Below are 417,419 nucleotides of genomic sequence, written 5' to 3'. Positions count from 1 at the left end.
AACACCAACACCAACACCAACACCAACACCAACACCAACACCAACACCAACACCAACACCAGCACCAACACCAGCACCGACGTTATATTTAAAATAAACTAAAACAGACCCATGAAAACCAAAATAGAATTTAACTACGTATTGTTGCGAAGCGCTTCGCAAAAATTTTGTAATTAATACTTTTTATAAGATTTTTTGGGAAGCGATTTATAACGTTATATTTATGAATTAAAAGTTAATCGAATAGGGGGTAGATTAGACTCGAAATTTAAAAACAAATAAGAAATAAAGTTTAAAATGAGAATTTTTCAAAACAAAAATAGAGTGTGGAAATATAAAGATCAGAAAATTTCCTTAACATTGGTTTCATTCGCAATTATCGGTGGAATATTACCCTTGTTATTTATGCCTAATCTTTTAAATTTTGATGACTCAGTTATTATTTTACTCGTTTCAATTTTTTTATTATTCATGTTTTTTGTAAATAAAAATCTTAAATTTATTTTATTGGTAATGACTTTTTTTCTATGGGGAAATTGGCATGGAAATAATATAAATAATAATATTTACTCGTTATCAGTAAAGCACCAGTATTTGGACATAACTGTCATCAGGTTACTCGCTGAAGATAAAGAGAAAAAAATTAAAATTAGAATCGATAAAGTTAATAATAAAGAAATATTTCCCCCGTTGTATGCAATATGGAAAAGCAAAGAAACTCTATGTTCGGGTCAATCATGGCGAATTAATAGTAAGCTAAAGCCCTTACATAATTCTTTGAATGAAGGTAGTTTCAACCAGCAGCGGCACCAATTATCACAACGGATTATAGGCACATTAAAAAGTAAGCAGAATACAGTATTGAACTCTGAATGCTCGACAAGGCAAAAAATAATCAATTATTTTATGGCGCCAATGAGCACTTTGAGAAATGTTGGGATTATATATGGGTTAATGTTTGGAGAAAGAATATTATTGTCTGAAAAACACTCGCGCTTATTGCAGCAAACGGGGTTAACCCACTTAATGGCGATCTCTGGCTTACATATTGGGTTAGCTTATTGTTTAGGGCTTATTATAGCCAGGGGGGCACAGTATGTACTTCCTGTTTGTTTTATGAACCAAATTATTCCAACTGCATTAGGTTTAACATTAGCATTATTGTATGCATGGATTTCTGGGTTTGCGATTCCAGCAACTCGAGCACTATTTTCATTGTTTTTATGGGTTTATATTAGAAACAAATCATCATTATACTTTTCTTGGCAGTGGGCACTATGGAGTATCGCAGGCATTTTACTGTTTGATCCACTTACTATTTTATCAGATAGCTTCTGGTTATCGAGTTTTGCTGTCTTAGCAATTTTGTATTGGCTGACTGTTTTTCCATTATCAACACGCCTAACTCAAAAGAAAATTATCGGTAAAGTCATTGGATTAGTTCATCTACAGATTGGGTTGCTGATTTTATTGATACCAATGCAAATCATCGTATTTAATGGTATTAACTTCATGAGCATATTTGCTAATTTGTGGTTTGTTCCATTGATCTCTTGGGGGGTAGTACCCGCAATATTGGCTATTTTTTTAGTACCAAATATAACATTACAAAATTTAATTTTTGGTTTTATAGATAGCGTCATTGATTTTGGATTACTTCCGTTATCCTTTTTTAGCCGTTATTGGATGGATCTTCTGAATATACCCTATTATCTATTATTCATCTGCTGGTCTGTGGCTCTAATATACCTATTTAGGTGGTATAAAATGTATCTTTCCCTGATTGGCTGCATTGTTGCTTTGATTTTTATAGAGCGGGGCAATGATAAAAAGCCAGAGCATGACTGGAGTATGACATTACTCGATATTGGGCATGGTTTAGCCGTTATTATTGAACAAAATAATTTAGCTTATCTATATGACACGGGGAACTCTTGGAAAGGGCACAGTAATGCTAAAAGGCAAATTATTCCTTTTTTAAAGCATAAAGAAATAACACCGATGGGGATTATTTTAAGTCATAATCATTTAGATCACACTGGTGGTGTATCTGATCTATTAAAACAATATCCATGGCTAAATGTGCGAAGTAGTTTTGGAACTTATCTTAGTAAAACTAAACAAAAAAGAAGCAAAATCAAGCAAGTGATGCATTTGCCCTGTGTTAAAGGGCAAAGATGGCTATGGGGAAAGTTGACGTTTGAAGTTTTGTGGCCAGAAAAATTGTCAGCTGTTTCCCATAATAATGATTCGTGTGTTATACAGTTTACAGATGGACACCACAAAATTTTATTGACTGGAGATATAGAAAAGAAGGGAGAAGCAAAATTAGTTGAAACTTATAAACAAAGCCTCCGTTCTTCTATTTTGTTTGCACCGCACCATGGAAGTCAAACCTCATCGACAAATCTATTGTTAAGAAATGCTCAACCATCAATGGTTTTGCTTTCGTCTGCAAGGTACAGTGCGTGGAAAATTCCATCGGAAAAGGTCTATCAAAGGTACAAAAAAAATAATATTCAGTGGTTAAATACCGCTGAGAAAGGGCAGTTAACATTATGGTTTAAAAAAGAAAATGTCAGTATTCAGAGCTATCGCGATGAAATTTCCCCACGTTGGTATCATCTGTGGTTTGGCTTACCGCTATTTCCCGAGTAGAATAGTGCGCTTACATTAAGTCTGGTAATTAAAAGTATGAATGATAAAGACCTTTCGACAAAACAAACTTTTCGCCGCTTGTGGCCGATTATTGCGCCTTTTAAAGCGGGCTTAATTGTTGCAGCAATAGCTCTTATTATAAACGCTGCTGGCGATGCGTTTATGATTTCTTTATTAAAACCTTTATTAGATGAAGGGTTCGATAAAGCCGATAACGACGTGTTAAAATGGCTGCCACTTGCTGTATTAGGTTTAATGGTTGTTCGTGGTGGTTCTAGCTTTGTCTCAACGTACTGTGTTTCTTGGGTTGCAGGTAAAGTGGTGATGAATATGCGCCGCAAGCTTTTTGGTCATATGATGGGCATGCCGGTGAGCTTTTTCGATCAGCAATCCACAGGAACGCTTTTATCTCGAATTACTTATGATTCAGAACAAGTAGCGTCTTCATCTTCAGGTGCTTTAATTACAATCATTCGTGAAAGCGCTTACATCATCGGCTTATTTACGATGATGTTTTATTATAGCTGGCAACTGTCTCTTATTTTGATTGTTATCGCTCCTGTTGTTTCTATTACTATCCGTATTGTTTCTAAGCGTTTTCGCAAAATCAGCAAAAACATGCAAACAGGTATGGGGCATGTAACCGCGAGTGCGGAACAAATGCTTAAAGGGCACAAAGAGGTTTTAATCTTTGGTGGTCAAAAAGTTGAAACTGAGCGTTTTTATAAAGTCAGTAACAATATGCGTCGCCAAAATATGAAAATGGTAACCGCATCGGCAATTTCAGACCCAATCGTACAATTGATTGCCTCATTTGCTCTTGCATTCGTTTTGTATGCGGCAAGTTTTCCTGATATTCGCGATGAACTTACCTCTGGTACTATTGCAGTTGTCTTTTCATCTATGTTTGCGTTAATGCGCCCATTAAAATCGTTAACGAATGTCAACGCACAATTCCAACGTGGCATGGCGGCTTGTCAAACGTTATTTGCTATCTTAGATTCTGAGCAAGAAAAAGATGATGGGACTAAAGTTCTCAAGGATGTTAAAGGTGATATCAAATTTGAGAATGTCACTTTTACCTATGCGACAAAAGAGCATCCTGCATTAGATGATGTTTCTTTTACCTTACCAGCAGGGAAATCAGTTGCATTAGTTGGGCGCTCAGGTTCTGGTAAATCAACAATTGCCAACCTAATCACGCGCTTTTATGACATTGATAAAGGTTCAATCCAAATTGATGGTCATGATATTCGTGATTACACGCTTGCCTCATTGCGTAGCCAAGTTGCACTGGTATCACAGCATGTTTACCTTTTCAACGATACGATAGCGAATAATATTGCTTATGCAACCGATGGGAGCTATAGCCGTGAGCAAATTGAAAAAGCGGCTGAAATGGCCTATGCCATGGACTTTATCGCTAAGCTTGATAAAGGGTTAGATACTGTAATAGGTGAAAATGGGGTCATGCTTTCAGGTGGGCAACGTCAGCGTATTGCAATTGCGCGTGCTTTGCTACGTGATGCACCAATTTTGATCCTTGATGAAGCGACATCAGCACTTGATACCGAGTCTGAACGTGCAATTCAAGCTGCACTGGATGAACTACAGAAGAATAGAACATCATTGGTGATAGCACACCGGTTATCAACAATTGAGAATGCAGATGAAATTTTAGTTGTACAAGATGGTCGTATCATTGAACGCGGTACGCATACAGCGTTGCTAGCGCAAAATGGGGCTTATTCTCAATTACACAGTATTCAATTTAAACAATGATAGAGCGTATTTGGTCCGGCAAGTCGTGGTTATATATCTTACTGTTACCGCTATCTTTTCTTTATGGATTGATAACGATAATACGCTATGCCGCTTATAAAGTCGGGCTAAGTCGCTCTTGGAAAGCGCCAATACCTGTGGTTGTGGTGGGGAACCTCACAGCTGGAGGTAATGGCAAAACGCCAGTGGTTATCTGGCTGGTTGAGTCGCTGGTAAAGGAAGGCTATCGCGTGGGAGTAGTGTCCCGCGGTTATGGTGGAAAAGCGGAGAGTTACCCACTTGTTCTCGATGAAAATACACCAGCAGCAGCAGCTGGAGATGAACCTGTTCTAATTTACCACCGTACTAAAACCCCTGTTGCAGTAGCCCCTAAGCGCAGTGATGCAATCAAAGCATTATTAGCAGTGCATGAATTGGATGTGATCATCACTGATGATGGCTTGCAGCATTACGCGTTGCAACGTGATTATGAAATCGTGGTGATTGATGGACAACGTCGTTTTGGCAATGGATGGTGGTTACCAGCAGGCCCCATGAGAGAGCGAGCGGGCCGTTTAAATAGCGTGAATGCCTTGATTGTTAATGGTGGTCAGCCAGAGGGGAACGAAGTGTTAATGACCCTTGAAGGTGACACCGCAGTTAATATTGTAACTTCAGAAAACCAGCCTGTTACTCAGCTCGACTCTGTGGTTGCAATGGCTGGTATCGGGCATCCGCCTCGTTTTTTTGCCTCTTTAGAAAATAAAGGAGTAGCGTTGGTGAATACCCACGCTTTTGTTGATCACCAAGATTATGAACAACAGCAACTTTCTGCGCTTGTTAAGCCAGCGCAAAACTTGCTGATGACTGAAAAAGATGCCGTTAAATGCCGCTCATTTGCGCAGCTCAATTGGTGGTTTTTACCTGTAAAAGCGCAATTAGCATCCAATGGTGAGCAAAAAATCCTAAGTGAAATAAAAAAACTTATCACAAATAACAAAAATACTTGCCACTAACACTTCACTATGATAATAATATCGCCACTGTGATATAGGTCTAATTATTATGTATCTAGATGCAATACAGTAATAATTGGATTTTATACTAGCTTAATTTCACGCTCCGTTCTTTAGTTAGTCTTCATATCCTCGCACATCAACGCTGTTAAATCGTTGTTACTTAGTTTTGTCATCATAATGTCAAAATAGACTGTTAACTTCACAGTAGATGCGTGGTGTCTGAAACCTACATTTACGGGCGTTATAAAAGATGCACAATAATTTTAGTGCATAAATTGGTAAAAGTTTGATTACTCTTTAATGTATTAATAGATCGGCAATTTATAAATGGGAAGCAAGAAAGGGTAATGATACAAAAATAAAAAGGTATTGTTCTTAGAACAAAAGGAGTTTTAACATGAATTTTCAATTACATATGGGTCGAGTTAAATGGTTTGACGCAAAAGAAGGTTACGGTTTTATTTCGCCATCCAATGGTGGAGATGATGTATTTGTGACAACGAAATCAATTGCTAATAAAAAAATCAAATCATTATTCGAAGGTCAAAACGTCGAGTTTTGCTTAACACGTAGTTCTAATGGCATAACGGCTGCTGACGTTATTGCTTACTAAATAAAAACAGCACAATTTCTCCTGCTTTCATCCTCTCATCTTCGCAGGAGATCTTAATCAGAAAGATTAAAGTTAACGGTGATATCTGCATGTGATATCCTGACTCCAAGTGAGTTAAATCCATTCGGGAGAAAACATGGATCACCGTTTACTTGAAATCATTGCTTGCCCTGTTTGCCATGGCAAATTAAGTTATAACAAAGAACACCTCGAACTTATCTGTAAGTTTGACCATTTAGCCTATCCCATTCGTGATGGCATCCCCGTTTTACTCGAAAATGAAGCGCGCCAAGTCTCATTAGATGAAGGACAATAATCGCCATGTTTACGGTTATTATTCCTGCTCGTTATGCTTCAACCCGCTTACCCGGCAAGCCGCTGGCTGATATCCATGGTAAGCCGATGGTTGTTCGAGTGATGGAGCAAGCCATTAAATCTGGTGCGAACCGAGTGATTGTCGCAACAGACCACCAAGATGTGGCGAATGCAGTTATTACAGCGGGTGGCGAAGCGTGTATGACTAACCCTGATCACCAATCGGGTACGGAAAGATTGGCTGAGGTTATTGATACATACGGTTTCTCTGATGATGAAATCATTGTGAATGTGCAGGGTGATGAGCCTTTAATTCCGCCTGAAATTATTAGTCAAGTTGCTCATAACCTTCAAGGCAGTAAAGCGAATATGGGCACTCTGGCTGTTCCAATTCATGATGCACATGAAGCGTTCAACCCAAATGCAGTGAAAGTGGTCACGGATCATGACGGGTATGCACTGTATTTTTCCCGTGCAACAATTCCGTGGGATAGGGACAACTTTGCGAAAAGTCATGATTCAATTGATGATTTTTTCTTACGCCACATTGGTATCTATGCCTATCGCGCAGGCTTTATTCGCCGTTATATCCACTGGGAAGCGAGCCCGCTAGAGAAAATCGAAATGCTTGAGCAACTCAGAGTGCTTTGGTATGGTGAAAAAATCCATGTGGATGTTGCTAAAGTGACACCAGGTGCAGGTGTTGATACACCCGAAGACCTAGAATTGGTGAGAAAACAATTTTTATCATAGAAATTTATTTGTTTTTACCAATGGCATGATGCGATAAAAAAGGCGTAACCTTAATGAGTTACGCCTTTTTGTTTTTATTCGGAAACGACTAATTCAGGTGTGCTGAGTGGTTCTTCTAAGGCTTGGCTATTATCAGGTTTTATATGCCACCAAATCGTGCCAATAAATTCGTACCAAGCACGCTCACTATGGCTGAAGTAATAGGCAGAAGGAATATATTTTTCCCATGGATTAATACCGCTGCTAATGGCTAATTGATTTGCAGGGGCTGGATAAGGCTGCATACCTCTGTCAGTAAACATTGTAATGGCTCTTGGTAGATGATTAGCCGATGTCACAAGTAAAAATGGTGTTTTTCCAATAATTTTCTCAACTTCGTAAGCCTCTTCTTGCGTATCTTTGGGCTCAGTGAGTGGGATAGTATCTGATTCAGGAACACCCAATGACTGTGCAACTTTGGCTGCAACCTCAGCACTGCTTATCGTGCTGCTGGCTTTTCCGCCTGTAAATATCAGCTTACTCCCAGAGTGTTTAAGGTATAAACGCACGCCTTCAGTGACTCTTGGTAGACTGTTACTTAATAAATTAGCGCTTGGGCTCCAGTCAGGGTTATAGGTAAAGCCGCCACCTAAGACCACGATGTATTTAATATCTTGTGGTGGGTTTTCTGTGATTAACTCATAGCGTTTATTAAAATTGCCCTCAATAGGGGCGAGCAAGCTGTCTGAAACGGGTTGTAATCCAAGTAGTGCGATGAGCACTAAACTCACGGTTGTTAAGCTTTTTCCCCATTTTTGCCAGCGAGTAAACCACAGCAAAAGCAGCCCGATAGCACCAATAATGAGCAATAGTGGCAATGGCATTAAAAGTGAGCCAATGTACTTCTTTAAGAAAAATAACATAATCAAGCCTATATTTAGGGGACTAACCACTGCCAATGTTCGGTATGAGTTTGGCAAATTTGCTACATAAGACAACGAAAATTAACGTTAATAATGCCAAAATGAAATCCGCTGAGCAAAATAAACTACTATGCAAAAATATAGCCATTATCTGTTATAATTTACGTTTCAATTGTCGCCAACATCTTGTGTGATAAGCACAATACTCAGTGATAATATTCATGATTAGATAAATTTTCATCAAGATCTGGATGAAACTGATGAGTTTTGAGTGTTTTTACGACAAATTGACCCATAAATATGCTGTAAATGACGAATGATAGGCAACTGGATAGCACATGGCAGACCGCAACTTTGATGATATTGTCGATAAATTTGCAAAAAATATCTATGGAACGACCAAAGGAAAGATACGCGAAGCGGTGGTTTGGCAAGACTTAACTCAATTATTAGAGACCCAGTTTAAGGGAAAAACGTTACGGATCCTTGATGCAGGTGGCGGAGAAGGCCATTTTTCGCGCAAATTAGCTGCATTAGGCCATCAAATCACACTTTGCGATTTATCCGAAGAGATGTTGGAGCGCGCTCGTGAGTTAGCTGAAGAAGAGGGAATTATTGGTAGCATGCAGTTTGTCCATTGTGCAGTACAAGATATCGCACAACATGTTGATGAACCTGTTGACCTTGTTCTTTTTCACGCGGTTTTGGAGTGGATTAGCGATCAAAAATATGCAATTGAACAGCTGGCAGATATAATCAGACCAGAAGGCGTATTTTCTGTCATGTTCTATAATGCAAATGGCTTGGTCATGCGTAATGCAGTTTTAGGTAATTTTCATCTGGCAACACCGCATATCCAACGTCGTCGTAAACGTTCGTTATCACCGCAAAAACCGTTATTTCCTCAGCAAGTTGATGAGTGGTTAGCAGAGTGTAAGATGGATATCTTAGGGAAAAGCGGTGTTCGAGTTTTCCATGATTATTTGCAAAGTCGGCAGTTACAGCAAAAAGATTTCCCTGCGTTGTTGGCGCTTGAACAACAATATTGCCGTGAAGAACCGTATATCAGCATGGGGCGTTACATTCATGTCATGGCACGCAAACAAATACAAAAGGACGATTTATGAGTGATTTTTCCCAGACCGTCCCTGAGCTCGTGTCTTGGGCACGAAAAAATGATTTTGCAATTTCACTTCCCGCTGAACGTTTAGCGTTTTTACTGGCCGTTGCTGTACTGAACAGCGAGCGGGTAAATGGTGAAATGAGCGAAGTGGAATTGGTCGATGCCTTTCGTGAGGTTTGTAAAGGGTTTGAACAAACCACAGAATCACTGGCGGTACGCGCAAATAATGCCATCAATGATATGGTACGCCAGAAAATATTTAACCGCTTTGCGAGTGATATTGTCGAAGGTAATGCAATCTATCGTTTGACCCCATTAGGCATAGGCATTAGTGATTATTATATTCGCCAGCGTGAGTTTTCAACATTGCGACTTTCGATGCAACTTTCTATCGTTGCAGGGGAATTGCAACGTGCGGCAGAAGCAGCCGAAGATGGTGGTGATGAGTTTTATTGGCACCGTTATGTTTTTGCCCCGCTAAAATATTCTGTCGCTGAAATCTTTGATAGTATTGATTTATCCCAGCGAATTATGGATGAGCAGCAAAATTCCGTAAAAGAAGATATTGCAGCACTGCTAAACCAAGATTGGCAAGCGGCGATTGCCAACTGTGAGCAATTACTGTCAGAAACCTCTGGAACACTTAGGGAATTGCAAGATACGTTAGAGGCCGCAGGGGATAAACTGCAAGCCAACTTATTACGTATCCAAGAAGCAAACATGAATGCACCTGTGTTTTCAGATATGGTAGATAGGTTAGTTTTTGATTTACAAAACAAATTAGACCGTATTGTGAGTTGGGGGCAGCAATCCATTGATCTTTGGATTGGCTATGACCGCCATGTACATAAATTTATCCGTACCGCGATTGATATGGATAAAAATCGCATATTTTCTCAGCGGTTACGCCAGTCAGTTCAACATTATCTCGACAGCCCTTGGGCACTCACTTACACCAATGCTGAGCGGTTATTTGATATGAGAGATGAAGAGCTTGCCTTGCATGATGAAGAAGTCACAGGTGAGTTACCGCCAGAGCTCGAGTTTGAAGAATTTAGCGAATTAAATGATAGGCTTGCAGAACTAATGGAAGCAGAGCTCGCATTCTACAAAATAGAGCAGCGCCCATTAGATGTTGGTCGTGTATTACATGATTACTTGCAGCAGTATCCACAAAAACGTCATTTTGATGTGGCGCGAATTATTATCGATCAAGCTGTAAGATTAGGTATCGCAGAGGCTGATTTGGCGGGGTTACCGGCAGAATGGCAAGCTATTAATGATCACGGAGCCAAGGTACAGGCACATGTCATCGACAAATATTGAACAATTTATGCCAGTTAAGCTGGCTCAAGCATTAGCTAACCCGATTTTTCCAGAGCTAGACAGCCAATTGCGTTCAGGTCGTCACATTAGCATTGATGACCTTGATAACCACGCATTTTTGATGGATTTTCAGGAAGCATTAGAGCAATTTTATGCACGTTATAACGTTGAGTTAATTCGTGCACCTGAAGGCTTTTTCTATCTGCGTCCTCGCTCAACCACATTAATCCCACGCTCTGTGTTGTCTGAGCTGGATATGATGGTGGGGAAAATCCTGTGTTACCTCTATTTGAGCCCAGAGCGCTTAAGTAACCAAGGTATTTTTACCTCACAAGAGTTATTTGAGGAGCTGTTATCGCTGGCGGATGAAAGCAAATTATTGAAATTTGTTAATCAACGCTCGACAGGGTCTGACCTTGATAAACAAAAATTGCAGGAAAAACTAAGAACCTCACTAAACCGTTTACGCCGTTTAGGGATGGTGCATTTTCTGCAAAATGATTCGAGTAAATTCATTATTAGCGAATCGGTTTTCCGTTTTGGTGCGGATGTGCGTAGCGGTGATAACCCGCAGGATGCGCAATTACGTATGATCCGTGATGGTGAAGCGATTTCCCTAGACGGTGAATTATCACTCAAAGACAGTGATGAAGACGAAGTCGAAGATAGCCAAGACCCAGCAGAAAGTGATGAGGATGAAGAATAATGATTGAACGCGGAAAATTTCGCTCACTGACGCTGGTTAACTGGAACGGTTTTTTTGCTCGTACTTTTGACCTTGATGAGTTGGTAACCACCCTCTCAGGGGGGAATGGTGCGGGGAAATCTACTACCATGGCGGCGTTTATCACTGCCATGATCCCTGATTTAACTTTGCTGCATTTTCGTAATACCACAGAAGCGGGAGCGACATCAGGTTCCCGTGATAAAGGTTTACACGGGAAATTACGCCCTGGCGTCTGTTATGCCATTTTGGATGTGCTGAACTCAAAACACCAGCGCGTCATGGTGGGGGTACGCTTACAACAAGTGGCTGGGCGTGATAAAAAAGTCGATATTAAGCCATTTATGGTGCAAGGTGTGCCACTTGCTACTGTACCGACTGAAATTTTAACGGAAGTGATTGACGGTCGTCAGGCTAAAGTTATTCCATTAAATGAGTTAAAAGAAAGGCTTGAAGAGCAAGAGGGTGTCTTATTCAAGCAGTTTAACTCGATTACGGATTACCACTCGATTCTGTTTGAATTAGGCGTATTGCCTAAACGTCTGCGTTCAGCAGGAGATCGCAGTAAATACTACCGTCTTATTGAAGCGTCGCTATATGGTGGGATTTCAAGTGCAATCACGCGCTCATTACGTGACTATTTACTGCCGGAAAACAGCGGGGTTCGTAAAGCTTTCCAAGATATGGAAGCGGCATTACGAGAAAACCGTTTAACCCTTGAAGCGATTCGTGTTACGCAATCAGACCGCGACCTATTTAAGCATTTGATTAGCCAAGCCACAGACTACGTTTCTGCGGATTATATGCGCCACTCAAATGAGCGACGTATTCACCTTGATGCGGCATTGGCAGCGCGTAATGAACTCTATGCAAGCCGTAAGCAACTCCGTGTTGAGCAAGTTCGCAGTGTTGAAATGGCGCGTGAATTAAATGAACAAAATGGTTCGTCAACAGAATTAGAAGCGGACTACCAAGCGGCGAGTGACCATTTAAACTTAGTGCAAGCAGCACTGCGCCAACAAGAGAAAATCGATCGTTATCAAGCCGATATTGAAGAATTAACATATCGCCTTGAAGAACAAAGTGAAGTTGTTGCAGAAGCGACAGAATCACAAGAAGAATTTGAAGCACGTGCTGAAGCGGCAGAGATTGAAGTTGATGAATTAAAAAATCAGCTTGCCGATTACCAGCAAGCACTGGATGTACAGCAAACCCGTGCGATTCAATACCAACAAGCGTTGCATGCGCTGAACCGTGCACGTGAATTGTGTCAATTACCTGAATTAACCATTGATAATGCAGATGAATGGTTAGACACGTTTGAGGCCCGCGAACAGCAAGCTACCGAAGCTTTATTGGCACTTGAGCAAAAAATGAGTGTGGCAGATGCTGCACATAGCCAATTTGAGCAAGCCTATCAACTCGTTAAGAACATGGTGGGTGAGGTTAGCCGCAGCGATGCCTATCAACAAGCGCGAGCGTTATTGCGCGATTGGTCATCCCAGCAGCATTTGGCTGAGCGTGTTCAACCTTTACGTATGCAACTTTCTGAATTACAACAGCGTTTAAGCAGCCAGCAAAATGCAGAAAGGTTACTTGCAGAGTTTTGTAAGCGCCAAGGTCAAAGCTATGAGCCTGATGAGCTTGATGCGTTAATGGTAGAGCTTGAAGCTCAGCAAGAAGAATTAAGTATTGGCGTCAATGAAAGTGGTGAAAGACGCATGCAAATGCGCCAAGAGCTAGAACAAATTCGCCAGCGTATTGCGCAACTTTCAGCGAAGGCCCCTGCATGGATTGTTGCTCAAGAAGCATTAACACAACTGAACGAACAATCTAGCGAAACATTTGATTCCAGCACCGCAGTTACTGAGTTTATGCAGCAATTGCTGGAGCAAGAGCGTGAAATTACTGTTGAGCGTGATGAAGTTGCAGCCCAGCGCCGTGACCTTGAAAAACAAATCGAGCGTTTAAGCCAGCCAAGTGGGGCTGAAGATAGCCGCATGCTGGCACTCGCAGAGCGTTTCAATGGTGTTTTACTGTCTGAAATCTATGATGATATTACCATAGAAGATGCTGCTTATTTCTCTGCGCTGTACGGCCCTGCTCGTCACGGTATCGTGGTGCAAGACCTTGATGCGGTTCGTAGCCAGCTGGATTCACTACAAGATTGCCCTGATGATGTGTATTTTATCGAGGGGGACCCATCCTCTTTCGACGATAGCGTTTTTGATGCGCAAGAGTTTGAAAATGCCGTATTAGTGCGTTCATCTGAGCGCCAATGGCGCTATTCGCGTTACCCTGAATTGCCACTGTTTGGTCGGGCGGCACGTGAAAGCCATTTAGAGTCGCTCACCGCAGAGCGTGATGAGCTCGCAGAACGTTATGCGACACTTTCTTTTGATGTGCAAAAAATTCAGCGTGCACACCAAGCATTCAGCCGTTTTATTGGCCAGCATATTTCCGTGGCATTTGAAGATGACCCAGAAGCTGAAATTCGAACATTAAATCAAAAACGTACTGAGCTAGAGCGCGCTTTAAGCCAATTCGAAGAACAAACTTCACAGCAACGCCAACAATTTGCTCAAGGAAAAGAAAGCTTAGCTTCTTTAAATCGCCTTTTACCTCAAATGGGGTTACTGCTCGATGAAACCTTGGCGGATAGAGCAGAAGAAATAAGTGAAGAGCTGATTGAAGCAGAAGAAGCGGCACATTTCCTGAATAAACATGGCCATGCGTTAGAAAAATTAGAGCCAATTGTGACGGTACTACTCAGCGATCCTGAACAACACGACCAATTGCGCAAAGATTATGATACCGCAAAACATGCTCAACAAAATGCGAAACAGCAAGCCTTTGCGGTGGTTGAAGTTGTTCAACGCCGTGCTCACTTTAGTTACAGTGATTCGACGGGCATGGTCAATGAAAATGCCGACCTAAACGAAAAATTACGCCAACGTTTAGAGCAAGCGGAAACAGAACGTACGCGAGCTCGCGAGCAGCTACGTCAACATCAAGCTCAGTCAGCCCAATATCACCAAGTTTTTGCTTCATTACGCAGCTCTTTTGAAACGAAGCAAGAAATGCTGAAAGAGTTAGAAGTCGAGATGCAGGAAATCGGTGTGAAAGCCGACCCTGATGCGCAAGAACGTGCACGTATTCGTCGTGATGAGCTGCATCAACGAGTAATGGAAAACCGCAGTCGTATTAACCAGTTAGAAAAACAGCTGACGTTATGTGAGGCTGAAATGGATAACTTACAAAAACGCCTGCGCAAACTTGAAAAAGACTACTTCCAGCTTCGTGAACAAGTGGTTTCGGCAAAAGCAGGTTGGTGCGCGGTGATGCGCTTGGTGAAAGATAACGGTGTTGAACGCCGCTTACATCGCCGTGAACTTGCGTATACGGATGGTGACAGTCTGCGTTCGATGTCGGATAAGGCGCTGGGGGCGTTGCGTTTAGCTGTTTCAGATAACGAACATTTACGTGATGTTTTACGTTTATCGGAAGATCCAAAACACCCTGAGCGTAAAATTCAATTCTTTATTGCTGTTTATCAGCACCTGCGTGAGCGTATTCGCCAAGATATCATTCGTACCGATGACCCAATTGATGCGATTGAGCAAATGGAAATTGAGCTTGCGCGTTTAACGGAAGAATTAACTGCACGTGAGCAAAAACTGGCTATTAGCTCGAAAAGTGTGGCGAATATTATCCGCAAAACGATCCAACGTGAGCAAAACCGTATTCGTATGCTGAACCAAGGGTTACAAGCGGTGGCGTTTGGTCAGGTTAAAGGGGTACGTCTAAACGTTAATATTCGTGAAAGTCATGCACTGTTACTGAGCGTGTTATCCGAAGAAAGTGAAATGCACCAAGACTTGTTCACTAGCCAGCGTTTAACCTTTTCTGAAGCGATGGCGAAACTGTATCAACGTCTGAATCCACAAGTAGATGTTGGGCAGCGTTTACCACAAACTATTGGGGAAGAGCTGTTAGATTACCGTAACTACTTGGAGTTAGATGTAGAGGTTAATCGAGGCTCAGATGGTTGGTTAAAAGCAGAAAGTGGCGCGTTATCAACCGGTGAAGCGATTGGTACGGGGATGTCTATCTTAGTGATGGTTGTGCAAAGCTGGGAAGAAGAGTCACGCCGTTTACGTGCGAAAGATATTATTCCTTGTCGCTTGCTGTTCTTGGATGAGGCTGCTCGATTGGATGCCAAATCGATTGCCACGCTCTTTGAACTGTGTGATAGGTTAGAAATGCAGTTAATTATTGCGGCACCTGAAAATATCAGCCCTGAAAAGGGAACTACCTATAAATTGGTTCGTAAAGTGTTTGGTAATAATGAGCACGTACATGTAGTTGGTCTGAAAGGCTTCGGGCAAGATAGCCCAGTAGCTGAAGCGCCATTGCAGCAATAATAGCGAATGTGATTTAATTAAATGCCGATATTTAGTAATAGATATCGGCATTTTTATATTGATAAATACTTATCTATGGGACTAGTGTTATTTAATGAATTTGAATAAACCAGCGCGACTCAAACTTATTTTTTAAATCTCATTTCATTATTGTTCGTAAGGTTATTGGTGAGCAAAATAAGAGCAGGTAAATGCTTTTATTTAAAATAAAATTCAACTATGTTTAATGCGGAGTTTAATGAGTTAAATACGCTAAAATGTTAAAATGGGAATAATTCTATTTCTCAAATACTTGTTTGGCTTTTAATTATTTTCAGATGATTGAACATTCAAAATCACTAAAATTAGTCTATTCCTATAACATTATTGTTAAAATAAAATACAATCAAATTGCAACTATAATAAAAACTATTGTTATCCATGTAGTAACTTAAGGTGGATGTATGGCAAAGAGAAGAGTGAAAGCTCTGCAAGTCTCAGTAATCTGTGGGTTAATGGCATTCCAATTCCCTGCATTTTCCAATGATGAAAATACGCAGCAAAGTGTAACCGAAGCTCAGCAACCGCAAGTTGTTGAAGTTAAAGAGACCATAACGGTTACACCAACACAGAGTATGGCAAAAATTACGGCATCACTTCCAGCAGATGTGAAACCTGTTTTTGCTACACAACTCGCTAAGTTATATGCCGATAAGCAGATGAAATTGCTATGGCAAGATGAAACGGCAATTAGCCAATTCCAACAGCAAATAGCTGAACTTTCACTTTCTGGTGTGCAACCGCAATTCAGCGAATGGCTGTCTATGTTGGAAAATAATCAACTTAGCGAGCTAGGGCGTGATGTTATATTGTCTGATGCAATGCTTGGGTATCTCCAATATTTGTCCTCAATTGAAGCGAGTGGGCAATATTGGTTATATACAAACCGCCCATATAAAATCATTGCACCGACAGCGGCTCAAATGAAACCATGGTTAGATGCAATTGAAACACAGCGTCTAACAGAGTGGATTAAAGCGCAAGCACCTAATCACCCAATGTACCAGCCAATGCGTAAAGAAATGCTGAAATTGCTGGCATTACCTGAAGATGAATTAGAAATCACAGGCACGAAAACGTTAAAACCAGGCCAGTCCAGTGATGATGTACTTGTGTTACGTAAAATTTTACAACGTGAAGGTTTGTTAGGTGAGAGCGTCACTGAAGACGTTGTTGAGACTGAAACACCAGAAACGTTAGCGCAAGTTGCTGAGCAAGCAAGCGAACAACCGACTGAGGTTGTAGCAGTCGAACTAGCAAAGCCCGCCAGCGCAGCCTCTAAAGTTTATGATCAAGAACTGGTCGATGCCGTTAAAAAATTTCAATTACAGTATGGCTTAGAAGCTGATGGTGTGATTGGAAAAGGGACTCGAGTTTGGCTAAACATGAAGCCCACACAAAAAGCAGGCTTGATGGCGTTGAATATTCAACGCTTGCGTATTATTCCTGCGAGTAATGGCACTGGAATTTTAGTTAATATTCCAGGTTATTCATTAGATTTCTATCTTAATGATGAAGTCATCCTTGATTCTAAAGTGATTGTTGGGCGTGCAGATCGCAAAACACCCATTATGAGTAGCGCATTAAATAACGTGGTTATCAACCCACCTTGGAGCGTGCCGACAAGTATGGCACGTAAAGATATCGCGCCAAGAGGAAAACAAGATCCAAGTTACTTTAGTCGTAAAGGATATACGGTTTATTCTGGTTGGGGTGCGGATTCCTATGAAATAAATCCTTACTCAATCGATTGGGATAATATCACCCCTGCAAACTTCCCCTATCGTATAAGGCAGGCACCGGGCCCAACAAATTCATTAGGGCGCTATAAATTCAATATGCCAAGTTCTGATGCGATTTATTTGCACGATACACCAAACCACAGCTTATTTAACCGTAATGCACGTGCGATAAGCTCAGGCTGTGTGCGTGTAAATAAAGCAAGTGAGCTTGCCAGTATTTTACTTGGTGATGCGGGTTGGGAGCAAAAACGTATTGATGGTGCTTTGAAAGAGGGGTCAACACGTTACGTTAATATCCCTGACCGAATTCCTGTCTATCTGTATTACCAAACAGCGTGGGTGGATAAAGACCAGCAACCGCAATACCGTGCGGATATCTATCAATATGATAATGGTATTGATAATGCGGATAAGTATTTGCCATTACTGAAAAAAATTATGCTGTAATATCTCGATAACAAATGAAGATAATAGGGGGGGAAACTCCTCTATTTTTTTCTTTTCTTGCCAATTCTGTTTAATTCCAAACAATTCCATTGTTAAATCATAACTTGCGATTATTATTTAAATTGAATTATTGATGTCGTGGCGATTTCAAATACATTACAGCAGATTTAACGTAATAATAATGTTAAGGCGCATAATTTAGTGATATGACTCTATTTTTGACGAATATTGCAATAAATTTGCCTTAAAGTATGCATATCTTTACATAATTATACATTAAAACTGACTATGATTTGCTAGACTCAATAGGTTGTCTGAAATTCATTGAATATTTATTTAAATTATTAGAGTCTGAGTTATCACCTATGGATATTATTGATCAAACCCGCAGAAAATGGCTGGGAATTGGCGCTGCAACAATGGGCCTCAGTTTGTTACCAAGTCATGTCTTTGCCGCTATGACGACACCACGTCCTCGTATTTTACGTTTTCAAAATATTAATACTGGCGAGTTTTTAAAAACAGAATTTTTTGACGGTCGCCGTTACAATAAATCTGAACTTGCCCGTTTGAATCATCTTTTTCGTGATTATCGTTGTGACAAAGTCAAAACGATTGATCCAAAATTGTTCGATCAAATTTATTTGTTGCAAATGATGATGGGGACGAATAAACCTGTCCAATTAATCTCAGGTTACCGTTCTTTAGAAACCAATAATAAATTGCGCAGTAAAAGTTCAGGTGTGGCGAAAAAAAGCTATCACACACGTGGACAAGCGATGGATTTTCATATCGAAGGTTTGCAATTAAGCAATGTTCGTAAAGCTGCATTAAAAATGGGTGCGGGTGGTGTTGGTTATTATCCGAGAAGCAATTTCATTCATATTGATACAGGACCGACAAGAACGTGGTAATCTGTGCATAGGTGACACAGATTACGGAGTAATTGTTCGATGAAATATACTATTATCCCAGTAACGCCGTTTATGCAAAACTGTCAGGTTATTTGGGATGAAAATACGTTAGACGCAGTTGTGGTTGATCCCGGTGGTGAAGCAGAAAAATTGATTTCCGCTATCGAAAGCCGTGGATTAACTCTGACAAAAATTCTGCTTACCCACGGTCATTCTGACCATATCGGCGCATCAGCTACACTTTCCAAACATTTTTCCGTGCCCATTTATGGCCCTCAGAAAGAAGATGCTTTCTGGATTGAAAACCTGGCTGAACAAAATGCCATGTTCTACATCGGAGAATGTCCTGATTTCACCCCTGATTACTGGCTTGAAGAAGGGGACAAAGTGACCTGCGGCGAAATTTCTTTTGATGTGTTGCATTGCCCTGGGCATACGCCTGGTCATATTATTTTTGTTAATCATGATGATAAACTGATTTCAATGGGTGATGTGTTATTTAAAGGTGGTGTAGGGCGTAGTGATTTTCCACGGGGTAATCACCAAGATTTAATCGCTTCTATTAAAAATAAAGTGCTACCACTAGGGGATGATTATCAGTTCATCCCTGGTCATGGCCCGATGTCAAACTTAGGTTTTGAGCGTAAAACTAATCCTTTCTTACAAGATGAATAGTTTACTGAAATTAATTATTCATAGCACCATTCAATAACCCCTTCTTAGGGGTTATTTTACATGTAGAGAGAATAATTTAAAACTATGTCCTAATTATATCCTTTGAATCTAGCTATATTTTTAATATTTGATATTTTAAATTGATTTTATTCTGATTTTAATATTAATTTTTTATTTATATAGGGATATATATGGATAAAGTAAATATAGGTTCTACATCATCGATGCAAGAAAATAATTCTGAAGGGAATAGCAAAGACTATGAAAGTATTAACCTACATCTTATACCTTTAAAAAAAGATAATGATATGCCTGTTTCTGGTATTTCAGAAAAACATCAAAAATTAATTGCTCAAGTTGCCAATGAGGAAAATATTGTTATTGGCATTCGGCCTATTGATCCTAAATCAACAAGTATTATAGGAACTGGAGAATACAGCAGTAAAGGGTTAGCGATAAAAGCGAAAAGTTCAGACTGGGGACCACATTCTGGGTTTATTCCTGTACAACAGCAGTTTGCGAAAAAATCTGAGAGAGAGAATAGCAAAAAATACAACAGTTACTCTCAAGAGTCTATTAATGAAGGTAAAGCTATTACTGTTATATTAGAAATTTCTCAAGAAAGAGTTGAGGAACTTATACGATATAATACGATCTATTTTTCTGATACAACAAAACAAGATGGATATAAAGAGATAACAGCATCTTTTGATGGTACTGAAAAATTGTTTTTCTTAAAAAAAAATATTAAAGATGGTGGGGGTAAATGGAATGTATATCATCAGGAAAATAATAAAATAGAACCATTTTATGTTATTGGTGATCCTAAAACAGGAAAAGCAATGACTGCAGATTATGATATTTTCAGTATTATTTTTCCGATGTCAGATTTAGAGCATTATGTAAAAGTAACACCGATGTTGGCATGGGAAGATTGGAAGGCTAACGTAAATTATGATGAACTAAATTCAGAACAAAAAAAATTATATAATAATGAAGTAGAATATAATAGGAAGGAAGGAAAAGATAATGGAATTACAAATAAAAAAATTAAAGAAATAAAAAATAAGTTAAATAAAAAACTTGGTTTAGCGGAGGGAATGGAGCTGATCCACCATGGTGCAGATGATGCTAACCCTGCGAGTATAATGAACGAAAATTTTCCCATTACCTTTTTATTACCAGAGCGACTAAAAGGGAAAAGTGCCCTCACAGGTACGACGGAATCCATTGATACTTATTTTCATATGACCCCCCAAGGTGCAATCATTGTTAATAACGTTGAAGATCTTTCTAACTTTCAACAGTTATTAATAAATCAAGGCTATAGAGCTCCATTAAATAAAAAATGGAGTGAAGGAGATAATGGTCAATATTTCGATCCTAAACGTAAATTATCAGTCAGTTTTATTGAAGGGAAAGGTGAAATAATAAGAAAGAAAAGTATCAGTAATAATGAGCCAAGCACGGAAAAACTAGCTGTTCAGTTAGATACAAACTTTGATGATATTTATTTAAATATGCAGGAAGAGCATAAAAATAGCCGATTGCCAGAAAGCCCTTCTCCAAAGATGGAGAATCTAGATACTTGGTTAGATCCGATGTTAATATACCGTCAAAATAAAGCTAATGATGCGGAAACTAATAGACAGGTAAAGCCGACTGAATATACTTATAATGTTATTATACAAAATGGTGGCGATAACGAGTCAGCTAAAGCAACCGCTTATGCATTTTCTAAACACCCTGAAGACTCAATGGTTATTCAGTATGATATGGGCTCGAAGCAATATAAAATTTTGCATGGCGACTTAAATAGAATTAATGTAGGAAAAGTACGTTGGATAACGATTAGTCATGGGCATTATTATGGTAATAATCTGCCAACTCTTTATATGGAAAAAAATGCACAGCAATATGTAGAAGCATTAATGTATTTACGCAGAAAAGTTTTAAAAAATACAATGCCGGATAAACTCGTCATGCTAGGGTGTAATTTAGGTCGAGGAGGTATTAATGAAAACTTTGCACTAAAAGCGACTGGTTTACTCGCTGAGAATAATATACACGCCCCTGTCATCGCTTATAATCGGCAAGTCGGAAATATATATTTAGGCTCTAAGCTTATCTATCCGATTGATTTTTCAAACGATACGATAAACACCCAAGGTTACAAATTTATCTATCAATACCACTCAGAGAGTGGGCAGGTCAGGATCAATAATAACTCTAGTACATTATATTTTATTAATGAGCTTCGCCGTGGTGAGCTGTCACTCACTCAGTTAAATGATTATATTGAGCCCGACCCTATGTATATGTTTAGGGATCCTGATACGCGTACTCTTGATAATGATTTACTTAAAAAAGTGGCTTATAATAATGATATTTATAAATTATTTGTTCAGGAACTTAAAAACCATAACAGTATTCTGCCTAATGAATTTTATACTACTTTCTCTGCGCGATTAAATAAACTCGGCATTACAGATATTCCCATTTGGAAGATGGTTAACAGACAGAATATTCAAAAAAAGGCATTAGCAAATAAAATTAAGCATTCAGAAGAATTAATTATTATTATTAGGCTAATGGGGGATAAAAAAGGTTTATTACAAGCAGAGAGTTTAGCCGCTAGGAATCCTCAAAATACGTTAATTTTTCAGATGGATGTAGACAGTAAAAAACATATTTTGGAATATGGTAAAGAACATTTAATGTCTTTAGTGGAAAAACAAAAAATAACCAATTGGGTGATGATTGGCGATGCAGAAACAGTACGAAAGTCCACAAATGCATTATCTATTGAGTTATCGACACTCAAAAAACAATACCCGCTGATAAGTCCTGAAAATATCCTGTTTCACTCTGTTGGACCAGCAATGATAACGGAAGCGGGTGAGCATAAAATATTTCTTAGTAGTTTATCTAATGAGCTTAAATTACAAGGTATTAACTGTGAAGTTAAATCTAAATTTACCTACGAAGCTCCAAATAACCCCGCAGTGGTGAGTAGTGACATTCCTACAACTACACTCACAGGTCACTCCAGTCAGCAACTCATTTCACTACTGGAAAAATTAGTGTTAAAAGATATTGACATTAAAGATATCAATTTAGAAAATCATCCATATCTTAAAGGCTATTTTACTGATGAAAATGGGGCGTTGAATCATCATAAGTTAATTATTGCAGCAAATGACCCACTTATTTCACCAAAGGTTAATCAATACTTTAATGGTGATAATGTAACAAGCCGCCAAGAATGGGACAATATATTTAATGGTGACTTACCCACTAAAATACAAACACAAGCATATGATGCCTGTACTATATTACAAGCATTAAATGATGGAACAATCACATTAAAAAGTTTAAGTTTAAAATCGCGAAATCAGCTTGAGTCATTATTCCCATCAATAAGTGGTTTAGACCGTGGGGAAGTTTTATCCGTGGTTAATAATGAAAATGAGTTTTTATTATTAAAGAATAATTTAATTGAAATTAGTCAATTAAATGACGGTCATTTTACAGAAAAAAATTCTCTCTAAAAAACATTAAGTTAAAAGATGTCGTTGAGCAATATAAAAGTTCAACAATGCTACAAAATCAACAGTTTAACAGTATAGTTAACCAAAAAAACAGCAAATACTCAGGTGTAAAATTAAATAAAGTTAATCATAATTCAATACGTGGATTGAGTAAGTCAACTAATTATGATGTGAAAATGGGGTTATTGTATGGTGTGGAGTTTCAATTAGCAGGGGAAGATTCGGCTTGTTTGTTTTTTAAACGCAAAGCGGAATTAGAACAGAAACAACAGCAAGGAATGCTTTCTGATGGGGAAACAGAATTACTACTAAAAATACAAGATTATACTGAAGATGTTATACAAAATATCACTAAAAATGGTATAGAAGCTGCTGATCAATCAATACTTTCAGTTATTGATGCAAATAATAGACATTATCACGCTATAGATAATTCTATCTTAATAATAAAAGGAAAATCAGTAAGCTATACCGTTAATCATTCTATTCGAGATGGAAATCATATTTATAGTTTATATGACCCTAATGGTTTTCAGCTTAGCATTAAAAATGCAGATGCTAACTTAGCGAAAAAACAGTTTCATCAAGTTATGATTAATTATTTTAAGGATGAGATCATTTTACCGGATGGAAAGAAAATAACGCGCAGTGAATATGCTGGATTTAGTTTGGATTCAAATGGCAGAATCAGAGCTGATTTCCAACTTATTGATATTGATGTACCTGCATTGCAACAAAATATTGGTCAGTATAAAACTCAGAAAGAACATATCCTAAAAAATAAACACTTTTCAGACCCAGTTAATTGTTGGGTTTATATTGATGGTGAAAAAATATCATTATCCAAGTTACAAAGATTAGGGGTAACAATTGATGGAAGATCATTAACTTCGCTCGACACAATGTCGGAAGGGTGGAATGATAAAATTCGTTTTAATGCTGAGAATCTTGCTGCTGAGTTAACAATGTTAAAAGTGCAAAGCGATGATGACATAAGTTTATTAAAAATACTGCATAAAAAAACGAATGATGTTGATTCAATCATTAATTATGAGACGGATTTTAAGAATACACACATATTAAAAAAACAACTTAAGATTATCGCCAAAGATATTGATATTAAAAATGACAATCAGCCTACAGAGCTAATCACAAACCTTCATAAAGTAGGTACTAAATTATCGCGCTTTCAACGGATTGGTAATCGTACAGGCCAAGTTATGGGGGGAGTTGGTGCTGTACAGACTTTAATTAGCTTACATACACTGATTAATCAGTTGGATAACCCTGATTTAACCGATGAAGAACGGCTAGAGGTTGAAAATCAACTCTATATTACCTGTGGCAGCGCTTTTGCAAATTATGGCGATATGATGTTACAGCCTGTTTTGCTTAAAATAGCCAATAATGCAAGAGCCTCTTCTTTAGCCTGCTCTCGTTTAGCTGCTGGCGTTGTTATTGTATTTAACTTAGTTGGTATGGGCTTTGACGCTTACCAGGCATATGACAATTTATCAAAATTAGATAGCGTGACAGATCCACAACAGCGACAAGACTTAATCGTAAATGCTGCTTTGTCTATAGCGAGTTTTGTGGTGAATGGTATCACTGTAGTTGCAGTATTAGTTGCCTCTTCGACAATACCCGTAATAGGGCTTGTCATCGGCGGAATTATATTAGTCGGTGGTTGGGTTTATAATGGAGTGCGTGCAGTTGAGAACATTAAGCAAGAAATCGATATTAGTTGGGATCGGGAATTAGAAGAGGGGATCCGTGGTGCTTTAGGGCTAGAACCAACTTTGCGCACACAACATGATCTCACGACAAAACGTTATCTTGAATTCTTTGAAAAAGTTGATTGGGAGTCGGATGTTGAACGATTTGAGCGCACATTAGCCCCTGCAGGTTTTAAATATCATTTAAAGATAATTGAAAAACCAAGAATAGTTGATGAGGAGCGATTCTATTTAGTGGCAGATGGTGAACCAATGATCGTAGGTTTTTATGCAGATCACTTTGGTGGTAAAGAAGTCAGAAGCGGGTATGAGGATGAATTTATCAACTATACTGAGCAAGGTGCACCGAGTTTTAATTTAGAAGAAATAAATATTTTACAAAATGAATATGTTTTAAGTAAAAATGGTGAAGTAAGAAAACGTACTCAAGATGATGCAGTAAGTACTTTTAGGCCAATAAAGAAAGCGGTATCAGGCAGGAAATTAATAGGAACTGAAAGTTTATCAGAATATTTAAATCTAAATTCGAACTATAATAATCTGCTATTGGAACAGTTTAAAAAAACGCATCATATCAATGATGTTAGTCAACAGAAAAAGTATCCGAATGATATATCGGCATCGGATGTAAGAAATGGGAGGTTATTTGCTATTACTGGTGAAACTGAAATATTTTATGCTGATGATGATAATAAAAATGGTATAACTAAATACTTCTCTAAGGAATTTAATGATGCTAATTTGATTTCCGGGTATATTAATGAGTCAATATCTGGTGGTATTAGTTTTAACTCTGGGAATGGCACGGATATAATAATAGGTAAGCATAATAGGGTTAATGCATTTCAGGCTTTAAATGGAAATAAATTTTTTGTTGGGGGGAAAAAAAATGATTATTTTTATCTAAGGGACAAGGGTTTCTTAGGCGAAAATAGATCTTTTATGTTGAAATTATCAGAATCTATGACAAAAAAGTATTTTGATGGTCAGGATGGGATTGATACTGTCATTATAGATGAGCATCCGGATACCGTTACCTCTATAGAAGTTGATTTAAATAAAAATAGTCTTGATTACCTTAATGGAAATCAATACTTTGCTTCTAATATAAATGTAGCACATGTTTTTAATATGGAAAATATTATTATTAGGGGGAGAGCAACGAATGATAAAATTATTGGTGATAATAATGATAATGTTTTAGATGGAGGAAGTGGTCAGGATTTAATTTTTGGGCATGCAGGAAATGATAGATTAATATTAAGCCATGGTAGTGCTGATGGTGGAGAAGGTGATGATACATACCATATTCGTCGTTATGACTGGGAAAGCGAAGTATCAGATGTTTTCTTAAACAAGAAAATATATAATTCAGAAAAAAAAATGTTTGAGCAAAAGAAAGTTTTCAATAAAAGTAATTTTAAGTTTCATCAGAGGGTAGTAAGTATCAATGAAGAAACTGCATCTAGTAGTATTGTTAATTTAGATTATGACCTCAGTGAAATAAATGAGATTTATATAGATGGCAATAACTTAGCATTAGAACTTTCTATGCCAATTATGAAGTTAGATGGCAAGGAAGTCGCTAATTTTGATGGATATATGACAATAAATTTAAATAACGTGTATGTTGATTCAACTGAAGGTAAAAAGCTTAACCACAATTATCAAATTAGAACGAGGGACGGTTTTTTACTTAATAGTAGACTCAAAGATATAAATAAAAAATCAAAAAAAACAATAGAAGAAAACACATTTGACATTACCTATTTACAATCATTCGATCAAAAGGCGATGGGTAAAGAAAAATCGGTTTATATATCGGTTTCAGATTCTGCAATGATTTTAAACCAAAGTAGAACATATACTAAATCAAGTTGGGGAGATTTTAAATGGCTGGGTCTTGCTGAGGGTTTAACATATGAAGGGAGCTCAAGTAATGATGTGCTCAATTATGTTTCGGGGGAAAATAATATCAAGGTCAGTTTAGGCAAAGACATTTACCGGTTTGACAATATTGAACTTTATCAGAAAGACATTGTTTTTGATTTTTCTACGGTAAGAGGCTTATATGGTGAAAATGACAAAGTGGTTTTATTACTCCCAACTATTAATGCTTTTGAATTACAGATGGATGGTTCTAAAATTGTTTTAAAAGATAGGTTCAACATTACAAACTTCTCTATTCGATTTGATAACTTTGATGAGAGCATGGAATATGCTGTTGTTATCCAAGATAAATATAGCAATTTGTTTAATGTTAATTTACGAAAAGACCAATGTGTCATTACGCCGATAGTACCAATAAATAAAGAAACTGATGATTCAGATGTAATTGTTTTACCGAAAGGCTATACACCAAAAAATGGGTTAATTAATGGCCTAGGCGGGGATGACGCTATTATAAATTATAGTTCACAAGTGAACTTTATTTCTGGTGGCTTGGGTGATGACATAATCACCAGCGCTGGAGAATTTAATGTTCTGTATGGTGGTGCAGGGGAAAATGAACTTACAGGAGGTGATGGGGATGATTTACTGCTTTCCAGCACTGGTTTTGACACCTTGCAAGGTGAGAAAGGAGATGACCATTATTTAATTGATTGTAGCCATGCTGGTATTGTATATATTGATGACTTAGATGGAAATAACCATATTCACTTAATTAATTTTAATAGTGAAGACACTATTCTAGAAACAGATGGTGTGACGCCGCTTGGGGATTTATCAGAGTTGGATGAGTCAGGTAAGATTGTTATCATAAAAAGAGCTACAACTGACAATAACCAAATTCATTTATATTCTGCTCCCTCGGATCATCTAGGATCGTTAATGCAAGATGGGATGGATAAACTTTTTAATGACCTTCATTCCCGTTTTTTAGAAGAAAAAAGAATGGAAAATAATGACTGGAAACCTATTTTTGTCCTTGATGGTGAATTAGATGGAATTGAAACACAAAGTCGTGTTGCCATTAATGTAGATAATATTCAATTAACGCTCTCAGGCCGAGATGACGTAAAAATATTTAAAGAAATAGAGACAAAATCCCCATGGCTCGTCGATTCGTTAGAGGGAAATGATGTGATCCAGGATGAGAGCAAACAAGGCCGTATCATCAAGGGTGGAAAAGGTCATGATGAGCTGACAACACTTGGCGGTGAAAATGTCCTTTATGGTGGCAAAGGGAGCGACCAATTAGTGGGTGGAGAAAATAGCGATTTATTAATTTCAACACAAGGTAAAGACAGACTTCAGGGCGGCAAAAGCAATGATGTATACCTTATTTATGGGGATGGCGTCGGGGATGTTAATATTCTTGATAATGAAGGTAGTAACCATGTTTACCTTATTAATTTTAAACAGGATAGCTTAACAGAAGTGCAGACCCCGCAAGGTTATACTCAAACCTCCATTCAATCGATTACAGGTAGATGGGTTCATATTCACCATCAAAACCATTTAATATCGACGGATAACCAAACAAACATTCAGTTTCATCATAAAACTCATGAAAGTTGGCGTGATAAGTCAGAACAAACGGTTGATAAACTGATCCAATTAATGGTTGAGAAACGTTATGAGTATGAAAGCACATCAGATAATGTATTAAAAGCAGCGTTAGCAGAAAAACGCCTGACGCATTTTGAATGGGTAGACCAGCTAGTTAACGCTAAAATTTAGCGTTATTAAAAAGGCACTCAATATGAGTGCCTTTTTGCTTTTTACTATCGTGTTTTGAAAACTTATAACACTTTCACGATGGCATCACACAGTGGAACCATGTTTTCTAAAGTCAGACCTGCCACGTTAATACGCCCAGAGCTCACCGCATAGATACCAAATTCGCTACGTAGACGCTCTACCTGCTCTTTTGTTAGGCCACTGAAGGAGAACATACCATTTTGGTTGATAATGAAGCTAAAGTCTTGTTTAGCGCCTTTTTCTTCCAATGTTTTCACTAGCAGCTGACGCATACGTTTAATACGTTCACGCATTGCTGTTAATTCTTGGACCCATTCTGCTTTTAACGCCTCATCAGACAGGATGGTGGTAACCACTGCCGCGCCGTGTGCCGGTGGGTTAGAGTAGTTTGCGCGGATAACCGCTTTTGCTTGGCTAAATGCGCGCTCTGCGTTATCGCTGTCTTTTGCGATAATTGTGCAAGCACCAACACGCTCGTTGTATAAACCGAAGTTTTTCGAGAATGAGCTGGCAACAATCATTTCAGGGTTGTTTTTGGTGAAGATACGCAGGCCTTCAGCATCTTCGTCTAAGCCTTTTGCAAAGCCTTGGTAAGCGAAGTCAAAAACAGGTAGTAAGCCTTTGTCTGCACACAGTGTAGCCAGTTTTGCCCATTGCTCCGCCGTTGGGTCAATCCCTGTTGGGTTATGGCAGCAGCCATGCAGAACAATCACATCACCTGCAACTGCAGAAGATAGGCTGTTTAACATGCCATCGAAATCCATGCCATGTTTTGCTGCATCGTAGTAGTTATAGGTCAAAACTTCTAAGCCAGCCGCTTCAAAAATATTATTGTGGTTAGGCCAAGTTGGGTTGCTTATCCAAACACGTTTTGCATTGGTCTGTTTCGCAATAAAATCAGCCGCGATACGCAGGGCACCTGTACCGCCCGGAGCTTGCGCTGTGCGTGCACGTTTTGAGGTGACAATTTCATGTTGTGCACCGAATAACAATTCTTGTGTTACACGGCCAAATTCTGGCATTCCGCTAATCGCAAGATAGTTTTTGGTGTTTTCGTTATCTAGCAGGAATTTTTCTGCTTTTTTGACAGTATCAAGCACAGGGGTTTTCCCTGATCCGTCTTTGTAGACGCCAATACCTAAGTTAATTTTGTTATCACGGGGATCAGCACGGAAACTATCAGCAAGACCTAAAATTGGGTCAGCGGGGGCAGAAGTAATTTTCTCAAACATGTTGTCGATTCCAAAGCTCGGTTGTGGTACCTAACATAAACCTGTGTCGTGAGGCAAAGCAAGGGTGTTTATGGCAACCTTACCTGTCAGATGCCCCATACAGTGGGTTAATGCTGGGTATAGCTGAAAACGGGTTTAGTCGAACGAGTCGAGTTCTCAGGTTAACGTGTGAAAGGGGTTTTGCCAACCGTTTTACGAAAAATTGGCGAGATCTTGTGAGCTAGGTAGGAATTGCATGTAATCCAACCAGAAATATCCATAAAGGCGGTGAATTTACCTGTCTTATCGATGGTTTGGGTTGATAACTACGAAGGTGAACTGGTTTTGAGGTAAGTAAAACAAAGCTAGGTATAACGTAGAAATAAAAAAGCAGCGCTGAAGCGCTGCTTGCAAAAACATGTTACCGTTTTATAGATTATCAGTTAACTGATAATTAGAATTGGTAGATTAAACCTAAACCAACTACGTTATCAGTAGTGATACCGTAAGCTTTGGTGAAATCATTTTTATCTAACAGGTTGATTTTGTAATCAACAACTGCAGACATGTTTTTGTTGAAGTAGTAGTAAGAACCTACAGAGATATATTTAACTAAATCTTTGTTGCCGTAAGTGGTGCTCAGGTCTTTACCTTTAGATTGGTTATAACCAATAGATGGTTTTAAACCGAAATCGAACAGGTATTGTGCAACTAACTCAACGTTTTCAGTTTTGTTAGCGATACCTGATTGGAAGCTACCGCCTGAACCGTAACGAGTCATGTTTTGAGTTTGACCGTACATTGCTGCTAAGTAAACGTTGTTAGCGTCGAATTTACCACCCACGTTCCATGCATCAGCTTTTTTACCACCAGCGTTAGGGTAGTTTTTCTGTGCAGGAGTACGTGAAGAACTTGAGTAACCACCACCCAGAGTTACGCCCCAACCTAAGTCATAAGCAGCTGATAAACCGAAACCGTCACCATTGTCTTTACGGACGCTTGAGCTAGACAGGTTGTCGTCGCCGTTCTTACCTTGATATTGCAGAGCAAAGCTCAGGCCATCAACATAACCGAATGCATTGCTATTACGGTAGGTTAACAGGTTACGGTTACGGCTAGTCATGAAGTTATCAGCTTGAGCCATAGTGTCGCCGCCCCATAAAGGCATAACGTCGGTCCATGCGTTCGTGTCATAGATAACACCGTAGTTACGGCCGTAGTCGATTGAACCGAAATCAGCAAAACGTAAACCAGCATATGCTAAACGGTTTTTGTTCTCGCCTTCGTTTTCAGCTTTGTTAGTTTTAGTTTCCCACTCGAAACGACCAAAACCAGTCAGTTGATCAGTGATTTGAGTATCACCTTTAACACCTAAACGAACACGTGAATCATCACCATCTTGGCTTGGAGCATCTTTGCTGTTGCCATCAGCGATGTAGTGACGAACGTCAACTTTACCGTAAACGTCTAACTTGTTACCGTCTTTGTTGTATACTTCAGCTGCGTTTGCTGCACCAGCAGCTAACAGAGCTGGGATAACCATTGCAAGAATATTGCGTTTCATCATTATTATTACCCTCATTGGTGTTATTCGGACACCTGCCACTGCCAAAAATAATTCGCAAAAATAATTGGAACTATTTATGAGAGATTAGTGTCGTCTATGTCGGCGACCAGTGTTCCATTGCTAAATAAATTTATCTACCCTCAAAGTGCTACAAAATCAAAGATTCTGAAACAAATGGTAACTGGATGTTTCTAAATGTAAAAAATAGAGTAAAAAACAACCACTCATCGTACCAGTTTAAAAAATATTACAAAATTTAGGGAACTTTTTTGATAGACGATTTGAGCTTTTTTTGAGCAACTTAGATAAATTTCACTGAAGATTTCTGGTTGGCAAAAAACAAAAATGGAGCAAAAAAGCAGATTATTCTTAGCAATATCAACGTAGGTGCAATATAACGGGAAATTATAAGGCAATAACGTAAAAAATGTGATCTATTTATCAGAAGGCTGAAACTAAATGTAACAAGGTGAGATAGTTATGAAGTGAAAGTATCTCAGGGCTTAATAACCACGAGCCAACATGTGCTGGCCCGTGATTTTATTGCATTAACACAGAAAGCAGAAATTAGAATGCTGCATTTCTTGGGGTGCGTGGGAATGGGATCACTTCACGAACGTTACCGACACCAGTTACATAGGCAACTAAGCGCTCAAAACCAAGGCCGAAACCGGAGTGAGGCACGGTGCCGTAACGGCGCAGATCACGGTACCACCAGTAATCTTCTTTATTCATGCCCATTTCTGCAAGGCGTGCATCTAGCATATCCAGGCGTTCTTCACGTTGTGAACCACCGATGATTTCACCAATACCCGGTGCAAGGACATCCATCGCAGCAACGGTTTTACCGTCTTCATTGAGGCGCATATAGAAAGCTTTGATGTCTTTCGGGTAGTTTTTCACTACAACAGGCGCTTTAAAGTGCTGCTCAGCAAGGTAGCGCTCATGTTCAGAAGACATATCGACACCCCAGTAAACAGGGTTTTCGAATTTCTGGCCGCAGGTCTCTAGGATTTTGATCGCATCAGTGTAATCCACTTGTGCGAAATCAGAGCTAACAAAGCTTTCTAAGCGAGTGATAACGTCTTTATCAACACGTTGTGCAAAGAACTCTAAATCATCACGGCGTTCTGTCAGTGCCGCTTTAAATGCAAATTTCAGCATTTTTTCGGCAAGGCCTGCCACATCATCTAAGTTTGCAAACGCAACTTCTGGCTCTACCATCCAGAATTCCGCCAAGTGGCGACTGGTGTTGGAATTTTCAGCACGGAATGTCGGGCCGAAGGTGTACACTTTGCTCAGTGCGGTTGCGTAGGCTTCACCATTTAACTGGCCTGAAACCGTTAAGAAAGCTTCACGACCGAAGAAATCTTCGCTGAAATCCACTTCGCCTTTGTCATTACGTGGCAAGTTGTTGTAATCCAGAGTGGAAACACGGAACATTTCACCTGCGCCTTCGGTATCGGAAGCGGTAATGATTGGCGTTGAAACCCAGAAGTAGCCTTGTTCATCAAAGAAGCGGTGAATAGCTTGCGCTAAGGTATGGCGAACACGTGCAACAGCACCAATTAAGTTAGTGCGTGGGCGCAAGTGTGCTGCATCGCGTAAGAATTCAACGCTATGACGTTTTGCCGCCATAGGGTAAGTGTCAGGGTCTTCAACCCAACCAACGACTTTGACAGCGGTGGCTTCTAATTCAAATGATTGACCTTGACCCGGAGACTCTTTTACCGTGCCCGTGACTTCAACGGAACAACCCGTGGTGAGATGCAGGACTTCGTCATTATAATTCGGTAAATTATTATTAATGATAGCCTGTAACGGATTAAAGCATGAGCCGTCATAAACGGCGAGGAAAGAAAAACCAGCATTTGAATCTCTCCTTGTACGTACCCAGCCTTGAACGGTGACTTCAGAGCCTACCGCCACACGGCCTTGCAGTACGTCGACTACAGGCGCTACTATCATATAATTCACTCTCTTCTATATAATGGTTAATCTTATGCATCTGCAACCCGTCATACTTCAAGTTGTAGGTGTGTTGGCTTCACAAACCGACCCTAGTCACATACTTATGTATGCTCCTAGGGCTCAATTTGCTTGCCGCCTTCCTACAACTCGAATTATTTAGGGTGTATTCCAGCTTTCGTAATAGGAATATTCAATACCGAGTTCAAGTACATAATAACCTTGTTATTATGTGAATGGCGGATGAAACAGATTAATAAGGCTTTTTCATATTAATCCCATATTTCAGGGGCCAAAGCTCTATGTTACTTGCCATTTATTAGGAAACAAGTAAAAAATCGCGATAAAACATTTCTGTTGGAACGAACCGTGATTATTGAGCTTAAAAGCTATAGTAATAGTAAGTGAATAAAAGAAAAAGCGGGTTTTAAAGCTCTGAGCAATAAAAGTGCCTCAGAGCTTTGAGGAGAGAGGGCTAATTAACAGGCTTTTTCCATTTTAGGCAGGTCAAAGGCTTTTCTGAGCTGATTAACGAACTCATCATCCTCACAAATGGTCTTGCCGGGGCTATCAGACAACTTAGCAACGGGTTTTCCATTACATTCGACAAGTTTGATCACAATATTCAGCGGGGTAACATGCGGAATATTGCAGGTTAGCCTTGTCCCAATTCCAAAAACAAGGTTAATGCGCTGATGAAAATAGCGGTATAAGTCGAGTGCTTTTTGTAAATCTAAGCTATCAGAGAAAACCAGTGTTTTGCTCATCGGGTCAATGCCTAACTTTTCATAGTGAGCAATGGCTTTTTCGCCCCATTCGATAGGATCACCTGAATCGTGGCGTAATCCTTGGTAGCGCTTCGCAAAATTGATATCAAAGTCGCGCAAGAAAGCATTCATAGTGATACAGTCGGTTAACGCTATTCCAAGGTGGTCAGGGTATTCGTCTAACCAGCTTTGTAGGGCTTCACGTTGGCTATTTGCTAACTCAGGGCTAATTTGTTGATGCGCTTGGAACCATTCGTGTGCCTGTGTACCGACTGGGATTAAATCGAGTTCATGGGCCAGCTGGTAGTTACTGGTACCGATAAGGTAAGGAAATTCGTTTTTCAGCATGGAAACAATGGCGGATTGTACCGCGTAAGAAAAACGGCGGCGAGTGCCGAAGTCCATTAATTTAAAGCCGGATAAGTCCAGTTTGCCTTCATTGGCTTGTGCATAGAAAACGGTTAATAGTTTTCTAAGCTGATTAACGGCATCATCGGGAGTGATTTCAGGGTGTCTATCGCGCTGCACAATTTCACTTACAAGTGCAAGCAGCGGGACTTCCCACATGATCACTTCACGCCAAGGGCCGCTAATACGAATAGCAAGCTGCCCATTGTCATTAGAATTGACAGTGACCTGTTCTGGTTTAAAGCGGAACGTTTTTAGCCAAGTGAGGTAATCTTCTTGGAAAAAAGGTAAGCGGCGTAGAAATGTGAGTTCATCGTCAGTCAGGGATAAATGTTCCATCAACTGAACTTGCTGCCTAATTTCATCGGCGTAGACGCCTAGGAGCTCACTGCTACGACAGCGGAACTCAGCAACAACCGGTACGTGGTAGTATCGGTGGAAAACAGCCTGCTGCATATGAAGCTTGTAAGCATCGGTATCAAGCAGTGATGTAATAATCGGTGTAGCGTCTAAATTCATGGCGCGCAGACATCCTCGCGGAGCTTATCTACTTATATTTAGCAATTTGCTAAATCGTTAAAGTTGCAAAAGTATACCCACTTTAACAAAAGATAGAAGCGTTATTCTACCTGTCTGTATTGGCGTGGCATATTCAGCATAATTCGCTCATTTGCTTTCATGTAAAGCCGTTAAATCAGAGAACCCCATTTTGAAGCTAGAGCGATTAATGTTTTAGATACAAAACGATTAATCACGAAAAGATACTAACATGTCGAGAAATATTTAATAGTACAATAGCACCAACAAACAAACGATTTTGTAACAAAACAGCGACTATTAAATATAAGAAAGTAACATTGAACAAAAAATAGATAACATTATTTGATGAAAATGTTTCTCAAATCCGTTCACATTACGGTGTCTTATAGTATTGTATAAAGTAGCGAAGTAGTGCGATATCGAATATAACGAATTAAAAGGTTACTTATGACCCAGTTAAGACAAGCGAAATATCGTCAGGATTATCAAGCACCTGATTATACGATTACAGAGATTGACCTCGATTTTAACCTTGATCCTGTTAAGACCGTAGTAACCGCAGTAAGTCAGGTAAAACGCATTAACCCACAATCATCAACTCTTGAATTACATGGCGAAGATTTATCATTAGTCAGTATCGAAATAGATGGAAAAGCGTGGAGAGATTATCAACAATCTGAAGGTAAATTGATTATTAAATCATTACCTGAATCTTTTACGTTGCGTATCGTGAATGAAATTAGCCCTGAAAAAAATACGGCATTAGAAGGTTTATATGTTTCAGGTGATGCATTATGTACGCAATGTGAAGCAGAAGGCTTCCGCCATATTACCTTTTATCAAGACCGTCCAGATGTATTAGCGCGTTACACCACAACCATTACAGCAGATAAAGCGCGTTATCCTTATCTTTTATCTAATGGTAACCGCATTGCAGAAGGCGAATTAGAAAATAGCCGCCATTGGGTTAAATGGGAAGACCCATTCCCAAAACCAAGCTATTTATTTGCCGTAGTCGCCGGTGATTTTGATGTATTAAAAGATATTTTTGTTACCCGTAGTGGCCGTGAGGTTGCATTAGAACTGTTCGTTGATAAGGGTAATTTAGACCGAGCTCCATGGGCGATGCAGTCGCTAAAAAATGCCATGAAATGGGATGAAGAGCGTTTCGGTTTAGAGTATGACCTTGATATTTATATGATTGTCGCCGTTGATTTCTTCAATATGGGGGCAATGGAAAACAAAGGCTTGAACGTCTTTAACTCAAAATATGTATTAGCCAAAAGTGATACAGCCACAGATAAAGACTACTTGAATATTGAGTCTGTGATTGGCCATGAATATTTCCATAACTGGACAGGTAACCGCATTACTTGCCGTGACTGGTTCCAATTGAGCTTAAAAGAGGGCTTAACGGTTTTCCGTGACCAAGAATTTAGCTCGGATTTAGGTTCCCGTTCAGTTAATCGAATTAATAATGTCAAAGTGATGCGTTCGGCACAATTTGCGGAAGATGCAAGCCCAATGGCTCACCCAATTCGCCCTGAAAAAGTAATAGAAATGAATAACTTCTATACATTAACAGTGTACGAAAAGGGGTCTGAAGTCATTCGGATGATCCACACATTACTTGGCGAAGAAATGTTCCAAGCCGGTATACAGTTGTATGTCCATCGTCATGATGGTAGCGCTGCTACCTGTGATGACTTTGTACAAGCAATGGAAGATGCTTCAAATGTCGATTTGTCTTTATTCCGCCGCTGGTACAGCCAATCAGGTACACCAGTATTAACGGTACGCGATGAATATTCGCCTGAAAAACAGCAGTATACATTGCATGTTAGTCAAATGACGCCTCCGACGTTAGACCAAACAGAAAAACTGGCTCTGCATATTCCTCTGGATATTGAGTTATATGATGAGGAAGGGGGGGTAATTCCATTAAAACGTGATGGTAGCCCAGTAAACTCAGTACTTAACATCACCCAAGAAACTCAATCTTTTGTGTTTGATGAAGTTGCAACTCGCCCTGTGCCATCTTTATTACGCGAATTTTCTGCGCCAGTTAAATTAGATTATAACTATACGGATGAGCAATTAGCGTTTTTGATGCAGCATGCAAGCAACGAATTTTCCCGTTGGGATGCGGCTCAGCAGTTGATCAACAACTATGCAAAAATCAATGTTGAGAAGTTCCAAAAAGGTGAAGAGCTTATTTTACCTGAATCGGTAGTTGATGCTTTCCGCGCTGTTTTATTAAGTGAATCCATTGACCCTGCTTTAGCTGCGTTGATCTTAACGCTGCCTTCAGAAAATGAAATTGCAGAACTCTTTGCGGTTATCGATCCTGTAGCAATCCATGAAGTGATCAACTTTATTCACCATCAATTAGCGAATGAGATGTCGGATGAATTCCTGACAGTCTACCGCTCGATTAACATTGAAGGTTACCGTGTTGATCATCAAGACATAGCAAAACGATCGTTACGAAATGTTTGTTTGCAATATTTAGCGTCGAATGATGATATTACAATGGCGAATAAGCTGGTTGAAGATCAGTATAAAAACGCAGATAACATGACCGATTCACTGGCAGCCCTCACAGCCGCGAATGAAGCGCAATTGCCTTGTCACGCACAATTAATGGCTGATTTTGATGAACGTTGGCACCACGATGGCTTGGTGATGGATAAATGGTTTACATTGCAAGGCTCAAACCCTGCAAAAGGAACGTTATCGAATGTTCGTAAGCTGTTAAATCACCGTTCATTTAGCATGAGTAATCCGAACCGTGTTCGTTCATTAGTTGGCGCTTTCACGGCAGGTAACCCTGTTAATTTCCATGCAGAGGACAGCAGCGGTTATCAGTTCTTGTATGAAATTTTGGTGGATCTGAATACGCGTAACCCGCAGGTTGCTTCGCGTTTGATTGAACCACTCATTCGTTTAAAACGTTATGATGAAAAACGCCAAGCTCAAATGCGTAAGGTGTTAGAGCAATTAAAAGAACTCGATAATTTATCGGGTGATTTATTTGAAAAAATTACCAAGGCGTTAGAAAGTTAATTAGCCTCACGGGTAAATATAAGAAGACCCCTGAATGCTGTTTAGGGGTTTTCTTTTTCAACGAACATGCCATTGCGACAAGCTATACTCAGCTGATATCAAGCTCGCTTTAATACAGTAATTCAACTAAACGCACTTTTATTGATTTTTTCATGGCACATTTGCGCCCAAATAGGGTAATCTATAGCGCGTTTTATCCGACGAAACATCGTTTGCACTTCTATGTTCACCAAAGCTTAATCGCGGGTGGCGTTTGGGTGCGCGCGACATGATGTCTTTCTTATTGAAACGCACTAGCAGAATATAGGTTATTGGATATGTTATATCACCTTGCCCGCAAGGCACTATTCCAGTTCGACCCCGAAAAAGCGCATGAAATGACTTTTCGCCAGCTTCAACGTTTAAACCATTCTCCTTTTCAATGTCTGATCCGTCAATCTGTAGCGACCAAACCAACCCAATGTATGGGGCTTTCGTTTAAAAATCCACTTGGGCTTGCCGCGGGTTTGGATAAAGATGGTGAATGTATTGATGCATTTGGCGCAATGGGCTTTGGTTTTGTAGAAATTGGTACTGTGACACCTCGTCCCCAATCAGGAAATGATAAGCCAAGACTTTTCCGCTTAGTTGAAGCGGAAGGGATCATTAACCGCATGGGGTTTAATAATAAGGGTGTTGATAACCTTGTTGAGAATGTCAAAAAATCCAATTATGGCGGGATCATTGGTATTAATATTGGCAAAAATAAAGATACGCCTGTCGAGCAAGGCAAAGATGATTATCTTATTTGCATGGATAAGGTATATGCGCATGCAGGTTATATTGCCATTAATATTTCATCACCAAATACACCGGGTTTGCGTTCATTACAATACGGCGAAGCGCTCGATGATTTATTAAGTGGTATAAAAGCAAAGCAATTAGAGCTGCAATCGTTACACAATAAATATGTTCCTGTTGCTGTTAAAGTGGCACCTGATTTATCTGAAGAAGAAATTATTCAAGTTACAGATAGCTTAGTTAGGCATAATATTGATGGTGTTATTGCAACTAATACCACGTTAGACCGCTCTCTTGTCCAAGGGTTGAATCATTGTAACGAAATGGGCGGATTAAGCGGGCGTCCTGTTCAATTAAAAAGTACCGAAGTGATTAAACTTATTTCCCGTGAATTAAATGGCAAACTTCCGATTATTGGTGTGGGTGGAATTGATTCATTAACCGCAGCACGTGAAAAAATGGAAGCGGGTGCTTCATTAATTCAAATTTATTCTGGTTTTATTTATCATGGACCAAGATTAATTAAAGATATTGTCAATCATATCTAGTAAATTGTAAATTTACTTAACAAGGGGGTTTCTTTATGCCCCCTTTTAAACTATATTGCTAATAGTGGCTATTTTTATATCAATTTTATTTCAATCTTCAGCGAATGTGTTATTTGGTAATAACATTATCTGGTTGTCTGCAAGGCGAATTATTTAACGTATAAAAGTTAGCTGTAGAGTAAATTTAGGAAAGATCGTATTGATGATCGTTCTTATATATATTTACCGGTAAATCGCTAAAGGATCCGTTTATGGATATTAAACCTGATGATCATTGGCGTTGGTATTTTGATCATGACCATGACAGGGTGATGTTAGATCTCGCCAACGGCATGATATTTCGTTCATGTTTTCCAGCTAAAATGCTGACGGTATTTGCTCGTAATGAAATGCCATTTAGTATTGAGGATGCTGGGGAATTTTATTTGTTTGATGAGCAAGCTAAACGATTAAATATTACACAAGAAGAACGTGCTGAATTAGTGCTTAATAGTCTTGTTGCTTATCGTTTTCTAAAACCACAGATGCCAAAAAGTTGGTATTTTTCGTCATTTCACGTGATTAATACGCCAAAGCAAGGGCAAATTATTCAAGTGTGTTTAGAAAATAGCCACCATTATTCCACATTTATTATTGCGGAAGCGGGTTCTAGTGCAAGTTTATGTTTATTAGCAGAGCCGATGTTGGAATTACCTGATCGTGTTTTAAGATTTTGTGATCCAATTAAGATCATGAATGATCGTATGCTTGAATATTCATCTAGAGCCAAACGACAGTTATATGGAAATGTGATTTGATTGATCATTACTGATCACATCAAAAAACGAATAAATAAAATTACCTTTCTCAATATGATTATTAATTTGGTCGGCTGAATGTTAACACCATCATAAATTATAATAGATGATGGTGTTAAATATTCTAAAATTAAATTTTACTTAAATGCTAATTTCAATGCTGTTTTAGGGATACAACTACAGGCTAATATATAACCATTTTCCCTAATTGCACTCTGTTTTAATGGTGTCACTTCACCAGAGACTAATTTAATTTTACACCGACCACAAATACCTGCTCGACAAGAATAGGGAATATTTAAACCATGGGATTCAAGTTGCTCAAGGATCACATTTTGGTTATCGCCCTCATATTCGGTTTCGTCGAAAACTAAGCTGAGTTTGTTAATTTGAGATTGTGTACCCTGTGTAGAAAGGTCACTCTCTCTTTCTTGAATCAAATATTGTTTGGCGGTCTTCGTTTCTAATACCGTTAATGTATCGCCAACGCGAATGACGCCTGTATTTTGAATAATGACATTTTGCCCGAAATCGACATCGCCTTTTTCATCTGAGCGGAACGTTTGTAATGTCGCTAATGGCTCACTATTAGGGTGCTTAATGCCTTTTTCTGGGCTAACAGTTGTGAGAATGCAGCGGCTGCAAGGGCGGTCTAAAGTAAAGATAACATCACCAATTTGAATGGTTTTCCACGTGTCCTCTTCAAACGGTTTTGCACCCGTAATAATTAAGTTGCCACGAAATTGCTCGAGCTTAATACTGGCAGGGCAACGGCGTTGCAGTTCTTGAACTGACGCTTCATTAATTAATAGAAAAGGGTAGCCATCAGCAAATGACATCGGCACATCTTGATATTCTTTAACGCGGCGGGAAAGCTGTGGACTTAGCCAACGTAATTGAACTGGCTCATCAAAAAAGGTACTTAACCAGCTATTTATTGTTTCCGGTGCAATGAGCGCGTGAAAATGATTGCCCCAAACTTCAGTAGGGCTCTGCTTCTCATCAAAGTCCTGATACAATACTGTCGCACTTTCACCATTGGGTGCTCGAAGGTGGAGTCCATTATTGAGCATCACCGGTGTAAACAGTAACATTTGCGGGTATTTTCTCGCCGTAATAAATTTACCTTCCAGCGTGGTTATCATAAAATTACGATCAAAAGTCAAACCGCTTATATCAGCGAAGGCATGAGATAAACGCACCCCTCTCATGGATTTTACTGGGTGTATATAAAGGCGCGAAAGCGTGATCATTTTTTAATCCTTATAATTGTGCGCAGCAACTTTATGACAACTGCATAAGATTAGCTATAATGCGCAACAATTTTTCATCGAAATCGGTAATAAATACTATGAATTTTCTGTTTGCCAGCACAGCTCGCGGCCTAGAAGAACTACTGAAAACGGAACTGGAAGCACTCGGTGCTAGCCAGTGTAAAGTGACCCAAGGGGGCGTCTATTTTCAGGCCGATGAACGGGTCATGTATCAAAGCTTACTGTGGAGTCGGCTGGCATCGCGTATTTTATTGCCATTGAATGATTTTGATGTCTACAGCGACTTAGATTTATACCTTGGTGTACAGGCAATTGACTGGTCTGAAATTTTCTCGGTGAATGATACGTTCGTGGTACATTTTACAGGGACTAACGAAGAAATTCGTAACAGCCAATATGGCGCCTTAAAAGTGAAAGATGCCATCGTCGATAGCTTTGTTCGCAAGTTAGATCAACGCCCTGATGTTGCACGTCAACAGGCAGACATTCGCATTAATGTGTACTTAAATAAAGAAAAAGCCAGCGTAGCGTTAGATTTAAGTGGTGCTTCGCTGCACATTCGTGGCTACCGTGATTTAGCTGGGCAAGCGCCATTAAAAGAAACGTTAGCGGCTGCGATTATTAACCGTTCAGGTTGGCAGCAAGGCACGCCATTAGTTGACCCAATGTGCGGTTCGGGGACGTTATTAATCGAAGCCGCCATGATGGCAACAGACAAAGCACCGGGTTTACATCGTAACCATTGGGGCTTTTATGCATGGTCGAAATTTAATGCCGAATTATGGCGTGAGCTAACCACGGAAGCACAAGTGCGTTTCCGCCAAGGTTTAAAAGAGAACACTTCACGTTTTTATGGCTTTGATATTGATAAACGGGTGCTGGAAATGGCGCGAGCAAATGCGCGTCGTGCAGGCCTTCAAGATGTCATTACCTTTAACCAAGGTGATGCGGCTGCGTTAGAAAACCCGGTTAAAACAGAAGCAGTGGGAACGATTATCAGTAACCCGCCATATGGTGAACGTTTAGAAAGTGAACCGGCGTTAATTGCGTTACACAGCCAATTAGGCCGCGTCGTGAAAGCGCGTTTCCCTGGCTGGCGTTTATCGATTTTCAGTGCTTCACCTGAATTATTAAGCTGTTTGCAATTACGTTCAGAGCGCGAGTTCAAAGCAAAAAACGGCCCATTAGATTGCGTACAGAAAAATTACCAATTAGCGGCTACGCCTTCTGAAATGGTTGCAGAAATCTCCCCTGACTTTGCTAACCGTTTACGTAAGAATTTGAAAAAATTAACCAAGTGGGCAAAACAACAGGGGATTGAAAGCTATCGTGTCTACGATGCTGACTTACCAGAATATAATGTTGCGGTCGATATTTATGGTGACAAAGTCGTTATCCAAGAATACGCGCCACCAAAAACTGTGGATGAGCGTAAAGCACGCCAGCGTTTATTCGACGTGATCACAGCGACAATGAATGTGTTAGAGCTGTCATCAAATCAATTGGTGTTAAAAACACGTCAACGCCAAAAAGGTAAACAGCAATACGAAAAACTGGCACAAAAAGACGATTTCTTCTTAGTGCAAGAATACAATGCCAAAATGCTGGTTAACCTAACTGACTACCTCGATACAGGGCTGTTTTTAGACCACCGTATTGCGCGTCGTATGTTAGGGGAGATGAGTAAAGGTGCTGATTTCTTAAACTTATTCTGTTATACAGGGACGGCAACGGTACATGCAGGTTTAGGCGGTGCGAAAAGCACGACATCCGTAGATATGTCCCGTACTTACCTTGAATGGGCAGAGAAAAACTTACAAGCGAATGGGTTAACGGGGCGTCAACATCGCTTAATTCAAGCAGATTGTTTAGGTTGGTTAGCAAATAGTGATGAACAATTTGACCTGATCTTTATTGATCCGCCAACATTCTCAAATTCAAAACGCATGGATGGTACGTTTGATGTGCAACGTGACCATGTGCAATTGATTACACATTTAAAACGACTATTACGCCGCGGCGGAACCGTGATGTTCTCGAATAACAAACGCGGTTTCAAAATGGATATGGAAGCAATCGCGGAGTTAGGACTACAAGCACAAGAAATCACTGCGAAAACGCTTTCTGAAGATTTTGCACGTAATCGTCAAATTCATAACTGCTGGTTAATTCGCCACGCAGAGTAAAGGATAGAATCAATGGCTTTAATTAATTTATCGGGTGCATACCTTTCGTTCAGTGATGCGCCACTACTTGATAATACAGAAATTCATATTGAAGATAACGAGCGCGTCTGCTTGGTCGGCCGAAACGGTGCGGGTAAATCAACCCTGATGCGTGTGCTGACGAAAGAACAACCTTTAGATGATGGCCAACTGGTTTACGAGCAGGATTTAGTCGTTGCACGTTTGCAGCAAGATCCACCGCGTAATGTGGAAGGCACTATTTTTGATTTCGTTGCAGAAGGTGTTGCGGAGCAAGCTCAATATCTGAAGGATTACCACCATATTGCTAAAGTGGTGGAAGAAGATCCGAGCGAGAAAAACTTAAATAAAATGGCTGAATTACAAGAAGTGCTTGATAACCGTAATTTATGGTTATTGGACTCCCGTATCAGCGATGTGCTGAAAAAATTGGGCTTACCTGCGGATGCGGAGCTTTCTTCCCTTTCTGGGGGGTGGTTACGTAAAGCGGCGCTGGGGCGTGCGTTAGTGAGCAACCCGCGTGTTTTATTCTTAGATGAGCCAACGAACCACTTAGATATCGAAACCATTTTGTGGTTGGAAAACTTCCTTAAAGATTTCCAAGGCAGCATTGTGTTTATTTCTCATGACCGTTCATTTATTCGTAACATGGCAACCCGTATTATTGATTTAGACCGTGGGCAACTCGCCTCGTGGCCGGGTACATACGATGATTATTTAATCAGTAAAGAAGAAGCACTGCGCGTTGAAGAAATGCAAAATGCGGAATTCGATAAAAAACTGGCACAAGAAGAAGCGTGGATCCGCCAAGGCATCAAAGCGCGTCGTACCCGTAACGAAGGGCGTGTTCGTGCTCTAAAAGCGCTGCGTGTTGAGCGTTCAGAGCGCCGCGAAGTGATGGGAACAGCGAAAATGCAAGTGGGTGAAGCGGCTCGCTCCGGTAAAATTGTTTTTGAAATGGAAAACGTTAATTACCAAATCGATAATAAAGTGCTGGTAAACGATTTTTCTGCGCAGGTGATGCGTGGCGATAAAATTGCATTAGTTGGGCCGAATGGTTGCGGTAAAACCACACTGTTACGTTTAATGCTGGGTGATTTACAAGCGGATAGCGGGCGTGTGCACTGCGGTACAAAACTTGAAGTGGCTTACTTTGACCAGCACCGCGCGGCATTAGACCCAGATAAAACTGTTATGGACAACCTAGCGGAAGGTAAGCAAGAAGTGATGGTCAATGGCAAGCCACGCCATGTATTAGGCTACTTGCAAGACTTTATGTTCCCACCAAAACGTGCAATGACACCTGTCAGAGCCTTATCTGGCGGTGAGCGTAATAGATTATTATTAGCTCGATTATTCCTAAAACCAAGTAACTTACTGATCCTCGATGAACCGACCAACGACCTTGATGTCGAAACATTAGAATTACTTGAGGAGTTAGTGGATGGTTATCAAGGAACCGTTCTGCTGGTGAGCCATGACCGTGAATTCGTCGATAACAGCGTAACAGAATGCTGGATCTTTGAAGGTAATGGTGTGATCAACCGTTTTGTAGGCGGTTATTTTGATGCGCAAAAGCAAAGAGCACAAACCGTGAGTTTGGAAGCCAAACAAACGAGTAAAGTGTCAGCGCAAGAAAAAACGGTAAAACCAAAAGAAGCGGCAAAGCGACCAAACAAACTCAGTTATAATTTATTGCGTGAGTTGGAACAGCTGCCGGCGAAGCTTGAGCAACTGGAAACAGAAATTGAAGTGCTACAAGCTAAAGTTGGCGATGCCGATTTTTTCAATCAACCTCACGATGTCACTGAGCAAACACTGAGCCAGTTATCAGCAAAAGAAACTGAACTGGAACATGCGTTTGACCGCTGGCAAGAGCTTGAGCTGCTCAAAAACGGCTGAGTAAATTGATAGACTAGAGGAGCGAATACTCTTTGTGTACCCATGAGTTTCATGAACATGTGCTTTGTCCTCAGTGCGATATGCTGGTTGCGGTTCCAGAATTGGAACAAGGTAGTAAAGCAACTTGCCCGCGCTGTGAGACCACGTTAGTTTCAAAGTGGCGATATCCGTATAAGCAGCCCGCTGCCTATGCGTTTAGTGCGTTGATCATGCTATTCATCGCGTGCTTATTTCCTTTTGTGAAAATGAGCGCGGCGGGTATTGAAAACGAAATTTCGCTTTTTCAAATTATCGAGATTATTGCCTCAACGCGTTATAGCGGTTTGGCGCTATTTTTCTTGTTTTTCTCCTTAATCATACCAGCCTTTTGTATGGTCACCATTATCCTTTTAGGGTTGCAAGTTCATATTCCTAAAGGAATTAAAGTGGTGATCACACGGATTTTATTCCAAATGAAAGCCTGGTGTATGGCGGAGATCTTCTTAGCGGGTGTTTTAGTCAGTTTCGTCAAGTTGATAGCCTATGGCGATATTGGCATTGGCCTAAGCTTTTTGCCTTACTGTGTATTTTGCATGTTACAGGTGAGGGCATTCCAATGCTTAGATAGGCACTGGTTATGGAATCGTATTGAAGCGGCCCCAAAATTAGCACACTCGTTAAAAGTCGGCCAAACAGGTATTAGCCAAAATATACGTTTATGTTTGGTCTGTACCGCGATTTTGCCGGCTGAGCAATCTAAATGCCCACGCTGCCATTCTCGTGGCAGCGTGCGTAAGCACCAAAGTTTACAATGGACAATGGCGCTGCTCGTAACATCGATTATGTTATATATTCCTGCGAATGTATTGCCGATGATGACGACTAATACACTCGGAAGCGGTTTAAACTCCACCATTATTGATGGGGTTATTTTGTTATGGGGGGATGGTTCATACCCCGTTGCTATGGTTATTTTTATTGCCAGTATCATGGTTCCTACGTTAAAAATGATTGGTATTGCTTGGTTATGCCTTGATTCACAAGGTTATGGCAACCGCGATCCACATCGTATGCATTTTATTTATGAGCTGGTGGAGTATGTTGGTCGTTGGTCAATGATTGACGTATTTGTGATTACGATTTTGGCCTCTTTAGTCCAAATGGGGCAGTTAATGAGCATCGTTCCTGCGGTGGGGATTATTTTCTTTGGTGTTGTCGTGATTTTAACGATGTTTGCGGCGATGACATTTGACCCTCGATTGACTTGGGATCGTTGTGATGCGAAAAATGCAGTGAATACTGCTGAACAAGAAGGAGCCATCGGGTGACCTCACAAGAAACACCACAGGCTAATGCCAAAGTCAGTAAGCTAAAAAGCTGGTCACCTGTATGGGTGATCCCAATCGTCACCATTTTACTTGGTGCATGGGTCTTATTTTACCACTTTAGTAACCAAGGCCCAGAAGTGACGTTGATCACTTACAACGCGGAAGGAATCGAAGCCGGAAAAACCAAAATTAAAAGCCGCAGTGTCGATATCGGCGTTGTGGAAAGTGTCACGTTAGATGACAATTTTAGCCGCGTTATCATAAAAGCCCGTTTAAATAATGAAATGAAAGAGTTACTTCGTACTGACTCGGCATTTTGGATTGTTAAACCAGCAATAGGGCGTGATGGTGTAACGGGGTTAGGAACATTACTTTCAGGGGCTTATATTGAACTTCAGCCGGGGCTTGCGGCAAAGGAACATTTTGAATTTACCTTGTTAGATACACCGCCTTTAGCTTCCCCTGATGCCAAGGGGATCCGTGTTATTTTAGCCAGTGATAAAGCAGGGCAGCTTAATCCAGGTGACCCCGTGCTCTTTCGCGGTTATCGTGTAGGTTCTGTCGAAACTAGCAGCTTTGATATGGATAAACGCGATATGCGTTACCAGCTGTTTATCAATGCGCCTTACGATAAGCTGATCAGTTCAAACGTACGGTTCTGGAAAGACAGCGGCATCGCCTTTGATATGTCATCCCAAGGTGTGCACGTTGAAATGGGGTCTATTGCCACATTGTTGACGGGTGGCGTGAGCTTTGATGTCCCTGAGGGATGGGTACCGGGAAGCAGCGTTAAGGAAAATACAGAATTCCAACTGTTTGATAACCAAAGCAGCATTCAAAATTCATTGTATACCCAGTACCAAGACTTTGTGCTCTTTTTCTCTGACTCCGTGCGTGGCTTACAGCCAGGGGCTCCAGTTGAATTCCGTGGTATCCGTTTAGGGACGGTGGCACAAGTTCCGTTCTATACCGCTGGTTTAGACCAATCACTGGATAATGACTTTAGAATTCCAGTCCTTATTCATATCGAACCTGAGCGTTTCTCTAAAGATGTCGGCGTGAATTTTAATTTAAAAAATGAGTTAAAATTAGCGATGCAAGATGGGCTTAGAGCATCATTGAAATCGGGTAACTTATTGACGGGTGCATTATTCGTTGATTTAGACTTCGTACCAAATGCTGAGCCATATAAAGGCCCAACAGTGGTTGCAGGGTATAAAATTATCCCAACAACCAGCGGTGGTTTAGCGCAGATTCAGCAAAAAGTTATCGCTGTGCTGGATAAAATCAACAATATGCCAATTGAGCCTATGTTGAACCAAACCACACAAACGTTGGCTGAAGGGCAAAAAGTAGTTAAAGAAGCCAATGCGATGCTTGTTGAGCTGAATAAAGTCATGGCAAGTAAAGAGTTCCAAAACTTACCGCATGACTTGCAAAAAACATTACAAGAAATGAACCGTGCAATGCAAGGCTTCCAGCCGGGTTCACCTGCTTATAATAAGATGGTGGATAATATGCAGCGTTTAGACCAAGTCTTGAGAGAAGTTCAGCCGTTGTTAAGAACGTTAAATAATAAGAGCAATGCATTAGTTTTTGAAGCCGAACCGACCAAGGATGTACAGCCGAAAGGAGTTAAAAAATAATGAGATATCTGATATCGATATTTGTTTTGTTGTTGGCCGCGTGTAGCAGTACACCTGAAAAAATGTATTATCAATTGCCAATAAACGCTTCTAAAACGCAATCTGCGGCGGTGATGGATAAAGGCCAAGTATGGTTGCAGCGTATCATGTTATCGGATGTATTGACGTCTAACGGTATCACCTACCAAACGACCGACGTGAGCTATACCAATGCGAGCACACATTTATGGGCAAGTCCACTGGAGCAACAGCTTGGGCAGTCAATGGTGAGTGAATTATCCGCAGCGTTGCCTGAAAAGTTAGTTTCGTTGCAACCTTTACAAAATTCACCTGATACCTTGGATATCACTCTCACGGCTTTTAATGGCCGTTATGATGGAAAAGTGCTTATTCAGGGATTTTGGACGTATTCACAGGATAAAAATGTGATCCGTCGTAATTTTGATGTCCAACTGGATCAGCAAGAAGATGGATACCCTGAATTAGTCCGTACATTGTCAATGGGTTGGCAACAAGTTGCTAAAGGGATTGCCGACGAAATTAATAAACACTAATTAATCATTGTTTAAATTAGTTTTCTAAGTGCACTTTAGGTATGCGTAATTATTACCATTATCTAAGGTGCATTTTTTTAGTCATAAGAAATTCTTTTTAAACCCCCTTTTCGTGTAGGCTTAAAAATAGTCGATTTTAGTTGTTCTAAAATGATGATTATTAAAGAGATATTTTTAAAATTTAATAAATTCAAATGGTTGGCATAAATGGGCTATACAAGTCACACTTATGCTAAATATGACAAATATATGAAAATCTTTACTTGATTTTCTGTTCGGTGGGCGTTATTTCTATAGTGTACCTATTAAGAAATAGTAGGTGCTGTTTTCTTTTCCATTTAAATGATGAGGGAAGTAAGGCATGAAAAGACAGAAGCGAGACCGTTTAGAAAGAGCTTTATCAAGAGGTTATCAGGCAGGTTTAGCAGGGCGCTCTAAAGAGTTGTGTCCGTATCAGGCTGTAGATGCTCGTTCGCACTGGCTAGGTGGTTGGCGTAAAGCGATGGAGGATCGAACCGTAGCCGTTGTTTAATCCCACTATTATCTGATCCTTTAGGTTAAATAACCTGCCTGTCTTTTTGAACCATTTGCGGGTTTTTAAATTAAAGGTGTCAATCAATTTAAGAACCTCCGCGATTGCGGAGGTTTGCATTTCAGTAACTTAGAAAGCGCTGGTATCTTTGAATAAGCCTACTTTTAAGTCTGTTGCGGTATAAATTGATTTACCGTCAACTAACACTTCGCCATCCGCTAAGCCCATGATCAGTTTGCGGTTAATCACGCGTTTAAAACTGATACGGTAGGTGACTTTTTTCGCTGTTGGCAGAACTTGGCCTGTGAATTTAACTTCACCCACACCTAAAGCACGGCCTTTGCCTTCGCCACCTAGCCAGCCAAGGTAAAAACCAACTAACTGCCACATAGCATCAAGGCCTAAACAGCCTGGCATAACTGGGTCATTCGTAAAATGACAGCCAAAGAACCAAAGGTCAGGGTTAATATCGAGCTCAGCTTCGACATAACCTTTACCAAAGGTGCCACCATCTTCAGTCATTTTGACGATGCGATCCATCATCAACATGTTTCCTGATGGCAGTGGAGGACCATTTTCCCCAAATAACTCGCCTTTTCCAGAAGCAATTAAATCATCTTTTGTGTAGGACTCGCGTTTATCAACCATGTTCTTCAGATAGCCTTTATTATGTGTAGGGGTACAGGATAGCTTACACTTGTACGCTGAACAACTCCGATCTGCTATTTTTTACGCAATCTTTACTTAACTCATCCACTTCAAGAACCAAGGAAGTCTGGCTTTATCAGGGGAGTTCGCTTGGTTAATACGTTCTTGAATTAAAGCTAACAAGTGTACATTATCTTCTTCCACTTGCTGTTCAAAGTAAGGTTGTTTCGTTAATAATGTAATGGCTTGAGCAACATGTTCGACAGGCCAAATATGGAATTGACCTGCTTTTACTGCGTCAACGACTTCTGCTTTGGTACATAAATGGCGCACGTTAGCCATAGGGATAATCACACCTTGCTCACCCGTTAAGCCGCGTTTTTCACAAATATCGAAGAAACCTTCTATTTTTTCATTAACGCCACCGATTGGTTGTACATAGCCAAACTGGTCAACAGCACCTGTCACTGCGATTTGCTGATCAATAGGTTGTAATGCTAAGGCGCTGATTAACGCACAGAGCTCAGCGAGGGAAGCACTATCACCATCAACCTCACCATATGATTGTTCAAAAACAATTGAGGCTGAGAATGGCTGTGGTTGCTCCAGTTTCAATTCATAGTTTAAGTAGGCTTGCATAATCATCATACCTTTGGCATGAATATTACCGCCGAGCTCTGCTTTACGTTCAACATCCGTAAACTCACCATCACCCAAGTGAGCGACGCAAGTAATGCGTGATGGTTCACCAATCGCTTCAGGGTGACCGGGATACTGTAAGACAGACAATCCATTGATTTGGCCAATAACTTCGCCTTCGGTTTTAACGAAGATTTGTTCTTGTAAAATATCATCTTGTGTTCGTTCAGCCAGAAAACTATGTCGCCATAAACGGTTTTCAATTGCTTTGGTAAAAGATTCTAACGTAAGCAACCCGTCGATAGCGTAATGGGAAGCATCCATCAAGCTGCGAGTTAACCAAGGGGTATCCAGCGGTAGATTGAATTTATCTTCACAGTAACGTGTTGCTTGATGAATAAATGGAACCCACCCATCTGCGGCGATATTAGGTAGTGCATTTATTTCGATAATAGATTTTATATAACCCATCCATAGTGACAATTGTTCTTTATCTTCGAAGAACATAATCGGCTCATATTCACCATAAATAGCACTATCGAAGATCTCTGGCGCACTATATTCAAGTTCTTCTAATGCGAGCCTATCCCCAACAATCACGACTTTAAGTTCAAGAGGTTGAGATTCTATACCAATAGGCAGTGGCTGATTTTCAGAGTAGGGCAACCATTCTAATTGGCGTCGATTAACCATGTTTTTAAGACGGTTCCACATGAGTGGTTGGCTAATTAGTGCATTTGCAGCGATGACAAGCACGCCACCATTAACTTGATGAATTAGGCCCGGTACGAGTTGTAATGATGGAGTGACATAACCAAATAATTGCTCTGGTTCTATCCAATGGCGATAAGCGATAGGATGCTGAGTTGAAAAACGGCTTTTGATGCCATCTTTCCACTGGAAGAGATGTTTATCTTCAGATAATTGATAATCTCCATCAATGACTGATGTATTTTCTAGTAATGAGTTAATTTCATTTGCATAAGCGCAAAGATATTCCTCAGTTTCATCAGACTTGATAAACATAAAGCGGGTATGCGCTAACTCCTTAACGAAACGCTGTATTCCATCAAACAACCGTGGTTGAGTGTCGGAAAATGGAGCGGGACTCAGAGATTCTGAAGAGACAAAATACGTCTGAAATGACGATAAATTAGGAATTAGGCCTTCCCATGTTAGTTCTTGACTGATCACTATGATTATCTGCTATTAATAGGGTTATAAATGAAATGCCTGCTAATTATACTCGTTATACTTCAAGTTGCATGGGTGTTGACTGCGTTTAGATAGCCGAATTACATACTCAAGTATGCTCATCGGACTATCTTCGCTTGTCGCCTACATGCAACTCGAATTATTTAGAGTATTGCTGGGCGCATGTACTTGATTGTGTTTATTTGGTCAATTGACCATTCGTGTTGTTTGTTTTATAAACGATTTTCAAGCCAGTAAATTACCCAGTGGGCAAGATTGTTATATTAGCCTTTGATAGGCAATCTTGCAGCAATAATTGTTGAAATATCGATTAGAATAACGAAAACATGAGCACAACAGGAAGTGTTATTGGCCAAGTGAAGCCAATTAATAGAGCGCTAAGTAGACGCATAATACAGCTTGGATCTTTCGTGACAAATAGGGTGAATAACATCGCACATAGACCGCCAACCCCATAGATGACGAGTATGTTTTCAAAAGTGGACATGCTGATTAGGAATTTGTTAACAGGTGGATGCGAATTCTACACTATTTAGAGAAGGAACGGTTATTTTCTTTACCGAAAAAATGATTATTTAACTAAATCGAATTTCTGCTTGAGCATTTTGTTTATAATATTGCTAATATAAAGATAGGTTCGGTTTTCTTCAGGAAAAATTATGAAATATCAGCAGCTTGAAAATCTTGAATGTGGCTGGAAATGGGAGTATCTCGTTAATAAAGCGCGAGCTGGAGAGGCTATTACCCGTTATATTGAAAGAAGCGCAGAAAAAGAAGCGATCGAATTGCTGTTAAAAACGGAAAATAGACCGAGTGAAGTGCTCAAGTGGATTTCACTTCATATGAATCCTGACCTTGATAATCGGATGAAGCAGAGTATTCGAGCTAGACGTAAACGCCATTTTAATGCAGAGCATCCGCATACACGAAAAAAATCAATAGATTTGAATTTTTCTGTTTGGCAGCGTTTATCAAATTTAGCGGTAAAGCGGAATAAAACATTGTCAGAAACAATCATCCAGTTGATCGAAGATGCAGAGCATAAAGATAAATATGAAAACCAAATGAGTACACTAAAGCAGGATCTTCAGGCAATACTTGGCACAACAAAAAAGTAATGGTGAGTAATGTGTAGAGGGGAGATCGTTAGGGATCTTCGCTGATGAGTTAATAAAAAATGGAACTGCATAACTGTTCAGCAGAATAGATATCGGGTAGGACTAAAAAAGTATGCATTTTTGATTAAAAAAAACCCCAATCGAAATTGGGGTTTTTTGTATTTAGTTCAAAATTCAAACTAGGGCTAAGAATTAAGCACCTGGTTGAGTAACAACTTCAGTTGTACCTTGAATTTCGATTTCAACGCGACGGTCTGGCGCTAAGCACTCGATCAGAGCAGCACGGCCTTTAACAGCGTCACATTTGTTGCCAGTTACTGGATCTTCTTTACCGCGACCTTCAGCTGCGATTGCAGATGCTGGAACGCCTTTAGATACTAAGTAATCAACAACTGACTGAGCACGTTTTTGTGACAGTGGCAGATTGTAGTTTTGTGAACCGATACGGTCTGTGAAGCCAACAACCAGTACGCGACCTTGAGTTGGGTCGATGCTGCTCAGTTCGCTGTACAGTTCGTTCAGTGCTTGCTGACCTTCTGGTTTCAGAGTTGCTTTGTTGAAGTTAAACAGAACGTCTGAACGCAGTGTGAAACGTTTGTTTTCAACAACTGGAGCTGCTGGCTCAACAACTGGAGCTGGAGCAACTACTGGAGCAGTTTCTTGACCGAAACGGTAAGCAACACCAACACTCAGCATGCCGTTGTCTGGACGAGTACCGATGTTGTCTTTATCACCTAAGTTGCTAACCCATTGGTAGTCTAAACGAGTAGCCCACTCTGGAGTGATTGCATACTCAAGACCCAATGCGTATACAGGAGCAACGCCAGTGTCAGTTTCTTTGTAGTTACGTTGGTTAGCTTTAGCTTCTGTACGGTAAACCATACCACCCAGACGAGTATAAACGTCTAAGTCATCCATGATTGGATAGCTTAATTTAGTTGTTAATGAAACACCCATAGAGGTTAAGTCGCCTTTGTCAGCGCCTTTGTATTTCATTTTACCAAACCAGTCGTAACCTAATTCGAAGCCCATGTACTGGTTGTATTGGTAACCAGCAAATGCACCTGCACCTAAAGTATCACGCTCAGTAGAACTACCTACTGATGGGCCACCGTTAGGAGTGAATTTAGTGTCTTCGTAATGAGACCAACCTAATTTAGCACCTGTATACCAAGTGTTATCTTTTGGAGCTGCTTGAGCAACGGTTGCAAAAGCGGCTACTGCCACTGCTACTGCGATAGCTGTTTTTTTCATTTTTACGCCTCGTTATCATCCAATATTGGCTTGGCTTCAATGAGCCTTATTATTTGCCATTGGTTCAATTTACTTGCTAGGTTTCGCGGACATTATCTACAAAAAATTAATAAAAGTAAAAAATAATGCCATAAGCTTAACAAGCTAAAGTCTACAACGAACTTAAAAAGATACAAGTAGAGTGAGCAATAAACGTTAAAAAAAGTATTTTTTTAGTGTATAAATCAGAGAGATATGTATATTTCTTATTATGATTATTTTTTATCTATCTGATTGATCTTCAATACTTTTCATTTCACTTTAGGGATAAATATTTCTAAAGGTTAAATTTAGTAAGAAAATTCTTAATCTTGGCTAGTGATAGTGAGTTGAATGAATTTTTAGATTGTTTAGCTGTCCTGATTGCATACTCACCATATTATAGGCTTTTTGTGGGCGCATAATAAAACCGATAGAATGACCTTCTTGTGCCGCGTCTTGTAAGCGAACAAAATCTTGTTCATTTAATTCAGGTAGCCACCCTAAAACGACACTGTAATTACCACTTTTTAGTGCTTTTTCCATGGCATCAATAGTCGTTATTGGGGCCATGTGGTTTAACTGCATAACTTTATGTGTAGGAATACCGGCTTGCTCTAACCAGTGCTTACTGAGTTTTTTATTTGGGCTTAACCACAATAACCAGCGTGATTGAACACCAAACTGACGAAGCATCGGTAACAAGATGAAATCCATAATAGGATGTTTTTCATCATAAACAAGTTCACTCACCATGCCTTGCTGCATTGAGCCATTAGTTGGCTCCGCAGTTTGGAAAGATTGTGCGTAATTATTAAGAGAATGTTCTGTTGTGTTATTCCAAGAATAGATGCTCATAATTCACCTCGTTACAATGCTGTATGAACATACAGTAACTGTATATCCATCCAATATCAAGGCTATTTTTTCAAAGCGCTTCGCAACTTTGGTGTTTTTCTATGCATTCTGCTTGGCATTTTTTATTGAAACTCTCAGAATTGGTCATGCGTAATTGATTGTAATGAAAGAAATAATAAAATTAATTCTCTCAAGGATGAAAATTAATCAGACCCAAAAAGGAGTTAAGGTAAATGCTGTTATCGGAAGAAAAAATTTTTTATTTGTACCGTTTATTAGGCCAGTTGGGTGAGCTTAAACGAAAAAATCACTTTGGCGGGCACTGCTTATTAGTTAATGGCGTAATTGTCGGGTTATTACTCGATGGGCATTTTTATCTTAGGGGATGTTTACTGGCGAGAAGCCATTTTGAGGCCTCGGGGCTTGATAGGCTAGTTTACACTAAAAAAGGTATCCCTTTGGAAATGCGTTATTACCAACTGTCAGAACAAATGTGGCGTGAGGAAAAGGTACTTCTTCAATTGATCGAGATTGCCTATCGTTCTGCTGTTGAGGAACAGCAACAAAAGCAGGTTATCACGCGCAGAATAAAAGACTTGCCAAACATGAATATGTCCGTTGAAAGAGCGTTGGGGAAAATTGGTATCTTACATGCTGACGATCTACGAATGGTGGGCGCTAAAGCGTGTTTTATGAAGTTAAAACAACACGGAAGGCATAAGCCGAGCATTAAGTTATTGATTGGTTTAGCTGCGGCAATAGAAGGATGTCACAGTGCAGTATTACCGAAGATAATCAAACAAGAGCTCATTGCGTGGCATAACAACTTTGAATTAACAGCGGTTTGATAATGCAGCAAGCAAGGCATTGGCTAAGTTAATGTGTTGAGCAGCATAAAATTGAAAATGAAGCGGGTATTAATAGCTTGTTTTATAATCTAATACCCGCTCATCAGTATGTTTTATGACGAACTAATTTGGCGGATCATTTGTTTGATTTCAGGAATAAGTTCAAGCAATAGTTTGGTTTGTTCCATAATTAACACCGTTTTTTCATCATCACTTGCTGAAATATTATCTATACGGTGTAACAGGCTATCACGCAATTTTTCTGATTTTTCATCAACAATATGTGGGTCTAGCGTAGTAATTTGCAGGGAAGACTCGACATAACAAATTGCATCATTTAATAAGGCTAAATTTTCTTCATTTTGTATTTGCTCGCGATGAGCGCCAAGAGCTGAAATATAGCTTAGTAGGGTATGATTTAAACATAATAAACGAAAGGCTTGCTCTTGCGTTATTCGATAGGATTTAGGGTCTGATGCCATATTGGAAACAATAGAAGCAAACTCGGCATCATTATTGTGCGCTTCACGTCGCGCGATTCGATATTCTAAGCCGTTATCTTTTCCTTGGTAGTACTGTAATAAAATCGCATCTAGATATCGGCAATTACTATCCATGGTTTTTTGCACTACTTGAGGTAGTTGACGGAATTTCCAATCAGGCCAAATAAAACTCACTGCAAGTAATGCGATAAAACAACCAATTAAGGTATCGATAATACGCGGGAGCGCCACATCAAATCCTTCACCCAGTAAGTTAAAGCAGAATAAAACTAATAAGGTAATAAAAAGAGTGGCTTGCGCGTATTGGCTACTACGGAACATGAAGAACAATAAACCTGAAATTACGATGAGAGTGAGCTGGCCTTCTATTGAAGGGATTAGGTTAAGGAGGGGTAAGCCGATGAGAATACCCACAATCGTCCCGACGATACGCAATGCCAAACGCCGTTTAGTAGCGTTGTAGTTAGGTTGGCAGACAAACAAGCTGGTGAGTAAAATCCAATAGCCTCTTTCCATATCAAACAATTGAATAATTGCATAGCCTGTACAAAGCAAAATTGACATCCGTACAGCATGACGAAATAAAGAGGATTTTGGTGTTAAATGGTGTTTGACGCGTGAAATAATGTCGCCAAAACCTGAAAGCGATTCATCCGATAATTGCTCAATTTGCTTATTATTTTGCTGCCATGAGCTTTGTTCAAGGCTTAAACCTTTCAGTTGAACATCGATACCTTTTAAGTTCTTCAATAAATTATGCAACGCTTTGATTTCATGGAGTGTAGGCGATTGTTCCTTGAGGAGTTGCAAGGAATTCTCAAGGTAAGTAAAAGTACGTTCGAAGCGTGGGTTATGTTGGTATGGTTTGCGCCATAACACAGATTGAGAAACTTGTTGGCAAGCGCGGGCTTGCATCGTTAATAAGCGTTGAAAGCGAAATAAAATATCATGATGACGAAGTGTACGGCTAAGCTGTTGATATTGAATATGGGATGAGCTGGCTCGCTCATGAATATCTTGAGCGACAAAATAGTAATGTAAAGTATTACGCGTCCCTTTTTGCCCTCGGTCGCCTTTTAATCGACTAAGTAATGCAATTTTTGTTTGATTCATCGTATTAACTAAGCTGCTGTTTACTATCGCTAAATCATAAATAGATTGCTGATAATCATCTTCGAGGTCGGGGTCAAATAAACTGGCTTTGGCATCTAAATAAGCCGATAACTGTTGGTAACATTGCGCAATGACATCTTGCAGTGGCCGCACAGGGAATAAAATATGGCCAATTAAGGTTAAAAGGTTATACCAAATTGCCCCTGTAAGGAGAAGGGCGGGTTGTTGGTACCATGTATCGAAAATGGGAACGCCTAACATGGTATAAATCGCAATTAACAATGCACCGAATGCAATGGTAGCGTAACGCTGCCCTAACGCACCTAAAAGAATAAAACCGCAGGTAGAAAAGGCCAGTCCAAAAAAGAAAAATAAAGGGTAAGGAAATAAAAGCTCAATGGAAACTGAGGCAACAAAAAAGCAAAAAAGGGTAATAATTAGATTTTTTATTCTACCAGTTAGCCTATCATCTAAGTCAGTTAAAGCTGCGGCGACCACGCCTAATGTTAATGGAATAGTGACCTTTGGGTCTTGGCCTAAAATCCATGGTAATAAGGTTGTGCCTGTCAGGGCTATAAAGATTCGGATATAATATAGAATATGGCTGTTATATAGCACACGACTATAACTGGTAAGCAGTGTTAGCACAAAGTACCTCAAAGGTAAGAAAATCCCTATTCCTTATAGGATAGCGTGTTTACCCAGAATAAAAAACCGTTTGGAATCAAGCCAACGTATTTTAGTCATTGATATTCTCAGGTGCAGGACGTATGGAACTGAAATCAACACAGATTGGACAGCGTCTGGCTCAGCATCCCTACAATCGGGTTCGCTTACTCAACGCAGGTATTGAAGTTAGCGGTGAAAATCACCAATATCTTATCCCTTTTAATGAACTTATCGACCTTCGTTGTAAGCGGGGTATTGTTTGGGGGGAGTTAGAGTTTGAAATTGTAAACGAGCAAGTGATCCGTTTGCATGGTACTGAATGGAAGCAAACTCAGCGATTTTTTCACTATTTAAATGAAAAATGGCAGCAATGGAGTGATGACATGAGCCAGGTGAGTGCAGAGGTTCTCACTCAGTTGGCCAATAAAATTGAGCAAATCTCACAGCAAGATACCTGGTTGAGTCTACGCCAATTGACTGCGATTAAAGACAATATTAAGCAGCAGTTTTCGTCATTGCCATTACCTCTTGTTCGAATTTCACAGTTCGAAAATTGTTCGGCACAGTATCAATTATGTTTAGAGTGGCTGAACCATAGCCAACAGTGTCGTAAGAAAATCAATGAAAAATGGTGTGAATCTGTTTTGATTCGTTACCACGATTTCTTTCAGCAAGTGGAATCAACGCCACTCAATCATTCACAGTCTTTATCCGTTATTAATGGTGAGGATAACGTACTAGTGCTTGCGGGGGCAGGAAGCGGTAAAACCTCTGTTTTAGTCGCTCGTGCAGGGTGGTTAGTTCTACGGGGACTTGCGCAACCTGAGCAAATTTTATTGTTAGCATTTGGCCGTAAAGCTGCCGATGAAATGAATGAACGTATTCAGGTACGTTTGCAACAAAACGATATTCAAGCGAAAACCTTCCATGCCTTAGCGCTACACATCATTCGAGAAGGTAGCAAAAAATCCCCTGTAGTCAGTGAGCTAGAAACGGATTCAAAAAAACGCCAAACGTTACTGTTAAAAGAATGGCGTGAACAGTGTGCGAGTAAAAAGGCTCAAGCTAAAGGTTGGCGAGAGTGGCTGAGCGAAGAGCTTGCGTGGGAAATTCCGGATGGTGAGTTCTGGCAAAATGATAAAATTACGCAGAGAGTGGTTGCGCGGTTAGAACGTTGGCTAAGTTTAATGCGTATGCATGGCGGAAGCCAAAAAGATATGGTAGATAATGCGCCAGAAGAGGTGCGCGAGTTATTTCAAAAGCGTATCAAGCTAATGGCTCCATTGTTAAAAGCATGGAAGAGTGCGTTAAAAGAGGCGGGGGCAGTTGATTTCTCAGGTCTTATTCATCAAGCGGTTAATATCCTTGAAAAAGGGCGATTTATTAGTCCATGGAAGCATATTTTAGTCGATGAATTTCAAGATATTTCGCCGTTAAGAGCTAAACTATTGCATGCTTTGCGCCAACAAAATAAGCAAACGACGCTGTTTGCGGTAGGTGATGATTGGCAAGCTATTTATCGTTTCAGTGGTGCTGAATTAGATTTAACGACATCGTTTGAGCATAACTTTGGTGAAGGGGAGCTTTGTGCTCTGGACACCACGTATCGGTTTAATGAACGTATTGGCGATATTGCTAACCAGTTTATTTTGCAAAACCCTATTCAGCTCGATAAGCCTTTAAATAGTTTAGTAAAAGGTAATAAAAAATCAGTTGTTCTTTTGTATGAAGACGCATTAGAACGTTTGTTTGATAAAATGAGTGGGTATGTACTTGATAATGAAACGATACTGGTACTAGCTCGTTACCATTATTTAAAGCCTGAGATTTTAAATAAAGCGCAAACACGTTGGCCAAAACTAAATATTCAGTTTATGACTATCCATGCATCTAAGGGGCAACAAGCTGATCACGTGATTATTTGTGGGCTAAATGGCGGAAAAGACGGCTTTCCAGCACCAGCGAGAGAGTCAATTATTGAACAGGCTTTATTGCCACAACCTGAATCATTTGAACATGCAGAAGAAAGGCGGTTGTTGTACGTTGCGATAACACGTGCAAAGCAGCAAGCTTGGCTACTTTATAACCCTGAAAATCCATCAGAGTTTGTTGAGGAGCTTAGACAGTTTGGTGTTCCGAGACAGAAAAAACCGTAATGATATGACCCTGTATCGAAAGTGTGAGACACAGGGTCATTGATGTATTAGTTGGTACGTTTAGTTAAGTAGCTTTGATAATCAGGAATAACAATATCGATTGCCTCATCAAAAAATGGTGAGGTGATGAGAAAATCTGCGGTTGCTGGGTTTGTGGCGACAGGAATGTTCCACACGGTTGCTAAACGTAGCAAGGCTTTAACATCGGGGTCATGAGGGACTGCATTGAGTGGATCCCAAAAGAAAATCAAAAGATCGATTTTTTGCTCTGCAATCATGGCACCAATTTGTTGGTCTCCCCCCATTGGTCCACTCAGCATACTCGTGACGGGCAAACCAGTGTGCTGGTTAATCAAATTCCCCGTTGTCCCTGTCGCATACAATTTATGGGCTTGTAGGCGCTGCGTATTTTTTGTAGACCAAGACAGCAAAGACGGCTTACAGTGGTCATGGGCAACCAAAGCAATATTTTTTGAGGCACCTATAATACGGGTTGTGGATTCCATGGTTTTCCCTTAAGTCAGATGAACTTTAAATATCGTTAAAATTGATTGGGCAAAGATGTACCAGATATATCATAATGCCAATGAATAGTTTACTGGTTTTGGGAGATATTTTGATGAAAGATCAAGAAATTGCTGAAATTTTAAAAAGCGTGAAAACCATCGCATTAGTCGGTGCGAGCGAAAAAGTGAATAGACCCAGCTATGAGGTCATGGAATACCTGTTACATCAAGGCTACAAGGTTATTCCTGTGAGCCCAAAATTAGCAGGGCAAACGCTATTAGGTCAGTTGGTATATGAAAAGCTAAGTGATATCAATGAACCAATAGATATGGTGGATGTATTTCGTAATGCTGAAGCTGCTGTTGGTATCGCGAAAGAGGCGGTTGCCGGCAAAGTGAAAGTTTTATGGCTGCAAAAAGGTGTGATTAGTGAAGAAGCACAAAAAATTGCGTTAGAAGCGGGATTGAAATTTGTGATGGACCGCTGCCCAAAGCAAGAAATCCCAGCTTTAGGGCTTGAGAAGTAATGATTTTAGCCAGCCGCTAAAAAGTAAAGCAGCTAATTTGCTGCTTTACGGTTGCGTTCATTAATGACAAGAAAAATTAGTTTCGCAGACGCGGTGCCTGCAACTGAGACCTTATTGACTCTGCAAGTTCATCCATCGACGGTTGTTCAGGATGGTCATCCGCAGATTCATAAGTAATTTGTGCTTCAGCCAAATAAGTATGAACAGCATCCCCGTTGTCATCTTCCATAACAACATGATACCAAGGCAGATCGCGTAGCGTACTGTTTGAGGCAATATCATCATCATGTGGTTGTTCGAGCGAGTATTCAGCGTCCACATCAACAACGACCCCTAAGTAGCCGAGAAGTTTGTGTCTGACTTGTTGCCCGATTCCATATTTACTGGTGATCATCATAGCGACCTCCTAAAAGCCTTGCTTGTACTTCAATCTATATGTGGGCAGTGCTGCGCGTTTTCAAGTTAACGTATGGACAATTAGCAATAACGCAATACACTGTCTTTATACGCAACGTTGAAAAAGCAGTGCCTCAACAGCAGATTATCTGTTCAATGCGTAAAAAACAACAGCTAAAAAAGAGAATGACTCGATTATGCTCTAAAAGGGAGACGAACATGACAACATCTGGCCGTTACTTTTATATTTATGGGCGAGTACAAGGGGTTGGTTTTCGTTACCAAACCTACCATTGGGCAAATCAGAATGGGCTCAAGGGCTTCGTGAGTAACCGTGATGATGGCAGTGTAAAACTGGCCATTTATGGCACAGTGCAAGATATCGAATTTGTTGATGACTGGCTGAAAGCAGGTGGGCCACCAGGTGCAAAAATTGACCACTTTTTTAGTGAAAACTGGCAAACTACTCCAATAGCGGATTTTAGCGTCCGCTATTAGTCGAAAATTAAATGCACTTCACTGGCTTAGGCAAGCCAGCAAGTTTAGTTGCTTGTTTGGCTGGCCCTTTCGGAAAGAGTCGGTATAAATAGCGGCTATTGCCTTTTTCTTCCCCAAATTGTTGTGAAACCGCTTTGACTAACATGCGGATTGCGGGAGATGTATTAAATTCTAAGTAGAAATTACGTACGAAACGAATGATTTCAAGGTGCTCATGAGTTAGCTCAATACCTTCTTCTTGTGCAAGTAAGGGAATCAGTTCCTCTGACCATTGCTGGCTATCAAGTAGATAACCTTGTGGATCCGTTTCAATTTCTTGATTGTTAAACAGCAACATACTTTTTTAATCCCAAAAAAACAGAGCACAAATTTAGCAAAAATCATCCCATAACCCAAGCAAACGAATCAAAATGTTGATATTTTCACCTAACAGGCTGAAATGCGTATATTTTTAAGGCGAACGAACAAGTTAGGGGTTTACATCCAAAGAGAGGATGTTTATAGTGCACGTCATTGCGGAGGGGTGGCCGAGCGGCTGAAGGCAGCGGTCTTGAAAACCGCCGATGGGAAACCATCCGAGAGTTCGAATCTCTCCTCCTCCGCCATCTTCACTTCTAGTAACGTCTTCCAACGTCTTCCAATCCCAAGTAAATCAAGCATTTAACTAAAACAACTCTTTTCACAGTGTCCTGATAGCACGAAAGAACAGGACGATAACATTGCCGCTATTATTGTCAAAAGTTGACATTAAAACCTGACATCACGTCAAACAAGTTTCTAAATCACGTTAAAAATTAAATGGTATGCAGTAGGTACGCAGCGAAATGATATTATTCGTATCGTTAACTATTTGATTTTATCGAGACCGTCACGTTGGTTATTTCAATCAGCACAATCAAGGTATAGCCATGTTACAACGTGAAGCAATAGAAGCCGTTATGATGGAGTTAGCCTACCTGCAGGGGCAATCACTGTTATAGTTGCTCAAAATAGTGAAATGCTCTCATCAGTTCTTCTTCATTTTGGGCTGTTCCATATCGACGCTTGTAGAGTTTTTAATGAGAGCAAATAACTCTACTCTGGTTATCCCTAGCCTTAATGCGACATGATTAGCGCAGCTTCTAGCATTTGAAACTCTTTGGTTTAAAGGTAATTCAGGATTAATAACTTTCGCCTTAGAGCTATTGTGTGACATAAATTAACCTCAACAAATTTAATATTAGTTATTGTAGCATTAAGAAGCTCTGAAATCGGAGGCTTGTCACTGGCTGGCAATATTATAATCATGGCCATGAGATAAAAGTAACCATAATGCAAATAAGTATTGCGATACCCACAGGGCAAATTTGTCCTCTGAATAAATATCAATGAATTACCGAAAGAAAATAAAAAAAGCTACGAGCACGTAGCCTTGGTGAGTATTTATAGTAATTTAAATAACATTCGTTATTCTAGATAGACCTTTCAGTGCTACCGCATGGATTACAGGTGAAACACTTGTACAGCAATTACCTAACACGGTTAGTTTGTATTTCTTTGCTTGTTCAGAAATAGCAGTAAATAGGACGCAGTTCTGAGTCATCATCCCGCATAATTCGATATGACTAATATCATGGGCTATAAGCAAGTCATTGAGATTTGTTTCATCAAAAGAATTACCGTGCTTTTTAGTCACAACAAAATGGTTTGGAGATAAGCTAGTGAGTTTAGATATAAGTTCACAACCATCTGTTGTTTCATCAAAAAAAGCGGCTCCTTGTGGTGATAAATGCTGAATGAAAATCACAGTGCCGCCATTTTTTTCATACTCTGAAATTTTATTGGATATATGCTCCAAAGTAGTATCAATATTCCATAAAGGAAACCGACCATCAGAAAGATAGTCATTTTGTGCGTCTATAATAATTAATGCCTTGTTCATAATGCCTCGTTAATTTTGGTTAAGTTTTATTTGAATATGAAATAGGACGATAGAAATTACAATAAATTTTATTGTTAAATATTAATTATAAGCGGCAAGATTACGGCGAGGTTTCCACAATGGTTTACAGTGAAGACGCGCTTTGGCAAATGGAAACCAACCACAAGGTTTAAAGTGGTCAGCTGTATTTTGATTCCGTCGATTTAATGGAATGAAGCATAATCAATAGCTTATAGATACATACGGGATTATCCCGCATGTAGTCTACTGCAAATTATCTATCTCATTAATTCTCTTTAAAACGCGAGTGATTACGTTATTGGCGTATTCCATTGAGCTAAGGTAGATAATATTATTTTTATCAAATCCAGTTCTGTTAAATTGAAACCTTAGACTAGGAGTGCAAATGAGTAATTTTGCATTTTGGGATATTAATTTTTCAATATCCGATTCTGTATTGTCAGGACAAGCCTCCCAATCTAAGTTAATTTTGTTTATCTCATTTTGTAAGGCCGATACATAGTTTTCAACTGTGTTTCCTTCGAGAAAGCGAGCAACAAGGCTAGAGCCACTAATCCATGGAAACGCAGTCCTTCCAAGTGTAGGGCTTCGGCTATAAATTAAATAAATCTTTTTCTTTTCCATATTGCTCCCTAAGATAAACTCACACATGAAAATGATTATCATACTCACTAATGTGAGTGTCAATTTTATTGTTGACATCTCTTGCTTAGTTTAAGTGTTGGATATGCCTATGGGCTTATGACCTGCCAGAAAGGAAACAAAGTAACTGCTACCGGTCGCTATGAATGGTTTAATGGTTATCAGCTAACAGGGGCGCAGATAGTTACTTGCTAGAATCTGTATGTAAATGTAATCTTTGATGTCTATTTGTGTTCATAACGAGAGTTTTATAAAAATGAAAAATTTATTAGTTTCAGTTGGCTGTGTTTTTGCTTTATCTGGATGTGCCGTGACTGAATATAATTACACCCCAGACCCGTATAAAATAAGCGAGCCAAAAGTAGGGAGTGTTAATCGTGCGACCGTAGGTCAAAGTTTAGTAAGGGAAGGTGAGATAAGTGAACTGAGTGCGATTAAGGTACTAAACCCAATACAAATAGATCTGGCTTATAAAATTATTCCTGGTGTATTCAAAAAAGTTGGTTCAAGCGATAAAGGAGATTTTTATATGCCAACTCAAACTATTGACTCTGGTTCTGTAGTTGTTGAGGCTCTCGGTCAACCATGGAGTTCAATTTTAATAAAAAAAGGGTCTGATGCTAATGAGATTTGTATCGTGACAGATGTTAATATTGCTGTTTGTAGCGATAAGGCTAAGATTGAATATCTTAAGTTGAATAATTCCGATGGTAATTCATTTGAGCAGGCTTTAATTTTTAATGGGATAAATGATCAAATTGTAGATATTAGTTATAGAAAAATAGGCTCAAACATAGAAAATCAAGGGTTTGGTAACAACATTCAATATAGCCTTAAAGAAAGCAATATTATTTCTTATGAAAATGTTAAGTTGAAAATTATAAATAGCTCTGATAATTCATTAACGTATGAAGTAATAAGTAACTTTTCTAGTAATTAAAACAATCAAAAACGACGATTGTTTCTCCAAAATATAGCGTTAAACAAAGAACTTACTTTACCGGTTTAACGCTGCCATCGTGACTTGAAATAATCTTGTGACAAGAATATATGACAGTTTAAGGTTAGGGTTCTTTCTGGTTGTCGTTTCATTAAATGCAATAAAACTATCATTGATGATCTTTATGCAACACAGATGTTTCATTAAGACAAACAAAAACAGACATCAAAAACCGCCTAGCGATGACCTTGGTTGTCTAGAAATTTGTATAGAATTCAAGTTGGAATTTAAATAATCATTGAATATCAATTAAATGGTCGCTGTGTATGGTTCTTTCCTCCGCCATCTTCACTTCTAATCAAGTCTACTAAAGTCTCCTAACCCCAGTTAAAACAAGCATTCCAACTAAATCCTATTATTCCAACGTATACTAACGTCTATTGAAAATCACCCCCTTTAGATGATACATATGGGCTAAGTTAACGCTCCATTTCTTCAATATCAATTTTTTTAAATTCAAGTTTTGTTGCTCCTTGTTCCAGATATAAATTTGCTTCATTCGAATTAGAGAAAATTATATTAAAGTTTACAAGGCTTTTAGAATCAAAGTATTTGTGAAAGAAGGCATAAATTTCAGGGTCTAATCTCACTCGATAACGCGATATTTTAGAACCCCCTTTTTACGTCAAAAATAAATAGTTTGGGAATGGAATGTAAAGTTGTTTGTTCGATATTATCTAAAACGCTTTGATCTTCACCATTAATCATCTTAGATGTATAGGCGATCAATTGGTTGGGGTGATTTGTCGTCAATTTCCAGTTGATAGGACCAAATATATTTTCATTGAATTGTTCGGCCAGTTTTAGTGTATCTTTACGTGATTCTTGGATCCTTGCTATATATTGATTTTTTGTAATAGGTTGGGCTGGTGAACTTGACCAAGTATTTTTAATATGGGTTTCCCAGGGGATGTCTATTATTTGGCCTTGATATTTACCAATTAATTTAATGTCTGCCCCACCAAGAAAAACATACACTTTTCCTTGTGGCCCTACATTAACAACAAGTTTGTTATATCTCTGAACTTTCTGGTGTGGGTGAGACACAAAAATGCCCTGAATTTTCTCATTAAACATTTGTGATATTTCTTTTTCAGGTAAAACTATTTTAGCTTGCCAAAAATTACCATCTTTGAAAGATAGCCACGTTACAAGCATGGTGCTTGGGGTTTGAAAGTCTGCTCTAGATGAGTTTTGCACACCTGTGCCTAATGCTCCACCGGCAGCGTTTCTTCCTCCAAAATGGGTAATTATTTTTCCTGATGAATCTGTAATATATGTCTGCGTATTATTGTATTCAGAAATAAATCCTGGAGCCCATCCAATATCCACTTGGTATTCATTTGCCATAGCAGGTCTCATCATCAAACAAGATATAAGAAAAAAAAGCTGCCTTTTATATACTTTCATTGGAGTATCCTTTAGTTGTCTTTTGCTTTTTTAGAACTACTAAATAATAATTTTTCATTAGTCTCTTGTTGTTTATTGAGTCCGATCCCTCAGTCAAGCAAACATATTTTTAAATTTTAGATATCTTATTCTTGGTACATTCCATTGTGTGAGGTAGATAATATTATTTTTATCAAACCAGGTTTTCTATTGAGACAAACCCGCAGATACCAAAGCATCGCAGTAATCGTTTTGGCCATTTCGAGTATAAAGCACAATACATTTAAGCATTGGAACCATTCGTTCGTTAAAGTTGTTTTCCCATATTTTTTCTTGTTCTATTTTTATACGTTTTTTGAGGGCATTTAATTCAACGGGGTTTTTAGAGGTATCAGGGTGCTCTAACGCTAGGTTAATATTTTCTTCAATATCGAGTGCTAGTAATGCATCACCACTTTTTTTACATGTCTTATAGGCGTTTTTAGCGATGATATCTTCTCTATTTTTTGTGTTTGAAGCTTGCTTTTTTGTATATTCCGTTAAACAGAGAACCCAATTATCACTGAGAATTTCTGGACTGTTTTCTATGGCATTCGTTGGGTTTGACCATCCTGAAATCGGCAATATGATACATAAGCCAAGCATCAAATGACGTAAGACCATTCTAATCCTCTTATGTTTATTTTATAAACAGCTAACTTAAAATTAAACCCTTTTGCCCATAATAATGAGACTCATTTATATTATACTGACTTTTGAAATTGTTTTTTATAAATTTAAAAAGGCCATACCTCGTGAAAATTCTTTATTGTTTATTTTTTGTAATGCTAATGTCAGGTTGTACAAATTATAGGGTGAATACAGATAACATCAACATATTGAATAATGAGCAATTATGTAAAGCGCTTGGCGAAAACTTAGCGCTGGATCTACAAGGGTTTGATCGCGCTTATGATATAAAAAGATTAAACAGCGAAATTACACAAAGAGCACAAAAGGAGGCTCTCGATAAGAATAAATGCAATGATCTTTCTGAAAATACGAAGGACTATGAATATTCACGAGCAAGATTTAGTTCATCAATAAATAATAATTTTAATTTAATCAATGATATAAATTTATAAATTTGTTAAGTAAGGACGTGATTATGCATCTTCCTGAGCGATTAAAGCCAATTAATACTAGCCGTACGAAATTAAAAAAGCGAGTTGAGTTATTAGAACAAATAACGAATGAAATTGATCATGGTGCTAAGGAGGATGATAAAAAGCTTAAATCAATGATGTTGGAATGGAATGCAGGGGTTGTATCGCCTTGTGAGTTTAGTGATTTTCATGATTATTCATCGTGGACAAGTGCTAAGGAGTTTACGCGCTCCGCACTTAATCAGGTGAAATATCTTGATGATTTACTTTATGAGGAGCTCATTCAAATTTTAGAGTTTATTTGCAGTGCGCAAGGCAGTGACTCTGAACAAGATTATGCAATAAATTTACTTGATGTTAATTTTGATGCAAACCCGTCGGATCTGATTTATTGGCCAAATGAATGGTTTGGTATTGATGATGAGGGGTTAGATAATTTGACTTCAGCAGAAATAGCGGAATACTTAATGGAAAAGGCTAATCGCCACTTAGCCAATTCACCTAAAATCAATTTAAAATACGCGATTCCTAAAGAGGTCTAATTAACATACCTGTTAGCCTTCATCACTTTCCCTCTAAAAATTTTTTTTAATTTCATATTTTTGGCTAAAGGAAAGGGGGAGGGCGGTTTGTAGTTTTAATTACCGTCAATACCTGACATTTGCCAAAAACCTGATAGTATAAATGCTAAGTAAAATTAATAAATATGATAGCTAACGTAGAATACCGGTATTAAGGGTATATAAAATAAAAATGAATCATAAAATTGTATTACCAATGGCGCAGGCGATTGTTTTTTTTACCTCTTTTGGAGCCTTGGCTTTTCAAGAACAGCAATATAACCCAGTCGTGTTCAATTTAGCTCAGCTATACGACTTTAATCCTGTGCGTGGAAATATCAAGCAATTGAATACGGTGGTTTATAACGATGATAAAACCATTAACTATGAGTCCCAATTGAAAATTGGGCGTGACGGTTGCGTTGAAAGCTTTAGGTATAACCAGAAAAAAGACGAATACCTTAGTGGTACACATAACTATCTTTCTGTTAAAAAAGTGAAAAATAAACTTATTGGCACAGATGCGAATGGGCCAGTGGAAATGTCTATTGGTAAAAATTGTCAAATAGTTTCACGGAAAGATACTAACGGTGAGTTAGTCTATCAATATAATAAATATGGATTTATCACAGGTTCAGTAATCGCGGATACGAAAGAAAAATTTGGTGAAAACAACTACAATGAGCATAAGTTACCAACAGAAATTAAATATTATAAGGGTAATAACGTTATTTCAGAGACGTTAATAACATATGGTAAAGATTTCACCAAAGCGTTTGACCATACAATGGATATTCGAGCATTAGGGCAAACTATTTTATTGGTTGATTCAAAATGTGATTATGATAGGCGTAACATTGCTTATCAGTGTAATTTTATACTTACCTTGAACTCTAACGGTAAGACGGTCAAACTGGCTAAAAGTAGTAAAACAGAAGCGAAATTTTATTGATTAATAAAAAAATAGTGGCGTATATAAGTGCCAGCATATTATTTTTTGCTTGTTTGTTCTTGTCAGGCGTCATTTTGTCAATGAATAAGGTAACAAGTTTTGAAATTAGCCATGAAGGCGAACGAATAGGCTATAGTATTTTTACGCACTATAATGGCAAAATTTATGCAAATGTTCCTAGTGACGGGGTATATGCCATCGAAGAAGCAGACCCTAATAGCTTTAATGTACTTACGATAGAAGGCCACCTTCGTGACACGCAGTTTGCTGTTGACGCTAAAAATAGCTATTGCGGCAATAATATTGTCCCGCAGTTTAATCCTAAAACAGCAAAATCTATTGGTAATGATTATTTTACGGATGGTGAAACAATCATTTATTGTTCATCAATATCACAAGTAAATAATGAGCTTTCAGGCTTAGAATATTTGTGGCAAGCATGGCTATTTGGCTGGGAGCTAGGTGAAAAGCCACCGAGATATTATTACCCTTTAGAGCGATTACCGAAGTCAAATAAAACGTACCAACTGATTGGAAACAGAAATATTCTTGATGATGGGGAGCAGGTTTATTTCAAAGGGCATGTGATGATCGATGCTGATGCTCAAAACTTACGTGCTGTCAATTTTATGCGCCTAAATAATACCCTTTGGGAAAGCACATTATTCTTTCATGATGGAAGGTCTGTTTATTATCAGCAAGACAAACTTGCTTTGAAAGACAATGATGATTTATACAGTTTTGATGTAGGCAATCTACATGATGAAGAGTACCTCTTTTCCCCTCAGTCGGGTGATGTAGCCGTAAATAATTTATTATTTCCCTCTGAATTTGCACCTTACCAAATCATTAGCCGATACGGGGCTCATGTTAATCATGCATTATTTTTATCCGAGAATGGTGTGTATTTTTATGATAAGAAAAAAGAAAAAATATGTCGGGCGGGGGATAACCCGCTTCCTGCAACAGGGTGTCCTGAAATTTCACCATTAATATTTTATTGTGATAATAAAACATATTATGTAAGTAGTTCTGAAAAATGGGGAGGTAACCGCTCTCCTGGATTAATATCTCGCCGAACAAGTTTCTATCAATTGCAAAGTGAAAGTGTAGAGCCTTGGGTAAAAATAGGTAATGTAACAAACCACCATTATGCTGAAGTATGGCGAAAAGGCTCCCAAGTTTATTATTTTGACCGTTTAGGGACTGCACAATTGATCTTTCAAACGATATATAAGATAGCGGATGAAACAACAGTTAATCGGTTATTAGAAGAGCCATTGCGACCTGATGACATTCGCCAAATGGTGAAGAATGGTGACTTGCAAGCAGTGCCGAATATTGAGATTTTGCATGCAGAAACAAAATATAAAAAAGAAATATTTGATATATTAACGCTATTCTCTAATGATGATTAAATAAAAGAAGAATATTTTTCGCTAGCCAACAGGAATACCGTTTATGAGTAATTGGCCTTATCCGCATATTGTCGCACACCGAGGTGGCGGTAAACTTGCACCTGAAAATACCTTAGCTGCAATTGATGTTGGTGCGCGCTTTGGGCATACAATGATTGAGTTTGATGCAAAACTATCCGCAGATGGCCAAATTTTTCTATTGCATGACGATACGTTAGAGAGGACGAGTGATGGAATTGGTATTGCAGGGCGACTGAGTTGGGCACAATTACTCACTGTTGATGCCGGAAGTTGGTATAGCGCCGAGTTTGCAGGTCAGCACTTACCTTCCCTTGAGCAAGTTGCAGAACGTTGTCGGCAACATGGCATGATGGCCAATATAGAAATTAAACCGACTACTGGGTTAGAGGTTGAAACGGGTACCTTGGTTTCATTGGCAGCGAGAGATCTTTGGAAGGGGCAAGTGGCACCATTATTATCATCATTTTCAATAGAGGCGTTAGAGGCGGCTCAAAAAGCGGCTCCTGAGTTACCAAGGGGCTTATTACTCGATGAATGGCGGGATGACTGGCAGCAGCTGACTAGACAACTTACCTGTATTTCTATTCATTTGAATCATCAACTTTTAGATGAAGCGCGCGTAAAAATGCTCAAACAGGCGGGATTGCGCATATTGGTTTATACCGTCAATAAGCCTGCACGAGCAACGGAACTGTTACGATGGGGCGTTGATGCTGTTTGCACTGATCGAATTGATGTGATTGGCCCAAATTTCGTTTAATTTCTAGCATGTGAATAACCCCAGCGGGGGCTATTCACATTTAGCCCTCAACCAGCAATAAACTTTTTCGAATAGTCGAAAGGGACTTAATTTGCTTGTTATTGATGTGGTTAGAGTCTGATAACCAAGCTTGTAATGCGTCGTTTACCATTGGCCATTCACTATCAATAATAGAAAACCAGTCGGTATCTCGATTACGTCCCTTTGTCACTAGCGCATTTCGAAATCGCCCTTCATAGTGAAACCCTAAACGTAATGCAGCTCGGTGATAAGGGTTATTCAAGCTATTGCACTTCCATTCATAGCGCCTATAGCCTAAGGAATTAAATACATATTGCATTAGTAGCCAATGTGCTTCGGTTGACATTATTGTTCCACTGAGCAATGTGGAGAAATGCACGTGACCGACTTCAACAACACCATTGTTTGCATCTATTCTCATTAACGAAAATACACCAATCGCAGCACCATTTTGTTTATCAAAAATAGTAAAAAAGAGTGGATCACTTTTTTGTGTAACGTGATGGACCCAATTTTTATATTGTTGTAAATTTTGAGGCGCTTCGTCAGACAACCAAGTCCAGCTACGTTTATCTGGTGACTGAGAAAAAGATTGATACAAGCTTTCAGCATGTGAAATATCAAGAGGTTTGATTCGGCAGTGATTGCCATCTAGTTGGATTCTTTGAGGTAATAGGCGAGGGGACCAATTGAGAACGAGCCGACCAACTGGCTGGCCAAATTCATTTTCTATTTGCATAAATGGTATTCCTTTAAAAAACATAATTGTATTAATATAAGTGAATTGTGGTTTGATAAAAGTGCCACTTTTTATAAATAGAAAGGTGCCAGTTTAAATAAAAACATTTCCTTACGCTTAAAATTTCAGCTTTGATCTCTCAATGTTTATACTAAGCTACATTTTATTTTTTATTTAATATCAGGGACTGAGATGAGAAAAATAGGTTTTTTATTTGCTACTGTAATGGTTTTAGTTGGGTGCCAAGCCCCTAATTCAACACTAGTTTATACTTGTGATATTGACCAATCCATTAACCAAATATCACACGAAAGAAATGGCAGTTTCACGTTTCCAACTGCGGCGCCTATCGCAAAAGTATTTTTCTTTAATGACGTAATAAACATTCGTGATTTTGAAGTAGGTGAATATGCTGGATTTCCTTTAAATGAAAGCAAAGAACAACACCGAGTTGAGAGTATCAAAGATTTTAATGTGGTAATTAATAAAGGCGATTACTATCATGATGATGGGCATATTGTAGAAATAGTTTCTCCAAAACAAAAAACGATTAGTCTTTTTTTAATTGATAGACTAACGGGTAAAACGAATTCTTTGCAGTTTTTAACAGATTGCAAAAAAGAATATGTTGTTTTGAAATCACGAGGTCACGATCATGAACATAATTTTAAAAAAGAGCACCCAATATTAAAGAATAGTGAGTAAATGTGAACTCGATAACTATTTCAAATAGCATATTAATGTGATTTTAGGGTACCATAATTAGATCATATTCATGATTCGGTATGGTTTTCATAGGAATATCTCCATAATTTATCGTCTTTTGATTACAAGCCTTTTGGCACGATGGTTGAAAAGGTATAGCAAGAAAGCTTATTATTAGATAATTAGTAATGAATAATCTAAAAGGATGTAATATGACTATCTCTGCAAGAAATCAACTTACGGGTATTGTTGAGTCTGTTGTTGTTGGCTCAGTAAATGATGAAATTATTTTAAATTTAGGCAATGGCGAAAGCATTGCTGCAATCATCACTAAAAACAGTACTAAGCAGTTAGGATTAGAAAAAGGTAAACAAGCGGTTGCGGTGATTAAAGCGCCTTGGGTTGTCCTTGTATCTGATGCACAAGAATACCAGTTTTCAGCACGCAATCAATTCAATGGCAAAGTAGAGTCAATTGAGAAAGGTAGTGTAAACTCAGTCGTTAATTTAAAAACGGATGCAGGAACATTATTATCTGCTGTAGTAACCAATAATAGTACAGTTGAAATGGGGCTAGCGGTGAACAGTAAAGTTACTGCAATAATTAAGGCTTCCGCAGTTATTTTAGCGACTAAAAAGTAATTATATTCTTATTTCATGAAAAGGCTGCCATTGGCGGCCTTTTCTACTTTTGAAATGAAGTTAAGAGCTGTTCTATATTTAATATATTAATTTGTTTACCTTTTTGTTCGATCAGTTTATCACTGACGAGTTTAGATAATGTGCGGTTTAACTGTCTTACGGATACCCCAAGCATTGCAGCTAAAGAATCACGATTTTCTAATTTAAAACTTTCGCCATGTTGTTTTTCAACAAAAGCGAGATAGCGCCTTAATTTATATTCAACGGAATAGGATGCACTTGAATGTAATTGTGATGTGTTATAAAGCTTTTTGCTAAGGTTTTGGCAAATAAACTGCAAAAATAACGGAGAGTAAATTTCTTTTTCCCGGATCATTGATAAAGGTAATGCAATCAAGTCTGCATCTGTAATTGCTTGAATTGTATTATAAATACGATCATGTTCAAGATGATTTTGAAAAAGTTCTAAATCACCAATAATAGAAAATGCATTTTCAAATGAAAAAATTACTTTATTGCCATCAGCTTCATAGCGTTCAATTTGCAGTTTCCCATCAACAAGGAAATAAAGGTGACTGATTTCACTATCTTGAAATATTAAATATTCTTTGGCCTTTATGTGGATAAGTTTTGCTTTTTCGAGGGTTTCTTCAGAAATAATTTCATTAAGGTTATGATAAGTAATAAAATCTTCACACTTTACTGTAGAGTTTACTCTTTTCATTTTAATAGCCACTTATACTTAAAATTATAGGTGAATCATACTCAATTTTTCTTCTTTAAAAAAGGACATATGTCCTTTTTTAAAGAGCTATAGCCCTGCCAGCTTGCTTGAAAATAACGTGTAGGATATTAATATTAAAGATGTTTTAGAATCTTCAAGTATATTTAAGTTAGAAATATAAGGCTTTGTCCTTTTTCTCTACTGTGAGTAATTATATGTAATACCATTCAAACTCCAATGGTGTGTAATTTCCCTTATAATTAATAAAAAAGCACTGAACTCGCTATTCGTTGGTAATTGTGTTGAATGGATAGGGCTACCATTAATTACATTGACCAATTCATTAAAAGCATCTTCGATTTGTGGTGCCGTTATAAATTCACTATCAATATGCCTATTTTCTATCAGTAAACCTAGAATTTTATTATTGCTAGAGAGTAATATTTCACCATCAGGTAGCTGTTTTTTTGCTGGAATAATGGCATTTTCGATATGCTCAATTGCCATTTCTGCTTCATAGGCGGTAATAGGAGAGTGTTGAAACTTATAACCATTAAAATTTTTGATTCCAATAGGTAAGCTTATTTTAGTTGATAAGTAAGATAAAGTGGTTTCGCTGTCTTTAATTTCTAATTGAATATGATTTTTCATTGCAGCCTCATGCTATATGATGATTTCATCATGCTACGCTGGTTAGTTTTATCTGTACAGTGTATGAATAATCTTTGCGTTTTGTCATTAGTATTGATTTATAATCAGTTACAATAAAAAGAGAAAAATGAGGGTAATATTTTATATCATTCAGTTTTATGTTGAGGATAGGATTTTATGGTAACAATTATTTATGCACATCCATGGAGCGGTAGTTTTTGCCACTTTCTACTTGAAACGATAGAAAAAGAATTAGTTACTAAGAAGAAAGAGTTTCAGCTTATCGATTTACATGCAGATAACTTCAACCCTGTTTTAACAGAGGCAGAACTTGCGTTATATGCCAAAGGTGACTTTATTGATCCTTTAGTGGGAAAATACCAAGAAATACTTAAAGAAAGCTCTGAGGTGATTGTTATTTTCCCTGTTTGGTGGATGGGAATGCCTGCTATTTTAAAAGGTTTTTTTGATAAAGTGATGTTAAATGACTTCGCTTGGTATTATAACGAACAACAACAGAAGCTATTACCACTGTTAGATACCAATAAAACGACGATTGTGACGACATCGGAGGAACCCACTGATTTCATCGTCAAAGAAGGTGATCCAGTAAGTGATGCTATTTTTCATTGCATGACAGCGGTAGGGTTTAAAAATAGTAGATGGATGAATTGCGACCGTGTAACTCAAGGTGGCGATGATCACCGGTTGAAATTTATTGCGTCAGTATTGAATGAAATTTAGTCTATATCCATCAGTGTGAGATAAACAAAATATAATGCAATTATAAAATGTATTGCATTATATTTTAAAGTTACACTATTTTTGCAATATAACAATATGATTAAAATTAGAAATATATTTTCTGAATTATAGAACAATAAAGCCTAAATTCTAGCTTCGAGTTATGTTATAAGTAGATAAGTTAATATTATCTACTTTTATAATAAGGTGAGTTTATGTCAGAAATAAGAATTGTTGCAACGATAATTGCAAAAGATAATGAAGTCGAGTTTGTAAAATCAGCAACTAAGTCGATTGTTGAGCCAAGCAATAGAGACGAAGGTTGCCTTCAGTATGAATTACATCAAGACAAGGCTAATCCAAATACATTTATCTTCTTTGAAATATGGCAGGATCAACAATCATTAGATAAACACAACATTACACCACACTTACAAGATTTTCTTAAGAAGATTGAAGATAAAGTTGATTTGTTAGATGTGAAATTAATAAGTAAAATTGCATAAAGTTAATTCATATTATTCTAAATAATAAAAAAGGAATACAGTTGTATTCCTTTTTTAAATTAACTATTTAAAAATCTCAGTGAGATGCGTTTTGTAATCATTGATATATTTTTCAATATTGGGTTCTTTGATTACGTCGTTAACCATAAAGGTTGGGAATTTTTTCAATCCGAGGAATTGTTGTGATTTATGAAAGGCAAAATAAACGCCATCGACGCCACGGCCATCAAAAAAATTATCAAACTCATCAAAAGCATCGATAGGGGCATTCCAAGTCACTGAAAGCATATATTTTCTTCCATGAAGCAGGCCGCCAGTACCGTATTGCTTGCTGGGATCTTGACGAGTTCGACCATCGTTTGCATATAAATGGCCATGACCAAGAGTATAAACGTCATCCATATATTTTTTTACCATCCAAGGCATCATCATCCACCAGCCAGGCATTTGGTAAATAATCGTATCTGCCCAAAGAAATTTTTTAACTTCGTTTTCGATATCGTAACCTGATTCAATATGCGTTTCTTGAATAGTATGCCCTAACTCACTTAGGTATGTTTTGGCTACATCGTGTAAGGTACGATTAAGTTGCCCTGCTGAGTGAGCAAATGTTTGCCCACCATTGAGAAGAAGAATTTTCATTTGTATTACCTTATTTGCTAATTGCTAAGTTGCATTTAGGCTAACAAACTAGAATGAAGATAAAAAGCGGAGTAATGGATTGTTATTTTTAATTTTTTTGGTTTTATTGGCTAAAATGATAATTTTACTAAGCTGGTTTTAGCTAGATATGCCTATAAAGACTATTTTTATAGTTAAAGCTATTAACTAGAGGAATTGTTGATTTTTTAGCAAAAGTCTATTGAGCTTATGGCTATTTTCCTCTGCATTATTCCATCGTATTCTCTGTGGCATTCGAATTGCCTCAGTAATTATTGGTTGGTTTTCAGCCTGTGAGTATAGGTTAACTAAATAATTATTTGTGAAGTTTAACGTGAACAAATTTAAGAGAGAAAACATAATGACTATTCCTATGATTGGCGTTGGTACATTCCGTTTAAAAGATGATGTGGTGATTGCTTCGGTAAAAAATGCATTAGATGTTGGTTACCGCGCGGTGGATACTGCACAAATTTATGAGAATGAAGCTGCTGTTGGGCAGGCGATTGCACAAAGCGGTGTTGCACGCAGTGAGCTTTATATCACAACAAAAATTTGGATTGAGAATTTAAGCAAAGATAAACTTATCCCAAGTCTGAAAAAAAGTTTAAGTGATTTACAAACTGATTATGTGGATTTAACACTGGTGCATTGGCCATCGCCAAATGATGCAGTTTCTGTTGAAGAATTCATGCAAGCTTTATTGGAAGCAAAAAAACAAGGGTTAACACGTGAAATTGGTATTTCTAATTTTACCATTCCATTAATGGAAAAAGCGATTGCAGCAGTCGGTGCAGAAAACATTGCGACAAACCAAATCGAACTATCGCCTTATCTGCAAAATAAAAAAGTCGTTGAGTGGGCGAAACAGCACAATATCCATATCACCTCTTATATGACATTGGCTTATGGTAAAGCATTAAAAGACGAGGTTATTGGACGTATTGCACAGAAACACAATGCAACGCCTGCTCAAGTTATTTTAGCGTGGGCAATGGGTGAAGGGTATTCTGTTATTCCATCATCAACAAAACGTGAAAATTTATTAAGTAACTTACAAGCAACTCAATTACAGTTAGACAGTGACGATAAAGCAGCGATTGCAAAATTAGATTGTAATGACCGTTTAGTTAGCCCAGAAGGTTTAGCACCAAACTGGGACTAATTGATTGCTTTATATATTCAGAGGCCATAAATTTTTATGGCTTCTGAATTTCTGCAAGGTATTGAGTTAGGCTGTCAATAAAAACGCGAATGCGCTGGCTAACAACACGATCACTGTAATAAACAGCATGGAAGGGCAAAGGAACAGGCTGTAAGTCTTCTTTTAATACCTCGACAAATTGGCCATTTTGAATATCCTTATTCACCATAAAGTCAGACAAGCACGCAATTCCATTTCCCGCTAAGCAAAGCTGCCTTAACGTCTCCCCACTATTTGATGATATCCCTTCTGTGACCTCCATTAATTGCCCATCAATGCCTTTAACTGGCCACATATTTAATGAGGCAGGTTCAGTAAAGGTTAAGCATGTATGGTTCAAAAGATCTTGGGGGTATTTGGGTTTATCATGCTGTTCAAGGTAATTTGGGGACGCAATAATCTTGCGGTAACTATTAAATAGTGGGCGAGCACGTAAGCTAGAGTCGGTGAGTTGCCCTGCACGTATTGCAACATCAACTTTCCGTTCGATTAAATTAACAAAGGTTTCTGATGAAACTAACGATAAGTGAATGTCTGGGTATTGTTTACGAAAAATAGACACGAAAGGAATTAATATATGCAATACAATCGGTGTTGCAGCATCAATCCGTAATAGGCCTTTTGGGGAAGCTTGCGTTTCGTGTAATTCATTTTCTGCTGCTTGCATTTCTTGCAAGATAGCTCTCATACGTTGAAAATAAAGTTCACCTTCGGCCGTTAGGTCAATTTGCCTTGTGGTGCGGTTAAGCAAATTGACCCCCAGTTTTTCTTCCAGTTTTTTAACTATCCGACTCACTGCGGAATTCGCTAAATTTAGTTTATCAGCGGCTTTACTAAAACTTTTTTGTTCTACCACTTCAATAAAAACGCGGGCTTCTTCAGATGTTGCTCTCATAATGATTTTATTAGCCAATAAGATGATAGAAAAGATGGCTGTTATAGTAGCAGAAATAAAAAGTGGTAGGGAGCAAAAGGGATATAGTCGTAAACGTTATTTATTTGACTATTTTCGACATAACAATTAACCCTTCATGTTCAGTAAAATCATTGCGTTTATAGAATTTTTCTGCAGGGAAACCTCGCTCAGTATTTAGAATAATGGCATTCAAATTATGTTTTATACATTGGTCTTGAGCATGTTGCATTAGTGTGGAACCCAAACCTTGGCCTTGAAAATTAGGGTGGATAAAAAATTCATCAATATAATATTCAACCCCTTGATTCCATGGTTTTTGAAAGCCAACGCAAGCTCCGACAATTGTGTTATTTAACTTAATGACATAACCCAAAAAATAATTATTCGCTAAGTGATGTTCTAAAAACGAAGTGATGGGAGCTGGGGAGTCCCATGATTCATGCCAAGGTGCACTGTTGTATGTTGTACAGTAAAGCTGCGCACAAGTTTCTACCATTGCAGGGGTTAGTTCAGTTAGTTCAATAGCCCTTTGCATAATAAACATACCTTATGAATAAATGAGGTTTGACCTCAGAATATTAGTGAAGATTATTCTTGAAAGCCACTTCCTGTACTGTTTAAGAGCATTTTTAATGCATTGGTATAATTTTCTCTAGCTTGAACTTGCTCATTATATTCTAAGGTTGCTGACGCTAAAGCTTCCCCGTGGGTATAGTCAATGAGAATGTGCCCCCATTGGACGGCTTGCTGTGTTGATAACCCCAACTCGATTAATAATTGAATTAGCTCTTTGGTTATGCGAATGGCCTGCTCAGGAAATAACGCGGATGCATTAAATATCGCTAACGTAATCTGAGGGAACTGAATCACTTTTTCACGGTATCTAAATAACAGGCTTTCTATTTTTGGATGAACGCCTTTTATATCTGTAACATTAACATCGTGATATAGGGTGTTGCCAATAGCTTTTATTAATGAATTTTTATCAGAAAAATAATGGTAGAGTGCCATCGGAGTAATAGCCATTTCTTTGGCTATTAACCGCATGGATAATTGCTCAATCCCTTTTTCATCTAATATCTCTATCGCCTTGGCAATAATATTTTCAGATGAAATATTGAGTTGTTGTGATTTAGGGCGACCTGGTTTTCGCACTGTCATTTAACTATCTCATAATGGGATTGAATAAACCCTGAAGGGAAGCTTTGCGTATTTAAATGCTTAAGGAAAATATCGTGGGGTATTGGGCCAAATAATGGACGCCCTTCACCTAATAAAATAGGAATTTTAGTGATAATAAGGTCGTGAATTAGCCCTTGTTTTAAAAAGGATTGAACAACTTGCCCGCCATCAATATAAATACGTTTACACCCTTCGGCCTCTAGCATTAGCATGATTTGCAGAGGAGTCTGGTTTGAAAACCGTACCTTACCGATTAAATGTTCAGGTACGGGGTGTACTGCCAGTGTGGATGAAAGCGCCACAATAGGTTGTTCATAGGGCCAAGGCGTGAAGTCACAAACGGTTTCAAATGTTCCTCGCCCCATGATGATTGCATCGATGTTGCAGATGAAGTTTTCGTAACCGTGGTTTTCTTCAGGCAGATCCTGTTGTAAAAGCCACGCAATATCACCATTTTTACGTGCAATATAGCCATCTAAACTCGTTGCGATGAAGACATGCCCTGTGATCATTATGATACCTCTGAATTTAATTATACACTGTATAATAATGCAAAAGTAAAGGAATGCTAGTTTTAATCATGTAGCTATATCTGTTTTGTTTAGTTATTGACAACATGCTGCCCGAGCAATAATTTTCTCGTTCTTTCGTTTCTTGTCATCTTAAGTATCGTTTAATTGATGAGTTTTGAGGCTTGCTCATTTTTGATAGCCCTGAGAGGGAGCACGGAATATTGCAACATCAACGGTATTTTGCTTTATTCATTGCGAAACGAATATCATTAATATTTTTTAAAATAAACTAAAATTAAATATGTAGGTAGAAAGAAATAATAATAAGGTTTTTATTTTATCAATTAGCTTATTATTTACATAACGATTGATATTTAGAATTAAAATAAGGGTTTATACTTATCTCTTTAAGGGGGGACTGATTCTTTAGATAATAAACACATATTATCCCTATGCGAAATGTTAATTTTTTATATTCTTATCTTAAACTGTTATTTTTTTTAGTGTCAAAAATTGCTGATTTTTCAAAATGTAACAATTGATCTAAATCAATTTAACAATAAATACCCTATTGGTGGTAATTTTAATCGTTGTTTAACTACTCAGTTAATATTAATTAAACTTTTATTTTCACTTTAATTGATTTTAGGCAATATCTAATCATATTAGGCTGCTATCCTCACACCGATTTATACAAAAAATATAAAGAGGTAGCAATGAACGTTAGTCGCAGAAAGTTTTTTAAAATCTGTGCTGGCGGGATGGCAGGTACAACTGTAGCTGCGTTAGGTTTTATGCCTGGAATGGCAATAGCTAATGTACGTGAATATAAATTACTACGTTCAAAAGAGACGCGTAATACTTGTACTTACTGTTCTGTCGGTTGTGGATTATTAATGTATAGCATGGGCGATGGTGCCATGAATGCTAAATCCGCGATCTTCCACGTCGAAGGAGACTCCGACCACCCTGTAAACCGTGGTGCTTTATGTCCAAAAGGGGCTGGCCTACTGGATTACATCCACAGTGAAAATCGTTTACGTTACCCAGAATATAGAGCACCAGGCTCTGATAAATGGGAACGCATTAGCTGGGATGATGCTTTCACGCGTATTGCGCGATTAATGAAAGATGACCGCGATGCAAACTTCATTGAGAAAAATGAACAAGGTACGACAGTAAACCGTTGGTTATCAACAGGGATGTTATGTGCATCCGCTGCTAGTAACGAAACGGGAATGCTGACCCAAAAATTCGCACGATCGCTAGGTATGCTGGCGGTTGATAACCAAGCGCGTGTCTGACACGGACCAACGGTAGCAAGTCTTGCTCCAACATTTGGTCGCGGTGCGATGACCAACCACTGGGTTGATATTAAAAATGCGGATGTTGTCGTCGTAATGGGCGGTAATGCTGCGGAAGCTCACCCTGTTGGGTTCCGCTGGGCAATTGAAGCAAAAAATAATAATGATGCAACACTGATTGTAATTGATCCGCGTTTTACGCGTACTGCATCAGTCGCAGACCATTATGTGCCAATTCGATCAGGTACCGATATTACTTTCTTATCGGGCGTTTTACTGTATCTGATTGAAAACAATAAAATCAATGCTGAATATGTTCAGAACTACACCAATGCGGCATTAATTGTCAGAGATGATTTTGACTTTGACGATGGCCTATTTAGTGGCTATAACGCTGACAAACGGAGTTATGACAAAACCAGCTGGAACTACAAATTTGATGAAAATGGTCACGCTCTGCGCGATGACACATTACAAGACCCTCGTTGTGTTTGGAATTTACTTCGCAAGCACGTCTCACGCTATACGCCTGAGATGGTTGAAAAAATTTGTGGTACTTCACAAGCCGATTTCTTAAAAGTTTGTGAAATTCTCGCGACGACCAGTGCCTCTGAAAAAGCGGGTACGTTCCTGTATGCGTTAGGTTGGACACAACATACCGTGGGTGCACAAAACATCCGTACCATGGCGATGATCCAGTTACTTCTCGGTAATATGGGTGTGGCGGGTGGCGGTGTGAACGCATTACGTGGTCACTCAAACATTCAAGGTCTGACGGACTTAGGTCTGTTATCTACCAGTTTGCCAGGTTACCTGACGTTACCTTCAGAAAAGCACCTTACTGTCGATAATTACCTGACGGCGAACACGCCAAAAGCGACATTACCGAATCAGGTGAACTACTGGAGCAACTATCCGAAATTCTTCGTCAGCTTAATGAAATCGTTCTACGGTGATTCTGCGCAAGCCGATAACCAGTGGGGCTTTGATTGGTTACCTAAATGGGACCAAGCTTATGATGTTATGAAGTATTTTGACATGATGAGCCGTAACGAAGTCACCGGTTACATCTGCCAAGGCTTTAACCCAGTTGCGTCGTTCCCAGACAAAAATAAAGTGGTTAGCTGCCTGAGTAAGCTGAAATATTTAGTGGTTGTTGACCCGTTAGTTACAGAAACGGCGAATTTCTGGCAAAACCATGGTGAGATGAATGACGTAGATACCGCTTCAATTCAAACTGAAGTATTCCGTCTGCCATCAACCTGTTTTGCGGAAGAAGATGGTTCAATCGCCAACTCTGGCCGTTGGTTACAATGGCACTGGCAAGCTGCGGATGGCCCTGGTGAGGCACGTAATGATGGCCAAATCTTAACGGGTATTTTGTACAAAATCCGTGAAATGTATGAGAAAGAAGGCGGCCAAGGCCAAGAGCCTCTGATGCAGATGAAATGGAATTATAAACGACAATTCCACCCTGAATCAGAAGAAGTGGCAAAAGAGAACAACGGTGTCGCACTGGTTGATCTCTACGACGCGGATGGCAACCTTCAGGCGAAAAAAGGCGAATTACTCAGCTCTTTTGCATTGCTGCGTGATGACGGGACAACGGCTTCGTCTTGCTGGATTTATACCGGTTGCTGGACTGAAAAAGGCAACCAGATGGCGAACCGTGATAACAGCGACCCATCGGGTATCGGTAATACATTAGGTTGGGCATGGGCATGGCCTCTGAACCGCCGCGTGATTTATAACCGTGCATCTTGTGATACCAAAGGTAAACCATGGAATAAAGACCGTGTGCTTATCGAGTGGAACGGTAAAAAATGGGTGGGTAATGACATTCCTGACTTTAACGCATCTGCGCCAGAAGTAGGAACGGGTCCATTTATCATGCAACCTGAAGGGTTGGGGCGTTTATTTGCTATCGATAAGATGGCAGAAGGGCCATTCCCTGAGCACTATGAGCCGTTTGAAACGCCATTAGGTACAAACCCATTGCATCCAAATGTGGTGTCTAACCCTGCTGCGCGAATTTTTGATGAAGACAAGAAACGTCTTGGCGATCACAAAGATTTCCCTTATGTAGGAACCACATACCGTTTGACCGAGCATTTCCATACGTGGACAAAACATGCTCGCTTAAACGCGATTGCTCAGCCAGAGCAATTTGTGGAAATCAGTGAAACTTTAGCGAAAGCGAAAGGCATTGCACTGGGCGATAAAGTCAAAGTTAGCAGTAAACGTGGCTTTATCAAAGCGGTCGCAGTGGTGACACCACGATTGCAAACTCTGATGGTTGATGGCAAACCGATTGAAACGGTTGGCCTGCCAATTCACTGGGGCTTTGAAGGCGTAACGCAAAAAGGTTTCATTACCAATACGTTAACGCCATCTGTGGGCGATGCTAACTCTCAGACTCCTGAGTATAAGGCATTCTTAGTTAACATTGAGAAGGCGTAAGGGAGGGAACATGTCCATGCAATCTCAAGACATTATTAAACGTTCCGCGACCAATAGCATTACGCCTCCGCCGCAGGCGCGTGATGATAAGCTGGAAGTGTGTAAGCTTATTGATGTGTCATCGTGTATTGGCTGTAAAGCCTGTCAGGTGGCATGTTCTGAGTGGAATGATATCCGTGACGAAGTGGGTCACTGCGTTGGGGTTTATGATAACCCAACGGACTTAAGTGCCAAATCGTGGACGGTGATGCGCTTTAGCGAAACCACGGAAATGGGCAAGCTAGAGTGGCTGATCCGCAAAGATGGCTGTATGCACTGTACTGACCCAGGCTGTTTGAAAGCGTGTCCATCTGCGGGTGCTATCATTCAGTATGCTAACGGTATTGTGGATTTCCAATCAGAGCACTGTATTGGTTGTGGCTACTGTATCGCAGGTTGTCCATTCAACATCCCACGATTAAATCCGAAAGATAATCGTGTGTACAAATGTACTTTGTGTGTTGATAGAGTCAGCGTTGGCCAAGAACCCGCTTGTGTGAAAACTTGCCCAACGGGTGCGATCCGTTTTGGTACGAAAGCCGAAATGCTGGAATACGGCGCAGAGCGTGTCACGAAACTGAAAAATCGTGGTTATGCTCAAGCAGGTATCTATGACCCTGAAGGCGTCGGTGGAACACACGTTGTTTATGTGTTGCATCATGCTGACAAACCTCAGCTTTATCATGGGCTGCCTGAAGATCCACAAATTGATACCCCAATTAATCTGTGGAAAGGCGTTCTGAAACCACTTTCTGCAATTGGCTTTATTGCAACCTTTGCGGGATTAATCTTCCACTACGTGGGAATTGGCCCGAACAAAGAAGTGAGTGATGAAGAGGAGGACGATAACCATGAGTAAAAAAAGCAAAATGATTGTACGGACAAAGTTTATTGACCGTGCGTGCCACTGGACGGTGGTCATCAGCTTCTTCTTGGTTGCGTTGTCAGGTATCGCACTGTTTTTCCCAACGCTAAAATGGCTGACGGAAACTTTCGGTACACCACAAATGGGGCGTATTCTTCATCCATTCTTTGGTGTGTTGATTTTCGTCGTACTGATGTTCATGTTTGTGCGCTTTGTGAAACACAATATTCCAGATAGAAAGGATTTACCTTGGATCAAGAATATTGTCGAAGTCCTCAAAGGTAACGAGCACGAAGTTGCGGATGTCGGCAAATATAACGCAGGCCAAAAAATGATGTTCTGGAGCATTATGAGTATGATTTTCGTACTCTTAGTGACTGGGATTATCATTTGGCGTCCTTACTTTGCGGATATGTTCCCAATGTGGATGATCCGCTGGAGTCTGCTTATTCATGCCGCTGCCGCGATTATTTTAATCCACGCAATCTTAATCCATATGTACATGGCATTCTGGGTTAAAGGCTCGATTAAAGGCATGATCGAAGGCAAAGTGAGCCGCCGCTGGGCGAAGAAGCACCACCCACGTTGGTATCGTGATGTTGAAGCGAAAGAAGCTAAAGCAGAAGCTGAAAGTAAAAAGTAATTTGCGTATAAGCTAAGCAAAATCAAGCCATCACAGTGTGATGGCTGAGATTGTTGACAAAGCAGGATAAAAGCGTGGTTTTTCCTGCTTTGTGTTATCAGCCGAAAATCAACAAATTGATTTTCCTTAGTCTTTTTCAAAACCTATCCAACCTGCGGCCAAACCTAATCGGTTTGTCAGCGGTCTGAGCCATCACAGTGTGATGGCTTTTTTGTGGGGGGGTTTTGGTGGTATTTTAATTACAGTAATCGTTCGCTTTGAGACGATACAACACATGCTCTTGCAACCAATGACCATCAGGGAGGGCAGGGTGATAAAAATTATCTGGCTGTTTTGTCATGCCCAGACGCTTCATCACTGATTCTGATGGGGTATTAGGAACGGCAGTAAATGCCACTATTTCACTCAGTTTTAACTGGGTAAACGCCAGTTGAATTACCGCTTTCGCCCCTTCAGAAGCCAAGCCTTGGTGCCAATAAGTTGGCAGTATGCGCCAACCCATTTCAACACAGGGTGAAAAGGGTAGGTTAGTGGCGGGAATATTTAAACCAATAAAGCCGATGAATGCGTTGGTTTCTTTCAATTCGACAGCCCATAACCCCCAGCCACCTTGTTGGGTGAATTTGGCGATGATGGTATCTAAAAATTGCTGGCTTTGCTGCTCATCTAATAGGGCAGGAAAGTAGCGCATTACATCAGGGTCGCTATTGAGCGTATAAAAAGCGGCGCTATCTTCCTTTTGCCATTTTCGAAGGCGTAACCTTGGGGTCTCTAACTCGATAATATTCATGTTATTGCGCAGTTTTTAAACGCATGTGTAGCAGAGGAAAAGGGTTTCCTTCGTCATCTAACTCGGAACGACCATATTGCACAAACCCCATATGCTGATAAAACCCAACGGCTTGAGGGTTTTGTTCATTGACATCAAGCTCAGTCACACCTAATTCTTCAATGGCGTAATGCAGGAGTTTTTTCCCCGTTCCTTGCCCACGGTTTTCAGGGGAGATAAACAGCATTTCAAGGCGGTTTTCAGCACAACCGAGAAAACCTACCATTTTCCCGTCGTCATCAAAGGCGACAAATACCGCTAAATTTGGCAAATAAAGTTGCTTAATAGCGACTTTGAGTTCGTCAATTTTTTCTTCAGGTAAAAAATCGTGAGTGGCTCTGACTGAGGCCTCCCAAACGCGAATTATTTCATCATCATGTGCACGAGTGGCAGCTTGGACTATCATTATATTGTCTCCCTAAAATAATGCTGCAATCTTAAATCGCAGACCTGTAATGTCAATATCTGATTTTAATTTTAGTTAAGACCAGTTTTGAGATATTAATCTCAGAAAAAAAAGTCAGCTTTGTCATTATTAGATAAGTTTAGATTATTAGGGCGGTTTAACGTCTTTTCACTTTTCCAGATTGGGTAGGGGTATCTTAATGAAATACAAAGTGTTAACACTATGTTTATCTACGGCTTTATTTGCACCAATTGCACCAACCATGGCAAGTACTGACACGCAAGCAGATATGGTTTTAGACCAAGTTTTAGTTCTTAGCCGCCACAATTTACGAACACCGATTGTTAATACCGGTATTCTTACCGAAGTGACTGATAAAAAATGGCCTGACTGGGATGCAAAAAGCGGTTATCTCACCACGCAAGGTGGGGCGCTTGAAGTGTATATGGGGCATTATTTTAGGGAGTGGATTGATCAAAATAAACTTTTAGCGGATGAATTATGTCCGACCAGTAACGAAGATGTTTATATGTATACCAATAGCTTACAAAGAACGATAGCGACAGCACAGTTCTTTGCAGCAGGTGCATTCCCAGGTTGTAAAGTGAATATCCACCATCAGCCAGAAATTGGTAAGATGGACCCCGTCTTTAACCCAATTATTACTAATGGCTCGCCTGAGTTTAAACAAAAAGCCCTTGCGGCAATGGATGATTACTTAAAAGGTTTATCACTAAAAGCGGGTTATGAAGAACTCGATACGGTGTTAAACATTAAAGATTCTCAAAAATGCAAAACGGACAAACTGTGTAACCTCGATAGCCAAAAAAATAGCTTTATTATCGAAGCAGATAAGGAGCCAGGTGTTAGTGGCCCACTGAAAATTGCCAATTCCGCGGTAGATGCTATCGACCTGCAATATTATGAAGGTTTCCCTGCCGATCAAGTGGCATGGGGGCTGGTGGATACCCCTGAAAAATGGAAAAAACTCAATACGCTAAAAAATGCGTATCAAGAAACGTTATTTACACCAAAAATTATCGCGAAAAATGTGGCTCACCCAATCCTCAATTATATTGATAAAGGCTTTGTATCTGTAGATAAAGGGGAAACAGCCAAATTTATTTTCTTAGTGGGGCACGATTCCAACATTGCTTCATTGATGTCAGCGATGGATTTCAAACCGTACCAGTTAGCTCAGCAGTATGAGCACACACCAATCGGCGGTAAATTGGTTTTTCAACGTTGGACAGATAAGCAAGCGAAAAAAGACTTTATGAAAGTCGAGTATGTTTATCAAACGGCTGATCAGCTAAGGGACAATGCCTACTTATCCCTTGAAACACCACCAAAACATGTCACTTTAGAGCTGAAAGATTGCCCAATTGACAAAAATGGCTATTGCTCATGGGAAGATTTCCAAAAAGTGATGGCAAAAGCATTAGAACAATAAACGCTTAATCCTCCTAGTTAAGGCCCATTAACAGTCATGTTAAATGGGCTTTTTTCATGTTGAAATTTATGTTTAGCTACATACAATTCAGCCATCTTATTTTATCGAGTGACGAATATGCCTATTCAGTTTTTACGGCTTCCCCAAATTCCAACAGCTGACATTATTGCGCTAAATACGCACCCATTAGTATTGAAGCATATGCCGTTGGGGGATACAGAGTTTGATGAGGCATTTTGCCGAAATTGGGTCGCGGGTAAAGAGCAACATTGGGAGCAGTATGGTTATGGCGTTTGGGCATTTGTTATCGATGGGCAATTTGCAGGGTGGGGGGGGCCGCAAAATGAAAATGGTGATGCGGATTTAGCCCTCGTTTTGCACCCAGTATTTTGGGGGGAAGGTAAGCGGATTGCGGTAAAAATGATCCAAGAGGCTTTTAGTTCGCTGAATGTTGATTCCCTTACCATTCATTTGCCGTTAACAAGGCTTAAACTAGCGGCATTATTGCGCTATGGGTTTGTCGAAGAAGGCTTAGTTGACTTTGATGGTGTGCTGTTTAAACGATTTAGGCTGAGAAAAAGCCAATAAAAGACGAAAAAAACCCTGCTATATGAGCAGGGCGTGAAAATCACGAAAATGTTTATGAGCCTATAATCTACCGCAATTAGATATAAAATAGTCTTATAAATTGTATGGATTTATTGATTTTTGTAACATTCATTAAGTGTAAACTTATTATTAGTAAATGGAGTTAAAATCAATAGTTATTTAAGATAAGTGAGATTATCTAACAACTAATACGCTAGTTTTCGCGTAACGGACAACGGAAGCTGCATTTGAACCTAATAAATAGGTTGTCATACTTGGGCGGCGTGAACCCAGCAAGATAATATCGGCATGAATGTCTTCAGCAGCAGCTAAAATTTCATCTTTAACAGAACCAACACTTGCTTTTGCATGCACTTTATCCGCGGGAATAGAGAATAATTTTATTTTCTCTTTTAACTCAGCAAGAATAATCTCAGCTTGTTTTTCATCGTCTGGGAAATCACCCGGCAAAATGGTTCCACCGTAGCGTAGATAATTAGAAATTGGTGCAGTGACTGCCAAAAAGTGAACGTTGGCATTATTCAATTTTTGTAGAGAATTGACATGTGGAACTAACATATTGGTCAGCGCGTCTTCGGTTACATCGATCGGAACTAAAATGGTATTGTACATAATTTCTCCTTTCTTCTTGTATATTATAAGTTTAGAACATTATCATACATTTTGATATTAATTGTTAATAATAGAATAGTAACCGATTGGTTTGTGATGAGGTGTGAGCCAGTAGCCGCAATCAGATTTTTAGCAAATAAAAACGAACATCACCAATAGGGTGATGTTCGTCAAAATAGGAAAAACTTAATTTAATGGAAAGCGCTAAGGCTACTTTTTAGGGCAAGCTTCTTTAATACCTGCTTTACAGGCTTGTGCTAAGTAGTCTGTTGCTAATGCATCATTAATTTCTGTCCCTTCACCGCTTTCCAGCATTTTTCCAAGCTGATATTGCGCGGGGGGAAATTTTTTATCTGCTGATTTTTGGAACCACTCAAATGCAGTAATATAGTTTTGTTTTACACCAATACCTTGGTAATAAAATTGACCCATGTAATTTTGCGCCTCAACATTCCCTTTATTCGCTGATTTTTCAAATAGCTCCATCGCGGTTTCAAGGTTTTGTTCTACACCATTACCATTTAGGTACATATCACCTAAAAATAGCTGAGCGTCAGTATTGCCTTTATTGGAGGCCATTGTTAGCCATTTTTTGGCTTTGCCATAGTCTTGTTTTAACTCATTCCCCAGATAGTAACCAATGCCAAGCATCACTTGCGCTTTAACATCACCTTTTTGGGCTTCTTGCTCAATACGTTTGATGGTTTCTTTAGGAACCGCAGCAATGCTGAGGTTAATGGATAAAATAAAGATAAAAATAAGTGAAAGAATTCTAAGCATGGTTTTATTTCTTATGTTATCGATGTTTATTACTATTATTTATAGGCAATAAAGTGAATTTTTGCACATTAATTATTGAGTTTGTCTAACTACTTCAAATATATACATAATGCCATAGTACGGATATCATATTCTAATAATAATATCTTTTTAAGGCGTTACACAATTTTAGGGTAATTAGTGTATTGAAATACTCTACGTCCATAATTGGTAAATTACAATATTTATTCGCAATTACATCTTATAGGAGTATTTTTCCGGTGTTAAAATAGGGTTCTATGTGATTGTTGTAACAAGATATTAATGTTTTTCTGTTTCTTAAACTAAGTATTTCTAATTATGATGATTATATATTAATAGGCATTTTATAAATAACGCATAAAAATTAATTTTTTGTTAAGAATTCTTTTTGGTGAATTATGCCAAAAAATCTCATGATCTAAACGAAAAATAGATTTATTTAACGCTTTTGGTTTAATGGAAAAATAAAAAGAGAATTTAAATAATTAAACGAGTTGTGAGATAAATAAAGTGTGAATAAAAAATAGATCCACACTTTATTTATACCAGAAAGGTGATAATTGACGGAGATACTAAATACTATTCGCCAAATAATGGGGTTGGTTTACCGTTGTCATCGATCGCCACAAAGTTAAACTGGCCATGGATCACTTCTTCTCTGCCTTCAAAATACATGTCTTCTAAGAAAATGGAGACATTCACCGTTAAGCTAGTTCTGCCAACTCGGATGACTTTCCCAACGAGTTCAACAATTGTGCCTGATGGGATTGGGTGGGTAAAATTGATCTTTTCTGTGGAAACGGTGACTAAGCGCTTGCGGCTAAAACGGGTTGCAGTGATAAAAGAAACCTCATCCATCCACGCTAAAGCAGTGCCACCAAATAAGGTGCTATGGTGGTTTGTTGTGGTAGGAAAGACAACTTTAGAAACGCGAGAAATGGATTGTTCGATTTTTTGTGCGATGACATCATCAGCGATGGAACTCATGGTTGGGCCTTACAGTTGTTACTTGGTGTATTAATAATGTTAAAGCTAAGTGTAATACTCCGCAGAAATAATTACAGCAATAAATGAGAAGTGAATCGATCCAGTCGGGACAGTTTTTGTTATAGAGCACATTTTGCTATCTTGACAGGCAGAGTTTATTGACTCACATCGGCAAGATGTGAGTCAAAATGAATCAAGAGGGGGCGTTTAGTTGTCTAAATATTCTGCGCTCATACGAATGGCTTTTGCGCTCTCGCCACTTTTTACGCAAGAGACCAAAAAGGCTTTGGATTCAGCCCAAATAGTGGCAGAAAAATCCTCACCATCAACGTCTTTTTCAATGGTAATTGGATAGTTTTCAACACCATCTAACCACTCTTTTAAACCTGATTTGCAGGTGGGAAAATCCTCTTTTGCTATTGTGCCATCTAGGACTGGCATTGCGGTTTGGGGTTTTTTCCCAGAAGCAATCATATTTTCGACTTGCTCTAGGGTGTAGTTTTTCTCTGCAATTACGCCGAAACTGACTAACGAAATCATCATTCCTAATAATAATTTGTTCATAATCACTCCATTTGATTTAAGTCGTGAATGTTAAGGGATTGATGAATAATAGGCAATAAAAAACCCTCCAATTTGGAGGGTTTTTGTGATCGCGCTGGACCCAATAAATTAGCTAAATCTGTATAGACTAAATGGTTTCACATTTAGTGCAGGTTCTTTGCCTAATAATAAATCGGCAGTTAATTCAGATGAAACAGGGCTTTCTGTCATACCCCAGCCTGTTGCGGTATTGATAACCAGACCTGGGTACTCATTGACTTGAGAAATAATTGGGTGTTCATCAGGTGCGATGGCCATTGCTCCGCTCCACTGATCGATCAGTTTTGAGTCTTTGAACGCAGGGAATTCGGTTTTTAGCTTCTCAAATGATGCATTCAGCTCTGGCAGGTCTGGTAACGCTGTCATATTTCTGTGTTTTTCAAATGGTGAAACTTCATTTAGTTTCCAGCTAGTTGGCTCTGTGAATGAGTTAATCAGCTGCTCATTTAACGAAATATGCACTGGGAAATCAGGCATTGATAATAATGGGATATATTTATAGCCGTAAACGAATGAATCTTTCACGACTGGCGCAACGATAACACGTGGAGAAGTTGCATAGGTGCCATCAGCTTGTTCACGGAAGAAGATATTGCCCGGTAATGCGACGTTACCACCCGGTGCAGTTGGTGAACCTGAAATTAACTGTTGGGATTGGTAAGCTGGCAGAGTTGGGACGTCTACCCCTAAATTCTGCATAAACAGACGAGACCAGACACCACCTGCAACAACAACGCGAGAGGTTTTGATCGCGCCTTTTTCAGTGACAACATCTGAAATTGCGCCGCCCTGAGTTTCTAACCCTCTTGCTGCACAGTTAGTGTAAATTTTGATACCCAGTTTTTTAGCGTGCTCTGCCATTACAAAGGTCGCAATTTCAGCATCTAAACTACCTGAATCTTCTTCAAATCCAGCGATGCTCCATTTAGATTGCGCACCTTTTAGGCGCTGATCTAACTCTGCACCTTCAATAATACGGGTTTTGAATGGAATATCAGAACCGACATTTTTGCTGGTGGTATCAATCCACTCTCTCACGTTGACTAAGTCTTTTTCATCAAGAGGGACTTCAACACGGCCTTGAGTACGGTAGCTGGTGTCAGCTCCTACTTTGGCATTCATCTCTCTCCAGCGGTGTTTGCCGAGATGGTGAAGCAAGAAGGTTTCTTCTGGCATTTTATAGGTGATAACTTGGCCGTAGAAACGGGAAGATTGCTCACCAGCGATATTGCCTTTTTCAACAATGACAACATCTAAGCCGCGACCAACCAATTCGATAGCAGTCATAATCCCTAGAATTCCAGCACCAATAACAACGACGTCAGCTTGTTGTGGTAGCGCACCTTCAGTCCCTGCAACGAAGCCATGTCTTGGCTTACCAGGTACAAAGCGACCTTCACGCGTTAGCATTGGCGTTAAAATTCCAGCACCTGCGGCTACAGTGACAACAGCGCCACCGATAAGAAATTTTCTTCTAGTAATAGCCATTTATAAAGTTCCTTATATAGAATGAGTTTTTAACATTGAATCAAAGCGTCAATAAGCAATACTTATAATTGTAATTATATTTTTAATTATAATTATGATTGTAAACTAATTTGATGCTGATTTAAATTTTTTAATTAAATGTTAAAAAGATTATTGTTTAATCTGAGATAAGGAACACAAAAGGAAGGGAAGAGTCATACTCATCACATACCGAATATCATTTAATGTCATTATTAATGGTGCGGATATTGGTTTAAATATGAGCTCTTGAATTGAAAGTTTATAGCTTATTGATTAATTTGAATTTTACCCGCTAGGAATAATACGGCATTTCCTGTTAGCTTAACTCTACCGTTATTGACTTTACAGTGGATCATACCGCCTCGTTTCGAGAGTTGTTTTCCGACTAATGCTGTTTTTTGTAATTGTTTTGCCCAGATAGGCGCAATAGCACAATGTGAAGTACCTGTAACGGGATCTTCATTTACCCCTTTGGCGGGTGCAAAATAGCGTGATACGAAGTCGCAATCGTCTTCAGTAGATTGTGCTGTAATTGTCAGTCCTGGTAGAGAAAGTTGTGCCAATCGTTGCATATCAGGCTGGCAGTTTTCAATTTGCTGTCTGTTTTCAAGAAAACACAGGTAGCGATCTTTGGCGAGCCAAAGTTCAGTGATTTCAACACCTAAAATGTCAGCAAGTTCAGGGTATTGGTTTGGTGAACTCGGCACGGAATCAAGAATTGGAAAATCAAGAGTTAATCCATGTTCACTACAGGTCACCACTAATTCACCTGAAAGTGATTTAAAAATGATAGGTTGACTAGATTGCTGCAAGACATGATTAAGCACATAAGCGGTAGCTAACGTTGCATGCCCACATAATGCAACTTCCATTTTGGGGGTAAACCAGCGGATATGTTGACCTACTAAAAATGCCGTTTCCGATAAATTAATTTCCGCGGCTATGGCAATGAGCTTGTCATCTGGCAACCAATCATCCAATAACACAACAGCAGCAGGATTACCGTGAAATAAGGTGTCGGTAAAGGCATCAACATAATAGACAGGTAGAGAAAGGGACATACTTAACATTCCAGCTTATGAAAAATAAGGTAGAAAGTATAATCCGATTAAAAAAAAATAATAAGCAAAGTAAGAGAAAGGGAGAAAAGAAAACTGCCCAATAACGCTGTGCTATTGAGCAGTCAAGTTAATGAAGATAATTACGCTTTGGCTTCGTTTTTATCCGCATTTTTAAGCATCTTTCTGACTGGAATAATCAGTGCGGCCAATACGACAGCACAGATAACCAATGCGATAGACACGTGGGAGAACAATTCAGGCATTGAATCCAGTTGGTCTTTACGAATGTTCCCACCCATAATGCCCGCCGCTAAGTTACCTAATGCGCTAGCACAGAACCACAGTCCCATGACCTGACCACGCATTTTTTGCGGGGCTAACAAGGTCATTGTTGCTAAACCAATTGGGCTTAAGCACAGTTCACCTAAAGTCAGTAATAAAATACTGCCCACTAACCAGAACGGTGAAACGCCGCTTTGCGTTGCTAATACCTGGTTTGCTGCAACCATCATGATAGCGAAACCGCCCGCGGCAAATAAAATACCGATAACAAATTTCGTCATGCTGCTTGGGTTCATATTGCGTTTAGCAAGGGATGGCCAGAACCAGCTAAATACCGGTGCTAACAGAATAATGAACAGAGCATTAATGGATTGGAACCAAATCGTCGGGATTTCAAAGCTACCCATTTGGCGATCGGTATAGTCACGAGCGAAAATGTTAAATGAAGTTGGTTTTTGCTCGAAGGCTGACCAGAAGAACGCAGCGGCAACCAGTAAAATTAAACAGGCCAATAAACGCGCGCGTTCACTGCTGTTTAAACCTGCAAAGAAGAACATAAACAGGAAGTAGATGCCCACACAGGTTGAAATTACATAGGCAGAGTTTCTCGCAATTATTGATGCGTTGAATGGGATTGTGCCGTTATCGATTAAAATAACCAATACTGCAAGCAATGCCATTGCAAAAGTGACCCATTTGCCGACATTTTTACGTTGAACTGTCGGGTGGTTCCAGGTGGAATCTAAGCCAACTTCTTTGTCATAACGGCGCATTTGTGGGATAGCGTAGAAGCGGAAGATTAACAACGCGACTAACATTCCTAAACCACCAAGGCCAAAGCCTAAGTGCCAACCGTATTTTTCATGCAGTGGGCCAATGATTAATGGGGCAATAAATGAACCCATGTTGATACCCATATAGAACAGAGAGAAACCGCCATCACGGCGTGTATCTTCTTTCTTATACAGAGTACCGACCATCACGGTGATACAGGTTTTAAACAATCCTGTTCCAAGTACGATCAGCAATAGACCGACAAAGAAGAAGGTATTCGTTAAAAATGCAGACATTGCGATGGATAAGTGACCAAATGCAATGATCAGTGAGCCGTACCAAACCGCTCTGCGTTGGCCTAACCAGTTATCGGCTAACCAGCCGCCCGGTAACGAGGTGATGTAAACACCACCTGCAAAGATACCGACGATTGCAGAGGCTTGTTCAATTGGCAGCTCCATGCCGCCTTGTAAGAGTGCCGCACTCATAAACAGAATAAGTAGCGGGCGAACGCCGTAGAAAGAGAACCTTTCCCACATTTCGGTGAGGAAAAGTGAACTCAGCGGGTATGGATGCCCGAAAAAAGTTTTTGTTTTAGTCGCAGAATTATTCATCTGTGAACTCCCATAAATCATCTCTTGAGAGGTTGTGCATGATATAAAACACCAAGCCGAGCGCCTGAGTGTCGATTATTATTTGATATGTTAACTTTCAGTTCGGAAACATATTTTTAACATACATTATTATAGAATCGCCTATAAACAGAATGAATTTATTGTAAAAGGCGCAGTTTTAAGGTGAAAAGTCGATATAACTCTCATTTCTCACGATAAGGTAGGGGAAGGTACAGGATTTTTATTGACAATAAAAGAAAGAATTTTGAATCGATTAAGTTGTTATTAAACAGTTAGTTAATAATATAAAGTATTATTTTTTCGTTAAGAAAACAATAAAGCTTATAAAGCATCAGGTTTTTGGTTAAAAACTATCTGGTGGATTATTGTTCAGTTGGTGAGGCGCGTAAGCCATCAGATTGGCGTCGAATAATAAGCCAAGAATAGATAAGGTTAAAAAGGACTAAAGCGGCGGTGAAGAAAAAGACGGCTCTGAAACCATAGGTTGCGGCAACAAAAGACCCCATCAGCGGTCCTGTTACATTACCAACATCACGCAGGGCTTGGTTGTAACTGAAAATTCGACCTGTCACTTGGTGGGAAATATTATAAATAATCAGTGTCTGAACCGCTGGCAGCAGGGCGGCGTTGAGTGCCCCCAATAAAAAGCGTAGGAAGCCTAATTCCCAATAGCTACTAACAAGCCCCATTGGGAATAATACAAAAATTGATGCGCCTAAAACGGCCAATAACACTTTTTCAGGGCCAATGCGGTCGCTCAATTTACCCAACATCGGTGCACTAATTAACGCCGCAACACCCGGAATAGACGCAATGACCCCGCTGACAAAGGCCAAGTTATCAATGGAGTTTGATAATTCGCGAACATACAGGGTAATCACTGGGTTAATAGAGCCCATTGCAGCTTGAATAATCATCGTGGTGAAAAATAGGCTGATCACCAAGTTTTTATTCCGTAAGGAGGCAAAAACTTGTTTACCGGTTAAGGCATCTTTGCGCGAAACAGGGGTAAAACGTTCACGAACATAAAAAAGGGTGACGAAAAAACAGATAAATAGAACGGTTGCTGTAATAAAAAAGACTGGGCGCAAGCCATATTGGTCTGCAAGGAAACCACCAATTAACGGGCCAATAAGTGCTCCACTCACGGCTCCCGTAGCTAAAACCCCCATCGCCCAACCGCTTTTTTTCACCGGAATTTGTGTGGCGATTAGCGCATTAGCATTGGGCACAAAGCCGCCAAGTAAGCCTAATATGGCTCTCAGCGCCAATAACTGCCAAATATTTTGCGCAAAGCCAATTAATACCATCACAATCGCCATCCCAAGCGCAGACCGAAGCAGCATTAATTTACGGCCTTTACGGTCCGATAAGCGCCCCCAAAATGGCGCTGCGATGGCGGAAAACAAGAAGGTAATACTGAAAACGGCACCCGTCCATAAATTCAACGAGGCGTGGTCTTTGACACCGAGTTCTTCAATATAGAGGGGGAGAAAAGGCATGATCAAGCTAAAGGCGGCGCCCGTTAAGAAGCAGCCGAACCAGACGACGTATAAGTTTCTTTTCCAGTAAGTGCCTTTTCCCGTCATATTTTTCCGTTATTTTCCCGTCATATTCAGACCTGCAGCTAACTTGTTATAAATTAATGATGAATTTTATCGAGATCCCCATACAGCGACGCCTCACCTTGTGGGCGTGTTTTAAAACGGCGATGTAGCCACATATATTGCTCGGGTGCGCGCAAAATTTCTTTTTCGATCACTTGGTTCATCATGGTTGCGGTAGCGACACTGTCCTCCACTGGGAAATTATCCACAGCAGGTTGTATCAGTAGTTCATACCCTTTGGCATTGGGTAGTCGGCGTGCAGCGAAAGGGACAACAAGTGGATTCGCTAAGCGAAGCAATATTTGTGAACCATTCGTGGTTGCTGCTTTTTCAACGGCAAACAATGGCGCGAAGGTGCTATTGCGCGGGCCATAATCGTGATCAGGAGCATACCAGAGAATTTCCCCATCCTTCAAAACACGCACCATGCCTTTGACATCTTTGCGATCGAGCATGTATTTATTTGAACGTAAGCGCCCTCGGGTTTGCAGCCAATCAATGAGGATATTGTCATTGGCGCGGTAAACACCAATGCCTGGGTTCAGCATGCCAAAGGCTCGACCACCAATTTCTAAGGTGAGAAAATGTACACCAAGCACGATAATCCCGCGGCCAGTCTCTTGGGCTGCTAGCATGTTTTCACGGCCTTCAACTTTAAACCAGCGCTTAACGCGCCAATCAGGCCAAAACCATGCCATACCTGTTTCAAATAACCCCATTCCGACAGATTCGAAATTTTTATCAATATATCGTTGTCTTTCTTGCAAACTCATCTCTGGGAAGCACAGTTGGAGGTTGCGGTCGGCGATTTGTACGCGTTTTTTTAAGAAACGCTTGGAGAATAACCCGAGGCGAGTTCCCATCCAATAAATAACGGGATAAGGCAATAGAACAAGAAGATAAAGTACGGCAATTCCCAACCAGGTTAGCCAGTAACGAGGATGAAGTAGGCGTTTTTGAAAAGCAGGAGCTGGTATCATTAGTATCCGATTATTTCCAGTTGGTAATGGTTAACTTTGTTAATTAGGTTCAATTAAGTCTAATTATATCAAATTATTCTTTTAATGAGTTCACTGACTGCATGGTGCTCATCAATTCAGCAATGTTTCTTACGGCCATTTTTTCCATCACGCGGGAGCGATGCACCTCAACTGTACGCACGGAAACACAGGTAGCTTCAGCGATTTCACGGTTAATTAAACCTTGAAGCACATAACGGCAGATTTCCTTTTCGCGAGGCGTTAGCGTTTCATAACGTTGTTTAATTAAATAATTTTCGGTGGATTGCGTGGTTTGCTGCTGAGCTTGTTCAAGTATTTTTGCCAATTGATGGCTATCAATCGGTTTTTGTAGAAAATCGACGGCGCCAAGTTTGACTTGCTCAACGGCCATCGGGATATCCCCGTGCCCAGATAAAAAAATCACGGCTAATGTGCTGTGTTGATCGCGCAGAAACTGGTGAACTTGCCGGCCATCGAGTTTTGGCATGCGCATATCAAGTAAAACCACCCCCTCTTGATGCAGGGTAGCATGTTGAATAAATTGTTCACTGTCATTCCAGACGGTGACGGTGTAGCCCAGCGTTTCAAGTAAAAACTGGCAAGCATCGGTCACATCGGTGTCATCATCCACTAGATGGATCACTGGCATAAATACATACCTCGTCGTGTAGAAGGTGACTCTATTAGATAGGCTTAAGTCAGCGTAATAAAGCCATTGTCACATATAATTAATCTGAATGTTATCAATTGCGTGGCAAACCGTGCTTAGTTATTCAAATTGTCGGGATAATTAAAAATAAGTGTCACTCTAAGGCCATTTAACCCCTCGTCACTGAGGTTGTTTTCAATGCAGATATCCCCACCTTGGCTTTGGATCAGGCGTTGGCAAATCACTAAACCGAGCCCCAAACCTTCTTTTTTGGTGGTGGCGAATGGCGTTATCCCTTGCTCCAACTGTTCTGATGGCATGCCGCCAGCGTCATCTTGTAAGACTAATAAAAAACGGTTTTGAGCAAAATGGAAACCAAAACTTAATGTGGTAGCACCTGCTTGCAGGCTGTTGCTGACCAAGTTGGATAATAATTGCTCTAATAAAGTCTCAGGTAGTATTAACGACACATCAGGGGTGTCTGGTAGGAGTAGTTTAGCATTAGGGTAGTGCTGATCAACGCGTAACAACTGCCAAATATGGTTAATAGCTTGCTTAACAGATTGTTGGCTTAGGTTCAGTGTGGGGTCTTGCCCCGGCTTACCTGCCCAGAGGCGTAAATTACGGATAATATCCGCACCACGTTGGGCTTGGTTATCAATCTTTGTTAAGGCATAAATCAGCGGGTGTTTTTCTGATTCTTTATTCAACCGCAAAATACACCCTTGAGCATAGTGGCGAATAGCGGATAACGGTTGGTTGAGTTCATGAGCAAACCCTGATGCCATTTCCCCTAATATATTGAGCCGCTGCGCTTTTTGCAGATTTGCCTCTTGCTGGCGCAACCGGTTATGCGCCTCTTCTAACTGACGGCTGCGGCGGCGGACCAAAAACGCAATCCATACGTGGTTCACCCCAAGCAGCACGAAAAATAGAGCCACAAAGCCAAGGGTAATTTGGTTTTGGATTGTCCAACTGACGATATCTTGCCAAATTTGCCGTTGCTGGGGGTGTTGGTTCACATCCCGCAAAAGCGTTTCCACTTGGGTCACGGAGGCGGGGGCTCCCCAGCGCATTGCGCTTTTATCTGTTGAGAGTAAGGTCTTAGTGACCTTGTCGACAAGGTTATCTGGCACTTCGCTTAGGGCAGCAAATGACCAGTTGGGGTAAAGCTCGGTGCTGGTCAAGCAAGATAGCGAACTGGGGTGTTGAATGAGCGGGCGAAATTGGGTTTTATCAATCAGCCCTTCGCTGTGCATATTTTCCAGTAAACACACAGGCACAATCGCCGCTGACAGCGAGTCATCACGCAACGCATATAGCAAGGCATCTGCGGGGAAGCCTAAAAATTGCATCTGGAAGTCTTTTTCAGCGTCATAGCCTAAATCCCGCAGCACTTTATAGCCTAAGAGATACCCACCAAAAGCATCAGGGGAAATTGCCCCCACTTTTTTGCCAATCAAATTTTGAGGTTCCGTAATGTCACTGTTATTGCGTACCAGTATCAGGCTACCAATCACGTTGCGAGTGGTGCTATTAGGTTCGACATCGGAGCGCAAGGAAAGTAGCCAACGTAGGTGGTAACGGCTGTCTAGCTGAATAAATTGTGCAGGGTTAGTCAGTAAAAAATCAATTTTTTGATTGGAAATGGCTTCGCGCATTTCATCAAGATTTAAAGGTTGGAGAGTGAAACGTTCCCCTGGAATGGAATCATTTAACGTATCGACTAAAGGTTGCCAGTGAGATTGGGTGGTACTGGGGCCGCGCAAAGCCAAAACGCCGATTGTCCATTGCGCGGAAATCGCCGGAAATGACCATATCAGAAGTATGGTTAATAGTATGTGATACAACGGTATAGGCGATTTTTTTAACATATTTGGGTTATTCGTTGCGTTAGATCAATTTAGCTTCGGCTATGTGGTAAACCACAATAGGGCGCTGGCTCCTCTCTTCCTACAATGGCACTACAAGTTTTACCAAGATAACACACCAGTTTTAAAGAGAAATAAGAATTTCTGCGGTTATCTTAACCGGACTGAATCGATTGTCAATAACGCTTGTAAAACAAATAACATATTGATTAATAACTTTTATTTTCGCATTAGCAATGTCAATACTGGAGCCAATTATGGATCTGAGTAAACGAAAATTTCTACAACAAATTGGGGCAGTGACGGCGGGTGCGTCGTTAATTCCAATCTCGGAAGCTGGCCTAAACCTATCTCCAACACGTCATGAAGGCAACCCAGAGAAACGTTATGGGATGTTAATCGACTTACGCCGTTGTATTGGTTGCCAATCTTGCACTGTGAGTTGCTCTGTTGAGAACCAAACACCACAAGGCCAGTTTAGAACGACTGTTAATCAATACCAAGTCGCAGTGAAAGGCGAAGAAGGCTTTACTAACGTATTGCTACCGCGCTTATGTAACCATTGCGATTCACCACCATGTGTGCCTGTGTGTCCCGTTCAAGCCACCTTCCAACGCGAAGACGGTATTGTTGTCGTTGATAACGAACGCTGTGTGGGTTGTGCTTATTGCGTTCAAGCTTGCCCGTACGATGCCCGTTTTATTAACCATTCCACACAAACTGCGGATAAATGCACCTTCTGTGCACATCGTTTAGACGTCGGTTTACTACCTGCATGCGTCGAATCTTGTGTAGGCGGCGCGCGTATTATTGGTGACTTAAAAGACCCGAACAGCACCATCCGTAAAATGCTGACTGAACATGAAGCTGAGATCAAAGTACTCAAACCCGAAAGTGGCACATTACCACAAGTTTTCTATATCGGTTTGGATGATGCATTTGTGCAGCCGCTACAAGGTAAAGGGCAACCCGCATTATGGCAGGAGGTGTTCTGATGGACGGTCAAGTGACATATATTTCTGAAATTATGGCTCAGCCACAAGAATTTTTCTGGCTACCGTGGGCGGTACAATACTTTTTCTTTATCGGGATTGCTTCTTGCGCTGTGCTGTATGCGTGTTACCTGCATTGGCAAAATAAAAGCAAAAATGGCCGGTTAGAAATGATTGCGGTGTTTATCGGCATCACTATGGGGATCACCGCACCACTCGCGTTAACCGCAGATTTACACCAAACTGCACGGGTTTGGCATTTCTACGCACACCCAACCCTGTGGTCTTGGATGTGGTGGGGCTCTGTTTTATTACCATTATTCACCACGTTTATTGGTTTATATTTTGTTGCCCTGATTGTAAAAATGATCTGGAAAAAAGAGTTCAAAGCGACCCGTTGGGTAGCATTGCTGGCGGCGTTATCGGCAATGGGCTTATTGCTGTACACCGGCCGTGAAGCATCAATCTTAAACGCACGTCCAATCTGGTATAGCTGGTGGATGCCAGTATTAATGTTCTTGAGTGCGCTGCAAGTTCTGCCTGCATTGATTGGTTTAGGGGCGCGCAAAGAACCCCAATATCAAAACCGTTTAGCCCGTTTCCAAGTGATTACCCTGCTGTTATTTGCGGTATGTTTCGCACTGTGGTTATCAGGGGATACCACTTCAGGGATCGCGGTGCGCCAACAATTAGATACGGCAAGTGCAGGTTGGTGGATGTTGATGGGCGTTTGTGCGCTGTGGTTAATCACATTTTCGATGTCAGTGAGTAACGTCAAAGCTATCCGCTCAGTGCCTTACATTACTGTTTTAGCCTTAGTTTCGATGGCTTTTGCTTGGACATTACGTTGGATTTTCCTGATGGAAGTTCAAGCGGTTCCAAAATATAACATTATCGCGAACCCATACCACTTCCCACTGGGGACTGACGGCCTGATGGCTATCGTAGGCACATTTGGTTTGTGGATTGCGTTAACAATTATTGTTCGTGAAGGTGTTCGCTGGTTTGCGAGGAGAGTGCAACATGGCTAAATTCTCAAGACGTCAATGGCTTAAAGGTGGTTTGGTTGTCGGTGGTATTGCATTATTTGGCGCAAGCTACCGTGATGTGGCTAAACGTGCAGTCGATGGTCTGGTTAATGGCACCTCCGGTAAAGTCACGTTAGACCGCCTTAATGGCAACTCACTGCGCCCAGAAGGGCAAGCACTAAAAGGCTGGCAAGAGAACCCAGAACAAGTGGTGGCGATGACTCAATGTTTTGGTTGCTGGACTCAGTGTGGTATCCGTGCCCGTGTCGATACAGCAAAAAATGAAGTGCTGCGTATCGCGGGTAACCCGTATCACCCGTTATCTCACGAAGAGCATTTCCCTTATGGTATGCCGCTAAAAACCGCGTTCAAAAAAATGAGCGGTGAGTCAGGTTTAGAACATCGTTCAACAGCGTGTGCTCGTGGTGCGACCTTAATGGAAGGCTTAACCAGCCCACTGCGTATTTTAGAGCCGATGAAACGTGTCGGTAAACGTGGCGAAGGTAAATGGGAACGCATTAGCTTTGAACAACTGATTAAAGAAGTGGTTGAAGGCGGCGATTTATTCGGTGAAGGCCATGTGGATGGGTTAAGAGCCATTCGTGACCTCGAAACACCATTAGACCCGTTACAGCCGAAATTAGGCCCGAAAGCGAACCAACTGTTAGTGACTAACGCAGGGGACGATGGTCGCGATGGCTTTATTCGTCGCTTTGCACAAAACGGCTTTGGTAGCAAAAACTTTGGTGCACATGGTTCTTACTGTGGCCTCGCTTACCGTGCCGGTTCAGGGGCATTGATGGATGACTTGGACAAAAACGCCCACGTCAAACCCGATTGGGATAACGTGCGTTTTGCCTTATTCCTCGGGACGTCTCCGGCACAATCGGGGAACCCGTTTAAACGTCAAGGCCGCCAGTTAGCGACAGCGCGTTTACGTGACTCCTTTAACTATGTGGTTGTTTCCCCTGCATTACCATTGACGACAACATTAGCGAATGACCACGGTCATTGGGTGCCTGTACAACCGGGTACTGATGCGGCGTTAGTGATGGGGATGATCCGCTGGATCATTGAAAACGAGCGCTATAATGCAAAATACCTCAGTGTGCCAAGTGAAAAATCAATGGAAGGCATGGGAGAGAAAAGCTGGACTAACTCAACCCATTTGGTCATTACCGATGATTCGCATCCTTTAGCAGGCAAATTATTAATTTCCTCTTATCTCACTGGGGAAGGGGATGATGAAAAAGCGTACTTAGTTCAAGATGCCTCTGGCGAATTGAAACTGGCAGATGACGTCCCTGCGGCGGAACTGTTTGTTACCCGCCAAGTGACATTACACGATGGCAGTGAAGTCACGGTGAAATCGAGCTTTCAATGCCTAAAAGAAGCAGCAAATCGCATGACGCTTGAAGAATATAGCGAACGCTGCCATGTTCCAGTGAAAACTATTGCATCACTGGGCAAAGCCTTAACATCTTATGATAGAAAAGCGGCGGTCATTTCCCATGGCGGTATGATGGGGGGCAACGGCTTCTACACAGCATGGTCAGTCATAATGCTTAACGCATTGATTGGTAATTTAAACCTGAAAGGCGGTGTGTCTGTTGGTGGCGGTAAATTTAACGGGGAGAACGACGGCCCACGTTACAACATGGCGAGCTACAAAGGCAAAGTGAAGCCAAAAGGTGTTGTATTATCACGCAGTAATGAAGTCTATGAAAAATCAGATGAATTTAAAGCAAGATTATCCGCAGGCGAAAAACCGTATCCAGCTAAAGCTCCTTGGTATCCGTTTGCCAAAGGGCAATTAACCGAGCAATTGGCGTCTGCATTGATGGGCTATCCATATGCCCTAAAAGCGTGGATCACCAATATGACGAACCCAGTATATGGCATTGCGGGGATTCGCCAAGTGATGGAAGAAAAACTGAAAGACCCAAAACATCTTCCATTAATTATTGGTATCGATGCCTTTATGAATGAAACCACTGCACTGGCGGACTACATTGTGCCAGATACCCATAACTTTGAAAGCTGGGGTTTCAGTGCGCCGTGGTCGGGTGTTCAAGTCAAAGCGAGTACGGCGCGTTGGCCAATTGTTGAGTCTCGTACAGCGAAAACAGCGGATGGCCAGCCGGTTTCGATGGAAAGCTTCTGTATTGCAGTGGCAAAAGAGCTGAAATTACCAGGCTTTGGTGACAACGTGATTGAGGATATGGATGGCAATATGCATTCACTCAATACTGCGGAAGATTACTACCTGCGTGTAGCTGCCAATATGGCGTGGTTAGGGGAAAAACCGGTACCGGAAGCGGCATCGGAAGACATCCAAATCAGTGGTGTTGAGCGTATTTTACCTGCGATCACTCGCACGTTGAAACCAGAAGAAGTGCGCCGTGTGGCCTACATCTTCACACGCGGTGGCCGTTTTGCACCGTATGAAAAAGCGTGGGATGGCGATGCGACAGGGCCTCAGTGGAAAAAAGGGTTACAAATTTGGAACCCAACCGTCGCGATTAACCGTCATGCTATCACGGGTGAGCGTTACAGTGGTTGTCCAACCTACTACCCACCACGTATGGCGAATGGCGATGATGTCAATAAAGTGTTCCCTGAAAACGAGTGGCCGCTGAAACTGATGTCATTTAAATCCCATGTAATGAGCAGTTCAACGACGGTGATTGAACGCTTACGCCATGTTAAACCAACCAACCTCGTGGCTATTCACCCTGATGATGCTGCGAAAATGGGGGTAAAACACGGTGATTGGATCCGCATCACTACACCGGGTGGAAATGCACAAGCCCAAGTAAGTGTATTGGATGGCGTGATGCCAGGGGTGCTAGCGATTGAGCATGGTTATGGCCATACCGAAATGGGCGCAAAACAGCACTATTTAGACGGCCAACCTATGCCAATGAACGCGGCAAATGGTTCAGGCATTAACTTAAACGACCTCGGGTTTGCTGACCCAACACGTGAAGTGGCGAATACTTGGCTTGACTGGGTATCGGGTGCTTCTGTTCGCCAAGGTTTACCGGCGAAAATAGAGTTAATTAGCTAGCTAGGTTTAAATGTAGTAGTAAAAAGTTGCTAGTTTGCAGGGTTCTGCATAGCGTTGCAGATTAGCAACTTTGTTTTGAGCAGTTGACATTGCGCATCAACAGTGTGTTTATCGCACTGTGACTTCGGCAAGTGCCAGGGAGGGGGAGCCCTCCCTTTTTTAATGCAATAATGGCGAGGTTGTGTGTTCCATTGCACCGCTTTGGTATAATAATACGCCCATCAAGACAAACAGCATCCCTGCGATAATTTTGAGTAAAATCCCCCAATACGGTGACAGTTGAACACCTTTTAGACGCGAAACGCGCAGTGCGCTATCACGCATAAAATGAACGAATACAGCAATTAAGCAGATAGTGAGTGCTGTACCAACAGACATCATCAACGCGGCAATAATTCCCCAAGCATATGCATCAATCACATAGGAAAATAATAGCACTAAAATTGCGCCTGAACATGGGCGGATCCCCATCGAAAGAATAATCAGTAGTTTACTTTTGAATCCTGCTTGTAGCTGATCAGAATGAACAACATGCTGATGCCCACAAGCACAGCTAGCAGACTCAGTTTGTGCCGTATTATAAATAGTTTTTGCTTTTGATTGATTTAGTGGCTGAATACTTCGTAACGTTAAAGAGGCTGGCTTTTTGAGTTTTCTAATTTGCCAAAGACGACGTATCGCACTAACACACAGAAATGTACCCAGTAGGATCACAAAAATGTAGCTGATTTGCTCTGCATATGCACTGGCTTGGTTTAAGTGTTTAGTGGAGAGCTGGAATAAAATAAGTACAAAAGAAACCAGCAAAATGGCCACTAAGCCTTGTAATAAAGATGCCAATAAGCTGATGAATACACTTTGTTTTAAGTGGGTGACTTGTGTGGCGATATAGGTGGTGATGATTAATTTACCGTGCCCCGGCCCAAGTGCGTGCAAAAAACCATACGCGAAGCTGGCAACGAGCAATAATCCCCCCGCATAAAATGGCCGAGTTGCCGTTTCTTGAAGTAGGTAAGATAACCCTTGGTTTAACTGTTTTTGCCAAACAATACTCAGTTGCAGCCATGTGCTCCAGTGGGTGTAAACTAGCCAAGCAGAATAGGCAATCAGCGTGAATAAGACGATTGCCGCAAACCATTTTGAATGACGTAGCGAAATTAAGGGCATTGAATATCCACCCGCTGTGCAAATTGCTTACCGAGAGCTAAGTCTTCATCGGGCGTATCAGCTTTATCTAACGAAAACGCATAGGCGCGCATGGAGTCTGTAATATTGGCTTCTGCTAATACCAATTTGCAGGTCGCAGCAAGCTCTAAAGGTAGTGTAATTTGCTGCGAATTTTGGTAGGTCATACTGACATAAAATGAAGGGTCGTAGGTTTGTAAAGTTACATGGGAGTCTTTAATGGGGAGTGGTTGCATAAATGACGCAGTGAAGTAAAACACTAACGAAAACCCGTCTTTTTCAAGATGGTAGCTATCGGGTATGCGTTTAAAACTCACTTTTTTCCCTTGATAATAGAAATCAGTGAAATAATCCTGCATTAATACATTCGCCATCACAATGGCTTCTTGTTGTTTCCAGCGTGGGTCATCCGTTTTTACCCCTTTGAGCTCATACAAAATATCCGCAGAGGTCATCGGATCCATCTTCCAAACATAGGTTATTCCAGAATAGTTACCCTGTTTGGTTTCAAGCGTCATTTTCATCTCAATAAAACTGTGAGGATGAGCCACTACTTGTGGCGCAACAAAAGATAACATAATCAAAAAGAGAAGGAGTAATCGCATCATTTATACTATTTTAAAAGTGTTTAATTGGTAATGTTATAACATAATGAGCTTAAATCGTGAATAATCAAATATGACTAAAATGCAGTCTGCAAAATAAGAATAGAGTGGTTTAAACGTTTTAATCATATTTAAATAACAAAACCACTTAAAATAAAGGGTTTTTTATTAACACAATAACAGCGATAATATAAGCGAATAACCTAGTGGTGGTGCAGTTGGATGTCATTAGGTTAACTGCTTAAATATTATCTAGTTACATAGGAATTGAGAACACCATGCCAGTGTTACATAACCAAGTTTCAAATAAAATACTCAAAGAACGCATGTTGGCTGAAACTGAGCCGCGTACCACCATTTCTTTCTATAAGTATTTTAATATTCAAGACCCAGCTGCCTTTCGTAATGAATGGTATCAACAATTCAAAGTGTTAAGCGTATTTGGCCGTGTTTATATTGCCAAAGAGGGCATTAATGCGCAGATCAGCGTGCCTGCATCCAATGTTGATGCATTACGCGAACTGATTTATCGCACCGATCCTGCATTAAATGATTTGCGCTTAAATATTGCTATTGATGATGATGGGAAATCGTTCTGGGTTCTGCGTATGAAAGTGCGCGATCGCGTGGTTGCTGACGGCATTGACGATGAGACATTTAACCCAGCAAATACTGGGCAATATCTCAAAGCGCATGAAGTCAACGCAATGATTGATGACCCGAATACTGTGTTTGTTGATATGCGCAACCACTATGAATACGAAGTTGGCCACTTTGAAAATGCGGTAGAAGTTCCATCGGACACGTTTAGAGAACAGCTCCCGATGGCAGTAGAAATGCTGCAAGAGCAAAAAGATAAGAATGTCGTGATGTATTGCACCGGTGGTATTCGTTGTGAAAAAGCGAGTGCTTACATGCTGCATAACGGCTTTAAAAATGTCTACCACGTGGAAGGCGGTATTATCGAGTACGCACGTAAAGCGAAAGAACAAGGTTTACCTTTGCGTTTTAAAGGGAAAAACTTTGTTTTTGATAACCGTATGGGTGAGCGTATTACTGATGATATGTTAGCGCACTGCCACCAATGTGGGGCACCTTGTGACTCACACACGAACTGCCATAATGACGGTTGTCATTTATTATTCATTCAATGCCCAACCTGTGCTGAAAAATACGAAGGTTGTTGTAGTGCTGCTTGTAATGAAGAAATGAAACTGCCAGAGCATGAGCAACGCGCACGCCGTGCAGGCCGAGAAGTAAGCAATAAAATATTTAATAAATCTCGCCACCGTTTATCTGATGGCTTATTAAATAGCGATAGCTAATTCAGTGTAATACTGAAATACTAAAAGCCCTTTTCAGGGCTTTCATTTAATATAAATATTTAAATACGTTATAAATAAAGAAAAGCTCAATTCTATTTTTTACAAAGACCTTACTGGCTATATGTCGTTTTTGTGAATAAACCGTACTGTTACTGATCCCCAGTTTCTTGGAAATAATGTGGTTTGGTATTTCATTCATCCAGTTATTAATTATTTTTTGTTCTTTTACGGTAAATATAGATGTATCTGTATTATTGGCTAACTGTGTTATTTTTTCTATTTGTGCATAATCGTTAATCACTTTATCCAATGTTTTAATTATGATATTTTTGGATAAAATAAAAAAATTATCCTTTAATAATAAAGGGTTGTTGGTTTGAGGGTAAGGGGCGTTGATATAGATATAAAAACGGATATTGCTTGATAGGTTTAGCAGTCCTTGTAAAGTTGGGCAATAATTTGAGTAGTGGCAATAATAGGTTAAATTAACAAGAACAATACTTGGTGAGTTTTTATTTATAGATTTAATAGCATCATCTAAGCAGCCTGTACTAATAAAGTTTAAATCTTTGTTCTTTGATAAATATTCAGTGATGCCAAGTCTTGTATAATAACACTCATCAATAATTAATATTTTCATTGGGAACGTCCTTGTTCGAAAGAGTATTACAATAAAGTGGAATAGCTAGAGAAGTCAACTGAGTAATAATGAAAATAGGAAATGTTATCGTTAATTTAAATTAATCATGGTCTAAAAATAAAATAAAAAAGTAGTTATATAAAATATAACTACTTTATTTCTGAACTATATATTTAAGAAATGGATATTAAAGGTTCAAATACCCCTTTAATCATTTAGTGTGTCTTAAAATTAAATTCGACGTATTCCCCTGACTCTATCTTATCCACGCCAGCTTGAAGAATATCAATCAATTGTTTTGCGACATCCGTGGTTAGCCACATGGTTTTATCCACGATAGCATCGCCTGAGTTTTTATCTTGTTCGGGGAGGTAGTGCAAACGTAACATCATTGCATCGTATGCATCTACGGTGCTGATGTCCCAGCCAACAACTGGGTGAGTTTGAATGACGTCATCTTTTCTATTCATAAAAACCTCCTAATCAAACAGCGTGATAAATAATAAATATCTATAACTGACTAAGAGCAAAGTTCTTGGAATGAATCCACTTTCAGTATAAGGAGATTTCGCTAATAAGGAAGTAAATAAAATATTTTTTTGTATAAATGACAGTAAATGCACAAATGAAGCGAATATGGCGGGGGGAATAGCAGAGGGAAGCGATAAAACTTCCCTCATGAGGATAAAATAGGCGTTTGATTGAGTGCCTATTTAGCGATAGCAATTGACCAGTGAGAATCTTCACCCGCTAAGAATGGAATTAATTTATCATTGCAACAATCAATGGATTCGCAAGTGATATTTTGCTCTTTAGTTAGGGTAATATAGCCTTTATTAACTGGCAAATTATAGAACTTAGGGCCATTCAATGAGCAAAAGGCTTCAAAGTGCGCTAAAGCCCCTAATTCTTCAAACACGGTTGCATAAGCGGCCAGCGCTGTTGGCGCATTAAACACCCCAGCACATCCGCAAGATGATTCTTTGCGTGACTGCACATGCGGTGCGGTATCTGTCCCTAAGAAGAAACGATCGCATCCCGATGCAACAGCAGAACGAAGTGCTTCTTGGTGAATGTTACGTTTTAAAATTGGTAAACAGAAGAGATGCGGTCTTACGCCACCGACTAACATATGGTTACGGTTAAACATTAGGTGCTGAGGTGTGAGTGTCGCGGCGGTAAATTCATTGGCCTCCAGAACATATTGTGCGGCTTCTTTTGTTGTGATGTGTTCGAATACCACTTTTAAGTTCGGAAACTGAGCGCGTAATGGCTGCATGACTTGTTCAATAAACAGCGCTTCACGGTCAAAAATATCAATATGGCTAGCAGTGACTTCACCGTGAATTAACAGCGGCATACCTGCTTTTTCCATTGCGGCCAACACAGGGTATATTTTCTTAATATCAGAAACCCCATGGCTCGAGTTGGTTGTTGCATTGGCAGGGTATAATTTACAAGCGGTAAAAACGCCTTCTTGGAAGCCACGAATAAGTTCAACAGGGTCTGTGCCATCCGTAAGGTAGCATGTCATCAGGGGGGTAAATTGGTGACCTTGCGGCACGGCTTGAATAATACGCTCACGATAGGCTTTGGCGGCTTCAATGGTGGTGACGGGAGGAACTAAATTTGGCATCACAATTGCACGGCCAAAAAACTCACTGGTGTAGGGAACAACCGTTCTTAACATATCATCATCGCGAAAATGAACATGCCAATCATCAGGGCGGCGGATCGTTAGGGTAGTTACAGTAGTCATTAAACCGGCTCCATAAGGGAAGGTGAGTGATGAGCGAGTGCTCAGGCCGGGAAAGAATGATAAAGCCAAAGGGAAAAAATAGCTATGGGAATCGATGATTAAATGTTTGTTTTGAGTACAAAGAAAAAAAACAATCAGAAAGCAAAAAGCCTGCTTAAATTTCTTTAAGCAGGCTTCTCTAAATATTGGCTCCTCCAGCTGGACTTGAACCAGCGACATACGGATTAACAGTCCGCCGTTCTACCGACTGAACTATGGAGGAACTCCTTGGTACGCAGAGGATATTAGCTTCCTCTAAAGGGATTGTCAAAGGAGAATATCGAAAAAACGTTTGTTTGCCTGTTATCTGTGCGAACTGAGGGAAGTTTGCTCGGAAATTGGGTGGTAACAATTATTTGAAGGCCAAATGAAGAAAAATAAGTTAAAAGCCATGGTAATTTTTATGCCGTAAACGTATTGATTAAAGTGGCTAACAAAGGTAACCACTTTAATCATTGCGAATATGATACGTTAACGCGGGATCACTAAAACGGGCTGAGAAATATCATCCAGTAAACTGCGGGTGACCGACGTATTTAGCCAGCGACTAAATGAAGAAAGATGACGGTGAGAAATTATCAGTAAGTCACAGTCGTGTTTTTCCATCTGCTTGGGGATTGTCTCTATCGGTGTTCCTGCAACAAGTAGCCCTTGCGTTTTAAACCCCATGTTTGTCAACGCGGTGGTAACATCCTTTAATTGTTTCTCTGCTAAGGCTTCTTCCCGCTGAGCGGCTGGGTACTCATCGCGCTCATCACTGTTTTCACTGAGCTTAGTTCGACTGAGTGCAAAGGTATTATCAACAACGGTTAAGACAATCACATTGTGAATGCAGCCTGTCATGCGTTGCATAAAATTAAGAGCATTACTGCTATTTTCGAAGCTATCGACCGCCAACAATACATTTTTAATCATTTTTATCTCCTGATTAGCGGATTAAACCGCACCTTTAAAATTAGATTCCCCTTTTTTCCAATAGCCTTTCGCAAAGAGTGAGGTTTTGGGGATCCCTCTTTCGTTGATAAAATGATTTTTTAAATAAACCGCAATTTGTTGCTCGCAGGCTAACCAAACTTGTCCTATCTCGTCAGGTAAAGCACATTGAGTTATTGCTCGAACAAGGGAACTATTCATCACACTATCGTAATGGCGGTCACGGATTAGCCAGCTATTGACGATTAAATCAGGGTAATTAAGTGTTTGAATTTCTTTTTCGCTACTCACCTCGGCAAACCAGAAAACAGGCATTGGTTCAGTCAATGAATCAAGAATACGACACATCGCGGGGAGAGCGGTTTCATCACCCAATAAAAGCAACCAACCTGTTTCGGGTAAAGGTTTAAACCCCCCAGAGCAAGGCCCTGCAAAACCGAGTTTATCGCCAATTAATGCATCTTCTGCCCAACGAGATGCAGGGCCATCACCGTGTAAAACCATATCAATATCAATGGTTCTATTGCTTTTATTGATTCCACTGATGGTGTAGGCGCGGCCTGCTAAGCTATCTTTCCAAGGAAAAAATACCTTGACCCAACTTGCGGGTTCGTAAGCTCTTAAATCATCTAAAAATTTATCGACATCATCACCACTTAAGGTAATCCGCCGCATTTTTTCCGTTAATGATTGCACCGCGCTTACGGTAGCTTCTCGTTTACGCCTTGTATCTTTTTCTAATATGTCGCCAACAATTTTATTCATTGTATTGTGCATGAGGATCCTCCTGCTGCATATTTGACGGGTAAGTGTGTTCCCAGCCGCCGCCTAATGCGCGATATAAATTCACTACAGCAAGGGCGGTTTCTTCCTGAGAGACTATTTGTGCCGATTGCAAATCTAATAAAGCGCGCTGGGTGCTTAAAACATGGATAAAGTCACTGGCGCCATTAAGATAACTATCGCGAGCCAATGAAAAAGCATGTTGATTGGCAGCAACGGCAGAGATGAGGTGAATTTGCCTGCGCTGTTGAGCTTGGTAATCTGAAAGTGCATCATCAATCTCATGCCAAGCCCGCAAAACGGTTTGTTGGTAAGCAATGGCCATTTCCCGCTGGCGATATTCGCTTAAATTTACCCGCTGCTTGATTTTCCCACCATCAAAAATGGGCAAATAAAGGGAGGGGCCAATGGCGAATGTATGTGTTGACCAGCTTCCCATATCAGATAATGCAAGTGCTTGATAACCTGCATTACCTGTTAAGGTGATCCGTGGGTAATAATCCGCTTTGGCGACGCCTATTTCTGCGGTTGCTTGGTGTAAGCGTTCCTCGGCTTCACGAATATCGGGCCTACGTAGGGCAAGATCAGACGGAATACCCATTGGAACGGCTTGAATTACGTTAGGAAGTGGTTTTTCTACTGATAATTGAGTATTCAGCGCACCCGGTTGCTCACCTAACAATAAGGTAATCGCGTTCTTTAGGCGATTTTCTCTGTCAATCAGCACAGGAAGCAAGGCATTAACTTGGTCGAGTTGTACTTGCGCTTGTTCTACATCCAGTTGATTACCTGAACCATTGTGTAAACGTACTTGGGTAAGTTGCACGGTTTGCAACGAAGTTGCATGGTTCCCTTTAGCAACCTGAATTTGTTGCTGTGTGGCGCGTAGACGTAAATATTGTGTGGCAACTTCTGCGGTGACAGAGGTTAACAAGGCTCGACGGTTTTCTTCTGATGCTGCAAAATTCGCACGCGCACTTTCCGAGGCACGGCGCAATTTCCCCCACATATCTAATTCCCAAACAGCACTAAACCCGCCGCGCCATAGGTTAAAGTCTGACTCTCCTTTTTTCCCTGAGGGATCCATACTTCCGACCGATGTTGCACGTTGCCGTTGATAAGCCCCATCAAGGCTTAAGTCAGGGGTTAAGTCTGAATCTGCAATGCCTAATAAAGCGCGACTTTGTTGCATACGTGCTGTTGCAAGTTGCAAATCTAGATTGTTTTTTGTTGCACTTTGTATAAGCGCTGAAAGCTGGGGATCATCAAATATATTCCACCACTCGATAGGGAGTGGGGAGGTGCTTTGGCTAGCACCCCAGTTTTCTGGCAAAGTTGCTTGCGGTGGCACGTAATCGGGGCCAACTGCTTGGCAGCCTGTCAGCACGATGAGCGCCAATGCAATGACGGTTTTGTTCATTAACGGCTCCCATCCAATGTGTTGATGCTCACATCAGCGGACATACCAACACGTAACGCACCCATCGTTGCTGCACTCTCTTTATTGATATCAAAGATAATTTTCACAGGTATACGTTGTACAATTTTCGTGAAGTTACCTGTTGCATTTTCAGGTGCGACAGGAGAGAAACTCGCCCCAGATGCAGGGGAGATACTGTCAACATAGCCTTTTAGGGTTTGACCTGGGAATGTGTCGATACTGATATCAACAGCTTGCCCATGGGTAATGTTCTGCAACTGGGTTTCTTGATAATTTGCAATAATATAAAGCTTGTCTTGGGGAACAATCGCCATTAATGCGTCACCTGGCTTAACAAATTCACCCACTCGTAGGCTTTTTTTACCCACGACCCCACCAATCGGTGCGGTAATGCGGGTATAAGACAGATTCAGTTTTGCCATGTCTTTTTTCGCTTGTGCCAGTGTCAATTCAGCATCGCTATCGGATTGTTTAGCTTGTAAAACTTGCAACATATTTTTAGCCGCTTTTAAAGATGCTTCCGCTTGTGCGACACTGGCCGTCATTGTTTGTACGCGAGTTGTTGCCTGTTGTGCAGCTTGCTGTGAGCCTGCACCCGTTGTCGCCATTTTGTGGTAGCGTGTTTTTTCTTGGTGCGCAAATTGCAACTCTGCTTGCGCCGAGTGTAATTGTGCTTGGGCCGCAGAAATCAACGCATATTGACGTGACAATTGGGCCTTTGCATCATCTTGGCGTGCTCGCGCTGAGCTTTCTTGCGCGGTCGCTTGAGCAAGTGCTACGGTAAATTCCCTCGGGTCAATTTCTGCTAATAATTCGCCTTCTTTCACCCATTGATTGTCTTGAACAAGCACTTGGGTAACGACACCTGAAATTTGAGGTGAAATTCGCGAAATATCGGCACGTATATAAGCATCATTGGTATTTTGCATCGTTTTTTTAATGGCAAATTTGTTAATTAATAGCCCGCCTACGACGACTAAAATACCTACAATAGCCAGTGCAACACCTTTATTAATTTTAATTTTACTCATGATTAATTCCTGATAATCAATAACTAAGCCGCGGCGACAGACCGAGGCGGATAAATACGGGTTGGCATCACAACAATTAGCCCTGTTAAGAGCAGCGCTAAACCTGAAACCAACATATAAAGATCAGCGCTTGCCAGAACATAACCTTGGCTGGAGGCAATCTGGGTTAGCTCTCCAATAGACTCTGATGTTGTGCGATAGGCAGTGCCGTAACTGTCAGCAATCACGCCTGAGTGAAAATCGCCACGCTGGCGGCTTAATAGGGCAATCACACCTCCCGCTGCCGTTGCTGCGAAGCCTTTAACTGCGTTAAACCATGCTGCGGCAAAAGGACCATCGGTGGGTAAAAGCCCCCCAGTTGCCATCATCAATAACGGAATAACGGCCATGGGTTGCGCTATCGCTTGCAGTAGCGAAATGGTTTTAAAATTATTGCCATGCCAATCTGGAGTTAGCTGTGATGCAAGTACGCAGGCGGTTGCCATCAATAACAAGCTGATGGCTAATACCCAGCGACAGTCCACTTTTGGGGTATTACAAATAATTGCAACGATAGGCAACGTAATCAGTTGGGGGAGAGATACCCATAGCATCATGTCCGAGGTCTGTTCGAGCCGATATCCTTGGATGACAGATAAATAACCTGAAGTAATATTGACGAGTGAAACCATAATCAATAGAACACCACCCAATGTAATTAATGAAAACGAAAGGTTTCGTTTGCCGAGCAGCTGTAAATTAAAAAACGGCAATGGGTGATACCATTCATTGATTAAGAACAGGGCAAGTAACCCTAACCCACCAATTAATAGGACATAAATAAGTGAAGAGTTTAACCAATCTAGGCGTTCTCCTTGGGATATTCCCACGGTAAGCATCGCTAAGGCGCTTCCCCCAAGAGTTAAACCACGCCAATTAAATTGTTTCAGGCGCTCTAATCGAAGGGGGTCCTGGGGTAAACCGTAACCAATACAAATAGTTGCGATAGCCATTAACGGTAAATTCCAATAAAAATACCCGCTCCATCCCCAGTGAAATGCAAAAGCCGCAGCGGTAGCACCAAACGTGGCGCTCCATGCGGAAACCCAGCCATAAGCACCTAACCCTAAAACCTTAATTAGTGGTGGCATAAAGCGCAGTACTACGGTCATCAACATGGGAGGTAAAGCACCACCAGCGAAGCCTTGCAAACTACGGATTGCCAATAACCATGCATAGTGATCCCCTAACCAAGGTGTGATTAACCCACCGAGGAGGTAAATTGAGCACATCACTAAGGCAACACGGCGTAGTGAAAATGTTGGCCAAAAACATGGTGTAAAACCCGAACCAATAACAAAGCCTGTGACATAACAGGTGATTAACCAACTTCCTGTATCAATATTTAAAGCCATTGCGCCTTGAATATCGCCAAGGGCGAATTTACTGGCGTTTTCTCCTACGCCACTCGCCATGACCGCTAAAAAAACACCAAATAGCCCCATCCACGTGCGACCACTGATTTCACTTGCACTGGCTATCCATTTGTTTTTCTGAGGTTGCGTAATAGACGCATCAACCATTTCAAACTCCTGCTGTTTCAATAACTGTTCTATCAATTTGTGCAGTAGTATCTAAATTTTGATTGATTGTTTAAAATGAAATGATGTAATTAAGTTATTGCAAAAAATGCAATCCATGGGCGAGGGAAGATATGCCACAGAAAATTGATTTTAATTTAATTTATGCGTTGAATTTATTACTGGAAGAGGGCAGTGTGAGCGGTGCCGCAGAAAAAATGAATTTAAGTGCGCCTGCCATGAGCCGCATTTTAGGCCGTATAAGAGATCAATTTAATGACCCAATTTTAGTGCGAGCAGGGCGGAAGTTAGTTCCTACACCAAGGGCATTAGAACTAAAACAACAATTGGCAGAGATTATTACTCAAGCACAAGCACTTATTGAACCCGATGAGCTGTTTCATCCTGAAACGCTAGAAAGAACGTTTGTTATTCGGGCGAATGATATTTTTATTGGCGCATTAGGCGGTGGCTTATTAGAAACTTTGCGTAAGATGGCACCGCGCAGCAGTTTAACGTTTATTGCAGAAAGTGATACAGAGGACGACTCTTTACGCAGCGGTAAAGTGGATTTGGTTATCGGCTCATCACGGGATTGGCACCCGGAAATTAAAGCTCAAAGTTTATTCACGAGCACATTTCAAGCGTTAGTTCGCCCTGGACACCCAATTTTGGGTAATGTGACACCAGAGACATTAACGCATTATCCTCACATTAGTGTCTCGCGAAGAGGGCGTACTTTAGGGCCGATTGATGATGCGTTGCGTGATTTAAAACTGGAACGTAAGGTTGCGCTGACTTTGCCGAGTTTTCACTCTGCGATGATGCTAACGATGAAGTCTGATTATATCCTGCCGTTGCCTCGCCATGTATTGCAGGGCGTGAAAAGCATTAATTTACCGCTGGTTGAAATTGAATTACCCATTGAATTGGAGTCCATATTTATTGTGCAAGCATGGCATCCCCGTTTGGATAGAGACCCTGCACACCAATGGCTGCGCCAAACAATCAAGCAATTTTTTCTAGAGAAGGAATAATGAGTGGCAAACGTCAGATAGCAAAAAGCCCGCATTAAGCGGGCTTTTTAAATTTGGCTCCTCCAGCTGGACTTGAACCAGCGACATACGGATTAACAGTCCGCCGTTCTACCGACTGAACTATGGAGGAATTGCATTGTTCCTGAGAACGAGGCGCATATTACCCATCCTGTTTCCTGTTGTAAAGCATAAAAATAAAAAAAACGGTCAAGTGGGTGTTAAATAAACAAATTGGCGATTCTCTGTTCCTAAACCTCTGATTTCAAGAAAATGAGGAAGGTAGATAACACTAATATATGTTAGGAATATATGAGAATGGAGATGGTGAATGCGAGATAGCAAAAAGCCCGCACTAGGCGGGCTTTTTAAATTTGGCTCCTCCAGCTGGACTTGAACCAGCGACATACGGATTAACAGTCCGCCGTTCTACCGACTGAACTATGGAGGAATTACTTGTTCTTGAGAACGAGGCGAATATTAACGATATCACCTCGAGCTGTCAACGATAAAAATGGAAAAAAAACCTAACTGCTCACTCACTGCTCATTGTGGCTAAGTTTCACGCTAGTCAATTGATATTGCATTAATTTTGAGCTGCTAATTTACCTTGCAATGGCGTAGAAACTTCAGGGTAAGCCACATGATAAATATCATAAAACGAAATCATACCTTTTAATGCGATTAGGCGAGTGATTTCTTGTTTAATTGCTTGGTTGACTTCATTTGAATCAAGGACTTTACGAATGGCATTTTCAGAAACAGGTTCAGTAACGAACCACTCACCATTATAACAAACACGTAAATCCAACACGCCAATATCTTCGAAATGATAGACAGGCTTAATATCAAAAAGTAATACGCTTGCTAAAATAACAAATAACAGGGTAATACCCAGCGTCCAATAAGGGCCAAAATACGGCGCATACCAAAGAATAACAGCCAGCGGAATATAGGCTGCAATCATACCAACACACAAATAAGGGTGGTTTGCAAGGAACTGGCTGTTGAAATACGGTTTGCCATCACGGTTTTCGCGTTTGTTGATGGCATCTAAATCTTCGACAAGTATTTGTTTGATAATATCCATGTGATAACTCTCTGTCAGATATTGAATCTATACTAGCAGAGTACCACGAGGTCTCGAGATTGTTATATATCAGTTAAAAAAAATATTCATGCAGATTGTCATCAGATCAGACAATTCTGACTGACAATGGCTAGGTTTGTTGTTCTTTGTAATTAAATTTTTCTTTAAATTATCAACTAAATGCAGTGCTTTTGTTAACATTATGACGGATAAAAGTGACGGAGTCGAAAAAACCACATCTTTTTATGGATTGGATGTATAAAATAGTTGCTATTATCTTTAAGTCATGAGTTAATGTGCATCGGCCTGTTTAGCAGTCCTATTTGATGTACGATTACTGAGTTAGTGTGTTCTAAAGAAGAAAGTTATCACAGATAGCCTTTGACCGTGACGCTTCATCTTGGTGTTTCCCTGATTAAATAGTTGACTCTGGCCCGTATATGCCAAAAAGGCAAGTTTTTTTGATGTTATATAGGAAAAGTCAAATGTCCGACAAAATGAAAGGTCAAGTTAAGTGGTTCAACGAGTCTAAAGGCTTCGGTTTCATCACTCCAGCTGATGGTAGCAAAGACGTTTTCGTCCACTTCTCTGCCATTCAGGGCAATGGTTTCAAAACTCTGGCAGAAGGCCAGCAAGTTGAATTCACCATTGAAAACGGTGCAAAAGGCCCAGCAGCTGCTAACGTAACTGCTATCTAAGCTAATTGCTTAACTGATTTTCTAAAGCCCGTCATTTTTAATGACGGGCTTTTTCGTATGCGTTACATTTATGAGTAATATTATTTTGTTGGAAAATAGATGTTATGAATATTAATGATCGTGTTTATGTGAAAACAGATGGGCAAGAACCACGAGAAGGGACAATTTTACTTATTGAACCATTTAATGAAGGTGTGATGTATTTAATCGCATTACCTGATTACCCTGAAGGTATTTGGTTTTTTAATGAAAAAGAAGGGAACGAAGGTACGTTTGTTACATTAATTAAATAATAGTTTTTTAATTAATTTCAAATTTATTAAAAATTTGTCCTTTACTTCGTAAATTAGCCCACCTATACTCCTCCCATCAATTATTTAGGAGATTATTACTTGGACAGTCAGAGTTGGAATAAAAACTTAATTTAACGGCAAGCCAGTAATCGTCTTTTCTTTTCACTGCTTGCCACTAAGGCGGGCGGTGTCTGATGTACCCCATCACACATACACCCTTATACTTTAAACAAAGTATTATTCTATATTTAATTAATAGCTTATTACTGCTGTATTGAGTGTGTATCATGTTTGTATATTTTTACTCTCTATTTCCTCCTGGCAATAGCCAATAATTCTTGGATCTTTATTGATTCAAAATAGGGCTATGTGCTTTTTATTAAGCATATAAAACACTATCCAAATTATTTTTTTGGAGGAATTATTATGCTTTTTACTCCTGATATTTTAAATCTTGTTTCGGCAATGTGCCTTGGTGCCTTAATTGGTGCTGAACGCCAATGGCGTCAACGTATGGCTGGGCTGAGAACGAATGCATTAGTTGCAACGGGCGCCGCTGTTTTTATTTTAAGCTCAGTGACTACATCACCTGACAGCCCCGGACGCATTGCGGCACAAGTGGTTTCAGGTATTGGTTTTCTGGGGGCGGGTGTCATCATGCGTGAAGGCATGAACATTCGAGGTCTGAATACGGCAGCAACATTATGGTGTTCCGCAGGGATTGGTGTGTTGTGTGGATTAGGGCAATATTCACTTGCGATGATGGCTGCCTTATTGATTTTATGTGCAAATATTTTATTGCGAGAAGCTGCTTCTCGCATCAATAAGCAACCTCAAGTACAAGCCTTGGATGTTGAGCAGCGTTATAAAATCCGCGTGATGTGCCATCAGGAAGACGAAATTTTAGTTAGAACCCTTATTTTACAAGCCATTAATGGGCTACATATTCGACTGCAATCATTAAGTAGTGCTGACACATTAAAAACAGAACAACTTGAGGTTTGTGCAGAATTTTTGGCAACACCCGCTGAACAAAAAGAGATTGAGGCATTAGTTTGCAGAATCAGTCTCGAGCAAAGCGTAAGTGCTATCAATTGGAAAGTGGCATCAGAGCTTCCAGCCTGAATGCAGAAAATTAACTCATTATAGGAGCCGAAATGGACGATCACCCTCCGTCATGGAGTCGAAATTTGGAGCTATCCAACTGATATAATAGCCTTATTTTCAGTTGGATAGCGTAGAAGATACACAAGTGTTGTATTCGAGACAACGTTATGACTGAAATAAGACACCAACGCAAAAGCGTTAAAGCGCCCGCTCGGCAAAAATTTGTTGTTGGCGAGCAAGCGAGTAAAAACATTGAGCAAGTGCTAAATGAGTATCAAACCAATTTATTAGGCCTAGCAGACAATGAAGCGATGGACCGCTTAGTGACTGAAGGTGAAAATGAAGTTGCTCATGAAAAAGCGCCTCCTGCTTGGAAGCAACTGCTCTCATCATTTAAAAACCCATTTATTTTTGTTCTGATTGTGTTAGCGTTAGTCAGCTTTTTTACAGACTATCTGATCCCAGAACGCCAGGGAGAAGAGACAGATTTAACGGGTGTTATCATTATAGTTACGATGGTTCTGCTAAGTGGTTTACTGCGTTTTTGGCAAGAATATCGGACAAATAAAGCGGCTGAGGCCCTCAAATCCCTAGTTAGAACCACGGCAACTGTGTTTCGTCGAGACAATAAAACCGGGCGTTCAACTCGCAAAGAAGTCCCAATCAAATGCCTAGTTCCGGGAGATATCGTTCTTTTATCCGCAGGGGATATGGTTCCTGCCGATTTAAAACTAGTTGAATCGAGAGACTTATTTATTAGCCAAGCGATTCTAACGGGCGAATCTATCCCTGTGGAAAAATATGACACTCTCGGGGATGTTTCCGCCAAAAGCCTTGACCCTGTATCACCAACTGAAAATGAATTACTCGAAATATCAAATATTTGTTTAATGGGAACTAACGTCACCAGCGGAACGGCTCGCGGTATTGTGGTGGCGACGGGTGGGAAAACCTATTTAGGCTCACTAGCAAAATCAATCGTTGGCAGTCGGGCACAAACCTCTTTTGACAAAGGTGTGAATAGTGTCAGCTGGTTATTGATCCGTTTTATGTTGGTTATGGTTCCAATTGTCTTATTAATCAATGGATTTACAAAAGGTGATTGGTTCGAAGCAACGCTGTTTTCTTTAGCTGTTGCTGTAGGGTTAACCCCTGAAATGCTCCCAATGATCGTCAGCTCAAACTTGGCGAAAGGGGCAATTGCGATGTCGAAACACAAAGTAATTGTCAAAAGGTTGAATGCTATACAAAATTTTGGCGCAATGGATGTACTTTGTACGGATAAAACGGGAACGTTGACGCAAGATAAGATCATTTTAGAGCATTACCTTGATAGTAATGGTGAGAAAAATAGTAAAATTCTGCAACTTGCTTGGTTAAACAGTTTCCATCAAAGCGGTGCGAAAAATATGATGGATCAGGCCATTATTCGCCGAGGAAGAGGGAATAATGAGGTTGAGCAACTAAAAGCATTTCAAAAAATTGATGAGTTACCGTTCGATTTTATTCGCCGAAAATTGTCTGTGACGGTAAGGACGCCGGCGGGAAATGCGCTGCTTATCTGTAAAGGTGCTGCGGAGGAAATGCTTGCTGTTTGCCAAAGCTATCAGCAAAACGGTGGGGCGCAAGTTTTAGATGAGCAAGCGAGAGCAAGAATTACCGAGTTAGTGAGTGATTATAACCGACAAGGATTTCGGGTATTGTTGCTCGCGACGCGTGCATTAAATGAACATGAAGCTAGCCTGCCACTTTCTGCTCAAGCAGAACAACAACTTGAGTTACAAGGTATTTTAACCTTCCTCGATCCCGCAAAAGAGAGTGCGATTTCTGCAATCGCGGCGCTACGTGAAAATGGTGTCACCGTCAAAGTATTGACTGGGGATAATGCCATTATTACGGAAAAAATCTGCCATGATGTTGGTCTTAACATCAGTGAAATCATGACTGGCTTAGAGGTTGAAGCGCTGTCTGATGAGGAACTGAGCCAAAGAGTTGAGCAGGTTTCCGTATTTTGTAAACTGACACCACTGCAAAAGTCCCGCATTTTAAAAAGATTACAGGCAAATGGACATACTGTCGGCTTTTTAGGTGATGGAATTAATGATGCACCAGCTCTTCGTGATGCAGATGTGGGAATTTCAGTGGATACAGGTACCGATATTGCGAAGGAATCAGCGGATATCATCTTACTTGAAAAAGATTTGATGGTATTAGAGCAGGGCGTTATTAAAGGTAGGGAAACTTTTGGTAATATTATCAAATATTTGAACATGACAGCGAGCTCTAACTTTGGGAATGTATTCTCAGTATTAATTGCTAGTGCATTTATTCCGTTCCTACCAATGTTAGCGATTCATTTGCTCGTACAAAATCTGCTGTACGATATTTCCCAACTGGCATTACCTTGGGACAAAATGGATAAAGAGTTTTTAAAACGTCCTCGTAAGTGGGATGCGAAAAATATTGGTCGCTTTATGCTCTGGATTGGGCCGACATCCTCCATCTTTGATATCACCACATTTGCTTTGATGTGGTATGTATTCCAAGCAAATAGTGTGGCACATGAAGCATTGTTCCAATCAGGCTGGTTTGTTGAAGGGTTATTGTCTCAGACCTTGGTTGTTCATATGCTAAGAACACAAAAAATTCCATTTATTCAAAGTACAGCGGCACTACCTGTGATGTTAACGACGGGATTAATTATGGCGTTAGGCTTATATATTCCGTTCTCATCATTTGGAACGATGATTGGATTACAACCATTACCAGTTGAGTATTTCCCTTGGTTAGCGTTGACATTAGTGAGCTACTGCGTTGTGGCGCAATTGATGAAGCAGTTTTATATCAAGCGATTTGGTACATGGCTATAACATATTGATAAAATAATAAAAAGGAGAGCCAAGGATGGTTCTCCTTTTTGCATTATACCGCTGTTCCTTCTGTTCTTAAGATGTAGAAATCAATTCGTTGGTAATGTTTCTTTTCTAATATACTACGTGTATTTTTTGCTGCGCTTTCTCTAATTTTGCCAAAATCAATATTAGGGTAAAAGTCCTTGCAGACAGTATCATTAAGCACCTCGACAACATATTTTGTTGTCGCCTTGCTATCCGCATTTATTTTATTTAAGTCTATGTTTTTTGTATTCAACTTTAAATAGTGAATTGCTTCTTTTACTTTTGTGTCATTCTGAATAAGTTGCTTAGTAAAGGGCTGTGCTGCATCGAGTTGCATATCAGACTCTTGAAGCCCACAATCTCTTTGGATATTTTTAAAAAGGATTGATTTGTCTTTTTTATCTATAACCACTTGATTTTTTTTGGGAACAGGCAAAAAAATAGCCTGAGTTTCATCAATTACACTATTAATAGCACTGGATATTTGAAGTGTTTTTTCTCCCGCTTCAAATGTTTTATAGTCAATTTCCGCTGAAATACGGCCTTTAAGGTTATTGAGTAGGTTATGTTTGTCTAACTCAATATGTTTATGATTAAAATTGAGTTTAATACATGGGGTATTGGTGTTTTTAATGCCCTTGATTAAGTGGTTAATTTTACTACATGTTTTTGTGTAACCGCTGAGCGAAAAGGGTCTTTTAACGACAGTATTGACATATATGCTCATTATCTATTCCTTAGTTTTTGCGTTTTTTAATTCTATAAGCTAGAAGCGATATGAGCTTGCAAAAACCTATGGATAAGGTGAGTGAGTCTTGAAAGATGTATTTATATGGTTTTTTTATCGCATAAAAAAGAGCCACAAATGGGCTCTTTCTTGGAAAATTGCAGTAATCTGAAATAATCTAAGCGATTACAGACCTAAAGCAGTTTTCATTTGTTTCATTGCATCAATACCTTGCTGGCAAGCTTTATCTTGCTGGTCTTTAGGTAATGCGGCAACTTGTTTTTTGCCTTCTTCCAGCTGACCTTTCATAGCATCTAACTGAGCTTTTGCTTGTGGATTTTCTGAAGCTTTAGCAATTAAGCTATCAACTTCAGCAAAGTAAGCGTTACAAGTTTCAGTTGCACCAGCAACTTCACCTTTTTTCTCTTCTTCTGAACAAGCAGTGATTGTCAATGCCAGTAAACCCATACCACAAGCTAAAATTAACTTTTTCATAATCAACCTTATTAAAATTATTTATTTATATAGCAAATGAAGTATATAAGAGAAGTTTTTAATATCAAATGTAACTAATCCTAAAATAATATCTTAATTAGTAATTATGAAAACAACCATTTCAGTGAATAATATCGCAATATAAATTTCGGGTAGTTAGATTAATTATTAAATATGGGTAATTCATTAAAAATCACAGCATTAATCACTATTATGAAAAAAGTATTCATTAAGGGGGTATGTGACCTGGTCTAAGGTCATGCCGAAGAGATAAATGTGAATGTTAAATTGAAATAGCTTAATATTGTAAAGTTATTTTTTAATTAAAAATAACCAAGCCAAAAAATGTGATATAGAACGAAATAAAATCAATTAAAACCCATATAACACTTTTTATCGTATTTATAACATTTTTGTATATAGAGTTTGGTGTTTAAAAATAGGTATAAATTGTAATGAAAAGTTTACAAAAATTGAATGACACTAAACTATGAGATATTTTAAGCATTAATATCTGTACATTTAAGATGCAATAATAGATGAAAAAGGTGAGCGACTTCACATATTTATCAATTAAACCTTTGAATAGCTATAAGATTGATTTTTAAATCAAATTTTCTTTGTACGAAGATAGAATAATCAGGTAAAGTCTGTGCCCTTGCTCTATCTAATGGTTAGTTTCCTTATAATGTTCGTTAACGCTATGTGTATAGAGTTAACAAAATTTAAGTTAATTAGGTTGACGCTAAATCAAATTCGTACCAAAATTGACTCGCCTTAGAAATTCGCCAAAGAGCGATAGACGGGGTAGAATATTTTTCATAAAGGGCAATAATTTTTCTTACACTACATTCTCAGGAGGATAAATCTCCCAAAGAGAAAGTAAGAAAATGATATACGGGTTTACCCGTATTTAAATGCAACGTAGCAAACATTCTATTAATGCTATGGGCATGACAAGTATGTAACTCGGTTTATCTTGTTACAATTTTATTTTTAGACTTACACACAGGGCTTTACCATTATGTCTGCTTCTATTGTAAAGAAACGGCCTCTGAGCCGTTACATCAAAGATTTTAAACACAGCCAAACTCATTGTGCACATTGCCACAAAACGCTTGATCGTATCTCTTTGGTTTTCAACGATGACATCTTAAATAAAGAAGCTATCGCTGATATGACTGAATTGGTTGATGAAGGTACTTGGGGGGAGCTGCAAGGTAAATTTACTGCACTTTGTCGTTTTTGTAGTGAGATTTACTGCAATAGTAATACTGATTATTTTGATATTATGTCATTTAAACAGTATTTATTCTTACAGACTGAGATGAGCCACAGTACCGTTCGTGAGTATGTTGTTCGCTTACGCCGTTTAGATGAGCTGTTATCTTCCTCTAATTTTTCAATGAAAGAATTTACTGCAAGTAAAGTTCAAGAACAATTAAGCGAAAAAATGACAGACTCAGCATTTAGTAATTACAATATTGCATTACGTAAATATGAACAATATTTATTCTGGGAATCAGAAAAAATGCAATAATCAGAATAGAGTAGGTAACTGGTTTTATCGTTACTTAATATCTATTGATTAATAAATTGGTGTCCTCTGGGCACCTTTTGCGTTTTTAGCAGTTTAAAATAAAGATTATCACTGAATGAAAAAGCAAAAAGCCTGACTTCAATGATTAATGAAGTCAGGCCTTACAGTATGTTAACCGATGGTCATCAAGCTTGCGTTACCGCCTGCTGCGGCTGTATTAACACTTAATGAACGTTCGTGAACAAGGCGTTCTATTAACAAGTTGGACTCACCACGTTCAAAGCCTTGAACGGAGATAATTGGCCCTTTACGTTCAGCGATAATCGCACAAACCTCTTTTAGCTGATCGCTATCCCCATGGTAAATCACCCCTTCGATTGGCTCTTTAGACTCCTGCCACTGTTTGGTGATAGAGATAGTTTTGCGCACTTTCTCAGGAAGCAGTTTGAATAGCTTCTGGTGAGTTTCACTATCAGGCCAAAGCGACTGGCAACCCGCAGCCAGAACCCCGGCAAGCTGAATTAAGCAATCTTTTTCATTATCACTAATACATAATATCAGTCCACGAGGGCGTAATGTATAGGTGTTTTTCTCGCCAGTAGGGCCCGGTAAAAGACGTGTTGTACCAGCTTGGGTATAACGCGTAAATTGTTCGAGCACTGATTGCGTAATTGGTGCTTGCTGTTTTTCTACCCATGCAACAAAGGCATCAAAAGGAGTAAGTAACTCGACTCGTGCGCTGGCATCCATCGGTAAGTGTTCATCTTGGCGCGCAAGTGTATTTGTTACCGCATTTTCTGGACGCTCACTTAATAAACGGTAGAGATATAACGGGCCACCCGCTTTTGGTCCAGTTCCTGATAATCCTTCACCACCAAATGGTTGCACGCCAACCACCGCGCCAACCATATTGCGGTTAACATATAAGTTACCGACTTTGGCTTTGCTGACGACTTGGTTGATGGTTTCATCAATACGGGTATGAACACCTAACGTTAGGCCATAACCCGCTGCATTGATTTGATTAACCAGTGCATCCAGCTCATCACGTTTGAAACGAACCACATGAAGAACAGGGCCGAAAATCTCTTTTTTCAGCTCACTGATGTTGTCCAACTCAATTAAGGTTGGCTTAACATAAGTTCCTTCTTGTTGCTCTTTCGCATCATCGTTATTGTCAAATGCTGCTTGGAAAATGGTTTTGCCTTTACTGCGCATTTGTTGAATATGTTGATCTATATTGTCTTTTGCTTCTCGGTCAATCACTGGACCAATATCTGTGGATAGGTGCTCTGGGTTGCCCATACGGCATTCTTCCATCGCACCTTTCAACATACGAATAGTTCTATCGGCAACATCGTCTTGAACACAAAGAATGCGTAATGCAGAGCAGCGTTGGCCCGCACTATCAAATGCGGAAGCAACCACATCGGTGACAACTTGCTCCGTTAATGCGGAAGAATCGACAATCATGGCGTTTAACCCACCAGTTTCTGCGATTAACGGGGTAGGGCGACCTTGAGCATCTAAACGACCAGCAATATTACGTTGTAATAAGCCTGCAACTTCCGTTGAACCAGTAAACATGACACCACGAACTCGTTTGTCACCGACTAATTGGGCACCGATAGTTTCCCCTTTACCCGGTAAAAATTGCAATACATCACGCGGAATACCTGCTTGGTGAAGGATAGAGACAGCGATGGCACCGACAAGTGGTGTTTGTTCAGCAGGTTTTGCTAACACGGTATTTCCTGCCGCTAAGGCAGCCGCAATTTGCCCTGAGAAAATGGCAAGTGGGAAGTTCCATGGGCTAATACACACCACAGGGCCTAATGGGCGATGGGTATTATTATCAAAGTCATGTTTGACTTGCGTCGCATAATAATTCAAGAAATCTACCGCTTCACGGACTTCTGCAATCGCATTGGCGTAGGTTTTACCTGCTTCACGCACTAACACATCAAGCAATGGTTGCAGCTGTTGCTCCATAAGATCAGCAGCGCGTAATAAAATCGCGGCGCGCTCTGATGGTGGGGTCGCAAACCAAATTGTGCCTGCGTCATTAGCAATATTTAATGCATGATCGGCTTCTTGCTCTGTTGTTTCACGCACATGACCCACAATATCTTTATGGCAAGCAGGGTTCAGTATTGCTTGAGCTTCTGGCTGCTTATCTTTCGTTGAGAATTCGCCGCCTAATAAAGGTTCAGCCAGTTTAGGTTGGATAGCTGCACTGAGTAGTGCACTTGATAAAGAGGCTAAACGGTGCTCATTCGATAAATCGAGGCCCATAGAGTTAACACGTTCATTACCATATAAATCACGCGGTAGAGGGATCTTCGGATGCGGTAAACCGATTTGGCCTTCTGTTTTAGACAATTCAAGGACATCTTTTACCGGATCAGCGACGAGCTCATCTAACGGAATAGTGGCATCTGCAATACGGTTAACAAAGGAAGTATTCGCCCCATTTTCTAATAAACGACGAACTAAATAGGCTAATAACGTTTCATGGGTACCAACAGGGGCATAGATACGGCATGGGCGATTAAGTTTACCATCCGCGACTTTCCCGACCACTTGTTCATATAAAGGTTCGCCCATCCCATGCAAGCATTGGAACTCATACTGGCCAGGGTAGTAATTTTTACCTGCAATTTGGTAGATAGCAGAGAGTGTATGTGCGTTATGCGTTGCAAATTGAGGGTAAATTAAGTTTGGTACAGATAATAATTTGCGAGCGCAAGCAATGTATGAAACATCGGTATACACCTTGCGGGTATAGACTGGGTAACACTCTAATCCATCAATTTGTGCGCGCTTAATCTCGCTGTCCCAATACGCGCCTTTAACCAGACGGATCATTAAACGACGCTGGCTACGTTCTGCTAAATTGATAATTGAGTCAATCACAAATGGGCAGCGTTTTTGGTAGGCTTGAATAACAAAACCGATCCCATTCCACCCCGCAAGCTGTGGTTCAAAGCACAGTTTTTCGAGTAAATCTAACGAAATTTCTAATCGGTCAGCTTCTTCTGCATCAATATTAATACCGACATCGTATTGATGAGCTTGTAAAACGAGAGACAGTAAACGCGGATAGAGCTCATCCATGACTCGGGAATATTGTGCGCGGCTGTAGCGAGGGTGTAGCGCGGATAATTTAATCGAAATGCCGGGGCCTTCATAAATTCCGCGGCCATTTGAGGCTTTGCCAATGGCGTGAATAGCTTGCTGGTAAGATACCATATAATCTTGGGCATCTTTTTCTGTTAGTGCCGCTTCCCCCAACATGTCATAGGAGTAGCGGAAGCCTTTGTCTTCTAACTTACGCGCGTTTGCTAAGGCTTGGGAAATAGTTTCGCCTGTTACAAATTGCTCACCCATTAGGCGCATCGCCATGTCTACGCCTTTACGTACAAGGGGTTCGCCGCTTTTACTGATGATACGGTTTAGTGAGGTCGATAGTTTAGCTTCATTATGCGTTGAGACTAACTTACCTGTAAATAATAAGCCCCACGTTGCGGCATTAACGAACATCGAACTACTTTGCCCAAGGTGAGATTGCCAATTTCCGTTACTGATTTTGTCACGAATCAATGCATCACGAGTAGCTTTATCAGGGATACGCAATAAGGCCTCTGCTAAACACATCAATGCAACACCTTCTTGAGATGAAAGTGAAAATTCTTGCAACAGTCCTTGTACTAAACCGGAACGTCCCACACCATTTTTTTGGTTACGTAATTTTTCTGCAATGGAATAGGCCAGTTTATGTGCCGCTTCAGCTTGATCAGCAGGGAGTTTCGCCTGTTGCAATAACATCGGTACTGCTTGGGTTTCTGGCATGCGATATGCAGAAGTAATCGAAGAGCGTTTTACAGATTGTGGTAAAATGTGCTCCGCAAAATCTAAGAAAGGCTGGTAGTTGGACTCGACAGTGGTGTCTTCTTCCCCAGCTTGATTTTCTTTTGCATCGATACCGACAGATAACTCAGGAATGATTTGGTTATTGTCGAGTTGTTCTAGGTAATTATAAATAGCTTGTTTGATAAGCCAATGCGATGTGCGGTCTAGACGTTGAGCGGCATTTTTAATGCGTTCACGAGTTGCTTCATCAAGTCTCACACCCATAGTTGTCGTGCTACTCATCTTAATTCCTCTAGTTGACAGGTCGTCATAATCGAAAAGTTACACAACATTATCTTAATGTTGCAACTTTGTGCAACATTGTTAATCAAGGTTTCTGAGGGAAATGTGAAACATGTCGAACTTTTTGAGAGGGATTCGAATGCATAAAATCAATAGTTATTAATTTTGTATATTTTTCATATGATTATAACCACTCCATTATTAAGGAATTAATTAAACGATCATTTAGTAATTTGACTTAAAATTTTAACATTTGTGATATGGATTCTATTTATTGAATAAAAAATAGTTAATTTCTTGTTAATTTAATATGAGTCTGACTAGGATGGGGTCACTAAGATGTTAAATTAGTGCAACGCGAACAATCACAACCTATTTGGTGTGCACGAAGATAAATTAACGATGTGCAATAAAGTGCAACACCATGAAGTTACAAGTTATCAACAGTAATTCATATAAAGATAACTAAATTAATAAGCTACTCAATGGAGAATATAAATGACTGTAAGCACTCCGATGATCGTCACGTTCATCGTATACATTACTGGCATGTTATTAATTGGCTATTTAGCCTATCGCTCAACAAAAAACTTTGATGATTATATTCTCGGAGGACGAAGTTTAGGCAGCGTCGTAACTGCATTATCTGCAGGCGCATCAGATATGAGTGGCTGGTTATTAATGGGGCTTCCAGGGGCTATTTTTATTGCAGGGATCTCTGAAAGCTGGATCGCAATAGGGCTAACCTTAGGGGCTTATTTTAACTGGTTATTCGTAGCAGGTCGCCTACGTTTGCAAACAGAAAAAAATAATAATGCTTTGACGTTACCAGACTATTTTACCAGTCGCTTTGAAGACAACAGTAAAATTTTACGGATTATTTCTGCCATTGTTATCTTAGTGTTCTTCACCATTTATTGTGCATCAGGTGTTGTTGCAGGTGGCTTATTGTTCGAAAGTACATTCCATATTAGCTACGAAAAAGCGATGTGGTTAGGGGCATTAGCAACAATTGCCTATACCTTCTTAGGGGGCTTTTTAGCGGTAAGTTGGACAGATACTGTTCAGGCTTCGTTAATGATTTTTGCCCTGATACTGACACCCGTTGTCGTTATTTTATCTATGGGCGGCGTAGATACCTCAATCGAAGTGATTAAAGCAAAAAACCCTGAATACCTTGATATGTTCAAGGGTATGAACTTTATTGCGATACTCTCATTATTGGGCTGGGGGTTAGGTTATTTTGGGCAACCGCATATTCTAGCGCGTTTTATGGCGGCAGATTCACACAAAACAATCCACTCAGCAAGACGTATTAGTATGACGTGGATGGTTCTCTGTTTAGGCGGTACGATTGCAGTAGGCTTCTTTGGGATCGGTTATTTCGAAATGAACCCGAGTGTGGCAGGTGCTGTAACTCAAAATAATGAACGTATATTCATGGAATTAGCGGCGATATTATTTAACCCATGGATAGCGGGTATATTGCTTTCTGCGATTTTAGCAGCGGTAATGAGTACCTTAAGTTGCCAATTATTAGTGTGCGCAAGTGCATTGACTGAAGATCTCTACAAGCCATTTATTCGTAAAACAGCGAGCCAAAAAGAGTTAGTTTGGGTCGGGCGTTTTATGGTACTGCTTGTGGCAGCCATTGCTATCTATATCGCTCGTGACCCAAATAATAAAGTATTAGGGTTAGTGAGTAATGCTTGGGCAGGCTTTGGTGCCGCGTTTGGTCCAGTTGTGTTGATGTCTGTCCTTTGGAAACGGATGACTCGTACAGGCGCACTCGCGGGGATGTTGGTAGGGGCGATAACGGTTTTAGTTTGGATGCAATATAAATGGTTTGCACTATACGAAATTATTCCTGGTTTTATTTTTGCAACTATCGCGATTGTTGTGGTGAGTTTAATCACTAAAGCACCAAGTGCTGAGGCTCAAGAACGTTTTGAGCAAGCGGAAGCGGAATATAAAGCGAACTAATGCTAGTTATTGTGTGACTAGATAAATTAATAAAAAGGCCGAACCTGTTTTTAACAGTTCGGCCTTTTTATTGCTACAGTACTTAAAGGGCTTAGCTGGTTTTACGGCGCTTCACAATTTGGTAGCCAATAAAGAGGACGACAAACCAAATTGGCGTTGCGATAAGCGCTTGCCGTGTATCGTGTTGGAATGCGAGCAAGACAATCATAAATGCGAAGAATACCAAACTTACCCAAGACATAATAATCCCTGCTGGCATCTTATAATGGGAGGCTTTGTGCATTTCTGGGCGTTTACGGCGGAAGTTAAGGTAACTGTATAAAATCATGCTCCAAATAAACATGAACAAAATAGCGGATACCGTGGTCACTAAGGTGAACGCATGCATGATATCAGGAATAAAATAGATAAGCACAATACCAAAACTCAGGCAGATACAGGTGAAAATTAACCCTGTTGCAGGCACTGCTTTTTTCGATAATTGGCTAAATTTTTTCGGTGCATCACCTTCTTTAGATAAGCCAAATAACATCCGGCTGGTGGAAAATACACCACTATTCGCAGAAGAAGCCGCTGAAGTCAGGACTACAAAGTTAACGATACTAGCTGCGGCAGGTAGGCTGATCAGCACAAACATTTCAACGAATGGACTTTTATCGGCCAAAATGGTACGCCAAGGTGTTACGGCCATAATCACAATGAGTGATAAAACATAAAAAGCAATGATACGAATTGGGATTGCATTGATGGCTTTTGGTAGTGATTTCTCAGGATCTCGTGTTTCAGCGGCGGCAGTACCGACTAATTCAATCCCAACAAAGGCAAATATCGCGATTTGGAAGCCAGCAAAGAAGCCACTTATCCCCATCGGGAACATCCCACCATCATTCCATATATTACTCAATGATGCCGTATGGCCTGTTGGTGATTGAAAATTCATCGCGATAAGTGTGCCACCAACAGCGATTAAGGCAATGATGGCAACAATTTTTATCATCGCAAACCAAAACTCAAGCTCACCAAAAAGCTTAACAGAGACTAAATTGAGTGTAAGTAAGGTAATCACACATATAAATGAAGTGACCCATTCTGGGAAGTCTGGCACCCAAAAGCTAATATACGAGGTTATTGCAATAATATCGGCTATGCCGGTGATCACCCAACAAAACCAGTAGGTCCAACCAACGAAAAAACCTGCCCATGGCCCGATAAGGTCAGCAGAAAAATCGCTGAAGGATTTATAGTCAAGATTAGAGAGTAGGAGCTCACCCATCGCACGCATGACGAAAAATAGCACAAAGCCAATTATCATGTAGACGAATATGATTGATGGCCCTGCAAGAGATATGGTTTTTCCTGATCCCATGAATAAACCAGTTCCAATTGCGCCGCCAATTGCAATTAATTGAATGTGGCGGTTACTAAGGCTTCGTTTTAGCTGATTACGATCAGCAGCGTGCTGAGTCGTGTTTGAAGTTGCATTTTCTTCCATACTGTAAAGTGTCCATCGTAGTTTGTTATAATTGACCACAGTATTTTTTTATTTGTGTGGTTATGTTTGCGTAAAATATTGTGACACAAATCTCAATTAGAGTAAGTAAAACTTACTTTGATGAAATCGAAGTGCTGCTTATTCAATCTATCATTATCGTTAATTTAACATTCACTACTAAAAATTAACTTGCACAATAAAAATAGCAGAATAATATTGACTGTAGCAATTGATAGGCGTTAAATATTTTGCATTGGGTTGTTAGCTCAGTTGGCAGAGTAGGCGACTCTTAATCGCTCGGTCTGGGGTTCGAACCCCCAACAACCCACCAAGTTTTTCAATGAGTTGCGTGTTAGCTGCGTTACTGATACATGCCAGTTGGGACGTATTTGGGACGCAGCCATTGAAAACAGCATCGATTTGCTTAGCATGTTCGGCGAGGTGATCTGGCGCTAAGTGTACATATTGTAGAACCATCTTAATACTTTCCCATCCCCCCATTTCTTGAAGAACTGACAGTGCTACACCTGCTTGAACTAACCAACTCGCCCAAGTGTGCTGTAGGTCATGGAATCTTAAGTTTTCAAAGATTACCCAAATAACCCTTTCCTGTATGTCTATTTTGTCGAGGTTATACTTCAATTTGAAGAACTATGATGTGTAAAGAACACCAGATGATGTTTTGGCCTACAGTTACCGAGTGTTCTTTTTATATGACTAGCCTATATATTGATTAAAACGTAAGAGATACCCGTCAGGGTCTTGCACTAAAAACTCCCTCTGGCAAGCTTTAACACCTCCTACCTCATAGCCGTTGCTTTGAATATCTTGAAATAGAGGGATATTGCTTTCATTAAGTCTATTTAGAATTTGCTCTATATCATCAACCTCTATTTGGAAATTTACGCCACGTCCAAGAGGGTAAATAAGTTCACCAGTGTTCCATCCATCTTCTTGGTATTGTTCTAGCATGATTTGTACTTCACCAAGACTAAGATAAACAAACTTAGGCGAACTTCTCTCGTTCATGATGCTAAATCCAAGGATATCAACATAAAACCGTTTAGATATTGCAAAGTCAGTAACAGTGAGTTCAGGAACCATTTTGTTCCAGTAAATTTCTTTTCTTATGTTCATGCTTATGTGCTTATAGACGGAAAACTGATTTCTAACATAAATGAACAAAAACGCCAATTATTTACGGGATACAGATAGCCCAATTGATCATTTTGAACAACGTAATGCTTTGCTCCAACGCATTAATTTGTTAAATAATTGTATAATTGAAAAAATGTCAATTGAGACTACAAAATTGGATTAATAAATCAAATGAGCGTTAACTGCCAATTGAATAAATATTTATAATAAGCAAATAAATAAACGAATTATAAATGAGCTGTTAATATAAGAAATAAGATAAATTAATGTGCATTAACAGCAATAGAAAACTGAATATTTATTCTATGAGAATAGTAAGTTTGGTATTTCTTGATGTTTAATGGGCTAAGAATAGATTCTTTTTTGAACAGTTACTTGAGTATTGTAACCCAGTAAGTATAAGGCTTGTTCTAACACATCAATTTTTGATGCATAGTGAATGTCCAGCAATCTTTCTATTTGTTGCGCATTAATGTTCATTTTTCTTGCTAAATCAATGCGTAAGGTTTTAGTTTCTAAGATAGCATTATGCAGTGCAATCTTGAGACAGCTTAAAATAGGTAAATAAATAGGAAATGTATTTTCATTACTTTGGGCGGCTAACGGAGCAGGAATTGGTCTTCTCGAGGTTATCAACTCAGCCAATGTTGCCATTAAAACTTCTTCAGCCTCCAATTCAACATCCTCTTTGCAAAAAGTGACACCTTGAATGTCAGGGAAATCACAAAAATTAATTTCATACGCACCTTCCTCTTCAACAAAATCAACGTTGGCGAAATAAGTAAACACAGCCTTCTCTCCTTAAGTAGAACGACAAACAGTAAGTATAAAGCAAATATTGAAGAGTTTCAGGCTAATCCACGAGGCGAGAAGATAGAATGGACTTATCCATTGGTCAGTAAACGATGCGGTTAGGCCTTGGCTTTTAAAAAATGTCTATTTTGTGAACGGGGCAGTATAAATATATCAATAAGAACATAGTTTTATTCGGAAATTATTCAGAAATAAAGAAATTAAATGTGAACAACCTCGCAATTCTTATAAGTTTTTTACTATGGTAGTGACTTATTATTTTGCTGAATTTACATGCAAAAAGCTCACTGAATTATTTTAAATAAAATCAATTCATTTATACGCATCAATACCGATTAATAAGCGAATTTACTTAAGTGAAATATGCAAAGCGCAAGATTTGTTAAAATAAAAGTACATAGTAATCATACGTTATGATAACTATAGGTCACTATATTGTTAATTCGACCTCTTTAGGGGTTAAAAGAATTAAGTAAAAATACAAATTAAAATATAAGGCTAAGCGTTAATTCTATTCTTATTTTGAATATTATAAAGAGAGTAGAAACAGTGAAGAGAAACAGAATGTTCTCAATTGAAACTTTCATTTTTTCAAAGGTTACACAGGGCAGTGTTAGACTGTAGGTTGATCATTTTATTAAAAAAAATAATTTTTTAGATATCTGAATAAAAAAAACAGAATTTAATTAACTGAAAAATCGCCGTTAAAAAAATAATAACAATTAAATCACTGAAAATATAAAACAGCCAATAATATCTAACATATATATTTAAGCTAAATATTTCTTTTATTACTCCTTAACTTTATTAAGTTTATTAATTTTATTAATATTATAATTTGACGGCATTATAACCATAGTTTAATTATTCTAATGAAATCTATAATGATAAATATTATATGTATGACAAAATAATAACTTTAAATGGCGTGGATAGGATTGAATAATTTTGAATGATGGGGAATGATTCGATTAAACTTATTGAAAATTAATGATTAAGTTTTATTCCTGAATTGCCGATATTACGGGATACTGATAATAGTTGACTGAGTTTCTTAATATCAAATGTTGATTTGGATCAATATTTTGATTTTGATGTTGTGGTTGGTTTTTTTTGCTTTCAAATCACATGTAAAGAGTGACAGCTTTGATTAAAATCCTGCCATTTTAGATAGGGTAAACTAAAGTGTTGTGGATATTTAGGTTAAGGAGGGAGAAGATAAGGAAATAATAAAGATTATTTAATGAATGAATGGATCATTATCCCAATGAGATAAAAAGAAACATAAGTACCTTGAATAGTTAATTTAGTGGTGCATAATAATTGGCGACTAATAATGACATCGGCAAATTCTGACTTTTACTGAAAGTGCTAACTTTTTAGTCATTCTTTATTGTTTGTAGGTATTCAGGAAATGTATTTAATTTAAGTTTGAAGATTTGTGTTTTTATACTCCAAACTGGGTATTCATCAACGGACAACATGGGAAGTAAAGGAATACATTTATCCAGTTTAATTAATTTTACTAATAAAGATTTTTAGCCACACAAAACTTTAAAATTCATATTTGTTCTTTTTGCACACAGATGTTGATAAATATTCGGAAAGGAAAAAAAATGAGCTCGACGACAGATTTTCTGAAGCATATATACGATATTAACCTCTCATATTTGCTATTAGCCCAAAAACTCATCTCCCAAGAGAAAGCCTCTGCGATGTTTCGCCTAGGTATCTCTGATGCAATGGCAACTACTTTAGCAGACCTTACGCTTCCTCAATTGGTCAAATTGGCAGAAACAAACCAGCTAATCTGTCAGTTTAGATTTGAGAACAGCGATACCATTGAAAAGCTAACCCGCGACTCAAGGGTTGATGAATTGCAACAAATTCATACAGGTATCCTCCTTTCGACCCGATTATTGCAAACGCATAATCAAGGCGACACAGATATAGCGAGAAAAAGATGAGTACCGCAGCTGAAAAAAGTATTGTCCAAGAAGCGAATGATATTCGCTTAGCCATGGAATTAATCACTTTAGGCGCTCGCCTTCAAATGCTAGAAAGTGAAACGCAAATTAGTCGTGGTCGTTTAGTTCGTTTATATAAAGAACTGAGAGGCTGCCCCCCACCAAAAGGCATGCTACCGTTTTCAACAGATTGGTTTATGACATGGGAACAGAATATTCATTCATCCATGTTTTATAATGCTTATCAGTTTTTACTACAAAGCGGTCACTGCCAAGGCGTTGATGCCATCTTAAAAGCCTACCGATTGTACCTCGAACAATGTATCCCAGAGCCAGGCGATGAACCATTATTAGCCTTAACTCGGGCTTGGACACTCGTCCGTTTTGTTGAAAGTGGCATGCTGCAAAGCTCAAAGTGCAGTTGCTGCCATGGCTCGTTTATCACTTATGCACACATTCCAGAAAATAGTTTTACGTGTAGTTTGTGCCAGCCACCATCACGGGCAATAAAAAAACGTAAACTTTCCGAGCATCTCGCCGATATTACGCTATATCGACAGGATGGCATTACTAAAGCGGTAATGTAATTGGATTGATTTGGTCAACAGGCAGATTTTTGCCTGTTACTCCTAATATTCCCTTTGACTGCCATCTGTTAACCAACGGAGTGAAAGGGAATATTGTGTTAATACTCATCGGGTATATCATTGTTACAGTAGCGGTTATTGGCGGTTATCTCATGGTCGGTGGCCATTTAGGCGCGCTATATCAACCCGCTGAATTTGTTATTATATTAGGTGCTGGTTTAGGGGCGTTTGTCGTTGGTAACAGTGGCAAATCCATCATCGCCTTATGTAAAGTATTACCGAAACTTTTCCGCCGTTCTTCCTATAACAAAACGATGTCAATGGACTTGATGGCATTGTTATTTCAGTTACTCAATAAATCTCGCCAGCAAGGGTTACTTGCATTAGAAAAAGACATTGAAAACCCTCAAGAAAGCGAAATTTTCTCTCAGTACCCCCGTATCCTCAAAGATCCCTCAACCATGATGTTTATCGTGGATTATTTGCGTTTGATGGTAAGCAGTAACTTACAAAGCCATGAAATTGAAGCTTTAATGGATGAAGAATTAGAAACATTTCGCCAAGAAAATGAAGTGCCTGCCTCTGGTTTAAATATGGTTGGTGACTCGATGCCCGCTTTTGGTATTGTCGCGGCAGTATTAGGTGTGGTAAATGCGCTGGGATCAGCTGACCGACCTGCAGGTGAACTGGGTGCGTTAATTGCCCATGCGATGGTTGGGACATTTTTAGGTATTTTAGTCGCTTATGGTTTTATTTTGCCATTGGCGGCACTGATTCGACTGCGTAGCAGTGAACAATTAAAAATGATGGAATGTATCAAAGTGACATTCTTATCCGCATTACAAGGGTATGCGCCACAGATTGCCGTGGAATTTGGCCGTAAAGTGTTATTCAGTGCGGATAGACCGTCATTCGTTGAACTGGAAGACAAAGTTCGCGAAGTCAAAGTGGGTGCTCGCTCACAAGAAACCACTGAGGAGTAACACAAGGATGGCAGCCAATACTCCTCATGTTATTCGAGTCAAAAAACGTAACTCTCATCATCAAGGTGGTCACGGCGGTTCGTGGAAAATTGCTTATGCCGATTTTATGACTGCGATGATGGCATTCTTTTTGGTGATGTGGCTGATATCAATTTCAAGTCCTCAAGAACTCACGCAAATCGCAGAGTATTTTCGAACCCCACTTAGCACAGCGATAAACCCAGGAACAAAAAGTGGCGATGCCACTAACCCTATTCCGGGTGGGGGTAAAGATCCCATCTTCCGAGAAGGGGACGTGATGCCTGAACCGAATAATATTATTGACGGTAATGTTAGTTATCGATTTGAAAAGCTTAAGGAAGCCCTTGAGCAGGCTATTTTAAAAGACCCTCGTTTAAATGAGTTAAAGCCGCATTTACTGATCGACATGATTAATGACGGTTTACGCATTCAAATTGTGGATAGTGAAAACCGCCCGATGTTTAAAGTCGGTTCTGCAATCGTCGAACCTTACATGCGCGATATCTTACGCGCCATTGCCCCTTTACTTAATGATGTACCCAACCGAATCAGCATTTCAGGCCATACCGATGATTTAGCTTATGCCAACGGGGCGAATTACAGTAACTGGGAACTTTCATCAGACAGAGCAAATGCTTCGCGGCGCGAGTTGATCCGTGGGGGTATGGATGAGAGCAAAGTATTACGCGTGGTTGGTATGGCATCAGCGATTCATTTAGATAAAGACAATGGCCTAGCGCCGATTAACCGGCGGATCAGCATCATTGTTCTCAATGATGAGGAAACGAAACAAATCTTACGTGAATACGACGGAGCAAAACCGATTTCTGACGTATTGGGTAAGCCGGCAACGAAGATGACCACTGAAAATGTGGTAACGGCGAAAACACAAAAAAAAGCCGATGAATAGGCTGTGTTTGTGAAGAAGTGAATTATGAATTTTTATTGCCTGCCGGATTTTCCGGCAGTCAGCGTTAAGTGAAACCTAAGCGAAACTGGATAAAAACCATGGATATTACCGAGTTTTATCAAACATTTTTCGATGAAGCCGACGAGTTGCTCAGGGATATGGAACAACATTTACTTGAGCTTGATCCTTTTGACCCGGATAGCGAGCAGCTAAATGCCATTTTCCGCAGTGCACACTCAATAAAAGGAGGTGCTGCAACCTTTGGTTTCACACAGTTGCAAAACACCACGCACACACTGGAAAACTTGCTCGATAAGGCACGTCACGATGAGTTAACGCTCACACCTGACATCATAGATGTATTTTTGGATACCAAAGATGTGATGGCGTCTCAGCTCGATGCATACAAAAATGACTCGTTACCTGATGAGGCGTCATTTAAACGGATTTGTGAAGTGCTTGGGCGTGTTGAGAACCATGTAGAAGAAGTTGTTGCGGAAAAACCTGTTGTTGTCGCGGTTGAACAACTCGAAGACAAGGTCACTGAGGATCAAACTGCTGAGGCTCAGGGCAAATTTTCACATTACTTTAAAATCACATTAAGTGAGCTTAAAGAAACAGAAGTAGGGCTACTTGCCGATGAGCTCGAACTATTCGGCCATCTCTATCATACCGAAAAAGCGGCAAATAGCCTGCAAGTATGGTTAGGTACAAATACCAATATTGAGGATGTTTGCGGGGTACTGTGTTTTGTGGTGGATGAATCACAAATTGCACAAGAAGCTATCACTTTTGCTGATTGCCAAGCGTTTGCGCCACAAGTAGAGCAAGAAAGTGAAGCCGAATCCAGCCAGGAAATGGAAATAGTGGTGCCAAAAGAAGTGGTTAAGCCTACAGCGGCAGCGAGCCCTTCGAAAAAACCTGTGGTAACAAAACCGAAAGGCGATTCCAGCAGTATTCGTGTTGCGGTGGAAAAAGTTGACCAGCTTATCAACCTTGTGGGTGAGTTAGTGATTATCCAGTCCATGCTGACACAGCACAGCCAGCATGTTGATCAAAATGAATACAGTGACTTACTCAGTTCCATTGTGCAATTAGAGCGTAATTCGCGCGCCCTGCAAGAATCCGTCATGTCTATTCGTATGATGCCAATGGACTATGTCTTTAGCCGTTTCCCGCGCATGGTGCGTGATATTGCCTCGAAACTAGGTAAGAAAATCGAACTGAAAGTGGAAGGTAGCTCAACCGAACTCGATAAGAGCCTGATTGAGCGCATTGTCGACCCGCTAAACCACCTTGTTCGTAATAGCTTAGATCACGGTATTGAAAAGCCAGATGTTCGCGTGGCAAATGGAAAACCCGAAGCGGGGACGCTGACCCTCGCCGCCGCGCATCAAAGCGGCAATATTTGTATTGAAGTGCGTGATGACGGGGCAGGGCTAAACCGCGAGCGTATTTTGGCAAAAGCGCGTTCCCAAGGGATGAATGTGCATGATGCCATGAGTAATGATGAAGTGGCGATGCTGATTATGGCTCCGGGCTTTTCTACCGCAGAAGTCGTGACTGATGTCTCGGGGCGTGGTGTGGGCATGGATGTGGTGAAACGAAATATTCAAGATATGGGTGGCCGCATTCAAATCGGTTTCACCGAAGGAAAAGGCACCATTATTCGTATTTTGCTTCCGCTGACCCTTGCCATTTTGGATGGGATGTCAGTCAAAGTGGCGGAGGATGTCTTTATCGTTCCTTTAAGCGCCATCATCAGTACTTTACAACCCCGCCAAGAAGATATCTATCGCTTAGCTGGTGAGGAAAAAATGCTTTTAGTTCGTGGTGAATACTTGCCGTTAGTCGAGCTACACCATGTTTTCTCGATTGAAGAAGCTGAACGCAATTTGGATAACAGCATTGTGCTAATTATTCAAAATGCGGGGCACCGTTTTGCTTTGCTGGTGGACAAACTCGTCGGGCAGCAACAAGTAGTGGTGAAAAATATCGAAAGTAACTACCGCAAAATTCCGGGTATTTCTGCCGCAACGATTATGGGCGATGGTTCTGTTGCATTGATTTTAGATGTGGCTGAGCTGCAAAAAATGAATAACAGCATTTTGATCAAAAAGAAACAGCAGGTTTTCCAACCTGTCGTGCACTAAATAGAGGCCATACACCATGTCTATGTTAGATGATGATTTAAATAAACACGAAGAAGAAAAAAACGGCGAAGGTTACCTCATTTTTACCTTGGGTGAAGAAGAGTACGGCATTGAAATCTTAAAAGTGCAGGAAATTCGGGGTTACGAACAAGTCACTCGCATCGCAAATACGCCTGATTTTATTAAAGGTGTGACGAATTTGCGCGGGGTTATTATCCCAATTATCGATTTACGGGTGAAATTCTCCCATGAAAATGTGGTGTACAACGATAACACCGTCGTGATTGTGGTGAATTTAAAAGACCGCGTAGTTGGTATTGTGGTTGATGGTGTTTCAGATGTGTTGGTGCTTAATGAAGAGCAAATTGCACCACCTCCTGATTTTGCGGTGACACTGTCCACCCAATACCTTACCGGTTTAGGGACGCTCAATGACCGCATGCTCATTTTGGTGGACATTGAAAAGCTCCTGACCAGTGACGAGATGGCGCTTATTGACAGTATGGCTGAGTAATTCTCAGCTTAAATAATTGCTTAAATAATAATAAGTCATTAACTAAAGTTTTTGGTTGGATGACCGATATCCAAAATACAACAAATAATGTTAGTAAAACGTCATGTACAGTCGAATTAAAATCGTATCAGGACTTTTGTCCGTCATTTTTATCTTTATTTTACTGCAACTGGTATCCAGTGGGTTAATGTTCACCAAACTCGGCGATAACAGCGACAGTATTAGTTATTTAAATTCACTACAACGCCAAAGACAAGTATTAACAGAAAGCTGGGTTAACCTTCTACAAGCCCGCGCCAACTTAAATCGGTCAATCAACGCCTACCTATTAGACGGTCGAAAAATTCAAGATGATTCGACAACGGAAGACCTGATTAAAGCGGCAAAACGTAACTTTAAAGCTGCGGATGATGCTTATGCTCGCTACAACAAGCTGATGCAAAGCTCGGAGTATGATAAAGCCAAGTTTGAAAAGCTTTTTAGCACCTATGAAACTTACCGTGATGCATTAATTAAGCTCAGTGACTTCGCTGAAAAAGGGGACCTAGAAGGTTTCTATGCCCACAGAACATCGGGGCATCAGATGAAGTTCGAAGAGCAATTTAATGCTTATTTCGCTGATATTTCAGCGGATTTTCAAGGGGAAGTTGTTAATGCAGACAATAACTATCACCAATCATTATACATGTTAGTGACGTTATCGATTCTGCTCGCCTTTATTGGTTTCTTTAGTTATCGCTATGTGCGTAAAGGGATTATTGAGCCGTTAGGTGCATTAAACGAACGCATTAAAGTTTTTGCGTCGGGGGACTTAACGCCTTCTATTACCATGGCCTCGAATAACGAAATTGGTGAGTTAGCTAATGGTGTTCAGCACATGCAACAAGAGCTGATTAACACGGTTCGCGGCGTATTAGATGGCAGTGAAACAATTTACCAAGGCACCACTGAAATTGCCGCAGGCAATAACGACCTTTCTTCACGTACAGAGCAACAAGTGGCGTGTTTAGAAGAAACTTCTGCCAGTATGAGCGAATTAACTGCAACGGTTAAGCAAAATACAGACTACGCCCATCAAGCTAGCGAGTATGCAAACCAAGCTTCTGTTATTGCAAAAGAGGGTGGAAAAGTGGTTTCCAACGTGGTGAGCACCATGTTGAACATCGCTGATAGCTCACAAAAAATCTCTGATATCACCGCAGTGATTGACAGCATTGCTTTCCAAACCAATATCTTAGCACTGAATGCGGCAGTTGAAGCAGCACGTGCAGGCGAGCATGGTCGTGGTTTTGCTGTCGTGGCAGATGAAGTGCGTAACCTAGCACAACGCAGTGCAGATGCCGCGAAAGAAATCAAAACGTTGATTGAAGACTCAGTTTCAAGAACGGGAACGGGTGCACGCCAAGCAGAAGATGCGGGTGAGACGATGACGAAAATTGTGGAATCGGTCACGCGAGTTACTGACATCATGACGCACATCGCTACCGCTTCTGATGAGCAAAGCAAAGGCATTTCACAAGTCAGCATTGCCGTCGCTGAAATGGACAAAGTGACCCAACAAAATGCCTCGTTAGTAGAACAATCGGCAGTGGCAGCGAATGTATTAGAAGAGCAAGTGGCTAAGCTGTCACAGCTTATCTCAATTTTCCGCCTACCACCGTTAAAACAAAGTGAAATACGCAATACAAAACCGGCGGCAAGAACGGTATCCAATATCGTGAAAACCCCGGATTTGAAAAAATTATCATCGAAGGAACATAAAGATGATGACAACTGGGAAACTTTCTAAGCATTAAGCATAGTTTCACGCTGCAAGGCTCAGGCTTTGCAGCGTTTCTGTGCATTAGAAAACAAGCAATGTTTTAAGCAAACAGCTCTCTTAGCTGGCACAAATGGGGATTATCTATGTTTGGTAAAAATATCCGAATTTCGGTGAGTTTATATCTGCTTTTGTTTTTATTTTGTGGAATGCAGATTGTGTCGAGCGGGGTTTCTGTTGGGATTGTTGTTAGTGAATTAAATGCATTAGAACGTATTGATTTGGGTTCTGATAAGCGAGCTATGCTTGAGGAAACTAATAAGCATTTAATGCAAGCGCGTAATAGCTTAACGCAAATTGCATTATTAAATAAAGTGGGTGGGCATGACCAACTCATCGAAGAAACTCAAGTGACTTTCGATAAATTATTAGAAGAAGCACAGAAAGATTACACCACCTTTAAGAACCAACCGATTTTGAGTGAGAAAGAAAATCTCGCCGCCCTTGATGCGAAATACCAAGCCTTTGTCGTGACGCTCAAAGCATTAAAAACACACTTAGATAACAAAGATGTTGCGGCGTATATTGAGCTTCCTGCTCAAGAAAACCAAGATCAGCTCGCGCAAGTGATTGATGAATATCTTGCATTGCTGAATGTTGAAAACGACGAATCTCTTTCTGCTGCACGCATGTATAACACCTTTGCGTGGAGCTCATTCTGTTCCGTGATCGTGATTATTATTTTAGTGATCGCTTTTGCCCACTATTGGATGAAACGTAAAGTGATTAACCCACTGAAAAGTATGGGAGAGCACTTTGCTTTAGTCGCAGATGGCAAGCTGAATGAACACATTGAAGTAACTACGCGCGATGAAATTGGCGAGGTGTTTGGCAAGCTCAAACAAATGCAAGAATCGTTAGTCACTTCTGTCACGGCATTGCGTACGAATACCGACCAAATGTATACCGGCATCCGTGAAATTGCGTTAGGTAATAATAACTTATCTTCCCGTACTGAACAGCAAGCGGCATCTCTTGAAGAAACCGCAGCGAGTATGGAAGAGCTCACTGCGACCGTTAAACAGAATGCGGATAACGCACGACAAGCCAGTGAGCTTGCGGTTAGCGCATCAAAAACGGCAACGAAAGGCGGTGAAATTACCGAAGATGTTATCGATACCATGACATCCATTTCCAATAGTTCGCAAAAAATTAGCGCAATTATTAGTGTGATTGATGGCATTGCTTTCCAAACCAATATCTTAGCCCTAAATGCTGCGGTTGAAGCGGCGCGTGCGGGTGAACAAGGCCGTGGATTCTCTGTGGTGGCAGGGGAAGTTAGGGCATTAGCACAACGCAGTGCTGAAGCAGCAAAAGAAATTAAAACGTTAATTGATGAGTCTGTGGGCCGCGTAAGCCAAGGTTCTCAGCTGGTGAATGAAGCGGGTGCAACCATGAATGAACTCGTGGCTGCAGTGAACCAAGTAACGGAATTAATGGGGAACATTGCCTCTGCTTCGAATGAGCAAAGTCGCGGAATTGAGCAAGTTGCTACCGCAGTAAGCCAAATGGATTTAGTGACACAGCAAAACGCCGCCTTGGTTGAGCAATCCACCAGCGCGACAGCGGCACTTGAAGACCAAGCCAATAACTTAGTCGATACCGTGGCGTTCTTTGAACTCCCTGAAAGTGTAGCAAACCGCAGTCGATATTAAGTGTTGAGAAAACTCACAATGAGTTTTCGGCAGAGGGAAATGCATTTTTTTGGCATTTCCCTTGCCATTAAAGGCAGCGCATTAGGTGGCTGCTTCTGGATTTTTATTGAATAGGACGACAAGTACGATGCTTTTTGTACCACAGATAGAACCACTGACTGATGATGAGTTTGGTCGGGTTTGTCGATTTATTCATAAAAAATCAGGCATAGTCCTAACCATGAATAAAAAAAATATGGTCTACAACCGGCTGTTAAAGCGGTTACGTGACTGTAATCTCGACAATTTCTCTGATTATTTACGCATGCTTGAGCGCGAGCCTCATAATGCGGAATGGCAAGCTTTCGTTAATGCATTAACCACAAACTTAACTGCATTCTTTCGTGAGCCACACCATTTTGTCACGCTAACGGATTTTATTCGTGCACGTAAAAATAACCCAATCACGATTTGGTGTGCCGCCTCGTCAACGGGTGAGGAACCTTATTCCATCGCGATGACATTAAGTGACGTACTGGGGCCAAATGCGGTTAATGCCAAAGTGATAGCCAGTGATATTGATACCGAAGTGCTTGAAAAAGCTAAACAAGGTGTCTATCGCATTGAAGAGCTAAAGTCACTGAGTGCACTTCAGCGCCAACGTTACTTTATGAAAGGAGTGGGTGAATTTGAAGGCTATGCACGGGTCAAACCTGCACTAAGGCAGATGATAGAATTTCGTTACTTAAATCTGAGTGACCCAGACTGGCAACTCCAACATCGCTTTGATGCAATTTTTTGCCGTAACGTAATGATTTACTTTGATAAAGATATGCAAATAAAAATGCTTGAGCGTTTTGCGCCACTGCTTAAGCCAGATGGCTTGTTATTTATTGGGCATTCAGAAAATCTATCACAATTAACACAAAGCTTTGTGATCAAAGGACAAACCGTCTACAGCGTACAAGCTGGAAGGAGGGGGTAATGAAAAAAATTAAAGTGCTATGTGTGGATGACTCAGCACTGATGCGTCAATTAATGCGTGAAATCATTAATAGCCATGACGACATGGAGGTAGTGGATACTGCCCCCGATCCTTACGTTGCGCGTGATTTAATTAAACAGTTAGAACCCGATGTGATCACGTTAGATGTTGAAATGCCACGTATGGATGGTATTGATTTTTTAGAAAAACTAATGCGTTTGCACCCAATGCCTGTGGTGATGGTGTCGACGCTGACCTCAAAAGGTTCCGAAGTGACGCTTAAAGCGTTGGAGCTTGGCGCTGTGGACTTTGTCACTAAACCGCAAATTGGTATCCGCGAAACCATGATGAGCTACCGCGATATTATCGGTGAAAAAATCCGTGCGGCGGCAATGTCAAAAATTACCCAGCGCAGTCGCTTTGCGAAGCCAGAGAAAAAAGTGACTGAGCCAGTTTCGCAAGCTAAAGCGCTGTCGCCATATGTGTGTAATAGCCGGGTGATTGCTGTTGGCGCATCCACTGGCGGAACAGAAGCGATTCGCCAATTTTTAGAAATGCTACCGCGTGAATGCCCGCCAGTGGTGATCACGCAGCATATGCCTGCGGGGTTTACACGCTCATTTGCTGACAGACTTAATAAACTGTGTGTGTTAACGGTAAAAGAAGCTGAAAACAATGAGTTGTTGCAAAAAGGCCATGCCTATATTGCTCCTGGTGATTCACATATGTTGATTGCCGATAAAGGCAAAGGCTTCCAAGTGATTTTGCAGCAGAGTGAGCCCGTCAATCGGCATCGCCCATCCGTGGATGTGTTATTTGATTCAGTTGCCCAATGTGTCGGGCGCAAATGTATTGGTGTTCTACTGACCGGTATGGGAATGGATGGTGCCAAAGGGTTACTAAATTTACGTAAACAAGGGGCAATTACCTACGCGCAGAACGAAAGCAGTTGTGTGGTGTTTGGTATGCCACGAGCCGCAATTGAAATGGATGCGGTGGACGAAGTGCAAGATATTCGAAAAATTGCCCCAAGTGTTTTAGCAAGACTTTCTTCTGTCACTGTGTAACAGCGGCGGAAATTCACAATTGTATTTGAAGGAGTGGTTATGGCCGCTAAAGATCTTAGTTTTCTGGTTGTTGATGATTTTTCTACCATGCGTCGCATCGTCCGTAACTTATTAAAAGAGCTCGGGTTTAGCAAAATAGAAGAAGCAGAAGATGGCGTTGATGCGTTAGAAAAAATCCGCGCAGGCAACATCGATTTTGTGGTTGCAGACTGGAATATGCCAAATATGGATGGTTTAGAGCTGCTTAAAACCATTCGTGGCGATGATGCACTAAAGCATATCCCTGTTTTGATGGTGACGGCGGAAGCAAAAAAAGAAAATATCATCGCCGCTGCACAAGCAGGGGCGAGTGGTTATGTGGTTAAACCGTTCACGGCTGCCATCTTAGAAGAAAAACTGAATAAAGTATTTGAAAAAATGGGTCTGCAATAACAGTGCGTGCCAAAGGAGATTTTCATGACTGAGCAAGTAGGTATGGAAGGTATTCGCAGTGGTAATGATGATTTAAAACAAGTCATTACACGCATTGGTACGCTGATGAGAACCCTGCGTGAAAGTATGCGTGAGTTGGGCCTTGAAAAAAGCGTTCAACAGGCTGTTGCTAGCATTCCAGATGGGAAAGATAGACTGCGTTATATCGCACAAATGACGGCACAGGCGGCAGAAAAAACCTTAAACGGCATTGATGTCATCAAGCCATTGCAAGTGGATATGAATAAAAATGCGCAGGCTCTGCAACAACAGTGGCAAGAAACAGCAAGTGATGGGGTCCCTGCTCAATTACGAGAGTCAACAGAAGCTTTTTTAGGGCAAGTGATCCAAGACAGTGAAACCACCAAAGCGGAACTGTTGGAAATCATGATGGCACAAGATTTTCAGGATTTAACTGGGCAAGTCATCAAAAAAATGATGGAAGTGGTTGAAGAAGCGGAGAAACAACTGCTCGCATTGTTAATGGAAAATACGCCACCTGAAATGCGTGCAAAAACACAAAACGAAGGTTTACTCAATGGCCCGCAAATTAATAAAGAAGGCGTCAATGTGATGGCATCTCAATCGCAAGTTGATGACCTGCTTGACGAACTTGGCTTTTAGGTTTTTGTAATAATTTGACCGTTTTTCATGGAGCTACGCGAGTTGATGATGATTAACGTAGCTTCAGGTTATCTATTTCAATTAATTAGCTTACTGTGACTGGGTGTATTCACATGATAAATAATGATTTGATTTCTACTTTGATAAATGATGAAAAAGGGGAAAGGCAAGAAGAGCTTGACCAAGAAACAGACTGCCTTGAATTAGAACTGCGTAAAGCATTAATTAGCCAGTTGCGTATGGCGCGCCTTGCGAATAACTATACACAAGTGGAAATTGCCGAAAAAATGCAGACGCAAAAGCAAAATATATCCCGTTTAGAAAAAGGGCAGTTTGACCCAAAACTCGGTACGTTACTCAAATATGCACAAGCCGTAGGCATGAAAATTACGTTAAACCCAACGGTTAAATAATTTTTTGCTAATCATGTTGGTAGACAGCAATAATTTTATGGTCTAGTACGTGTTCAAATTGGGCAATAAAATCATCGTGGATATCCCAATTATGAAAGCTAAAACCTAAGTTACCAAAGGCCCATTGAGGGTTAAATTGCCAACCAGACAGTGGTGAGTGAAAGTCACACTGAAAGCAGGCTAAGCTTTCGTTTTTGCCTTCATACCAATCGGAAATGGCGTCACTCCACGCGTGACTGTGTTCAGTTTGCTCAACGCCACATTGTGGGCAGCAAATGCCAATCCCATTGCCGCCTGCATGAAAAACAGTACGTTCTGTCACTATGGATAGACTATTTTTTAACTGATTTTCAGGTAGTTGGGTGGGAACAATTTCACCATCAATAACATACAAAACCGGCTCTTTATAAGCAGGCATAGGGCGGTAAATCACTTCATCATATTCAATCGCTTGAAAGCTAGGGTCGATGATGCCTTGTGTTTGCAACCAATTGAGCATACGAGCGGCTTCTTTTGGTGCATCTTCAAGTGTGATATCGGGGGCGACAAGGTGGCAAGTATCCATAAGAACCTTATTAATTAGAACCCATCAATGAGTAGGTCAATGGCTTTTTTGATACGTTCTCGTTCATCACTTAAATTTTTGATTTCTTTACCCAACAGTGATTTCGGCACAGCAGACATTAAGTGTGTCATTAAAATATAGTCATGGCCAAGAATCGAAAGACATGGAGTGAGTTTATCAGGTACTGGCTGATGCAATAAATTGCTATCATATAAAGGGATGACCAATCGAGTATTCAGGATATCGATAATATCACTTTGAATATCAACTAAGTAGGGAGCACGAATGGCATTGCCTCTATTTTGATAGAGATGGTATTGCATTAAAATTCCTTGTATTTGTCTGAGAGCAGCCCGTGCTCTTCACTGATCCTATTGAGTTCATTGAAACCCGAGATATTTTTTTCTTTCCACTTTATGGCCTCCACTTTTTTTAATTCTTCGGCTAATGCCTTACATAAGATGGCCGATAAATTTAATTTCGCTTGTTTGGCTTGCTTATATAGCTCGGGTGTCACGGTTACACTCACTGTTTTTTTAATCCTATGTGTTGTCAGATTGCTCATGATAAATTCCTTATACACGTGTATTCACCCGTGTAAGCTATCACAGTTTCGTGTGAATATGGATGTTTTATCGCCACTTTTTCTCTGTGCGAGAAAAATAGGATTGTGCATTTTTTATTTGCGAAGCGCTTCGCAAAGTTGCTGTCTTCTTGTGCAATAGGCAAATAACCCCCTCGAACTGCGTCTATTTTCCACCATTGATTTTTTTACACTCTGTCATGCTATAGCGATAACTCGTATTTTCGCTAAATATTGGAACCACTGTGTCCGACGAGAGTGATGTAGAAAAAACAGAAGAGCCCACCCCCCATAAAAAGCAAAAAGCCAAAGATGATGGGCAAATCGTTCGTTCAAAGGAACTTAGCTCGCTAATGATGATGTTGGCGGGTATTAGCTTGCTCTGGTTAAGTGGTGGGCACCTTGCGACACAACTTCGCCAAATTGCTCGCCAAGGTTTTATTTTTGACGGTCATTATTTACAAAATACAGGCTTAATGATCAGTTACTTAGGGCGAGTAGTTAGTGAAGCGTTATTTGCATTATTACCTGTTATTGGCGGTTTAGCACTGGTGGGGATTTCTGCTTCATCGTTAGTGGGCGGGTTAGTGTTTAACAGTAAATTGATTAAGTTCGATTTAAAAAAGCTCAACCCAATAAAGGGACTAAAACGTATTTTTTCAATGAATGCGTTATCAGAATTGTTTAAGGCAATTTTGAAATCACTGTTTGTTGGATTAGGCGCATTTATTTTTTTATGGCAAAGCTGGCCTTCCTTACTGCATTTAGTGATGGAATCACCTGTGACCGCACTCAGTAATGCTCTGCAAAAAGTGATTTTTGCGGGGTATTTGATTGTGTTTTTGCTGATCCCAATGGTGGCGTTTGATGTGTTTTACCAATTTCGTTCTCATTTGAAGAAATTGCGCATGAGCCGCCAAGAAATAAAAGATGAGTTTAAGCAGCAAGAGGGTGACCCACACATTAAAGCTAAAATTCGCCAACAACAGCGGGCGATAGCGCGAAATCGCATGATGTCGGATGTGCCACTTGCGGATGTAATAGTGACCAACCCAACGCACTATGCGGTGGCGCTGAAATATGATGATAAGCGCATGGGGGCACCAAAGGTGTTGGCGAAAGGCGCGGGTGTCATTGCGCAGCGTATTAAGGAAATTGGCGAGGAACACCGAATATTACAATTAGAAGCACCGCCGCTTGCAAGGGCGTTATACCGCCACGCAGAGATAGGGCAAAGCATCCCTGTCGCACTATATGCGGCGGTTGCGGAAGTTTTAGCATGGGTTTACCAACTGCGCCGTTGGCGTCGTGAAGGTGGGCTCAGACCGAAAAAACCGAAAAATTTACCAGTGCCACCGACGCTGGACTTTGCTGGAGATAACAATCGCGATGGCTAATTTGGCTGCACTTTTAAAATTGCCGAAAAACTTACAAGGAACGCAGTGGCAAATACTCGCGGGTCCGGTTCTTATCTTATTGATTTTGTCGATGATGGTATTGCCATTACCGGCATTTTTATTGGATTTACTGTTTACCTTTAATATTGCGCTTTCTATCATGGTGTTATTGGTGGCGATGTTCACCAAGCGGACACTCGATTTTGCTGCGTTTCCAACGATTTTGCTATTCGCTACGCTATTGCGATTATCATTAAATATCGCATCGACACGAATTATTTTGTTAGATGGGCACACCGGACCTGACGCCGCAGGGCGCGTGGTTGAGGCATTCGGTCACTTTTTGGTAGGCGGTAACTTCGCTATTGGTATCGTCGTCTTTATCATCCTTGTCTTGATTAACTTTATGGTTATCACCAAGGGGGCGGGGCGTATCGCCGAAGTGGGCGCTCGCTTTGTGTTGGATGGTATGCCTGGTAAGCAAATGGCTATCGATGCGGACCTTAACGCAGGGATCATCAGCGATGATGAAGCCAAAAAACGCCGTGCAGAAGTCACTCAAGAAGCGGACTTTTACGGCTCGATGGATGGTGCGAGTAAATTCGTGCGTGGGGATGCTATCGCGGGGATCATGATTATGGTGATCAACGTGGTGGGTGGGTTAATCGTCGGTGTGGGTCAACACAATATGTCGTTGGGGGATGCGACTAGCGCCTATACCTTGCTGACTATTGGTGATGGCCTTGTCGCGCAAATTCCTGCATTGATTATTTCTACCGCCGCAGGGGTTATCGTGACTCGTGTTGCGACAGATGAAGACGTTGGCGAACAGATGGTGAGCCAGCTATTCAATAATCCTCGAGTGCTATGGCTCAGTGCGGCAGTTCTTGGTTTAATTGGCCTAATCCCAGGCATGCCAAATTTTGTTTTCCTGTTATTCACTGCGGCACTGGCGGGGCTAGGATGGTATTTAGTGCGTAAATCCCAACAACCAGAAAGTGCGAAAGGGGATAATAGCCAAGCTCTGCATTTCCAAGAAGCCAATAAAGTGGTGGAAGCTACGTGGGATGATGTCCAGTTAGAAGATTTATTGGCAATGGAAGTGGGGTATCGACTAATCCCACTTGTGGATAACGACCAACAGGGCGAATTACTCGGTCGCTTACGTGGCTTGCGCAAAAAATTCGCCCAAGAAGTGGGGTATTTACCGCCAGTCGTTCATATTTGTGACAACTTAGCGCTTTCCCCCTGTGAGTACCGTATTTTAATTAAAGGTGCAGAAGTTGGGCGTGGTGAAGCACAACCTGGACGCAGTTTAGCCATTGACCCAGGTAATGCAGCAGGTACGTTGCAAGGTGATGCAACTAGAGAGCCAGCCTTTGGTTTACCTGCGGTTTGGATTGATGATGATTTACGTGAAGAAGCGCAAATTCAAGGGTATACCGTGGTTTCGGCAAGCACGGCGGTGGCGACGCACTTTAACCAAATTTTACTGCAAAACTCGAGCACATTATTTGGTCGTCAAGAAGCACAAATGCTATATGACCGTGTGAAAAAAGAGATGCCCAAACTGGCGGATGACCTTATCCCAGATACGATTTCATTAACGATCTTGCACCGCGTTTTACAAAATTTATTAATGGAAGATGTGGTGATCCGCGATATGCGCACCATTATTGAAACATTAGCGGAAATGGCTGGGGAAAATGGTGAGCAAAAAGACACGGATTACCTCACGTCGCAAGTCCGCATTGCACTCGGCCGTGCAATTACTCAGCAGTGGTTTGGTAATGCAGAAGAAATTCAAGTGATTGGGCTAGATGCAGGGCTGGAACAAATTCTTCTGCAAGCCGCGAAAAATGGTGGTGGATTAGAGCCAAACCTTGCGCAGTTTATCCAAACGCAAGCAGAGCAAGCAGTTTCTCACCAAGAGGCGATGGGGGCTCCGAATGTGTTGCTCGTGAACCATGCGCTACGGTTAATTCTGTCGCGCTTCTTGCGCCGCAGCCTGCCACAATTGGTGGTGATGTCGAATTTAGAAATGACAGATCATCGTAAAATTAGGATGACATCAATGATTAGTGGTAGTTGATAAGGGGCTTTATTCTCCAAGGCTAATCACGAAGATGTTGAGATAAAAGGAGCGGGTCGATTCTTATCAAGCCGCTCCTTTTTTTGTATACCTCATACCGAGAGTTTAACCTGAATTCGGATTTACTTTTATTCAAACTATGGTAATTTTTACTATAGTAAAAATTATGGGGCTATGGATGGCTATCTATAAAACGAAGATGTTTAATAACAGCATCAAAAAGATAAATATTAGTGATTTTGAATTAATAAATGCGGCTATGGATGTGTTTGCAGGCCAATATGAAGCCCATCTTGGTAGTGGCGTTATTAAAAAGCGTTTGCCACTACAAGGAAAAGGTAAAAGCGGAGGCGTTAGAACGCTTATTTTTTATAAGCAGGGGCGGCACTTATTTTTTGCTGACGCTTGGCTGAAATCGCGTTTAAATGCAAAAGGAACCAAAGAAATTGAGGACGATACCCTCGAATCTTATAAAGATATCGCGAAGGTACTTTTGCAATTAGATGATGAAAAAATAATGAAAATGCTAAACGCTAACCTGTTAGTGGAGGTTAATTATGAATAATAAAATGAATGAATTGCTGCAATTTGCAGAAGACATGGAAGCGGTTGGTGTTACCGATGATAGTGCTGCTCGGCGTATTGAAGCACGAATAAAAGCGAAAGAACTCAAAGCTAAATTTGCCCACCCTAAACCAATGACAGGGGAAGATATTAAGCGTATCCGTGAGCAAAATAATATCTCACAATCTTCCCTTGCGCTGATCTTAAATATGACAAAAGAAAGTGTATCTAAGTGGGAAAGAGGAGAGATTAAGCCTAATGGCGCGGCATTGAGGCTTCTCACAATGATAGATGAGAGAATGTTTATTATTTAATTAATATTTTTTAAATAAACTATTCTGCAAATTAAATCGAAATTTTCTTACCTAAAACAGGGCGTTTTGATTCTAAGCCATCGGCGCCATAGGTTGATTGATTATTGTGTTTTTTGACAAAATTAAGGCGCTGAGTATTGAGCTCAATGTGTAATTGCAGCATTTGATGATTACGATAATTCAGCTCTTTTAAGTCAGTGGTTAACACTTTAATCGCTTCCCATAAACCTGCTAAGGCTGCATTCCCTTCATAGGGAGCAGTCACTTCGCCTTTTGCTTCAAGCTGTAAGCGATGGGTTTCACCATGGCCGATAGCGGCAACCAGAAAGCGTTTCTGCTCTGTCGCTTCTTGAAAAGGGGACGGCGGCACACGGTGATAACCTAACAAAATTTCTTCATTTTTCATCACAATTTGCAGTGATTGCAAATGAGAAAGCTGCTGTTCGAGTAAGATCAGTAATTCATCAATCATAGCGGTTATTTATTTCATTGATAACATGCATTCATGGGCATCACGTAAAATGCCATCAGCAATTTTCCCCGTGTCCATGGTAAGGGTGCCATCTTTGATAGCTTGCTTAATTCTTTCGACTTTTGCGGTATCGATATCAGAGGCTTGTGGCTGCAATAATTTTTTCTGTAGCTCACTCGGCGCAAAAGTACTTTCTTTAATGGTGACATCGGCAGCAACTTTTTTATCGCGCATCGGGGCAGCCGCATCTTGAGGATCACGGGTTGTTACCTGAGTCAGCGAAGAAATTGCAGGGGTTTGCTCAATAGCCATAATGTGTTTTCCTATTCCCGATTTTTATCATATGAGAGTTATCGGCGTATTTTGTGGGATCTTTAGTCTTTATAGTGTTACAAAATATTGCCTTTACTCGTCATATTTCAAGCCGCCTCTGCGTTAACTTACGCTCATTCGCACTAGTCACTTGTTGCCTTGATGCAATAAAGGCTCATTTTGAGTGAGTTAACATCAAATACAGACTCGTCATATTTCAAATGGCTTCGGTATTGATGGCATTTATTTTAACGCGATATTAACACTGCCATTCTCTTGTGCTAACCCATTGACCACTTGACCATTGAGTAATCTTACACGAATATTTTGCCCCATGGTGGCGTTATTAATCGCGCGTCCCTCATATTTCACCGAAAAATTATCCCCATTGGCAAAAACAAATACGGTTTGACCTGCTTTGATGGCCCACGGTTGTCTAACCATTGATTTGGTGAATGTCTGTCCTGCCGTAATTGTGCGCAGTACAATTGCACCCCGGAGCGTCATTTTGTCCGTACTGGCGCCCGCAGGTAATTTATGGAGTAGGCCTTTTTTTGTGCCAATATCAACAAATTCAATGGTTTCTCCACGGTTTAAATTACGGGTTGCGACATAATATTGCCCCGTGACATTGACCGTGAGTTGCAGAAATTGTTTTTTCTTTCCGCACTGGACTGGCACGGACACATTTCCCATATTGCGTCCACCTATGGGCGGACTAATCTGCGGCTTATCACAGTTTGGCCATTTTTCAATCGGCGTTTTTATCTCAATTGAAACGTGGTTGTTTTTGCCATGTACTTGGCGAAAATAGTTGTTGATATCTTGTGGTAGAGACGCGTGGGATAACGCGGATGTTAAGCTTAACCCACTGATTATCATACAATAGGTTAATTTTTTAAGATTAGCCATCAGGTTGCTGTCTCCTTTATCAACATACTTTTTCACGCTTGCAGTTTACCCACCTCTTTCATAATGAATGAGCCAAATAGGTCAATTATTTTGCCTTTATCCCGCCATTAGATTTTTTAGTAGACCGCTAAGATATGCACGTCGAATTTTAACTTTCGTACTCTCTTGATGGGTTTTCCTAATTGAGGGGGCGAATATAACGAGCGTTCGTAGTCAACATCGCTATACATCCATTAAGGATCATCATGATTGATAAATTAAATGCCACGTTTGCCTTCCAGCAGCAGGCGTTGTCAATACGTGAAGCTAGGCAAACTGTTCTGGCTTCCAATATTGCTAATGCGGACACACCGGGTTATCAGGCGCGGGATATTGATTTTAATCGTCAGCTCCAACAAGCGATGGATAAAGGCGCGGTGAATGGCAAGGGTGTGGCACTGGCGGTAACCGCCAAAGGCCATATTGAAGGTCGCGGCATCAAAGCACCAAATATGGATTTGAAATACCGCGTCCCTTACCAAACTTCAATGGATGGTAATACCGTCGATATGGATATTGAACGCAGTCAATTCGCCGATAACACCCTGAAATATCAGGCTGATCTTACATTCATTAATAGCCGCGTTAAAAGCATGTTGGCTGTTCTACAGCAAGGGTAATTATTATGGCCTTACTGAGTATTTTTGACATTTCAGCGTCTGCATTAACCGCTCAGTCTCAGCGTTTAAACGTCAGTGCGAGCAACATGGCTAACGCAGAAAGCATCGCGGGACCTGATGGCCAGCCGTATCGTGCCAAACAAGTGGTTTTCCAAATGGCACCGCAAGGCCGCCATGAAGTCGGTGGCGTAAAAGTCAGTGAACTAATTGAAGACCCCGCACCACCGCGTATGGAATACAAGCCTGGTCATCCTTTAGCGGATGAAAAGGGTTATGTGCAAATGCCTAACGTGGACATGGTGGGCGAAATGATTAACACCATTTCGGCTTCTCGTAGCTACCAAGCCAACTTAGAAGTGATGAATACAGCAAAAACCTTGCTGCAAAAAACACTGACTATCGGCCAGTAACGGAGGTACGAAATGGGGATTGCAGCCACGATGTACGATTCATTGGATAACACCACCGCGGGACCAGAGCCTGCGGCGAGTAACGTGCCAAAGAAAAGTCAAAGTGACGACATGCGTGACACTTTCTTAAAAATGATTGTGACGCAAATGCAAAACCAAGACCCAACTAAGCCGATGGAAAATACCGACTTAACCAGCCAATTGGCCCAAATTGCCACGCTGGAAAGTATGAACAAACTCAGTGATAATGTGAGTGGTATTTCCCAACAAATCGGCTCAGGGCAATCACTACAAGCGACCGCGCTGGTGGGCAAAGGCGTACTTATCCCTCGTAATGAAATTATTTTAGCCCCGCTCAAAAAAGAGAGTTCGGGTGAAAATAGCACAGTAACGAAACCATCAAACCCGTTACCCGATGAAGGGATTAGCCCAAACAGCCCATCGACTACGGCGTTGAGTAATCAAAATACCTCAGAAGAGGGCGGTGAAGAGCCGAAATCTGAATTTATTTCATCGCCATTTGGGTTCTTTTTACCGAAATTGGCCGATAGCGTTGAAATTACCATTCGCGATAAAAACAAAATGGTTGTGCGAACCATCACCTATGACTCTGAAGTCAAACCCGACATTTATGACATGGCGTGGGATGGTTTGGACAACAACGGCAACTTAGTCACCGATACGAAAGGGAAATATTACTTTGATGTGAGAGCTATCAGAAACGGGGCTGAAGTTGAAGTCACGAAACTGGGCTATACCCGCGTCAACGGTGTGACACCGGGTTCTGACGCGCCATTATTAGATGTTGGCATCGGGCAAAGTGTGCCCCTTAGCAGCATCTTCAAAGTTTACCCTTCTTCTTAATTTTTACCCCCAATACTCATGGAGAAAATATGTCTTTTTCACAAGCAGTCAGTGGCTTAAATGCAGCATCCGCGGGGCTCGATTCAATTGGTAATAACATTGCCAACTCCGCAACTAACGGCTTTAAAGGCGCAACCACCTCATTTGCAGATATGTTTGCAGGTTCTGGTGTTGGCCTTGGTGTTAACGTTGCAGCTGTGACACAAAACTTTAAAGATGGCCCAATTACACGTACAGATAGACCAACGGATGTGGCGATTTCAGGCAGCGGTTTCTTCCGCGTTCAAGACAAAAATGGCGATACCTATTATAGCCGTGATGGTCAGTTTCTACGGGACAAAAGCGGCAACTTGGTCAATAACCAAGGCATGGTGGTAACAGGCTACCCTGCGAGTGTCGATGAAAAAGGCAATATCACCATTCAAAGCGGTGGTGTGCCAGAAGGGCTAAACATCCCAACAGACATGATGGATGCGAAAAAATCGGAATTAGCTAAGTTAACCATTAACTTGAACTCAGAAGACAAAATCAAAGATAAAGCCTTTGATGTCGATAAGCCTGACGATTCATCAACCTATAACTTCAGCACCACGATGACGGCATACGATAGCCAAGGTAACACCCATGAAATCTCCGTGTATTTTGTTAAAAATGCGGATAACCAATGGACGGCGTATGCGAAAGATGCTGGCGATAAATCAGCGAAAGAACTTGGCAAATTAGAATTCGATGGTAACGGTAAGTTAAAAGATGCGGATAAAGCTACATTTGCGTTCAATTATAACGGCTTAAACGGTGCCGATAACGGTGTTTTAAACGTTGATTTAAGCAAAACTCGCCAACAAAAAGTGAGCGAGTCTTCCGTCAGTGCCATTGATGTTGATGGTTTCCCTGCCGGTGAATACACCAGTTTCAAAATTGAAGATAACGGTTTAATCGTTGCTAACTACTCAAACCAACAAAAACGTGTGGTTGGGCAAGTGGCGCTTTCTGCGTTTGCTAACCCAAATGGTTTAGTTTCACAAGGGGGCAACGTCTGGGCTTCTTCAAATGCGTCGGGTAACCCGATGGATGGCGTTCCGGGTGTCGGGCAATTCGGTAAATTAACCAGTGGCGCATTGGAATCTTCAAACGTGGATATGAGCCAAGAGCTGATCAGCATGATTGTGATGCAGCGTAATTACCAATCGAACGCGCAAACCATCAAAACGCAAGACCAAATGTTACAAACGTTGGTTAACTTACGATAAGCCTAGAGGGTGGCCATGGATCACGTCATTTATACCGCAATGGGTGGAGCACGCCATGCGCTTGAGAACCAAGCGGTGGTTTCCAACAATATTGCCAATGTGTCTACCGCAGGGTTTAAAGCGCAGCTCTCAGCCATGCGCGCTGTGCCCGTAAATGGGGATAGCGCACAAACCAGAACTTTGGTGGTGTCTTCAACGCCCGGTGCCGATATGAGCCAAGGGCCGCTGAATTATACAGGCAAGCCAACGGATGTTGCACTAAACGATAAGCACTTTTTAGCCGTTGAATTAGCCGATGGGACGGAAGCCTATACCCGTAACGGGAATATCCAGATTTCGGGCGACGGTGAGTTAGTGATTGGCGAGCGACGTCTTCAAGGGGATGGCGGGCCGATTAACGTCCCTCAGAACGCAGAAATCACTATCGGTATGGACGGCACCATCACCGCATTGCTGGCGACAGATCCGCCTACGATGTTGGGGCAGATTGGTCGCCTAAAAGTGGTGGAAGCGCAGCCGCAAGACTTGATCCGCGGGGAAGATGGGTTATTCCATTTATCCCCACAAGGGCAAGCCACCAACGGCAACGTGTTGCCGCTGAGTGACCGTGCTGTTGTGACGTCAGGGGTGATTGAGGGAAGTAACGTTAATGCCGCAGAAGCGATGGTATCAATGATAGCCAATGCAAGGCATTTTGAAATGCAAATGAAAGTGGTTCGCAGTGCGGATGAAAATGCCCAGCGTGCTAACCAATTGCTTGCCGTCAGCTAAATTCAGTAAGGAATAATTATGATCCGTTCATTATGGATTGCAAAAACGGGGCTTGATGCTCAACAAACTAACTTAGACGTTATTTCCAATAACTTGGCGAACGTTAGCACCAATGGTTTTAAACGCCAACGTGCGGTTTTTGAAGATTTAATGTACCAAAACATTCGCCAGCCGGGTGCGATGAGCTCTGAACAAACGTCATTGCCATCAGGGTTACAACTGGGGACAGGGGCACGCCCTGTCGCTACGATGCGTATTCATGCACAAGGTGCATTGAATAAAACAGGCACCACCACGGATATTGCGATTAAAGGCCAAGGTTTTTTACATGTGCAAATGCCCGACGGCACGGATGCTTATACCCGTGATGGCGCATTACAACCTAACCAAGATGGCCAGTTAGTCACCTCCAGCGGCTATCAAATCGTTCCAGCAATTACTTTGCCAGATAACGCAAACAGCTTGACGATTGGGCGTGATGGTACGGTATCTATCACCGTTTATGGCGATAGCCAACCACAGCAAATCGGCCAAATTACACTGACCACCTTCATCAACGATGCGGGTTTGGAAAGTATGGGGGAAAACCTCTATATGGAAACCGCGAGCTCAGGTGCGCCGAATGAAAGTGCGCCGGGAACCAACGGTGCCGGTCTGCTTTATCAAAATATGCTAGAAACTTCCAACGTGAACGTCGCCGAAGAGTTGGTCAATATGATCCAAACTCAGCGCGCTTACGAAATTAACAGTAAGGCTGTTTCGGCATCTGACCAAATGCTTCAGCGTTTAACGCAACTGTAATTGGTTTTGTATCGGCGCTCATCGGGTTTTTGTGAGCGCCCTATGAAAGACATCTCTTTGGGATGAAACAACGTACACAGCAGCAAAAGAGTAGCATAATGATTGAAAGCGGCCTTATTTCCCAACAGCAAAAAACAGCGTTGCAGATGCGTTTTACTGCACCTAAACAGGTATGGTTACTTGCCGTTTTGGTTTTAGCCACCAGCGGTTGTGCTCACATTCCATCTCGTCCGTTAGTGGATACACAAACGACGGCTATTCCTTCTGCCCCGACAGCACCGTCACCGAACGGTTCAATCTTCCAAAGTGCGCAGCCCGCTTATTACGGCTATCAACCCCTTTTTGAAGATAGGCGACCGCGTAATGTTGGTGATATTTTAACCATTAATTTGCAAGAAAACGTCAGTGCTAGCAAAAATTCCTCTGCCAATGCGAATCGCAGCGGTAAAACCGGTTTCCTCGCCGCGATATTACCCGGCTTTATGCAAGGGTGGATTGGTGGCAATAACACCGAATTGGATATCAAAGGAAACAGTGACTTTAGTGGTAAAGGCGGCGCAAACGCCAATAACACCTTTAAGGGAACCATTACGGTGACCGTCGACCAATTACTGGCGAACGGCAATTTGCATGTGGTGGGTGAAAAACGCATCGCCATTAACCAAGGCACAGAATCTATTCGTTTTTCGGGGGTCGTCAACCCACGAACTATCGGCTCAGACAACCATGTGAGCTCCACACAAGTGGCAGATGCTCGCATTGAATATGTTGGCGATGGCTATATTAACGAATCGCAAAATATGGGCTGGCTACAACGCTTTTTCTTAAATGTTTCGCCTTATTAATTAAACATTAGCGAGTAACGGCCGAGAGAATTCAATGAAAAACAACGTATTAATTTTGCTATCACTGTTTTGCCTTTTTACCTTTTCGGCGCACAGTGAGCGTATTAAAGATTTAACCACCGTTCAAGGTGTGCGCGATAACGCCTTGATTGGTTACGGTTTAGTGGTGGGCTTGGATGGCACGGGTGACCAAACCATGCAAACGCCGTTTACCACGCAAAGCTTGAACAACATGCTGTCCCAGATGGGGATCACCGTTCCACCAGGCACCAATATGCAGCTCAAAAACGTGGCAGCGGTGATGGTTACGGCAAAACTGCCGCCTTTTGCACGCACAGGGCAATCGGTGGATATCGTGGTCTCCTCCATGGGTAACGCGAAAAGCTTACGTGGCGGTACACTCTTAATGACGCCATTAAAAGGCGTCGATGGACAAATCTATGCCATGGCACAGGGCAATATTTTAGTGGGTGGCGCAGGTGCGAGTGGTGGCGGTAGTAGCATCAAAGTCAATCAACTGAATGGTGGGCGCATTACTGGCGGGGCAACTATTGAGCGTGAACTGCCAAGCAGTTTTGGCCAAAGTGGTGCCATAAACCTGCAATTAAACGAAGATAGCTTCACATTGGCGCAAGATATCGCAGATGCAGTCAATCGAATGGGTGGAATGGGAACGGCTAGCGCGTTGGATTCCCGTACGGTGCAATTATTAGTGCCAGCTAATAACCGTGACCAAGTGCGTTTCCTTGCGCGAGTCCAAGAACTGAATGTTCGCACCCCAATGGCAGAAGCCAAAGTGATATTAAATTCACGAACGGGCTCGGTGGTGATCAACCGTAGCGTGACACTGGAAAGCTGCGCTGTGGCACACGGCAGTTTGGCAGTCACCGTGGAAAGACAAACTCAAGTTAGCCAGCCAGATACGCCATTTGCGGGCGGACAAACAGTGGTAACCCGTAACACCAGTGTTGGCGTACAAGACCGTGGCGGTGCACTGCAAAAAGTGAATGCCAGCGTGCAGCTCAACCAAGTGATCCAAGCCTTGAATACGTTAGGGGCAACACCAAACGACTTGATGTCGATTTTGCAAGCGATGGAAAGTGCGGGTTGCTTACGTGCGAAATTGGAGATTATCTAATGGGTGATATGCAGCTATTGCAAGGTGCGGCGTTCGATTTGCAGTCACTGAGTCAATTAAAGGGCGAGTTGAATAAAAACACAGAGCAAGGGCTGCGCCAAGTCACGCAGCAATTGGAAGCGACATTTGTCCAAATGATGCTAAAAAGCATGCGTGATGCACTCCCGCAGGATGGACTATTTTCCAATGACCAAACGCGCATGTTGACCAGTATGTATGACCAACAAATCGCCCAAGACCTCTCCCAAAAAGGGTTAGGTTTTGGGGAAATGATGTACCAACAACTGACCCGCGACCAACACACGTCAAGCGTCCCAAATTCCAACAGTTTATTGCCATTTGATGAAAAAACGGTGCAATCTTTGCCGCCATTTAATATGGAACAGATGATGCGCCATTTTGCCCCGATGGGGGATACGCTTTCTGCACCCTTGCAAAAAATCAAAGCGTTATCACTCAATAGCAGCAACTTTATCAGCCGTTTGCTTGAGCCTGCCAAGGCGGCGAGCAAAGACAGTGGCATTTCTCATTTTCTGGTATTAGCGCAAGCAGCGCTGGAAAGCGGCTGGGGGCAACGAGAAATTTTAAAAATGGATGGTAAAACCAGCCATAACTTATTTGGCATTAAAGCTGGGAAAAGTTGGCAGGGGCCCGTCACCAATATCATGACGACAGAAGTGATCAACGGGCAAACGGTTAAAATGCGCGATGATTTTCGTGTATATGGCTCCTATGAAGAGGCCATTGCGGATTACATCAGTTTATTGACGGATAACCCGCGTTATAAAGACGTTAAAAAAGCGCCAACCCCTGAGATTGCGGCTCGCCGTTTACACCAAGCAGGCTATGCCACCGACCCGGGGTATTCTGACAAATTAATTAAATTAATTAACCAGATACGAGGCCACCAACCTGCGGCGAATACCTCCGCATCACGTGCGGTGCAGGCCTATACCATCGACTTAAATGATATTTTCTAAAAACATGGAATTTATACGAGTTAGGGCTAAATAATTACGCCGATTTTCCGATAACTAAACATGCTCTAAATAATTTGAGTTGCTATCGCCGACATTGTGTCAGCCAATGAACGCGATACGCACCCAGAACAGGAAAGCTTATGCTGAACAATGTAATGAATAATGCGCTCAGTGGTGTGAACGCTGCACAAGGCGGGTTAAGTGTGATTTCTAACAACTTAGCCAACGCCGGTGTAGGGTATTATCACCGCCAAAGTGCTGTTTTCGGGGAGAATCCCGGTACGATGACACCGAGTGGCTATTTTGGTAACGGCACTTATTTCAGCCATGTTCGCCGTGAGTTTGATGAATTTATCAATGCGCAGTACAGCCAAGCTCGTGCTCGCAGTGGTGACTACGAAGCGTACGTTAAGAACTGTAATAAAGTCGATGATTTGCTAACTAATGATATCGAAGATATTTCCAGCAATATTGGCAGCTTCTTTACGTCATTGGATGCGGCGACGAGCGATGCCAGCGATAAAACATTAATTGATGTTTTCCTTGGCAACTCCAATGCACTGGTAAGTCAATTTAAAGAAGCGGACAGACGCCTGCAAGAAATGGAACGTGATGTTAATCGCCAAATCGAAAACAAGGTGAAAGACATCAATATCTACGCTGAGAAAATTGCGGGTTTAAACCAGCAGATTTCCCGCGTGCGTTCTGTTAGTGGCTCTGAACCAAATGATTTGCTCGATGTGCGCGACCGTTTAGTTAACGAGGTCAACTCGTTAATTGGCGTTAAAGTGATTGAGCAAAATGGCAACTATAACGTCACGTTTGCCAATGGCTTACCGCTAGTCACAGGCGAAAAAGCGAACCGCTTAGAAGCCGTTCCATCCTCGAAAGATGACAGCCGCTTTAGCGTTGGTTTCGTTGGTGCAAATGGCCAAGCCCGTGAAATTCCTGATGAGTCTTTCCGTGGTGGCGAGCTAAGCGGTATTTTGCGCTCACGCCAAGAGGTTATCGACCCTGCGTATCAAAAACTCAATAAGCTTGCGCTGGTTTTTGCCACCAAATTCAATGAAGTCCACAGTAAAGGCTATGATGCCAGCGGTACAACGGGTGAGAACTTCTTTGAAATCGGTAAAGGCAATGTGGTGAGCAATACCCACAATACAGGCAAAGCCGATTTTGACTTGAAATACAGTGATGTTTCCAAAGTCACAGGCAGTAATTATGAAATTCGCTTTGGTGATGACGGCTGGAATGTGACGCGTTTACCTGAAGGCACGAAAGTCGCTTTAGATGATGACTCAACAGCATCAATGCTGAAATTTGATGGTATTGAAATCAATATCAGCAACAGCAGCGCGCAAAAAGGTGATTCATTCCTCGCAAAACCTGTAAGTGGCGTGATTAATGGCATGCAAACGCTGATTAATGATGCAAGCAAATTTGCTGGCGCAGGCAGTAAAGACAGTGGCCCAGGTGATAACGAAAACATCAAAGAACTCGTCAAATTACAAGACCAAAAACTGATTGATGGCGGCTCAACGTTTTCAGACTTCTACGCGACACTTGTTAATGATGTGGGTAGCAAAACCAAGCAAGCGCAAATTGACGCTGAAACGCAAAACAAAATGACCGAGAGCTTCTATGAACAAGAGCAAGCTATCTCTGGCGTGAATATGAACGAAGAAAGTATTCAAATGCAGAAGATCACCCAGTTTTTCAACGCCAATGCACAAGTGTTGAAAACCGTGGATGATTTGTTTAATGCGCTGATGCGTGCGTTCTAAGTTTTAGCGACATAATAAGGATTTAGCGATGCGTTTAAGCACAAATATGATTTACCACCAACGCTTACAGGATATGAATAATTCCCAAGCGCGTTGGATGGAAGCGGGTAGCCAATTAGCGTCAGGTCACCGTGTCAGAAAACCGTCGGATGACCCGCAAGCGTCATCCCAAGCGGTACGAATTAACCAATCAGAAACCCGCAACCAGCAATACGTTGCCACCCGTGGATTTGCGAAAACGGGTATGACATTGCAAATGAGTATTTTGACTCAAATGACGGATGTCACTACGCAAATCGATACCACAATCATTCAAGCCTCTAACCAAGGGGGTTTGAGTGATAAAGACCGCAATACTCTCGCAGAGCAATTAACGGGTTTAAAAGAGCAGTTAGTGGGACTTGGTAACTCTACCGATGGTAATGGCCGCTATATTTTTGCCGGTTTTAAATCGGATAAACCGCCTTTTGAAATTAACGCAGATGGTGATGTGCTCTATCACGGTGGTGATAAAGCGGTGATGCAAAATGTCTCCAGTGACCGTGAAATGACGACCTATTTTACGGGTGCTCAGGTATTTGATACAGACAGCAGCAATGTAGTAAATGTTTTCAAAGCCTTGAATGCCGGTATCGCTGCCCTGAAAATCCCACAGCAAGATGCGCCTCAAGCTGATTTAGACCGCGCTCAAGCAGGAATGGATGAAGCAAACCGTGGCATTAAAGCGGCCCTCGACCAAATTTCCAATATTGAAGCGAAACAAGGTTTACAGCTGCAAGAAATTGATAAATTGGATTTCTTAGCGGACACGCGTTCGATTCAAAATGCTGCCCGCAAAAGTGAGTTATTGGAAACCAATTGGACAGGCACCACAACGGACTATTATAAAGAAAAAGCGATGTTTGAAGCTTCACAAAGTATTTTTAAAGATTTAAACAGCATGTCGTTATTCGGTAGTCGTTAATCATCTCAATATTGAGTTCTACTCAACCGCGCTTCGCCGTCATTGGAGCGCGGTTTTTTGTTTTTGGGGGTGGTTAATGCTAAAAGCGTTTATAACACCAATTTTCCTCAATCGTCTGATAACTTGAACACAAAAAAGTTTCTTGCACAACACGGTGCTTTCCTTCTTCAACACTTTGCTCAAAGAGTGCCATGACCGCCGATTTATCCTGTACTTTCTCAGCCTGTTTCCGTAGTAATTTAAAACAGGCTAGCCCGCCAAAGTCATTGTTCCCAACGGGGTGGTAATGAGAGTAGCGGCAAGTCATGCAGCAATGTAATTGGGTTGATTGAGGAAGTTTTTGTTGAATATCGAATAAGAGGTCTTCAATAAATGAGAAGCGTTGCTCAGAGGTCAAAGCTTGCCCTTGGTAATTAAAGATGTAGGTAATATCATTCCTGTTATGGCAATAATCAAATGCGAGTTTGAGATTGGCAAAATCACGTTGTTGGCAGTACATTACAGGTAACTTAAGTTCAACAGAAAAAAGCCCTTGTAGGGTTTCATATTCATCGATATCAAAATGTCGTTCAACATATTGTTTTTCTAATAAATTGAATGATAACAAGTTAAAAGCAGTTCCGATAAAACAGATACCCCGTAGAGTAAACTGCAATGAATAGCCATCAGATGTTACCGTCGTATGGTTAGAACCATAACTGTCGATATAAGTCAGAGGCCAATAAAATGATTTAAGAGACATAAGTGACTACTTTGATTTTGCGATTTAAGCTAATCATAACAACAGATAGAGATAAGGAAACTCAGATTTGGCTGCAATACGCTCTCAAACAAACAAATTAAACATCAGTGAAAGCTGCTCGAACGCTTGGTGGATAAGGCGTTCGGTATAACGGGGGAGGATGGAGATAATTAACCCTAACATGCTGATACCGATGGTCAGGGTGAGCGGGAAACCGACCACGAAAACAGACAGTTGTGGGGTCATACGGTTGAGAATACCCAGCGCAAGGTTGAGGATCAAAAACAGGGTGATAAAGGGTAGGGCTAGCATTAACCCATTAATAAATATAGTGTTTGCAAATTGTGCAAATACCCAAAAACCGTCGCGGTTAAGGGGATTGGTTTGAATGGGGATCAGCTCAAATGAGTTCACAACAATATAAATCAGCCATAAATGGCCATCAAAGGCGAGAAACAACAAAATCGTGATCACGTTAAAAATACGCCCTAAAATTGGCATGTTTGGGCCACCCGTTGGGTCAAAAAAGGTGGCGAACGATAACCCCATCTGTAAACCAATCACTTCCCCTGCATGACGAACGGCGGCAAACGCCATTTGCATCGTTAGGCCCATCGCGACGCCAATCACCATTTGTTGCACAATCACCCATAAGCCCATTGCCGAAAATAACGGAATATTCACGACGGGAAGTTGCGGCGAAATAATCAAGACAACAAAAAAGGCGAGTGCAACCCGAACTTTGGTAATAGACTGTTTTTCATTGAAAAAAGGCGCTGTACCCAGCAGCGCTAAGAGGCGTATAAACGGGTAAAAACCTTGGCTGAGCCAAAGGGTCAGGGTTTCGCTGGTAATGGTTAACATCGTTAGCCAATCATAAAGGGTAAATTACTGAGCAACGTACGCATGTAATCAATCAATAGATTGAGCATCCATGGGCCAGCAATAATGATCACCGAAATTACCGACAAAATTTTGGGAATAAAAGATAACGTCATCTCGTTAACTTGGGTCGCGGCTTGTAGCAAGCTGATAATCAAACCCGCCGCAAGGGCGGCAAGTAATAGCGGCGCCGCTAGCATTAGTGCGATTTTCATCGCTTCTGTTCCCATCGCCATTACGGATTCAGGTGTCATAATTGCTCCTAATTAAAAAAGCTTTGCGATAATGAGCCAAGCAATAATTGCCAGCCATCAACGAGAACAAATAACATCAGCTTAAATGGCAATGAAACCGTTGCGGGGGGAACCATCATCATCCCCAATGCCATCAAGACGCTGGCGACCACTAAGTCGATGATCAAAAACGGAATGAAAATCGTAAAGCCAATCTGAAAGGCGGTTTTTAGCTCACTGGTAATAAACGCAGGGACTAAAATACGCAGCGGCACATCTTTGGCTTCTTGGATATCACCCACTTTGGCAATACGGGCGAATAACGCAAGGTCAGATTCACGGGTTTGCCCTAACATAAAGGTGCGCAGTGGCGCAGTGCCTTTTTCCAAAGCCGTTTCAAGGCTGATCTTATCTTCACTGAAGGGTTGATAGGCTTCACGATAGACTTGGTCTGCAACGGGGGACATCACGAAAAACGTTAGAAACAGCGCTAAGCCAAGTAACACTTGGTTAGGTGGAGCAGATGGTGTTCCTAGCGCATTTCGCAGTAACCCCAGCACGATAATGATGCGCGTAAAACTGGTCATCATTAACAGTAAAGCGGGAATAAAACCTAATAACGTTAAAAACAGTAAGGTTTGGACAGGTAATGACCAAGTTTGCCCGCCATCAGCCAAGCTGTGGCTGATAACCGCGGGTAATGCTGCAAAAGCAGAACTGGGTAAAGCAAACAGAAGCGCAGCAACGAACAGCGAGTTTTTTACAGGTAACATGCGAGCTTCCGGCTACTTATACAAAGGAGTCACTGACGCCGCAAGGTTCGCAGCATCTTGTTTTTTCTTGAAAACAGATTGAAAAGTCAGTGGCTCATTGGTTGAAACTGGCAAATGTTCGGCTAGTGCAGGGTATTGATGCAGCACATTGATACTTTGCGCCGTCACACCCAGCACCAAACATTCGTTATTTACTTCGACCACGACAACCCGTTCTTTATTGCCTAACGAGCAACTGCTTTTGACTTTCACCAGTGAGTCTTTGCCAAATTTTTTTGGCGCGAACCCTAGCTTTTTCACCAACCAAGCACCAGCTAGGATCAGTAAAATAATACCGCCGAGTGAACCTGAAATTTGCACCAAGCTATCGTTTTGGTTAATGGCCGGTGCATTTGGTTCGCTGTGCGCAATCGTATTGGCTAAAAATGGTGCCGTTTGCGGTGGCGTCACTGGCTCGATTTGTGAAAACATCGTCATTGGCAATTGCCCTTGTATCTTAACGGCTTAAGCGGCGCATACGTTCTGATGGTGTAATGATGTCAGTAATACGGATACCGTAATTATCTGAAACCACGACCACTTCACCCTGCGCAATTAAATAACCGTTGATTAAAATATCCAGTGGCTCGCCCGCTAAACCGTCTAAAGACACCACGGAACCTTGGGATAAACTCAGCAGCTTTTTAATGGTCATTTTTGTGCGACCTAGCTCAACCGATAGGCGAACGGGAATATCCATAATCATGTCGATATCGGATAACTGATTTAATGGATTTTGCCCATCAAAGCTATCAAAGGCCTGTGCACCAGCAGAGGCGGATTCCGCTTTTTTTTGCTGTTCTAACGCTTCAGCCCACAGGTCTTCACTGTCGTGATTGGTTGATGCATCAGGAGAGTTCTTCGCCTCACTCATTGGTACTTTCCTCATCTAGAGTGTTTAAAACAGGGTTAATCAAATGTTCTACACGCAACGCATATTGGCCATTTTGGGTGCCGTATTGACTGGTTAAGACCGGCACGCCATCAACATTCACCATCAGGCGATCTGGCTTCTCAATAGGGATTACATCCCCTTTTTGCAGTTGCAGTAAGCGAGAAATTCGCATTGGAATGTCAACAAAGTTGGCAACCAACTCAAGTTCAGAACGTTTCACTTGGGTCACAAGGTTAGAGACCCATGCTTCATTTTCCTGATGCCCTTGCTCCACCGGTGGGTTGATTAAACGCTCACGCAACGGCTCAATCATGGCAATAGGGATACAAATACTGAATTCACCCACCGTGTTGCCAATCTCAACTAAAAACGGGGTCGTGACGACAATGTCGTTTGGCGAGGTGGTGATATTGGTAAATTTAACTTGCACTTCAGAGCGCACATATTCCACTTCGATATCGGCAATGGGCTTCCAGGCATCACGGTAAGCGCCCAGTGCTAATTTCAACATACGATTAATTATGCGCTGTTCGGTATTGGTAAACTCTTTACCTTCTTGGCGAACAGGGAAACGGCCATCGCCACCAAATAAGTTATCAACTGCGATATACACTAACGCAGGTTCGAAGGTAAATAGGGCTGTGCCTCGCAACGGTGGCATGTGGATCAGGTTTAAGTTTGTTGGCACCGGTAAGTTACGAGCAAATTCATGATAAGGCTCGATTTTAATGCCACCAACGGTAATGTCAGGGCTACGGCGCAACATGTTAAACAGACCCATGCGGAACTGACGGGCGAAACGCTCATTAATGATTTCAAGGGACTGCATGCGCTCACGAATAACCCGACGTTGGGTATTCGGGTCGTAAGGGCGGACATGGTCTTTCCCTTGCATTTCAGGTGCAGGCGTGTTGCTTGATGGCGCATCATCATTAAGAAGCGCATCAATTTCAGCCTGAGATAAAATATTATCGCTCATGAATATTACCGCAGAATAAAAGTCGTAAATAACACATCGGAAATATCCTGATCGGTATCGCCGGGGATCAGGGTTGGGGTGAGTGTTTGCTTAATTTCTTTCATTAGCTGCAACTTACCATCATGATTTTCAATGTTTTTGGCTTTTTGCTCTGATAAAAGTAGCAGTAAGCGACTGCGAACTTCAGGAAGGTATTCATGAAGTTGCTTGCGAGATTTTTCGTTCGCAAGGCGCAATGTCACGTGGATATAGAGCACGCGGTCAGGGCCGTCAACGCCAGCCAAGTTCACCGTAAACGGCTCTAACTCCATAAAGATGGGTTGAGGCATATTTGGGCGCTTTTCTTCTTCACTCAGCGCTTGAGGGCCTTGCTGTGTCGTCCACCAGGTGTACCCACCAAAACCAGCACCCGCGAGGGCAACAAGGGCGAACAGAATGAGCAACCCTTTATTCGAACGTTTAGATTCTTTGCGTGACGACATGTTAGCTGAATTCCTGTTTCTTGGATGCTAAACCCAAATGGGTTTTTTTCTTTATGATCTCTAGCATTATGGCTTGCTTGTTGAGAGTTAAAGGAGTGAAAAACGAAACAAAAAGGCGGTAACTCGGCGCTTTAGTTGTGAAATCACCGCATTTTGTTTATTAATTATGCAAAGGTGCTGATACCACCTTGGCGAACTTGGGTCGTTTTCGTAGAAACAGTGGCGTTAGACTCACTGATGCCAACCACGCCGACCGACGGATGTGTTGCTTGAATTTGCCCATCCCGCTGCTGTTGTGAGCCTTGTTGTGAACCATCGGATTGCTGGTTTAAGTTCTCTTGCCCAACAGAGCCTTGTGCCAAATGAATGCCACTTTCTTGTAGTGCACTGCGCAACACTGGCATCATCGATTCCATCGCTGCGCGAACATGGCTGTGAGGCGACACAAAGTGCATTACCGCTTGGTTGTCTTCAATGCGTAAATGCACATTGAGCGAACCTAACTCTTCAGGGTGTAAGCGGATTTGTGCTTGGGAAACCCCTTGGCGTGAGAAAAACAGCATGTGCTGGCTTAGCTGCTGTTGCCATGCTTCGCTGCCTAATTGGCTGGTTAAATGCTGGGTAGGGACTGCGGTTGGTGCGTTCATCGTTGCTGCTTGAACCGTTGAGGCCGTCGGCATCATACTGATTGGCTGCGCGGAGGTATGCTGAGAGGTACTGGAGGTAAATGCCCCAGTGTCCGTTTGCAAGGTAAACGCGCCTTTTGCCGTTTGGTTTAACGTTTCGTTCGTCAGCGTTTGCACGTTAGCAAGGGTATCTTTGTCACTAACTTTTTTGTTCAACGGCATAAAGTCCTGAGTCAGGTTTTTCCCACGGACATCACGTTGGTTATCAAGTGCAAAAAGCGGTTGGTCGCGGCGCTCTTCTTTTTCGTTCTTAATCACGGTGCCTAAAGCAGGGGCTTCGTCTTCACCGGCTAATTGCAATTGCGAGCCTTCGAGGTGCTTGCCGTCATCAGGTAATACTTCATGAGTACCTTGGTTAAGCTGTTGCATACGTTGGGTAAATGCCCCAAGTGTGGGATGCGCTTCTGGCGCTGCGGATGGCCTCCCTGTTAATTGAGCTTGATTGCTTAACGATTGTTTTAAGTTATTGAGCCAAGATTGTTCATTGGCATCTTTGCCCGTTAATAAATCGGCATTCAATGCGGTTTGTACGCTATCTGGGCGCAAATTACGGCTAAAATTCAACTGTTCGATGGTGTTTTCAGCACTTTTTTGCACGCCACTGGCGGGCTCAGCGGCTTTTTCATTCAGCCCAGCCAGCTTGTTATCAACAATCTCTTTGTTGACTGATTTTTCGTCAATAGGCGAGGTCACCGTACTTTCTTTAGGCGCAGGCTGTTGGTTATCCAGCACTGCTTGAAAAGGCAGGGCTGGGGCTTGGTCTTCATCAATGCGTGATCCATGTTGCTGCGCGTTACTGTTTTTGGCAGGCGCATGTGTTGGCACGCTGTTAGCGTTGATGTCCATCTATTGTGGTCTCCGTAAAGTCGCGCGTTGAGCAAATTCATCCATTTGCTTTTGCTCTAAGCGATTTTGACGTTGGTATTCAGTTTGTTCAGCGCGTTGAATTAAAGTATCGAATGCATTGACGCGTTGCTGTTTTTCTTGCCAATGGCGGTTGGCATCGTTAACCCGTTGTTCCCATACATTAAGTTGCTGCTGTTGCTGTTCGATGGTCAGTTCTAAGGTGACCAAAAACTGTTGGTAATTCTGCCACTTATCCGATGCCATCCCACTGTATAGTGTTTGGTTTAGCTTCTGTCGGTATTCCGATTGGTAGTTTTCCAACATACTCAATTGTTGCGCCATTTGCGTGTGTGTTTGGCGCACTTGAGCTAACACTTTTGCGGCCTCTTCAGAGGCTTCCTCAGCTAAACTGAGCAAAGTTGCCAACGCATTGTTTTTGGCCATTTATCCCCTCATTGCTCGTTGGGAACAACATGCATGAGTTGTTCGCAAGCAGTTTGATAGTCACAACGCTCATCAATATCTTGCTGCAAAAATTTCGACATCCGTGGGTAATACTGAATAGCGGTATCCAACATAGGGTCGCTCCCCATGGCATATGCCCCAACATTGATTAAATCGCGGTTACGCTGGTAGCTTGACGTTAATTGTTTAAACCGCTGAATCTTCCGATAGTGTTCCTTCGGAATTAATTCGGTCATCGCACGGCTTATAGAGGCTTCAATATCAATAGCAGGGTAGTGCCCAGATTCGGCTAAAGAGCGCGAAAGCACAATGTGCCCATCAAGAATAGCGCGAGCAGAGTCTGCGATTGGGTCTTGTTGGTCATCCCCCTCGGTCAATACCGTGTAAAACGCGGTGATCGAACCACCATTTTTACCGTTACCGGCACGTTCAACGAGCGCAGGTAATTTAGCGAAAACAGACGGTGGGTAGCCTTTTGTTGCAGGGGGCTCACCTACAGCAAGGGCAATCTCACGCTGTGCCATACTATAACGGGTGAGTGAGTCCATAATCAGCAATACGCTAAGGCCTTGGTCGCGAAAGTACTCGGCAATACGCGTGGCGTAGGAGGCACCTTGCATACGCAAAAGAGGCGAAACGTCGGCAGGTGCAGCAACCACAACCGCGCGTTTTAAGCCCTCTGCGCCTAAAATATTTTCGATAAAGTCTTTAACTTCACGTCCCCGTTCACCAATTAAACCAACGACAATAATATCGGCTTGCGTAAACCGCGCCATCATGCCTAGCAGCACACTTTTCCCCACACCTGAGCCTGCAAATAAGCCCATACGCTGCCCGCGTCCAACGGTAAGTAAGGCATTGATTGCGCGAACGCCTACATCTAGCACGCTACTAATCGGCGTACGCTCTAGCGGGTTGATAGGTGGTGTGATGAGCGGTGCACGGGTTTTTACTTCTAAAGGCCCTTTACCATCAAGGGGCGTGCCTTGGGCATCCAATACGCGGCCAAGTAATTCATTACCAATCGGCAGTAAACGGCTGGTTTGCCCGTCATCACCCGTTGATTGCGCATAAACACGGGCTCCGGGGGCGATTCCTTCAAGGTCAGCGAGTGGCATCAGTAACATGCGTGGGCCGTTAAAACCGACTACTTCGCAAACCACTTCATCCGTGCCGCCATTAATGGAACGCTCAATAAAACAGGTCGCACCAAGAGGCATTTTTATCCCCTCGGCTTCCATAACTAACCCCGTAATTTTGGTTAAACGGCCATAACGGCGCACCATCGGGATCCCTTTCATTCGCGATCCTAAATCGTCAAGCGAGGCAATCCAGCGTCCCAAACGTGCGGTCATGAAAGGCTCTCCGGTGCATATAAGCGGCACAGCTCTTGCCAGCGAGTTGCGACGGTCATATCGATTTCACCGTCTTCGGCGACCACACGGCAACCACCTAAGTGCAGTTTCGGGTCAGCCACTAAGCGCCAACCATGCAGGCTTAGCAACGAGCCAAGGTGCTGTTCAATCAACTCAAAGTGATTCGGGTTGACGTGTAACTCAGGCTGCCCTGTAAAAATAGGTTTTTGTTGTAAGAGATTACTGATCTCTTCGAGTAGGGCGGTGCCATCACAAACCGTAGATTGCCCAAGCACTTGTTTTGCTGCGGTTAAGGCAATCTGCAATAACTTGGTGGTCACTACGGTATCGAAGGTATCAAGGGAGTAATTAAACTCCGACAATAATTTCTGCCACGTTTCAATAACGGGCTGTTGCAAAGCGAGCGCTTGTTCACGCCCTTGCTCTTCGCCAGCCCGTAAACCTTGTTCAAACCCGGCTTGATAACCTTCTTTTTGGCCTTTTTCATGGCCTTGTTGAAACCCAGTACGCTGGGCATCTTCTTTAATATTATCGAGCAGGTTAATTTGCTCTAACACTTCTTTGGGCTCAAGGCACGGCACTTTGGGTGCATCGGGCTCTGGGACGTCACTTAATGATGGGATAGCAGATGAGTTCAGCTCCCATTGATTAAGTTCGCGTAATTTCCAAGGCTGCCATTGGTCATGGGTTGGTTTTGTTTTAGACATACACGTCGTCTCCGCCACCGATGGCGATTTCGCCTTTCTCGACTAAGCGGCGAACAATCAGCAGGATAGCTTTCTGTTCGTTTTCCACTTGTGACATACGCACTGGTGAGCGGGATTCCAAATCGTCGCGAACAATTTCCGCTGCACGAGCTGCCATATTGTTGAGGAAGTGGTCGCGCAGAGCTTGGTTGCTGCCTTTGAGGGCAATAACCAGCGAGTCGGTAGACACTTCTTGCAAAATACGTTGAATGCTGCGGTTGTCCACCTCGATAAGGTTTTCGAACAAGAACATTTCATCAATGATGCGCTGCGCCAATTCACCGTCGTAATCACGCATCGCATCGATAACGCTTTCTTCTTGCTGGCTTTTCATCAGGTTGATAATTTCTGCCGCGGTTCTTATGCCACCCATTTTGCTGCGTTTGAGGTTTTGGCCATCCAGCAAATTGTTTAACACTTCGGTCAGTTCGGCGAGTGCCGCAGGCTGTACGCCACCGAATGTTGCGATACGCAGCATAATGTCGTTGCGCTGGCGCTCTTCGAACAGTTCCAGCACATCGGCTGCAAGGTTGCGTTTTAAGTGAACCAAAATAGTGGCGATAATCTGTGGATGTTCATCACGGATAATATCAGCAACGGTTTGTGGCTCCATGTAGTTGAGGCTTTCGATACCTGAGGTAGTCTCTTGTTTTTCAAAGATATCTTCAAGCAGGCTTGCCGCACGCTCTTCACCCAGCGCTTTGATAAGGACGGAGCGCAGGTAGTCATTGGTATTAATGTTCAGCGCCGCAAATTGAATTGCCGACTCTTCAAACTCGGTGAGGACTTCCGCCAGTTCGTTATTGGAGATCTGGCGCATGTTAGACACCGCCATACTCAGTTGCTGAACTTCTTTTGGATTCAGGTGCTTAAACACTTCCGCTGCCTGATCTTCACCGAGTGTCATTAACATCACGGCGCTTTTTTCTGTTCCACTTAAACTCATTACGCTTTTCCTAACCACTGACGGATAACCATTGCCACGATTTGTGGGTCTTTTTCGGCCATTTCGCGAATACGTTGACTTTGAATTTCAGCGCTAACACGTTGGCGAGTCAGACGGCGGCGAGTTTGCTCATCCATGTCTTCGTTAATTTCTTCGTCCACCACAAGTGGTGTTTTCATCTGAGTTGCCACAAACATTTCGGCATCAGTTTGCGCTTGCTGCGTTTTACGGTATTTAACCCATTGTGGTTTGATACCAAAACGCCACATAAACCAAGCAATTAGGGCAATTAGCAGAATTTTGCCGTAATCCAGTAATTGGGCGATAAACTGCGGGCTTTCCAGTAATGACGGTTCAACTTCAATTGGCGTGTCATTCGTAAATAACGAGTTGGTGATATTTAGCGAGTCACCACGCGCGGTGGAGTAGCCCATGGCTTCACGGGTTAACGCTTCAATTTGTTGCATCATTTCCGGTGGCAATGGCTTCATTTCTGCGCCGTTTTCACCTTCTTGTGAATGGTAATTGACGATAACTGCGACCGAGAGCCTATCAACTACGCCAATTTGCCGTTGAGTGTGACTAATTTTGCGATCCACCTCGTAATTGGTGGTTTCATCGCTTTGCGAGTTAGTCGTGTTATTCCGGTTATTGGTGGTTTGCTGTGCGTCTTTATTCTCTTTGTTCGTTTCAATAGGCGCAGTTGGTGCGCTAACAGGTTGGTTTGATAACGCACCCGGTACGCCACCTGTTCCGCCATTGTTATTTTGCATACTTTGGCTGTTTTGGCGGGAACGAATAGCGGCGCTGTCAGCTGTTTGATTTGGCTTATATTCTTCCGAGGTTTGTTCAACCTTGGAGAAATCCATTTGCGCAGTGACTTGTGCATGAATATTGGCACGGCCCACTAATGGGGAAAGAATATCTTCAATGCGCTGTTTAAGATGGGATTCCATCTCTTTGGTCATTTTAATTTGCGCACTGTTGGCGGATTGCTGGCTGTTATCGTTATTGGTGAGTAAGCGGCCCGCTTGGTCAACAATAATGACATTCGTCGCGGTCAGACCTGTGACACTGCTTGACACCATGTGGACGATAGCACTAATTTGCCCTTCATCAAGCATTCTGCCCGGCAATAAGCCCACCGTGACTGATGCAGTCGGCAATTTTTGCTCACGCACAAACAAGGTCGGTTTAGGGATAGCTAAGTGCACTCGAGCGCTTTGTACAGGGCTGAGTGACTCAATGGTGCGCGATAACTCACCTTCTAGTGCACGCTGGTAGTTAATTTGCTCACTAAATTGGCTAATACCAAACTGTTCTTTATCCAACAGTTCGAAACCTGTGTTACCCCCTTTGGGTAATCCTGATTGCGCCAGCTTTAAGCGCAACTCGTGCACTTTATCGGCTGGAACTAAAATAGCACTACCATTATCGGCGATTTGATAAGGGACGTTCATCTGCGTTAGCTGACCAACAATGTCCCCACCATCCTTAGCACTTAGGTTGCTAAGCAGGACACGGTAGTCGGGGCTGCGTAACCAGAGAAGGAGGGCAACGATAATTGCGACGGCAGCAGCAGCTGCAATCATTAACGGTATTTTAGGATCGGCTTTAATGCGGTCAACCATTGAGGCAAACCCTTTTTTAGCCTCTCCTGTGTCTTTAGATGCGGCACTCATAAATATTCCCTGCTTGGCAGACTACTAGACGGATGAAAATACTTTTGGTGAAACAATGTTATTTCCCTCTTCGTAACGTCACTTTTTCACTTTGCTATTATTTCTTGTCTTGGGGCAATCTAATGACGGAATCAGCCTATAATTTTGGTGTTATTTATCGGCTTCAAGTTGAAAAGGGTGTGATAGGGTAAGCTCGACGAATGAATTAGTGGTACATATTCACTATATTGAGAAGAGAGCATCATGACAGTTCAAGCCATTGAAGGGGTTATTTCACAATTAAATGTGGTGGCGACGCAAGCGACTAACCCAATAAAGCCCGCTATCGAGCCCGTAGGCTTCGCGGATCACCTCGTTGCATCCGTTAACCAAATCAATAAAACGCGCAATGACTCGGCGAAGCAAGTTGAAAATTTCACTCTTGGGAAACAAGATATCTCCCTGAATGATGTGATGGTGGATATGCAAAAAGCTAGTTTAAGCCTGCAAATGGGGATTCAAGTCCGCAATAAGTTAGTGGCGGCATATCAAGAAATTATGTCAATGCCAGTGTGATATGGTTATCTGTTTGAATATTATAAATTAATGGCCTTATCGTTGCGTGTTAGGAGTGCGGTGAGGCATTTTTATTCAAACTAATAATGAGCGTGAGTGATTTTTAGTTATCTATAAATCAATATCGTAATTCTGTTTTAACTATGCCCATCCTATTTACACTGTAATAAAGGCATTGGGATAACCTGCAAATAATATTTAATACCTCTATTTTGTTGTTCAATTACTATTCAACCCAGCCAATGAAAATGTGTAAAAAAAGTACCATTGGGCACTTGAAATATTCGCTGTGAGCCTTATATAAATAACGCACCGAGGTAAAGGGGTCCTCCACACTAGGTTTACGATGAATGGTGCATAGGTTATATGCGTTTATTTTGCGATATACAATATTGAAGGAGCGTTTATGTCTAACATTCGATCTTTTTCATTATTCCCTGCATTATCGGATAACTTGCTTTCAAACAGGTTTGACCAAATAGATAGATTGTTTAGCCAATTAACAGGTAATCGCCCGTTAACTTTAGAGCATCCTTATAATTTAAAACAAATAGATGACACACACTATCAATTAACGGTGAGTGTGCCAGGCTATAAGGAAGATGACTTAACGGTCTCCATGAAAGGTGGGAAACTGTGTATACAAGGTGAGCAATCTACTGAGTTAAACAATGATTCAGAAAAATGGATCCACAAAGGAATTACGCAAAACAAGTTTTCCCTTGAATTTAATTTAGGCAAAAATGTGAAAATTGAATCTGCTGAATTATCGGGTGGGTTATTAGCATTAGATATTGAATATGAAATTCCAGAGGAAGAAAAAGCGCAAGTCATCGCGATTGAAAATAAAGATATAAAATCATAAAGTTACCAATTTTAGCCCGCCAGAAATGGCGGGTTTTTTTATGTCTAAATTGAGGTTAAAGCGGCGATTTACTCAGTGTGATTTTGATAAAATTACACATAATTTTGCGTTAGGGCGTAAAATAAAATTGCAATTATGTTTTATGTGTGGCTTAATACTCTCACTGGTTTGGAAGTACAGGCCTATTTATGCTAGTCAGTTTAAAGTTGTTCACCATTAAGCGTTATCTCAGATACCCCTTCATTGCGAATTCCTTCTAATTAATTCCATAAGTACCAATAAACAACCAAACGAACACATGCCTTATGGCAATTTAAAAAATTAAAGGAAATTCTATGTCTAATACAATGACTGGTTCAGTAAAATGGTTTAACGATGATAAAGGTTTTGGTTTTATTACTCCTGCAGATGGCAGCAAAGATGTGTTTGTTCACTTCTCTGCAATCCAGAGTGATAACTTTAAATCTTTAGCTGAAGGCCAACAAGTTTCATTTTCTATCGAAAATGGCGCAAAAGGCCCAGCAGCTGCAAACGTAATTGCACTGTAATAATTAATAAAATCTATTTAGGTTTAATTATTCGCACTTTTGTAAAAGTGCGATAAAACCTTAGGCTTATTAATAGCCAGTTAGAATATTATTCAAAACCTCGCTCTGCGAGGTTTTGTTGTTTATAAGGCTAACTAAATGCATTTATTATAAGCATTATTGTCATCAAGCTAGGAATTATCTCATTAATGGGCTACAGTTAACTGAGTCAACACCTATGACGAGTTAATTCGCATGAAAGTGATGTTTATTGGCATTATAGTTATTGTAAGTTTTTGCTTGTTAGTCATTAATGTCTTGGCATTAGGGATTTAAGTCAATCAGATGGTAGGCTCCTTAAAAGTGAACTGATGCCAAAAACTAGACAATAATTTAATCTGCCTTTAAGGACTGAATTCTGTATATGACAGGGCTCAGTCCTTTTAATTTTGCCTTAGCTTAATTACGGTTATAGGAAAATAGTTAATAAAAGAAGCCCGATCGGGTTAATTCACCTATTCCTGTGATAATAAACTGCACTCCCATACAAACTAATAAAAATCCCATTATTCTTGATATTGCATCGATACCACTTGTTCCAAAAAACTTCATGATCATATTTGAGCTTTTCAGACAGGCCCAAAGAATAATGGAAAATAAGAAAAAAACTAATGGTGGAGCAACTAAAACAACCCAATGAGGGTATTCACTTTCATTCGTGATGACAGATGAGGCCATACTGATGATCATTGCAATTGTTCCAGGCCCCGCAGTACTTGGCATCGCTAAAGGAACGAACGCAATGCTAGAGGTGTTATCCAATATCTTTTCTTCATCACTATTTTTATTGGCTTCAACAACTGGAAATAGCATTCTAAAGCCAATGTAAGCCACAATAAAACCGCCTGCGATCCTTAACCCTGGAATACTGACACCGAATGTGTTCATAATAGCTTGGCCTGAATACCATGAAACAAGCATAATAAAAAAAACATAAATAGGCGTTGTATTTATGGTTTTCTTACGAGCATCAATCGTCATACCACCCGATAAGCCGAGAAATAATGCAACAGTTGTTAATGGATTAGACAAGGGCAATAATACCGCGAGCCCAATCCCAATTGCAGTTAATAATTCAAACATGTCCACCTCGTATATAATTAGAGCAAGAAATTAAGAATATTATGGCTATATTTTAAGCTAATGTCAGAGTTTGATTTGTCCTCTAAATTTATTAAAGAAAGAATCGCACTCTTATCTTTACCTACAGAGACGCTATGAATGAGATGAAAAATTTCATCTTTAGCATCATGTGACTTAGCTAGTTGGTAGAGGCTAATTAAGGATAATAAAACATAAAGTTTATTAATGTGCTTAGGGTTAGAAATAGCACTAATATTCAATAGTATCGTATTTTTTAATTTATCTGAATTAAAGTCTTTAGGCGTTATGTTGCTAATTTTTTGCAACATAAAATTCATTTTACGTGACTCGATTTGCTGAGCACTACTCAGTGGAATGATATATAGCATCAATATCACAATGATAATGGAAAAAATAAGTGCAATTGAGGTGTTAGCAAAGTAAGAAAAATCAAAATCCATTGGATTAGTGAAATTAATGAGAAATATCATAGAAATGCATACGACATGAGAAAGCAAAAAGGCGAGTTTACCTACGGATTTTAAAACACCAAGAATTAAAAATATTGGTGCCATGATCATTACAGCTTGAGCATAACTAGATGCTTGAATTAAAAAGTAAAACTTCAATATGTAGCTGACAATAATCACTAGAATGGCAACGACTAATATAATAAAGGCGAGTTTATTGGCATTGGGGATAGTTACCCCAAATGTAAATGAAATACTCACTAATACAGGGAGTATATAACCATATTCCCAGCCTGTGTTTAGCCAAAATAAGACGCTAATAACCAGGCTGATCACTAGCCTAAGTGTATTTAAAAAAGCATCTTTCCAATCAAAAAAATAATAAAAGCTGTTATCAGTTAAATCACGTTCTTGGTTTTTAAAGTCTAAAAATTGTTTGTAGCTAGTGTATTTTAAAAAGTGTTTATCAACCATGCCCATGATGGAAAAAACGATCAGCATAGGTAACTGTTTCGCTTTACGCTTTGCTGTTTTAAACGATAAAAAATGGCTTTCATATTGGCTTGTTTCATCAAAGCTAATGCTACTTTCCAATACACTTTTTAAGCTTGTATGAATTTTATCATTTTGGTGTTTAAACAAGTTTGATAATAACTGTTTTTTTTCTGTTTTTATTTTTTTATCGATTAATTTTGTTTGAGGTACATTCGATTGATTAGGTAGTAGGTAGGTTATAAAAGTGTACACGATAATCCCAATGGTCACTTCCATTAACCGTTCTTGAGATAAGTTAAAAATTGTCATTGGCAATGGGAATACTGATGTTCCGAAAGCAATGATTGCAGAGGTGTAACCCGATAACGAAAACATATATGGCATCATATAACGCGAAATTAATGTCATAAAAAGACATATCGATAGCCAAATAATGATAAATGTAGTAAAAATCCAATGATCGTTGATACTGATATTGGCAATGAGAGTAACAGCAATAACCCCAATAACGCTACCCGACAACCTTGCTGCCATTTTAGCTAAGCTTAGTGATGGATCTGGATAGCCAATAATAGCAACGGTCATCATCGACCAATATGGCTTATCAAAGCCAAAATAAGAGGATAAAAACCAAGCAAGTAAAATAGCTAATGTATACTTGATTGCAAACAACCAGTTTAATTTCATTGCTTACTCTTCAATAAATACAGTGCAAGTCGTTCCTGGGATCAAGGATATATTTTGGCTATTTTGCAGCGATATTTTAACTGGCACGCGTTGCGCTAGCCTAACCCATGGGTAGTTGGGTTGCACATTCTCTAATAATTGGTTACCTGTTGATGAGTTATTATCATCGATTGCACGGCCGATACTTTGTACTTTTCCACTTAATTCATTGTTATTACCATATAGCTGTATTTTTGCATTATCCCCTATAACCACATTTGTCATTTTAGTTTCTTCCAAATAGGCTATAACATAGTAGGAGTCTTTATCTACAATCGCGAACAACGGTGAGCCTGCATTAATATAATTACCCGCTCTAAGGTTTAAGTTTGTGATAAAGCCATTAACGGGGGAGGATATTTTCGTTCTTGAAAGATCAAGTTTTGCTTTGTTTATCTTTACTTTCGCCAGCTCTATCTTTTGAGTCAGGCTGGCTAGCCGAGACTGAGCATCTTCAAGCTCTTCTTTTGAAATGGCGACTTGGTTTAGTTTTGTCCGCCTAGCTAATTGATTTTTTGCAAAGTTATGTTGAATAACCAGTTCGTTGAGTTCGAGTTCAGATTGGCGAACTTTAATTTCGTAATCTGTCGGGTCTATAATTAATAACAAATCACCTTTTTTAACTTCTTGGTTATCAATGATTAAAAGATTATCAATTTTACCTGAAACCTCAGCGGTCACTTGGTTGATCTCAGCTCTTATCCGGCCATCACGAGTCCATGGGCTTAATGCATAATGGTTCCATAGTAAATAAATAGAGGAAATAATGATGAACAAAGAGATAACGATGATTAAATATTTTCTGATATTCATTTTTACCAACTACGAATTAATAATGAAGTGTATACATAAAATACATAAAAATAACATGGAGATATCAAATAGGTTCCCTGCATATTCATATTTACTCATTAAATTTATATAAACAGTCCTAAAGATTAACCATGAAAAGAACCCTAAAAAAAATATGAGTATGATCCCAGGTATAAAAACGGTTCCCCCCAAAATAAGATCTGTCATCAGTTATTCCACCATGTATGTATATAACATTTCATTGTAGTGATATTTAGCAACTTGGCATGTTTGATTTTTTTAGTTTGCTACCAACTAAATTAATACGGTGTGTTATAACACTATATTATTCTAATGTGTAGTTCTATCGCATTAATCGTTAATTGATTGATACAATATATCATTAATTCATCTGGTGTTAGTACTGTTGAATTAATGGTGAATAATTAAATTTTCACATATCATTGATGATATTTAATGTTTTGTTTTTATTGGTTTTTATATTTTTTGTTAAGTTTTTATCTATCCAAAGGTTAGCTTAAACGACTTTTAATAAGTGAATAATTCAAAAAAATCGTTGATTAAATAATATGGTTTTTATTGTTTTAATAGTGTTTTTAATTATTTCCGACATACTGAGTTTTTATTTTGTATGATGATTAAAAGGGTGTTATCAATAAATAAACACCTGTGAGTTGTTTTTTGTGTGATTTATTTGCTCTTATCATTTTATTATTCGAAAGCAGTAAGAGTATATTGATGAAAGCAATATTACTGCGATTAAAATGTATTTTTTAAATTTTATACTATCTACATCGAATATGATTATTCGTTAGAAATACTTAACAATAGCAAGAAAAACAGTAATGAGTTTTTTAAAAGAAAATTAGGGCATGTTTAACGTGGTATGTTAAATGGCCGTTCTCTTATATCCCATTGAAATATAAAAACATAAACTAAAAATCAGATTACATAAGATAAATTGCAAAAATAAAGAGTAGAAAATAATCTAAGTTATCAAATTCATTATCTAAACTTAAATGGTTTACATGTAAACTAACACTTGGGTCTGGCCTCAAGCTAACAATAAAAATTAAGGGGAACATAATGGATGAACAATATGACGTCGTTATTATCGGCAGTGGTCACAATGGCCTTGTGGCAGGGGCAAAACTTGCGCACAAAGGACTTAAAGTTGTTGTATTAGAAAGTGAAGGTACGATAGGCGGCGCGGCTCGCACAGCTGAAATTACCCAGCCTGGTTTTCACCATGACTTGTACGCAACCAATATTGGGTTATTTTTAGGCTCACCATTTTACCAAGAATACCAAAGCCAGCTACATCAAAATGGTTTTGACATCGTCACCAGTGACCGCCCGTATTCAAATGTATTTCCAGATGGCGATGGGATTGGTGTTTACCAAGACCGCGAAAAAACCGATGCGATGTTCCGCAAATATTCCCCACAAGATGCCGATAGTTTTTGGGAATTACTCCGTTACTTTCAAAAAACTGTTGGGCATTTTGCACCCTTAATGCAAATGGAATTACCCTCATTTAAAGCCGCTAAACAGCTGCTTTCTATGGTTAGAAACCTAGGTATGGGGGAGTCGCTTAATTTAGTGCAATTAATTCTTAAATCAACTCGCCAATTTTCAGAAGACTATTTTACGCACCCAAAAACCCGAGCTCTGTTTATTCCTTGGGCGTTTCACCTTGATTATGGCCCTGATGTGACGGGCGGGGCGACATTTTCATTTTTAGAAAGCTTAAGTGACCACCTCAATGGGCTTTCCATTAGCCGCGGTGGTGTGGGGAATTTAATGCACAGTATTGCCAAGATTATTGAAAATCATGGCGGGAAAGTGCTGACTCAACAAGAAGTCACTGAAATTATTATCGAAAATGGCAAAGCTATTGGCGTAAAAACCGCGTCAGGGGAAACCTTTGGGGCGAAAAAAGCGGTAATTGGCAATATTACGCCGACGCAAATCGTTAACTCACTAATCAAAGAACAACACTTACCAAGTAGTTATATTCAAAAAGCAAAACGCTACCGTTATGGTGCGGGTACGATGATGCTGCACTTTGCATTGGATAAACCTCTTGAATGGAATGCAGGGGAAGATTTCTCTAACTTTGGTTATGTACATATTGGCCCGTATACAGACGATATTTCTGCAACCTTTGACCAAGCTCAACGAGGCATTTTGCCCGACAACCCAATGCTGGTGGTCGGGCAGCAAAGTCGAAGTGACCGAACGCGCGCACCAGAAGGGAAAGAAACACTGTGGGTACAAGTCAGGGCATTACCATTTTCGCCAACGGCAGACTCCCGCAATGAAATTGCTATTGGGGACTGGGGTTCAATGAAGCAGCATTATGCCGAACGTGTGATTGATAAAATTGCGGATTACGCGCCAAATATCAAACAGAACATCCTTGATTTTGCAGTATTATCCCCCGCAGATTTAATGCGACATAACCGAAACTTGGTGAATGGCGACAGTGTATCGGGTAGTCATCAAATCAGCCAAAACTATATTTTTAGGCCTTTCCCTGGGCACTCTCGGTATAAAACGCCAATTAAAAACCTGTGGATGATCGGTGCTGCGACGTGGCCAGGGGCAGGGCTTAATGCCATTTCGGGCTATTTGGTGGCAGACCATATTTTAAAATAAAGCATTGGACTTCACTAAAATTATCGTGAGCCTGATTAGGTTCACGATAAAATTCCCTTTATAATCATGCTCACTAAGATGCGCGGGGGAGCACACGATGAACCGAAATGAATTGATTGAGTATATTCAAAATAATTATGGTGTTGACCCTGAGTACCCATGGGTAAGGGCGCCGACGTTTGCGACCTTTAAGCATGGCAATAATGCAAAATGGTTTGCGGTGATCATGGATATTGCTGCGAAAAAGGTGGTTGAAGGTGGGGGAGAGGAAAAAATTGATATTGTGAATGTTAAAGTGCCGCCTGAATTAGTTGGTTCATTACGGTTACAAAAAGGTATTTACCCCGCTTACCATATGAACAAAGAACATTGGGTGACGGTTCAACTGGGTGCTGAGGTGAGTGCTGCTGAGCTGATTGCCTTGGTTGATGAAAGCTACCGCCTAACCGTTTAACTCGCGATAAACAGTCAGGCCCCCAAACTTCTTTTTATAGGTAGCAAACGACCATGCTTTATCATTATATATCTCAAGCCTTAGCAGCTCAGAATTGTACTTTATTGATTGACAACCAATGGCAAGATTCACTATCAGAGGTGATAGTGAAAACCCGTCAATGGCAATTTGCTGATGGGGTCGTGATTTTGTGTACTGAGGAAATCGAAATCGAACAGGTTGACTGTGATAATCAATGTCCAGAACGTTGGATTACTTGGCAATTAGTACAAGAGAATGGTCTGAATATTTGGCCAGAAAGAAAAGTGTTTTTTAATATTTGCCAACAAAACTTTTGGTTGAAGATGCAAAAATCGTGTTCGCTCTAACAATGACCTATTTTTACACTAACTATTTTATTTTTAGCGTTTTTCCTATCTACTCGTAAATGAGAAATAACAGACATTCATCTGTTTTAACGCCATTTCATATTTAAACTCACTAGCATTTTAGTTAAGGCATTCTAATCTGATTGCTGTTTTACACCTGTTAGGCGTACAGATAAATCTGAATTTAATTAACCATACAAACAATGGTTTCATTTGTAATTAAATTTCATACAGATAGATAAGCTTATCTAATCAAAAAATGAATCTCATATCCATTTTTTATCATTTCATTAACAATATTTATTTCATTTTCTTCGTTTAACTATGTAAGCTTACTTAGTTGTTGTTTTGATTAATTACTAATAAAATCATTGCGTTATATATTGTTGTTATGCGAATTTGAGGTACTATCAGTTCTGTTTGAAATTCCCTTGGTTTTATTTATTCTTTTATGCCGCCGCGAGGCGGCTTTTTTTATTACTTTTGCGCCAGCCACATTCCGCTTTTCTTCATCGCAAAACCAAACAGCACACCAACCAGTAATGATTGAATAGTGACCAGCCACGCCCCTTGTGCAGCAAAAATGGTACAGGTACCGACAAAGGTTCCGGGGATGTATGACAACCACTGCTTTTTCGCTTGGATGCACATAAAAAAGGCGACAAAACCTGTGATGAAATAACCGATAAAACTCGGTAAATTTTGCAAATAGCTGCCACTGTGTAAGATAACTAAACCCCACACCACTCCGCTGCTAACAGTTACTGCGGTAATACCTAGGCCTTTGAGCCCATCTTTCGGGTAGGCAAAGTAAGCAGTACAGCCTAAAAAGCCTGCCCAGCCAATTAATCCAAGTAAATCAGCAACCCATGCCCAAAGGCCTGAGAGAATTGCGGTAGTTAATGAAAGGCAAAAAAGTAATTTCACAATAGCGACTTCAAATTAGAGTTAATCAATTCAGAGAACCTTTGGCGTCTGCTTACGGTTGCTCAGTGCTGCATTGTTATGCTTTATTAAAAATATTTATTTGTTGGCTCGATTCAGCTTTTGGGTGATTAAAATAGTCATAGCACATTTCTTAATGGAAATTGCGTTAACATATTAATAAATCATGGTTATTTTAGATTGCTAATAAAGGTGAGCGCAAACAAAGGCGTGCATTGTATCCAGCGGATCCTTATGTTGCAATTTGTATCTGCGGTTATTTATCTGAATTCACAACCTAGATCAACTGCAAACGTTTACCTGTATTTTGCAAAGGAAAAGCACGGAAACGTATCCCTTTAATGAATTGGAGTTCTCGTTATGAATAGCTTATTTACTCAACATTCTATTTCCCTGAATATATTCATCTATGTAATAAATAGATGAGGCCACTAAGCTAACACAATCATATTACGCTAAGCATATCGCACCGCGCATATTGTACAAGATAAGCAGCATCCTCTATTTTGCTTTGTCGCGTAACGTGCTTTGAGACTTGGCAGAAGAAAGCACGCATTGCGCTTACACAGCGTTACCAGCCAACAGCGATACCCGCACCAATCACTGGGCTATTGGCATCATTCCACGCGATAGAGCTACGCAAGTGCACATTTTTCCTTACTTGGTATTGTGCCCCTGCGGCAAGTGCTTTGCCGTTTTTATAATGGCCGATACCAATCCCTGCACTGAATCGGCTATTTAAGGAATAGGGGATATTGCTCATCGCGGCAACAGAAGCAATGCCTGAATTGGCTTGTTTGGCGGTTTTATTGATTTTATGTTTTAGCTGCGTAACTTGCTGCTCATAGCGGTTGTCGAGCTGAACAATTTTTTCATCCAGCTGGTCGTTGATATTAATCATTTCCCCATAAAGCTGATCACTGAGTTTATCCATTTTGTCGGCGCTTTGAAGGCGAAGGTTATCAACACTGAGGTTGGTATAGCTTTGGCTTCGGTTTGCTGCATCTTCCAATTTTAACTCGGCCATTTTATTGCTGTTTTTTAGCTGGTTTTCAATGTCTTTTTTATTGTTGGCTTGAGTGGTAGTCAGGTTTTTGGTGATTTGACTTATTTTTTTGATATTGTTGCGATTTATATCGGTAAGGGACTCAAAGTAATTCATTCTGTCATGGAAGTTTCGCTCATTACTCGACAGACGGTCTAAATCATAGTGGATTTTTTCAAGTTCCGTCGGGGATGGAGGAAGGGGGTTAGCTAGCGCATAACAAGACACAGTGGCGAGCAGCATAGAAGCAAGCGAAATGGCTCGGTTATTTATTCTCATATTGAATTCCTTATCAATAATAAATTATTTATTCCATTTTTTATTTGTCATCATTTGAATACGTGTCATCATTTGAATGACATCCGTATGCTAGGGGCTTTTAGCCAAAATGAAAAATCGCTTATACAAAACGATTTATTCGGGATATTCGTGGTGGGGTAGTTTCACGCCAGTGTTATTTAAGTCAGTGATAGCAAGTAGCTACAAATAGATAATTGTGAAATGATTAATTCGCTAAATGACACTTTTTGCACATTTTAGGTGAAGTTTGTTAAATAACATGGTATTTTTCTGCCAAGCCGCATTGTACCTTGTTTTTACACGAAATTTTAAATTGCTTGGTCAGGCGTTATGGCGAAAAAAGCGTCAAGTTGCGAGTAAGGTTAAATCACAATGTCATTTTTTGCCTATTTTTGGCAAATGAAAACGTTGATAATGTTTTCCATACTTATTTATTAGGCTACTCATTAGAAAGAAAGGCGCGCAAGCCTATCTCCCCTTAACGTGTTTAACGCGCGGTGTTGAGGTGCTTGCTTATGCAACTTTGTTCGTTTAGATAATTTGGCTGAGCAATAGATTCAATTATTAAGAATAAAGACTGAATTAATAGGATTTAAATTATGGCAGTAAGAGAAATTATTGAAATTCCCGATGAAAGACTGCGTATTAAATGCAGCCCAGTGACGGATTTCGCCGCGGTACAAACGTTAATCGATGATTTAATCGATACCATGTACAGCACAGATAACGGCATTGGCCTTGCTGCTACGCAAATCGCAGAAACCAAATCCATTATGGTGATTGATATTTCGGAAAACCGTGATCAACCAATGGTGTTTGTGAACCCTGAAATCGTCGAAAGCGAAGGGGAAACTAGCTACCAAGAAGGGTGCTTGTCAGTGCCTGAAATTTACGCGGATGTCGACCGTTTCTTACGTGTAAAGGTGAAAGCGTTTGATAGGCACGGCAAGGCGTTTGAGGTGGACAGCGATGAGTTTTTAGCCATCGTGATGCAACATGAAATTGACCACTTACACGGCAAAGTGTTTCTCGACCACTTATCCACGTTAAAACGCAATATGCTGCTTAAAAAGCTGAAAAAACAGCAACGTTTAAAACAGCAGCAATAGTCGTTGGAAGAGGCGTGTCAGGTCTGTTGGCCTGACACCCAAATTTTATTCCCTAGGGCGAATGACTAACGGGGCGTCGGGCTCATCAAATTGCCCATAGCTGTTATTGAGCACCCGTTTTTGGTCTAATTGCTTAATTTCTTTGCTTAAAAAGTTTAAATGCTGTTGTAAATATTCTTTAGTCACACGTTCATTTTCAATAATTTTATGCAATAACTGAATAAATTCCTCAGTGATTGGCTGCTGTTCTTCGAACGCTTGCGTTAACGCGGTGAGGTTTTCCACCGCAAGGACATACTCCGTTTCGCGGGAGACCAGAGTCTCCCATTCCCCAGATTGCGCTAAGGCAACTAAATTTTCACTTAATACTAAGACATTACGGTATATTTCTTGTAAATCGATAGGATTTTTATTGTCCACCTGATTATCTTTCATCCACATTTGCACCGATTTGTTGCCATGCAGAGGCGATATCGGAGAGTAACTGGTAAACTTCTTGGACATAAGCCACGTTGTTTTCGAGGTTGGCACGGAGTAGCTGCATTGTCATATACTCATACAAACTTGCTAAATTTTCCGCAAGTTCGCCGCCAGCGTCATAATTTAACGACTGCTTTAACCCAGTGTCAATGATGTCGATAGCTTTTGAGATTTCTTTACCTTTTTCAGCCACCTTCCCTTGCTGCATAAAAATCTCTCCACGTTTTAGGGCACTAAGCGCCCCTTTAAACAGGATTTGGATCAGCTGGTACGGGGTCGCGTTGGTGATTTCACTCTCCAAATCGACCTGCTGGTAGGCGTGTTTTGCGTGACGTTGATACATATTTTTTAACCTAAAAGTCGGCCTAATGAATTACTGGTGCTGTTGAGCGACGTCATCATTTTGTCCAAGTTTTGGAACTGACGGCGGTACATGTCCATGGTGTTTTCGATTTGCTTATTGGTCTGCTCAATACGTTTGTCTAAGCTTTTCTTTTTCTTTTGGATACCATCGGTGGCATTGTGCAGCGTGCCTTCTTTGCTGTCTAAAGTGTCTTTTAAGTAGTTAAAGTTTTGCGTGCCAAAACCGGTTTCTTTACCGTCCCCGGCAAAAAATACTTTGACGCTAGAAGGGTTTTCTTTCAGGACTTTATCTAATTTTTTATCTTCAATTTCTAAGGTGCCATCCAGTTTTTGCTTAATACCCATTTTGCTCAGCGTGTCGATGTCTCCACTTACTTGTGGCATGCGAACTTGCGTGCGCAAGGTGCTTTGGATCATGCGTAAAGTAGAATCACCAATCAGCGGGCCATTGGTTTTATCGGGCGCCGTGCCTTTTTCTGTTGGGGTATATTTGGTGAGTTCTTTGGCTAACGTTTGGAATTCATTATAGGCATCAACCCACGCTTTAATTTTGCCTTTAGCGGGCTCGATATCTTCAGAAACGATTAAATGGTCCGCTTTACCGTCTTCGCTTTCTTTTTTCAGGGTGAGGGTTAAACCGGGAAATAAGTCTTTCGCTTCATTGGTTTGTGATTCTAATTGGAAACCATCAATCTCTAGCAATGCCGTTTGCGGGGCAACTTTTTGTACCATGCCGCTGGTATCAGCATTTTTTATGGTAACAACCCCTTTATCATCCATCACGGACTCAACATTCAGAATGTCAGCCAGTTTGTCATCCCCGTCCACATTTATGCTAATGCGGTTTTCGGAACCTTCTTTTTTGGACGTCACAACAAGGTGATAAATATTGTCTTTATCTTTAATAACCGATGCGGAAACGCCTTTATCGGTTTTATTGATGGCATCGGCAATTTCAATCAGTGAAGTGTGTTCGTTATCTAATTTGATAACGATTTTATCTTTATCTTCTTTTTGCGAGGGCTGAGTAATAGTGATTGTGCGTTCTTTAGCGCCATTGCCCAGCAACTCTTTATTGCTATTATTGGGGGTGCCTTTGGTGGCGATGGTTTGCGCTTTAGCTAAACGTTCAACGGTAACATCATGCACACCCGCTACCGCTTTACCGTCCGTTTTTACATCAAAGGCTTTATATTCACCATTCACTTTGGTAGTACTGATATCGCCGTATTTTTTTAGGTCTTCTGCGGCTTTTTTCAGTTTCTCTAAGGACGACTGCATTTTGCCAAAGGCGCTAATTTGCGCGTCATAACTGGCTTTTTGGGTGGTTAATGGCTCTAAACGCCGGCGCTCCATCGCTTCTAATTGGTCCATTTGTACGTTTAAATCTAAGTTTGACCCGATACCGAGTGTGGATATTCCTGCCATGTTTTCTCCTACGCTATTCTCGTCATCCTTCAAGTTGCAGGGGTGTTGACTTCGCTCAGCTAGCCGAATCACATACTTGTGTATGATCATCGGCCTATATTCACTTGTCGCCTACCTGCAACCCGAATGATTTAGAGTCTATGCCTGTGTCATTAACTTTGAAATAGAGTCTGTTTAGAGTCTTATCGGCAAAACGGAGCAAAATTTTAGACTATTCTGAGAAACAACGATGGCGGGAAGTAACGAGGTAAACCTAGGTATTTATTCTTATTGAGGTTAACTAATCAGAAAATGGATAAAAATAAACTAATTCCAAACAAAATAATAAAGTAAAAAGTGGCTTCCCGTGCACCTTTTACCGTTATTGATGAAATTTTTATTCAAAAAGCCTAAAGGGGTTTTGGTTACAGCCGATAAACATATTGCTGACGAAAATCACTCAGTTAAGCACATAGGCTTAACTTATTAATTTGAATAACAAGGACATTACCATGGCACAAGTTATTAACACTAACATTCTGTCTCTGACCACTCAGAACAACTTAAACCGTTCACAAGGCGTATTAGGTACGGCGATTGAGCGTTTATCTTCAGGTTCACGTATCAACAGCGCTAAAGACGATGCAGCAGGCCAAGCAATCGCTAACCGTTTCACTGCAAACGTTAAAGGTTTAACCCAAGCAGCACGTAACGCCAACGACGGTATTTCTATCGCACAGACCGCTGAAGGCGCGGTTAATGAAATCAACGATAACTTACAACGTATTCGTGAGCTGACTGTTCAAGCACAAAATGGTTCTAACTCTAAATCTGATACCGAATCAATCCAAGCGGAAGTTAAACAGCGTATGGATGAGATCAATCGTATCTCAGAAGAAACACAATTTAACGGTGTTAAAGTTCTGAGTAAAAATACGTCCATGGCAGTTCAAGTTGGTGCAAATGATGGTGAGAAAATCGACATTAAATTGCAGCAAATTGACCGTGGTACTTTGGGTTTAACTGATTTTAACTTAGAAACAGGTTCAACAATTGGTGCTAAAGTTACTAAAGCAACAGTTGTTGATGTTGCTGGAGATGCGACTGCAACCCCCCCAACAAAAGATACTTTCAAGGATGTTGAATTAAAACTCACTGAAGGACAAACTGTTCACCAGAAAATGGAAAATGGTAAAGCAGTTGATGGTGAGTATATCCTGAAAACCGTTGATGCCAAAGGTGAAGCAAAATACACTGCTGCAACCATTGATAAAGATAGCGGTGAAGTAACTGCTGGAGCAGCTCAACCTACAACGATTAACGATTTACCGCTAGAAGCATTGGACAAAGCATTAGCACAAGTAGATAGCTTCCGTTCTGATTTAGGTGCTATCCAAAACCGTATGCAGTCTACCATCAACAACCTGAACAACTCTGTTAATAACCTGAGTGCTGCACGTAGCCGTATTCAAGATGCTGACTTCGCGACTGAAGTTTCTAACATGAGCCGTGGTCAGATTCTGCAACAAGCAGGTACTGCTGTGTTGGCGCAAGCTAACCAGGTTCCACAAGGTGTTTTAAGTCTGTTACGTTAAGTTAGACTTGTATTCTTGATTAAAGGCCAGCTTGCTGGCCTTTTTCATGCCCGTCATACTTCGCGCCGCAGCGTTGTTGACTTCAGTCGCTCACCCGAATCACGTACCTATGTACGCTCATCGGGATGACCTCCTTCGTCGCCTAGCCGCAACACGAATTATTTAGGGCTCGCTTTAGCATTTTTTAAGTCAAAAACCAAACCCCTTCTAAATCAAAAATGGCTTCTCAATAAAACAACCACTCCCACTTGTATTACCCGTAAAATCTCCTGAAAATTAAGTTAAAACAACCATTAACCTTGCAATCATTCAAATTTGACTTATTTGGGATAAGGTAAATAAAGCCACATTTATTGCCTTACTCTACGGATTGAAATCAAAACCAACACAGATAATGAATACCTTTTATAAAGCTTGAAGGGTGATTCAGGTTGTGAGCGATTTGTATACTGCCGAAGGTGTGATTAATAAAAATAGCCTATGGGAGCGTTATTACCCTCTAATACGCCATGAAGCCCTGAAACTGCAAGTTAGACTACCCGCCAGTGTTGATATCGACGACCTAATTCAAGCGGGGGGCATTGGTTTACTGCATGCATTGGAACGTTTCGATGTTACCCAAGGGGCATCGTTCGCCACCTATGCGGTGCAGCGTATTCGTGGCTCAATGCTTGATGAACTGCGCAGCCGTGACTGGGTGCCGCGTAGCGTGCGCCGCCAAGCAAGGGAAATGACCAAGGCCATAGGCGTGTTGGAACAATCACTTGGGCGCAGCGCGACGGAGCCAGAAATTGCCAAAGCGCTGGATATCGAGCTGTCTGAGTATCGCCAAGCGCTACTGGACACCAATAACAGCCAGCTATTTTCCTACGATGAGTGGCATGAAGTTCACGGGGAAAGCTGTGAGCCGCAAATGGATGAACGCGACGGCGGTAACCCACTGAGTTTGCTGATGGAGTCGAGCCTGAAGGCGCAAATTATGGCGGCGATAGACCAACTACCCGAGCGCGAGAAAATGGTGCTGACGCTGTATTACCAAGAGGAGCTGAACCTGAAGGAGATTGGCGCGGTGCTGGAGGTGGGGGAGTCGAGGGTGAGTCAGTTGCATAGTCAGGCTATTAAGCGCTTGCGCGGCCGTCTCAAATAGATGCTCGTCATACTTCGCACCACAGCGTTGTTGGCTTCACGAGTTCACCCTAGTCACATACTTGTGTATGCTCCTAGGGCTAAACTCACTCGCCGCCTAGCTGTAGCACGAATTATTTAGAGCATCGCTACTGAGTTAAAAAGTATTTTCTTGAAATTATTCTTTAGGTCACCGCTGTGGCGTTAAAATAAATTTAAGTAAGGTTGACACTTGGCCAACCTATAAATTATTTCCTTGCCGTTAAATTGCATTAATCGCGATATTAATACCCATCCAAATCATGGTTACGATTTGGGCAAAGAAGAACATAAACCGCCATGTGGCGACCTTATCTGTTTGTGTTAGGCAAATATGGATAAGGCTTTGTGCAATTCGGCTGATAAATACAATAATGGCTAACGTATTAAGCAGAGTGCTTTCAGTGTGAGTGAAGTTCATGGCGACGACAATCGCCGTGTAAACGGGTAAATTTTCAATACAATTACGATGGGCGGCAATAGCACGCTGGTACCAATCACTCCCTTGTGGCTTATTGGCTTGCCACTCTCCAACCGTTGCTCGCCCGGTTAAAATGCGCGACCAGCGGTATACACCAACGGTGCCAAATAAAATTAACAGTGTCCAGCCTGCAAAGGCTAATAAAATCCAAGTTGGTGTATTCATTTCATGTTCCAATTAATCAGTGAGGGAAAAATTATTTCGTTTTAAAAGACAGCGGAATTTTTAAATATTGTGTGCCATTGGATTCTGGCTCAGGAAATTCCCCAGCTTGTATATTGACCTGAATAGACGGCAACAATAACTTAGGCGCCGCAAGGCCTGCATCACGCTGTTCGCGCATAGCGACAAACTGCGCTTCGGTAACACCGTCGTGCACATGAATATTTGAGGAGCGTGCCTCTGCGACTGTCGTTTCCCATGCATAGCTATTACGCCCCGGTGCTTTGTAGTCATGGCACATATACAGGGTGGTTTCTTTAGGAAGCGCAAATAATTTTTGAATCGATTGATACAAGGTTTTTGCATCACCGCCCGGGAAATCGGCCCTTGCCGTGCCGTAATCTGGCATAAACAGGGTATCGCCAACAAAAACAGCATTTTCAATATGATATGAAACACACGCAGGCGTATGCCCTGGGGTATGGATCACTTTTATCGGAATATGCCCAAGCATGATTTCTTCGCCTTCGGTTAAAAGCTTATCAAACTCAATGCCTTGGGTTGAAATATGCGTTTGGTTGAATTTTTCAGCAAAAATCTTTTGCACATCTTTAATATGCTCACCAATGGCTATTTTTGCGCCCGTGAGTTTTTGTAGATGTACCGCTGCACTTAGGTGATCCGCATGTGCATGAGTCTCTAATATCCAAACAATTGCTAATTTCTGCTCCGATGCACTTTTTAATACCGCATCAGCAGAGGTGGTGCTCACGGTTCCACTGGCATGGTCATAATCCAGTACAGGGTCGATGACTGCGGCTTGCTTTGTTGCAGGATCGGAAACCAAATAAGTCACCGTGTGGCTTTCTTCATCAAAAAACGCTTGGATATCGACTGTTGTGTCCATGGTGTTCTCCTCTATATCGAAAATCCATTATATTAGTAAATGCTAAATTAGCAACATCTAATTTATATGAATCTAATTTAGGGTTTGGTTAATTAACATTTGCTAATATTCAGGTTGTGCTTTACAGTGCACTGCTCTGAGAGGAAATGTGTTAACATCTCATGGTGCACAAAGGGGGCGGTATGGTGAATCAAGACGACTTTTTACGGGATGGAACAAAAAAAGCGGCACAATTATTGAAGGCAATAGGGAATGAGCATCGGTTGCTTATTTTATGTTTATTGCTGAAATATGATGAAATTGCGGTGGGAGAACTGCATAAATTAGTGTCGTTGAGCCAATCTGCGTTATCCCAGCATTTAGCAAAAATGCGTGAAGAAGGCCTTGTGACCTTTAGGCGTGATGCTCAGGTCATCTATTACCGCATTGATAATCCAGATGTTGCTAACGTTATTGGCACATTGCGGGATATTTATGCCCCTAAAGCTATCGACGTGAAAAATACGTAATAAAGCGAGCAAAAGGGAGGCTGTTATCCCCTTACCTTGGCTTCCCCCTGTACAATATCCCCGTTTCCGCTGTTTCTTCGGTGTAGAGATTTATCAAGTGAGTACGTTCTTAATTAATATGATGATGTGCGTTAAAAAAACATCGTCATCGCTATTATTGTTATAAATAGGAAAAAAGTTATGCCAATTATTGATGTCGCAATGAAACGTTATGCAGCAAAGTCATTCGATTCAACTAAAACGATCCCAGAAGATGTTTTTGCAAAAATAAAACAGCTACTGAGATTCAGCCCTTCAAGCGTCAACATTCAATCATGGCATTTTATTGTTGCGAGAAGTGAAGAAGCTAAGCAACGAATGGCGAAATCAACGGAAACGGATTACGCATTTAACACGCCTAAAATCCTTGATGCATCATGTGTGGTGTTATTCTGCGCAAAAACAAATGTTGATACAGCCTATACCAATAAAATTCTTGAGCAAGAAGCCTTAGATGGCCGTTATGCGTTAGAAGAACACAAAGCGATGATGGCAGGGGCAAGGGATTTCTTTGTTAACTATCATGAGGATGCAGTAAAAGATTTACCTCAGTGGTTGAAAAACCAAACGTTTATCAACTTAGGTAACTTTTTATTAGGTGTTGCAGCATTAGGCCTTGATGCTGTCCCAATGGAAGGGATGGATTTCGCTATCCTCGATAATGAATTTTCACTGACAGAACAAGGGTTAGAGCCTATCGCAATGGTTGCTCTAGGATACCGCACAGAGGATGATTTTAATGCGGGATTAACGAAGTCCCGTTTACCTGAAGATGCGATCATCACTGAAATTTAAGTGAATACAGGTTTCCTTCAAAAGAAAAGGTAAGTCGCTAATATGGCTTGCCTTTACCTCGCCTTGAGACGTTATCAACCTATATTATCAGGGCGAATCATTCACTCCCTCAATATCAATCCCCATCGGTGGACTTGGCCAAATAATTCTCCGCAGTGGTGTGCCATGCACGGGGGGATTGGGTGAAGCCCAGCTTCAGGTATTCGGTGAGGTTGCTGTCGGTGGAGAAAAATAGAATTTGGCAGTCGGGGGGAAGTTCTTCGGCGGCAATGCGCATTAATTGGCGGTCGATGCCGTGTTTTTGATAATGTGAGTCAATGGCAAGTTCGCAAATATAACAGCAAGAACTAAAATCTGTGACGGCGCGGACAAACCCTACTACCTGCTCGTCATCCCATGCACTAATCAATAAATCCGCGTTATTCAGCATTGCATCTAATTGAGTTAGGTTATCGGTTGAAACCGTGTCTTTAAACGGTGACTGAAGAATTAACCGAATAAAATCCTCAACTGAAATGGCGAAATTCACTTTAAAGTTCAGGCGGCTGGCAATAGCATCCATAGGGTTTCCCTTGCAATTAAATAGCTCTCCTATAGGTTTAGCCTGAAATGGTGAAAATTTCCTGTTTTTGTGCAATTTTATCAATTTGCATCGTCATTATTCGCAAATATATTTAATATTTATCATAGTTCTACTATTCCAATTACCATGTAAATGTCTTAAGTTAAATTCAAGGTAAGTCGTTATGCTTAGCCGATGTAAAGAGTCAGGCAAAGCACCATAAGAATTCTATTCAACAGACAAGTGAACGAGATATGACTATGGAACTAAAGGATTATTACAGCATCATGGGTGTGCAACGCACCGATGATTTGAAGACCATTAAGACCGCGTATCGCCGTTTAGCGCGCAAATACCACCCCGATGTTAGCAAAGAACCCGATGCGGAAGCGCATTTTAAAGAAGTTGCCGAAGCGTGGGCGGTACTGAGTGATAAAGAAAAACGCGCAGAATACGATGAGATGTGGGAACATCGAAACGACCCTTATTTTAACCAAGGGGCTCAAGGGCAGCAAAGCCATTCATACTCCCAACAAGGTTTTGATTCAGGGAATTTCGATGATATTTTCTCATCGATGTTTTCTCAACGTGCTCGCAGTGGTAGCACAAGGCAGCCTCGTAGCCACCGCGGCCAAGACCTCGAAATTGAATTAGCCATTTTCCTCGAAGAGAGCCAAGAGTCACACAAACGCACCATAAGCTACAATTTACCAGTTTATAATGCCTACGGTTTTATCGACAATGAAATCCCCAAAACATTAAATGTGACAATCCCTGCGGGGGTTATCGATGGGCAACGCATTCGCTTAAAAGGGCAAGGTACCGCAGGGGAGAATGGCGGTGAAAACGGTGATTTATGGATTACCATCCGCATTGCACCACACCCATTATTCGATATTAAAGGGCATGATTTGGAAATTGTAGTGCCCTTAGCCCCTTGGGAAGCAGCGCTGGGCATCAAAATCACCATTCCAACGCTAAAAGACCCTATCGTTATTACGGTTCCTGCAAATAGCCAAGTGGGCCAAAAATTACGAATTAAAGGAAAAGGACTGGCGCACAAGGGGCATGCCGGTGATTTATACGTGATCATAAAAGTGGTGATGCCAGATAGCAATGATGCGCAATTCAACGCACTGTGGCAGAAGTTGGCGGAGGCACAACAGAGTTTTGACCCGCGTAAGAATTGGGGAGGAAAATAATGGAACAGTTAACAACACTCACCGTTATTGATTTCTGTATTCATACAGGTATCGCCGAAGATGAATTACAGGAAATTGTCGGGCTGGGAATAATCCAACCGATTGAAACAACTCGCGAATGGTTATTTGATGACCAAGCTGTGGTTATTGTGAGAAGGGCGGTGCGTCTTTACCATGAGCTGGAGATTGATTGGCCGGGTATCGCAATGGCGATGAGTTTGATGGATCAAAATGACAGGCTACGGCGTGAAAATGAGATGCTGCGGTTACAACTCAAACGCTTTATTGATGAGTAATATCAACCATTAACCAAGTTACAGCGTTTGGGGTTAGTGAATATTAAGCAAAAATAAGTGCTAAGTTCTTATAAAAAAGCCCTTATCATGGGGATAAGGGCATAATGACGACAACGAGATTTTTTATTGTTTTTTAAAGAGTTGCCGCTTCGGCAATGAGTTTACCGAGCGCTTGCCAGTCTTCTTTATCAATTAAGTCATTTGGCACCATCCACGAGCCACCGCAGACCAACACCGATGGTAACGCGGTGTATTCTTTGATGTTTTTTACACCAATACCGCCGGTTGGCATAAATTTCACTGGGTAAACGGCGCCAAGGGCTTTTAACATCGCAACGCCGCCAGAGGCTTCGGCTGGGAAGAATTTTAATGTGGTTAGATTAAATTCAAGGGCCTGTTCGACGAGGCTTGGGCTATTCACACCAGGAATAATAATCACCTTTTTTTGTTGGCAATAGGCAACGATTTTGGGGTTAAAGCCCGGGCTAACGATAAAATCGACACCTGCATCAATGGCTTGGTCAACTTGTTCAGTGGTTAACACAGTACCCGCCGCAATCAGTAATTCAGGGTAGGCGGCACGCATATTTTTAATGGCTTGTACGGCGGCAGGGGTGCGGAAAGTCACTTCCGCACACGGTAGGCCATTTTCCACCAAGGCTTTAGCAAGTGGTGCACCATGTTCTGCATGATTAATGGTGATCACGGGAACAACGTTCAGTTTTTTAATTCTTTCAATCAGTTGATTCATGGCTAAAGCCCCTTAACATTTTCCTAAATCGGTGGTTGGCATGGCCTCGGCAGGAATAATCGCTCCCCGGTGTTGGATAACGGTCCCTGCCAGTAAGTGGCCAGTTTTTGCTGCGTCGCACGGCGAGCCGCCCAAAATACGGCAGGCAAGGTAACCTGCGCTGAACGAATCCCCTGCTGCTGTGGTATCAATGACGTGACTGACTTTATTTGCCGGTACTTCATAACGTTCATTATCGATGATCACGTAGCAGGCCTCTGCGCCACGTTTGATCACTATCTCATTTACGCCATACAGTTGCGTGCGTGCAATGGCTTCGATTTCGTGGCAATCCCCATACAGGAGTTGCTCGTCATCAAAAGTTAAAAACGCAATATCGGTTAATTTTAAGATTTGCTGGTAAGCCAGTTGAGCGGCTTCTTTTGACGGCCAAAGTGCAGGGCGATAGTTATTATCAAACACAATTTTCGCACCGTGCTGTTTGGCTTGTTGCAGTATTTCCATTAAAAGTTGGCGAGCTGCGTCAGGCAAAATCGCTAAGCTGATGCCACTTAAGTAAATAAATTGTTGTGAATTAAGCAGTTGCTGTGTGTCTGCTTTGCTGTAGTCATCTAGCCAAAATTTGGCGGCGGCGTTATCGCGCCAATAAAAGAAACGGCGTTCGCCATCGGCGGAGGTTTCAATTAAGTACATACCCGGCAAATGTTTTTGGGAAATCGACACGGCTTCGGTGTTGATACCTTCTTGTTGCCAGCTATCCAACATTTGTTGGCTGAATGGGTCTTCTCCTAAACCGGTGATATAACGCGTTGTGACACCGTGTTTTTGGGTTAAGCGAGATAGATACAGCGCAGTATTTAGCGTGTCTCCACCGAAGGCTTGTTTATACAGTTCCCCTGATTTTTGCAATTCAACCATGCACTCGCCAATGACGGCAACTTGCGGATGTGTACTCATATTTATCACCTGCACGATTACGACTGTGTTATCGATTATTGACTTGATGAGGCTATTAAAACGCATTTGGTACAGAACTTCAATGAAAATGAAACGGCGTTTTAAAAATAATGAATCACTGTTCTTGTTTTTGTGAGGCACGACAATTATGCTATGGCGTATCGCGTGGTTTTAATTGGCTTTATGATATTATCGCTGCCAATCTAATAGGATGAAGAAAACAACATGGATAAGACGACTCAAACTGATGCCGTATCAGCGGTGGTGAAAGTATTTAGTATTCTCAGTGCGTTAGGGGAGCAAAAAGAGATTGGGGTTTCTGAACTCTCTCAACGTCTATTAATGTCAAAGGCCACCACCTTTCGTTTTTTGCAAACCATGAAACAATTGGGCTACGTGGAACAAGAAGGTGAAGCTGATAAGTACTCGCTTACACTGAAGCTGTTTGAGCTCGGTGCAAAGTCCCTTGAATACGTAGATTTAATTGAAATTGCAGATAAAGAAATGCGCCATATTGGGCAAATGACCCATGAAGCGGTGCATTTAGGGGCATTAGATGAAGATGCCATTATTTATATTCATAAAATTGACTCCAGCTATAACCTGCGTATGTATTCGCGGGTAGGGCGCCGTAACCCGCTGTATTGCACTGCAATTGGTAAAATTTTACTGGCTTGGCAAGATGAAGAGACTATCCGCTTGGCCTTGAAAGATGAGTCTTTTACCAAAAAAACCGACACAACCATTTTAAGCTTCGATGAGTTGCTGGTGGAGTTAGCCGCAGTGCGTGAGTGCCATTATGCACAAGATAGAGAAGAGCAAGAATTAGGCCTGCGCTGTATTGCGGTTCCTGTGTATGACCGTTTGGGGCATGTGGTGGCAGGGTTATCTATTTCGTTCCCAACCATTCGTTTTGATGAGCAGCAACTTGATCATTATGTACAGTTATTAAAAGCATCAGGCCGCCGTATATCCGAAAAAATGGGATATCATCATTACCCATGATATTGATGATATCGGGTTAATTACGCGTTCAGTTTCTGGGTAAATAACTCAGTGTATTCAAATTCATGAGTTTGTTCTGGATTACCTGAGCTTGTGGCTTCAGGGTACGGTTTATTACCTGGGAAATCACGTGTTAGGCTCCACATCGAAACAAGGTTTAACCCTATTTTTTTAGCGAACTCGCTTAAAATATCGGCATCATGGAAACTAAACATGGTGAGGTCATCGTTTAAGCCAATCATCGGTGTAATTTGAACATAATCATACAGTTCTTTATCGCTTACACTTGGGTAGAACGGTTTTAATTGATTTTTAATACTGATTGCGGCTTTGATGGCAGCATCACCAAGGCTGCTGATATTTGGGTCATAGTAATCCATCGCCATGCCATTCACTTTCATCACTAAGCCTGCATCCACCGATTTTTTTACCAATGCTAGCCCAGTACTTGTGAGCCCTGTAGGTAGGGTGGGTAAGGTTAAGCTAAGGGTGATTTTAGGGTTATTTTCGACAATCACTTTTAACGCAGCAAACGCATTATCCGCATCATAGAGGCCATTTTCAAAATCTAAATCAATATGTGATGCACCCAGTGTATCAATCACCTCTTGGTAGGTTTCGATGAGTTGCGCTTGCGATTGCACTAACGAAACATCTTGGTTCGCCGCACCTCCAAATGAAACAGCCACTTTAACGCCGCCAGCAATAAGCTCATCAGCTAACGGTTTTGCCCAGCTAATTGGCATCGTAGGTTGGGCTGACCATGCTGCTTGTTTGTCACGGGTTGCGGTTAAGAAACCAAGGTAAAGAATATCAACGCCATATTTGATAGCGGCTTGGCTGTACTTCGCATTGGGGCGACCATTAGGGTAGTTTTGCCAATCATTCCAAGTTGCATCCACGCTGACATCGATATACGGACCAAAATACGTTTTATTCATTGTCTATCCTTTCGGCTATTAATTGATATAAAGTGAAATTGTTGCCCCAAAAGTTAATCAATCGATTGGTAGGGCAAGGTTACTTTGTGAAAAAATAGAGAAGGGAACAAGATTAAAAATTGTTAGTAATCTAATGGGGTAATAATGGCATTTTGAATAAATAATTTAATGTTGCATAAATGCTAGATTTTCAATAAAAAACATATCAATCAATTGATTTAATAATTTATATAAATTATCTATTTGAATAATAAGGTTATCATAAATTAAATTTTAATTGTTTCTATGCGGTACTACTGATGGGCGTATAATGTAAACTTATCGACACAGTAGGATATCTTTATGTTTAAAAAGGCTATTTTTATTATTTTTCTTAGTTTCGCTTCTTGCGGCTTTGCCAGCGACTTTTCCTTTAAAGAGAAATCACCCATTGATCGTCAGTTTGATAAAGACTACCAAGGGGTTAAAAAATTACAGGCAGAACAGAAGTTTGTCTTTGATCCCAAAAAGAAACTTTCGCCAGAAGAACAAAGTTATCAAGCTTTACTTGAGCAGCGTGACGCCGACGAAAATGCGCTATTTCGGCATTTCAATGTCTGTGATGTCAACCCAACGGGAGCAGGGTGCCCCAATTCAACGCCGTGGATGAACGATCGTCAACAAATGAAAAAAATGTTGGAACAAGCTCAGCGGTATGATTAATGTTTTAATCATTGATTGATAAATAATAAGGGAGCGATAAGCTCCCTTGTTTATTTGGGATTATACAGATTCAGGAAATGTGAGCGTTGCCCCAGGGGCTTCACGGCTCAAATGAATGAAATTCATGTGTTTTTCATATTGATCAAGAATGTCACTGATGACCTGCTCTTTGGTATAATCCATCAAATCGTTCCCTTGCGAACCTTCCCATAAGAAGGTTTCTAAGCGGAAATAATGGGACTTTCCTGAACGGGCACGATAAGTAAAACCGGGAACGGAATAACGCTGTGGCCACACTTGGTAAATAAAGCTTTGTTCTTCACCAAGGTCAACTGTAAGCTCCAAGTGATCTAACCGTTCATCGGAAATCGGGGGAAGAATGTTAAATTCGACCTTCGCACCTCTTAAATTCAGCTCTTTTGCTACGTCTTGCATCGCAGGGATGCACACTAAATCCAGCATTCTTTGTGTGTAAGAAGTTCCCGGGAAGTTCATTACACGGCCTAAACGCTGCTTCCAGTTCAGGGTTCCATTACCATACAGTGGTGCGGGCGCATTGGTATTTAATGAACTTACCCGTCTAAAATCCTCTACTTTTAATGACTTATACAAACCCGCCATAATAAAGAAAATCACAAAACTAAAGGGAAGGCCCATGATCACGGTGGTATTTTGTAGTGCAGCAACGCCATCGGTCATCAACATACCTAATGTGAGCAAGCCAATGGCCACGGACCAGAAAATACGTAGCCAATTTGGTGCATCATTATTGATGTCACTGAGTTTTGACGTGAAATTACCCAATACTAGCGAGCCGGAATCTGCGGAAGTTACATAGAAAAGTAACCCTGTGATCGTGGCAAGTGAGGCGGTTAAGCCAAATCCGGGATAGAGCTCAAGCAGAGAATAGAACCCTTTCTCAGGGGCTTCCAAGACGGTTTGGGCGAGTTCAGTATTTCCGTGAATGATCTCATATAAGGCGCTATTACCAAAAATGGATAACCATAACAGGGTAAAAACAAAAGGAATAATTAAGGTGCCTATCACAAACTGGCGAATGGTACGTCCCCGCGAGATGCGTGCGAGAAATAACCCAACAAATGGGGACCATGCTACCCACCATGCCCAGAAAAACAGTGTCCAGCTATTCATCCAATCCGTTGGGCGGTCAAATGCAAAGCTGTTGAGTGTCATCCCCATAAAGCGGTTAACGTAGTCACCGACATTTAGCACTAATGCATTGAGCAAGAATTCGGTATCGCCAACAAATAAGATAAACAATATTAACCCTAAAGCGAGCAAGACATTGAGTTCGGACAATACCCGTATACCTTTATTGACCCCTGAAGTGGCAGAAATTACGGCCATCACAACGGAAAGGAAAATTAAGCCACTTTGTACCGTGATCCCTTGAGGTAAATCGAAGAGAGCCTTTAAACCATAATTTAGCTGGACGACACCGATCCCAAGGGTGGTGGCGATACCAAAAATAGTACCTAAAACGGCGGCAATATCCACGGTATGGCCGATTGGGCCATCAATACGCTTGCCAAATATCGGATAAAGGGCAGAGCGGATCGTTAGGGGCAAATTATAGCGATAACTAAAGTAGCCTAACGCAATTCCCATTAAGGCATACATTGACCAGCCCGTTAGGCCATAGTGGAACAGAGTCCACACCATCGACTGACGAGCTGCTTCTAATGTTTCGCCTTCGCCTGTCGGCGGCAACATATATTGCGTGACAGGCTCTGCCACGGAGAAAAACATTAAATCAATTCCTATCCCTGCTGCAAATAACATGGCTGACCAACTCAGCATGCTAAATTCAGGTTTGGATTGCTCTGGCCCAAGTTTGATATTTCCGAAACGCGATGTTGCCACAAAAATCACAAATACAATATATAACGTTGCTGCTAATAGATAATACCAGCCAAAGGTTTTTGAGACCCAACCAAGGGTGGCGATGATCCATTGATTTGCTGTTTCGGTCATCAAGATGGTGAAAAAAGAAAACGCTAGAATGAGACCAGCGGAAGTGAAAAAAACCACAGAATTTAATTTGTCTTTCTGCTGATTTTTCGAACTATTAAGAGTTGTCATCGGCAGTTCCACATTTTTATTTATTTAACAGGTGAAAAGTTATTAACCTTGCTAATTAATTGAATTACAAGCAAGTTAACCTTATTTTATCCTATTCCCCTCCGTTCATTTGTGAATTAATTGTGACAAATACTAGTTAATATTGATTGAACATTCAATTAAAAAAACGTTTAATAAATGGAGACAATGTGTTTTTAGGTTAAGAGCTCATGCCGAAAATAGGAATTCAATCGATACGTAAGCAGCAGTTAATTCAGGCAACGTTAGCGGTAATTAATGAAGTTGGAATGCAAGAGGCCAGCTTTGTATTAATTGCACGTAAAGCGGGTGTTTCCACGGGAATTATTAGCCATTATTTTCGTGATAAAAACGGCCTACTCGAAGCCACTATGCGACATATTCAATATCAATTGGGCTTTGCCGTTGCAATGCGTCTGAGAATGTTAACGGGCGCAGATGCTAAATCGCGCATTCAAGCCATTGTGGAGGGTAACTTTGACCCAACGCAGACGAGCGAGGCGGCAATGAAAACCTGGCTCGCTTTCTGGGCAAGTAGCATGCACCAGCCGAATTTAAATCGTTTACAGCAGGTCAATGACCGACGTTTGTATTCAAATTTAAGCTATGAATTTGGACGTGAGCTGGCAAAGGATGAGGCGCGAATGGCGGCCAAAGGCCTTGCCGCATTAATTGATGGGTTATGGTTGCGTAGCGCGTTAAGTAACGAAGTTTTCCCCGTTTCGGATGCGTTAAAAATAACGAATGAGTATATCGATATGAAACTCGGCGAGGTACACGAAGCTCAAACCTAAAATAATTTTACAGGAGATAATATGACAAACCCACCACTACATCAGCTATACATTCATGGTGGTTATATTGATAGTTCGCAACCACAGTGCGACCAATTCCCCGCAATCAACCCAGCCAATGGCGAGGTGATAGCTAATCTCCAGTCTGCCAGCCAAGAAGATATTCAGTGGGCGGTGGAAAGTGCCAAGCAAGGGCAAAAAGTGTGGGCAGCAATGACGGCAATGGAACGCTCGCGGATTTTACGACGTGCTGTTGATATTTTACGCGAACGTAATGATGAGCTTGCCCACCTTGAAACCCTTGACACTGGAAAGCCCCTTTCTGAAACCCGATATGTGGATATTGTGACGGGGGCTGATGTTCTCGAATATTATGCAGGCTTAATTCCTGCCATCGAAGGGCAACAGATCCCCTTACGTGAAAGTTCATTTGCCTATACACGCCGTGAACCTTTGGGGGTAGTGGCAGGGATTGGCGCATGGAATTACCCCATTCAAATTGCGTTATGGAAGTCCGCACCAGCACTTGCTGCGGGGAATGCGATGATTTTTAAACCCAGTGAAGTGACATCATTAACTGCACTTAAACTCGCTGAAATTTATACACAAGCGGGTGTCCCTGCGGGGGTATTTAACGTGGTAACGGGCAAGGGCGGTGAAGTCGGGCAGTGGCTTACAGAACACCCTGAAATTGCCAAAGTGTCATTTACGGGCGGGATAGCGACAGGGAAAAAAGTAATGGCCAATGCGTCGGCTTCTTCCCTAAAAGAGGTCACCATGGAGTTGGGTGGCAAATCCCCGTTAATTATCTTTGATGATGCTGATCTAGATAAAGCGGCTGATATTGCCATGATGGCCAATTTTTACAGCTCAGGGCAAGTTTGTACAAATGGCACGCGTGTGTTTATCCCTGAATCCCTCAAAGCGCAGTTTGAAGCAAAAATTATTGAGCGGGTTGCACGCATTAACATTGGCTCACCGATTGCAGAGGACACCAATTTTGGGCCACTTGTAAGCTTCCCACATATGGAAAACGTATTACGTTACATTGGGTTAGGTAAGCAGCAAGGGGCACGTTTATTGTGTGGTGGTGAGCGTCTTATTGAGGGTGAATTTGCCAAGGGTGCCTATGTGGCTCCTACCGTCTTTACGGATTGCCGTGATGACATGCAAATCGCGCAGGAAGAGATATTTGGCCCAGTGATGAGCATTTTAAGTTATCAAACTGAGGATGAAGTTATCACGCGTGCAAACCATTCAGTCTATGGGCTAGCTGCGGGCATTGTCACACAGGACTTAACACGTGCTCATCGTGTTATTCACCAGTTAGAAGCGGGTATTTGCTGGATCAATACTTGGGGTGAATCCCCAGCAGAAATGCCTGTGGGGGGCTATAAGCACTCTGGTGTTGGTCGTGAAAACGGCATTATGACGCTGCAAAATTATACGCAAATCAAATCCATTCAAATCGAACTTGGGGAGTTTTCATCCGTTTTTTAATCACATCATTTTAATTTGACTGAAACAGAGGAGATAACAATGGTCTATGACTATATTATTATCGGTGCTGGTTCAGCCGGTAACGTTCTTGCTACACGCCTGACAGAAGATCCTGAAGTTACTGTGCTGCTCCTTGAAGCAGGAGGGCCAGATTATCGGCTCGACTTTCGCACACAAATGCCAGCCGCATTGGCGTATCCGTTGCAAGGACGTCGTTATAACTGGGCGTATGAAACGGACCCCGAACCCCATATGGATCATCGCCGTATGGAATGTGGACGAGGAAAAGGACTCGGCGGTTCATCATTAATCAATGGCATGTGCTATATCCGTGGCAATGCCATGGATTTCGATGGATGGGCACAAGCTCCAGGTCTTGAAGATTGGCGCTATCTTGATTGTTTGCCTTATTTTCGCAAAGCTGAAAGCCGTGATATTGGGCCTAATGATTACCATGGGGGAGATGGCCCTGTGAGTGTCGCAACACCAAAAATGGCCAATAATGTACTGTTTAAGGCGATGGTCGAGGCGGGCGTACAGGCGGGTTACCCAAGAACTGAGGATTTAAATGGCTATCAACAGGAAGGCTTTGGCCCGATGGACCGCACTGTCACGCCACAAGGGCGACGAGCGAGCACTGGTCGTGGCTATTTAGACCAAGCTAAAGGGCGTAAGAATCTAACAATCGTGACGCATGCAACAACCGATGTCATTGAGTTTGAAGGCAAAAAAGCTACAGGGGTTAAATATTACCAAGGTGATAGCACGACAGCGATAACGGTAAGAGCGCAAAAAGAAGTGCTTTTATGTGCAGGTGCGATAGCTTCCCCGCAAATTTTGCAGCGCTCAGGCGTTGGCCCTGAAGACGTATTAAATGAGTTTAATATTGAAAAAGTGCATGTATTGGACGGTGTTGGGCAAAATTTGCAAGACCACCTTGAAATGTATTTGCAGTATGAATGCAAACTACCTGTCTCTTTATATCCTGCATTAAAATGGTATAACCAGCCGATGATTGGCGCACAGTGGTTATTTAAAGGGACGGGAATAGGTGCGAGTAACCAATTCGAGGCGGGTGGGTTTATTCGTACCAGTGATAAATTTGCATGGCCGAATATTCAATTCCATTTTTTGCCAGTAGCGATAAATTACAACGGCAGTAATGCGGTGAATTTACATGGTTTTCAAGCACATGTTGGTTCAATGCGCTCACCAAGCCGCGGTCGAGTTCGCTTAGCCTCATTGGACCCACGTCAACATCCAAGTATTTTATTTAATTACATGTCATCAACGCAAGATTGGGAAGAGTTCCGCGCAGCAATTCGCATCACGCGAGAAATTATGGCGCAACCAGCGCTTGACCCTTATCGGGGTGAGGAAATTAGCCCGGGTAAGCATATTCAAACGGATGAAGAACTTGATGCATTTATTCGAGAGCGAGCTGAAACGGCTTTTCACCCCTGTGGAACTTGTAAAATGGGTAATGATGATATGGCGGTGGTGGATGGTTCAGGGCAAGTACATGGGCTCAGTGGTTTACGGGTCGTGGATGCATCTATTATGCCGCTCATTATTACGGGAAATTTGAACGCAACGACCATCATGATTGCCGAAAAAATCGCAGATAAAATTCGCCATCGTCCGCCATTATCAGCAAGCGAAGCACAATATTATGTGGCAGATGGCGCGCCAGTGCGGGGGCAAGTACAAAAATAATACGCTATATATTAACGTATTAGCGACCTTTTATTTTTTACATTTTATTTAATTCTCCCAAGCGACGATGCATTAAGCATTGTCGCTTTTTTTACGCTTAAATAATTCGCAGATTAATAAACAACATCAATATTAATGGTAATACAAATGATATTTATTATGATCTTGATCATTATTATCATTGGTGTATATTCCAAGGCCTATTTGCATTCATGGGGGAAATAGGTTCGTAACCATTCAATAAATAAGGTTTTTATGTTGGCCTTGCTTAAGGCGTGACAGGCAAACACGCCATTACATTCACGAATTCCAGTATGGCAGCAGGGATATTTAAATCTGCCGGTACGGGGTTTTATCGTCTCAATAAAATAATCATTAATTAATGAAGGCATTACTTAAATGATATTTCAAAATAAAAAAATAATTAGCTTACTTGTTATTTGTTCGTCAAGTGCGGCATTTGCGGATGAAACTCAAACTACACCTCAAAAAGATAAGCTGCTGGTCACTGCCAGTAAAATAAAATCAAATAGCAAACAAATTGATACCAAAGATGTTTCAACCGTTCGGGGAACTACCAACTCAGACATATTTGCGAATGAAAGCTCATTACAGGTCAATAATGCCCGAAATGAAGCTGGGGCATTAGATATTGGTATTCGTGGCTTACAAGGCAATGGGCGAGTACCGATTATTATTGATGGCAGTTTACAATCGACCAATACGTGGCGGGGTTATCAAGGCAGTACAGATAGAACCTATATTGATATGGATTTGGTGGATACCATCAATATTGAAAAGGGGGCGTCGATGAGTAAATTTTCGGGGGGCGCTATTGGGGGAACAGTTAAATTAAAAACCTTGTCTGCAAATAGTATTATTCCTCAAGGCGATCAATTTGGTTTTCTATTTAAAGGGAATATTTACAACAATAACCGCCGTCCATCAGTGGCATCAGATAATAAAAATGAATCACAGTATCGTTTGTCAAATGGGGTTAAAAATTCACACTTTAATAACGGATCAGTGACCGCGGGAATGGCATATCGAAATGACAAGTTTGATGTGTTGATTGCCCACAGCGATAGAAAACAAGGTAACTTTTTTGCAGGGAAAAATGGCTATCATAAATATTCCTCCACCGATGCACCGATAAAACCAGGGCAAGAGGTGGTGAATACCAGTTATGAAAGCGAATCGACATTGATAAAAACCAATATCTACATTACCCCTTATTCAAGCCTTGAATTGAATTACCGCCACCATGAGCAAAAAGCGGGGGAAGTTTTGGCTGCATATTGGTATCAATCTGATGGGAAAATGCCTCAGTGGTCATTAGGGACGGCAGATATTGATACTGCTTCATTAAATTACTCCTATAAACCCGACTCATTGTGGGTGGACATGAATTTGGGCTTGTGGTGGACGAAAGGTAAATTTAAGCAACGTAATGGTACGACAGATGATGTCACGGCACATTATGGTAACCAATACCAGCACCGTTACACCGATGAACGAATGGGTTTTAACTTAGAAAATACCTCTGAGCTGGCAAATTACCCCATCAATGTGACTTACGGTGTGGAGTTTATGGAGCAAAAAACTAAGCCGTTAACTAAAACGTATCAACCAATATGGACACCAGAAGGGACAATTCAGGGAGATGAGTTGGACCCTGTAACGCGCAATGCCAAAGGCAAAAACACGTCTGCATTTACCAACATGGAGTATAAAGGTGAGTGGGTCAGTACATTAGCGGGTTGGCGAATTCACTCTTTTGACGTTGATGACCATGTATTAGGGAAAAGTATCAGTTATGGCCCGAAAAATGACTTTATGGGTGAAGTGCGTTTCCATGTGACTGATGAGTTAGATGTATATACTAAGTATTCAGATAGTTATCGCGAGCCAAGCCTATTTGAGACTACCGTTTCTGGGCAAACCTATTCTTATACGCCAGATGTGCCACTCAAACCTGAGCATGCTAAATCATTTGAGGTCGGAATCGATTTCGAAAAAAATAACCTTATTCTTGATGAAGATACTGCTAGCTTACGGGTTGGGTACTTTAATAATGATATCAAAGGGTATCTTTCCCAAGGTGTTAACCCAACGGGGGTCTATTCCCCTTATGTTGTGATGAAAAACTACGATAGCTTCAAGCTTTCAGGTTATGAAATTGAAGCGAAGTATGACTCTAATTATGCCTTTGGCTCTTTAGATGCCACCTTCTATAACAACTCAGAACTTTGTTCTCGCGATGAAATGGAATTAGGTAACTTACCATCAGCGTGTAACGCGGTCGGTTTTGCATGGGGTTTATCACCATCACGTCTTCCGCCAAAAAAAGTCGTCTCTGGGATTGTCGGCGTGAAAATGTTTGACCAGAAATTACAAACAGGTTTGCGTGTACGTTATAACGCAGGCAAGGAGTACCCACAAAAATGGTTAGCGGGAACTGCTGCGGCACCTGTCACTAAATTACATGCCAGCACGACTTTTGATTTATTAGGGAAATATTCAATCCAAAAAAACCTTCATGTGAATTTTAACATTGATAACTTAACCAATCGCTATGCGTTTGACCCAGGCACGGTTATTTATATGCCAATTCCAGGAAGGACGTTTAGATTAGGCCTTGAAGCAACCTTCTAAGTGTTCAATTCTATTGCCTTAGATTACGTTATCTAAGGCAATATTACGTTCGTCATTTATTTTGCAGAGAACTCTTTATATGCGCTGAGGGTTTCAGCGGCATACATGGCGGATGGGCCGCCTCCCATGAAGATAGCGACGCCGAGCGCTTCAGCTAACTCTTGTTCTGTTATGCCCAACTCAACCAATGTTTTGGCGTGAAAACCAATACAGCCATCACAGCGGTTTGCAACTGCGATCCCAATAGCGATTAGCTCTTTGGTTTTTTTATCTAGGGCGCCATTTTGAACGCCTGTACTGACAAGCCCCGAAAAATGTTTCATAACATCAGGAATATGTTTACCTAATTCTGGAAGGTGTTTACTGATATGTTGGGTAACTTCATTGTATTTAGACATTGTTTTCTCTCATTTTTTATTTATCTGACTAATATTATGTAAATAAATATAATATATTTTTATATAATGTTAATTACATTAAATGATAATGCATCAATAGCTTTAAAAATTGATTTAGTTTGGTTTTTTATTTTAATGAAGGGTAAGGGGTGGAAAAAAAACGCTAAAAATGGGCAAAAAAAACCTCCAAAAAAGATAAGGAGGGAAAATAAATATAAAGCGAGTCTATTTATATACCACTAATTTAATCTTAACCATACCCGACCAGATGAATTATTTTGTAAACACAGATTAAAAGGTAGTGGTTAATATAAAAGTTCTTTTAATTCATTCGAGTATAAGGCTACTTAACGGAGTTAATTAGCCACTGTAAATAATTATCTTCAACTTGACTGGGATCGAGCCTTATTAACTCAGGGGTTTCATAGGGATGTATTGTTTTTATTGCCTCAAAAATACTGAGTTGGTTCGATTGCGTTGTTTTAATTAGTAGTAAAATTTCTTTGTCTTTGGTGATGTTGCCTTGCCAAAGGTATAAGGACATTATTTCGGGTAATAAAGAAACGCAAGCAGCTAGCTGGTTATCTAAAAGATGTTGTGCAATTTTAATTGCACTTTCTTGGCTATTGGTTGTGCATAAAACAATGCAGGATTGTTGAGGGGTGTTACTCTGTGGGCTATTGGTAGTCATTTTATTTCCTCATTGCCATATTAAGAAGGGTGACATAATTAAGGGTAGATTAAAGACAATAACAAGGGGTGAATATAAATTTCTGGAAGGAATTTCTAAAAGAGCAAAAAAACAGAGACCATTTTAAGTTACAACTGTAACTCGAATAATACGCCAAACTGCTCAATATTTAATCTTTTTGCTGGTGGTTTATTAGCCTAATTGTGTTTTTATCGTAGATAAATGTAATTGAAATATTATTCGTGTATATTTAAAAAATTAACTTTTTTTTACTTATAATGCTATTAATTCGATTCAGCCTACAAAAAACAAGGTTAAATTATAAAAAAAATTGAAATTTGAGTATATTAAGAAACAATGAAGATAATAAATCGAGCTATTATATGTGACAGGTCTAAATACATTATATATGTGTGAAATACCAATTTAGTGAGTAACTTTTTTCTTGCGTTATTAAAAGAAAATAGGGATTTTTTGCATTCAATAATAGCGTTGGCTGTATTGGAACGTTAGTTATTACGCAATTTTACAAAAAAAAGTTACTTTTTTATGAAACAAAGTCACTAACTGATAACGATCAAAGTTTTTAGGTTCTACATTGTTAACATAATGATGTAAATCAAAATAATTATCTAAATATACTCAGTATTTCCATCTTTAGGCATGTATGGATAACTTTATGAATAAACTTACCCCTTTAAAACCTGTACCAACGTTAATCGCAGTTGTAATCACACTCGTCATTTGGTTTTTAATTCCTGTTCCTGAAGGGGTTAATCCAAATGCTTGGCATCTTTTAGCGCTATTTGTCGGCACAATCGCCGCTATTATTGGTAAAGCATTGCCCATTGGTGGTGTTTCCATTGTGGCTATTTCATTAGTTGCAGCAACAGGAGTAACCAACCCTGAATCAACGAAAGGCGCTATTGCTGATGCATTAAGTGGTTTTTCAAATGATTTAATTTGGTTAATCGGTATCTCGATTATGGTTTCGATGAGCTTGAATAAAACAGGCTTAGGCGCAAGAATTGGTTATTATGTTATTTCGTTGTTTGGTAAAAAAACGATTGGAATAGCATACTCACTTGCGATAGCAGAAACAATTCTTGCCCCTGTCACACCAAGTAATACCGCGCGAGGTGGGGGGATCATTCACCCAATTATGCGCTCAATTTCTGACAGTTTTGGGTCAAAAGCAGAAGATGGAACGGCGGGTAAAATAGGGCGTTATCTTTCTTTAGTAAACTATAATATTAATCCGATTACATCGGCGATGTTTATTACAGCAACTGCGCCAAACCCGTTAATTGTTAGTTTGATTATTAGTGAAACCAGCCAAAGCAATGAATTGACTTGGGGAATGTGGGCGATTGCGGCATTTGTTCCTGCGATTGTCTCGCTTATTTTAATGCCTCTGGTTATTTACTTTATGTATAAGCCTGAAATTACCTCAACGCCTGATGCACCTAATTTTGCAAAAGAACGTTTACAGCAATTAGGGTCAGTATCATTACCTGAAAAGATAACGTTAGGGGTATTTGGCTTACTGTTATTAATGTGGGCAGGTGTACCCGCAATGGTCTTTGGGCCAGCTTACAGTATTAATGCCACAACAGCTGCTTTTATTGGACTGAGTATTTTATTGGCAACGGGCGTGATTAATTGGGATGACGTGCTGAAAAATAAAGGTGCTTGGGATACGGTAGTTTGGTTCTCTGCCTTAGTCATGATGGCGAGTTTCTTAGGCAAATTAGGCCTAATAAAATGGATGTCATTAACTGTTGGAAGCACTATTGATAGCATGGGTATTAGCTGGGTTTGGGGAATGCTCATTCTGGTTTTAATCTATGTTTATTCACACTATTTCTTTGCAAGCACGACGGCACATATTACCGCAATGTATGCTGCGTTCTTCTCAGCTGGCTTAGCATTGGGCGCGCCTCCAATGTTATTAGCGCTAACACTGGCGTTCTCTTCATCGTTAATGATGTCACTAACGCATTATGGAACAGGGACTGCGCCGATTATCTTCGGGTCGGGATATGCAACGCTCGGTGAATGGTGGAAAACCGGCTTTGTGATGAGCGTTGTTAACTTGGCTATTTGGTTCTTTATTGGTGGTGTTTGGTGGAAATTCTTAGGCTACTGGTAATAATATCTTGTTAAAATAGTGGTAAATAAAAAGTCGGGCAATAATCACCCGACTTTTTTATGTTTGTTAAATGCTATAACGAACTCATTATTGCAATAATAGTGCTGATGATAATCGACATTAACATCATTTTTTTCCAGCTGATGACGCTCTTGGAATTGAGCGCATGTTGCCATAACAAACTAATTTCATCTGCATGAGCGTATTTTCGCGTTTTAATGGCGAGCTTAACATTTTTGATCATATTGTTGTCCGCTGAGGCACTATTTTTCATGATCATGGCAATTTACCTTTGTTGTAATAAATAACAGCATTGAGTGAGTCATATAAGAAATCGTTACGATGAAATGATTATCGCAGATAAAAAGTGAATAAAAATTGTCGAGTTTTTTTGCCTATTTCCCCATTTAGGCTCAGAAGCGTTTGTTTTTAGGATTTTTGTTAGTTAAAAGAATCGATAAAAATAACGTCATTAAGAGGAAATAAGGGCAATTTAAAGGTCATATTTACATTTTTTAGCGGGATATTTTTAATTTAAAAGTATAATGGCGAAGACTATAAATGTGATAGGTTTGATGACAAAAGCCAGTATGATGTATAGGCTCGCCATCACATTTATGCAGAGGAAAACATGTATTCACAAAGGAAAGCCGAATTCTTCTTGGTATTAACCACGATGATTGCCGCTTGGGGATGGGTTTTTTCGCGTGAAGCTGTTCAAGGTATGCCTGTTTTTACTTTTCTTGGGACGCGATTTTTACTCGCCGCTATTATCTTGCTCCCTTTTTGCAAAGGGAAAAAAAACAAAATTCCATTAAAACAATTACCTAAAATATTGATGACAGGCGGTTGGATGGCACTAAATTTAGTTTTGTGGATCCATGCAGTCGCTATAACCGACTCTATTGGGGAAGGGGCTTTTATCATGAGCCTTGCGATGTTATTTGTTCCTTTAGTCGCATGGGTTATCTTAAAAAATAGGCCAAGCCGATATTTTTGGGAAGCCTTACCGGTGGCTATTATTGGGTTAGCTTGTTTAACTTTGTTTAAAGCGCAGCTTGAATTTAAAGCGAGTCAGCTGTGGTTTTTAGGTGCAGCTATCGTTCAAGCGATTTATTTTTGTTATACCAGTTTGTATACCCGTATGGTGCCCCTTTTACCTTTAACAACCATACAGTTAGCCACTACAGGGATTGTGTCCATTGTGCTTTCACTCTTTTTAGAGGAATGGCCGACAAGTTTAACCACGCCAACCGTGATGTGGTTAGCGGCAAGTGTTGTTATCGCGACAAGCTTACGCTTTGTATTGCAACTTATTGGTCAAAAGAATACTACTGCAGCCAATGCCGCTATTATTATGATTTTAGAGCCTGTGATGACAGTTTTTGTTGCTGCCATCTGGTATCACGAACGTATGCCTCTGATTCAAATAGTGGGCTGTATACTGATTTTGTTTTCTTTATTTTATTATCGCTGGCGTTGTTCAAACTCACTATCTAAATAAGACCTAATAGATAAAAAAGCATTAATCATTGCGGATTTTTTTAAAGAAAACGACTATGATTAATAGCAAGATTTACTGATGGGGATATTAATCTTAATAAGAAGTTCTTATTTTGCAAATTAAGATTAATAGTGTTGAAAATAGAAAATAATCACCCAAAATAGCGAAATACTGGGCAAGAGCATGTATTGCTATTGCTAAGCATCGAAAGCTGAATGAGGAAAATAGGCAAAAAATGAAAAAATTAGCATTAATATTGGGTATGGCGGGTGTGATGACGGTGTTATCAGCATGCTCCGATGAAAAATCAGAAATTGCAGAATATAAAGAGAATTTTGTCAATACATGTGTGGTGGCTTCAGGTAATCCACAAGGCGAAACCGCAAAAGCAATTAGCGCCATTTGTGGCTGTGCATATGATAAAACGATTGAAAAATATGGTTTAAGTGAGTTTAAACGTATGGACGGCGAGCTGGAAAAATCAGGGAACGCAGAACCTGAATTCCAAAAAACAATGATTGAATTTGTTCAACAGTGCTCGCAAAACGCACGATAATATCACCTAACCCGCAGTGAATTATTCCACACTGCGGGTATTTATATTATTGAAATAAATTTTTAAATTGATGAGGCGCACTGCGTAAATATTGTGGTGCCACATCAATTTTCTCGTTCAGCTCAGCTGCTGCACGCCAAGGCCAGCGGGGCTCAAATAAAATCCCCCGTCCAATTGCCACAAAATCTGCCTGATGTGTTGCAATAATTGCTTCTGCTTGTAGCGGTTGCGTGATTAACCCAACCGCAATAACGGGTATCATGCTATGTTCATGAATCGCTTGTGCGATAGGGACTTGGTAATTCGGGCCCAGAGGGATTTGCTGCTCTGGTGAAATACCACCTGAAGAAACATGAATGTAGTCACAACCAAGTTCTTCTAATTGTTCACATAGTTCGATAGATTCAGGAACATCCCAGCCATTTTCTAACCAGTCAGTTGCAGAAATACGCACACCAACAGCGATGTTAGGATTGATCGCTTCACGAACTTCATGAAATACATTTATTAGCAAGCGGCTGCGGTTTTCAAAGCTTCCGCCATATTCGTCTTGGCGTTGGTTTGAAATGGGTGATAGGAATTCATGCAATAAATAGCCATGAGCTGCGTGGATCTCTATAACATCAATCCCCGCTTGTTCAGCGCGTTTTGCCGCATCAATAAATTGTTGCTTTATTTCGTTAATCTCATCAACACTTAATTCTTTTGGTGGGTGATTATGGCCAAATGCGAGTGGAGAAGGTGCAACAGTTTGCCAACCATTAACATCAGCCGTACTGAGACTTTTTCCTCCTAACCAAGGAAGGTCACACGAAGCTTTCCTGCCCGCATGGGCAATTTGAACCCCTAAGCGCGCATCTGAATATTGGCGAATATCCGTGATCATTTGTTTCATCGCTACGGCTTGTTCGTCATTCCATAATCCAAGATCTTTATAGGTGATCCGCCCTTCAGGGGCGATAGCACTCGCCTCAATGATGACTAATGCTGCGCCAGATAAGGCAAGGTTCATATAATGTGAGTTATGCCAAGCGGTAGGCAAACCATCATTAGCTGAATATTGGCACATCGGTGGAATAATAATTCTGTTTTTTAGTGAAACCAGACCCATTGTTGCAGAAGAAAAAAGGCGACTCATTAGTGAATTCCTTATTCGTAATCGTTGTTATCCCATTATTATACTCAAATCAATAATTGTTTTTTGTGAGATGGTGTGGTGCTAACTCTAAAATAGTGTTTTTTTAAATCAGGAATAAAGAAAAAAAAGCAAGTGATTTAATTCAGTTTTGAGTAAATCTACAAAAAGCATATTTTTCTCCTCCCTAAAAATAAAAAAAGTGAAATTTATTCAAAAAAAATATAAAAAATAAAATAAATGAATAATGAATGATTTTAGATGCAGAGAAATCCACAGGTTATAAATAAACTCGTTAATAACCAATCTATTTTGGTGTTAATAGTAGCTATGGTTTTAATGGTGCTAATAGCGCTTTCGGCTATTTTTTTATTTTAAATAGTGATTTTAATAAGTGTAAATAAGTTGTTATTATCGCAAAAATAGATAGTGAGACTTGCGAATAGACTGAAGGATTTATATAAGCAAGGTACTGATACGTAATGAAATGAGTGAATCCATTTTTCAATATAATCAATGTTGAACATTGAAAATTTTCCAACTAATTACATAAAATCATTCACCTGAAAAATATAATTCTAAGAAGGAAGCGCATGTGTTAACAATTATTGGTATTTTAATCATTGTATCGATAGTCACCTTATTAATGATGGGGAAAGTTAGCCCCATTATCGCAATGTCATGTATTCCCTTTCTGGGGGCCTTATTAGCAGGGTATTCAATCGCAGAAATATCCGTCTTTTTTGAAAGTGGTATTAATAAAGTCTCTAAAGTTGCAGCGATGTTTTTATTCGCCATTTTATTCTTTAGTTTGATGAAAGATTTGCATATCTTTGACCCATTAATTCGATTAATGGTCAAAATGACCCGTGGAAATATTATTGTTGTCTGTATTATGACAACACTTATTGCGGGTGTTGTGCACTTAGATGGCTCAGGCGCTGCAACGTTCCTTATTATTATTCCTGCACTTTTACCCTTGTATCGTCAGCTTGGGATGAGCCCGTATTTAATGTTGTTATTAATGTGTGCCAGCATGGGGATTATGAATATGGTGCCATGGGGTGGCCCATTAGGACGAGCTTCAGCTGTTACAGGAATTGATGCTTCTATTTTATGGCAGCATTTAATCCCTGTTCAATTAATCGGTATGGGCGGCGCTGTTATATTTGCAGTCATTATGGGAATGCGTGAAAAACGCCGTATTGCAGCGGCCAAACTTAATGGGACTACGCCGTATGAAATGGATTCATTATTACCCGTGAGTGATGATATGGCAGATGTGGCTGATACTGTCCATAAACCTAAAAAGCCGTTAATTAACGGTGGCTTAATTATTGCGTCAGTTATCTGCCTAGCATTTGGTTTATTATCAGCCCCTTATGTTTTTATGATTGCGCTTTCTCTTGCATTAATGGTTAACTTTCCAAACCCGAAAGACCAAATGAAAGTGCTTTCACAACACGCACCACAAGCGCTAGGGATGGTTGCGATTATTTTAGCCGCAGGGGCATTCTTAGGAATACTATCTGAAGGTGGTATGTTGAAATCCATAGCGATGGATTTAACCGCTATCTTGCCAACAGAATGGGTATCGAAAATTCATATTTTTGTAGGGATTATCGGTGTACCCATGGATATTTTCACCAGTACAGATGCCTACTATTTTGCTCTGTTACCAATCATTCAACAAATTGCAGGTACTGTAGGTGTTGACCCATCATCCGTGGTCTACGCGATGGCAATAGGTAACAATGCAGGGACATTCGTCAGTCCGTTCTCACCAGCAGCATGGTTAGCAATGGGGCTAGCGGGAATTGATATGGGACGTCACCTACGCTACTCGTTTGGTTGGATTTGGTTGTTTAGTTTCTTTTTACTTGCTATTGGCGCCGTACTTGGGCTCTACTGATTATTCTTCTGATTATTCTTCATCTTTTGGTCTGTCGCGTTGTTGGCTTCAAAAATCAACCCGAGTCACATACTTATGTATGCTCCTCGGGATTGACTTTCTTTGCCGCCTAGCGACAGACGCAAAATCTATTGAATAATCCGATCTCATTAGATAAAGCATAATCTTAATGTTGCCGCTTAGCGACAGACGTAAAATCTATTGAATAATTGAAACTTGAATTGTCAGAATTTAAAAAGTAGCTAAATAAATAATTAGGTTGCTAATTATCAGATAGTTACTATGTTGGAAAATTAACGGGTGTGACATCATTTATTGGTTAATTATATCAATAAGGTTTTGTTATGCGCCGGCCACTTTCTTCATATCATCCCATTCTCTATTGGCTGCGTGTGACCCAAAAACGTCTGGCTCGACGATTACATTGGGCATTTTCGTCTAAGTACTATTCGAAAGCGAAATCCAGTGAACGCCTTGAATACCGCTACAATAAGCACACCTCTAAGCTTATCCGTAAACTGGGTGACTCTGATTTGCGTCTGCAACATAACAAAGTGATTAACTTACGGATTGCAGCGCAAGCTATGAATGGCCTCACCATTTATCCAGGGGAATATTTCTCTTTTTGCCGTTTGGTTGGAAAACCGACGGCACGTCGTGGCTTTGTTGAAGGAATGGAACTGTCTTTTGGTGAAGCGCGCTCGGGGATTGGCGGGGGAATTTGCCAACTGAGTAACTTAATTCATTGGATGGTTTTACATTCGCCGCTGCAAGTGGTTGAACGGGCAAATCACAGTTTTGACCCGTTTCCGGATGAAGGGCGTGTATTACCCTTTGGCTCTGGGGCCGCTATTTTTTATAACTACATCGATTTGGTGTTTTACAATCCAACCCAGAGTGCCTTTCAATTGGTGTTTAATATTGCGGAGCACCAACTAGAGGGGGAATTATTGTGTAGTGATCCCCGTGAAGTGAAATTCCATATTTACGAAAAAGATCATAAATTTACCCGTGAAAATAACGTGGTTTATCGCCACAATGAAATTTGGCAGAAAGTGACAACTAAAGGCCAAGAACCCGTGACATTGCAAGATAATTGCGTGTATCGTAATAAAGTTGTGGTGAAATATGCCCTTGAAGAGAGCCAAATAACAGCGTAATAATGCCAACTTAGGTTGATATTAGGAATATATTGATAGCCTTTATCTTGACTGTTGGACTAAAATCCCCCTGAATTTAATTCTAATTAGCTAATATTAAATGATTAGCATCCAAAAAATGAGGCCGTTACTCGGAATAGATATGTAATACCAACACTTGATTTCTCAACATTTAAAGACGCAAATCTGGCAAAGATTTGTGGTTATTTCTATTTCTTTAGAGAAAAGCATGATGAATATGCAATCAAGAAAGTATGGTAGAACGTATCATTATCCGTTCTCACCCGGTACGACGAGCGACGATCGTATCAATAGTGATTGGTGGGCTCATATCCAAAATATCGACACGCTGATCCACACAGAAAAACTCGATGGCGAAAATAATTGCTTGAATCGCCATGGCGTTTTTGCACGGTCGCATGGTGCACCGACACAATCCGCGTGGAGCCAGCAAATTCGCCAGCGTTGGCAGCTGATTAAAGATGATTTGGGGAATATCGAGCTATTTGGTGAAAACCTCTATGCGGTACATTCCATTGAATATCAACATATTGAAGATTATTTTTATGTGTTTGCGGTACGCCAAGGCGAATACTGGCTAAGTTGGGAAGAAGTGCAGTTTTATGCGGCACTATTTGATTTTCCTACTGTGCCACAACTTGTGCTGCCTATGAATAAACAGATGAGTGAGCAAGAGTATGCACGCTCATTAATTGCAGCGGCATCATTAGATAGCCAATTTATTGCTTATGATACGCATACAGGCCAAGCCTGTAGTATGGAAGGCATTGTTAGCCGTGATAGCCAAGGTTTTCATGTAGATGATTTTATGTCTCATGTGTTCAAATATGTGCGTAAAAATCATGTGAAAACAGACATTCATTGGAAGCGAAACTGGCAAAGAGCCAAGTTGGCGTTTGAGCGACAAGGAGAGCAATCATGAGTTGGCAATTCACTAAAAGCCGCGATTGGGCACAACTTGAAGCTCAGTTTGATTTTGTGCGCGATATGCAAAATGTCCCGCAAGATGCACTGCACCATGCTGAGGGTAATGTGGCTATTCACACCCAAATGGTGCTTGCTGCACTGGAAAGTCTGCCAGAGTATCAGCAGCTTTCTGAATCCAAACAAAATATCGTCTGGGCGGCAGCGTTATTGCATGATGTGGAAAAACGCAGTACAACGCGGGAGGACGAAGAAGGGCGTATTCATTCACCGGGGCACGCTAAAAAAGGCGAGTTATCCGCGCGAAATATTTTATTTCGCCAAGTCGATACTCCATTTGCTGTGCGTGAGAAAATTGCGGCACTTGTGCGTTTTCACGGTTTACCTTTATGGTTGATGGAAAAACCTGACCCAGAACGAACACTTTTTGCCGCTTCATTACGCGTAGAAATGTCCTTGTTATGCATGTTAGCAAAAGCGGATGCGATAGGCCGCACTTGTGAAGATAAAGCGGAATTATTAGCGCGTATTGAGTTGTTTGAGTTGTTTTGCCGTGAACAAGGTTGTTGGGATAAGCCAAAAGAGTTTGCTTCATTAGCAGGGCGTTTTCATTATTTTCATCATCAAAGGGGGACGCCAGATTACCAACCTTTTGAGGAAGAAGTCAGTGAAGTCACCATGTTATGTGGCTTACCGGGGATGGGTAAAGACCATTTTGTGAAACAGTTTTACCCGCAAACTCAGATGGTCTGCCTTGATGAAATACGCCGTGAGCACAAAATCAACCCAGCAGACCGAAATGCGCAAGGCTGGGTGGCGCAGCAAGGCAAAGAGCAAGCAAAGCAATTTTTGCGTACAAAAACGGATTTTATTTGGAATGCGACCTCCCTCAGCGCGTCTTTGCGCGAAAGTATGGTGAGCTTGTTTGCTCGCTACCAAGCGAAAGTGCACATTGTGTATTTAGAAGTGCCTGATAAGCAGTGGCGACAACAAAACCAACAGCGGAAATTTGCTGTGCCAGAACAGGTGATGGAGCGAATGGCGGGTAAGTTAGAGTTACCTACCCCTGATGAGGCATACCGTGTGTCTTATTATATCAATGGGGAGTTTGTCGATTTACTTGATTGATAACGTTTAATAACCTGCCCTAATTAATAGGGCAGGTCAGCGCAATTACAGCACAAATACATCCCCTTCAAAGAGCTTACGTGCAGTGCGGATTATCGAGGCCTGTAATCCTTCAGGGGAATCTCCTGGTTGGTTCAGAGTTACTTCAAATTTGCCACTTAAATGCTCAATCGCAATGTTTTTCATATCCACAGATTGAACATAACGCTGTGCAATGTTATTTGGCAAAATGGTGCTGGTGGCGATAGCAATTGCCCCAGTCACCGCCAGTGCGCCGTGGCATTTTTGCGGCATAAAATAACGGACGTTAATGGTGCCGCCTTGGGTAGCAGGTGAAACTAGAATCGGTTTCGGGATCACTTTTTTCGTGACATCGCCTAACCCCATCATGGCACCTGCTTTAATGCGAATTGACTCGAGTTGTTGCATAAACGCGTTGTCGGATTCTAATTCTGTGGCACTTTCATAACCCGTCTTGTTTAATTGTGGCGCATCGATCAAGACAATGGGAACCGCCATATCAATGCAGCTAACCTCAATGCCATCAATGGTATCGATGGCATTACCCGTTGGTAATAACTTACCTGTTTTGGCACCACTAGCATTTAAAAAGGTGAGGGCGATAGGCGCTGCACTACCGGGCACACTAGCAATTTGGGTATTCCCTTTATACTGAACCTGACCATCAGGGGTCTGTACGGTAGAATTGACAAAGGTTTCCGTGTTGACATTACGAACACGGACCGTGGTCACATTATCTATGATAGGTACTAACCCTTTTTCGAGGGCAAAAGGACCAACAGCACATAACATATTGCCACAATTTGGGGCGGTATCGACAATGCGCTCAGTAATCGCCACTTGGGCAAATAGATAATCGACATCCGCATCAGGATGTTCAGAACGGCTGATAATGGCGACCTTACTGGTTTGCGGGCTACCGCCGCCAATGCCGTCAATCTGTAAAGGGTGACCCGAGCCCATAATATCTAAAATCAATTCATCACGTTCTTTGATATCGGTTGGTAATGAGTCAGCCAGTAGAAAAACGCCTTTTGATGTGCCGCCGCGCATTAGAGTACATGGGATTTTTTTCATAAGCTTATATCCTCGTCATATTTCGGTCTGTAGCGGTGTTGGCTGCAATCGACAACCCAAGTCACATACTTATGTATGCTCCTTGGGATTGTCTCATTTGCCGCCTAGCCACAGTCCGAACTATTTAGAGGATTATTTTGGATCCTTGTCATATTTCGGTCTGTAGCGGTGTTGGCTGCAATCGACAACCCAAGTCACATACTTATGTATGCTCCTTGGGATTGTCTCATTTGCCGCCTAGCCACAGTCCGAACTATTTAGAGGATTATTTTGGATCCTTGTCATATTTCGGTCTGTAGCAGTGTTGGCTACAATCGACAACCCAAGTCACATACTTATGTATGCTCCTCATCCCCGTCATATTTCAAACCGCAGCGTTGTTGTCTGCACTCAGTTACCTTAGTCACATACTTGTGTATGCTCCTAAGGATACCTTCGTTTGACGCCTAGCTGCAATTTGAACTATTTAGGGGATGGCTCCAGCATGTTCTTCAAAACCGCACCATTGTTAACGCGAAATAGTCATTGTCAGATTTAAAAAGGGGCACAATTTGTATTGTACCCCATTGAATGGTTTAGTGAATAATGATTACAGAGCGCATTAAATCAGGCCCATGCTAATCAATATTTCCCACCAACCTAAACCGATAGTCATGTGGACGAATAAGCTAACAAATGCCACTAACCCACCGATGATCCACCAAGAACGAATATCATTGTAGCCTGCACCGAAGACGATTGGTGCTGCGGCACCACCGTAGTGCGTTACGCTTCCGCCGTATGCGTTAGAAAACAGTAAGCCTAACGCCAGTAACATAGGAGGTGCACCTGCGACCATACCGACAGTGGCAAATACAGGCACCATCGCGGCAACATAAGCACCACCTGAGGCGAACAGGTAACGAATTGCGACACTGATAAACATGATAACAAAGAAAGCTAACATGGCTTGGTCACCGAAAGATAGGTACTGACTCATGGTGTCGGCTAACCATTTAAAGAAGCCCGCTTTAGTCAACACACCAGACATACTGATGATACCACCGTACCAAATCAGGGTGTTCCAGCCACCTTTGTTTTTCAGCACGTCATCCCACGTGACAACACCTAAAATTAAGGTTAATGCCATGACCGCGATAGCGACACTGGATGCGCTCACGCCGATAAGGTCAGAGAAAATCCAGCCGCACAGCGCAATAACGAAGATGATGGCTAGCAGTTTTTCACGCATGGTCATCGGACCTAAGTCTGCTAAACCTTTTGCCGCGATCTCTTTGTTATTCACCTTTTTGAGTTCAGGCGGATACAGTTTATAAATCATTAACGGTGTCAGAATCAGCATGATCAAACCCGGAACGGATGCTGCAAGTGCCCATCCTCCCCAGCTTAAATGAATGCCCATAATGTCACTCATCATGGCTAATGCTAAAGCGTTTGGTGCCATCGCTGTTAAGAACATATAGCTGGTAGTTTTGGTCACCATATACACGTTCACTAATAGGTAGTGGCCTGCTTTACGAGGGCTTTTTTCAGGATCAGATCCTAACGCCACCGCCACACTGTTAATGATTGGGAATACAATCCCACCCGCACGAGCTGTATTCGATGGCGTCGCAGGGGCTATAATTAAGTCAAGGATTGCCGTCACATAGCCAAGGCCTAATGTCGTACCGCCCAATTTACCAATCAAAATATAAGAAAGGCGTTTACCCAGACCTGTAATAACAAATGCAGCACTTAGCGTAAACGCCGCAAATACTAACCATGTTGTCCCTGATGCATAACCACTTAACACTTCACTGGCTTTCACATCTTTTGTTCCCGTAACACCTATAATGACGGCGCTGGCGGCAATAGTGGCTAATAAAATAACGGGTTCTGAATAAGGTTTTAATACCAGCCCAACAATAGCCGCGAGGTAGAGACCAAATAATAACCACGCGATATGTGGTAACCCTGCTGGGGTCGGTATTAAGGCGATAATGATTGGAATTGCTATCAGAAGTAGCAGTTTCCAGATTTTGTCTTTTGGCATGGGCATAATCCTTAACGAAATTAAAACTTGAATATTATGAATTCGGTTTTTCGTCATATTGGAGGTATAGCAATGCATTAATAGGGATAATGGTTTTAATATTCATTACCATTATTTAGCTATTTCCAATATGTTATAAATTCTTTAAATCAATAACGGTTGCTTAATTAAATATATTTTTATTTATCTTTATTAATTAAATTATTGAATGGGTTCCTGTGTTGGTGAATATTTAAGTTGTTTTAATTTTTAAAGCTAAATACCGAAGCCTTGTCTAGGCAGACGGGCAAAAAACCACGTTAAAATGAGTAAATCTGCGCTGCCACCGGGGCTTAAATTCTTTTGAATACAGTGTTGGTCAAATTGTTTTACTTTGACTAAATCATCAGGGTGATTAATACCCTCTTGCAATAACTCGGTTGCTTGCTGTTTTACCCAAATTAAACCGTTTAAGCCGCCACGATTTGCAATATTAGTATCATCATTAATTTTCATTAATAGAATTAACGTATTTATTAAAGCTATTTCAGTATGCTGTTGCGCTGCCAATTGCTGTAAATAAAACGGTAATGCATGGTTGATGACTAATGAGTAGCCACCTTCGGCTTCCCCTCGTGCGCCCGTAAATCCAAATTGTTGGTATAACCGTTGGCCTGCTGTTGGGGTATCCGTAGGTTGCCTCAATTCAGCGCAAATTCCTTTGCACATCCCAGCAATTAATTGGCTAATCGCAGATGGTGTCACGGTTTGCTGTAACGCCATTAAGCGGCCAACAGCGGTTAACACTAACCCTAATGAAAAAATGCTGCCTTTGTGGGTGTTTACCCCTTGCGTTGCTCGGAACATGGCGGTTTCACATTCGATTCCGATAGTTCTAATTTTGCTTAAAACTTGGTTAATCGGTAACGCTTTATACTGCGCGCCAGCGTGTATAAAAGACGGAAAAAATTTGGCGATGGCATTGGCACTTAAATGAAAATCGGTCAGCGCCATATCTTTATGGGCGCCTGTATTGTACTTATCCACCAGACCCGGTTTTGGGGTTAAATTCACTTCAGCGAGCATGGCTTGCCAAGCTAACTGGCTGTAATAGTGAGTGAGTTGGTCACTTAGGGTTTGTGAATAGTTAACACGTTCCATGGGCTAACTCCTCAATGCGAAGAAGAATATCAGCCAACGGATGTGTGCGATGACGAGCACAAACTTTGGCTTCTTTTTCACAAATTAAACAGTGTCTTACAGGTAGTTCTAATTGACTCCGTGAATATTGTTTTCCTTGTGCATCAAAGACATCAAAATCCCATAAACGCCCCACAGGGGAGAATTCTTCAGCTTCAATTAACGCTTTTTTCACATCAATGGCATCTGCATCTACGGCAACTAAACATTCAGGCCCTGTGCGTAATGCCCATGATTGTTGAGATAAAAGTACCCACTGCCTGCATAAAGCAACTTGTTTAAGCGCATTTAGGCCCTGATTAAACACGTGTCTAACAAGGGAGTTGTCTTTGATAGCTCCCGGGAAAACGACAGTAAATGAAATCAAGGTTACCTGATGGAGACCAATCCATTGTTGCTGGCGAGCCTGACGGGCATCGCGGCTTGCCAGCAGCTCAGGTAAGGAAATTTCAAATTGCTCTTGAGTATCAGGCAGTGGGCAAAACATAGTTACTCCTTCACTTGATGAACAACATCAATCACAGAGCCATCACGGTAACGCACAACAGCAACGACTTTATCTGTAAATTCAATCGGATTCGGCGTTCCAGTGAGTAACTGGGCACGTTCCCTTAACCAGCCAATTGAAACCGTTTTGATGCCTTGGTTTTCTAATTGCTGTTTCAGTTCAGGGCGTGCAGGGTTAACGGCAATGCCATGGTCGGTCACTAAAATATCGACGCTTGATCCTGGTGTAACGCAAGTCAGGACTTCATCAACTAATGTTGGGATACGACCTCGCACTAATGGTGCAACAATAATCGATAATTTTGCTGCCACAGCGGTATCACTGTGACCACCAGATGCACCACGAATAACACCGTCAGAACCCGTTAACACATTGACATTAAAGCGAGTATCGATTTCTAGTGCACTGAGCACGACGACATCTAACATATCAACAGATGCGCCTTTGGAATCAAAACACGCGTACTGATTTGCACTGATTTCAATGTGGTTTGGATTACGAGCGAGTGACTCTGCCGCGGCTTTATCAAAGCTTTGTACATCTAATAATTTGCGGATTAAGCCTTTTTCATGCAAATCAACGATGGTGGATGTTATGCCACCAAGGGCAAAGCCTGCGGTAATATTGTGGCGGCGCATTTTATCTTCTAGGAAGCGTGTAACCGCAAGGGATGCTCCACCTGTGCCCGTTTGTAATGAAAAACCATCTTTAAAAAAGCCAGATTTTTCAATTACATCAGCGGCAGTACGGGCAATCAATAGTTCCCTTGGGTTTGAGGTCATACGCGTGGCGTCAGCACCGATTTTATCTGCATCACCGACACGTTTTACTTTAACAATATAGTCGACTTCATCTTGCTTGATACTGGATGGGTTATGCGGATAATCCAGTAATTCTTCTGTCAGCATCACCACTTTTTTCGCTGTTTCGGCATCAATTTTGGCATAACCTAATGAGCCGCAGCTGGCGGTGCCTGTATAGCCGTTGGCATTACCGTATTCATCGCAAGATGGCACACCGATAAAGGCAACATCAATACGCAGTTCACCACTGTGTACGAGGTTTGCACGACCACCGTGTGAATGAATTTGCACTGGCTCTTCAAGCTCGCCACGGGAAATCACTTCGGCTAGTGGGCCACGGATCCCCGAGGTATAAATCTTACGAATAACACCGTGACGAATATGTTCGACCAGTGGTGAATGGCATGCGCTGAGTGAGCTAGATGCTAATGTGAGATTACGAAATCCCATTTCAGCAATCACTTGCATGACCATATTGACAGTCAGATCGCCACCACGAAACGCATGGTGAAACGAAATTGTCATGCCATCTTGTAAACCTGAGCGGCGAATAGCCACTTGCAAGTCATCGCACAGCTTGCGGTTTCTTGGTTTTTGAACCTGTTGTTGGACTTTACCAATATCTTTAAATTCACGTAATGCTTCATCACTATTAGGTTGTAGGTAAGCACTTACGCGTGTTTGACGTTGAGTATTCGTTGTCATGTTCTTTGCCTCACTCTTCCCGAATTCCAGATAATGCCGCGCGAGATAACACTAAGCGGGCTCTGTCAATGACTGGGCCATCAACCATTTTTCCGTTCAATGACACCACGCCTTTACCTTCAAGGGCAGCGGCATCAGCGGCATCAACAACACGTTGGGCATGGTCGACTTCTTTTTGAGTTGGCGCATATAGGTTATGGAGTAACTCAATTTGTCTTGGGTTAATTAATGATTTGCCATCAAAGCCAAGTTGTTTAATGTGAGCCGCTTCGCGTAGAAAGCCCTCTTCATTATTTGCATCAGAATAAACGGTATCAAAGGCTTGGATACCGGCTGAGCGTGCGGCTTGTAAAATGGCGCACCGAGCATAGAGGAGTTCAACGCCGTCGGGAGACCGCTCGGTGCGCAAATTGCGGACATAGTCCTCGGCACCTAACGCGATGCCTATAAGTCGTGGTGATGAATGGGCGATATTCACAGCTTGTGTGATCCCCATCGGTGATTCAATCGCGGCCAGTAAACCAGTGCTACCTTCTTCGCGGCCACAGCTTTTTTCAATGCGTAATATTTCGTTTTCGATATCTGTCACGTCTTGTGCCGTATCTGTTTTAGGTAAACGCACAATTTTTGCGCCACCGCGAACGACCGCTTCAAGGTCAGCAACACCAAATGCGGAATCTAACGCATTCACACGGACAATGGTTTCAATGTCAGCATATAAAGGGTGCTGTAATGCATGGTAAACCAAGCGACGTGCCGTATCTTTTTCACGTAAAGTGACGGAGTCTTCTAAGTCGAACATCAACGCATCTGCTTTATAAATGAAAGAGTTACTTAACATCGCTGCATTTGAGCCGGGGACGAAAAGCATGCTTCTGCGTGTACGGGATTTTTGTTCGGGTGTCATTATTTATTCTCCCATGGCAAATAATCGATATCGCAAGCGCGTGCGAGTAGCGCTTCCAAACGCGCTCTGAGCACACATTCCAAAGCACCTTTATCATCTACGATAATTTGAGCACCTTGGATATCATGCAGAGCTATCATTTCTTGTACGATACTGGCGATAGCATCGCCAAATTGCTTTTCAACACTGCTGGTTATTTGTACGGAAACTTCTTGGGTGTCTTCTAGTGGTTCTATTCGAACCATGACATCACTTGATTCAAGTGTGCCAGCGACGGCTGCGTGTTTAATCTTCATATTTCACCTATGGCTAATTCAGAACTTTCGATGCGGTTTGTTGTTGATGTTGCTTGATTGGCGAGCATCTCTTGTAAATATTGATATGTCGCGTCAGGCACTATCGCCTTAATAGCCGCAAGATCTTTTTTAGCGAGCAGTCTTCTAACTTGTGAGGCGGAAACCGCCGTTCCATTGATGACTGTTCGCGGAAATTCAACGAGTTCTATAGGTGGAAAATTCATCGCATCTGTTTCAAGCCAATAGCGCATGTCTTGGTTATATTGGTTGGTGACTTGGCAAAATGGCTCTGATCCGACGAATCTATGGGTTATCCCCAGTGCAGGGGCAATATATTGGCGAAAAATCTTAATATCGATTTCGGTATAACAGTTATTGGCTACGGTTTTATCTTTAATAAAGTAGCAAGGGAAAGTTGCCCGAGAAATAATGTATTCAGAACCACGGTGAATGGTTAAATTTTCAATACCTTTTGTACCTGCTTCAATTAAGTTCAGTCTGACCTTATAAGGGAAGCGAGAGGTATCCTCTTTAACAACAAATAAATGGAGCCAATCACAGGCCTTGGCTGCCTGTTCGATTAGGTAACGATGCCCAAGTGTAAATGGATTGGCATTCATCACGATGGCACCAATTTTTTTACCTTCAACACGCTGGGCTTTTAAACTTTGAATATAACGCTTTAGATAGCAGCAACTGTTTTCCATTAGAACCATTACATCAGGTACAGTCGCAATGGTATGAAAACCACATTGTTGGAATAGGCTTTCATTTTGAAATTTGGTGTAAATAAATAAATGGGTTGTATTATTTTCGTAAGCAAGGTTAACAAGTTCTGTTGCGAGTTTTAATGCCAAACCTTCGCCACGAACATCGTCGCTAATTGCTACGCATTTAATAACGTTTTTTGCTAATCCGCCACACGCGATTAATTTTTCATTACGGGTTATTGTAATGAAAACATCGATGCTGGCATCAAGCTCTAAATCGTTTTCCTTTAAAAACTGAGTGATTTCAGCAAGTTTCCTGTTCTCATGACGTTTTACCTGATTAAACGTTATGTTTTCGAACATAATAGTATCCTGCATCTCTTTTAGAGATGTTTTTAAAATGTTGCTAATGTTAAAGTTAATTAAATAAGTATTTTTGTTTCTTTTCTTTCTTGAAAATATAAATTCTTATTTAATTTCCCTTTTCAATATTAATATTAAAGGTCCTGTATTTAATATATTTGACCTATTTCATGTTTCTAAAATGAGTTTGTATTTGTTTAATGGTTTTAATGTTTTTAATTATTCGATATGTGTTTTATTGCTTGGTTTTAATGTGTTTAATTAATAATATGTGTATTATGTCTCTAGCTTATATTTCTAATATCTATTATTCTGTGATTTTTACTGTAACAAATTTTTTACTTTTCAGTTGGTAACGAGAACCTATATGAAAAAAGAACACCCATTCTCTGCATTGGCAAAAGTAAACTCTATTTCCTTTTCAGTACGAGTTTTCTTTCTTCTATTGGTTGTCTCGTTATTTTTGACCTTAGGCTTGGGCAAATATTTTACTGACACTGCTGAAAATCGAATGATGGCAAATATTCGGTCATTGGCAATGAGCCAAGCAAAACTGATTGCTTCAATGGATGGTGTGATTGAGTCAGTTAAGCATCGGGATATTCAACAATTGAAAATCATTGCAGATAAACTGAATCAAGATTCTGATTATGACTATGTGGTGATTGGTGATGAAAATTCCATGCGGCTTTATCATCCTAACAGTGAAAAAGTCGGTTATAAGATGCAATGGAATAAGCCTGGCGCTCTGGCAAGCGGTGAAAGTTATTTTATCGGTGGAGAAGGGTCTATTGGTAATGCTATGCGAGCCAAAACACCGATATTTGATGAAGACGGGAAAATTATTGGTGTCGTTTCCATTGGTTACTTGACCAATAAGATAGACACCTCCCGTAGTGAGCTATTTGTTCAAACAGGGGCAACATTCCTTGGCGTTTTGGTTATTTTATTATTTTTGTCTTGGGCATTCACGCGATTAATTCAACGGCAAATGCTAGGTCTAGAACCCGAAGAAATTACGCAGTTAGTCCAAGTGCAAAAAGGAATATTTGATGCAGTGTTTGAAGGGATTATTGCAGTTAATCACCATGGGCAAATTATTAATATTAATTCTAATGCACGAAAGATGTTGTCTCTGAGCAAACCGATAGGGCAACTTATTGGCAAGTCGATTGCAGAACATATTTCTCCTGCTGATTTCTTTACGGTTGATATCGCCACAACGCAACATGATGTGTTATGTGAATTTAATGGGTTAAATGTGATAGCCAATAGAATAGCTATTCGAGATGAGAACCACCTTATTGGGGCTGTCATCAGTTTCCGTAGCCAAAATGATATTGAGTCATTAAACTCCCAATTGACACAAGTGCGCCAATACGTAGAAAATCTGCGTACTTTACGGCACGAACATCTAAATTGGATGTCTACGTTAAGCGGCTTATTGCAAATGAAAGAATATGACCAAGCCCTTGCGCTGATTAAAGGTGAATCTGAATCTCAGCAACAACTAATCGATTCATTGCGTGAACAGTTTTTTGATAAGCAAGTTGCTGGGTTATTGTTTGGTAAGTACCATCGTGCCAAAGAGTTGGGCTTACAGTTAGTTTTTACGCCGGGTAGCCAGTTACATGCTTTACCTGAATCGCTAAATAGCACTGAGTTTTGTGCAGTTTTAGGCAATTTATTGGATAACGCTTTTGAAGCGAGCTTAAAAAATCCACAGGGCAGCCTGCAAGTTGAATTGTATCTCTCTGATGAAGGTCAAGACATTGTCATTGAAGTTGTCGATCAAGGGTGCGGTTTTCCACCTGAGTTGCAAGGCAAATGGTTTGAGCGGGGCGTGACAACAAAAACAGATACACCGGATGGGCACGGAATTGGGCTCTATTTGGTTGCTTCATACGTTAATCGATGTAATGGTACGGTGATTATTGAAGAAAATCAACCGCATGGTACAGTGTTCTCAATTTTTATTCCGAAAGTGAAGATATAAAATGATTAAGATAAAAATCCTCATTGTGGAAGATGAGCTGCTTTTAGCCGAGATGCACGGCGAGTACATTAAAGCTTATCCATCTTGTGACAAGGTTTGGTTGGCGGGTAACCTCGCTGAAGCCAGAAAAATGATTGAATATATGAAACCAGATTTGATCTTGCTGGATAACTATTTGCCAGATGGTAAAGGGATCGATCTCGTGCATGAGTTAATTCAAGAACGAAACAGTGCAGATATTGTGTTTACCACGGCGGCTAGCGATATGGAAACCGTGACTGAAGCCATTCGCCTTGGCGTTTTTGATTATCTGGTTAAGCCAATAGCCTATGAACGCTTGGGGCAAACATTGGATAGATATGTTCAGCGTAAATCTGTTTTGCAAGCCAACAGCAAAACTAACCAGAGTCAAATCGATGATATGTTTAATACCTATGCGCGCGGTGAATCCAAAGAGGAGTTACCGACAGGTATTGATGTAATCACGCTGGAAAAAGTTTTAGCGTTATTTGCCGATCTTGAAGCGGAATATACCGCAGAAAGTATTGCAGAGACGATTAAACTTAGCCGCACAACGGCAAGACGTTATTTAGAATTTTGCTTGGCTAAAAATAAAATTGAAGCTGAGATTGAGTACGGAAAAGTCGGGCGTCCTCAACGAATTTATCGTGGTAAGCGGTAAGGTTTATACATTGTTTGGGTAAATATCTGCACCAGGATGATTAGGTGCAGATGCGCTTATTGTCGAGTGTGATTAAGCAATGGCTCACATCTTTATTGAGCATAATTGTTTTGTGCAGTGAAGCGTTCAGTTAATTGCGTTCTAATATCCCATAATGTGGGGAAAAATTTCATAAAAATTCGCTGTGCCATGGCATCCGTTAATGTGCCTTTTGTTCCAACAGTTTTGTGACCTAGAGTCCGAATTACCATATTATAGTGGCGCATGCGCCATTCCATAATCTGTTCATCCCACTTAATGAGGGCTTCACATAAATTAAAAACCTCATTTTGTGCTGGCTGGGTGTAAATCGTCATCAAATCAGTTTTTGTATGTTGAATATAATGGTTAAACTGCGCATTCAAATTTCTGCCATTAATCGCCACATCACGCCAACCTGGTGATTCCACACCTGATCCGGTGCCAAATGCAGGGCGAATAGTTAAAAAACTCCAAGGTGTGAGATGATTGAGTATATTGATTTGTTCAGTAATCAAATGAATACACTCGGTGGCGCGTTGGATAAGGGCGATTGCTAAATAGATTTTGTGTTCTTTTAGCGCGCACGTGGCTTCTATGATTTCCTCATTATTGAGTTTCAACCACAGTTCAGATGATTGATGCGTAATTTGGAAGAGCAGTTCATCTCTGTGTAGCCACTCTTCTTTTGTGCGTTGCAATGATAATAGTGTTTCTGTTCTGATGTATTTTTCATAATCATTTTTTCCTTCGCCAGATAGAAGGGATTGTGAAAAATCATGAGGGGGTATGCTACTTTTTTTATTCATAAATCACCTCTCTTTTTAAGTGTAATTACTTAATATAAAGGGAAATATAGGCATGAATAGCACTAAAAATTATAGGGGGGCTAACAAAATATATTAAGTAATCATAGCCATTTATGCCGGTGTTTTGTTAAGTTGTTTAATCTTTAATGATTGTCTTGATGTTATGTGAGAAAAAAGGGGGTATGAATGTAAAGCTATTCATTTTTTAACCTGTAAAAATGACGTTTATCGACTCTTTGAAAGCCAAACGTCACAGCGTTATTTATTATTTTTTGCATTATTTTCCAGAATCAATACTTTCTTCTCGGCTCTCTCATTGCCTTTTTCCGCGGCAAGCTTATACCAACGTAATGCCTTTGCCTCATTTTGCTCAACCCCCATTCCATATTGATAACATGCACCGCTTGCATATTGCGCATCCGCACTATTTTGTTGGGCGGCTTTAATAAACCAGTGGCAAGCTTTAGTTTGGTCCGCCTTGATACCATCACCACGAGCATAAATTAACGCTAAATTAAATTGGGCTGAAACTTCACCTTGCTGGGCTGCAAGGGTAAGCCATTTAATGGCTAACTGCGTGTTTTTTTTCGTTCCTTGACCTGTAAGGTACAACATACCGAGACTATTTTGTGCTGGAGAAAAGTTAAGGTCTGTGGCTCGCGTGAAATACTCAAATGCAAGTGGGTAATCTACTTTATCATACATACCCGTTACCGCTTGATAGCCTAATAAATAGAGTGCTTGCGGGTGGTTTTCTTTTGCGAGCGTTTGGTAAATTGCCTGTGCTTTTTTCGGATCTTTTGTAACTGCTTTGCCTTCTTCGTACCAGTAGGCAAGTGTTAATAGTGCAGCAGGGAAGTGTTGCTCAGCGGCTTTCTTTAGCCATTGCTCTGCCTCTTGCGGGTTTTTCTCTAAAGCATTGTCAATGCCATACAGCGTATATTCCGCCATATTCATTTGGCCTATAGGGTCGCCATTTTCAGCAGCCAATTGCATCCAATACAACATTAACTTTTCATCTTTAGGGGTACCTGAACCTTCTTGGTATATGAGTGCCAGGTTAATTTGGGCTTTACTGAAACCTTGATTAGCAGAGAGAAGGTACCATTTTAAGGCATTGTCGAGCTGCCCGTGTGATTGATAAAACATGGCTAAATTGAATTGCGCTTCAGATTGCCCTTGAGCGGCGAGTTCAATCAGTGATTTTTCGTCCAGTGGTGCGCTAACTTTTTCTGCGAAAGCGGAAGGAATGAATAAACAGCTTATCAAAAATAAGGGTAAAAAATTTTTTTTCACAGGTATTTCCTTCGCGCCATATTGCTTGAAAATCATTTAAGGTAAATTATCGTGTTGCAGAGTTCAGTGCAATCATTCGGTTGATTGTACATTATTATCAATAAATCAAATGGTTAATTATTGCTATCAAAAATAGAATAAAAAAAGATGCAAAAAAATAAAAAAAGATGAACTTTTTTTGAGTTTAACGAGTCTTAGTAGTATCTATATTACTGTTTACTTGCGTAAACATTCATATATTTACCCTCATCATTCATTTCTTTACACGAAGTAATGTAATAATGCATCTATGTAGTGATAGTTTGAATTTAGCAAAAAGATCCTTGAGTAGAATGTATTATGCCCAGTTTATTTACTGGGCTTTTTTTTGTCTAAAATTCCTGAACGACATCCTTTCACACAGATATAACCGTTCTTCAATTCATAAAATGCCGTCTCCCTACCGAGATTATGTCCAAGTTAACGGGAGGATACAGGGTGAAGAGGGTGTGACATATCCCATGGATATAATTTAAATATGGAATAATATCCTTAACAATAGAGAAACAACTGATTAATTAGTGGTCGATAATAATATTGTGATTTTGTAAAAAATTGAAGTAAATCACGATAAAATCTGATTCATATGGTAATTAATACTAGCTAATTCTTTAATTTTGGTGCATAAATAACGTATATGGCTTAATTGATTGTTGCGTTCTTGGCGGGTTATCTGCTTGTCTTAGTTGAATAAATAATCAAATGTGCTTTAACTCATTGAATTTTATGTTTGAGATCTAAAAACAATTCTACACACGTTTTTTGTTTGTTTTGAGGTCAGGGAATGATGCTCGTCCAGTCTGTAGTGAGTCTTTCCAACGTTAATTCTTGAGATCATAACAATGCGAGAGCGCAGTGAGCGTTCCGTGGTTTTTTTGCATATGTACAGGTTGTACTAGAGGTAACTTGTGTCCACAACAAATAATAAAGAGGAAGTCAGTCTTAACGCGTTTAAGCAACCTCGCTCGTTCTATCTCATCTTTTCTATCGAACTCTGGGAACGTTTTGGCTACTACGGTTTACAAGGTATTTTACCTATATACCTTAGCCAAGTTCTCGGCATGTCAGAAACCGAATCCATCACCTTATTCTCTGCATTTGCGGCATTAGTTTATGGCTTTGTTGCAGTAGGTGGTTGGTTAGGGGATAAAATCTTAGGGACAAAACGCGTTATCGTCTTAGGAACACTGACCTTAATAGCCGGTTATGCATTTGTCGCTTTCTCAGGGCATGATGTGTCGATGGTCTATGTTGGTTTAGCGACGATTGCGGTGGGTAACGGTTTATTTAAAGCCAATCCGTCTTCTTTATTATCAACCTGTTATGAAAAAGATGACCCGCGTTTAGACGGCGCATTTACCATGTATTACATGTCCGTTAACATCGGTTCATTCTTCTCTATGATTGCAACCCCTTGGTTGGCAAAACATTATGGCTGGGACGTTGCGTTCTCCTTGAGCGTAGTTGGCCTTATCATTACACTGATTAACTTCTACATGTGTAAAAAATGGGTTTCCCAACATGGCTCGAAACCTGACTTTGCCCCTGTGGTGATCTCCCGCCTAGTGGCAACCGTGATTGGTGTTGTGGCATTAATCGCTATTTCAACATGGTTATTGCATAACTTAGGCGTTGCACGTACGGCTTTAGCAATTATTTCTTTAGGTATTTTAGTTATCTTTATTAAAGAAACACTTGCATTAAAAGGCACAGCACGTCGCCGTATGTTTGTTGCATTAATTCTGATGTTAGAAGCGATTGTTTTCTTCGTTTTATACAGCCAGATGCCAACCTCATTAAACTTCTTTGCATTACACAACGTCGAACATGAAGTTTTCGGCTTCTCTATCGAACCTGCACAGTATCAAGCATTAAACCCATTGTGGATCATGATTGGTAGCCCAATTTTAGCAGCACTGTACAACAAAATGGGTGACAACTTACCGATGCCGCATAAATTTGCGATTGGTATGGTTCTGTGTTCTGCGGCATTCTTAGTGCTGCCATTAGGTGCAAAGTTTGCTAACGAAGCGGGTATTGTTTCTGTTGAATGGCTGGTAATTTGTTATGGCTTCCAAAGTATTGGTGAGCTGATGATTTCCGGTCTGGGCTTAGCGATGGTTGCACAATTAGTACCACAACGTTTAATGGGCTTTATTATGGGGGCATGGTTCTTAACGAACTCTGCGGCTGCCTTTATTGCAGGGTATGTTGCCTCGATGGCAGCAGCACCAGAAGGCGAATTAACCAGTAAAGTCGAATCATTAGCTGTATACAGTGATGTATTCTTGAAGATAGGCTTAGTGACTGGCGCGATTGCGATTATTATGGTGTTAACCGCACCAATGTTAAATCGTATGACGCTGGACCGTGCTGAGTAATTATTTAAAAAGGGCCGGAAGGCCCTTTTTAATGTATATGGAAAATTAATTAAAATAGCGGTTATTGATTATCTTTAACGAACGGGAGCGACCACTAACGAGAAGCGTGTTCGAAATACGGCTATAGGCATCTGTTGAAACTCCCCCCATTAAAACGGTCGGCGTAATTGCGGTAGCAGCAAAAATTACATCATCGGTATTGACCATTTGTTCTAAAGATAAAACCTCACCAATTTCAATGCCCATTTGTTGGCAACGTATAGCTTCTTGTGCGGCAAGCAGTCTATTTTCTTCACTATCACCTTTAGCCTTGTCACGGGGGATCAATCTCGCTTGCATATCGCCACCTAAAGCACGGGCGATAGCTGCACTGATGATGCCTTCTGGCGCGCCACCAGTACCATACATCATATCAATTGGATGTTCTGGCAGTATTGTCAGTAATGATGCTAATACATCACCATCAGGAATGGTAATTACATTAGCACCAAAATTACGGATAGTTTTGATGATGTGTTCATGACGCGGTTTGTCTAAAATTGCGATAGAAAGGTGTGAAATCGGTTTATTCAATGCCGAAGAAAGAAGCTCAAGGTTTTTTTCGATAGGATGGCTTAAATGAACGGCACCTTTTGCAGCTGCTCCAACAACGATTTTTTCCATATACATATCAGGTGCTTGAAGTAATGAACCCGTCGGTGCTGCCGCAAGCACTGCGATGGCATTTTGCTCATTACACGCCACCATACGGGTACCATCTATTGGGTCAACGGCAATATCAAGCCCTTGATTACCTGATTGTGTACCGACTTGCTCGCCAATATAAAGCATAGGGGCTTCGTCGATCTCCCCTTCACCAATCACAATTTTTCCATGAAAATCAATTTCATTAAGACGATTTCTCATGGCTTCGACGGCGGCTTTATCAGCAGCATTTTTATCTTGTTTACCAACCCAATCGAAGGCTGCAATGGCAGCAACTTCGGTGACGGAAGCAATAGCAGAGGCTAACTCATCACTGATTTTCATTATTTATTAATATCCCAGATGCTTAAAAGAAAAAATATTTAGCACTATGATACGTTTTTTGTGATCTATCTGGCAAATAATTGGTGATAAAACCAGCGAGGAAAAATGAAAGAGAGAGCAGGTCAAAGTTGACCTGCTCTAATTAGGGGGTTAGAGCATTTCTACAATGGTAATACCACCAATAATAGAAATCAGCGCCGCGAGGGTACTCAGTAACACGGTTCCTGCGGATGTTTCTGTATAAGCTTGGTTACTAATGGCTAAAGCAGGGACTGCCGTTGCTGTCGGTAATACACCAATAATAAAGGCGGCTTTTAGTAGGTCATCTTGTAAACCTAACGCAAGGCCTGTCCCTAATATTAAGGCGGCTTGGACAAAGTTCTTAATAAAGACGTTAAAGATAATTTCTTTGCTAATAGTTAGTTTAATACCTGAAAGTAACAAACCGAGGAAAAAGAGGGCAACACCACCCGCAGTTTTTCCTAATTCATTGACAGAGTTTTGTAATATCTCAGGTAGTTTCACGCCAAAAATAGCCAGTAATGCACCGAGAATGGGCAAAAATACTAAAGGTTGAGCAACAGCTTTACCTATCGATTTTAAAACACTATGACCTTGTTGAGAGCCGCTGATCATCAATAAAGTAAATGGAATAATGATCACAGTATAAATAAGGTTACCTAATACCATCGCAATCAACCCAGATGACCCGACAGTTGCCAATAAAACAGGTGGCCCACAGTAAGCCATATCAGGGAAAGAGACAGACAGTGCCTGCATAGCTGCATCTTTTTTATTGTGACGGAAAACGAATTTACCAAAAATAAACCCAATAACGTAAGAGACAATTAACCCGACTGCTAATGCTAATAGGTAGTCGACATTCAGCAATACCGATGGCGGAGCTTGCGCCGCCGCAAGAAATAATGCGAATGGTAAGGCAATTTTGACAACAAAGTCTGCAAATGCCTGTGAATATTCTCTTTTAATAAAACCATATTTCCCAGATAGCCAACCAACAGCTAAACCAAGAACGATTGGGCCAAGTGCAGCGAGGATGATATGGAGTAGCATGAAGAATTCTCCTTATACTATTCTTCTTATTTCGACAAAATGTACAAAGATATTAATAATTCGTCTTTACCTTCAGGAACTATTGGGAGCGCATTTATTAACTAACACAAAATAACGATTAAAAATTAAGTTTATTATCATTACATGATAGTAACTTTCTGAATTGGTTTGGATATTATTGATGGATATGTGTATATACATATCATAAATAATTAAAAAAACACTATTTAAATTTATATTTTTAAAATTATGAAAGTAATTATCTTAAATGGACTATTGAAAAGTAAAAGTACAATTTAATATACGGCGTATTTTGAATATCACCAAATGATGATTAAGGGTTTTCTTAGTTACATTGGCTTTTAAACCGCGTATTAATAATGGGTTATCATTTTTTGATAAGTGTGCTTTTAGGCTCAACTAAAGCCAATTTAATGAAGTATTTTGTAACAGTTTATTACATTTGGTTGGCAAGAGAATCAATGATATCTACACTAGCCATAATCACAAAATGCAATTTTGCCATCTCTAAAACTGTGAATTTTATTATGAGGAAACCTATTTGTGGATACTTGGATACTAGTAGGGTTCATATTAGTCATTCTTGTTATACTCGCTCCGATTTTAGCGATAGTTGCGCTGAATCGTACTGGGAGAATGCAATATCAAATTTCTGAGTTAAATCAGAAAGTTTACTCACTAGAGACACAGATTGCACAGTTTAAACAATCGCAGAGTATCTCATCAGAATTCCCAATTGCAGAACAAACGCATCAAGATATTAAACAACACATCACAGAGCAACTAGATGATGATGTTGAGCAACCAATACCGCAAAATTCAGCGCTTTCAATAGAAAGCAAACAAGAGATAGCCGCTGAAAACTTAGTCGTTTACCAACAAGCAGAATCTGTGGATAATATTGAGCGGGTGAAAGATACCCCTATCACGGCGCTACCGCCGGTAACAACTTCAAATAATCTTGATGTTGATCCAAACCGGTTTAACAGAAATTCGTCATCCAAAGTAAATCCAAATCGGTTTAATAGCGCTAACGAAAATACAACAAAAAATGCACAAGATTGGGCTACTAATCAATATACGCCAAGTAATGATAAATCAATATTTGGCCACTTCTTTACTTGGTTATTAAAAGGAAATCCCGTTGCTAAAATTGGGGTTTTACTATTATTCCTTGGTGTTGCTTATTTATTGAACTACAGCGTACAAAACGAAATTATTTCTGTGCAAATGCGACTCGTATTTAGTGCGGTAGGGTGTCTAGTTCTATTAGGTGTGGGCTGGTGGTTACGTAATAAAAAAGCGCTGTTTGGTTTAATTTTACAGGGCGGGGGAATAGGCTGTTTATATATCACTATTTTTGCCGCCTTTAAGTTATATACCATGTTGCCGTATGGAATGGCATTTGCGTTTATGCTGCTTATTTGTTCAGCTAGTATCGCACTCGCGTTATTACAGCGTACCATCAGTTTAGCTATTCTTGCATCATTAGGCGGTTATTTAGCACCTATATTACTATCCACTGGTGGTGGCAGCCACGTTGTGCTTTTCTCATACTACTTGATGTTATCAACAGGTATTTTAATTATTAGTGTGTGGCAAGCATGGAGACCATTGAATCTAGTTGGCATGGTCATGACTTACGGAGTAGCGGTTTTGTGGGGGCTGGATAATTATCAATCTGACTATTATCTATCTTGCCAATTATTTATTATTGCGAATCTGATCATTTTTAATGCGCTAACACAGCTCTTTTCATTACGTTTTGAACATACGAAACAACTCCTTGTTGATAATACATTATTATTTGCGCCTCCTTTTATTAGCATTGCGCTGCAATTCTTTATTGCTGAAGGAGTAGGGTTATTACCTGCATTTATCTCGTTGTTAATTGGTTTGTTGTACCTCGTGGCTGGGCTACAGATTCATAAGCGTTATAAAGGAATTGGTAAAAACATGGCACTTGGCAATATTATTATTGGAGCTGGGTTTGTAACACTTGCCATACCATTAGCGCTGACATTTGAGTGGACTTCTATTGTCTGGTCATTAGAAGGATTACTGCTTCTGTGGTTTGGTTTACAGCAAAACCAAAAGAAATTAGCCGCTGTAGGTTCGTTGCTTATTCTAGTGAGTGTTATTACCTTATTAAGTGACTACCCATTCTTATATTGGAGCCGTAGTAGCACTTATATGGTCCCAGTATTACTTGTCGCTTGCTTTGGTGCGGGTGGTTTATTCCATATACGCCGCAATGAAGATAGTAATTATTCGTTATTTAGTTATGGTTTTTTAGTTATGGGAATAGTGGCATGGTATTGCTGGCTGCCAATGTTTACCAATATCCTTTCGTGGAGCCGCGAGTCCGAAGCCTTTATTATGCTGGTCTTAGTTGTGATATCGGTATGGTTCTGGCGGCTATTTGCAATCCGTATTAATTGGGTTCCTTTACTTATTTGCCAATCTTTCTTATGGATTGCGGGCTATTACTATCTCGGCATTGATTTCTTAAATGATGGAAACCCGATGGGGCGAGGTGAAGGTTCCTTAATTTGGCCAGTCGTATTAGGCAGCTCCATATTATTTGTGATCCACGCTTATAAGCTTCGCAACCCATGGATGCAAAGAGTATTACATGGCGCGAATTTATGGTTAATCCTTGCCTTTATTGCAACACAAGTAAATTGGTTTGTTTCTATTCTTCCATGGGGAATGCAACATGAAATGGGCTATTTTATTTATGTCATGGCGATAACATTAACGATTTTAGTCTTGTACTGGTTACAGCAAAATAGAATGCCACCAATGAAACGTAATGGGCTTATTTATTGGTATAGCCTACTTCCTGTTATTGTTGGGTTAGTGGTTTTATCGGGATATGCAAATCTAGAAGATGGTAAATTAACGTTCTGGAATTATATTCCGCTGATAAATCCATTAGATGAAGCTGGGTTGTTTAGCATTGCTGCAATTATTTTATTGCGTAAAGGCTTTATACAAAAATTGCGTAAAGTGACAGAGGTAGATTTCTGGATTATTCGAATGTTACTGGTGGCAATTATCATGCTCGCAGGCCTTTGGTTTAATGGCATACTCATTCGAGCAACTGCTGACTTTGCAGGGCTTAATTGGCATTATGAAACATTGTTTGATTCGCGATTAGTACAAACTGTCCTGTCAATCAGCTGGGCTCTTGCAGCATTAGTGTGTGCAGTGATTTCGGCAATCAAGAAAAATCGAATTTGGTGGTTCTTCGGCGCAGGTATTTTTGCTTGCGTCATTGCAAAATTATTCTTAATTGATATTAACGGACAAGGCGGAATCACCCGTGCTGTTTCATTTATTGGTGTGGCATTAGTTATATTAATTGTGGGGTATTTTTCTCCTTTGCCGCCAAAAGAATCAAAAGGGAAAGCCGAACAGGAAACGCAATCATGAGTCTACGTAAATACAGAGGGCTACTTGCTGTCTTTTCATTATCTTTATTATTTTCGAGTCATGTATATGGTGAGGATGTTAAAGATAATTCGCCTTATAGTTTTTATCAGGGAGCTGAAATTGATATTTCAGACACAAACGAGCCTTTTTATTGGCTTGAGCTACCTGCGAATGCTTACTTTAATTCTGCCTATCCAAATACATTACAAGATATTCGCGTCTTTAATGGAACTGGAGATGAAGTTCCTTCAGCACTTTTCTATGATGCTGAAAAATCTATTTCTAAGGCTAACGTCTCATTGACGCCTCAACATTTAGTTGCACGCCTTGATAATGTGAATACTGATGAAGATATGCGCCGAGATAGGCAATATCTTCTTGTGGAATCTATACCAGGTAAAGTAAACCGCCTTGAGTTGCCTAATACACAGGTAAAAGATAAAGCATCTTATCGAGCCTATTTATTGGCTCGAAATGAGAGCCAAGACAAAAATGCGGCAATTAAAAATTTAACACTGGATTGGGCCAAACATGGAAAAGATTGGCAAGCAAAAGTGTTTATTTTTACTAGCAATAATAAAGAAGACTGGGTCAATGTAGCAACAAATCAACCCATCATGAATTTAACATTGAATGACCAAGCTGTTGCAAGTAATCAAATTGAGTTATTAAATGGCAATGAGCAAGCTTTGAAAGCGCCTTACCTTTTGGCCGTTATTGCTAGCGCGCCTGATGTTGTTACTCCCGACTTACTAAAGGTAAATGCAGATGTGGATGTGCTAAAAGCAACGCGCCGCCAAGAGTCATTCCATTTTGAAATGACCAATGATGGTGTTTCACGGGAACATGTTATTTACCAGTTACCTGCTATGCAGCCTTTAGATGAGTTACAAATACAATTACAACAATCTAATCGTGTTATTCCTCTAAAAGTGGAATATTCGTCAGATAGAGGGGAAAGTTGGTCGCCATTAACAAATATTGTGGCATATAACCAGTATACAGATGGTGAAACGGTCAGTAATGCAAACGTTATTTTAAACGGTGAAATGATCCGTACATTAAGAATTTCTGCATTAAAAGGAAGTTGGGAAGATCAACCTCCCCGTATTGTGGGTAAACGAGATGCACTCAATTTGATATTTAACGTGCAAGGGGCTGCCCCTTACCTATTAGTGTGGGGAAATAAGCAGGCGGCACAGGAAAATTTAACGTATAACCAATTAATTGGGAAAACCTATACAGTTGCAGAGTTAATGTCGAGTTATCCCGTAGCTTATCCCGACGCTGAAATTGTGCCGTTAGGGGGTGTTGAGAGGCTGACTGCGACCAACCCTGTTGATGAAGGTTCAAATTGGCTAACAATTGCATTATGGGCTTTATTGTTTATCGGAATTGTCGTTTTGCTCTATTTTTGTTGGTATTTGCTTAAGGAAGTGAATTCTGGGAACAAAAATGAGAAAGGTGAGTTATAAAACCTTTTTATTATTTGAATAAATCTGAATTAAAAGAGAGCTAATTGCTCTCTTTTTGATTTTTTAAATATCTAAATAGCTCATTCAGACAAATATAGACATGATTTTACTGAATCATTAAAACAATTACGTACTTTGTGTTTTTTTTGACAGCCTTTCGCGCTAAAACATAGTTTAGTGAGAGGAGAACATGATGAAGAATACTTTATTCGCTCGTTTATTTATCGGCATTGCGTTATTTACTGGGGCAACTTTATTTGCTCAAGCCGCAGATAATACAGTATTAACTGAGATTACCCCTCGTGTGATTACGCACGAATATGTGCAGCTACATCAACGTCAACAGGATGATGGGGATATTGAGTCTGAGCGAGAAACGAAAGAACTTGAGAGTATTTTATTGCAAGACACCACAAATGATCGACGTTTTACTGGTCGCCAATTTAATCTGAATAAAAAAGAAAAGTAAGTTGTAATTTTGAGGAAAATAGCCACTAATAGGTAAGGAATCCATTAATAGGTAGAGCAAAGGAATATAAGATGCATAAAGGTCAATGCTTATGTGGTGCAGTTAAGGTATCAACAAGTAAAGCAGTTGATAAGCTAAGTGTTTGTCATTGCAATATGTGCCAAAAATGGAATGGCGGCCCAGGTTTTAGTGTGGATTGCGGTAGTGACTTACGCATTGAAGGCCAAGATTCAATAACAACGTTTGCTTCTTCACAGTGGGGAGAGCGTGTTTTTTGCAAACAATGCGGTACGCATCTCTTTTACCACTTAATTAACCCATCAACGTATTATGTATCGGCGGCCCTGTTTGAAGACAGCAAACAAGCGCAATTGGCTATGCAAATCTATATTGATAGCAAACCAAAGTACTATAATTTTGTTGAGCAAACAGCGATGTTGACTGAGCAAGATATATTGAAAATGGTGGGGACACCGTCAAAATAATGACGAAATAATATAGAATTGTAAGGTGGGAAGTTTTCTTGCCTTACAATAAAACTGCAAATTTCCATTCTGTTTGTCATGCCAGCGACTAAAAATTGATTTACAATTAAGACAATATGCAATGAATAACATGAGTAAAAAGCGTAATGGCTGTCATTGTGATCATGTTTTGTATTTCTTTGAGGGATAACAAATGAATAGTATGAAAGGAATGCGTCATGCAAGTAATATTGCATGGGTACTACAATGGATACTGAATCTTGGTTTAATTACTTTAGCTGCTGTTTTGGTGTTCTTTTTAGCAAAAGAAACCTTTACGATGGCATCTTTAATGTTTGGTAGCTCAAAAGGAGCAACCGCTTATGAGCTCTTAGAAGGTATTGTTATTTATTTTCTATACTTTGAGTTTATTGCATTAATTATTAAATATTTTATGTCAGGTTATCATTTTCCATTACGATATTTTATTTATATCGGAATTACAGCAATCATCCGTTTGATTATTGTCGATCACAGTGACCCAATGACAACATTATTGCACGCAGGGGCGATTTTAGTGTTGGTTGTCGCTCTTTACATAGCTAATACAGAAAAATTAAAGCGCGAATAATAAAAATAATTATTCATCAAATCAATAATAAAAAGGGGGCTTATCCCCTTTTATTATTTGATGGTTTTAATTATTGTTAAATTAATTATCTAACATTTATGTAATGATAAAGAGGTTGTATCTCATCCTCGTGCAATATAAAATCTCATTTCATTTTTGTTTAATTGATTGATAAATAATATAAATATGGGAATAAATATAATAATTATTGATGGTAATAATATTACTCTGCATGGATTTGAGTTTATATTTAGTCGTCATTCACGCTGCAAATTGATAGCTTCATTTTCCTCTATTGACCAAGCCGTGGTTTGGAACCGTCATCAAAGAGCCAGTGTTATTTTAATTAATAGTGACCACTGTCACTTTGATTCCTTAAAAACGATTCAAACGTTGCGGCGCACGCAGCCTGATGTGGGAATTATCATTTATAATGTTCGTAGCAATTATTCTTTTTTCCTCAAAGCATTAGATATTGGTATTTTTGGTTTATTGAGTATTCACATTACAGAAGACGATCTCATCGAAGCGATAAAGGTGGTCAATGTAAAAAGGAGAATAATTTCCCCTGATATTGCACAAGACCTCGCGTTGCAGCGGGTTAGTCATAATAATCAACAAGATTTATATGAACTCTTGTCGGGGCGAGAACTCGAAATAATGCTGATGATTACCCAAGGTGTACCGATTAAACAGGTTGCACAGACGCTATCCTTGAGCCCTAAAACAGTAAATACTTATCGATATCGAATGTTTGGTAAACTTAATATCTGTAGTGATGTAGAATTAACACATATAGCCATTAGATATGGTTTAATTACAGTACAGGGTTTATCCGAGTGGCAGAACAGTTCGAATCAAAAGCTTTCTTAAAAACAGTGACAAACCAGCCTGGCGTATATCGAATGTACGATGCGGGCGGAACGGTAATATACGTTGGTAAAGCGAAAGACTTGAAAAAAAGGCTTTCCAGTTACTTTCGTGAAAATGTCAGTAGCCGAAAGACTGAGCAGCTTGTTAAGCAAATTGCGTCTATTGATGTTACTGTGACACACACTGAAACCGAAGCATTATTACTTGAACATAACTATATTAAGTTATATCAGCCTCGTTATAACGTGTTGTTACGTGATGATAAATCCTATCCATACCTATTTTTAAGTAAGGAAACTCATCCACGAATCTCGATGCACCGTGGGGCTAAACATGCTAAAGGTGAGTATTTTGGGCCATTCCCAAGTTCTTATGCTGTACGTGAAACGCTGACCTTAATGCAGAAACTCTTTCCTATTCGTCAATGTGAGGATAGTGTTTATAAAAACCGCTCAAGGCCTTGTTTACAATATCAAATTGGGCGCTGCTTAGGGCCTTGCGTTAAAGGTTTGGTTTCTGATGAAGATTATGACCAGCAGGTAGAGTATGTGCGGTTATTTTTGACAGGAAAAGATAAGCAAGTGTTAGCAGGCCTCGTGGAACGAATGGAGAAGGCTAGCCAAGAGCTACGTTTTGAAGAAGCGGCGCGTTTTCGTGATCAAATTCAAGCTGTACGCGCGGTGACCGAAGAGCAATATGTTTCAGGTGAGGGGGACGATCTCGATGTTATCGGCGTTTCTTTTGAATCAGGCCTTGCTTGTGTACACGTTCTATTTATCCGCCAAGGTAAAGTACTTGGTAGCCGCAGTTATTTCCCTAAAATTCCAGCAGATACCCAACTTGATGAAGTGGTTCAAACTTTTTTAGGGCAGTTTTATTTACAGGGCAGCGAAAATCGTACATTACCAGGGGAAATTTTGCTTGATTTTGCCCTGACAGAAAAAGAGTTACTCGCTCAGTCATTATCTGAGTTGGCGGGACGTAAAATTAATATTCAAAGCCAGCCTCGGGGCGCAAGAGCTCGCTATTTAAAATTAGCCCGTACGAATGCCTCGATTGCGTTATCCACTAAAATAGCGCAGAACTCAACAGTGCAACAACGTATGGCTGCGTTATCGAAAGTGGTTCATCTAGAAAACATTTCACGTATGGAGTGCTTCGATATTTCTCATACTATGGGGGAACAAACGGTCGCTTCTTGTGTGGTGTTTGATAAAACGGGGCCAGTAAAATCAGAGTATCGCCGTTATAATATCTCAGGTATTACTCCCGGTGATGATTATGCGGCTATGCATCAGGTGTTGACTCGTCGATATGGCAAGCACCTTGATGAAGAAAAAGTCCCCGATATTATCTTTATTGATGGCGGTAAAGGGCAATTAGGGCAAGCAAGAGATGTTTTTGATTCTCTTGAGGTTGACTGGGATAAAAACCATCCTTTATTAATTGGTGTAGCAAAGGGTAGTGACCGTAAGGCGGGGCTTGAAACGCTTTTCTTAAAGCCAGAAGGCGAAGGTTTCGCTTTACCACCTGATTCACCTGCATTGCACGTGATACAACATATTCGCGATGAATCCCATAACCATGCGATCACTGGCCACCGCCAACGTAGAGCTAAAGTGAAAAATACCAGTGCATTAGAGTCGATTGAGGGCGTTGGGCCTAAACGTCGTCAAATGTTATTAAAATACATGGGTGGTTTGCAACCATTGCGTAATGCCAGCATAGAAGAAATCGCAAAAGTGCCCTCGATCTCATACGCGCTTGCAGAAAAGATTTATAATGCATTGAAACAGTAAGTGTCTTAGGGCAACATATTCATAATACCCAACTTGGTCAAAAAGTTAGTGAGCGTGATGAAATTAAACATACCAACGTGGCTGACATTATTTCGCGTCATCCTGATACCATTTTTTGTTTTGGCATTTTATCTCCCTGTCACTTGGGGGCCATTCGCCTGTGCATTGATCTTTGTTGTTGCCGCAGTGACCGATTGGTTTGACGGTTTTTTAGCACGGCTTTGGAAACAAACCACAAAGTTTGGGGCGTTTTTAGACCCTGTCGCGGACAAAGTGATGGTGGCAACTGCGCTTGTTTTAGTCACTGAAAGCTATGATGTCTGGTATGTAACATTACCTGCCGCAACCATGATTGCACGTGAGATTATTATTTCTTCATTGCGTGAATGGATGGCGGAGATTGGTAAGCGTAGCAGCGTTGCGGTGTCTTGGATTGGTAAATTTAAAACAACGGCACAAATGATGTCGCTAGTGGGGCTGTTATGGCGTCCAACACCGTTAATTGAAAACCTGTCTATCGGCCTAATGTATGTTGCTGCCATCTTAACATTTTGGTCAATGTTCCAATATTTAAAGGCTGCGTGGGGCGATTTGAGCGAAGCGTGATCGAAATGATTGAAAAAACAGCGAACGATCCAATTATTTCAATAATTGTATTGACTCGATAGGTGAAATCAGTAGAATGCAACGCATCGAACGGCAACATGGTTTACGAAAATAAATAAGTAAATCAGCCAGTTTGATAGCATAAGCTGAAAGTTAAGCTTAACGCGGGAATAGCTCAGTTGGTAGAGCACGACCTTGCCAAGGTCGGGGTCGCGAGTTCGAGTCTCGTTTCCCGCTCCAAATTTCGCAAGAAATTCGGATAAGGCGCGTTAGCAAAGCGGTTATGCACCGGATTGCAAATCCGTGTAGCTCGGTTCGACTCCGGGACGCGCCTCCATAATTTAGCCCAGGTGGTGAAATCGGTAGACACAAGGGATTTAAAATCCCTCGGCCTTTAGGCTGTGCGGGTTCAAGTCCCGCCCTGGGCACCATCTTGAAGTAAGAGAATCATTTGATTCCTTTTATTTTAAGTTAAGAGGATCTTTATACGAGCGTCTACTCCAGTATATTGATTAACGGGTGAGTTAACTTATCCCTCTCGAAAGAGAAAATACAATTTGGCCCAGGTGGTGAAATCGGTAGACACAAGGGATTTAAAATCCCTCGGCCTTTAGGCTGTGCGGGTTCAAGTCCCGCTCTGGGCACCATCACTCTTAACATTGTTAAGTTTGTCAATTAACCACCTTCAGGTGGTTTTTTTGTATCCATCACTTCCCCTCTTATCATTCAAACGATTGATTTCTAATAAAGCTTTTTCTATGTAAATTAACACGAAACTCGTGTAAAAATCGGTAAGTCAGACCGTTCTGCCAGTTATTTATGTCATTATTCAATTTTTAAGAAAGAGACTGGCTATGTCACACATGAAAACAGAAGTTGTGGTTGTTCGTTTAACAAAGCATGAGCGTGCTTTATTAGATGCGGTGAAAACAAAACCGTTATTAGCGGATTGGTTAAAAGAAATCGCAATGGCAGAGGCGAAAGAGCAAGAAAAAAGGAAAGTTAATACATGAAGCAAAACACGTTATTCAGTGAGGTCATTTAATTCGATAAAAACGATGTTGTTTTTTGATTAATCAGCCGTTTTTGATAGTATCCAATTAGATGACTTAATTGGGACGTGTTAAGTAATGATAAAAGGAATTTTAATTACCTTCTTTATTTTTGTATTAGCGGGTTGTAATGCTAACAAACTGGAAGCTCCCTACGGCTTTACGTGGGGGCAGACACTTGCTGATTTGAAACGATTGAATTTAGTTGGGCTACAATGCACTGAGTTTCAAGAAAACGGTGCGCTGTGCTCTACACCAAATACGCCAACTATCAAAGGGCGGATGTTTTTATTGATGTTTTCACGAGAAGAAAACACGTTGATGCTTATTTCTGCTCAAGGAAAAGATAGCCGTGATCAGGCTGTTATTTTGGCAGAGTATGATGAAATTAATCAAAGAATGTATGAAAAATATGGCATCCCAAAGAAAACAATTGAACGGTATAAACGCGACTCTTTTTTCTTAGATAAAATATCTGATGATGAAACGACACCATTCAAACGGGTATACGAGCAAGATGGGATGCAAATCATGGTGGGGATCGTCAGTAATTCACATTTCAAAAAAATTCATGACAAAAAAGATATAATTTACTCTGTCATGACTATTCATAATTTAATTTCGAATAAACCACAAGAGATTATTACGAAAAACGAAATTGAGTAAAAATACTTAATTTGATTATAAATGCGTAAAATTTTCATCTGGTTATACTTAAACTTCAACTAAGAAAATTCCCGTAGATGAAATAAGAGAATGATGATGAACTCGATACCATTATTTTTATGGCCATTGAGACATTACATGAAAAAGACGTTGGTACTCGCACTACTATTAACGATAATTCCATTATCGTCACAAGCAGGGTCTCACTATTCTAGTTGCGAAAAGAAAATCATAAAGTTAGAAAAACAGCTGCGTCATTTATCTCATCATGAAAATAGACACAAAATTGCCAAAATAAAGCAAAAAATTCATGAAATTGAAGATAAATGTTATGACAGCCGTTCAGGTGCAACACGTATTTATGATAACTATCCACGTGGAAAAACGAGTGAATTAGAAAGAGAATTGGACTCGTTAAGGCGTGTCATTGAAGCATTAAAGGACTTAAAATAGACAAAACTGGTCTGTTCACCATGTTTATTTTTCTCCAGCCTTAAGTAAATGGAGAATATCAGGTATATTAGACGCTGATTGTTAGCTACCAAGAAAGAATGACTATGATTATCAAACCTAAAATTCGTGGTTTTATCTGCACTACAGCTCACCCAGCAGGTTGTGAAGCCAATGTTCGTGAGCAAATCGCCTATGTTAAATCACGTGGCGAATTAAAAAATGGACCTAAAAAGGTTCTGGTTATTGGTGCATCCACCGGTTACGGTCTAGCTTCTCGTATCAATGCTGCATTTGGCAGCGGTGCGGCAACTATCGGCGTATTTTTTGAAAAGCCAGGTAGTGAGGGCAAAACAGGCTCAGCTGGTTGGTATAATTCAGCTGGTTTTGACAAGGCTGCCAAAGAAGAAGGGTTATATGCAAAAAGCATTAACGGTGATGCCTTCTCTGATGAGTGCCGTCAAACAGTCATTGATTTAATTAAACAAGATTTGGGCCAAATCGATTTAGTGGTTTATTCACTGGCATCACCAGTACGTAAAATGCCAGAAACGGGTGAGCTCGTACGTTCAGCGTTGAAACCGATTGGCGAACCGTACAAATCTGTTGCGTTAGATACTAACAAAGACGTATTGATCGAAGCGGTTGTTGAGCCTGCGAATGAACAAGAAATCGCTGATACTGTTAAAGTGATGGGTGGTCAGGACTGGGAACTGTGGATGAATGCGTTAGATGAAGCAGGTGTTTTGGCTGATAACGCACAATCAGTAGCTTATTCCTACATCGGTACCGATTTAACGTGGCCAATCTACTGGCACGGCACTTTAGGTAAAGCAAAAGAAGATTTAGACCGTGCAGCGCATGCAATTAACCAAAGACTGCAAGCGAAAGGCGGTTCAGCCTATGTTGCAGTATTGAAATCAGTGGTTACGCAAGCGTCTTCTGCTATTCCTGTTATGCCATTATATATCTCTATCGTGTTTAAAATCATGAAGGAGCAAGGCATTCACGAAGGCTGCATCGAGCAAATTCAACGTTTATTCGCAACTAAGTTATTCAGCGGTACTGCACCAGATACCGATGAAAAACACCGTCTGCGTTTAGATGATTGGGAATTACGCGATGATGTCCAAAATACGTGTCGCGAAATTTGGGAACAACTTAACGATAACAACATCAATGAGTTGACCGATTACCAAGGTTATAAAGCTGAATTCTTGCGTTTATTTGGTTTTGGCTTGAATGGTGTCGATTACGATGCAGATTTAAGTGGTGAAGTTAACTTTGAAGTGATTGAACTGGTTTAATAAACTAGATTTCATTCATGTAATACATAAAGCCCGCATATACATGCGGGTTTTTTTATAGGCTAATCTAGCGATGAAGGTATTTTACTTTTAACAAATAAAATAAATTGTTGACTTTCATTTTCTGATGCAAAGCTACGTGCAGGGATAATTACTGCATAGACTCTATCTAAAAATAAATACAATAGATCACCATCCGTTCGGATAAACTGCACAGCACTCCACTTTATCAATGAAGAACCTTGAGCGCTGGTCTCATGTATACCTTCATCATCGAACCAATATTCACGTTCAATAAACAAAAAACCATCATCATCGGGAATCGCTTTATTAAAGCTTTGTACCATACGCAGCGCAAAGGTAATAAAGAGTAATACAGCCAATAAAAAAGAAATAAAAATTATCGGCAATGTAGCTTGAAAATATCGAAAGGTAAGAGCGCAAGCGATAATGAAAACAAGTATAAAGAGCGTAAAAGGTAAGCTGCTTGTTTTCTTTTTCGAAAAATAATGGTTTTTAAAACAGTAGCGACTGAACCTGATGTAATCAGTGCGGTTAAGTGAAACCAAAATTGGATTTATCATAAACGGATATCTTAATTATTTTTATCAAAAAATAGGTGTTGTTGGGATAATAGCGGTAAGCGCATCAGGTGTAAATCTGCGAGAAACGATTTAGGTTAATATTCGGGCGAATGCCCTCTAACGATATTTGTCCAGTTGGAGAGTTCGAAATTAATGTTTCTATTACCTGCTTTAATGAATTTAAAAATACTGATTTTAGTCGTTAAGGTAATAGGGTAATTTAGCATTAGAATATTATTTTGTGATAAAGGGAGTTACGAATGTTAGTTGTTGAGATGCTAAGCACCGGTGATGAAGTTCTACATGGCCAAATTGTTGATACCAATGCTGCATGGTTGGCCGATTGTTTTTTCCAACAAGGTCTCCCTTTAAGTACAAGAACGACCGTGGGTGATAACCTTGATAGCTTAGTGAATATTTTTTTAGAACGAAGCCAGCATGCAGATATTCTCATTGTGAATGGAGGGCTTGGGCCAACCAGTGATGATCTCAGTGCATTCGCTGCGGCAAAAGCAGCGGGGGTGCCATTGGTTGAGCATACACAATGGATTGAAGTGATGGAACGCTATTTTATCAGCCGCGGGCGAGTCATGCCTGATACCAATCGTAAACAAGCATTACTCCCTGAAAATGCTGAATTAATTGATAACCCAGTGGGGACGGCTTGTGGATTTTCAATAATGCTTAACAACTGTATGTTATTTTTTACCCCAGGCGTACCATCTGAGTTTAAAGTGATGGTAAACGATCAAATACTGCCTCGACTACGGGCACGTTTTACCTTATCCGAGCCACCTATCTGTTTACGCTTGACCAGTTTTGGTCGCAGTGAAAGCAGTTTGGCAAAACAATTTGATCACATTGAGTTACCTGACGCTTGCGTGCTAGGTTATCGCTCTTCTATGCCAATCATTGAATTAAAATTGACAGGGCCTGCTTCTCAAAAAGCGCTTATGGAACAACAATGGCACAGCATTAAGCAAGGTGTCGGAGATAACTTGATTTTTGAAGGTACTGAAGGCTTCGCTAAGAAAATCTGCAAACAATTACAAGAAAGGCAATTAAAAGTTGCAGTGAGTGAACAGTTTAGTGCTGGGCTATTAAGTTGGACACTAAGTTCAGAAGGCGCTTTAGATAACATGAGCCATGTGATTAGGAATGACCCAGAACAAACACTCACAACATTAATAGACTGTGCAAAAAATATTGCTAAAGACCAATTAGTTCCTCTAGGATTAGCAATAGGGGAATTTGATGGTCAATTTTTAAGTTTCGCATTATCAACCCCTGAAAAATGCTACGCGCAAAGAATACATTATTTACCTAATAATCACTCAAAGAAAGAAAAGCAAGAAGTCAGTGTGATGCTTATGTTAGATATGCTTTCTCGTTGGTTAAACGACCGAGAAGTTATCGGATACTATGAATGGTTGGTGCAGAGCGAGACGCTAATTTTGGAATGCTAGGTAAGAGCGTTTATCTGAGCAATAAGTTAACAAATTAAGGGGATTTATGGGAAAAGAACTTTCTGGTGGATGCCTTTGTGGTGATATTCGTTTTCTAGCAATATCTCCTCGTAATATTCATTCTTGTTCATGTGATATTTGCCAAAAACATACAGGCGCACAAACGGCTGTATGGTTAGAGTTCTCGGCTGAAAATGTTGAGTGGATTGGAAAGGGCGGGAAACCTGCAACCTACCAGTCATCTGATTATTCGAGCCGAGCATTTTGTGCTAAGTGTGGTAGCTCACTGGGGGCTATTGATGATGAACCTACAGTTGCATTATTAACAGGGGTGATGGATGAACCTGCTCAGTTAGCTCTGCAATTAGAATATCATTCATTCGTTGATTTAGCGCCCGCTTGGTGGTGCCACTTATTTAATTATGAACAGTAATGGAACTTTCGCTTAGACGTGTTAAGGTCGTAAGAATTCCTGCAAATAGTAATGGCTAGCTAATGGCTTTAGATAAAAATGGCTATATTCGTATTCTTGAAACATTGCCTTATCAACCCGAATTTCAGCAACTCATAACAGAGTCAGTCAATCGACTCCGTGCTTTATTAAACAAGGATCTTCACAGTGTTTATATCTATGGCAGTGTGGCGAAAGGGCAAGCAACGCCATATAAATCCGATCTTGACCTCTGTGTTATTGTGAATCAGCCTGTTAGCCAAATGGAAGCATCTTATCTAGCGCAGCTGCAGGAGGCTTTGGCTTCAGACTACCAAGTGGTTAGTAAGGTCGATTTTGATATTGGTACTTACTCAGAGGTGACGGATAAGGCTAATTTATATAGCTGGGGTTATTGGATAAAACACAACTGTCGCTGTCTGCATGGAGATGACCTGAGCAAAAAATTTATGTCATTTTTGCCTTCAAGAAAAATTGTGGATGCGGTAAATGGTGATTTTATCGATGTATTAAATGGTTATATTCATAAGGTTGATGCTTGTAATGACTTAATGAATCGGAAACTCTTACAAAGGGCAGCGGCTAGGAAGTTAATTCGTGCTACTGATCTTTTACGTAAAGAAGAAGATAAAGATTGGCCTGAGAGTCTTGAGGATTATGTGCAAAAAATAGTACTGCGTTATCCGACACAAAAAAGGCAGTTACAGTATTTTTTAGCTCAGGCTCTAGAACCTTTAATGGATGACCAGCAATTTACCGCTAACCTAAAGGTGCAGATGAATTGGCTCTCTGAAGAAAGGGATAATATAAAGAAACGTTAAGTGGTTATCATTCGTTAGGTTGTATTGCTTCAATAATATAGTTAAAGCTTGAGATCCCTTTTTCACAGGCTTTATTTTTTAAAAGTGAAGGTGTTTTATCAGTAGTAATTTTAAGTGTAGATAATTGATTTGCATATGTCTGTGCTCCAATAATATTGGGGTTGTTGTTTAGGTACTCAACCGCAGTATCGACCTTTTGATAAAAATATTCGCAAGGTTTATCACTCATTTCTATCGCTTGTAATTCTTTTAAGGTATTGGGTATTAATTGTTCTGAATTTTGTTTAAGTAGCGTAACATACTCCCCAGATTTAACCTGCTCAACTAAGGTTAATACTTTATTTTTCATATTAAAAAACATGGCGATAGCAATAATTAGAGCCACGACTAAAATAATATTGATGGTAATACTAATTCCGAGAAAATACTTTTTCATTGCATTCCTTGATTGAAAAATTGAGGGGGGGAATAGGGTAATATTGTTGCACGTCTTTGTATTTAGGAATAACGTGAAAATAAAGGTAGCCCCAATTAATGAGCTACCTTGCTAATAAATATCAATGGTAAATTAACGGACAGTTAAGACAGAGATTTTTGAGTTTTGAATAACCATCGATGCGGTTGAGCCTAGGAAATAGGTCGACATCCCCGGTCTTCTTGAGCCTATTACGATCAAATCGGCTGAAATTTCTTCAGCAACACGTAAGATTTCATCTCTTGGTGTTCCCATTAACACTTGAGCACTGTACTTATTAGCTGGAATATTAAATTCTTTGATAATCTCAGCAAGTTGCTTAGTCACATTTTCTTGTTCGCTATCTGCTTTCTCGGCAAAGCCAAAACCCATCGTGGTATAGAAAGGAACGGTTGGAATAATGGCTAAAAAATGGATATGTGCACTTTCGTATTCAGCCAAATATTGGATATGTGACATAACAAGGTGAGCTAAACTTTTCTCTGTAATATCAATAGGTACTAAGATTTTTTTATACATGTTTTTCTCCAGCTTTCATTTAATGAGTCCATGCTGTAATCGAATTTAGAATTATAAGTAGATGCGGATTTATATTCGCCTGACATAAATATTAGGGATAAAGATCAATAGGCGAACAAGGCTAAATTTTGCATATTGATAATAGCTGATTAACAATATAAATACTTTGACGGCGGATTCATCTTAAGAAAGTTAATGGAAAAATTTCTGATATTTTTCATGCAGCTTGTGCTATTCAAATCGCCTTAGCTTTGCATTTTGATGGTGTTATTATATGATCCATTATAATTTATATACATTTCGTATTGTCGAGGGTGTTTTGGGGATCGTAAAAATTTCAGATGAACTGCATGATTATCTACGCCATGCAAGCCAAGTAATGTCACGCTCTATAAATTCGCAAGCCGAGTTTTGGATAAAAATAGGGATACAGGCGGAGTTAAATCCAGATAAGACATTTACAATGTTAATCAACGAGATGCTAGAAAAAGAGTTATCTGAGGTAAAAGGAAAAGTTCATGAATAATATTACAATTAAAACAGCAGAAGAAATTGAACTGATGCGTGAGTCAGGAAGACTATTGGCCCGTGTATTTAAAATGCTTGATTCAGTTATTGTACCGGGTATTTCGACCATGGAAATCAACGATAAAGTTGAACGTTATATTGTTGATGAACTACAGGCGCGTCCCGCGAGCAAAGGGCAATATGGCTATCAGTATGTGTTAAACACTTCATTAAATGAAGTGGTGTGCCATGGTGTACCTAAAACAGATGAGCTCTTAAAAAGTAAAGATATCATTAATGTTGATATTACGTTGGAAAAAAATGGCTTTATTGCTGATTCAAGTAAAATGTACGTCATGCCCGATGCCTCACCTCTCGCACGTAGGCTTGTTAAAGACACTTATGCGGCAATGTGGGAAGGGATCAAGCAAGTCAAGCCTGGCGCAACATTAGGCGATATTGGTTCTGCCATTCAACATTATGCAGAATCAAAAGGTTACAGTGTAGTTCGTGAGTACTGCGGGCATGGTATTGGCCGTGAAATGCATGAAGATCCGCAAGTACTGCATTACGGTGTTAAAGGAAAAGGGGTAGAGCTAAAAGAGGGGATGACTTTTACAATTGAGCCCATGATTAACCAAGGTGGTATGAAAATTAAAACGAAAAAAGATGGCTGGACGGTGGTTACAAGAGATAAAAAATTGTCGGCCCAATCGGAACATACCATTTTAGTGACAAAAGAGGGCTATGAAGTATTAACTTTACGTGATGAAGAGAAATAGTTTTTTTTAATAAATTTAAGCGTATTGAAATGAGTTTGCTTCTTATATTAGGGGCAAACTCATTTTTGTTTGCAGTAAGTCTTAACTATTGTCTTAGTGCAATCGCAATGCGATTAAATGCACTCATTAACCCAATGGCTATTGTTAAATCAGAAATCTGCACATCACTAAAATGGCGTTTTAGTTCATCAAATAAGCTATCAGGAGTGCCACTTCCAACAATATTAACAACCGCTTCAGTCCATGCTAGTGCAGCACGTTCTTGTGCACTAAAATGATGGCTTACTTGCCACCCTGCGAGAGTATCAATTTTTTTATTGCTTACGCCAGAATTACGTAAGGAGCTCGCATGCATATCAAGGCAGAATGCACAGCCATTTATTTGTGACACTCTTAAATAAACCAGTTCAACTAGTTCTTTACCTAATCCACTTTTATCGAGGGCGTTTTTACAATCAATGAGTCCTTTATAGGCTTCAGGAGATAATGTGCTATACGCTAATCTAAGTGCGCTCATGGGGTTTCCTCATATATTTAATCAGTAGATAAAATGCAAAGTACAGTAACAGCGATTGTTATGGCCTAATTTTAAGGTTATCTTGACCTACATGTAAGGGGCAAGAATTGCTAATTTAACTAGGACAAGTTTTAGGTAAATGTCATAGGGAGAGCGTATGTTTTTAAAAATTGATACCAATATTAATACACCTATTTACCTGCAAATATACCAGAGAATTCATGAGGGAATTAAAAGTGGCCAACTAAAAGCTGGGCAGCGTTTGCCCGCGGTAAGAGTATTAGCGAGTGAACTGAATGTTGCTCGAGGTACGATTGAATTAGCGTATCAACTATTAGTTAGTGAAGGGCTACTCGAAACAAAAGGGGCTAAAGGAACCTTTATTTCCCAAACGATAAAAAATCTCCCAACAAATCGTTCTAAAGAACCCGAAGGCCTGTATCTTGAGCAAAAAGCTTTCAATCAGACAGCCCCGACAAATAACTGTTCAAAACAAAACACTAATGGTTATACGGTTTTACCCTTTCAATTAGGTACTCCAGCGTTAGATGCGTTTCCTCATAAGTTATGGGCCAGAATTTCTGCAAGAATATTACGAGATAGCCATTTTGATTTGCTAAGTTACCCTGATGCTCAAGGATTAAGACAGTTAAGGGAAGGCCTTGCTCGTTATTTAATGATATCACGAGGAATTCACTGTTCCCCAGAACAAATATTTATCAGTTTTGGACATCGTGCAAGTTTACAATTAATTGCTCAAAGCTTATTTACAGCAGGGGATATCGGTTGGTTTGAGGAACCAGGTTACCATATAGCGCGTGATTTTTTACAGCAAATAGGGTTAAAGCTAATACCTATAAGTGTGGATGGACAAGGGATTAATGTTAAACAGGGAGTTGAAGCAGCACCAGCTGCTAAATTTGCACTCGTTACACCAACACACCAAAGTCCAACAAACGTCACATTAACTTTAGAACGCAGGCTAGCATTGCTTGAATGGGCAAACCAACAAGGTAGTTGGATCATTGAAGATGATTATGACGGTGAGTTTCATTATCAGGGGCGCCCATTACCTGCACTAAAAAGTCTGGATAGCGAAGAACGTGTCATTTACTGTGGGACGTTTAGCAAAGTATTGTATCCTGCATTACGTTTATCTTATATTGTTGTTCCTCCCACCTATCATGATCATTTCAATTCCACTGCAATGATAATGGGGAATCAATGCCCAAGTTGGCAGCAGGAAATCACCAGCACGTTTATTCAAGAAGGGCACTTTTCCCGTCATTTACGTAAAATGCGCGAGCTCTATCGGCAAAGAAGATCTTTTTTAATCGAGGCGATAAAAATAAAATTGAGTGATGTCTTTGAAGTGGAATTACAGGCTGGTGGCATGCATATTGTTGTCAAAATTATCAATGGAATTCCGGCAATTCAATTTTCTCAATTAGCCATATATCATGGGTTAAAAGTTGAAGCTTTAGATGATTGGTTGATAAATAAAAAAGAAAGTGATTGTTTATTATTGGGGTTTACCAATATAAAAGATAAGCAGGAATCTTTGATGTTATGCCATAAGTTAAATGAAATTAGCCATAATTTATTATCATGTGAAGAGCTCAAATAAAGAAAATCTGATTAACGTCAATGGAGTTTATTTGGCTTAAGTTTTGAGTTGGAGTGGTTTTTTATTATTAAATTTAACAAGATAAATTTAATTTAAAACTCTTTCATTAAGTTATCATAATAATTTTATTTTTTATTTATTTTAAATCAGTGGGTTAAATTAATTTTATTTGTTATGCATTTTTTGCATAAGATTAAGTCCATTTGCATTTCTCTTTAAGTTAAAAAAATGTAACTATCCAAGCCAGGCTCAAGAGTCGCATCCGATAAAAGGTTATAGCTCCAACTATAATTTTACATAAATAAAATAGGGGTACGAATGAACAGACATAAACTCATGAAACAAATTATGATAGCAATTGTGCTTGGTATTATATTAGGCTGGGGTTGTCATAATTATGCTGCATCAGTGGAAGAAGCAAAAGATATTGCATCTTATCTAAATATTATTACTGATGTATTTTTACGATTAATAAAGATGATTATCGCACCACTTGTTTTTGCTACGATTGTTTCGGGTATCCTTTCCATGGGAGGTTCATCTTCTGTTGGGAGTATTACTATTAAAGCCATGGTATGGTTTATTTCTGCCGCTGTTATTTCATTATTAATTGGCATGGTTTTTGTTAATGTTTTTCAACTCGGTGTGGGGCTAAATTTAACTGTCCCTGCCGTTGCTGTCGATAGTGGGTTAAATACCTCTGGCTTTACACTAAAAGCATTTATTACCCATATCTTTCCAAAAAGTTTTGCTGAAGCGATGGCAAACAATGAAATTTTACAAATATTAGTATTCTCTATCTTTTTCGGTTCAGGCCTTGCGTTTATCTGCAAAGATAAAAAAAGTCCAATTGTGACATTAATTGAAGATTTATCGCGCATCATGTTCCGCATTACAGACTATGTAATGAGCTTTGCACCAATTGCGGTATTTGCTGCAATTGCATCTGCGGTCACAGTTGAAGGCCTAGGCTTATTATACGACTACGGAAAATTAATTGGCCTTTTCTATGTTGCGTTAGCGGTATTATGGGGAGTGCTGTTCTTTGCTGGTTACGTATTCTTAGGTAAGTCTGTATTTAGTTTAGGAAAATTGATTCGCGAGCCTGTTGCGTTGGCTTTTGCAACGGCAAGTAGTGAATCTGCTTACCCAAAAACAATGGAAGCACTAACTCAATATGGTGTTCCCAAAAAAGTCACCAGCTTTGTTTTGCCGCTGGGTTATTCTTTTAACCTAGATGGATCGATGATGTACCAATCATTTGCGGTGTTATTTATTGCCAATGCGTATGGTATTGATTTGAGTATTACTGAACAAATTCTCATCTTGTTAACGCTGATGGTAACAAGTAAGGGGATGGCGGGGGTTGCTAGGGCTTCTATTGTAGTTGTTGCGGCAACACTACCAATGTTTAGCTTACCAGAAGCTGGAATACTATTGTTACTGGCGATTGACCAATTCCTAGATATGGGAAGAACTGCAACGAATGTGGTTGGTAACAGCATTTCTACGGCAGTTATTTCCAAGTTAGAAGAAAGAAAGGGCGGTTTAAAAGAAGATTTGGATGTGATACTTGATGAAAAAGTGACATCAACACCATAGAATTTAAGTTTGTTTAGTAATTGAAACCCTTCTGAGTTGGTTAACCTTAGAAGGGTTTTGTTTATTGAGATTAATAGCAAAATATTATTTACTTGTTTGATTGCGCATAAACTGCCAAAAACGTTCAGATGAAATATTGAGTCTTGCTTCTGTTCGATAGATATAAACCCCCATCGTGATGGAAAGCGTGCTATCTAGTATAGCGAGTTCACTTCTCTCAAGTTCATTTTTAATTGAAAAATCTGGCAACCAACCCACACCACTACCATTGAGCACCATACGTTTTAGGACGTCACTCATTGATGAGACAAATGATAATTCAAAAGGCAAATCGGTAGATTTGTCCATGAGTTGGTTGACTTGTCTCCCCATATAACTTTCATCGGTATATTTCATTAAAGGTAGGGTTTTGCCATCTAATGCAAAAATAGGTTTCTTATTTTTATCGCACAATGAAACGAGATGTAAACGGCTTTCAAGAATTTTCGCATGCAGAAATGGTGAGGACATTAATTCTTCGTTATAGAAGGATAAAATAAAATCACTTTGCCCTTCTTTTAGTTTATGAACTGCTTCATTAACATTAATGGACTCTACAAAGAAAATTTTATCGATATTTTGTGAGAACTGGGAAATGAAATCTGGAAGAAGAAAAACAGAAAGTGAATGTGCTGCTGAGATATTAATTTTTTGTTTATCGTTATCGATACCTTTAATTCTGTTTATTTGAAAATAGACATCATCAAGTAAGTTTCTAGCATAAACAATAAAACTTTTTCCTTGGGGGGTGAGCTGTAATGGATTAGTGTTTCTATCAAATATATCAAAGCCAACGGAGGACTCGATGGATTGAATTCTGCGACTAAAAGATGATTGAGATATATTTCTTTTCTCTGCGGCTAGAGTAAAACTGCGGCATTCTTCTAGTACAACAATATCGTGCAACCATTTAATTTCTAGATTACTGATCATTGCATCCTCTTATGATTATAGTTATTTATTTCCTATGCAAATTTAGCATAACTTATAGAAACTCTGCAATTACGAAAGGTGAACATTATGCGACTATATTATTAATTTGATGGGAGGAGTTATGAAAAAAATATTAGGTATGTTAGGGGGAATGGGACCAGGTGCAACAGCAGATGCATTTTCTAAATTAATCAATAACACTAAAGCATCTAAAGATCAGGAGCATATACCTGTCATCATTGTCTCTATTCCTGACATTCCAGATAGAACAGAAAATATTGTTTATGATGGGCCATCACCATTACCTGCGATGATTAATTCATTAAAAATACTTGAGGGTGCGGGAGTTTCTTGTATTGTTATGCCTTGTAATACAGCACATTATTGGTATGAGGAGTTAATGAAGGAAGTGAAAATCCCTTTTATTAGTATCATTGATTCAGCGTGTAAAACTATTATTAATAATAAAATTAAAAAAGTGGCTTTATTGGCAACAACAGCAACAATACGTACGAATTTATATCAAAATAAACTCAATCTTAATAATGTGGAATGTGTTGTTCCTGATGAAGTTAATCAATATAAAATAATGCAAAGTATTATAGCTTACAAAGCAGGAGATATTGATAAAGCGAAGGAGTTAATTTTTCCCTATATTAATATGCTAAAATCAGATGGTGTCAACAAGTTTGTGATGGGATGCACGGAGGTACCATTAATTTTAGATGAGCTAGTTGAAAAATCACCAGATGAATTTATTGATGCAACGGAAGCTTTAATAAAAGAGGCTATAGATTGGTATAATCTTAGAGATGAACGGTTTGAACAGGAAGTAACAAATGAAAATTATCACAAGTTAGTTTGATTTTTTTATAGCCAGCGCCAGGGTGTATTTTAAATGTAATTATTAATCTAATATACTAGCATTACTTTAGGTGTTTAATTTTTTTTATTTATGAATGGACGAATAAACTGAAGACCTATATATAACCAACAAGTTTGGGTTGTAAAATAAACACTTTTTCTTAATTTATTTGAAAGTTTAGGAGTTTTGTAACTTGTAGTTAGCGGGGGAGTAGCGACAATATGCGTTTTATTATAATTATTAGTTATTGTCAGATAGGGATCTACTCATGCAATTTAAATCGATGGTTAAATTGGTTATTGGTGCAGCGGTGCTGCTTGTTCTTGGGCTTATTGGTGTTAATTCATATACGATTGTTCAAGATGGGTCTGTAAAAGTCGGCACATTTTTAGGGAAAGTTGATCCTGTGGCATATGATGCCGGGCTGCACTTTCCTATTAACCCATTTACTAATTTCGACACATATTCAACGAAAGATATTCGTGTTTCATTAAAGGAACTTCGAGTCCCTTCGCAAGATAAATTAAAATCAATTGTTGATATCACCGTTATGCTGCAATTTGATGGTGCAAAAGCACCAGTCTTACGCATTAATGGTGGTACTGAAAGTGAGGCACTGGATAAATATGTGCGCCAAAAGCTGATCTCAACAATTTTAGAATTTGGTAAGGACGTGGCAAACGCCCAAGATCTTTATACCGCAGATACACAAAGGAAATTACAAGATTCCATTCGAGATGCAATTCAAGGCTATGCATCACCATATGGTTACACGATTAAAGAAATTATGATCCAAGATATTACCTTGCCGGAGGTGGTTCAGGAGCAAGTGGTTAATACTAAAATGCGCCAAGAGCAAATTAACCAAGCAAAAGCTGAAGCAGAAAAAGAACGTGAATTAGCACAGAAGAAAGTTGTTATTGCAGAAGCTGAGCGTGAGTCTGCGGAGCAACAAGCGATTGCTAGAGAGCGTAATGCCCAAGCAAATGCATTTGCGATGCGCCAAGAGGCGGATGCAAAATTATATGCAGCGCAAAAAGAATCAGAGTCTAATGCAATACTACAGCGTACAATCACCCGTGAAATGATCAATTGGAAACAGTTAGAGATTGAACAGATTAAAGCGCACAAATATAAAGGTGAAGTGCCTAATATTGTTGTTGGTGCTGATTACGATGGCAAAATGATTATGGATATGCGCAGTAGTCAATAATTTAGCCTGAAGAATGTTTTAAACAAAGGCCAGCTTTATGCAAAGTAGAGCTGGTTTTTTTATACGTAAAATAAGCATTATCGGCGCGAAGAGTTAGGCGAAAATGGAGTCTAATAGCCGCTATGATGATATTAAATGCAAAAACTCTGAGATGAAAGAGAAAAGGATGAGGCCAAAGTGATTGCAGTAAGCTCATGTTTATTGGAGTTTTGTGTAAGGTATGATGGGCAGCATCAACGCTATACTCCCTTAAAAGAACTCTATGATGAAGGTAAGGTGATAAGTATTTGCCCTGAAGTTCTTGGCGGGCTACCAACCCCCAGAGCACCCGCAGAAATAGTCGGTGGCAATGGCGAAGATGTCTTATTAGGACAAGCTAAGGTTATCGATAGCCAAGGCTTTGATGTTACCGAGGCTTTTGTTAGAGGTGCGGAAATAGCACTCAAAAGAGTGCAAGATTTAAATATCAGTCTTGTTGTTCTTAAAGCGAATAGTCCATCTTGCGGAAGCCAACAGATTTATAGTGGTGAGTTCAATGGTTCACTAAAAACAGGCATGGGAGTTTGTGCTGCATTATTTAAACAAAATAATATTCAAATTTTGGATGAAAACGCGCCAAATTTAATCCCAGTGGTTAACGCATTACTAGATAATGCAACGTAGAAATAGCGTTAGGTAATTTATGATACAAATCCGTGCTGTTGATAAATTCAATTTTTGGGATGTTGGGGAATTAACCTCTAATACGGATGGCATTGCTACTGTTTTAGAGGAGTATGTGTGTTGCAATGCATTTTCAATTGCTGAATCTCATTTTTACCCTGAGTATAAACCACATGCGCTTTATCAGGGAGATGTATTGATAGGCTTTTTTATGTATAAAATATTAGAAGATAAACCCCAAGAAGCATTTATTTGTCGCTTTATGTTAGACCATAAATTTATTGGACAAGGGCTAGGTAATCAATCTTTCTTTGCAATTGTCGAATACCTTAAAGGAACAGGGGTAAAAAGAATTTCTTTGGGCTTAGATGATGAAAATCATATTGCCAAAAAAGTTTATATGAACCATGGTTTTAAATTTACCGATAAGATTGTGGATGGTGAGCAGGTTTATGCTGTAGAGTTTTAACGAGTCAATTTGATTTTTTATAAAACTGGCTATAGTTTTCCATGATGATAATTAAAGACAAAAATACTATGGATACGTAATGAAAAAACAGTTTATTGTGATTAAGAGCCATACATCTGAGTATCCTAACCCCATCTATTTTTCAGCGGGAGACCTGCTGGTGGTGGGCGAAAAATACGTAGGCGATGAAGGTTGGGACAATTGGTATTATTGCTCATTTAATGGTTTAAGTGGTTGGGTTCCGAAGCAATTAATTGAGTTGACTAGCGCAGCTACAGGGATTGCTAAAGAAAACTACAGTGCTTTGGAACTGAACGTAGAAATATCGGAACAGATCATTGGATATCAAAAAACCAATGGTTGGGTTTGGTGTGAAAAATTAGATTCACAAGAGCAAGGTTGGCTCCCTGAATTAAATCTACAAGAAATCTAGAGAATAAATTCTCTTTTATAAAGTTGGGGCAAAATTCCTCTGAAAGTGTCAATATTGAATTAATCACCCTTATTGGGACGAATTTCAGACTATTTTAAATTGTTGGTCTTCAACCATTTATTCTCATTTCAATAAAAGGCGTATCTTTTTCGTCTGAAAAAGTAACATGATAATATCGGCACAATATATATCCCGCTTTCTTTTTAACTTTAAGTGAAATTAATGTTTTTTAATGCTAAATGAAAAGCAAGTCACACTGAAAATTATACACTTTAAGTCATTACTAGATAGTGAAATAGTGCTTTTATCCAAATATATCATATGACCATATGTTCACTAGATAGTTATCTCGTAATCATGGTATATCATCAGGAAATAAATCTGATGAGTTAAAATGATGTTTAATATCTCTGAGTTGATTAATGATTCGCCAATAGATTCGATTCTTTTATTTGTTATCACGTTTGTTTTATTAATTTTATCTGCTTACATTGGTAAATATATTTTTAAGCGTAAGTCGGCTCATGAAGAAGTTGCAGATGATGAAGCTAAAATTATTCTGGGAGCAATTTTATCACTACTAGGTTTACTGATTGGCTTTGTGCTCTCTATTTCTATTAATGGCTATAACAACCGCCAACAAACAGAGGAAAACGAAGCCATCGCGATTGGTACTGCGTATCAACGTGCTCAGTTATTGAATGCTGACGATAGAAATAATGCATCCCAGCTTCTTCAGCAATATTTAGAAGCACGTATTGAGTTTTTCAAATCAGGGATTAGTGATGAAAATAGTCAATGGCGGATGGTTTCGCTGGAGAAACAAAACCAACTTTGGGAAATCGCGGTCAAAGAAGCAAATCAATCGCCAAACCCAGTTGTCGCTTCAGTATTAACCGCATTTAGCGATCTTTATCTTTACCAGCAAAAGACCATGGCAAGCTGGCGACACCAAATTCCGAATGCAACTTGGCTTCTTCTCATCTTTTTTGCTATCTGCTCGAATGTCCTTATTGGTTATAACATTCGCGGTACTAAAGGGAAAAATTGTCTGATCCTCATTCTACCCTCACTAACCACCTTGGCATTATTTATGATTGCAGAAATTGATGTGCCGGGAGAAGGGATGATCCACGTCGTTCCTGACGACTTAGTTTTATTGCAGGAATTTTTATTTAAGGATGGTGCGTGGTTGGGAAAGTAGAATAAAAGTAAAACTCCCCAAGTAAAATAGCTTGGGGAGTTTGTTAGATTAGCGAACGATAATACCTAATAAAATTCCGATGGCACCAAAGTCAGCATCACTAAATGTGGTGTTTGCGATACCAATATCCCCAAGTACAGGTAATAAGAATACAGGTAAGAAGGTGATTAATAAGCCTTGCGCAAATGCACCTAAAATAGCGCCGCGGCGGCCGCCTGTCGCGTTACCAAATACCCCAGCAGCAGCACCGACAAAGAAATGTGGTACGACGCCAGGGATAATCACGGTCATATTCAGGGCATATAGTACGAACATACCAATGACACCAGCTGCAAAGCTACTCAAGAAACCGACTAATACCGCATTTGGGGCATAAGGAAATACCACTGGACAGTCTAATGCAGGTTTTGCATTTGGGACTAGTTTGTCTGAGATCCCTTTAAATGCAGGAACAATTTCAGCAATAACCATACGCACACCTTGCAGGATAATGTATACCCCAGCAGCGAACGTAATTGATTGCATTAATGAGAACATAAACCAGTTTTTGCCACCACTCACTTCACGTACAAAATCACCGCCCGCAAATAAGCAAGTAATGATAAAGATAATGAACATGGTGAACGAAATAGCCACTGGTGTATCACGCAGGAATAGTAAGCTTTTTGGCACATTCATGTCTTCAGTCGAATGCTCTTTATTACCAAATTTGCTACCAATAAACCCAGCTAAAACATAAGAGATGGTTGAGAAATGGCCAATGGCAACATCATCAGAACCGGTGACTTTTTTCATATATGGGTGTGCAATGGCAGGGAAGAACACCATACAGAAACCCACAATTAAAGAACCAACAGTCACTAGCATTGTTCCTTCCATCCCAGCGGTTGCTAGAATAACGGCAATCATCATCGACATGAATAATGTGTGGTGACCCGTTAGGAAGATGAATTTCCATGGTGTTAAGCGCGCAATCAAGATATTGATTAACATCGCAAAGAACATGATCATCGCCATCTCACGGCCAAAGCTTTTTTGTGCGATAGACACAATTGCTTCGTTGTTAGGTACTACGCCGTTGATGCCAAAAGCATGCTGGAAGATGGCAGAGAAATCACCTAATGAGCTAACAACTAAGCCTGCACCTGCACCTAAAATCACAAAACCCATGATGGTTTTAATGGTGCCTTTAATGCATTCAGTTACTGGTTTTTTCTGGGCAATCAGACCGATAAGGGCAATAAGACCAACTAAAATAGCAGGCTCAGATAAAACATCCTGCATCAGAAAACGAAAAAATGACATAGATCCTCCGTTTACATCGCACCAAGTTTTTGTAATGCAACGGTGAGACGCTCTTTCATGGCAACTTTATCAATCATGTTTTCCAGTGCGACGATTTCACCACCCACTTGTTGAGCAACAAGCTGCTCAGCAATATCACTTGTGCCAACAAAAATATCGCTAACTGTACCTTTTGCTGATCCTAAATCCACATGGTCAACTTCAGCGCTGACTTGCATGTCTTTTAAAATATTTTTGATGCTCATTTCCATCATTAAACTGGTACCTAATCCATTTCCACAAACAACGGTGATTTTCATAATGTTTACCTTAATATTAAATTATTCGTATTTAGCGATGATTTTAAGAATGTCATCGACGTTTTCTGATTGCATGAGGCTGTCAATATCTTCTTGATTATCAAAAAGTTCAGCAAGTTTTGCGATAGCGCCGATATGGCTATTGCTGTCTGTCGCGGCAAGAACGATAAGCAATCTGATTGGGTCATTACCTTCTGAACCAAATTCTACGCCTTGTTTAATCACGGTTAAGCCAAGGGATAGCTGGTTTACCCCATCTTCAGGACGAGCATGGGGCATGGCAATACCTGGGCCTAAGACATAATAAGGACCAATCTTTTCATGTGATTTGATAATCGCATCAATATATTGCGGTTCGATTAATTTATGGTTAATTAATGGTTTACAGGCGATTTTGATCGCATCTTGCCAATCTGTGGCACTTTCGACGACCTGAATAACGTTCGAGGTCAGTAAAGTCGTAAGCATCGGGTTGCTCCTGGTTGGTTAAATTTTTATCTTTTTAATGGTTGAGTGAATAGTAGTGATCTATGGTAGCGCTATCTAGCTGATTTGTTCATTTTCGTGATAGCGCTATCATTTTGAATAAATATTGCGAACAAAGGCTAAATGAATGGACTTGTAAGCTGATTAACAAATTCAACCTGTGCTAAGTTAATGCCGTTGAATAATAAGTTTAGGCTAAATAAAAGTATTACATGCAAAAAACACGAAAAAGAAAAAATACTGGGCGAGTGACGTTACAGGATGTGGCTAAATACGCGGGCGTTGGGTCTATGACGGTGTCGCGTGCTTTGCGAACGCCTGAGCTAGTCTCAGATAATCTGCGTGAAAAGATTAACGCAGCTGTTGAGGAGCTTGGGTATATCCCTAATTCTGCCGCAGGAATTTTAGCATCAGGGCAAAGTCGAACTGTCGCAGTATTAATCCCTTCTTTGCGTGATAATGCGAGTTCAGTTTTTCTGCAAGCATTACAAGAAGTACTGAATAAAAATAATTACCAAGTGGTTATTGGTAGCCATGATTATCAGCAGAAAAAAGAATCAGAAGTTCTATCAACCTTATTGCAAAGTAACCCTGCGGCACTAATTATATTTGGTGCAGTTAATTCACAAAGTGTTTTTAACTATCTTAAAAATTTAGATATTCCAGTTATTAACGCAGCAGGGGAATCGAGCCATCCTGTTACTTTAAATATTAAAAGTAATATCGGTGAAGCGGTTAATTTCTTAACGCATTTTTTGCTGCAAAAAGGTTATAAAAAAATAGGTTATATCGGGGCTCAGATGGACAGCAAAATGCAAAGCCAACAACTGAGTGGTTGGAATAAGGCGATGCTGACTTATAATCAAAGTGCGGAACAAAGTATAACAACGCCGTATGTCGCAACAATGGACTTTGGTCGTCAGGCAATTAGTGAAATGCTGACACGGCAACCGGAACTTGAAGCTGTTATTTGCAGTCATGAAATGATAGCGCTAGGTGTGCTTTTTGAGTGCCAAAGACGGTTAATTAAAGTGCCAAAAATGCTAGCACTCGCTTGTGTAGAAGGTTCATCAAATTGTGACCATATTCAACCGTCACTCACCTCTGTTCGTATTGATTACAGTAAAATGGCGCGAGAGACCGCTAAAAAATTACAGAAGTGGTTAGCCGACCCTGACACTGATTTTTCAGAGACCCAAGAAGAGATTATTTTTCCCTACAAATTTGAAGCCAGACAAAGTGCATAAAATATAACTCATCAGCTTAAATTCACGTTTCAATATGAAATTTAATGCTCTAGTCGACAAAATATAGTGGTGTAAATCACTTTTTGATGAAAAACAGGATTGTTTTTTTGTATCTCGAAATAAGATTGTCGACTGGGTCACGGCATCCTATTTATTCCCTGCTAATGTATAAAGAGGGCAGTTAACTGCTTGTATATTAGAAGTCTATTCCTCGATGAATTCATTGAGCTATTACTGGGGAGTCATTATGAAATTTCTTAAAACTGTTATCTCAACTGCGATTTTAGTTTCTTGTAGTGTGAGTGCTGCAACGACAGGTTCTGAAGTCTTAAAAGTACAAGATGGTGGTACACCGAATAAAGTCTACAAAGCCAATAAACCGGCCATTAAAGTCGCCACTTACAATATTGGCAAAAATGAATTAGCCCAAGATGTGGCGAATTTAGATAATTTAAGTAAAGCCATTGGTAAGATAGACGCAGACGTTATTGTTTTAACTGAGGTTGATAATAAAACGGCACGCAGTAAAAAAGTTCACCAGCTAGAAGAAATTGCAAAAGCAAATAAGATGGATTTTGCTTTTGGTAAGGCATTGGATTTCGATGGTGGTGAATATGGCGTCGGAATTTTATCAAAATATAAGATAGAGAAATCCCAAGTTGTTAATTTACCATCAGGTGATGCAGAGCAGCGTGTAGTATTAATTTCACAGATAACTAAGCCAGGTTTTGATGCCCCGATTATTGTGATGGGAACACACCTTGATTGGCAAAAAGACCCGACCATTCGTATTGGTCAAGTGCGTCATATTTTAGATGCGAGTATTGGTGATACAGATACAGGCTTTGATAATATCGCAGCCTCAATAAAAATATTAGCAGGGGACTTTAATTCCACGGCGAATGAGCAACCTATTCAAGAAATTCGTTATATGTGGAATCCTGTCGAGAAGCAAGGGGTAGATTATCGTAGTTGGCCAGCAGTAAACCCAGCGATTGATATAGACCATATTTTTACATTTAAAGGCCAAGTATGGGATGTGAAGAACATGCAGATCCCAACAGATAGCAAAGAATTCCAATGGTCGAGCGTTAGCGACCATCTTCCAATTATTGCTGAGCTAGAATTACAAGAGCAATAAATAAACACGATGTTTAAGATTAGGCCTCAATGTGGGGCCTGTTTTTAAGGTTTAATAATATGAAATAAAGGGATTGTTTCTATTGATATTTTTATATCGAAAATCTCACCATATTTTATGGTAAGTATGTGGGTTTATTATAAGGTATAAAAATAGTGTAATTTATAGACGAATAAAACTCTCTAAATAGTCGTGAGGTAGTATGCCAGAAATACCCATTATTGATATTTATTGGGATGGGCCATTCAAAAGTGCTCTAGAGGTTAATGAATATGTAACCACTGATGAACGAGGACAAAATACTGATTACTTTTTCTATCAAATCTACGGGGATCATGTTAGCTATGGTAATGGTATATTGCTATATATTGGTATGAGTGAAAATGAAAAAGGGGGCATAGTTTCCCGCTTAAATAATCATAATGATAATTGGATTGGGGGGCTATGTTCAGAAGCTAAAATATACATTGGTTCATATGGATATTTTAAGGGTTGGGGCTATTGGCACGATAAAAAAAATAACTCATATTATAAAAACCTGAATGTAATGGTAGTAACGCTAAGATATACCCAGAAATTCCTGAAATTGAAGCATTATTGATTTATGCACATAAACCTGCATTTAATTGTGCATCTATTCGAAATATTAAAAATACAGTCAAAACAGGGTTTCATATTTTTAATACAGGTAGAAGAAAGTCACTTTTACCTGAGCTAAGTACCGCCTATTATACCGATAATAAAAAACAACTTGAACAACTCGAACAAAACCAACAATGAGTTTTTCCTGCCACGATGTAATGATAGCTTTTTTGCCATCAACTGCGGTCACGATGCCAATACGGATTAGGTTTCGAATCAAACGTAAAATATCTGCATTATTCATAAAACATAGATTGCCACGGATGAAGAATGAGGCGCATGTGTATGGCTTTGTGTCATGGTTGGCATAAGTTGAATGACGTGAAATTAATATTTCCTTTCACGGGTTTTAAGCACTGGGGCATCTGCTTTAAGCTGATGGTAAACACCCACAACCTTTTGAACTTCTTCACCATAAACATTCACGTCACTGATTTCACGGGCAACACGGATCGTTTCTTCTCTTCGGCGAATACATGGGCCACCCTGTGACATGATGTATTCATCAAATCTGCCTTGGTCTGCGGTAGCTCTAACACGCTCAGCAACATCACCAAGCTTGTCAGCAATAGATACACCACGAGGCAAGCGGCGGCATTCACGGTATGCGCCTTTAGAGGGAAGCTTATAGAATTGAAATTGTGGGATACGCCACGTTGACGCCCACGCGGTCACGGCTATTACAATGACTTTAAAATTTTGCCCGTTTCGTGACCTGCCTCATCACTATGGGCGTAACTATCAATATTTTTGTGCTCGAGCTTTGTTTAGAACACGCTTACGAATGATATCAATGGTATTTTATCGGTTCACTTTATTCACAATACGCAGCATATACTTATGTGGGGGCAGCGATAATGTCGGTTCAACAATATGAACACATAAGCTTATTTTTTTTCTGCGATTTTCTGCAATAACCTTTGCCTTTCAATATAACGTTTCTTCGCAACAATCAGATACTGTTCAATCGCGAGATAAATTTGTTCGCGGGATACAGAGACTAAATTGTTGTCATTTATAGCTTCAGCCGTTTTATGCATAAAGTCAGACATAAAGTCTGCAATATTTGCAAATTGGTTGGCGACATGTGTGTGGTAATACTGGTAGACATAGGATTCTTGTGAGTGGCTAAGCTCAGTATCATGGGTGAGATTGTTTGTTGCAAGTAATAGTAGTTGGATATTAGTCATGGAACCCCCTTTTTTAGGCTGCAAATACTACCTGATTTTACAATATTGTTTTGTCAATATTCGTCGGATAATTTTATGTTTTCGTTAAATGCAGCCAGAAGGTAAGAATATTCTGTATTTTGGGTGATTTATGGTAGAGCAAGTTAAGAGGGAATTACTTTATATCGAAAATGCAACTGTGCTTTTAAATAAATTTAAGTTAAATATTCTTATGATTTCAGTGTTAATATATTGTTATTTACCTTTATTTTTCAAAGTTTTAATAACCTAAAATATGAGGAGGCATTATTTTTATCTTTAATAATCATGGTGTTATGGTTTTTTGTTTGGTGGTTTTATCGTTTTGTTAATAGCGAATGTAAAATAAGAGGGCAAAAATCTATTCTAGAAAAAAGTTTTTGTTTATGAAATTGTTAATTGGTTATTTTAATTTATCCATTTGAATTTAATGTGTTTTTTTATTTTTACTTATTACATTAAATTTAGGGGATTAAGTGGTAAATGTATGTTTGATATTTTATTTACGCATTGTTTGTGTATTGTTACTCATAATTAGAGTTTATTCACAGTTAGCAACACTATTATATACATTGTATTATTTAATAATATATTGAATATAAGCAACATTAAACAGTATTAAACTGTTAAGGTGGATTATTGTTTCTAAAACTGTAAGTGTGAAACCTTTGTTGTATAAAAAATACAAATTGCAACAGTTAATCTTTAAGGTACTATTTATATTCAAGGTTTAATACTGGTATACTTACTCATGTGGTGGGTAAAATGAAGTGTAAATACGGATTTGGCTGTGTTGATTAGAGTAAATCGATTTTTGCCAATCATGAGTTTTATATGGAAAAGATATTAAATGGGGTATCTTTCTAATAAATTATTCTTATATGGATTATCAACCCCGTTAATAAAATAATTATTACTTTCTTACAATTAACTAAATATATCTACTTACACATCTTTTATGCAAAAGGTGTGGTGAACAATTTTGGTCAATTGGATGTGTTACTGCGTTTATGAGAGCTTAAATATATGAACATAATAAAATTGCTCACAATCCTATTGTTAACAGGGTGCTCTTTTATTTTGGGGGTCACGCTGAACTATTCCCCAACCCCTGATTTGGTCAAAATGGCAAAGGCCAATGTAGAGGATTATTTGTCATATCCTGAATCGGCATCTTTTCGAAACGTGAAGTATAATTTCATTCGACAGACAGCAGATAAAGGGGACTTAGGTTATGTCTGTGGTGAGGTATTTCGTGTGAAGAATGCTCGACTTGAAGGCTATAAAAAGTTTGTTGTGAAAGCCTATAATGATAAGGATGGTCGTGTCACAATGTCCATTCCGCTTGTGGAAGGGGATTATGATTTATTACCGATGGAAATGATGGATGCGCTATGGGATAAATACTGTTTCTGATCCTACCGCGGGGGAATAAAGAAAGCCAAAACGGCTTTCTTTATCGGAAGGTATTTTAGCCTTTGAGTTCTCTTGCACATTGCTGAAGTTTTATAAAAGAAGCAAAACGCGTATCATGACGAGTTTTATAGCTCTCATCAGCATAGTAAGTTAAATCAATTTCACTAAATTGATCCATGGCTTGGGCAACATCGTCACAAATTTTACCCGCTACGGCACCTAAAATAGCTGAACCCAGTAAAACAGGTTCGCTCGCTTGTGTAGAAATGACAGGTACGCCACATGTATCTGCTAATAACTGGCGAATTAATGGGTGTTGTCCTGCACCACCACTCACCACTATGTTTTCAATTGCAGCCCCTGATTTTGCTTGTGCTTCAATGATTTGTCTTAAACCATAGCCAATACCACACACACCAGCAACATAAAATGACAGTAGATTCTCTAAGCTGTTGTCCATGGTGAGCCCTGCAATGACCGCTCTTGCATGTGGGTCAGCAAATGGTGCACGGTTACCTAGAAATTCAGGAATGACATGAATTTTTTCAGCGAGCTCAACAGATTGAGATGCCGATGTGATTTTTTCTAACACAAGGTCAGCTAAATAGACTGGAAGTGGTTTTCCTTGCTCTTTGGCTGCTATTTTTGCATTTATGCAGGCTGGGTGAAGGGACAACAGCTGATCAATCGCTGCGCCAGCGGCACTTTGCCCCCCCTCGTTTAACCACATACCCGGTACCATCGCACTGTAATACGGCCCCCAAACACCAGGTATGAAAACAGGTTCTTTGGTTGTTGTCATAGTGCAAGATGACGTTCCAAAAACATACGCCATGTTGGCAGTTGCATCACCATTGACACCCACCGTACCAATCCCCCCTGCATGGGCATCAATCATACCCGCTGCAACAGGGATACCTGCTAATAAGCCCATTTGTTTTGCTGCATTATCCGTTAAACCAGAGCCACAAGGGGTTCCAGGTTCAACAATCAACTGGCCAATACGGGCAAATTTTTCATCGGCAAGTTCAGATAAACCAATCTGTTGGAAATAGTCTGCATCCCAACGTTTTTCATGAGCGAGATAAGTCCATTTACAAGTGACGGTGCAGGTTGAACGTGCTAATGAGTCCGTTGATTTCCACGTTAAGAAATCAGCTAAATCAAAAAATTGCCATGCATTTTCATAGGCTTGAGGTAAGTTTTCTTTTAACCATAAAATCTTTGGTGTTTCCATTTCAGGGGAAATCTTGCCACCTACATAGTTTAAAACAGGGTGTTTTAGCTGGTTAATACGTTCGGCTTGTTCCGTGGCGCGGTGATCCATCCACACAATAATATTCCGGTTTGGATCAGCACTAGGGCTAACAGAAATAGGCTGTTTATCGTGCCCGATAACAACCAGTGAACAGGTTGCATCGAAACCAATACCAGCAACTTGTAGGGGGGAAACCTGTGAAGAAGCGACCGCTTGCTTAACACAATAGCAAACAGCTTCCCAAATTTGGTTACTGGATTGCTCAGCGAAGTGGGCACTATCACGATAAAGGGTAATATCTTGCTTAGCAGACGCTAGCATTTTGCCAGTCATGTCAAATACACCAGCGCGTGCACTGCCTGTACCAACATCAATTCCGATAACCACTTTATCATTTTGAGGGGTTGAGTGATGCATTTTACCTCCAAAAATTAATCATTAAAAAATGAAAAAAGCGTTACAGGTCAACACTATTTGGCAGAATGACAAGGTCACGAACCGTGACATGTTTTGGGCGAGTTAACATAAAGAGAACGGCTTCCGCCACTTCAATCGGTTGCATTAAGCTACCATTTGCCAGCGCTTCTTCCATTTTTTCTTTTGGCCAGTCATCCAATAACGCAGTAACCACTGGACCTGGTAAAACGGCGCCAACACGGACACCATGTTCTGCAACTTGGCGGCGAGTCGAGTGAACAAAAGCTTGAACTGCAAATTTCGACGCGGTGTAAATGGGTTCCCAAATAACGGGAACAACGCCTGCGATTGAGCTGGTAAATAAGACATCGCCAGATTTTTGGGCAATAAAGTGAGGTAAAACAGCACGAACACTACGGAAAGCGGCATTAATATTGAGATTTAATACCTTATCCCAAACATCGGGATCCCCTTCTGCCACAGGACCACCAATATAAGCGCCTGCATTGGCATGGAAAATATCTAAACGGCCTGCTTTTTCGAGAATGGCATCTAACATGCCATCAACTTGTTTGGTGTTCATTAAATCAATGACAAGAGGGATCGCATTTTCGCCTAACTCTGCAACAAGTTGATTTAATCTATCTTCAGCACGGTCAATTAGAACGACCTTGACGCCAGCTTTGATGAGTGTACGAGCACATTCAAGACCAATACCGGATGCTGCACCTGTAATTGCGGCGACTTTGTTTTCAATGGAAATAGCCATAATGATTTACTCCAATCGGATTTTAGCGAAAAGGTAAGTGAAAAATAATGAAATCAATGAGATGACAATGAGTCACTGGAATGGTTAAGGTGGCTGCATAGGATGGATTGATATTAATTTTTTTCATTATACCAACTCATGCTTCATCAATTTCAATATTGCTCAATCGATGTAGCAGTATTGCGACTTTTGCACTTTGGTGTCAAGCTAGGAAAAAATGGAGATATGAATCTGTGACAAAGATCAGACAAAATAAGAAAACAACGATCTATGACCTTGCTGAACTGGCTGGTGTTTCAGCGAGTGCGGTAAGTGCGGTCCTTAATGGAAATTGGCAAAAAAGACGTATTAGTGCGCAATTGGCTGAGAAAGTGATGCGTATTGCGCAGGAGCAAAATTATTCAGTTAATAAACAAGCCAGTTTGCTGCGCAGCAATAAATCAAAAATCATTGGCATGCTGGTACCAAAATACGATAACCGTTACTTTGGTTCGATAGTGGAGCATTTTGAGGAAATGGCGCGAGAAAGAGGGTTATTTCCGATTATTACTTGTACGCGTCGTGATCCTAAACTGGAGATAGAAGCGGCGCGTACCATGTTATCTTACCAAGTGGATTGGCTGATTTCGACAGGGGCAACCAACCCAGACAAAATCACTCAGATATGCCAATCTTCGGGTGTCCCAACATTAAACTTAGATTTGCCCGGCACTCTAGCGCCATCCGTAATTTCAGATAATTATCTCGGCGCAAAAAACCTTACCCTGCGGATTTTAAATAAAAAAGGCTGTTCTCAAACGTTAAATGCACCACTGATTTTTATTGGTGGGCGTGAGCACGATCATAATACCCGCGAACGTATACGTGGCTTTATCGATGCACACACTGAAGTGGGTATTACTGTTCCAAATGAAAATATTTTAGCTTGCGGATATGCCCCTGAAAAAGCAGAAAAAGCCTTGTCTATTTTTGTGAAAAAGCACAGCGATAACTTGCAAAAAATAACCCAAGGCGGCCTGTTTATTAACTCCACTATTTCATTAGAAGGGGTAATGCGATGGTTAGGGGCTCAGGGTTGTACCGCTGAAAACCAACCTAATTTAGGCTGTTTTGACTGGGATCCATTTGTGGCGCTATTAGGTAATGAGATTGAAATGGTGAAGCAAGATGTGCCAACGATGCTCAACCATATTTTTAAGCTAATTGATGAGGGGGATAGTCAGCCACAATTAATCGAGGTATCGCCAGTGGGTATAAGATAAAATGCAAAATATAAATGAAGTGTTGCCTGTGCAAAAACAGGCAACACGAAGCTTTGAGGGTTATTTATTTAAAGTTTCAACCAATAATTGATGGCGTTGGTTATAAAATTTAATGTAAGTCATATAACCGGCTAATATTGTCGAAAGACTGGCAGTGGCTAATAACATAAAAGTTACCATAATTTGGTATTTTACGGCCTGTAATGGGTCGACACCTGCAAAAATTAACCCCGACATCATCCCCGGCAGGCTGACAATACCCACCGTTTTTGCAGAATCAACAGTGGGGATTAACGAGGCGCGAATACTTTCCCGAATAATGGATGCTGAAGCCACTTTAGGGGTTGCTCCAAGGCTTAACATCTCTTGAATTTGCTGCTGCTGGCTGGCGAATCGTTGCCCCAAATTATTAAAGCATAACCCAACAGCTATCATTGCATTGCCCGCAATCATTCCCGTAATCGGTATGACTTGCATTGGGGTAAAAGCAATCGCTTTGGTGAGAATTAAGACCAGTAGCGTGAGAACGGTACCTGACGTAATTGCAACAAAAGCAGTGAGATAGATTTTATCTAAATATTTACTTCTTTTTTTTGCATTCCACGCAGCATTGACACAAATGAACAGCACCAAAGCCACGGTGAGAACTGCATGGTCAACATTAAAAATATATTTTAAAATGTAGCCAGCTATCAATAATTGAACAATAGCGCGGCAGGTACTCCAAATAATATCTTTTTCTAAAGACAGTTTTTCTTTGTGGCTAATAAAAATTGCCACTAAGACTAACATGATAGAAAACGTGAGCGATTCATTGGAAATGGTAGGTTGATGCACGATGGTATCCTATTATTTAGCCAGATGAACGGGAAGGGTGATGATTTCATTTGCATGGGCAATTTCATCTTGGTCGTGAGTCACCCATAAAATTGCAATACCTTTTTCTATCGCTAATTTATGAATTAATTCATTCACTTTGACTTTATTTTCTTCATCCAGAGCACTCGTGATCTCATCTAACAGTAAAATTTCGGGTAGAAATTGTAAATTTCGAATTAATGAAATACGCTGTTTTTCGCCTCCCGAAAGCTCGTTAATTCCTTTCTCAAGAATGGTTTCAGGCAATGAAAAATGCTGCAAGTCACTGATAACTTTTGTTTTATCAAAGGGCTGTTTTCTAATTTGGTAAGGAAAAGCTAAGTTGTCATATACTGTAGCCCCGAATAATGTGGGGGTTTGGGTACAATAAGACACTTGCTGGCGGTAGGTCTCTGGGGAAATTGTACTAATATTTTTCCCGTTAAAGACAATGCTTCCTTGGGTCGGAGAAATCAGGGATGCTACAATTTTTAATAAAGTACTTTTTCCACAACCTGATGGCCCCGTGATTAATTTAAATTCGCTGGCATCTAGGTTAATCTGCACGTTATCCAGAATCGTTTTTCCATCAATCGAATAGCCAATATCCTTTAGTTGCAGTAGTGAACGGTTTTTTTCCATTTTTCCATGACCTATGTAATCAATTTACGTGATTAACGCGAATGAGAGCTATTTCTCTATTTTATCTGATATCAGTGTGTTAGCTTTGTTTGATATCAATTTAGATATAACTAATAGTATGCGCCAGTTATTGTGAAATTTACACTGCATTATGTAAAGGTGGATTATCTAAGGTCAGTTAGAATACGATTATTATGAGTATATGGTGTTATTTTAAACAATGAAAATGATTGGATGATTTTAAAATAGATAACAAATAATCAAGTTAAATTTTATTTTGAACATATGTTCTCATGGTTTTTATTATTATTTAAATAATGGGATGTGGCGCTTTATTTTAAATGAAGAATATGGCTATTACATTTAAATAATAATATATAATCTTAATTAAATAACGACACGCTTATAGGTTATTAGGGTTTCGAAAAAACTCCAATATCTATATTCCTCCAATATCAAATGTCACCTCATGGCGTTAAGGAATGAAAATGACAACGTTTAATGGTTTTAATACCCAATTCTCTCTTGATGGCAAAGTTGCATTAATCACAGGGGGCGCAGCGGGTATTGGTTTAGCAATTGCACAACTCTATGTGGAAAAAGGCGCTAAGGTTGCCTTGGTTGATAAGTCTGAAAAAGTTATTGATGTTGCTAAGGAAATGAAAAATACCATTGGTATTCAATGTGATATCACAAAAATAGACTCTGTATCGCAAATGGTTGAGCAGGTGGTAAAGCATTACGGTGCATTGGATATTGCCGTCAATAGTGCAGGGATTGTTGCATTAGCGCCAGCGGAAAGCTTAAGCGAGCAGGACTGGGACTTGACCATGAATGTCAATCTTAAAGGGACTTTCCTTGTGTGCCAAGCAGCAGGTAATGTTATGATTAAACAAGGAAAAGGTAAAATAATTAATATGGCATCACAGGCAGGGGTTATTGCATTGGATCAGCATGCAGCCTACTGTGCGAGCAAGGCCGCCATTATTGGTTTAACCCAAGTTTTGGCATTAGAGTGGAGCCCTAAGGGCATTCAAACCAATGCAATATCGCCGACTATCGTTCTCACTGAGCTGGGCAAAAAAGCGTGGGAAGGGCCAAAAGGTGATGAAATGAAAGAAAAAATTCCAGCAAGGCGCTTTGCCGAACCGTCAGAAATTGCCGCTTGCGCACTCTTTTTAGCCAGCGAAGCTTCGGATATGATCACGGGACATAATTTAGTGATTGATGGTGGGTATAGCATTCAGTGATTAAATTTAATAAGTGAATAACATAAATTATTCGCTTATTTTATAGCGATTAAAAAAGGCCAGATAATTATTTTATTATTTGGCCTGTAATATAAATTACAAAGTAGGATAACAGATTTAAATAACGCCGCGATTAATTACGCTTTAGGTTGTAATAATGACAACGATTGCTGAATAAGTTTCTCCACTGTAAACCCAAAATAATCAAATAACTGTTCAGCAGGGGCTGATTCGCCAAAACTATTCATTCCCATGACCAATCCATCCAGGCCAACATATTTACGCCAGTAATCACTGATACTGGCTTCGATAGCAATGCGGTTGCGAACATGATGAGGTAATACACCTTGTTGGTAGTCAGCGGACTGCTTATCAAAGGTATCCGTTGATGGCATGGAAATAACATTGACTTTAAAGCCTTGCTCAGTGAGATATTGCCATGCTTTAACGGCTAAAGTAACTTCAGAACCCGTTGCAATCAGCAACAACTCGGGGTTTTGACTATTGCTACGTAATATATAACCACCCCGTTGGATATTGGCTAGCTGTTCAGAAGTACGGGAATGTTGTTGCAGATTTTGTCGTGAAAGAACTAATGCCGTTGGTGTCTGTTGGTTGGTGATGGCATGCTGCCAAGCAACGGCTGTTTCCACTTGGCAGCAAGGGCGCCAGACGGACAGATTCGGTGTTGCGCGTAAAGACGCGAGTTGCTCTACTGGCTGGTGTGTTGGCCCATCTTCTCCTAACCCAATGGAGTCATGTGTATAAACAAGTAATTGCGGTAATTTCATTAGCGCTGCCATGCGCACTGCATTTTGTGCATATTCGCAGAACATCAAAAATGTCGCGGTATAAGGGCGAAAACCCCCGTGTAATGCCATACCGTTGGCAATGGCGGTCATGCCAAACTCCCTGACACCATAATGAATATAGTTGCCTGTAGGTTGTTCATTGATCGGGACGGAGCCAGACCAATAGGTGAGGTTGCTCGGGGCTAAATCTGCGGAGCCACCGATTAATGCAGGTAAAACAGGACCTATTATATTGAGAGTATTTTGTGACGCTTTGCGAGTGGCGATTGTTTCAGGGTTATCATTCAACTTTTGAATATAATCTGTTATCACCGTGGTAAATGAACTAGGCGTTTGGTTAGATAAGCGCTCAGCGAGCTGTTCAGCAAGTTCTGGATATTGCTTTGCATACTCTCTAATCGCTTGCTCCCACTGTAATTGTTGCTCTGATCCGCGTGCGATGGCATTCCATGGCTGATAAATTTCTTCAGGAATTTCAAAGGGTGGGTATTTCCATCCTAGCTGCTGGCGTGTTAGCGCAATTTCTTCTGTGCCAAGTGGCGCACCGTGTGAATTCGCCGTTCCTGCTTTATTTGGTGAACCATAGCCGATGGTGGTGCGGCAAATAATCAGGGTTGGTTTGTCTGTTTGCTGCCGAGCCTGCTCAATTGCCGCTTTGATAGTAGGCCTTGAATGGCCATCGATGCGACGAATAACGTGCCAGCCATAAGCTTCAAAGCGTTCGGCAGTATTATCCGTAAACCAACCTTTAGTGTCTCCATCAATGGATATTTGGTTATCATCATAAAAAGCGATGAGTTTATTCAGCTTCAACGTACCTGCGAGGGAGCACACTTCGTGGGAGATCCCCTCCATTAAGCAGCCATCCCCGAGAAAAACATAAGTAAAGTGGTCAACCACAGGAAAACCTGAGCGGTTAAACGTTGCACCGAGGGTTTTTTCTGCAATTGCCATACCGACTGCGTTGGCAATTCCTTGCCCGAGGGGGCCTGTCGTTGTTTCCACGCCAGGGGTATAACCTAATTCAGGGTGACCCGGGGTTTTTGAATGCAATTGCCTAAATTGCTTTAAATCTTCGATGGAAATATCGTAGCCCGTTAAGTGTAATAAGCTATATAACAGCATTGAGGCGTGACCATTTGAAAGGACAAAGCGGTCACGGTTCGGCCAAGTCGGGTCGGCAGGGTTATGCTGTAAGTAGTCCCGCCAAAGTACTTCAGCGATATCCGCCATGCCCATTGGTGCGCCCGGGTGGCCGGAGTTGGCTTTTTGCACCGCATCAATAGAAAGAAAACGGATGGCGTTCGCTAATGGGTTTTGTGCTTGTGTGTACATAAAAACACTCCTAGAAAACTGTTTGCGTGAAACTAACGTTCCCCATTTTCATATTCACTGATGCGCGCCACTTTAGGGGCAGAGCGTCCACCTTCATAATGAGATGCCAGCCAAGTATCTACGATAGTTTTTGCAAGCTCTGGGCCAATGACACGAGCACCAAAGGTAATAATTTGCGCATCGTTACTTTTTTGTGCGCGTTCTGCTGAGTAGGTATCGTGGCAAAGTGCGGCTCGAATACCAGTGACTTTGTTGGCAACAATAGACATTCCGATCCCTGTTCCACAAATTAATATCCCACGTTGATGTTTTCCTTGTGCAATAGCTGTTGCGACGGCATGGGCAACATCTGGGTACATTTCATCTTTAACCCCGGTATTTAAACAATAATCGGTGACTTGAATATTTAGCGCTACAAGGTGTTGTTTGATCAAATCTTTCATTTCAAATGCGGCGTCGTCTGCACCAATGGCAATAGATAGCATGATTGAGATCCTTATTTCGAACAAAAGTTCATTGTTAATTCAAATGTACTATTTAGAAAATAGGATCTTATGAACAAATAATCAATAGGTGAACATATGTTTTTAATTTAAATAAGCTGTATTTTGTGATCTATGGCTTTAAATTCACTTTTTTTTGTTAAAAAAGCGCAAAGTCATCATTTTACGTCGATTTTATGGGAATATTTGCTCTGAATCACACTTTGAAGATCTGGTTATGTGCATCGATGATTAAAAAAAGGTATGGTTAATTTGTACATTCATTGAACTTATGTTCATTTTACAAACCGCCGAGGGTAGAACTATGTGTGAACACTGTGATTCAAAAGCCACGTTGAGCGAAGGCATTCCAGAAAAAATGAAAGCGGTGGTGGCTTATGCACCAAAAGATTACCGTTTAGAAACTGTCGATGTTCCAAAAATTGGTGAAGAAGAAATTTTAGTTCGTGTCGAAGCTTGCGGGATTTGCGCGGGTGACGTGAAAGCGTTTGAAGGCGCGCCAAGCTTTTGGGGTGATGCTGAGCAACCTGCCTATATTAAAGCACCAATGATCCCAGGGCACGAATTTATCGGCCATGTTGTTGGGTTTGGCTCAAAAGTAGAAGGTTTTGCATTAGGTGACCGCGTGATTTCCGAGCAAATAGTCCCTTGCTGGGAATGCCGTTTCTGTAAACGCGGTGAATATTGGATGTGTGAAAAACACGACCTGTATGGTTTCCAAAATAACGTCAATGGCGGTATGGCTCAGTACATGAAATTTACGAAAGAAGCCATTAACTACCATGTGCCTGTGGATATGCCGATTGAAGACGCGATTTTAATTGAACCGTATGCCTGCTCACTGCACGCCGTACAACGTGCGAATGTGAAACTGGGTGATGTTGTTGTGCTTTCGGGCGCAGGTACGCTTGGTTTAGGCATGATTGGTGCAATTAAAAAATCAGGTGCAGGCAAATTAGTGGTGCTGGATTTATTCGATAAACGCTTAGAACTTGCTAAAGAATTCGGCGCAGATATGGTCCTGAATCCAAAACGTGATGATGTGGACAAAATCATTAAAGGGATGACGGAAGGGTATGGTTGCGACATTTACATTGAAGCGACTGGCGCACCGAAATCTGTTGAACAGGGACTCAAAATGATCCGAAAACTCGGTACTTTCGTTGAGTTCTCTGTCTTTAAAGACCCTGTAACTGTCGATTGGAGCATTATCAGTGACCGTAAAGAATTAGATTTATTAGGTTCTCACTTAGGCCCATATTGCTACCCATTGGTTATCGAAGGGATCGGCAATGGTGATTTCCCAACCAAAGGCGTCGTCACGGATATTTTACCGTTAGATAAATTTGCGGAAGGTTTTTCCATGATGGCGAAGGGCGACCCGCATATCAAGGTGGTCTTAGACCCGAACCTGTAATGCTGTAGTGGGTTCACAAGCAAATAAAACAATAATGAGAAAAATTGGACCTGAATAAATGTCACCCTACCAAGGCTTGTTATTCAGGTCCTAACCCAGCGAACAAGCACTGAGGTTAACGATATGATAATCAATAAACTGTCTAAAGTAACGGGATTTTCGCCAAAGTTGCTCCTTGGCTATTTTGGTGTCCTTATCTTCATGATGGGGGAAGGTCTCGAACAAGGGTGGCTTTCACCTTTTATTATCAGCCGTGGAATGAGTATTGAACAATCTTCATTACTGTTCAGCGTATATGGCTTTTTTGCTGCGGTTGCGGCGTGGTTGTCTGGTGTTTTAGCGGAAATTTATACCGCTCGCCGAGTGATGATTTTCGGGTTTGTGATGTTTGTGATTGGCTCCGTCATTTTCTTATCAATTGGCCTGCCAAGTAACAGCTTATCCATCATGATCCCAACCTATGCATTACGCGGATTTGGTTACCCCATGTTTGCATACGGTTTCTTAGTTTGGGTGGCGTATGAAGCGCCCATTAAAAAATTGGGTTCCGCCGTGGGGATCTTCTGGTTCGTCTACAGTGGTGGGCTAGGTGTATTGGGGGTGATGTATTCTAGCTATGCCTTACCGGTTTTAGGTGAAATGGCAACGCTATGGAGTGGGCTGATTTTTGTCACCATCGGGGCGTTTATCGCGATTGCCCTTAACCGAAACCATGAAGGCGGCGAACAACCAAAACAAAAAGTGTCGCTTAACTATGTGTTTAAAGGGATCACGATTGCATTTGAAAACCCAAAAATTGGTTTAGGGGGAATAGTTAGAACCATAAACACATCAGCGGCTTACGGTTTTGTGATCTTCATGCCAATGTTTCTCGGTGACTTTGGCTTTTCCCGCACAGAATGGTTACATATCTATGCCGCACTTTGGACCGTGAATATTGCCTTTAACTTGATTTTTGGTGTCGTGAGTGACCGCATTGGTTGGCGCAATATTGTCATTTGGTTCGGGTGTGTCGGTTGTATGCTTTGTACCCTAATGTTCTATTACGTGCCGTATTACTTCGGCCATAACTATACCCTGATGATGATAGCGGCAGGGTTATTTGGCGCGTGCCTTGCAGGTTACGTACCGCTCTCTGCCATCATGCCATCACTCGCCCCGGAAAATAAAGGCGCTGCGATGTCCGTACTGAATCTAGGTGCGGGGCTCAGTACCTTCGTCGGCCCTGCACTGGTCGGGATCTTTATTAGCAGTGTTGGCGCGTTTGGTGTGATTTGGATTTTCTCAGGGCTTTATTTGCTCAGTGCGATATTGATGAGATTTATCACGGTACCGCAAGAGCTTCTTGATCAGTCAGCAAAAATGCAGCTAACACCAGAAAATAAGTAAAAGAGGGAATTATGAACAGAATCATTAATGAACCTGACCTAGTTGTTGAAGACGCTATCCAAGGCTATTTAAAAGCGCACCCTGAATATTTTGCGCAAACCGATAATGCCCGCGTTTTGAAATACCCAAAAGCGCCAATCCAAGGAAAAGTGGGGATTGTCACGGGGGGAGGGTCAGGTCATGAGCCCGCATTTTTAGGCTATGTGGGTGAAAACATGTTAGATGCGGTGGCAATTGGTGAAATATTCTCTTCACCTACCGCAGGGGCCTTTTTAGATGCGTTCAAAGCCGCAGATAGCGGTGCAGGTGTTGCTTGTTTGTACGGCAACTATGCTGGCGACAACATGAACGTGAAAATGGCGATGAAAAAAGCCGAAAAAGCGGGCATGAAGATTAAAACTGTCGTGGCAACTGACGATGTAGCCTCTGCGCCAGCGAGTGAGAAAGAAAAACGCCGCGGTGTTGCAGGTGAAATATTAATGTGGAAAGTTGGCTCGGCAGCAGCCAGTAAAGGCTACGACCTCGATGGTGTGATTAATGCGGCACAAAAAGCCATTAATAATTGCTACTCTATTGGTGTTGGTTTGACGTCTTGCACCATTCCTGCGGTGGGCCATCCAAATTTCCATATCGAGGATGGCATGATGGAGCTTGGTATTGGTCACCATGGCGAGCCAGGCATTGAAATTATGCCAATCCAATCAGCGGCGCAAATGGCGCAAACAATGTTAACGCCAATTCTAACTGATATGCAGTCAAAGCAAGGGGATGAGGTTGTCGTGCTAGTTTCTGGCTTGGGTGCGACCCCTGTGATGGAGCTGTACATCTATTATGCTGAAGTCGAAAAATTATTGAGTGAAAAAGGTGTTCGCATCGTGCGTAACTATGTGGGCAATTATTTTACCTCACTCGAAATGATGGGTGTCACGCTGACACTAATGAAAGTAGATGAAGAATTAAAGACATTGATGGATGTCCCTGCGTATTCATTAGGTTTAACACAGGTTAAGTAAAGGAGCCCATTATGCAAGTTATCTCGACGGAACGTGGCAATGAAATGACACTCGATTTAGTCCATATCATTGTGTCTAACCGTGAATACCTCAGTGAAATCGACGGTGCAATTGGGGATGGTGACCACGGCATTAATATGGCGAAAGGTTTTAACCTATGTGCCAAAGCGATTGAAGGCCGTGAGTTATCACTCAGTGAAGGCTTTGAAGAGATCTCCGATGCCCTAATGGAAGGTATCGGCGGTTCGATGGGGCCACTGTACGGCAGCTTCTTTACGGGGATGTCTGACAGTATTTCAGGGAAAAATGCGCTTTCACAGCACGATTTTCTGGCGATGCTACAAAACGGCTTATCGGAGTTGCAAGATATTAGTAGCGCGACGGTAGGTGATAAATGCTTAATGGACACTTTGATCCCTGCGATTAATGCTTTTGAATCTGCAACCAATGCAGGTAAAGATTTCAAGCAAGCGTTAGATGCAATGCAAGCTGCCGCGATCGCGGGGCGTGATTCAACCTTAGATTTAGTGGCAAAAATTGGCCGTGCGAGTCGCTTGGGTGAACGTTCCCGCGGGGTATTGGATGCGGGGGCAACGTCTTGCTGCTTATTACTCTGCCAACTTGCACAAAGTGTTGAAAAGCATGGCGCTGTCGCTAATGCATAACCGTTTATTTTAGTTTTTTAGTGGATATAGAGTCGAAAATATCACTTTATATCCACTGTCTTTGACAACTCGCTTATTAATTGCCACTAGAAACGCTATACTAAAACCTTATTATCCTTGTCGCGATTAACACTAATTGAGAGGAAATCACTACCTTATGGATAGATCACAAACATCTTCCGACATCGAGCTACTGACTGAAATTGCGATTTCGTATTATCGCGATGAAATTACGCAGGAAGAGATCGCCAATAAGTTTGGGATATCGCGAATTAAGGTTGGGCGCCTATTAAAGCGTGCAAAAGAAGAGGGGATTGTTGAAATTAACGTTCGCTATCACCCGATTTTTAGTACCCAACTCGAACAGCAATTACTTTCCCGTTTTCCGATTTCCCGTGCATTAATTGCTTTGGATCACCCTGATGAAGAGTCGCAGCGTAATCAAGTGGGTACGCTGGTTGCCAATTATTTATCAACCACACTACGAGACAATATGATTGTTACCGTTGGGCAAGGGCGCAATGTGGCCGTTGTTGCAGACAGTGGCGGAGCCGTGCCTGAAAAAGATTGCCGGTTTATTTGTGGTATTGGTGGTACGCATCGCCCTGGTGATTCGATAAATGCCGACCATATCAGCCGCCGCTTGGCGAAGAAATTTGGCGGAACCAGTGAAACATTATACGCTCCTGCATATGTAGAAAATAACGAACTTAAACAAGCTTTTATGAAGAATGGTACCATAAAAGAGACCCTCGACCGCGCTCGTAAAGCGGATATTGCCTTGATTGGTATTGGCGATATGAATGAGGACAGCTATATGGTCAAACTAGGCTGGTTTACGCCCCGTGAAATCGTGGATGCCAGCTTAAACCAAGGTGTTATTGGTGATATTGCAGGGTATGACTTTTTCAATGCGCAAGGGCAGCATGTGGATACCGTTATGAATGACCGAGTGATCGGCTTGAGCATCGATGAGCTGAGAAAAATTCCCTGTGTGATTGCAATTGCTTCTGAATCCTCCAAGGCAATGGCGATTATGGGCGCATTGCGCACCGGGGCGATTGATATTATTGCAACCAGTGCGAGTAATGTGCGGACTATTTTAAAAATGTCCCAATAGCTTGTCATTCCCGTCATATTTCAAACCGCAGCGTTGTTGTCTGCGGTCATTTACCTTAGTCACTCATCCCCGTCATATTTCAAACCGCAGCGTTGTTGTCTGCACTCAGTTACCTTAGTCACATACTTGTGTATGCTCCTAAGGATACCTTCGTTTGACGCCTAGTTGCAATTTGAACTATTTAGGGGATGGATCCTACATATTATTCAAACCCGCGGCGTTGCTGACTACGCTTATTCGCATTAATCACAGATGATGTATGCGCCTAACGGATTATTAATAGCATCTATTATAAAATAGGTTTACATCTCCTAATGAGTTGCCTTATTATTTTAGGGTGATTATATAGGGAGATGGCATTCCTCCTGCTGTTAAGAAACCGCCCTGTTGGGCTAATGATGCCTACGTTAACCTGTTCATTCGACGGGGTACGTAGGTTTATGTGCCCTGAATTTAGGGCATAAATGACCGATACTCGTCATACTTCAAGTTACTTCGCTTGTCACCTATATGTGACTCGAATTATCTAGAGTATAACAAGGAGACTTTCCTTTCATTTATCCCGCCTAACGTTTTATGGGAAGTTCCTATGTACGCCTCTTTATTTGCAATTGCGATTGGTTCTGTTCTCGGTGGCTGGCTTAGATGGTTTGTTAGCCTGAAAATGAATCATCTTTATCCAAATATTCCCCTTGGCACCGTTGCGGTTAACCTTATTGGTGGCTTTGTCATCGGCTTTGCCATTTCCTATTTTGCCAGTGCTAATATCAGTCCCGCGTATAAGTTATTTATTGTAACGGGCTTTTGTGGTGCTTTTACCACCTTTTCGACTTTTTCATTAGAAGTGTTAGTGCTTATCCAAGAAGGGAAATTGGGCTTTGCGATCAGCACTATCGCTATCCACGTGATTGGCGCATTGATCTTTACCTTACTCGGTATGCTCTGCCATAACTGGCTGGCTCAGGGGGAAGTTTGAGCAATAAAATATCCAAGCGACATTATTGCCGCTTGGGTATTGGGGTTAATTATTCGCTAATAATTGTTGCGCAGTTGCTTCATCAGTGACTAAACCCGTGACCCAACCGCCGTTAAGTACGGCTTGAATCGCCTGAGTTTTATGCGCACCCCCTGCAAATGCAATTACAGGGTGTTTAGGTGGGGAAAATAGCGGCACACTCGTGTGGGTTTCATCTAAGCTGGTGGCTAAGCGTTCACCGTTAGCTTTAATAAAGTGGCCTAGGAGCTCCCCTGCAACACCTTGTTCCAGCAGCATTTCTAGTTGTTCATCGGTGACAAACCCTTCTGAATTTAGTGGGCAATTTTTCCCCACTTCCCCAATCCCAATAAAGGTGATATCGGCATTTAAGCCTTTTTCAGTCACCTCTTTATAGACGCGATGCTGACACCACATGGCTTTGTCTTCAGGGCTGTCTGCATACAATGGCGCGGGGAGGATATAATGGCGACATTGCAGTTTTTCCGCAAAACGTAAGGGGATATCATAGCGTGTCGCTGAGCTATCACGGGCAATTGCGCCAATTAATGAGACACACTGGTGTTGCGGCATCTCAAGGTAAGGCAGTGCATCAATAATACTGCGTAATGTTCTCCCTGAACCGATACCGATAACTTGGGGTTTATCCTGCTCAATTAATTGTTCCATTAACTCAGCACCTGCAACGGCGATCATATCCAACGTGGCATCGGTATCAAGTTGCCCTGAAGGCACAACATAACAATGGGTTAGATGATATTTTTGTTGTATCTCATTAGCGAGTCGTAAGCACTCAGTGACCGGGTGGGTGATTTGCACATGCACCATACCTTGCTCTTTAGCTAAAGAGATCAATCGTTGAGCGACTTGGCGTGATAGCCCTAACTCCTGCGCAATTTCTTGTTGTGTTTTACCTGCCACAAAATACAGCCATGCGGCTCTCGCGGCTTGTTCCATTTTTTTTAATTCTTTCTGCATGGACGGTCTCCTGCCTTTTTCCATTATTGTAATTCTGGGCAATTGCTTATTAAAAGGGCAAAAGTCATTACTGTGACCATTATCGCAGTAATTATTGTTAGATTGAAACTAAAATATAACAAACGGGCATATGCCCATAAAAATGGCAAATATTTATTTTAAGTTAAGGAGTCACAATGCTAAAGCAGAAATCTGTATGGATGCACATTGGTGCCGGGTCATTCCATCGTGCTCATCAAGCTTGGTATTTACACCGCTTAATTGCACAGGGCGATGACAGCTGGTCTATTGCGCTAGGTAATATTCGCAATGATGCGAATGCATTGCTTGATAACTTAGCGAAACAAAATGGCGAATATACCCTTGAAACCGTTTCGCCTGAAGGCGAGCGCCACTACGAAAAAATTACCTCTGTGCGCAAAATTCTGCACTGGGATGAAAATTTAAGCCAACTCGTTGAACAAGGCCGTGATAAAGCGACTCGTGTAATCGCTTTCACGGTAACCGAAGCTGGCTATTATTTAACTCCACAACATGAGTTAGATGCCCAGCAACCCGACATCAAAGCCGATTTATCAGGGAAAATGACCACAATCTACGGGGCATTGACTGAGATCCTGCGTGCGCGACTTGCCGCTCATGGTGAGCCAGTCACCTTATTAAACTGTGATAATTTGCGCCATAATGGCGAACGCTTTCGCCATGGTTTCTTATCGTTTTTACAACTAAAAGGTGAAGATGCGCTATACCAATGGGTGAAAGACCACACTCGTTCACCAAATACCATGGTGGATAGAATAACGCCTCGCCCAACCCCTGATGTAGCGGAACGCGTGAAGCAGCACACGGGATGGGACGATAAAGCACCAGTAATGGGCGAAGCTTTCATTCAGTGGGTGATTGAAGATGATTTCATTAATGGGCGCCCTGCATTGGAAAATGTGGATGTAGAAATGGTGGAGTCGGTACTACCGTGGGAAGAAGCCAAAATTCGTATCCTGAATGCAAGCCACAGTTGCATTGCTTGGGCGGGGACATTAATCGGCTTGAATTTTATCGACGACAGCACGCGTGAATTACCCATCAAGCAAATGGCATGGAATTACGTGACGCAAGATGTGATCCCATCGTTATCACCGAGCCCGCTGGATTTAGAACAGTATCGTGATGTGGTACTCGACCGTTTTAGCAATCCTTACATTAAAGATACAAATCAACGTGTTGCCGCTGATGGTTTATCGAAAATCCCAGGGTTTATTACACCAACTTTGCAAGAATGTTACCAGCGTAATCAAGTGCCAGCAGCAACGGCGGTATTGCCCGCGCTCTTTTTTGTTTATCTGCAACGCTGGGCGAAAGGTGAATTGCCTTATGAATATCAAGATGGTGTGTTAGATGGCGAGTATTATCAAAAAATGATGAATTCTGCGGATGCATTAACACAATTTGTCTCAAGCGAGATGTTATTTGGCTCTCTTGCACACTCAACTGAATTCCATGAACTCATGAACAAGACAGTTGCGAGTATCGAAACTTGGCTGAAATCACCGCAGCAATCGCTGTAAGGAGAAAGGCAATGTACCTTGGAATTGACCTTGGCACCTCTGAGCTCAAGGCTGTTTTGATTAACAGTCAAGGGGAAATTGTAGCTTCAAGCCATATGGCATTGACAGTACAACGGCCGCATCCTCAGTGGGCGGAGCAATCCCCAGATAGCTGGTGGGAAGCAACAAATGCAGTGGTAGCAACCTTAAAGCAAAAAGCACCAGAAGCGTGGGCGGCAGTCAAAGGGATTGGTCTATCAGGGCAAATGCACGGCGCTGTTTTATTGGATAAGCAAAATAAGGTGCTGCGTGATTGCATTCTGTGGAATGACACGCGCAGCGCCAGTGAATGCGAATGGCTGATGGAGCAGCACCCAGAATTTCTGATTGTTGGCGCGAACTTGGTCATGCCCGGATTCACCGCACCGAAACTTTTGTGGGTCGCGCGACATGAACCACAGATTTTCAGTGAAATTGGCAAAGTGTTGCTACCGAAGGATTACTTGCGTTGGAAGATGACGGGGCAGTTTGTCAGTGAAATGTCTGATGCGTCTGGCACGTTGTGGCTTGATGTCGCTAAACGTGATTGGTCGGATGAATTATTAGCGGCCACAAATTTAACTCGCGAACAGATGCCATCTTTGGTGGAGGGCGCTGAAAAAAGCGCTGTGTTGCGTGCTGACTTAGCCTCACATTGGGGGCTGAGTGCAGACGTGATTATTGCAGGTGGCGGTGGTGATAACGCGGCTTCTGCGGTAGGTGTCGGGGCCGTTAATGAAGGAGATGCCTTGATTTCCCTTGGCACTTCAGGGGTGATTTTTGTGGTGAATAACCAGCTACAAGCCGACCCTCAACATGGTGTTCACGCCTTTGCCCATGCCTTACCAAACCGCTGGCACCAAATGAGCGTGATGCTAAGCGCCGCAAACTGTTTGCGTTGGGTTTGCCAGTTATTGTCAACGACAGAAAACCAACTGATGGACGAGGTAGGCCAATTAACGGATGAGCAGAAAAAACGCGCGCCGATATTTTTACCTTATCTTTCAGGGGAAAGAACACCACACAATGACCCTTATGCCACAGGTTCCTTTTTTGCGCTGCGCAATGAAACAACCCGGGCGGAGCTGGGTTACGCAGTGATTGAAGGTGTTACTTTTGCCTTAGCGGATGGTATGGATGTGCTACAGCAAACAGGCACTAAAATGCCACGTTGTAGCCTCACCGGGGGCGGTGCTCGCAGCCCAATTTGGGCACAATTAATTGCAGATGTGATTAATGTGCCTATCGTCACACACCCAGCAAGTTCTTCAGGGGCATTAGGTGCAGCACGCCTTGCATGGCTTGCTGATGGGGGGGAAGTGGATAAGGTGTGTCAAAAACCAGACATTCTTAATACCTATTTGCCACAAGCTACTAACCAACAGGTTCTCAATCAACGGCTTGATGTATTCCGTTTATTGTACCAGCAACAAAAACAAGCAAGAGAGCTTATGCCGTAATCGGCCGAAAAGGCGGTATTCCCTACCTACCGCCTTTATCGTTTTTCTTCGCAATTGATTAAAATAACAACATAAAATGAGGAAACTGCAATGGAACAACAGCAGTATTGGCTTGGTCTACCTAAGCATTTGTTCTGGGGTTTTATCGCTATCGCTATTTTCATGAGCGGTGATGGCTTTGAAATGGCTTTTTTATCGAAACATATTACTGACTTAGGTTTTACACCGACACAATCCGCGATGGTATTCACCGTTTATGGCTTGATGGCTGCGGTGGCCGCTTGGGCGTCGGGTGTGGTTGCTGAAATCATCACGCCTTTAAAAGCCATGATGATCGGTTTTGTTTTATGGATTGTCATGCATGCATTATTTATGGCTTTCGGATTAGGCATGAAAAGCTACAGTATGATGTTGCTATTTTATGGTATTCGTGGGCTGGCTTATCCGCTGTTTATTTATTCCTTTATGATGATGTTGGTGCAGGTGATCCCTCGTGCTCACCTTGCGGCGGCAACAGGCTGGTTTTGGGCGATGTATTCAGTGGGAATTGGTGTCATCGGCAGCTATTTACCCAGTTTCTCAATCCCGATGATGGGGGAAACAGGTACACTTTGGATGGCAATCGGCTGGGTCGCAATCGGCGGTATCATTGCTTACTTTAGCTTGCGTAACATTCCTGTTGATCGCTCAAAAGTCGATTTGCCAATGAAAGATAAAATGGCGGAGCTATCCCGGGCGGCGACAATTCTGTTTACCAATAAAGATATTTTTATGGCGAGTCTGATCCGCATTATCAATACCATTTCGTTATTTGGTTTTGCGATCATTATGCCATTACTATTTGTTGATCGCTTAGGTTTTACTATTTCTGAGTGGTTGCAAATCTGGGCCGTATTCTTCTTTGTGACGATTTTTACCAATATTTTTTGGGGTATTGTTGGGGAACATATTGGCTGGATCCGCCAAGTCAGGTGGTTTGGTTGTTTAGGAATGGCCGTGTCTAGCTTGCTGTTTTACTACTTACCCGTTTATTTTGGCCACAATTTTGCGATTGCCCTGATCCCTGCCATTTTACTGGGTATTTTTGTCGCAGCCTTTGTGCCTATGACGGCGGTGTTCCCAAGTATTGAACCACACCATAAAGGTGCCGCAGTTTCGATTTACAACTTATCAGCGGGCTTAAGTAACTTTGCTGCCCCAGCGATTGCCAGCTTGGTATTGCCTTTCTTCGATATTGTCGGGGTGGTGTGGGCATACACTGGGTTATATATCTTTGCAGGAATTCTGACATTCTTTATAAACGTTCCTCAGCCTGGCTTTGAGAATAACCGCAAAATTAAACCAACTAAGGTGATTGCCCAGCAGCAAACCAATAACTAAACCTAATTTGTATCAAACCCATAAATAAATCGTGATTTATGGGTTTTTTATTTTACTGTCAATAATTCTATACAAAGATAAAGGGCTATCTGCCTTTATTCATCCGATTTGTAGGTAAATCAGTCAATAATAAAATTAAGTATAATATTTTATTTAAATATAAATATTAGCCATATTTGTCACATATTTTTACCATAACTCGCGTGAATTATTGGAATTTGTTTTCTCAGCAATAGAATATAATTTCGAAGGTTGAAAATTAATCAAAAGTGAATTTAATTATCAATTAAGTTTATCATGACATTATCTGTCGTTAAGTTGGCCTATTAATAAACGAATGCAGATGTTTAAGTACTTTCCAATGTAATAATTCACTACCCAATAAATTTGCTGACTGTATTCCTGCCTGATTTAATCCTGTTCAGTTATCTATACATCTGTATTTTCAATGTTATGATGAATTTTGTTGCAATTTCGTATGTTTGCAGCGAAATGCTCTTTATATTGATGAATTATCATCCATAAATAAGCTGTAAATTAGTGAATAACTGATATTAACGGCTTCTAATACTAAAAAAATAAACAAATAAAAAGATATACGCGGGGAAAAAGTTATGTCGCAGATGTTAGCTCTGTTTTTGATAGTCGGAATATTATATATCGGGGATGCGATAGCGGTACGAACTAAGGCATGGATCCCATCTGTCTTCGTGTGTGCGGTATTATTTCTACTAGGGTATTGGACAATCTTCCCGAAAGATATCGTCAGTATTGCCGGTATTCCGCAGGTTGTTGCTGTTACCTTAATGTATTTATTAATTACCAATATGGGCACCTTGTTGTCCTTGAAAGAATTATTGCGTCAATGGAAAACCATTCTTATTTCATTGGCGGGTATTTTAGGCATTATTCTGCTTACCTTTATTATCGGTATTACATTGTTTGATATGAATACCGTATTAGTTGCGGTGCCTCCATTAGTGGGCGGGATTGTGTCTTCTTTAATTATGTCAAAAGGTGCTGCGGAAGCGGGACTGGTGGATCTCTCTGTTTTTGCAATATTAATCTATGTTATGCAAGGGTTTGCGGGTTACCCGCTGACGGCAGTGATGCTGAAAAAAGAAGGGCGCCGCGTACTGGAAAAATACCGCAGTGGGCAGTGGGAAGAAACGCTTTCTGTTGAGGGTGCCAAAGAGGTAGAAGTGAAAACTGTGGTATCGGAAGACGAAATGCCGCGTATGTTTAGAAAAATCCCTAGCCACTATAACACGAGTTATTTCAAATTTTTACGTTTGGCCGCGGTAGGGTATTTGGCCTACTTGGCCTCATCTTATGCGGCACCTTACGTGAATATCAGCCCATTCGTTCTGTGTTTATTATTTGGGGTTATTGCATCTTCATTAGGTTTCTTGGAAAGACAACCATTGCAAAAAGCCAATGGGTTTGGTTTTGCTATCATGGCATTGATGTTATTTATCTTTGATACCTTAAACCATGCAACACCAGATATGTTATTGCGCCTTGTTTATCCAATGGTGGTGTTAATAAGTGCAGCCGTTATTGGAATGTACCTCGCGTCATGGATCGTTGGTAAAATGTTAGGTGTCACTAAAGAGATGGCTTTTGCAGTGGCATTAACCGCACTGTATGGCTTCCCCGCGGATTACATCATTACTAACGAAGCGATTAATGCACTAACAAAAGACGAAAAAGAGCGTCAAATTTTAACTAGCCATATGTTAGGGCCAATGTTAGTCGGTGGTTTCATTTCCGTCACCATGGTGTCCGTTGTCTTAGCGGGTATTATGGTCGCTTACATTGTTCCAGTTGCAGGGTAAATAATTATGGAAACAAGTACATCTCGAATTCAACGCCATTTAGAACAGTTGGCAGAATACACCGCGACGCCAGGCCAAGGTACAACCCGCATGAGCTATAGCGAGCAAGATAAACAGGCACGCCAATATTTAAAACAGCAAATGGTGGAGCTTGGTTTGCAGGTTCGTGAAGATGCAATTGGTAATATTTACGGTCGCTTAGAAGGGCAGCAAGCGGATTTGCCCGCCGTGATTATTGGATCGCATTTTGACTCAGTGCCCCATGGCGGGGCTTTTGATGGCCCTGCGGGGATAGTGACAGGGCTTGATGTAGTTGCACGTATTCGTGAGCAAAACTTAACGCCTAAATACCCACTTGAAGTGATTGCTTTAGTAGAAGAAGAAGGCACCAGCTTTGGCCGAGGTTTGATGGCATCCAGTGTGATAACGGGTTTAATCGGTACGAAAGAACTCTATCAACTGAAAGATAGGCAAGGTGTTAGCGCCGCAGAACGTATGGCAGCCGCAGGTTTTAATGCAGATAAGGCAGCTGACGCGGTATTAGACCCGAAAAACGTTAAAGCATTCCTTGAGCTACATATCGAACAAGGACCCGTGTTGGAGCAGGCTGGCGAAGATGTGGGCATTGTTGAAACTATCGTAGGTATTAGCCAGTTAGAAGTTAAACTGACAGGCAAAGCGGGCCACGCAGGCACAACCCCGATGAACATGCGTGCGGATGCATTAGTGTGCGCTAGCCTAATTATTAGCCAAATCCCCGCGCTGGCAAAAGCCGCAGGGGACAATACGGTTGCAACGGTTGGGCGGCTCAATGTTCTGCCAAATGGTGCGAATGTTATCCCAAGCGAAGTCATATTTAGCGTTGATATTCGTTCGAAAAATGATGTTGCTCTGCGCAAAGTGATTGAGCAAATCATTGAACTAACAGAAAAAACCAGTGAGTCATCAGGCATTGGTAGCGATATTATTCAGCCGCTTTATGTGCAGCCCACTGAATTGAATAATGAAATCATTAGAATAATGCAACAGCATGCAAGTGGGCAAAATTTAAAATTTAGAACCATGGTGAGTGGTGCAGGGCATGACACGATGATTTTTGCGGGGATCACCCAGACTGGGTTGATTTTTGTACCTAGCCGCAATGGTCTAAGCCATCACCCTGATGAATGGACTGATTACGAACAGATTGCACGTGGCGTTGACGTGATGTTTGCCACTGTGAAGTCACTCATTGAATGTTAATAATCAAGAAAAACAACAAAGCACAGTATTGAAAAGGGTAAAGGTAGAAAAATGATCAGTTCAATTATTACAGCTGCAATCAAAAAACATACACCAGAGATGATTGCTTTTCGTCGTGATCTACACGCTCACCCTGAATTGCCATTTGAAGAAGTGCGCACAACACAACGCATTGCAGAAGAGTTAGACAAAATCGGCATTGAATATCGCCTGACTGAACCGACGGGGCTAATTGCTGAAATTAAGGGTGGAAAACCGGGCAGAACCGTTGCATTACGTGCGGATATTGATGCGTTACCTGTACTCGAACTCAATGATTCACTCGAATATAAGTCAACTATCGAAGGTAAAATGCATGCCTGCGGGCATGATGCGCATACGGCGATGTTATTAACCGCAGCGAAAGCATTGGTTGAGGTTAAAGATGAACTTACGGGTAATGTCCGTTTGATTTTCCAACCAGCGGAAGAGATTGCACAAGGCGCGCTGGCGATGATCAAGCAAGGTGCTATTGAAAACGTCGATAACGTGTTTGGTATGCACATTTGGACAACAACGCCTTCAGGTAAAGTGTCTTGTAATGTGGGTGGCAGTTTTGCTTCCGCGGATTTATTAAAAGTCACGTTCAAAGGTCGTGGTGGTCATGGTTCAATGCCAGAAGCCACCATTGATGCGGCGGTTGTTGCGTCAGCGTTTGTGATGAATTTACAAGCCATTGTTTCCCGCGAAACATCTTCACTAGATTCTGCGGTTGTGACGATTGGTAAAATGGACGTCGGCACGCGTTTTAACGTGATTGCAGAAAATGCAGTATTAGACGGCACAGTGCGCTGTTTTGATATTGCGATTCGCGATCGCATTGAAGCCGCAATCCGTCGTTACGCAGAACATACCGCTGCAATCTATGGTGCTACCGCACAGGTCGACTATACCTATGGAACGTTGCCTGTTATCAATGAAGAGCGCAGTGCATTATTAGCGCAATCCATTATTTCTGAAGCGTTTGGTGAGCAATCATTGATCACCGAAAGGCCTACACCGGGCGGGGAAGATTTCAGTTTCTATATTGAAAATATTCCGGGTTGTTTCGCGTTGTTAGGCACTGGAAATGCAGAAAAAGACACCCAATGGGCACATCATCACGGCTGTTTTAATATTGATGAAGATACCATGATCACAGGGGCTGAGTTGCATGCACAATATGCGTGGGCGTATTTGCAACAAAATAAATTTTAAAATTTTTAAGATATTCTTCAGCTTAAAATACTTTTAAATTAAATTATATCAGTGTATTTTTTGTATGAAGGAGTAGGTTTAAAAATAAAAAAAAAGGTAATTGGCAGAAATCATTGTCATTTACCTTTTTTATTCGTAGTTGTTATTAATTAAACTTAATTATATAAAAGGACTTTTAATGAAAATGGAACCAATCAATATAGATAGCGAATTTGATAAATTCATCAATATTATACGTGAAACGAAAAATAGTTTTTATGCAGAAAAAAAAGTTTATTTTTTTGAAAGACTAGCACAATTAGAAGCTATCAAAACTGAGTTTGATGCTATTGATTTATCTGATGAAAGTAATTATTTTGACTATGAAGTTAAATCACACCGACCTGTATATGAATATTTAGAAGTGATAAGTAGTTATGATAGCGAAAAAGAAAAGATGTTATCGATAATAAAACAGATGGATGAGAAACTAGCGAGTTACGCTAATCACATGGATGATACAAAAAAGATTTCTAGTATAGTCGAGCAACTTGATATAATTAAGAAAGATTTTTTATTGAATAGTAAATCAAATTTAACAGGTAAGGAAAGGCTCGGTAACTATTTAATGGAATTTGAGCAAGTTAGCGATGTAAATATGACTATTCCTACAGAGCATGATCATTTAATCGAATCGATGATTTCATTCCAATCAGGTAATATTTTTGAGTATATTGATATAAATTGCACTACAAAAATAACAACAAAAAGTATATCAACCAATAATGTTATTTATACAAATGAATATCGCTGTTAAACCGATTAAACAGACAAATTAGGTCTATTGATATTTTGGAGAGTAATAAACCCTATGGATATAGAGTTTATTATAGCTATTGGTTAACACGCAAACTTGCTAAGCAAAATTCTTTGACTCACTACCTCATGAGAAAGGCTTATTTTTCGTAAACATGTTAATAATTTGGTGAATAAAAATAGCATCTCTTAAGCGCAGTTGTTGCTCAAAGCGTTGATCTTGATTGAGTTTTGTATTATGGGAATGTTGCATAAGCATTTCATTCACAGTGTGAATGGAATTTTCATCAAGTAGTAAAGGCACTTTTTAAACGATCATTCGTCATTATGCAGAACCTACTGCGGCAATGTATGGTGCTACAGCATAGGTCGACGATACCTATGGAACGTTACCCGTAATTAAGACTAAGTATTTAGGACAATCTTCAGTCCAAAAAATTTCTCATTTTTATTTTTGACGTAAATGATTTATTACTCGATGACAATATTGAAATATATATAAAGGAATAGATTAAAATGGAAACAAGAACGGATATCTTATCAGATAAAGAAATAGAGAGCATTAGAGTAAATATAAATTCTAAAATTTATAAATATATCTGGGCTTTTCCTGACCGCGATGTAATGAGAATTATTGATTTTTCATTGAAGGATTACTCAGCGGAAAATAAAGAGGCAATATTAAAAGGTGTTTTTTATTATCATAGTAAAACAAAAGAAAGAGATATTTTAGAATACATATCTGATGATTTTTATAAAAAACATGTTGATGAAATTGAATACCAAGCTCAACATTTTGACTATGATAATATCGATTCATATTATGATGCGACATCTAAAGGTAAGTTACCACTTTACCAATTGTTAGAAGAACAACAATTCCATAAAACATTAAATATTGGGTTAAAAACCGCCCAGTCTAAATATGAAAAACAGTTGCAGCTTGTTTTGAATGAGTATAAAACAACGATTGATAATATTTCTGTACAGCGCAAAGAAGAGATTAGCTTTGTTCATGAAAAGTATACAAGAAACAGGGATTCTATTAATAAAAAATATGAAATTGAATTAAATCCAATTTATGAAAAGTATGGAAAAGAATATGGGTCAATTTCAAAACAGAGTGATGAAATTTTAAATTCTTTTTTTGAGCGACGTAAAAATGAGATTGAGTCTATTTCTTTCCGGCGGGACAATGAACTGAATTCTATTTCTGGGCAGTATGGTGAAAAAGAATTTATTCTTAATTTGCAGCACGATGAAAAGCATAATGTTGCTGTTGAAAAAATGGAAAAAGCGTTAAATTCTCTTTTTGAACAGCATGAATTAGCATTAAAATCGATTCATGAACAGAGTAAAAAAGGATGTGACTCATTCGTTAAGCCAAGGGAAAGAGCGCTTGATCCCGTCACCATGCTTGAAGAAAACCAAACAAAACTAGAGTCAGGCTCTCAGTCTGAAAATAAAGTGCAATTTGAAGAAACTGACCAATTTTTTGATTCCATACTCGAACATATTAATGGATTTAGGCAAAAAGAAACTACGTCGGGTATGATATACAGTGGAACTTGGACGAATAAGACTTGCGTGTTTAAAGGTGGCGTAAAAACATGTACAGAAAAATCAGGCCAATTTTAGCCGTGACTATGTAAGTGTTTTATAATTTGTTCACATCCTATTTTATATAGGATGTGATCTTTTATGAGTTATGATGCTCAAAAATAGCGTCTCTTAATCGCTGCTGTTGCTCAAAGCGTTGTTCTTGGTTGAGCTCTGTATCATGGGAAAGCTGCATAAGCATTTCATTCATATTGCGAACGGAATTTTCATCAAGCAACAAATCCACTTTTTGAACGATTCCATCATAGTGGGACATAGTCACAACTCCAATGTGTTTATATTGATGTAATCATAACGCAAAATATCATTAAGTGGTTATGCCTTTAGTTCTGTTTATCGATAATCATCACGGCCATGGTGTCGGGTTCTAATGCGCGCATAATGTGCGGTTCATCACCGGGGTAATGAATATAATCCCCAACTGCTAACTCAACAGGGTTATCTAATGGACCCACTAAGGCTCTACCCGCAGTAATAATAATGTGCTCACTAACACCGTGCATATGGGGCTTGGAAATACGATCACGCCCCGGTTGTGCAATGACAGTGTAGATATCCCGACGTGAATCATCGGGTGCAGAAGATAATAAAAAGGCTAAATAATTGGCGTGTTCAGCGCTGACTGGAACGGATTCACCGTGGCGGATCACAGTTACAGCCTCTTGTTTTTCTTCAATTAAGCGCGCAAAAGGGATGTCTAACGCAACACAAAGCGCCCACAGTGTTTCAATACTCGGGTTTCCGCTACCCGACTCTAGTTGGGAGAGGGTGGACTTAGCAATGCCAGCCTTGCGTGATAATTCAGAGAGTGATAACCCACTTTTTTGCCGTTCGCGAGCAAGTGCTTTTGAGATAAGGTCAATAGGGGGCGCGGGTAAATTCAATTTTCATATCCTATATAGATTGCACTTTACAGTAATGATCATCATAATGAACAAATGTATTATATATCGAACGGTTTAGGAATGCTAACGTCTACATTAAATTCCACGCTTAATAATAGCACAGTGAAAAATATCGCTCTGGTGTGCCTTGCTGACTTAATTGTGGGGATCTCTTACGGTGCGCTCGCGCATTCTCAGGGTTTTGATTTCTGGGTGCCTTTGACACTATCAATTTTAGTCCTTGCAGGGGCATCTGAGTTTCTCTTTATCGGCGTGATCTTTACGGGGGGAAGCCCTATTTCTGCTGCGTTAGCGGGTTTACTGGTGAATTCACGCCACATTCCATTTAGTTTTGCCGTGGGCGATTTGACAGGTAAAGGCACAAAAGCGCTTTTGGGCTACCACATTATGAATGATGAAAGTGTGGTTTTTGGCCTTGCACAAGAAACAGAAAAAGAGAAGCGGGCGGCTTTTTGGCTGTGTGGCATTGGTATTTTACTGTGTTGGCCACTTGGTGTGATTATTGGTGAAGTACTGGGCAGTTTTGTGAATGATACCCACGTATTTGGTATGGATGCCATGTTCCCTGCGATTATTTTGGCACTTTCATTACCTGCTTTAAAAGATAAGCGTTTGAGAATAACCGCTATTATTGGCGCTGTAATCGCGGTTGCAACAACGCCTTATTTACCTGCGGGGATCCCCGTTTTATTGGCACTATTAAGCTTAGTTATTTATATAAGGAAATAATCATGATGGAGAACCCGTGGTTAATTTTCAGCGGTATCATGATATTAGCTGTTGGAACATACCTTATGAGAGCATCAGGCGCGTTGTTGAAAGGGCGAGTGGTGTTATCTGAAAATAGCAAAGCCCTGTTTTCCGCTGCTGCAATTGTGATTTTATTTTCGGTTGCAGTGACCTCTACGCTATTTTCTGGGGAGTCATTTTCAGATTGGCCGAAGGTCGTTGGCGTCTTGGTGGCAGGAATACTGACATGGTATAGAAAACCGTTTATTTTAATTGTGTTATCCGCTGCTGCCATCACTGCGCTGTTACGGTTAATCTAATAAAAAATTGCCCCTATTGGTTGATAGGGGCAAACAAGTTACACGGTGAGGTCTTTAATGGTTTCTGAAGGGCCATTTTTCTGCACTGAGGCGATGCCTTTTAGTGCGGATTGTTTAGAAGCATACATCTCACTTGTGGCAATAATTTCATGATTAGCCGCTTTTAATACAAAGTAATAAGGCTGAGCCACATCTTTCGTGGATTTTTTCAATTCATAATAGCCCATGATAAGCTCCTGCGTTTAAATGGAAAACTAAATATCTAAATAAGGAAATAAGCAGAAAAAATGTTCTACTTAAAATAAGATTAGCTGCTGTTAGGTATAATTACTAGTGAGGGAAGGGCATTTAGGAGAAACTACAAAAAAAGCCCCTGATGAACAGAGGCAATCGTAGGATATATAGAACTCTTTATTGTCCTTTTAGAATATCGGTGTCTTACTGATTAAGCTATTTGGTTATGCTTATCAATAAAAAAGGTTTACCGATATCATTAACAAGGTTAATCAATATGACCCACTATTGCGCTGCGGGTGCGTTAACAGGTTTTGGCATTGGCACGCTATTCATATTAGGAAATTCAGGGACTTCTATCACAGTGACTTTCACAACATAGCGTTTGCCGTCTTCAATTTTAGGCGCATTGTTGGCCAGTTTTTTCACTGTTTCATTTGGTGTTGTAGTCTGTTCAGCTACGCTATACATCATATTATGGTGATTGCCCATATGTTGGCGTTGCATATGGTTGTTGCCACCATTACCAATATTGGCTGCGGTTGCTGCAAAACCCACTGACATTAACGCTAAAGCCAATAAACCTGCATTTAATTTTTTCATTTCAATTTCCTCTGTATGGTTAATGAAGCCATCATTCACGAATTTTTTTTGCCGCTCAATCGCTTTTACCTCCCTTGACTGAAGCTTCATAATTACTGCACTTTTTGTTCATGCTTAATTCATAATCTAGGGAAAACAGTGAGTTAGTAGACTCAAGTTTACATTTTTATTCCAGTTGTGCTAATACGAATTTCAAATGTGGAGACCAAGAGCGCAATAGACTAGGATGGTAAGTTAGCTTCAATATCACCACAATCCTAACAAAGTGAGCGTGTATGTTAGATAAAAAAATCCCTCTTTCTTTGCTCGATCTTGCACCGATCACCCAAGGGTCAACGGCAAAAGAGGCTTTTTCCCATTCTCTTGACCTTGTTAAATTAGCTGAAAAGCTGGGCTATCACCGTTATTGGCTTGCTGAGCACCATAATATGACAGGGATCGCTAGCGCAGCGACATCGGTACTCATTGGGTATTTGGCGGCAAATACAGAGTCACTGCGATTAGGTTCTGGTGGCGTGATGCTACCGAACCATTCACCATTAGTGATTGCAGAGCAGTTCGGTACGCTCAATACCCTTTATCCCGATCGTATTGACTTAGGGATAGGGCGAGCGCCGGGGAGTAACCAGCAAACTATGCAGGCACTACGCCGCCATATGAACACAGATATCGATAACTTCCCGCAAGATATCGCTCAAATAGTTAACTGGTTTGATGCGACTAACACTGATCCCGCGGTTCGCCCAGTGCCAGGATTCGGTGAAAAAATTCCTGTATGGTTACTAGGCTCCAGTCTTTATAGCGCGACCCTTGCCGCAAAATTAGGTTTACCGTTTGCGTTTGCTTCCCATTTTGCACCAGATTTATTATTGCAAGCGCTAGAGGTTTATCGCAGCAACTTCCAGCCATCGGAAAGACTTGCTAAGCCTTATGCAATGGTGTGTATTAATATCATTGCGGCAGATACGCAGCGTGAAGCTGAGTTTTTGTTTACTTCGATGCAACAAGCCTTTGTGATGTTGCGCCGCGGACAGACTTCTCAATTACCACCGCCAGTTGAAAGCATGGCCAATATTTGGTCCCCAGCTGAGGAATACGGCGTCCAACAAGCACTTGGTATGTCGTTAGTGGGGGATAAATCGAAAGTCCGTCATGGGCTAGAAACCGTTTTGCGCCAAACACAAGCCGATGAAATTATGGTGAATGGGCAAATCTTCGATCACCAATCGCGCTTATATTCATTTGAACTGGCGATGCAAGTTATGAATGAATTAAGCTAAGCCATTTGAAAGGACGTCATTTTGCAGGGAAGCAAGCGTTTGATTTAATCAATAAGAAAAGAGATAACCCAGAAAAACTCTGGGTCATTGACGGATTAACACGCGATTTGCGGGTGGTGTGGTTCTAGCGGTGGTAACCCATGAGCTGCACGTGCTCGGTCGCACGCCTCATTATAGATACCATCTTGCCAAGATTGCTCAAACTCACGACAAGGCGTTGGTCTTTGTGCGTAAATGGAGCAAGACACACATTCCCCTATTGTACCTTGCAGCGCACTACAGCGCGCATTTTGCTTTTGATTGGTGCCATGCATGCAGCTCATAAAAGGGGTGATTTGCTCGGTTAAATGTTGTGGTACAACGCCGCCGCCACTTTCTGCCTCAGCCCAATAGAAAGAGACACGAAAATAGGCGCAACAAGCACCGCAGCTTACACAAGGGTTATCTGAAGGATCGGTTTTAAGAATATGAATATTTGACATAACAAAACCAGATATTGATGTTGATAATATCCCCGTAGAATACGGGTTGACGCAACACAAGCAGGAAGCTCAAGAAAACGTTGCTCAAATTTTATTATCTTATGTAAATCCAGTGAATTGCAATAGCTTGTAGCAGAAAAAACTAGTTATTATGTGTATTTTTGATTTAAATAAAATCAAACGGCAATTTTTAGTCATAAAAAAACCTGCCATTTAGGCAGGTTTCGAGTTTGTAAAAGCTTAAGTGATTAAACGTGTTTTAACTCAGTATCATCATCTTGATTAAACACAGCTTTATCTGTTTCACCCATCAGTTGGCTCGTCACTGTACCTGCTGTCATTGAACCGCTGACGTTCAGGGCGGTACGGCCCATATCAATTAATGGCTCGACTGAAATCAACAGAGCAACTAAGGTTACTGGTAATCCCATCGCTGGCAGAACAATTAACGCCGCAAATGTTGCACCACCACCGACGCCAGCAACACCCGCTGAACTGACAGTAACAATACCGACTAATGTTGCAATCCACAGTGGGTCAAACGGGTTGATTCCCATCGTTGGTGCAACCATGACAGCCAACATGGCTGGGTAAATACCCGCACAACCATTCTGACCGATTGTCGCGCCAAATGAGGCAGAGAAGCTGGCAATAGATTCAGGAACACCAAAACGACGTGTTTGCGTTTCAATATTCAGCGGAATACTTGCTGCACTTGAACGGCTAGTGAAGGCGAATGTCAGTACTGGTCCCGCTTTCTTAAAGAATTTAATTGGGTTTAAGCCCGTTGTTGCAATAAAAATCCCGTGAACAACAAACATGATACCCAGAGCCACGTAAGAGGCAATGACGAATGTACCTAAGTTAATGATATCGTGAAGATTTGAGCTCGCAACTACTTTGATCATCAGCGCCATTACACCATAAGGGGTTAAACGCATGACTAAGCGAACTAATTTCATCGCCCAAGCTTGCATAACATCAATCGCGGCTAAGGCTTTTTCACCACGCTCTTTATCATCTTTAAACAATTGTAGTGCAGCTACCCCTAAGAAGGCTGCAAAAATAACCACACTGATGATTGATGTTGGGCTTGCACCTGTCAAATCTGCAAATGGGTTTTTAGGAATAAACGACAGGATTAACTGTGGCACGGTTAAGTCAGAAACTTTACCAATATAATTAGTTTCGATAGCACTTAAGCGAGCGGTTTCTGATTGGCCTTGTACTAAGCCCTCAGCGGTTAAGCCAAATAGGTTTGCAATTAAAATACCCACTAAGGCGGCGATCGCCGTCGTTAACAGCAATGTGCCAATCGTTAAAAAACTAATTTTGCCCAGTGAAGAGGCTTTATGCAGTCTTGCAACCGCGCTCAGAATAGACGCGAACACTAATGGCATAATGACCATTTGTAATAGCTGCACATAACCATTACCAACAATATTAAACCAAAGAATGGAGTCTTTTACTGTCTGGTGGCCGCTACCGTAAACAAGGTGCAGCACGACACCATAAGCGACACCAAAGACCAAACCGACTAAGACTTTTTTAGACAGGCTCCAGCCTTTTGCGCCCAGTTTTGCTAACAGTATCAACAGTGCTACAAAAACAAGCACATTAATAATTAGAGGAATATTCATTCCGAACTCCAAATCGTTTTTTATAAGGTATGTGACCTAGCCCTTTAACCCTTAATGGTTATAAGGATTTCGTTGCTTCTAACAACTGGTTATATGGTATCAATAGAGAAAACACATTTCTTATACTAAATAGTAATAAGATAGTATTATTCATGCTTACATTATATTACAAAACTGAGAATTATGTAGGGAAGCGTATATCTAGCTGATTTTTAATATATTCCATTACGCTTTCAACCTGATGATAAAAGTCAAATTGATACCCTGCTGGTAAAAAACAGGCACAAACTGTCAAAATAACCGCAATAAAACGTTCGCCCCGTTTACTGTTTTTCCCTCGAATAACAGGAAAACAGAACCGTTGGGGCAATGGCCATAAAAACGGCACCCCTGAAGGCGTTAACATATCAGCCACTAAATGGCTCAAATAACCTAATAAAAAGGCTTGAATAAGGTCATTAGGAATTGGCCATTGCTCTGGGATCCATTGATAACATGACAGCATTAATAACAGCCATGCTAGTAAACTGTGGGTGAAACCGCGGTGACCGCAGAGCTTAGAGATAGGCAACGAAAAAATACGCAGTAGCCGACCGGGTAGGGAAGAAGGGTGATCAATATCGGGTAATAATGCACCTAATAACGCACCAGGGACCAAGTGCAACCAGTCACCTTGAGCTAGCTCAGGGGTAACTTGGAGTTTATGGGCCATTATCAAAGAGGCGACGGAAAAAAGCAGATGCCCTTCAGCAGTCATGGTGGATAAAATACCATCTGTTTATCTATACAGTTGATTGGCAGTATAAAGTGTTTAAAAAGAATATGATAGAGGGGTAAAGGTAAAAAAACTCTTATTTATTAGCAAATAAGGAAAGGATTTTATATTTTTTAAGCAATCCCCCTACCTAAGTTAGATAGGGGTGAATACAGATTACACAATTCGCTATAACTAGCGTAAATGTTTCGCTTCTAATTCATTTAAAGAATTTAATTTAATATCCGCTAAACCAAAGCGTGGGTCATTAAAATGCTTACTATCTGGCACGACAATGGAGCGCATTCTCGCAGCTTTTGCTGAAATCATGCCATTAAACGAATCTTCTAAAGATGCGCAGTGGATAGGTTTGGTGGATAGTGCAGAAGCAGCTTTAAGATAAACTTCAGGGTGTGGCTTGCTCAATGGTAAATCAGCGGCTGAAATGACAGCGGAAAAATAATCGCGAATATCCAGTAAATTTAATACTTTTTCAAGCATATACAGTGGTGATGCAGACGCCAGCGCGATTTTTAAATCCATCGAGCGGCAAAGCTCCATCGCATGTTGTACACCGGGTAAAATAGGGCGAGTTTCTTCAACTAAGCCAACAACACGGTCAATGATCCGCTGTTTGGCTTCTTGTTGACTGCATCCATGCCAAGGTGAAGCTTGGTACCAAAGTTCAACAACGTGGTCGATACGTAAACCCAATGTATCAGGCAGAGTGTTGGCAATTGCAAGGTCAACGCCTAACTGCGAAAAAACTTCAAGCTCAGCTTGCTCCCAAAAAGGTTCCGAGTCGATCAATAAGCCATCCATATCAAAAATAACGGATTGGATGGGAAGGTTATGGTACATGTCAAAACTCCATTCATGTAAACCCTATTGCCAATGAGCTTTACCCTTGTGGCAGTAGGAATTAAGGGAACTTACCCAGCGACGATAGTATTTATTTACTCACTGACTATGATACCAGCAAAAGAATAAATATTCGTATTAATTGCACGGGTGATTTTAACAACTCAACACTAGAGCGAATAGGCACAGATGGTGAAAGTTGTTTATCCGATGTGTAATTAAAAATGTTTAAAGTTCTGAAAGTCGTTACGCAATCATCATTTCACAAGGTAAATTTGGAGGCATTTAATAATTTCGGCTATTATTACCCCTGAAAAGTCACCATGAAAATTTATCGAGAATAATAACTCTGAGGAAGAGCAGTAATGAATTACCACAATGCTAATTATGTCGCAATCGGCAAACGTATTCTGGGTTGGGTTGTTTTTCTGGTAGCATTAATTTCGACGTTGGCGTCTTTAATTAAACTTGCTGGAATGAAAGGGTTGGCAGGTGAAGGGATCAATGCAGTAGCCAATGATTTTATTAAATTGATGGCGGAAATGACTCGCCAAACGACACCGTTTTTAAATTTCTTCTGGAATAACTCCCCTGTACCGCAAGTTGCTAATGGTTTTTCAGGTAGCAACCTAGGGTTTATTATCATCTTTATTTTTATTTTTGTTGGTTTAGCGCTCAGTGCATCAGGCCTAAGAATGTACCGGCAAATTAAATTTATTCGTGAAAGCCTTGAAGATCACGTGATTCTGGAAAAAGCCAAAGGAATTGAGCTTTCCAAAGCAGAACTCGAAGCAAACGTCACCATTCCACGCCACACAATTTTCACCCAGTTTTTTATTCTCTATTTCTGGCCAGTTGTGCTGTTGATAGGGCTGTATTTTATCCTAAAATTCCTTAACTGGTAGTTTTCGTCATACTTCCCATTATGCGGGTGTTATCTTCGCTTGCTAACTCTAGTCACATACTGATGTATGCTCCTAGAGATTAGCGGCACTTGATGCCTACGCATAGTGTGAATTATTTAGAAAACACATTTTCGTCATATTTCACGCTGTAGTGGTGTTGGCTTCATTCGGCTACTCGGGTCACAGACATTTATCGGTGGCTAAGTCATCCTCGTTTTATGACCTTTCTGATTATTCCTTTAATAGCGAATCAACAATCTTTTGGGCGTGCAGATAGCTTTGTTCATTACCAAAAATATGGGCTTGATTGAGTAAATAATATAACTGGTAAATAGGCTGCCTATCTAAAAAGCCATTAGGGAGCGGCCAAATGCTTTGGTAGCCATCAATAATTTGAATAGGAATATCTTTATATAATGGCAACATCGCGATATCACATTCCCTATCACCCCAATAGCATGCAGGATCATAAAGAATGCCATCGATTTGATGGGTTATGGCGCAGTTAGCAGGCCATAAATCGCCGTGTAATAAAGAGGGTTGAGGTTGGTGACCCGCTAATTTATTTTTAACGACATCGACAATTTGCTGAATATCACCAAATACCATACCTTTTTCAGAGGCCAGCTGTAATTGCAGACCAATGCGTTTTTCTGCAAAAAAAGAATTCCAGCGTTTTTCCCAGCCATTTGGTTGAATAATTGTGCTTAACATGGTGTCAAAATCAAAACCATAACTGGGCTGTTCTTCCCATTGATGTAAGCGGGCAAGCTGTTGACCAAAGTGCCAAGCATTGGTGGTATCAAACGGTTTTAAAGGGAAGTATTCGAGTAGAAGAAAACTATGGTGCTTATTACTGCCTACACCATACACCTTGGGAACGGTAATGGTTTGGCTTTTGGCGAGCATTTCTAGCTGTTCAGCTTCTTGCTTAAATAACGGGAGAAACTCACGCCGATTTTGTTTAATGAATACGGTGTGTTCGCCATAGTCAATTCTTAACGTATGGTGAATATCACCACCAGAGAGAATGACTTTGTTACGTAGCTCTGCTTCACCTAAGTGTTCACTTAATAAACGACACATTGCTTGCCACATGACTCACCTCGCTCTGCTTTGATCTTCACTAACACAATACTATAGCGACAGTTTAGGAATTAACAGTGATAATTGTTTAAAAAGAAGTGCCTATCACGAAATAATTATTTAATCGTTTTATGGATAAAAAGAAATTACTGCAAATTTAAAGATAGCGGTTTTTTATCAAATTGAGAATGTTCAGATATTTGTCTATTAAATCGATATGCCAGCGCGCTCCTCGGTTTATTCAGGTAAACTGCAAAAAATGAAATAATAAGGGAAAGCCATGCACATTGATTTTCAAAATCCACGTTGGTTAAGGGACTTACTGCGATTTATTCCGCTAAAAAGTCAGTTTGTCTTGTTTGGCAATGTGCGCGATTTGCAAGCCAGTGAAATAGCCCCCTCAATTGTTACACCTTTGCCATTTAACCAGTCTTTATTTAATAGTTTATTTAAAGCAGGGTACGCATATGTATTGACGTATACGCCATTGGTCGGTTTTCAATGCTTAGCAAACCCTGCACATAACACCCAAGAAACAGATACTGTTATGCAACGGCTGGGGTTAAATGTTACTGAGGGCAAAGCTGCTGGTGGTATCGATATGTTGAATCATCTGCTTGAGCGATTTATTAATGATAAACAACAGCCTATTGCCTTATGTATCGACTTTGCCTCTTGTTTAATTTCCCATCGCGATAACCTTACGCCCGCAGAACACAGTTTATTTACCCGTGCATTAGTCGCCTCACACCACGGAAAGGCAAGGCCTGCGGGGGAGCACAATCAGCCGTTTTTTAATACGGTATTTTGGATAGTGGAAAAAGAAACAGATTTGCCCGATTGGTTTGTGGTGAATAACCCTCGTATTCGAGCCATTCCAGTTGCTAAACCCGATGGTCAAGTGCGCCGTTTATTAGCGCCTAGTTTATTAGCTTCGCTGGCGGATTTTAATGGTATTGAAGAGGTTGATAAGACATCATTAATTAATGATTTTATAGATGAAACAGAAGGGCTGTTACTGCTGGACTTAACTGCCATTGTGCAACTGGCACGTATCGAACAGGTGCCCGCAACCAGCATTAGTGATGCCGTTCGTCGTTATAAAGTCGGGATCACCGAAGACCCGTGGAAAAAGATTGATAAGCAAAAAATTCACCACGCACCCACAATAATTTCCCGCCGAGTAAAAGGACAGCAGCATGCGGTCACACATTTATTGGATATCATCAAACGAGCAATGACAGGTGTTGGTAGCCATAAAGGTGGGCGTCCTCGAGGAGTGTTATTCCTTGCTGGGCCGACAGGTGTCGGGAAAACGGAACTGGCTAAAACAGTGACGCAGTTACTGTTTGGTGACGAAAGTGCCTATATCCGCTTTGATATGTCTGAATTTAGTGCCGAACATGCAGATCAACGACTGATTGGTGCTCCTCCTGGTTACGTTGGGTATGATTCAGGAGGTGAATTAACCAACGCAATTCGTGAAAAGCCATTTAGTGTGGTTTTATTTGATGAAATCGAAAAAGCCCATCCCCATTTAATGGATAAGTTTTTACAGATCATCGATGATGGGGTTTTAACATCAGGACGTGGTGATCGTGTTTATTTTTCAGAAGCGTTAATTATTTTTACGTCTAACCTCGGTATTTATCGCCTAGACGCCAATGGCGAGCGAGTGGCAAATGTTCAACCTCACGAGCCATTCGAAACCGTGACGCGCAATGTTAAAAATGAAATAGAACGCCACTTTAAACTGGTACTTAACCGCCCTGAGTTGCTCAATCGTATTGGTGAAAACATTATTGTTTTTGACTTTATCCGCCCTGATGTTGCTGAGCAAATTTTTGAGCAAATGGTGGATAACATTTTGTCAGGCTTAGAAAAACAGTCTTTGACTATTTCAATATCTTCGGAAGCTAAAGACGCGTTAAAAATGAACTGCTTGGCAGATTTATCCAATGGTGGGCGTGGAATACGTAATCAATTAGAAATATATTTGATTAACCCATTATCGAGAGCAATTTTCGACCAAGACATACAAGCCAACAGTGCTTACCAAATCACGTCGATTCTGATGGGTGAAAATACGCAAATCACACTGACGGCGGTAGGTCATTAGAACGATGAATATTAGCGTTTCACGTATTCATTTTCCTGTCACGACTTTAGGGCCGGGAAAACGGATTGGTATTTGGTTTCAAGGGTGTTCGCTGCGTTGCAAGGGGTGTTTATCCCCTGATACGTGGCAAGTGAAAGACAGCCATTTCACAGTGGCACAGTTAATTGACCAAGTCCAAGAATGGTTACCATTCGCAGATGGTATTACCATTTCAGGGGGAGAGCCGTTTGAGCAACCAGACGCCTTGCTCACATTATTACGTGAAATAAAACAGCGATTTAAAGGGAATATTCTAGTATATAGTGGCTATGAATGGGGAGTGATTGAAGATAGCGTTGCTCAAATGTCCCCCTACATAGATGCGCTGATCAGTGAGCCGTTTAACGTTGAAATACCTCAAACATTGATGTTAAGGGGCAGCGATAATCAACGGCTTCACCTTTTAACACCGCTTGGTAAGTCGTTATTTAAACAATATCAACGTGTTGTAACACCAGAAGATAAGAAACTGGATTTAGCCTTTGATGATCAAGGGCGACTGTTTCTGGCGGGGATCCCTGAACGAGGCGATATGCAACGGTTAAGTCAACTCCTTGCCCTACAAGATAACACCTTAAAACAACTCAAAAAATAGTCATGAGAGAGAAGGATGACGATGATACGCTTTTGCCCACATTGTTTAACAGAACGGCCGTTAACTGAAATATTTTGTGCAGGGCAAATTCAAACAGAACAAGGAAATCTGCAACTTTGTAGTTGGGATCTCACGCTTGAGCCTATTCATCCTGAAGGGTGGCGCCCTGAAATCGCGTCAGCCATTTCTATTGATACGCCATCAAGTGGCGAAAGTGGCATCCCAGCGTTACGTCATTGTAAAAATGGTCATCTTATGGCTGAAGATGACTTTATTTGTCTTGAGTGTGGGGCAGATGTTGCAGCAGAGTCAGTCATCGAGGTTTTGTCGTCACCCCATCAGCAGATAGGCTCTTGGCGCTTAGAAAGACGAATTAATGGCAGTGATAGTCCCCGCGAACGCTACTTTGTAACACATTGTGCCGAAGAAAAAAGTGGCGTACTGACACTCTACCAAAAGGGGGAGGAGCCCGATCCCGCTGTTTACCAAGTCCTTAAACGCATTCCAACAGACCATGTTCCTGAGTTTTATGAGTATGGCCGCTTTGAAAACCGCGCATGGCATGTCACTGAAATGCTTGAAGGTGGGTCACTAAGTCAGTTTATCCAGCAAGGTGAATTTTGGCAGGCAGATGAAATTCCTAAACTTGTAGAAGAAATGGGGCAGGCAATTGCGGCATTTGCGGAGCATGGTTTACGGCATCGTAATTTGTGCCCCTCTAATTTGCTTATTCGCAGGCGCCATCCTCTTGATATTGTAGTGATTGAATACGGTTCTGCTTGTTTATCAGAGTTTGACCTTGATATTGTTACTCCACTGGATATTTCCCGTTACTCAGCGCCTGAAACTCTTGCTGGCGGTGTCAGTGCAGCGTCCGATTGGTGGAGCCTTGGGATTATACTCTTAGAACAGCTTACCCAAGGACGGTGTTTCGACCATATTCAAGATAATGCTTTTCTTATCCAAGTGATGACTAATGGCGTTGATTTACCCGAATATTTATCTCCTAATACCCAACTGTTATTACGCGGGTTATTGTGTCGAGACCGTTTCTTACGTTGGCAGTGGCCAGAGGTTTTAGCGTGGCTACAAGGGAAACCCCAGCAAGCTCCACAAATTCAAAAAAACGATAGACAAAGCCATCTTCACACGCTGACGTTTGAGGGACAGCAATTCCAACAACCAGACGTATTTGCATTGGTGGCGGCACAAGCGAGCCATTGGGATGATGCGCTACCACTTTTATTGCGAGGTGAAGTCAGTTCGTGGTTAGCGCAGTTTGAAAACAGCCAAGAACAGTTAACGAAATTGCAAACATTGCTTGATTGCGACTTCCAGCAAGAAAATCTCAATGAAATTAAGCTGACTTTTGCCTTAAAAATTCTCAATGAAAATATCCCGTTAATTTACCGTGGTGAGATTATCACGCCAGCATGGTTGTTAGAAAACCCGAATTTAGGCTTTGTACTGATTAGCGAGGAGCTTAATCGATACATTCAAGATATCGACCCACAACATTGGTTAGTGCAGCTTTATCATCGCCAATGTTTGGTGCGAGAGCGAGCTCGCCAGCTCAATATTCTCTTGAATGAAGAAAGCTTGCGTTTGTATTTATTGATTACTTCAATCAATCAATTATCTGCAAGGTGGGAGCTCTTACATGCGCAATTTCCTGATTCCCATAATGAAAGCTTACAAGGGTTATTTGATAAGCAAAATCCGCAAGAAATTGATTACATTCTGCTATTGAGTGCGGATATTGGCCAGTTTATTTCATTAGACGCATTGGTTGAGCAGGCGTTTGAGCTCGCTAAACAAAATGATATTGATAATTTTGATCATGGAATGGCCAAAACGCAGCTTTCATTAACACGTAAGGCGTTGTATTTGCAACTTAGTGAGAGAGTGAGTGATTTCAAACGTGTCGGGCTGGCTGTTTTAGACAGTTGGGTTGATCAGTTTTTATTGATGCGCAGGCTTTCGCTAGAGAAAACACTCGTGCTACTGGCGATACCAATAGAGCACTGGCAAGTTCCTGAATCGCAAAAATATGTGCTTGAAGTGCTGCGTTTTTTTAACCAGAAACTGACTGCGGTGACGCAGCGAGGCAATTTAGTTCGCATGCGTTTAACGCCAAACACAGGGCGTATTGATTTAACTGAATGTGATAGTACGATGCGCAGTGCAAGTGTGTTATTGGAGCACCTACTCAACCGTAAAAAAGGGTTGATGACCATTGATAGCGATATGCTGCTACAGCGTAAAGGCGTGAATACTCGCTTAAGAATGCTACAAGCAGATACGCAATTGTATCAAAGGGATACGGGTATTAATGGCATGTATTTAGGCTTTCCTTTTTTAGTCTTGAATACTCAGCCAAACCAAATTAAACCCCGTATTGCACCGTTATTTTTATGGCCAATCTCAATGCAATCGGCGATTGCACAGCAAAGCCCTATTCAATTGAATTTTGATCACGAGCGTGGTGCCGTCCGTCTTAACCCTGCATTAGCGAGCTTTGTCGGGATCCCCGCAATCAGTAAGTGGCAGAGTGTTTTAGATATGCTGTTGTCTAAAGCCGGTTTGACCATTGATGAAATGATGGAAAGCTTGTCTGCACTGTTGCCAATACAAGGTACGCAGTTACTTCCATTGCCTTCGTTAACTGACCCTGTAGAAGAAAACTATGCACAGGTTGCATGCTCGGCGGTGCTATTCCATACGTCATTTATTGGTCAGGCAATGAGTAGCGATCTACAGCAGATAGCCAATATCTCCATTGCGCAGACGGCATTGTCTACTTTATTGAAAGTGAATTCAGCAAGTTTACCGGAACGCGTTGTTAACCCCGAAAATATCCTGAGCCCATTTGCGTTATCCCTTGCCGATCCGTCTCAAGAACGTGTCGTTCAAGCCGCGCAACAACAAACAGGGCTATTGATTGAAGGGCCACCGGGAACAGGGAAAAGCCAAACCATTGTTAGTCTTGTTGCCGATGCATTAGGCCATCAACAGACAGTGTTAGTGGTATGCCAAAAGCCTGCGGCACTTGAGGTGGTATATAAGCGATTGGTGGCTAATGGTTTAGGTGATAGGGCGCTGCTTATTCGTCAGAACCAAAAAAGCCGTGAGGTTATTTTGGCAGTGCGTGAACAAATTGAACAACTGTGGAATAAAGAAAATAGCACGTTATTTGAGCAAGACTGGCAAGCAGAACGCACTCGTTTATTTAGCCGAGTACAGCTTTTTGAGCAAAAACTTGATGCTTATTACCATGCCCTCAATGATGTCGATACCCATTGGCAGCTATCTTATAAACAGATTTTAAGCAGTTTAATTCAGGTCGAAGCGTTAGAGCATTTGAACATCAATGATGCTGAGCTAGTTCAAGTGTTCGCAGAATTTAATCAACCTAAATTTGCCCAGCTTCTAGATGACATTAAACAGCATGCCCAAACATGGTGGCAATTAGATTATGAAAATAGCCCATTAAAGGCATTAGCGCAGTTTTCTGTGAACGACCATCAATATCTGTTATTTAATCAACAGATTACATTATTTATTGAGGTGGAAAAGCAACGTGATCAGGCTTACCAATCTGATTATCACGGTATTACACTCACTGAGCTGACAAGCCATGAACGCATTCTGGTGCAGTTAAAGTCACATTTTGGCCAACAAACGCCCGCACAATGGCAAAGTTTATCCCAGTGGTTAGCGTTGTTTATCAATTTGCACGGTTCAGTCACGACGGGCAAAACCGTCATTGAACAATTAGAACAGCGTTATCAACGCTTATTAATGATTGATGAGGCAAATACAGATTCACTACTTTTCCCGTTATTTAAGGGAATAGAATCGAAAAAATTAGCGGAATTATCTCGCGCAACAACAGAGTCAATACAGGGGTCTTGGTTACGCTTTTTCAACCCCTTTTATTATGGTCGCCATAATCAGCTACAGCAATTTATGGCTGAAAGTGGATTAAATCAGGCTAGCTTGGCTGTATTGCATAAAACGATTGGTGTAGAGCAACAATGGCGTTTACTTGAAAAAGAAATTATGCCGATTTATCAATTAATTGGCATGAAAATTCAACCCAATTGGCGAACTGGCTTACCTCAGTTAATCGAACAATTAAAATGGGTGGATAGCTCAAGCCAGTTATTGGCTCAATACCCTGAAATTTCACATTTTTTACCCGCGATTATAGACGAGCAACAAATCGGGTTTGAACGTCAGTGCAATGAGATTCAATCTGCAATTACAAAGTTCAAAGCAAAAATAGAAAGTGACAACCAATTAGATAAATTTGCGTCTGTTCTTTCGCCACAAACGATAGAACGATTTCAACATGCAATTGGTGAAGGAAAATCATTTACGAATGAATTAATCCAAATTGCTGAAAAAAGAAACTCGTTGATCCAGTATCAATTATTTAGAGAGGAAACTGCCAATTTTACGCCACAACATTGGCAAACCTTAGCGGTATTACACCCTGTCATTACGCAATATATTCATGAAAACAATCACCAAAAAGATTGGATTGCAACATTAATACAGACAGTTAGCTACGGTTTCTATCATTTTGTAAAAAAACAATTTGAGGCTAAATTGCCTGCAATTTCAGCCAATAGTCGGCAATTTATGGCGGATTTAGCCGAACTGGAGCATGCCCAAAATGAACTACAACTCTTTAACCGTACGGCGCTAACTCGCAATTATGATTTGTCTAAAATGGGAAGCCGCCGTGAATGGGAGGAAATTACACGCCTTGCAGGGCCAAGAGCGCGTCGTTTAAGAGAGTTTATTAAGGAAGGTCGTGAAATTGGCTTGATGCAATTACGCCCGATTTGGCTGATGACACCTGATGTAGCAAGCCAAGTCTTGCCATTACAAGCGGGGATGTTTGATAGTGTGATATACGATGAGGCATCGCAAATGCCCATTGAATTTGCATTGTCTACCTTGTTTAGGGGGAAACAAGCGATTGTTAGTGGTGATGAAAAGCAAATGCCACCCTCTAAATTCTTCACAGGAAAATTGGTTGAAGAAGACAATGATGATGAGGTGGATGAACAGCAAATCGATGCGGATGAAGAATGGGATTATCGGCAAATTAGTGATTGCCCTGACTTGCTACATTTGGCGCGTACCATATTGCCAGTTCACACCTTAGATATTCATTATCGTTCGGCATATCGGGAACTGATCAATTTCTCAAATTTTGCTTTTTATGAAAATCGGTTGAATATTCCAGCACAATTTTCAGCAAAATTAGTGAATAAAATTAAGCCATTACAGCTGGTGGCGGTTAATGGTGTGTATGTGAATCAAAGTAATGAAGCAGAGGCGGCGGCAGTTGTTGAGCACCTTGCAACGATGTGGCAACTTCCTTTTGAGCAGCGTCCGTCAGTGGGGGTTGTCACCTTCAACCAAAAGCAAACTTCGTTGATTAACCAACATATTCGTCTGAGGGCAGAGCAGGACAAGCAATTCTTGGCCGCCTACACACAAGAAAATCAACGTTTTCGTGATGAAGAGGATATGTCCTTCTTTGTCAAAAATGTGGAAAACGTGCAAGGAGATGAGCGCGATGTCATTTTATTTTCCACCACATTTGGCCGTAATGCGCAGGGGACCTTTAGACGTAACTTCGGTGTATTAGGGCAAACAGGTGGAAAACGACGCTTAAATGTTGCGATTACACGCGCAAGACAGCAAGTGGTTATTATGTCATCGATGCCTATCGAGGAAATTTCTGATTTACTGACAACCTACCGTAAGCCTGAGATCCCACGAGATTATTTACAAGGCTATTTGGCGTATGCAAAAGATGCTTGCAACCCATTGAGACAAAAAGAAAACCAAAAATTACTTAACCGTATGTGTCAGACACAGCTGGCCGTGCAAGACACCTATGTGGAACAAAGTGCCTTTGTCACTTCAGTGGTTGAATTTATTCAGCAAAATGGTTGGCTAGTAACAGCATCTACAAAAAACGAAGTATTTCATTTTGATTGCCTTATTGAAGATAAAGTCACTGGGCAATTATTAATTGGTATTGAGTGTGATATGCCTTCACACCCACTTTTGCATACAGCTAGAGCGCGAGAGCTATGGCGCAGCAATATCTTAAGTCGTGTGATACCCGAGCGTTATCGCGTTTCGATTATTGAATGGTATAACGATAGAACGACAGCGCAACAGCAGCTACAAGATGCGATAGTTAATGCATCAATAAGTTTAACTGGCTCAACGAATAGGGCGATACATCAGGAAAGTGAATTATGAGCTCATCAGTTCATCGTATCAGCGTTAGAGAAATGAATGAAATTCAGTGTCGCCGGCAATTGGCAGTGACGCGTAAAATGTTCCAACAATGGCAAAAAATGGCCAATACAACACAGTATCACCGGCCACGTATTGAACAAATTTTCACATTATTTCAACAGCTTTCAGCGAATGATATCAGCACAATATCTGCTCGTCAGTTAACCACACTGAAAAATGAATTGACCCAATTTAGTGCCACGCTGAAACAAGAGATCCAAACTGTTCGTGAGCAGCAACTTGAACAGCGGGCATTAGCAGCGAGAACAAATGCACACCGACAACATAATTTAGAAGCTTTAGCGGCGTTAGTTCGAGAAAAGCTACCTGCCGAAAAACAGTTAATCACAGAGTTGGAAAGTCGCGATGTGAAGGGCGTGGGGTCATTAATTTTCCGCGCACTCACCGCGCTAGATAACGTTCAAAGTCAACTTTCACCCTTTGCTAATCAATTACTTGAACAGTTAAAGGCACAATCTGAAGATGTCCCTCAATTTTGGCAGTATGGCGCGCCATTATCACCATATGCCAAGCAATGTGAGCAAATTTTATTAATGATTGAAAAGCTTAAACTGGTGGGATACTTGAATGAGGCACTAAGCGCACAGCAACAGCTTGCTGAAATTCAATCAATGAATGAAAATCCACAACGCCATTTACGCGCAGATTCACTGATATTAATTTTGGCTAAACAGTTGAAAGAAAGCCAGCAACACACTGAGTTAGTTGAAAAAGTTGAACAGCTTTGCGCAGAGCTCGCTATTTTTTCTGATGATGAAAACGCAAAAATTATTGATGAAGCATTAGCTTCAATACATTCAAGTTCAGTTACTGGGTTGATGTCACTGGCTGAACAATTAGAAGCAAAAATTAATTTGGCAGAACAGGCATTTGTTGCAGAGGCGCAAAGAAGAACGGTGCTAGATGGTTTAGGTAAGCTTGGCTATCAAATTCAAGAGACGGATGTTAGAGCGTGGATGGATAATGGCAAAGTGGTGGTTAGGCACCCTGCAACACCGGGGTATGGTTTAGAACTGGGCGGAAAACAAGCCCGTTTTCAAACACGTACGGTGGCGTTATCCTCACAAAGAGACACCCAACGAGATAAAGATGTTGATGCCATTTGGTGTAGTCAGCATCAGCAATTGCAAGAATTCGTGGCACAATCAGACGCCGAGTTGGTGGTTGAACGCGCATTACCCGCAGGAAGCAATGAAATGAAAGTTTATGATTTGGAAGACGCAGGGCAGCAAAGAAATACCGCTACAAATCAACAACCTCGCACATTGCGTAAATAACGGTTACTCATAAGTTGTTATCTTTTAAAAAAAGCTGATCTAACAACAGGTTAGCTCAGCCTTTTTAGATGATAATATGACTTCAGTTTATGCAGTGTGCATACTTTGGGGATTTGTTTGACTCCGTTTACGCGCTAACACCAACTTGCTATAGATTAAGGCAATAACAAAATAAATGGCTTGAGTAACAACAATGGTTGGCCCTGTCGTTGCATTAATATGGAAGCTAAGAATAGTGCCAATCACGCTAGATGTGACTGAGGCGATAATGGCGACGATCAGCATTTTGCCAAAACTACGGCAAAGAACGAACGCAATAATCCCCGGCGAAATCAGCATGGCAATAACAAGAATGATCCCAACGGCTTGCAGTGATGCCACAATGGTTAAGGCCAATAACGACAACAGTCCATAATGAATCAACTTAACGGGCAAGCCAATTACGCGGGCTTGGTTCGGGTCAAAGCAATACAGCATAAAGTCTTTGCGTTTTAGCAAGATGATTGCAATGGTGATCCCAGCAAACAGTAATATTTGTTTAAATTCACTGTCCGTGATCCCCAGAATATCACCAAATAGGATATGCGTTAGGTGCTGCTCTGTATCGATTTTGGCGAACATCACTAAACCGATGGCAAACATCCCTGAAAATACAATCCCCATGACAGTGTCTTCTTTTATTCGGCTATTTTCTTTGAGGTAACCCGTCGCGACAGCGCAGAATAACCCTGAAGCGAATGCCCCAATAGCCAAAGGAATACCGAGCAGAGAAGCAATAATGATCCCCGGTAAAACGGCATGGGAAATGGCATCCCCCATGAGTGACCAGCCTTTTAACACTAAAAAGCAAGATAAAATAGCGCACACAGTGCCTGTTACGATGGCGGTAATTAACGCTTTTTGCATAAACGGAAAGGCGAAGGGAGCCATCAATAAGTCAATAAAATCACTCATGAGAGGCTCCTTGCTGGTGTAATCGAGCCACTTCTTTTTTCGCCTTGCGACGAGAGGCAAAAATACCGTGCTTTGGTGCAAAGAAGAAAGCCAATAAGAAAATAATGGTTTGTAACGTGACGATTAATCCGCCCGTAGCCCCATTAAGGTAGTAGCTGATATACGCCCCAACTGCGCTGGTAACAGTACCAATGGCTACAGAGATAATTAACAATCGTTTAAACTGATCTGTCAATAAATAGGCTGTAGCACCTGGCGTGACAACCATTGCAATCACCAAGATTGCCCCAACGGTTTGCAGCGCGGCAACGGTACAAGCGCTTAATAATGTAAAGAAAATGATTTTTAAGCGTAATGGATTTAAACCAATGGAACGCGCGTGGCTTTCATCAAAAAAGACAGCTAAAAGGTCCTTCCATAAGCATAATAAAACGATGAATGATACACCGATAATAATTTCAACTTGAAGCACATCCGCATCCGCAATCCCTAAAATATTACCGAAGATAATACTTTGCACATTTACCGATGTTGGGTTCAATGAAACAATTAATAAGCCTGCGGCGAAGAACGTGGAAAAGATAAAGCCGATAACAGCATCTTCACGCAGACGAGTTAAATGTTTTATCAATGTCATGGCAAGTGCAGCGAGGATCCCCGTAAAAAAAGCACCCGCAGCATAAGGTAAGCCTAATGCATAAGCCCCTGCCACCCCGGGAACAACAGAGTGGGAAAGAGCGTCTCCCATCAATGACCAGCCTTTTAACATTAAATACGCGGATAAAAACGCACAGACGGCACCGACAATGGCACTCACCCAAATGGCTTTTATCATAAAATCGTATTTAAAAGGCTCTAATAACAAATCAATCATTCTTCACCCTTTGGCTGATTTTTTCTCACCGGTGCATCGTGATCATGACCATAGAAAACAGCCGCTCGTTCATCATCGGTAATAACCGTAATTGAACGCGGGTCATCATCGTCATGCAGTTCTTGCCCTGACAGGTTGATGTGGCGTAGAACACCACCAAAGGCTTGCTGAAGGTTTCTTTGGGTGAACGTGGTTTCCGTTGGGCCACTGGCTAATACAGTACGATTAATCAAAATGACTTGGTCACAAAACTCGGGAACGCTCCCTAAGTTATGTGTAGAAACCAAAATTAAATGCCCTTCATCACGTAAGCTGCGAAGCAGGTCGATGATGGCATTTTCAGTTTTTACATCGACACCTGTAAACGGTTCATCTAAAAGTAAAACTTTACCTTGTTGGGCAAGGGCACGAGCCAAAAAAACCCGTTTTTTCTGCCCACCTGAAAGTTCACCAATTTGCCGATGTTCAAGACCGGCGAGGTCAACACGCTCAAGCGCCATCTTCACGGCGTCTTTGTCTTCTTTTTTGGGGATACGGAAAAAACCCATTTTCCCGTAGCGCCCCATCATGACCACATCGGATACCAGAACAGGAAAATTCCAGTCAACTTCCTCTGTTTGTGGAACATAGGCGATGACGTTCTCTTTTAACGCCGCTTTAATAGGTTGAGCATTTAATGTGACGCTACCAGATGATGGGGTGACGAGCCCCATAATAGTTTTAAATAGCGTCGATTTACCACTACCATTTACCCCAACGAGTGCACAAATAGAGCCACCTGTGATATTAAAACTCGCATCATAAATTGCGGTGTGACCGTTGTTGTATGTCACGGTTGCATCGTCAACGACCAAATTTGGGTGCTCAAACTGATTAGAGTGATTCATATTACTGTGAAAATCCTTTAGCTATCGTGTCTACAGTGGTTTTTAACAGGTCGATATAAGTTGGTACAGGGCCATCTGCGGTAGAAAGTGAGTCCACGTATAGAATGCCGCCGTATTTAGCCCCTGTCTCTTTACTGACTTGGCGGGCAGGTTTGTCTGAAATAGTGCTCTCACTAAATACAACGGGGATATTATATTGACGTACGGTATCAATCACTTTTTTGACTTGCTGTGGCGAGCCTTGCTCTTCCGCATTGATTGGCCATAAGTAGACTTCTTTAAAGCCATAATCCTTCGTTAGATAGCTAAATGCACCTTCACTGGATACTAACCAGCGCTCATTTTCTGGAATGCGGTTTAAACGTTCACGCAGTGGCGCGTCAAGGGCTTCAATTTGTTGCGTGTAGTTTTTGGCATTGGTATTGTAGGTTTCAGCATTCTCAGGGTCATATTTAACCAATGCTTGGCGAATGTTTTCGATATAAATTTTTGCATTCGCAGGAGACATCCAAGCATGCGGATTTGGGTTATCTTTGTATTCACCTTCGCGAATTGGCATTGGTTCAATACCTTCGGTAACAATGACCGCAGGGACATTTTTGAGGTTTTCGAAGAAACGTTGGAACCAAACCTCTAAATTCATGCCATTCCATAGGATTAAATCGGCATCATATGCCTTCATAATATCTTTTGGTGTGGGTTGGTACCCGTGAATTTCAGCACCTGGCTTTGTAATTGACTCGACAATTGCCGCGTCTCCGGCTACATTTTGAGCAATATCTTGAATGATGGTAAACGTAGTGACCACTTTAAATTTTTTAGCAAACGCAGGTTGGCTAATAAAGAGCATTGCAGCTAATGCAAATACGGTGGTGAGTAAAGGTGCAGATAATCGAGATAAATTCTTCTTCATAAAAGTTGACCCTGACATTTTAGGCTTAACATTTTTTAACAGTATGGTTTATAACAATTCCATTTTATAACTCAACTGATAATGATTATCAATATCAGTTGTAAAAATAAACATAAAAAATGAGGAATTGCATCTATAGTTATTATTGGTTTTTATCACTCATTATTAATTTGTATGACTAAAACACGTCCTGAAGTAAAAGTTAAGTAAAAATTATTTTATTTTTCTTGGGATTAGTTATTCTCCCGTTGGCTTTGATAGCAGAGGATACAACAGTGAAAAAAATAATCAGCGGTGCTTTTGTGCTACTGCTACTTGCCGGTTGCTCCAGTGAGCCAGATAGGCAAACAACGAAAACGCGGATGTTGGATGACCAAAACAGGTTGCCAACAACAGCACAAAATACCTCATTCCCACGAACGCCGTTTGATGAATTCATTCGCGACTCTGCATCGCGTTATAGCGTCGATGAAACGCTTATTAGGGCAATTATTGAGGTTGAATCTAATTTTAGGCCAGAAGTAGTGAGCAAATCGAATGCGATTGGCTTAATGCAGATTAAAGCCTCAACAGCAGGGCGTGATGCTTATCGTTTCCAAGGTAAATCTGGCGAACCCAGCTCCAGTGATTTAAAAGACCCTCGGAAAAATATCGATATTGGCACAGCCTATATTCGGATATTAAGAGACCAGCACCTTGCAGGAATAAACCACCCACAAACACTGTATTACGCAACGGTTGTTGCATACGTGAATGGGGCTGGAGCATTACTAAGAACCTTTGATAACGATAAAGGTAGGGCGATAGCGATGATTAACAATTTATCACCTGAAGAATTTTATCAGCATGTACAATCTAAGCACCCAGCACCGCAAGCCCCACGTTATTTGTGGAAAGTTAAAAATGCTTACAATGCCTTAGCGATGTCTTATTGATATTCCGTTAATAAGTGTGGGAGTTGCGCGATAATTTCAACGATACCGTTGATAACAAATTGCACTCCCATACAAATTAATAAAAAGCCCATTACGCGAGCAATCGCATCAATACCACTATTTCCTAACCATCTCATAATTGACGTTGCGCCTCGCAAACCAATCCACACAATTAAACTGGCTAAAAGAAAGGTAATGATGGGCGCCACTTTAAGCACCCAAGGTGCAAAGGTTACGTTCCCTTGCAGCGATGCGGTTGAACTGATGATCATCGCAATGGTACCCGGCCCCGCGGTACTTGGCATAGCTAAAGGAACAAAGGCGATATTTGGTGATTCTTGGCGTTTTTTGGGCACACTCGGGTCATCTAATGGTGTTGTAGATGAATCATCTGATGAATCATTATTAGGAAACAGCATACCAAAACCAATAAAAGCAACAATTAACCCACCTGCAATACGTAAACCTGGTATTGATATACCAAATGTATTCATCACAAGTTGGCCAGCATAAAAAGCAATGGTCATTATGGCAAAAACATAGATTGAGGCGAGAAAAGCTTGGTGATTGCGTTGCTCTTTAGTCATATTGGCTGAAATGCTCAACATGACCGCAATTGCTGTTAATGGGTTAGCAAGAGGAAGGAGCAAAACAAGGCCAATACCAACGGCTTGAAAGAGTTCTAGGAAATTTGTCATAGTGATTAAATTCAAGCTCCTAATAAATGTAAGTGAGTTTCCTTATCCTAAATAATAACAAAAATTGTTATAGATCTGTATCTTAGCATTTTTAGTTACATAAATGTTTTATTATTGAATCGGAATAAATGCAATGAATATTAGGGATAAGTGCGTACTATAATTCATCAGCGAATGGCTTGAGTTGTTCACATTAACTGTGGATAACTGCCGCATTCATTTGTGAATAACCTAGATAAATACTTAACTTACAATTGGATAGCTGCTTGTGCTAAAAGTATGCAATTTTGATAGGCAAAAAAAAACCTTCTTATGGGGGTCATAAAAAGGTCAAGGGCATCTATTAACAGGTTGTCTAATGTCGATGTGTTAAACAGTATATCCTTTGCAATGTGATTTACTGATAATTTATGTAAATTCGTTAAAAGATATTTTTTTAATAAATAAAAAGAGAGAAAGTTTATGCTGACTGGCATTAATCATTTAACGTTGGCCGTAAGTGACATATCTAAAAGCATTTATTTTTATCAATCATTATTAGGTATGAAATTACACGCTAAGTGGAAAAATGGGGCGTATATTTCGTGTGGTGATTTATGGCTGTGCTTGTCCGTTGATACATCACGTCGATATTCATCACCAAGTGAAACAGATTACACTCACTATGCATTTTCCATATCGAAGGCTAACTTCCCTCTGCTGGTCAATGCGCTAAAAGAAAACGAAACTATGATGTGGAAAGAAAATAAGAGTGAAGGGGACTCTTTTTATTTTCTCGATCCAGATGGACATAAATTAGAGTTACATGTTGGTGATTTAAACCAACGTTTAAAAAGTTGCCAATTCGCACCTTATGACGGCATGGAATTTTATTAACTAATAATAAGGTTAACATGGGAATCTTAACGCTTTCTACAATAGACAATGATGAGCAGCAACTGGTCCGGTTACTCATTGATAGTGTTGAACATGGTGCTTCTGTGGGGTTTCTCGCACCTTTATCTATTGATGAAGCCTTGGGTTATTGGCAACAAGTAAAGTCAGATTTAATGCAAAAAAAACGTTTTCTTATGGTGTGTATTGAAGATGAGAAAATAGTAGGTGCTATACAAATTGCATTATGCTTAAAAGCGAATGGGCTGCATCGTGGTGATGTTGAAAAATTGATGGTCCATAGCCAATTTCGGCAACGCGGGATTGCAACGGAGTTACTCAATTATGCCGAGAAAATAGCATGGGAAAATCATCGGACTTTATTAGTGCTTGATACCCGTAGTCAAGATGTCGCATCAGCGTTATATCGAAAGCAAGGATACATTGAGGTTGGTGAAATTCCACGCTTTGTGGTTAATTCACAAGGTCAATTTGAAGGGACGACACTTTTTTATAAGCAATTAGCTTAAAACCGTCTCATTAAATTGGAAAGATAAGGTTTCTTTAAATAGCCGAAAGTCGCTAGAATTTTCTTTACAAAGTATTTTTAATTTTAAAAATTGCTTTACGCACAATTGTATATCCTATGCTCAAGTTATTTTGAATTGTAGGATTGAGAATGAAAAAGCTGATAGCGACGTTTGCTGGAACATCAATGTTAATTATTTTAGCTATCGCAATAATGCTCATTGTTTTTCCTCAGCAATGGAAACAAAATATTTACCCCAGTTTGTCACAGGTGATCCCGGCATCATTAAGTTCTGTATTACCTCAAGGTCTTGTCAGCAATAATGTTTGCGATAGTTTGCAAAATAACCTGCAAAGTTTTGCTGATTACCTGAAGGTGAATCAGGATGTTGTGGATATAAAAGGCATGAACAGTCTGGATGAACAACTAGCAAATATACAAGCTAGGGTAGACTCGATGCCTTCAGATGTTCGTAATATGGTATGCCAACAGGAATACAGTAAATTAGAAGGCTTAAAGAGTGTGTTTTCATTAGGGCACAGTAATTAATTTTTTGAGTTTGTTATTCCACGTCACAATAGACAACACAAAGTTCCCTCGTTGTTTTATGATATGCTGATTAACCTCATTTAGAGTTAAAGGCAGCATAATGAGAATTTTAAAATACCCATTATTAAACTGGCTAGTCGCCAATGGTGTAGCGGTTTATTTCTTATTCAAACACGATGCTTTAGTTTGGCAGTTTTCAGGTTGGATGGGGATCCTCGGTATCTTAGTTGCGCTTGAAAGTGTCAGTTGGGTGGCAACAAGCTTATTTTATTTTTATAAACATAAAACATCGCCAAATCCTAGTGTTCAAGCAACGCACCTTGTTACTAATGGTCCCTATCGACTATCCCGAAACCCAATGTATTTAGCGTTCACTTCCATGAGCTTAGCATTGGCTTTTTTTGCGCATTCACCTTACTTTTTAGTTTCAGGGCTCGTCTTTTGGTTGATGACAGATTTGTATACCATCCCGCAAGAAGAACGCTTTTTATCAGTTACATTCAGTGAAGAATGGGAACGTTATCGCAAACAGACTCGACGTTGGTTATAAAATAATGTTAATGAGACGCTTTATCAATTATATTAATCATTACTTTTTGATTTGATTATTAGGAATATCAATGAACTATCAAGTTGCACCATTTTGGATTAACTCAGGAAAATTAGCGTGCTTGATTGTAATAAGCCTGTTTCTGGGTTTTTTTTCAGTTAGTGGGTTTATTGTGTATTTGCTGGCTATCGGTGTGGTATGGGCAGTCGTCGTTTCTTTTAAAATTCATGCAATGAAAGAAAAGGGGCTTATTTTAAAAAACAGTGATATTTCGGATTGGATGGTTTATATCCAAGGCATTCCAGTTGAAGAGAAAAGACAATCTTTAGCGAACCCTTGTTTTGCTATTTTACAACAGGGACACTCATTCTTTGGTAACGCACTTATTTTAAGAGCGCTTATTCAAGCTATACTTTTTGTGTATATTCTTCAGCAAATCTATTTTGTGAATGCTATTTACGTGCAGGTATTCGCTTTAATCTTTGAAGCATATATTTTGTATTCATTATGGAATACCCTTCAAAACTATATCGCGATTAAACAAAATAAGATTATTACTGAAGAATTAGTCGCACCTAGTGGATCACATTGGTATCGCCTTTCATTCGTGAAAAAAGAAAAACGAATTCCTGCCTTGGAGAGTTTATTCGCCATTTAATCGGGAAGGTGTTGATTCTTCATGTATTGAGACACAATAAACGCCTTTGCGCTATCGCCATAAAATATGTCTGTGTTATCATTGATAATTGAGTAACTAGCGATGTATCAATTTTTGTTGATTTAAATTACCTATAATTGTGTACATATCTCGCACAGTGAAGTGAGAAATCGTTAGTAACGTATTGATTTATAAACTTTGGAATAATCAAGCAAGTGATCTGGCGTGTGGGTCACCACTGCTGATAAGGATTTTTTAATGCCTGTTATTACTCTTCCTGATGGAAGTCAGCGTCAGTTTGACCATCCTGTTTCTGTGATGGACGTGGCTCGCGATATTGGCGCGGGTTTAGCAAAAGCATGTATCGCTGGTCGCATCAATGGCGAACGTGTTGATGCATGTGAAATGATTGAACATGATGCAAACGTGTCCATTATTACGAGTAAAGATGATGACGGACTCGAAATTATTCGTCACTCTTGTGCCCACTTATTGGGTCATGCAATCAAACAATTATGGCCAAACACCAAAATGGCTATTGGTCCAACTATCGATAATGGTTTTTACTATGATATCGATTTAGACCATATGCTGACTCAGGAAGATTTGGAAAAGCTTGAAAAGCGTATGCTTGAGCTTGCCAAAACAGATTATGACGTGGTGAAAAAACGTGTTTCTTGGGCAGAAGCTCGCGAGACATTTGTTGCCCGTGGCGAAGACTATAAAGTCGAAATCTTGGATCAAAATATTAGCCAAGACGACCGCCCTGGTTTATATCATCACGAAGAATATGTGGATATGTGCCGTGGCCCGCACGTACCGAATATGCGTTTTTGCCACCACTTTAAATTACAAAAAGTGGCAGGTGCCTACTGGCGTGGCAACAGCGATAACAAAATGCTGCAACGTATTTATGGCACAGCATGGGCTGATAAAAAACAATTAGCGGCTTATTTATTACGTTTAGAAGAAGCTGCTAAACGCGATCACCGTAAAATTGGTAAACAGTTAGACTTATACCACATGCAAGAAGAAGCGCCGGGTATGGCATTCTGGCATAACGATGGTTGGACAATCTTCCGTGAACTGGAAACTTTTGTACGTACAAAGCTGAAAGCATATAACTATCAGGAAGTTAAAGGCCCATTCATGATGGACCGCGTACTGTGGGAAAAAACAGGTCACTGGGAAAACTACAAAGATGCGATGTTCACTACATCTTCTGAAAACCGTGAATATTGTGTTAAGCCAATGAACTGCCCAGGTCACGTACAGATTTTCAATCAAGGTTTAAAATCTTACCGTGATTTACCACTGCGTATGGCAGAGTTTGGTAGCTGTCACCGTAATGAGCCATCAGGTGCACTGCACGGTTTAATGCGTGTACGTGGCTTTACGCAGGATGATGCGCATATCTTCTGTACTGAAGAGCAAATCTTAAATGAAGTGACTAGCTGTATTGAAATGATTTATGACGTTTATGCGACATTCGGTTTTGAGAAAATTGTCGTTAAACTGTCAACTCGTCCTGAAAAACGCATCGGTACTGATGAGATGTGGGATAAGGCTGAGGAAGATTTAGCGAATGCACTGAAATCAAAAGGTATTGAATTTGAATATCAGCCGGGTGAAGGCGCATTCTACGGCCCGAAAATTGAGTTTACACTGTACGACTGCCTTGACCGTGCATGGCAATGCGGTACTGTTCAGTTAGACTTCTTTTTACCGGGTCGTTTAACAGCTTCCTATGTGGGCGAAAACAATGAACGCATCGTTCCTGTTATGATCCACCGTGCAGTGTTGGGTTCATTAGAACGCTTCATCGGGATCTTAACTGAAGAGTATGCAGGTTTCTTCCCAACATGGTTAGCACCACAACAAGTGGTTGTTATGAACATTACAGACGGCCAAGCCGACTATGTTCAAGAATTAGTAAGCAAGCTGCAAAGTGTTGGCATTCGTGCGAAAGCGGACTTACGTAACGAGAAAATCGGCTTTAAGATCCGCGAACACACACTGCGTCGTGTCCCTTATATGTTAGTCTGTGGTGATAAAGAAGTTGAATCAGGTAAAGTTGCCGTACGTACCCGTCGTGGTAAAGATTTAGGCAGCATTGATGTCAACGAATTCACGACTGAACTGCTAAAAGAGATCCGCAGTCGTCAACTCAATCAGATGGAGGAATAAGGTATTAAAGGCGGAAAAAAACTCCCAACAGCACGTCCAAATCGTATTAACGACGAGATCCGTGCGACTGAAATCCGTGTCACTGGTTTAGACGGTGAGCAACTTGGCGTCATGAGTGTGCGTGAAGCACTCTTTAAAGCAGAGGAAGCAGGTGTCGACTTAGTCGAAATCAGCCCAAATGCTGAGCCGCCGGTTTGCCGTATTATGGATTACGGTAAATATCTTTATGAGAAGAGTAAGTCTCAGAAAGAACAAAAGAAAAAACAAAAAGTTGTTCAAGTGAAGGAAATTAAATTCCGTCCAGGAACAGACGAAGGGGACTACCAAGTTAAACTGCGTAGTCTAATTCGCTTTTTGGAAGAAGGTGACAAAGCCAAAGTTACGCTGCGTTTTCGTGGTCGTGAAATGGCTCACCAACAAATTGGTCTTGAAGTACTTAATCGTATTAAAGCTGATTTGGATGAACTGGCGTCAGTGGAATCATTCCCTTCAAGAATTGAAGGGCGCCAGATGATCATGGTATTGGCACCAAAGAAAAAATAATTAAGCCAGTATGGTAATAGTTAAACAGCGTTCATTTGGGCGCTGTTTAACGTATTTTTTCAGTAAAATGAGATAGCTTTACGTATGCTCGTTGCGCTTTTTTGAGTGTAAAACCGAGTATGAAATTGAGTATGAAATTGAGTATGAAATTGATAGTTTCGACCCTCCTGAGATTAAAAATCTTACGCAAACGCTAAGTTTTCAAATACATTAGCGTGAATTATTTCAAGATTTACTTGAGTAATTGGGCAAGAAGCATTAAAATCCGCGGTCGAATCGCTTTGTCGGTTTTTATAAACGCCGACGAACAAAGAATATCGTACGCACGTTAGGTTTTAATAATATAACGGGTGTATATGCTTGAGAGAATATGCAAATCTCTTTATCCAGTTGGAGGAATGAAGTATTAAAGGCGGAAAAAGAATCCCAACAACACGTCCAAATCGTATCAACGATGAAATCCGTGTTCCTGAGGTCCGTTTAACAGGTTTAGACGGTGAACAGTTAGGCATTATGAGCGCGCGTGAAGCGCTTGAAAAAGCTGAAGAAGCAGGTGTAGACCTTGTTGAAATCAGTCCAAATGCTGAACCGCCAGTTTGTCGTATTATGGACTACGGCAAATTCCTTTATGAGAAGAGCAAGTCTCAAAAAGAGCAGAAAAAGAAACAAAAAGTTGTTCAGGTGAAGGAACTTAAATTCCGCCCTGGTACGGATGAAGGCGATTATCAGGTCAAACTACGCAACCTGATCCGCTTCATAGAAGATGGTGATAAAGTTAAAGTAACACTGCGTTTTCGTGGTCGTGAAATGGCTCACCAACAGATCGGTATGGAGATGCTTAACCGCATCAAACAAGATCTGGAAGAGTTAGTTACTGTTGAATCATTTCCTTCAAGAATTGAAGGGCGTCAAATGATTATGGTGCTAGCACCGAAGAAGAAATAATTAGGCCTGCAAGTAATATTCATTCATAGCAATATGAACGTTATTCGCCTAGTTAATTCGTAGTTAATAACAATGCGAAGTTGGAAATTAAAGAAATGCCAAAGATTAAAACTGTACGTGGCGCAGCAAAGCGCTTTAAAAAAACTGCAGGCGGTGGCTTTAAGCGTAAGCATGCAAACCTTCGTCATATCCTGACTAAAAAGTCAACTAAGCGTAAACGCCATTTACGTCCGAAAGGAATGGTATCTAAAGGCGATCTGGGTCTGGTAGTTGCTTGCCTGCCTTACGCATAAGTAAACAATTTAGTTAATTAAGATAAAGACGATAGGAGATAGCTTATGGCTCGCGCAAAACGTGGTGTAATCGCACGTGCACGTCACAAAAAAATTCTGAAACAGGCGAAAGGTTACTATGGTGCACGTTCACGTGTTTACCGCGTAGCGTTTCAAGCGGTAATCAAAGCTGGTCAATACGCTTACCGTGACCGCCGTCAACGTAAACGTCAGTTCCGTCAACTGTGGATCGCGCGTATCAACGCTGCGGCTCGTCAGAACGGCCTGTCTTACAGCCGCTTCATCAATGGCTTGAAAAAAGCTTCAATTGAAATCGACCGTAAGATCTTAGCAGACATCGCAGTTTTCGATAAAGCAGCATTCACTGCTTTAGTTGAAAAAGCGAAAGGCGCTTTAGCTTAATTGTTTGCTTGAAAAGAGGAGGGTAACTTCCTCTTTTCATTTATAGTTATTTATGTTACTACTTTAATAACGTATTTTATTGGAAAGTTATCATATGCACGCTGTTATTTTTCGTTTCTTTTTTTACTTTAGCACCTGAGGTTCGGGGGCTTTTTCGCGTAAATAAAGAAGAAACGAAAAGTTACGCTAAAGCCTCCTTAGGGAGGCTTTTTTGTTTTTAGTTTAAGATTAAATACAGTAAAATCAGTTAAGTACTCATCCATTACTTAATGGAATGTGGAGCTTAATAAATTTAGTGAATAACTAGCAAAAGACCAAGTGGTCATAAAGGGGAAACAATGCCACATCTCGCTGAGTTGGTTGCACAGGCAAAAGCAGCCATTGAACAGGCCCAAGATGTTGCTACGTTAGAGTCAGTGCGTGTTGAATTTTTAGGCAAAAGTGGCCATTTCACACTCCAGATGAAAACGTTGCGTGATCTGCCAGCTGATGAACGTCCAGCAGCAGGGGCTGTGATAAATGAAGCCAAAGTACAGGTTCAAGATGCGCTGAATGCCCGTAAGGACGCGATGCAAGCAGAGATCCTCAATGCGCGTCTCGCATCTGAAAAAGTTGATGTGTCATTACCTGGGCGTCGTATGGAAAATGGTGGGTTACATCCCGTTACCCGTACAATTCAGCGAATTGAAGAGTTTTTTGGCGAGTTAGGTTTCTCTGTAGAGACTGGCCCTGAAATCGAAGATGATTATCATAACTTTGATGCATTAAATATTCCTGCGCATCACCCTGCACGTGCGGATCACGATACGTTTTGGTTTGATGCAAAACGTTTGTTACGTACTCAAACCTCAGGTGTGCAAATTCGTACGATGACTGAGCAACAGCCGCCAATCCGTATTATTGCCCCAGGCCGTGTTTACCGTAACGATTACGACCAAACGCACAGCCCGATGTTCCATCAAACAGAAGGCCTAATTGTTGATAAAGACATTAGCTTTACCAACTTAAAAGGCACGCTGCATGATTTCTTGAATAACTTCTTTGAAGAAGAAGTTCAGGTACGTTTCCGTCCATCTTATTTCCCGTTTACTGAGCCTTCAGCCGAAGTTGATGTGATGGGTAAAAACGGAAAGTGGTTGGAAGTATTAGGTTGCGGAATGGTACACCCAAATGTATTGCGCAATGTGGGTATTGATCCAGAAGTTTACTCCGGATTTGCATTCGGTATGGGAATGGAACGTCTGACAATGTTGCGTTACGGTGTTTCTGACCTACGTGCATTCTTCGAAAACGATCTTCGTTTCCTCAAACAGTTTAAATAAGGCGGGTTTATCTCATGAAATTCAGTGAACTCTGGTTACGCGAGTGGGTAAACCCGGCGATCAGTAGCGAAGCATTATCAGACCAAATCACTATGGCAGGCCTCGAAGTTGATGGCGTTGAAGGCGTTGCAGGTGAATTTCACGGCGTTGTTGTCGGTGAAGTGGTTGAATGTGGTCAACATCCAAATGCAGACAAGCTGCGTGTGACAAAAGTCAACGTAGGTGGTGAGCGTTTATTAGATATCGTTTGTGGCGCACCGAACTGCCGCCAAGGCCTAAAAGTTGCAGTAGCAACGGTTGGCGCGGTATTACCGGGTGACTTTAAAATTAAAGCCGCTAAATTACGTGGCGAGCCATCTGAAGGCATGTTGTGCTCATATTCAGAGCTGGGTATTTCAGATGACCACAGTGGCATCATTGAGTTACCACTCGATGCAACCATTGGTACCGATATCCGTGAATATTTAAAATTGGATGATAATGCTATCGAAATCAGCATTACACCAAACCGTGCTGATTGCCTTAGCATTTTAGGGGTTGCACGTGATGTGGCGGTTATCAATAAATTAGAATTAACTGAACCTGCAATTAATGCAGTTTCAGTCACCACGAAAGACACTTTCCCAATTCGTGTTGAAGCGCCAGAAGCCTGCCCTCGTTTTGTAGGTCGGGTGATTAAAAATATCAATGTTTCTGCGCCAACGCCATTATGGATGAAAGAAAAACTGCGCCGTGGCGGTGTTCGTTCTATTGATGCAGTTGTTGATATCACCAACTATGTCTTACTGGAAATGGGCCAACCGCAGCACGCTTACGATTTAGACCGTTTAGACGGTGCTATTGTTGCGCGTATGGCGAAAGACGGTGAAAAGCTGGTTCTGCTTGATGGCAGCGAAGCGACACTAAAATCAGATACGTTAGTGATTGCTGATGAATCGAAAGCATTGGGTATTGCGGGTATTTTTGGTGGTGAACACTCTGGTGTAAACACGGAAACAAAAAATATCTTATTAGAATGTGCATTCTTTAATCCACTGTCGATTACTGGCCGTGCTCGTAACTATGGCTTACATACGGATGCATCACACCGTTTTGAGCGTGGTGTAGACCCACAACTGCAATTCAAAGCGATTGAGCGCGCAACAGCGTTAATCGTGGAAATTTGCGGAGGTGAGGTTGGCGAAATTATTGATGTTACTAGCGAACAGCATTTACCAAAAGCGGCAAATATCAAACTGACTCGTCATAAATTAGACCGTTTAATTGGTCATTTTATCGAAGATAATTTAGTCACCGATATTTTAACTCGCTTAGGTTGCAAAGTCGTTGTCGCAGAAAATACCTGGGATGTGGTTGCGCCAAGCTGGCGCTTCGATATGCAAATCGAAGAAGATTTAGTCGAAGAAGTTGCACGTGTTTATGGTTACAACAGCATTCCTGATGTGCCATTACGTGCTGACCTCATAATGACTGACCATAAAGAAGCTAATTTGCCGTTAAAACGCATTAAAGCGATGTTAGTAGACCGTGGTTATCAAGAAGCGATTACTTATAGCTTCGTTGACCCGAAAGTTCAGGTGTTATTACACCCTGGTCAAGACGCATTGCTGTTACCAAATCCAATTTCGGCTGATATGTCTGCGATGCGTTTATCGCTCCTGACTGGTTTATTAAGCACAGTTGTCTATAATCAAAATCGTCAGCAGAATCGAATTCGTTTATTTGAAACAGGTTTGCGCTTTACGCCTGATAATCAAGCAGAATATGGAATTCGCCAAGAACCTATGCTTGCAGGTGTGATCACGGGCAATAGATTTGAAGAACATTGGTCATTAGATAAACAAGTTGTTGACTTCTTTGATTTAAAAGGTGATCTTGAAGCTGTTTTTGAATTGACTGGGAAACTAAATCAAATTACATTTAAATCTGAAGCACATCCTGCATTACATCCGGGGCAAAGTGCTGGGATTTATCTGGAAAATGAACATATTGGCTTTATCGGTGTTGTTCACCCAGAATTAGAACGTAAACTCGATTTAAATGGTCGTACGGTGGTGTTTGAGGTTCGTAGTGATGCGATAGCACAACGTGTCATCCCTGAAGCTAAGGCGATTTCACGCTATCCATCGAATCGCCGTGACATCGCTGTGGTCGTGCCAGAAAATGTAGCAGCTGCAGAAGTTTTAGCAGAGTGTAAAAAAGTTGGCATAAATCATATAGTTGGCATAAACTTGTTTGATGTGTATTGTGGTGAAGGGATAGCGGAGGGTTATAAGAGCCTTGCTATCAGTCTCGTCTTCCAAGATACCCAGCGTACGATGGAAGAAGAAGAGATTACCGCTACCGTTGATCTGTGTGTTGCTGCGTTAAAACAGCGATTCCAAGCCTCCTTGAGGGACTAAACCTATGGCGCTTACTAAAGCAGAAATGTCAGAAAATGTGTTTGAAAAATTGGGTGTTAGCAAACGTGATGCTAAAGAACTGGTCGAGACTTTCTTTGAAGAAGTTCGCCTTTCTTTAGAAAACGGTGAGCAAGTAAAATTATCTGGATTCGGTAACTTTGATTTACGTGATAAAAATCAACGTCCCGGACGTAACCCAAAAACTGGGGAAGATATTCCAATTACTGCACGACGTGTTGTTACTTTCCGCCCGGGCCAAAAATTAAAAAGCCGCGTGGAAAAAGCAACGCCAAAAGAGTAATCATATCAATTCAATTTGGTATAGAAAAAGACCGCCTAGGCGGGCATTGCCAGTCCCAGAACATCGGGGCTGGCAATATTTTTCAATAGGTTACAAATGTTGTGATAAGTTAGTTCGCACCATTACACCCCATACCGGTGGATGGAATGTGGATGCCTCCCCTCAAAGGGTTGCATGAAATGGCCTCATTTAAATAGTCAGGGGCAAAGTGTGCATATGTCATTGTTTGCTGAATACTCGCATGACCCATTATTTTTTGAAGAGTGAGAATATTGCCACCGTTCATCATAAAGTGAGCTGCAAAAGAATGTCGTAAAACATGCACGGCCTGACCATGCGGCAAGTCTGGTTTGACTTCTTTGAGTATTGATCTGTACGTGACGTAATCAACATCGAAAAGCAATCCAGAATCCTTTACTTTTACAGTTTTCATTACATCATCAGAAATGGGAACAGTTCTATGTCTACCATTTTTAGTTTTCATAAATGTAACTCGTCCATGCAATAAGTTTTCAGCCTTTAAACTAATGGCTTCCCCCCATCTTGCCCCTGTACTTAGACATAAAATAGTTATGCGTAAGTAATCATCGGTCATGACATTAAGTAATTTTTCAATATCACTTTTTGTCAAATAGGCCATTTCTGGTTTTTCTTCTTTCAACTTACCAAGAGACTTAATCGGGTTATTTTTAGAGCACTCGCCAATTTCGGCCAATGAAGTAAAAATGCTCATTAGCAAATTAAACTCTCTATTGATAGTTGATGCTTTCACGCCACTTTGTAATCTATCAGAGCAGTACCTAGCTAATAACTTAGGTGTGATCTGGTATACAGCCGGGTTACCCATGTCCCTAGTTATTCTTGTTAAAATAGCATTGTATTTTTTTGAATACTTTAGGTTGCGACCAATAAAATTCCACCAAATATCACATATATCTTTTAATGATCTGTAGTCTCTTGATTCACTGTTCCATTCTTCACTATTGGCCGTTAACATGACGCTTCTTTCATAAGCAATCGCATCGGCTTTCTTTTTAAATATCCGCTGAACTCTCTTTCCTGATCTGCCCTGCGGTCTGATATCCACTTTGTAACGTCCACCTTCAAGCGCCTTAATAGTCATTGTTGCGCCCTCCGGTTAAACGAGGTAATTCTAAATTGTTAACAAAAATATAATGTTGATAAACATTTATCCAATTTTTGCTAGTAAAAACGACTAGATTATTTTCATAAGCCCATTGTGTGCGATAGCCGGTGATATTTGACCAGCTGCAGGAATAATTTTTCCTGTAGTAAGCCAAAGGCTATATTTTATCAACCGTTGGTGTTTCAAAATTCTTTCAACAAAAAACCAGTTAATATCTTTAGGTACGCTAATACACAATTTTTCAACACACAAAATTTCATTGAGTTTCTCATTAAGAGTCATGCTTGTTTTCCTCATCAGATTGATAATTGTTGGGGTTATAAAGTGCTGGTGCAAACTGCCCTGATTCAGGTGCAGTATTTCCAGTGAAAAACCAAAGGACGTATTTTATAAATCGCGGATGATTAATAATGCTAGTCAAGATATCTCCATTTGGGATTGTTTTACCTGATTCATATCTCCATAAAGCATCCCTATTTAAACCAAGCATCTTCGCTGTTTCAGGCAAGCTAGTTAGCCTTTCACTTTCTCTAATTAGTTTTAATTTCTCACCAATAGATATCTTCATTAATTTAGATCCTTATTTATTCGTAGAGCTTTGGGTTATAAAATACAGGTGCAATTTGACCTGATTCAGGTGCAGTTTTGCCTGTGGTGAACCAAAGCGCATACTTTTCAAATTGTGGAATGCTTAATAATCGAATAATAAATTCAGCATTAGGTATGCTTTTTCCTTCTTCATATCTCCAAAGGGCATCGTTACCAATCCCTAGCATTTTTGCCACCTCTGGCCGGCTGTTAAGTCTTTCGCTTTCACGCATTAATTTTATTTTTTCTCCAATCGATATCATGATGCGGTCTTGTCTTTATTTTGTTCATAATTTTTAGGGTCATATAGCGCTGGAGCTATTTGACCAGATTCAGGGGCAGTTTTACCTGTCACAAACCACAGAGCATATTTTTCAAATCTTGGGTGATTTAAAATTTTCATTATCATATCTGCTTTTGGCACAGCTTCGCCGGTCTCATATCTCCATAATGCATTGTTTGGTATACCTATTAAGTCTGCCGCTTCTTTTCTATTTGATAGTCTTTCGCTTTCCCTCATTAGCAAAATTTTTTCACCAATAGTTAATTCCATTGCATTCTCCGAAAAATGATAGTAATTTAGTAAAACAAAATCACGTCAGGGGTATTTTGTTGCAGAAATACCCCAAAGGAGAGAGATTATCACATGAACGAGAAATTGTTAGATTTGTTGTTTAAGATCCCTGATCCAATCACGGTTTCGGAATTTTCCCGCCGCACTGGCAAGTCAGAAAGTAGTGTAAGAAAACTGACTGATCGCCGCCGCCTACCTATACGCACTGAGCGCCAAGTACATGGAGAGGGTTTTAGCGAAATGCGATTGTTCATCATGTGGAATGAATGGCTTGAAATGGTTTATGAAGCAACTGGCCAAATCCCAACAACAGAACGGATGGGATGGAAAGCTAACTGGTTTAAGCGTGTTAACAAATTGGTTAGCGACTTAGGCGCAGTGCCAGAAGAATTAAAAACTGTTAACGAAGTGATGAAAGAAAACAATTAGTTATTTAATACAACCTTTAGACGGGTAAGAAAAAATGAAAACAATTCAATCAATGCAATTCAAACATATCTTAAATGGTGATTCAGTGAAAAATTACCGTCCCAATTCTATTCAAGACCTAACCCCACAACAGCGATTAGAAAAGCTAGAAAAGAAATTTAACACTGTTGTTTATTTCGCGCTGGCTTTGCTTGTTGCGCTATTTATCACCTTGTTCAGTAAGTAATAAAGAGGCGGTATGACTACCGAAACCACGCATTCAGAAATGAGAGTTATCAAGCGTGATGAGCATCGGGAACCACACTACAACCGCGCGATAACTTACTCATTGGATGAGAAAATAAATCAATTAAATATGTGTTCGAAACTGAGAGGTGAATTATTTAAAGACAAAGAAAAAGTAAACGGCAAAGAAATGAATCAGGGGTTAATTGAATTCATCAAAGAACTGAATAGTGCGCCAAACAACCGGGAAAGAAAAAATAAAAGAGTGATCGGCCTAATATATGTATTGGCTGGAATTGAAAAAAATAAACACTCATTAAATTACAACCAGTTAAGTAATGATGAACAAGTGAGATTAGTTGAAGCAATTAACCAACTAAAAGCCATAGGCTCAATATTACCAACTGACTTAGCAATTAAATAAATTACCACAAAAAACAAATGACCTTAATCGGTCAGGGTTTCTTACATTCTAAATATGAGGTTTTGATAATGAGAAATATAGAGAAGAAAAAAATAATGATCGGTATTGACCTTGCAGACGCTTACACCGTTGACCAAACCGCAATCATAAATATTAACCGTTCCCGAGAGGATGAGAGGAAAGTTTTATATAGCCGATTTTCTGACCGTCTCGCCACCATTAGCAATAAAGCACTAAGAGAAAAGATGACCGCCGATGAAATCATTCAGTTGCTTTCTGGTGAGTCAGAGCACTTTTCTAACTTAGCGGCGGAATTAAATCATGTCTAAAGAAATCGACCTCGCCAGCGAGCAAGAGGAACTACTACGTGAAAACCAAATCAAGGCCATCACGAACCGCCCTCGCGGTGTTTCTGCTTTCTTTTGTACCGATTGTGGTCGCCCCATCCCTGAGAATCGTCGTGTTGCATATCCCGGATGCTCAACCTGTATTGACTGCCAAACAATTTCGGAAATTAAAACAAGACATTATCGGAGTGTGTAGAAATGACGAAAGCTTTTTACAACGAAATAGATCCATATGCCGAGCAATGGTTGAGGTGAAAAATGGCCAATAAAACAATACTCAAATGGGCTGGCTCTAAAGTTCGAATTATGAACCAATTACGCCCCCACTTACCTAAAACCAAACGCTTAGTTGAGCCGTTCGCAGGCTCATGCGCTGTGATGATGAATACTGATTATGAACAGTATTTGGTTGCTGATGTTAATCATGATTTGATTAATTTATACCACATAGCACAAGCGCTACCGGCACCATTTATCCCGAATGCGGAGTATTATTTTCAAACATTTAATCAAGGGAAAAGTTATTACGACATAAGAAGTAAATTTAATACAACCAAAAAACACATGACATCAGAAGGAATAGCAGTCAACTTTTTGTATTTAAATAGACACTGTTATAACGGACTTTGCAGATATAGCGAAAAAACAGGGTTTAATGTTCCTTTTGGTAATTACAAAAAACCGTATTTTCCAAAGGAAGAGATAATTGCTTTTGCTGTTAAGTCTCAGGATGCATACATCGCTTGCCTTGAATGGCAAGATACACTTTCGCTAGTTGATTACAGTGATGGTATTTATTGTGATCCACCTTATATGGGAGATAACTTTACTCGTTATAGTTCAAGCGATTTTACTGATTCAGACAATGAAGCCCTAGCTTTTGCATTAAAAGATATTAACGATATGCAAGGCAATCCAATCACGGTTTCAAACTCACTTGAAGCAAAAGAGCTTTATGCTGATTTGGGTTTTACTATTCATGAAATCGAAGCCCCTCGCACTATATCTGCAAAAGGTAACCGTAAACCGGCTAAAGAAATTATTGCAGTGCTAAACGGTGGCGCTCAATGAGTGAAACCATAATCAATTATGATGAAAGAACAAGCCAGCTTAAACAAGAGCTGGCGATTGATTATGGTTACCCGTCCGGTGATTGGTGGGAAATTTCTGGCGATGGTAGCCCAGAGCCTATATTTTCTTATAACAAGCCGGCGCATGATTATATTTCGCGCCTGCTTAACACTGATACATACGATAGCCAATTACAAAACCCCGCCCTTAAAAGCTACATTGAGCGAAATATAGCGGAAGCCAAAAAAGAGCAAGAACGGCTTGATCACGGCTGGACAAAATCACCGGAAGAAATAGAGGAGCGTTTAAATAAAGAGCCTCATTTCATCAAAACCTTTTATCAAAAAAAAATCGCATGGTTTAAAAAGAACCGGTCACCAAAAAAAAGTAATGCTTTCTTAACAGGAACAGTTAAGAAAGCGTTGCTACGTCTGAATAAAGTCAGAGAACAACAATCAGTTAGACCCTATAAATTACTATCTGCATACTATCGCGGCGTTTGGCCGCATTTATCAGCAATGAGCCGGCCTAGAGTTAAATCGTTAGCTAATGAAATAGCGTCAAGGGTTGAGCTCTTACTTACCGAACAATTAGATGAACACGGCGGCAAAGACAATATTGATAAGGCTGGCATGATTGCAGTCTATCGTGAGATTGCTTCTGAAGTGTTTTCATTAAAGGTTTTCCCGCCGGGTTGGAATGTATTATCACCAAAGCCGGGGAAAGTAGCTGATGATTACGATCTAACGCCGGCATATGCAGCATTAAATCGCACTATGAATCCTGAATGGTGGGAGCGCCAATTGTGGCGCTTGCGTTCTGATTGGCGAGAAGCGTTACTACGTGCAAGTAACCAAGTTCACAAAAAAGCCCATCCCTATATAAGCGCCGAAGCCTTTCAAGAATGGAAAGAACAAAAGCGTAAAAATAGCGATTTTTTCAAATCTCATGAATTGATTGATGAAGATGGCAATACCGCATCACTTGAAGATATGGTGTTATCCAGTATCAGCAATCCAACAATACGCCGACACGAATTAATGACCCGTATGCAAGGCGTTGAATATGTTGCTCAACATAATGGAGATGTTGGCGTTTTTTATACGATCACTTGCCCGTCAAAGTACCATTGCACCACTTACGGTGGACGGATGAACTATAAATGGAATCACGATACCCCACCAATTGCACAAAAATATTTGACTGGCTTATGGGCGAAAATCGGTGCAAAACTGCATCGTGAAAATTTACGCGTTTACGGGTTCCGCGTTGCTGAACCGCATCATGACGGTACACCTCACTGGCATTTATTATTATTTATGCACCCAAGTGATCGTCGTGAAGTCACAAGAATTATTCACGCCTATGCTATTAAAGAAGATAGACACGAGCTTTCGAAATTTCACCGTGAGCGCTTCAACTTCAAAAAGATTGATCCGGACAAAGGTAGCGCAACCGCCTATATAGCCAAATACATTTCTAAGAATATAGATGGGTACGCCTTACGGGATAAAGACGGAAACCCATTGTTAGATGACGAATCAGGCAAGCCAATGACTGAGACGGCCAAGTTTGCCACCGCGTGGGCGGCACGTTATCGCATCAGACAATACCAACCTATTGGCCAGCCATCTGTTACGGTCTGGCGCGAGCTGAGAAAGTTAAATAATCAGTTGATATCTATATTGACTGAGAATAAGCAGTACAACCCCGCAAAACCACTGAATCTGGAAAAACTAGTTGACAACCCACAACTTGACGCCATTCTCTCCGCAGCTGATGCCGGTTGTTGGGCGAGTTATACCTTGTTCATGGGCGGTGTTCTGATCCCTCGTGGTGACTATGCCGTCAAGCTGGACTATGAAGAAAAGGACGAGCCGAACATTTACGGTGAAATCGTCGAGCGTGTCATTGGGATTTTAGTACCGCAGTTAGGGGAGAATGGCCGCATCTGCACACGTCCGAAAACGTGGAAAATTCAAACTAAATCCAACGATAAACCAGAAGAAACCCAGACTAAAAAATCAACACCTAAAGTCACAGACAGCGATTCTTTGGTTTTTCTTGGCGGCTTTGCCGCCCCTTGGAGTTCTGTCAATAACTCTACGGTAGCTGAAATTTTAGCCAAAAAAACCGTAGGAATTGACAGAGCATTAACCCTTTCCACATTCAATTTCGCCATCGAAAAAGAAAGCCTGCCAACTGATGGCGATAACGCTAAGAAGAAAGGTAAGAAACTGAATAAAAAAGAACAGCCAGCCGAGTTAGTTAGCCTAGTTGTGTCTAATTTTCACCAAATCGGTGTGTTTATTAATCGGAATGAAGCGGAAGAAATGCTTTCAGGGAACGATATTCAATTAAATGGCGATATTTATCGGTTACTGGTTAATGGCCATAGGCTAAATGGCAAGAATAAGCGTTTGTCCTTTGCCAAAGAACGCCATAAGAGTGAGAAAATCTATAAACAGCCAACAAACAAAATGTATACACAGCTGCTTGAACAACTAACGCCGATTGTTAATTCACTGGGTCTTAATGTACCGACTGAAAATTTAATTAATTCACTATTACTAAATAAGAAAATTGTTCTCAGTGACGCCTTAATTATTTGGGATGGCGAAAAAATCTCATATAGGCAAGTTATTATCGATAAGAAAATATCAAAGGAAACAAAAAATGAAGATTATCAAGAAAAATGCGCGTCATTACTGGCGCGAGTTGAGAGGTTAAGGAGAAAACATGACTGATTATTTAATTATTTGGGGAATTGGTATATTAATTTTTTCACTATTGGCTATCTGGCGTTACAAAGAAAAACCAGACGATAGATTATCTTATATTGCTACAGCATTGGCATTAATATTTTGGCCATTATCGATTGTATCTGTGTGTTATATGTCAATCCTTTTGTGGATTGATGAGAAATCAATTACAAAAAAGGAAAGTCTATGAGCTATTTTAGAATAGAGGTCACTAATAATTTATTAATTGAATTAGCTTGTAAAATGCAAAGCGATTTAAACGAATGGCAGAAACGCTGGAGTTATAACCAATTCCATAAAAATAGAGTACTAGACAAGGCTAGGCAAATAGGTGCTGATTGGTATTTCACTCTAGAAGCCTTAAATGATGCTTGCTTAACGGGTAGAAATAAAATTTTTATTAGTGATGAAAATCTTATTGAACAAGATATTGCCTATACGTTTGAACATGCAGGTATTACATGTTCATTAGAAAAGGCTATTAAACAGTTTTATAAAGATAAAAGAATTGTAATAACGCTTAGTAACGGCGCTAATATTTATTTTATTTCAAGTAAATCTTTTGGTTTTGCAGCAATATGCGGGGATGTTTATGCCCCGGAATGGTCATGGGATGATAAACCTATTTATCTTTTGAATATCGTTGCAGGGATAACAACACATTACAAATGGAGACGAACGTTTTATTCAACGCGTTCTATAAATGACGAGGCTACAAAACAAGGCGTTGATCAGTTCGATGTACAAAGCCAGATGAGTCAAGAATATACCTATCATGAGCGGATAACTGAGCTACAAACCGGTTTGCCTATTGAGGCTGTACGTAAAGGATTTATAAAAGCGAGTGAGAAACTAAAACCTGAAATATTTGCTGAAATGTATCTTTGTCAATTTCCATGCAAATGGTGATATATGAATATTGAAGATATCCCGCATATCGGCGAAATATGGGCTGGTATAGGAATGATAGTTTTTATTTTATTAACATTGTTATCTCGTTTTGCTAAACAAGAGGATAAATTAGAGTATAGCGATGTTGTTATAGCATCTATATTCTGGCCGATCTTTATTACCATGGTTATTATCAGATGGTTTGTTTTATATAGTGAGTATCTTTACAACAAAATAACAAGAAATGAGGACTGATAGAATAAAAAGCCCCGCAGGTAAGATTTGCGGGGCTTTGTAATTTACAACTTTAGACGGGGTAATTTTACCTTTAATGCTGCAAAAATTCCAATGCCATTTGCTTTTCTTTTGGGGTTAACCGTTCCAGTAAGGCTTTTACTATTCCGCTATCAGTTAAACCACTAGGGCTTAATGAGTGAGAATAAACCGCGTTAAAAACAAACGTGTGACCGCATTCAACTTCTGTGCAAGCACAATATAAATCTGCTACTTTCCTATCTTTCCATTCAGTTTTTCGAATAATTGCCGCCGCTTGGCAGACAGGACAATTGATTTTGAAAACGCGCATAAATAGTAACTCCGCAGAAGTCCGACACTTGTCACTATTTTAGCGCTTTTCCTGTATATTTTCACACTATTTGCATTAAATTAGCCTTTATCTTCGGTTAATGAGCTAAATATCAGGTGTAATTTCTCCGGTATTTCGGGATCTTCTTTAATAATCTTCGCAATTTTACGTTGAACGGGGATAACTTCATCTTTTCGATAGGTTTCGCGCGCGGTTTCGGGGTTAGGCATGGCCACGCCATCGGCAAATATACCCGCAAGACCAGGAGGGAATCGGTGAGCATTTAGCACATCTTTCGCGGTGATGCTTTTGATATTATTAAATTCATCTTTTGCGCCGATATCACTAATGTTGATAATTTTAACGCCTTCCGGGTCACCTTTTGGAATATTAATAAATAAATTACTAAAGTTACCAATATCCCCGTCTTGTTCGACTTTCTTTTTAATTTCAGCTTCAACCTCAGCGCTAATATTGGGGTCAGTGGTGTAAAGAATAAAACCAGTAGTCCCACCACGGTAATAAAACTTACGTCGAAAAATGGTGCCTTCCGTATTTAACAAAGCGGAATGAATACCGCCGATATAGTCTGGTAAACCATAGATTTGTTGTTGCGGATCATATTGGCGCAAGAAAACAATATCTTCGGGCTCATAAACAAGAGGCTCGCCTTTTTGTAATAAAATAAACTCCCCGGTTTTGCGCCGGCGCATATACAAAGAGGGAATAGGCTCTAGGTCTATCACCTCGCCAAAATAATTTCGCACTTTCACGATGGCTACATCACCAAATAATAAAAAATCAAAGATAGCCGATTCTAATTGTTCAGTGGTTAGGCCACCCGATTGATAATCAGCAGCAATCATGTTTTTACGTGCATACAAAATCCCGCCATGTTGGCCATTCATATTTGGCAGCTCGGCCAGCGCTAAACGTTCAATAGGTAATTGCCACCAATTCGCGCGATCATTATAGGTGACTTGCTGATATTCCGTGCCTGTAGTCAATATGGGTTGAGGTTTTCCAAATGAAATAACACTTTTACCCGGTATTTGCGGCATATCAGCACTAAAGGTTTTTTGTGTTTTCTGTTTCTTTAATTTACGTTGTTTGCTCATTATGCGGCTTTTCCAAATGTCCAAGAAGATGGGCGGGTGTAATCGTGATCGATGGGTTCATTAATAATCGCGTGCGATATCGCAAAAAATACATCAGCGTGGCCAGTGGCTTCCGAACGCTCGGCAACAAACGTCATTGCGTTACCGCTGCGCGTTACAGTGCGGCGAATGGCCATAAAACTTGGTGTGATTTCAGCGCGTTCTTTACTAACTTCGTCAATCGCATCTTTTGGCCACTCAATACGCTTTTGTTCGATCACATCTATCATTTTCAAAACCAATCGGTTTTTACTTTCGACGCTATATAGAATCGGAGCAGCTTCACGCGGAGCGAATTTTTCAACCAAATCGTAAACCCCTTTCCCGATACCGGTCACATCAATGCCAATATAGGTTAAGTTGAACCGGCGCATGAGGTCTTTAATTTGGTTGGCTTGATAAGTAAAGTTAAGCCCTTGCCAGCAGTAGACGGCTAATACACGGAAGCGTTCACCGTCAAAAATTGGCGGTGCAACAATCACAAAGGTTGAGTTATCGCCGGTTCGTGCAGGGTCAAAACCGCCCCAAACTTCACGATTACCAAATGGGCGCACTGCATCTGGGAAATAATCCTCCCAGAATGCAGATTCAACCTCGCATTTTTCTAATTCGGTTAATTTGAATACGGCATCTTTACTGTCAACAAACATACACATATAGAGCATGTTAAAGGCAGTTTCACTGTATTTATTGCGCAGTTTGTCAATGCTGACATATTTTCCAAGACCGCCGGCAATGGCATCTTCCATGGTAATGACATAGCGCCACTTTCCATCGGGGCATTCTCTGCCGCCGTCCCTTAATTCCTTGTCATTAGGAAATTTAATGGCTTTACGTTTCGGATCGTCACCTTTCCATTCATCACCCGACCAAACCGGAAACGCTTGATGCGTCTTAGCTGATGGCGTTGAAAAATAGGTGGTTCGAAAACGGTCATGCGTGGCCATTGCGGAAGCGACTTCGTGAAATTTTTGGAATTTGGGTATCCAAAAAACTTCATCCCCGTACAGGTGGCCATTAAAACCCTGTGCGGTACTGGCATTCGTCGATAAGAAACGTAATAAGGCACTATTACTTAAGCGCATTGGGTTGCCGGTCAGTGTCACGTTAAAGAACTGACGAGCTATTTCAACAATATAGAATCGGAATATTTCGGACTGGTTACGGGATGCAGAAAAGAAAACCTGATTTGCGCCAGTTAATACGGCATCTTCGAACGCTTCCCATGCGAAATAATATGTCATACCGGCTTGACGGCATTTTAAAATAAAACGGAAATCTTGATCTTTGTTCGCCCGGCAATGTTTTTGATATTTAAATAGATGCTCTTGTGCGACTTCTTCAAACATTTCAGCGGTAATACCAGAAATATCATTTTTCTTATATTGTCGCTTACCTTCGCTTTCTGGTTCATTAAATCTGGATTCGCCAGCGAAAGTGGATGCGGATGCCCTCGCTTGAATCTCTGCCATTTTTTCAGCGTGTTTATTCTTTTGCGCCATCAATTTGACGTGCTGAGAAACAAGGCTTTGCATTTCTTCAAGTTCTAGCGGGCTTTTCTTATCGCGCTTGCTCAGAATATCAATCCGCCGGGAAATTGCAGTTTCAACCGATTGCATAGGCAACATTTCAGCCCACTGATATTTATCAGACCAATGATAAATCGTTCTAGGCGGAATATTTAATTCGGTAGCAATTTCTTTCGCTTGCCAGCCCTTTATATAAAGTGTTCTGGCCGCGTCTTTTATTTCTTCACTGTATCGCGACATAATTTCATTCTTTTTCTTTCTATTGAATATGAACTACCGATATATTCACACTATTTGTCGCGAAAATTATAAATATTGCTTGGATATATTCGGATAATGCGCTTATCCGAATTATTCAAAATACCAATGAATGCGGCTTATGAAAAAGCCGTGAATAATAGCCCCATCTTTTATAAAAATGTAAAACGGGTTCCTATTCATGGCGCAAGTAATATCAGATTGGTTATGTGTTTGTGCATCAGGCAAAGCCATTGACGGCCGCACAATCGAAAAGTCGTGGTTAGAAGATAGTGCTAAAAACTATAACAGTGAAAAATACACTGCCATGATTTGGCCATATCACGATGAAACCCCATACCGCCAATTCACGCCAAACCTTGGCACCGTTGACTCATTGAAATATGCAGAAGAGGACGGGGTCGGAAAACTTTACGCCCGTTTAGTGCCTAATGAATTTTTAATTGAAACCAATCGACAAGAACAAAAAATGTTCACGTCTGCCGAGTTTTGGCCAAATTTTGCCGAAACAGGCGAAATCTATTTTTCGGGCATTGTTGTGACGGATATTCCCGCCAGTTTATACACCGATAAATTGAAATTTAGCGCCAATAGTCCCAATGATCCCGTCCGTGGTGAGCCCCTCACGTTCACATTAGGAAAAACGCAACCTTATAAAACAGATAAACCCTCGTTTATTCAAAAGCTGTTTGGCTTTACGTCAAATCAATCAAATGAACAGGCTGAACAGCCTAAATCCAAAGAGAACGACACCATGACAGAAGAATTGAAAGCGTTACTTGAAAAGTTACTGGAAAAACTGAGCACCATTGAAGATAAAGCGGATGGCACTACGGCAGAAACCACGCAAGAAGCGGCCGACGATATCGCCGATGCAGCGGAAGAAATTGCCGATGCAGCCGCCGAAGTTAAAGAGATTGCGGAAGAAATTGCAGAAAATCCAGAAGATGAAGTGTTAAAAGAAGAATTTACAGCCGCTAAAGCTCACCTTGAAAAACTCACTATGCGATTCACCGGTGAAGAACCAAAACGCCGTGGCCGCCGTGGTCGCCGTCAATTTACCGCTCGTCGTAGTCGTCGTGAAAAATCACCTGCTAAAAAAGAAGGTGGTACTGACGTGGTACAACTGACCGCTGAAGTGAAAGGCGTGTTAGAAAAATTTACTGCATTAGCTGAGCGTAAAACACCAAAACCAAATGGTTCAGGTGCGCCGGGCGGCGAAAAAGAAACCACGGTCGCTTAATTATTAAGCTGAGTTAATTCAAATTAATACAGGAATTTAAAATATGTTAAATCAGCAAACGCGCGTTCTATTGACAAAATACGCGCAACTGCTTGCAAAAGGTTCTAATGCAAGCAATGGCCGTGAAATGTTTTCATTGCTTCCACCGCATGAAAATGTGCTTCGTGACCAAATTATGCATTCTGATGAGTTTTTGATGCTCATTACGATGTTGATGGTGCAACAAGTGAAAGGCCAAGTGGTCAGCACTGGTAACCCGCAATTGTTCACGGGGCGTGTTAAAGATGGTCGTTTTAATCGCCAAATGGGCGTTGATGGGAACCAATATGAACTGGTCGAAACGGATTCAGGTTCATACATTCCGTATAACACATTAACCACGTGGGGAAATGCGGGTTCTGACAACGAATTTTTTGAACGTATCCAAAATTTTAGTAATCGTTCATTTGCCTTAGACCAATTACGCGTTGGTTTTAATGGTGAAAAAGCGGCTGCCGGTAATACCGACCCCGAAGCTAACCCAATGGGTCAAGATGTTAATAAGGGCTGGCACGCTATTGTTAAAGAGCGAACACCAAACCAAATCATCACTGATATTCCTATCTTTGACCGAGTTTCAGCCAATGCGGATGCAAACTCATTAGATGCGTTGGCCGCAGATTTAATCCACAACACGATCCGTGAAGAATTCCGTAACCACCCTGATTTAGTGGTGCTAGTCGGCAGCGATTTGCTCGCGGCGGATGTGGTGAGCATGTTAAATCGTGTTGATCGCCCAACTGAAAAAGTGGCCGCACAGCTCATTAACCGTGAGATTGCAGGAAAAAAAGCCTATACACCGCCATTCTTCCCAGCTGACCGTTTAACCGTCACAACAACGGCTAACTTGCACCTCTATACCCAATCGGGAACAACTTACCGCCGCGCCGATTGGAGTGATGATCGCAAGCGTTTTGAAAATAACTATCTGCGAATGGAAGGTTACGCGGTTGAGTATGACGAGTTATATGCGTCTTATGAAAAAATTCAAATCGGTGATAACACCGAGGGCGAAGTGAAAGAAGTCGAAGGCGAAGGCCAAGGGGAATAATTATTATGTTGACGTTCGGCCAGCGTTTTAAGCGAAAGCAAGAAGCTAAAGCCGCTTTACGTGCGGGGGAACCCCTCGCGCCAAGCCCTGAGAGCTTGCATATTCAACGGCATGAACTTCAAGCCGATATCGAATATACAGCCGCTTTACCTACCCGGGCTGACCGAACGGATCATAAACGTGATGTTTTATTACCAAAATGGCTACCCCTTGTAGAACGGTATTTGGACGCTGAAAAAGTACACCAAAACCCCATTTTTGCAAATTGCATTATTTGGTTATTTGATGTCGGGGATTTTGATAAAGCGTTGGATTATGCCGATATTGCCATTAGCCAAGGCCAGCAAACCCCAGACAGACTAAAACGCGAATTCAGTGCCTTTGTGGCTGATACGATCATGGAATGGGCGGAAACCCAAAACGCATTAGGCCACAGCGTCGAGCCCTATTTCAGCCGAACATTCAAAAACATGCGTGAAAACTGGCGCTTGCATGAAGAAATCAACGCGAAATGGTTTAAGTTCGCCGGTTTATTACTACTGAATGACCACAACGGTAAACCATTACCAAGCGCCATTGAAGATGTGGAAACACTGCAAAATGCTGATGAATTACTGGCACAGGCGGAGAAGTTCAACCCACTAGTTGGGGTGAAAACGATGCGCAATAAAATTGCTATGCGCATTAATAAATTAACGTCTGAGTCATAACAACTGCCGCACGGCCATGCGGTCACGATGGAGGGTGAAAACCATGTGTTTTCTCGCCGCGGAAATCGTTGCACCGCATGTCTATTTAAGGGTTAACACATGAAAGCGCCAGACTTGGGTTTTAGCGGTAAACAAATGGAGTATCCAGATATTCCCATCACCAATGGGGAAACGTTCTGGCCAGATTTAAACGTGGGCGAATTTAAGCGCTCTCGCTTATTACCGCCAAGTATCCCCGATGAAACGTTAGGTCATGCGTTACTGGCCACGATGGCAGAGCTTAATCAAGTGTTAGCCACGGTTGCAGAACATTGGAGAGCGAGAAGTATCACAACCGCAAATGATGTTCCGGGCGGGAAAATGGGCAATGAAAGCCAATTAACCGCGCAATATAAAAAAGCGGTTTACGCTCGGGCAAAAGCGGATTTGATCGGTGAATTTGCCATCGTTGGCCGCCGTGATAGTCACCCAACACAAGGCAGCGATGAAACACCACAGCGACTATTGGCCGAAGCCTCAAACGTCATCCGCAATATGCTGAATTTGCCACGTGTGGGAGTTTATAGCCTATGAATCAATTAGAAAAGTTAGTGCAGTTTCTTAATGAAAATGTCCCCGAGTGGGTAATGCAAAAAACTAACCTCTATATGGATGATGGGAAACTGTCGCGCGACTCAAAAGCATTAGGCTTAGACCAACGCCGCTTTGGCATTTTCAAATATACCGCAATCTTGGATTGGGATTCATTCCCTTACAAAGAATATCCGCCGGCAAATATCTACGCCATGATTTTAGGCTGGCTAGATGAGCACGGAAACGAATTGCGGGATGAGCTTAATTTAGCCGATCCCGATGTAGATATAAATTTTGATGAAGAATACACCTCACCCATGGTGATAAGTATTGAACTTGCCGAAAGCATTAACGGTGTGCCAGATGAAAATGGCGACATTCTTTATCGTGGGCAACGCTGGAAGCTTGATAACCCTGAAACGTATACCGCCATTTTTGGGACGCTACATTCCATCGATAAATCGGGCGCACCCTTATGAAAATAACCGGTGGCTTGCGTAATGACCAACGAAAAGAGCTAGTAAAAGCCCTCGACCAGTTGGAAATGCCCGCAAAAAAACGCCAGCGTTTATTGTGGCGTATAGCGAAATTGGGCGTTATTGCTGCCGCAAAGCGTAACCAGCGTAACCAAACCGATCCAGAAGGTAACGCGTGGCCAAAGAGAAAACGCGGTAAAAAGAAAATGTTATCTGGGCTCGTCAAGGTGCTGCATATCCGTGAAATGCCCGAAATTGCCGCCGTCCGTATTTATTTAAAAGGTGGAAAGTACCACAGCGGCGGAAAACCGATATCAGCCGGTTTAATTGGTGCCGTTCACCAAGAAGGCGCATCAATTACGGTGAATGGTGGCCAGATTAAGAATGAACAAAAAGACAGTAACAATAAAAACGATGGCGGCACAGTGCCAAGCGCAACTAAGAGCCAAGCCAAAAGATTAAAACGACTCGGTTATAAACGTTGGAACGGTCGCCGGTATGTTTCCGTACCAGTAAAAGTGATTGAAGCCACGATGACTTATAACCAAGCCGGCTTATTAATTCGCAAATTACGCGGAAAGCCGGCTAAAAAAACATGGCATGTCGAAATTCCTTCCCGCGTCTTTTTGGGTATGAGTGACGATGATTTTAATAAAGTATTAGCGCGACAACTCCAAGGCATTAATTTTGGCTGGAATGTAAAAGCGCAGGATATTAAAGGAAAACAATAATGACTTGGCCAACTGTCACTATCAACCAGCTAAACCAACGCCAAGGGCGAATTAATGAAATTGAGCGCACCGTCTTATTCGTCGGTACGGGCACTGAAAGCACATTAATCGCGGTCAACTCGCAGTCGGATTTATCCGTCGAACTCGTTAAAGCGGGTAAAACATTACGTGATCACGTCATTGCTGCACAGCGAAACGGCGGCCAAAACTGGCAAGCCTACGTGGTTGTTATGCCCGAAAATAGCACCTCGGAAGATTACCAAAATGCCATCATTGACGCCCAAGACATTATTTCTGTTGAGGGATGCGTGGTACTCACTGAGTTTAAAGAAGTCTCTGCCGCAAGAACAGAAATCAATCAATTTGCAGCACTACGCGAAACGCTGATTAGTCGGTTTGGCCGTTGGGTGTGGTTTGTCCTCTCTATTGCTAGCCCGAAAGCGTTAGAAGAACCGGCTACGTGGGAAAAATACCTCGCGTTTGTCGCATCCGTTGAAAAAGACATTGCCGCACCCGCTATTTCACTTGTTCCATCCCTTTGGGGTAATGATGCAGGTGCATTAGCTGGCCGCTTATGTCGCCGTGATGTCACGATTGCTGATAGCCCTGCACGTGTAAAAACGGGCGCATTAATCAGCTTAGGCGCGGACTCTGCCGATTTACCAACTGATGCTAACGGCATCGATATCGACTTGGCCACACTCCGCGCGATGCATGATTTACGTCTGAGCGTACCAATGTGGTATCCCGACTATGAGGGGCTTTACTGGTCAGATGGCAACACATTAGAAGTCAAAGGCGGTGATTATCCCGTTATTGAGTATCTGCGCATTGCTGACAAAGCGGCACGGAAAATCCGTATCCGTGCGATTGCCAAGATTGCCGATCGCAGCATGAACAGCACGCCGGCCAGTATTGCATCGCATCAAATGTATTTTAGCGCCCCATTACGTGAAATGAGTCGTAGCACACAAATTCAGGGGATCACTTTCCCCGGTGAAATTGAACCACCGAAAGAAGATGCGATTTCTATTCACTGGAAAAGTAAAGAATCGGTTGAGGTGTTCATGGTTGTGAAACCTTACGGTTCACCGAAAGAAATTACTGTCGGCATTATTCTCGACGCAACATTAGAGGGCTAAACAATGGCTTCAAGAATTGGCGGTCAAGCCTTTGATATCACTTTAGGCACTGAAACTATTCATGTTGAATCAGTCACTTGTGACATTACCGACGATACAGCCACCGCATTTACACGCGGTATGCCAGACGGCTTTGTGAATGGCAAAGCCAGCGCAGAGGGTGAATTCGAGTTTGATATTCAGAATTTTAAAAAAATTACGGCATCCGCACGTTCGGCCGGGTCTTACCGAAAGATCCCCCTGACCGATATTTTATTTTATGCCAATACCGGAGATGAGGAATTAAAAGTCGAAGTCTTTGGCGTGAAACTCATTGTTACATCGCCATTGTCAGGATTGAACCCCGAGGGCGGCGAAAAAACCAAACAAAAAGTGAAATTTTTAGTCACCAGCCCTGAGTTTATCCGTATCGATGGTGTCCCTATTTTGTCAGAAGATGACGTACGCGGATTAATCGGCTAAGGGGATGAAATGCCGGAAAAAGATACGGGTTTTTGGCTGTCATTGTTTCTCTGGGCGAAAATAAACCTACCCTTTGCATTAGGGGGCTTCATGGCAGGAATAACCGGAACCATTAGAGAAAAGCGGGACGGTAGCGGTTGGCTCCGTTCCCTAAGTGAAGGTTTTATGTGCGGCTGTTTTGCTGTCGCAATCATCAGCTTATTTGAAGTCATGGGCGTGAATGAGAAATGGGCGCAGTTACTAGGGTGTGCCATTGGATTTATGGGCACTAAAAAAATATCAACGTGGATTGAAGAAATATTTAATTACTTTAAATTCCGTTTTTTTGGAAAGAAATTATGAAATTAAGTGAAAAACAAGCCTTATTTACCGTCATGATCGCTCAACTCATTTACTGGGCGGATGAGCATGGTTATCGACTGACTTTTGGTGAGGCTTATCGCACGCCAGAACAGGCCGCAATCAATGCTAAAAATGGCAAAGGTATTAAAAACAGCTTACATACAGAGCGATTAGCCGTTGATTTTAATCTATTTATTAACGGGGAATATCGACCTGATACACCAAGTTATAAGCCATTAGGTGAATTTTGGGAGTCTATTGGTGGTACTTGGGGCGGGCGCTTTAACGATGGCAATCATTTTTCACTTGAACACAACGGCGTGAAATGATGAAAACAATCCCCTTAATAGCGGTATTGGCTACTGTATTGATTGCAATTGCCAGTTTCGGCGCGGGTTGGCAATCAGCTAACTGGCAGCGTGACAGTGTCGAGTTAGTCATACAGCAAGCCGCAAAAGCGGCGGGGGATAAAGCCACACAACAAACGTTAAAGGTGTCGAGTGAATCATCGGAAAAACTTGAACAGCAATTGGAGGACATACGCAATGCACCGCCAAAAGAAATTCGAACTGAAATTGTTAAGCCGATATTTACTAATGTCTGCCTTAGCCCTGAGTTTGTCAGCATGTACAACGACACCGCAGAACGGATTGAACGTACCTTATCAGGCAAACCTATTAAATAAATGCCCTGAAAAGCTACCGCGCTTAAATGGCCAAACAGGTAAAGATGCTGGCCAAGTATTAACCGAATACCCAGAAATTTACGGCGATTGTGCCGCACGACATAACCAACTAGTGACCGAAATTAAACAAAGAGGAAATGCGCAATGAGCGAAAAAGCAACTAACACAATCGTTTTAACGGTTCTAGGCGTTGAACTGAAATTTGAACCGACATTAGTCGCCTATAACAAAGCGCTGAATGAATCTGCTCGTACTGAAAATATGGTGGGAGCATTGACTACCTACTTAGAGCGCATTGTGGCACCGGAAAGCCGCGAAAAATTAAAAACATTACTGAAAACGCCGGGGCTTCCTGTCGCATTGGCCAGAAAAGTCAATGAAAAATATGCGCCAGAGTTGGAGATTGAAATAAAGGAATAGCCGCCCTAGCCGACGGCATTCGTGAAAATACGCTAGAACAATGGATGGCTTTACGCCGCCATCTATTGCCTAACGAGCCAGACGACAAAATGAGCTTAGCGCGTGCCATGTGGCTAGCTGAATACATTTATCAGCGTGATACAAACAGTACGCACCAAGGGATTGTAAACGCATTCAATGGTAGTTAAACATGAAAGAACTTTCGTTTTTACTTGGACTCAAAAATAATTTAAGCGCCCCGCTAGGTCAGGCGCAAAAGTCCGTTCAACAATTTGCGAAAAGTTCACAAGATGCGTTTGCAAAAGTCGGCGTGGGTGTTGCGGGGCTCTGGGGCGTTGTAACCGGCGTAAAAAGTCTTTTAAATCCGGCTCACCAAGTACAGCAAGCACTGGATGAGTTATCAACACGTAATGTTAGCACGCAAACATTAGATAAAGTTTACCAAGAAGCGCAAGCCTTTAGCACGGCATTCGGCAAATCTGCCGCCGATTTCATCAGTTCGGCCACTATAATTCGCTCTGAAATTGGCGGTATTACCGATGTTGAACTCCCACGCTACACAAAAGCCATCAACACACTCGCCACCGCCAGTAAAACCAGTGCGCAAGATGCCGCAAATTACATGTCTGAAATGGCCAATAACTTTCAATCAACCGCAAAAAAAATGGGAAATATTCCATTTGCGGAAATGATGGCCAGCAAATCGGCATACATGGTGCAGAACTTTGGTGCGGGCTTAGCTGAAATGCAAGAACTGGTTAAGTCGAGTAAAAATACCGGCACGCAATTTGGCATCAGCATGGATGAACAGTTTTCAGTGATGGGCATGTTAAACATGACAAAAGGCACTGAGGGCGGCGGCATTTACGATGCATTTCTCAAAAGCGCGGTAGAAGGTGGCCAGAAATTAGGCGTCAGCTTGACGGACGCAAAAGGCCAAATGCTGGCGTTTCCCGATATTCTCGACAAGTTACAGAATAAGTTTGGTAAAACCATTGAGGGAAATATTAAGGTACAAAATGCCTTAAATTCCGCTTTTGGTGATGGGGCTCAAGCCCTAACGGCTGCATGGGGACAGGCTGACAAATTACGGCAGCATATTCACCAGTTAGGTAATACCCAAAGTTTAGACAGGTCAACTGAAATGGCCATGAAAATGACGGATATGTGGTCACGGCTCGGCGCTGTTTGGGAACGAATGCGCGTCTCGTTAGGGATGCGTTTATTACCGGCAATTTCCCCATTGGTGAATAAAGTTGTGGAAATTGGCACTAAATTCGCTAAGTGGATGGATATGTTTCCCAATATCACTCGCTGGCTAGGGTATATCACATTAGGCGTGCTTGCTTTTGGTGCGGCTGGTGCCGTCACAAATATTGTACTCGGCGTCTCTCGTTTTTTATGGATGGGATTATTGCCGTTGTGGAAAGTGGGTACAGGCGTATTAGCGCTATTAACCGGCCGCATGAATATTTTATCAAAAGCTGGTGTGGCCATGAATAATGTTTTCAAGTGGCTACGTGTCGGTTTTGGGTTTGTCAGAGCTGGGGCGATGGCTGCCGCCGGTGGCTTCGCTGCCATTACGTGGCCAGTGTTGGCCATTATCGCCGTGGTTGCTGCGCTCGTTGTGGCGGTTGTGAAATTCTGGCAGCCAATTAAAGCCTTTATTACCGGCTTTATTGAGGGCTTTTCAGATGCTTTTGACGCCTTAGCGCCAATATCACCCGCATTTAGTCTAATTGGTGATGCCATATCTTATGTATGGCAAGGCGTAAAAAACCTCTTTGGCTGGTTTTCTGACTTATTAACGCCCATTGAATATACCCAATCTGAATTAGCCGGTGCCACTGATGCAGGTCGTACATTTGGCCAAGCGGTAGCCGGTGCAATTCGATTGATGATGTTACCAATTGATTTAGTGACCCAAGGCATTAGCAAATTATGGGGGCTTCTATCTGAAGCCATCGAAAATGTGAAAGCCGGTTGGAATGACTTAAACGCATGGTTCGGTAATTTTTCATTCTCGGATGCGTTTGTAAAAATTGGCGATGACATTATGGCCGTGTTTGAGGGCGTCTGGAGCTGGATTAAAGAATCCTTTGCAGGCATTTATAACACGATTGCATCTGGATTAAACAATATCCCCGGCATCAGCTTAGATTTGATCCCCGCCCCCGGAAGCGAATCACAATTACCCGCTGCACCGGGTGCCGGTATTGGGGCTGTCATTGGTGCTGGAATTGGAAAACAAATTTCAAGTCAAAGTGCATCAGGCGCACCAACGAAAAAAACCGATATTGCGACCGTGAATATTTACCCACAAAACCAAGAAACCTTTAACAGTTTACTGGAATCAAGGGAGCTTGACGCGGGATGAGTACAGAGCCGATGTACATTGATTTAAAAATTACAGATGGCGATTTTACGCTAGACCCCGGCAATGAGCCTATTTTGTGCCAAAACCGCGTCAGTATTTCACAAGATATCGTCCATCGAATTATTGAGAACGGTTTAGTGAAAGAATTAATCGCTGAGCGGAGCCCGGTATTACGCCGCGATATTTTGTTACGCATGGAATTATTGACCGAAGAAGATGTAAGGCTCGTTCCCGGCACCATTGTGATCAGTGAACAACGTTCGGGGCAATACCTTGTTGAAGCAGATACATACGATTTTGGCCGGATTGAAGGAACATTTTCATGAATCAAAAACCGACACCCGATTACGAAAAAATTCTTTCTGATAGCGGTATGCCGACCACTGAAAAAGAAATTCGTACTGAATTTAATCGAATTGTTGATGAAGAAGGCTACGCCACAAACACGTCTAGCATGTCGCCGTTCTGGCGGGTCATGAATATTTTGATAGAAAAACCGGTAATGTGGCTCAAAGACGCATTGGTCAATGTGGTACTGAAAAATACGTTTTTGGTTACGGCTTCTGGTAAGTTCGTGGATTTATTCGCGTGGGCGGTTAATTTGGAGCGTAAAGGCGCACAACCGGTCAACGGTATTATTACATTCACAAAAACGGATATTAACCGAGCCGTGATCATCCCTGCCGGTACGGTTGTTCAAACTGAGCGCTTAAACGGGGAAATTTACCGGCTTAAAACACAACAAGAAATCACCATTAACGCCGGAATAGCAAAACTCGATATTCCAGTTATTGGTGAATCTTCAGGGAACAGTTACAACTTAGCACCGGGCTATTATCGTATTTTGGCTAATGATATCAATGGGATTGCAAGCGTTGTTAACAATGAAGGCTGGATACTCTCCCCAGGAGCAGACGAAGAAAGCGACGATGAATTGCGTGCTCGAGTACGTAATCAATTTAACTTACCGAGCCAATATCATATTGATGCTGTTTACCGCAGCTTAATCGCTAAAATCGTTGGTTTATCAACTGATCGCATTTTCTTTTTACATGATGCCCCGCGCGGAGCGGGAACGGCCAACGTGTATTTATTACTGGATGCGGGAACGCCGGCACAAGAATTTATTGATGCTGTGAATGATTACGTCATGCTTCAAGGCAATCATGGCCACGGTGATGATGTGTTGTGCTTACCATTACCTGAAACCAAGCACGATTTGAAAGCTGATTTAATTTTTTATGCCAGTGCGCACCTAAATACAGAAAACAAAGCACAAATGATGCGTGAAATTGAAAACATGATCCGTTGTGCTTTTCGGGAAAATACGGCTTATGACATACAAAAAACATGGCCACATAGTTTGTTTTCGATGTCAGTGCTCACGCAAGAAATTCACAATCAATTTCCAAAATTAGAATCCATCAAGTTTTCATTGGGTGACATTAAAAGCGATCTATCCGTACCGCGCCTTAAATCACTGGTTATCAGCGAGGTGAAATGATGGATAAATTACCGAAATTCACATTACCGGTTTGGATGGATAAAGGCGAAGTAAAAAAACTCCGTGATGCAACACACCGATTTTGGACGGGTGTTTATTCTTGGCTATTGTGGCCATTAAAACAAATAGACCCGCTAACGTGTGATGAGCGTTTATTAGATGCCATTGCATGGCAACGAGACGTAACACGATTTACTGATGAGCCGTTAGAACTCTATCGAAAACGAGTTAATTATGCCTTTGTTAATGCTAAAGACGCTGGCAGCGTTGCTGGGTTTGTTGAAATATTTAAACGTCTTGGTATCGGATATATAGAAATCAACGAGCGTCAGCCAGAGATTGATTGGGATGTCATTATCCTCAGAGTGACCGATGAGCAATTAGCAAATAATCATAATTTGTTGATGAATATCATCCGTCAATATGGGCGAACTTGTCGCCGTTATCAATATGAGGTTTTACAAAAACTCACGCTCAATATGCGAGTTGGCCACATTAGCGGGGAATATATTTGTTATGCCGCCACAATGCCAAATGACCCATTTTTTATGTATGTCGGACAAATTGAAAGTGATTCAGTCTGCCATAGCGCCACGCTACAAACCGGCTCACAAACTTACAGCGCGTCTTTAATGTAGGAAAATACTATGTCATCAGTTATTACAGTTGCTTTTGAAAATTGGAAAGCCCAAGAAGCCGCAACCGGTAAGCCGGTTTTATTGAATGAATTTGTTTTTGCCAATATTCCCGGACTTGATCCGACAAAGCCCATTGATAGAAACGAAAAGTTACCCCCAGCCAATCAAATTGTTCACCGTCAGGCTGTCAATAAAGCCGGTTTAGCCAGCGAAAATGCCGTGGCCTACAGTGTAACTTTAGGCGCTGAGGTCGGAAATTTTGATTTCAACTGGATAGGATTGCTAAATAAAGAGTCTGGCACTATCGCCATGATCACTCATGCTCCTACCCAAAAAAAATTAAAAACACAAAATGGCCAACAAGGGAACGTGTTAACCCGTTCGTTTTTATTGGAATTTCAAGGCGCAGCAAAAGAAACTCAAATTACGACGACTGCCGAAACGTGGCAAATTGATTTCACAGCTCGCTTGTCGGGCATTGATGAAATGCAGCGCTTGATTAATGTTGATAGCTACGGAGCCGCCGCATTCTTTAATGATGGTTTTGAAGTCACGCGCAGTGCTGAACAATTCACTGTCAAAAAAGGCCTAGGCTATGTCGGCGGTTTACGGGGTGAACTGGCACAAAACCAGATTTTAAACAACCTACGCAATACCAAAGTGTATGCAGACTTCAGCTATCAAGGGAATATTGTTAGCAAATGGAATACGGTTGTTAAAATTACTGCAGCGGCAACACTGAATAATTATGTTGATGCCGCTGGATTTACGCATCAAGTGTTTGCTATTGCAAGCATTGACGCATCAGGGAACATAAAAGATTTACGCCCAATGGGGGCATTAAGCAGCCAAGAAATCAGTGCGTTAGAAACCCGATTTAAATTGGATTTAAGTAAAAAAATTGATAAAGCCAATATTACAAGTCAAACAGGCAATAGCACTGAATTGGTTGTTAGTCAGCATTTGTTAACGACTGAGTTAGGCAAAAAACAACCTGCAGGTAATTATGCACCTGCAGGAGACTATGCAACCAACACCGCGCTTAAAAACGGGTTAAATGAGAAGTTTGATAAAACAGGTGGAACAATAACAAGAGCTGGAGCAGCTCTAACGTTAAGGTCTCCAATTGATAGAGGAAGCGTTTATCATCAACTCGTTGATACTGATGGTACTAGACGTGGATTTGTTGGTTTTGGCTCTAATACAAATAATGACCTCACCATAAAAAATGATGACGAAAATATAAATATCACATTAGGAAGCCGAGGAGCCACAATTAATGGTGTAAAAATTTTGCAAACCGGTGATTTCGGTGTGGGGGATATTAGCCCAATATTAAGTAATGAGGGACTGATTAAAGCAACCACAAACACTCATTTTAGACAAGGTGGTGGAACGGGCAATAATGCGTTTACATCTTATGGCGCTGGTTTAAATAACGCATACAGTAAAACGATTCGTTCTGGATATTTTATTAAACATGCAACGACAGAGCTTTACATTTATACATCACGTGACGATGTCAATGCTGGTGCTTTAAAAATTGCTAAAGTTTACTCAGATTTAAATACCAAAACAGACAGAAACGGCAACTTAAAAGTTTCCAGTTCTTCTGACGCATTAAGTGATTGCCCTGTGGGTTCACCGATTCCTTGGCCTCAAGCGACTGCGCCAACTGGTTTTCTAGTTTGCAACGGTCAGGCATTCAACAAAACAACGTATCCGCTCCTTGCCACTGCGTATCCATCAGGGAAATTACCCGATTTGCGCAGTGAATTTATTCGCGGCCTTGATGCAGGGCGAAATATTGATAGTGTTCGTACTGTGTTATCAGCGCAAGGCGATGCAATTAGAGATATCACTGGAGAAATTCAAGGGATGAATATGAGTGGGAGTGGTGCATTCGGGGATAGAACTACGGTTGCGTACTCAATGAGTCCGAATGGTTCTGGTAAAGACCAATTTAAATTGGTTTTAAAAGCTTCAAATGTTGTACCAACTGCCAATGAAAACCGCCCACGTAACATTGCATTTTTATATATTGTGAGAGCAGCATAATGAAAAACTATAATTTAGATATTGAACAAGCCGAAATCGGCGAAAATGGTTTAGCGACAAAAGCGGGTTGGATTAAAACGTATATTGCAGACCCACAGACGCGTGAATATGTAAACGCGAGCATGGAAAATATTTATTTTGATGTGAGCGTGTCGGCTGGCGCTTATGTTGACGCGCCAGAATTACCCACAAAAGCAGGTTTCGCGGTTGTACGCAGTGAAGATGGTGCTAAGTGGGAAATTGTCACAGATAACAGAGGGAAAACCGCTTACCACACAGAAACACGCCAGCAAATTGAAATTGATTTTATTGGTGACTTGCCAAGCGATTTAACATTATTAGCACCAAAAACAGAATTTGATAAGTGGAATGGCAAAAAGTGGGTAACAGATACCGAAGCACAAAAAGCGGCTTTAGTCGCACAAGCTGAACAAGAGAAAATCCAAAGGCTGGATGAAGCTAACGCGACTATCATGTATTTGCAAGATGCAATTGAAGTCGGTCTTGATGATGACGATTACGACGCAAAATTGAAAGCATGGAAAACATACCGTGTTTATCTCAATCGTGTTGATACATCTACCGCACCGGATATCGAATGGCCAGTGAAACCAGAATAAATTGGAAGCGAAAATATTTTGCTATTCCATCGGGAATATCACCCGTTATTTGTTCATCACTATTCGCCCATCCGTGGGCGTTTGGTGTTGGCCAAAAGCAAGAGACGGGATTTTATCTAAGCCCTGAAAATGCCATTAAATATTTGTCTGAAAAGTTAGGCCAGGCCGAAAGTGATCATGATGTTTTAGTTATGATGCTAACGGCAAATTCATTGCCTGAATTTATTACAGAATTGGCCAAAGCCGCTGTAAGTTTTCCCATCCCTGAATTAACCCAAGTTTCCCGCAAGGCGAAAAGCTATTTAGAGCTTGCGAACACAAAAATGCAATTGCCCGCAACGCCGGGCGGATTGCCAGCACAAGTGCCATTATCAATATCAACAACAAGAAGCGCCAGCACTGCCGAAAGCTTACAAAAAGCGATGGAAAGTACACTAGGTGGACACTCACCAGCGGCGCTTGATGGTTTAATGACACAATTCAAGGCCACAAGAAGTGAAGCCAAAAAACAAGCTGCAAAACAACTAGAACAATTACAAGGCGTTGGCTTTTCGGTATGGGTACACTCAACCGAAAAAAACAGCCTTTTGGCCAAAAGTGAATTACTAAAAGATATTCCCGACGATAAAGCCATTTTTACCTTGGCCATGATGTTTATTGGTCAAGATTTAAAGTCACTGCGAAACATGGTGAAACGTGATGATAAACGAAACGACAAATCAAACTGAGCCAGCCAACAATCAAATTATTGTATTAGCATTAAATGGCGAAGCTATTTTGATGAAAAATATTATCGTCACGCCATCAATGCAAATACAGGACAAAGACCAATCAGGGCAAGCAAACAGCACAGCCAACGCCGAGCAAGGCATAAAAAGCAAAGAATTGCGCGTTTCGGGGATGATCCCTTTTAATGACAGTAAACAATTAACACGTTTATTTGAATTGGTTGAAGCCAAAGAAAGTAACGGCAGCATGAAACGCTATCGCGTTTCTCATGAAGTCGCACAAGCGATAAAAATGCGAGAAGCCACGTTTACGGGTGGAATCGATGCCGCTGAGCAACTTGATAAAATGGCGTGGGTCATTAATTTTACCTTACGTGAATATAACAGCGTGGCAGAACGGCGAGCAGCGAGGGGAACCAAAGCCAGCGCGAAAGTTCAAGGTGCAAATGGTACAGCTACTGCAGCCGCTGGTCAGTCCGGTGAACAAGGCGAAGAATCCCTAAACTGGTTTGAAAAAGTACTTAAAAAAGTGGATACGGCTATTGGTGAATAAATGAAAAATGTTGCTGAATTAAAAATTAATCATCAATCAATCCCCATCGTTGATTACCAATTGGTACTTGAACTGAATACTCCCGGACGTGGTTTTATTACCGCGATCACTGGGGAAAAGTGCATCGGAAAGCTTGTTGAAATAGATTTGGGGTATAACGATTCAATTTACCGCTATTTTACTGGTTTTGTTGAACGTGCCGCACCGGCAGAAAAAGGCTCACAGCGATTATTTATCCGTGAATTAGCCGGTATCTTTGAGCGCTCATTTCCTTGTTCATTACAGCACCCAACCGCACAAGCCGTGATTGATTACTTTAGTGAACAAACTAGCATGAAATTTACGCTACCTGCTGCAAGTTATATCAACACGCCGATCCCTTATTTCCAACATTCAGGCACAGGCACTCAATTAATTAATAATCTTGGCCGGTCATTTTCCATTGATGATTATGTGTGGTTTCAATACCCCGATGGGACAGTTTACGCTGGCGCATATGATGATTCGCGATATGCAAAAACAGAATTAGAAGTACCGGGAGAATTTTCAATACGCAGTGAGGGCGGAAACACGCTGAGTTTCCCCGTTATTGCCGCTATTCGTCCGGGAATGAAAGTCAACGGTAAGAGAGTGACAAAAATCGCGATAAACAACGATGAAATGTCATTAACATGGACACCGCTAGATAAAAACGGCCAACCCGCGCAAAAATCCCCTGAGCAGCGCCAAATTGAGCGTTTATTTCCTGAATTAGCGAATAAACTGCATGTTCCAAGAATGGCCAGAGTTACCGAGCCAACCGATACGGCCGCATTAGGCGATATTTCCGATCCTTTTCGGCCACGTTATGCCGTTAATGTTCAATTATTGGATGAGAACGGAAACCCCGCCAGTGATACGCCAGAATATGCAGCTGTCCCGCTACCGGTCACAATGGCCAGCAACGAGGGCGGTATATTTCAATATCCCGCCCCCGGCTCACTGGTTGAAATTGGTTTTTCCGATGGCCGGCCAGATAAACCGATAATTCGGCAAACTATGCAAGATGGGCTATCTATGCCCGATATCAAGCCGGGGGAGCAGTTGCAACAACAACGCGCCGGTGTGAGTAATCGTGTAACGACGGATGGAAGCTGGCATAAAGAAACCGACCAAGAAATCAAAGATACAAGCGCCAAAAGAACAATTACAAGCGATAGCGAGCAACGCACCACATCCGAAAGAACCGCTACCATAAAAGGCAATGATACCCTGATAGTTTTAGGGACATTTACATTAATGGCCGGCTCAGTCATTCAAGTGGCCGAAGGTGATTTTTCACAAGTCACTAGCGCAAACTTTACAAGCAAAATAGCGAATAACCGCATTGATGATATTGGCCAGAACCACACAACCACAATTGGCGGAAATTCAAATAATACTATCGCGGGAAAATTGGAAGAAAAAATAACAGGTATTCGTAAAAGTATTGCTGCAGCACATCAGATCCAAGGCGCAAGTTTTCATATAGGAAATGAGGATACTAACCTATTAACGCTAATGACGGACATTTTAGATACGATTGACTCACTGGCAACGTTCACAGCACAACACAGCCACAGTAACACCGGCACACCAACAAATGCCGAAAGCATCAACGGTGTATCAGTCAAAACGAAAGAACTCACCAATAAGTATCAACCCTTAATTAAATAGCCTATCTCTATACGCTAACCAGAGCCACCACAACGACAAAAGCACCTTTAACGGGTGCTTTCTTGTTTGAATTCGTATAACTCAACAGCGAGCCGCTACGCGCACAGAAACCCACGAACGGAAACACTCGCGTCACGGAATCGGCGCTACTCCGCACCCGCCTGCACAATCTGGATCTAAAAAATTTTGCAAATAAATTTTGGCGCAAATGATACGACAGCCAGCGCCAGCACTGGTAACAACGAGTAAAGCGCCTTTTGCACTTAGCGCAACAAATTGCAAAGTTTTGCAAAAACTAGCCCATAAGTAATTTATAAGTGATTGTTTAACTTACTGTTAAAAAGGATCTTTCTCACTTTTCGTAAGATCTCCGCAATCAATAAGAATTAAAAAGAAAAATAAAAAAATTAGCACAAAGCCTTACTTTACAAGGATTAGGTAGGGGCTCAGATGTGAAATAGAATTGCAAAGCATTACAAATAAAGTGTTAAAATATTATACTTCGCTTTAGTTTAACTATGTGTAGGTAATTTGCTATGTCAAATAAAGATAAGATAACCAAAATAGGTAATGAGCTTTCAGAGTACAGAAAAAATGCACAAGAGGTTGTTTCACTGAATCTTCATCTTTATGCAAAAATTCTTTTACAATTTGCATCAATTAGAGAAAATAATGAACTCTCAGATGAAATTAAAAATTTCTGTGAAAATGTATCACTTGAATTAAATAAAGAAATTAAACCCTGCTTGATCGCCATTGAAAAATATAACACTTCCTTAACAAATGATTATGGGGCTGCAATAAAAACGCTAACTAAGTTGAAAGAGGAATTGTAATATGACTGCTCCTAGTCCAAATCAGGTCGCTGGTGAGTCAAACCTAAAATTAATTTTAGATTCTTTAGAGACAGCCAATTTAAATGCTAATAGCAAAATAAAAACAGATGAATCTACTTTAAATAACACGGCAAAAAAAGAAGGTGAAACTAGAAGTTTATTAACACTAACATTTTTAGGGGGTTTTTTTGGATTACTAATACTGTTTGCTATTTTTGTTTGGTTTTACAACGGTAGAGTAGTTTCATGGGTTTTAGAACTCAAAGCCGCAGGTGTAGAAAACGCAGTTGATTATCTTAAACCATTAGAATTAGAAAAAGTTTTATCAATAATCATCACTGCACTAGGTACATCACTTGGCTTTATTATTGGATACTACTTCAAAGAAAAACATTCAGGTTCTTAGTGTTTAGTAACCTAAAAAACATCAAATTGAATTTTAAGATAGCCCCTCATTTGAGGGGCTATCTTTTTGAAGGTTGGTTACATTGTGGATGTAATGTGGATGCTGGTAAATAAATCCTTTTATAAAACAGCGTATTACAATAAAAACAAAGACCGCCTAGGCGGTCTTTTGTTTTTTGGTAATTACCTTAAGGTTCCTTATTAGAAAATATTAAATGAGTGATTTTTGAATCATTTCATTTTTAATTAAAGTTTCAACATAAGGGATTAGTACAGTGAGTTTTTCTAGTTGACTTACAGATGAGTCAGGTGTTTTTTTACTGTTATTTTGTGACAACTGACTGTTTGGTAAAGTAAAGTTAGGTGCTATACAGATTGCGAGGTTCTTTGCATTCATAAGTGTTGTTTTTTCATTTTCTGCAATTTCAGCTAGAAAGAGCACGGCGAGTTGTAGCGATAATGGTGTCTTATCAAGAGTTAAAAAAGTGTCAGGAAAACTTGTGGTATCCAGTTTTTTCGGTAAGTTTTGTGGAACTTTTTCAATTGTTTTGTGGTTTTTTTCGAATAAGGCCGCTAGGTGCTGCTTATATGCAGATGCTAAGTCCGAAATAGAGATGTGATTATGAACAATAAACAGTGAAGTAATTGGCTTGTTGTTTTTTAGATATTTTAAGACTAAATCCGTATGTTTCTTATTACCCGGAATGCGAAATATTCCAGATTCTGTACCATATTTGGCGTGTTTTTTTATCGCATTAGATAGAAAGATAAGCTTTTTATACTCTATTTTTTCTTTTTTATTTAATTCCTGGCAAGAATTAATAGTGTCCAAGCTAAGCTGTTCTGTTTTTGTGGGGTTTATGATCTCTTGATGTTTTGGGGAAGGATAAAAGAAATTAGCAATAGCTTTTTTAAAATTAGTAATATTAAAAATATGCTTAATTTGCAGAGCTAAACCTTTTTTTTTCTCCGACTCAGATGGCGAACATTTAACTTGATTAGGTGCTGACACAGCTTCAGAGCAATATGATGATTTGATAGGCATTAGATCTCCTTAGAGGATAGCTATAATTGTTCAGAAATATAAATTTGTTATTGTGTAAGTGCTTACATAAAAAGCTATAATCTCTTAACTCACTAATAAATAAGTTAATCTACCAATGAGCCACTCTCTATTACAGTTACAAGAACAACAAAATAAATCAGACACTCGTTTGATTGCTTTCTTACTGCTTGCGCTTTGCATCATTGGAATAATTTCACTCAGCGCTGGAGAGACATGGTATTGGCCAAACCATTGGATGAATGACTCAGCTCAATTGTTTGTTTGGCAAATTCGATTGCCTAGAATGCTTGCCGTTATCGTCGTCGGGGCAGGGTTAGCGGTTACGGGGGCGGTTATGCAGGCTTTATTCGAAAATCCACTGGCAGAACCGGGGCTATTGGGTATCAGCAACGGCGCGGGCGTTGCAGTTGTATTCACGGTATTAATGTCATCAGGCGTCACACATTATGGCGTACTCAGTGGGAGTGCGATTATTGGTGCTTTGTTGCTTACTTCGTTATTGCTTTATTTTGCCAAACGAAAAAACCTGAATAATGCCAGTTTATTGCTCGTTGGTGTTGCCCTCGGAGTGGTGAGCGGAGCGTGTATGACGTGGATGGTATATATGAGCAGTAACCTTGATTTACGTCAACTATTATATTGGATGATGGGCAGCTTTAGTGGCGTTGACTGGCGGCAGATGGGGTTAGTTGTCGCTTGTGTTCCATTTTTACTCTGGGTTGCATGCCAAGGTAAAATATTAAATTACCTTTCTTTAGGCTCGCTTCAAGCTTATCAATTAGGTGTGTCAGTACATAAGTGGCGTATTATTCTTATTATCATTAGTGGTGTATTAATTGGTTTGAGTGTTGCTATTGCTGGGGCAATTAGCTTTATTGGTTTAGTTATCCCACATATTCTACGATTAAGTGGTTTAACCAATAACCGTTTACTTTTACCCGCTTGCGCAATAGCGGGCGCATTAGGCTTGTTATTGGCTGATTTATTATCGCGGTTATTAATTGCGAATGCAGAAGTTCCCATTGGTGTCATTACCGCTACATTGGGCGCACCAATATTTATTCTGTTACTTATTCGTCATCAACAATGGCGGTAAACCTAATGAATAAACTGATGATTATTGATATCAAAAATATTACTTCAGAAAACCGCCTCATTAATTTTACTGAATCTGTATTTGCAGGTGAGCAAATACATCTTTTAGGCGCCAATGGGGCAGGGAAAAGTACGTTACTTTCCGCGCTAAGTGGGTATCTTCCTGTTATGGGTGAAATTTGGTTTAACGGTGAAGATATTCGTTATTGTTCTATCGCTCAGCTAGCGAAACAACGGGCTTATTTTGTTCAGCTTGCGAGTAATACACCTATTATCAAGGTGTTCCAATATCTCGAACTGTTTTTACCTTCAACGCTGGTAGCTGCGGATATTTTTGTGCGACTGTGTGATGATTTTCAATTGTCATCGCTTTTACATAAAGGCATTTATCAACTCTCTGGAGGAGAATGGCAAAGGGTCAGGGTTTGTGCTGCATTTTTACAAGCTTGGGATCAACAAGATTTAGCGGGAAAAATTATTTTATTTGATGAGCCGACCAATAATTTGGATATTATTCAACAGGCAATGCTAGATAAATGGATTAAATATTTTTGTGATTGCCAAGGAACCGTTATAATGAGTGGACATGACTTGAATCATTCTTATAAAAATGCATCGCGAATTTGGTTATTAAAGCAGGGCCAACTCGTTGCTTCAGGAAAACCCGCAGAGGCGATGACGGAAAATAATTTATCTGACATTTTTGAAACTGAAATTAAGATAAGTCAGAGCACATCCTATAGACAATGGCAAATTATAAATTTTGACGATTAGCCAAAAAGTTGTTTTAATCACTCGTTTTTATGCGGGATAATGCAGCAATGTTCGTCGGTGTTGAGGTTCGGTTAAAGTATAATTAACTAGAATATTCTATTCACAATGAAAACTAGGCTATAAACAATATGAGCAATTTCTTACCATTTTCAAAACCGGCAATCGGTGATGAAGAGGTCAAGGCAGTTGAAAAGGTTCTGCGTTCAGGCTGGATTACAACAGGCCCACAGAATCATCAGTTAGAAGAAGATTTTTGCCAACGTTATGGCTGTAAACATGCAATTGCATTGTCCTCTGCAACCGCTGGGATGCATGTTGTTTTGATGGCATTAGGTATTGGCCCAGGTGATGAAGTGATCACGCCTTCACAAACTTGGGTTTCAACCATTAATATGATTGAGTTGCTGGGTGCAACACCTGTCATGATTGATGTTGACCGCGATACACTGATGATCCAACCCGAAGCTGTTGAACACGCGTTAACGGCAAAAACAAAAGCTATCATTCCTGTTCACTATGCTGGTGCACCTTGTGACTTAGACGCATTACGTTCAATCGCACAAAAAGCAGGCGTTGCGTTGATTGAAGATGCGGCTCATGCGGTTGGCACTCGTTATAAAAACGAATGGATTGGCGAGAAAGGCACATCTATTTTCTCATTTCATGCTATCAAGAATGTGACATGTGCAGAGGGTGGTTTAGTTGCCACTGATGATGATGAGCTTGCTCAACGTGTTCGCACACTTAAATTCCATGGCTTAGGTGTAGATGCATTTGATAGACAAATGCAAGGGCGTAAACCACAGGCAGAAGTTGTCGAGCCCGGTTTTAAATATAATTTATCCGATATTCATGCTGCGATAGCGGTTGTGCAATTGTCCCGTGTGGAACAGTTGAACCAACGTCGTGCTGAATTAACAGCGCATTACCGTAAATTGTTGGAAAACTCCCCATTACAGATGCTCAGTGTCCCTGAATATCCGCATTTACATGCTAACCACTTATTTATGGTACGAGTAGATAAAGATATTTGTGGTATTGATCGTGATGCATTCATGGAAAAACTAAAAGCTCACGATATCGGGACAGGGCTACATTTTCGAGCAGCACATACGCAAAAATATTACCGTGAAAAATACCCTGAATTAACACTGCCAGAATCAACATGGAATAGCGCGACCTTGTGCTCGTTGCCGTTATTTCCTGATATGACTAATGCAGATGTTGAGCGGGTTGTTAACGCGGTGGAAGCAGTTCTTTTGGAGTCAAAATAGTGTCATACGCAGATGAATTTGATGAGATAAAAAAAGTCTCAGTGGTAATCCCTGTCTATAATGAAGAGCAGAGCTTGCCTCAATTGCTTGAGCGTACGATTAAATCGTGCAAGCAATTAACACAAAGCTACGAATTAATTTTAGTGGATGACGGCAGTAGCGACCGTTCAGCCGCGATGTTAACTCAAGCAGCAGAAAACCCAGATAACCATGTGATTGCGATTATCCTTAACCGCAACTATGGCCAACATTCTGCAATTATGGCAGGGTTTAATCAAGCGGATGGGGATTTAGTGATTACGCTCGATGCTGACTTACAAAACCCACCTGAAGAAATTCCTCGCTTAGTGCAAACAGCGATGCAAGGCTATGATGTTGTTGGAACTCGCCGTGCTAACCGTCAAGATTCTTGGTTCCGTAAAACGGCCTCTAAGATGATTAACGCGATGATCACTAAAGCAACAGGCCGCTCAATGGGTGATTATGGCTGTATGTTACGTGCATACCGTCGCCATATTATTCAGGCGATGTTGCAATGCCATGAAAGAAGCACATTTATACCGATTTTAGCCAATACATTTGCTCGTAGAACCATCGAAATTGATGTGGCGCATGCGGAACGTGAATTTGGTGATTCTAAATACAGCTTTATGAAGCTGATTAATTTAATGTATGACTTACTGACTTGTTTAACGACAGCACCGCTGCGTTTGCTCAGTGTGGTCGGTAGTGTAATTGCAGCAGGCGGTTTTTTACTTGCAGTGCTATTAATTGCATTACGTTTAATTTTTGGTGCAGAGTGGGCCGCAGATGGCGTATTCACTTTGTTCGCTGTGCTATTTATGTTTATTGGTGCACAATTTGTTGCTATGGGTCTACTGGGCGAATACATCGGTCGAATTTACAATGATGTACGTGCGAGACCTCGTTATTTTATTCAAAAAGTCGTCGGTGCAGACCTTAAATCCGACAAAAATCAGGAAGAAGACTAATGAAAGCTATTGTTTTTGCCTATCATGATATTGGCTGCGTAGGGCTAAAAGCGCTTGAAAAAGCGGGTTTTGATATTCAGGCTGTATTTACACACACTGATGACCCTAATGAAAACCACTTTTACTCTTCCGTAGCACGCCTCAGCGCGGACATGGAACTTCCTGTTTTTGCTCCAGAAAACGTCAATCACCCATTGTGGATTGAACGTATTCGCGAAATGAAACCTGATGTGATTTTCTCTTTCTATTACCGCGATATGTTAAGTGAAGAATTGCTGGCAATTGCACCGAAAGGGGCATTTAACCTGCATGGTTCATTACTGCCAAAATACCGTGGTCGTGCACCAATCAATTGGGCATTATTAAACGGTGAAAGCGAAACAGGCGTAACCTTACATAAAATGGTTGCGAAAGCAGACGCTGGCGACATCGTTGCGCAAGAGAAAGTGGCAATCACTGATACTGACACTGGCTTAACATTACACGCGAAAGTTCGTGAAGCAGCGGAAGTCTTATTAGATAAAACACTGCCGCTGATTGAAGCAGGTAGCTATAAAACGGTTGCTCAAGATGAAAGCCAAGCGACTTATTTTGGTCGCCGTACCGCAGAAGATGGTCAAATCGACTGGAACCGTAGTGCAAAAGAAATTAACTGCCTAATTCGTGCAGTGACTGAACCATACCCAGGTGCGTTCACCTATTTAGGCGCACGTAAAATGGTTATTTGGCGCGCCCGTGTGTTAGATGACAACCAAGGTAAAGCCGCGGGGACTGTTCTATCTAATAATCCACTGCGTATTGCTTGCGGACAAGGCGCGATTGAAGTGGTTAGTGGTCAAAGTGAAACGGGTCTTTACATGCAAGGTAACCGCCTTGCAAACGAAATGGGTATCGTGACTGATGTTCGTGTTGGTGCTAAACCAACTGCACAAGTTAAACGCCGTACTCGCGTACTGATTTTAGGTGTGAATGGTTTCATCGGTAACCATTTAACTGAGCGCCTGTTAAAAGATGGCAACTATGATATCTATGGTATGGATATTGGATCATCTGCAATTGAACGCTTCATTGGTAACCCACGTTTCCACTTTATTGAAGGCGACGTCAGCATTCACACAGAGTGGATTGAGTATCACATCAAAAAATGTGACGTCATTCTGCCACTGGTTGCGATTGCAACACCAATCGAATACACCCGTAACCCACTGCGTGTATTTGAATTAGACTTCGAAGAAAACCTGAAAGTGGTTCGTTATTGTGTGAAATACAACAAACGTATTATTTTCCCATCTACCTCAGAAGTTTATGGTATGTGTGATGATAAAGAGTTTGATGAAGACGAATCCCGTCTGATTGTTGGTCCAATCAACAAACAACGTTGGATTTACTCTGTTTCTAAACAGTTACTTGACCGAGTTATTTGGGCTTACGGTGCGAAAGAAGGCCTGAAATTTACCTTGTTCCGTCCGTTTAACTGGATGGGGCCACGTTTAGACAGCTTAAACTCTGCACGTATTGGTAGTTCACGTGCGATTACTCAGCTGATCTTAAACTTGGTTGAAGGCTCGCCAATCAAACTGGTTGACGGTGGTGCACAGAAACGTTGCTTTACCGATATTAAAGACGGTATCGAAGCGCTGTTCCGCATTATCGAAAACAAAGATGGCAAATGTGATGGACAGATCATTAACATCGGTAACCCAACGAACGAAGCAAGTATTCGTGAACTGGCAGAAATGTTGTTAGCTAGCTTTGAAAAACACCCAGAGCGTAGCAAGTTCCCTCCATTTGCAGGCTTCCGTGAAATTGAAAGCAGCAGCTACTATGGTCAAGGCTATCAAGATGTTGAGCATCGTAAACCAAGTGTTGAGAACGCGCGTCGTTTACTTGACTGGGTTCCGACTATCGACATGAAAGATACCATTGAAGAAACCTTAGATTTCTTTTTACAAGGTGCTGTTGAAGAGTTAGGTAACAAAGACTAATGAAAAAAGTTGGCTTGAGAATTGATGTGGATACCTACCAAGGCACATTAAAAGGGGTTCCACAATTACTCAAAGTGCTTAAAGAGCACAACATTCAGGCCAGCTTTTTCTTCAGTGTAGGACCCGATAACATGGGGCGCCATTTATGGCGCCTTTTGCGTCCTAAATTTCTGTGGAAAATGCTCAGGTCTAATGCCGCATCCCTTTATGGGTTGGATATTTTATTCGCTGGCACAGCATGGCCAGGAAAAAAAATTGCTAAGGATTTAGGCTACTTGATGAAACAAACATTGGATGCAGGTCATGAAGTTGGCTTACATGCATGGGATCATCAAGGCTGGCAAGCAAAAGTGGCTAAATGGAGTGAATCACAACTAGCGGAACAAGTTAAGCTCGGTGTGGATGCTCTTGAATGCGCAATTGGGCAGCGCGTTACCTGTTCTGCGGTTGCAGGCTGGCGAGGCGATGAGCGTGTGTTAGAGGTCAAACAAAAGTTTAATTTTGACTATAACAGCGATTGTCGTGGGAAATTTCCTTTCAGGCCTATTTTGCGTGATGGCTCGTTAGGGACGGTGCAAATCCCTGTGACATTACCGACATATGACGAAGTGGTTGGTACGGTTATCAGTGATGAAGCATTTAATGATTATATTCTTCAAGCAATTAAAGATGATAGCGGCGTTCCAGTCTATACTATCCACACAGAAGTAGAAGGAATGTCCAAGTCAGAACAATTTTCACAATTATTGGAACGAATTTCACAAGAAGAAATCCAATTCTGTACATTAAGCGAATTGCTACCTGACGATCTGAATTCATTACCTAGAGGACGAGTGGTAAGAGCTCCATTCCCTGGGCGTGAAGGTTGGCTGGGTTGCCAAGAAGAGGAATAAACACACCATGTTAAATAATCGGGCGAGCAAAGTCGGAGCCTCTCTGCTGGCTCTTTTTTTTATCCTGACCTATTTGTTGCCGTTGAACAGCCGTTTACTTTGGCAACCGGATGAAACTCGCTATGCAGAAATTAGTCGCGAAATGCTTCAACGAGGGGATTGGATTGTTCCTTACATGTTGGATGTGCGTTATTTTGAAAAACCAGTAGCAGGGTATTGGATAAATAACATTAGCCAAATGATTTTTGGTGAAACTAATTTCGCGGTTCGCTTTGGTTCTGTTTTTTGTATTCTTCTCAGTGCATTACTTGTTTATCGCATGGCAAAAATGATGTGGCGTAATAACCACGTTGCTTATGTTGCAAGCTTAATTTATATCTCAATGTTCCTCGTCTTCTCCGTCGGGACATACAGTGTGCTTGACCCAATGTTATCGCTGTGGATTGCGGCCAGTATGTTTTGTTGCTTATGGGCAATGAAGGCGAGGGAGGTCAAAACAAAACTGGCGGCATGGGGTTGCTTAGGGTTAGCCTGTGGTATGGCCTTTATGACCAAAGGCTTTTTGGCTTTAGCCATCCCTGTCATTGTCATGTTGCCTGTCACCATTTATCAAAAACGTTTTCTTGAGCTGATCAAATATGGCCCACTTGCCATTATTTCTGCGGTTATCATTAGTTTGCCGTGGGCGTTGGCGATAGCAAAGCAAGAGCCCGATTACTGGAATTACTTCTTTTGGGTTGAACACATTAAGCGCTTTACTGCTGATGATGCGCAGCACATCGCGCCATTTTGGTACTATATCCCTATTATTTTACTCGGTGCGCTACCATGGGCAGGATTGGTGCCAGGTGCAATCATAAAAGGTTGGAAAGAGCGCAAGTCAAGCCCTGATATGTTCTTTCTACTGTGTTGGTTTATTGTACCGGTGCTGTTTTTTAGTATTTCACGCGGTAAATTACCCACTTACATGTTGCCTTTTATGGCGCCACTGGCGTTATTGATGGCGAAATACGGGGTTGATTGTGTAAGAAATAGCACCATGAGGGCGCTAAAAGCAAACGGAATCATTAATGTCGTATTGGGAATTGCCGCAGTTATAGCCGTGATTGTTGTGAGCACAGTGATTAAAAAACCATTATATGAGCCAGATGAATGGTCGAAAATGGTCCTAGGTGTCGTTGCCTTCTCTATTTGGGCGATAATTGGTTATTTATGCACCGTTCTAAACGCTAAATATTGGTTGTGGGCAGCCTCATGCTCTTTAGCAATTAGCTTATGTATTGGCAGTGCTTTACCAAATAACACGATTGATTCTAAGTTACCGCAAAACTTTATTCATCAAAACCATGACTTATTAATGAACAGTAAGTATTTGATGGCGAGTAATGTAGGGGTAGCCGCTGGGCTAGCGTGGGAAACGCAAAATTCGAATATCTATCTGTATAATAGCAGTGGTGAACTTAGCTATGGTTTAGAGTATCCAGATAGCCAACATCGTATCGTTAAACCAGATGCATTTGCAGCGTGGCTGGAGAAAGCACGCAAAGAAGGGCAGGTCACGGTAGTGTTTTTGTTGGGCCGTAACGAAGAGCTACCTGATATTCCTAAGCCAGATGAAGTGATCAAAAACTCACGTATGGCAATCACGGTGTATCATCAACAATGATTGGGCAATTACTGCTGTTATTACTTGTTAGTGTGCTGACGTGTATTGGGCAAGTTGCTCAAAAACAAGCCGTGGTGAGTTGGCAAAGCGAAAAAGAAAATAAAGCAGCATCAGCCCTTAAGTGGCTGGTGTTTGCTATTTTACTGCTTGGTCTTGGCATGCTGTTTTGGTTAAAACTGCTTGAGGCAATGCCTCTTAGTATTGCATACCCAATGCTGAGCATTAACTTTGTCCTGATCACCTTGATTGGGCAGTTTATATACAAAGAGAAAACAGGTTTAAACCATTGGCTTGGTGTTGTTGCCATTATGATAGGGATATTACTCATGAGTATTAGCGTATGAATAAAGGCTATTTATGGGTGATTGGTAGCGCTTTATTAGTGACCGTAGCGCAGCTTAGCTTAAAGATGGGGGTGGTTGAACTACCGTCGTTTTCTTTAGGTTGGCATTGGTTGCAAGTTGATTGGTTGTTGGCAAATATTACCAGCTTAAGCATTATTTTTTTAGGGTTAGTGTGTTATGCCCTGTCGATGTTGTGCTGGCTTTTCGCATTAAAATACATTGCCTTGAATAAAGCATATCCACTAATTAGCTTGAGCTATGTGTTTGTATATATTTTAGCGGTTGTCCTGCCTTGGTTTAATGAGCCAGCGTCATGGCTGAAAGTCGCTGGAATTGCCTTTATCTTACTGGGTGTTTGGTTAATTAGTCATCCAACTAAATCACAAGATAAGCATTAATAGCATACTGTGATGAATTGTTTGTTTTTTATTCATCACACGCTATGATATAAGTTAAATTTAGCAATAAGATGAATGATTAAGGTGTGCTTTATGGTGATTAAAATACAACACTTACCATTATTACTGTGCTTGGTTTTAATTGGTTGTTCATCAACATCCGTTAAGCGCACTGCACCGCCACCGTTAAAAACCCAGCTGTCAGATCCTATCATGACCATCGCTCAGTTAAAAGACCAGTTAGAACAATGGTATGGTACGCCTTACCACTATGGTGGAATGAGCCAAAACGGCGTTGATTGCTCAGGTTTTGTTTATCGGACTTTTAATGATCGCTTTGCTATTCAACTACCTAGGACTACAGTAGACCAAACGCAGCTTGGTACACGCATTGAAAAAACGGACTTAATGCCTGGCGATCTGGTGTTTTTTAAAACGGGCTCTGGCGAAAATGGGTTGCACGTTGGTATTTATGATACAGATAATACCTTTATTCACGCATCAACCAGCAAAGGTGTGATCCGCTCGTCAATGGATAATGTGTATTGGCGAAAAGTATTCTGGCAAGCCAGACGCATTTAAACTCGCTATTTTCTTCAGTGATTATGCTATCTTAAGAGCAAGTTTTGTTCTTAGGATAGCTTCATGTCAACATTACGTTTACTCATTTCAGAATCTTTTGATCCTTGGTTCAACCTTGCGGTTGAGGAAACCATTTTTAGGCAAATGTCAGCCGATCAGCGTGTGATGTTTTTATGGCGTAATGCCGATACCGTGGTCATTGGTCGCGCACAGAATCCGTGGAAAGAATGCAACACTCGCCGAATGGAAGAAGACAATGTACGTCTTGCTCGTCGTAGTAGTGGCGGTGGTGCTGTTTTTCATGACTTAGGTAACACCTGTTTTACATTTATGGCGGGCAAGCCTGAATATGATAAAACGGTTTCTACGCAAATTATCGTTGATGGCCTCGCTAATGTTGGTATTGCTGCTGAAATTTCAGGACGTAATGATTTAGTGCTCAACACAGAAAATGGCCCACGAAAAATTTCAGGTTCTGCTTATCGCGAAACGAAAGACCGAGGTTTTCATCATGGAACTTTGTTGATTAATGCAGATTTAAGTCGGTTAGCCAATTATCTTAACCCAGACCCTAAGAAGTTGCAGGCAAAAGGAATTACCTCGGTGCGGTCTCGCGTCGCAAATCTCTCTGAACTTGTTCCAAACATTAGCCATGAAATTGTTTGTGACGGTGTGATTAAAAGCTTTTTTAGTCATTTTGGTGAAACCGTTGAAGCGGAGTATATCTCCCCTGAAAAACTGCCTGACTTGCCAAATTTTACGGAAACATTTGCCAAGCAAAGTAGTTGGGAGTGGAACTTTGGCCAAGCTCCTGCATTTTCTCATTATTCAGATACTCGTTTTCCATGGGGGGGGATTGAGTTTCACTTCGATATTGAAAAAGGCGTAATCACGCGTTGTCAGTTTTTTACAGATAGCTTAGACCCAACACCTCTTGAGTGGTTAAGTGAACATATGCTAGGGAAAGTTTATCAAACAGAAACGATGAGAGTATTATGTGGTCAGATGAAACAGCAGTGGCCTGAGTTACAAGACCAACTTAGTGATTTAGAGAATTGGTTAGTGCACGAGTTAAGTTAAAAAATGAGCCGACATTGTCGGCTCAGACATAGACTTCAAAAATACTAACAACTAAATAGGAATGAATGATCTTGAAATGGAACTCATTAATTATGACAACTGCATGTCATAAAGCTTTTGCATTCTGGCAGCTCACCAGCTTGGCGGAATTTTGCTGGAGTCGTATCAAAATGTTTTTTAAAGATACGTGTAAATGTAGCTTGTGAACTGAACCCGTATTGCAGAGCAATATCAAGGATTGGCAAGTTGCCTTCACGTAATGACTTAGCTGCTTCTAACAAACGACGTTTACGGACGTATTCGCCAAGCGTGCATCCTTTCATTTCTTTGAAAACACGCTGTAAATGCCATTTAGAATAACCGCTTTTATCGGCTATTGTGTCGATTTTGATGCCTTCATTGCGTTGCAACTGGCTTTCAAGCCATTTCACGATATCGTTGACTACACTTTCTGACATGTTTACCTCCTACTCAAGTAGGCTATTGTTCATTAATAACTAATAATAACTCACGAAATTAGGGTCTATTCTTCCTTTTTTTCCGATATATCGATAGGCTAAACGTGCTTTTTTTATATGATAATAACTATCGATACGATAGTTATTGAAAAAAACAACGGTTTAAACATACACTGATGAATGTTTAATATCATTTAAATACAGTTAGTTAGTGTTTTTTATTATCTTTATTTTTCAATTTTAGGTGATTTGAAAATAATTATTCAAATATTTTGATTGGTCAGTTCGAATTTATTAACCAAGTAAATAATTGAAAAATTATATTGTGGGTTTTGTATAACAATACACAGGAAATTCCGAGGTAATTGTTTTAGTCAAAACAACTAAAAATACAATGTTATTAAGATTAAATATCATATTTATTCACAATGTTAAAAGAATTAACGTTATCTAGATGGATATGTGGTAATGCAACATTTTAAAGCGCGATATTGTCGTTGATTGGTATTATTTACTATAAAAAACCGAGATAGCTTTTGTTATATAAAGTTATTTAATATCAATTTGTTATGCCATTTTTTGAGGGTTATTCCTATCTAGGTAATATTAGTCAGGTAGTTGTTCTAGTTTTTGGCGTATCTGTGACATCACCAAAGGGGTTCCTAGACTGAAGTTTAGCATTCCCACCTCATCAACTATCACTAATGCTTTATTTCGTCCAGCGGGCGTCATTGAAATACCAGGAAGACGCCAAATACTCTTTGTGCCTCCAAGCGTTTTGGCGCTTTCATGGCTTACGACAATTAAATCAGGTTGTCCTTCAATAACGGCTTCGGGTGAAAGAGGCTGATAGAGTGTCATGTTTGCCATGGCATTTTTAGCACCAATTGCGGTAATAAGTTTATCTGCTGTTGTATTTGTTCCTGCAATTAAGGGAAGGGCACCACCTTTATTGATAATAAAAAGAATATTTTTATTTATTGGGGATATTTTGATTTTACTGAGGTCATTCTGAAAGCTTTGGATAAGCTGTTCCCCCAAATGGACTTGGTTTATTTGTTTGGCAATAATGCGAATTTTGTTAGGGATGGCTTCTAATGTCATTCCACGAGCAACTTTAATAACGTGTATTCCTTGGTTTTGTATATGTAATAAGGCTGACGAAGGCCTAGCTTGGTCGCTGGCTAAAACAAGGGTAGGCCGCATTGAAATAATACGTTGAGGATCAATACGTTTTATATCTTCAATAGTTGGAGGAATTTGTGCAAAAGAGCTCAAAGTGCTTTGAGCAATGATGTTGTCACCAAAATTAAGAGCAAAAATAATTTCGGTGATATCGTTACCCAAAGACACTATGCGCTCTTTCGACGCAGAATTATTTGATATACAAAGTGTTATGAACGCTAGAAGCCAGTATTGCATAAAATGACTCAGTAATTAAATATGGGGTAGAGAAAGTATTTGTTGGTTCCACAATGCTTGCTCAGGAACCCCCTCAGTGCGCTGCCCATACATTTGTATGATTTGATTACCTTGGCTATCGAAGACTTCAAGGCTTGTCACAAACCCGTCTTGCGTCGGCTTGCGAGTTACCCAACATTCAGAGATGCCATTCTCAATAATATGCAAATTAAAATCATTGCTAGAAGCATTAAGCCAATCTGTTTGTGAGCTTTCAATTTTCAGGGGTGAGAGTTTATTGATAACACCCGTGAAAATTTGCACACAGCCACGATTGCCAACAAAAAGCATAATCTCATTTTTAGCTTGATGGGCAAGTGACAGTAATTGTGAGAGTGAATTTGCTGGTACTTGCCAAGCGAGTTCATTACTGACAATGCGAAAAACTTGCTGGCGGCTTAAATTATACGCTTTTAATAAGGTGAAAAATTGATGAACATCTGACATGTCACGCCATTGTTGTTCAATATGTTGCTTAGTCTCATCACTGATTTCGCTATCTGAAAAGGGTAGAACAGTATCGAGTTGCAGCGGAGGGTTATCAGTGGATGTATAGTGGGCTATGATATCTTGCCATGCATTCATATCAGTATTTTCACAGGTGTATACTTTGTGTATGGCATCGCCATTTTTATCAAAAAATTGAATGCTGTGCCGAATTTCATTTCCGACTTGTTCTGTCAGCGTAAACATGGAATCCCATTGTGCAAAAAACATGCGTAAATCTAATTGCCCTGGGTTTAAGAATAAGCCTGCATGGTCACTGAAACGGGGATTATCATACAACCCCGTTTGAATGTTCACGACGTAATTATTACGTGTAATGGCTTTTGCTTGACCAATGGTGGAGAGTGCATGGAGTAATTCAGGCAAATTACCTGAAAGCCGTTTTGCATTATCATGGCCAACCCTATGATATAAAAGCTCAGCTTCAGTGATGTTAAGCTGAGCGGCTAAGTCCCGAGCATGTTTGTCAGGGAATTGTTGTTTAATCTGCTGGTAGTTTTCATAACATATTAAATTCATAATAATTTCCTTTTTTTTGGTTGTTTTCAACGACAATTAGCCGGGGTTATGTACCGTATTAATAACCCCAACTCGCCGACTCTATTATTTCGTTACCATTTATAATTCACGTTAAAGTAGAAATTACGGCCTTCTTGTGGAATGCCCATAGAAGAAACGTAGTTCTTATTAAACGCATTTTTGAGGGCTAATGTTGAACTGAGCCCTTCAATGAATTGATCTGCTTTGTAGTTGATGTAGAAATCATGAACGCCATAACCGGCATATTGGACGACCTCTTTATGGTAGCGATCCAAACCTTTTTTCGATTTATGCTTTGGTAACTGGTAAGTTGTATTTCCTTCAAATTTTGTTTTTGCTGAAAACTCGCCAACCCAACCAAGATAGAGACCTGTTGTTAAAATAGGTGCATTAAAGCGCACAACCAGACTTTCGGGGCGTATAGCTGAAAGTGAGTAGTTGTCTTTGTCTTCTTTGCCTATGGTTTGGTTATAGCTTGCATTTAAGTCAAACCAATAGGTTTTATATTGAATAAAGCTATCAAACCCATAAATCGTTGCAGAAGGGACGTTGATGAAAAATGTTTCATCGGGGAAGTAACCGCGTATGGTTTTATCACTGTTTTCAAGTGCTGAATATGTACCATCGACGGTGATATGGTTTTTAGCTTTTGTGCTAAAAAATGTAGAGCCAAATTGCAAAGAATCACCCGTAAAAGCGATTTCATCAAAACTGAAGTCTAAACCGGCTTCATAAGTTTTGTTTGTCTCAGGCTGTAAGTCTGGAGAGACTCTAAAATTAGACACCATTTTGGTGAAAGGTATTGAGAAATGCTGTGAGTTATTATATAACTCAGCCATTTTTGGGGTACGGTAGCCTTCTGAATATGATGTGCGTAGTGTTAGCCAATGAATCGGGGTTGCACTAATCGCAAACCGTGAGGACCAATTCGTTTGTGTATTGGTTGCAAATTCTTTACGTGACGTTTGGTAATGGGTAAACCGCGTACCAGCTGAGAAGGTGACTGGGTAGTGAGCCAGAGTGAAGTCATCTATTAACCAAAAAGATGTATTAGCTAATTCAGCAGGGGGGTAACTGGTTGCATGGGCATTTGATTTTTGTTGTTGTTTGGTATAGTCGAAACCACTTTGGATATATTGGTTTCCGATGGCATTTATAGGAAGGTTGAAACTATTAGAAAATGTCGTTCCATAGCTATATTGATGGCGCTTTTCTTGATCATATTTATTGATTTTATTGAAAATACTATTGACCTTAACAATGTCAAGTTGATCTAACGTTAGAACTGAATAGTAAGCATCCCAATCAGCCTGCCAGTTGTATTGATTATTAAGGTCAAAGTGCTGATTGATGATAACATCCCGCTGATGGCTTTTTCTTTCATGAGGCGTATTTTTGTATCGCGTCATATCGACCTGAACAGAGGGCTGTTTTAGCGTAATACTTTCGTTGCGATATTCTTTGAGCTGTAATGTAACTTGATATTCAGGGCGGGCAAACCAAGTGGTTTTTATCATCCAGTTATCAATATTTTCATCGTGGTTTAGGCTTTTTGGAGTAAACACATCATCGAGTTGTTTTTTGCGTTTACTGTAGCTTAGTAGGGCATCTAAATTACCAGTACGTCCATATAACGCACTACCTGCATAGTAGCTATGATCATTACGGTTAATTCCGCTGTAGACCTGCCCACCTAATTTTTGGCCAGGTTTCAGTAAGTCAGTGGCGTTGAGTGTTTTAATTGAAACAAGCCCTGCCAATGCCCCACCACCATGGTGAAGAGAGCACCCCCTTTATAAACGGTAACTTTTTTCACGAGAGTCGGGTCAATAAAGGTGGCATCAAACAAGCCAGAGCTAAAATCCTGCGTGACATTATCGACAGTGATTTTAACGCCTCGGCTATCATAACCTCGCATTTGCACGCTTTGCCCATACGTACTTCCCGCGCCTGTAACGAGTATTCCCGACTGCCCTTTGAGTAAATCTAAAACAGAAGTGGCAGATTGTAATTCAGGGGCTTGGGCGTCGATAACATCAACTTGCTGAGCAACAGCAATTTTTTCGTGGTCAAACGGTGATTGGCTAACATGTATAATGTCACTTGCCTCTTGTTGTGCAAGTGCAATTTGGCTGGTACTGGTCACGGCTAAAGCAGTAGCAATCGTTGAAAAACGGAGTTTATATTTGTGTTGGTGGTTAGATATTGATGCAGGCATCAGGTTAAATAGCATAGGAAATCCTTTCCTTATGTGTCGTTTAAGTTGGCTGCCTTGATGCTATCTGGGTGGCGTGCTATAGATTGTCGGTATAACTTATTTATTTCGTTAGGATTAATTTACCTGAGCGTGTTTGCTTTAGTTGGTAAATTTCCCCACGGTGTAAGATTTCAACTTTGCCATCCTTATTAAGTAACTGCTGACTATCAACCATGCGTGTTGTTAATATCGCCTGAGTTGGTTTTGTTTCAATAGATACCGAATGTTGTTCTTCACTTTTATCTAAAAAAAGGTTCTTCGATATCATTTGATTTGTCTTTTTTAATAAGGTCATAAAATTTTCTCATGGGATTTCTAACGAGCAGCGTGTTAGCAGTGAGAATTATTATCGTTAACGGAGTGGAGGGTCAAGGTTTTTTTGGAGTAAATGAGGTGATAATTAAAAATTAATAGGTATTAATATTGGCATGTCTATTAATTTCGTTTTTTTATTTCTCTGGGTGATGATTTAAGCTCGCTTTGATAAGAAATTAATCAAAGCGAGTGGGGGCGATAGGATGAAAAATTATTTAAAGCGATGTTCCACTGCTTGAGCAAGAATTTCAATCAGTTGTTCAGTATCATCCCAACCAAGGCAAGGGTCAGTAATTGATTGACCATAAACCAAGGGGTGTTCTGGGCTGACTTTCTGTGTACCTTCAATTAAAAAACTTTCTGCCATCACACCGCTAATTGCGGTTGAACCATCTTTAATCTGTTCTGCAATATCCCGTGCAACCTCAAGTTGGCGGCGATGAATTTTCTGGCAATTGCCATGGCTAAAATCAACCACTAAGTGCTCTGGTAATTCAAATTTACGCAGTTTATCGCACGCAGCTGCAAGGTCACCAGCACTGTAATTTGGCTGTTTACCACCACGCATAATGACATGGCCATGTGGGTTACCGCTGGTTTGGTAAATGGTCATCTGGCCATTTTTATCCGGTGATAAAAACATATGTTGTGCTTTTGCGGCTCTAATCGCATCAATGGCAATGTTGATATTGCCATCGGTCCCATTTTTAAACCCAACAGGGCAAGACAATGCTGAAGCCATTTCGCGGTGGATTTGGCTTTCAGTTGTACGCGCACCAATTGCGCCCCAGCTAATTAAGTCAGCAATATATTGACCCGTCACCATATCGAGAAATTCGGTCGCTGTTGCTAAGCCTAGTTGGTTAACCTCAATCAGTAACTTTCGGGCAAGGCGAATACCGGTGTTGACTTGGCATGAATTGTCTAAGTTTGGATCAGAGATTAAGCCTTTCCAGCCTACAACAGTGCGTGGTTTTTCAAAATAGGTGCGCATGACTATTTCTAAGCGGTCTTGATGGTGCTTTCTTAATTCGTTGAGTTTCTTTGCATATTCAATAGCGGCATCGATATCATGGATAGAGCAAGGGCCGACAATCACCAATAAACGCGGGTCTTGGCCTGATAAAATCTGCTCAATCCGTTTTCGTGACGCTGTCACGTTTTCGGCAACTTCTGCGGAAATAGGAAATTCATCGGCGAGAGTTTGTGGTGTGATTAAACTGTCCACTCTCGCAGTACGTAATTCATCAGTTTTGTGCATTTTTGTTCTCAAAAACTTGAATAGGCTGTCGCCATATAAGTGATAAAGATCACAATAAACGAATATGGCTTAATTTCAACCTCCAACGTAAATTGAATGAATAATTTTTTTTATTTTATATTCACTAAAATATACGTCTTTGTAGCCCCATGGTATCAATCACTTTTGCAGAAATTTCTTCTACAGAATAGTTAGTAGTATTTAAATAATTGATTTTATTCTGCCTAAATAGCGCTTCCACTTCAGCGATTTCAATGCGGCATTGCCTAATTGAGGCATAGCGGCTATTTTCACGGCGCTCTTCACGGATTGCGGCTAATCGCTCTGGGCTGATGGTCAAACCAAATAATTTGTGGGTGTAAGGGCGTAGCGCTACGGGTAACTGTAGGTTGTCCATATCATCCGCAGTGAACGGGTAGTTTGCCGCTTGAATACCAAATTGCATGGCCAAATAAAGGCTGGTGGGAGTTTTACCACAGCGGGAAACGCCAATTAAAATGACTTGAGCCTGGTCAAGATTTCTTAGGGAAATACCATCGTCGTGAGCCAATGTGTATTCAATCGCAGCAATGCGTGCATCGTATTGATTCATATTCTGCATTGATAAACCGTGGGTTCGGTTTAGTTTAGGCTCCGGTTCAAGTCCAACTTCCTTTTGAATTGGCGCAACAAGGCTTTGGACGATATCTTGGCAAAACCCAGAGCTTTGAGTGATTATCTGTTTAACTTCAGGGGAGATGATGGAATAGAACACCAAAGGGCGAATCTGTGTTTCTGCATACAGTGCGTCTATTTTTTGTTTGATTTCTTCTGCACGGGTCGGTGTGGTAACAAACGGTAATGTATAAGAGGTAAATGAAAGGGGAAATTGAGAAAGTACAGCATGCCCTAAAGTTTCAGCGGTAATCGCTGTACCATCAGAAATAAAGAAAACAGTGCGTTGAACTTGGCTGGCCATTGTATTTATTGCTCCTAATTCGGTCATCATTATTAGCCTCTTATTGTATTTATCACTGGTTATCGAGGGATATTATCTTTGTTTAAAGTTTAAAAATTAATTTATAGGGGGAAGTATAGCCATTTTTTGAACGATTTTTAGAACAAAAAAGTTTTCTTAATTGATGGAACGATTCACCTGTCCATCTTCTCATAGCGTCTGTGCTAGTCTATTTTACGAGGCGATATTTCGCCAACGAGATTTTTTACGATTTGTACTCTGTCACTAAATTGCTATAAAAGGATCGCTTTCAATGTCCACAAATGGCCTCACTCCGTGTAATGTACTTTGGTATAACCAATTAGGGATGAATGATGTTGACCGTGTAGGGGGCAAAAACGCCTCTCTCGGTGAAATGATCACTAACTTATCTGATCTGGGTGTATCCGTACCTAACGGTTTCGCGACAACCGCACAGGCGTTTAATGATTTTCTGGAGCAGAGCGGTGTAAATCAGCGTATTTACAACCTGCTAGATGAAACGGATATTGATGATGTGAACCAACTGGCTGTAGCAGGTGCTCAGATCCGTCAATGGGTGATTGATACCCCACTGACGAAGGAGTTGGAACAAGATATTCGTGATGCGTTTGCTCAGCTTTCTGAAGGTGAAGCGGAAGCTTCATTTGCTGTGCGTTCGTCTGCGACAGCAGAAGATATGCCAGATGCTTCATTTGCAGGGCAACAAGAAACATTCTTAAACGTTCAAGGTATTGATGCAGTTTTAGTTGCGATTAAACACGTATTTGCCTCTTTATTTAACGACCGTGCGATTTCATATCGTGTGCACCAAGGTTACGACCACCGCGGCGTAGCATTATCTGCGGGTGTACAAAGAATGGTTCGCTCTGATTTGGCGTCATCGGGTGTGATGTTCACCATTGATACCGAATCTGGTTTTGATCAGGTTGTTTTCATCACCTCAGCTTATGGTTTAGGTGAGATGGTAGTGCAAGGTGCTGTGAACCCAGATGAGTTCTATGTTCACAAACCAACACTGAAAAGTAACCGCCCTGCAATTGTGCGCCGTACCCTTGGCTCTAAAAAATTACAAATGGTGTATGCCAACAGTAAAGAGCACGGCAAACAAGTGCAAATAGAAGATGTCCCAGAAGCGTTACGCAATCGTTTCTCTTTGACTGACCTTGAGGTTGAAGAACTAGCTCGCCAAGCATTACAGATTGAGAAACACTACGGTCGCCCAATGGATATTGAGTGGGCAAAAGATGGCCATAATGGGCGCCTGTATATTGTTCAAGCAAGACCAGAAACAGTACGTTCTAACCAGCAAGTTATGGAGCGTTATCAGTTAAAACAACAAGGTCAGGTGCTGGTGGAAGGCCGTGCTATTGGTCATCGTATTGGCGCTGGTAAAGTGAAAGTTATCCATAATCTCAGCGAAATGGATAGAATTCAGCCGGGTGATGTGTTGGTCACTGACATGACAGACCCTGATTGGGAACCTATCATGAAAAAAGCGGCCGCTATTGTCACTAATCGTGGTGGGCGTACTTGTCACGCTGCAATCATTGCGCGTGAATTGGGTATTCCTGCGGTGGTGGGTTGTGGTGATGCAACAGAGCGTTTACAAGAAGGCCAAAACGTGACGGTCTCTTGTGCTGAAGGCGATACAGGTTTTGTGTATGACGGTGAGTTAGCATTTGAAATTCACAGCTCAGAAGTGAGCGATATGCCTGACCTTAACGTCAAAATTATGATGAACGTGGGTAATCCTGACCGTGCATTTGATTTTGCGTGTTTACCAAACGAAGGTGTGGGTTTAGCGCGTCTAGAATTTATCATCAACCGTATGATTGGGGTTCATCCAAAGGCGTTACTTGAATTCGATAAAAAATCGCCTGAATTACAAGCTGAAATTCGTGAAATGATGGCAGGTTATGAGGATCCAATTGAATTCTATATCGGCAAATTAACTGAAGGGATCTCTACGTTAGCGGCCGCTTTCTGGCAAAAACGTGTTATCGTTCGTTTATCTGATTTTAAATCTAATGAATATGCTAACTTAGTCGGTGGTGATGATTACGAGCCAGATGAAGAAAACCCAATGCTTGGTTTCCGTGGAGCAGGGCGTTATGTATCTGACAGCTTCCGTGATTGTTTTGCGTTGGAGTGTGAGGCGGTTAAGCGTGTGCGTAACACCATGGGTCTTACTAACGTTGAAGTAATGATCCCATTTGTACGTACTGTTGCACAAGCTGAATCTGTTATTGCGGAACTGGCGAAGCAAGGTTTAAGGCGCGGTGAGAACGGCTTAAAAGTGATTATGATGTGTGAAATTCCATCAAACGCACTGTTAGCCGATCAATTCCTTGAACATTTTGACGGTTTCTCAATCGGCTCTAATGATATGACACAGCTAACATTAGGCTTAGACAGGGATTCTGGTGTTGTTTCAGAGTTATTTGATGAGCGCAACGATGCCGTTAAAGCAATGCTTTCGATGGCGATAAAAGCGGCGAAACGTCAAAATAAATATGTGGGTATTTGCGGACAAGGCCCATCTGACCACCAAGACTTTGCTCAGTGGTTAGTTGATGAAGGTATTGATAGCTTATCATTGAACCCAGATACAGTGGTTCAAACGTGGCTAACAATTGCAGAAAATCAATAGCACAACTGTTTATTATCATTAATTGAAAAGGCCGATTGGGGATCCCTCCAATCGGCCTTTTTACTAATTTGAAATTCCTATCATTGCAATTGGTAATAACTATTGCTTAATAAGATAGATATAAAAAAGTCGCGAATGATTATGCATTTAATATGTCATACATATTATAAATACACACACATTATTACTCATAATATGTGTAATAATTTTAGGTGCTGGGTTAATCATTAACGTGATTAATTAAAAAGAAAGTGTGTGGGATAATGCTAAAGGAGTATATTTACTTATTTAAAGTAAATTAAAAATTGATTTTAATCAATGTTTGTAAACTGATGATTTAATTTAGATATGAATATTATTCATATTCACTTTTTAGGCAAAAAAAAAGCCTATCATGGGCTGACAGGCAAAGACTACACACAGCAATTCAGTTTTTCTCTACACCAAAAAAGGGGGAAGGCATAGTGATTAGATTCATTTAATTCAATGGTTGGATAATAAACTAATAAAATTATACAATCATTAAGAAATCTCTCAATATTAATATTACCTATTGTTACGTAAAGAGAAATATTCAGTACTTTTATGTTAACATAAATTAAGCTGAATACTAACGTTAGAATGTTAAATATTGTTTCTAAATATTAATGTGAGAAGAACCATTAATGAAACAGATATGCTTATCGATAAACATATCTGTTTCAATGAATAAAATTATTTCTTAATCAAGAATTCTTCTTCGAGAAACTTTTCGGTTTCACTTAGGTCTTCACTAGGCGGAGCGACTTCATTCATCCAAGCCTTTAATAAACTGTATGAAACCGCTAAAACAACAGGACCAATAAACAGCCCTATCATACCAAATGATAAAATGCCGCCAATAACTCCAACTAGAATTAGAACCATCGGTAAATCAGCGCCCATCTTAATCAGCCATGGGCGTAGTACACCATCCATGGTGGCTACTATGGCAGCCCAAACTGCCAAAATAATGCCCCACGTAGTGTCGCCAGTCCAAAATAACCATAATACTGACGGGATCATGATTAATAAGGGTCCTAATTGCGCCACGCAGCAGATAAACAGCAATACGGTTAGAATAGCCGCGTAGCTAATCCCAGATAGTGCAAGGCCAACGCCACCTACAATCGCTTGAATCAATGCGGTCACCACCACACCCAGTGCAACAGCACGAATAGATTGTGCGGCTAAGACAACAGCGGCATCACCACGGATCCCCGCTAAGCGAACGGCAAAATGACGCATGCCTAACATGACTGTTTCGCCTTTTAGGTAGAGCAAACCACTAAAGAGCAGCATTAATATTAAGTGGAAAACAAAACGCCCTGCGCTAATCGCTTGTGTGGCAAACCAACCTGCGGCTTGACCCAAGTATGGTTGCATTTTAGCGAGTAGCGCATTGCCACCGCTTGCCACTAAACTGTGCCATGCGTAATAAATTTTTTCACCCACCATTGGAATGGTATTTAACCACTCTAAGTCAGGCAATGTGAGGCTTGATGGCGACTTTGCCAGCTCAATGAGTGGGGAGCTATTTTCAATGATGCTACCGATTAAAATACCCAGTGGGATAACAAACAGCAGTAAAATGAGGAGAACCATCACTAAGGCAGCAAGCCATCTTTTATTCCACAGGCGGGCTTCAAGGCGTAATAACAACGGCCAAGTCGCAATGACCATCATTCCTGCCCAAACAAAACCGAGAATAAAGGGATTAAGCACCCAAAAACAGGCGGCTATCATTAAAACGATGGATAACAGCCCGAAAATAAGTTTAGGAAGATCCAAACGTTTTTGCGATTTTTCCATTAATGATTGATCCTTAACAAATGAAAATTCTGCGTATATGGTCTTTTTTAAGGTGAAAATAACGTAATTATTTTTCACGGTTAAAAAAAACAATATTGTGATATGGTTCATGACGACAATGTCATCAGCGGCTGTACTGTCTTTACAGGCTGTGAATACCGTTTTTCATAAACCTAAGACACTATTGTGCAACTTAAAATAAAGATAGTACATAACGAGTAATGCGAACACTAAACAACAAGAGTTATCGTTAATAATGATCCCGCGTATATCAGAAGCACCTCATCTCAGCCAACTCGTCATTGCGTTCTTGCATGAGCTGCAAGAACACGGCTTTACGGGTGATAATGGCACCAGTTATGCAGAAAGATTATCCATGGCGACAGACAACAGTATCTATCAGTTGCTGCCCCAAGCCGTCGTTTTTCCGCGCTCCAGTGCGGATGTGCAAATTATTACACGTATTGCTGGGCAAGAAAAATACCGTGAACTCACTTTCACTCCACGTGGCGGTGGTACAGGAACAAACGGGCAATCCTTAACAGAAGGGATTGTGGTCGATATGTCCCGCTATATGAACCGCATTTTAGAAATTAATCCAGAGCAGGGTTGGGTGAAGGTTGAGTCGGGGGTCATAAAAGATCAGCTCAATCAATTTCTAAAGCCATACGGCTATTTTTTCTCGCCGGAATTATCGACCAGTAACCGCGCTACACTAGGTGGGATGATTAATACAGATGCATCAGGACAAGGTTCGCTGGTTTATGGTAAAACCTCTGACCATGTATTAGGCGTTAAAGCGATGGTATTGGGAGGCGAATGCCTTGATACACGGGCTATGCCTATTGCGCTCGCCCAAACGATTGCGTCTGAAGATTCGGTGGTGGGGCGTATCTATAAAACGGTATTAGAGCGCTGCCTTGAACAACGTCCGTTAATTGAAGCGAAATTTCCCAAGCTTAACCGTTTTTTAACGGGCTATGACTTACGCCATGTGTTTAACGATGAGTTAACGGAGTTTGACCTCACCCGTATTCTAACAGGGTCTGAAGGGTCACTTGCCTTTATCACGGAAGCGACGCTGGATATTACGCCGCTGCCGAAAGTACGCCGCTTAGTGAATGTAAAATATGACTCGTTTGAATCTGCACTGCGTAATGCGCCTTTCATGGTGCAGGCAAAAGCATTATCCGTTGAAACTGTGGATTCAAAAGTGCTTAATCTTGCGAAGGAAGACATCGTTTGGCATTCCGTCAAAGCCTTAATTACAGATGTGCCAAACAAAGAAATGTTAGGGTTAAACATTGTTGAATTTAGCGGTGACGATGAAGATGAAATCAATCAATTGACTGAAAGTTTGTGTCAGCGCTTAGATGAATTAATGGCAAGCAATCAAGCAGGCGTAATTGGCTACCAAACCTGTCATGATCTGGATGATATCACGCGCATTTATAATATGCGTAAAAAAGCGGTTGGTTTACTGGGTAACAGTAAAGGGGCCGCTAAGCCTATTCCATTTGTTGAAGATACATGTGTTCCACCAGAGCATCTTGCTGATTATATTGTTGAATTTAGGGCGTTGCTGGATAACCATAAACTCAATTATGGTATGTTTGGCCATGTGGATGCAGGGGTTCTACATGTGCGCCCTGCGCTAGATATGTGCGATCCACAGCAAGAAATATTAATGAAACAAATTTCTGATGAAATTGTTGCATTAACAGCGAAATACGGTGGCCTCCTTTGGGGGGAGCATGGTAAAGGTTTCCGCGCGGAGTATAGCCCTGAGTTCTTTGGTGACGTGCTGTACAGTGAATTACGGAATATTAAAGCGGCATTTGACCCTGACAACCGTTTGAACCCGGGGAAAATTTGCCCGCCTGCGGGTTTAGATGCACCAATGAAACAAGTGGATGGCATTAAACGTGGTACTTACGATCGTCAAATCCCTGTACAAATGCGCCAAGCATTCCGTGGCGCAATGGACTGTAATGGTAATGGGCTCTGTTTTAACTTTGATGTAAAAAGCCCAATGTGCCCATCGATGAAAATCAGTGGCCAGCGTATTCATTCACCAAAAGGGCGCGCCACATTAGTGCGCGAATGGCTGAGGTTACTTGCTGAGCAAGGTGTAACACCGGAACATCTCGAAAAAGGCATCACACAGAGACAACCATCATTACGTGGGTTGATTGAGAAAACACGCAATACGTGGCGAGCTAAACAAGGTGATTATGACTTTTCCCATGAAGTGAAAGCCTCGATGTCAGGGTGTTTGGCGTGTAAGGCATGTTCAACACAATGCCCAATTAAAATTGATGTGCCATCGTTTAGAGCAAAATTTTTAGCGTTATATCACGGCCGCTATTTGCGCCCTGTTCGTGACCATATTGTTGCAAATGTAGAAGCTAGTGCGCCGTTACTGTCAAAAGCCCCTGGTATTTTTAATTTTTTCCTGCGCCAAAATATCGTACAAAAATTAAGTGAACGTACTATCGGAATGGTAGATTTACCGCTGTTTTCACAACCCACCTTAAAACAAGAGCTTTCAGGTCATGCCGCAGTCGCTGTGACGCTAGAGCAACTTGAAGGTATGAGCGCTGGGCAACGGGAAAATTATGTGCTGGTGGTGCAAGACCCCTTTACCAGCTATTACGATGCGAAAGTTGTTGCAGATTTCGTGCGATTAATCGAAAAATTAGGTTATAAACCTGTTTTATTGCCTTTTTCACCGAATGGTAAAGCGCAGCATATTAAAGGTTTCCTCTCTAAATTCGCAAAAACGGCCCGTAAAACCGCTGACTTTTTAAACCGCGTGGCAAAGTTGCAATTACCAATGGTGGGCGTCGACCCTGCGTTAGTTTTGTGTTATCGCGATGAATATCATGAAATTTTAGGTAAAGATCAGTGCCAATTTACGGTAATGTTGGCGCATGAATGGTTAATTACCTTGCCTGAACCACAAATTGCACAAACAAGTGCAGCACAGCCATGGTACTTTTTCGGGCATTGTACCGAGTCGACAGCGCTGCCAAACAGCGTGAACCAATGGGCATCTTTATTTGCGCGCTTTGGGCAGCAGCTTAATAATGTGAGTGTGGGCTGTTGTGGAATGGCAGGGACTTATGGGCACGAGGTTGCAAACCTTGAAAACTCAAAAGGAATTTATAACTTATCTTGGAAAGGGGCGATGTCGTCACTGCCAAAAGAGCGTTGTTTAAGTTCAGGTTACTCTTGCCGCAGCCAAGTAAAACGCATGGAAAATACGTTAATAAAACACCCGATTCAAGCTTTGTTGGAGATTGTTTAATGATTTGGAAACGTCAATTTGATTTAGCACAATTAGCTGAAATGTCAAAAACTTGCATGCTAGGGCATATTGGTATCGAAATCACCAAGGTGGGTGATGATTATATGGAAGGCACGATGCCGGTGGATGAACGAACAAAGCAGCCTTTTGGGTTGCTACATGGTGGTGCATCCGTGGTATTGGCTGAATCATTAGGATCTATCGCAGGTTATATGTGTACTGAAGGTGAACAACGCGTAGTGGGTGTTGAAATCAATGCGAACCATGTTCGTGCTGCGCGTTCAGGTATTGTACGTGGCGTTTGCAAGTCCATTCATCTCGGTCGGCGTCAGCAAGTCTGGAACATTGAAATTTTCAATGAGCAAGGTAAATTGTGTTGCACATCACGCCTGACAACCGCCGTTTTATTTGAGTAACACCTTTCTTTGTCTATCTCGTTTTCGGGAAAATATCTCGAAAACGAGTTGTTGTTTTTATTAATTGCCCCCATCTACGTATTCAGATGAATGCATTTTCATTTTTATCAAATAAATTAAGTTGTATAATAAATGCATCTTTATTAATTTGTGTCATTTTTGTGTATTTATTAGTACAAAATTAAATAAAAAATGTAACTCTATTTATCTGTTATTTTTCATTATGTTAAGTTGTGTTTTGGTTGTTTTTGTTTAATAAGTGAGCTCTAATTGGATAAAAAAAGTGCTAAAATAGCTATAACCTCTTAAAACAAATGGTTGAAGTAGCATAGGTAATCATTACCATAGGGTAGACAGAGTTAATCTCCTGATAACAGGCTGAAAAGCCATAAGAAATGTGGGGTCAATATGACTGACGGTGTAGAGACATTTTCATTTGATGAAAACAATTGGCAGGGAGTTTGCCTGACACAAAGCGCTGCAAAACAAATCAAAAAATTGATGGTGCAAAACCCAAACACTAAAGGGCTTTCACTCGGCGTTAAACAGTCTGGCTGCGCGGGCTTCGGTTATGTATTTGAGATGATCGAAAACCCAACCGACAACCACCTGTTATTTGAACTCGATGGGGCACACCTTTATGTGCCAAAAGAAGCAATGCCATTTATTGATGGCACAGTCGTTGATTTCGTCCAAGAAGGGCTGAATCAAATTTTCAAATTCAATAACCCGAAAGCCCAACATGCCTGTGGGTGTGGTGAAAGCTTCGGCGTTTAACATGTGAAGTCAGATTATGTCACAGAGCAATGTAGAAGTTGGCGATGATGTTCAAAGCTGGCTTGATGACCAGCGTTATAAAGAGGGCTTCTTTACGGAAGTCGCAACAGATGAAATGGCGAAAGGGATCAACGAAGATGTTGTCCGCGCTATTTCCGCGAAACGTAATGAGCCTGAGTGGATGTTACAATTCCGCCTTGATGCCTTTAATCACTGGAAAGGCATGGAAGAGCCCCATTGGCTCAAAGCCCAATACCCAAATCTTGATTATCAGGATTACAGCTATTATTCCGCGCCATCTTGTGGCTCATGTGATGATACCTGTGGTTCGCAATCTGGGGCAACCCAAGCAACAGGCGTTGCTGAAACCAATAATTACTTAACGGCAGAAGTCGAAGAAGCGTTTAACCAACTGGGCGTACCTGTTCGAGAAGGTAAAGCTGTTGCTGTTGATGCCATTTTTGACTCTGTGTCAGTGTCGACCACTTACCGTGAAGACCTTGCGAAACACGGCGTGATCTTCTGCTCATTTAGCGAGGCTATCCAAGAATACCCTGAATTAGTTCAGAAATACTTGGGCAGTGTCGTTTCAAGCCACGATAACTTTTTCGCAGCGTTAAATGCGGCGGTTGCTTCTGATGGTACCTTTGTGTACATCCCAAAAGGAGTACACTGTCCAATGGAGCTTTCCACTTATTTTCGCATTAACGCCGCTAAAACAGGGCAGTTTGAACGCACAATTTTGATTGCAGACGAGGGCAGTTACGTCAGTTATATCGAAGGGTGTTCAGCACCTGTTCGCGATAGCTATCAGCTGCATGCCGCTGTTGTTGAAGTTATTATCCACAAAGATGCTGAAGTTAAATACTCTACTGTCCAAAACTGGTTCTCCGGTGGGGATAGTGAAGAAGGCGGTATCTTAAACTTCGTGACTAAGCGTGCATTGTGTGAAGGCGAAAATTCCAAAATGTCGTGGACGCAGTCTGAAACAGGCTCCGCGATTACATGGAAATACCCAAGCGTGATCCTCAAAGGGGATAACTCAGTCGGTGAGTTCTTCTCTGTGGCACTGACCAACGGTAACCAGCAAGCAGATACCGGTACCAAGATGATCCACATCGGGAAAAATACCCGTTCAACGATTATCTCAAAAGGGATTTCAGCGGGTAAGAGCCAAAACAGCTACCGTGGTTTAGTCAAAATCCTGCCAAGCGCCCAAAACGCGCGTAACTTCACGCAGTGTGATTCCATGTTAATTGGTACACAGTGTGGGGCGCATACCTTCCCTTATGTGGAAGTTAAAAATAATACGGCACAGCTTGAGCACGAAGCCACAACATCACGTATTGGTGAAGACCAGCTGTTTTACTGCTTACAACGTGGAATTAGCGAAGATGATGCTATCTCTATGATTGTAAATGGTTTCTGTAAAGATGTATTCTCGGAGCTTCCATTAGAGTTTGCCGTAGAAGCACAAAAATTGCTGGCGATCAGCTTAGAGCACAGCGTTGGCTGATCCTTATCAAGTTTATTTGCGCGCAAGCGCTAAAGGCATGTAAATATGTTAAGTGTTAAAGATTTACACGTAAGTGTAGAAGGTAATGAAATTTTAAAAGGATTATCTCTGGAAGTGAAACCAGGGGAAGTTCACGCCATTATGGGCCCAAATGGTTCAGGTAAAAGTACATTATCGGCAACGCTTGCTGGTCGCGAAGAATATGAAATTGATAGCGGTTCAGTGACCTTTAAAGGTAAAGACCTTTTTGAATTAGATCCAGAAGAACGTGCGGGCGAAGGCGTTTTCTTAGCATTCCAATACCCCGTTGAAATTCCTGGCGTGAGTAACCAATTTTTCTTACAAACAGCTGTTAATGCTGTGCGTGAATATCGCCAACAAGATGCATTAGATCGTTTTGATTTCCAAGACTTTATCGAAGATAAAATTAAATTATTGGAAATGCCAGAGGATTTATTAGCGCGCTCAGTTAACGTCGGTTTCTCCGGCGGTGAGAAAAAACGTAATGACATCCTACAAATGGCCGCATTAGAACCACAACTCTGTATTCTTGATGAAACGGATTCGGGTCTGGATATCGATGCCCTGAAAATTGTTGCTAACGGTGTGAATTCACTGCGTTCTCCTGAGCGTTCATTCATTATTGTGACACACTATCAGCGCATTTTAGATTACGTAAAACCTGACTTTGTCCACGTCTTATATCAAGGGAAAATCATCAAATCAGGTGATTTCAGTTTAGCGAAAAAACTGGAGGAGCAGGGTTATGGCTGGCTTATTGACCAACAGTGAAAGAGCACAAAAGCGTGCTGAAGTTGCTGCGCTCAATGAGCAAGCAATGTCACGCTTTGCAATACTATTTGAACAACGCTTAGGCGAAAATTCGCAGCATGCAAAAAAACATTGGGAGCAGGCGAAACAAGTCGGCTTACCTGCGTTTCGTCATGAAGATTGGCACTACACGCCACTAAATAGCGTATTGAATACTCAATACCAGTTTAGTGATGCAGATGCTGTCACGAGTGAATGTGAAAAGCTCGCGTTACCAATTGACGCTTACCGCATTGTATTAATTGATGGGCGCTATAGTTCAGCACTCAGCTCTATTGATGTTGGGCCATTCCAAGTGTCTTTGCTCGATAATCAAGATTTACTGCCAGCGCCAGTCAATAGCGAAATCTTTTTGCATTTAACGGAAAGCTTGGCGGTACAACCGTTAGTGATCCACTTAGCCGCAAATAAAATAGCAGAAAAACCGTTGTATTTACTGAATATTTCGAGTGGAAAAAATGATGAACAGGCGATGAATATCAGCCAGTATCGTTATCATTTAACACTCGATACCAACAGTAAAGCGCAGGTCATTGAACACTTTGTCAGTTTAAATGGTCAATCGCATATGACGGGTAGCCGTTTAACCGCCGAAGTGGGTGACAATGCAGACTTTAGCCATTTTAAACTCAATGTAGAAAATTCGCAGGCACAACATTTCGCCCATAACGATATTGTGGTTGGCCGTGATAGTCGCGTTAAAAGCACCAGTTTCTTGTTAGGTGCTGGCTTAACACGTAACCACACGAGTGCTCGTCTTGATGGTGAAAATACCGAGCTTGAGCTTAACAGTTTACTGTTGCCAAAAGACAACGAAATTGCGGATACGCGGACGTATTTAGAGCATAACAACAGTTTCTGTAACAGCCGTCAATTGCATAAAGTGATTGCGATGGACAGCAGTAAAGCGGTGTTTAATGGGATGATCAAAGTTGCCCCAAATGCACTGAAAACTGATGGCCAGATGACGAACAATACCCTGTTGCTCGGTGATAAAGCTGAAATCGATACGAAACCACAGCTTGAGATTTATGCAGACGACGTGAAATGTGGTCATGGTGCGACAGTGGGTCGAATTGATGATGAACAATTGTTTTATCTGCGCTCAAGAGGGATTGAGGGTAAAGCGGCTAAGCATATGATCATCATCGCATTTGCTGCAGAGTTGACAGAGTCTATTGAGTCGGAAGAGTTAAAGCAAGCTGTGATGGCAAACATCCGCCAGCGCTTAGCGGAGGTTTAATCCCATGTCATTTGATGTTGCGTTAGTCAGGCAGGATTTTCCTGCCTTATCACAATCAGTGAATAACCATCCACTCGTTTATTTAGACAGTGCAGCGAGTGCGCAAAAACCGTTGCAAGTTATTGAGCGCGAGAGTGAATTTACGTTACATCAGTATGCCGCGGTTCACCGTGGCATTCACACACTCAGTGCTAATGCGACAACCATGATGGAAGAGGTGCGCCAAAAGGCCGCTGATTTCATCAATGCAGGTTCAAACGAAGAAATCATTTTTGTGAAAGGCACCACTGAAGGGATTAACCTCGTTGCGAATAGCTATGGGCGAAAACATCTCTTTGAAGGCGATAATATTGTCATTACTGAGATGGAACACCATGCCAATATCGTTCCTTGGTTTTTATTAGCCGAAGAAATTGGTTTTGAAGTCCGCGTGATCCCTATTTCAGATGATGGAACATTGCAGCTAGATAAACTCAATGAATTGATCGATACACGAACACGCTTATTGAGTTTTACGCATATTTCAAACGTGCTAGGCACTGTCAATCCAGTCAAAGAGATTATCCAACAAGCACGTGATATTGCCTCACAAAAAGACAGTGAACTGGCAATTTTGGTGGATGGTGCCCAAGGTGCAATGCATCAACAAATTGATGTACAGGATTTAGACTGTGATTTTTATGTGTTCTCAGGGCACAAATTATACGGGCCAACGGGTATCGGTATTTTGTTCGGCAAAAAGGCTGTCTTAGATGTGATGCCACCATGGGAAGGCGGTGGGGCAATGATCCGCCAAGTTAGCCTAACTAAGGGAATTACCTTTGCAGATGCACCTTGGCGTTTTGAAGCAGGTACACCAAATGTAAGTGCAATTATTGGGTTAGGCGCCGCATTTGACTATTTGACTGCATTAAATTTACACGATGTCTTTGCTTATGAAGCGCAAATCATGGCGTATGCATCGCAAAAGCTTAAAGATATTCCGTCCATTAGGCTATACGGTAACGACCAACGTGAAGGCGTTTTGGCCTTTAATCTTGGTGAGCACCATGCCTATGACGTCGGGTCTTTTTTGGATAGGTATGGTATTGCTATCCGAACAGGGCACCACTGTGCTTTACCGTTGATGGAGCATTACCATGTTCCTGCTATGTGCCGCGCTTCGGTGGGGATTTATACCACTAAAGAAGATATTGATGCGTTATTCAATGCGTTACAGCGCATTAAAAAATTGTTAGGCTAAGCACAAAAAATTAAGAGAATGGTAAAGGAAGTGAGTATGCCTGCATTACCCGATGAAAATAAATTATTACGTAATTTTGCACGTTGTCAGGATTGGGAAGAACGTTATTTGTATATGATTGAGCTAGGTGGGCGTTTACCTGAGCTTAATGAAACACAAAAAAGTGATAGTAATCTAATTGCGGGTTGCCAAAGCCAAGTGTGGATTGATATGCAGTTGCAATCGGATGGCTCAATTACCTTTGCAGGGGATAGCGATGCTGCAATTGTTAAAGGGCTAGTGGCGATTGTCATTATTCTTTTTCAAGGTAAAACACCGCAGCAAATATTAGCATTAGATGTAAAATCCTTTTTTGAGCAATTAGCGTTAGAGCAACATTTAACCCCTTCACGAACTCAAGGGTTGAATGCCATGATCCGCACCATCTTAGCGCGTGCAAACGAATTAGTTTAGTTTTACCGAGGGAGCGACTCAGTTCCCTCGTCTATTTTTTGGCTTTAACTTCCCACCTAATTAAGTCCTTATCAAAATACAATCATCGTATAAAGATTTGCTCAATAATATTAGTTAACTAAAATATTCATTAAGTATTAAAGATATTAAGAATAGTTGCTATTATGAGCAATAATCATTGCGTTATTGTCAGTACACTATTTTGGAGTAGGTATGAAAAGAGTTTTAACGGTGGCAAGTTTGTTTGTCATGAGTGCGTTGTTTGCGCCGGCTCAGGCAAAAGAGTACCCATTACCGGATAGTAACACCCGCTTAATCGGGGAAAATTACACCTATATCGTGCCGAGTGATGGTCGTCCCCTTGAAGCGATTGCTAGTGAACATGAAATTGGCTTATTAGGGATGCTTGAGGCAAACCCGGGGACGGACCCTTATCTGCCAGAAGCGGGTAAAGAGCTGATTATTCCTGCACAAATGTTATTACCCTCAACGCCAAGAACGGGTATCGTGATTAACTTGGCAGAGTTGCGTTTATATTACTACCCTGCAAACAGCGATAATGTCATTGTTTATCCAATCGGTATTGGCCAATTAGGCCGTGATACACCTGAAATGGTCACGTCAGTCAGCCAGTCGATTAAAGACCCAACATGGACACCGACTGCGAATATTCGTAAAAACTACGCAAAAGAAGGGATTACATTACCCGCCGTTGTTCCTGCTGGCCCTGAAAACCCAATGGGTTTGTATGCTTTACGTTTAGCTCATGGTCGTGGTGAGTATCTAATCCATGGCACCAATGCGGACTTCGGAATTGGAATGCGCGTAAGTTCTGGTTGTATTCGTTTACGTCCTGATGATATTGAAGCCCTGTTTAAAACGGTTCCGAGAGGAACTCGTGTTCAAGTGATTGACCAAGCAGTGAAATATTCCAAAGAAGCGGATGGTAGTTATTACATTGAAGTGCATCAGCCGTTATCTCGTTCGAGTCATGATGATCCACAAACCATGCCAATCAAGCTCTCTGACGATTTCAAACGTTTTCTTGAAAATGAAGGGATTGATAAGGCTTTAGTCCAAAAAGAGCTTACAAGGCGTTCTGGGATGCCTGTACGTATAAATAATGATCAGGGTACTAATGAACCAGCGCATGAAAACCAATATGAAGGGTTAACACCGATTGAGCCGTTCACCATTTCACAACCTGGCCCGATTTACGATGGTAAAATCGGCGCATTATTACCTGCCAAGTACCGTTCCTCTTTAGCTGTTCAATAATCAGCACAAAAAATAAGGGCCTATTTTCATAGGCCCTCATAAATACTATCAGCTTCTAAGAAGCGTCGTTTCAACTAGATAACGACCAATTCGAACTTATTTTTTGTAAGTACGGACTTGGTTGTCCAGACGTTGGTTAGCACGTGCTGCTTCTTCTTGAGCTGTCTGAACATCAGAACGCAGTGACTGAACGTCGTTGCTCAGCTGATCAACTTTACCATTCAGAGTTTGCACGTCTGAAGAGAGTTTTTGCACGTCAGTGCTGTTAGAACAACCCGCTAGTAATGCTGAAGCTAATACGATAGAGCCCAGTAGAATTTTAGTACGAATCATTATTTTACCCTCTAGATTGATTATCTTGAAAATATAAAGAGCAAGTCACCAAATAATAGAGCCAAGACGATTATCTTTAAGCTTGCTATATCCCTTTAAAACAACCTAATGAAAATTAGGGTATGGCACTTACTAAGTCTTATGCTAGTACTTAATTTAAAGATTTGCTAGAAATACTTTACATTTAGTCGTAGGAAAAAGAAGAAAAATTTCAATTAAGATTAATGAAGGTTGTTATTTGAACAATTAACGAACGTTTTGTGATATTACACTTAAATAGAGATAGGATATTTGCTAAAGAAATCTAAATGGATAAATAGTTAAGTCAAGATAGCATTAAATGTTAACTCAAAATAAAAAAGGCCGATAACTGAATTAACAATTATCGGCCTTTTAGCATTCTATAAAAAATTAATTACAGAACGTGAACAGAAGAGGTATTAGTTGTGCCACTCTGGACTAATGCACCTGATACCATGACAACTGCATCGCCTTCAACCGCTAAACCACTTTCTAATGCAGCGCGTTTACCTTCACGGTAGAAGTCATCGGTAGACGTGAAACCGCCAACAATCATTGGGATTACACCTTTTACTAACAGTAACTGGCGTGCGGTTTCTTCATTTGTGGTTAAGGCAAGAATTGGTGCAGTCGGGAAGTATTTACGAACAGATTTCGCTGATTTACCGCCGTAGGTTGCAACAACAATCAGTGGAACGTCTAGTTTTTCAGACATTTCAACTGCACCACGACATACTGCTTCAGTCACGCGTAAGCGCTGGCTTGGCTTTTGGTTGTCAATGCGAGTTGGCATTACGCGGTCGGTACGCTCACAGATAGTCGCCATGATAGTCACAGCTTCAACAGGGTATTTACCTTTCGCACTTTCACCTGACAACATAACTGCGTCAGTACCGTCTAAAATGGCGTTCGCCACATCACCGGCTTCAGCACGAGTAGGGCGCGGGTTTTTGATCATTGAATCTAACATTTGTGTTGCAGTAATAACGACTTTACGAGCCTTAACACATTTTTCAATCATCATTTTTTGCGCGAAGATAACTTCTTCGACTGGGATCTCAACACCTAAGTCGCCACGAGCAACCATGATGCCGTCAGAGGCTTCTAAGATCTCATCAAAATTGTTTAAACCTTCTTGGTTTTCAATTTTAGAAATAATTTGGATATTTTCGCCACCGTGTTTTTTCAGGTGAGCACGAATTTCTTCCACATCAGAGCGTTTACGGATAAAAGATGCTGCAACGAAATCAACACCTTGTTCACAACCGAATACGAGATCTTCTTTGTCTTTTTCCGCTAATGCAGGCAGGCCGATTGAAACGCCTGGTAGGTTGACACCTTTTTTCTCGCCAAGATCACCATTGTTTAAGACTTCACAAACCACTTCAGTTGCGGTCACATTGGTGACTTTCATGCCAATCAGGCCATCATCAACTAAAACAGTGTTACCGACTTTTAGGTCAGCTGTTAAGCCAGCGTAGGTGACAGCAACTTTGTCTTTATTACCGACGACAGATGTGTCAGTGGTAAACGTAAAGGTTTGACCTGCAACGAGGGAAACATCGTTACCGCCTTCTAATTTCATGGTGCGGATTTCAGGGCCTTTAGTGTCCAGCAGGATAGCTGCTTGTTTACCAGTTTTTGCACAAACAGAGCGAAGATTTTTGATACGTTGACCATGTTCTTCATAGTCACCGTGGGAGAAGTTCAGACGCATGACATTCATGCCCGCATCTAACAGTTGGGTCAGTTTTTCTTCAGATTCGGTTTTTGGGCCGATAGTACAAACAATTTTGGTTTTTTTCATGGCAGTCTATCTAAGGTTATAAAGGAAATCGGTATTGCCGCCGATGCTTAGTGCGCATGATAAAACTTGTTGCGCAACTCATTTATAAGAATAGGCGACAGTCTGGTGTTAATTCATATTATAATGAAACTTGTCACAATTTGATTCTAATTATAGTGTAGTCGACAAACTTCATTAAAGCTAACGTACTGATTTATTGTTGGTGAAACCTTTCAGCCAACGCGTGTATTATAGACAACAAAAAACTGTGAGACAAATCAAATTTTACTAAATTGAATGAAGAGATAGCTAAGATCAATTATTCAGTTGATTTTACGCGAGTTAAATTGTTGCGCAACAAAATAAGGCAAGTTTAAGTGACAATCAAGAAAATATTGGAATATAAATGAAGATGTTAGGAAATGGTGCGTCCGAGTAGACTCGAACTACCGACCCCCACCATGTCAAGGTGGT

General features: G+C 40.8%; 398 protein-coding genes, 9 tRNA genes, 1 other RNA gene, 1 pseudogene, 1 riboswitch and 1 other annotated feature. Of the genes and pseudogenes, 243 read left to right on the top strand and 166 right to left on the bottom strand.

Annotated features, from left to right (window positions below; translation table 11 throughout):
• Positions 1-297: 297 nt before the first annotated feature.
• The 6 genes from ABWP91_RS06460 to kdsB all read left to right on the top strand — a co-directional run bounded on the left by ABWP91_RS06460 (position 298) and on the right by kdsB (position 7,119).
• Positions 298-2,658, top strand: a complete 2,361-nt coding sequence (locus ABWP91_RS06460) for a DNA internalization-related competence protein ComEC/Rec2 (RefSeq protein ID WP_353242563.1) — start codon at positions 298-300, stop codon at positions 2,656-2,658.
• Between the two features lie 36 nt (positions 2,659-2,694).
• Complete coding sequence (gene msbA, locus ABWP91_RS06455; protein WP_353242562.1) at positions 2,695-4,440, top strand: lipid A ABC transporter ATP-binding protein/permease MsbA; 1,746 nt, start codon at positions 2,695-2,697, stop codon at positions 4,438-4,440.
• Positions 4,437-5,435: a tetraacyldisaccharide 4'-kinase gene (lpxK, locus tag ABWP91_RS06450; protein WP_353242561.1), complete on the top strand. Its 999-nt coding sequence runs from the start codon at positions 4,437-4,439 to the stop codon at positions 5,433-5,435. The genes msbA and lpxK overlap by 4 nt, the downstream gene beginning before the upstream one ends.
• A 400-nt stretch (positions 5,436-5,835) precedes the next feature.
• Positions 5,836-6,051: a cold-shock protein gene (locus ABWP91_RS06445; protein ID WP_353242560.1), complete on the top strand. Its 216-nt coding sequence runs from the start codon at positions 5,836-5,838 to the stop codon at positions 6,049-6,051.
• A 136-nt stretch (positions 6,052-6,187) separates the two neighbouring features.
• Complete coding sequence (locus ABWP91_RS06440; protein ID WP_206086646.1) at positions 6,188-6,367, top strand: Trm112 family protein; 180 nt, start codon at positions 6,188-6,190, stop codon at positions 6,365-6,367.
• A gap of 5 nt (positions 6,368-6,372) precedes the next feature.
• On the top strand, positions 6,373-7,119 hold the full coding sequence (gene kdsB, locus ABWP91_RS06435) for a 3-deoxy-manno-octulosonate cytidylyltransferase (protein ID WP_353242559.1): 747 nt from the start codon (positions 6,373-6,375) through the stop codon (positions 7,117-7,119).
• A gap of 74 nt (positions 7,120-7,193) precedes the next feature.
• On the opposite strand, the gene elyC is transcribed toward kdsB, so the two are convergent.
• Entirely contained in the window at positions 7,194-8,021 is an 828-nt protein-coding gene (elyC, locus tag ABWP91_RS06430) for an envelope biogenesis factor ElyC (RefSeq protein WP_353242558.1), read from the bottom strand.
• Between the two features lie 338 nt (positions 8,022-8,359).
• On the opposite strand from elyC, the gene cmoM reads away from it, so the two are divergent.
• The 9 genes from cmoM to ABWP91_RS06385 all read left to right on the top strand — a co-directional run bounded on the left by cmoM (position 8,360) and on the right by ABWP91_RS06385 (position 28,406).
• Positions 8,360-9,148, top strand: coding sequence for a tRNA uridine 5-oxyacetic acid(34) methyltransferase CmoM (cmoM, locus tag ABWP91_RS06425; RefSeq protein WP_353242557.1), 789 nt, complete (start codon positions 8,360-8,362; stop codon positions 9,146-9,148).
• Positions 9,145-10,470 (top strand): chromosome partition protein MukF, encoded by a 1,326-nt coding sequence (gene mukF / locus ABWP91_RS06420; RefSeq protein WP_353242556.1) that lies wholly within the window; start codon positions 9,145-9,147, stop codon positions 10,468-10,470. The genes cmoM and mukF overlap by 4 nt, the downstream gene beginning before the upstream one ends.
• The gene (gene mukE / locus ABWP91_RS06415) at positions 10,451-11,176 is read left to right on the top strand and encodes a chromosome partition protein MukE (protein ID WP_353242555.1); all 726 of its coding nucleotides are present in this window, start codon (positions 10,451-10,453) and stop codon (positions 11,174-11,176) included. Before mukF ends, mukE begins: the two co-directional genes overlap by 20 nt.
• The gene (gene mukB / locus ABWP91_RS06410) at positions 11,176-15,618 is read left to right on the top strand and encodes a chromosome partition protein MukB (protein WP_353242554.1); all 4,443 of its coding nucleotides are present in this window, start codon (positions 11,176-11,178) and stop codon (positions 15,616-15,618) included. Before mukE ends, mukB begins: the two co-directional genes overlap by 1 nt.
• A gap of 443 nt (positions 15,619-16,061) precedes the next feature.
• Complete coding sequence (gene ldtD, locus ABWP91_RS06405) at positions 16,062-17,846, top strand: L,D-transpeptidase (protein WP_353242553.1); 1,785 nt, start codon at positions 16,062-16,064, stop codon at positions 17,844-17,846.
• 365 nt (positions 17,847-18,211) lie between these two features.
• Positions 18,212-18,760, top strand: coding sequence for a peptidoglycan L,D-endopeptidase MepK (mepK, locus tag ABWP91_RS06400; RefSeq protein WP_353242552.1), 549 nt, complete (start codon positions 18,212-18,214; stop codon positions 18,758-18,760).
• Between the two features lie 39 nt (positions 18,761-18,799).
• Positions 18,800-19,435: an MBL fold metallo-hydrolase gene (locus tag ABWP91_RS06395; RefSeq protein WP_353242551.1), complete on the top strand. Its 636-nt coding sequence runs from the start codon at positions 18,800-18,802 to the stop codon at positions 19,433-19,435.
• A 191-nt stretch (positions 19,436-19,626) separates the two neighbouring features.
• On the top strand, positions 19,627-22,986 hold the full coding sequence (locus ABWP91_RS06390; protein WP_353242550.1) for an anthrax toxin-like adenylyl cyclase domain-containing protein: 3,360 nt from the start codon (positions 19,627-19,629) through the stop codon (positions 22,984-22,986).
• Between the two features lie 47 nt (positions 22,987-23,033).
• The gene (locus tag ABWP91_RS06385; RefSeq protein ID WP_353242549.1) at positions 23,034-28,406 is read left to right on the top strand and encodes an RTX toxin; all 5,373 of its coding nucleotides are present in this window, start codon (positions 23,034-23,036) and stop codon (positions 28,404-28,406) included.
• A gap of 62 nt (positions 28,407-28,468) precedes the next feature.
• Here ABWP91_RS06385 and ABWP91_RS06380 read toward each other — a convergent pair whose 3' ends face one another.
• From ABWP91_RS06380 to pncB, 4 genes are all read right to left on the bottom strand, one after another.
• The gene (locus ABWP91_RS06380; protein ID WP_353242548.1) at positions 28,469-29,659 is read right to left on the bottom strand and encodes an amino acid aminotransferase; all 1,191 of its coding nucleotides are present in this window, start codon (positions 29,657-29,659) and stop codon (positions 28,469-28,471) included.
• Between the two features lie 433 nt (positions 29,660-30,092).
• Positions 30,093-31,205 (bottom strand): porin, encoded by a 1,113-nt coding sequence (locus ABWP91_RS06375; protein ID WP_353242547.1) that lies wholly within the window; start codon positions 31,203-31,205, stop codon positions 30,093-30,095.
• A gap of 567 nt (positions 31,206-31,772) precedes the next feature.
• The gene (asnS, locus tag ABWP91_RS06370) at positions 31,773-33,173 is read right to left on the bottom strand and encodes an asparagine--tRNA ligase (protein WP_353242546.1); all 1,401 of its coding nucleotides are present in this window, start codon (positions 33,171-33,173) and stop codon (positions 31,773-31,775) included.
• 479 nt (positions 33,174-33,652) lie between these two features.
• Positions 33,653-34,867 carry a nicotinate phosphoribosyltransferase gene (pncB, locus tag ABWP91_RS06365; protein ID WP_353242545.1) on the bottom strand — a complete coding sequence of 405 codons (1,215 nt, stop codon included), beginning with the start codon at positions 34,865-34,867 and terminating at the stop codon, positions 33,653-33,655.
• Between the two features lie 468 nt (positions 34,868-35,335).
• On the opposite strand from pncB, the gene pepN reads away from it, so the two are divergent.
• The 3 genes from pepN to ABWP91_RS06350 all read left to right on the top strand — a co-directional run bounded on the left by pepN (position 35,336) and on the right by ABWP91_RS06350 (position 40,079).
• On the top strand, positions 35,336-37,954 hold the full coding sequence (gene pepN, locus ABWP91_RS06360; protein ID WP_353242544.1) for an aminopeptidase N: 2,619 nt from the start codon (positions 35,336-35,338) through the stop codon (positions 37,952-37,954).
• 317 nt (positions 37,955-38,271) lie between these two features.
• Positions 38,272-39,282, top strand: coding sequence for a quinone-dependent dihydroorotate dehydrogenase (gene pyrD, locus ABWP91_RS06355; protein ID WP_353242543.1), 1,011 nt, complete (start codon positions 38,272-38,274; stop codon positions 39,280-39,282).
• Positions 39,283-39,533: 251 nt separating this feature from the next.
• A complete protein-coding gene (locus ABWP91_RS06350) occupies positions 39,534-40,079 on the top strand; it encodes a cell division protein ZapC (RefSeq protein ID WP_353242542.1) in 546 nt (181 codons plus the stop codon).
• A 137-nt stretch (positions 40,080-40,216) separates the two neighbouring features.
• Here ABWP91_RS06350 and ABWP91_RS06345 read toward each other — a convergent pair whose 3' ends face one another.
• On the bottom strand, positions 40,217-41,332 hold the full coding sequence (locus ABWP91_RS06345; RefSeq protein WP_353242541.1) for a YcbX family protein: 1,116 nt from the start codon (positions 41,330-41,332) through the stop codon (positions 40,217-40,219).
• A gap of 98 nt (positions 41,333-41,430) precedes the next feature.
• Between ABWP91_RS06345 and rlmKL the strand changes: the two genes are divergently transcribed.
• The 6 genes from rlmKL (at position 41,431) to rmf (ending at position 49,498) form a co-directional block, all read left to right on the top strand.
• Positions 41,431-43,539, top strand: coding sequence for a bifunctional 23S rRNA (guanine(2069)-N(7))-methyltransferase RlmK/23S rRNA (guanine(2445)-N(2))-methyltransferase RlmL (rlmKL, locus tag ABWP91_RS06340; protein ID WP_353242540.1), 2,109 nt, complete (start codon positions 41,431-41,433; stop codon positions 43,537-43,539).
• A gap of 12 nt (positions 43,540-43,551) precedes the next feature.
• Positions 43,552-45,459 carry an ABC transporter ATP-binding protein gene (locus ABWP91_RS06335; protein ID WP_353242539.1) on the top strand — a complete coding sequence of 636 codons (1,908 nt, stop codon included), beginning with the start codon at positions 43,552-43,554 and terminating at the stop codon, positions 45,457-45,459.
• A gap of 32 nt (positions 45,460-45,491) precedes the next feature.
• Positions 45,492-46,766, top strand: coding sequence for a membrane integrity-associated transporter subunit PqiA (pqiA, locus tag ABWP91_RS06330; protein ID WP_353242538.1), 1,275 nt, complete (start codon positions 45,492-45,494; stop codon positions 46,764-46,766).
• The gene (gene pqiB, locus ABWP91_RS06325) at positions 46,763-48,412 is read left to right on the top strand and encodes an intermembrane transport protein PqiB (RefSeq protein WP_353242537.1); all 1,650 of its coding nucleotides are present in this window, start codon (positions 46,763-46,765) and stop codon (positions 48,410-48,412) included. Before pqiA ends, pqiB begins: the two co-directional genes overlap by 4 nt.
• Positions 48,412-48,966: a membrane integrity-associated transporter subunit PqiC gene (pqiC, locus tag ABWP91_RS06320; RefSeq protein ID WP_353242536.1), complete on the top strand. Its 555-nt coding sequence runs from the start codon at positions 48,412-48,414 to the stop codon at positions 48,964-48,966. The genes pqiB and pqiC overlap by 1 nt, the downstream gene beginning before the upstream one ends.
• Positions 48,967-49,327: 361 nt before the next feature.
• Complete coding sequence (gene rmf / locus ABWP91_RS06315) at positions 49,328-49,498, top strand: ribosome modulation factor (RefSeq protein WP_004909639.1); 171 nt, start codon at positions 49,328-49,330, stop codon at positions 49,496-49,498.
• 129 nt (positions 49,499-49,627) lie between these two features.
• Here the strand turns inward: rmf and fabA are convergent, their stop codons facing one another.
• From fabA to ABWP91_RS06300, 3 genes are all read right to left on the bottom strand, one after another.
• On the bottom strand, positions 49,628-50,146 hold the full coding sequence (gene fabA / locus ABWP91_RS06310; RefSeq protein WP_353242535.1) for a bifunctional 3-hydroxydecanoyl-ACP dehydratase/trans-2-decenoyl-ACP isomerase: 519 nt from the start codon (positions 50,144-50,146) through the stop codon (positions 49,628-49,630).
• A gap of 96 nt (positions 50,147-50,242) precedes the next feature.
• Positions 50,243-51,979: an AAA family ATPase gene (locus ABWP91_RS06305; protein ID WP_353242534.1), complete on the bottom strand. Its 1,737-nt coding sequence runs from the start codon at positions 51,977-51,979 to the stop codon at positions 50,243-50,245.
• Between the two features lie 331 nt (positions 51,980-52,310).
• Positions 52,311-52,487, bottom strand: a complete 177-nt coding sequence (locus ABWP91_RS06300) for a GhoT/OrtT family toxin (RefSeq protein WP_353242533.1) — start codon at positions 52,485-52,487, stop codon at positions 52,311-52,313.
• Between the two features lie 172 nt (positions 52,488-52,659).
• On the opposite strand from ABWP91_RS06300, the gene matP reads away from it, so the two are divergent.
• A complete protein-coding gene (gene matP, locus ABWP91_RS06295; protein WP_353242532.1) occupies positions 52,660-53,118 on the top strand; it encodes a macrodomain Ter protein MatP in 459 nt (152 codons plus the stop codon).
• Between the two features lie 192 nt (positions 53,119-53,310).
• On the opposite strand, the gene ompA is transcribed toward matP, so the two are convergent.
• Both ompA and sulA read right to left on the bottom strand, forming a co-directional pair.
• On the bottom strand, positions 53,311-54,372 hold the full coding sequence (gene ompA, locus ABWP91_RS06290; protein WP_353242531.1) for a porin OmpA: 1,062 nt from the start codon (positions 54,370-54,372) through the stop codon (positions 53,311-53,313).
• 354 nt (positions 54,373-54,726) lie between these two features.
• Positions 54,727-55,248 (bottom strand): SOS-induced cell division inhibitor SulA, encoded by a 522-nt coding sequence (sulA, locus tag ABWP91_RS06285; protein WP_353242530.1) that lies wholly within the window; start codon positions 55,246-55,248, stop codon positions 54,727-54,729.
• A 233-nt stretch (positions 55,249-55,481) separates the two neighbouring features.
• On the opposite strand from sulA, the gene ABWP91_RS06280 reads away from it, so the two are divergent.
• The gene (locus ABWP91_RS06280; RefSeq protein ID WP_353242529.1) at positions 55,482-56,096 is read left to right on the top strand and encodes a TfoX/Sxy family DNA transformation protein; all 615 of its coding nucleotides are present in this window, start codon (positions 55,482-55,484) and stop codon (positions 56,094-56,096) included.
• 113 nt (positions 56,097-56,209) lie between these two features.
• Here ABWP91_RS06280 and yccS read toward each other — a convergent pair whose 3' ends face one another.
• Complete coding sequence (gene yccS, locus ABWP91_RS06275; protein ID WP_353242528.1) at positions 56,210-58,360, bottom strand: YccS family putative transporter; 2,151 nt, start codon at positions 58,358-58,360, stop codon at positions 56,210-56,212.
• A 122-nt stretch (positions 58,361-58,482) separates the two neighbouring features.
• Here yccS and helD point away from each other — a divergent pair, with 122 nt between their 5' ends.
• On the top strand, positions 58,483-60,537 hold the full coding sequence (helD, locus tag ABWP91_RS06270) for a DNA helicase IV (RefSeq protein ID WP_353242527.1): 2,055 nt from the start codon (positions 58,483-58,485) through the stop codon (positions 60,535-60,537).
• Between the two features lie 47 nt (positions 60,538-60,584).
• On the opposite strand, the gene ABWP91_RS06265 is transcribed toward helD, so the two are convergent.
• Positions 60,585-61,043, bottom strand: coding sequence for a methylglyoxal synthase (locus ABWP91_RS06265; protein ID WP_353242526.1), 459 nt, complete (start codon positions 61,041-61,043; stop codon positions 60,585-60,587).
• A gap of 113 nt (positions 61,044-61,156) precedes the next feature.
• Between ABWP91_RS06265 and ABWP91_RS06260 the strand changes: the two genes are divergently transcribed.
• The gene (locus tag ABWP91_RS06260) at positions 61,157-61,570 is read left to right on the top strand and encodes a CoA-binding protein (protein ID WP_353242525.1); all 414 of its coding nucleotides are present in this window, start codon (positions 61,157-61,159) and stop codon (positions 61,568-61,570) included.
• 76 nt (positions 61,571-61,646) lie between these two features.
• Here the strand turns inward: ABWP91_RS06260 and hspQ are convergent, their stop codons facing one another.
• Positions 61,647-61,967 carry a heat shock protein HspQ gene (hspQ, locus tag ABWP91_RS06255; RefSeq protein WP_206086681.1) on the bottom strand — a complete coding sequence of 107 codons (321 nt, stop codon included), beginning with the start codon at positions 61,965-61,967 and terminating at the stop codon, positions 61,647-61,649.
• A gap of 218 nt (positions 61,968-62,185) precedes the next feature.
• On the opposite strand from hspQ, the gene ABWP91_RS06250 reads away from it, so the two are divergent.
• Complete coding sequence (locus ABWP91_RS06250) at positions 62,186-62,464, top strand: acylphosphatase (protein ID WP_353242524.1); 279 nt, start codon at positions 62,186-62,188, stop codon at positions 62,462-62,464.
• Between the two features lie 7 nt (positions 62,465-62,471).
• Here the strand turns inward: ABWP91_RS06250 and ABWP91_RS06245 are convergent, their stop codons facing one another.
• On the bottom strand, positions 62,472-62,801 hold the full coding sequence (locus ABWP91_RS06245; RefSeq protein ID WP_219249198.1) for a TusE/DsrC/DsvC family sulfur relay protein: 330 nt from the start codon (positions 62,799-62,801) through the stop codon (positions 62,472-62,474).
• 180 nt (positions 62,802-62,981) lie between these two features.
• On the opposite strand from ABWP91_RS06245, the gene ABWP91_RS06240 reads away from it, so the two are divergent.
• Positions 62,982-63,069, top strand: a tRNA-Ser gene (locus ABWP91_RS06240).
• An 827-nt stretch (positions 63,070-63,896) separates the two neighbouring features.
• On the opposite strand, the gene ABWP91_RS06235 is transcribed toward ABWP91_RS06240, so the two are convergent.
• The gene (locus ABWP91_RS06235; RefSeq protein WP_353242523.1) at positions 63,897-64,385 is read right to left on the bottom strand and encodes an isochorismatase family protein; all 489 of its coding nucleotides are present in this window, start codon (positions 64,383-64,385) and stop codon (positions 63,897-63,899) included.
• A gap of 264 nt (positions 64,386-64,649) precedes the next feature.
• On the bottom strand, positions 64,650-65,030 hold the full coding sequence (locus ABWP91_RS06230; RefSeq protein WP_353242522.1) for a nitrogen fixation protein NifS: 381 nt from the start codon (positions 65,028-65,030) through the stop codon (positions 64,650-64,652).
• Between the two features lie 274 nt (positions 65,031-65,304).
• On the opposite strand from ABWP91_RS06230, the gene ABWP91_RS06225 reads away from it, so the two are divergent.
• Positions 65,305-65,988, top strand: coding sequence for a hypothetical protein (locus ABWP91_RS06225; protein ID WP_353242521.1), 684 nt, complete (start codon positions 65,305-65,307; stop codon positions 65,986-65,988).
• A gap of 666 nt (positions 65,989-66,654) precedes the next feature.
• Here ABWP91_RS06225 and ABWP91_RS06220 read toward each other — a convergent pair.
• Together ABWP91_RS06220 and ABWP91_RS06215 are read right to left on the bottom strand one after the other, a co-directional pair.
• Positions 66,655-67,458 carry a DUF2931 family protein gene (locus tag ABWP91_RS06220; protein ID WP_353242520.1) on the bottom strand — a complete coding sequence of 268 codons (804 nt, stop codon included), beginning with the start codon at positions 67,456-67,458 and terminating at the stop codon, positions 66,655-66,657.
• A 186-nt stretch (positions 67,459-67,644) separates the two neighbouring features.
• On the bottom strand, positions 67,645-68,100 hold the full coding sequence (locus tag ABWP91_RS06215; protein ID WP_353242519.1) for a hypothetical protein: 456 nt from the start codon (positions 68,098-68,100) through the stop codon (positions 67,645-67,647).
• Positions 68,101-68,231: 131 nt separating this feature from the next.
• Between ABWP91_RS06215 and ABWP91_RS06210 the strand changes: the two genes are divergently transcribed.
• The 5 genes from ABWP91_RS06210 (at position 68,232) to ugpQ (ending at position 72,293) form a co-directional block, all read left to right on the top strand.
• Positions 68,232-68,561, top strand: coding sequence for a hypothetical protein (locus ABWP91_RS06210; RefSeq protein WP_353242518.1), 330 nt, complete (start codon positions 68,232-68,234; stop codon positions 68,559-68,561).
• Between the two features lie 23 nt (positions 68,562-68,584).
• Positions 68,585-69,124 (top strand): hypothetical protein, encoded by a 540-nt coding sequence (locus ABWP91_RS06205; protein ID WP_353242517.1) that lies wholly within the window; start codon positions 68,585-68,587, stop codon positions 69,122-69,124.
• Positions 69,125-69,335: 211 nt separating this feature from the next.
• Positions 69,336-70,094, top strand: coding sequence for a YnfC family lipoprotein (locus ABWP91_RS06200; protein WP_353242516.1), 759 nt, complete (start codon positions 69,336-69,338; stop codon positions 70,092-70,094).
• A gap of 80 nt (positions 70,095-70,174) precedes the next feature.
• Positions 70,175-71,512 carry a DKNYY domain-containing protein gene (locus tag ABWP91_RS06195; RefSeq protein WP_353242515.1) on the top strand — a complete coding sequence of 446 codons (1,338 nt, stop codon included), beginning with the start codon at positions 70,175-70,177 and terminating at the stop codon, positions 71,510-71,512.
• A gap of 43 nt (positions 71,513-71,555) precedes the next feature.
• A complete protein-coding gene (ugpQ, locus tag ABWP91_RS06190) occupies positions 71,556-72,293 on the top strand; it encodes a glycerophosphodiester phosphodiesterase (RefSeq protein ID WP_353242514.1) in 738 nt (245 codons plus the stop codon).
• A gap of 40 nt (positions 72,294-72,333) precedes the next feature.
• Here ugpQ and ABWP91_RS06185 read toward each other — a convergent pair whose 3' ends face one another.
• On the bottom strand, positions 72,334-73,053 hold the full coding sequence (locus tag ABWP91_RS06185) for a GNAT family N-acetyltransferase (protein WP_353242513.1): 720 nt from the start codon (positions 73,051-73,053) through the stop codon (positions 72,334-72,336).
• A 192-nt stretch (positions 73,054-73,245) separates the two neighbouring features.
• Between ABWP91_RS06185 and ABWP91_RS06180 the strand changes: the two genes are divergently transcribed.
• Together ABWP91_RS06180 and ABWP91_RS06175 are read left to right on the top strand one after the other, a co-directional pair.
• Entirely contained in the window at positions 73,246-73,758 is a 513-nt protein-coding gene (locus tag ABWP91_RS06180; protein WP_353242512.1) for a hypothetical protein, read from the top strand.
• A gap of 212 nt (positions 73,759-73,970) precedes the next feature.
• Positions 73,971-74,399, top strand: a complete 429-nt coding sequence (locus tag ABWP91_RS06175) for a TOBE domain-containing protein (protein WP_353242511.1) — start codon at positions 73,971-73,973, stop codon at positions 74,397-74,399.
• A gap of 43 nt (positions 74,400-74,442) precedes the next feature.
• On the opposite strand, the gene ABWP91_RS06170 is transcribed toward ABWP91_RS06175, so the two are convergent.
• Together ABWP91_RS06170 and ABWP91_RS06165 are read right to left on the bottom strand one after the other, a co-directional pair.
• Complete coding sequence (locus tag ABWP91_RS06170) at positions 74,443-75,123, bottom strand: Crp/Fnr family transcriptional regulator (RefSeq protein WP_353242510.1); 681 nt, start codon at positions 75,121-75,123, stop codon at positions 74,443-74,445.
• A 198-nt stretch (positions 75,124-75,321) separates the two neighbouring features.
• A complete protein-coding gene (locus ABWP91_RS06165) occupies positions 75,322-75,774 on the bottom strand; it encodes a hypothetical protein (protein ID WP_353242509.1) in 453 nt (150 codons plus the stop codon).
• 177 nt (positions 75,775-75,951) lie between these two features.
• On the opposite strand from ABWP91_RS06165, the gene ABWP91_RS06160 reads away from it, so the two are divergent.
• Positions 75,952-76,518, top strand: a complete 567-nt coding sequence (locus ABWP91_RS06160) for an NAD(P)H-dependent oxidoreductase (RefSeq protein ID WP_353242508.1) — start codon at positions 75,952-75,954, stop codon at positions 76,516-76,518.
• Between the two features lie 215 nt (positions 76,519-76,733).
• Complete coding sequence (locus ABWP91_RS06155) at positions 76,734-77,024, top strand: putative quinol monooxygenase (protein WP_353242507.1); 291 nt, start codon at positions 76,734-76,736, stop codon at positions 77,022-77,024.
• A gap of 63 nt (positions 77,025-77,087) precedes the next feature.
• On the opposite strand, the gene ABWP91_RS06150 is transcribed toward ABWP91_RS06155, so the two are convergent.
• The gene (locus ABWP91_RS06150) at positions 77,088-77,666 is read right to left on the bottom strand and encodes an NAD(P)H-dependent oxidoreductase (RefSeq protein WP_353242506.1); all 579 of its coding nucleotides are present in this window, start codon (positions 77,664-77,666) and stop codon (positions 77,088-77,090) included.
• 379 nt (positions 77,667-78,045) lie between these two features.
• Here ABWP91_RS06150 and dkgB point away from each other — a divergent pair, with 379 nt between their 5' ends.
• A complete protein-coding gene (gene dkgB / locus ABWP91_RS06145) occupies positions 78,046-78,849 on the top strand; it encodes a 2,5-didehydrogluconate reductase DkgB (protein WP_353242505.1) in 804 nt (267 codons plus the stop codon).
• 34 nt (positions 78,850-78,883) lie between these two features.
• Here dkgB and yafC read toward each other — a convergent pair whose 3' ends face one another.
• The 4 genes from yafC to ABWP91_RS06125 all read right to left on the bottom strand — a co-directional run bounded on the left by yafC (position 78,884) and on the right by ABWP91_RS06125 (position 81,498).
• Complete coding sequence (gene yafC, locus ABWP91_RS06140) at positions 78,884-79,783, bottom strand: DNA-binding transcriptional regulator YafC (RefSeq protein WP_353242504.1); 900 nt, start codon at positions 79,781-79,783, stop codon at positions 78,884-78,886.
• 100 nt (positions 79,784-79,883) lie between these two features.
• On the bottom strand, positions 79,884-80,339 hold the full coding sequence (locus ABWP91_RS06135; protein WP_353242503.1) for a GNAT family N-acetyltransferase: 456 nt from the start codon (positions 80,337-80,339) through the stop codon (positions 79,884-79,886).
• Positions 80,340-80,392: 53 nt separating this feature from the next.
• Complete coding sequence (locus ABWP91_RS06130) at positions 80,393-80,965, bottom strand: TetR/AcrR family transcriptional regulator (RefSeq protein WP_353242502.1); 573 nt, start codon at positions 80,963-80,965, stop codon at positions 80,393-80,395.
• The gene (locus ABWP91_RS06125; RefSeq protein WP_353242501.1) at positions 80,962-81,498 is read right to left on the bottom strand and encodes a dihydrofolate reductase family protein; all 537 of its coding nucleotides are present in this window, start codon (positions 81,496-81,498) and stop codon (positions 80,962-80,964) included. Before ABWP91_RS06125 ends, ABWP91_RS06130 begins: the two co-directional genes overlap by 4 nt.
• Before the next feature lie 716 nt (positions 81,499-82,214).
• On the opposite strand from ABWP91_RS06125, the gene fdnG reads away from it, so the two are divergent.
• Genes fdnG through fdnI form a run of 3 tightly spaced genes read left to right on the top strand, consistent with a single transcriptional unit; the run spans position 82,215 to position 86,809 of the window.
• Entirely contained in the window at positions 82,215-85,262 is a 3,048-nt protein-coding gene (fdnG, locus tag ABWP91_RS06120) for a formate dehydrogenase-N subunit alpha (protein WP_353242500.1), read from the top strand.
• Between the two features lie 10 nt (positions 85,263-85,272).
• Positions 85,273-86,160, top strand: a complete 888-nt coding sequence (fdxH, locus tag ABWP91_RS06115; RefSeq protein ID WP_353242499.1) for a formate dehydrogenase subunit beta — start codon at positions 85,273-85,275, stop codon at positions 86,158-86,160.
• Positions 86,153-86,809 (top strand): formate dehydrogenase-N subunit gamma, encoded by a 657-nt coding sequence (fdnI, locus tag ABWP91_RS06110; protein ID WP_225817926.1) that lies wholly within the window; start codon positions 86,153-86,155, stop codon positions 86,807-86,809. The genes fdxH and fdnI overlap by 8 nt, the downstream gene beginning before the upstream one ends.
• A gap of 235 nt (positions 86,810-87,044) precedes the next feature.
• On the opposite strand, the gene ABWP91_RS06105 is transcribed toward fdnI, so the two are convergent.
• Together ABWP91_RS06105 and ABWP91_RS06100 are read right to left on the bottom strand one after the other, a co-directional pair.
• Positions 87,045-87,599: a GNAT family N-acetyltransferase gene (locus tag ABWP91_RS06105; RefSeq protein ID WP_353242498.1), complete on the bottom strand. Its 555-nt coding sequence runs from the start codon at positions 87,597-87,599 to the stop codon at positions 87,045-87,047.
• A gap of 1 nt (position 87,600) precedes the next feature.
• A complete protein-coding gene (locus ABWP91_RS06100) occupies positions 87,601-88,044 on the bottom strand; it encodes an acetyltransferase (RefSeq protein ID WP_353242497.1) in 444 nt (147 codons plus the stop codon).
• Positions 88,045-88,243: 199 nt separating this feature from the next.
• Here ABWP91_RS06100 and agp point away from each other — a divergent pair, with 199 nt between their 5' ends.
• The gene (gene agp, locus ABWP91_RS06095; protein ID WP_353242496.1) at positions 88,244-89,497 is read left to right on the top strand and encodes a bifunctional glucose-1-phosphatase/inositol phosphatase; all 1,254 of its coding nucleotides are present in this window, start codon (positions 88,244-88,246) and stop codon (positions 89,495-89,497) included.
• Positions 89,498-89,614: 117 nt separating this feature from the next.
• Complete coding sequence (locus ABWP91_RS06090) at positions 89,615-90,085, top strand: GNAT family N-acetyltransferase (RefSeq protein ID WP_353242495.1); 471 nt, start codon at positions 89,615-89,617, stop codon at positions 90,083-90,085.
• Positions 90,086-90,280: 195 nt separating this feature from the next.
• Here the strand turns inward: ABWP91_RS06090 and ABWP91_RS06085 are convergent, their stop codons facing one another.
• The 11 genes from ABWP91_RS06085 to ttrS form a co-directional block, all read right to left on the bottom strand.
• A complete protein-coding gene (locus ABWP91_RS06085) occupies positions 90,281-90,718 on the bottom strand; it encodes a universal stress protein (protein WP_353242494.1) in 438 nt (145 codons plus the stop codon).
• Between the two features lie 210 nt (positions 90,719-90,928).
• Complete coding sequence (locus ABWP91_RS06080) at positions 90,929-91,498, bottom strand: tetratricopeptide repeat protein (protein WP_353242493.1); 570 nt, start codon at positions 91,496-91,498, stop codon at positions 90,929-90,931.
• Between the two features lie 600 nt (positions 91,499-92,098).
• Positions 92,099-92,506, bottom strand: a complete 408-nt coding sequence (locus ABWP91_RS06075; protein WP_353242492.1) for an acyl-CoA thioesterase — start codon at positions 92,504-92,506, stop codon at positions 92,099-92,101.
• A 207-nt stretch (positions 92,507-92,713) separates the two neighbouring features.
• Positions 92,714-93,070: a hypothetical protein gene (locus tag ABWP91_RS06070; protein ID WP_353242491.1), complete on the bottom strand. Its 357-nt coding sequence runs from the start codon at positions 93,068-93,070 to the stop codon at positions 92,714-92,716.
• Between the two features lie 108 nt (positions 93,071-93,178).
• Entirely contained in the window at positions 93,179-94,597 is a 1,419-nt protein-coding gene (locus ABWP91_RS06065) for an NAD(P)/FAD-dependent oxidoreductase (RefSeq protein ID WP_353242490.1), read from the bottom strand.
• 287 nt (positions 94,598-94,884) lie between these two features.
• Positions 94,885-95,679, bottom strand: a complete 795-nt coding sequence (locus ABWP91_RS06060) for a PhzF family phenazine biosynthesis protein (RefSeq protein WP_353242489.1) — start codon at positions 95,677-95,679, stop codon at positions 94,885-94,887.
• Between the two features lie 140 nt (positions 95,680-95,819).
• Entirely contained in the window at positions 95,820-97,349 is a 1,530-nt protein-coding gene (locus tag ABWP91_RS06055) for a peptide MFS transporter (protein ID WP_273804393.1), read from the bottom strand.
• A gap of 383 nt (positions 97,350-97,732) precedes the next feature.
• Entirely contained in the window at positions 97,733-98,959 is a 1,227-nt protein-coding gene (gene mdtG / locus ABWP91_RS06050) for a multidrug efflux MFS transporter MdtG (RefSeq protein ID WP_353242488.1), read from the bottom strand.
• Between the two features lie 53 nt (positions 98,960-99,012).
• Positions 99,013-99,957, bottom strand: coding sequence for a Kdo(2)-lipid IV(A) acyltransferase (locus tag ABWP91_RS06045; RefSeq protein ID WP_353242487.1), 945 nt, complete (start codon positions 99,955-99,957; stop codon positions 99,013-99,015).
• Between the two features lie 73 nt (positions 99,958-100,030).
• A complete protein-coding gene (gene ttrR / locus ABWP91_RS06040) occupies positions 100,031-100,627 on the bottom strand; it encodes a tetrathionate respiration response regulator TtrR (protein WP_353242486.1) in 597 nt (198 codons plus the stop codon).
• Between the two features lie 116 nt (positions 100,628-100,743).
• Positions 100,744-102,501, bottom strand: coding sequence for a tetrathionate respiration histidine kinase TtrS (gene ttrS, locus ABWP91_RS06035; protein ID WP_353242485.1), 1,758 nt, complete (start codon positions 102,499-102,501; stop codon positions 100,744-100,746).
• A 254-nt stretch (positions 102,502-102,755) separates the two neighbouring features.
• Here ttrS and ttrB point away from each other — a divergent pair, with 254 nt between their 5' ends.
• From ttrB to ttrA, 3 genes are read left to right on the top strand one after another with little or no spacing between them, the layout of a single operon-like run.
• A complete protein-coding gene (gene ttrB / locus ABWP91_RS06030; protein ID WP_353242484.1) occupies positions 102,756-103,493 on the top strand; it encodes a tetrathionate reductase subunit TtrB in 738 nt (245 codons plus the stop codon).
• The gene (gene ttrC / locus ABWP91_RS06025; protein WP_353242483.1) at positions 103,475-104,521 is read left to right on the top strand and encodes a tetrathionate reductase subunit TtrC; all 1,047 of its coding nucleotides are present in this window, start codon (positions 103,475-103,477) and stop codon (positions 104,519-104,521) included. Before ttrB ends, ttrC begins: the two co-directional genes overlap by 19 nt.
• Entirely contained in the window at positions 104,514-107,588 is a 3,075-nt protein-coding gene (gene ttrA / locus ABWP91_RS06020) for a tetrathionate reductase subunit TtrA (RefSeq protein WP_353242482.1), read from the top strand. Before ttrC ends, ttrA begins: the two co-directional genes overlap by 8 nt.
• A 159-nt stretch (positions 107,589-107,747) precedes the next feature.
• Here the strand turns inward: ttrA and ABWP91_RS06015 are convergent, their stop codons facing one another.
• The gene (locus ABWP91_RS06015) at positions 107,748-108,755 is read right to left on the bottom strand and encodes a nickel/cobalt transporter (RefSeq protein WP_353242481.1); all 1,008 of its coding nucleotides are present in this window, start codon (positions 108,753-108,755) and stop codon (positions 107,748-107,750) included.
• Entirely contained in the window at positions 108,746-109,381 is a 636-nt protein-coding gene (locus tag ABWP91_RS06010) for a DUF1007 family protein (RefSeq protein WP_353242480.1), read from the bottom strand. The genes ABWP91_RS06015 and ABWP91_RS06010 overlap by 10 nt, the downstream gene beginning before the upstream one ends.
• A gap of 275 nt (positions 109,382-109,656) precedes the next feature.
• On the opposite strand from ABWP91_RS06010, the gene trhO reads away from it, so the two are divergent.
• A complete protein-coding gene (gene trhO, locus ABWP91_RS06005) occupies positions 109,657-110,703 on the top strand; it encodes an oxygen-dependent tRNA uridine(34) hydroxylase TrhO (RefSeq protein ID WP_353242479.1) in 1,047 nt (348 codons plus the stop codon).
• A gap of 46 nt (positions 110,704-110,749) precedes the next feature.
• Here trhO and ABWP91_RS06000 read toward each other — a convergent pair whose 3' ends face one another.
• The 9 genes from ABWP91_RS06000 to ABWP91_RS05960 all read right to left on the bottom strand — a co-directional run bounded on the left by ABWP91_RS06000 (position 110,750) and on the right by ABWP91_RS05960 (position 118,891).
• Positions 110,750-111,343 (bottom strand): LuxR C-terminal-related transcriptional regulator, encoded by a 594-nt coding sequence (locus tag ABWP91_RS06000; protein WP_353242478.1) that lies wholly within the window; start codon positions 111,341-111,343, stop codon positions 110,750-110,752.
• 215 nt (positions 111,344-111,558) lie between these two features.
• On the bottom strand, positions 111,559-111,813 hold the full coding sequence (bssS, locus tag ABWP91_RS05995; protein ID WP_353242477.1) for a biofilm formation regulator BssS: 255 nt from the start codon (positions 111,811-111,813) through the stop codon (positions 111,559-111,561).
• Positions 111,814-112,052: 239 nt separating this feature from the next.
• Positions 112,053-113,102 (bottom strand): dihydroorotase, encoded by a 1,050-nt coding sequence (gene pyrC / locus ABWP91_RS05990; RefSeq protein WP_353242476.1) that lies wholly within the window; start codon positions 113,100-113,102, stop codon positions 112,053-112,055.
• A 186-nt stretch (positions 113,103-113,288) separates the two neighbouring features.
• Positions 113,289-113,364 (bottom strand) — tRNA-Asn (locus tag ABWP91_RS05985).
• Positions 113,365-113,612: 248 nt separating this feature from the next.
• Positions 113,613-114,056 (bottom strand): universal stress protein, encoded by a 444-nt coding sequence (locus ABWP91_RS05980; RefSeq protein ID WP_353242475.1) that lies wholly within the window; start codon positions 114,054-114,056, stop codon positions 113,613-113,615.
• 21 nt (positions 114,057-114,077) lie between these two features.
• Positions 114,078-114,851, bottom strand: a complete 774-nt coding sequence (locus ABWP91_RS05975; protein ID WP_353242474.1) for a siderophore-interacting protein — start codon at positions 114,849-114,851, stop codon at positions 114,078-114,080.
• Positions 114,832-116,277 carry an efflux transporter outer membrane subunit gene (locus ABWP91_RS05970; protein WP_353242473.1) on the bottom strand — a complete coding sequence of 482 codons (1,446 nt, stop codon included), beginning with the start codon at positions 116,275-116,277 and terminating at the stop codon, positions 114,832-114,834. Before ABWP91_RS05970 ends, ABWP91_RS05975 begins: the two co-directional genes overlap by 20 nt.
• Entirely contained in the window at positions 116,277-117,329 is a 1,053-nt protein-coding gene (locus ABWP91_RS05965) for an HlyD family secretion protein (RefSeq protein WP_353242472.1), read from the bottom strand. Before ABWP91_RS05965 ends, ABWP91_RS05970 begins: the two co-directional genes overlap by 1 nt.
• Before the next feature lie 23 nt (positions 117,330-117,352).
• Positions 117,353-118,891, bottom strand: coding sequence for an MFS transporter (locus tag ABWP91_RS05960; RefSeq protein WP_353242471.1), 1,539 nt, complete (start codon positions 118,889-118,891; stop codon positions 117,353-117,355).
• A gap of 131 nt (positions 118,892-119,022) precedes the next feature.
• Between ABWP91_RS05960 and ABWP91_RS05955 the strand changes: the two genes are divergently transcribed.
• The gene (locus ABWP91_RS05955; protein ID WP_353242470.1) at positions 119,023-119,925 is read left to right on the top strand and encodes a LysR family transcriptional regulator; all 903 of its coding nucleotides are present in this window, start codon (positions 119,023-119,025) and stop codon (positions 119,923-119,925) included.
• Positions 119,926-119,979: 54 nt separating this feature from the next.
• On the opposite strand, the gene ABWP91_RS05950 is transcribed toward ABWP91_RS05955, so the two are convergent.
• The 3 genes from ABWP91_RS05950 to ABWP91_RS05940 all read right to left on the bottom strand — a co-directional run bounded on the left by ABWP91_RS05950 (position 119,980) and on the right by ABWP91_RS05940 (position 121,012).
• Positions 119,980-120,055: transfer RNA gene (locus ABWP91_RS05950), tRNA-Asn, on the bottom strand.
• Positions 120,056-120,297: 242 nt separating this feature from the next.
• Positions 120,298-120,373: transfer RNA gene (locus tag ABWP91_RS05945), tRNA-Asn, on the bottom strand.
• Positions 120,374-120,508: 135 nt separating this feature from the next.
• Entirely contained in the window at positions 120,509-121,012 is a 504-nt protein-coding gene (locus ABWP91_RS05940; protein ID WP_353242469.1) for a YlaC family protein, read from the bottom strand.
• Between the two features lie 485 nt (positions 121,013-121,497).
• On the opposite strand from ABWP91_RS05940, the gene cspE (ABWP91_RS05935) reads away from it, so the two are divergent.
• The 4 genes from cspE (ABWP91_RS05935) (at position 121,498) to mgtA (ending at position 125,980) form a co-directional block, all read left to right on the top strand.
• Positions 121,498-121,710, top strand: coding sequence for a transcription antiterminator/RNA stability regulator CspE (gene cspE / locus ABWP91_RS05935; protein WP_004909801.1), 213 nt, complete (start codon positions 121,498-121,500; stop codon positions 121,708-121,710).
• A gap of 104 nt (positions 121,711-121,814) precedes the next feature.
• On the top strand, positions 121,815-122,003 hold the full coding sequence (dsrB, locus tag ABWP91_RS05930) for a protein DsrB (protein ID WP_353242468.1): 189 nt from the start codon (positions 121,815-121,817) through the stop codon (positions 122,001-122,003).
• A gap of 426 nt (positions 122,004-122,429) precedes the next feature.
• Positions 122,430-123,128, top strand: a complete 699-nt coding sequence (locus ABWP91_RS05925; protein WP_353242467.1) for an MgtC family protein — start codon at positions 122,430-122,432, stop codon at positions 123,126-123,128.
• A gap of 149 nt (positions 123,129-123,277) precedes the next feature.
• Entirely contained in the window at positions 123,278-125,980 is a 2,703-nt protein-coding gene (gene mgtA, locus ABWP91_RS05920; RefSeq protein WP_353242466.1) for a magnesium-translocating P-type ATPase, read from the top strand.
• A 52-nt stretch (positions 125,981-126,032) separates the two neighbouring features.
• Here mgtA and ABWP91_RS05915 read toward each other — a convergent pair whose 3' ends face one another.
• Together ABWP91_RS05915 and ABWP91_RS05910 are read right to left on the bottom strand one after the other, a co-directional pair.
• Positions 126,033-126,734, bottom strand: a complete 702-nt coding sequence (locus ABWP91_RS05915) for a type III secrection system effector, WxxxE family (RefSeq protein WP_353242465.1) — start codon at positions 126,732-126,734, stop codon at positions 126,033-126,035.
• A gap of 186 nt (positions 126,735-126,920) precedes the next feature.
• The gene (locus ABWP91_RS05910; RefSeq protein ID WP_102139566.1) at positions 126,921-127,229 is read right to left on the bottom strand and encodes a DUF5339 domain-containing protein; all 309 of its coding nucleotides are present in this window, start codon (positions 127,227-127,229) and stop codon (positions 126,921-126,923) included.
• A 1,024-nt stretch (positions 127,230-128,253) separates the two neighbouring features.
• Between ABWP91_RS05910 and fliZ the strand changes: the two genes are divergently transcribed.
• A complete protein-coding gene (fliZ, locus tag ABWP91_RS05905) occupies positions 128,254-128,769 on the top strand; it encodes a flagella biosynthesis regulatory protein FliZ (protein ID WP_219249117.1) in 516 nt (171 codons plus the stop codon).
• A gap of 171 nt (positions 128,770-128,940) precedes the next feature.
• Here fliZ and putA read toward each other — a convergent pair whose 3' ends face one another.
• Positions 128,941-132,924: a trifunctional transcriptional regulator/proline dehydrogenase/L-glutamate gamma-semialdehyde dehydrogenase gene (gene putA / locus ABWP91_RS05900; RefSeq protein WP_353242464.1), complete on the bottom strand. Its 3,984-nt coding sequence runs from the start codon at positions 132,922-132,924 to the stop codon at positions 128,941-128,943.
• Between the two features lie 498 nt (positions 132,925-133,422).
• Here putA and putP point away from each other — a divergent pair, with 498 nt between their 5' ends.
• On the top strand, positions 133,423-134,907 hold the full coding sequence (gene putP / locus ABWP91_RS05895; protein ID WP_353242463.1) for a sodium/proline symporter PutP: 1,485 nt from the start codon (positions 133,423-133,425) through the stop codon (positions 134,905-134,907).
• A 91-nt stretch (positions 134,908-134,998) separates the two neighbouring features.
• Here putP and cycA read toward each other — a convergent pair whose 3' ends face one another.
• A complete protein-coding gene (gene cycA, locus ABWP91_RS05890) occupies positions 134,999-136,399 on the bottom strand; it encodes a D-serine/D-alanine/glycine transporter (protein ID WP_353242462.1) in 1,401 nt (466 codons plus the stop codon).
• A 255-nt stretch (positions 136,400-136,654) separates the two neighbouring features.
• On the opposite strand from cycA, the gene ABWP91_RS05885 reads away from it, so the two are divergent.
• Positions 136,655-136,730: transfer RNA gene (locus ABWP91_RS05885), tRNA-Lys, on the top strand.
• Positions 136,731-136,777: 47 nt separating this feature from the next.
• On the opposite strand, the pseudogene ABWP91_RS05880 reads toward ABWP91_RS05885, so the two are convergent.
• The 3 genes and pseudogenes from ABWP91_RS05880 to ABWP91_RS05870 form a co-directional block, all read right to left on the bottom strand.
• A pseudogene (locus ABWP91_RS05880) lies at positions 136,778-136,984 on the bottom strand (tyrosine-type recombinase/integrase); the annotation flags it as partial.
• Between the two features lie 132 nt (positions 136,985-137,116).
• Positions 137,117-137,536, bottom strand: a complete 420-nt coding sequence (locus ABWP91_RS05875; protein WP_353242461.1) for a bleomycin resistance protein — start codon at positions 137,534-137,536, stop codon at positions 137,117-137,119.
• A gap of 366 nt (positions 137,537-137,902) precedes the next feature.
• Positions 137,903-138,346 (bottom strand): type II toxin-antitoxin system HicB family antitoxin, encoded by a 444-nt coding sequence (locus ABWP91_RS05870; RefSeq protein ID WP_353242460.1) that lies wholly within the window; start codon positions 138,344-138,346, stop codon positions 137,903-137,905.
• Between the two features lie 1,640 nt (positions 138,347-139,986).
• On the opposite strand from ABWP91_RS05870, the gene flhD reads away from it, so the two are divergent.
• The 13 genes from flhD to ABWP91_RS05805 all read left to right on the top strand — a co-directional run bounded on the left by flhD (position 139,987) and on the right by ABWP91_RS05805 (position 152,518).
• Positions 139,987-140,337, top strand: coding sequence for a flagellar transcriptional regulator FlhD (flhD, locus tag ABWP91_RS05865; protein ID WP_353242459.1), 351 nt, complete (start codon positions 139,987-139,989; stop codon positions 140,335-140,337).
• Entirely contained in the window at positions 140,334-140,924 is a 591-nt protein-coding gene (gene flhC, locus ABWP91_RS05860; RefSeq protein ID WP_219249107.1) for a flagellar transcriptional regulator FlhC, read from the top strand. Before flhD ends, flhC begins: the two co-directional genes overlap by 4 nt.
• Positions 140,925-141,019: 95 nt before the next feature.
• Positions 141,020-141,907: a flagellar motor stator protein MotA gene (gene motA, locus ABWP91_RS05855; RefSeq protein ID WP_353242458.1), complete on the top strand. Its 888-nt coding sequence runs from the start codon at positions 141,020-141,022 to the stop codon at positions 141,905-141,907.
• 7 nt (positions 141,908-141,914) lie between these two features.
• Complete coding sequence (gene motB, locus ABWP91_RS05850) at positions 141,915-142,838, top strand: flagellar motor protein MotB (protein WP_353242457.1); 924 nt, start codon at positions 141,915-141,917, stop codon at positions 142,836-142,838.
• Positions 142,839-142,936: 98 nt separating this feature from the next.
• Positions 142,937-144,991, top strand: a complete 2,055-nt coding sequence (gene cheA, locus ABWP91_RS05845) for a chemotaxis protein CheA (RefSeq protein ID WP_353242456.1) — start codon at positions 142,937-142,939, stop codon at positions 144,989-144,991.
• Positions 144,992-145,007: 16 nt separating this feature from the next.
• Entirely contained in the window at positions 145,008-145,505 is a 498-nt protein-coding gene (cheW, locus tag ABWP91_RS05840; RefSeq protein ID WP_004909833.1) for a chemotaxis protein CheW, read from the top strand.
• 103 nt (positions 145,506-145,608) lie between these two features.
• The gene (locus ABWP91_RS05835) at positions 145,609-147,294 is read left to right on the top strand and encodes a methyl-accepting chemotaxis protein (RefSeq protein ID WP_353242455.1); all 1,686 of its coding nucleotides are present in this window, start codon (positions 145,609-145,611) and stop codon (positions 147,292-147,294) included.
• A 116-nt stretch (positions 147,295-147,410) separates the two neighbouring features.
• Positions 147,411-148,979: a methyl-accepting chemotaxis protein gene (locus tag ABWP91_RS05830; RefSeq protein WP_353242454.1), complete on the top strand. Its 1,569-nt coding sequence runs from the start codon at positions 147,411-147,413 to the stop codon at positions 148,977-148,979.
• 127 nt (positions 148,980-149,106) lie between these two features.
• Positions 149,107-149,943, top strand: coding sequence for a CheR family methyltransferase (locus ABWP91_RS05825; RefSeq protein WP_353242453.1), 837 nt, complete (start codon positions 149,107-149,109; stop codon positions 149,941-149,943).
• Positions 149,943-151,010: a protein-glutamate methylesterase/protein-glutamine glutaminase gene (locus ABWP91_RS05820; RefSeq protein ID WP_353242452.1), complete on the top strand. Its 1,068-nt coding sequence runs from the start codon at positions 149,943-149,945 to the stop codon at positions 151,008-151,010. The genes ABWP91_RS05825 and ABWP91_RS05820 overlap by 1 nt, the downstream gene beginning before the upstream one ends.
• Positions 151,011-151,049: 39 nt before the next feature.
• Positions 151,050-151,442, top strand: a complete 393-nt coding sequence (gene cheY / locus ABWP91_RS05815; RefSeq protein WP_206083837.1) for a chemotaxis response regulator CheY — start codon at positions 151,050-151,052, stop codon at positions 151,440-151,442.
• Positions 151,443-151,466: 24 nt separating this feature from the next.
• The gene (locus ABWP91_RS05810) at positions 151,467-152,105 is read left to right on the top strand and encodes a protein phosphatase CheZ (RefSeq protein WP_353242451.1); all 639 of its coding nucleotides are present in this window, start codon (positions 151,467-151,469) and stop codon (positions 152,103-152,105) included.
• A gap of 113 nt (positions 152,106-152,218) precedes the next feature.
• A complete protein-coding gene (locus tag ABWP91_RS05805) occupies positions 152,219-152,518 on the top strand; it encodes a helix-turn-helix transcriptional regulator (RefSeq protein WP_353242450.1) in 300 nt (99 codons plus the stop codon).
• 7 nt (positions 152,519-152,525) lie between these two features.
• On the opposite strand, the gene ABWP91_RS05800 is transcribed toward ABWP91_RS05805, so the two are convergent.
• The 3 genes from ABWP91_RS05800 to ABWP91_RS05790 are packed head-to-tail and all read right to left on the bottom strand — an operon-like array spanning position 152,526 to position 153,648.
• Entirely contained in the window at positions 152,526-153,083 is a 558-nt protein-coding gene (locus ABWP91_RS05800; RefSeq protein WP_353242449.1) for a hypothetical protein, read from the bottom strand.
• Positions 153,084-153,097: 14 nt separating this feature from the next.
• Positions 153,098-153,406, bottom strand: coding sequence for a CcdB family protein (locus tag ABWP91_RS05795; RefSeq protein ID WP_353242448.1), 309 nt, complete (start codon positions 153,404-153,406; stop codon positions 153,098-153,100).
• On the bottom strand, positions 153,406-153,648 hold the full coding sequence (locus ABWP91_RS05790) for a type II toxin-antitoxin system CcdA family antitoxin (RefSeq protein WP_353242447.1): 243 nt from the start codon (positions 153,646-153,648) through the stop codon (positions 153,406-153,408). The genes ABWP91_RS05795 and ABWP91_RS05790 overlap by 1 nt, the downstream gene beginning before the upstream one ends.
• 263 nt (positions 153,649-153,911) lie before the next feature.
• On the opposite strand from ABWP91_RS05790, the gene flhB reads away from it, so the two are divergent.
• The 4 genes from flhB (at position 153,912) to ABWP91_RS05770 (ending at position 158,033) form a co-directional block, all read left to right on the top strand.
• A complete protein-coding gene (gene flhB, locus ABWP91_RS05785; protein ID WP_353242446.1) occupies positions 153,912-155,063 on the top strand; it encodes a flagellar biosynthesis protein FlhB in 1,152 nt (383 codons plus the stop codon).
• Entirely contained in the window at positions 155,056-157,155 is a 2,100-nt protein-coding gene (gene flhA, locus ABWP91_RS05780; RefSeq protein WP_353242445.1) for a flagellar biosynthesis protein FlhA, read from the top strand. Before flhB ends, flhA begins: the two co-directional genes overlap by 8 nt.
• 178 nt (positions 157,156-157,333) lie before the next feature.
• Entirely contained in the window at positions 157,334-157,720 is a 387-nt protein-coding gene (locus ABWP91_RS05775; RefSeq protein ID WP_353242444.1) for a type II toxin-antitoxin system RelE/ParE family toxin, read from the top strand.
• The gene (locus ABWP91_RS05770) at positions 157,713-158,033 is read left to right on the top strand and encodes a helix-turn-helix domain-containing protein (RefSeq protein WP_219249089.1); all 321 of its coding nucleotides are present in this window, start codon (positions 157,713-157,715) and stop codon (positions 158,031-158,033) included. Before ABWP91_RS05775 ends, ABWP91_RS05770 begins: the two co-directional genes overlap by 8 nt.
• A gap of 31 nt (positions 158,034-158,064) precedes the next feature.
• Here ABWP91_RS05770 and ABWP91_RS05765 read toward each other — a convergent pair whose 3' ends face one another.
• The 3 genes from ABWP91_RS05765 to flgA form a co-directional block, all read right to left on the bottom strand.
• The gene (locus tag ABWP91_RS05765; RefSeq protein ID WP_353242443.1) at positions 158,065-158,505 is read right to left on the bottom strand and encodes a flagella synthesis protein FlgN; all 441 of its coding nucleotides are present in this window, start codon (positions 158,503-158,505) and stop codon (positions 158,065-158,067) included.
• Between the two features lie 9 nt (positions 158,506-158,514).
• Positions 158,515-158,817, bottom strand: coding sequence for a flagellar biosynthesis anti-sigma factor FlgM (gene flgM / locus ABWP91_RS05760; protein ID WP_353242442.1), 303 nt, complete (start codon positions 158,815-158,817; stop codon positions 158,515-158,517).
• A gap of 243 nt (positions 158,818-159,060) precedes the next feature.
• The gene (gene flgA / locus ABWP91_RS05755; protein WP_502935791.1) at positions 159,061-159,699 is read right to left on the bottom strand and encodes a flagellar basal body P-ring formation chaperone FlgA; all 639 of its coding nucleotides are present in this window, start codon (positions 159,697-159,699) and stop codon (positions 159,061-159,063) included.
• A 275-nt stretch (positions 159,700-159,974) separates the two neighbouring features.
• Between flgA and flgB the strand changes: the two genes are divergently transcribed.
• The 11 genes from flgB to flgL all read left to right on the top strand — a co-directional run bounded on the left by flgB (position 159,975) and on the right by flgL (position 170,195).
• Complete coding sequence (flgB, locus tag ABWP91_RS05750; protein ID WP_206083846.1) at positions 159,975-160,388, top strand: flagellar basal body rod protein FlgB; 414 nt, start codon at positions 159,975-159,977, stop codon at positions 160,386-160,388.
• 5 nt (positions 160,389-160,393) lie between these two features.
• Positions 160,394-160,798: a flagellar basal body rod protein FlgC gene (flgC, locus tag ABWP91_RS05745; protein ID WP_047755990.1), complete on the top strand. Its 405-nt coding sequence runs from the start codon at positions 160,394-160,396 to the stop codon at positions 160,796-160,798.
• A gap of 12 nt (positions 160,799-160,810) precedes the next feature.
• Complete coding sequence (locus ABWP91_RS05740) at positions 160,811-161,662, top strand: flagellar hook assembly protein FlgD (protein WP_353242440.1); 852 nt, start codon at positions 160,811-160,813, stop codon at positions 161,660-161,662.
• A gap of 29 nt (positions 161,663-161,691) precedes the next feature.
• On the top strand, positions 161,692-162,912 hold the full coding sequence (flgE, locus tag ABWP91_RS05735; RefSeq protein ID WP_353242439.1) for a flagellar hook protein FlgE: 1,221 nt from the start codon (positions 161,692-161,694) through the stop codon (positions 162,910-162,912).
• 15 nt (positions 162,913-162,927) lie between these two features.
• A complete protein-coding gene (locus tag ABWP91_RS05730; protein WP_219249075.1) occupies positions 162,928-163,683 on the top strand; it encodes a flagellar basal body rod protein FlgF in 756 nt (251 codons plus the stop codon).
• 18 nt (positions 163,684-163,701) lie between these two features.
• Entirely contained in the window at positions 163,702-164,484 is a 783-nt protein-coding gene (gene flgG, locus ABWP91_RS05725) for a flagellar basal-body rod protein FlgG (protein ID WP_219249073.1), read from the top strand.
• Between the two features lie 146 nt (positions 164,485-164,630).
• Positions 164,631-165,329 (top strand): flagellar basal body L-ring protein FlgH, encoded by a 699-nt coding sequence (locus ABWP91_RS05720; RefSeq protein ID WP_425299632.1) that lies wholly within the window; start codon positions 164,631-164,633, stop codon positions 165,327-165,329.
• Between the two features lie 34 nt (positions 165,330-165,363).
• Positions 165,364-166,467 (top strand): flagellar basal body P-ring protein FlgI, encoded by a 1,104-nt coding sequence (locus tag ABWP91_RS05715; RefSeq protein WP_219249072.1) that lies wholly within the window; start codon positions 165,364-165,366, stop codon positions 166,465-166,467.
• The gene (gene flgJ, locus ABWP91_RS05710; RefSeq protein WP_353242438.1) at positions 166,467-167,447 is read left to right on the top strand and encodes a flagellar assembly peptidoglycan hydrolase FlgJ; all 981 of its coding nucleotides are present in this window, start codon (positions 166,467-166,469) and stop codon (positions 167,445-167,447) included. Before ABWP91_RS05715 ends, flgJ begins: the two co-directional genes overlap by 1 nt.
• Before the next feature lie 140 nt (positions 167,448-167,587).
• Positions 167,588-169,231 (top strand): flagellar hook-associated protein FlgK, encoded by a 1,644-nt coding sequence (flgK, locus tag ABWP91_RS05705; protein WP_353242437.1) that lies wholly within the window; start codon positions 167,588-167,590, stop codon positions 169,229-169,231.
• 28 nt (positions 169,232-169,259) lie between these two features.
• The gene (gene flgL / locus ABWP91_RS05700; RefSeq protein WP_353242436.1) at positions 169,260-170,195 is read left to right on the top strand and encodes a flagellar hook-associated protein FlgL; all 936 of its coding nucleotides are present in this window, start codon (positions 169,260-169,262) and stop codon (positions 170,193-170,195) included.
• A gap of 79 nt (positions 170,196-170,274) precedes the next feature.
• Here flgL and ABWP91_RS05695 read toward each other — a convergent pair whose 3' ends face one another.
• The 14 genes from ABWP91_RS05695 to fliF all read right to left on the bottom strand — a co-directional run bounded on the left by ABWP91_RS05695 (position 170,275) and on the right by fliF (position 181,967).
• Complete coding sequence (locus ABWP91_RS05695; protein ID WP_353242435.1) at positions 170,275-170,937, bottom strand: DUF6304 family protein; 663 nt, start codon at positions 170,935-170,937, stop codon at positions 170,275-170,277.
• An 84-nt stretch (positions 170,938-171,021) separates the two neighbouring features.
• On the bottom strand, positions 171,022-171,801 hold the full coding sequence (gene fliR, locus ABWP91_RS05690) for a flagellar biosynthetic protein FliR (protein ID WP_353242434.1): 780 nt from the start codon (positions 171,799-171,801) through the stop codon (positions 171,022-171,024).
• Between the two features lie 2 nt (positions 171,802-171,803).
• Positions 171,804-172,073 (bottom strand): flagellar biosynthesis protein FliQ, encoded by a 270-nt coding sequence (fliQ, locus tag ABWP91_RS05685; RefSeq protein WP_219249052.1) that lies wholly within the window; start codon positions 172,071-172,073, stop codon positions 171,804-171,806.
• A gap of 8 nt (positions 172,074-172,081) precedes the next feature.
• Entirely contained in the window at positions 172,082-172,825 is a 744-nt protein-coding gene (gene fliP / locus ABWP91_RS05680) for a flagellar type III secretion system pore protein FliP (protein WP_353242433.1), read from the bottom strand.
• 12 nt (positions 172,826-172,837) lie between these two features.
• Positions 172,838-173,302, bottom strand: coding sequence for a flagellar biosynthetic protein FliO (gene fliO / locus ABWP91_RS05675; RefSeq protein ID WP_353242432.1), 465 nt, complete (start codon positions 173,300-173,302; stop codon positions 172,838-172,840).
• A 19-nt stretch (positions 173,303-173,321) separates the two neighbouring features.
• On the bottom strand, positions 173,322-173,738 hold the full coding sequence (fliN, locus tag ABWP91_RS05670) for a flagellar motor switch protein FliN (protein WP_198641268.1): 417 nt from the start codon (positions 173,736-173,738) through the stop codon (positions 173,322-173,324).
• A complete protein-coding gene (gene fliM, locus ABWP91_RS05665) occupies positions 173,731-174,738 on the bottom strand; it encodes a flagellar motor switch protein FliM (RefSeq protein ID WP_206083866.1) in 1,008 nt (335 codons plus the stop codon). The genes fliN and fliM overlap by 8 nt, the downstream gene beginning before the upstream one ends.
• A gap of 5 nt (positions 174,739-174,743) precedes the next feature.
• Positions 174,744-175,220, bottom strand: a complete 477-nt coding sequence (gene fliL, locus ABWP91_RS05660) for a flagellar basal body-associated protein FliL (RefSeq protein ID WP_219249045.1) — start codon at positions 175,218-175,220, stop codon at positions 174,744-174,746.
• Positions 175,221-175,384: 164 nt separating this feature from the next.
• Complete coding sequence (locus tag ABWP91_RS05655; protein ID WP_353242431.1) at positions 175,385-176,752, bottom strand: flagellar hook-length control protein FliK; 1,368 nt, start codon at positions 176,750-176,752, stop codon at positions 175,385-175,387.
• Positions 176,753-177,196 carry a flagellar export protein FliJ gene (gene fliJ / locus ABWP91_RS05650; RefSeq protein WP_353242430.1) on the bottom strand — a complete coding sequence of 148 codons (444 nt, stop codon included), beginning with the start codon at positions 177,194-177,196 and terminating at the stop codon, positions 176,753-176,755.
• An 8-nt stretch (positions 177,197-177,204) separates the two neighbouring features.
• Positions 177,205-178,572 (bottom strand): flagellar protein export ATPase FliI, encoded by a 1,368-nt coding sequence (fliI, locus tag ABWP91_RS05645; protein ID WP_353242429.1) that lies wholly within the window; start codon positions 178,570-178,572, stop codon positions 177,205-177,207.
• Positions 178,569-179,300, bottom strand: coding sequence for a flagellar assembly protein FliH (gene fliH, locus ABWP91_RS05640; protein WP_353242428.1), 732 nt, complete (start codon positions 179,298-179,300; stop codon positions 178,569-178,571). Before fliH ends, fliI begins: the two co-directional genes overlap by 4 nt.
• The gene (gene fliG / locus ABWP91_RS05635; RefSeq protein WP_206083871.1) at positions 179,293-180,285 is read right to left on the bottom strand and encodes a flagellar motor switch protein FliG; all 993 of its coding nucleotides are present in this window, start codon (positions 180,283-180,285) and stop codon (positions 179,293-179,295) included. The genes fliH and fliG overlap by 8 nt, the downstream gene beginning before the upstream one ends.
• Positions 180,285-181,967, bottom strand: a complete 1,683-nt coding sequence (fliF, locus tag ABWP91_RS05630) for a flagellar basal-body MS-ring/collar protein FliF (protein WP_353242427.1) — start codon at positions 181,965-181,967, stop codon at positions 180,285-180,287. Before fliF ends, fliG begins: the two co-directional genes overlap by 1 nt.
• Positions 181,968-182,210: 243 nt before the next feature.
• Here fliF and fliE point away from each other — a divergent pair, with 243 nt between their 5' ends.
• The 3 genes from fliE (at position 182,211) to cspE (ABWP91_RS05615) (ending at position 183,935) form a co-directional block, all read left to right on the top strand.
• Complete coding sequence (gene fliE / locus ABWP91_RS05625) at positions 182,211-182,522, top strand: flagellar hook-basal body complex protein FliE (protein ID WP_102139625.1); 312 nt, start codon at positions 182,211-182,213, stop codon at positions 182,520-182,522.
• Positions 182,523-182,928: 406 nt separating this feature from the next.
• Positions 182,929-183,387 carry an Hsp20 family protein gene (locus ABWP91_RS05620; protein ID WP_353242426.1) on the top strand — a complete coding sequence of 153 codons (459 nt, stop codon included), beginning with the start codon at positions 182,929-182,931 and terminating at the stop codon, positions 183,385-183,387.
• A 335-nt stretch (positions 183,388-183,722) separates the two neighbouring features.
• Positions 183,723-183,935, top strand: a complete 213-nt coding sequence (gene cspE / locus ABWP91_RS05615; protein ID WP_206083875.1) for a transcription antiterminator/RNA stability regulator CspE — start codon at positions 183,723-183,725, stop codon at positions 183,933-183,935.
• A 462-nt stretch (positions 183,936-184,397) separates the two neighbouring features.
• Here cspE (ABWP91_RS05615) and ABWP91_RS05610 read toward each other — a convergent pair whose 3' ends face one another.
• The 3 genes from ABWP91_RS05610 to ABWP91_RS05600 are packed head-to-tail and all read right to left on the bottom strand — an operon-like array spanning position 184,398 to position 187,561.
• Positions 184,398-185,057, bottom strand: coding sequence for a MarC family NAAT transporter (locus ABWP91_RS05610; protein WP_353242425.1), 660 nt, complete (start codon positions 185,055-185,057; stop codon positions 184,398-184,400).
• 17 nt (positions 185,058-185,074) lie between these two features.
• Positions 185,075-186,709: an FUSC family protein gene (locus ABWP91_RS05605; RefSeq protein ID WP_353242424.1), complete on the bottom strand. Its 1,635-nt coding sequence runs from the start codon at positions 186,707-186,709 to the stop codon at positions 185,075-185,077.
• A gap of 3 nt (positions 186,710-186,712) precedes the next feature.
• Complete coding sequence (locus ABWP91_RS05600) at positions 186,713-187,561, bottom strand: efflux RND transporter periplasmic adaptor subunit (RefSeq protein ID WP_353242423.1); 849 nt, start codon at positions 187,559-187,561, stop codon at positions 186,713-186,715.
• Positions 187,562-188,647: 1,086 nt separating this feature from the next.
• Here ABWP91_RS05600 and ABWP91_RS05595 point away from each other — a divergent pair.
• The 3 genes from ABWP91_RS05595 to ABWP91_RS05585 all read left to right on the top strand — a co-directional run bounded on the left by ABWP91_RS05595 (position 188,648) and on the right by ABWP91_RS05585 (position 191,044).
• On the top strand, positions 188,648-190,222 hold the full coding sequence (locus ABWP91_RS05595) for a phytoene desaturase family protein (RefSeq protein WP_353242422.1): 1,575 nt from the start codon (positions 188,648-188,650) through the stop codon (positions 190,220-190,222).
• Positions 190,223-190,319: 97 nt separating this feature from the next.
• The gene (locus tag ABWP91_RS05590) at positions 190,320-190,676 is read left to right on the top strand and encodes an MmcQ/YjbR family DNA-binding protein (RefSeq protein ID WP_353242421.1); all 357 of its coding nucleotides are present in this window, start codon (positions 190,320-190,322) and stop codon (positions 190,674-190,676) included.
• 146 nt (positions 190,677-190,822) lie between these two features.
• Positions 190,823-191,044, top strand: coding sequence for a hypothetical protein (locus ABWP91_RS05585; protein ID WP_353242420.1), 222 nt, complete (start codon positions 190,823-190,825; stop codon positions 191,042-191,044).
• A 477-nt stretch (positions 191,045-191,521) separates the two neighbouring features.
• On the opposite strand, the gene ABWP91_RS05580 is transcribed toward ABWP91_RS05585, so the two are convergent.
• Complete coding sequence (locus tag ABWP91_RS05580) at positions 191,522-191,971, bottom strand: DUF1097 domain-containing protein (protein ID WP_353242419.1); 450 nt, start codon at positions 191,969-191,971, stop codon at positions 191,522-191,524.
• A 589-nt stretch (positions 191,972-192,560) separates the two neighbouring features.
• A complete protein-coding gene (locus ABWP91_RS05575) occupies positions 192,561-193,313 on the bottom strand; it encodes a YadA C-terminal domain-containing protein (RefSeq protein ID WP_353242418.1) in 753 nt (250 codons plus the stop codon).
• A 620-nt stretch (positions 193,314-193,933) separates the two neighbouring features.
• Here ABWP91_RS05575 and def point away from each other — a divergent pair.
• A complete protein-coding gene (gene def / locus ABWP91_RS05570; RefSeq protein WP_219249019.1) occupies positions 193,934-194,443 on the top strand; it encodes a peptide deformylase in 510 nt (169 codons plus the stop codon).
• Between the two features lie 45 nt (positions 194,444-194,488).
• Here the strand turns inward: def and fliT are convergent, their stop codons facing one another.
• Genes fliT through fliD form a run of 3 tightly spaced genes read right to left on the bottom strand, consistent with a single transcriptional unit; the run spans position 194,489 to position 196,714 of the window.
• Positions 194,489-194,878, bottom strand: a complete 390-nt coding sequence (gene fliT, locus ABWP91_RS05565; protein WP_219249018.1) for a flagellar protein FliT — start codon at positions 194,876-194,878, stop codon at positions 194,489-194,491.
• Positions 194,868-195,266, bottom strand: coding sequence for a flagellar export chaperone FliS (gene fliS, locus ABWP91_RS05560; protein ID WP_219249017.1), 399 nt, complete (start codon positions 195,264-195,266; stop codon positions 194,868-194,870). Before fliS ends, fliT begins: the two co-directional genes overlap by 11 nt.
• Positions 195,267-195,271: 5 nt before the next feature.
• A complete protein-coding gene (fliD, locus tag ABWP91_RS05555) occupies positions 195,272-196,714 on the bottom strand; it encodes a flagellar filament capping protein FliD (RefSeq protein ID WP_353242417.1) in 1,443 nt (480 codons plus the stop codon).
• 491 nt (positions 196,715-197,205) lie between these two features.
• Here fliD and ABWP91_RS05550 point away from each other — a divergent pair, with 491 nt between their 5' ends.
• Entirely contained in the window at positions 197,206-198,288 is a 1,083-nt protein-coding gene (locus ABWP91_RS05550; RefSeq protein WP_353242416.1) for a FliC/FljB family flagellin, read from the top strand.
• Between the two features lie 433 nt (positions 198,289-198,721).
• A complete protein-coding gene (locus ABWP91_RS05545) occupies positions 198,722-199,435 on the top strand; it encodes an RNA polymerase sigma factor FliA (protein ID WP_353242415.1) in 714 nt (237 codons plus the stop codon).
• A gap of 240 nt (positions 199,436-199,675) precedes the next feature.
• Here ABWP91_RS05545 and ABWP91_RS05540 read toward each other — a convergent pair whose 3' ends face one another.
• Together ABWP91_RS05540 and ABWP91_RS05535 are read right to left on the bottom strand one after the other, a co-directional pair.
• A complete protein-coding gene (locus ABWP91_RS05540) occupies positions 199,676-200,098 on the bottom strand; it encodes an MAPEG family protein (protein ID WP_353242414.1) in 423 nt (140 codons plus the stop codon).
• A gap of 31 nt (positions 200,099-200,129) precedes the next feature.
• Positions 200,130-201,002 (bottom strand): MBL fold metallo-hydrolase, encoded by an 873-nt coding sequence (locus ABWP91_RS05535; RefSeq protein WP_353242413.1) that lies wholly within the window; start codon positions 201,000-201,002, stop codon positions 200,130-200,132.
• A 182-nt stretch (positions 201,003-201,184) separates the two neighbouring features.
• Here ABWP91_RS05535 and ABWP91_RS05530 point away from each other — a divergent pair, with 182 nt between their 5' ends.
• Complete coding sequence (locus ABWP91_RS05530) at positions 201,185-201,511, top strand: ArsR/SmtB family transcription factor (RefSeq protein WP_353242412.1); 327 nt, start codon at positions 201,185-201,187, stop codon at positions 201,509-201,511.
• Between the two features lie 180 nt (positions 201,512-201,691).
• Complete coding sequence (nfsB, locus tag ABWP91_RS05525; RefSeq protein ID WP_353242411.1) at positions 201,692-202,345, top strand: oxygen-insensitive NAD(P)H nitroreductase; 654 nt, start codon at positions 201,692-201,694, stop codon at positions 202,343-202,345.
• A gap of 115 nt (positions 202,346-202,460) precedes the next feature.
• Here the strand turns inward: nfsB and ABWP91_RS05520 are convergent, their stop codons facing one another.
• Positions 202,461-202,907 carry a GNAT family N-acetyltransferase gene (locus tag ABWP91_RS05520; RefSeq protein WP_353242410.1) on the bottom strand — a complete coding sequence of 149 codons (447 nt, stop codon included), beginning with the start codon at positions 202,905-202,907 and terminating at the stop codon, positions 202,461-202,463.
• Between the two features lie 260 nt (positions 202,908-203,167).
• Between ABWP91_RS05520 and cbpA the strand changes: the two genes are divergently transcribed.
• Positions 203,168-204,109, top strand: a complete 942-nt coding sequence (gene cbpA, locus ABWP91_RS05515; RefSeq protein ID WP_353242569.1) for a curved DNA-binding protein — start codon at positions 203,168-203,170, stop codon at positions 204,107-204,109.
• The gene (locus tag ABWP91_RS05510; protein WP_353242409.1) at positions 204,109-204,405 is read left to right on the top strand and encodes a chaperone modulator CbpM; all 297 of its coding nucleotides are present in this window, start codon (positions 204,109-204,111) and stop codon (positions 204,403-204,405) included. The genes cbpA and ABWP91_RS05510 overlap by 1 nt, the downstream gene beginning before the upstream one ends.
• Before the next feature lie 133 nt (positions 204,406-204,538).
• Here ABWP91_RS05510 and ABWP91_RS05505 read toward each other — a convergent pair whose 3' ends face one another.
• Both ABWP91_RS05505 and kdgK read right to left on the bottom strand, forming a co-directional pair.
• Positions 204,539-205,156, bottom strand: coding sequence for a bifunctional 4-hydroxy-2-oxoglutarate aldolase/2-dehydro-3-deoxy-phosphogluconate aldolase (locus ABWP91_RS05505; RefSeq protein ID WP_275075488.1), 618 nt, complete (start codon positions 205,154-205,156; stop codon positions 204,539-204,541).
• 12 nt (positions 205,157-205,168) lie between these two features.
• Complete coding sequence (kdgK, locus tag ABWP91_RS05500; RefSeq protein WP_353242408.1) at positions 205,169-206,113, bottom strand: 2-dehydro-3-deoxygluconokinase; 945 nt, start codon at positions 206,111-206,113, stop codon at positions 205,169-205,171.
• Between the two features lie 225 nt (positions 206,114-206,338).
• Here kdgK and kdgR point away from each other — a divergent pair, with 225 nt between their 5' ends.
• On the top strand, positions 206,339-207,118 hold the full coding sequence (gene kdgR, locus ABWP91_RS05495; protein ID WP_353242407.1) for a DNA-binding transcriptional regulator KdgR: 780 nt from the start codon (positions 206,339-206,341) through the stop codon (positions 207,116-207,118).
• Between the two features lie 20 nt (positions 207,119-207,138).
• Here kdgR and ABWP91_RS05490 read toward each other — a convergent pair whose 3' ends face one another.
• Complete coding sequence (locus ABWP91_RS05490; RefSeq protein ID WP_353242406.1) at positions 207,139-208,059, bottom strand: chitinase; 921 nt, start codon at positions 208,057-208,059, stop codon at positions 207,139-207,141.
• A 342-nt stretch (positions 208,060-208,401) separates the two neighbouring features.
• Here ABWP91_RS05490 and ABWP91_RS05485 point away from each other — a divergent pair, with 342 nt between their 5' ends.
• Positions 208,402-208,761: a hypothetical protein gene (locus tag ABWP91_RS05485; protein WP_353242405.1), complete on the top strand. Its 360-nt coding sequence runs from the start codon at positions 208,402-208,404 to the stop codon at positions 208,759-208,761.
• Positions 208,762-208,821: 60 nt separating this feature from the next.
• Here the strand turns inward: ABWP91_RS05485 and ABWP91_RS05480 are convergent, their stop codons facing one another.
• A complete protein-coding gene (locus ABWP91_RS05480) occupies positions 208,822-210,864 on the bottom strand; it encodes a choline transporter (protein WP_353242404.1) in 2,043 nt (680 codons plus the stop codon).
• Positions 210,865-211,073: 209 nt separating this feature from the next.
• Here ABWP91_RS05480 and betI point away from each other — a divergent pair, with 209 nt between their 5' ends.
• From betI to ABWP91_RS05460, 4 genes are all read left to right on the top strand, one after another.
• A complete protein-coding gene (gene betI, locus ABWP91_RS05475) occupies positions 211,074-211,676 on the top strand; it encodes a transcriptional regulator BetI (RefSeq protein ID WP_353242403.1) in 603 nt (200 codons plus the stop codon).
• Positions 211,677-211,697: 21 nt separating this feature from the next.
• Positions 211,698-213,176 (top strand): betaine-aldehyde dehydrogenase, encoded by a 1,479-nt coding sequence (gene betB / locus ABWP91_RS05470; RefSeq protein WP_353242402.1) that lies wholly within the window; start codon positions 211,698-211,700, stop codon positions 213,174-213,176.
• 39 nt (positions 213,177-213,215) lie between these two features.
• Positions 213,216-214,892 (top strand): choline dehydrogenase, encoded by a 1,677-nt coding sequence (gene betA, locus ABWP91_RS05465; protein WP_353242401.1) that lies wholly within the window; start codon positions 213,216-213,218, stop codon positions 214,890-214,892.
• A 399-nt stretch (positions 214,893-215,291) separates the two neighbouring features.
• The gene (locus ABWP91_RS05460) at positions 215,292-217,547 is read left to right on the top strand and encodes a TonB-dependent receptor domain-containing protein (protein ID WP_353242400.1); all 2,256 of its coding nucleotides are present in this window, start codon (positions 215,292-215,294) and stop codon (positions 217,545-217,547) included.
• Positions 217,548-217,603: 56 nt separating this feature from the next.
• Here ABWP91_RS05460 and ABWP91_RS05455 read toward each other — a convergent pair whose 3' ends face one another.
• Positions 217,604-217,945 (bottom strand): carboxymuconolactone decarboxylase family protein, encoded by a 342-nt coding sequence (locus ABWP91_RS05455; protein WP_353242399.1) that lies wholly within the window; start codon positions 217,943-217,945, stop codon positions 217,604-217,606.
• A 343-nt stretch (positions 217,946-218,288) separates the two neighbouring features.
• Positions 218,289-218,636 carry a divalent-cation tolerance protein CutA gene (gene cutA, locus ABWP91_RS05450; protein WP_353242398.1) on the bottom strand — a complete coding sequence of 116 codons (348 nt, stop codon included), beginning with the start codon at positions 218,634-218,636 and terminating at the stop codon, positions 218,289-218,291.
• A gap of 679 nt (positions 218,637-219,315) precedes the next feature.
• Here cutA and ABWP91_RS05445 point away from each other — a divergent pair.
• Entirely contained in the window at positions 219,316-220,788 is a 1,473-nt protein-coding gene (locus tag ABWP91_RS05445) for an anion permease (protein ID WP_353242397.1), read from the top strand.
• Between the two features lie 73 nt (positions 220,789-220,861).
• On the opposite strand, the gene ABWP91_RS05440 is transcribed toward ABWP91_RS05445, so the two are convergent.
• Entirely contained in the window at positions 220,862-221,068 is a 207-nt protein-coding gene (locus tag ABWP91_RS05440; protein WP_353242396.1) for a 3-oxoacyl-ACP synthase, read from the bottom strand.
• 351 nt (positions 221,069-221,419) lie between these two features.
• Between ABWP91_RS05440 and ABWP91_RS05435 the strand changes: the two genes are divergently transcribed.
• Positions 221,420-222,292, top strand: a complete 873-nt coding sequence (locus ABWP91_RS05435; protein WP_353242395.1) for a DMT family transporter — start codon at positions 221,420-221,422, stop codon at positions 222,290-222,292.
• A gap of 235 nt (positions 222,293-222,527) precedes the next feature.
• Positions 222,528-222,848: a hypothetical protein gene (locus ABWP91_RS05430; protein ID WP_353242394.1), complete on the top strand. Its 321-nt coding sequence runs from the start codon at positions 222,528-222,530 to the stop codon at positions 222,846-222,848.
• Between the two features lie 46 nt (positions 222,849-222,894).
• Here ABWP91_RS05430 and ABWP91_RS05425 read toward each other — a convergent pair whose 3' ends face one another.
• The gene (locus ABWP91_RS05425) at positions 222,895-223,986 is read right to left on the bottom strand and encodes an NADH:flavin oxidoreductase/NADH oxidase (protein ID WP_353242393.1); all 1,092 of its coding nucleotides are present in this window, start codon (positions 223,984-223,986) and stop codon (positions 222,895-222,897) included.
• A 592-nt stretch (positions 223,987-224,578) separates the two neighbouring features.
• On the opposite strand from ABWP91_RS05425, the gene ABWP91_RS05420 reads away from it, so the two are divergent.
• The 4 genes from ABWP91_RS05420 to ABWP91_RS05405 all read left to right on the top strand — a co-directional run bounded on the left by ABWP91_RS05420 (position 224,579) and on the right by ABWP91_RS05405 (position 229,128).
• Positions 224,579-225,895, top strand: a complete 1,317-nt coding sequence (locus ABWP91_RS05420) for a CitMHS family transporter (protein WP_353242392.1) — start codon at positions 224,579-224,581, stop codon at positions 225,893-225,895.
• A 344-nt stretch (positions 225,896-226,239) separates the two neighbouring features.
• Positions 226,240-227,055: a VanW family protein gene (locus tag ABWP91_RS05415; RefSeq protein WP_353242391.1), complete on the top strand. Its 816-nt coding sequence runs from the start codon at positions 226,240-226,242 to the stop codon at positions 227,053-227,055.
• A gap of 232 nt (positions 227,056-227,287) precedes the next feature.
• Positions 227,288-227,998 (top strand): RNA ligase family protein, encoded by a 711-nt coding sequence (locus tag ABWP91_RS05410; RefSeq protein ID WP_353242568.1) that lies wholly within the window; start codon positions 227,288-227,290, stop codon positions 227,996-227,998.
• Positions 227,995-229,128, top strand: a complete 1,134-nt coding sequence (locus tag ABWP91_RS05405) for an AAA family ATPase (RefSeq protein WP_353242390.1) — start codon at positions 227,995-227,997, stop codon at positions 229,126-229,128. Before ABWP91_RS05410 ends, ABWP91_RS05405 begins: the two co-directional genes overlap by 4 nt.
• A 45-nt stretch (positions 229,129-229,173) precedes the next feature.
• Here the strand turns inward: ABWP91_RS05405 and ABWP91_RS05400 are convergent, their stop codons facing one another.
• The 8 genes from ABWP91_RS05400 to citC form a co-directional block, all read right to left on the bottom strand.
• Positions 229,174-230,226: a 4-oxalomesaconate tautomerase gene (locus ABWP91_RS05400; RefSeq protein WP_353242389.1), complete on the bottom strand. Its 1,053-nt coding sequence runs from the start codon at positions 230,224-230,226 to the stop codon at positions 229,174-229,176.
• A gap of 601 nt (positions 230,227-230,827) precedes the next feature.
• Positions 230,828-232,261, bottom strand: a complete 1,434-nt coding sequence (locus ABWP91_RS05395) for an anion permease (protein WP_206083913.1) — start codon at positions 232,259-232,261, stop codon at positions 230,828-230,830.
• 255 nt (positions 232,262-232,516) lie between these two features.
• Positions 232,517-233,401 (bottom strand): triphosphoribosyl-dephospho-CoA synthase CitG, encoded by an 885-nt coding sequence (gene citG, locus ABWP91_RS05390; protein WP_353242388.1) that lies wholly within the window; start codon positions 233,399-233,401, stop codon positions 232,517-232,519.
• Positions 233,388-233,927: a citrate lyase holo-[acyl-carrier protein] synthase gene (gene citX, locus ABWP91_RS05385; RefSeq protein ID WP_353242387.1), complete on the bottom strand. Its 540-nt coding sequence runs from the start codon at positions 233,925-233,927 to the stop codon at positions 233,388-233,390. The genes citG and citX overlap by 14 nt, the downstream gene beginning before the upstream one ends.
• A 2-nt stretch (positions 233,928-233,929) precedes the next feature.
• Positions 233,930-235,456, bottom strand: coding sequence for a citrate lyase subunit alpha (gene citF / locus ABWP91_RS05380; RefSeq protein ID WP_353242386.1), 1,527 nt, complete (start codon positions 235,454-235,456; stop codon positions 233,930-233,932).
• A gap of 10 nt (positions 235,457-235,466) precedes the next feature.
• On the bottom strand, positions 235,467-236,363 hold the full coding sequence (gene citE, locus ABWP91_RS05375; RefSeq protein ID WP_353242385.1) for a citrate (pro-3S)-lyase subunit beta: 897 nt from the start codon (positions 236,361-236,363) through the stop codon (positions 235,467-235,469).
• Complete coding sequence (gene citD / locus ABWP91_RS05370) at positions 236,363-236,659, bottom strand: citrate lyase acyl carrier protein (RefSeq protein WP_353242384.1); 297 nt, start codon at positions 236,657-236,659, stop codon at positions 236,363-236,365. Before citD ends, citE begins: the two co-directional genes overlap by 1 nt.
• Positions 236,656-237,732: a [citrate (pro-3S)-lyase] ligase gene (gene citC / locus ABWP91_RS05365; protein WP_353242383.1), complete on the bottom strand. Its 1,077-nt coding sequence runs from the start codon at positions 237,730-237,732 to the stop codon at positions 236,656-236,658. Before citC ends, citD begins: the two co-directional genes overlap by 4 nt.
• 367 nt (positions 237,733-238,099) lie before the next feature.
• On the opposite strand from citC, the gene dpiB reads away from it, so the two are divergent.
• Both dpiB and dpiA read left to right on the top strand, forming a co-directional pair.
• Entirely contained in the window at positions 238,100-239,728 is a 1,629-nt protein-coding gene (gene dpiB / locus ABWP91_RS05360) for a sensor histidine kinase DpiB (RefSeq protein WP_353242382.1), read from the top strand.
• A gap of 1 nt (position 239,729) precedes the next feature.
• On the top strand, positions 239,730-240,410 hold the full coding sequence (gene dpiA / locus ABWP91_RS05355) for a two-component response regulator DpiA (protein WP_353242381.1): 681 nt from the start codon (positions 239,730-239,732) through the stop codon (positions 240,408-240,410).
• Positions 240,411-240,502: 92 nt separating this feature from the next.
• On the opposite strand, the gene ABWP91_RS05350 is transcribed toward dpiA, so the two are convergent.
• Positions 240,503-241,237 carry a tryptophan 2,3-dioxygenase family protein gene (locus tag ABWP91_RS05350; RefSeq protein WP_353242380.1) on the bottom strand — a complete coding sequence of 245 codons (735 nt, stop codon included), beginning with the start codon at positions 241,235-241,237 and terminating at the stop codon, positions 240,503-240,505.
• Positions 241,238-241,495: 258 nt separating this feature from the next.
• The gene (locus ABWP91_RS05345; RefSeq protein ID WP_353242379.1) at positions 241,496-242,533 is read right to left on the bottom strand and encodes an SEL1-like repeat protein; all 1,038 of its coding nucleotides are present in this window, start codon (positions 242,531-242,533) and stop codon (positions 241,496-241,498) included.
• Between the two features lie 947 nt (positions 242,534-243,480).
• Between ABWP91_RS05345 and dtpA the strand changes: the two genes are divergently transcribed.
• A complete protein-coding gene (gene dtpA / locus ABWP91_RS05340) occupies positions 243,481-244,953 on the top strand; it encodes a dipeptide/tripeptide permease DtpA (protein ID WP_353242378.1) in 1,473 nt (490 codons plus the stop codon).
• A 45-nt stretch (positions 244,954-244,998) separates the two neighbouring features.
• Here the strand turns inward: dtpA and glpX are convergent, their stop codons facing one another.
• Both glpX and ABWP91_RS05330 read right to left on the bottom strand, forming a co-directional pair.
• Entirely contained in the window at positions 244,999-245,976 is a 978-nt protein-coding gene (glpX, locus tag ABWP91_RS05335) for a class II fructose-bisphosphatase (RefSeq protein WP_353242567.1), read from the bottom strand.
• A gap of 156 nt (positions 245,977-246,132) precedes the next feature.
• Positions 246,133-247,056 (bottom strand): AEC family transporter, encoded by a 924-nt coding sequence (locus ABWP91_RS05330; RefSeq protein ID WP_353242377.1) that lies wholly within the window; start codon positions 247,054-247,056, stop codon positions 246,133-246,135.
• Positions 247,057-247,620: 564 nt separating this feature from the next.
• Here ABWP91_RS05330 and ABWP91_RS05325 point away from each other — a divergent pair.
• The 16 genes from ABWP91_RS05325 to fabV all read left to right on the top strand — a co-directional run bounded on the left by ABWP91_RS05325 (position 247,621) and on the right by fabV (position 260,307).
• The gene (locus tag ABWP91_RS05325; RefSeq protein WP_353242376.1) at positions 247,621-250,515 is read left to right on the top strand and encodes a DUF2339 domain-containing protein; all 2,895 of its coding nucleotides are present in this window, start codon (positions 247,621-247,623) and stop codon (positions 250,513-250,515) included.
• Positions 250,512-251,990, top strand: a complete 1,479-nt coding sequence (locus ABWP91_RS05320; RefSeq protein WP_353242375.1) for a DUF3999 family protein — start codon at positions 250,512-250,514, stop codon at positions 251,988-251,990. The genes ABWP91_RS05325 and ABWP91_RS05320 overlap by 4 nt, the downstream gene beginning before the upstream one ends.
• Positions 251,991-252,180: 190 nt before the next feature.
• Positions 252,181-252,459, top strand: a complete 279-nt coding sequence (locus ABWP91_RS05315; protein ID WP_353242374.1) for a hypothetical protein — start codon at positions 252,181-252,183, stop codon at positions 252,457-252,459.
• Positions 252,460-252,530: 71 nt separating this feature from the next.
• A complete protein-coding gene (locus tag ABWP91_RS05310; protein WP_353242373.1) occupies positions 252,531-252,944 on the top strand; it encodes a GFA family protein in 414 nt (137 codons plus the stop codon).
• A 202-nt stretch (positions 252,945-253,146) separates the two neighbouring features.
• Positions 253,147-253,554 (top strand): phosphate-starvation-inducible protein PsiE, encoded by a 408-nt coding sequence (gene psiE / locus ABWP91_RS05305; protein WP_353242566.1) that lies wholly within the window; start codon positions 253,147-253,149, stop codon positions 253,552-253,554.
• Positions 253,555-253,740: 186 nt separating this feature from the next.
• Positions 253,741-254,427 carry a LuxR C-terminal-related transcriptional regulator gene (locus tag ABWP91_RS05300; RefSeq protein ID WP_353242372.1) on the top strand — a complete coding sequence of 229 codons (687 nt, stop codon included), beginning with the start codon at positions 253,741-253,743 and terminating at the stop codon, positions 254,425-254,427.
• Positions 254,394-256,226, top strand: a complete 1,833-nt coding sequence (uvrC, locus tag ABWP91_RS05295) for an excinuclease ABC subunit UvrC (protein ID WP_353242371.1) — start codon at positions 254,394-254,396, stop codon at positions 256,224-256,226. Before ABWP91_RS05300 ends, uvrC begins: the two co-directional genes overlap by 34 nt.
• Before the next feature lie 57 nt (positions 256,227-256,283).
• On the top strand, positions 256,284-256,832 hold the full coding sequence (pgsA, locus tag ABWP91_RS05290) for a CDP-diacylglycerol--glycerol-3-phosphate 3-phosphatidyltransferase (RefSeq protein ID WP_353242370.1): 549 nt from the start codon (positions 256,284-256,286) through the stop codon (positions 256,830-256,832).
• Positions 256,833-256,996: 164 nt separating this feature from the next.
• Positions 256,997-257,072: transfer RNA gene (locus ABWP91_RS05285), tRNA-Gly, on the top strand.
• A gap of 23 nt (positions 257,073-257,095) precedes the next feature.
• Positions 257,096-257,169, top strand: a tRNA-Cys gene (locus ABWP91_RS05280).
• Positions 257,170-257,176: 7 nt separating this feature from the next.
• Positions 257,177-257,263 (top strand) — tRNA-Leu (locus tag ABWP91_RS05275).
• A gap of 129 nt (positions 257,264-257,392) precedes the next feature.
• Positions 257,393-257,479 (top strand) — tRNA-Leu (locus ABWP91_RS05270).
• Between the two features lie 207 nt (positions 257,480-257,686).
• Positions 257,687-257,845: an MbeCy gene (locus ABWP91_RS05265; protein ID WP_353242369.1), complete on the top strand. Its 159-nt coding sequence runs from the start codon at positions 257,687-257,689 to the stop codon at positions 257,843-257,845.
• Between the two features lie 117 nt (positions 257,846-257,962).
• Complete coding sequence (locus ABWP91_RS05260; RefSeq protein ID WP_353242368.1) at positions 257,963-258,550, top strand: hypothetical protein; 588 nt, start codon at positions 257,963-257,965, stop codon at positions 258,548-258,550.
• A 138-nt stretch (positions 258,551-258,688) separates the two neighbouring features.
• Entirely contained in the window at positions 258,689-259,003 is a 315-nt protein-coding gene (locus ABWP91_RS05255) for a DUF1090 family protein (protein ID WP_353242367.1), read from the top strand.
• 104 nt (positions 259,004-259,107) lie between these two features.
• Entirely contained in the window at positions 259,108-260,307 is a 1,200-nt protein-coding gene (gene fabV / locus ABWP91_RS05250) for an enoyl-ACP reductase FabV (protein WP_353242366.1), read from the top strand.
• Positions 260,308-260,369: 62 nt separating this feature from the next.
• Here the strand turns inward: fabV and ABWP91_RS05245 are convergent, their stop codons facing one another.
• Entirely contained in the window at positions 260,370-260,891 is a 522-nt protein-coding gene (locus ABWP91_RS05245) for a YcxB family protein (RefSeq protein WP_353242365.1), read from the bottom strand.
• 260 nt (positions 260,892-261,151) lie between these two features.
• Here ABWP91_RS05245 and ABWP91_RS05240 point away from each other — a divergent pair, with 260 nt between their 5' ends.
• From ABWP91_RS05240 to ABWP91_RS05230, 3 genes are all read left to right on the top strand, one after another.
• Positions 261,152-262,357, top strand: a complete 1,206-nt coding sequence (locus tag ABWP91_RS05240) for a nicotinamide mononucleotide deamidase-related protein YfaY (protein ID WP_353242364.1) — start codon at positions 261,152-261,154, stop codon at positions 262,355-262,357.
• A 46-nt stretch (positions 262,358-262,403) separates the two neighbouring features.
• A complete protein-coding gene (locus ABWP91_RS05235) occupies positions 262,404-262,790 on the top strand; it encodes a GFA family protein (RefSeq protein ID WP_353242363.1) in 387 nt (128 codons plus the stop codon).
• A gap of 62 nt (positions 262,791-262,852) precedes the next feature.
• A complete protein-coding gene (locus tag ABWP91_RS05230; RefSeq protein ID WP_353242362.1) occupies positions 262,853-263,629 on the top strand; it encodes a nucleotidyltransferase domain-containing protein in 777 nt (258 codons plus the stop codon).
• A gap of 7 nt (positions 263,630-263,636) precedes the next feature.
• Here the strand turns inward: ABWP91_RS05230 and ABWP91_RS05225 are convergent, their stop codons facing one another.
• Together ABWP91_RS05225 and ABWP91_RS05220 are read right to left on the bottom strand one after the other, a co-directional pair.
• Positions 263,637-264,065 carry a hypothetical protein gene (locus ABWP91_RS05225; protein ID WP_353242361.1) on the bottom strand — a complete coding sequence of 143 codons (429 nt, stop codon included), beginning with the start codon at positions 264,063-264,065 and terminating at the stop codon, positions 263,637-263,639.
• A gap of 132 nt (positions 264,066-264,197) precedes the next feature.
• Positions 264,198-264,623 (bottom strand): universal stress protein, encoded by a 426-nt coding sequence (locus tag ABWP91_RS05220; RefSeq protein ID WP_353242360.1) that lies wholly within the window; start codon positions 264,621-264,623, stop codon positions 264,198-264,200.
• A 319-nt stretch (positions 264,624-264,942) separates the two neighbouring features.
• On the opposite strand from ABWP91_RS05220, the gene ABWP91_RS05215 reads away from it, so the two are divergent.
• Positions 264,943-265,149 carry a ParD-like family protein gene (locus ABWP91_RS05215; RefSeq protein ID WP_273804655.1) on the top strand — a complete coding sequence of 69 codons (207 nt, stop codon included), beginning with the start codon at positions 264,943-264,945 and terminating at the stop codon, positions 265,147-265,149.
• Entirely contained in the window at positions 265,142-265,912 is a 771-nt protein-coding gene (gene map / locus ABWP91_RS05210; protein ID WP_353242359.1) for a type I methionyl aminopeptidase, read from the top strand. Before ABWP91_RS05215 ends, map begins: the two co-directional genes overlap by 8 nt.
• 85 nt (positions 265,913-265,997) lie before the next feature.
• Here the strand turns inward: map and ABWP91_RS05205 are convergent, their stop codons facing one another.
• Positions 265,998-266,429 carry a carboxymuconolactone decarboxylase family protein gene (locus tag ABWP91_RS05205; protein ID WP_353242358.1) on the bottom strand — a complete coding sequence of 144 codons (432 nt, stop codon included), beginning with the start codon at positions 266,427-266,429 and terminating at the stop codon, positions 265,998-266,000.
• Positions 266,430-266,586: 157 nt separating this feature from the next.
• On the opposite strand from ABWP91_RS05205, the gene pdxR reads away from it, so the two are divergent.
• The gene (gene pdxR, locus ABWP91_RS05200; protein WP_353242357.1) at positions 266,587-268,056 is read left to right on the top strand and encodes a MocR-like pyridoxine biosynthesis transcription factor PdxR; all 1,470 of its coding nucleotides are present in this window, start codon (positions 266,587-266,589) and stop codon (positions 268,054-268,056) included.
• Between the two features lie 318 nt (positions 268,057-268,374).
• Positions 268,375-269,658: a dicarboxylate/amino acid:cation symporter gene (locus tag ABWP91_RS05195; RefSeq protein ID WP_353242356.1), complete on the top strand. Its 1,284-nt coding sequence runs from the start codon at positions 268,375-268,377 to the stop codon at positions 269,656-269,658.
• 84 nt (positions 269,659-269,742) lie between these two features.
• Here ABWP91_RS05195 and ABWP91_RS05190 read toward each other — a convergent pair whose 3' ends face one another.
• Complete coding sequence (locus ABWP91_RS05190; RefSeq protein WP_353242355.1) at positions 269,743-270,630, bottom strand: LysR substrate-binding domain-containing protein; 888 nt, start codon at positions 270,628-270,630, stop codon at positions 269,743-269,745.
• Positions 270,631-270,751: 121 nt separating this feature from the next.
• On the opposite strand from ABWP91_RS05190, the gene cuyB reads away from it, so the two are divergent.
• The 6 genes from cuyB (at position 270,752) to ABWP91_RS05160 (ending at position 275,477) form a co-directional block, all read left to right on the top strand.
• Positions 270,752-271,495 carry a cysteate racemase gene (gene cuyB / locus ABWP91_RS05185; protein ID WP_353242354.1) on the top strand — a complete coding sequence of 248 codons (744 nt, stop codon included), beginning with the start codon at positions 270,752-270,754 and terminating at the stop codon, positions 271,493-271,495.
• Positions 271,496-271,763: 268 nt separating this feature from the next.
• The gene (locus ABWP91_RS05180) at positions 271,764-272,708 is read left to right on the top strand and encodes an SPFH domain-containing protein (RefSeq protein WP_353242353.1); all 945 of its coding nucleotides are present in this window, start codon (positions 271,764-271,766) and stop codon (positions 272,706-272,708) included.
• A gap of 177 nt (positions 272,709-272,885) precedes the next feature.
• Positions 272,886-273,371 carry a 2-thiouracil desulfurase family protein gene (locus ABWP91_RS05175; protein WP_353242352.1) on the top strand — a complete coding sequence of 162 codons (486 nt, stop codon included), beginning with the start codon at positions 272,886-272,888 and terminating at the stop codon, positions 273,369-273,371.
• 19 nt (positions 273,372-273,390) lie between these two features.
• Entirely contained in the window at positions 273,391-273,840 is a 450-nt protein-coding gene (locus ABWP91_RS05170; protein WP_353242351.1) for a GNAT family N-acetyltransferase, read from the top strand.
• Between the two features lie 79 nt (positions 273,841-273,919).
• Positions 273,920-274,273: an SH3 domain-containing protein gene (locus tag ABWP91_RS05165; RefSeq protein WP_353242350.1), complete on the top strand. Its 354-nt coding sequence runs from the start codon at positions 273,920-273,922 to the stop codon at positions 274,271-274,273.
• A 397-nt stretch (positions 274,274-274,670) separates the two neighbouring features.
• Positions 274,671-275,477, top strand: a complete 807-nt coding sequence (locus ABWP91_RS05160) for a bestrophin-like domain (protein WP_353242565.1) — start codon at positions 274,671-274,673, stop codon at positions 275,475-275,477.
• A gap of 48 nt (positions 275,478-275,525) precedes the next feature.
• Here the strand turns inward: ABWP91_RS05160 and ulaA are convergent, their stop codons facing one another.
• From ulaA to ABWP91_RS05145, 3 genes are read right to left on the bottom strand one after another with little or no spacing between them, the layout of a single operon-like run.
• Entirely contained in the window at positions 275,526-276,782 is a 1,257-nt protein-coding gene (ulaA, locus tag ABWP91_RS05155; RefSeq protein ID WP_353242349.1) for a PTS ascorbate transporter subunit IIC, read from the bottom strand.
• An 11-nt stretch (positions 276,783-276,793) separates the two neighbouring features.
• A complete protein-coding gene (locus tag ABWP91_RS05150) occupies positions 276,794-277,081 on the bottom strand; it encodes a PTS sugar transporter subunit IIB (RefSeq protein ID WP_219248895.1) in 288 nt (95 codons plus the stop codon).
• 21 nt (positions 277,082-277,102) lie between these two features.
• On the bottom strand, positions 277,103-277,549 hold the full coding sequence (locus tag ABWP91_RS05145) for a PTS sugar transporter subunit IIA (protein ID WP_353242348.1): 447 nt from the start codon (positions 277,547-277,549) through the stop codon (positions 277,103-277,105).
• A 230-nt stretch (positions 277,550-277,779) separates the two neighbouring features.
• On the opposite strand from ABWP91_RS05145, the gene ABWP91_RS05140 reads away from it, so the two are divergent.
• The 3 genes from ABWP91_RS05140 to ABWP91_RS05130 all read left to right on the top strand — a co-directional run bounded on the left by ABWP91_RS05140 (position 277,780) and on the right by ABWP91_RS05130 (position 280,556).
• Positions 277,780-278,814: a LacI family DNA-binding transcriptional regulator gene (locus ABWP91_RS05140; protein WP_353242347.1), complete on the top strand. Its 1,035-nt coding sequence runs from the start codon at positions 277,780-277,782 to the stop codon at positions 278,812-278,814.
• 247 nt (positions 278,815-279,061) lie between these two features.
• A complete protein-coding gene (locus tag ABWP91_RS05135; RefSeq protein ID WP_353242346.1) occupies positions 279,062-279,955 on the top strand; it encodes an endonuclease/exonuclease/phosphatase family protein in 894 nt (297 codons plus the stop codon).
• Positions 279,956-280,157: 202 nt separating this feature from the next.
• Positions 280,158-280,556 carry a hypothetical protein gene (locus ABWP91_RS05130; protein WP_353242345.1) on the top strand — a complete coding sequence of 133 codons (399 nt, stop codon included), beginning with the start codon at positions 280,158-280,160 and terminating at the stop codon, positions 280,554-280,556.
• 78 nt (positions 280,557-280,634) lie between these two features.
• On the opposite strand, the gene ABWP91_RS05125 is transcribed toward ABWP91_RS05130, so the two are convergent.
• From ABWP91_RS05125 to ABWP91_RS05115, 3 genes are all read right to left on the bottom strand, one after another.
• The gene (locus ABWP91_RS05125) at positions 280,635-280,841 is read right to left on the bottom strand and encodes a hypothetical protein (RefSeq protein ID WP_353242344.1); all 207 of its coding nucleotides are present in this window, start codon (positions 280,839-280,841) and stop codon (positions 280,635-280,637) included.
• A gap of 83 nt (positions 280,842-280,924) precedes the next feature.
• The gene (locus ABWP91_RS05120) at positions 280,925-281,272 is read right to left on the bottom strand and encodes a hypothetical protein (RefSeq protein WP_353242343.1); all 348 of its coding nucleotides are present in this window, start codon (positions 281,270-281,272) and stop codon (positions 280,925-280,927) included.
• Positions 281,273-281,484: 212 nt separating this feature from the next.
• Positions 281,485-281,787 (bottom strand): hypothetical protein, encoded by a 303-nt coding sequence (locus ABWP91_RS05115; RefSeq protein ID WP_353242342.1) that lies wholly within the window; start codon positions 281,785-281,787, stop codon positions 281,485-281,487.
• A 1,044-nt stretch (positions 281,788-282,831) separates the two neighbouring features.
• Between ABWP91_RS05115 and ABWP91_RS05110 the strand changes: the two genes are divergently transcribed.
• On the top strand, positions 282,832-283,221 hold the full coding sequence (locus ABWP91_RS05110; protein ID WP_353242341.1) for a hypothetical protein: 390 nt from the start codon (positions 282,832-282,834) through the stop codon (positions 283,219-283,221).
• 55 nt (positions 283,222-283,276) lie between these two features.
• Here ABWP91_RS05110 and ABWP91_RS05105 read toward each other — a convergent pair whose 3' ends face one another.
• Both ABWP91_RS05105 and ABWP91_RS05100 read right to left on the bottom strand, forming a co-directional pair.
• Positions 283,277-284,896: an FGGY-family carbohydrate kinase gene (locus ABWP91_RS05105; protein ID WP_353242340.1), complete on the bottom strand. Its 1,620-nt coding sequence runs from the start codon at positions 284,894-284,896 to the stop codon at positions 283,277-283,279.
• A 40-nt stretch (positions 284,897-284,936) separates the two neighbouring features.
• Positions 284,937-285,665, bottom strand: a complete 729-nt coding sequence (locus tag ABWP91_RS05100) for an SDR family oxidoreductase (RefSeq protein WP_353242339.1) — start codon at positions 285,663-285,665, stop codon at positions 284,937-284,939.
• A 233-nt stretch (positions 285,666-285,898) separates the two neighbouring features.
• Between ABWP91_RS05100 and ABWP91_RS05095 the strand changes: the two genes are divergently transcribed.
• Positions 285,899-286,927, top strand: coding sequence for a LacI family DNA-binding transcriptional regulator (locus ABWP91_RS05095; protein ID WP_353242338.1), 1,029 nt, complete (start codon positions 285,899-285,901; stop codon positions 286,925-286,927).
• 60 nt (positions 286,928-286,987) lie between these two features.
• On the opposite strand, the gene fetB is transcribed toward ABWP91_RS05095, so the two are convergent.
• Both fetB and fetA read right to left on the bottom strand, forming a co-directional pair.
• Positions 286,988-287,764, bottom strand: coding sequence for an iron efflux ABC transporter permease subunit FetB (gene fetB / locus ABWP91_RS05090; protein ID WP_353242337.1), 777 nt, complete (start codon positions 287,762-287,764; stop codon positions 286,988-286,990).
• Positions 287,765-287,776: 12 nt separating this feature from the next.
• Positions 287,777-288,427, bottom strand: a complete 651-nt coding sequence (gene fetA, locus ABWP91_RS05085; RefSeq protein WP_353242336.1) for an iron efflux ABC transporter ATP-binding subunit FetA — start codon at positions 288,425-288,427, stop codon at positions 287,777-287,779.
• A gap of 488 nt (positions 288,428-288,915) precedes the next feature.
• On the opposite strand from fetA, the gene ABWP91_RS05080 reads away from it, so the two are divergent.
• Positions 288,916-289,677 carry an SDR family oxidoreductase gene (locus ABWP91_RS05080; RefSeq protein WP_353242335.1) on the top strand — a complete coding sequence of 254 codons (762 nt, stop codon included), beginning with the start codon at positions 288,916-288,918 and terminating at the stop codon, positions 289,675-289,677.
• 137 nt (positions 289,678-289,814) lie between these two features.
• Here ABWP91_RS05080 and tkt read toward each other — a convergent pair whose 3' ends face one another.
• Both tkt and rpiB read right to left on the bottom strand, forming a co-directional pair.
• Positions 289,815-291,824: a transketolase gene (tkt, locus tag ABWP91_RS05075; RefSeq protein WP_353242334.1), complete on the bottom strand. Its 2,010-nt coding sequence runs from the start codon at positions 291,822-291,824 to the stop codon at positions 289,815-289,817.
• A 32-nt stretch (positions 291,825-291,856) separates the two neighbouring features.
• Positions 291,857-292,309, bottom strand: a complete 453-nt coding sequence (gene rpiB / locus ABWP91_RS05070) for a ribose 5-phosphate isomerase B (protein WP_353242333.1) — start codon at positions 292,307-292,309, stop codon at positions 291,857-291,859.
• 322 nt (positions 292,310-292,631) lie between these two features.
• Between rpiB and ABWP91_RS05065 the strand changes: the two genes are divergently transcribed.
• The 6 genes from ABWP91_RS05065 to crcB all read left to right on the top strand — a co-directional run bounded on the left by ABWP91_RS05065 (position 292,632) and on the right by crcB (position 298,907).
• Positions 292,632-293,744, top strand: a complete 1,113-nt coding sequence (locus ABWP91_RS05065) for an MDR/zinc-dependent alcohol dehydrogenase-like family protein (protein ID WP_353242332.1) — start codon at positions 292,632-292,634, stop codon at positions 293,742-293,744.
• Positions 293,745-293,867: 123 nt separating this feature from the next.
• A complete protein-coding gene (locus tag ABWP91_RS05060; protein ID WP_353242331.1) occupies positions 293,868-295,133 on the top strand; it encodes an MFS transporter in 1,266 nt (421 codons plus the stop codon).
• Between the two features lie 11 nt (positions 295,134-295,144).
• Positions 295,145-296,146 (top strand): dihydroxyacetone kinase subunit DhaK, encoded by a 1,002-nt coding sequence (locus ABWP91_RS05055; RefSeq protein ID WP_353242330.1) that lies wholly within the window; start codon positions 295,145-295,147, stop codon positions 296,144-296,146.
• 11 nt (positions 296,147-296,157) lie between these two features.
• On the top strand, positions 296,158-296,811 hold the full coding sequence (gene dhaL / locus ABWP91_RS05050) for a dihydroxyacetone kinase subunit DhaL (RefSeq protein ID WP_353242329.1): 654 nt from the start codon (positions 296,158-296,160) through the stop codon (positions 296,809-296,811).
• Positions 296,812-296,968: 157 nt separating this feature from the next.
• Positions 296,969-297,931, top strand: coding sequence for a sugar-binding transcriptional regulator (locus tag ABWP91_RS05045; protein WP_353242328.1), 963 nt, complete (start codon positions 296,969-296,971; stop codon positions 297,929-297,931).
• Between the two features lie 340 nt (positions 297,932-298,271).
• Positions 298,272-298,343: riboswitch (Fluoride riboswitch) on the top strand.
• A gap of 177 nt (positions 298,344-298,520) precedes the next feature.
• Positions 298,521-298,907, top strand: coding sequence for a fluoride efflux transporter CrcB (gene crcB, locus ABWP91_RS05040; RefSeq protein ID WP_353242327.1), 387 nt, complete (start codon positions 298,521-298,523; stop codon positions 298,905-298,907).
• 45 nt (positions 298,908-298,952) lie between these two features.
• Here the strand turns inward: crcB and ABWP91_RS05035 are convergent, their stop codons facing one another.
• Positions 298,953-299,903 (bottom strand): sugar-binding transcriptional regulator, encoded by a 951-nt coding sequence (locus ABWP91_RS05035; protein WP_353242326.1) that lies wholly within the window; start codon positions 299,901-299,903, stop codon positions 298,953-298,955.
• Positions 299,904-300,079: 176 nt separating this feature from the next.
• Here ABWP91_RS05035 and dalD point away from each other — a divergent pair, with 176 nt between their 5' ends.
• The 7 genes from dalD to ABWP91_RS05000 all read left to right on the top strand — a co-directional run bounded on the left by dalD (position 300,080) and on the right by ABWP91_RS05000 (position 309,438).
• Positions 300,080-301,468: a D-arabinitol 4-dehydrogenase gene (gene dalD, locus ABWP91_RS05030; protein ID WP_353242325.1), complete on the top strand. Its 1,389-nt coding sequence runs from the start codon at positions 300,080-300,082 to the stop codon at positions 301,466-301,468.
• Positions 301,469-301,479: 11 nt separating this feature from the next.
• The gene (gene xylB / locus ABWP91_RS05025; RefSeq protein ID WP_353242324.1) at positions 301,480-302,946 is read left to right on the top strand and encodes a xylulokinase; all 1,467 of its coding nucleotides are present in this window, start codon (positions 301,480-301,482) and stop codon (positions 302,944-302,946) included.
• A 90-nt stretch (positions 302,947-303,036) separates the two neighbouring features.
• Positions 303,037-304,326 carry an MFS transporter gene (locus ABWP91_RS05020; protein ID WP_273827751.1) on the top strand — a complete coding sequence of 430 codons (1,290 nt, stop codon included), beginning with the start codon at positions 303,037-303,039 and terminating at the stop codon, positions 304,324-304,326.
• A 614-nt stretch (positions 304,327-304,940) separates the two neighbouring features.
• Positions 304,941-306,164, top strand: a complete 1,224-nt coding sequence (locus tag ABWP91_RS05015; RefSeq protein ID WP_353242323.1) for a hypothetical protein — start codon at positions 304,941-304,943, stop codon at positions 306,162-306,164.
• A 6-nt stretch (positions 306,165-306,170) separates the two neighbouring features.
• Entirely contained in the window at positions 306,171-307,406 is a 1,236-nt protein-coding gene (locus tag ABWP91_RS05010) for a Zn-dependent hydrolase (protein ID WP_353242322.1), read from the top strand.
• Positions 307,407-307,457: 51 nt separating this feature from the next.
• Complete coding sequence (locus tag ABWP91_RS05005) at positions 307,458-308,642, top strand: amidohydrolase (protein ID WP_353242321.1); 1,185 nt, start codon at positions 307,458-307,460, stop codon at positions 308,640-308,642.
• Between the two features lie 178 nt (positions 308,643-308,820).
• Positions 308,821-309,438, top strand: coding sequence for a hypothetical protein (locus ABWP91_RS05000; protein ID WP_353242320.1), 618 nt, complete (start codon positions 308,821-308,823; stop codon positions 309,436-309,438).
• Between the two features lie 126 nt (positions 309,439-309,564).
• Here ABWP91_RS05000 and ABWP91_RS04995 read toward each other — a convergent pair whose 3' ends face one another.
• The gene (locus ABWP91_RS04995) at positions 309,565-309,741 is read right to left on the bottom strand and encodes a DUF2526 family protein (protein WP_353242319.1); all 177 of its coding nucleotides are present in this window, start codon (positions 309,739-309,741) and stop codon (positions 309,565-309,567) included.
• Positions 309,742-309,953: 212 nt separating this feature from the next.
• On the opposite strand from ABWP91_RS04995, the gene ABWP91_RS04990 reads away from it, so the two are divergent.
• A complete protein-coding gene (locus tag ABWP91_RS04990) occupies positions 309,954-311,075 on the top strand; it encodes a hypothetical protein (RefSeq protein WP_353242318.1) in 1,122 nt (373 codons plus the stop codon).
• A 61-nt stretch (positions 311,076-311,136) separates the two neighbouring features.
• Here ABWP91_RS04990 and ABWP91_RS04985 read toward each other — a convergent pair whose 3' ends face one another.
• Together ABWP91_RS04985 and ABWP91_RS04980 are read right to left on the bottom strand one after the other, a co-directional pair.
• Entirely contained in the window at positions 311,137-311,313 is a 177-nt protein-coding gene (locus tag ABWP91_RS04985) for a DUF2526 family protein (protein WP_353242317.1), read from the bottom strand.
• Positions 311,314-311,380: 67 nt separating this feature from the next.
• Positions 311,381-311,941: a helix-turn-helix domain-containing protein gene (locus tag ABWP91_RS04980; protein ID WP_353242316.1), complete on the bottom strand. Its 561-nt coding sequence runs from the start codon at positions 311,939-311,941 to the stop codon at positions 311,381-311,383.
• A gap of 81 nt (positions 311,942-312,022) precedes the next feature.
• Between ABWP91_RS04980 and ABWP91_RS04975 the strand changes: the two genes are divergently transcribed.
• Positions 312,023-312,691, top strand: coding sequence for an AzlC family ABC transporter permease (locus tag ABWP91_RS04975; protein ID WP_273840016.1), 669 nt, complete (start codon positions 312,023-312,025; stop codon positions 312,689-312,691).
• Positions 312,692-312,693: 2 nt separating this feature from the next.
• Positions 312,694-313,011 carry an AzlD domain-containing protein gene (locus ABWP91_RS04970; protein ID WP_353242315.1) on the top strand — a complete coding sequence of 106 codons (318 nt, stop codon included), beginning with the start codon at positions 312,694-312,696 and terminating at the stop codon, positions 313,009-313,011.
• Positions 313,012-313,049: 38 nt separating this feature from the next.
• Here ABWP91_RS04970 and ABWP91_RS04965 read toward each other — a convergent pair whose 3' ends face one another.
• Positions 313,050-313,238 (bottom strand): YegP family protein, encoded by a 189-nt coding sequence (locus ABWP91_RS04965; RefSeq protein WP_275076944.1) that lies wholly within the window; start codon positions 313,236-313,238, stop codon positions 313,050-313,052.
• Between the two features lie 292 nt (positions 313,239-313,530).
• Positions 313,531-313,848 carry a hypothetical protein gene (locus ABWP91_RS04960; RefSeq protein ID WP_353242314.1) on the bottom strand — a complete coding sequence of 106 codons (318 nt, stop codon included), beginning with the start codon at positions 313,846-313,848 and terminating at the stop codon, positions 313,531-313,533.
• A 275-nt stretch (positions 313,849-314,123) separates the two neighbouring features.
• On the opposite strand from ABWP91_RS04960, the gene ABWP91_RS04955 reads away from it, so the two are divergent.
• Positions 314,124-315,128 carry a luciferase-like monooxygenase gene (locus tag ABWP91_RS04955; RefSeq protein WP_353242313.1) on the top strand — a complete coding sequence of 335 codons (1,005 nt, stop codon included), beginning with the start codon at positions 314,124-314,126 and terminating at the stop codon, positions 315,126-315,128.
• Between the two features lie 95 nt (positions 315,129-315,223).
• On the opposite strand, the gene ABWP91_RS04950 is transcribed toward ABWP91_RS04955, so the two are convergent.
• The 4 genes from ABWP91_RS04950 to hxpB form a co-directional block, all read right to left on the bottom strand.
• Positions 315,224-315,610, bottom strand: a complete 387-nt coding sequence (locus tag ABWP91_RS04950; protein WP_353242312.1) for a YkgJ family cysteine cluster protein — start codon at positions 315,608-315,610, stop codon at positions 315,224-315,226.
• A gap of 248 nt (positions 315,611-315,858) precedes the next feature.
• A complete protein-coding gene (locus ABWP91_RS04945) occupies positions 315,859-317,250 on the bottom strand; it encodes an L-cystine transporter (RefSeq protein WP_353242311.1) in 1,392 nt (463 codons plus the stop codon).
• 181 nt (positions 317,251-317,431) lie between these two features.
• A complete protein-coding gene (locus tag ABWP91_RS04940; RefSeq protein ID WP_353242310.1) occupies positions 317,432-318,007 on the bottom strand; it encodes a metal-dependent hydrolase in 576 nt (191 codons plus the stop codon).
• A gap of 192 nt (positions 318,008-318,199) precedes the next feature.
• A complete protein-coding gene (hxpB, locus tag ABWP91_RS04935; protein ID WP_353242309.1) occupies positions 318,200-318,865 on the bottom strand; it encodes a hexitol phosphatase HxpB in 666 nt (221 codons plus the stop codon).
• 365 nt (positions 318,866-319,230) lie between these two features.
• On the opposite strand from hxpB, the gene ABWP91_RS04930 reads away from it, so the two are divergent.
• Positions 319,231-319,770 carry a YniB family protein gene (locus ABWP91_RS04930; RefSeq protein ID WP_353242308.1) on the top strand — a complete coding sequence of 180 codons (540 nt, stop codon included), beginning with the start codon at positions 319,231-319,233 and terminating at the stop codon, positions 319,768-319,770.
• A 231-nt stretch (positions 319,771-320,001) separates the two neighbouring features.
• Here the strand turns inward: ABWP91_RS04930 and ABWP91_RS04925 are convergent, their stop codons facing one another.
• Complete coding sequence (locus ABWP91_RS04925) at positions 320,002-320,868, bottom strand: fructosamine kinase family protein (RefSeq protein ID WP_353242307.1); 867 nt, start codon at positions 320,866-320,868, stop codon at positions 320,002-320,004.
• 268 nt (positions 320,869-321,136) lie between these two features.
• Between ABWP91_RS04925 and ABWP91_RS04920 the strand changes: the two genes are divergently transcribed.
• From ABWP91_RS04920 to ABWP91_RS04905, 4 genes are read left to right on the top strand one after another with little or no spacing between them, the layout of a single operon-like run.
• Complete coding sequence (locus ABWP91_RS04920; RefSeq protein WP_353242306.1) at positions 321,137-322,975, top strand: AAA family ATPase; 1,839 nt, start codon at positions 321,137-321,139, stop codon at positions 322,973-322,975.
• A 4-nt stretch (positions 322,976-322,979) separates the two neighbouring features.
• Positions 322,980-323,609, top strand: a complete 630-nt coding sequence (locus ABWP91_RS04915) for a 4Fe-4S single cluster domain-containing protein (RefSeq protein WP_353242305.1) — start codon at positions 322,980-322,982, stop codon at positions 323,607-323,609.
• 15 nt (positions 323,610-323,624) lie between these two features.
• Complete coding sequence (locus tag ABWP91_RS04910) at positions 323,625-329,903, top strand: AAA domain-containing protein (RefSeq protein ID WP_353242304.1); 6,279 nt, start codon at positions 323,625-323,627, stop codon at positions 329,901-329,903.
• Positions 329,900-331,240: a hypothetical protein gene (locus ABWP91_RS04905; protein ID WP_353242303.1), complete on the top strand. Its 1,341-nt coding sequence runs from the start codon at positions 329,900-329,902 to the stop codon at positions 331,238-331,240. The genes ABWP91_RS04910 and ABWP91_RS04905 overlap by 4 nt, the downstream gene beginning before the upstream one ends.
• Positions 331,241-331,327: 87 nt before the next feature.
• On the opposite strand, the gene ABWP91_RS04900 is transcribed toward ABWP91_RS04905, so the two are convergent.
• Genes ABWP91_RS04900 through ABWP91_RS04885 form a run of 4 tightly spaced genes read right to left on the bottom strand, consistent with a single transcriptional unit; the run spans position 331,328 to position 334,868 of the window.
• Positions 331,328-332,194, bottom strand: a complete 867-nt coding sequence (locus ABWP91_RS04900) for a metal ABC transporter permease (protein WP_353242302.1) — start codon at positions 332,192-332,194, stop codon at positions 331,328-331,330.
• Positions 332,187-333,068, bottom strand: a complete 882-nt coding sequence (locus ABWP91_RS04895; protein WP_353242301.1) for a metal ABC transporter permease — start codon at positions 333,066-333,068, stop codon at positions 332,187-332,189. The genes ABWP91_RS04900 and ABWP91_RS04895 overlap by 8 nt, the downstream gene beginning before the upstream one ends.
• Positions 333,065-333,955 carry a manganese/iron ABC transporter ATP-binding protein gene (locus ABWP91_RS04890; RefSeq protein ID WP_353242300.1) on the bottom strand — a complete coding sequence of 297 codons (891 nt, stop codon included), beginning with the start codon at positions 333,953-333,955 and terminating at the stop codon, positions 333,065-333,067. Before ABWP91_RS04890 ends, ABWP91_RS04895 begins: the two co-directional genes overlap by 4 nt.
• Before the next feature lies 1 nt (position 333,956).
• On the bottom strand, positions 333,957-334,868 hold the full coding sequence (locus ABWP91_RS04885) for a metal ABC transporter substrate-binding protein (RefSeq protein WP_353242299.1): 912 nt from the start codon (positions 334,866-334,868) through the stop codon (positions 333,957-333,959).
• Between the two features lie 275 nt (positions 334,869-335,143).
• On the opposite strand from ABWP91_RS04885, the gene ABWP91_RS04880 reads away from it, so the two are divergent.
• On the top strand, positions 335,144-335,803 hold the full coding sequence (locus ABWP91_RS04880) for a transglycosylase SLT domain-containing protein (protein WP_353242298.1): 660 nt from the start codon (positions 335,144-335,146) through the stop codon (positions 335,801-335,803).
• On the opposite strand, the gene ABWP91_RS04875 is transcribed toward ABWP91_RS04880, so the two are convergent.
• The gene (locus ABWP91_RS04875; RefSeq protein WP_353242297.1) at positions 335,797-336,501 is read right to left on the bottom strand and encodes a MarC family NAAT transporter; all 705 of its coding nucleotides are present in this window, start codon (positions 336,499-336,501) and stop codon (positions 335,797-335,799) included. The genes ABWP91_RS04880 and ABWP91_RS04875 overlap by 7 nt on opposite strands.
• Positions 336,502-336,963: 462 nt before the next feature.
• Between ABWP91_RS04875 and fos the strand changes: the two genes are divergently transcribed.
• The 14 genes from fos (at position 336,964) to ihfA (ending at position 348,055) form a co-directional block, all read left to right on the top strand.
• Complete coding sequence (gene fos, locus ABWP91_RS04870) at positions 336,964-337,377, top strand: fosfomycin resistance glutathione transferase (protein WP_353242296.1); 414 nt, start codon at positions 336,964-336,966, stop codon at positions 337,375-337,377.
• Between the two features lie 17 nt (positions 337,378-337,394).
• Complete coding sequence (locus ABWP91_RS04865; RefSeq protein WP_353242295.1) at positions 337,395-337,904, top strand: GNAT family N-acetyltransferase; 510 nt, start codon at positions 337,395-337,397, stop codon at positions 337,902-337,904.
• A gap of 149 nt (positions 337,905-338,053) precedes the next feature.
• Positions 338,054-338,452, top strand: coding sequence for a hypothetical protein (locus tag ABWP91_RS04860; protein ID WP_353242294.1), 399 nt, complete (start codon positions 338,054-338,056; stop codon positions 338,450-338,452).
• A 100-nt stretch (positions 338,453-338,552) separates the two neighbouring features.
• On the top strand, positions 338,553-339,002 hold the full coding sequence (locus ABWP91_RS04855; protein ID WP_353242293.1) for a methyltransferase family protein: 450 nt from the start codon (positions 338,553-338,555) through the stop codon (positions 339,000-339,002).
• A gap of 70 nt (positions 339,003-339,072) precedes the next feature.
• The gene (locus ABWP91_RS04850; RefSeq protein ID WP_353242292.1) at positions 339,073-339,660 is read left to right on the top strand and encodes a hypothetical protein; all 588 of its coding nucleotides are present in this window, start codon (positions 339,073-339,075) and stop codon (positions 339,658-339,660) included.
• A 258-nt stretch (positions 339,661-339,918) separates the two neighbouring features.
• A complete protein-coding gene (gene thrS / locus ABWP91_RS04845) occupies positions 339,919-341,847 on the top strand; it encodes a threonine--tRNA ligase (protein WP_353242291.1) in 1,929 nt (642 codons plus the stop codon).
• Between the two features lie 3 nt (positions 341,848-341,850).
• The gene (infC, locus tag ABWP91_RS04840) at positions 341,851-342,390 is read left to right on the top strand and encodes a translation initiation factor IF-3 (RefSeq protein ID WP_353242564.1); all 540 of its coding nucleotides are present in this window, start codon (positions 341,851-341,853) and stop codon (positions 342,388-342,390) included.
• Positions 342,391-342,795: 405 nt separating this feature from the next.
• Entirely contained in the window at positions 342,796-343,335 is a 540-nt protein-coding gene (gene infC, locus ABWP91_RS04835) for a translation initiation factor IF-3 (RefSeq protein ID WP_219249470.1), read from the top strand.
• Between the two features lie 95 nt (positions 343,336-343,430).
• Positions 343,431-343,628 carry a 50S ribosomal protein L35 gene (gene rpmI / locus ABWP91_RS04830; RefSeq protein ID WP_004263702.1) on the top strand — a complete coding sequence of 66 codons (198 nt, stop codon included), beginning with the start codon at positions 343,431-343,433 and terminating at the stop codon, positions 343,626-343,628.
• 45 nt (positions 343,629-343,673) lie between these two features.
• Positions 343,674-344,030 carry a 50S ribosomal protein L20 gene (gene rplT, locus ABWP91_RS04825; protein ID WP_004263714.1) on the top strand — a complete coding sequence of 119 codons (357 nt, stop codon included), beginning with the start codon at positions 343,674-343,676 and terminating at the stop codon, positions 344,028-344,030.
• 88 nt (positions 344,031-344,118) lie between these two features.
• Positions 344,119-344,246 (top strand) — a sequence feature (Phe leader region).
• Positions 344,125-344,169, top strand: coding sequence for a pheST operon leader peptide PheM (gene pheM, locus ABWP91_RS04820; protein WP_219249469.1), 45 nt, complete (start codon positions 344,125-344,127; stop codon positions 344,167-344,169). It overlaps the preceding feature by 45 nt.
• 122 nt (positions 344,247-344,368) lie before the next feature.
• Entirely contained in the window at positions 344,369-345,352 is a 984-nt protein-coding gene (pheS, locus tag ABWP91_RS04815; RefSeq protein WP_353242290.1) for a phenylalanine--tRNA ligase subunit alpha, read from the top strand.
• Between the two features lie 14 nt (positions 345,353-345,366).
• Complete coding sequence (pheT, locus tag ABWP91_RS04810; RefSeq protein WP_353242289.1) at positions 345,367-347,754, top strand: phenylalanine--tRNA ligase subunit beta; 2,388 nt, start codon at positions 345,367-345,369, stop codon at positions 347,752-347,754.
• Between the two features lie 4 nt (positions 347,755-347,758).
• Positions 347,759-348,055, top strand: coding sequence for an integration host factor subunit alpha (gene ihfA / locus ABWP91_RS04805; RefSeq protein ID WP_206084012.1), 297 nt, complete (start codon positions 347,759-347,761; stop codon positions 348,053-348,055).
• Between the two features lie 109 nt (positions 348,056-348,164).
• Here the strand turns inward: ihfA and ABWP91_RS04800 are convergent, their stop codons facing one another.
• The 5 genes from ABWP91_RS04800 to ABWP91_RS04780 form a co-directional block, all read right to left on the bottom strand.
• Positions 348,165-349,178, bottom strand: coding sequence for a phage integrase (locus ABWP91_RS04800; RefSeq protein WP_353242288.1), 1,014 nt, complete (start codon positions 349,176-349,178; stop codon positions 348,165-348,167).
• A 93-nt stretch (positions 349,179-349,271) separates the two neighbouring features.
• Positions 349,272-349,484, bottom strand: a complete 213-nt coding sequence (locus tag ABWP91_RS04795) for a hypothetical protein (protein WP_353242287.1) — start codon at positions 349,482-349,484, stop codon at positions 349,272-349,274.
• The gene (locus ABWP91_RS04790) at positions 349,474-349,770 is read right to left on the bottom strand and encodes a helix-turn-helix domain-containing protein (RefSeq protein ID WP_353242286.1); all 297 of its coding nucleotides are present in this window, start codon (positions 349,768-349,770) and stop codon (positions 349,474-349,476) included. The genes ABWP91_RS04795 and ABWP91_RS04790 overlap by 11 nt, the downstream gene beginning before the upstream one ends.
• Before the next feature lie 16 nt (positions 349,771-349,786).
• The gene (locus ABWP91_RS04785) at positions 349,787-350,053 is read right to left on the bottom strand and encodes a helix-turn-helix domain-containing protein (RefSeq protein ID WP_353242285.1); all 267 of its coding nucleotides are present in this window, start codon (positions 350,051-350,053) and stop codon (positions 349,787-349,789) included.
• A complete protein-coding gene (locus ABWP91_RS04780; protein WP_353242284.1) occupies positions 350,050-350,343 on the bottom strand; it encodes a helix-turn-helix domain-containing protein in 294 nt (97 codons plus the stop codon). Before ABWP91_RS04780 ends, ABWP91_RS04785 begins: the two co-directional genes overlap by 4 nt.
• A gap of 93 nt (positions 350,344-350,436) precedes the next feature.
• On the opposite strand from ABWP91_RS04780, the gene ABWP91_RS04775 reads away from it, so the two are divergent.
• The 10 genes from ABWP91_RS04775 (at position 350,437) to ABWP91_RS04730 (ending at position 356,768) form a co-directional block, all read left to right on the top strand.
• Entirely contained in the window at positions 350,437-350,793 is a 357-nt protein-coding gene (locus tag ABWP91_RS04775) for a Cox family DNA-binding protein (protein ID WP_353242283.1), read from the top strand.
• 34 nt (positions 350,794-350,827) lie between these two features.
• The gene (locus ABWP91_RS04770) at positions 350,828-351,019 is read left to right on the top strand and encodes a hypothetical protein (RefSeq protein WP_353242282.1); all 192 of its coding nucleotides are present in this window, start codon (positions 350,828-350,830) and stop codon (positions 351,017-351,019) included.
• A 12-nt stretch (positions 351,020-351,031) separates the two neighbouring features.
• On the top strand, positions 351,032-351,442 hold the full coding sequence (locus ABWP91_RS04765) for a DUF5347 family protein (RefSeq protein WP_353242281.1): 411 nt from the start codon (positions 351,032-351,034) through the stop codon (positions 351,440-351,442).
• Between the two features lie 68 nt (positions 351,443-351,510).
• Positions 351,511-351,771, top strand: a complete 261-nt coding sequence (locus ABWP91_RS04760) for a DUF2732 family protein (protein WP_353242280.1) — start codon at positions 351,511-351,513, stop codon at positions 351,769-351,771.
• On the top strand, positions 351,764-351,985 hold the full coding sequence (locus ABWP91_RS04755) for a TraR/DksA family transcriptional regulator (protein ID WP_353242279.1): 222 nt from the start codon (positions 351,764-351,766) through the stop codon (positions 351,983-351,985). Before ABWP91_RS04760 ends, ABWP91_RS04755 begins: the two co-directional genes overlap by 8 nt.
• A 62-nt stretch (positions 351,986-352,047) precedes the next feature.
• Positions 352,048-352,860 carry a DNA adenine methylase gene (locus tag ABWP91_RS04750; RefSeq protein WP_353242278.1) on the top strand — a complete coding sequence of 271 codons (813 nt, stop codon included), beginning with the start codon at positions 352,048-352,050 and terminating at the stop codon, positions 352,858-352,860.
• Positions 352,857-355,607: a replication endonuclease gene (locus ABWP91_RS04745; RefSeq protein ID WP_353242277.1), complete on the top strand. Its 2,751-nt coding sequence runs from the start codon at positions 352,857-352,859 to the stop codon at positions 355,605-355,607. The genes ABWP91_RS04750 and ABWP91_RS04745 overlap by 4 nt, the downstream gene beginning before the upstream one ends.
• Positions 355,600-355,812: a hypothetical protein gene (locus ABWP91_RS04740; protein ID WP_353242276.1), complete on the top strand. Its 213-nt coding sequence runs from the start codon at positions 355,600-355,602 to the stop codon at positions 355,810-355,812. The genes ABWP91_RS04745 and ABWP91_RS04740 overlap by 8 nt, the downstream gene beginning before the upstream one ends.
• Entirely contained in the window at positions 355,809-356,531 is a 723-nt protein-coding gene (locus tag ABWP91_RS04735) for a terminase large subunit domain-containing protein (RefSeq protein ID WP_353242275.1), read from the top strand. The genes ABWP91_RS04740 and ABWP91_RS04735 overlap by 4 nt, the downstream gene beginning before the upstream one ends.
• 3 nt (positions 356,532-356,534) lie before the next feature.
• The gene (locus tag ABWP91_RS04730) at positions 356,535-356,768 is read left to right on the top strand and encodes a hypothetical protein (protein WP_353242274.1); all 234 of its coding nucleotides are present in this window, start codon (positions 356,535-356,537) and stop codon (positions 356,766-356,768) included.
• Between the two features lie 73 nt (positions 356,769-356,841).
• Here the strand turns inward: ABWP91_RS04730 and ABWP91_RS04725 are convergent, their stop codons facing one another.
• The 3 genes from ABWP91_RS04725 to ABWP91_RS04715 all read right to left on the bottom strand — a co-directional run bounded on the left by ABWP91_RS04725 (position 356,842) and on the right by ABWP91_RS04715 (position 360,055).
• On the bottom strand, positions 356,842-357,099 hold the full coding sequence (locus ABWP91_RS04725; RefSeq protein ID WP_264634983.1) for an Ogr/Delta-like zinc finger protein: 258 nt from the start codon (positions 357,097-357,099) through the stop codon (positions 356,842-356,844).
• Between the two features lie 80 nt (positions 357,100-357,179).
• Complete coding sequence (locus tag ABWP91_RS04720; protein WP_353242273.1) at positions 357,180-358,217, bottom strand: phage portal protein; 1,038 nt, start codon at positions 358,215-358,217, stop codon at positions 357,180-357,182.
• A complete protein-coding gene (locus ABWP91_RS04715; RefSeq protein WP_349487348.1) occupies positions 358,217-360,055 on the bottom strand; it encodes a terminase large subunit domain-containing protein in 1,839 nt (612 codons plus the stop codon). The genes ABWP91_RS04720 and ABWP91_RS04715 overlap by 1 nt, the downstream gene beginning before the upstream one ends.
• Before the next feature lie 169 nt (positions 360,056-360,224).
• On the opposite strand from ABWP91_RS04715, the gene ABWP91_RS04710 reads away from it, so the two are divergent.
• The 25 genes from ABWP91_RS04710 (at position 360,225) to ABWP91_RS04590 (ending at position 379,332) form a co-directional block, all read left to right on the top strand.
• On the top strand, positions 360,225-361,286 hold the full coding sequence (locus ABWP91_RS04710) for a GPO family capsid scaffolding protein (protein WP_353242272.1): 1,062 nt from the start codon (positions 360,225-360,227) through the stop codon (positions 361,284-361,286).
• Between the two features lie 43 nt (positions 361,287-361,329).
• Positions 361,330-362,376, top strand: coding sequence for a phage major capsid protein, P2 family (locus ABWP91_RS04705; protein ID WP_353242271.1), 1,047 nt, complete (start codon positions 361,330-361,332; stop codon positions 362,374-362,376).
• A 2-nt stretch (positions 362,377-362,378) separates the two neighbouring features.
• Positions 362,379-363,086 carry a phage terminase small subunit gene (gpM, locus tag ABWP91_RS04700; RefSeq protein WP_502935790.1) on the top strand — a complete coding sequence of 236 codons (708 nt, stop codon included), beginning with the start codon at positions 362,379-362,381 and terminating at the stop codon, positions 363,084-363,086.
• Between the two features lie 99 nt (positions 363,087-363,185).
• Positions 363,186-363,659 carry a head completion/stabilization protein gene (locus ABWP91_RS04695; protein WP_353242269.1) on the top strand — a complete coding sequence of 158 codons (474 nt, stop codon included), beginning with the start codon at positions 363,186-363,188 and terminating at the stop codon, positions 363,657-363,659.
• Positions 363,656-364,138 carry a phage tail protein gene (locus ABWP91_RS04690; RefSeq protein ID WP_353242268.1) on the top strand — a complete coding sequence of 161 codons (483 nt, stop codon included), beginning with the start codon at positions 363,656-363,658 and terminating at the stop codon, positions 364,136-364,138. The genes ABWP91_RS04695 and ABWP91_RS04690 overlap by 4 nt, the downstream gene beginning before the upstream one ends.
• The gene (locus tag ABWP91_RS04685) at positions 364,135-364,866 is read left to right on the top strand and encodes a hypothetical protein (protein ID WP_353242267.1); all 732 of its coding nucleotides are present in this window, start codon (positions 364,135-364,137) and stop codon (positions 364,864-364,866) included. Before ABWP91_RS04690 ends, ABWP91_RS04685 begins: the two co-directional genes overlap by 4 nt.
• Positions 364,866-366,008, top strand: a complete 1,143-nt coding sequence (locus tag ABWP91_RS04680) for a DUF2586 domain-containing protein (RefSeq protein ID WP_353242266.1) — start codon at positions 364,866-364,868, stop codon at positions 366,006-366,008. The genes ABWP91_RS04685 and ABWP91_RS04680 overlap by 1 nt, the downstream gene beginning before the upstream one ends.
• Positions 366,009-366,011: 3 nt before the next feature.
• Complete coding sequence (locus ABWP91_RS04675; protein WP_353242265.1) at positions 366,012-366,470, top strand: phage protein; 459 nt, start codon at positions 366,012-366,014, stop codon at positions 366,468-366,470.
• A 9-nt stretch (positions 366,471-366,479) separates the two neighbouring features.
• Positions 366,480-366,812 (top strand): phage holin, lambda family, encoded by a 333-nt coding sequence (locus ABWP91_RS04670; RefSeq protein ID WP_353242264.1) that lies wholly within the window; start codon positions 366,480-366,482, stop codon positions 366,810-366,812.
• On the top strand, positions 366,809-367,141 hold the full coding sequence (locus tag ABWP91_RS04665) for a M15 family metallopeptidase (protein WP_353242263.1): 333 nt from the start codon (positions 366,809-366,811) through the stop codon (positions 367,139-367,141). The genes ABWP91_RS04670 and ABWP91_RS04665 overlap by 4 nt, the downstream gene beginning before the upstream one ends.
• A complete protein-coding gene (locus ABWP91_RS04660; protein WP_353242262.1) occupies positions 367,138-367,497 on the top strand; it encodes an MIF4G domain-containing protein in 360 nt (119 codons plus the stop codon). Before ABWP91_RS04665 ends, ABWP91_RS04660 begins: the two co-directional genes overlap by 4 nt.
• Positions 367,463-367,645 (top strand): hypothetical protein, encoded by a 183-nt coding sequence (locus ABWP91_RS04655; protein ID WP_432652575.1) that lies wholly within the window; start codon positions 367,463-367,465, stop codon positions 367,643-367,645. Before ABWP91_RS04660 ends, ABWP91_RS04655 begins: the two co-directional genes overlap by 35 nt.
• Positions 367,642-367,917: a putative phage tail assembly chaperone gene (locus tag ABWP91_RS04650; protein ID WP_349487280.1), complete on the top strand. Its 276-nt coding sequence runs from the start codon at positions 367,642-367,644 to the stop codon at positions 367,915-367,917. The genes ABWP91_RS04655 and ABWP91_RS04650 overlap by 4 nt, the downstream gene beginning before the upstream one ends.
• A 44-nt stretch (positions 367,918-367,961) precedes the next feature.
• Positions 367,962-368,105 carry a DUF6890 family protein gene (locus ABWP91_RS04645; RefSeq protein WP_349487279.1) on the top strand — a complete coding sequence of 48 codons (144 nt, stop codon included), beginning with the start codon at positions 367,962-367,964 and terminating at the stop codon, positions 368,103-368,105.
• Positions 368,106-368,107: 2 nt separating this feature from the next.
• Positions 368,108-370,294 carry a phage tail tape measure protein gene (locus tag ABWP91_RS04640; RefSeq protein WP_353242260.1) on the top strand — a complete coding sequence of 729 codons (2,187 nt, stop codon included), beginning with the start codon at positions 368,108-368,110 and terminating at the stop codon, positions 370,292-370,294.
• The gene (locus ABWP91_RS04635) at positions 370,291-370,620 is read left to right on the top strand and encodes a DUF2590 family protein (protein ID WP_349487277.1); all 330 of its coding nucleotides are present in this window, start codon (positions 370,291-370,293) and stop codon (positions 370,618-370,620) included. Before ABWP91_RS04640 ends, ABWP91_RS04635 begins: the two co-directional genes overlap by 4 nt.
• Entirely contained in the window at positions 370,617-371,798 is a 1,182-nt protein-coding gene (locus ABWP91_RS04630; RefSeq protein WP_353242259.1) for a baseplate J/gp47 family protein, read from the top strand. The genes ABWP91_RS04635 and ABWP91_RS04630 overlap by 4 nt, the downstream gene beginning before the upstream one ends.
• A complete protein-coding gene (locus ABWP91_RS04625) occupies positions 371,798-372,436 on the top strand; it encodes a phage tail protein (protein ID WP_353242258.1) in 639 nt (212 codons plus the stop codon). Before ABWP91_RS04630 ends, ABWP91_RS04625 begins: the two co-directional genes overlap by 1 nt.
• 9 nt (positions 372,437-372,445) lie before the next feature.
• On the top strand, positions 372,446-374,494 hold the full coding sequence (locus ABWP91_RS04620) for a phage tail-collar fiber domain-containing protein (RefSeq protein WP_353242257.1): 2,049 nt from the start codon (positions 372,446-372,448) through the stop codon (positions 374,492-374,494).
• Positions 374,494-375,114 (top strand): tail fiber assembly protein, encoded by a 621-nt coding sequence (locus tag ABWP91_RS04615; protein ID WP_353242256.1) that lies wholly within the window; start codon positions 374,494-374,496, stop codon positions 375,112-375,114. Before ABWP91_RS04620 ends, ABWP91_RS04615 begins: the two co-directional genes overlap by 1 nt.
• Positions 375,093-375,842, top strand: a complete 750-nt coding sequence (locus ABWP91_RS04610; protein ID WP_353242255.1) for a hypothetical protein — start codon at positions 375,093-375,095, stop codon at positions 375,840-375,842. Before ABWP91_RS04615 ends, ABWP91_RS04610 begins: the two co-directional genes overlap by 22 nt.
• Positions 375,814-376,395: a baseplate complex protein gene (locus tag ABWP91_RS04605; protein ID WP_353242254.1), complete on the top strand. Its 582-nt coding sequence runs from the start codon at positions 375,814-375,816 to the stop codon at positions 376,393-376,395. Before ABWP91_RS04610 ends, ABWP91_RS04605 begins: the two co-directional genes overlap by 29 nt.
• A complete protein-coding gene (locus ABWP91_RS04600; RefSeq protein WP_353242253.1) occupies positions 376,396-378,090 on the top strand; it encodes a hypothetical protein in 1,695 nt (564 codons plus the stop codon).
• A 536-nt stretch (positions 378,091-378,626) separates the two neighbouring features.
• Entirely contained in the window at positions 378,627-378,926 is a 300-nt protein-coding gene (locus tag ABWP91_RS04595; protein ID WP_353242252.1) for a hypothetical protein, read from the top strand.
• A gap of 1 nt (position 378,927) precedes the next feature.
• Positions 378,928-379,332, top strand: coding sequence for a hypothetical protein (locus ABWP91_RS04590; RefSeq protein ID WP_353242251.1), 405 nt, complete (start codon positions 378,928-378,930; stop codon positions 379,330-379,332).
• A 210-nt stretch (positions 379,333-379,542) separates the two neighbouring features.
• Here the strand turns inward: ABWP91_RS04590 and ABWP91_RS04585 are convergent, their stop codons facing one another.
• On the bottom strand, positions 379,543-380,376 hold the full coding sequence (locus ABWP91_RS04585) for a Rho GTPase-activating protein (protein WP_353242250.1): 834 nt from the start codon (positions 380,374-380,376) through the stop codon (positions 379,543-379,545).
• A gap of 115 nt (positions 380,377-380,491) precedes the next feature.
• Here ABWP91_RS04585 and btuC point away from each other — a divergent pair, with 115 nt between their 5' ends.
• The 11 genes from btuC to lplA all read left to right on the top strand — a co-directional run bounded on the left by btuC (position 380,492) and on the right by lplA (position 391,480).
• Entirely contained in the window at positions 380,492-381,493 is a 1,002-nt protein-coding gene (btuC, locus tag ABWP91_RS04580; protein ID WP_353242249.1) for a vitamin B12 ABC transporter permease BtuC, read from the top strand.
• 17 nt (positions 381,494-381,510) lie between these two features.
• Positions 381,511-382,266: a vitamin B12 ABC transporter ATP-binding protein BtuD gene (locus ABWP91_RS04575; RefSeq protein ID WP_353242248.1), complete on the top strand. Its 756-nt coding sequence runs from the start codon at positions 381,511-381,513 to the stop codon at positions 382,264-382,266.
• 128 nt (positions 382,267-382,394) lie between these two features.
• A complete protein-coding gene (gene arnB / locus ABWP91_RS04570) occupies positions 382,395-383,540 on the top strand; it encodes a UDP-4-amino-4-deoxy-L-arabinose aminotransferase (RefSeq protein ID WP_353242247.1) in 1,146 nt (381 codons plus the stop codon).
• A complete protein-coding gene (arnC, locus tag ABWP91_RS04565; protein ID WP_353242246.1) occupies positions 383,540-384,532 on the top strand; it encodes an undecaprenyl-phosphate 4-deoxy-4-formamido-L-arabinose transferase in 993 nt (330 codons plus the stop codon). The genes arnB and arnC overlap by 1 nt, the downstream gene beginning before the upstream one ends.
• Positions 384,532-386,517 (top strand): bifunctional UDP-4-amino-4-deoxy-L-arabinose formyltransferase/UDP-glucuronic acid oxidase ArnA, encoded by a 1,986-nt coding sequence (gene arnA, locus ABWP91_RS04560; RefSeq protein WP_353242245.1) that lies wholly within the window; start codon positions 384,532-384,534, stop codon positions 386,515-386,517. Before arnC ends, arnA begins: the two co-directional genes overlap by 1 nt.
• Positions 386,517-387,410: a 4-deoxy-4-formamido-L-arabinose-phosphoundecaprenol deformylase gene (gene arnD / locus ABWP91_RS04555; RefSeq protein ID WP_353242244.1), complete on the top strand. Its 894-nt coding sequence runs from the start codon at positions 386,517-386,519 to the stop codon at positions 387,408-387,410. Before arnA ends, arnD begins: the two co-directional genes overlap by 1 nt.
• Before the next feature lie 7 nt (positions 387,411-387,417).
• On the top strand, positions 387,418-389,076 hold the full coding sequence (gene arnT / locus ABWP91_RS04550; RefSeq protein ID WP_353242243.1) for a lipid IV(A) 4-amino-4-deoxy-L-arabinosyltransferase: 1,659 nt from the start codon (positions 387,418-387,420) through the stop codon (positions 389,074-389,076).
• Entirely contained in the window at positions 389,073-389,420 is a 348-nt protein-coding gene (gene arnE, locus ABWP91_RS04545; RefSeq protein WP_353242242.1) for a 4-amino-4-deoxy-L-arabinose-phosphoundecaprenol flippase subunit ArnE, read from the top strand. The genes arnT and arnE overlap by 4 nt, the downstream gene beginning before the upstream one ends.
• Positions 389,417-389,818: a 4-amino-4-deoxy-L-arabinose-phosphoundecaprenol flippase subunit ArnF gene (arnF, locus tag ABWP91_RS04540; RefSeq protein ID WP_353242241.1), complete on the top strand. Its 402-nt coding sequence runs from the start codon at positions 389,417-389,419 to the stop codon at positions 389,816-389,818. The genes arnE and arnF overlap by 4 nt, the downstream gene beginning before the upstream one ends.
• Positions 389,819-389,911: 93 nt before the next feature.
• Positions 389,912-390,400: a C40 family peptidase gene (locus ABWP91_RS04535; RefSeq protein ID WP_353242240.1), complete on the top strand. Its 489-nt coding sequence runs from the start codon at positions 389,912-389,914 to the stop codon at positions 390,398-390,400.
• A 63-nt stretch (positions 390,401-390,463) separates the two neighbouring features.
• Positions 390,464-391,480 (top strand): lipoate--protein ligase, encoded by a 1,017-nt coding sequence (gene lplA, locus ABWP91_RS04530; RefSeq protein ID WP_353242239.1) that lies wholly within the window; start codon positions 390,464-390,466, stop codon positions 391,478-391,480.
• Between the two features lie 86 nt (positions 391,481-391,566).
• Here lplA and ABWP91_RS04525 read toward each other — a convergent pair whose 3' ends face one another.
• The 8 genes from ABWP91_RS04525 to ppsR all read right to left on the bottom strand — a co-directional run bounded on the left by ABWP91_RS04525 (position 391,567) and on the right by ppsR (position 399,267).
• Positions 391,567-391,938, bottom strand: coding sequence for a helix-turn-helix domain-containing protein (locus tag ABWP91_RS04525; RefSeq protein ID WP_353242238.1), 372 nt, complete (start codon positions 391,936-391,938; stop codon positions 391,567-391,569).
• A gap of 606 nt (positions 391,939-392,544) precedes the next feature.
• Positions 392,545-393,291, bottom strand: a complete 747-nt coding sequence (locus tag ABWP91_RS04520; protein ID WP_353242237.1) for a heme/hemin ABC transporter substrate-binding protein — start codon at positions 393,289-393,291, stop codon at positions 392,545-392,547.
• 84 nt (positions 393,292-393,375) lie between these two features.
• A complete protein-coding gene (locus tag ABWP91_RS04515; RefSeq protein ID WP_353242236.1) occupies positions 393,376-394,425 on the bottom strand; it encodes a hemin-degrading factor in 1,050 nt (349 codons plus the stop codon).
• Positions 394,426-394,517: 92 nt separating this feature from the next.
• Entirely contained in the window at positions 394,518-396,206 is a 1,689-nt protein-coding gene (locus ABWP91_RS04510; RefSeq protein WP_353242235.1) for a TonB-dependent receptor domain-containing protein, read from the bottom strand.
• Positions 396,158-396,679 (bottom strand): Plug domain-containing protein, encoded by a 522-nt coding sequence (locus tag ABWP91_RS04505; RefSeq protein ID WP_353242234.1) that lies wholly within the window; start codon positions 396,677-396,679, stop codon positions 396,158-396,160. Before ABWP91_RS04505 ends, ABWP91_RS04510 begins: the two co-directional genes overlap by 49 nt.
• 85 nt (positions 396,680-396,764) lie before the next feature.
• Positions 396,765-396,971 carry a hemin uptake protein HemP gene (gene hemP / locus ABWP91_RS04500; RefSeq protein ID WP_353242233.1) on the bottom strand — a complete coding sequence of 69 codons (207 nt, stop codon included), beginning with the start codon at positions 396,969-396,971 and terminating at the stop codon, positions 396,765-396,767.
• Between the two features lie 258 nt (positions 396,972-397,229).
• Positions 397,230-398,279, bottom strand: a complete 1,050-nt coding sequence (locus tag ABWP91_RS04495; RefSeq protein ID WP_353242232.1) for a 3-deoxy-7-phosphoheptulonate synthase — start codon at positions 398,277-398,279, stop codon at positions 397,230-397,232.
• Positions 398,280-398,403: 124 nt separating this feature from the next.
• Positions 398,404-399,267: a posphoenolpyruvate synthetase regulatory kinase/phosphorylase PpsR gene (ppsR, locus tag ABWP91_RS04490; RefSeq protein WP_353242231.1), complete on the bottom strand. Its 864-nt coding sequence runs from the start codon at positions 399,265-399,267 to the stop codon at positions 398,404-398,406.
• Positions 399,268-399,529: 262 nt separating this feature from the next.
• Between ppsR and ppsA the strand changes: the two genes are divergently transcribed.
• On the top strand, positions 399,530-401,908 hold the full coding sequence (gene ppsA / locus ABWP91_RS04485) for a phosphoenolpyruvate synthase (RefSeq protein WP_353242230.1): 2,379 nt from the start codon (positions 399,530-399,532) through the stop codon (positions 401,906-401,908).
• Positions 401,909-402,285: 377 nt separating this feature from the next.
• Here the strand turns inward: ppsA and rprA are convergent.
• An RNA gene (rprA, locus tag ABWP91_RS04480) (antisense sRNA RprA) lies at positions 402,286-402,396 on the bottom strand.
• Positions 402,397-402,622: 226 nt separating this feature from the next.
• A complete protein-coding gene (ydiK, locus tag ABWP91_RS04475; protein WP_353242229.1) occupies positions 402,623-403,738 on the bottom strand; it encodes an AI-2E family transporter YdiK in 1,116 nt (371 codons plus the stop codon).
• A 256-nt stretch (positions 403,739-403,994) separates the two neighbouring features.
• Between ydiK and ydiJ the strand changes: the two genes are divergently transcribed.
• From ydiJ to ABWP91_RS04430, 9 genes are all read left to right on the top strand, one after another.
• A complete protein-coding gene (gene ydiJ / locus ABWP91_RS04470; protein ID WP_353242228.1) occupies positions 403,995-407,048 on the top strand; it encodes a D-2-hydroxyglutarate dehydrogenase YdiJ in 3,054 nt (1,017 codons plus the stop codon).
• The gene (locus ABWP91_RS04465) at positions 407,048-407,464 is read left to right on the top strand and encodes a hotdog fold thioesterase (protein WP_353242227.1); all 417 of its coding nucleotides are present in this window, start codon (positions 407,048-407,050) and stop codon (positions 407,462-407,464) included. The genes ydiJ and ABWP91_RS04465 overlap by 1 nt, the downstream gene beginning before the upstream one ends.
• A 408-nt stretch (positions 407,465-407,872) precedes the next feature.
• Complete coding sequence (gene sufA / locus ABWP91_RS04460; RefSeq protein WP_353242226.1) at positions 407,873-408,241, top strand: Fe-S cluster assembly scaffold SufA; 369 nt, start codon at positions 407,873-407,875, stop codon at positions 408,239-408,241.
• A 16-nt stretch (positions 408,242-408,257) separates the two neighbouring features.
• Entirely contained in the window at positions 408,258-409,757 is a 1,500-nt protein-coding gene (gene sufB / locus ABWP91_RS04455; RefSeq protein ID WP_219248685.1) for a Fe-S cluster assembly protein SufB, read from the top strand.
• Between the two features lie 45 nt (positions 409,758-409,802).
• The gene (sufC, locus tag ABWP91_RS04450; RefSeq protein ID WP_047757043.1) at positions 409,803-410,549 is read left to right on the top strand and encodes a Fe-S cluster assembly ATPase SufC; all 747 of its coding nucleotides are present in this window, start codon (positions 409,803-409,805) and stop codon (positions 410,547-410,549) included.
• Complete coding sequence (sufD, locus tag ABWP91_RS04445) at positions 410,524-411,831, top strand: Fe-S cluster assembly protein SufD (RefSeq protein ID WP_353242225.1); 1,308 nt, start codon at positions 410,524-410,526, stop codon at positions 411,829-411,831. Before sufC ends, sufD begins: the two co-directional genes overlap by 26 nt.
• Before the next feature lie 4 nt (positions 411,832-411,835).
• Positions 411,836-413,074 carry a cysteine desulfurase SufS gene (sufS, locus tag ABWP91_RS04440; RefSeq protein ID WP_353242224.1) on the top strand — a complete coding sequence of 413 codons (1,239 nt, stop codon included), beginning with the start codon at positions 411,836-411,838 and terminating at the stop codon, positions 413,072-413,074.
• 36 nt (positions 413,075-413,110) lie between these two features.
• Entirely contained in the window at positions 413,111-413,527 is a 417-nt protein-coding gene (gene sufE, locus ABWP91_RS04435) for a cysteine desulfuration protein SufE (RefSeq protein WP_353242223.1), read from the top strand.
• A 213-nt stretch (positions 413,528-413,740) separates the two neighbouring features.
• Positions 413,741-414,805, top strand: coding sequence for a L,D-transpeptidase family protein (locus tag ABWP91_RS04430; RefSeq protein ID WP_353242222.1), 1,065 nt, complete (start codon positions 413,741-413,743; stop codon positions 414,803-414,805).
• Between the two features lie 96 nt (positions 414,806-414,901).
• Here ABWP91_RS04430 and ABWP91_RS04425 read toward each other — a convergent pair whose 3' ends face one another.
• Positions 414,902-415,138, bottom strand: a complete 237-nt coding sequence (locus ABWP91_RS04425; protein WP_353242221.1) for a major outer membrane lipoprotein — start codon at positions 415,136-415,138, stop codon at positions 414,902-414,904.
• A 415-nt stretch (positions 415,139-415,553) separates the two neighbouring features.
• On the bottom strand, positions 415,554-416,966 hold the full coding sequence (gene pykF, locus ABWP91_RS04420; RefSeq protein ID WP_206084038.1) for a pyruvate kinase PykF: 1,413 nt from the start codon (positions 416,964-416,966) through the stop codon (positions 415,554-415,556).
• Between the last annotated feature and the right edge of the window lie 453 nt (positions 416,967-417,419).

This window comes from Providencia sp., assembly GCF_040396775.1.
GTDB lineage: Bacteria > Pseudomonadota > Gammaproteobacteria > Enterobacterales > Enterobacteriaceae > Providencia.
Note: the sequence above shows the minus strand (reverse complement) of the source record. Positions and strands in the feature narration are given on the sequence as shown.

Coding starts and splice junctions, on each gene's coding strand:
- ABWP91_RS06460 (WP_353242563.1), top strand. CDS start 298: ATGAGAATTTTTCAAAACAAAAATAGAGTGTGGAAATATAAAGATCAG.
- msbA (WP_353242562.1), top strand. CDS start 2,695: ATGAATGATAAAGACCTTTCGACAAAACAAACTTTTCGCCGCTTGTGG.
- lpxK (WP_353242561.1), top strand. CDS start 4,437: ATGATAGAGCGTATTTGGTCCGGCAAGTCGTGGTTATATATCTTACTG.
- ABWP91_RS06445 (WP_353242560.1), top strand. CDS start 5,836: ATGAATTTTCAATTACATATGGGTCGAGTTAAATGGTTTGACGCAAAA.
- ABWP91_RS06440 (WP_206086646.1), top strand. CDS start 6,188: ATGGATCACCGTTTACTTGAAATCATTGCTTGCCCTGTTTGCCATGGC.
- kdsB (WP_353242559.1), top strand. CDS start 6,373: ATGTTTACGGTTATTATTCCTGCTCGTTATGCTTCAACCCGCTTACCC.
- elyC (WP_353242558.1), bottom strand. CDS start 8,021: ATGTTATTTTTCTTAAAGAAGTACATTGGCTCACTTTTAATGCCATTG.
- cmoM (WP_353242557.1), top strand. CDS start 8,360: ATGGCAGACCGCAACTTTGATGATATTGTCGATAAATTTGCAAAAAAT.
- mukF (WP_353242556.1), top strand. CDS start 9,145: ATGAGTGATTTTTCCCAGACCGTCCCTGAGCTCGTGTCTTGGGCACGA.
- mukE (WP_353242555.1), top strand. CDS start 10,451: ATGTCATCGACAAATATTGAACAATTTATGCCAGTTAAGCTGGCTCAA.
- mukB (WP_353242554.1), top strand. CDS start 11,176: ATGATTGAACGCGGAAAATTTCGCTCACTGACGCTGGTTAACTGGAAC.
- ldtD (WP_353242553.1), top strand. CDS start 16,062: ATGGCAAAGAGAAGAGTGAAAGCTCTGCAAGTCTCAGTAATCTGTGGG.
- mepK (WP_353242552.1), top strand. CDS start 18,212: ATGGATATTATTGATCAAACCCGCAGAAAATGGCTGGGAATTGGCGCT.
- ABWP91_RS06395 (WP_353242551.1), top strand. CDS start 18,800: ATGAAATATACTATTATCCCAGTAACGCCGTTTATGCAAAACTGTCAG.
- ABWP91_RS06390 (WP_353242550.1), top strand. CDS start 19,627: ATGGATAAAGTAAATATAGGTTCTACATCATCGATGCAAGAAAATAAT.
- ABWP91_RS06385 (WP_353242549.1), top strand. CDS start 23,034: ATGCTACAAAATCAACAGTTTAACAGTATAGTTAACCAAAAAAACAGC.
- ABWP91_RS06380 (WP_353242548.1), bottom strand. CDS start 29,659: ATGTTTGAGAAAATTACTTCTGCCCCCGCTGACCCAATTTTAGGTCTT.
- ABWP91_RS06375 (WP_353242547.1), bottom strand. CDS start 31,205: ATGATGAAACGCAATATTCTTGCAATGGTTATCCCAGCTCTGTTAGCT.
- asnS (WP_353242546.1), bottom strand. CDS start 33,173: ATGATAGTAGCGCCTGTAGTCGACGTACTGCAAGGCCGTGTGGCGGTA.
- pncB (WP_353242545.1), bottom strand. CDS start 34,867: ATGAATTTAGACGCTACACCGATTATTACATCACTGCTTGATACCGAT.
- pepN (WP_353242544.1), top strand. CDS start 35,336: ATGACCCAGTTAAGACAAGCGAAATATCGTCAGGATTATCAAGCACCT.
- pyrD (WP_353242543.1), top strand. CDS start 38,272: ATGTTATATCACCTTGCCCGCAAGGCACTATTCCAGTTCGACCCCGAA.
- ABWP91_RS06350 (WP_353242542.1), top strand. CDS start 39,534: ATGGATATTAAACCTGATGATCATTGGCGTTGGTATTTTGATCATGAC.
- ABWP91_RS06345 (WP_353242541.1), bottom strand. CDS start 41,332: ATGATCACGCTTTCGCGCCTTTATATACACCCAGTAAAATCCATGAGA.
- rlmKL (WP_353242540.1), top strand. CDS start 41,431: ATGAATTTTCTGTTTGCCAGCACAGCTCGCGGCCTAGAAGAACTACTG.
- ABWP91_RS06335 (WP_353242539.1), top strand. CDS start 43,552: ATGGCTTTAATTAATTTATCGGGTGCATACCTTTCGTTCAGTGATGCG.
- pqiC (WP_353242536.1), top strand. CDS start 48,412: ATGAGATATCTGATATCGATATTTGTTTTGTTGTTGGCCGCGTGTAGC.
- rmf (WP_004909639.1), top strand. CDS start 49,328: ATGAAAAGACAGAAGCGAGACCGTTTAGAAAGAGCTTTATCAAGAGGT.
- fabA (WP_353242535.1), bottom strand. CDS start 50,146: ATGGTTGATAAACGCGAGTCCTACACAAAAGATGATTTAATTGCTTCT.
- ABWP91_RS06300 (WP_353242533.1), bottom strand. CDS start 52,487: ATGTCCACTTTTGAAAACATACTCGTCATCTATGGGGTTGGCGGTCTA.
- matP (WP_353242532.1), top strand. CDS start 52,660: ATGAAATATCAGCAGCTTGAAAATCTTGAATGTGGCTGGAAATGGGAG.
- ompA (WP_353242531.1), bottom strand. CDS start 54,372: ATGAAAAAAACAGCTATCGCAGTAGCAGTGGCAGTAGCCGCTTTTGCA.
- sulA (WP_353242530.1), bottom strand. CDS start 55,248: ATGAGCATCTATTCTTGGAATAACACAACAGAACATTCTCTTAATAAT.
- ABWP91_RS06280 (WP_353242529.1), top strand. CDS start 55,482: ATGCTGTTATCGGAAGAAAAAATTTTTTATTTGTACCGTTTATTAGGC.
- helD (WP_353242527.1), top strand. CDS start 58,483: ATGGAACTGAAATCAACACAGATTGGACAGCGTCTGGCTCAGCATCCC.
- ABWP91_RS06265 (WP_353242526.1), bottom strand. CDS start 61,043: ATGGAATCCACAACCCGTATTATAGGTGCCTCAAAAAATATTGCTTTG.
- ABWP91_RS06260 (WP_353242525.1), top strand. CDS start 61,157: ATGAAAGATCAAGAAATTGCTGAAATTTTAAAAAGCGTGAAAACCATC.
- hspQ (WP_206086681.1), bottom strand. CDS start 61,967: ATGATGATCACCAGTAAATATGGAATCGGGCAACAAGTCAGACACAAA.
- ABWP91_RS06250 (WP_353242524.1), top strand. CDS start 62,186: ATGACAACATCTGGCCGTTACTTTTATATTTATGGGCGAGTACAAGGG.
- ABWP91_RS06245 (WP_219249198.1), bottom strand. CDS start 62,801: ATGTTGCTGTTTAACAATCAAGAAATTGAAACGGATCCACAAGGTTAT.
- ABWP91_RS06235 (WP_353242523.1), bottom strand. CDS start 64,385: ATGAACAAGGCATTAATTATTATAGACGCACAAAATGACTATCTTTCT.
- ABWP91_RS06230 (WP_353242522.1), bottom strand. CDS start 65,030: ATGGAAAAGAAAAAGATTTATTTAATTTATAGCCGAAGCCCTACACTT.
- ABWP91_RS06225 (WP_353242521.1), top strand. CDS start 65,305: ATGAAAAATTTATTAGTTTCAGTTGGCTGTGTTTTTGCTTTATCTGGA.
- ABWP91_RS06220 (WP_353242520.1), bottom strand. CDS start 67,458: ATGAAAGTATATAAAAGGCAGCTTTTTTTTCTTATATCTTGTTTGATG.
- ABWP91_RS06215 (WP_353242519.1), bottom strand. CDS start 68,100: ATGGTCTTACGTCATTTGATGCTTGGCTTATGTATCATATTGCCGATT.
- ABWP91_RS06205 (WP_353242517.1), top strand. CDS start 68,585: ATGCATCTTCCTGAGCGATTAAAGCCAATTAATACTAGCCGTACGAAA.
- ABWP91_RS06200 (WP_353242516.1), top strand. CDS start 69,336: ATGAATCATAAAATTGTATTACCAATGGCGCAGGCGATTGTTTTTTTT.
- ABWP91_RS06195 (WP_353242515.1), top strand. CDS start 70,175: ATGAATAAGGTAACAAGTTTTGAAATTAGCCATGAAGGCGAACGAATA.
- ugpQ (WP_353242514.1), top strand. CDS start 71,556: ATGAGTAATTGGCCTTATCCGCATATTGTCGCACACCGAGGTGGCGGT.
- ABWP91_RS06185 (WP_353242513.1), bottom strand. CDS start 73,053: ATGCAAATAGAAAATGAATTTGGCCAGCCAGTTGGTCGGCTCGTTCTC.
- ABWP91_RS06180 (WP_353242512.1), top strand. CDS start 73,246: ATGAGAAAAATAGGTTTTTTATTTGCTACTGTAATGGTTTTAGTTGGG.
- ABWP91_RS06175 (WP_353242511.1), top strand. CDS start 73,971: ATGACTATCTCTGCAAGAAATCAACTTACGGGTATTGTTGAGTCTGTT.
- ABWP91_RS06170 (WP_353242510.1), bottom strand. CDS start 75,123: ATGAAAAGAGTAAACTCTACAGTAAAGTGTGAAGATTTTATTACTTAT.
- ABWP91_RS06165 (WP_353242509.1), bottom strand. CDS start 75,774: ATGAAAAATCATATTCAATTAGAAATTAAAGACAGCGAAACCACTTTA.
- ABWP91_RS06160 (WP_353242508.1), top strand. CDS start 75,952: ATGGTAACAATTATTTATGCACATCCATGGAGCGGTAGTTTTTGCCAC.
- ABWP91_RS06155 (WP_353242507.1), top strand. CDS start 76,734: ATGTCAGAAATAAGAATTGTTGCAACGATAATTGCAAAAGATAATGAA.
- ABWP91_RS06150 (WP_353242506.1), bottom strand. CDS start 77,666: ATGAAAATTCTTCTTCTCAATGGTGGGCAAACATTTGCTCACTCAGCA.
- dkgB (WP_353242505.1), top strand. CDS start 78,046: ATGACTATTCCTATGATTGGCGTTGGTACATTCCGTTTAAAAGATGAT.
- yafC (WP_353242504.1), bottom strand. CDS start 79,783: ATGAGAGCAACATCTGAAGAAGCCCGCGTTTTTATTGAAGTGGTAGAA.
- ABWP91_RS06135 (WP_353242503.1), bottom strand. CDS start 80,339: ATGCAAAGGGCTATTGAACTAACTGAACTAACCCCTGCAATGGTAGAA.
- ABWP91_RS06130 (WP_353242502.1), bottom strand. CDS start 80,965: ATGACAGTGCGAAAACCAGGTCGCCCTAAATCACAACAACTCAATATT.
- ABWP91_RS06125 (WP_353242501.1), bottom strand. CDS start 81,498: ATGATCACAGGGCATGTCTTCATCGCAACGAGTTTAGATGGCTATATT.
- fdxH (WP_353242499.1), top strand. CDS start 85,273: ATGTCCATGCAATCTCAAGACATTATTAAACGTTCCGCGACCAATAGC.
- fdnI (WP_225817926.1), top strand. CDS start 86,153: ATGAGTAAAAAAAGCAAAATGATTGTACGGACAAAGTTTATTGACCGT.
- ABWP91_RS06105 (WP_353242498.1), bottom strand. CDS start 87,599: ATGAATATTATCGAGTTAGAGACCCCAAGGTTACGCCTTCGAAAATGG.
- ABWP91_RS06100 (WP_353242497.1), bottom strand. CDS start 88,044: ATGATAGTCCAAGCTGCCACTCGTGCACATGATGATGAAATAATTCGC.
- agp (WP_353242496.1), top strand. CDS start 88,244: ATGAAATACAAAGTGTTAACACTATGTTTATCTACGGCTTTATTTGCA.
- ABWP91_RS06090 (WP_353242495.1), top strand. CDS start 89,615: ATGCCTATTCAGTTTTTACGGCTTCCCCAAATTCCAACAGCTGACATT.
- ABWP91_RS06085 (WP_353242494.1), bottom strand. CDS start 90,718: ATGTACAATACCATTTTAGTTCCGATCGATGTAACCGAAGACGCGCTG.
- ABWP91_RS06080 (WP_353242493.1), bottom strand. CDS start 91,498: ATGCTTAGAATTCTTTCACTTATTTTTATCTTTATTTTATCCATTAAC.
- ABWP91_RS06075 (WP_353242492.1), bottom strand. CDS start 92,506: ATGAGTTCCATCGCTGATGATGTCATCGCACAAAAAATCGAACAATCC.
- ABWP91_RS06070 (WP_353242491.1), bottom strand. CDS start 93,070: ATGAACAAATTATTATTAGGAATGATGATTTCGTTAGTCAGTTTCGGC.
- ABWP91_RS06065 (WP_353242490.1), bottom strand. CDS start 94,597: ATGGCTATTACTAGAAGAAAATTTCTTATCGGTGGCGCTGTTGTCACT.
- ABWP91_RS06060 (WP_353242489.1), bottom strand. CDS start 95,679: ATGTCCCTTTCTCTACCTGTCTATTATGTTGATGCCTTTACCGACACC.
- ABWP91_RS06055 (WP_273804393.1), bottom strand. CDS start 97,349: ATGAATAATTCTGCGACTAAAACAAAAACTTTTTTCGGGCATCCATAC.
- mdtG (WP_353242488.1), bottom strand. CDS start 98,959: ATGACGGGAAAAGGCACTTACTGGAAAAGAAACTTATACGTCGTCTGG.
- ABWP91_RS06045 (WP_353242487.1), bottom strand. CDS start 99,957: ATGATACCAGCTCCTGCTTTTCAAAAACGCCTACTTCATCCTCGTTAC.
- ttrR (WP_353242486.1), bottom strand. CDS start 100,627: ATGCCAGTGATCCATCTAGTGGATGATGACACCGATGTGACCGATGCT.
- ttrS (WP_353242485.1), bottom strand. CDS start 102,501: ATGTTAAAAAAATCGCCTATACCGTTGTATCACATACTATTAACCATA.
- ttrB (WP_353242484.1), top strand. CDS start 102,756: ATGGATCTGAGTAAACGAAAATTTCTACAACAAATTGGGGCAGTGACG.
- ttrC (WP_353242483.1), top strand. CDS start 103,475: ATGGCAGGAGGTGTTCTGATGGACGGTCAAGTGACATATATTTCTGAA.
- ttrA (WP_353242482.1), top strand. CDS start 104,514: ATGGCTAAATTCTCAAGACGTCAATGGCTTAAAGGTGGTTTGGTTGTC.
- ABWP91_RS06015 (WP_353242481.1), bottom strand. CDS start 108,755: ATGCCCTTAATTTCGCTACGTCATTCAAAATGGTTTGCGGCAATCGTC.
- ABWP91_RS06010 (WP_353242480.1), bottom strand. CDS start 109,381: ATGATGCGATTACTCCTTCTCTTTTTGATTATGTTATCTTTTGTTGCG.
- trhO (WP_353242479.1), top strand. CDS start 109,657: ATGCCAGTGTTACATAACCAAGTTTCAAATAAAATACTCAAAGAACGC.
- ABWP91_RS06000 (WP_353242478.1), bottom strand. CDS start 111,343: ATGAAAATATTAATTATTGATGAGTGTTATTATACAAGACTTGGCATC.
- bssS (WP_353242477.1), bottom strand. CDS start 111,813: ATGAATAGAAAAGATGACGTCATTCAAACTCACCCAGTTGTTGGCTGG.
- pyrC (WP_353242476.1), bottom strand. CDS start 113,102: ATGACTACTGTAACTACCCTAACGATCCGCCGCCCTGATGATTGGCAT.
- ABWP91_RS05980 (WP_353242475.1), bottom strand. CDS start 114,056: ATGATTAAAAATGTATTGTTGGCGGTCGATAGCTTCGAAAATAGCAGT.
- ABWP91_RS05975 (WP_353242474.1), bottom strand. CDS start 114,851: ATGCACAATACAATGAATAAAATTGTTGGCGACATATTAGAAAAAGAT.
- ABWP91_RS05970 (WP_353242473.1), bottom strand. CDS start 116,277: ATGAACAAAACCGTCATTGCATTGGCGCTCATCGTGCTGACAGGCTGC.
- ABWP91_RS05965 (WP_353242472.1), bottom strand. CDS start 117,329: ATGAGTAAAATTAAAATTAATAAAGGTGTTGCACTGGCTATTGTAGGT.
- ABWP91_RS05960 (WP_353242471.1), bottom strand. CDS start 118,891: ATGGTTGATGCGTCTATTACGCAACCTCAGAAAAACAAATGGATAGCC.
- ABWP91_RS05955 (WP_353242470.1), top strand. CDS start 119,023: ATGCCACAGAAAATTGATTTTAATTTAATTTATGCGTTGAATTTATTA.
- ABWP91_RS05940 (WP_353242469.1), bottom strand. CDS start 121,012: ATGGATATTATCAAACAAATACTTGTCGAAGATTTAGATGCCATCAAC.
- cspE (WP_004909801.1), top strand. CDS start 121,498: ATGTCCGACAAAATGAAAGGTCAAGTTAAGTGGTTCAACGAGTCTAAA.
- dsrB (WP_353242468.1), top strand. CDS start 121,815: ATGAATATTAATGATCGTGTTTATGTGAAAACAGATGGGCAAGAACCA.
- ABWP91_RS05925 (WP_353242467.1), top strand. CDS start 122,430: ATGCTTTTTACTCCTGATATTTTAAATCTTGTTTCGGCAATGTGCCTT.
- mgtA (WP_353242466.1), top strand. CDS start 123,278: ATGACTGAAATAAGACACCAACGCAAAAGCGTTAAAGCGCCCGCTCGG.
- ABWP91_RS05915 (WP_353242465.1), bottom strand. CDS start 126,734: ATGAGCATATATGTCAATACTGTCGTTAAAAGACCCTTTTCGCTCAGC.
- ABWP91_RS05910 (WP_102139566.1), bottom strand. CDS start 127,229: ATGAAAAAGTTAATTTTAGCTTGTGGTATGGGTTTACTGGCATTGACA.
- fliZ (WP_219249117.1), top strand. CDS start 128,254: ATGTCTGCTTCTATTGTAAAGAAACGGCCTCTGAGCCGTTACATCAAA.
- putA (WP_353242464.1), bottom strand. CDS start 132,924: ATGAGTAGCACGACAACTATGGGTGTGAGACTTGATGAAGCAACTCGT.
- putP (WP_353242463.1), top strand. CDS start 133,423: ATGACTGTAAGCACTCCGATGATCGTCACGTTCATCGTATACATTACT.
- cycA (WP_353242462.1), bottom strand. CDS start 136,399: ATGGAAGAAAATGCAACTTCAAACACGACTCAGCACGCTGCTGATCGT.
- ABWP91_RS05875 (WP_353242461.1), bottom strand. CDS start 137,536: ATGAACATAAGAAAAGAAATTTACTGGAACAAAATGGTTCCTGAACTC.
- flhD (WP_353242459.1), top strand. CDS start 139,987: ATGAGCTCGACGACAGATTTTCTGAAGCATATATACGATATTAACCTC.
- flhC (WP_219249107.1), top strand. CDS start 140,334: ATGAGTACCGCAGCTGAAAAAAGTATTGTCCAAGAAGCGAATGATATT.
- motB (WP_353242457.1), top strand. CDS start 141,915: ATGGCAGCCAATACTCCTCATGTTATTCGAGTCAAAAAACGTAACTCT.
- cheA (WP_353242456.1), top strand. CDS start 142,937: ATGGATATTACCGAGTTTTATCAAACATTTTTCGATGAAGCCGACGAG.
- cheW (WP_004909833.1), top strand. CDS start 145,008: ATGTCTATGTTAGATGATGATTTAAATAAACACGAAGAAGAAAAAAAC.
- ABWP91_RS05835 (WP_353242455.1), top strand. CDS start 145,609: ATGTACAGTCGAATTAAAATCGTATCAGGACTTTTGTCCGTCATTTTT.
- ABWP91_RS05830 (WP_353242454.1), top strand. CDS start 147,411: ATGTTTGGTAAAAATATCCGAATTTCGGTGAGTTTATATCTGCTTTTG.
- ABWP91_RS05825 (WP_353242453.1), top strand. CDS start 149,107: ATGCTTTTTGTACCACAGATAGAACCACTGACTGATGATGAGTTTGGT.
- ABWP91_RS05820 (WP_353242452.1), top strand. CDS start 149,943: ATGAAAAAAATTAAAGTGCTATGTGTGGATGACTCAGCACTGATGCGT.
- cheY (WP_206083837.1), top strand. CDS start 151,050: ATGGCCGCTAAAGATCTTAGTTTTCTGGTTGTTGATGATTTTTCTACC.
- ABWP91_RS05810 (WP_353242451.1), top strand. CDS start 151,467: ATGACTGAGCAAGTAGGTATGGAAGGTATTCGCAGTGGTAATGATGAT.
- ABWP91_RS05805 (WP_353242450.1), top strand. CDS start 152,219: ATGATAAATAATGATTTGATTTCTACTTTGATAAATGATGAAAAAGGG.
- ABWP91_RS05800 (WP_353242449.1), bottom strand. CDS start 153,083: ATGGATACTTGCCACCTTGTCGCCCCCGATATCACACTTGAAGATGCA.
- ABWP91_RS05795 (WP_353242448.1), bottom strand. CDS start 153,406: ATGCAATACCATCTCTATCAAAATAGAGGCAATGCCATTCGTGCTCCC.
- ABWP91_RS05790 (WP_353242447.1), bottom strand. CDS start 153,648: ATGAGCAATCTGACAACACATAGGATTAAAAAAACAGTGAGTGTAACC.
- flhA (WP_353242445.1), top strand. CDS start 155,056: ATGGCTAATTTGGCTGCACTTTTAAAATTGCCGAAAAACTTACAAGGA.
- ABWP91_RS05775 (WP_353242444.1), top strand. CDS start 157,334: ATGGCTATCTATAAAACGAAGATGTTTAATAACAGCATCAAAAAGATA.
- ABWP91_RS05770 (WP_219249089.1), top strand. CDS start 157,713: ATGAATAATAAAATGAATGAATTGCTGCAATTTGCAGAAGACATGGAA.
- ABWP91_RS05765 (WP_353242443.1), bottom strand. CDS start 158,505: ATGATTGATGAATTACTGATCTTACTCGAACAGCAGCTTTCTCATTTG.
- flgM (WP_353242442.1), bottom strand. CDS start 158,817: ATGGCTATTGAGCAAACCCCTGCAATTTCTTCGCTGACTCAGGTAACA.
- flgA (WP_502935791.1), bottom strand. CDS start 159,699: ATGATAATCAGTGGGTTAAGCTTAACATCCGCGTTATCCCACGCGTCT.
- flgB (WP_206083846.1), top strand. CDS start 159,975: ATGATTGATAAATTAAATGCCACGTTTGCCTTCCAGCAGCAGGCGTTG.
- flgC (WP_047755990.1), top strand. CDS start 160,394: ATGGCCTTACTGAGTATTTTTGACATTTCAGCGTCTGCATTAACCGCT.
- ABWP91_RS05740 (WP_353242440.1), top strand. CDS start 160,811: ATGGGGATTGCAGCCACGATGTACGATTCATTGGATAACACCACCGCG.
- flgE (WP_353242439.1), top strand. CDS start 161,692: ATGTCTTTTTCACAAGCAGTCAGTGGCTTAAATGCAGCATCCGCGGGG.
- ABWP91_RS05730 (WP_219249075.1), top strand. CDS start 162,928: ATGGATCACGTCATTTATACCGCAATGGGTGGAGCACGCCATGCGCTT.
- flgG (WP_219249073.1), top strand. CDS start 163,702: ATGATCCGTTCATTATGGATTGCAAAAACGGGGCTTGATGCTCAACAA.
- ABWP91_RS05720 (WP_425299632.1), top strand. CDS start 164,631: ATGCGTTTTACTGCACCTAAACAGGTATGGTTACTTGCCGTTTTGGTT.
- ABWP91_RS05715 (WP_219249072.1), top strand. CDS start 165,364: ATGAAAAACAACGTATTAATTTTGCTATCACTGTTTTGCCTTTTTACC.
- flgJ (WP_353242438.1), top strand. CDS start 166,467: ATGGGTGATATGCAGCTATTGCAAGGTGCGGCGTTCGATTTGCAGTCA.
- flgK (WP_353242437.1), top strand. CDS start 167,588: ATGCTGAACAATGTAATGAATAATGCGCTCAGTGGTGTGAACGCTGCA.
- flgL (WP_353242436.1), top strand. CDS start 169,260: ATGCGTTTAAGCACAAATATGATTTACCACCAACGCTTACAGGATATG.
- ABWP91_RS05695 (WP_353242435.1), bottom strand. CDS start 170,937: ATGTCTCTTAAATCATTTTATTGGCCTCTGACTTATATCGACAGTTAT.
- fliR (WP_353242434.1), bottom strand. CDS start 171,801: ATGTTAACCATTACCAGCGAAACCCTGACCCTTTGGCTCAGCCAAGGT.
- fliQ (WP_219249052.1), bottom strand. CDS start 172,073: ATGACACCTGAATCCGTAATGGCGATGGGAACAGAAGCGATGAAAATC.
- fliP (WP_353242433.1), bottom strand. CDS start 172,825: ATGTTACCTGTAAAAAACTCGCTGTTCGTTGCTGCGCTTCTGTTTGCT.
- fliO (WP_353242432.1), bottom strand. CDS start 173,302: ATGACGATGTTTTCACAAATCGAGCCAGTGACGCCACCGCAAACGGCA.
- fliN (WP_198641268.1), bottom strand. CDS start 173,738: ATGAGTGAGGCGAAGAACTCTCCTGATGCATCAACCAATCACGACAGT.
- fliM (WP_206083866.1), bottom strand. CDS start 174,738: ATGAGCGATAATATTTTATCTCAGGCTGAAATTGATGCGCTTCTTAAT.
- fliL (WP_219249045.1), bottom strand. CDS start 175,220: ATGTCGTCACGCAAAGAATCTAAACGTTCGAATAAAGGGTTGCTCATT.
- ABWP91_RS05655 (WP_353242431.1), bottom strand. CDS start 176,752: ATGGACATCAACGCTAACAGCGTGCCAACACATGCGCCTGCCAAAAAC.
- fliJ (WP_353242430.1), bottom strand. CDS start 177,196: ATGGCCAAAAACAATGCGTTGGCAACTTTGCTCAGTTTAGCTGAGGAA.
- fliI (WP_353242429.1), bottom strand. CDS start 178,572: ATGACCGCACGTTTGGGACGCTGGATTGCCTCGCTTGACGATTTAGGA.
- fliH (WP_353242428.1), bottom strand. CDS start 179,300: ATGTCTAAAACAAAACCAACCCATGACCAATGGCAGCCTTGGAAATTA.
- fliG (WP_206083871.1), bottom strand. CDS start 180,285: ATGAGTTTAAGTGGAACAGAAAAAAGCGCCGTGATGTTAATGACACTC.
- fliF (WP_353242427.1), bottom strand. CDS start 181,967: ATGAGTGCCGCATCTAAAGACACAGGAGAGGCTAAAAAAGGGTTTGCC.
- fliE (WP_102139625.1), top strand. CDS start 182,211: ATGACAGTTCAAGCCATTGAAGGGGTTATTTCACAATTAAATGTGGTG.
- ABWP91_RS05620 (WP_353242426.1), top strand. CDS start 182,929: ATGTCTAACATTCGATCTTTTTCATTATTCCCTGCATTATCGGATAAC.
- cspE (WP_206083875.1), top strand. CDS start 183,723: ATGTCTAATACAATGACTGGTTCAGTAAAATGGTTTAACGATGATAAA.
- ABWP91_RS05610 (WP_353242425.1), bottom strand. CDS start 185,057: ATGTTTGAATTATTAACTGCAATTGGGATTGGGCTCGCGGTATTATTG.
- ABWP91_RS05605 (WP_353242424.1), bottom strand. CDS start 186,709: ATGAAATTAAACTGGTTGTTTGCAATCAAGTATACATTAGCTATTTTA.
- ABWP91_RS05600 (WP_353242423.1), bottom strand. CDS start 187,561: ATGAATATCAGAAAATATTTAATCATCGTTATCTCTTTGTTCATCATT.
- ABWP91_RS05595 (WP_353242422.1), top strand. CDS start 188,648: ATGGATGAACAATATGACGTCGTTATTATCGGCAGTGGTCACAATGGC.
- ABWP91_RS05590 (WP_353242421.1), top strand. CDS start 190,320: ATGAACCGAAATGAATTGATTGAGTATATTCAAAATAATTATGGTGTT.
- ABWP91_RS05575 (WP_353242418.1), bottom strand. CDS start 193,313: ATGAGAATAAATAACCGAGCCATTTCGCTTGCTTCTATGCTGCTCGCC.
- def (WP_219249019.1), top strand. CDS start 193,934: ATGGCAGTAAGAGAAATTATTGAAATTCCCGATGAAAGACTGCGTATT.
- fliT (WP_219249018.1), bottom strand. CDS start 194,878: ATGAAAGATAATCAGGTGGACAATAAAAATCCTATCGATTTACAAGAA.
- fliS (WP_219249017.1), bottom strand. CDS start 195,266: ATGTATCAACGTCACGCAAAACACGCCTACCAGCAGGTCGATTTGGAG.
- fliD (WP_353242417.1), bottom strand. CDS start 196,714: ATGGCAGGAATATCCACACTCGGTATCGGGTCAAACTTAGATTTAAAC.
- ABWP91_RS05550 (WP_353242416.1), top strand. CDS start 197,206: ATGGCACAAGTTATTAACACTAACATTCTGTCTCTGACCACTCAGAAC.
- ABWP91_RS05540 (WP_353242414.1), bottom strand. CDS start 200,098: ATGAATACACCAACTTGGATTTTATTAGCCTTTGCAGGCTGGACACTG.
- ABWP91_RS05535 (WP_353242413.1), bottom strand. CDS start 201,002: ATGGACACAACAGTCGATATCCAAGCGTTTTTTGATGAAGAAAGCCAC.
- ABWP91_RS05530 (WP_353242412.1), top strand. CDS start 201,185: ATGGTGAATCAAGACGACTTTTTACGGGATGGAACAAAAAAAGCGGCA.
- nfsB (WP_353242411.1), top strand. CDS start 201,692: ATGCCAATTATTGATGTCGCAATGAAACGTTATGCAGCAAAGTCATTC.
- ABWP91_RS05520 (WP_353242410.1), bottom strand. CDS start 202,907: ATGGATGCTATTGCCAGCCGCCTGAACTTTAAAGTGAATTTCGCCATT.
- cbpA (WP_353242569.1), top strand. CDS start 203,168: ATGGAACTAAAGGATTATTACAGCATCATGGGTGTGCAACGCACCGAT.
- ABWP91_RS05510 (WP_353242409.1), top strand. CDS start 204,109: ATGGAACAGTTAACAACACTCACCGTTATTGATTTCTGTATTCATACA.
- ABWP91_RS05505 (WP_275075488.1), bottom strand. CDS start 205,156: ATGAATCAACTGATTGAAAGAATTAAAAAACTGAACGTTGTTCCCGTG.
- kdgK (WP_353242408.1), bottom strand. CDS start 206,113: ATGAGTACACATCCGCAAGTTGCCGTCATTGGCGAGTGCATGGTTGAA.
- kdgR (WP_353242407.1), top strand. CDS start 206,339: ATGGATAAGACGACTCAAACTGATGCCGTATCAGCGGTGGTGAAAGTA.
- ABWP91_RS05490 (WP_353242406.1), bottom strand. CDS start 208,059: ATGAATAAAACGTATTTTGGTCCGTATATCGATGTCAGCGTGGATGCA.
- ABWP91_RS05485 (WP_353242405.1), top strand. CDS start 208,402: ATGTTTAAAAAGGCTATTTTTATTATTTTTCTTAGTTTCGCTTCTTGC.
- ABWP91_RS05480 (WP_353242404.1), bottom strand. CDS start 210,864: ATGACAACTCTTAATAGTTCGAAAAATCAGCAGAAAGACAAATTAAAT.
- betI (WP_353242403.1), top strand. CDS start 211,074: ATGCCGAAAATAGGAATTCAATCGATACGTAAGCAGCAGTTAATTCAG.
- betB (WP_353242402.1), top strand. CDS start 211,698: ATGACAAACCCACCACTACATCAGCTATACATTCATGGTGGTTATATT.
- betA (WP_353242401.1), top strand. CDS start 213,216: ATGGTCTATGACTATATTATTATCGGTGCTGGTTCAGCCGGTAACGTT.
- ABWP91_RS05460 (WP_353242400.1), top strand. CDS start 215,292: ATGATATTTCAAAATAAAAAAATAATTAGCTTACTTGTTATTTGTTCG.
- ABWP91_RS05455 (WP_353242399.1), bottom strand. CDS start 217,945: ATGTCTAAATACAATGAAGTTACCCAACATATCAGTAAACACCTTCCA.
- cutA (WP_353242398.1), bottom strand. CDS start 218,636: ATGACTACCAATAGCCCACAGAGTAACACCCCTCAACAATCCTGCATT.
- ABWP91_RS05445 (WP_353242397.1), top strand. CDS start 219,316: ATGAATAAACTTACCCCTTTAAAACCTGTACCAACGTTAATCGCAGTT.
- ABWP91_RS05440 (WP_353242396.1), bottom strand. CDS start 221,068: ATGATCATGAAAAATAGTGCCTCAGCGGACAACAATATGATCAAAAAT.
- ABWP91_RS05435 (WP_353242395.1), top strand. CDS start 221,420: ATGTATTCACAAAGGAAAGCCGAATTCTTCTTGGTATTAACCACGATG.
- ABWP91_RS05430 (WP_353242394.1), top strand. CDS start 222,528: ATGAAAAAATTAGCATTAATATTGGGTATGGCGGGTGTGATGACGGTG.
- ABWP91_RS05425 (WP_353242393.1), bottom strand. CDS start 223,986: ATGAGTCGCCTTTTTTCTTCTGCAACAATGGGTCTGGTTTCACTAAAA.
- ABWP91_RS05415 (WP_353242391.1), top strand. CDS start 226,240: ATGCGCCGGCCACTTTCTTCATATCATCCCATTCTCTATTGGCTGCGT.
- ABWP91_RS05410 (WP_353242568.1), top strand. CDS start 227,288: ATGAATATGCAATCAAGAAAGTATGGTAGAACGTATCATTATCCGTTC.
- ABWP91_RS05405 (WP_353242390.1), top strand. CDS start 227,995: ATGAGTTGGCAATTCACTAAAAGCCGCGATTGGGCACAACTTGAAGCT.
- ABWP91_RS05400 (WP_353242389.1), bottom strand. CDS start 230,226: ATGAAAAAAATCCCATGTACTCTAATGCGCGGCGGCACATCAAAAGGC.
- ABWP91_RS05395 (WP_206083913.1), bottom strand. CDS start 232,261: ATGCCAAAAGACAAAATCTGGAAACTGCTACTTCTGATAGCAATTCCA.
- citG (WP_353242388.1), bottom strand. CDS start 233,401: ATGGAACGTGTTAACTATTCACAAACCCTAAGTGACCAACTCACTCAC.
- citX (WP_353242387.1), bottom strand. CDS start 233,927: ATGTTTTGCCCACTGCCTGATACTCAAGAGCAATTTGAAATTTCCTTA.
- citF (WP_353242386.1), bottom strand. CDS start 235,456: ATGACAACGAATACTCAACGTCAAACACGCGTAAGTGCTTACCTACAA.
- citE (WP_353242385.1), bottom strand. CDS start 236,363: ATGACACCCGAACAAAAATCCCGTACACGCAGAAGCATGCTTTTCGTC.
- citD (WP_353242384.1), bottom strand. CDS start 236,659: ATGAAGATTAAACACGCAGCCGTCGCTGGCACACTTGAATCAAGTGAT.
- citC (WP_353242383.1), bottom strand. CDS start 237,732: ATGTTCGAAAACATAACGTTTAATCAGGTAAAACGTCATGAGAACAGG.
- dpiB (WP_353242382.1), top strand. CDS start 238,100: ATGAAAAAAGAACACCCATTCTCTGCATTGGCAAAAGTAAACTCTATT.
- dpiA (WP_353242381.1), top strand. CDS start 239,730: ATGATTAAGATAAAAATCCTCATTGTGGAAGATGAGCTGCTTTTAGCC.
- ABWP91_RS05350 (WP_353242380.1), bottom strand. CDS start 241,237: ATGAATAAAAAAAGTAGCATACCCCCTCATGATTTTTCACAATCCCTT.
- ABWP91_RS05330 (WP_353242377.1), bottom strand. CDS start 247,056: ATGCTACTCCATATCATCCTCGCTGCACTTGGCCCAATCGTTCTTGGT.
- ABWP91_RS05320 (WP_353242375.1), top strand. CDS start 250,512: ATGAGTCTACGTAAATACAGAGGGCTACTTGCTGTCTTTTCATTATCT.
- ABWP91_RS05315 (WP_353242374.1), top strand. CDS start 252,181: ATGATGAAGAATACTTTATTCGCTCGTTTATTTATCGGCATTGCGTTA.
- ABWP91_RS05310 (WP_353242373.1), top strand. CDS start 252,531: ATGCATAAAGGTCAATGCTTATGTGGTGCAGTTAAGGTATCAACAAGT.
- psiE (WP_353242566.1), top strand. CDS start 253,147: ATGAAAGGAATGCGTCATGCAAGTAATATTGCATGGGTACTACAATGG.
- ABWP91_RS05300 (WP_353242372.1), top strand. CDS start 253,741: ATGGGAATAAATATAATAATTATTGATGGTAATAATATTACTCTGCAT.
- pgsA (WP_353242370.1), top strand. CDS start 256,284: ATGAAATTAAACATACCAACGTGGCTGACATTATTTCGCGTCATCCTG.
- ABWP91_RS05265 (WP_353242369.1), top strand. CDS start 257,687: ATGTCACACATGAAAACAGAAGTTGTGGTTGTTCGTTTAACAAAGCAT.
- ABWP91_RS05260 (WP_353242368.1), top strand. CDS start 257,963: ATGATAAAAGGAATTTTAATTACCTTCTTTATTTTTGTATTAGCGGGT.
- ABWP91_RS05255 (WP_353242367.1), top strand. CDS start 258,689: ATGAAAAAGACGTTGGTACTCGCACTACTATTAACGATAATTCCATTA.
- fabV (WP_353242366.1), top strand. CDS start 259,108: ATGATTATCAAACCTAAAATTCGTGGTTTTATCTGCACTACAGCTCAC.
- ABWP91_RS05245 (WP_353242365.1), bottom strand. CDS start 260,891: ATGATAAATCCAATTTTGGTTTCACTTAACCGCACTGATTACATCAGG.
- ABWP91_RS05240 (WP_353242364.1), top strand. CDS start 261,152: ATGTTAGTTGTTGAGATGCTAAGCACCGGTGATGAAGTTCTACATGGC.
- ABWP91_RS05235 (WP_353242363.1), top strand. CDS start 262,404: ATGGGAAAAGAACTTTCTGGTGGATGCCTTTGTGGTGATATTCGTTTT.
- ABWP91_RS05230 (WP_353242362.1), top strand. CDS start 262,853: ATGGCTTTAGATAAAAATGGCTATATTCGTATTCTTGAAACATTGCCT.
- ABWP91_RS05225 (WP_353242361.1), bottom strand. CDS start 264,065: ATGAAAAAGTATTTTCTCGGAATTAGTATTACCATCAATATTATTTTA.
- ABWP91_RS05220 (WP_353242360.1), bottom strand. CDS start 264,623: ATGTATAAAAAAATCTTAGTACCTATTGATATTACAGAGAAAAGTTTA.
- map (WP_353242359.1), top strand. CDS start 265,142: ATGAATAATATTACAATTAAAACAGCAGAAGAAATTGAACTGATGCGT.
- ABWP91_RS05205 (WP_353242358.1), bottom strand. CDS start 266,429: ATGAGCGCACTTAGATTAGCGTATAGCACATTATCTCCTGAAGCCTAT.
- pdxR (WP_353242357.1), top strand. CDS start 266,587: ATGTTTTTAAAAATTGATACCAATATTAATACACCTATTTACCTGCAA.
- ABWP91_RS05195 (WP_353242356.1), top strand. CDS start 268,375: ATGAACAGACATAAACTCATGAAACAAATTATGATAGCAATTGTGCTT.
- ABWP91_RS05190 (WP_353242355.1), bottom strand. CDS start 270,630: ATGATCAGTAATCTAGAAATTAAATGGTTGCACGATATTGTTGTACTA.
- cuyB (WP_353242354.1), top strand. CDS start 270,752: ATGAAAAAAATATTAGGTATGTTAGGGGGAATGGGACCAGGTGCAACA.
- ABWP91_RS05180 (WP_353242353.1), top strand. CDS start 271,764: ATGCAATTTAAATCGATGGTTAAATTGGTTATTGGTGCAGCGGTGCTG.
- ABWP91_RS05170 (WP_353242351.1), top strand. CDS start 273,391: ATGATACAAATCCGTGCTGTTGATAAATTCAATTTTTGGGATGTTGGG.
- ABWP91_RS05165 (WP_353242350.1), top strand. CDS start 273,920: ATGAAAAAACAGTTTATTGTGATTAAGAGCCATACATCTGAGTATCCT.
- ABWP91_RS05160 (WP_353242565.1), top strand. CDS start 274,671: ATGTTTAATATCTCTGAGTTGATTAATGATTCGCCAATAGATTCGATT.
- ulaA (WP_353242349.1), bottom strand. CDS start 276,782: ATGTCATTTTTTCGTTTTCTGATGCAGGATGTTTTATCTGAGCCTGCT.
- ABWP91_RS05150 (WP_219248895.1), bottom strand. CDS start 277,081: ATGAAAATCACCGTTGTTTGTGGAAATGGATTAGGTACCAGTTTAATG.
- ABWP91_RS05145 (WP_353242348.1), bottom strand. CDS start 277,549: ATGCTTACGACTTTACTGACCTCGAACGTTATTCAGGTCGTCGAAAGT.
- ABWP91_RS05140 (WP_353242347.1), top strand. CDS start 277,780: ATGCAAAAAACACGAAAAAGAAAAAATACTGGGCGAGTGACGTTACAG.
- ABWP91_RS05135 (WP_353242346.1), top strand. CDS start 279,062: ATGAAATTTCTTAAAACTGTTATCTCAACTGCGATTTTAGTTTCTTGT.
- ABWP91_RS05130 (WP_353242345.1), top strand. CDS start 280,158: ATGCCAGAAATACCCATTATTGATATTTATTGGGATGGGCCATTCAAA.
- ABWP91_RS05125 (WP_353242344.1), bottom strand. CDS start 280,841: ATGAATAATGCAGATATTTTACGTTTGATTCGAAACCTAATCCGTATT.
- ABWP91_RS05115 (WP_353242342.1), bottom strand. CDS start 281,787: ATGACTAATATCCAACTACTATTACTTGCAACAAACAATCTCACCCAT.
- ABWP91_RS05110 (WP_353242341.1), top strand. CDS start 282,832: ATGAACATAATAAAATTGCTCACAATCCTATTGTTAACAGGGTGCTCT.
- ABWP91_RS05105 (WP_353242340.1), bottom strand. CDS start 284,896: ATGCATCACTCAACCCCTCAAAATGATAAAGTGGTTATCGGAATTGAT.
- ABWP91_RS05100 (WP_353242339.1), bottom strand. CDS start 285,665: ATGGCTATTTCCATTGAAAACAAAGTCGCCGCAATTACAGGTGCAGCA.
- fetA (WP_353242336.1), bottom strand. CDS start 288,427: ATGGAAAAAAACCGTTCACTACTGCAACTAAAGGATATTGGCTATTCG.
- ABWP91_RS05080 (WP_353242335.1), top strand. CDS start 288,916: ATGACAACGTTTAATGGTTTTAATACCCAATTCTCTCTTGATGGCAAA.
- tkt (WP_353242334.1), bottom strand. CDS start 291,824: ATGTACACACAAGCACAAAACCCATTAGCGAACGCCATCCGTTTTCTT.
- rpiB (WP_353242333.1), bottom strand. CDS start 292,309: ATGCTATCTATTGCCATTGGTGCAGACGACGCCGCATTTGAAATGAAA.
- ABWP91_RS05065 (WP_353242332.1), top strand. CDS start 292,632: ATGTGTGAACACTGTGATTCAAAAGCCACGTTGAGCGAAGGCATTCCA.
- ABWP91_RS05060 (WP_353242331.1), top strand. CDS start 293,868: ATGATAATCAATAAACTGTCTAAAGTAACGGGATTTTCGCCAAAGTTG.
- ABWP91_RS05055 (WP_353242330.1), top strand. CDS start 295,145: ATGAACAGAATCATTAATGAACCTGACCTAGTTGTTGAAGACGCTATC.
- dhaL (WP_353242329.1), top strand. CDS start 296,158: ATGCAAGTTATCTCGACGGAACGTGGCAATGAAATGACACTCGATTTA.
- ABWP91_RS05045 (WP_353242328.1), top strand. CDS start 296,969: ATGGATAGATCACAAACATCTTCCGACATCGAGCTACTGACTGAAATT.
- crcB (WP_353242327.1), top strand. CDS start 298,521: ATGTACGCCTCTTTATTTGCAATTGCGATTGGTTCTGTTCTCGGTGGC.
- ABWP91_RS05035 (WP_353242326.1), bottom strand. CDS start 299,903: ATGCAGAAAGAATTAAAAAAAATGGAACAAGCCGCGAGAGCCGCATGG.
- dalD (WP_353242325.1), top strand. CDS start 300,080: ATGCTAAAGCAGAAATCTGTATGGATGCACATTGGTGCCGGGTCATTC.
- xylB (WP_353242324.1), top strand. CDS start 301,480: ATGTACCTTGGAATTGACCTTGGCACCTCTGAGCTCAAGGCTGTTTTG.
- ABWP91_RS05020 (WP_273827751.1), top strand. CDS start 303,037: ATGGAACAACAGCAGTATTGGCTTGGTCTACCTAAGCATTTGTTCTGG.
- ABWP91_RS05015 (WP_353242323.1), top strand. CDS start 304,941: ATGTCGCAGATGTTAGCTCTGTTTTTGATAGTCGGAATATTATATATC.
- ABWP91_RS05010 (WP_353242322.1), top strand. CDS start 306,171: ATGGAAACAAGTACATCTCGAATTCAACGCCATTTAGAACAGTTGGCA.
- ABWP91_RS05005 (WP_353242321.1), top strand. CDS start 307,458: ATGATCAGTTCAATTATTACAGCTGCAATCAAAAAACATACACCAGAG.
- ABWP91_RS05000 (WP_353242320.1), top strand. CDS start 308,821: ATGAAAATGGAACCAATCAATATAGATAGCGAATTTGATAAATTCATC.
- ABWP91_RS04990 (WP_353242318.1), top strand. CDS start 309,954: ATGGAAACAAGAACGGATATCTTATCAGATAAAGAAATAGAGAGCATT.
- ABWP91_RS04985 (WP_353242317.1), bottom strand. CDS start 311,313: ATGTCCCACTATGATGGAATCGTTCAAAAAGTGGATTTGTTGCTTGAT.
- ABWP91_RS04975 (WP_273840016.1), top strand. CDS start 312,023: ATGCTAACGTCTACATTAAATTCCACGCTTAATAATAGCACAGTGAAA.
- ABWP91_RS04970 (WP_353242315.1), top strand. CDS start 312,694: ATGATGGAGAACCCGTGGTTAATTTTCAGCGGTATCATGATATTAGCT.
- ABWP91_RS04965 (WP_275076944.1), bottom strand. CDS start 313,238: ATGGGCTATTATGAATTGAAAAAATCCACGAAAGATGTGGCTCAGCCT.
- ABWP91_RS04960 (WP_353242314.1), bottom strand. CDS start 313,848: ATGAAAAAATTAAATGCAGGTTTATTGGCTTTAGCGTTAATGTCAGTG.
- ABWP91_RS04955 (WP_353242313.1), top strand. CDS start 314,124: ATGTTAGATAAAAAAATCCCTCTTTCTTTGCTCGATCTTGCACCGATC.
- ABWP91_RS04950 (WP_353242312.1), bottom strand. CDS start 315,610: ATGTCAAATATTCATATTCTTAAAACCGATCCTTCAGATAACCCTTGT.
- ABWP91_RS04945 (WP_353242311.1), bottom strand. CDS start 317,250: ATGAATATTCCTCTAATTATTAATGTGCTTGTTTTTGTAGCACTGTTG.
- ABWP91_RS04940 (WP_353242310.1), bottom strand. CDS start 318,007: ATGACTGCTGAAGGGCATCTGCTTTTTTCCGTCGCCTCTTTGATAATG.
- hxpB (WP_353242309.1), bottom strand. CDS start 318,865: ATGTACCATAACCTTCCCATCCAATCCGTTATTTTTGATATGGATGGC.
- ABWP91_RS04930 (WP_353242308.1), top strand. CDS start 319,231: ATGAATTACCACAATGCTAATTATGTCGCAATCGGCAAACGTATTCTG.
- ABWP91_RS04925 (WP_353242307.1), bottom strand. CDS start 320,868: ATGTGGCAAGCAATGTGTCGTTTATTAAGTGAACACTTAGGTGAAGCA.
- ABWP91_RS04920 (WP_353242306.1), top strand. CDS start 321,137: ATGCACATTGATTTTCAAAATCCACGTTGGTTAAGGGACTTACTGCGA.
- ABWP91_RS04915 (WP_353242305.1), top strand. CDS start 322,980: ATGAATATTAGCGTTTCACGTATTCATTTTCCTGTCACGACTTTAGGG.
- ABWP91_RS04910 (WP_353242304.1), top strand. CDS start 323,625: ATGACGATGATACGCTTTTGCCCACATTGTTTAACAGAACGGCCGTTA.
- ABWP91_RS04905 (WP_353242303.1), top strand. CDS start 329,900: ATGAGCTCATCAGTTCATCGTATCAGCGTTAGAGAAATGAATGAAATT.
- ABWP91_RS04900 (WP_353242302.1), bottom strand. CDS start 332,194: ATGAGTGATTTTATTGACTTATTGATGGCTCCCTTCGCCTTTCCGTTT.
- ABWP91_RS04895 (WP_353242301.1), bottom strand. CDS start 333,068: ATGATTGATTTGTTATTAGAGCCTTTTAAATACGATTTTATGATAAAA.
- ABWP91_RS04890 (WP_353242300.1), bottom strand. CDS start 333,955: ATGAATCACTCTAATCAGTTTGAGCACCCAAATTTGGTCGTTGACGAT.
- ABWP91_RS04885 (WP_353242299.1), bottom strand. CDS start 334,868: ATGAAGAAGAATTTATCTCGATTATCTGCACCTTTACTCACCACCGTA.
- ABWP91_RS04875 (WP_353242297.1), bottom strand. CDS start 336,501: ATGACAAATTTCCTAGAACTCTTTCAAGCCGTTGGTATTGGCCTTGTT.
- fos (WP_353242296.1), top strand. CDS start 336,964: ATGCTGACTGGCATTAATCATTTAACGTTGGCCGTAAGTGACATATCT.
- ABWP91_RS04865 (WP_353242295.1), top strand. CDS start 337,395: ATGGGAATCTTAACGCTTTCTACAATAGACAATGATGAGCAGCAACTG.
- ABWP91_RS04860 (WP_353242294.1), top strand. CDS start 338,054: ATGAAAAAGCTGATAGCGACGTTTGCTGGAACATCAATGTTAATTATT.
- ABWP91_RS04855 (WP_353242293.1), top strand. CDS start 338,553: ATGAGAATTTTAAAATACCCATTATTAAACTGGCTAGTCGCCAATGGT.
- ABWP91_RS04850 (WP_353242292.1), top strand. CDS start 339,073: ATGAACTATCAAGTTGCACCATTTTGGATTAACTCAGGAAAATTAGCG.
- thrS (WP_353242291.1), top strand. CDS start 339,919: ATGCCTGTTATTACTCTTCCTGATGGAAGTCAGCGTCAGTTTGACCAT.
- rpmI (WP_004263702.1), top strand. CDS start 343,431: ATGCCAAAGATTAAAACTGTACGTGGCGCAGCAAAGCGCTTTAAAAAA.
- rplT (WP_004263714.1), top strand. CDS start 343,674: ATGGCTCGCGCAAAACGTGGTGTAATCGCACGTGCACGTCACAAAAAA.
- pheS (WP_353242290.1), top strand. CDS start 344,369: ATGCCACATCTCGCTGAGTTGGTTGCACAGGCAAAAGCAGCCATTGAA.
- pheT (WP_353242289.1), top strand. CDS start 345,367: ATGAAATTCAGTGAACTCTGGTTACGCGAGTGGGTAAACCCGGCGATC.
- ihfA (WP_206084012.1), top strand. CDS start 347,759: ATGGCGCTTACTAAAGCAGAAATGTCAGAAAATGTGTTTGAAAAATTG.
- ABWP91_RS04800 (WP_353242288.1), bottom strand. CDS start 349,178: ATGACTATTAAGGCGCTTGAAGGTGGACGTTACAAAGTGGATATCAGA.
- ABWP91_RS04795 (WP_353242287.1), bottom strand. CDS start 349,484: ATGACTCTTAATGAGAAACTCAATGAAATTTTGTGTGTTGAAAAATTG.
- ABWP91_RS04790 (WP_353242286.1), bottom strand. CDS start 349,770: ATGAAGATATCTATTGGTGAGAAATTAAAACTAATTAGAGAAAGTGAA.
- ABWP91_RS04785 (WP_353242285.1), bottom strand. CDS start 350,053: ATGATATCGATTGGAGAAAAAATAAAATTAATGCGTGAAAGCGAAAGA.
- ABWP91_RS04780 (WP_353242284.1), bottom strand. CDS start 350,343: ATGGAATTAACTATTGGTGAAAAAATTTTGCTAATGAGGGAAAGCGAA.
- ABWP91_RS04775 (WP_353242283.1), top strand. CDS start 350,437: ATGAACGAGAAATTGTTAGATTTGTTGTTTAAGATCCCTGATCCAATC.
- ABWP91_RS04770 (WP_353242282.1), top strand. CDS start 350,828: ATGAAAACAATTCAATCAATGCAATTCAAACATATCTTAAATGGTGAT.
- ABWP91_RS04765 (WP_353242281.1), top strand. CDS start 351,032: ATGACTACCGAAACCACGCATTCAGAAATGAGAGTTATCAAGCGTGAT.
- ABWP91_RS04760 (WP_353242280.1), top strand. CDS start 351,511: ATGAGAAATATAGAGAAGAAAAAAATAATGATCGGTATTGACCTTGCA.
- ABWP91_RS04755 (WP_353242279.1), top strand. CDS start 351,764: ATGTCTAAAGAAATCGACCTCGCCAGCGAGCAAGAGGAACTACTACGT.
- ABWP91_RS04750 (WP_353242278.1), top strand. CDS start 352,048: ATGGCCAATAAAACAATACTCAAATGGGCTGGCTCTAAAGTTCGAATT.
- ABWP91_RS04745 (WP_353242277.1), top strand. CDS start 352,857: ATGAGTGAAACCATAATCAATTATGATGAAAGAACAAGCCAGCTTAAA.
- ABWP91_RS04740 (WP_353242276.1), top strand. CDS start 355,600: ATGACTGATTATTTAATTATTTGGGGAATTGGTATATTAATTTTTTCA.
- ABWP91_RS04735 (WP_353242275.1), top strand. CDS start 355,809: ATGAGCTATTTTAGAATAGAGGTCACTAATAATTTATTAATTGAATTA.
- ABWP91_RS04730 (WP_353242274.1), top strand. CDS start 356,535: ATGAATATTGAAGATATCCCGCATATCGGCGAAATATGGGCTGGTATA.
- ABWP91_RS04725 (WP_264634983.1), bottom strand. CDS start 357,099: ATGCGCGTTTTCAAAATCAATTGTCCTGTCTGCCAAGCGGCGGCAATT.
- ABWP91_RS04720 (WP_353242273.1), bottom strand. CDS start 358,217: ATGAGCAAACAACGTAAATTAAAGAAACAGAAAACACAAAAAACCTTT.
- ABWP91_RS04710 (WP_353242272.1), top strand. CDS start 360,225: ATGGCGCAAGTAATATCAGATTGGTTATGTGTTTGTGCATCAGGCAAA.
- ABWP91_RS04705 (WP_353242271.1), top strand. CDS start 361,330: ATGTTAAATCAGCAAACGCGCGTTCTATTGACAAAATACGCGCAACTG.
- ABWP91_RS04695 (WP_353242269.1), top strand. CDS start 363,186: ATGAAAGCGCCAGACTTGGGTTTTAGCGGTAAACAAATGGAGTATCCA.
- ABWP91_RS04690 (WP_353242268.1), top strand. CDS start 363,656: ATGAATCAATTAGAAAAGTTAGTGCAGTTTCTTAATGAAAATGTCCCC.
- ABWP91_RS04685 (WP_353242267.1), top strand. CDS start 364,135: ATGAAAATAACCGGTGGCTTGCGTAATGACCAACGAAAAGAGCTAGTA.
- ABWP91_RS04680 (WP_353242266.1), top strand. CDS start 364,866: ATGACTTGGCCAACTGTCACTATCAACCAGCTAAACCAACGCCAAGGG.
- ABWP91_RS04675 (WP_353242265.1), top strand. CDS start 366,012: ATGGCTTCAAGAATTGGCGGTCAAGCCTTTGATATCACTTTAGGCACT.
- ABWP91_RS04670 (WP_353242264.1), top strand. CDS start 366,480: ATGCCGGAAAAAGATACGGGTTTTTGGCTGTCATTGTTTCTCTGGGCG.
- ABWP91_RS04665 (WP_353242263.1), top strand. CDS start 366,809: ATGAAATTAAGTGAAAAACAAGCCTTATTTACCGTCATGATCGCTCAA.
- ABWP91_RS04660 (WP_353242262.1), top strand. CDS start 367,138: ATGATGAAAACAATCCCCTTAATAGCGGTATTGGCTACTGTATTGATT.
- ABWP91_RS04650 (WP_349487280.1), top strand. CDS start 367,642: ATGAGCGAAAAAGCAACTAACACAATCGTTTTAACGGTTCTAGGCGTT.
- ABWP91_RS04645 (WP_349487279.1), top strand. CDS start 367,962: ATGGCTTTACGCCGCCATCTATTGCCTAACGAGCCAGACGACAAAATG.
- ABWP91_RS04640 (WP_353242260.1), top strand. CDS start 368,108: ATGAAAGAACTTTCGTTTTTACTTGGACTCAAAAATAATTTAAGCGCC.
- ABWP91_RS04635 (WP_349487277.1), top strand. CDS start 370,291: ATGAGTACAGAGCCGATGTACATTGATTTAAAAATTACAGATGGCGAT.
- ABWP91_RS04630 (WP_353242259.1), top strand. CDS start 370,617: ATGAATCAAAAACCGACACCCGATTACGAAAAAATTCTTTCTGATAGC.
- ABWP91_RS04625 (WP_353242258.1), top strand. CDS start 371,798: ATGGATAAATTACCGAAATTCACATTACCGGTTTGGATGGATAAAGGC.
- ABWP91_RS04620 (WP_353242257.1), top strand. CDS start 372,446: ATGTCATCAGTTATTACAGTTGCTTTTGAAAATTGGAAAGCCCAAGAA.
- ABWP91_RS04615 (WP_353242256.1), top strand. CDS start 374,494: ATGAAAAACTATAATTTAGATATTGAACAAGCCGAAATCGGCGAAAAT.
- ABWP91_RS04610 (WP_353242255.1), top strand. CDS start 375,093: ATGGCCAGTGAAACCAGAATAAATTGGAAGCGAAAATATTTTGCTATT.
- ABWP91_RS04605 (WP_353242254.1), top strand. CDS start 375,814: ATGATAAACGAAACGACAAATCAAACTGAGCCAGCCAACAATCAAATT.
- ABWP91_RS04600 (WP_353242253.1), top strand. CDS start 376,396: ATGAAAAATGTTGCTGAATTAAAAATTAATCATCAATCAATCCCCATC.
- ABWP91_RS04595 (WP_353242252.1), top strand. CDS start 378,627: ATGTCAAATAAAGATAAGATAACCAAAATAGGTAATGAGCTTTCAGAG.
- ABWP91_RS04590 (WP_353242251.1), top strand. CDS start 378,928: ATGACTGCTCCTAGTCCAAATCAGGTCGCTGGTGAGTCAAACCTAAAA.
- ABWP91_RS04585 (WP_353242250.1), bottom strand. CDS start 380,376: ATGCCTATCAAATCATCATATTGCTCTGAAGCTGTGTCAGCACCTAAT.
- btuC (WP_353242249.1), top strand. CDS start 380,492: ATGAGCCACTCTCTATTACAGTTACAAGAACAACAAAATAAATCAGAC.
- ABWP91_RS04575 (WP_353242248.1), top strand. CDS start 381,511: ATGATTATTGATATCAAAAATATTACTTCAGAAAACCGCCTCATTAAT.
- arnB (WP_353242247.1), top strand. CDS start 382,395: ATGAGCAATTTCTTACCATTTTCAAAACCGGCAATCGGTGATGAAGAG.
- arnA (WP_353242245.1), top strand. CDS start 384,532: ATGAAAGCTATTGTTTTTGCCTATCATGATATTGGCTGCGTAGGGCTA.
- arnD (WP_353242244.1), top strand. CDS start 386,517: ATGAAAAAAGTTGGCTTGAGAATTGATGTGGATACCTACCAAGGCACA.
- arnT (WP_353242243.1), top strand. CDS start 387,418: ATGTTAAATAATCGGGCGAGCAAAGTCGGAGCCTCTCTGCTGGCTCTT.
- arnE (WP_353242242.1), top strand. CDS start 389,073: ATGATTGGGCAATTACTGCTGTTATTACTTGTTAGTGTGCTGACGTGT.
- arnF (WP_353242241.1), top strand. CDS start 389,417: ATGAATAAAGGCTATTTATGGGTGATTGGTAGCGCTTTATTAGTGACC.
- ABWP91_RS04535 (WP_353242240.1), top strand. CDS start 389,912: ATGGTGATTAAAATACAACACTTACCATTATTACTGTGCTTGGTTTTA.
- lplA (WP_353242239.1), top strand. CDS start 390,464: ATGTCAACATTACGTTTACTCATTTCAGAATCTTTTGATCCTTGGTTC.
- ABWP91_RS04525 (WP_353242238.1), bottom strand. CDS start 391,938: ATGTCAGAAAGTGTAGTCAACGATATCGTGAAATGGCTTGAAAGCCAG.
- ABWP91_RS04515 (WP_353242236.1), bottom strand. CDS start 394,425: ATGAATTTAATATGTTATGAAAACTACCAGCAGATTAAACAACAATTC.
- ABWP91_RS04505 (WP_353242234.1), bottom strand. CDS start 396,679: ATGCTATTTAACCTGATGCCTGCATCAATATCTAACCACCAACACAAA.
- hemP (WP_353242233.1), bottom strand. CDS start 396,971: ATGATATCGAAGAACCTTTTTTTAGATAAAAGTGAAGAACAACATTCG.
- ABWP91_RS04495 (WP_353242232.1), bottom strand. CDS start 398,279: ATGCACAAAACTGATGAATTACGTACTGCGAGAGTGGACAGTTTAATC.
- ppsR (WP_353242231.1), bottom strand. CDS start 399,267: ATGATGACCGAATTAGGAGCAATAAATACAATGGCCAGCCAAGTTCAA.
- ppsA (WP_353242230.1), top strand. CDS start 399,530: ATGTCCACAAATGGCCTCACTCCGTGTAATGTACTTTGGTATAACCAA.
- ydiK (WP_353242229.1), bottom strand. CDS start 403,738: ATGGAAAAATCGCAAAAACGTTTGGATCTTCCTAAACTTATTTTCGGG.
- ydiJ (WP_353242228.1), top strand. CDS start 403,995: ATGATCCCGCGTATATCAGAAGCACCTCATCTCAGCCAACTCGTCATT.
- ABWP91_RS04465 (WP_353242227.1), top strand. CDS start 407,048: ATGATTTGGAAACGTCAATTTGATTTAGCACAATTAGCTGAAATGTCA.
- sufA (WP_353242226.1), top strand. CDS start 407,873: ATGACTGACGGTGTAGAGACATTTTCATTTGATGAAAACAATTGGCAG.
- sufB (WP_219248685.1), top strand. CDS start 408,258: ATGTCACAGAGCAATGTAGAAGTTGGCGATGATGTTCAAAGCTGGCTT.
- sufC (WP_047757043.1), top strand. CDS start 409,803: ATGTTAAGTGTTAAAGATTTACACGTAAGTGTAGAAGGTAATGAAATT.
- sufD (WP_353242225.1), top strand. CDS start 410,524: ATGGCTGGCTTATTGACCAACAGTGAAAGAGCACAAAAGCGTGCTGAA.
- sufS (WP_353242224.1), top strand. CDS start 411,836: ATGTCATTTGATGTTGCGTTAGTCAGGCAGGATTTTCCTGCCTTATCA.
- sufE (WP_353242223.1), top strand. CDS start 413,111: ATGCCTGCATTACCCGATGAAAATAAATTATTACGTAATTTTGCACGT.
- ABWP91_RS04430 (WP_353242222.1), top strand. CDS start 413,741: ATGAAAAGAGTTTTAACGGTGGCAAGTTTGTTTGTCATGAGTGCGTTG.
- ABWP91_RS04425 (WP_353242221.1), bottom strand. CDS start 415,138: ATGATTCGTACTAAAATTCTACTGGGCTCTATCGTATTAGCTTCAGCA.
- pykF (WP_206084038.1), bottom strand. CDS start 416,966: ATGAAAAAAACCAAAATTGTTTGTACTATCGGCCCAAAAACCGAATCT.